The 461,373-nt window shown below is 23.5% G+C and carries 552 protein-coding genes, 9 tRNA genes, 3 rRNA genes, 32 pseudogenes and 1 riboswitch (2 of these 597 cut by a window edge); of the genes and pseudogenes, 308 read left to right on the top strand and 288 right to left on the bottom strand.

All coding sequences use genetic code 4. The features are described 5' to 3' along the window. From polA to ACQH26_RS05005, 6 genes are all read left to right on the top strand, one after another. On the top strand, nt 1-1,276 hold the end of the coding sequence (polA, locus tag ACQH26_RS04980) for a DNA polymerase I (RefSeq protein ID WP_425383011.1). 1,349 nt of this gene lie to the left of the window's left edge; only the last 1,276 of its 2,625 coding nucleotides appear in the window; its start codon lies off the left edge, out of view; it ends in the stop codon at nt 1,274-1,276. A 67-nt stretch (nt 1,277-1,343) separates the two neighbouring features. Next, nucleotides 1,344-2,174, top strand: coding sequence for a DNA-formamidopyrimidine glycosylase (gene mutM, locus ACQH26_RS04985; RefSeq protein ID WP_425383012.1), 831 nt, complete (start codon nt 1,344-1,346; stop codon nt 2,172-2,174). A gap of 167 nt (nt 2,175-2,341) precedes the next feature. Continuing rightward, nucleotides 2,342-3,469 carry a DnaD domain protein gene (locus ACQH26_RS04990; protein WP_425383013.1) on the top strand — a complete coding sequence of 376 codons (1,128 nt, stop codon included), beginning with the start codon at nt 2,342-2,344 and terminating at the stop codon, nt 3,467-3,469. Between the two features lie 45 nt (nt 3,470-3,514). After that, nucleotides 3,515-4,444, top strand: a complete 930-nt coding sequence (locus tag ACQH26_RS04995; protein ID WP_281748610.1) for an ATP-binding protein — start codon at nt 3,515-3,517, stop codon at nt 4,442-4,444. A 190-nt stretch (nt 4,445-4,634) separates the two neighbouring features. After that, nucleotides 4,635-5,642 (top strand): type I glyceraldehyde-3-phosphate dehydrogenase, encoded by a 1,008-nt coding sequence (gap, locus tag ACQH26_RS05000; protein ID WP_425383014.1) that lies wholly within the window; start codon nt 4,635-4,637, stop codon nt 5,640-5,642. Between the two features lie 126 nt (nt 5,643-5,768). Further along, on the top strand, nt 5,769-6,959 hold the full coding sequence (locus ACQH26_RS05005) for a phosphoglycerate kinase (RefSeq protein WP_425383015.1): 1,191 nt from the start codon (nt 5,769-5,771) through the stop codon (nt 6,957-6,959). A 439-nt stretch (nt 6,960-7,398) separates the two neighbouring features. Here ACQH26_RS05005 and ACQH26_RS05010 read toward each other — a convergent pair whose 3' ends face one another. Further along, complete coding sequence (locus ACQH26_RS05010; RefSeq protein ID WP_425381884.1) at nt 7,399-7,887, bottom strand: IS630 family transposase; 489 nt, start codon at nt 7,885-7,887, stop codon at nt 7,399-7,401. Between the two features lie 40 nt (nt 7,888-7,927). Next, on the bottom strand, nt 7,928-8,287 hold the full coding sequence (locus tag ACQH26_RS05015) for an IS630 transposase-related protein (RefSeq protein WP_425383016.1): 360 nt from the start codon (nt 8,285-8,287) through the stop codon (nt 7,928-7,930). A gap of 285 nt (nt 8,288-8,572) precedes the next feature. Between ACQH26_RS05015 and ACQH26_RS05020 the strand changes: the two genes are divergently transcribed. The 3 genes from ACQH26_RS05020 to ACQH26_RS05030 all read left to right on the top strand — a co-directional run bounded on the left by ACQH26_RS05020 (nt 8,573) and on the right by ACQH26_RS05030 (nt 10,353). Further along, the gene (locus ACQH26_RS05020) at nt 8,573-8,800 is read left to right on the top strand and encodes a hypothetical protein (protein ID WP_425383017.1); all 228 of its coding nucleotides are present in this window, start codon (nt 8,573-8,575) and stop codon (nt 8,798-8,800) included. A 390-nt stretch (nt 8,801-9,190) separates the two neighbouring features. Then, nucleotides 9,191-9,373, top strand: a complete 183-nt coding sequence (locus ACQH26_RS05025) for a hypothetical protein (protein ID WP_425383018.1) — start codon at nt 9,191-9,193, stop codon at nt 9,371-9,373. Between the two features lie 242 nt (nt 9,374-9,615). After that, the gene (locus tag ACQH26_RS05030; protein ID WP_425383019.1) at nt 9,616-10,353 is read left to right on the top strand and encodes a hypothetical protein; all 738 of its coding nucleotides are present in this window, start codon (nt 9,616-9,618) and stop codon (nt 10,351-10,353) included. Between the two features lie 59 nt (nt 10,354-10,412). On the opposite strand, the gene ACQH26_RS05035 is transcribed toward ACQH26_RS05030, so the two are convergent. The 9 genes and pseudogenes from ACQH26_RS05035 to ACQH26_RS05075 all read right to left on the bottom strand — a co-directional run. Next, nucleotides 10,413-11,051 (bottom strand): hypothetical protein, encoded by a 639-nt coding sequence (locus ACQH26_RS05035; RefSeq protein WP_425383020.1) that lies wholly within the window; start codon nt 11,049-11,051, stop codon nt 10,413-10,415. Nucleotides 11,052-11,256: 205 nt separating this feature from the next. After that, on the bottom strand, nt 11,257-12,261 hold the full coding sequence (argF, locus tag ACQH26_RS05040) for an ornithine carbamoyltransferase (RefSeq protein ID WP_425383021.1): 1,005 nt from the start codon (nt 12,259-12,261) through the stop codon (nt 11,257-11,259). 75 nt (nt 12,262-12,336) lie between these two features. Then, entirely contained in the window at nt 12,337-12,582 is a 246-nt protein-coding gene (locus tag ACQH26_RS05045; protein WP_338961939.1) for a hypothetical protein, read from the bottom strand. A gap of 401 nt (nt 12,583-12,983) precedes the next feature. Continuing rightward, entirely contained in the window at nt 12,984-13,409 is a 426-nt protein-coding gene (locus ACQH26_RS05050; protein WP_425381899.1) for an IS630 family transposase, read from the bottom strand. Between the two features lie 40 nt (nt 13,410-13,449). Then, on the bottom strand, nt 13,450-13,809 hold the full coding sequence (locus ACQH26_RS05055; RefSeq protein ID WP_425381978.1) for a helix-turn-helix domain-containing protein: 360 nt from the start codon (nt 13,807-13,809) through the stop codon (nt 13,450-13,452). A gap of 379 nt (nt 13,810-14,188) precedes the next feature. Next, nucleotides 14,189-15,004, bottom strand: a complete 816-nt coding sequence (locus tag ACQH26_RS05060) for a hypothetical protein (RefSeq protein ID WP_425383022.1) — start codon at nt 15,002-15,004, stop codon at nt 14,189-14,191. A 53-nt stretch (nt 15,005-15,057) separates the two neighbouring features. Beyond that, nucleotides 15,058-16,716, bottom strand: a complete 1,659-nt coding sequence (locus tag ACQH26_RS05065; RefSeq protein WP_425383023.1) for a DAK2 domain-containing protein — start codon at nt 16,714-16,716, stop codon at nt 15,058-15,060. 23 nt (nt 16,717-16,739) lie between these two features. Beyond that, nucleotides 16,740-17,033, bottom strand: a complete 294-nt coding sequence (locus ACQH26_RS05070) for a hypothetical protein (protein ID WP_174481144.1) — start codon at nt 17,031-17,033, stop codon at nt 16,740-16,742. A 700-nt stretch (nt 17,034-17,733) separates the two neighbouring features. Further along, nucleotides 17,734-17,877, bottom strand: a pseudogene (locus ACQH26_RS05075) (transposase); the annotation flags it as partial. 82 nt (nt 17,878-17,959) lie between these two features. Between ACQH26_RS05075 and ACQH26_RS05080 the strand changes: the two are divergent. Continuing rightward, the gene (locus ACQH26_RS05080; RefSeq protein ID WP_425382580.1) at nt 17,960-18,085 is read left to right on the top strand and encodes a transposase; all 126 of its coding nucleotides are present in this window, start codon (nt 17,960-17,962) and stop codon (nt 18,083-18,085) included. Nucleotides 18,086-18,239: 154 nt separating this feature from the next. Beyond that, nucleotides 18,240-18,389 carry a hypothetical protein gene (locus ACQH26_RS05085; RefSeq protein ID WP_425383024.1) on the top strand — a complete coding sequence of 50 codons (150 nt, stop codon included), beginning with the start codon at nt 18,240-18,242 and terminating at the stop codon, nt 18,387-18,389. On the opposite strand, the gene ACQH26_RS05090 is transcribed toward ACQH26_RS05085, so the two are convergent. Then, nucleotides 18,376-19,496, bottom strand: a protein-coding gene (locus ACQH26_RS05090) for an IS3 family transposase (protein WP_425381867.1) whose coding sequence is annotated in 2 segments (ribosomal slippage) — nt 18,376-19,226 and nt 19,226-19,496 — 1,122 coding nt in all. Because the reading frame shifts where the segments join, the coding sequence is not laid out codon by codon here. The genes ACQH26_RS05085 and ACQH26_RS05090 overlap by 14 nt on opposite strands. A gap of 75 nt (nt 19,497-19,571) precedes the next feature. Here ACQH26_RS05090 and ACQH26_RS05095 point away from each other — a divergent pair. Next, a pseudogene (locus tag ACQH26_RS05095) lies at nt 19,572-20,254 on the top strand (IS5 family transposase); the annotation flags it as partial. Here ACQH26_RS05095 and ACQH26_RS05100 read toward each other — a convergent pair. The 3 genes from ACQH26_RS05100 to ACQH26_RS05110 all read right to left on the bottom strand — a co-directional run bounded on the left by ACQH26_RS05100 (nt 20,240) and on the right by ACQH26_RS05110 (nt 22,306). Continuing rightward, on the bottom strand, nt 20,240-20,665 hold the full coding sequence (locus tag ACQH26_RS05100) for an IS630 family transposase (protein ID WP_425381899.1): 426 nt from the start codon (nt 20,663-20,665) through the stop codon (nt 20,240-20,242). The pseudogene ACQH26_RS05095 and the gene ACQH26_RS05100 sit on opposite strands and share 15 nt — an antisense overlap. Nucleotides 20,666-20,705: 40 nt before the next feature. Then, nucleotides 20,706-21,065, bottom strand: coding sequence for a helix-turn-helix domain-containing protein (locus ACQH26_RS05105; RefSeq protein ID WP_425381863.1), 360 nt, complete (start codon nt 21,063-21,065; stop codon nt 20,706-20,708). Nucleotides 21,066-21,474: 409 nt separating this feature from the next. After that, nucleotides 21,475-22,306 (bottom strand): IS5 family transposase gene (locus ACQH26_RS05110; RefSeq protein WP_425383025.1). Its coding sequence is split into 2 segments (ribosomal slippage): nt 21,475-22,035 and nt 22,037-22,306, totalling 831 coding nucleotides; the frame shifts between segments, so codons are not numbered across the junction. A 208-nt stretch (nt 22,307-22,514) separates the two neighbouring features. Here ACQH26_RS05110 and ACQH26_RS05115 point away from each other — a divergent pair. The 5 genes from ACQH26_RS05115 to ACQH26_RS05135 all read left to right on the top strand — a co-directional run bounded on the left by ACQH26_RS05115 (nt 22,515) and on the right by ACQH26_RS05135 (nt 24,862). After that, on the top strand, nt 22,515-22,727 hold the full coding sequence (locus ACQH26_RS05115; protein ID WP_425383026.1) for a hypothetical protein: 213 nt from the start codon (nt 22,515-22,517) through the stop codon (nt 22,725-22,727). Between the two features lie 64 nt (nt 22,728-22,791). Beyond that, nucleotides 22,792-23,085, top strand: a complete 294-nt coding sequence (locus ACQH26_RS05120; RefSeq protein ID WP_425383027.1) for a hypothetical protein — start codon at nt 22,792-22,794, stop codon at nt 23,083-23,085. 22 nt (nt 23,086-23,107) lie between these two features. Beyond that, a protein-coding gene (locus tag ACQH26_RS05125) for an IS3 family transposase (protein ID WP_425383028.1) occupies nt 23,108-24,234 on the top strand; the annotation gives its coding sequence in 2 pieces (ribosomal slippage) (nt 23,108-23,378 and nt 23,378-24,234; 1,128 coding nt in all). A gap of 3 nt (nt 24,235-24,237) precedes the next feature. After that, nucleotides 24,238-24,363, top strand: coding sequence for a hypothetical protein (locus tag ACQH26_RS05130; RefSeq protein ID WP_425383029.1), 126 nt, complete (start codon nt 24,238-24,240; stop codon nt 24,361-24,363). A gap of 4 nt (nt 24,364-24,367) precedes the next feature. Then, entirely contained in the window at nt 24,368-24,862 is a 495-nt protein-coding gene (locus ACQH26_RS05135; protein WP_425381872.1) for a transposase family protein, read from the top strand. Nucleotides 24,863-24,942: 80 nt separating this feature from the next. Here the strand turns inward: ACQH26_RS05135 and ACQH26_RS05140 are convergent, their stop codons facing one another. Then, on the bottom strand, nt 24,943-25,191 hold the full coding sequence (locus ACQH26_RS05140; protein WP_339043395.1) for a hypothetical protein: 249 nt from the start codon (nt 25,189-25,191) through the stop codon (nt 24,943-24,945). A gap of 915 nt (nt 25,192-26,106) precedes the next feature. On the opposite strand from ACQH26_RS05140, the gene ACQH26_RS05145 reads away from it, so the two are divergent. Together ACQH26_RS05145 and ACQH26_RS05150 are read left to right on the top strand one after the other, a co-directional pair. Then, entirely contained in the window at nt 26,107-26,334 is a 228-nt protein-coding gene (locus ACQH26_RS05145; RefSeq protein WP_174481002.1) for a hypothetical protein, read from the top strand. Continuing rightward, nucleotides 26,334-26,531, top strand: coding sequence for a hypothetical protein (locus tag ACQH26_RS05150; protein ID WP_425383030.1), 198 nt, complete (start codon nt 26,334-26,336; stop codon nt 26,529-26,531). Before ACQH26_RS05145 ends, ACQH26_RS05150 begins: the two co-directional genes overlap by 1 nt. 52 nt (nt 26,532-26,583) lie before the next feature. On the opposite strand, the gene ACQH26_RS05155 is transcribed toward ACQH26_RS05150, so the two are convergent. The 4 genes from ACQH26_RS05155 to ACQH26_RS05170 all read right to left on the bottom strand — a co-directional run bounded on the left by ACQH26_RS05155 (nt 26,584) and on the right by ACQH26_RS05170 (nt 29,405). Then, nucleotides 26,584-26,657: transfer RNA gene (locus ACQH26_RS05155), tRNA-Gly, on the bottom strand. Between the two features lie 578 nt (nt 26,658-27,235). Continuing rightward, nucleotides 27,236-27,364 carry a hypothetical protein gene (locus tag ACQH26_RS05160; RefSeq protein ID WP_255495923.1) on the bottom strand — a complete coding sequence of 43 codons (129 nt, stop codon included), beginning with the start codon at nt 27,362-27,364 and terminating at the stop codon, nt 27,236-27,238. 4 nt (nt 27,365-27,368) lie between these two features. Beyond that, nucleotides 27,369-28,913, bottom strand: coding sequence for a sodium-dependent transporter (locus tag ACQH26_RS05165; protein WP_425383031.1), 1,545 nt, complete (start codon nt 28,911-28,913; stop codon nt 27,369-27,371). A 120-nt stretch (nt 28,914-29,033) separates the two neighbouring features. Continuing rightward, on the bottom strand, nt 29,034-29,405 hold the full coding sequence (locus tag ACQH26_RS05170) for a transposase (protein ID WP_425383087.1): 372 nt from the start codon (nt 29,403-29,405) through the stop codon (nt 29,034-29,036). Between the two features lie 56 nt (nt 29,406-29,461). Here ACQH26_RS05170 and ACQH26_RS05175 point away from each other — a divergent pair, with 56 nt between their 5' ends. Beyond that, nucleotides 29,462-29,809 (top strand): transposase family protein, encoded by a 348-nt coding sequence (locus ACQH26_RS05175; RefSeq protein ID WP_425381897.1) that lies wholly within the window; start codon nt 29,462-29,464, stop codon nt 29,807-29,809. A gap of 103 nt (nt 29,810-29,912) precedes the next feature. Here the strand turns inward: ACQH26_RS05175 and ACQH26_RS05180 are convergent. Further along, a pseudogene (locus ACQH26_RS05180) lies at nt 29,913-30,074 on the bottom strand (transposase); the annotation flags it as partial. A gap of 119 nt (nt 30,075-30,193) precedes the next feature. Here ACQH26_RS05180 and ACQH26_RS05185 point away from each other — a divergent pair. Together ACQH26_RS05185 and ACQH26_RS05190 are read left to right on the top strand one after the other, a co-directional pair. Then, nucleotides 30,194-30,553 carry a helix-turn-helix domain-containing protein gene (locus ACQH26_RS05185; protein WP_425383032.1) on the top strand — a complete coding sequence of 120 codons (360 nt, stop codon included), beginning with the start codon at nt 30,194-30,196 and terminating at the stop codon, nt 30,551-30,553. Between the two features lie 40 nt (nt 30,554-30,593). Then, on the top strand, nt 30,594-31,082 hold the full coding sequence (locus ACQH26_RS05190) for an IS630 family transposase (protein ID WP_425382141.1): 489 nt from the start codon (nt 30,594-30,596) through the stop codon (nt 31,080-31,082). Here the strand turns inward: ACQH26_RS05190 and ACQH26_RS05195 are convergent. Further along, complete coding sequence (locus ACQH26_RS05195; RefSeq protein WP_425382561.1) at nt 31,079-31,291, bottom strand: hypothetical protein; 213 nt, start codon at nt 31,289-31,291, stop codon at nt 31,079-31,081. The two genes, ACQH26_RS05190 and ACQH26_RS05195, sit on opposite strands and share 4 nt — an antisense overlap. 280 nt (nt 31,292-31,571) lie before the next feature. Here ACQH26_RS05195 and ACQH26_RS05200 point away from each other — a divergent pair, with 280 nt between their 5' ends. The 3 genes from ACQH26_RS05200 (at nt 31,572) to ACQH26_RS05210 (ending at nt 34,877) form a co-directional block, all read left to right on the top strand. After that, nucleotides 31,572-32,069 (top strand): hypothetical protein, encoded by a 498-nt coding sequence (locus tag ACQH26_RS05200; protein ID WP_425382562.1) that lies wholly within the window; start codon nt 31,572-31,574, stop codon nt 32,067-32,069. 125 nt (nt 32,070-32,194) lie between these two features. Further along, nucleotides 32,195-34,129, top strand: coding sequence for a hypothetical protein (locus ACQH26_RS05205; RefSeq protein WP_425383033.1), 1,935 nt, complete (start codon nt 32,195-32,197; stop codon nt 34,127-34,129). A 226-nt stretch (nt 34,130-34,355) separates the two neighbouring features. Continuing rightward, entirely contained in the window at nt 34,356-34,877 is a 522-nt protein-coding gene (locus ACQH26_RS05210; protein ID WP_425382565.1) for a hypothetical protein, read from the top strand. Between the two features lie 868 nt (nt 34,878-35,745). On the opposite strand, the gene ACQH26_RS05215 is transcribed toward ACQH26_RS05210, so the two are convergent. The 7 genes and pseudogenes from ACQH26_RS05215 to ACQH26_RS05245 all read right to left on the bottom strand — a co-directional run. Then, on the bottom strand, nt 35,746-35,904 hold the full coding sequence (locus ACQH26_RS05215) for a hypothetical protein (protein WP_425383125.1): 159 nt from the start codon (nt 35,902-35,904) through the stop codon (nt 35,746-35,748). After that, a complete protein-coding gene (locus ACQH26_RS05220; protein WP_425382104.1) occupies nt 35,867-36,232 on the bottom strand; it encodes a transposase in 366 nt (121 codons plus the stop codon). Before ACQH26_RS05220 ends, ACQH26_RS05215 begins: the two co-directional genes overlap by 38 nt. 289 nt (nt 36,233-36,521) lie before the next feature. After that, nucleotides 36,522-37,311 (bottom strand): annotated as a pseudogene (locus ACQH26_RS05225) (IS5 family transposase). 40 nt (nt 37,312-37,351) lie between these two features. Then, a complete protein-coding gene (locus ACQH26_RS05230; protein WP_425383034.1) occupies nt 37,352-37,624 on the bottom strand; it encodes an IS630 transposase-related protein in 273 nt (90 codons plus the stop codon). 129 nt (nt 37,625-37,753) lie between these two features. Beyond that, nucleotides 37,754-38,242: an IS630 family transposase gene (locus ACQH26_RS05235; protein WP_425381862.1), complete on the bottom strand. Its 489-nt coding sequence runs from the start codon at nt 38,240-38,242 to the stop codon at nt 37,754-37,756. 40 nt (nt 38,243-38,282) lie between these two features. Beyond that, entirely contained in the window at nt 38,283-38,642 is a 360-nt protein-coding gene (locus tag ACQH26_RS05240) for a helix-turn-helix domain-containing protein (protein WP_425382298.1), read from the bottom strand. 370 nt (nt 38,643-39,012) lie between these two features. Continuing rightward, a pseudogene (locus ACQH26_RS05245) lies at nt 39,013-39,336 on the bottom strand (transposase); the annotation flags it as partial. Nucleotides 39,337-39,417: 81 nt separating this feature from the next. Between ACQH26_RS05245 and ACQH26_RS05250 the strand changes: the two are divergent. Both ACQH26_RS05250 and ACQH26_RS05255 read left to right on the top strand, forming a co-directional pair. Next, on the top strand, nt 39,418-39,744 hold the full coding sequence (locus ACQH26_RS05250; protein ID WP_425382209.1) for a transposase family protein: 327 nt from the start codon (nt 39,418-39,420) through the stop codon (nt 39,742-39,744). A gap of 24 nt (nt 39,745-39,768) precedes the next feature. Further along, complete coding sequence (locus ACQH26_RS05255; RefSeq protein WP_425383035.1) at nt 39,769-40,263, top strand: transposase family protein; 495 nt, start codon at nt 39,769-39,771, stop codon at nt 40,261-40,263. A 5-nt stretch (nt 40,264-40,268) separates the two neighbouring features. Here the strand turns inward: ACQH26_RS05255 and ACQH26_RS05260 are convergent. Beyond that, a pseudogene (locus tag ACQH26_RS05260) lies at nt 40,269-41,183 on the bottom strand (IS256 family transposase); the annotation flags it as partial. A gap of 225 nt (nt 41,184-41,408) precedes the next feature. Here ACQH26_RS05260 and ACQH26_RS05265 point away from each other — a divergent pair. From ACQH26_RS05265 to ACQH26_RS05285, 5 genes are all read left to right on the top strand, one after another. Next, complete coding sequence (locus ACQH26_RS05265) at nt 41,409-41,843, top strand: hypothetical protein (RefSeq protein WP_425383036.1); 435 nt, start codon at nt 41,409-41,411, stop codon at nt 41,841-41,843. Nucleotides 41,844-41,977: 134 nt separating this feature from the next. Beyond that, the gene (locus ACQH26_RS05270; RefSeq protein WP_425383037.1) at nt 41,978-43,114 is read left to right on the top strand and encodes an ABC-F family ATP-binding cassette domain-containing protein; all 1,137 of its coding nucleotides are present in this window, start codon (nt 41,978-41,980) and stop codon (nt 43,112-43,114) included. Nucleotides 43,115-43,127: 13 nt separating this feature from the next. Next, nucleotides 43,128-43,514 carry an ATP-binding cassette domain-containing protein gene (locus ACQH26_RS05275; RefSeq protein WP_425383038.1) on the top strand — a complete coding sequence of 129 codons (387 nt, stop codon included), beginning with the start codon at nt 43,128-43,130 and terminating at the stop codon, nt 43,512-43,514. Nucleotides 43,515-43,672: 158 nt separating this feature from the next. Next, complete coding sequence (locus tag ACQH26_RS05280; protein ID WP_425381863.1) at nt 43,673-44,032, top strand: helix-turn-helix domain-containing protein; 360 nt, start codon at nt 43,673-43,675, stop codon at nt 44,030-44,032. A gap of 40 nt (nt 44,033-44,072) precedes the next feature. Then, complete coding sequence (locus ACQH26_RS05285; protein ID WP_425382099.1) at nt 44,073-44,561, top strand: IS630 family transposase; 489 nt, start codon at nt 44,073-44,075, stop codon at nt 44,559-44,561. A gap of 68 nt (nt 44,562-44,629) precedes the next feature. Here ACQH26_RS05285 and ACQH26_RS05290 read toward each other — a convergent pair whose 3' ends face one another. Together ACQH26_RS05290 and ACQH26_RS05295 are read right to left on the bottom strand one after the other, a co-directional pair. Continuing rightward, on the bottom strand, nt 44,630-44,902 hold the full coding sequence (locus tag ACQH26_RS05290) for a hypothetical protein (RefSeq protein WP_174480642.1): 273 nt from the start codon (nt 44,900-44,902) through the stop codon (nt 44,630-44,632). 210 nt (nt 44,903-45,112) lie between these two features. Then, entirely contained in the window at nt 45,113-47,077 is a 1,965-nt protein-coding gene (locus ACQH26_RS05295) for a hypothetical protein (RefSeq protein ID WP_425383039.1), read from the bottom strand. 483 nt (nt 47,078-47,560) lie between these two features. Here ACQH26_RS05295 and ACQH26_RS05300 point away from each other — a divergent pair, with 483 nt between their 5' ends. The 14 genes from ACQH26_RS05300 to ACQH26_RS05365 all read left to right on the top strand — a co-directional run bounded on the left by ACQH26_RS05300 (nt 47,561) and on the right by ACQH26_RS05365 (nt 60,736). Further along, a complete protein-coding gene (locus ACQH26_RS05300) occupies nt 47,561-52,288 on the top strand; it encodes an ABC transporter permease (protein WP_425383040.1) in 4,728 nt (1,575 codons plus the stop codon). A 162-nt stretch (nt 52,289-52,450) separates the two neighbouring features. Further along, a complete protein-coding gene (locus tag ACQH26_RS05305) occupies nt 52,451-52,684 on the top strand; it encodes a J domain-containing protein (RefSeq protein WP_425383041.1) in 234 nt (77 codons plus the stop codon). Further along, nucleotides 52,681-53,049, top strand: a complete 369-nt coding sequence (locus tag ACQH26_RS05310; RefSeq protein ID WP_425383088.1) for an ankyrin repeat domain-containing protein — start codon at nt 52,681-52,683, stop codon at nt 53,047-53,049. Before ACQH26_RS05305 ends, ACQH26_RS05310 begins: the two co-directional genes overlap by 4 nt. Nucleotides 53,050-53,146: 97 nt before the next feature. Then, nucleotides 53,147-53,404, top strand: coding sequence for a hypothetical protein (locus ACQH26_RS05315; protein WP_425383042.1), 258 nt, complete (start codon nt 53,147-53,149; stop codon nt 53,402-53,404). 220 nt (nt 53,405-53,624) lie between these two features. Beyond that, nucleotides 53,625-54,608, top strand: a complete 984-nt coding sequence (ftsY, locus tag ACQH26_RS05320; protein WP_425383043.1) for a signal recognition particle-docking protein FtsY — start codon at nt 53,625-53,627, stop codon at nt 54,606-54,608. After that, nucleotides 54,601-54,915 (top strand): YlxM family DNA-binding protein, encoded by a 315-nt coding sequence (ylxM, locus tag ACQH26_RS05325; protein WP_425383044.1) that lies wholly within the window; start codon nt 54,601-54,603, stop codon nt 54,913-54,915. Before ftsY ends, ylxM begins: the two co-directional genes overlap by 8 nt. A gap of 15 nt (nt 54,916-54,930) precedes the next feature. Then, a complete protein-coding gene (locus ACQH26_RS05330; RefSeq protein WP_174480992.1) occupies nt 54,931-55,758 on the top strand; it encodes a TIGR00282 family metallophosphoesterase in 828 nt (275 codons plus the stop codon). 30 nt (nt 55,759-55,788) lie between these two features. Continuing rightward, complete coding sequence (locus ACQH26_RS05335) at nt 55,789-56,346, top strand: alpha/beta fold hydrolase (RefSeq protein WP_425383045.1); 558 nt, start codon at nt 55,789-55,791, stop codon at nt 56,344-56,346. A gap of 50 nt (nt 56,347-56,396) precedes the next feature. Next, complete coding sequence (locus tag ACQH26_RS05340; protein ID WP_425383046.1) at nt 56,397-56,765, top strand: hypothetical protein; 369 nt, start codon at nt 56,397-56,399, stop codon at nt 56,763-56,765. An 11-nt stretch (nt 56,766-56,776) separates the two neighbouring features. After that, nucleotides 56,777-57,958 carry a methionine adenosyltransferase gene (metK, locus tag ACQH26_RS05345; protein ID WP_425383089.1) on the top strand — a complete coding sequence of 394 codons (1,182 nt, stop codon included), beginning with the start codon at nt 56,777-56,779 and terminating at the stop codon, nt 57,956-57,958. An 813-nt stretch (nt 57,959-58,771) separates the two neighbouring features. Continuing rightward, nucleotides 58,772-59,233 (top strand): hypothetical protein, encoded by a 462-nt coding sequence (locus ACQH26_RS05350; RefSeq protein ID WP_425383047.1) that lies wholly within the window; start codon nt 58,772-58,774, stop codon nt 59,231-59,233. 113 nt (nt 59,234-59,346) lie between these two features. Next, nucleotides 59,347-59,583, top strand: a complete 237-nt coding sequence (locus tag ACQH26_RS05355; RefSeq protein ID WP_425382715.1) for an IS630 transposase-related protein — start codon at nt 59,347-59,349, stop codon at nt 59,581-59,583. A gap of 164 nt (nt 59,584-59,747) precedes the next feature. Next, nucleotides 59,748-60,236 carry an IS630 family transposase gene (locus ACQH26_RS05360; protein ID WP_425381862.1) on the top strand — a complete coding sequence of 163 codons (489 nt, stop codon included), beginning with the start codon at nt 59,748-59,750 and terminating at the stop codon, nt 60,234-60,236. Nucleotides 60,237-60,439: 203 nt separating this feature from the next. Beyond that, the gene (locus ACQH26_RS05365; protein WP_425382741.1) at nt 60,440-60,736 is read left to right on the top strand and encodes a hypothetical protein; all 297 of its coding nucleotides are present in this window, start codon (nt 60,440-60,442) and stop codon (nt 60,734-60,736) included. A gap of 65 nt (nt 60,737-60,801) precedes the next feature. Here the strand turns inward: ACQH26_RS05365 and ACQH26_RS05370 are convergent, their stop codons facing one another. Together ACQH26_RS05370 and ACQH26_RS05375 are read right to left on the bottom strand one after the other, a co-directional pair. Then, nucleotides 60,802-61,290, bottom strand: a complete 489-nt coding sequence (locus tag ACQH26_RS05370) for an IS630 family transposase (protein ID WP_425381862.1) — start codon at nt 61,288-61,290, stop codon at nt 60,802-60,804. Between the two features lie 40 nt (nt 61,291-61,330). Next, on the bottom strand, nt 61,331-61,690 hold the full coding sequence (locus ACQH26_RS05375; protein ID WP_425381863.1) for a helix-turn-helix domain-containing protein: 360 nt from the start codon (nt 61,688-61,690) through the stop codon (nt 61,331-61,333). 454 nt (nt 61,691-62,144) lie between these two features. Here ACQH26_RS05375 and ACQH26_RS05380 point away from each other — a divergent pair, with 454 nt between their 5' ends. Genes ACQH26_RS05380 through ACQH26_RS05390 form a run of 3 tightly spaced genes read left to right on the top strand, consistent with a single transcriptional unit; the run spans nt 62,145 to nt 64,939 of the window. Continuing rightward, nucleotides 62,145-63,386 carry a hypothetical protein gene (locus ACQH26_RS05380; RefSeq protein WP_425381864.1) on the top strand — a complete coding sequence of 414 codons (1,242 nt, stop codon included), beginning with the start codon at nt 62,145-62,147 and terminating at the stop codon, nt 63,384-63,386. Beyond that, nucleotides 63,337-64,086 (top strand): hypothetical protein, encoded by a 750-nt coding sequence (locus tag ACQH26_RS05385; RefSeq protein WP_425381865.1) that lies wholly within the window; start codon nt 63,337-63,339, stop codon nt 64,084-64,086. The genes ACQH26_RS05380 and ACQH26_RS05385 overlap by 50 nt, the downstream gene beginning before the upstream one ends. Before the next feature lie 22 nt (nt 64,087-64,108). After that, a complete protein-coding gene (locus ACQH26_RS05390) occupies nt 64,109-64,939 on the top strand; it encodes a hypothetical protein (protein WP_425381866.1) in 831 nt (276 codons plus the stop codon). A 2-nt stretch (nt 64,940-64,941) separates the two neighbouring features. Here the strand turns inward: ACQH26_RS05390 and ACQH26_RS05395 are convergent. Continuing rightward, nucleotides 64,942-66,062, bottom strand: a protein-coding gene (locus ACQH26_RS05395; RefSeq protein ID WP_425381867.1) for an IS3 family transposase whose coding sequence is annotated in 2 segments (ribosomal slippage) — nt 64,942-65,792 and nt 65,792-66,062 — 1,122 coding nt in all. Because the reading frame shifts where the segments join, the coding sequence is not laid out codon by codon here. A 299-nt stretch (nt 66,063-66,361) separates the two neighbouring features. On the opposite strand from ACQH26_RS05395, the gene ACQH26_RS05400 reads away from it, so the two are divergent. Beyond that, on the top strand, nt 66,362-66,586 hold the full coding sequence (locus ACQH26_RS05400) for a hypothetical protein (RefSeq protein WP_425381868.1): 225 nt from the start codon (nt 66,362-66,364) through the stop codon (nt 66,584-66,586). An 8-nt stretch (nt 66,587-66,594) separates the two neighbouring features. Here ACQH26_RS05400 and ACQH26_RS05405 read toward each other — a convergent pair whose 3' ends face one another. Continuing rightward, nucleotides 66,595-66,774 carry a hypothetical protein gene (locus ACQH26_RS05405; protein WP_338987463.1) on the bottom strand — a complete coding sequence of 60 codons (180 nt, stop codon included), beginning with the start codon at nt 66,772-66,774 and terminating at the stop codon, nt 66,595-66,597. A 1-nt stretch (nt 66,775) separates the two neighbouring features. Beyond that, on the bottom strand, nt 66,776-67,081 hold the full coding sequence (locus ACQH26_RS05410) for a hypothetical protein (RefSeq protein WP_425381869.1): 306 nt from the start codon (nt 67,079-67,081) through the stop codon (nt 66,776-66,778). Nucleotides 67,082-67,354: 273 nt separating this feature from the next. On the opposite strand from ACQH26_RS05410, the gene ACQH26_RS05415 reads away from it, so the two are divergent. Continuing rightward, nucleotides 67,355-67,564, top strand: a complete 210-nt coding sequence (locus ACQH26_RS05415) for a hypothetical protein (protein WP_425381870.1) — start codon at nt 67,355-67,357, stop codon at nt 67,562-67,564. A 269-nt stretch (nt 67,565-67,833) separates the two neighbouring features. Here the strand turns inward: ACQH26_RS05415 and ACQH26_RS05420 are convergent, their stop codons facing one another. Further along, a complete protein-coding gene (locus ACQH26_RS05420; RefSeq protein WP_425381871.1) occupies nt 67,834-68,670 on the bottom strand; it encodes an IS630 family transposase in 837 nt (278 codons plus the stop codon). 271 nt (nt 68,671-68,941) lie between these two features. Here ACQH26_RS05420 and ACQH26_RS05425 point away from each other — a divergent pair, with 271 nt between their 5' ends. From ACQH26_RS05425 to ACQH26_RS05435, 3 genes are all read left to right on the top strand, one after another. Continuing rightward, nucleotides 68,942-69,436, top strand: coding sequence for a transposase family protein (locus ACQH26_RS05425; RefSeq protein WP_425381872.1), 495 nt, complete (start codon nt 68,942-68,944; stop codon nt 69,434-69,436). Between the two features lie 178 nt (nt 69,437-69,614). Continuing rightward, nucleotides 69,615-70,742, top strand: a complete 1,128-nt coding sequence (locus ACQH26_RS05430; RefSeq protein ID WP_425381873.1) for an Mbov_0401 family ICE element transposase-like protein — start codon at nt 69,615-69,617, stop codon at nt 70,740-70,742. A 22-nt stretch (nt 70,743-70,764) separates the two neighbouring features. Continuing rightward, nucleotides 70,765-71,885 (top strand): IS3 family transposase gene (locus tag ACQH26_RS05435; RefSeq protein WP_425381874.1). Its coding sequence is split into 2 segments (ribosomal slippage): nt 70,765-71,035 and nt 71,035-71,885, totalling 1,122 coding nucleotides; the frame shifts between segments, so codons are not numbered across the junction. A gap of 77 nt (nt 71,886-71,962) precedes the next feature. Here ACQH26_RS05435 and ACQH26_RS05440 read toward each other — a convergent pair. Continuing rightward, entirely contained in the window at nt 71,963-72,397 is a 435-nt protein-coding gene (locus ACQH26_RS05440) for a hypothetical protein (RefSeq protein WP_425381875.1), read from the bottom strand. A 148-nt stretch (nt 72,398-72,545) separates the two neighbouring features. Here ACQH26_RS05440 and ACQH26_RS05445 point away from each other — a divergent pair, with 148 nt between their 5' ends. After that, nucleotides 72,546-73,142 carry an ankyrin repeat domain-containing protein gene (locus ACQH26_RS05445; RefSeq protein WP_425381876.1) on the top strand — a complete coding sequence of 199 codons (597 nt, stop codon included), beginning with the start codon at nt 72,546-72,548 and terminating at the stop codon, nt 73,140-73,142. A gap of 128 nt (nt 73,143-73,270) precedes the next feature. Here the strand turns inward: ACQH26_RS05445 and ACQH26_RS05450 are convergent, their stop codons facing one another. The 3 genes from ACQH26_RS05450 to ACQH26_RS05460 all read right to left on the bottom strand — a co-directional run bounded on the left by ACQH26_RS05450 (nt 73,271) and on the right by ACQH26_RS05460 (nt 75,880). After that, nucleotides 73,271-73,504, bottom strand: coding sequence for a YneF family protein (locus ACQH26_RS05450; RefSeq protein WP_425383090.1), 234 nt, complete (start codon nt 73,502-73,504; stop codon nt 73,271-73,273). Between the two features lie 16 nt (nt 73,505-73,520). Further along, nucleotides 73,521-75,527, bottom strand: coding sequence for a transketolase (gene tkt / locus ACQH26_RS05455; protein WP_425381877.1), 2,007 nt, complete (start codon nt 75,525-75,527; stop codon nt 73,521-73,523). Between the two features lie 194 nt (nt 75,528-75,721). Next, nucleotides 75,722-75,880, bottom strand: coding sequence for a hypothetical protein (locus tag ACQH26_RS05460; RefSeq protein WP_425381878.1), 159 nt, complete (start codon nt 75,878-75,880; stop codon nt 75,722-75,724). A gap of 270 nt (nt 75,881-76,150) precedes the next feature. On the opposite strand from ACQH26_RS05460, the gene ACQH26_RS05465 reads away from it, so the two are divergent. Then, nucleotides 76,151-77,389 (top strand): IS256 family transposase, encoded by a 1,239-nt coding sequence (locus ACQH26_RS05465; protein WP_425383069.1) that lies wholly within the window; start codon nt 76,151-76,153, stop codon nt 77,387-77,389. A 1,675-nt stretch (nt 77,390-79,064) separates the two neighbouring features. Continuing rightward, nucleotides 79,065-79,478, top strand: a complete 414-nt coding sequence (locus ACQH26_RS05470) for a hypothetical protein (protein ID WP_425381879.1) — start codon at nt 79,065-79,067, stop codon at nt 79,476-79,478. A gap of 76 nt (nt 79,479-79,554) precedes the next feature. Here the strand turns inward: ACQH26_RS05470 and ACQH26_RS05475 are convergent, their stop codons facing one another. Continuing rightward, nucleotides 79,555-80,499: an IS30 family transposase gene (locus ACQH26_RS05475; protein WP_425381880.1), complete on the bottom strand. Its 945-nt coding sequence runs from the start codon at nt 80,497-80,499 to the stop codon at nt 79,555-79,557. 229 nt (nt 80,500-80,728) lie between these two features. Here ACQH26_RS05475 and ACQH26_RS05480 point away from each other — a divergent pair, with 229 nt between their 5' ends. From ACQH26_RS05480 to ACQH26_RS05490, 3 genes and pseudogenes are all read left to right on the top strand, one after another. Beyond that, the gene (locus tag ACQH26_RS05480) at nt 80,729-81,088 is read left to right on the top strand and encodes a helix-turn-helix domain-containing protein (RefSeq protein ID WP_425381863.1); all 360 of its coding nucleotides are present in this window, start codon (nt 80,729-80,731) and stop codon (nt 81,086-81,088) included. A 40-nt stretch (nt 81,089-81,128) separates the two neighbouring features. Further along, on the top strand, nt 81,129-81,617 hold the full coding sequence (locus ACQH26_RS05485; RefSeq protein WP_425381862.1) for an IS630 family transposase: 489 nt from the start codon (nt 81,129-81,131) through the stop codon (nt 81,615-81,617). Between the two features lie 7 nt (nt 81,618-81,624). Next, nucleotides 81,625-82,414 (top strand): annotated as a pseudogene (locus ACQH26_RS05490) (IS5 family transposase). Here ACQH26_RS05490 and ACQH26_RS05495 read toward each other — a convergent pair. Next, a complete protein-coding gene (locus ACQH26_RS05495) occupies nt 82,411-82,680 on the bottom strand; it encodes a hypothetical protein (RefSeq protein WP_425381881.1) in 270 nt (89 codons plus the stop codon). The pseudogene ACQH26_RS05490 and the gene ACQH26_RS05495 overlap by 4 nt on opposite strands. 376 nt (nt 82,681-83,056) lie before the next feature. Here ACQH26_RS05495 and ACQH26_RS05500 point away from each other — a divergent pair, with 376 nt between their 5' ends. Continuing rightward, nucleotides 83,057-84,343 carry a hypothetical protein gene (locus ACQH26_RS05500; protein ID WP_425381882.1) on the top strand — a complete coding sequence of 429 codons (1,287 nt, stop codon included), beginning with the start codon at nt 83,057-83,059 and terminating at the stop codon, nt 84,341-84,343. 181 nt (nt 84,344-84,524) lie between these two features. Here ACQH26_RS05500 and ACQH26_RS05505 read toward each other — a convergent pair whose 3' ends face one another. After that, the gene (locus ACQH26_RS05505; protein WP_425381883.1) at nt 84,525-84,737 is read right to left on the bottom strand and encodes a hypothetical protein; all 213 of its coding nucleotides are present in this window, start codon (nt 84,735-84,737) and stop codon (nt 84,525-84,527) included. A gap of 142 nt (nt 84,738-84,879) precedes the next feature. Between ACQH26_RS05505 and ACQH26_RS05510 the strand changes: the two genes are divergently transcribed. Then, entirely contained in the window at nt 84,880-85,239 is a 360-nt protein-coding gene (locus ACQH26_RS05510; protein WP_425381863.1) for a helix-turn-helix domain-containing protein, read from the top strand. 40 nt (nt 85,240-85,279) lie between these two features. Continuing rightward, on the top strand, nt 85,280-85,768 hold the full coding sequence (locus tag ACQH26_RS05515; RefSeq protein ID WP_425381884.1) for an IS630 family transposase: 489 nt from the start codon (nt 85,280-85,282) through the stop codon (nt 85,766-85,768). A gap of 299 nt (nt 85,769-86,067) precedes the next feature. Here ACQH26_RS05515 and ACQH26_RS05520 read toward each other — a convergent pair whose 3' ends face one another. From ACQH26_RS05520 to ACQH26_RS05545, 6 genes are all read right to left on the bottom strand, one after another. Then, the gene (locus tag ACQH26_RS05520) at nt 86,068-86,739 is read right to left on the bottom strand and encodes a hypothetical protein (RefSeq protein WP_425381885.1); all 672 of its coding nucleotides are present in this window, start codon (nt 86,737-86,739) and stop codon (nt 86,068-86,070) included. A gap of 216 nt (nt 86,740-86,955) precedes the next feature. Continuing rightward, a complete protein-coding gene (locus ACQH26_RS05525) occupies nt 86,956-87,078 on the bottom strand; it encodes a hypothetical protein (protein ID WP_256468302.1) in 123 nt (40 codons plus the stop codon). 302 nt (nt 87,079-87,380) lie between these two features. Further along, entirely contained in the window at nt 87,381-87,743 is a 363-nt protein-coding gene (locus tag ACQH26_RS05530; protein WP_425381886.1) for a hypothetical protein, read from the bottom strand. Nucleotides 87,744-87,765: 22 nt separating this feature from the next. Beyond that, a complete protein-coding gene (locus ACQH26_RS05535; RefSeq protein ID WP_252318901.1) occupies nt 87,766-88,185 on the bottom strand; it encodes an HIT family protein in 420 nt (139 codons plus the stop codon). 51 nt (nt 88,186-88,236) lie between these two features. Beyond that, on the bottom strand, nt 88,237-89,955 hold the full coding sequence (locus ACQH26_RS05540; protein WP_425381887.1) for a hypothetical protein: 1,719 nt from the start codon (nt 89,953-89,955) through the stop codon (nt 88,237-88,239). 16 nt (nt 89,956-89,971) lie between these two features. Further along, complete coding sequence (locus tag ACQH26_RS05545) at nt 89,972-92,011, bottom strand: hypothetical protein (RefSeq protein WP_425381888.1); 2,040 nt, start codon at nt 92,009-92,011, stop codon at nt 89,972-89,974. 519 nt (nt 92,012-92,530) lie between these two features. On the opposite strand from ACQH26_RS05545, the gene ACQH26_RS05550 reads away from it, so the two are divergent. The 8 genes from ACQH26_RS05550 (at nt 92,531) to ACQH26_RS05585 (ending at nt 98,863) form a co-directional block, all read left to right on the top strand. Then, nucleotides 92,531-93,814 carry an aminotransferase class V-fold PLP-dependent enzyme gene (locus tag ACQH26_RS05550; protein ID WP_425381889.1) on the top strand — a complete coding sequence of 428 codons (1,284 nt, stop codon included), beginning with the start codon at nt 92,531-92,533 and terminating at the stop codon, nt 93,812-93,814. Beyond that, entirely contained in the window at nt 93,801-94,259 is a 459-nt protein-coding gene (sufU, locus tag ACQH26_RS05555) for a Fe-S cluster assembly sulfur transfer protein SufU (RefSeq protein ID WP_425381890.1), read from the top strand. The genes ACQH26_RS05550 and sufU overlap by 14 nt, the downstream gene beginning before the upstream one ends. After that, on the top strand, nt 94,243-94,809 hold the full coding sequence (locus ACQH26_RS05560; protein WP_425381891.1) for a 5-formyltetrahydrofolate cyclo-ligase: 567 nt from the start codon (nt 94,243-94,245) through the stop codon (nt 94,807-94,809). Before sufU ends, ACQH26_RS05560 begins: the two co-directional genes overlap by 17 nt. Nucleotides 94,810-94,922: 113 nt before the next feature. Beyond that, the gene (locus ACQH26_RS05565) at nt 94,923-95,282 is read left to right on the top strand and encodes a helix-turn-helix domain-containing protein (protein WP_425381863.1); all 360 of its coding nucleotides are present in this window, start codon (nt 94,923-94,925) and stop codon (nt 95,280-95,282) included. 40 nt (nt 95,283-95,322) lie between these two features. After that, nucleotides 95,323-95,811 (top strand): IS630 family transposase, encoded by a 489-nt coding sequence (locus ACQH26_RS05570; RefSeq protein ID WP_425381862.1) that lies wholly within the window; start codon nt 95,323-95,325, stop codon nt 95,809-95,811. 227 nt (nt 95,812-96,038) lie between these two features. After that, nucleotides 96,039-96,203 carry a hypothetical protein gene (locus ACQH26_RS05575; protein ID WP_425381892.1) on the top strand — a complete coding sequence of 55 codons (165 nt, stop codon included), beginning with the start codon at nt 96,039-96,041 and terminating at the stop codon, nt 96,201-96,203. Between the two features lie 265 nt (nt 96,204-96,468). Continuing rightward, the gene (gene holA / locus ACQH26_RS05580) at nt 96,469-97,380 is read left to right on the top strand and encodes a DNA polymerase III subunit delta (RefSeq protein ID WP_342267125.1); all 912 of its coding nucleotides are present in this window, start codon (nt 96,469-96,471) and stop codon (nt 97,378-97,380) included. 43 nt (nt 97,381-97,423) lie between these two features. After that, complete coding sequence (locus ACQH26_RS05585) at nt 97,424-98,863, top strand: hypothetical protein (RefSeq protein ID WP_425381893.1); 1,440 nt, start codon at nt 97,424-97,426, stop codon at nt 98,861-98,863. A 59-nt stretch (nt 98,864-98,922) separates the two neighbouring features. Here the strand turns inward: ACQH26_RS05585 and ACQH26_RS05590 are convergent, their stop codons facing one another. The 7 genes from ACQH26_RS05590 to ACQH26_RS05620 form a co-directional block, all read right to left on the bottom strand. Continuing rightward, nucleotides 98,923-99,570 carry an ABC transporter permease gene (locus ACQH26_RS05590; protein ID WP_425381894.1) on the bottom strand — a complete coding sequence of 216 codons (648 nt, stop codon included), beginning with the start codon at nt 99,568-99,570 and terminating at the stop codon, nt 98,923-98,925. A gap of 211 nt (nt 99,571-99,781) precedes the next feature. Next, nucleotides 99,782-100,462, bottom strand: a complete 681-nt coding sequence (locus ACQH26_RS05595; RefSeq protein ID WP_425381895.1) for an ABC transporter ATP-binding protein — start codon at nt 100,460-100,462, stop codon at nt 99,782-99,784. Nucleotides 100,463-100,727: 265 nt separating this feature from the next. Further along, nucleotides 100,728-101,150, bottom strand: a complete 423-nt coding sequence (locus tag ACQH26_RS05600) for a transposase family protein (protein WP_425381896.1) — start codon at nt 101,148-101,150, stop codon at nt 100,728-100,730. A gap of 4 nt (nt 101,151-101,154) precedes the next feature. Beyond that, nucleotides 101,155-101,502: a transposase family protein gene (locus ACQH26_RS05605; RefSeq protein WP_425381897.1), complete on the bottom strand. Its 348-nt coding sequence runs from the start codon at nt 101,500-101,502 to the stop codon at nt 101,155-101,157. 147 nt (nt 101,503-101,649) lie between these two features. Beyond that, complete coding sequence (locus tag ACQH26_RS05610) at nt 101,650-101,781, bottom strand: hypothetical protein (RefSeq protein WP_425381898.1); 132 nt, start codon at nt 101,779-101,781, stop codon at nt 101,650-101,652. 247 nt (nt 101,782-102,028) lie between these two features. Continuing rightward, the gene (locus ACQH26_RS05615; RefSeq protein ID WP_425381899.1) at nt 102,029-102,454 is read right to left on the bottom strand and encodes an IS630 family transposase; all 426 of its coding nucleotides are present in this window, start codon (nt 102,452-102,454) and stop codon (nt 102,029-102,031) included. A gap of 40 nt (nt 102,455-102,494) precedes the next feature. Further along, complete coding sequence (locus ACQH26_RS05620) at nt 102,495-102,854, bottom strand: helix-turn-helix domain-containing protein (RefSeq protein WP_425381863.1); 360 nt, start codon at nt 102,852-102,854, stop codon at nt 102,495-102,497. A 426-nt stretch (nt 102,855-103,280) separates the two neighbouring features. Between ACQH26_RS05620 and ilvA the strand changes: the two genes are divergently transcribed. Beyond that, nucleotides 103,281-104,531 carry a threonine ammonia-lyase gene (gene ilvA, locus ACQH26_RS05625; RefSeq protein ID WP_425381900.1) on the top strand — a complete coding sequence of 417 codons (1,251 nt, stop codon included), beginning with the start codon at nt 103,281-103,283 and terminating at the stop codon, nt 104,529-104,531. A 106-nt stretch (nt 104,532-104,637) separates the two neighbouring features. On the opposite strand, the gene rpsT is transcribed toward ilvA, so the two are convergent. Beyond that, nucleotides 104,638-104,898, bottom strand: coding sequence for a 30S ribosomal protein S20 (rpsT, locus tag ACQH26_RS05630; protein WP_425381901.1), 261 nt, complete (start codon nt 104,896-104,898; stop codon nt 104,638-104,640). Between the two features lie 515 nt (nt 104,899-105,413). On the opposite strand from rpsT, the gene ACQH26_RS05635 reads away from it, so the two are divergent. The 6 genes from ACQH26_RS05635 to ACQH26_RS05660 all read left to right on the top strand — a co-directional run bounded on the left by ACQH26_RS05635 (nt 105,414) and on the right by ACQH26_RS05660 (nt 111,361). Continuing rightward, nucleotides 105,414-106,022 carry a hypothetical protein gene (locus ACQH26_RS05635; protein WP_425381902.1) on the top strand — a complete coding sequence of 203 codons (609 nt, stop codon included), beginning with the start codon at nt 105,414-105,416 and terminating at the stop codon, nt 106,020-106,022. A gap of 36 nt (nt 106,023-106,058) precedes the next feature. Next, a complete protein-coding gene (locus ACQH26_RS05640; RefSeq protein WP_425381903.1) occupies nt 106,059-107,813 on the top strand; it encodes a DUF2779 domain-containing protein in 1,755 nt (584 codons plus the stop codon). A 10-nt stretch (nt 107,814-107,823) separates the two neighbouring features. Continuing rightward, nucleotides 107,824-108,747: a methionyl-tRNA formyltransferase gene (fmt, locus tag ACQH26_RS05645; RefSeq protein ID WP_425383091.1), complete on the top strand. Its 924-nt coding sequence runs from the start codon at nt 107,824-107,826 to the stop codon at nt 108,745-108,747. A 42-nt stretch (nt 108,748-108,789) separates the two neighbouring features. Further along, entirely contained in the window at nt 108,790-109,371 is a 582-nt protein-coding gene (locus tag ACQH26_RS05650; RefSeq protein WP_425381904.1) for a hypothetical protein, read from the top strand. Between the two features lie 134 nt (nt 109,372-109,505). Next, nucleotides 109,506-109,817 (top strand): hypothetical protein, encoded by a 312-nt coding sequence (locus ACQH26_RS05655; RefSeq protein ID WP_425381905.1) that lies wholly within the window; start codon nt 109,506-109,508, stop codon nt 109,815-109,817. 423 nt (nt 109,818-110,240) lie between these two features. After that, nucleotides 110,241-111,361, top strand: a protein-coding gene (locus ACQH26_RS05660; protein WP_425381867.1) for an IS3 family transposase whose coding sequence is annotated in 2 segments (ribosomal slippage) — nt 110,241-110,511 and nt 110,511-111,361 — 1,122 coding nt in all. Because the reading frame shifts where the segments join, the coding sequence is not laid out codon by codon here. A gap of 218 nt (nt 111,362-111,579) precedes the next feature. On the opposite strand, the gene ACQH26_RS05665 is transcribed toward ACQH26_RS05660, so the two are convergent. Further along, nucleotides 111,580-114,207: a valine--tRNA ligase gene (locus tag ACQH26_RS05665; RefSeq protein WP_425381906.1), complete on the bottom strand. Its 2,628-nt coding sequence runs from the start codon at nt 114,205-114,207 to the stop codon at nt 111,580-111,582. A 402-nt stretch (nt 114,208-114,609) separates the two neighbouring features. On the opposite strand from ACQH26_RS05665, the gene ACQH26_RS05670 reads away from it, so the two are divergent. Further along, nucleotides 114,610-114,759 carry a hypothetical protein gene (locus tag ACQH26_RS05670; protein WP_425381907.1) on the top strand — a complete coding sequence of 50 codons (150 nt, stop codon included), beginning with the start codon at nt 114,610-114,612 and terminating at the stop codon, nt 114,757-114,759. Here ACQH26_RS05670 and ACQH26_RS05675 read toward each other — a convergent pair. Continuing rightward, a pseudogene (locus ACQH26_RS05675) lies at nt 114,756-114,863 on the bottom strand (IS5/IS1182 family transposase); the annotation flags it as partial. The gene ACQH26_RS05670 and the pseudogene ACQH26_RS05675 overlap by 4 nt on opposite strands. A gap of 558 nt (nt 114,864-115,421) precedes the next feature. Here ACQH26_RS05675 and ACQH26_RS05680 point away from each other — a divergent pair. Continuing rightward, nucleotides 115,422-115,685 carry a BspA family leucine-rich repeat surface protein gene (locus ACQH26_RS05680; protein WP_425381908.1) on the top strand — a complete coding sequence of 88 codons (264 nt, stop codon included), beginning with the start codon at nt 115,422-115,424 and terminating at the stop codon, nt 115,683-115,685. 33 nt (nt 115,686-115,718) lie between these two features. Here the strand turns inward: ACQH26_RS05680 and ACQH26_RS05685 are convergent, their stop codons facing one another. From ACQH26_RS05685 to ACQH26_RS05705, 5 genes and pseudogenes are all read right to left on the bottom strand, one after another. Further along, nucleotides 115,719-116,402 carry an ABC transporter permease gene (locus ACQH26_RS05685; protein WP_425381909.1) on the bottom strand — a complete coding sequence of 228 codons (684 nt, stop codon included), beginning with the start codon at nt 116,400-116,402 and terminating at the stop codon, nt 115,719-115,721. Between the two features lie 83 nt (nt 116,403-116,485). Next, on the bottom strand, nt 116,486-117,217 hold the full coding sequence (locus ACQH26_RS05690; protein ID WP_425381910.1) for an ATP-binding cassette domain-containing protein: 732 nt from the start codon (nt 117,215-117,217) through the stop codon (nt 116,486-116,488). Between the two features lie 100 nt (nt 117,218-117,317). Beyond that, nucleotides 117,318-117,770: pseudogene (locus tag ACQH26_RS05695) on the bottom strand (transposase); the annotation flags it as partial. A gap of 3 nt (nt 117,771-117,773) precedes the next feature. Further along, entirely contained in the window at nt 117,774-118,262 is a 489-nt protein-coding gene (locus ACQH26_RS05700; protein WP_425381862.1) for an IS630 family transposase, read from the bottom strand. Between the two features lie 40 nt (nt 118,263-118,302). Further along, a complete protein-coding gene (locus tag ACQH26_RS05705; RefSeq protein ID WP_425381863.1) occupies nt 118,303-118,662 on the bottom strand; it encodes a helix-turn-helix domain-containing protein in 360 nt (119 codons plus the stop codon). Nucleotides 118,663-118,785: 123 nt separating this feature from the next. Between ACQH26_RS05705 and ACQH26_RS05710 the strand changes: the two are divergent. The 3 genes and pseudogenes from ACQH26_RS05710 to ACQH26_RS05720 form a co-directional block, all read left to right on the top strand. After that, a pseudogene (locus ACQH26_RS05710) lies at nt 118,786-119,229 on the top strand (transposase); the annotation flags it as partial. Nucleotides 119,230-119,246: 17 nt separating this feature from the next. Next, nucleotides 119,247-119,531, top strand: coding sequence for a transposase (locus tag ACQH26_RS05715; RefSeq protein WP_425383092.1), 285 nt, complete (start codon nt 119,247-119,249; stop codon nt 119,529-119,531). Next, a complete protein-coding gene (locus tag ACQH26_RS05720; RefSeq protein ID WP_425381898.1) occupies nt 119,494-119,625 on the top strand; it encodes a hypothetical protein in 132 nt (43 codons plus the stop codon). Before ACQH26_RS05715 ends, ACQH26_RS05720 begins: the two co-directional genes overlap by 38 nt. 93 nt (nt 119,626-119,718) lie before the next feature. On the opposite strand, the gene ACQH26_RS05725 is transcribed toward ACQH26_RS05720, so the two are convergent. After that, nucleotides 119,719-120,870, bottom strand: coding sequence for a hypothetical protein (locus ACQH26_RS05725; RefSeq protein WP_425381911.1), 1,152 nt, complete (start codon nt 120,868-120,870; stop codon nt 119,719-119,721). 443 nt (nt 120,871-121,313) lie between these two features. Here ACQH26_RS05725 and ACQH26_RS05730 point away from each other — a divergent pair. After that, nucleotides 121,314-122,188 (top strand): annotated as a pseudogene (locus tag ACQH26_RS05730) (IS256 family transposase); the annotation flags it as partial. Nucleotides 122,189-122,209: 21 nt separating this feature from the next. On the opposite strand, the pseudogene ACQH26_RS05735 reads toward ACQH26_RS05730, so the two are convergent. The 3 genes and pseudogenes from ACQH26_RS05735 to ACQH26_RS05745 form a co-directional block, all read right to left on the bottom strand. Then, nucleotides 122,210-122,662, bottom strand: a pseudogene (locus ACQH26_RS05735) (transposase); the annotation flags it as partial. Between the two features lie 3 nt (nt 122,663-122,665). Beyond that, nucleotides 122,666-123,154, bottom strand: coding sequence for an IS630 family transposase (locus ACQH26_RS05740; protein ID WP_425381912.1), 489 nt, complete (start codon nt 123,152-123,154; stop codon nt 122,666-122,668). Nucleotides 123,155-123,194: 40 nt separating this feature from the next. After that, nucleotides 123,195-123,554, bottom strand: a complete 360-nt coding sequence (locus tag ACQH26_RS05745) for a helix-turn-helix domain-containing protein (protein ID WP_425381863.1) — start codon at nt 123,552-123,554, stop codon at nt 123,195-123,197. A 121-nt stretch (nt 123,555-123,675) separates the two neighbouring features. On the opposite strand from ACQH26_RS05745, the gene ACQH26_RS05750 reads away from it, so the two are divergent. Together ACQH26_RS05750 and ACQH26_RS05755 are read left to right on the top strand one after the other, a co-directional pair. Further along, nucleotides 123,676-124,143 carry an IS630 family transposase gene (locus tag ACQH26_RS05750; protein ID WP_425383093.1) on the top strand — a complete coding sequence of 156 codons (468 nt, stop codon included), beginning with the start codon at nt 123,676-123,678 and terminating at the stop codon, nt 124,141-124,143. Between the two features lie 154 nt (nt 124,144-124,297). Next, the gene (locus ACQH26_RS05755) at nt 124,298-124,792 is read left to right on the top strand and encodes a transposase family protein (RefSeq protein ID WP_425381872.1); all 495 of its coding nucleotides are present in this window, start codon (nt 124,298-124,300) and stop codon (nt 124,790-124,792) included. Nucleotides 124,793-124,891: 99 nt separating this feature from the next. Here the strand turns inward: ACQH26_RS05755 and ACQH26_RS05760 are convergent, their stop codons facing one another. Genes ACQH26_RS05760 through ACQH26_RS05775 form a run of 4 tightly spaced genes read right to left on the bottom strand, consistent with a single transcriptional unit; the run spans nt 124,892 to nt 126,967 of the window. Beyond that, nucleotides 124,892-125,242 (bottom strand): hypothetical protein, encoded by a 351-nt coding sequence (locus tag ACQH26_RS05760; protein WP_425381913.1) that lies wholly within the window; start codon nt 125,240-125,242, stop codon nt 124,892-124,894. 2 nt (nt 125,243-125,244) lie between these two features. Beyond that, complete coding sequence (locus tag ACQH26_RS05765) at nt 125,245-125,727, bottom strand: hypothetical protein (protein ID WP_425381914.1); 483 nt, start codon at nt 125,725-125,727, stop codon at nt 125,245-125,247. A gap of 8 nt (nt 125,728-125,735) precedes the next feature. Next, entirely contained in the window at nt 125,736-126,647 is a 912-nt protein-coding gene (locus tag ACQH26_RS05770) for a hypothetical protein (protein WP_425381915.1), read from the bottom strand. After that, entirely contained in the window at nt 126,647-126,967 is a 321-nt protein-coding gene (locus ACQH26_RS05775; RefSeq protein WP_425381916.1) for a hypothetical protein, read from the bottom strand. The genes ACQH26_RS05770 and ACQH26_RS05775 overlap by 1 nt, the downstream gene beginning before the upstream one ends. Nucleotides 126,968-127,183: 216 nt before the next feature. On the opposite strand from ACQH26_RS05775, the gene ACQH26_RS05780 reads away from it, so the two are divergent. Beyond that, on the top strand, nt 127,184-127,543 hold the full coding sequence (locus ACQH26_RS05780) for a helix-turn-helix domain-containing protein (protein WP_425381863.1): 360 nt from the start codon (nt 127,184-127,186) through the stop codon (nt 127,541-127,543). 40 nt (nt 127,544-127,583) lie between these two features. Next, a complete protein-coding gene (locus ACQH26_RS05785; protein ID WP_425381917.1) occupies nt 127,584-128,072 on the top strand; it encodes an IS630 family transposase in 489 nt (162 codons plus the stop codon). Here the strand turns inward: ACQH26_RS05785 and ACQH26_RS05790 are convergent. Genes ACQH26_RS05790 through ACQH26_RS05805 form a run of 4 tightly spaced genes read right to left on the bottom strand, consistent with a single transcriptional unit; the run spans nt 128,069 to nt 129,740 of the window. Further along, nucleotides 128,069-128,440: a hypothetical protein gene (locus ACQH26_RS05790; RefSeq protein WP_425381918.1), complete on the bottom strand. Its 372-nt coding sequence runs from the start codon at nt 128,438-128,440 to the stop codon at nt 128,069-128,071. The genes ACQH26_RS05785 and ACQH26_RS05790 overlap by 4 nt on opposite strands. After that, a complete protein-coding gene (locus tag ACQH26_RS05795; protein ID WP_425381919.1) occupies nt 128,409-128,696 on the bottom strand; it encodes a hypothetical protein in 288 nt (95 codons plus the stop codon). The genes ACQH26_RS05790 and ACQH26_RS05795 overlap by 32 nt, the downstream gene beginning before the upstream one ends. 2 nt (nt 128,697-128,698) lie before the next feature. Further along, nucleotides 128,699-129,181 (bottom strand): hypothetical protein, encoded by a 483-nt coding sequence (locus tag ACQH26_RS05800; RefSeq protein WP_425381920.1) that lies wholly within the window; start codon nt 129,179-129,181, stop codon nt 128,699-128,701. Nucleotides 129,182-129,230: 49 nt separating this feature from the next. Next, nucleotides 129,231-129,740: an IS3 family transposase gene (locus ACQH26_RS05805; RefSeq protein ID WP_425381921.1), complete on the bottom strand. Its 510-nt coding sequence runs from the start codon at nt 129,738-129,740 to the stop codon at nt 129,231-129,233. A 117-nt stretch (nt 129,741-129,857) separates the two neighbouring features. Here ACQH26_RS05805 and ACQH26_RS05810 point away from each other — a divergent pair, with 117 nt between their 5' ends. Together ACQH26_RS05810 and ACQH26_RS05815 are read left to right on the top strand one after the other, a co-directional pair. After that, nucleotides 129,858-130,205 (top strand): transposase family protein, encoded by a 348-nt coding sequence (locus tag ACQH26_RS05810; RefSeq protein WP_425381897.1) that lies wholly within the window; start codon nt 129,858-129,860, stop codon nt 130,203-130,205. Nucleotides 130,206-130,209: 4 nt separating this feature from the next. Next, nucleotides 130,210-130,338, top strand: coding sequence for a hypothetical protein (locus ACQH26_RS05815; protein ID WP_425381922.1), 129 nt, complete (start codon nt 130,210-130,212; stop codon nt 130,336-130,338). Here the strand turns inward: ACQH26_RS05815 and ACQH26_RS05820 are convergent. Together ACQH26_RS05820 and ACQH26_RS05825 are read right to left on the bottom strand one after the other, a co-directional pair. Beyond that, nucleotides 130,331-130,819 (bottom strand): IS630 family transposase, encoded by a 489-nt coding sequence (locus ACQH26_RS05820; RefSeq protein WP_425381884.1) that lies wholly within the window; start codon nt 130,817-130,819, stop codon nt 130,331-130,333. The two genes, ACQH26_RS05815 and ACQH26_RS05820, sit on opposite strands and share 8 nt — an antisense overlap. Nucleotides 130,820-130,859: 40 nt before the next feature. Further along, nucleotides 130,860-131,219 carry a helix-turn-helix domain-containing protein gene (locus ACQH26_RS05825; protein ID WP_425381863.1) on the bottom strand — a complete coding sequence of 120 codons (360 nt, stop codon included), beginning with the start codon at nt 131,217-131,219 and terminating at the stop codon, nt 130,860-130,862. A 171-nt stretch (nt 131,220-131,390) separates the two neighbouring features. On the opposite strand from ACQH26_RS05825, the gene ACQH26_RS05830 reads away from it, so the two are divergent. Together ACQH26_RS05830 and ACQH26_RS05835 are read left to right on the top strand one after the other, a co-directional pair. Then, nucleotides 131,391-131,714, top strand: a complete 324-nt coding sequence (locus ACQH26_RS05830) for a transposase (RefSeq protein ID WP_425383049.1) — start codon at nt 131,391-131,393, stop codon at nt 131,712-131,714. After that, nucleotides 131,677-132,096, top strand: a complete 420-nt coding sequence (locus ACQH26_RS05835; RefSeq protein ID WP_425381923.1) for a transposase family protein — start codon at nt 131,677-131,679, stop codon at nt 132,094-132,096. Before ACQH26_RS05830 ends, ACQH26_RS05835 begins: the two co-directional genes overlap by 38 nt. On the opposite strand, the gene ACQH26_RS05840 is transcribed toward ACQH26_RS05835, so the two are convergent. Both ACQH26_RS05840 and ACQH26_RS05845 read right to left on the bottom strand, forming a co-directional pair. Beyond that, nucleotides 132,057-132,356 (bottom strand): IS3 family transposase, encoded by a 300-nt coding sequence (locus ACQH26_RS05840; RefSeq protein WP_425381924.1) that lies wholly within the window; start codon nt 132,354-132,356, stop codon nt 132,057-132,059. The genes ACQH26_RS05835 and ACQH26_RS05840 overlap by 40 nt on opposite strands. A 41-nt stretch (nt 132,357-132,397) precedes the next feature. Next, nucleotides 132,398-132,676, bottom strand: a complete 279-nt coding sequence (locus ACQH26_RS05845; RefSeq protein WP_425381925.1) for a transposase — start codon at nt 132,674-132,676, stop codon at nt 132,398-132,400. A gap of 112 nt (nt 132,677-132,788) precedes the next feature. Here ACQH26_RS05845 and ACQH26_RS05850 point away from each other — a divergent pair. Then, nucleotides 132,789-133,193 (top strand): annotated as a pseudogene (locus ACQH26_RS05850) (transposase); the annotation flags it as partial. Between the two features lie 65 nt (nt 133,194-133,258). Here the strand turns inward: ACQH26_RS05850 and ACQH26_RS05855 are convergent. Beyond that, on the bottom strand, nt 133,259-133,618 hold the full coding sequence (locus tag ACQH26_RS05855; RefSeq protein ID WP_425381926.1) for an IS630 transposase-related protein: 360 nt from the start codon (nt 133,616-133,618) through the stop codon (nt 133,259-133,261). A 337-nt stretch (nt 133,619-133,955) separates the two neighbouring features. On the opposite strand from ACQH26_RS05855, the gene ACQH26_RS05860 reads away from it, so the two are divergent. Then, entirely contained in the window at nt 133,956-134,267 is a 312-nt protein-coding gene (locus ACQH26_RS05860; RefSeq protein WP_425381927.1) for a hypothetical protein, read from the top strand. A 73-nt stretch (nt 134,268-134,340) separates the two neighbouring features. On the opposite strand, the gene ACQH26_RS05865 is transcribed toward ACQH26_RS05860, so the two are convergent. The 7 genes from ACQH26_RS05865 to ACQH26_RS05895 form a co-directional block, all read right to left on the bottom strand. Beyond that, nucleotides 134,341-134,422: transfer RNA gene (locus tag ACQH26_RS05865), tRNA-Leu, on the bottom strand. A gap of 65 nt (nt 134,423-134,487) precedes the next feature. Further along, nucleotides 134,488-134,575: transfer RNA gene (locus ACQH26_RS05870), tRNA-Leu, on the bottom strand. A gap of 6 nt (nt 134,576-134,581) precedes the next feature. Beyond that, a tRNA-Lys gene (locus ACQH26_RS05875) sits at nt 134,582-134,656 on the bottom strand. 16 nt (nt 134,657-134,672) lie between these two features. Continuing rightward, nucleotides 134,673-134,747 (bottom strand) — tRNA-Gln (locus ACQH26_RS05880). 10 nt (nt 134,748-134,757) lie between these two features. Next, a tRNA-Tyr gene (locus ACQH26_RS05885) sits at nt 134,758-134,842 on the bottom strand. A gap of 11 nt (nt 134,843-134,853) precedes the next feature. Next, nucleotides 134,854-134,930, bottom strand: a tRNA-Thr gene (locus ACQH26_RS05890). Nucleotides 134,931-134,937: 7 nt separating this feature from the next. Beyond that, nucleotides 134,938-135,013, bottom strand: a tRNA-Val gene (locus ACQH26_RS05895). A 382-nt stretch (nt 135,014-135,395) separates the two neighbouring features. Between ACQH26_RS05895 and ACQH26_RS05900 the strand changes: the two genes are divergently transcribed. From ACQH26_RS05900 to ACQH26_RS05925, 6 genes are all read left to right on the top strand, one after another. Beyond that, on the top strand, nt 135,396-135,755 hold the full coding sequence (locus tag ACQH26_RS05900) for a helix-turn-helix domain-containing protein (RefSeq protein WP_425381928.1): 360 nt from the start codon (nt 135,396-135,398) through the stop codon (nt 135,753-135,755). Nucleotides 135,756-135,795: 40 nt separating this feature from the next. Further along, on the top strand, nt 135,796-136,284 hold the full coding sequence (locus tag ACQH26_RS05905; protein ID WP_425381929.1) for an IS630 family transposase: 489 nt from the start codon (nt 135,796-135,798) through the stop codon (nt 136,282-136,284). 27 nt (nt 136,285-136,311) lie between these two features. Further along, nucleotides 136,312-136,740 (top strand): hypothetical protein, encoded by a 429-nt coding sequence (locus tag ACQH26_RS05910; RefSeq protein WP_425381930.1) that lies wholly within the window; start codon nt 136,312-136,314, stop codon nt 136,738-136,740. A gap of 118 nt (nt 136,741-136,858) precedes the next feature. Then, nucleotides 136,859-137,176: a hypothetical protein gene (locus ACQH26_RS05915; protein WP_425381931.1), complete on the top strand. Its 318-nt coding sequence runs from the start codon at nt 136,859-136,861 to the stop codon at nt 137,174-137,176. Nucleotides 137,177-137,185: 9 nt separating this feature from the next. Beyond that, nucleotides 137,186-137,812: an isochorismatase family cysteine hydrolase gene (locus ACQH26_RS05920; protein ID WP_338962067.1), complete on the top strand. Its 627-nt coding sequence runs from the start codon at nt 137,186-137,188 to the stop codon at nt 137,810-137,812. 193 nt (nt 137,813-138,005) lie between these two features. Continuing rightward, nucleotides 138,006-138,134, top strand: a complete 129-nt coding sequence (locus ACQH26_RS05925) for a hypothetical protein (RefSeq protein ID WP_425381932.1) — start codon at nt 138,006-138,008, stop codon at nt 138,132-138,134. 395 nt (nt 138,135-138,529) lie between these two features. Here the strand turns inward: ACQH26_RS05925 and ACQH26_RS05930 are convergent, their stop codons facing one another. From ACQH26_RS05930 to ACQH26_RS05975, 10 genes and pseudogenes are all read right to left on the bottom strand, one after another. Then, on the bottom strand, nt 138,530-139,018 hold the full coding sequence (locus ACQH26_RS05930) for an IS630 family transposase (protein ID WP_425381862.1): 489 nt from the start codon (nt 139,016-139,018) through the stop codon (nt 138,530-138,532). Between the two features lie 40 nt (nt 139,019-139,058). Then, complete coding sequence (locus tag ACQH26_RS05935) at nt 139,059-139,418, bottom strand: helix-turn-helix domain-containing protein (protein WP_425381863.1); 360 nt, start codon at nt 139,416-139,418, stop codon at nt 139,059-139,061. Nucleotides 139,419-139,615: 197 nt separating this feature from the next. Next, nucleotides 139,616-140,926 carry a glucose-6-phosphate isomerase gene (locus tag ACQH26_RS05940; RefSeq protein ID WP_425381933.1) on the bottom strand — a complete coding sequence of 437 codons (1,311 nt, stop codon included), beginning with the start codon at nt 140,924-140,926 and terminating at the stop codon, nt 139,616-139,618. A gap of 170 nt (nt 140,927-141,096) precedes the next feature. Then, nucleotides 141,097-141,474: a S1 RNA-binding domain-containing protein gene (locus ACQH26_RS05945; RefSeq protein WP_252318945.1), complete on the bottom strand. Its 378-nt coding sequence runs from the start codon at nt 141,472-141,474 to the stop codon at nt 141,097-141,099. A gap of 136 nt (nt 141,475-141,610) precedes the next feature. After that, a pseudogene (locus ACQH26_RS05950) lies at nt 141,611-141,808 on the bottom strand (IS3 family transposase); the annotation flags it as partial. 243 nt (nt 141,809-142,051) lie between these two features. Then, entirely contained in the window at nt 142,052-143,110 is a 1,059-nt protein-coding gene (locus ACQH26_RS05955) for a DDE-type integrase/transposase/recombinase (RefSeq protein WP_425381934.1), read from the bottom strand. A 317-nt stretch (nt 143,111-143,427) separates the two neighbouring features. Continuing rightward, a complete protein-coding gene (locus ACQH26_RS05960; protein ID WP_425381935.1) occupies nt 143,428-143,760 on the bottom strand; it encodes a ribbon-helix-helix protein, CopG family in 333 nt (110 codons plus the stop codon). Further along, a complete protein-coding gene (locus ACQH26_RS05965; RefSeq protein ID WP_425381936.1) occupies nt 143,760-144,533 on the bottom strand; it encodes a ParA family protein in 774 nt (257 codons plus the stop codon). Before ACQH26_RS05965 ends, ACQH26_RS05960 begins: the two co-directional genes overlap by 1 nt. Nucleotides 144,534-144,823: 290 nt before the next feature. Beyond that, nucleotides 144,824-145,256: pseudogene (locus ACQH26_RS05970) on the bottom strand (IS5 family transposase); the annotation flags it as partial. A 90-nt stretch (nt 145,257-145,346) separates the two neighbouring features. Beyond that, entirely contained in the window at nt 145,347-145,772 is a 426-nt protein-coding gene (locus ACQH26_RS05975) for a hypothetical protein (RefSeq protein ID WP_425381937.1), read from the bottom strand. Nucleotides 145,773-145,937: 165 nt separating this feature from the next. Between ACQH26_RS05975 and ACQH26_RS05980 the strand changes: the two genes are divergently transcribed. The 3 genes and pseudogenes from ACQH26_RS05980 to ACQH26_RS05990 form a co-directional block, all read left to right on the top strand. Next, on the top strand, nt 145,938-147,176 hold the full coding sequence (locus ACQH26_RS05980; RefSeq protein WP_425383069.1) for an IS256 family transposase: 1,239 nt from the start codon (nt 145,938-145,940) through the stop codon (nt 147,174-147,176). A 41-nt stretch (nt 147,177-147,217) separates the two neighbouring features. Beyond that, a pseudogene (locus tag ACQH26_RS05985) lies at nt 147,218-148,066 on the top strand (IS256 family transposase); the annotation flags it as partial. A 37-nt stretch (nt 148,067-148,103) separates the two neighbouring features. Further along, nucleotides 148,104-148,544, top strand: a pseudogene (locus ACQH26_RS05990) (transposase); the annotation flags it as partial. Nucleotides 148,545-148,644: 100 nt separating this feature from the next. On the opposite strand, the gene ACQH26_RS05995 reads toward ACQH26_RS05990, so the two are convergent. Next, nucleotides 148,645-151,464, bottom strand: a complete 2,820-nt coding sequence (locus ACQH26_RS05995; protein ID WP_425381938.1) for a hypothetical protein — start codon at nt 151,462-151,464, stop codon at nt 148,645-148,647. 219 nt (nt 151,465-151,683) lie between these two features. On the opposite strand from ACQH26_RS05995, the pseudogene ACQH26_RS06000 reads away from it, so the two are divergent. Next, nucleotides 151,684-152,421, top strand: a pseudogene (locus ACQH26_RS06000) (IS30 family transposase); the annotation flags it as partial. 9 nt (nt 152,422-152,430) lie between these two features. Here ACQH26_RS06000 and ACQH26_RS06005 read toward each other — a convergent pair. The 6 genes and pseudogenes from ACQH26_RS06005 to ACQH26_RS06030 all read right to left on the bottom strand — a co-directional run. Next, nucleotides 152,431-152,586, bottom strand: a pseudogene (locus ACQH26_RS06005) (IS5/IS1182 family transposase); the annotation flags it as partial. 64 nt (nt 152,587-152,650) lie between these two features. Then, nucleotides 152,651-153,256, bottom strand: a complete 606-nt coding sequence (locus tag ACQH26_RS06010; protein ID WP_425381939.1) for a DDE-type integrase/transposase/recombinase — start codon at nt 153,254-153,256, stop codon at nt 152,651-152,653. Nucleotides 153,257-153,297: 41 nt separating this feature from the next. Continuing rightward, nucleotides 153,298-153,576, bottom strand: coding sequence for a transposase (locus ACQH26_RS06015; protein ID WP_425381925.1), 279 nt, complete (start codon nt 153,574-153,576; stop codon nt 153,298-153,300). Nucleotides 153,577-153,874: 298 nt separating this feature from the next. Beyond that, nucleotides 153,875-154,030, bottom strand: a pseudogene (locus ACQH26_RS06020) (oleate hydratase); the annotation flags it as partial. A 39-nt stretch (nt 154,031-154,069) separates the two neighbouring features. Continuing rightward, nucleotides 154,070-154,636, bottom strand: a complete 567-nt coding sequence (locus ACQH26_RS06025; RefSeq protein ID WP_425381940.1) for a hypothetical protein — start codon at nt 154,634-154,636, stop codon at nt 154,070-154,072. A gap of 144 nt (nt 154,637-154,780) precedes the next feature. Further along, nucleotides 154,781-155,149, bottom strand: coding sequence for a hypothetical protein (locus ACQH26_RS06030; RefSeq protein ID WP_425381941.1), 369 nt, complete (start codon nt 155,147-155,149; stop codon nt 154,781-154,783). A gap of 409 nt (nt 155,150-155,558) precedes the next feature. Between ACQH26_RS06030 and ACQH26_RS06035 the strand changes: the two genes are divergently transcribed. Next, the gene (locus ACQH26_RS06035; protein WP_425383055.1) at nt 155,559-156,458 is read left to right on the top strand and encodes an IS3 family transposase; all 900 of its coding nucleotides are present in this window, start codon (nt 155,559-155,561) and stop codon (nt 156,456-156,458) included. Nucleotides 156,459-156,605: 147 nt separating this feature from the next. After that, nucleotides 156,606-158,414: a translation elongation factor 4 gene (lepA, locus tag ACQH26_RS06040; RefSeq protein WP_422397462.1), complete on the top strand. Its 1,809-nt coding sequence runs from the start codon at nt 156,606-156,608 to the stop codon at nt 158,412-158,414. Between the two features lie 737 nt (nt 158,415-159,151). Here lepA and ACQH26_RS06045 read toward each other — a convergent pair. Further along, nucleotides 159,152-159,610 (bottom strand): IS630 family transposase, encoded by a 459-nt coding sequence (locus ACQH26_RS06045; protein WP_425383094.1) that lies wholly within the window; start codon nt 159,608-159,610, stop codon nt 159,152-159,154. A 64-nt stretch (nt 159,611-159,674) separates the two neighbouring features. On the opposite strand from ACQH26_RS06045, the gene ACQH26_RS06050 reads away from it, so the two are divergent. The 4 genes from ACQH26_RS06050 (at nt 159,675) to ACQH26_RS06065 (ending at nt 161,662) form a co-directional block, all read left to right on the top strand. Further along, nucleotides 159,675-160,022: a transposase family protein gene (locus ACQH26_RS06050; protein WP_425381897.1), complete on the top strand. Its 348-nt coding sequence runs from the start codon at nt 159,675-159,677 to the stop codon at nt 160,020-160,022. A 4-nt stretch (nt 160,023-160,026) separates the two neighbouring features. After that, on the top strand, nt 160,027-160,521 hold the full coding sequence (locus tag ACQH26_RS06055) for a transposase family protein (protein ID WP_425381872.1): 495 nt from the start codon (nt 160,027-160,029) through the stop codon (nt 160,519-160,521). Between the two features lie 252 nt (nt 160,522-160,773). Beyond that, entirely contained in the window at nt 160,774-161,133 is a 360-nt protein-coding gene (locus ACQH26_RS06060; RefSeq protein WP_425381863.1) for a helix-turn-helix domain-containing protein, read from the top strand. Nucleotides 161,134-161,173: 40 nt separating this feature from the next. After that, nucleotides 161,174-161,662 (top strand): IS630 family transposase, encoded by a 489-nt coding sequence (locus ACQH26_RS06065; RefSeq protein WP_425381862.1) that lies wholly within the window; start codon nt 161,174-161,176, stop codon nt 161,660-161,662. Here the strand turns inward: ACQH26_RS06065 and ACQH26_RS06070 are convergent. Further along, nucleotides 161,655-161,987 carry an IS630 transposase-related protein gene (locus ACQH26_RS06070; protein ID WP_425381942.1) on the bottom strand — a complete coding sequence of 111 codons (333 nt, stop codon included), beginning with the start codon at nt 161,985-161,987 and terminating at the stop codon, nt 161,655-161,657. The two genes, ACQH26_RS06065 and ACQH26_RS06070, sit on opposite strands and share 8 nt — an antisense overlap. A gap of 145 nt (nt 161,988-162,132) precedes the next feature. Between ACQH26_RS06070 and ACQH26_RS06075 the strand changes: the two are divergent. From ACQH26_RS06075 to ACQH26_RS06150, 16 genes and pseudogenes are all read left to right on the top strand, one after another. After that, nucleotides 162,133-162,922, top strand: a pseudogene (locus tag ACQH26_RS06075) (IS5 family transposase). Nucleotides 162,923-163,196: 274 nt separating this feature from the next. After that, on the top strand, nt 163,197-163,556 hold the full coding sequence (locus ACQH26_RS06080; RefSeq protein WP_425381863.1) for a helix-turn-helix domain-containing protein: 360 nt from the start codon (nt 163,197-163,199) through the stop codon (nt 163,554-163,556). 40 nt (nt 163,557-163,596) lie between these two features. Beyond that, entirely contained in the window at nt 163,597-164,001 is a 405-nt protein-coding gene (locus ACQH26_RS06085) for a transposase (protein ID WP_425381943.1), read from the top strand. A 77-nt stretch (nt 164,002-164,078) separates the two neighbouring features. Beyond that, nucleotides 164,079-164,639, top strand: a complete 561-nt coding sequence (locus ACQH26_RS06090) for an ATP-binding cassette domain-containing protein (RefSeq protein WP_425383095.1) — start codon at nt 164,079-164,081, stop codon at nt 164,637-164,639. Further along, nucleotides 164,632-165,042, top strand: coding sequence for a hypothetical protein (locus tag ACQH26_RS06095; protein ID WP_425381944.1), 411 nt, complete (start codon nt 164,632-164,634; stop codon nt 165,040-165,042). Before ACQH26_RS06090 ends, ACQH26_RS06095 begins: the two co-directional genes overlap by 8 nt. Nucleotides 165,043-165,088: 46 nt before the next feature. Continuing rightward, entirely contained in the window at nt 165,089-165,559 is a 471-nt protein-coding gene (ybeY, locus tag ACQH26_RS06100) for an rRNA maturation RNase YbeY (RefSeq protein WP_425381945.1), read from the top strand. A gap of 11 nt (nt 165,560-165,570) precedes the next feature. After that, nucleotides 165,571-166,005 (top strand): cytidine deaminase, encoded by a 435-nt coding sequence (cdd, locus tag ACQH26_RS06105; RefSeq protein ID WP_425381946.1) that lies wholly within the window; start codon nt 165,571-165,573, stop codon nt 166,003-166,005. Nucleotides 166,006-166,008: 3 nt separating this feature from the next. Continuing rightward, entirely contained in the window at nt 166,009-166,905 is an 897-nt protein-coding gene (gene era, locus ACQH26_RS06110) for a GTPase Era (RefSeq protein WP_425381947.1), read from the top strand. A gap of 756 nt (nt 166,906-167,661) precedes the next feature. Then, nucleotides 167,662-169,077 carry a glycine--tRNA ligase gene (locus ACQH26_RS06115; protein WP_425381948.1) on the top strand — a complete coding sequence of 472 codons (1,416 nt, stop codon included), beginning with the start codon at nt 167,662-167,664 and terminating at the stop codon, nt 169,075-169,077. A 16-nt stretch (nt 169,078-169,093) separates the two neighbouring features. Beyond that, the gene (gene dnaG, locus ACQH26_RS06120) at nt 169,094-170,869 is read left to right on the top strand and encodes a DNA primase (RefSeq protein ID WP_425381949.1); all 1,776 of its coding nucleotides are present in this window, start codon (nt 169,094-169,096) and stop codon (nt 170,867-170,869) included. A 32-nt stretch (nt 170,870-170,901) separates the two neighbouring features. Beyond that, nucleotides 170,902-172,254: a sigma-70 family RNA polymerase sigma factor gene (locus ACQH26_RS06125; protein ID WP_425381950.1), complete on the top strand. Its 1,353-nt coding sequence runs from the start codon at nt 170,902-170,904 to the stop codon at nt 172,252-172,254. Between the two features lie 8 nt (nt 172,255-172,262). Further along, nucleotides 172,263-173,075, top strand: coding sequence for a Nif3-like dinuclear metal center hexameric protein (locus ACQH26_RS06130; protein WP_425381951.1), 813 nt, complete (start codon nt 172,263-172,265; stop codon nt 173,073-173,075). A 30-nt stretch (nt 173,076-173,105) separates the two neighbouring features. Continuing rightward, on the top strand, nt 173,106-173,387 hold the full coding sequence (locus tag ACQH26_RS06135) for a hypothetical protein (protein ID WP_425381952.1): 282 nt from the start codon (nt 173,106-173,108) through the stop codon (nt 173,385-173,387). Further along, complete coding sequence (locus tag ACQH26_RS06140; RefSeq protein WP_425381953.1) at nt 173,377-173,715, top strand: UPF0758 domain-containing protein; 339 nt, start codon at nt 173,377-173,379, stop codon at nt 173,713-173,715. Before ACQH26_RS06135 ends, ACQH26_RS06140 begins: the two co-directional genes overlap by 11 nt. Further along, nucleotides 173,628-174,065 (top strand): JAB domain-containing protein, encoded by a 438-nt coding sequence (locus ACQH26_RS06145; protein WP_425381954.1) that lies wholly within the window; start codon nt 173,628-173,630, stop codon nt 174,063-174,065. Before ACQH26_RS06140 ends, ACQH26_RS06145 begins: the two co-directional genes overlap by 88 nt. Nucleotides 174,066-174,209: 144 nt before the next feature. Further along, nucleotides 174,210-174,809 (top strand): LemA family protein, encoded by a 600-nt coding sequence (locus tag ACQH26_RS06150; RefSeq protein ID WP_252319773.1) that lies wholly within the window; start codon nt 174,210-174,212, stop codon nt 174,807-174,809. Between the two features lie 149 nt (nt 174,810-174,958). Here the strand turns inward: ACQH26_RS06150 and ACQH26_RS06155 are convergent, their stop codons facing one another. Beyond that, on the bottom strand, nt 174,959-175,600 hold the full coding sequence (locus tag ACQH26_RS06155) for a hypothetical protein (RefSeq protein WP_425381955.1): 642 nt from the start codon (nt 175,598-175,600) through the stop codon (nt 174,959-174,961). Nucleotides 175,601-175,738: 138 nt separating this feature from the next. On the opposite strand from ACQH26_RS06155, the gene ACQH26_RS06160 reads away from it, so the two are divergent. Both ACQH26_RS06160 and ACQH26_RS06165 read left to right on the top strand, forming a co-directional pair. After that, nucleotides 175,739-176,098 carry a helix-turn-helix domain-containing protein gene (locus tag ACQH26_RS06160; protein WP_425381863.1) on the top strand — a complete coding sequence of 120 codons (360 nt, stop codon included), beginning with the start codon at nt 175,739-175,741 and terminating at the stop codon, nt 176,096-176,098. Between the two features lie 40 nt (nt 176,099-176,138). Then, nucleotides 176,139-176,555, top strand: a complete 417-nt coding sequence (locus tag ACQH26_RS06165; RefSeq protein WP_425381956.1) for an IS630 family transposase — start codon at nt 176,139-176,141, stop codon at nt 176,553-176,555. A 27-nt stretch (nt 176,556-176,582) separates the two neighbouring features. Here ACQH26_RS06165 and ACQH26_RS06170 read toward each other — a convergent pair whose 3' ends face one another. From ACQH26_RS06170 to ACQH26_RS06180, 3 genes are all read right to left on the bottom strand, one after another. Further along, on the bottom strand, nt 176,583-177,821 hold the full coding sequence (locus ACQH26_RS06170) for an IS256 family transposase (RefSeq protein WP_425383069.1): 1,239 nt from the start codon (nt 177,819-177,821) through the stop codon (nt 176,583-176,585). A gap of 181 nt (nt 177,822-178,002) precedes the next feature. Further along, the gene (locus tag ACQH26_RS06175) at nt 178,003-178,125 is read right to left on the bottom strand and encodes a hypothetical protein (protein ID WP_425381957.1); all 123 of its coding nucleotides are present in this window, start codon (nt 178,123-178,125) and stop codon (nt 178,003-178,005) included. A gap of 40 nt (nt 178,126-178,165) precedes the next feature. Continuing rightward, the gene (locus tag ACQH26_RS06180; RefSeq protein ID WP_425381863.1) at nt 178,166-178,525 is read right to left on the bottom strand and encodes a helix-turn-helix domain-containing protein; all 360 of its coding nucleotides are present in this window, start codon (nt 178,523-178,525) and stop codon (nt 178,166-178,168) included. Between the two features lie 486 nt (nt 178,526-179,011). Here ACQH26_RS06180 and ACQH26_RS06185 point away from each other — a divergent pair, with 486 nt between their 5' ends. Both ACQH26_RS06185 and ACQH26_RS06190 read left to right on the top strand, forming a co-directional pair. Continuing rightward, nucleotides 179,012-179,626 (top strand): hypothetical protein, encoded by a 615-nt coding sequence (locus tag ACQH26_RS06185; RefSeq protein ID WP_425381958.1) that lies wholly within the window; start codon nt 179,012-179,014, stop codon nt 179,624-179,626. A gap of 149 nt (nt 179,627-179,775) precedes the next feature. Then, entirely contained in the window at nt 179,776-180,285 is a 510-nt protein-coding gene (locus tag ACQH26_RS06190) for a coiled-coil domain-containing protein (RefSeq protein ID WP_425381959.1), read from the top strand. 27 nt (nt 180,286-180,312) lie between these two features. Here the strand turns inward: ACQH26_RS06190 and ACQH26_RS06195 are convergent, their stop codons facing one another. Continuing rightward, entirely contained in the window at nt 180,313-181,551 is a 1,239-nt protein-coding gene (locus ACQH26_RS06195; RefSeq protein WP_425383069.1) for an IS256 family transposase, read from the bottom strand. Between the two features lie 152 nt (nt 181,552-181,703). Here ACQH26_RS06195 and ACQH26_RS06200 point away from each other — a divergent pair, with 152 nt between their 5' ends. From ACQH26_RS06200 to ACQH26_RS06210, 3 genes are all read left to right on the top strand, one after another. Further along, on the top strand, nt 181,704-182,213 hold the full coding sequence (locus ACQH26_RS06200; protein WP_425381960.1) for an IS3 family transposase: 510 nt from the start codon (nt 181,704-181,706) through the stop codon (nt 182,211-182,213). A gap of 462 nt (nt 182,214-182,675) precedes the next feature. Continuing rightward, nucleotides 182,676-183,035 (top strand): helix-turn-helix domain-containing protein, encoded by a 360-nt coding sequence (locus tag ACQH26_RS06205; protein ID WP_425381961.1) that lies wholly within the window; start codon nt 182,676-182,678, stop codon nt 183,033-183,035. Between the two features lie 40 nt (nt 183,036-183,075). Continuing rightward, nucleotides 183,076-183,564 (top strand): IS630 family transposase, encoded by a 489-nt coding sequence (locus ACQH26_RS06210; RefSeq protein WP_425381862.1) that lies wholly within the window; start codon nt 183,076-183,078, stop codon nt 183,562-183,564. Nucleotides 183,565-183,819: 255 nt separating this feature from the next. Here ACQH26_RS06210 and ACQH26_RS06215 read toward each other — a convergent pair whose 3' ends face one another. Beyond that, complete coding sequence (locus ACQH26_RS06215) at nt 183,820-185,202, bottom strand: MFS transporter (RefSeq protein WP_425381962.1); 1,383 nt, start codon at nt 185,200-185,202, stop codon at nt 183,820-183,822. A 432-nt stretch (nt 185,203-185,634) separates the two neighbouring features. Between ACQH26_RS06215 and trxA the strand changes: the two genes are divergently transcribed. Both trxA and ACQH26_RS06225 read left to right on the top strand, forming a co-directional pair. Beyond that, nucleotides 185,635-185,976 carry a thioredoxin gene (trxA, locus tag ACQH26_RS06220; RefSeq protein WP_425381963.1) on the top strand — a complete coding sequence of 114 codons (342 nt, stop codon included), beginning with the start codon at nt 185,635-185,637 and terminating at the stop codon, nt 185,974-185,976. 10 nt (nt 185,977-185,986) lie between these two features. Continuing rightward, nucleotides 185,987-186,811, top strand: coding sequence for an HAD family hydrolase (locus tag ACQH26_RS06225; protein WP_425381964.1), 825 nt, complete (start codon nt 185,987-185,989; stop codon nt 186,809-186,811). A gap of 301 nt (nt 186,812-187,112) precedes the next feature. Here the strand turns inward: ACQH26_RS06225 and ACQH26_RS06230 are convergent, their stop codons facing one another. Then, on the bottom strand, nt 187,113-188,210 hold the full coding sequence (locus ACQH26_RS06230; RefSeq protein ID WP_425381965.1) for a hypothetical protein: 1,098 nt from the start codon (nt 188,208-188,210) through the stop codon (nt 187,113-187,115). Between the two features lie 268 nt (nt 188,211-188,478). Here ACQH26_RS06230 and glpO point away from each other — a divergent pair, with 268 nt between their 5' ends. The 4 genes and pseudogenes from glpO to glpK all read left to right on the top strand — a co-directional run bounded on the left by glpO (nt 188,479) and on the right by glpK (nt 191,844). Then, nucleotides 188,479-189,591 carry a type 2 glycerol-3-phosphate oxidase gene (gene glpO, locus ACQH26_RS06235; RefSeq protein WP_425381966.1) on the top strand — a complete coding sequence of 371 codons (1,113 nt, stop codon included), beginning with the start codon at nt 188,479-188,481 and terminating at the stop codon, nt 189,589-189,591. Nucleotides 189,592-189,609: 18 nt separating this feature from the next. Next, a complete protein-coding gene (locus ACQH26_RS06240; protein WP_425381967.1) occupies nt 189,610-189,783 on the top strand; it encodes a hypothetical protein in 174 nt (57 codons plus the stop codon). Further along, a complete protein-coding gene (locus ACQH26_RS06245) occupies nt 189,777-190,247 on the top strand; it encodes an MIP/aquaporin family protein (protein WP_425381968.1) in 471 nt (156 codons plus the stop codon). Before ACQH26_RS06240 ends, ACQH26_RS06245 begins: the two co-directional genes overlap by 7 nt. Nucleotides 190,248-190,272: 25 nt before the next feature. After that, nucleotides 190,273-191,844: pseudogene (glpK, locus tag ACQH26_RS06250) on the top strand (glycerol kinase GlpK). A 558-nt stretch (nt 191,845-192,402) separates the two neighbouring features. On the opposite strand, the gene ACQH26_RS06255 reads toward glpK, so the two are convergent. Both ACQH26_RS06255 and ACQH26_RS06260 read right to left on the bottom strand, forming a co-directional pair. Next, on the bottom strand, nt 192,403-192,729 hold the full coding sequence (locus tag ACQH26_RS06255) for a hypothetical protein (protein ID WP_425381969.1): 327 nt from the start codon (nt 192,727-192,729) through the stop codon (nt 192,403-192,405). Nucleotides 192,730-193,348: 619 nt separating this feature from the next. Continuing rightward, nucleotides 193,349-194,173, bottom strand: a pseudogene (locus ACQH26_RS06260) (IS256 family transposase); the annotation flags it as partial. A gap of 123 nt (nt 194,174-194,296) precedes the next feature. Between ACQH26_RS06260 and ACQH26_RS06265 the strand changes: the two are divergent. The 3 genes from ACQH26_RS06265 to ACQH26_RS06275 all read left to right on the top strand — a co-directional run bounded on the left by ACQH26_RS06265 (nt 194,297) and on the right by ACQH26_RS06275 (nt 195,836). After that, entirely contained in the window at nt 194,297-194,656 is a 360-nt protein-coding gene (locus ACQH26_RS06265; RefSeq protein ID WP_425381863.1) for a helix-turn-helix domain-containing protein, read from the top strand. Nucleotides 194,657-194,696: 40 nt separating this feature from the next. Further along, nucleotides 194,697-195,185: an IS630 family transposase gene (locus ACQH26_RS06270; RefSeq protein WP_425381912.1), complete on the top strand. Its 489-nt coding sequence runs from the start codon at nt 194,697-194,699 to the stop codon at nt 195,183-195,185. A gap of 183 nt (nt 195,186-195,368) precedes the next feature. After that, on the top strand, nt 195,369-195,836 hold the full coding sequence (locus ACQH26_RS06275) for a hypothetical protein (protein WP_425381970.1): 468 nt from the start codon (nt 195,369-195,371) through the stop codon (nt 195,834-195,836). A 128-nt stretch (nt 195,837-195,964) separates the two neighbouring features. On the opposite strand, the gene ACQH26_RS06280 is transcribed toward ACQH26_RS06275, so the two are convergent. Next, a complete protein-coding gene (locus ACQH26_RS06280; protein WP_425383069.1) occupies nt 195,965-197,203 on the bottom strand; it encodes an IS256 family transposase in 1,239 nt (412 codons plus the stop codon). A 184-nt stretch (nt 197,204-197,387) separates the two neighbouring features. Between ACQH26_RS06280 and ACQH26_RS06285 the strand changes: the two genes are divergently transcribed. The 3 genes from ACQH26_RS06285 (at nt 197,388) to ACQH26_RS06295 (ending at nt 202,915) form a co-directional block, all read left to right on the top strand. After that, complete coding sequence (locus ACQH26_RS06285; protein WP_425381862.1) at nt 197,388-197,876, top strand: IS630 family transposase; 489 nt, start codon at nt 197,388-197,390, stop codon at nt 197,874-197,876. A gap of 489 nt (nt 197,877-198,365) precedes the next feature. Then, a complete protein-coding gene (alaS, locus tag ACQH26_RS06290) occupies nt 198,366-201,089 on the top strand; it encodes an alanine--tRNA ligase (protein WP_425381971.1) in 2,724 nt (907 codons plus the stop codon). A gap of 410 nt (nt 201,090-201,499) precedes the next feature. After that, a complete protein-coding gene (locus tag ACQH26_RS06295; protein WP_425381972.1) occupies nt 201,500-202,915 on the top strand; it encodes a DUF3626 domain-containing protein in 1,416 nt (471 codons plus the stop codon). A gap of 429 nt (nt 202,916-203,344) precedes the next feature. On the opposite strand, the gene ACQH26_RS06300 is transcribed toward ACQH26_RS06295, so the two are convergent. The 3 genes from ACQH26_RS06300 to ACQH26_RS06310 all read right to left on the bottom strand — a co-directional run bounded on the left by ACQH26_RS06300 (nt 203,345) and on the right by ACQH26_RS06310 (nt 205,676). Continuing rightward, on the bottom strand, nt 203,345-203,677 hold the full coding sequence (locus ACQH26_RS06300; RefSeq protein ID WP_425381973.1) for an IS3 family transposase: 333 nt from the start codon (nt 203,675-203,677) through the stop codon (nt 203,345-203,347). A gap of 38 nt (nt 203,678-203,715) precedes the next feature. Then, nucleotides 203,716-204,147 (bottom strand): IS3 family transposase, encoded by a 432-nt coding sequence (locus tag ACQH26_RS06305; RefSeq protein WP_425381974.1) that lies wholly within the window; start codon nt 204,145-204,147, stop codon nt 203,716-203,718. 290 nt (nt 204,148-204,437) lie between these two features. Continuing rightward, on the bottom strand, nt 204,438-205,676 hold the full coding sequence (locus tag ACQH26_RS06310; RefSeq protein WP_425383069.1) for an IS256 family transposase: 1,239 nt from the start codon (nt 205,674-205,676) through the stop codon (nt 204,438-204,440). Nucleotides 205,677-206,010: 334 nt separating this feature from the next. On the opposite strand from ACQH26_RS06310, the gene ACQH26_RS06315 reads away from it, so the two are divergent. Both ACQH26_RS06315 and ACQH26_RS06320 read left to right on the top strand, forming a co-directional pair. Further along, a complete protein-coding gene (locus tag ACQH26_RS06315) occupies nt 206,011-206,436 on the top strand; it encodes an IS3 family transposase (RefSeq protein WP_425381975.1) in 426 nt (141 codons plus the stop codon). A 14-nt stretch (nt 206,437-206,450) separates the two neighbouring features. Beyond that, nucleotides 206,451-206,693, top strand: a complete 243-nt coding sequence (locus ACQH26_RS06320; RefSeq protein ID WP_425381976.1) for a hypothetical protein — start codon at nt 206,451-206,453, stop codon at nt 206,691-206,693. A 2-nt stretch (nt 206,694-206,695) separates the two neighbouring features. On the opposite strand, the gene ACQH26_RS06325 is transcribed toward ACQH26_RS06320, so the two are convergent. The 3 genes from ACQH26_RS06325 to ACQH26_RS06335 form a co-directional block, all read right to left on the bottom strand. Beyond that, entirely contained in the window at nt 206,696-207,190 is a 495-nt protein-coding gene (locus ACQH26_RS06325) for a transposase family protein (protein WP_425381977.1), read from the bottom strand. 4 nt (nt 207,191-207,194) lie between these two features. Further along, the gene (locus ACQH26_RS06330; protein WP_425381897.1) at nt 207,195-207,542 is read right to left on the bottom strand and encodes a transposase family protein; all 348 of its coding nucleotides are present in this window, start codon (nt 207,540-207,542) and stop codon (nt 207,195-207,197) included. 77 nt (nt 207,543-207,619) lie between these two features. Further along, complete coding sequence (locus ACQH26_RS06335) at nt 207,620-208,852, bottom strand: alanine--tRNA ligase-related protein (RefSeq protein ID WP_425383096.1); 1,233 nt, start codon at nt 208,850-208,852, stop codon at nt 207,620-207,622. Between the two features lie 113 nt (nt 208,853-208,965). Between ACQH26_RS06335 and ACQH26_RS06340 the strand changes: the two genes are divergently transcribed. From ACQH26_RS06340 to ACQH26_RS06360, 5 genes and pseudogenes are all read left to right on the top strand, one after another. Further along, nucleotides 208,966-209,325, top strand: coding sequence for a helix-turn-helix domain-containing protein (locus tag ACQH26_RS06340; protein WP_425381978.1), 360 nt, complete (start codon nt 208,966-208,968; stop codon nt 209,323-209,325). Nucleotides 209,326-209,365: 40 nt separating this feature from the next. Continuing rightward, a complete protein-coding gene (locus ACQH26_RS06345; protein WP_425381862.1) occupies nt 209,366-209,854 on the top strand; it encodes an IS630 family transposase in 489 nt (162 codons plus the stop codon). Between the two features lie 154 nt (nt 209,855-210,008). After that, nucleotides 210,009-210,503 (top strand): transposase family protein, encoded by a 495-nt coding sequence (locus ACQH26_RS06350; protein WP_425381977.1) that lies wholly within the window; start codon nt 210,009-210,011, stop codon nt 210,501-210,503. Nucleotides 210,504-210,512: 9 nt separating this feature from the next. Next, nucleotides 210,513-210,602 carry an IS3 family transposase gene (locus ACQH26_RS06355; RefSeq protein ID WP_425383097.1) on the top strand — a complete coding sequence of 30 codons (90 nt, stop codon included), beginning with the start codon at nt 210,513-210,515 and terminating at the stop codon, nt 210,600-210,602. Between the two features lie 24 nt (nt 210,603-210,626). Further along, nucleotides 210,627-211,400, top strand: a pseudogene (locus ACQH26_RS06360) (IS256 family transposase); the annotation flags it as partial. Here ACQH26_RS06360 and ACQH26_RS06365 read toward each other — a convergent pair. Then, complete coding sequence (locus tag ACQH26_RS06365; protein WP_425381979.1) at nt 211,386-211,895, bottom strand: IS630 family transposase; 510 nt, start codon at nt 211,893-211,895, stop codon at nt 211,386-211,388. The pseudogene ACQH26_RS06360 and the gene ACQH26_RS06365 overlap by 15 nt on opposite strands. 40 nt (nt 211,896-211,935) lie before the next feature. After that, complete coding sequence (locus ACQH26_RS06370) at nt 211,936-212,295, bottom strand: helix-turn-helix domain-containing protein (protein WP_425381863.1); 360 nt, start codon at nt 212,293-212,295, stop codon at nt 211,936-211,938. Between the two features lie 121 nt (nt 212,296-212,416). On the opposite strand from ACQH26_RS06370, the pseudogene ACQH26_RS06375 reads away from it, so the two are divergent. Further along, nucleotides 212,417-212,728: pseudogene (locus ACQH26_RS06375) on the top strand (transposase); the annotation flags it as partial. Between the two features lie 212 nt (nt 212,729-212,940). Here the strand turns inward: ACQH26_RS06375 and ACQH26_RS06380 are convergent. The 8 genes from ACQH26_RS06380 to ACQH26_RS06415 form a co-directional block, all read right to left on the bottom strand. After that, nucleotides 212,941-213,222: a hypothetical protein gene (locus ACQH26_RS06380; RefSeq protein WP_425381980.1), complete on the bottom strand. Its 282-nt coding sequence runs from the start codon at nt 213,220-213,222 to the stop codon at nt 212,941-212,943. A 16-nt stretch (nt 213,223-213,238) separates the two neighbouring features. Further along, nucleotides 213,239-213,655 carry a hypothetical protein gene (locus tag ACQH26_RS06385; RefSeq protein ID WP_425381981.1) on the bottom strand — a complete coding sequence of 139 codons (417 nt, stop codon included), beginning with the start codon at nt 213,653-213,655 and terminating at the stop codon, nt 213,239-213,241. 155 nt (nt 213,656-213,810) lie between these two features. Beyond that, a complete protein-coding gene (locus ACQH26_RS06390) occupies nt 213,811-214,299 on the bottom strand; it encodes an IS630 family transposase (protein WP_425381982.1) in 489 nt (162 codons plus the stop codon). Between the two features lie 148 nt (nt 214,300-214,447). Next, nucleotides 214,448-214,699 carry an IS630 transposase-related protein gene (locus ACQH26_RS06395; RefSeq protein ID WP_425381983.1) on the bottom strand — a complete coding sequence of 84 codons (252 nt, stop codon included), beginning with the start codon at nt 214,697-214,699 and terminating at the stop codon, nt 214,448-214,450. 323 nt (nt 214,700-215,022) lie between these two features. Then, nucleotides 215,023-215,760, bottom strand: coding sequence for an Abi family protein (locus tag ACQH26_RS06400; RefSeq protein ID WP_425381984.1), 738 nt, complete (start codon nt 215,758-215,760; stop codon nt 215,023-215,025). 21 nt (nt 215,761-215,781) lie between these two features. After that, nucleotides 215,782-217,695 (bottom strand): hypothetical protein, encoded by a 1,914-nt coding sequence (locus ACQH26_RS06405; protein ID WP_425381985.1) that lies wholly within the window; start codon nt 217,693-217,695, stop codon nt 215,782-215,784. A gap of 155 nt (nt 217,696-217,850) precedes the next feature. Further along, nucleotides 217,851-218,780 carry a pseudouridine synthase gene (locus ACQH26_RS06410; protein ID WP_425381986.1) on the bottom strand — a complete coding sequence of 310 codons (930 nt, stop codon included), beginning with the start codon at nt 218,778-218,780 and terminating at the stop codon, nt 217,851-217,853. An 11-nt stretch (nt 218,781-218,791) separates the two neighbouring features. Further along, on the bottom strand, nt 218,792-219,544 hold the full coding sequence (locus ACQH26_RS06415) for a CPBP family glutamic-type intramembrane protease (RefSeq protein WP_425381987.1): 753 nt from the start codon (nt 219,542-219,544) through the stop codon (nt 218,792-218,794). Between the two features lie 509 nt (nt 219,545-220,053). Between ACQH26_RS06415 and ACQH26_RS06420 the strand changes: the two genes are divergently transcribed. Next, the gene (locus ACQH26_RS06420; RefSeq protein WP_425381988.1) at nt 220,054-220,746 is read left to right on the top strand and encodes a superoxide dismutase; all 693 of its coding nucleotides are present in this window, start codon (nt 220,054-220,056) and stop codon (nt 220,744-220,746) included. A 62-nt stretch (nt 220,747-220,808) separates the two neighbouring features. On the opposite strand, the gene ACQH26_RS06425 is transcribed toward ACQH26_RS06420, so the two are convergent. Then, nucleotides 220,809-221,045, bottom strand: a complete 237-nt coding sequence (locus ACQH26_RS06425; RefSeq protein WP_286640752.1) for a hypothetical protein — start codon at nt 221,043-221,045, stop codon at nt 220,809-220,811. Nucleotides 221,046-221,389: 344 nt separating this feature from the next. On the opposite strand from ACQH26_RS06425, the gene ligA reads away from it, so the two are divergent. Genes ligA through gatB form a run of 4 tightly spaced genes read left to right on the top strand, consistent with a single transcriptional unit; the run spans nt 221,390 to nt 226,606 of the window. After that, nucleotides 221,390-223,405: an NAD-dependent DNA ligase LigA gene (ligA, locus tag ACQH26_RS06430; protein ID WP_425381989.1), complete on the top strand. Its 2,016-nt coding sequence runs from the start codon at nt 221,390-221,392 to the stop codon at nt 223,403-223,405. Then, nucleotides 223,398-223,712: an Asp-tRNA(Asn)/Glu-tRNA(Gln) amidotransferase subunit GatC gene (gene gatC / locus ACQH26_RS06435; protein WP_286640705.1), complete on the top strand. Its 315-nt coding sequence runs from the start codon at nt 223,398-223,400 to the stop codon at nt 223,710-223,712. The genes ligA and gatC overlap by 8 nt, the downstream gene beginning before the upstream one ends. Further along, complete coding sequence (locus ACQH26_RS06440; protein WP_425381990.1) at nt 223,702-225,174, top strand: amidase family protein; 1,473 nt, start codon at nt 223,702-223,704, stop codon at nt 225,172-225,174. The genes gatC and ACQH26_RS06440 overlap by 11 nt, the downstream gene beginning before the upstream one ends. Then, complete coding sequence (gatB, locus tag ACQH26_RS06445) at nt 225,167-226,606, top strand: Asp-tRNA(Asn)/Glu-tRNA(Gln) amidotransferase subunit GatB (RefSeq protein WP_425381991.1); 1,440 nt, start codon at nt 225,167-225,169, stop codon at nt 226,604-226,606. Before ACQH26_RS06440 ends, gatB begins: the two co-directional genes overlap by 8 nt. Nucleotides 226,607-226,995: 389 nt before the next feature. On the opposite strand, the gene ACQH26_RS06450 is transcribed toward gatB, so the two are convergent. From ACQH26_RS06450 to ACQH26_RS06460, 3 genes are all read right to left on the bottom strand, one after another. Beyond that, the gene (locus ACQH26_RS06450) at nt 226,996-227,490 is read right to left on the bottom strand and encodes a transposase family protein (RefSeq protein WP_425381872.1); all 495 of its coding nucleotides are present in this window, start codon (nt 227,488-227,490) and stop codon (nt 226,996-226,998) included. 4 nt (nt 227,491-227,494) lie between these two features. After that, entirely contained in the window at nt 227,495-227,842 is a 348-nt protein-coding gene (locus ACQH26_RS06455; protein ID WP_425381897.1) for a transposase family protein, read from the bottom strand. A 64-nt stretch (nt 227,843-227,906) separates the two neighbouring features. Further along, nucleotides 227,907-228,644 (bottom strand): hypothetical protein, encoded by a 738-nt coding sequence (locus tag ACQH26_RS06460; RefSeq protein ID WP_425381992.1) that lies wholly within the window; start codon nt 228,642-228,644, stop codon nt 227,907-227,909. Nucleotides 228,645-229,085: 441 nt separating this feature from the next. On the opposite strand from ACQH26_RS06460, the gene ACQH26_RS06465 reads away from it, so the two are divergent. Together ACQH26_RS06465 and ACQH26_RS06470 are read left to right on the top strand one after the other, a co-directional pair. Continuing rightward, nucleotides 229,086-229,445 carry a helix-turn-helix domain-containing protein gene (locus tag ACQH26_RS06465; RefSeq protein WP_425381993.1) on the top strand — a complete coding sequence of 120 codons (360 nt, stop codon included), beginning with the start codon at nt 229,086-229,088 and terminating at the stop codon, nt 229,443-229,445. Between the two features lie 40 nt (nt 229,446-229,485). Next, on the top strand, nt 229,486-229,974 hold the full coding sequence (locus ACQH26_RS06470; protein ID WP_425381862.1) for an IS630 family transposase: 489 nt from the start codon (nt 229,486-229,488) through the stop codon (nt 229,972-229,974). Here ACQH26_RS06470 and ACQH26_RS06475 read toward each other — a convergent pair. Next, nucleotides 229,967-230,458 carry a hypothetical protein gene (locus ACQH26_RS06475; RefSeq protein ID WP_425381994.1) on the bottom strand — a complete coding sequence of 164 codons (492 nt, stop codon included), beginning with the start codon at nt 230,456-230,458 and terminating at the stop codon, nt 229,967-229,969. The two genes, ACQH26_RS06470 and ACQH26_RS06475, sit on opposite strands and share 8 nt — an antisense overlap. Nucleotides 230,459-230,682: 224 nt before the next feature. Between ACQH26_RS06475 and ACQH26_RS06480 the strand changes: the two genes are divergently transcribed. Next, nucleotides 230,683-231,042 carry a helix-turn-helix domain-containing protein gene (locus ACQH26_RS06480; RefSeq protein ID WP_425381863.1) on the top strand — a complete coding sequence of 120 codons (360 nt, stop codon included), beginning with the start codon at nt 230,683-230,685 and terminating at the stop codon, nt 231,040-231,042. Between the two features lie 40 nt (nt 231,043-231,082). After that, nucleotides 231,083-231,571, top strand: coding sequence for an IS630 family transposase (locus ACQH26_RS06485; protein WP_425381862.1), 489 nt, complete (start codon nt 231,083-231,085; stop codon nt 231,569-231,571). A gap of 232 nt (nt 231,572-231,803) precedes the next feature. Here the strand turns inward: ACQH26_RS06485 and ACQH26_RS06490 are convergent, their stop codons facing one another. Beyond that, on the bottom strand, nt 231,804-232,637 hold the full coding sequence (locus tag ACQH26_RS06490) for a potassium channel family protein (protein ID WP_425381995.1): 834 nt from the start codon (nt 232,635-232,637) through the stop codon (nt 231,804-231,806). A gap of 133 nt (nt 232,638-232,770) precedes the next feature. Beyond that, entirely contained in the window at nt 232,771-233,829 is a 1,059-nt protein-coding gene (locus ACQH26_RS06495; RefSeq protein WP_425381996.1) for a DDE-type integrase/transposase/recombinase, read from the bottom strand. A 147-nt stretch (nt 233,830-233,976) separates the two neighbouring features. Here ACQH26_RS06495 and ACQH26_RS06500 point away from each other — a divergent pair, with 147 nt between their 5' ends. From ACQH26_RS06500 to ACQH26_RS06515, 4 genes are all read left to right on the top strand, one after another. Next, nucleotides 233,977-235,464: a TrkH family potassium uptake protein gene (locus ACQH26_RS06500; protein WP_425381997.1), complete on the top strand. Its 1,488-nt coding sequence runs from the start codon at nt 233,977-233,979 to the stop codon at nt 235,462-235,464. 21 nt (nt 235,465-235,485) lie between these two features. Next, nucleotides 235,486-236,340, top strand: coding sequence for a bifunctional 5,10-methylenetetrahydrofolate dehydrogenase/5,10-methenyltetrahydrofolate cyclohydrolase (locus ACQH26_RS06505; RefSeq protein WP_425381998.1), 855 nt, complete (start codon nt 235,486-235,488; stop codon nt 236,338-236,340). 13 nt (nt 236,341-236,353) lie between these two features. After that, entirely contained in the window at nt 236,354-236,704 is a 351-nt protein-coding gene (locus ACQH26_RS06510; RefSeq protein ID WP_425381999.1) for a hypothetical protein, read from the top strand. Between the two features lie 47 nt (nt 236,705-236,751). After that, nucleotides 236,752-237,872, top strand: a protein-coding gene (locus ACQH26_RS06515; protein ID WP_425381874.1) for an IS3 family transposase whose coding sequence is annotated in 2 segments (ribosomal slippage) — nt 236,752-237,022 and nt 237,022-237,872 — 1,122 coding nt in all. Because the reading frame shifts where the segments join, the coding sequence is not laid out codon by codon here. A 397-nt stretch (nt 237,873-238,269) separates the two neighbouring features. On the opposite strand, the gene ACQH26_RS06520 is transcribed toward ACQH26_RS06515, so the two are convergent. Then, nucleotides 238,270-238,566, bottom strand: a complete 297-nt coding sequence (locus tag ACQH26_RS06520; RefSeq protein ID WP_425382000.1) for a hypothetical protein — start codon at nt 238,564-238,566, stop codon at nt 238,270-238,272. Beyond that, nucleotides 238,535-238,873, bottom strand: coding sequence for an HU family DNA-binding protein (locus ACQH26_RS06525; protein WP_339042355.1), 339 nt, complete (start codon nt 238,871-238,873; stop codon nt 238,535-238,537). The genes ACQH26_RS06520 and ACQH26_RS06525 overlap by 32 nt, the downstream gene beginning before the upstream one ends. A 338-nt stretch (nt 238,874-239,211) precedes the next feature. On the opposite strand from ACQH26_RS06525, the gene ACQH26_RS06530 reads away from it, so the two are divergent. Further along, complete coding sequence (locus tag ACQH26_RS06530) at nt 239,212-240,309, top strand: Mbov_0401 family ICE element transposase-like protein (protein WP_425382001.1); 1,098 nt, start codon at nt 239,212-239,214, stop codon at nt 240,307-240,309. Between the two features lie 72 nt (nt 240,310-240,381). On the opposite strand, the gene ACQH26_RS06535 is transcribed toward ACQH26_RS06530, so the two are convergent. Next, nucleotides 240,382-240,642, bottom strand: a complete 261-nt coding sequence (locus tag ACQH26_RS06535) for a transposase (RefSeq protein WP_425383098.1) — start codon at nt 240,640-240,642, stop codon at nt 240,382-240,384. A 138-nt stretch (nt 240,643-240,780) separates the two neighbouring features. Here ACQH26_RS06535 and ACQH26_RS06540 point away from each other — a divergent pair, with 138 nt between their 5' ends. From ACQH26_RS06540 to ACQH26_RS06550, 3 genes are all read left to right on the top strand, one after another. Then, nucleotides 240,781-241,140 carry a helix-turn-helix domain-containing protein gene (locus tag ACQH26_RS06540; RefSeq protein WP_425382002.1) on the top strand — a complete coding sequence of 120 codons (360 nt, stop codon included), beginning with the start codon at nt 240,781-240,783 and terminating at the stop codon, nt 241,138-241,140. Between the two features lie 162 nt (nt 241,141-241,302). Continuing rightward, a complete protein-coding gene (locus tag ACQH26_RS06545; protein WP_425382003.1) occupies nt 241,303-241,665 on the top strand; it encodes a transposase in 363 nt (120 codons plus the stop codon). A gap of 762 nt (nt 241,666-242,427) precedes the next feature. Beyond that, nucleotides 242,428-242,700 carry a hypothetical protein gene (locus ACQH26_RS06550; RefSeq protein ID WP_425382004.1) on the top strand — a complete coding sequence of 91 codons (273 nt, stop codon included), beginning with the start codon at nt 242,428-242,430 and terminating at the stop codon, nt 242,698-242,700. An 82-nt stretch (nt 242,701-242,782) separates the two neighbouring features. Here ACQH26_RS06550 and rrf read toward each other — a convergent pair. From rrf to ACQH26_RS06565, 3 genes are all read right to left on the bottom strand, one after another. Beyond that, a 5S ribosomal RNA gene (rrf, locus tag ACQH26_RS06555) occupies nt 242,783-242,889 on the bottom strand. Nucleotides 242,890-242,971: 82 nt separating this feature from the next. Next, a 23S ribosomal RNA gene (locus tag ACQH26_RS06560) occupies nt 242,972-245,910 on the bottom strand. A 192-nt stretch (nt 245,911-246,102) separates the two neighbouring features. Next, nucleotides 246,103-247,624, bottom strand: a 16S ribosomal RNA gene (locus ACQH26_RS06565). Together the 16S, 23S and 5S rRNA genes form the textbook arrangement of a ribosomal RNA operon. Before the next feature lie 219 nt (nt 247,625-247,843). On the opposite strand from ACQH26_RS06565, the pseudogene ACQH26_RS06570 reads away from it, so the two are divergent. The 11 genes and pseudogenes from ACQH26_RS06570 to ACQH26_RS06620 form a co-directional block, all read left to right on the top strand. Next, nucleotides 247,844-247,936, top strand: a pseudogene (locus ACQH26_RS06570) (PQ-loop domain-containing transporter); the annotation flags it as partial. Nucleotides 247,937-248,011: 75 nt separating this feature from the next. Continuing rightward, the gene (locus ACQH26_RS06575; protein WP_425382005.1) at nt 248,012-248,158 is read left to right on the top strand and encodes a hypothetical protein; all 147 of its coding nucleotides are present in this window, start codon (nt 248,012-248,014) and stop codon (nt 248,156-248,158) included. Between the two features lie 155 nt (nt 248,159-248,313). After that, nucleotides 248,314-249,597, top strand: a complete 1,284-nt coding sequence (locus tag ACQH26_RS06580; protein WP_425382006.1) for a methyltransferase domain-containing protein — start codon at nt 248,314-248,316, stop codon at nt 249,595-249,597. A 14-nt stretch (nt 249,598-249,611) separates the two neighbouring features. Next, a complete protein-coding gene (locus tag ACQH26_RS06585) occupies nt 249,612-250,361 on the top strand; it encodes a protein phosphatase 2C domain-containing protein (RefSeq protein ID WP_425382007.1) in 750 nt (249 codons plus the stop codon). Nucleotides 250,362-250,445: 84 nt separating this feature from the next. Beyond that, nucleotides 250,446-251,417, top strand: coding sequence for a serine/threonine-protein kinase (locus tag ACQH26_RS06590; protein WP_342217844.1), 972 nt, complete (start codon nt 250,446-250,448; stop codon nt 251,415-251,417). A gap of 12 nt (nt 251,418-251,429) precedes the next feature. Beyond that, a complete protein-coding gene (rsgA, locus tag ACQH26_RS06595) occupies nt 251,430-252,311 on the top strand; it encodes a ribosome small subunit-dependent GTPase A (RefSeq protein WP_425382008.1) in 882 nt (293 codons plus the stop codon). A gap of 13 nt (nt 252,312-252,324) precedes the next feature. Continuing rightward, complete coding sequence (locus tag ACQH26_RS06600; protein ID WP_425382009.1) at nt 252,325-253,011, top strand: ribulose-phosphate 3-epimerase; 687 nt, start codon at nt 252,325-252,327, stop codon at nt 253,009-253,011. Next, on the top strand, nt 253,001-253,495 hold the full coding sequence (locus ACQH26_RS06605; protein ID WP_425382010.1) for a hypothetical protein: 495 nt from the start codon (nt 253,001-253,003) through the stop codon (nt 253,493-253,495). The genes ACQH26_RS06600 and ACQH26_RS06605 overlap by 11 nt, the downstream gene beginning before the upstream one ends. Next, nucleotides 253,456-253,662, top strand: a complete 207-nt coding sequence (locus ACQH26_RS06610; protein WP_425382011.1) for a hypothetical protein — start codon at nt 253,456-253,458, stop codon at nt 253,660-253,662. The genes ACQH26_RS06605 and ACQH26_RS06610 overlap by 40 nt, the downstream gene beginning before the upstream one ends. A gap of 131 nt (nt 253,663-253,793) precedes the next feature. Next, nucleotides 253,794-254,583 (top strand): IS5 family transposase gene (locus tag ACQH26_RS06615; RefSeq protein WP_425382012.1). Its coding sequence is split into 2 segments (ribosomal slippage): nt 253,794-254,054 and nt 254,056-254,583, totalling 789 coding nucleotides; the frame shifts between segments, so codons are not numbered across the junction. A gap of 119 nt (nt 254,584-254,702) precedes the next feature. Further along, nucleotides 254,703-255,608 carry a hypothetical protein gene (locus ACQH26_RS06620; protein ID WP_425382013.1) on the top strand — a complete coding sequence of 302 codons (906 nt, stop codon included), beginning with the start codon at nt 254,703-254,705 and terminating at the stop codon, nt 255,606-255,608. 277 nt (nt 255,609-255,885) lie between these two features. On the opposite strand, the gene ACQH26_RS06625 is transcribed toward ACQH26_RS06620, so the two are convergent. From ACQH26_RS06625 to ACQH26_RS06640, 4 genes are all read right to left on the bottom strand, one after another. After that, nucleotides 255,886-256,041: a hypothetical protein gene (locus ACQH26_RS06625; protein ID WP_425382014.1), complete on the bottom strand. Its 156-nt coding sequence runs from the start codon at nt 256,039-256,041 to the stop codon at nt 255,886-255,888. 47 nt (nt 256,042-256,088) lie between these two features. After that, nucleotides 256,089-256,577 carry an IS630 family transposase gene (locus ACQH26_RS06630; protein WP_425381862.1) on the bottom strand — a complete coding sequence of 163 codons (489 nt, stop codon included), beginning with the start codon at nt 256,575-256,577 and terminating at the stop codon, nt 256,089-256,091. A 40-nt stretch (nt 256,578-256,617) separates the two neighbouring features. Continuing rightward, nucleotides 256,618-256,977, bottom strand: coding sequence for an IS630 transposase-related protein (locus ACQH26_RS06635; protein WP_425382015.1), 360 nt, complete (start codon nt 256,975-256,977; stop codon nt 256,618-256,620). Nucleotides 256,978-257,334: 357 nt separating this feature from the next. Next, complete coding sequence (locus tag ACQH26_RS06640) at nt 257,335-257,904, bottom strand: hypothetical protein (protein WP_425382016.1); 570 nt, start codon at nt 257,902-257,904, stop codon at nt 257,335-257,337. A 344-nt stretch (nt 257,905-258,248) separates the two neighbouring features. Here ACQH26_RS06640 and ACQH26_RS06645 point away from each other — a divergent pair, with 344 nt between their 5' ends. The 5 genes from ACQH26_RS06645 to ACQH26_RS06665 all read left to right on the top strand — a co-directional run bounded on the left by ACQH26_RS06645 (nt 258,249) and on the right by ACQH26_RS06665 (nt 260,918). Continuing rightward, nucleotides 258,249-259,352 carry a MupG family TIM beta-alpha barrel fold protein gene (locus ACQH26_RS06645; protein ID WP_425382017.1) on the top strand — a complete coding sequence of 368 codons (1,104 nt, stop codon included), beginning with the start codon at nt 258,249-258,251 and terminating at the stop codon, nt 259,350-259,352. A gap of 221 nt (nt 259,353-259,573) precedes the next feature. Further along, entirely contained in the window at nt 259,574-259,789 is a 216-nt protein-coding gene (locus ACQH26_RS06650) for a hypothetical protein (protein WP_174480618.1), read from the top strand. Between the two features lie 54 nt (nt 259,790-259,843). Then, entirely contained in the window at nt 259,844-259,912 is a 69-nt protein-coding gene (locus ACQH26_RS06655; RefSeq protein ID WP_425383099.1) for a cysteine peptidase family C39 domain-containing protein, read from the top strand. A 117-nt stretch (nt 259,913-260,029) separates the two neighbouring features. Next, nucleotides 260,030-260,389 (top strand): helix-turn-helix domain-containing protein, encoded by a 360-nt coding sequence (locus ACQH26_RS06660; RefSeq protein ID WP_425381928.1) that lies wholly within the window; start codon nt 260,030-260,032, stop codon nt 260,387-260,389. A gap of 40 nt (nt 260,390-260,429) precedes the next feature. Next, nucleotides 260,430-260,918, top strand: a complete 489-nt coding sequence (locus ACQH26_RS06665) for an IS630 family transposase (protein WP_425381862.1) — start codon at nt 260,430-260,432, stop codon at nt 260,916-260,918. Here ACQH26_RS06665 and ACQH26_RS06670 read toward each other — a convergent pair whose 3' ends face one another. After that, complete coding sequence (locus ACQH26_RS06670; protein WP_425382018.1) at nt 260,919-261,224, bottom strand: hypothetical protein; 306 nt, start codon at nt 261,222-261,224, stop codon at nt 260,919-260,921. On the opposite strand from ACQH26_RS06670, the gene ACQH26_RS06675 reads away from it, so the two are divergent. Then, nucleotides 261,224-261,484: a hypothetical protein gene (locus tag ACQH26_RS06675; RefSeq protein WP_425382019.1), complete on the top strand. Its 261-nt coding sequence runs from the start codon at nt 261,224-261,226 to the stop codon at nt 261,482-261,484. The genes ACQH26_RS06670 and ACQH26_RS06675 overlap by 1 nt on opposite strands. Before the next feature lie 182 nt (nt 261,485-261,666). Then, nucleotides 261,667-262,707, top strand: coding sequence for an amino acid permease (locus ACQH26_RS06680; RefSeq protein ID WP_425382020.1), 1,041 nt, complete (start codon nt 261,667-261,669; stop codon nt 262,705-262,707). 247 nt (nt 262,708-262,954) lie between these two features. On the opposite strand, the pseudogene ACQH26_RS06685 reads toward ACQH26_RS06680, so the two are convergent. From ACQH26_RS06685 to ACQH26_RS06695, 3 genes and pseudogenes are all read right to left on the bottom strand, one after another. After that, nucleotides 262,955-263,278 (bottom strand): annotated as a pseudogene (locus tag ACQH26_RS06685) (transposase); the annotation flags it as partial. Between the two features lie 419 nt (nt 263,279-263,697). Further along, complete coding sequence (locus tag ACQH26_RS06690) at nt 263,698-265,485, bottom strand: ribonuclease J (RefSeq protein WP_425382021.1); 1,788 nt, start codon at nt 265,483-265,485, stop codon at nt 263,698-263,700. Nucleotides 265,486-265,867: 382 nt separating this feature from the next. Next, the gene (locus tag ACQH26_RS06695; protein WP_425382022.1) at nt 265,868-267,982 is read right to left on the bottom strand and encodes a polyribonucleotide nucleotidyltransferase; all 2,115 of its coding nucleotides are present in this window, start codon (nt 267,980-267,982) and stop codon (nt 265,868-265,870) included. Nucleotides 267,983-268,088: 106 nt separating this feature from the next. On the opposite strand from ACQH26_RS06695, the gene ACQH26_RS06700 reads away from it, so the two are divergent. Then, the gene (locus tag ACQH26_RS06700) at nt 268,089-268,424 is read left to right on the top strand and encodes a rhodanese-like domain-containing protein (RefSeq protein WP_425382023.1); all 336 of its coding nucleotides are present in this window, start codon (nt 268,089-268,091) and stop codon (nt 268,422-268,424) included. Between the two features lies 1 nt (nt 268,425). Here ACQH26_RS06700 and ACQH26_RS06705 read toward each other — a convergent pair whose 3' ends face one another. The 3 genes from ACQH26_RS06705 to ACQH26_RS06715 form a co-directional block, all read right to left on the bottom strand. Further along, nucleotides 268,426-268,824 carry a hypothetical protein gene (locus ACQH26_RS06705; RefSeq protein ID WP_425382024.1) on the bottom strand — a complete coding sequence of 133 codons (399 nt, stop codon included), beginning with the start codon at nt 268,822-268,824 and terminating at the stop codon, nt 268,426-268,428. A gap of 38 nt (nt 268,825-268,862) precedes the next feature. Beyond that, the gene (locus ACQH26_RS06710; RefSeq protein ID WP_425382025.1) at nt 268,863-269,597 is read right to left on the bottom strand and encodes a hypothetical protein; all 735 of its coding nucleotides are present in this window, start codon (nt 269,595-269,597) and stop codon (nt 268,863-268,865) included. A 104-nt stretch (nt 269,598-269,701) separates the two neighbouring features. Continuing rightward, nucleotides 269,702-270,097, bottom strand: coding sequence for a Spx/MgsR family RNA polymerase-binding regulatory protein (locus tag ACQH26_RS06715; RefSeq protein WP_174481244.1), 396 nt, complete (start codon nt 270,095-270,097; stop codon nt 269,702-269,704). Nucleotides 270,098-270,450: 353 nt separating this feature from the next. Here ACQH26_RS06715 and ACQH26_RS06720 point away from each other — a divergent pair, with 353 nt between their 5' ends. Next, nucleotides 270,451-270,780: a hypothetical protein gene (locus tag ACQH26_RS06720; protein ID WP_425382026.1), complete on the top strand. Its 330-nt coding sequence runs from the start codon at nt 270,451-270,453 to the stop codon at nt 270,778-270,780. 156 nt (nt 270,781-270,936) lie between these two features. Here the strand turns inward: ACQH26_RS06720 and ACQH26_RS06725 are convergent, their stop codons facing one another. The 5 genes from ACQH26_RS06725 to ACQH26_RS06745 all read right to left on the bottom strand — a co-directional run bounded on the left by ACQH26_RS06725 (nt 270,937) and on the right by ACQH26_RS06745 (nt 274,060). Then, a complete protein-coding gene (locus tag ACQH26_RS06725) occupies nt 270,937-271,431 on the bottom strand; it encodes a transposase family protein (protein ID WP_425382027.1) in 495 nt (164 codons plus the stop codon). A gap of 4 nt (nt 271,432-271,435) precedes the next feature. Beyond that, nucleotides 271,436-271,783 carry a transposase family protein gene (locus tag ACQH26_RS06730; protein ID WP_425381897.1) on the bottom strand — a complete coding sequence of 116 codons (348 nt, stop codon included), beginning with the start codon at nt 271,781-271,783 and terminating at the stop codon, nt 271,436-271,438. A gap of 491 nt (nt 271,784-272,274) precedes the next feature. After that, on the bottom strand, nt 272,275-272,484 hold the full coding sequence (locus tag ACQH26_RS06735; RefSeq protein ID WP_425382028.1) for a hypothetical protein: 210 nt from the start codon (nt 272,482-272,484) through the stop codon (nt 272,275-272,277). Between the two features lie 29 nt (nt 272,485-272,513). Further along, complete coding sequence (locus ACQH26_RS06740) at nt 272,514-272,930, bottom strand: transposase (RefSeq protein WP_425382029.1); 417 nt, start codon at nt 272,928-272,930, stop codon at nt 272,514-272,516. 9 nt (nt 272,931-272,939) lie between these two features. Next, a protein-coding gene (locus tag ACQH26_RS06745) for an IS3 family transposase (RefSeq protein ID WP_425382030.1) occupies nt 272,940-274,060 on the bottom strand; the annotation gives its coding sequence in 2 pieces (ribosomal slippage) (nt 272,940-273,817 and nt 273,817-274,060; 1,122 coding nt in all). A gap of 81 nt (nt 274,061-274,141) precedes the next feature. Here ACQH26_RS06745 and ACQH26_RS06750 point away from each other — a divergent pair. Next, nucleotides 274,142-274,492, top strand: a pseudogene (locus ACQH26_RS06750) (IS3 family transposase); the annotation flags it as partial. Nucleotides 274,493-274,524: 32 nt separating this feature from the next. Here the strand turns inward: ACQH26_RS06750 and ACQH26_RS06755 are convergent. Beyond that, a complete protein-coding gene (locus tag ACQH26_RS06755) occupies nt 274,525-274,884 on the bottom strand; it encodes a helix-turn-helix domain-containing protein (protein ID WP_425382031.1) in 360 nt (119 codons plus the stop codon). Nucleotides 274,885-275,007: 123 nt separating this feature from the next. On the opposite strand from ACQH26_RS06755, the gene ACQH26_RS06760 reads away from it, so the two are divergent. Both ACQH26_RS06760 and ACQH26_RS06765 read left to right on the top strand, forming a co-directional pair. After that, nucleotides 275,008-275,532, top strand: a complete 525-nt coding sequence (locus ACQH26_RS06760; protein ID WP_425382032.1) for a hypothetical protein — start codon at nt 275,008-275,010, stop codon at nt 275,530-275,532. A gap of 379 nt (nt 275,533-275,911) precedes the next feature. Continuing rightward, complete coding sequence (locus ACQH26_RS06765) at nt 275,912-276,256, top strand: hypothetical protein (protein ID WP_425382033.1); 345 nt, start codon at nt 275,912-275,914, stop codon at nt 276,254-276,256. 56 nt (nt 276,257-276,312) lie between these two features. Here ACQH26_RS06765 and guaB read toward each other — a convergent pair whose 3' ends face one another. The 9 genes from guaB to ACQH26_RS06810 form a co-directional block, all read right to left on the bottom strand. Further along, nucleotides 276,313-277,779: an IMP dehydrogenase gene (gene guaB / locus ACQH26_RS06770; RefSeq protein ID WP_425382034.1), complete on the bottom strand. Its 1,467-nt coding sequence runs from the start codon at nt 277,777-277,779 to the stop codon at nt 276,313-276,315. Between the two features lie 3 nt (nt 277,780-277,782). Then, nucleotides 277,783-279,324 (bottom strand): glutamine-hydrolyzing GMP synthase, encoded by a 1,542-nt coding sequence (gene guaA / locus ACQH26_RS06775; protein ID WP_425382035.1) that lies wholly within the window; start codon nt 279,322-279,324, stop codon nt 277,783-277,785. A 395-nt stretch (nt 279,325-279,719) separates the two neighbouring features. Then, nucleotides 279,720-280,880: an amino acid permease gene (locus tag ACQH26_RS06780; RefSeq protein ID WP_425382036.1), complete on the bottom strand. Its 1,161-nt coding sequence runs from the start codon at nt 280,878-280,880 to the stop codon at nt 279,720-279,722. A 182-nt stretch (nt 280,881-281,062) separates the two neighbouring features. Continuing rightward, complete coding sequence (locus tag ACQH26_RS06785) at nt 281,063-281,260, bottom strand: hypothetical protein (protein WP_425382037.1); 198 nt, start codon at nt 281,258-281,260, stop codon at nt 281,063-281,065. Between the two features lie 73 nt (nt 281,261-281,333). After that, nucleotides 281,334-281,828, bottom strand: a complete 495-nt coding sequence (locus ACQH26_RS06790) for a transposase family protein (RefSeq protein WP_425382027.1) — start codon at nt 281,826-281,828, stop codon at nt 281,334-281,336. A gap of 4 nt (nt 281,829-281,832) precedes the next feature. Beyond that, on the bottom strand, nt 281,833-282,180 hold the full coding sequence (locus tag ACQH26_RS06795) for a transposase family protein (RefSeq protein ID WP_425381897.1): 348 nt from the start codon (nt 282,178-282,180) through the stop codon (nt 281,833-281,835). A gap of 416 nt (nt 282,181-282,596) precedes the next feature. Next, nucleotides 282,597-283,601: a hypothetical protein gene (locus tag ACQH26_RS06800; protein ID WP_425382038.1), complete on the bottom strand. Its 1,005-nt coding sequence runs from the start codon at nt 283,599-283,601 to the stop codon at nt 282,597-282,599. A gap of 134 nt (nt 283,602-283,735) precedes the next feature. Then, nucleotides 283,736-284,224, bottom strand: a complete 489-nt coding sequence (locus tag ACQH26_RS06805; RefSeq protein WP_425381862.1) for an IS630 family transposase — start codon at nt 284,222-284,224, stop codon at nt 283,736-283,738. Between the two features lie 40 nt (nt 284,225-284,264). Beyond that, nucleotides 284,265-284,624, bottom strand: coding sequence for an IS630 transposase-related protein (locus ACQH26_RS06810; protein ID WP_425382039.1), 360 nt, complete (start codon nt 284,622-284,624; stop codon nt 284,265-284,267). A gap of 571 nt (nt 284,625-285,195) precedes the next feature. On the opposite strand from ACQH26_RS06810, the gene ACQH26_RS06815 reads away from it, so the two are divergent. After that, entirely contained in the window at nt 285,196-285,555 is a 360-nt protein-coding gene (locus tag ACQH26_RS06815) for an IS630 transposase-related protein (RefSeq protein ID WP_425382039.1), read from the top strand. 40 nt (nt 285,556-285,595) lie between these two features. Next, a complete protein-coding gene (locus ACQH26_RS06820) occupies nt 285,596-286,084 on the top strand; it encodes an IS630 family transposase (RefSeq protein ID WP_425381862.1) in 489 nt (162 codons plus the stop codon). Between the two features lie 392 nt (nt 286,085-286,476). Here ACQH26_RS06820 and ACQH26_RS06825 read toward each other — a convergent pair whose 3' ends face one another. The 6 genes from ACQH26_RS06825 to ACQH26_RS06850 form a co-directional block, all read right to left on the bottom strand. Further along, nucleotides 286,477-288,663, bottom strand: coding sequence for an ATP-dependent helicase (locus tag ACQH26_RS06825; RefSeq protein WP_425382040.1), 2,187 nt, complete (start codon nt 288,661-288,663; stop codon nt 286,477-286,479). A gap of 35 nt (nt 288,664-288,698) precedes the next feature. Beyond that, complete coding sequence (locus ACQH26_RS06830; protein WP_425382041.1) at nt 288,699-289,394, bottom strand: RDD family protein; 696 nt, start codon at nt 289,392-289,394, stop codon at nt 288,699-288,701. A gap of 4 nt (nt 289,395-289,398) precedes the next feature. Next, entirely contained in the window at nt 289,399-290,397 is a 999-nt protein-coding gene (locus ACQH26_RS06835; protein ID WP_425382042.1) for a glycosyltransferase family A protein, read from the bottom strand. A 73-nt stretch (nt 290,398-290,470) separates the two neighbouring features. Then, nucleotides 290,471-291,286, bottom strand: coding sequence for a hypothetical protein (locus tag ACQH26_RS06840; protein ID WP_425382043.1), 816 nt, complete (start codon nt 291,284-291,286; stop codon nt 290,471-290,473). Nucleotides 291,287-291,846: 560 nt separating this feature from the next. Further along, complete coding sequence (locus ACQH26_RS06845) at nt 291,847-293,121, bottom strand: YhgE/Pip family protein (RefSeq protein WP_425382044.1); 1,275 nt, start codon at nt 293,119-293,121, stop codon at nt 291,847-291,849. After that, the gene (locus ACQH26_RS06850; RefSeq protein ID WP_425382045.1) at nt 293,087-293,455 is read right to left on the bottom strand and encodes a hypothetical protein; all 369 of its coding nucleotides are present in this window, start codon (nt 293,453-293,455) and stop codon (nt 293,087-293,089) included. The genes ACQH26_RS06845 and ACQH26_RS06850 overlap by 35 nt, the downstream gene beginning before the upstream one ends. 87 nt (nt 293,456-293,542) lie before the next feature. On the opposite strand from ACQH26_RS06850, the gene tpx reads away from it, so the two are divergent. Then, entirely contained in the window at nt 293,543-294,049 is a 507-nt protein-coding gene (gene tpx, locus ACQH26_RS06855) for a thiol peroxidase (RefSeq protein ID WP_425382046.1), read from the top strand. Between the two features lie 76 nt (nt 294,050-294,125). On the opposite strand, the gene ACQH26_RS06860 is transcribed toward tpx, so the two are convergent. From ACQH26_RS06860 to ACQH26_RS06875, 4 genes are all read right to left on the bottom strand, one after another. After that, the gene (locus tag ACQH26_RS06860; protein ID WP_425382047.1) at nt 294,126-294,305 is read right to left on the bottom strand and encodes a hypothetical protein; all 180 of its coding nucleotides are present in this window, start codon (nt 294,303-294,305) and stop codon (nt 294,126-294,128) included. Between the two features lie 20 nt (nt 294,306-294,325). Beyond that, a complete protein-coding gene (locus ACQH26_RS06865) occupies nt 294,326-295,600 on the bottom strand; it encodes a hypothetical protein (RefSeq protein WP_425382048.1) in 1,275 nt (424 codons plus the stop codon). Nucleotides 295,601-296,266: 666 nt separating this feature from the next. Next, a complete protein-coding gene (locus tag ACQH26_RS06870; protein ID WP_425382049.1) occupies nt 296,267-296,488 on the bottom strand; it encodes a hypothetical protein in 222 nt (73 codons plus the stop codon). A 55-nt stretch (nt 296,489-296,543) separates the two neighbouring features. After that, a complete protein-coding gene (locus ACQH26_RS06875; protein ID WP_425382050.1) occupies nt 296,544-296,744 on the bottom strand; it encodes a hypothetical protein in 201 nt (66 codons plus the stop codon). A 480-nt stretch (nt 296,745-297,224) separates the two neighbouring features. Between ACQH26_RS06875 and ACQH26_RS06880 the strand changes: the two genes are divergently transcribed. From ACQH26_RS06880 to ACQH26_RS06905, 6 genes are all read left to right on the top strand, one after another. Further along, nucleotides 297,225-297,818: a hypothetical protein gene (locus tag ACQH26_RS06880; protein WP_425382051.1), complete on the top strand. Its 594-nt coding sequence runs from the start codon at nt 297,225-297,227 to the stop codon at nt 297,816-297,818. Nucleotides 297,819-297,935: 117 nt separating this feature from the next. Then, on the top strand, nt 297,936-298,295 hold the full coding sequence (locus ACQH26_RS06885) for a helix-turn-helix domain-containing protein (RefSeq protein ID WP_425381863.1): 360 nt from the start codon (nt 297,936-297,938) through the stop codon (nt 298,293-298,295). A gap of 40 nt (nt 298,296-298,335) precedes the next feature. After that, nucleotides 298,336-298,566 (top strand): transposase, encoded by a 231-nt coding sequence (locus ACQH26_RS06890; RefSeq protein ID WP_425382052.1) that lies wholly within the window; start codon nt 298,336-298,338, stop codon nt 298,564-298,566. Continuing rightward, a complete protein-coding gene (locus ACQH26_RS06895) occupies nt 298,503-298,751 on the top strand; it encodes a transposase (protein WP_425382053.1) in 249 nt (82 codons plus the stop codon). The genes ACQH26_RS06890 and ACQH26_RS06895 overlap by 64 nt, the downstream gene beginning before the upstream one ends. A 259-nt stretch (nt 298,752-299,010) precedes the next feature. Continuing rightward, nucleotides 299,011-299,661: a ribosome-inactivating family protein gene (locus tag ACQH26_RS06900; protein ID WP_425382054.1), complete on the top strand. Its 651-nt coding sequence runs from the start codon at nt 299,011-299,013 to the stop codon at nt 299,659-299,661. Between the two features lie 192 nt (nt 299,662-299,853). After that, a complete protein-coding gene (locus ACQH26_RS06905; protein WP_425382055.1) occupies nt 299,854-300,180 on the top strand; it encodes a hypothetical protein in 327 nt (108 codons plus the stop codon). 38 nt (nt 300,181-300,218) lie between these two features. On the opposite strand, the gene ACQH26_RS06910 is transcribed toward ACQH26_RS06905, so the two are convergent. The 6 genes from ACQH26_RS06910 to acpS all read right to left on the bottom strand — a co-directional run bounded on the left by ACQH26_RS06910 (nt 300,219) and on the right by acpS (nt 305,476). Beyond that, on the bottom strand, nt 300,219-300,956 hold the full coding sequence (locus tag ACQH26_RS06910; RefSeq protein ID WP_425382056.1) for a pseudouridine synthase: 738 nt from the start codon (nt 300,954-300,956) through the stop codon (nt 300,219-300,221). Next, nucleotides 300,949-301,530 (bottom strand): SMC-Scp complex subunit ScpB, encoded by a 582-nt coding sequence (scpB, locus tag ACQH26_RS06915; RefSeq protein ID WP_425382057.1) that lies wholly within the window; start codon nt 301,528-301,530, stop codon nt 300,949-300,951. The genes ACQH26_RS06910 and scpB overlap by 8 nt, the downstream gene beginning before the upstream one ends. Continuing rightward, on the bottom strand, nt 301,523-302,275 hold the full coding sequence (locus ACQH26_RS06920) for a segregation/condensation protein A (protein WP_425382058.1): 753 nt from the start codon (nt 302,273-302,275) through the stop codon (nt 301,523-301,525). Before ACQH26_RS06920 ends, scpB begins: the two co-directional genes overlap by 8 nt. Before the next feature lie 153 nt (nt 302,276-302,428). After that, entirely contained in the window at nt 302,429-303,745 is a 1,317-nt protein-coding gene (locus ACQH26_RS06925; protein WP_425382059.1) for a hypothetical protein, read from the bottom strand. A 74-nt stretch (nt 303,746-303,819) separates the two neighbouring features. Next, nucleotides 303,820-305,121, bottom strand: coding sequence for a thymidine phosphorylase (locus tag ACQH26_RS06930; RefSeq protein WP_425382060.1), 1,302 nt, complete (start codon nt 305,119-305,121; stop codon nt 303,820-303,822). Between the two features lie 34 nt (nt 305,122-305,155). After that, on the bottom strand, nt 305,156-305,476 hold the full coding sequence (acpS, locus tag ACQH26_RS06935) for a holo-ACP synthase (RefSeq protein WP_425382061.1): 321 nt from the start codon (nt 305,474-305,476) through the stop codon (nt 305,156-305,158). 131 nt (nt 305,477-305,607) lie between these two features. Here acpS and ACQH26_RS06940 point away from each other — a divergent pair, with 131 nt between their 5' ends. Next, a complete protein-coding gene (locus ACQH26_RS06940; RefSeq protein WP_353306493.1) occupies nt 305,608-306,468 on the top strand; it encodes a ribonuclease HIII in 861 nt (286 codons plus the stop codon). Between the two features lie 499 nt (nt 306,469-306,967). Further along, nucleotides 306,968-307,135, top strand: a complete 168-nt coding sequence (locus ACQH26_RS06945; protein ID WP_425382062.1) for a hypothetical protein — start codon at nt 306,968-306,970, stop codon at nt 307,133-307,135. Here ACQH26_RS06945 and ACQH26_RS06950 read toward each other — a convergent pair. The 4 genes from ACQH26_RS06950 to ACQH26_RS06965 all read right to left on the bottom strand — a co-directional run bounded on the left by ACQH26_RS06950 (nt 307,132) and on the right by ACQH26_RS06965 (nt 309,698). Further along, nucleotides 307,132-307,921 (bottom strand): IS5 family transposase gene (locus tag ACQH26_RS06950; protein WP_425382012.1). Its coding sequence is split into 2 segments (ribosomal slippage): nt 307,132-307,659 and nt 307,661-307,921, totalling 789 coding nucleotides; the frame shifts between segments, so codons are not numbered across the junction. The genes ACQH26_RS06945 and ACQH26_RS06950 overlap by 4 nt on opposite strands. Before the next feature lie 7 nt (nt 307,922-307,928). After that, nucleotides 307,929-308,417, bottom strand: coding sequence for an IS630 family transposase (locus ACQH26_RS06955; RefSeq protein WP_425381862.1), 489 nt, complete (start codon nt 308,415-308,417; stop codon nt 307,929-307,931). A gap of 40 nt (nt 308,418-308,457) precedes the next feature. Next, nucleotides 308,458-308,817, bottom strand: coding sequence for a helix-turn-helix domain-containing protein (locus ACQH26_RS06960; protein WP_425381993.1), 360 nt, complete (start codon nt 308,815-308,817; stop codon nt 308,458-308,460). Nucleotides 308,818-309,476: 659 nt separating this feature from the next. Next, on the bottom strand, nt 309,477-309,698 hold the full coding sequence (locus ACQH26_RS06965) for a hypothetical protein (RefSeq protein ID WP_425382063.1): 222 nt from the start codon (nt 309,696-309,698) through the stop codon (nt 309,477-309,479). Here ACQH26_RS06965 and ACQH26_RS06970 point away from each other — a divergent pair. Next, complete coding sequence (locus ACQH26_RS06970; protein ID WP_425382064.1) at nt 309,673-310,071, top strand: hypothetical protein; 399 nt, start codon at nt 309,673-309,675, stop codon at nt 310,069-310,071. The two genes, ACQH26_RS06965 and ACQH26_RS06970, sit on opposite strands and share 26 nt — an antisense overlap. Here ACQH26_RS06970 and ACQH26_RS06975 read toward each other — a convergent pair. The 4 genes from ACQH26_RS06975 to ACQH26_RS06990 all read right to left on the bottom strand — a co-directional run bounded on the left by ACQH26_RS06975 (nt 310,068) and on the right by ACQH26_RS06990 (nt 312,410). Beyond that, entirely contained in the window at nt 310,068-311,306 is a 1,239-nt protein-coding gene (locus ACQH26_RS06975; protein ID WP_425383069.1) for an IS256 family transposase, read from the bottom strand. The genes ACQH26_RS06970 and ACQH26_RS06975 overlap by 4 nt on opposite strands. An 82-nt stretch (nt 311,307-311,388) precedes the next feature. Then, nucleotides 311,389-311,529, bottom strand: coding sequence for a hypothetical protein (locus ACQH26_RS06980; RefSeq protein WP_425382065.1), 141 nt, complete (start codon nt 311,527-311,529; stop codon nt 311,389-311,391). A 178-nt stretch (nt 311,530-311,707) separates the two neighbouring features. Then, the gene (locus tag ACQH26_RS06985) at nt 311,708-312,202 is read right to left on the bottom strand and encodes a transposase family protein (protein WP_425382066.1); all 495 of its coding nucleotides are present in this window, start codon (nt 312,200-312,202) and stop codon (nt 311,708-311,710) included. 4 nt (nt 312,203-312,206) lie between these two features. After that, complete coding sequence (locus ACQH26_RS06990) at nt 312,207-312,410, bottom strand: transposase family protein (RefSeq protein ID WP_425382067.1); 204 nt, start codon at nt 312,408-312,410, stop codon at nt 312,207-312,209. Nucleotides 312,411-312,840: 430 nt separating this feature from the next. Between ACQH26_RS06990 and ACQH26_RS06995 the strand changes: the two genes are divergently transcribed. Beyond that, nucleotides 312,841-313,299 carry an IS630 family transposase gene (locus ACQH26_RS06995; RefSeq protein WP_425383094.1) on the top strand — a complete coding sequence of 153 codons (459 nt, stop codon included), beginning with the start codon at nt 312,841-312,843 and terminating at the stop codon, nt 313,297-313,299. Here ACQH26_RS06995 and ACQH26_RS07000 read toward each other — a convergent pair whose 3' ends face one another. Next, nucleotides 313,300-313,707, bottom strand: coding sequence for a hypothetical protein (locus tag ACQH26_RS07000; RefSeq protein WP_425382068.1), 408 nt, complete (start codon nt 313,705-313,707; stop codon nt 313,300-313,302). Next, the gene (locus ACQH26_RS07005) at nt 313,694-313,867 is read right to left on the bottom strand and encodes a hypothetical protein (RefSeq protein ID WP_425382069.1); all 174 of its coding nucleotides are present in this window, start codon (nt 313,865-313,867) and stop codon (nt 313,694-313,696) included. The genes ACQH26_RS07000 and ACQH26_RS07005 overlap by 14 nt, the downstream gene beginning before the upstream one ends. A 201-nt stretch (nt 313,868-314,068) precedes the next feature. Next, nucleotides 314,069-314,156: riboswitch (TPP riboswitch) on the top strand. A 60-nt stretch (nt 314,157-314,216) separates the two neighbouring features. Here ACQH26_RS07005 and ACQH26_RS07010 point away from each other — a divergent pair. From ACQH26_RS07010 to ACQH26_RS07025, 4 genes are all read left to right on the top strand, one after another. Beyond that, entirely contained in the window at nt 314,217-315,263 is a 1,047-nt protein-coding gene (locus ACQH26_RS07010; RefSeq protein WP_425382070.1) for an energy-coupled thiamine transporter ThiT, read from the top strand. A gap of 71 nt (nt 315,264-315,334) precedes the next feature. Continuing rightward, the gene (locus ACQH26_RS07015; RefSeq protein WP_425382071.1) at nt 315,335-315,583 is read left to right on the top strand and encodes a hypothetical protein; all 249 of its coding nucleotides are present in this window, start codon (nt 315,335-315,337) and stop codon (nt 315,581-315,583) included. Nucleotides 315,584-315,710: 127 nt separating this feature from the next. Further along, nucleotides 315,711-316,070 (top strand): helix-turn-helix domain-containing protein, encoded by a 360-nt coding sequence (locus ACQH26_RS07020; RefSeq protein ID WP_425381863.1) that lies wholly within the window; start codon nt 315,711-315,713, stop codon nt 316,068-316,070. 40 nt (nt 316,071-316,110) lie between these two features. After that, a complete protein-coding gene (locus tag ACQH26_RS07025; protein WP_425381862.1) occupies nt 316,111-316,599 on the top strand; it encodes an IS630 family transposase in 489 nt (162 codons plus the stop codon). On the opposite strand, the gene ACQH26_RS07030 is transcribed toward ACQH26_RS07025, so the two are convergent. Beyond that, on the bottom strand, nt 316,592-316,720 hold the full coding sequence (locus tag ACQH26_RS07030) for a hypothetical protein (protein ID WP_425381922.1): 129 nt from the start codon (nt 316,718-316,720) through the stop codon (nt 316,592-316,594). The genes ACQH26_RS07025 and ACQH26_RS07030 overlap by 8 nt on opposite strands. Nucleotides 316,721-316,724: 4 nt before the next feature. After that, nucleotides 316,725-317,072 carry a transposase family protein gene (locus ACQH26_RS07035; protein ID WP_425381897.1) on the bottom strand — a complete coding sequence of 116 codons (348 nt, stop codon included), beginning with the start codon at nt 317,070-317,072 and terminating at the stop codon, nt 316,725-316,727. 317 nt (nt 317,073-317,389) lie between these two features. Here ACQH26_RS07035 and mgtA point away from each other — a divergent pair, with 317 nt between their 5' ends. The 3 genes from mgtA to ACQH26_RS07050 all read left to right on the top strand — a co-directional run bounded on the left by mgtA (nt 317,390) and on the right by ACQH26_RS07050 (nt 321,846). Further along, nucleotides 317,390-320,113, top strand: coding sequence for a magnesium-translocating P-type ATPase (mgtA, locus tag ACQH26_RS07040; RefSeq protein ID WP_425382072.1), 2,724 nt, complete (start codon nt 317,390-317,392; stop codon nt 320,111-320,113). Between the two features lie 146 nt (nt 320,114-320,259). Then, on the top strand, nt 320,260-321,342 hold the full coding sequence (locus ACQH26_RS07045; protein WP_425382073.1) for an ankyrin repeat domain-containing protein: 1,083 nt from the start codon (nt 320,260-320,262) through the stop codon (nt 321,340-321,342). 42 nt (nt 321,343-321,384) lie between these two features. After that, complete coding sequence (locus ACQH26_RS07050; protein WP_425382074.1) at nt 321,385-321,846, top strand: hypothetical protein; 462 nt, start codon at nt 321,385-321,387, stop codon at nt 321,844-321,846. Between the two features lie 250 nt (nt 321,847-322,096). Here the strand turns inward: ACQH26_RS07050 and ACQH26_RS07055 are convergent, their stop codons facing one another. The 3 genes from ACQH26_RS07055 to ACQH26_RS07065 all read right to left on the bottom strand — a co-directional run bounded on the left by ACQH26_RS07055 (nt 322,097) and on the right by ACQH26_RS07065 (nt 323,308). Continuing rightward, complete coding sequence (locus ACQH26_RS07055) at nt 322,097-322,585, bottom strand: IS630 family transposase (protein ID WP_425381862.1); 489 nt, start codon at nt 322,583-322,585, stop codon at nt 322,097-322,099. Between the two features lie 40 nt (nt 322,586-322,625). Then, complete coding sequence (locus tag ACQH26_RS07060) at nt 322,626-322,985, bottom strand: helix-turn-helix domain-containing protein (protein WP_425381863.1); 360 nt, start codon at nt 322,983-322,985, stop codon at nt 322,626-322,628. A 113-nt stretch (nt 322,986-323,098) separates the two neighbouring features. Continuing rightward, nucleotides 323,099-323,308, bottom strand: a complete 210-nt coding sequence (locus ACQH26_RS07065) for a hypothetical protein (RefSeq protein ID WP_425381870.1) — start codon at nt 323,306-323,308, stop codon at nt 323,099-323,101. 88 nt (nt 323,309-323,396) lie between these two features. Between ACQH26_RS07065 and ACQH26_RS07070 the strand changes: the two genes are divergently transcribed. Continuing rightward, on the top strand, nt 323,397-323,900 hold the full coding sequence (locus ACQH26_RS07070) for a hypothetical protein (RefSeq protein WP_425382075.1): 504 nt from the start codon (nt 323,397-323,399) through the stop codon (nt 323,898-323,900). Here the strand turns inward: ACQH26_RS07070 and ACQH26_RS07075 are convergent, their stop codons facing one another. The 23 genes from ACQH26_RS07075 to ACQH26_RS07185 all read right to left on the bottom strand — a co-directional run bounded on the left by ACQH26_RS07075 (nt 323,901) and on the right by ACQH26_RS07185 (nt 341,047). Next, a complete protein-coding gene (locus ACQH26_RS07075) occupies nt 323,901-324,389 on the bottom strand; it encodes an IS630 family transposase (RefSeq protein WP_425381862.1) in 489 nt (162 codons plus the stop codon). It lies immediately after the preceding gene. A 40-nt stretch (nt 324,390-324,429) separates the two neighbouring features. Beyond that, a complete protein-coding gene (locus ACQH26_RS07080; protein WP_425382076.1) occupies nt 324,430-324,789 on the bottom strand; it encodes a helix-turn-helix domain-containing protein in 360 nt (119 codons plus the stop codon). A 117-nt stretch (nt 324,790-324,906) separates the two neighbouring features. Next, entirely contained in the window at nt 324,907-325,149 is a 243-nt protein-coding gene (locus ACQH26_RS07085) for a hypothetical protein (RefSeq protein ID WP_425382077.1), read from the bottom strand. Between the two features lie 255 nt (nt 325,150-325,404). Beyond that, nucleotides 325,405-326,194 (bottom strand): IS5 family transposase gene (locus ACQH26_RS07090; RefSeq protein WP_425382078.1). Its coding sequence is split into 2 segments (ribosomal slippage): nt 325,405-325,932 and nt 325,934-326,194, totalling 789 coding nucleotides; the frame shifts between segments, so codons are not numbered across the junction. Nucleotides 326,195-326,234: 40 nt separating this feature from the next. Continuing rightward, nucleotides 326,235-327,194, bottom strand: coding sequence for a hypothetical protein (locus ACQH26_RS07095; protein WP_425382079.1), 960 nt, complete (start codon nt 327,192-327,194; stop codon nt 326,235-326,237). A 14-nt stretch (nt 327,195-327,208) separates the two neighbouring features. After that, nucleotides 327,209-328,393, bottom strand: a complete 1,185-nt coding sequence (locus ACQH26_RS07100; RefSeq protein WP_425382080.1) for a hypothetical protein — start codon at nt 328,391-328,393, stop codon at nt 327,209-327,211. An 18-nt stretch (nt 328,394-328,411) separates the two neighbouring features. Next, a complete protein-coding gene (locus tag ACQH26_RS07105; protein WP_425382081.1) occupies nt 328,412-328,750 on the bottom strand; it encodes a hypothetical protein in 339 nt (112 codons plus the stop codon). Between the two features lie 17 nt (nt 328,751-328,767). Beyond that, complete coding sequence (locus ACQH26_RS07110) at nt 328,768-328,953, bottom strand: hypothetical protein (protein WP_425382082.1); 186 nt, start codon at nt 328,951-328,953, stop codon at nt 328,768-328,770. Between the two features lie 17 nt (nt 328,954-328,970). Further along, nucleotides 328,971-329,159 carry a hypothetical protein gene (locus ACQH26_RS07115; protein ID WP_425382083.1) on the bottom strand — a complete coding sequence of 63 codons (189 nt, stop codon included), beginning with the start codon at nt 329,157-329,159 and terminating at the stop codon, nt 328,971-328,973. A 40-nt stretch (nt 329,160-329,199) separates the two neighbouring features. Further along, nucleotides 329,200-329,358, bottom strand: coding sequence for a hypothetical protein (locus tag ACQH26_RS07120; protein WP_425382084.1), 159 nt, complete (start codon nt 329,356-329,358; stop codon nt 329,200-329,202). Nucleotides 329,359-329,458: 100 nt separating this feature from the next. Beyond that, nucleotides 329,459-330,202 (bottom strand): hypothetical protein, encoded by a 744-nt coding sequence (locus ACQH26_RS07125; protein ID WP_425382085.1) that lies wholly within the window; start codon nt 330,200-330,202, stop codon nt 329,459-329,461. Nucleotides 330,203-330,331: 129 nt separating this feature from the next. Then, entirely contained in the window at nt 330,332-330,568 is a 237-nt protein-coding gene (locus ACQH26_RS07130) for a hypothetical protein (protein ID WP_425382086.1), read from the bottom strand. A gap of 213 nt (nt 330,569-330,781) precedes the next feature. Next, complete coding sequence (locus ACQH26_RS07135) at nt 330,782-331,270, bottom strand: IS630 family transposase (protein WP_425381862.1); 489 nt, start codon at nt 331,268-331,270, stop codon at nt 330,782-330,784. 40 nt (nt 331,271-331,310) lie between these two features. Next, nucleotides 331,311-331,670 (bottom strand): helix-turn-helix domain-containing protein, encoded by a 360-nt coding sequence (locus tag ACQH26_RS07140; protein ID WP_425382087.1) that lies wholly within the window; start codon nt 331,668-331,670, stop codon nt 331,311-331,313. 407 nt (nt 331,671-332,077) lie between these two features. Continuing rightward, on the bottom strand, nt 332,078-333,172 hold the full coding sequence (locus ACQH26_RS07145) for a hypothetical protein (RefSeq protein WP_425382088.1): 1,095 nt from the start codon (nt 333,170-333,172) through the stop codon (nt 332,078-332,080). A 16-nt stretch (nt 333,173-333,188) separates the two neighbouring features. Beyond that, a complete protein-coding gene (gene tyrS / locus ACQH26_RS07150) occupies nt 333,189-334,805 on the bottom strand; it encodes a tyrosine--tRNA ligase (RefSeq protein WP_425382089.1) in 1,617 nt (538 codons plus the stop codon). Nucleotides 334,806-335,033: 228 nt separating this feature from the next. Continuing rightward, a complete protein-coding gene (locus ACQH26_RS07155; protein ID WP_425382090.1) occupies nt 335,034-335,270 on the bottom strand; it encodes a hypothetical protein in 237 nt (78 codons plus the stop codon). Nucleotides 335,271-335,509: 239 nt separating this feature from the next. Next, nucleotides 335,510-335,806, bottom strand: a complete 297-nt coding sequence (locus tag ACQH26_RS07160) for a helix-turn-helix domain-containing protein (protein WP_252319896.1) — start codon at nt 335,804-335,806, stop codon at nt 335,510-335,512. Nucleotides 335,807-335,839: 33 nt separating this feature from the next. After that, complete coding sequence (gene whiA / locus ACQH26_RS07165; RefSeq protein ID WP_425382091.1) at nt 335,840-336,787, bottom strand: DNA-binding protein WhiA; 948 nt, start codon at nt 336,785-336,787, stop codon at nt 335,840-335,842. Between the two features lie 23 nt (nt 336,788-336,810). After that, nucleotides 336,811-337,776: a thioredoxin-disulfide reductase gene (trxB, locus tag ACQH26_RS07170; RefSeq protein WP_252319900.1), complete on the bottom strand. Its 966-nt coding sequence runs from the start codon at nt 337,774-337,776 to the stop codon at nt 336,811-336,813. Further along, nucleotides 337,760-338,965 (bottom strand): prolipoprotein diacylglyceryl transferase, encoded by a 1,206-nt coding sequence (locus tag ACQH26_RS07175; RefSeq protein WP_425382092.1) that lies wholly within the window; start codon nt 338,963-338,965, stop codon nt 337,760-337,762. The genes trxB and ACQH26_RS07175 overlap by 17 nt, the downstream gene beginning before the upstream one ends. Before the next feature lie 32 nt (nt 338,966-338,997). After that, nucleotides 338,998-339,945 carry an HPr(Ser) kinase/phosphatase gene (gene hprK, locus ACQH26_RS07180; RefSeq protein ID WP_425382093.1) on the bottom strand — a complete coding sequence of 316 codons (948 nt, stop codon included), beginning with the start codon at nt 339,943-339,945 and terminating at the stop codon, nt 338,998-339,000. Nucleotides 339,946-340,159: 214 nt separating this feature from the next. After that, nucleotides 340,160-341,047, bottom strand: coding sequence for an IS630 family transposase (locus tag ACQH26_RS07185; protein ID WP_425382094.1), 888 nt, complete (start codon nt 341,045-341,047; stop codon nt 340,160-340,162). A gap of 147 nt (nt 341,048-341,194) precedes the next feature. Between ACQH26_RS07185 and ACQH26_RS07190 the strand changes: the two genes are divergently transcribed. Further along, the gene (locus ACQH26_RS07190; RefSeq protein ID WP_425382095.1) at nt 341,195-341,425 is read left to right on the top strand and encodes a hypothetical protein; all 231 of its coding nucleotides are present in this window, start codon (nt 341,195-341,197) and stop codon (nt 341,423-341,425) included. 10 nt (nt 341,426-341,435) lie between these two features. On the opposite strand, the pseudogene ACQH26_RS07195 reads toward ACQH26_RS07190, so the two are convergent. From ACQH26_RS07195 to ACQH26_RS07220, 6 genes and pseudogenes are all read right to left on the bottom strand, one after another. Further along, a pseudogene (locus ACQH26_RS07195) lies at nt 341,436-341,885 on the bottom strand (hypothetical protein); the annotation flags it as partial. 204 nt (nt 341,886-342,089) lie between these two features. Continuing rightward, the gene (locus tag ACQH26_RS07200) at nt 342,090-342,830 is read right to left on the bottom strand and encodes a hypothetical protein (protein WP_425382096.1); all 741 of its coding nucleotides are present in this window, start codon (nt 342,828-342,830) and stop codon (nt 342,090-342,092) included. 55 nt (nt 342,831-342,885) lie between these two features. Next, nucleotides 342,886-343,842, bottom strand: coding sequence for an SGNH/GDSL hydrolase family protein (locus ACQH26_RS07205; RefSeq protein WP_425382097.1), 957 nt, complete (start codon nt 343,840-343,842; stop codon nt 342,886-342,888). A gap of 106 nt (nt 343,843-343,948) precedes the next feature. Continuing rightward, the gene (locus ACQH26_RS07210) at nt 343,949-344,173 is read right to left on the bottom strand and encodes a hypothetical protein (RefSeq protein ID WP_425382098.1); all 225 of its coding nucleotides are present in this window, start codon (nt 344,171-344,173) and stop codon (nt 343,949-343,951) included. Nucleotides 344,174-344,506: 333 nt separating this feature from the next. Beyond that, nucleotides 344,507-344,995 carry an IS630 family transposase gene (locus tag ACQH26_RS07215; RefSeq protein ID WP_425382099.1) on the bottom strand — a complete coding sequence of 163 codons (489 nt, stop codon included), beginning with the start codon at nt 344,993-344,995 and terminating at the stop codon, nt 344,507-344,509. Nucleotides 344,996-345,110: 115 nt separating this feature from the next. Then, on the bottom strand, nt 345,111-345,395 hold the full coding sequence (locus ACQH26_RS07220; protein WP_425382100.1) for an IS630 transposase-related protein: 285 nt from the start codon (nt 345,393-345,395) through the stop codon (nt 345,111-345,113). A gap of 436 nt (nt 345,396-345,831) precedes the next feature. On the opposite strand from ACQH26_RS07220, the gene ACQH26_RS07225 reads away from it, so the two are divergent. The 3 genes from ACQH26_RS07225 to ACQH26_RS07235 all read left to right on the top strand — a co-directional run bounded on the left by ACQH26_RS07225 (nt 345,832) and on the right by ACQH26_RS07235 (nt 347,174). Beyond that, entirely contained in the window at nt 345,832-346,110 is a 279-nt protein-coding gene (locus tag ACQH26_RS07225; RefSeq protein ID WP_425381925.1) for a transposase, read from the top strand. Between the two features lie 41 nt (nt 346,111-346,151). After that, nucleotides 346,152-346,319 (top strand): hypothetical protein, encoded by a 168-nt coding sequence (locus ACQH26_RS07230; RefSeq protein WP_425382101.1) that lies wholly within the window; start codon nt 346,152-346,154, stop codon nt 346,317-346,319. A 207-nt stretch (nt 346,320-346,526) separates the two neighbouring features. Beyond that, entirely contained in the window at nt 346,527-347,174 is a 648-nt protein-coding gene (locus tag ACQH26_RS07235; RefSeq protein WP_425383100.1) for an IS3 family transposase, read from the top strand. Nucleotides 347,175-347,176: 2 nt separating this feature from the next. On the opposite strand, the gene ACQH26_RS07240 is transcribed toward ACQH26_RS07235, so the two are convergent. The 4 genes from ACQH26_RS07240 to ACQH26_RS07255 form a co-directional block, all read right to left on the bottom strand. Further along, nucleotides 347,177-347,722, bottom strand: coding sequence for a hypothetical protein (locus ACQH26_RS07240; protein ID WP_425382102.1), 546 nt, complete (start codon nt 347,720-347,722; stop codon nt 347,177-347,179). Between the two features lie 179 nt (nt 347,723-347,901). Next, nucleotides 347,902-348,691 (bottom strand): IS5 family transposase gene (locus ACQH26_RS07245; protein WP_425382103.1). Its coding sequence is split into 2 segments (ribosomal slippage): nt 347,902-348,429 and nt 348,431-348,691, totalling 789 coding nucleotides; the frame shifts between segments, so codons are not numbered across the junction. A 7-nt stretch (nt 348,692-348,698) separates the two neighbouring features. Next, nucleotides 348,699-349,064, bottom strand: a complete 366-nt coding sequence (locus ACQH26_RS07250) for a transposase (RefSeq protein ID WP_425382104.1) — start codon at nt 349,062-349,064, stop codon at nt 348,699-348,701. A gap of 162 nt (nt 349,065-349,226) precedes the next feature. Further along, nucleotides 349,227-349,586, bottom strand: a complete 360-nt coding sequence (locus tag ACQH26_RS07255) for a helix-turn-helix domain-containing protein (protein WP_425381863.1) — start codon at nt 349,584-349,586, stop codon at nt 349,227-349,229. Nucleotides 349,587-349,861: 275 nt separating this feature from the next. Here ACQH26_RS07255 and ACQH26_RS07260 point away from each other — a divergent pair. Beyond that, a protein-coding gene (locus ACQH26_RS07260) for an IS3 family transposase (RefSeq protein WP_425381867.1) occupies nt 349,862-350,982 on the top strand; the annotation gives its coding sequence in 2 pieces (ribosomal slippage) (nt 349,862-350,132 and nt 350,132-350,982; 1,122 coding nt in all). A 79-nt stretch (nt 350,983-351,061) separates the two neighbouring features. Here the strand turns inward: ACQH26_RS07260 and uvrA are convergent. Next, nucleotides 351,062-353,932 carry an excinuclease ABC subunit UvrA gene (uvrA, locus tag ACQH26_RS07265; protein ID WP_425382105.1) on the bottom strand — a complete coding sequence of 957 codons (2,871 nt, stop codon included), beginning with the start codon at nt 353,930-353,932 and terminating at the stop codon, nt 351,062-351,064. A 523-nt stretch (nt 353,933-354,455) separates the two neighbouring features. On the opposite strand from uvrA, the gene ACQH26_RS07270 reads away from it, so the two are divergent. Beyond that, nucleotides 354,456-354,713: an IS630 transposase-related protein gene (locus ACQH26_RS07270; RefSeq protein ID WP_425382106.1), complete on the top strand. Its 258-nt coding sequence runs from the start codon at nt 354,456-354,458 to the stop codon at nt 354,711-354,713. A gap of 2 nt (nt 354,714-354,715) precedes the next feature. On the opposite strand, the gene ACQH26_RS07275 is transcribed toward ACQH26_RS07270, so the two are convergent. Together ACQH26_RS07275 and ACQH26_RS07280 are read right to left on the bottom strand one after the other, a co-directional pair. Continuing rightward, nucleotides 354,716-355,210 carry a transposase family protein gene (locus tag ACQH26_RS07275; RefSeq protein WP_425381872.1) on the bottom strand — a complete coding sequence of 165 codons (495 nt, stop codon included), beginning with the start codon at nt 355,208-355,210 and terminating at the stop codon, nt 354,716-354,718. Nucleotides 355,211-355,214: 4 nt separating this feature from the next. Next, nucleotides 355,215-355,562 carry a transposase family protein gene (locus tag ACQH26_RS07280; protein ID WP_425381897.1) on the bottom strand — a complete coding sequence of 116 codons (348 nt, stop codon included), beginning with the start codon at nt 355,560-355,562 and terminating at the stop codon, nt 355,215-355,217. A gap of 582 nt (nt 355,563-356,144) precedes the next feature. Between ACQH26_RS07280 and ACQH26_RS07285 the strand changes: the two genes are divergently transcribed. Then, nucleotides 356,145-357,038 (top strand): hypothetical protein, encoded by an 894-nt coding sequence (locus tag ACQH26_RS07285; RefSeq protein WP_425382107.1) that lies wholly within the window; start codon nt 356,145-356,147, stop codon nt 357,036-357,038. Between the two features lie 166 nt (nt 357,039-357,204). Continuing rightward, the gene (hpf, locus tag ACQH26_RS07290) at nt 357,205-357,597 is read left to right on the top strand and encodes a ribosome hibernation-promoting factor, HPF/YfiA family (RefSeq protein ID WP_425382108.1); all 393 of its coding nucleotides are present in this window, start codon (nt 357,205-357,207) and stop codon (nt 357,595-357,597) included. An 87-nt stretch (nt 357,598-357,684) separates the two neighbouring features. Here the strand turns inward: hpf and ACQH26_RS07295 are convergent, their stop codons facing one another. Next, entirely contained in the window at nt 357,685-357,828 is a 144-nt protein-coding gene (locus ACQH26_RS07295; protein ID WP_338975342.1) for a hypothetical protein, read from the bottom strand. Between the two features lie 317 nt (nt 357,829-358,145). Beyond that, nucleotides 358,146-358,913: pseudogene (locus tag ACQH26_RS07300) on the bottom strand (IS3 family transposase); the annotation flags it as partial. Nucleotides 358,914-359,347: 434 nt separating this feature from the next. Between ACQH26_RS07300 and ACQH26_RS07305 the strand changes: the two are divergent. The 6 genes from ACQH26_RS07305 to ACQH26_RS07330 all read left to right on the top strand — a co-directional run bounded on the left by ACQH26_RS07305 (nt 359,348) and on the right by ACQH26_RS07330 (nt 365,208). Further along, the gene (locus ACQH26_RS07305; RefSeq protein ID WP_425382109.1) at nt 359,348-360,379 is read left to right on the top strand and encodes a DDE-type integrase/transposase/recombinase; all 1,032 of its coding nucleotides are present in this window, start codon (nt 359,348-359,350) and stop codon (nt 360,377-360,379) included. A gap of 60 nt (nt 360,380-360,439) precedes the next feature. Next, nucleotides 360,440-360,787, top strand: coding sequence for a transposase family protein (locus tag ACQH26_RS07310; protein ID WP_425381897.1), 348 nt, complete (start codon nt 360,440-360,442; stop codon nt 360,785-360,787). 4 nt (nt 360,788-360,791) lie between these two features. Next, entirely contained in the window at nt 360,792-361,286 is a 495-nt protein-coding gene (locus tag ACQH26_RS07315; protein ID WP_425381872.1) for a transposase family protein, read from the top strand. Nucleotides 361,287-361,674: 388 nt separating this feature from the next. Then, nucleotides 361,675-362,034 (top strand): helix-turn-helix domain-containing protein, encoded by a 360-nt coding sequence (locus ACQH26_RS07320; RefSeq protein ID WP_425381863.1) that lies wholly within the window; start codon nt 361,675-361,677, stop codon nt 362,032-362,034. 40 nt (nt 362,035-362,074) lie between these two features. Continuing rightward, nucleotides 362,075-362,563, top strand: coding sequence for an IS630 family transposase (locus ACQH26_RS07325; protein ID WP_425381862.1), 489 nt, complete (start codon nt 362,075-362,077; stop codon nt 362,561-362,563). Nucleotides 362,564-364,087: 1,524 nt separating this feature from the next. Then, nucleotides 364,088-365,208 (top strand): IS3 family transposase gene (locus ACQH26_RS07330; protein WP_425381867.1). Its coding sequence is split into 2 segments (ribosomal slippage): nt 364,088-364,358 and nt 364,358-365,208, totalling 1,122 coding nucleotides; the frame shifts between segments, so codons are not numbered across the junction. On the opposite strand, the gene ACQH26_RS07335 is transcribed toward ACQH26_RS07330, so the two are convergent. Further along, nucleotides 365,195-365,341 carry a hypothetical protein gene (locus tag ACQH26_RS07335; protein WP_425382110.1) on the bottom strand — a complete coding sequence of 49 codons (147 nt, stop codon included), beginning with the start codon at nt 365,339-365,341 and terminating at the stop codon, nt 365,195-365,197. The two genes, ACQH26_RS07330 and ACQH26_RS07335, sit on opposite strands and share 14 nt — an antisense overlap. Nucleotides 365,342-365,539: 198 nt before the next feature. Here ACQH26_RS07335 and ACQH26_RS07340 point away from each other — a divergent pair. The 14 genes from ACQH26_RS07340 to thrS all read left to right on the top strand — a co-directional run bounded on the left by ACQH26_RS07340 (nt 365,540) and on the right by thrS (nt 381,368). Next, nucleotides 365,540-365,615 (top strand) — tRNA-Phe (locus ACQH26_RS07340). A 354-nt stretch (nt 365,616-365,969) separates the two neighbouring features. After that, nucleotides 365,970-367,163: an N-acetylglucosamine-6-phosphate deacetylase gene (gene nagA / locus ACQH26_RS07345; protein WP_425382111.1), complete on the top strand. Its 1,194-nt coding sequence runs from the start codon at nt 365,970-365,972 to the stop codon at nt 367,161-367,163. 27 nt (nt 367,164-367,190) lie between these two features. Next, nucleotides 367,191-367,940 carry a glucosamine-6-phosphate deaminase gene (gene nagB, locus ACQH26_RS07350; protein WP_281749137.1) on the top strand — a complete coding sequence of 250 codons (750 nt, stop codon included), beginning with the start codon at nt 367,191-367,193 and terminating at the stop codon, nt 367,938-367,940. Between the two features lie 16 nt (nt 367,941-367,956). Next, complete coding sequence (tpiA, locus tag ACQH26_RS07355; RefSeq protein WP_425382112.1) at nt 367,957-368,706, top strand: triose-phosphate isomerase; 750 nt, start codon at nt 367,957-367,959, stop codon at nt 368,704-368,706. 41 nt (nt 368,707-368,747) lie between these two features. Further along, nucleotides 368,748-370,124 carry a hypothetical protein gene (locus ACQH26_RS07360; protein WP_425382113.1) on the top strand — a complete coding sequence of 459 codons (1,377 nt, stop codon included), beginning with the start codon at nt 368,748-368,750 and terminating at the stop codon, nt 370,122-370,124. A 16-nt stretch (nt 370,125-370,140) separates the two neighbouring features. Further along, nucleotides 370,141-371,676, top strand: coding sequence for a 2,3-bisphosphoglycerate-independent phosphoglycerate mutase (gpmI, locus tag ACQH26_RS07365; protein ID WP_425382114.1), 1,536 nt, complete (start codon nt 370,141-370,143; stop codon nt 371,674-371,676). A 187-nt stretch (nt 371,677-371,863) separates the two neighbouring features. Then, nucleotides 371,864-372,790, top strand: a complete 927-nt coding sequence (locus tag ACQH26_RS07370) for a hypothetical protein (protein WP_425382115.1) — start codon at nt 371,864-371,866, stop codon at nt 372,788-372,790. A gap of 28 nt (nt 372,791-372,818) precedes the next feature. Then, entirely contained in the window at nt 372,819-373,706 is an 888-nt protein-coding gene (locus ACQH26_RS07375) for a hypothetical protein (protein ID WP_425382116.1), read from the top strand. 348 nt (nt 373,707-374,054) lie between these two features. After that, nucleotides 374,055-375,005 (top strand): hypothetical protein, encoded by a 951-nt coding sequence (locus ACQH26_RS07380; RefSeq protein ID WP_425382117.1) that lies wholly within the window; start codon nt 374,055-374,057, stop codon nt 375,003-375,005. 8 nt (nt 375,006-375,013) lie between these two features. Further along, entirely contained in the window at nt 375,014-375,382 is a 369-nt protein-coding gene (locus ACQH26_RS07385) for a hypothetical protein (protein WP_425382118.1), read from the top strand. 119 nt (nt 375,383-375,501) lie between these two features. Continuing rightward, nucleotides 375,502-376,806: a phosphopyruvate hydratase gene (gene eno, locus ACQH26_RS07390; protein WP_338975897.1), complete on the top strand. Its 1,305-nt coding sequence runs from the start codon at nt 375,502-375,504 to the stop codon at nt 376,804-376,806. A gap of 106 nt (nt 376,807-376,912) precedes the next feature. Then, the gene (locus ACQH26_RS07395; RefSeq protein WP_425382119.1) at nt 376,913-377,965 is read left to right on the top strand and encodes an ATP-dependent 6-phosphofructokinase; all 1,053 of its coding nucleotides are present in this window, start codon (nt 376,913-376,915) and stop codon (nt 377,963-377,965) included. 18 nt (nt 377,966-377,983) lie between these two features. Continuing rightward, complete coding sequence (gene pyk, locus ACQH26_RS07400) at nt 377,984-379,390, top strand: pyruvate kinase (protein WP_425382120.1); 1,407 nt, start codon at nt 377,984-377,986, stop codon at nt 379,388-379,390. A 43-nt stretch (nt 379,391-379,433) separates the two neighbouring features. Then, complete coding sequence (gene thrS / locus ACQH26_RS07405) at nt 379,434-381,368, top strand: threonine--tRNA ligase (protein ID WP_425382121.1); 1,935 nt, start codon at nt 379,434-379,436, stop codon at nt 381,366-381,368. Nucleotides 381,369-381,696: 328 nt separating this feature from the next. On the opposite strand, the gene ACQH26_RS07410 is transcribed toward thrS, so the two are convergent. Continuing rightward, a complete protein-coding gene (locus tag ACQH26_RS07410; protein ID WP_425383101.1) occupies nt 381,697-382,665 on the bottom strand; it encodes an Mbov_0401 family ICE element transposase-like protein in 969 nt (322 codons plus the stop codon). 49 nt (nt 382,666-382,714) lie between these two features. Between ACQH26_RS07410 and ACQH26_RS07415 the strand changes: the two genes are divergently transcribed. The 8 genes from ACQH26_RS07415 to lpdA all read left to right on the top strand — a co-directional run bounded on the left by ACQH26_RS07415 (nt 382,715) and on the right by lpdA (nt 389,924). Further along, nucleotides 382,715-383,074: a helix-turn-helix domain-containing protein gene (locus tag ACQH26_RS07415; RefSeq protein ID WP_425381863.1), complete on the top strand. Its 360-nt coding sequence runs from the start codon at nt 382,715-382,717 to the stop codon at nt 383,072-383,074. Between the two features lie 40 nt (nt 383,075-383,114). Then, nucleotides 383,115-383,345, top strand: a complete 231-nt coding sequence (locus ACQH26_RS07420; protein ID WP_425382052.1) for a transposase — start codon at nt 383,115-383,117, stop codon at nt 383,343-383,345. After that, entirely contained in the window at nt 383,282-383,605 is a 324-nt protein-coding gene (locus ACQH26_RS07425; protein WP_425382122.1) for a transposase, read from the top strand. Before ACQH26_RS07420 ends, ACQH26_RS07425 begins: the two co-directional genes overlap by 64 nt. Before the next feature lie 7 nt (nt 383,606-383,612). Then, nucleotides 383,613-384,444, top strand: a protein-coding gene (locus ACQH26_RS07430) for an IS5 family transposase (RefSeq protein WP_425382123.1) whose coding sequence is annotated in 2 segments (ribosomal slippage) — nt 383,613-383,882 and nt 383,884-384,444 — 831 coding nt in all. Because the reading frame shifts where the segments join, the coding sequence is not laid out codon by codon here. Nucleotides 384,445-384,878: 434 nt separating this feature from the next. Then, nucleotides 384,879-386,036, top strand: coding sequence for a thiamine pyrophosphate-dependent enzyme (locus ACQH26_RS07435; RefSeq protein ID WP_425382124.1), 1,158 nt, complete (start codon nt 384,879-384,881; stop codon nt 386,034-386,036). A gap of 2 nt (nt 386,037-386,038) precedes the next feature. Further along, a complete protein-coding gene (locus tag ACQH26_RS07440; RefSeq protein WP_425382125.1) occupies nt 386,039-387,079 on the top strand; it encodes an alpha-ketoacid dehydrogenase subunit beta in 1,041 nt (346 codons plus the stop codon). Between the two features lie 51 nt (nt 387,080-387,130). Beyond that, nucleotides 387,131-388,411 carry a dihydrolipoamide acetyltransferase family protein gene (locus ACQH26_RS07445; protein ID WP_425382126.1) on the top strand — a complete coding sequence of 427 codons (1,281 nt, stop codon included), beginning with the start codon at nt 387,131-387,133 and terminating at the stop codon, nt 388,409-388,411. A gap of 16 nt (nt 388,412-388,427) precedes the next feature. After that, nucleotides 388,428-389,924, top strand: a complete 1,497-nt coding sequence (gene lpdA / locus ACQH26_RS07450) for a dihydrolipoyl dehydrogenase (RefSeq protein WP_425382127.1) — start codon at nt 388,428-388,430, stop codon at nt 389,922-389,924. A gap of 66 nt (nt 389,925-389,990) precedes the next feature. On the opposite strand, the gene ACQH26_RS07455 is transcribed toward lpdA, so the two are convergent. Both ACQH26_RS07455 and ACQH26_RS07460 read right to left on the bottom strand, forming a co-directional pair. Beyond that, nucleotides 389,991-390,305, bottom strand: a complete 315-nt coding sequence (locus ACQH26_RS07455; protein ID WP_425382128.1) for a hypothetical protein — start codon at nt 390,303-390,305, stop codon at nt 389,991-389,993. Nucleotides 390,306-390,540: 235 nt separating this feature from the next. Next, nucleotides 390,541-391,518, bottom strand: coding sequence for a hypothetical protein (locus ACQH26_RS07460; RefSeq protein WP_425382129.1), 978 nt, complete (start codon nt 391,516-391,518; stop codon nt 390,541-390,543). Nucleotides 391,519-392,286: 768 nt separating this feature from the next. On the opposite strand from ACQH26_RS07460, the gene ACQH26_RS07465 reads away from it, so the two are divergent. The 9 genes from ACQH26_RS07465 to ACQH26_RS07505 all read left to right on the top strand — a co-directional run bounded on the left by ACQH26_RS07465 (nt 392,287) and on the right by ACQH26_RS07505 (nt 397,297). Then, a complete protein-coding gene (locus tag ACQH26_RS07465; protein ID WP_425382130.1) occupies nt 392,287-392,757 on the top strand; it encodes a hypothetical protein in 471 nt (156 codons plus the stop codon). Between the two features lie 24 nt (nt 392,758-392,781). After that, complete coding sequence (locus ACQH26_RS07470) at nt 392,782-393,159, top strand: hypothetical protein (RefSeq protein WP_425382131.1); 378 nt, start codon at nt 392,782-392,784, stop codon at nt 393,157-393,159. Between the two features lie 260 nt (nt 393,160-393,419). Next, a complete protein-coding gene (gene rpsP / locus ACQH26_RS07475; RefSeq protein ID WP_425382132.1) occupies nt 393,420-393,740 on the top strand; it encodes a 30S ribosomal protein S16 in 321 nt (106 codons plus the stop codon). 95 nt (nt 393,741-393,835) lie between these two features. Beyond that, a complete protein-coding gene (locus ACQH26_RS07480) occupies nt 393,836-394,063 on the top strand; it encodes a KH domain-containing protein (protein WP_342273661.1) in 228 nt (75 codons plus the stop codon). Between the two features lies 1 nt (nt 394,064). Then, the gene (gene rimM, locus ACQH26_RS07485) at nt 394,065-394,580 is read left to right on the top strand and encodes a ribosome maturation factor RimM (protein ID WP_425382133.1); all 516 of its coding nucleotides are present in this window, start codon (nt 394,065-394,067) and stop codon (nt 394,578-394,580) included. Further along, nucleotides 394,573-395,334: a tRNA (guanosine(37)-N1)-methyltransferase TrmD gene (trmD, locus tag ACQH26_RS07490; RefSeq protein ID WP_425382134.1), complete on the top strand. Its 762-nt coding sequence runs from the start codon at nt 394,573-394,575 to the stop codon at nt 395,332-395,334. Before rimM ends, trmD begins: the two co-directional genes overlap by 8 nt. 3 nt (nt 395,335-395,337) lie before the next feature. Next, a complete protein-coding gene (gene rplS, locus ACQH26_RS07495; RefSeq protein WP_252319419.1) occupies nt 395,338-395,703 on the top strand; it encodes a 50S ribosomal protein L19 in 366 nt (121 codons plus the stop codon). Between the two features lie 84 nt (nt 395,704-395,787). Beyond that, nucleotides 395,788-396,690: a ribosome biogenesis GTPase YlqF gene (gene ylqF / locus ACQH26_RS07500; RefSeq protein WP_425382135.1), complete on the top strand. Its 903-nt coding sequence runs from the start codon at nt 395,788-395,790 to the stop codon at nt 396,688-396,690. After that, a complete protein-coding gene (locus ACQH26_RS07505) occupies nt 396,680-397,297 on the top strand; it encodes a ribonuclease HII (RefSeq protein WP_425382136.1) in 618 nt (205 codons plus the stop codon). The genes ylqF and ACQH26_RS07505 overlap by 11 nt, the downstream gene beginning before the upstream one ends. On the opposite strand, the gene ACQH26_RS07510 is transcribed toward ACQH26_RS07505, so the two are convergent. Continuing rightward, a complete protein-coding gene (locus ACQH26_RS07510; RefSeq protein ID WP_425382137.1) occupies nt 397,290-397,829 on the bottom strand; it encodes a hypothetical protein in 540 nt (179 codons plus the stop codon). The two genes, ACQH26_RS07505 and ACQH26_RS07510, sit on opposite strands and share 8 nt — an antisense overlap. 141 nt (nt 397,830-397,970) lie before the next feature. Here ACQH26_RS07510 and ACQH26_RS07515 point away from each other — a divergent pair, with 141 nt between their 5' ends. Beyond that, entirely contained in the window at nt 397,971-398,303 is a 333-nt protein-coding gene (locus tag ACQH26_RS07515) for an IS630 transposase-related protein (RefSeq protein ID WP_425382138.1), read from the top strand. Here ACQH26_RS07515 and ACQH26_RS07520 read toward each other — a convergent pair. Next, nucleotides 398,296-398,784 carry an IS630 family transposase gene (locus tag ACQH26_RS07520; protein ID WP_425381862.1) on the bottom strand — a complete coding sequence of 163 codons (489 nt, stop codon included), beginning with the start codon at nt 398,782-398,784 and terminating at the stop codon, nt 398,296-398,298. The two genes, ACQH26_RS07515 and ACQH26_RS07520, sit on opposite strands and share 8 nt — an antisense overlap. Before the next feature lie 40 nt (nt 398,785-398,824). Next, nucleotides 398,825-399,184 (bottom strand): helix-turn-helix domain-containing protein, encoded by a 360-nt coding sequence (locus ACQH26_RS07525; RefSeq protein WP_425381863.1) that lies wholly within the window; start codon nt 399,182-399,184, stop codon nt 398,825-398,827. 200 nt (nt 399,185-399,384) lie between these two features. On the opposite strand from ACQH26_RS07525, the gene ACQH26_RS07530 reads away from it, so the two are divergent. Both ACQH26_RS07530 and ACQH26_RS07535 read left to right on the top strand, forming a co-directional pair. Beyond that, on the top strand, nt 399,385-399,873 hold the full coding sequence (locus tag ACQH26_RS07530) for an IS630 family transposase (protein ID WP_425381862.1): 489 nt from the start codon (nt 399,385-399,387) through the stop codon (nt 399,871-399,873). 28 nt (nt 399,874-399,901) lie between these two features. Next, a protein-coding gene (locus tag ACQH26_RS07535) for an IS5 family transposase (RefSeq protein WP_425382123.1) occupies nt 399,902-400,733 on the top strand; the annotation gives its coding sequence in 2 pieces (ribosomal slippage) (nt 399,902-400,171 and nt 400,173-400,733; 831 coding nt in all). 25 nt (nt 400,734-400,758) lie between these two features. Here the strand turns inward: ACQH26_RS07535 and ACQH26_RS07540 are convergent. Beyond that, a complete protein-coding gene (locus tag ACQH26_RS07540) occupies nt 400,759-401,631 on the bottom strand; it encodes a hypothetical protein (protein ID WP_425382139.1) in 873 nt (290 codons plus the stop codon). 136 nt (nt 401,632-401,767) lie between these two features. Here ACQH26_RS07540 and ACQH26_RS07545 point away from each other — a divergent pair, with 136 nt between their 5' ends. Together ACQH26_RS07545 and ACQH26_RS07550 are read left to right on the top strand one after the other, a co-directional pair. Further along, a complete protein-coding gene (locus ACQH26_RS07545; RefSeq protein ID WP_425381863.1) occupies nt 401,768-402,127 on the top strand; it encodes a helix-turn-helix domain-containing protein in 360 nt (119 codons plus the stop codon). A 40-nt stretch (nt 402,128-402,167) separates the two neighbouring features. Beyond that, nucleotides 402,168-402,656, top strand: coding sequence for an IS630 family transposase (locus tag ACQH26_RS07550; protein ID WP_425382140.1), 489 nt, complete (start codon nt 402,168-402,170; stop codon nt 402,654-402,656). Between the two features lie 84 nt (nt 402,657-402,740). On the opposite strand, the gene ACQH26_RS07555 is transcribed toward ACQH26_RS07550, so the two are convergent. The 4 genes from ACQH26_RS07555 to ACQH26_RS07570 all read right to left on the bottom strand — a co-directional run bounded on the left by ACQH26_RS07555 (nt 402,741) and on the right by ACQH26_RS07570 (nt 404,823). Next, nucleotides 402,741-403,235 (bottom strand): transposase family protein, encoded by a 495-nt coding sequence (locus ACQH26_RS07555; protein ID WP_425381872.1) that lies wholly within the window; start codon nt 403,233-403,235, stop codon nt 402,741-402,743. A gap of 4 nt (nt 403,236-403,239) precedes the next feature. Next, on the bottom strand, nt 403,240-403,587 hold the full coding sequence (locus ACQH26_RS07560; RefSeq protein ID WP_425381897.1) for a transposase family protein: 348 nt from the start codon (nt 403,585-403,587) through the stop codon (nt 403,240-403,242). 347 nt (nt 403,588-403,934) lie between these two features. Next, nucleotides 403,935-404,423 carry an IS630 family transposase gene (locus ACQH26_RS07565; RefSeq protein ID WP_425382141.1) on the bottom strand — a complete coding sequence of 163 codons (489 nt, stop codon included), beginning with the start codon at nt 404,421-404,423 and terminating at the stop codon, nt 403,935-403,937. A 40-nt stretch (nt 404,424-404,463) separates the two neighbouring features. Further along, a complete protein-coding gene (locus ACQH26_RS07570; RefSeq protein ID WP_425381863.1) occupies nt 404,464-404,823 on the bottom strand; it encodes a helix-turn-helix domain-containing protein in 360 nt (119 codons plus the stop codon). Nucleotides 404,824-405,094: 271 nt separating this feature from the next. On the opposite strand from ACQH26_RS07570, the gene ACQH26_RS07575 reads away from it, so the two are divergent. From ACQH26_RS07575 to ACQH26_RS07585, 3 genes are all read left to right on the top strand, one after another. Continuing rightward, a complete protein-coding gene (locus ACQH26_RS07575; protein ID WP_425381872.1) occupies nt 405,095-405,589 on the top strand; it encodes a transposase family protein in 495 nt (164 codons plus the stop codon). Nucleotides 405,590-405,767: 178 nt separating this feature from the next. Beyond that, a complete protein-coding gene (locus tag ACQH26_RS07580) occupies nt 405,768-406,487 on the top strand; it encodes a UPF0236 family transposase-like protein (RefSeq protein WP_425382142.1) in 720 nt (239 codons plus the stop codon). After that, on the top strand, nt 406,417-406,890 hold the full coding sequence (locus tag ACQH26_RS07585; protein WP_425382143.1) for a UPF0236 family transposase-like protein: 474 nt from the start codon (nt 406,417-406,419) through the stop codon (nt 406,888-406,890). The genes ACQH26_RS07580 and ACQH26_RS07585 overlap by 71 nt, the downstream gene beginning before the upstream one ends. Nucleotides 406,891-406,892: 2 nt before the next feature. On the opposite strand, the gene ACQH26_RS07590 is transcribed toward ACQH26_RS07585, so the two are convergent. Next, nucleotides 406,893-407,327 carry a hypothetical protein gene (locus ACQH26_RS07590; protein WP_425381875.1) on the bottom strand — a complete coding sequence of 145 codons (435 nt, stop codon included), beginning with the start codon at nt 407,325-407,327 and terminating at the stop codon, nt 406,893-406,895. Nucleotides 407,328-407,474: 147 nt separating this feature from the next. Continuing rightward, nucleotides 407,475-408,264 (bottom strand): IS5 family transposase gene (locus tag ACQH26_RS07595; protein ID WP_425382012.1). Its coding sequence is split into 2 segments (ribosomal slippage): nt 407,475-408,002 and nt 408,004-408,264, totalling 789 coding nucleotides; the frame shifts between segments, so codons are not numbered across the junction. 135 nt (nt 408,265-408,399) lie between these two features. Between ACQH26_RS07595 and ACQH26_RS07600 the strand changes: the two genes are divergently transcribed. Both ACQH26_RS07600 and ACQH26_RS07605 read left to right on the top strand, forming a co-directional pair. After that, nucleotides 408,400-408,540 carry a copper homeostasis protein CutC gene (locus ACQH26_RS07600; RefSeq protein ID WP_425383102.1) on the top strand — a complete coding sequence of 47 codons (141 nt, stop codon included), beginning with the start codon at nt 408,400-408,402 and terminating at the stop codon, nt 408,538-408,540. After that, a complete protein-coding gene (locus tag ACQH26_RS07605) occupies nt 408,519-408,875 on the top strand; it encodes a copper homeostasis protein CutC (RefSeq protein ID WP_425382144.1) in 357 nt (118 codons plus the stop codon). The genes ACQH26_RS07600 and ACQH26_RS07605 overlap by 22 nt, the downstream gene beginning before the upstream one ends. Nucleotides 408,876-409,143: 268 nt before the next feature. On the opposite strand, the gene ACQH26_RS07610 is transcribed toward ACQH26_RS07605, so the two are convergent. Beyond that, nucleotides 409,144-409,464, bottom strand: coding sequence for an ankyrin repeat domain-containing protein (locus ACQH26_RS07610; RefSeq protein WP_425382145.1), 321 nt, complete (start codon nt 409,462-409,464; stop codon nt 409,144-409,146). Between the two features lie 316 nt (nt 409,465-409,780). On the opposite strand from ACQH26_RS07610, the gene ACQH26_RS07615 reads away from it, so the two are divergent. Further along, nucleotides 409,781-410,821 (top strand): hypothetical protein, encoded by a 1,041-nt coding sequence (locus ACQH26_RS07615; protein WP_425382146.1) that lies wholly within the window; start codon nt 409,781-409,783, stop codon nt 410,819-410,821. Between the two features lie 22 nt (nt 410,822-410,843). Here ACQH26_RS07615 and ACQH26_RS07620 read toward each other — a convergent pair whose 3' ends face one another. After that, nucleotides 410,844-411,815 (bottom strand): 3'-5' exoribonuclease YhaM family protein, encoded by a 972-nt coding sequence (locus ACQH26_RS07620; RefSeq protein WP_252318981.1) that lies wholly within the window; start codon nt 411,813-411,815, stop codon nt 410,844-410,846. A gap of 14 nt (nt 411,816-411,829) precedes the next feature. Continuing rightward, complete coding sequence (locus ACQH26_RS07625) at nt 411,830-413,512, bottom strand: phospho-sugar mutase (protein ID WP_425382147.1); 1,683 nt, start codon at nt 413,510-413,512, stop codon at nt 411,830-411,832. A 254-nt stretch (nt 413,513-413,766) separates the two neighbouring features. On the opposite strand from ACQH26_RS07625, the gene ACQH26_RS07630 reads away from it, so the two are divergent. After that, the gene (locus ACQH26_RS07630; protein ID WP_425382148.1) at nt 413,767-413,955 is read left to right on the top strand and encodes a hypothetical protein; all 189 of its coding nucleotides are present in this window, start codon (nt 413,767-413,769) and stop codon (nt 413,953-413,955) included. On the opposite strand, the gene ACQH26_RS07635 is transcribed toward ACQH26_RS07630, so the two are convergent. Then, on the bottom strand, nt 413,956-414,435 hold the full coding sequence (locus ACQH26_RS07635) for an IS630 family transposase (protein WP_425383103.1): 480 nt from the start codon (nt 414,433-414,435) through the stop codon (nt 413,956-413,958). Between the two features lie 113 nt (nt 414,436-414,548). Here ACQH26_RS07635 and ACQH26_RS07640 point away from each other — a divergent pair, with 113 nt between their 5' ends. From ACQH26_RS07640 to ACQH26_RS07675, 8 genes are all read left to right on the top strand, one after another. Continuing rightward, nucleotides 414,549-414,908 (top strand): helix-turn-helix domain-containing protein, encoded by a 360-nt coding sequence (locus ACQH26_RS07640; RefSeq protein WP_425381863.1) that lies wholly within the window; start codon nt 414,549-414,551, stop codon nt 414,906-414,908. A gap of 40 nt (nt 414,909-414,948) precedes the next feature. Continuing rightward, nucleotides 414,949-415,179, top strand: a complete 231-nt coding sequence (locus ACQH26_RS07645; protein ID WP_425382052.1) for a transposase — start codon at nt 414,949-414,951, stop codon at nt 415,177-415,179. After that, on the top strand, nt 415,116-415,430 hold the full coding sequence (locus tag ACQH26_RS07650; RefSeq protein WP_425382149.1) for a transposase: 315 nt from the start codon (nt 415,116-415,118) through the stop codon (nt 415,428-415,430). The genes ACQH26_RS07645 and ACQH26_RS07650 overlap by 64 nt, the downstream gene beginning before the upstream one ends. 401 nt (nt 415,431-415,831) lie before the next feature. Continuing rightward, the gene (locus ACQH26_RS07655; RefSeq protein WP_425382150.1) at nt 415,832-416,407 is read left to right on the top strand and encodes a M20/M25/M40 family metallo-hydrolase; all 576 of its coding nucleotides are present in this window, start codon (nt 415,832-415,834) and stop codon (nt 416,405-416,407) included. Between the two features lie 220 nt (nt 416,408-416,627). Continuing rightward, nucleotides 416,628-416,915, top strand: coding sequence for a hypothetical protein (locus ACQH26_RS07660; protein ID WP_425383104.1), 288 nt, complete (start codon nt 416,628-416,630; stop codon nt 416,913-416,915). Between the two features lie 60 nt (nt 416,916-416,975). Continuing rightward, entirely contained in the window at nt 416,976-417,323 is a 348-nt protein-coding gene (locus ACQH26_RS07665) for a transposase family protein (protein WP_425382151.1), read from the top strand. Nucleotides 417,324-417,327: 4 nt separating this feature from the next. Then, entirely contained in the window at nt 417,328-417,822 is a 495-nt protein-coding gene (locus tag ACQH26_RS07670) for a transposase family protein (RefSeq protein WP_425381977.1), read from the top strand. Between the two features lie 38 nt (nt 417,823-417,860). After that, nucleotides 417,861-418,130 (top strand): hypothetical protein, encoded by a 270-nt coding sequence (locus ACQH26_RS07675; RefSeq protein WP_342273637.1) that lies wholly within the window; start codon nt 417,861-417,863, stop codon nt 418,128-418,130. Nucleotides 418,131-418,182: 52 nt separating this feature from the next. On the opposite strand, the gene ACQH26_RS07680 is transcribed toward ACQH26_RS07675, so the two are convergent. After that, nucleotides 418,183-419,343 (bottom strand): hypothetical protein, encoded by a 1,161-nt coding sequence (locus ACQH26_RS07680; RefSeq protein WP_425382152.1) that lies wholly within the window; start codon nt 419,341-419,343, stop codon nt 418,183-418,185. Nucleotides 419,344-419,583: 240 nt separating this feature from the next. On the opposite strand from ACQH26_RS07680, the gene mnmA reads away from it, so the two are divergent. Beyond that, a complete protein-coding gene (mnmA, locus tag ACQH26_RS07685) occupies nt 419,584-420,699 on the top strand; it encodes a tRNA 2-thiouridine(34) synthase MnmA (protein ID WP_425382153.1) in 1,116 nt (371 codons plus the stop codon). Nucleotides 420,700-421,060: 361 nt separating this feature from the next. Here mnmA and ACQH26_RS07690 read toward each other — a convergent pair whose 3' ends face one another. Together ACQH26_RS07690 and ACQH26_RS07695 are read right to left on the bottom strand one after the other, a co-directional pair. Further along, a complete protein-coding gene (locus tag ACQH26_RS07690; protein WP_425382104.1) occupies nt 421,061-421,426 on the bottom strand; it encodes a transposase in 366 nt (121 codons plus the stop codon). 162 nt (nt 421,427-421,588) lie between these two features. Beyond that, nucleotides 421,589-421,948, bottom strand: coding sequence for a helix-turn-helix domain-containing protein (locus ACQH26_RS07695; protein ID WP_425381863.1), 360 nt, complete (start codon nt 421,946-421,948; stop codon nt 421,589-421,591). 399 nt (nt 421,949-422,347) lie between these two features. Between ACQH26_RS07695 and ACQH26_RS07700 the strand changes: the two genes are divergently transcribed. Beyond that, on the top strand, nt 422,348-422,947 hold the full coding sequence (locus tag ACQH26_RS07700; RefSeq protein WP_425382154.1) for a hypothetical protein: 600 nt from the start codon (nt 422,348-422,350) through the stop codon (nt 422,945-422,947). Nucleotides 422,948-423,060: 113 nt separating this feature from the next. Next, nucleotides 423,061-423,420 (top strand): helix-turn-helix domain-containing protein, encoded by a 360-nt coding sequence (locus ACQH26_RS07705; RefSeq protein WP_425381863.1) that lies wholly within the window; start codon nt 423,061-423,063, stop codon nt 423,418-423,420. Between the two features lie 107 nt (nt 423,421-423,527). Here ACQH26_RS07705 and ACQH26_RS07710 read toward each other — a convergent pair. Beyond that, nucleotides 423,528-424,317 (bottom strand): annotated as a pseudogene (locus ACQH26_RS07710) (IS5 family transposase). 145 nt (nt 424,318-424,462) lie between these two features. On the opposite strand from ACQH26_RS07710, the gene ACQH26_RS07715 reads away from it, so the two are divergent. From ACQH26_RS07715 to ACQH26_RS07725, 3 genes are all read left to right on the top strand, one after another. After that, complete coding sequence (locus ACQH26_RS07715) at nt 424,463-424,822, top strand: helix-turn-helix domain-containing protein (RefSeq protein WP_425381863.1); 360 nt, start codon at nt 424,463-424,465, stop codon at nt 424,820-424,822. A gap of 42 nt (nt 424,823-424,864) precedes the next feature. After that, the gene (locus tag ACQH26_RS07720; RefSeq protein WP_425382155.1) at nt 424,865-425,083 is read left to right on the top strand and encodes a transposase; all 219 of its coding nucleotides are present in this window, start codon (nt 424,865-424,867) and stop codon (nt 425,081-425,083) included. 113 nt (nt 425,084-425,196) lie between these two features. Further along, the gene (locus ACQH26_RS07725) at nt 425,197-425,556 is read left to right on the top strand and encodes a helix-turn-helix domain-containing protein (RefSeq protein ID WP_425381863.1); all 360 of its coding nucleotides are present in this window, start codon (nt 425,197-425,199) and stop codon (nt 425,554-425,556) included. A gap of 92 nt (nt 425,557-425,648) precedes the next feature. Here the strand turns inward: ACQH26_RS07725 and ACQH26_RS07730 are convergent, their stop codons facing one another. Together ACQH26_RS07730 and ACQH26_RS07735 are read right to left on the bottom strand one after the other, a co-directional pair. After that, a complete protein-coding gene (locus ACQH26_RS07730) occupies nt 425,649-426,143 on the bottom strand; it encodes a transposase family protein (RefSeq protein ID WP_425381872.1) in 495 nt (164 codons plus the stop codon). A 4-nt stretch (nt 426,144-426,147) separates the two neighbouring features. After that, nucleotides 426,148-426,495 (bottom strand): transposase family protein, encoded by a 348-nt coding sequence (locus ACQH26_RS07735; RefSeq protein ID WP_425381897.1) that lies wholly within the window; start codon nt 426,493-426,495, stop codon nt 426,148-426,150. A gap of 64 nt (nt 426,496-426,559) precedes the next feature. Between ACQH26_RS07735 and ACQH26_RS07740 the strand changes: the two genes are divergently transcribed. Together ACQH26_RS07740 and ACQH26_RS07745 are read left to right on the top strand one after the other, a co-directional pair. Beyond that, entirely contained in the window at nt 426,560-427,018 is a 459-nt protein-coding gene (locus ACQH26_RS07740; RefSeq protein ID WP_425383094.1) for an IS630 family transposase, read from the top strand. A gap of 208 nt (nt 427,019-427,226) precedes the next feature. Continuing rightward, nucleotides 427,227-427,631: pseudogene (locus ACQH26_RS07745) on the top strand (transposase); the annotation flags it as partial. 404 nt (nt 427,632-428,035) lie between these two features. Here the strand turns inward: ACQH26_RS07745 and ACQH26_RS07750 are convergent. From ACQH26_RS07750 to ACQH26_RS07760, 3 genes are all read right to left on the bottom strand, one after another. Continuing rightward, nucleotides 428,036-428,506 carry a hypothetical protein gene (locus ACQH26_RS07750; protein ID WP_425382156.1) on the bottom strand — a complete coding sequence of 157 codons (471 nt, stop codon included), beginning with the start codon at nt 428,504-428,506 and terminating at the stop codon, nt 428,036-428,038. Nucleotides 428,507-429,071: 565 nt separating this feature from the next. Next, entirely contained in the window at nt 429,072-429,665 is a 594-nt protein-coding gene (locus ACQH26_RS07755; protein WP_425382157.1) for a hypothetical protein, read from the bottom strand. A 250-nt stretch (nt 429,666-429,915) separates the two neighbouring features. After that, complete coding sequence (locus tag ACQH26_RS07760; protein ID WP_425382158.1) at nt 429,916-430,563, bottom strand: hypothetical protein; 648 nt, start codon at nt 430,561-430,563, stop codon at nt 429,916-429,918. A 136-nt stretch (nt 430,564-430,699) separates the two neighbouring features. Between ACQH26_RS07760 and ACQH26_RS07765 the strand changes: the two genes are divergently transcribed. The 4 genes from ACQH26_RS07765 to ACQH26_RS07780 all read left to right on the top strand — a co-directional run bounded on the left by ACQH26_RS07765 (nt 430,700) and on the right by ACQH26_RS07780 (nt 433,472). Beyond that, a complete protein-coding gene (locus ACQH26_RS07765; protein WP_425382159.1) occupies nt 430,700-431,974 on the top strand; it encodes a hemolysin family protein in 1,275 nt (424 codons plus the stop codon). A 215-nt stretch (nt 431,975-432,189) separates the two neighbouring features. Then, nucleotides 432,190-432,417 (top strand): hypothetical protein, encoded by a 228-nt coding sequence (locus tag ACQH26_RS07770; RefSeq protein WP_425382160.1) that lies wholly within the window; start codon nt 432,190-432,192, stop codon nt 432,415-432,417. Between the two features lie 173 nt (nt 432,418-432,590). Beyond that, complete coding sequence (locus tag ACQH26_RS07775) at nt 432,591-433,118, top strand: hypothetical protein (RefSeq protein ID WP_425382161.1); 528 nt, start codon at nt 432,591-432,593, stop codon at nt 433,116-433,118. 93 nt (nt 433,119-433,211) lie between these two features. Then, on the top strand, nt 433,212-433,472 hold the full coding sequence (locus ACQH26_RS07780) for a hypothetical protein (protein WP_425382162.1): 261 nt from the start codon (nt 433,212-433,214) through the stop codon (nt 433,470-433,472). Between the two features lie 237 nt (nt 433,473-433,709). Here ACQH26_RS07780 and ACQH26_RS07785 read toward each other — a convergent pair whose 3' ends face one another. Beyond that, nucleotides 433,710-434,585 (bottom strand): Cof-type HAD-IIB family hydrolase, encoded by an 876-nt coding sequence (locus ACQH26_RS07785; protein ID WP_425382163.1) that lies wholly within the window; start codon nt 434,583-434,585, stop codon nt 433,710-433,712. 12 nt (nt 434,586-434,597) lie between these two features. Beyond that, a complete protein-coding gene (gene trpS, locus ACQH26_RS07790) occupies nt 434,598-435,623 on the bottom strand; it encodes a tryptophan--tRNA ligase (RefSeq protein ID WP_425382164.1) in 1,026 nt (341 codons plus the stop codon). Nucleotides 435,624-435,814: 191 nt separating this feature from the next. Here trpS and ACQH26_RS07795 point away from each other — a divergent pair, with 191 nt between their 5' ends. From ACQH26_RS07795 to ACQH26_RS07815, 5 genes are all read left to right on the top strand, one after another. Then, nucleotides 435,815-435,940, top strand: a complete 126-nt coding sequence (locus ACQH26_RS07795) for a hypothetical protein (RefSeq protein WP_425382165.1) — start codon at nt 435,815-435,817, stop codon at nt 435,938-435,940. 40 nt (nt 435,941-435,980) lie between these two features. After that, nucleotides 435,981-436,812 (top strand): IS5 family transposase gene (locus ACQH26_RS07800; RefSeq protein WP_425382166.1). Its coding sequence is split into 2 segments (ribosomal slippage): nt 435,981-436,250 and nt 436,252-436,812, totalling 831 coding nucleotides; the frame shifts between segments, so codons are not numbered across the junction. A gap of 155 nt (nt 436,813-436,967) precedes the next feature. Continuing rightward, complete coding sequence (locus ACQH26_RS07805; RefSeq protein WP_425382167.1) at nt 436,968-437,090, top strand: hypothetical protein; 123 nt, start codon at nt 436,968-436,970, stop codon at nt 437,088-437,090. Between the two features lie 239 nt (nt 437,091-437,329). Further along, entirely contained in the window at nt 437,330-437,620 is a 291-nt protein-coding gene (locus ACQH26_RS07810; RefSeq protein WP_425382168.1) for a hypothetical protein, read from the top strand. A 1,025-nt stretch (nt 437,621-438,645) separates the two neighbouring features. Continuing rightward, complete coding sequence (locus tag ACQH26_RS07815) at nt 438,646-439,581, top strand: hypothetical protein (RefSeq protein WP_425382169.1); 936 nt, start codon at nt 438,646-438,648, stop codon at nt 439,579-439,581. A gap of 114 nt (nt 439,582-439,695) precedes the next feature. Here ACQH26_RS07815 and ACQH26_RS07820 read toward each other — a convergent pair whose 3' ends face one another. Continuing rightward, a complete protein-coding gene (locus ACQH26_RS07820) occupies nt 439,696-440,499 on the bottom strand; it encodes a hypothetical protein (protein ID WP_425382170.1) in 804 nt (267 codons plus the stop codon). A 387-nt stretch (nt 440,500-440,886) separates the two neighbouring features. Here ACQH26_RS07820 and ACQH26_RS07825 point away from each other — a divergent pair, with 387 nt between their 5' ends. The 11 genes from ACQH26_RS07825 (at nt 440,887) to ACQH26_RS07875 (ending at nt 445,390) form a co-directional block, all read left to right on the top strand. Next, nucleotides 440,887-441,387, top strand: coding sequence for a hypothetical protein (locus ACQH26_RS07825; RefSeq protein WP_425382171.1), 501 nt, complete (start codon nt 440,887-440,889; stop codon nt 441,385-441,387). Between the two features lie 108 nt (nt 441,388-441,495). Further along, the gene (locus tag ACQH26_RS07830; protein WP_425382172.1) at nt 441,496-441,663 is read left to right on the top strand and encodes a hypothetical protein; all 168 of its coding nucleotides are present in this window, start codon (nt 441,496-441,498) and stop codon (nt 441,661-441,663) included. Between the two features lie 17 nt (nt 441,664-441,680). Beyond that, nucleotides 441,681-441,836, top strand: a complete 156-nt coding sequence (locus ACQH26_RS07835; RefSeq protein ID WP_425382173.1) for a hypothetical protein — start codon at nt 441,681-441,683, stop codon at nt 441,834-441,836. Further along, complete coding sequence (locus ACQH26_RS07840) at nt 441,826-442,008, top strand: hypothetical protein (protein WP_425382174.1); 183 nt, start codon at nt 441,826-441,828, stop codon at nt 442,006-442,008. The genes ACQH26_RS07835 and ACQH26_RS07840 overlap by 11 nt, the downstream gene beginning before the upstream one ends. A gap of 6 nt (nt 442,009-442,014) precedes the next feature. After that, nucleotides 442,015-442,221 (top strand): hypothetical protein, encoded by a 207-nt coding sequence (locus tag ACQH26_RS07845; RefSeq protein ID WP_342254359.1) that lies wholly within the window; start codon nt 442,015-442,017, stop codon nt 442,219-442,221. A gap of 168 nt (nt 442,222-442,389) precedes the next feature. Further along, nucleotides 442,390-443,046 (top strand): PD-(D/E)XK nuclease family protein, encoded by a 657-nt coding sequence (locus tag ACQH26_RS07850; RefSeq protein WP_425382175.1) that lies wholly within the window; start codon nt 442,390-442,392, stop codon nt 443,044-443,046. Between the two features lies 1 nt (nt 443,047). After that, the gene (locus ACQH26_RS07855; protein WP_425382176.1) at nt 443,048-443,854 is read left to right on the top strand and encodes a recombinase RecT; all 807 of its coding nucleotides are present in this window, start codon (nt 443,048-443,050) and stop codon (nt 443,852-443,854) included. Continuing rightward, nucleotides 443,847-444,365 carry a hypothetical protein gene (locus tag ACQH26_RS07860; RefSeq protein ID WP_425382177.1) on the top strand — a complete coding sequence of 173 codons (519 nt, stop codon included), beginning with the start codon at nt 443,847-443,849 and terminating at the stop codon, nt 444,363-444,365. The genes ACQH26_RS07855 and ACQH26_RS07860 overlap by 8 nt, the downstream gene beginning before the upstream one ends. A 291-nt stretch (nt 444,366-444,656) precedes the next feature. Further along, nucleotides 444,657-444,845 (top strand): hypothetical protein, encoded by a 189-nt coding sequence (locus ACQH26_RS07865; protein ID WP_425382178.1) that lies wholly within the window; start codon nt 444,657-444,659, stop codon nt 444,843-444,845. Between the two features lie 126 nt (nt 444,846-444,971). Continuing rightward, nucleotides 444,972-445,199, top strand: a complete 228-nt coding sequence (locus ACQH26_RS07870; RefSeq protein WP_425382179.1) for a hypothetical protein — start codon at nt 444,972-444,974, stop codon at nt 445,197-445,199. Continuing rightward, entirely contained in the window at nt 445,199-445,390 is a 192-nt protein-coding gene (locus ACQH26_RS07875; RefSeq protein WP_425382180.1) for a hypothetical protein, read from the top strand. The genes ACQH26_RS07870 and ACQH26_RS07875 overlap by 1 nt, the downstream gene beginning before the upstream one ends. 10 nt (nt 445,391-445,400) lie before the next feature. On the opposite strand, the gene ACQH26_RS07880 is transcribed toward ACQH26_RS07875, so the two are convergent. From ACQH26_RS07880 to ACQH26_RS07940, 13 genes are all read right to left on the bottom strand, one after another. Further along, entirely contained in the window at nt 445,401-445,859 is a 459-nt protein-coding gene (locus ACQH26_RS07880; protein WP_425382181.1) for a hypothetical protein, read from the bottom strand. Between the two features lie 656 nt (nt 445,860-446,515). After that, the gene (locus ACQH26_RS07885) at nt 446,516-449,497 is read right to left on the bottom strand and encodes a hypothetical protein (protein ID WP_425382182.1); all 2,982 of its coding nucleotides are present in this window, start codon (nt 449,495-449,497) and stop codon (nt 446,516-446,518) included. After that, complete coding sequence (locus ACQH26_RS07890) at nt 449,427-450,788, bottom strand: hypothetical protein (protein ID WP_425382183.1); 1,362 nt, start codon at nt 450,786-450,788, stop codon at nt 449,427-449,429. The genes ACQH26_RS07885 and ACQH26_RS07890 overlap by 71 nt, the downstream gene beginning before the upstream one ends. Nucleotides 450,789-450,799: 11 nt before the next feature. After that, entirely contained in the window at nt 450,800-452,260 is a 1,461-nt protein-coding gene (locus tag ACQH26_RS07895; protein ID WP_425382184.1) for a phage terminase large subunit, read from the bottom strand. Between the two features lie 4 nt (nt 452,261-452,264). Beyond that, nucleotides 452,265-453,689 carry a hypothetical protein gene (locus ACQH26_RS07900; protein WP_425382185.1) on the bottom strand — a complete coding sequence of 475 codons (1,425 nt, stop codon included), beginning with the start codon at nt 453,687-453,689 and terminating at the stop codon, nt 452,265-452,267. A 43-nt stretch (nt 453,690-453,732) separates the two neighbouring features. After that, nucleotides 453,733-454,083 (bottom strand): hypothetical protein, encoded by a 351-nt coding sequence (locus ACQH26_RS07905; RefSeq protein WP_425382186.1) that lies wholly within the window; start codon nt 454,081-454,083, stop codon nt 453,733-453,735. Between the two features lie 3 nt (nt 454,084-454,086). Next, nucleotides 454,087-454,566, bottom strand: coding sequence for a hypothetical protein (locus ACQH26_RS07910; protein WP_425382187.1), 480 nt, complete (start codon nt 454,564-454,566; stop codon nt 454,087-454,089). Nucleotides 454,567-454,574: 8 nt separating this feature from the next. Then, nucleotides 454,575-455,486 carry a hypothetical protein gene (locus ACQH26_RS07915; RefSeq protein WP_425382188.1) on the bottom strand — a complete coding sequence of 304 codons (912 nt, stop codon included), beginning with the start codon at nt 455,484-455,486 and terminating at the stop codon, nt 454,575-454,577. After that, nucleotides 455,486-456,325, bottom strand: a complete 840-nt coding sequence (locus ACQH26_RS07920; protein ID WP_425382189.1) for a hypothetical protein — start codon at nt 456,323-456,325, stop codon at nt 455,486-455,488. The genes ACQH26_RS07915 and ACQH26_RS07920 overlap by 1 nt, the downstream gene beginning before the upstream one ends. Continuing rightward, on the bottom strand, nt 456,288-456,581 hold the full coding sequence (locus ACQH26_RS07925) for a hypothetical protein (RefSeq protein ID WP_425382190.1): 294 nt from the start codon (nt 456,579-456,581) through the stop codon (nt 456,288-456,290). Before ACQH26_RS07925 ends, ACQH26_RS07920 begins: the two co-directional genes overlap by 38 nt. Before the next feature lie 2 nt (nt 456,582-456,583). Further along, on the bottom strand, nt 456,584-457,906 hold the full coding sequence (locus ACQH26_RS07930; RefSeq protein ID WP_425382191.1) for a hypothetical protein: 1,323 nt from the start codon (nt 457,904-457,906) through the stop codon (nt 456,584-456,586). A gap of 14 nt (nt 457,907-457,920) precedes the next feature. Next, nucleotides 457,921-458,463 carry a hypothetical protein gene (locus tag ACQH26_RS07935; RefSeq protein ID WP_425382192.1) on the bottom strand — a complete coding sequence of 181 codons (543 nt, stop codon included), beginning with the start codon at nt 458,461-458,463 and terminating at the stop codon, nt 457,921-457,923. A gap of 148 nt (nt 458,464-458,611) precedes the next feature. Further along, entirely contained in the window at nt 458,612-458,977 is a 366-nt protein-coding gene (locus tag ACQH26_RS07940; protein WP_425382193.1) for a hypothetical protein, read from the bottom strand. A gap of 126 nt (nt 458,978-459,103) precedes the next feature. Between ACQH26_RS07940 and ACQH26_RS07945 the strand changes: the two genes are divergently transcribed. Then, nucleotides 459,104-460,279, top strand: coding sequence for an Mbov_0401 family ICE element transposase-like protein (locus ACQH26_RS07945; protein ID WP_425382194.1), 1,176 nt, complete (start codon nt 459,104-459,106; stop codon nt 460,277-460,279). A gap of 450 nt (nt 460,280-460,729) precedes the next feature. On the opposite strand, the gene ACQH26_RS07950 is transcribed toward ACQH26_RS07945, so the two are convergent. Next, the gene (locus ACQH26_RS07950; protein WP_425382195.1) at nt 460,730-461,218 is read right to left on the bottom strand and encodes an IS630 family transposase; all 489 of its coding nucleotides are present in this window, start codon (nt 461,216-461,218) and stop codon (nt 460,730-460,732) included. 40 nt (nt 461,219-461,258) lie between these two features. Continuing rightward, nucleotides 461,259-461,373, bottom strand: partial view of a helix-turn-helix domain-containing protein gene (locus ACQH26_RS07955; RefSeq protein ID WP_425381863.1) — the end only. It continues 245 nt past the right edge of the window; only the last 115 of its 360 coding nucleotides appear in the window; its start codon lies beyond the right edge, outside the window — the gene reads right to left on this strand; the stop codon is at nt 461,259-461,261.

A 461,373-nucleotide genomic window follows, 5' to 3' on the forward strand; every position in this document is an offset into this window, starting at 1 on the left:
AGAAAAAAAATTAAATTTTTTAACAGATTCTCATCTCATTCTTATAAAAAAATTAAAAGATACTAATAACTGAAATTTATATCAAGAGATTGAACTACCTGCTGCTTTTGTATTAGTAAATATGGAGTGTAATGGTGTTAACATTGATCAAAAAAAATTAAAACTACTAACTGATAAAACTTTACTAAAAATTCAAGATTTAGAATTACAAATTAAAAAAGAAAGTAATAGTAATTTAAATCCAAATTCACCAAAACAAATTAGTGAATACTTATTTAAAGAATTAAAATTACCTAATTATAAAAAAGGTAGTACTGCTTTTGAAGTTTTAATTAGTTTAAAAAATCAACATCCAATCATCGATATTCTTTTAGAATATCGTAAATTACAAAAATTATATTCCACTTACTTACTTGGTTTACAAAAATATATTTTTGATGATGGTAAAATTCATAGCATTTATAATCAAGTGCAAACCAGTACTGGCAGGTTATCTTCATTAGATCCTAATATGCAAAATATTAGTATTCGTGATAAAGAACAAAGAGAAGTTCGCAAAATCTTTATTCCAAGCAAACCACATACTAAAATACTATCCTGTGATTATTCGCAAATTGAATTAAGAATATTAGCTCATATTAGTGAAGATGAAAATTTAATTAAAGCTTTTCAGCAAAAGCATGATATTCATCGCGAAACTGCAAGTAAAATATTAAATATACCTTTAGCAGAAGTTACTAACGAACAAAGACAAAATGCAAAAGCTATTAATTTTGGCATTGTTTATGGCATTTCTAGTTTTGGTTTATCACAACAAATAGGAATTAAAGTTGAAGATGCTAAAATATTTATTAATAAATATTTTTCGGTTTTTCCAAAAATTAAAAGTTATATTAATAATATAATTGATTTTTGTGAAAAAAATGGATACGTTCAAACAATTTTTAATCGTAGAAGAGAAGTAATGGAAATTACAAATAAAAATAAGGTGATTCAAAATTTTGGTAAACGAATAGCAATGAATATGCCAATTCAAGGTAGTGCTGCTGATATTTTAAAATTAGCAATGAATAAAATTTATGAAGAAATAAAAAAACAAAATATTGATGCAATATTAATTGCACAAATTCATGATGAATTAATTTTTGAAGTTGAAGATAATAAAGTTAATGATGTTATTACTAAAATTACTAAAATTATGTCTAATGTTACTAAATTAAAAGTTCCCTTATTAATTAATACTAGTATTGGTGATAACTGATTTGAATTAAAATAAATTTTTAAAAATTTATTAATATTTAAAATAAATTAGTTTATTATATTTTATTGGAAGGAAAATAAAAATGCCAGAATTACCCGAAGTTGAAACTGTTCGCAAAACTTTACAACCACTTTTAACTAATCATAAAATTATTGGTGTTAGAATTCTTTTAAATAAAATTATCAAAACACCAAGTATTGAACAATTCACAAAACAAATTATTGGACAAACAATAAATGATGTTCAAAGAGTTGGTAAATTATTAATATTTATATTAGATGATTATGTATTATTAAGTCATTTACGAATGGAAGGAAAATATTATTTTCAACAAAATAATCAATCAATAAATTGAAAACATGTCTTATTAATATTAGAATTAGACAATAAATACGAATTAAGATATCATGACACAAGACAGTTTGGAACTTTTCATTTACAAACTAAAAATGAATATCAAAAAATAAAACCTTATATTAATATTGGTCCAGAACCTTTTAATAAAAATGTTACTGCTGAATATTTAAAAAATAAATGAAAAAATAAAAGTCAAAGTATTAAAGCAACATTATTAGAACAAAATGTTATGAGTGGTTTAGGAAATATTTATGCAGATGAAGTATTATTTTATGCTAGTATCCATCCGCAAAGCATTACTAAAAACTTAACACTTAAACAATTACAAGAAATCATTAATAAAGCAAGATTTGTGCTTAATAAATCAATAAAACTTGGTGGATCAACAATTAGTAGTTATACTTCAAGCCTTGGTGTAACAGGTTACTATCAACAAGAATTACAAGTTCATACTAGAGCAAAAATGCCTTGTTTTAAATGCCATACTATTATCAAAAAAATAAAAATAAACCTTCGCGGAACTTACTTTTGTAATCACTGTCAAATTAAATATTAACTGTGGAAAACTCAAAAGTATATATTAATAAAGAATATTTTTAATAAAAAAAAGTGGAATAAATGTGGATAAGTATGTGTTTTAATCATTTCACTTTATTTATATTCTTTATGTGCATATAATTATCATACCATGAAAGAAATGGATAGTAAAAAGAAAGTTAGGGAATGAATATGAACAGAACAATAAATGATATTGATATTTTTAAGTTGAACCAATCAGAATATATTAGTAACGAAGATTACCAAATTTTATTTATGTTATATCAACCAATAATTGGTATTGAAGCAATAAATTTATATTTAACTTTAGTTCAAGAAAAGTTATTAACAAAACGTATTAATCTTGATTTCAATCACGGACGAATTAAATCTTTATTAAAAATAACTTCCACTCAATTACTTGTTGCTTTCCAACAACTTGAATCTGTTAACCTTATTAATACTTACTACTATTCTTTAAAATCTACTTACATTTATCAATTGTGTTCTCCCTTATCTGCTGATGATTTTTTTGCTAATACCCATTTAAACTCAGAACTACTTAAACAATTAGGAACTTTAAATTACGAAAGACAAAAATTTTATTTTTTGAAAAATGATATTGAAATTACAGAAAATTATGTTAGTATTACTCAACAGGAAAATACTATCCCTCAATCTTTAAAATTAAAAACAGCACTTAATAATATTTATGCTAAACAAGAACAAACATCAATCTCTAGACCAATTTATTCATTTCAAAATAAAAATCAAATTAACACTATGAAAGTTAATTTAAATTCTAATGGTAATACAATTATATCTAAAGATAATTCTGATGTTATTAATACCACATTAAATTTAATGCAACAAAAATTACCTGAAGAATATTTAAAAAATTTAACTGGTAAAATACCAACTGATAAATTAAAAACAACATTAGAAATATTAACTAATAACTTTCAATTAAATAATGTTGTAATTAACTGCTTAATTGAATATGTTTGATTTAAAAATAATAAACGTTTAGAACCAAACTATATTATTAAAATTGCTGAAACCTTTCAAGAAAATCAAATTAATAATATTGATGATGCTTTATCTCATTTAAAACTTGCTTATGCTCGTAGCAAAAAAAATCCACAGCAACAATTTCAACAAGAATCATTATGATCTACTACAGAACAATCAACAATAAATAATTTCAATAAAAAATTAATTAAAAAATATAAGGTTGATAATATTAATAAAAAAGATATAACATTAACTCAAGAAGAAATAAAGAATATTTTAAAGGAATTTGATGCCCATTAATTTAATTATTAAAAGACACTATTATTAAGTAAGGAAATGATTATCATGAAACTTAAAGCGACAACTATCTTAAAAGAAAACATTAACAATGCTGAACTTCATGACTTTATTAAAAAAAACAACTTAACTAACAGCAAACTAGAACCATATGTTGAATTATTAAAAACTTATATTGATAGCTACAATTTATGTAAAAAACGAGAGAATCTTAGCAAATGTCTACAAAATGTTAAAGGATATCGTTATAAACTAGTAATGTTACCTAATCAAAAAATAAGTTTAGTACTAACAGATTGTCTTCATTCTATTAATAGATCTGTCCAACAACAAGTACATAATAATTTTTTAATTAAATACTATGATGATAAACTTTTATCACTTTCATGAAGTAAAAATTTTAATGCCTCAACTAATGCAAGAAAAGAAATCATCCAGTATTTACATCAATCTTTAAAACACAAAAGTTATCAAGGTTTATACTTATATGGTGACACAGGTAGTGGCAAAACTTTTATTTTTATCTTATTTGCAAATAAATTAATTCAAAAAAATCAAACTGTTTGTTTTATTGTATGACCTGAATTTGTTATGGACATTAAAAAAAGTTTTAAAAATGATACTGATACTAATCAACAAATTGAACAATTAAAATCATGTGACTTATTATTTATTGATGATTTAGGCGGTGAAACCGTTAGCGCTTGAGAGCGTGATGAATTATTATTTAGTATTCTTAATGCACGAATTTTACCATTAAAAACTACATTTATTAATTCTAACTATAGCATTAGTGAACTATATCAACATTATTATTTAAAAAATAGTAAATCAGAAGAAATTAAAGTTAAACGCTTATTAGAACGTATTCAAACTTTAACTATACCAATTGAATTAACTGTTGAAGAATCACAAACTACAATTGAAAATAATAATATTGACAATATTAATAATGAAATAGAATATATACCAATATAAAATATAGTATTTTTCATAAAAAATAAAATAATGAAAACTATAATTAAAATAAAGGAAATAATTTACTAATAAAATAAATGTTTTATAAATAAATCCATATTTTATGACAAATATTAACAATATTTGTTTATAATATACCTAGTCATTAATCAATATAAAAAAACAAACACACAAAAGGAGTGACTTAATAATGGCAATTAAAATTGCAATTAATGGATTTGGGCGCATTGGGCGCCTTGCCTTCCGTCAATTATTTGACAAAAAAGAAATTGATATTGTTGCTATCAATGATTTAGGAAATGTAGAAGCCCTAGCATATCTATTACAATATGATTCAGCACATAGAACTTGAAAACACGGAAAAATCAAAGCAGACAAATCAAAAAATACTATTAATGTTGATGGTAAAATAATTAAAGTTTGTCAAGAAAAAGACCCAAAAGCATTACCATGAAAAGCCAATGCAGTTGATATCGTAATTGAAGCAACTGGACGTTTTACAACAAAAAAATTAGCACAAGCACATATTGATGCTGGAGCTAAAAAAGTTGTGATTTCAGCACCCGCTAAAGGAGACTTAAAAACTATTGTTTATAATGTTAACCATGATATTCTAAAAAGTACTGATAATATTATTTCTGGTGCTTCATGTACTACTAATTGTCTTGCTCCTGTTGTTCATGCTCTAGAATCAGAATTTGGAATTATTAAAGGATGAATGACAACAGTTCATGCTGCAACTAATGACCAACGTTTACTAGACTTAGAACATTCAGATTTCAGAAGAGGACGTAGTGCTATGTCTAATATTGTTCCTGCAGCTACAGGTGCTGCTGCAGCTATTGGTTTAGTTATCCCTTCTGTTAAAGGAAAACTAGATGGTTCAGCAATGCGTGTTCCAATTATTACTGGTTCAATTGTTGATTTAACAATTGAATTAAAGAAAAATGTTACTGTTGAACAAGTTAATGCAGCAATGAAAAAACATAGTAGCGAATCATTTGCTTATAATGAAGATCCAATTGTTTCAACTGATATTATTAGTTCAAGTTTTGGTTCAATTTTTGATGCAACATTAACAAAAGTTATTGAAGTTGAAGGCAAACAAATTGTTAAAGTTTTTGCTTGATATGATAATGAAATGTCATATGTATCACAATTAGTAAGAACAGTAATACACTTAGCAAAGCTAAAATAATTTTTAAATAGTTTAATTAAAATATTAAACTACAAAAATGCATCTTACCAATTACAAGATGCATTTTTATTAATCGTTTTAAAAATATATTAAAATTATAATATGAAAAAAGGAGATGAAAATTATATGAATAAAAAAACATTAAAGGATCTTGATTTTAAAAATAAAAAAGTTATTGTTCGTTTTGACTTCAATGTTCCATTAGAAAATAATAAAATTACCGATGATACAAGAATAAAAGCAAGCATCGAAACTATTAAGTATTTACAAAATCAAGATGCAAAAATAATCATGTTATCACATCTTGGAAGAATTAAATCTGAAGCTGATAAAGCGAAGAATACTTTAGCGCCTGTTGCAAAAAGACTAAATGAAATCTTAAAAGAAAATGTAACATTCATTAATGAAACTCGTGGTACAAATCTTGAAACAGCTATTAATAATCTTAAAAACAAAGAATTACTTTTAATAGAAAATACTCGTTTTGAAGATTTAAATGGTAATAAAGAATCTACTAATAATCCCGAATTAGGTAAATATTGAGCACATTTAGGTGATGTATTTGTTAATGATGCTTTTGGTACTGCACACCGTGCTCATGCATCTAATGTTGGTATTGCTACTAATATCAAAAATAGTTGTGTTGGTTTATTAATTGAAAAAGAATTAACAATGCTTAATAAAATCACCGTTAATCCAGAACATCCTTTTATAGCAGTACTTGGTGGTGCTAAAGTATCAGATAAAATTGATGTTATCAAACAATTATTAACAAAAGCTGATAAAGTTCTTGTTGGTGGTGGTATGGCTTATACTTTTATGAAAGCATTGAATTATAAAATTGGTGATTCATTATTAGAAAAAGATAAAATTGATATTGCTAAAGAAATTATTGAATTAGGAAAAGAAAAATTAATACTACCTATTGACTTTGTAATTGCTCCGGAATTTAAGGATATCAAAGGTAAAATTACTACTAATGAAAATATTGATGATGGATATGAAGGAATGGATATTGGTCCAAAAACAATTAAATTATTTGAAAATACTTTAATTAATGCTAAAACTGTTTTTTGAAATGGACCATTAGGAGTTTTTGAAATGAGTAACTTTGTTAATGGAACAAAAAATATTTGTAAAACTATTTCACAATTAAAAGGTGCATTTACACTAATTGGCGGTGGTGATAGTGCAGCAGCAGCAGTTAAATTTGGATATGAAAATAAATTTAGCCATATTTCAACTGGTGGGGGTGCTTCATTAGAATATCTAGAAGGTAAGGATTTACTTGGTATTAATGCTATAGAAAATAAATAGTGAAAATATATGATTACTCAAGATCAAACAACAAGTGTTTTTATTCTTATTAGTTTATTTTTAATTGCGATGGTTTTAATATTTCAATTATTCCAATTTTTTTTTGATTAATTATTATTTTAAAAACTAAAAAAAATGATACTAAATTAAAACCTAGCTATCAACAAGCATTATCCAATGAAAATATTAATTGTCAAATATTTAAAAGTAAATTTACTTTTAAATATCTTAACTATAATTTTAAAAAAAATATTTTAAAATTAAAAAGTCGTGATTTTAATGAAACCACTACTTGAAATAAATATCAAACTTTAAGTAGTGTACTTGTTATTAAGTGAAAAAATAATTCTCAAAAATGAAGTAATTTAGCTCTACCAATTATTAATTTATTTTTTATAAATGGTGTTATTATTACTATTATTTGTGCTTTATTATATAGCTAACTAAAGTAATGTTTACTCATATCTTGAAAAACAAAATCAATCGCTTTTTTAATATTTGGTCAATAATTTGGTAATATTTTTCTTATATTATGTTTTATAGCAAATCAAAAATGTTCAATTGGATTTAAATTAGGAGAATATGGCGGAAGAAATAATAGTTTGCATCCAGCATTTTCAATTAATTGTTGTGTTAATTTAGATTTATGAAACGTTGCATTATCTAAAACTATAATTTGTCCACGCTTTAATACTGGAATTAGTTTATTTTTAACATATGATTCAAAAATTTTACTATTGCAATGTCCTTCAAATGCTCATAAGGCTTTTAATTTACCTTTATTTAGTGAACCAATTATACTCATTCTCTTTATTTTATATGCGGGTTTATTATCAAATAATATTTTACCTTTTTCAGATCAACCATATTTATAAAATTCATTATCATCAATTCCAGATTCATCAATATATACTAAATCTTCATTCATTATTTTAGCTATTTCTTTTAAAAAATCTTCTTGTTTATTTTTATCTCTTTGTTCATATAGAAAAGTTTTTTTTATATGTATAATTTAGTTTTTTAAAATAGTTATAAACTGTTTCTTTAGTCATATTTCCAAATTTATCAATTACTTTTTGAACTGTAACATCTTTATTTTCTGCTAAATAATTTTTTAATTCATCTAAATCCTTTATTTTGTGGCTATGTCCTTTTTGATAATTCAAAATTGGTTTTATATGCCCAGTTTCTTTTTTTCTTTTTCTTCATAAAAATAAAGTCTTTCTAGTGATATTGAACACTTTAAAAATTTCTTTAATTTTCATATTTTTACTTTCATAAGCTTCTATTACTTTTCTTCGTAAGTCTTCACTGTATGGTTTTGGCATAATTTAATCTTCCTAATCTATTTTAATTATTGCTGAATTGTACTTTTAAATTCAAAAACTGTTTAAATTACATATTATTATTTTACATTATTTATGAGTAAATATTACTTTAGTTAGCTATATATATTTAAATTTCATTTACAAAAGTATAGTAATCTTGCTTTAAATTATATACCATGTTTATTATGATAAAAGCAAATATCCTAAGAAAAATAAAAAAATGTTAAAATAAATACATAATTTTAGATATATTTTATTAATTATTATTTTGAAAGGGATGTTAAAATGAAATATTTTAATCCAAGTTTTTTATTTAAATTATGAATATTAATTATTCCATTATTTCATAATGAAAAACAAAAAGTACAATCTATGCCAATAAAATCATTAAGTAACCCAACAACCTTACAAGAATCATTAACCAATTTACAACAACTACCAATTAATTTAAAACAAGCCGAAATTTTTAATCATAAACATCGTCATAAAAAAGAAATATTAATAGTAACTTAAAAAATTCAACATTTTTTAATGGTACATGTACAAATGAAGGAACTACTTTCGTAAAATTAATTAAAGAAGACTTTTACTGTGGTGTTGAAGAGCTTTGAACTAATAATAAAGGAGTTGCTATATTACCTTATGTTTTAAAAGATAATGAATATTATTATTTACTAGTTAAAAAAAATAATCCGTTATTTAAAAGTAAACAAATTAGTGAATATAGCACTATTACTGGGGGAGTAGAAAAAAAGATCTTAACACAACAGTAATAAATGAAATGAAAGAAGAAGCTAATATTAATGTTAATAATACAAAAGCAAAAATTTATTATTTAGGTAACATTATTCAAACAAAATAAGTACCAAAGAATGACATTTGTATGGAATTGATTTAACAAATATGAATTTAGATTTAAATAAGCCCTACAAAGGTGATGGAGATGGTTCTATTGCTGAAAAAACAATTACTGCCAAATTTGTAAATAAAACTATTTTAGGCATGTGCAATGATGTTTTAAGTTTAGCTATTTATGGAAAATTAAATTTAGATAAAAAAAATCGAATCAAATTTAAATATTGATAAAATTAATTCAATGGAATTAGGAAATTTTTCAAATCAATCTTTAACAAGTATAAATAACAACTCCTCATTATAAAAATAAGTTATTTATATTATTGATAGACATCAACTAAAAACTCATTTGTTGACTATGTGCCAAAACTTAACTGCAATAAGAAACAATCTATTAGTAATTACGATACTAAACATATTTTTAATAAAAAAAATTGAAAGGGAAAAATAAGATAATGTTAAAACAATTATTTATGGAAATTAAACAAAAAAAAACTAAGAAAAAAATAAATAAAATAAAAGAAAATTTAGTTTTTATTGACAGAATAAATTTACTTATAGAAAAAATTGAAAATTTTAAAATTAATTTTATTGAAATTACAATATATGCACAAGATATAGACTTAACTTCTTACTATCTCTCACAACATAATCTTGAAAATAATTCTAATAAATATTATTTTAAAACAAAAAATGAAGCAATAATATTTTTGAAAAAATATAAGAAAATCTATGAGCAACGAATAACAAAAACTAAAGAAAAATATGGAAAATCAATACCATTATTAAATGGTTTGCAACTTAATCAAGAACAAGCACTATTAAAAGGAACAGACTTAATAAGCACAGTATCATTAAAAAATAACAATAATGTTTTAATAAAAATTAAATTAACTGAACAAATTGAAAATATATATACAAGTCTTTTCATAGCAAATAATCAAAAAAGTGATACTACAAGTCTTTTGGAATTTGAAGATCAACAAGCAGACACGTTAACGCTACTTTCTGATATTTACTATGATAGCACACCAACCCAATCACAACAAAATTTAAGTTCTTTTATTATTGATACTAGTACAAACACTAAAGAACAAAGTCCTGAAGAAATAGAAGAAATAAAAGATGAAAAAAAATATAAGTTTCTTAATTCTGAAAACTCACAAATAGTAAAAAATAAACTAGCACAAAAAGTAGTATATAATATATAAAAACTTTTAAATAAATTAACTAATGTTATTCTTTTAAATTAAAAAAAAGAATAACATTTTTAATAACAAATTAAAGATTGACTACTATCATTTAATTCTGAATTATTATCTCAATTATCCAACATATCATTAATTGCTCTAATTGAAATAGGATCAAATCTAATTAATTGATTATTAACATCAATAATTAAGTTATCTACCATTCTTTCCAATTCTCATTGAAACATTAATGGTTTTTCTTTATTTTGTAATTCTTCTTTTTTATTGTTCAATTTTGTTAATATTTCTATTAAGCTAACTGTATTATTTTCATTTCAGTTATTATTTATATTTACAAAATCATTTCTTAAATTTTCAATTTCACTAATAGTTTTATTTATATACCTTGCTTCTGCTTTCTTCTCATATCATTCAGGAAATAATTTTTTGTATACAAATGGTCCCATAGTAAATAATACTAATAATGAACTAGTAACAGCACCCATTAGCATTCGAATTGGTAATAAAAATAAATTTTCATTACTACCAAGTGCTTTAACAATTTTTTCATTACATAAATATGTTATACCAATTCCTGGTATTGTACTAAGCAAAAACCCACTACTAATAATACTCACTTTTTTTCATATATTTAATCCTTGATAATTATATATTAATTGTTGTCTACTATCTTCTGATATTCCTTCTTGTCTTATCATAATTTACTCCTATTTTTCTAATTTGAGTTAATAAAATTAATTACTAATATCTTAACATAAAAACTAACATTAATATTTTATTAAACAATTAATTAATATATTTAATATTCTAAAATAAAAATAATAAAAACTAATTAATGGAAATAAGTTTATTAAATAATAAAATAATTAAAACTTCTTTTCATTTTTAATATAATCTCATATATTATCCTTTCAAAGTTGCTAACATTACAGCTTTAATAGTATGTAAACAATTTTCTGATTGTTGAAATACCTTTGATGCAGAAGATCGAAATACTTCATCAGTAACTTCTAATTCACCTGTTCCACCATATTGTTTAACAATATCTTGAGTAATTTGTGTATTACCATCATGAAAACTTGGTAAAGAATGTAAAAATATAACATCTGATTTTGCAATTTTCATTTTTTCATTATTAACTTGATATGGCATTAATTCTTTAATTCGTTGTTTTAATAAAACTTTATCTTCACATACAGATGTTCAAACATCAGTAGCAACTACGTCAGCATCTTTACTTGCTGTTTTATAATCTTCTGTTAAAATAATAGAGCCACCCGTTTCTTGAGCAATTTCTTGACATTGTTTTAATAGTTGAGGATATGGTCATAAATTTTTATTAGCACAAATTACTAAATTCATTCCTAATTTTGCACTAATAATCATATAACTATTAGCCATATTAAAACGAGCATCTCCAAAATAAACAAATTTAATACCTTTAACATCTTTATTTTTTTTACACTCTTGAATTGTCATAATATCGGCTAGCATTTGTGTTGGATGATATAAATCAGTTAAGCCATTTCATATTGGAACACCGGCATTTTCAGCTAATTCTTCAACATCAGTTTGTTTATATCCACGAAATTGAATACCATTATAAATTCTACCAAGAAATTTAGCGGTATCAACAATTGATTCTTTAATTCCTAATTTACTACTAGTTGGATCAAAATATGTTGAATGCATTCCTAAATCACAAGCAGCAACTTCAAACGCGCTTCTTGTTCGTAATGAATCTTTTCGATATAATAAAGCAACACTATAGCCTTTTAACGACTGTTTTTCTATTCCTTTTTGTTTTGCAATTTTTAAAGTAGCAGCTAATTCTAATAAGTAATAAATTTCTTCTGAAGTAAAATCTAATAAACAAATAAAATTTCTGCCTTTTAAATTAATAGCCATGATATGTTTTCTTCCTTTCAGTTCCTAATATCTTTATTTAATTTAACAGCAAGTAATTATTTTGTTAATAAATTGTTAAACTGAAAGTTGTTTTAAATATTTTTCTAGTGAAATAATATATTCTTTTTTAGAATTCCATTCTTTCAAAATTTGATTGATTAAGTAAGAACATATTTTTTTATCTTGGATAATACTCGTTACAACAAACTTTTTAATATAAAATACTCCAATACCATTTCTGATAAAAATTTTAGCAAGTAATAAAACTATTTTTAATTTATTAATTTTTGAATATATATTAATAGCAGACTTACTTTGCATTCAGTATTCTCCTTAACTTAAAATATTCTTTTTTCTGTCTCATAGTTAACATTTAAAACCTTTTTTTATATTTTTGCAATAAATATACAAAAAATTACTAATGAATATATATATAGCTAACTAAAGTAATGTTTACTCATATCTTGAAAAACAAAATCAATCGCTTTTTTAATATTTGGTCAATAATTTGGTAATATTTTTCTTAGAACCTGTTTAGGATCTTTTTTGATTAATTTTTAATAAAATTTATATTATAATGGTTATTTTATAATAAAAAATAGATTTTTAGTCGATAAGTTTTCAAATGATAAAATCTTTTTAACAAAAAAATGAAAAAGAAAATAAATTATTGGTTAAGTACCTATTTATAAATGATTATTTCTTGTTTTAGTTAAATTCTATTAAAAAGATCCTAAACAGGTTCTTATATTATGTTTTATAGCAAATCAAAAATGTTCAATTGGATTTAAATTAGGAGAATATGGCGGAAGAAATAATAGTTTGCATCCAGCATTTTCAATTAATTGTTGTGTTAATTTAGATTTATGAAACGTTGCATTATCTAAAACTATAATTTGTCCACGCTTTAATACTGGAATTAGTTTATTTTTAACATATGATTCAAAAATTTTACTATTGCAATGTCCTTCAAATGCTCATAAGGCTTTTAATTTACCTTTATTTAGTGAACCAATTATACTCATTCTCTTTATTTTATATGCGGGTTTATTATCAAATAATCTTTTACCTTTTTCAGATCAACCATATTTATAAAATTCATTATCATCAATTCCAGATTCATCAATATATACTAAATCTTCATTCATTATTTTAGCTATTTCTTTTAAAAAATCTTCTTGTTTATTTTTATCTCTTTGTTCATATAGAAAAGTTTTTTTTATATGTATAATTTAGTTTTTTAAAATAGTTATAAACTGTTTCTTTAGTCATATTTCCAAATTTATCAATTACTTTTTGAACTGTAACATCTTTATTTTCTGCTAAATAATTTTTTAATTCATCTAAATCCTTTATTTTGTGGCTATGTCCTTTTTGATAATTCAAAATTGGTTTTATATGCCCAGTTTCTTTTTTTCTTTTTTTTCATAAAAATAAAGTCTTTCTAGTGATATTGAACACTTTACAAATTTCTTTAATTTTCATATTTTTATTTTCATAAGCTTCTATTACTTTTCTTCGTAAGTCTTCACTGTATGGTTTTGGCATAATTTAATCTTCCTAATCTATTTTAATTATTGCTGAATTGTACTTTTAAATTCAAAAACTGTTTAAATTACATATTATTATTTTACATTATTTATGAGTAAATATTACTTTAGTTAGCTATATATATATTAAATTAATAAGTGTATTTTATTGTATATTTAAAATGTAAAACTATCAAAATAAAATTTTAAATATACAATAATAAATGAAATTGAAAAATATTAGTTTAGTAATTAAATGTAAAATTAAAAAAAACAAAACTTTAAAACTTACTAAAATAGAATATTTTATAAAAGTTTTGAAAATAATGTTTTATCAATAAAACTTAATATAATTTTAAATTTAAAATTTGTACCTATAATTTAGGTACAAATTTTTATTATTTCTCATTTTGCTGTGTATACATCACAATACGTAAAATAAGTTGTAATATTTCATAAATCATACGAATCAAGTAATAAATAAACTTAATTTGGAAAATTCAATTAATAGCACGTATTTCTTTTTCATTTAAAATACCAACAAGATTTTGACAAATTTCTTTTCTTGATTTAGCATAAAAAATCATTTGCATTGAAGAAAAAAGAATTAATAAAATACTACCTAAAATTGATAAAACAATTGAAAGTATATTGGCGCTCGCTGCTGATAAAGTAATTCAAGAATTAGCAGGTGAAAGAGCAAATAGAATAGCAAGTGCAAAAGGAATTAAAACAAAAAATAATGTTATTTTACGAGAAAAATCTCATCAAAAAGTATTAAAACGACTACTATTTGAACTACTTACTGCCCAAGTACTTTCCATTGCCATTGCTAAAGTATAAATAGAACGACGGTTATAAGTTCATGGTAATAATCTTAAAGTAAAATTACCATTATTAAATAAATATGGCCTTAAATAAAAAAACCTAGGTTCAACAGTAATACTATTAATATTACCAAATCCCTTAAATTTTATTCTTTTTGCATTAATACCGTATGTTTTTAAATATTTTTGAGATAACTCGCCACCAGTTAAATTAGCACTATTTTCACGATGGAATCAAGAATACTTAATTCAAGTGAAAAATCAAATCATAGTAACAACAAACAAAATTATACCAACAATAGCTACTAAGCTTGCTAAAACTATTAAACTAGTTGATCAAGTCTTTGGATCATTTGGATTAACTGAGGATAATAATAAATTAGTCATAATCTTCTCCTTTCTAACTATTTGAATAGAGTCTACAATATTATAACATAGTATTATTCCACCACGAAAAGAAAGTTATAAACTTCTTGATCACCATCAACAATTTCATATTCAATATCATAATCTTCATCTAAAATTTTTTTCATAAAATTAATTTGATCTTTTGAATAACCTTTACCTTTAAAAATAGTAATTATTTCTGCACCATCTCAAATTAATTTAGTAAACAATACTTTAATTACATTAAATAAATTTTCATTTGAAGCAATAATTTTTTCTTTACCATCTTTATTACGAAAACTAACAGCAGAAAAAAAGTGTTTTTTTCCAATTTTAATACCATCTATTTCAACATCACGATCAGCAACTGTTATATAACCAAAAGCAGCATATTTAATTTCACTTCACATATTTTTATTATTTTCTTTTGCACTTAATTCAGGATTAAAATTTAAAGCAGCACGCATACCTTGAGCAATATTTTTAGCAGGTAATACAAAAACTTTTGATTTTTTTTCTAATTTTCTTGCTTGTTCTGCTGCTAAAAATAAATTACTATCATTTGGTAAAATAAAAACATTTTTTGCATCGACAATTTCAATTGCCTTTAAAAAGTTATCTGTTGATGGATTAATTCTTTTTGAATACATAATAATATTGTTAACCTTTAATTCATCTCTAAAAAAGGTTTCAATTCCTCTACCGGGAACAGCAGCAATTAAAGCAAATTTATTATTTAATTTACGAATTGGTTTAATAGTTTGTGTATGTGCTTTTGCCTGTTCGGTCATATTTTCAATTTTTACTTTTAAAATTTCACCAAATTTCTGAAAATAATTTAAAATTTGACCCGGTTTTAAAGTATGAACATGAACTTTAATTAAATCTTCATCATCTACTAAAACTATTGATTGACCATCCATTGTTTCTAAATCAGTTCGTGTTTTGCTTAAATTAAAATCTAACTTACTAACTTTATTTAGTTTTACAATAACTTCTGAACAATAACCAAAGTTTTCTTGATTTAAAACCATTTCTAATTTTGCTGTATCTTGTTGTTCTAATTTTTTCTTTGGTGAAATAACTTTACCGTGCTTTAAACCATACACCATACCTTCAACAATATAAACTAAACCAGCACCACCCGAATCAACAACTCCTACTTTTTTTAAAATTGGCAATAAATCAGGTGTTCTTTTTAACGATTCATTCATTCCTTCTAGTAATTTTTCAAAAATATAAAGCGAATCTTTGCCTGTTATTTCTAATTCATTAATATAACTAGCACCATCTTTAATAATAGTAAGAATAGTACCTTCTACTGGTTTCATAACGGCACGATATGCATAATCTTGTGCACTTTTTCAAGATTTTAATAAATCCTCATTACTAATGAAATCATTTTTTAAATCTTTTGTTTTTATAGTTTGAAAAAAACCACGAAAAATTTGAGATAAAATAACTCCAGAATTACCACGCGCACCCATCATTAAACCACGAGAAAAAGTAGTAGCAAATGTTTTTAAACTATCATATTCTTTACCATTTAATTCTTTTATACCATTCATCATTGTTAAATTCATATTTGTTCCAGTATCACCATCAGGTACGGGGAAAACATTTAATTTATCAACTTCAAAATGATGATTATAAAGATTATTAGCACCGCTAATAAGCATAACTTTTAAGGTTTTAATATCAATTTTTTTCATTTAATTTCACCTTATATTTTCTTTTATTCTTCAATTAAATCATGAACAAAAATGTTAAGTACTATATAGTCTTGATGTTTAATAATCTTTTCAACAATATATTTTAAATTTTTCTGAGTTTGATTCATAATATTTCAAATATTATTATTAAAAAAACAAACTATATTAATATCAATAATTCAACCTAAATCAGACTTGTTAACTTTAATTCCATAATTATTATCTTTTTCATAAATATTGGCAACACCTGGTACAGATAAAATACTTTCTGATAATGCTTTTTTAATAATGTTCATAATATCTTTATCTTTTTCCACATAATCACCCCTATTATATTAATAATAAATTAAATTTATATAAAATAAAATCTCTTATAATTTTTATAGTCTCTTACATTATACCTAATATAATATATCAAGACAATAATAATCTTAAAGATAAAGATATTATATATTGATAATGGTTTTTTCTATATAAAAACATAATTAAAAAAAACTAAACTACCTAATTATTAATTATAAAATACTATCTATAATTTTAAAAATTAATATTAATATTACTTTACTAATATTAATACAATAATAATTAAATAATTACTTATTCTTAACTGTCTTATTTTTATACTTAAACATTATATAATAGAAAATAATAAAATTTAAAATATATAAAATACTATCTAACCAAAAGTATAATTAATAATTAAACTATACTTCAAAAATTTACTATATATAGCTAACTAAAGTAATGTTTACTCATATCTTGAAAAACAAAATCAATCGCTTTTTTAATATTTGGTCAATAATTTGGTAATATTTTTCTTAGAACCTGTTTAGGATCTTTTTTGATTAATTTTTAATAAAATTTATATTATAATGGTTATTTTATAATAAAAAATAGATTTTTAGTCGATAAGTTTTCAAATGATAAAATCTTTTTAACAAAAAAATGAAAAAGAAAATAAATTATTGGTTAAGTACCTATTTATAAATGATTATTTCTTGTTTTAGTTAAATTCTATTAAAAAGATCCTAAACAGGTTCTTATATTATGTTTTATAGCAAATCAAAAATGTTCAATTGGATTTAAATTAGGAGAATATGGCGGAAGAAATAATAGTTTGCATCCAGCATTTTCAATTAATTGTTGTGTTAATTTAGATTTATGAACTGGATGGGTTACACTTTATTGGACACTAATTACGTAGACAAGTGAACAAATTAGTTGAAAGAAAGGAACTATAATTATGGCCAATATTAATTCATATACCGATGAATTTAAAAAACAAATAGTAGCTTTATATCAAAGCGGCAAATCAGTATCTTACCTTGCTAAAGAATATAATGTTACAAGAGCAGCTACTTATAGCTAACTAAAGTAATGTTTACTCATATCTTGAAAAACAAAATCAATCGCTTTTTTAATATTTGGTCAATAATTTGGTAATATTTTTCTTAGAACCTGTTTAGAATCTTTTCGAAAATAATGTAAAATGATTATATATTTTAAAATCAGAGGTATATATTATGCATAAAAATTATCCAAGTCATGTCACCAAAGAACAATTTGAGAACATAAAAACAATTTTAGAAAATAGCAAAAAGAAAACAAAACCAAGAAGTTTAGATTTATATGAAGTTGGAATGGCAACACTTTTTAGGACTATTTTTTGGTAGACATTTGTTTTTGATAATTAACTGGAGTTAAGTAGTTTAAAGTGCTGTGGATTCTTATGTTGTTGTATCAATTGATGTAATCAAATAATTCTAATTTTAATTGGATTAATGATCTAAAATTTTTATCATTAATAAATTCAGTTTTGAAAGTTTTAAAAGTTGCTTCAGCAACAGCATTGTCATAAGGACAACCTTTTTTGCTTAAAGAGCGAGTAATATTGAATGCTAGTAAAAGTTTATCAATAATTTTATTATTAAATTCATTACCACAATCACTATGAAATATTTGAATATCTTTTAAACAGCGATTTGATTGCATAAATGCTTGATGTACTAATAAGGCATCTTTTCTAGTACCTACACTATGTCCAATAATTTCGCGGTTAAATAGGTCAATTAATAAGCAAATATAGTTTCATTTACCATTAACTTGAACATAAGTTAAATCACTGACAATAACTTCATTTTTAAGCCTATTATTAAAGTTTCTATTCACAAGATTAGTGATTTTTTCATCATTTACTTTGTTATTATGATTTTTGAATGATAATTTAGTGTATTTTGATATTAAATTATGCTTATTCATAATTTCTTTAATTTTTCGTCTTGATAAATAAATTTCTTGGTTTTCTAATATTACTTTTAATCTTCTTGTTCCATAAACACATTTATTTTCTTTAAAAGCACTAATAATAGCTTCATCATAAATATTATTTTGAATTTTATTTTCTTTTTTCTTTAAATTAAAATAATATGTTGATTTAGAAATTTTTAAAAAATGACACATTGTGCGAATTTTATATTTAAACTTATTGTTTGTAATAATTTCTATTTTCTGCCTATTATTAGTGCTGCTTGCTTTAAAATATCATTTTCCATTCTTAATTGTTTTAATTCTTTTCTTAATTTAATTAATTCATTTTCTTCAACAGAACGATTATCTTTAGCTTTAAAACTACCTGAATTAGTAAATTGCTTAATTCAATTATAAGTAGCTGCTCTTGTAACATTATATTCTTTAGCAAGGTAAGATACTGATTTGCCGCTTTGATATAAAGCTACTATTTGTTTTTTAAATTCATCGGTATATGAATTAATATTGGCCATAATTATAGTTCCTTTCTTTCAACTAATTTGTTCACTTGTCTACGTAATTAGTGTCCAATAAAGTGTAACCCATCCAAAGTATTTTGTGCAATTTTATATGTATTAAAAAGTGGTTGTCAATGAAGAATGCTACCAAAAAATTTTCCAAAATGACAAACTGTATATTATTATTTTCAAATTTGAAGTAAAAATAACGGTAAAGAAGCTAGTGTATGGCAATTAATTTTAAAAAAAAATTGGTTAAAAAAGTTCGTATCAACAATAATCGCAAAGAACAAACTAGTTTTTGTATAATTGATTCGCAAAGTGTTAAAAATACAGATACTACTGAAAATAAAGGTTATGATGCTGGTAAAAAGATTTCAGGAATAAAGCGTCATATTATTGTTGATTCTCAAGGTTTACCACATGCAATTTACATAACCACAGCAGAAAAAACAGATCGTAATAGCGCTATAATAATGATTGAAAATGAAAAAGAAAATCTTTCTGCAGTTCAAAAAATAATAGTAGATGCTGGTTATACTGGTGAAAAATTTGCTTCTGAAATCAAAACAATCATAAATGCAAATGTTGAAATTATAAAACGCAATGAACTACATACTTTTGTAGTATTACCAAAAAGATGAATTGTAGAACGAAGCTTTGCTTGATTAGAAAAATACAGAAGATTATGAAAAAATTGTGAAAGAAAACTAAATACTAGTTTACAAATGGTTGTTCTTTCCTTTATTTCAGTTTTATTAAAAAGATCCTAAACAGGTTCTTATATTATGTTTTATAGCAAATCAAAAATGTTCAATTGGATTTAAATTAGGAGAATATGGCGGAAGAAATAATAGTTTGCATCCAGCATTTTCAATTAATTGTTGTGTTAATTTAGATTTATGAAACGTTGCATTATCTAAAACTATAATTTGTCCACGCTTTAATACTGGAATTAGTTTATTTTTAACATATGATTCAAAAATTTTACTATTGCAATGTCCTTCAAATGCTCATAAGGCTTTTAATTTACCTTTATTTAGTGAACCAATTATACTCATTCTCTTTATTTTATATGCGGGTTTATTATCAAATAATCTTTTACCTTTTTCAGATCAACCATATTTATAAAATTCATTATCATCAATTCCAGATTCATCAATATATACTAAATCTTCATTCATTATTTTAGCTATTTCTTTTAAAAAATCTTCTTGTTTATTTTTATCTCTTTGTTCATATAGAAAAGTTTTTTTTATATGTATAATTTAGTTTTTTAAAATAGTTATAAACTGTTTCTTTAGTCATATTTCCAAATTTATCAATTACTTTTTGAACTGTAACATCTTTATTTTCTGCTAAATAATTTTTTAATTCATCTAAATCCTTTATTTTGTGGCTATGTCCTTTTTGATAATTCAAAATTGGTTTTATATGCCCAGTTTCTTTTTTTCTTTTTCTTCATAAAAATAAAGTCTTTCTAGTGATATTGAACACTTTACAAATTTCTTTAATTTTCATATTTTTACTTTCATAAGCTTCTATTACTTTTCTTCGTAAGTCTTCACTGTATGGTTTTGGCATAATTTAATCTTCCTAATCTATTTTAATTATTGCTGAATTGTACTTTTAAATTCAAAAACTGTTTAAATTACATATTATTATTTTACATTATTTATGAGTAAATATTACTTTAGTTAGCTATATAATTGAATTAAGCAATTTACTAATTCAGGTAGTTTTAAAGCTAAAGATAATCGTTCTGTTGAAGAAAATGAATTAATTAAATTAAGAAAAGAATTAAAACAATTACGAATGGAAAATGATATTTTAAAGCAAGCAGCACTAATAATAGGCAGAAAATAGAAATTATTACAAACAATAAGTTTAAATATAAAATTCGCACAATGTGTCATTTTTTAAAAATTTCTAAGAACCTGTTTAGGATCTTTTTTGATTAATTTTTAATAAAATTTATATTATAATGGTTATTTTATAATAAAAAATAGATTTTTAGTCGATAAGTTTTCAAATGATAAAATCTTTTTAATAAAATTGAAATAAAGAAAAGAACAACCATTTGTAAACTAGTATTTAGTTTTCTTTCACAATTTTTTCATAATCTTCTGTATTTTTCTAATCAAGCAAAGCTTCGTTCTACAATTCATCTTTTTGGTAATACTACAAAAGTATGTAGTTCATTGCGTTTTATAACTTCAACATTTGCATTTATGATTGTTTTGATTTCAGAAGCAAATTTTTCACCAGTATAACCAGCATCTACTATTATTTTTTGAACTGCAGAAAGATTTTCTTTTTCATTTTCAATCATTATTATAGCGCTATTACGATCTGTTTTTTCTGCTGTGGTTATGTAAATTGCATGTGGTAAACCTTGAGAATCAACAACAATATGACGCTTTATTCCTGAAATCTTTTTACCAGCATCATAACCTTTATTTTCAGTAGTATCTGTATTTTTAACACTTTGCGAATCAATTATACAAAAACTAGTTTGTTCTTTGCGATTATTGTTGATACGAACTTTTTTAACCAATTTTTTTTAAAATTAATTGCCATACACTAGCTTCTTTACCGTTATTTTTACTTCAAATTTGAAAATAATAATATACAGTTTGTCATTTTGGAAAATTTTTTGGTAGCATTCTTCATTGACAACCACTTTTTAATACATATAAAATTGCACAAAATACTTCATATAAATCTAAACTTCTTGGTTTTGTTTTCTTTTTGCTATTTTCTAAAATTGATTTTATGTTCTCAAATTGTTCTTTGGTGACATGACTTGGATAATTTTTATGCATAATATATACCTCTGATTTTAAAATATAGCTAACTAAAGTAATGTTTACTCATAAATAATGTAAAATAATAATATGTAATTTAAACAGTTTTTGAATTTAAAAGTACAATTCAGCAATAATTAAAATAGATTAGGAAGATTAAATTATGCCAAAACCATACAGTTAAGACTTACGAAGAAAAGTAATATAAGCTTATGAAAGTAAAAATATGAAAATTAAAGAAATTTGTAAAGTGTTCAATATCACTAGAAAGACTTTATTTTTATGAAGAAAAAGAAAAAAAGAAACTGGGCATATAAAACCAATTTTGAATTATCAAAAAGGACATAGCCACAAAATAAAGGATTTAGATGAATTAAAAAATTATTTAGCAGAAAATAAAGATGTTACAGTTCAAAAAGTAATTAGACTTACTGCATAACTAGTTAACTTTTCATTTTTTTGTTATTATTAAAATAAAATTTGAATAGTTAAGGATAAATTTTATGACATATTTTGAATTAAAAGATAAACCGGATCAATATTTTCGTAAAATAGTTGGTATTAATAAACTAGTTTTTAATGAAATTTTAAATATTTTATTAGATCATCAAAATCTAAAAAATACCACTGGTGGAAGGCCATATAAAATGTCAATAGAAGATAGACTAGTAATGACTTTAAGATATTTATATGAAAATCGTACATATCATAGTATTGGTGCTGAGTATGATATGGTTGATACTTGGATGGGTTACACTTTATTGGACACTAATTACGTAGACAAGTGAACAAATTAGTTGAAAGAAAGGAACTATAATTATGGCCAATATTAATTCATATACCGATGAATTTAAAAAACAAATAGTAGCTTTATATCAAAGCGGCAAATCAGTATCTTACCTTGCTAAAGAATATAATGTTACAAGAGCAGCTACTTATAATTGAATTAAGCAATTTACTAATTCAGGTAGTTTTAAAGCTAAAGATAATCGTTCTGTTGAAGAAAATGAATTAATTAAATTAAGAAAAGAATTAAAACAATTACGAATGGAAAATGATATTTTAAAGCAAGCAGCACTAATAATAGGCAGAAAATAGAAATTATTACAAACAATAAGTTTAAATATAAAATTCGCACAATGTGTCATTTTTTAAAAATTTCTAAATCAACATATTATTTTAATTTAAAGAAAAAAGAAAATAAAATTCAAAATAATATTTATGATGAAGCTATTATTAGTGCTTTTAAAGAAAATAAATGTGTTTATGGAACAAGAAGATTAAAAGTAATATTAGAAAACCAAGAAATTTATTTATCAAGACGAAAAATTAAAGAAATTATGAATAAGCATAATTTAATATCAAAATACACTAAATTATCATTCAAAAATCATAATAACAAAGTAAATGATGAAAAAATCACTAATCTTGTGAATAGAAACTTTAATAATAGGCTTAAAAATGAAGTTATTGTCAGTGATTTAACTTATGTTCAAGTTAATGGTAAATGAAACTATATTTGCTTATTAATTGACCTATTTAACCGCGAAATTATTGGACATAGTGTAGGTACTAGAAAAGATGCCTTATTAGTACATCAAGCATTTATGCAATCAAATCGCTGTTTAAAAGATATTCAAATATTTCATAGTGATTGTGGTAATGAATTTAATAATAAAATTATTGATAAACTTTTACTAGCATTCAATATTACTCGCTCTTTAAGCAAAAAAGGTTGTCCTTATGACAATGCTGTTGCTGAAGCAACTTTTAAAACTTTCAAAACTGAATTTATTAATGATAAAAATTTTAGATCATTAATCCAATTAAAATTAGAATTATTTGATTACATCAATTGATACAACAACATAAGAATCCACAGCACTTTAAACTACTTAACTCCAGTTAATTATCAAAAACAAATGTCTACCAAAAAAAAGTCCTAAAAAGTGTTGCCATTCCATACTACTGCTTTACGAAATATTCGTTCAATTGAAGACATTTTAATAAATAATAATAAGTTTAATAATTTAACAAATAAAAATATTTTTTTAAAAAGAAGAATTCAAAAATAAAATTTTGATAATTGATGTAACAGAAGTAGAAACAGAACGACCAAAATATAATCAAAAAGATTGATTTTCTGGCAAAAAATGAATGCATACTGTTAAGTTTCAAACCATAATTAATGCACATACTAATGAAATTTTAAATATTTTTCCTGATACTGGTAAAAATCATGATTTTAAAACTTTTAAAAATTCAAAGTTAGAATTTTTGTCAGAAACTGTAATTCTTGCAGATAAAGGTTATCAAGGTTTACAAAAAATTCATAGTAATACATTTTTACCCATTAAAACTAGTAAAAATAATCCTAAAACAAGTAAAATTAAAATTTTTAATAAGATTATTAATAAAACTCGCAGAAAAATTGAACATGTTTTTGCATTTTTAAAATGTTTTAAAATTATTGGTTATAAATTTAGAAAAGGTAGAAAACGAATATTTTTAAGATTTAATTTAATTGCAGGATTTTATAATTTATCATTAAAACTTAAAAACGTTATGCAGTAAGTCTATTGATTGTGAATTGGTTTTATTTAGAATTGTTATTGGTTGTTTGTCGTTTTTAATAGAATTTATTGCTTTAATGTTTATTTTTTATTTGGTTCTGAAGTTTTAATTACTTTATATAATGGTACTTGTTTGTTATCTTTATTAAGATACTGATCACTAGTAATAGTACCAACAAGCTTTTCATTATTATTTAGTAATATTTCAGCAAGAGATGTTGTTATTGGTAATTGTGGTTTAATTTTTCTTGAATTTGTTGTTGTTTTTTCTTTAAAAACTTGTTTTTCTTTTTCTGTTATAAGATTTTCTGTTTTTTTACTATATAGCACTTCTAAATATCTCCTTTTTTAAATTAAAAACCTATTTACTTTAAAATAAAAGTAAATAGGTAAAAACTTATATTAATTTTAGAAAAATTATATCATAGTATCTATATTTAATATAGATATTTTTCATTTATTCTTGTATTAGATAACTATTGTTTAATTAGAAATAGTTATTTCCTTAGAAGTTTTATAATTTAATTATTTATAAAAAATACATGTATAGGAAATTAAATATTAATACTTATATAAGTGTTAATTATAATTTTCATCAAAAGTATTATTTTTTATGTTATTATATATTCATAATTTAATAACTGTTCAGTCCTAATATAGATATATTTCTATGTTAGGATTTTTATTAAATTAAAGTTTTAAAGAAAAGGAAAAAAGATTAAAAGAAATTCCTAAAGATAAAACTAAAACAAATTAATTAAAGTAGCAGTAAGCAATAGAACAGTTCTTGCTTATGCTTGAGACCCCAGATTAGTCAATAAGAAACATTGTGAGGTTAAGTTACAAATTATGAAACAAATGATTATTTTTGTTTCTATTGTTACACCTGACTATGTAGAGATGAAAAACTTAGTTAAAAAATGACAAAAACAAGTGAGTGATTTAATAAATAAAACTGAAGTTCCAATCAGTGAATATAAAAAATTTTGTTTTAAAAACAATTTCAGGACAATTATAAATAAAGATTGCAAATGCAATCTTTATTTATCTCTTTATATTAATTTTAAGTTATTAATTTTTTTTATTGATTTTACTTGGAATTTCTTGTAAATGAGTTACAATTGTATTAAAGTTTTAAAGGAACTTTGGAACAAAATATTTTGGTTTTTTTATAGACCTCGTTTAAATTTTTGTATTTAAATTAGGTTTTTTTGTTTTATTATATCGTTTAAAGGAGTGAGAAATATGAAATCACAATTTTATAGAGATGGAATAATTTATTATGCAATGAATTTAGAAAAGTGAGCAAATGTTGAAAATAAAACTTATTTTATAAAATATCATGATGTGATTTTAAAATTAACTGACATCATTAATTGTTATGATTTAAAAAATATTTCTGAAGTAAAAGTTTATAAGTTCTTAGCAGATGCTTTTAATAGTCGAATTTTAAAAGAAGTAGGGGATAACTAATGAAAATTAATTTAGAAGAATGCACAAATAATAAAATAAAATATTTAGAATCATTACCAGAAAAAACTAATGGAATGTCTTTAGTTATGTATCCAGTAAATTCATGAGCAGAAATAGTTAATAAATGTGCTTGTAGTAATTCTAGTGATGAAGAAACAGCAGTAGTACTACAAACTAAAAAAGGTCCTAAAATATAAACCATTATAAAATAAAAAAAGCCGTAATTAATACGCCTTTTTTATTTTATAATGGAGCGGGTGATGGGAATCGAACCCACGTCTTCAGCTTGGAAGGCTGTAATAATACCATTATACGACACCCGCAGTTATGTTAACCACCATGTATTTATATCATATTACTAAAATTAAAGTCAACTACTTTTGATAAACAAGTTAAAAAAAATTATTTTTTAATCTTTTTTTCAATATGTTTATTTTTTTTCTTTTTAAATAAAAGAAGTTTTTCTTTAAAGAAAAAATTACAAAAATAATTGAAGCTATAGCAAAAAAATGAGCAATTAATCATATAATTCAGAATTTATTAATATTTAAACTCAAAAGGAAAGTTGTACACAATATTGTGATAATTAGTGACAATGTTAAAAATACTAATAAAATTTGTTTTTTATTAGTAACTCATATTGGCATAATAAAAATAAATAGAATTATACTAGTAATTGGTCAAATCATAATTTGAATTGAAGTATTCATAATTTTGGAAACAAATGAGTTTTGAGATTTAGGAAAAAAATTATTAGTCATAAACATTAGTCAAACTAAAAATAAAAATAAAGAAGCAATTGTTAAAGTTATTTTGCTAATTAATAAAATTTGTTTTAATTTATTTTTTTCCATTTCACTCACCATTTAATAATAAGTATACTAAAATATTTTAAAAAATATTATTCTTTGTTTTTTTCTTTTCTTTTTTGTTTTTTATGACTTTTAAAATCCATTATGACAAAGAAAATAAAAAGACCAATAATACTTACTAAAGAAATTACCATTAAAATAATTGCTCCAACATCCATGTTTTTAACCTCTTTCAGTTTTTGTTTTTATTTTAAATAATTTATTAAAACCATTATGAATATTTTTATGATAAGTTAAGATAAAAGTTAAAAGTAAAACTAATCCAACACCAAGTGTTAGACCAACTATACCATAGACAAAATTAGCATTGATAATATTAATAATAAAATCATAGATACCAGTAGCAATATTAATTAAAATTAAAATTGGTGCGATAATTAAAATTACTATTTTATATCCTTTTGTTCATTTCATTCATGAATTTTCATTATTATATAATTTTAATGTATCATATAGTTTTCAGCCATATGGACTAATACCAATTAATAAAATAAACCCAATTATTAGTAATCAAATTTGTGCTACTCAGATTGCTAGCCCATTAAACAGCGCTGGTGAATTATTAAAGGTAAATAATACTGATACTGCCATTGCTCCTAATAATGATATTGCTAATGCTTGTTTGCGCTTTAAATGAATTTCATATTCTAGACCATTTACCATTGATTCAACTTGACCAATTAGTGAGGACATACCCGCAAAGAAAAGTGTAACAAAAAATAATATTGCTAAAATATTTCCTAAAATAGGAACTTGATTATTAATAATAGCAAATAATTGTGGTATTACTTGGAAAATCAAAGCAGGACCTGCTTGAAATACATCTTTAATATCAGTTTTACCTTGATTTTGAGCAATTGCACCTATTGAATTAAAAACAATAATTGTTGTTAATATACCAATAACGCTAGTACCAAAGGCTACTACAAAAGCTTGATTAGTACTATCTTGTTTTTCAGGAGCATGAGCTGCATAAATATAAATGGTTCCTGTACATGTTGATAACATAAAGAATGATTGACCAAAAGCATCTTTTCATAATCCAGGATTTAATAATTCTTTAGCATCTAAATCAAACATTACATTTAATCCAAGTTTAGCACCCGATAATGTACTAGTATAAATTGCTAAAATAATAATCATTAAAAATAAAAATGGAATCATAATTTTATTGGCTTTTTCAATTCCTTTTTCAACACCACCTAGTAGAATAATACCTAGAATAATTCATACACCAATTGTTGCAAGCAAAATCATTCAATTTAAGTTACCTAGGCTATTTAAATTGCTAATATCTTGATCATTTGTTTGTTGTAAAATATTATGATAAAAATAAGAACCTTTATTTAAATTAGAAGTAAAACTAATAATAATATTAATTAAAGTTCATCCTACTAAAACACTATAATAAGTACTTAGTAAAATAACGGTTGTTGAATGCAATCAAGAGAAAAAAGCACCCTTTTTACCTCCAACCTCACTAAAAAATTCAATATGATTTTTGCGATATTTATTACCAATTGTCATTTCAATAAATAAAACTGGTATTGCACAAATTACCATACATATTAAAAAAGGGATTAGAAAAGCACCATGATGGTTATACATTTGAGTTGGAAATCCTCAAATACCACCTAATCCTACTGCCGAACCCATTACTGAAAGTAAGAATCCTAATTTTGAGATATTTAAGCGTTGTTTTTTCATATTAATAAATGACCTCCTTTATAACAGTTAATTATACAAAAAAAATATTTTATTAAAACCAATTTCAGTAAATAAAATTTTGCGATGTTATTTATTAATAATGTGTATTGAAAAATATAGCTAACTAAAGTAATGTTTACTCATATCTTGAAAAACAAAATCAATCGCTTTTTTAATATTTGGTCAATAATTTGGTAATATTTTTCTTATATTATGTTTTATAGCAAAGCAAAAATGTTCAATTGGATTTAAATTAGGAGAATATGGCGGAAGAAATAATAGTTTGCATCCAGCATTTTCAATTAATTGTTGTGTTAATTTAGATTTATGAAACGTTGCATTATCTAAAACTATAATTTGTCCACGCTTTAATACTGGAATTAGTTTATTTTTAACATATGATTCAAAAATTTTACTATTGCAATGTCCTTCAAATGCTCATAAGGCTTTTAATTTACCTTTATTTAGTAGACTTACTGCATAACTAGTTAACTTTTCATTTTTTTGTTATTATTAAAATAAAATTTGAATAGTTAAGGATAAATTTTATGACATATTTTGAATTAAAAGATAAACCGGATCAATATTTTCGTAAAATAGTTGGTATTAATAAACTAGTTTTTAATGAAATTTTAAATATTTTATTAGATCATCAAAATCTAAAAAATACCACTGGTGGAAGGCCATATAAAATGTCAATAGAAGATAGACTAGTAATGACTTTAAGATATTTATATGAAAATCGTACATATCATAGTATTGGTGCTGAGTATGATATGGTTGATACTACTGCTTTACGAAATATTCGTTCAATTGAAGACATTTTAATAAATAATAATAAGTTTAATAATTTAACAAATAAAAATATTTTTTTAAAAAGAAGAATTCAAAAATAAAATTTTGATAATTGATGTAACAGAAGTAGAAACAGAACGACCAAAATATAATCAAAAAGATTGATTTTCTGGCAAAAAATGAATGCATACTGTTAGAACCTGTTTAGAATCTTTTTAATAAAACTGAAATAAAGGAAAGAACAACCATTTGTAAACTAGTATTTAGTTTTCTTTCACAATTTTTTCATAATCTTCTGTATTTTTCTAATCAAGCAAAGCTTCGTTCTACAATTCATCTTTTTGGTAATACTACAAAAGTATGTATAGCTAACTAAAGTAATATTTACTCATAAATAATGTAAAATAATAATATGTAATTTAAACAGTTTTTGAATTTAAAAGTACAATTCAGCAATAATTAAAATAGATTAGGAAGATTAAATTATGTCAAAACCATACAGTGAAGACTTACGAAGAAAAGTAATAGAAGCTTATGAAAGTAAAAATATGAAAATTAAAGAAATTTGTAAAGTGTTCAATATCACTAGAAAGACTTTATTTTTATGAAGAAAAAGAAAAAAAGAAACTGGGCATATAAAACCAATTTTGAATTATCAAAAAGGACATAGCCACAAAATAAAGGATTTAGATGAATTAAAAAATTATTTAGCAGAAAATAAAGATGTTACAGTTCAAAAAGTAATTGATAAATTTGGAAATATAACTAAAGAAACAGTTTATAACTATTTTAAAAAACTAAATTATACATATAAAAAAAACTTTTCTATATGAACAAAGAGATAAAAATAAACAAGAAGATTTTTTAAAAGAAATAGCTAAAATAATGAATGAAGATTTAGTATATATTGATGAATCTGGAATTGATGATAATGAATTTTATAAATATGGTTGATCTGAAAAAGGTAAAAGATTATTTGATAATAAACCCGCATATAAAATAAAGAGAATGAGTATAATTGGTTCACTAAATAAAGGTAAATTAAAAGCCTTATGAGCATTTGAAGGACATTGCAATAGTAAAATTTTTGAATCATATGTTAAAAATAAACTAATTCCAGTATTAAAGCGTGGACAAATTATAGTTTTAGATAATGCAACGTTTCATAAATCTAAATTAACACAACAATTAATTGAAAATGCTGGATGCAAACTATTATTTCTTCCGCCATATTCTCCTAATTTAAATCCAATTGAACATTTTTGATTTGCTATAAAACATAATATAAGAAAAATATTACCAAATTATTGACCAAATATTAAAAAAGCGATTGATTTTGTTTTTGAAGATATGAGTAAACATTACTTTAGTTAGCTATATGTATTTGGCATTTTTAATAAAATAGTTTCTATATATAGTTCTTTAATAATATGATTTAATTTTTTAAAAAATATTATAGGATTATCATTTAAAATTTCTAAAATTGTTATTGTATGAAAAATACTTGAGTAGATTATTTTTTCTTCATCAAATTTTTCTTTTTCTTTTCAATCTTTTTTTTCAAAATTTGATTTTTTTGGCATATTCAATTTTCCTTTCAAAATAAAAACCCATTTACTTTCATAAAAAGTAAATGGATTAAAAACTAATATTTAGTTATATACAGTATAGAAAATAAAAAAAATTTGTCAACTTTAGAATCTCTTATATTATTTCAAAATAAGTCAAATTTCAAAAAAAGTAATAATAATAACTTTAATAGTGTTAAAAGCATTTTTTATGTTTTTTAGATAATCATTTATTATTATTATTTATAGTTTATTTTAAAAATTAAAATAAATGAATTTTTTTGAAAAGAAAAAAATGAGAGAAGAACATTTAAAAGAGATAAATGAAAAAATATTAAATATAAAAGAATTATATAAACGTAATAATGAAATTTTAAATGAAATCATATTTAATAAAAATAACTATTGTGAAGAAAATATAGATATGATAAAAGATTCAATTTTAGAAAAAAATTATAATTTTCAAGAAATAAAAATTCAACTTTTAGATCATCAAAACTTTTTATTAAGTAAAAATATAAATAATGAATTCTTATTTAATAATCTTGAGTTAGAATTATCAATAAATAAATTCTGATATAAATTTTCTATTAAACTTTATAAAAAAGAAAAAGAAATAGTTAAATATTGAAAAGAACAGTATTTTGAATGTTATAAAAAACAATTTTTTATAAAGAAAAACTTAGAAAATGATAATAAAATATCAAATTTTGTTATTAATAAAATTAATAAAGATGTACAAAATATTTCAGTTTCAACTTCTTCATTAAAAGTACATACATTAAAAATGTAAAATATATAACACGCTTTTTTTTAATAAAATCATTTAAAAATCTAGAATTTAATTTTTTTTAAATTATGATATAATCACTTTAAAATAATTATTAATTTTTTACAATATTTAAATGAGGTATATATATGAAAAAACCATTATCATTTATGGGCGCATTATTATTATCAAGCGCAGTCACTGCTAGTACAACGGCATGTAATAATCTAACTATATTCAAAAAAGATTTAAAAAAAGATTTAACACAAACAGATTTAAAAATTGTACCAGAGGAACATAGAGGAACAATACCTACAGATTATGAATTAAAATCACAACTATTTATTTTAAATCATGAACTTCATACTGATAATATTAAAATTATTAATAAAACCACTAATTATGCTTTTGTTGTTGGTGATGGTATTTTTTACAATCAAGATAAAATTAAAATTACTTATCAAATCCAAACTATTGATATTAGAACAATAATTGTTGATGGAGCATCCATTGGTAATTTTAGTACTAATGGTCAAAAACCTACTGTGGAAGCTGTTTACAGTCGTATTCAAGAAAAATATTCTAATTTAGAAATGGATCGCCTTAAAATTGATGTTATTTCTAATAAAGAAGCAACTATTACAGGTATTACGGGTGATGATGTTATTCCTCTTTATACTGGTAAGGTAACAGTTACATTTAGTACTAATGATAGTGTTGATTTAAGTACTATTATTAATAAAAAAGATTTAATGGTTAAGACTAATGGTCATGATATACCATCAAATAATGATGTAATGAGAGCATTACGTGATACTTACCAAGAAAAGTTAGATACTTCTTTTATTGCAATAGAAATTACTGCTACTAATAGTGCCACTATTACTAGTACAAATCAAAAAAAATATACCGGTAAAGTAATACTAAATTTAAATCTTGATATTAGAATTGCTCTTAAAGACGTTATTAATAAGGGATTAGATAAAATTGCTATTATAGGTAAAGTAATAACTTTAGAAGATGTTAATAGTGCATTGAAAAAACAATATTCAAGGTTAAATATGAATGCTATTCAAGTAACGTTGCAAAATAATAGTGTTACTATTAAATCTATTAATCAATATGTATACACTAGTGCTGATGTAGTAATTAATAATTTACTTATTGATTTAAATAGTGTTTTAAATAATAAATTACCAACTTTGAATATTCCTGGACAAAATACACCAAGTAAAGAGCAATTAATTTTAGCACTTAAAACCGCTAACTATAATCTTGATGTAAGCAAAATTATAGTTGATAAAATTACTGATAATAGTGCAGTTATTAATGGTGATGGTAAATTTTATAGCAATGATAGTATTGTTGTTAGTTATGATTGTGATAAAACAGAGCTTTTAAGTGATGTTTTTAAAAATTTAAATTTAGGAACAATTAAAACTAATGGATTATCAAAACCAAATATTGAAGAAATTAAAACTGCGATTAGTAAAAGTAATCCAAATGTAAAGCTAGATGCAATTAAATTTAGTGAAGATGATATTACTAATCAACAAGTAACTATTAGTGGTGATGAAACTATTTATAAAGGAAAGATAGTTGCTGATTTTACTGTTGATAGTAGTAGTATTAATAATGATCAACTAAATTATAATTATAGTGAAACTAATAGTGTTGGTTCATTAAAAAGTACTTGAACGAGCTCTGATATTACTATATTATCTAATTGAACAAATTATGCACCAGATTGAGATAGTTTTTCTAATAAGTTTAGTAAATTGAGTTTTGGTGATAATTCGTATTTTAGTCTTTATTGTAATACTTATACTGATCAAAAATTAAAAGGTTCGCAATTAAGTATTAGTACTAATGATATTAGTAATGATAGAAACAAAAATATATTTGAGCTTAGTTACTATTATGATGATGGATTTTGAGGAGCCTTTCTTGAATTACATGGTTATATTCATATTTGACATGATGAAGAAAATGTTTATGTAAGCATTAATTGAAGCATTGATACAGTTAAATGTTTCCGTGATCGAGTATGGAATATTAACTTGCAAGGTGTAACTTTTAGTTAGAATTTAATAGATTATATTTATTTAGATTTACTGTTAATTATATAAGTTTGTAATATTAATTTTATTAAAAAAATAAATGAGAGATAATACTCTCATTTTTAATATCTTTTTATATAAATTAAGTAAATAACTAAAAAAGGATATACAAAGTAAGTTAAAAAATTAAAATTAAAAATTATTAATTTATAATTATTATAAACTTAATATAGTTTTTATTTTAAAATAAATGAGTTTAGATTGAAAGGAAAAAAAGATGAATAGAGAGCAAGAAATAAATATATTAAATGTAGAAATAAATTTAATTGAACAAAAAATGGCTATTATTAAAAGTAATTTAGAAACTTGTATCAAAAATATAAGTGATAATCAAAGACAAGTATCTAATTTTTTAGAAGAACTTAAAAGAGAAGATTCAGAACATAAAAAATTATTATCTTCACCATGCTTAGAAAAAAATGGAAATTGTCAAGAAAATAGAGCAATGAGAGAAAGAATTACATTTCATTGAAGACATATTAAATATATTGAAGGAAAAATTATTAACTTAGAATTTTTAATTAAAAATCAAGAACAAGAAAAAAACAATTTAAAATCTGAAATGAATTTATTAAGGATAGAAAAAGATAAAAAAATTAGAATTTTAGAACAACAAAAAAATAATTTCAATAACATTAAGAGTATTGTTAATCATGAAAAAAAGTATAATGATAGTAATAAGCCCAATACAAGTTATAGTAAATTAACATAATTGAAGTAATTATATAAGATTTATATTTAATTTATTTACAAAAAAGTTATCATTTCTGATAACTTTTTGTATGTTTATTTATATTATTGAAGAATTTTATTTAAGTAAGGCTATTGAAAGTTGATTTTAAAAATTTTGAAAGTAATGAAAATCGAATTTAATTTATTCTGTAGGAGCTATTCCACAATCAATTCTATGGATACTTACATTACCAAAATGGATTTCTAAAAAAACTTTTGAGTTTGGAAAATTTCCTGTTACTGGTGTTCAATTATTAATATGACTAAAAAATTGTGTAGAAATTTTTGTATTTAGTAATTTAACTAGTTCATCAAATTGCTTTTGTTTATCATCACTTTTAAATTTTAATTTAAAACTAGTAATTGGATTACCTTGTCTAAAACCTTCTTCTGTTGTTAATTTTAAAGTACTTTTATTAAATATAATATTAGTAATAATTATATTATTAATGCCTAATTCATTATTTTTGCTTGTATTGATAGTATAAGAACCTGTTTAGGATCTTTTTAATAGAATTTAACTAAAACAAGAAATAATCATTTATAAATAGGTACTTAACCAATAATTTATTTTCTTTTTCATTTTTTTGTTAAAAAAATTTTATCATTTGAAAACTTATCGACTAAAAATCTATTTTTTATTATAAAATAACCATTATAATATAAATTTTATTAAAAATTAATCAAAAAAGATCCTAAACAGGTTCTAAGAAGTAATAAGTTTTTCATTTTTTTCATCTTTGGTTACAATATCAATTTGACAAGTACCGTCACTAACCCGAAAGTCATTTTGATTATTTTCTGTAATTTTGCCTGGATTACTATTTCTAACTTTTGCAATTAAATTACTAATTTCATATTGGATATAAAATAATAGCAATTAAAAACATTGTTCCAGTAATTATTGCCGAAAATCCGGTTCTAGCACCTTGTGCAACACCAGTTGAAGATTCAATATAAGTAGTATAGCTAACTAAAGTAATGTTTACTCATATCTTGAAAAACAAAATCAATCGCTTTTTTAATATTTGGTCAATAATTTGGTAATATTTTTCTTATATTATGTTTTATAGCAAATCAAAAATGTTCAATTGGATTTAAATTAGGAGAATATGGCGGAAGAAATAATAGTTTGCATCCAGCATTTTCAATTAATTGTTGTGTTAATTTAGATTTATGAAACGTTGCATTATCTAAAACTATAATTTGTCCACGCTTTAATACTGGAATTAGTTTATTTTTAACATATGATTCAAAAATTTTACTATTGCAATGTCCTTCAAATGCTCATAAGGCTTTTAATTTACCTTTATTTAGTGAACCAATTATACTCATTCTCTTTATTTTATATGCGGGTTTATTATCAAATAATCTTTTACCTTTTTCAGATCAACCATATTTATAAATTCATTATCATCAATTCCAGATTCATCAATATATACTAAATCTTCATTCATTATTTTAGCTATTTCTTTTAAAAAATCTTCTTGTTTATTTTTATCTCTTTGTTCATATAGAAAAGTTTTTTTTATATGTATAATTTAGTTTTTTAAAATAGTTATAAACTGTTTCTTTAGTCATATTTCCAAATTTATCAATTACTTTTTGAACTGTAAGAACCTGTTTAGGATCTTTTTAATAAAACTGAAATAAAGGAAAGAACAACCATTTGTAAACTAGTATTTAGTTTTCTTTCACAATTTTTTCATAATCTTCTGTATTTTTCTAATCAAGCAAAGCTTCGTTCTACAATTCATCTTTTTGGTAATACTACAAAAGTATGTAGTTCATTGCGTTTTATAATTTCAACATTTGCATTTATGATTGTTTTGATTTCAGAAGCAAATTTTTCACCAGTATAACCAGCATCTACTATTATTTTTTGAACTGCAGAAAGATTTTCTTTTTCATTTTCAATCATTATTATAGCGCTATTACGATCTGTTTTTTCTGCTGTGGTTATTTAAATTGCATGTGGTAAACCTTGAGAATCAACAATAATATGACGCTTTATTCCTGAAATCTTTTTACCAGCATCATAACCTTTATTTTCAGTAGTATCTGTATTTTTAACACTTTGCGAATCAATTATACAAAAACTAGTTTGTTCTTTGCGATTATTGTTGATACGAACTTTTTTAACCAATTTTTTTTAAAATTAATTGCCATACACTAGCTTCTTTACCGTTATTTTTACTTCAAATTTGAAAATAATAATATACAGTTTGTCATTTTGGAAAATTTTTTGGTAGCATTCTTCATTGACAACCACTTTTTAATACATATAAAATTGCACAAAATACTTCATATAAATCTAAACTTCTTGGTTTTGTTTTCTTTTTGCTATTTTCTAAAATTGTTTTTATGTTCTCAAATTGTTCTTTGGTGACATGACTTGGATAATTTTTATGCATAATATATACCTCTGATTTTAAAATATATAATCATTTTACATTATTTTCGAAAAGATTCTAAACAGGTTCTAACATCTTTATTTTCTGCTAAATAATTTTTTAATTCATCTAAATCCTTTATTTTGTGGCTATGTCCTTTTTGATAATTCAAAATTGGTTTTATATGCCCAGTTTCTTTTTTTCTTTTTCTTCATAAAAATAAAGTCTTTCTAGTGATATTGAACACTTTACAAATTTCTTTAATTTTCATATTTTTACTTTCATAAGCTTCTATTACTTTTCTTCGTAAGTCTTCACTGTATGGTTTTGGCATAATTTAATCTTCCTAATCTATTTTAATTATTGCTGAATTGTACTTTTAAATTCAAAAACTGTTTAAATTACATATTATTATTTTACATTATTTATGAGTAAACATTACTTTAGTTAGCTATATATATAGCTAACTAAAGTAATGTTTACTCATATCTTGAAAAACAAAATCAATCGCTTTTTTAATATTTGGTCAATAATTTGGTAATATTTTTCTTATATTATGTTTTATAGCAAATCAAAAATGTTCAATTGGATTTAAATTAGGAGAATATGGCGGAAGAAATAATAGTTTGCATCCAGCATTTTCAATTAATTGTTGTGTTAATTTAGATTTATGAAACGTTGCATTATCTAAAACTATAATTTGTCCACGCTTTAATACTGGAATTAGTTTATTTTTAACATATGATTCAAAAATTTTACTATTGCAATGTCCTTCAAATGCTCATAAGGCTTTTAATTTACCTTTATTTAGTGAACCAATTATACTCATTCTCTTTATTTTATATGCGGGTTTATTATCAAATAATCTTTTACCTTTTTCAGATCAACCATATTTATAAAATTCATTATCATCAATTCCAGATTCATCAATATATACTAAATCTTCATTCATTATTTTAGCTATTTCTTTTAAAAAATCTTCTTGTTTATTTTTATCTCTTTGTTCATATAGAAAAGTTTTTTTTATATGTATAATTTAGTTTTTTAAAATAGTTATAAACTGTTTCTTTAGTTATATTTCCAAATTTATCAATTACTTTTTGAACTGTAACATCTTTATTTTCTGCTAAATAATTTTTTAATTCATCTAAATCCTTTATTTTGTGGCTATGTCCTTTTTGATAATTCAAAATTGGTTTTATATGCCCAGTTTCTTTTTTTCTTTTTCTTCATAAAAATAAAGTCTTTCTAGTGATATTGAACACTTTACAAATTTCTTTAATTTTCATATTTTTACTTTCATAAGCTTCTATTACTTTTCTTCGTAAGTCTTCACTGTATGGTTTTGGCATAATTTAATCTTCCTAATCTATTTTAATTATTGCTGAATTGTACTTTTAAATTCAAAAACTGTTTAAATTACATATTATTATTTTACATTATTTATGAGTAAATATTACTTTAGTTAGCTATATTAATAATAAAGAAACTGATGTTGAACAAAAAATAATAGAGCAATATAGAGTTTATTTTTGTAAAAAAGAACTTTTAGAAGAAAGTCAATTCATAAAAAATGAAAATGATAATCAAGTAGTTATTAGAAAAAAATCTATTTTAGATTTTAAAAATAAAGAAAATATTAATGGTGTCATTAATAATGATGAAAATATTAAAGAAAGCGAGGCTTTTATGTAATCTGTGTATCTTTGTTTTACAAAGTTACTAGTTCAGATTAATTCTATCTTCAAATTTTATCATAAAATGAGCAATTGCTGTATTTCAATTTTGAATGGGCATTGTTCATTTTTTTGTTATATTTTCAATTGCTAAGTAAAATATTTTGAAAACTGCCATATCATTAGGAAAAACTTTTTTATTTCTGATAACTTTTCGTAATTGACTATTAACAGATTCAATAGCATTTGTAGTATAAATCACTCTTTTAATTTCTGGTGGATAACTAATAAAAACCATTAAATTATCTCAATTTTTATATCAAGATTTAGTAATTTGCGGATATTGTTTATTTCATTTACTTTCAAATGATTAGACTTACTGCATAACTAGTTAACTTTTCATTTTTTTGTTATTATTAAAATAAAATTTGAATAGTTAAGGATAAATTTTATGACATATTTTGAATTAAAAGATAAACCGGATCAATATTTTCGTAAAATAGTTGGTATTAATAAACTAGTTTTTAATGAAATTTTAAATATTTTATTAGATCATCAAAATCTAAAAAATACCACTGGTGGAAGGCCATATAAAATGTCAATAGAAGATAGACTAGTAATGACTTTAAGATATTTATATGAAAATCGTACATATCATAGTATTGGTGCTGAGTATGATATGGTTGATACTACTGCTTTACGAAATATTCGTTCAATTGAAGACATTTTAATAAATAATAATAAGTTTAATAATTTAACAAATAAAAATATTTTTTAAAAAGAAGAATTCAAAAATAAAATTTTGATAATTGATGTAACAGAAGTAGAAACAGAACGACCAAAATATAATCAAAAAGATTGATTTTCTGGCAAAAAATGAATGCATACTGTTAAGTTTCAAACCATAATTAATGCACATACTAATGAAATTTTAAATATTTTTCCTGATACTGGTAAAAATCATGATTTTAAAACTTTTAAAAATTCAAAGTTAGAATTTTTGTCAGAAACTGTAATTCTTGCAGATAAAGGTTATCAAGGTTTACAAAAAATTCATAGTAATACATTTTTACCCATTAAAACTAGTAAAAATAATCCTAAAACAAGTAAAATTACCATTTTTAATAAGATTATTAATAAAACTCGCAGAAAAATTGAACATGTTTTTGCATTTTTAAAATGTTTTAAAATTATTGGTTATAAATTTAGAAAAGGTAGAAAACGAATATTTTTAAGATTTAATTTAATTGCAGGATTTTATAATTTATCATTAAAACTTAAAAACGTTATGCAGTAAGTCTATTCTAAAGCTTGCATTGCTTGTTCTTCACTACATGCACTATAAATTGGTTTTAAATCTGCAACTAAGGTTTTTCGATGTTTGTATGAAACATATTTTAAACTATTTCTAATTTGATGAACTATGCATAATTGATGTTCAGTTTTAGGATAAACTGCTTGTATTGCTTCTGACATGCCTGTTAAATTATCACTACAAGCAATCAAAATATCATTTAAGCCTCGATTTTTCATTTCTGTAAAATTAGCTAGTCAAAATTTAGAACCTTCATTTTCACTAATTCATAAACCTAAAACATCTTTTTTGCCTTCTAAATCCACTCCTAATGCTATATAAACTGATTTGTTAATAATGCGTTTATCTTGCCGTACTTTAACTACTATACAATCAAAATAAACAATAGAATAAATACTTTCTAATGGTCGATTTTGCCACGCCTTGACATCATCTATCACATCATCAGTAATTTGACTAATAACACTTTCACTAATATCTGCACCATGATATAACTCTTGCAACTGCATTCTAATATCTGATAAAGTCATTCCTTTGGCATATAGTGAAAGAACTTGTTGATCAAAGCCATCAAATCTTCTCTGTCTTTTTGCAACTATTACAGGAGTAAAATCACTATTACGATCTCTTGGTACATTAATTTCAATTTTACCTTGTTGAGTTATTAATTTTTTTGAACTTATACCATTACGAGCATTTTCACTATTACTATGTTGATTTTTTTCATACCCTAAATAATTTTGCATTTCAGAATTTAACATCTTTTCTACTAATCTTTTTGTTAATTCTTTATATAATCCTCCTTCTTTAAATACTGTTGTTAAATCTTCAGTATTTTCTAGTAATAAATCTACTGCTTTTGATATTGGATCATTATTATTAATACTTTGTTTTTTAGCCATCTGTAACTCACTCTTTCTAGTCATTTAATTATATTTACTAGAATTAATTAAACATAGTTATTTTTGTAAGTTACACAGATTACTAAACATTACCAAGAAAGCAAAAATATTTTAGGTAAATTAGGTAGGTGAGTTGGAAAATTTTTTATTTTTGCCCTTGAAACTTATCTTTTTGGTGTTGTTTCAGGAATTATTTCTGTTATTGCACGTAAAATTCCCTTTGCAATGGCGCTTTGTTGATGAACTCCTGCAGCTTTAGGAATAGCAACACTTACTGCTCTGCCTATAGGTTGATGTATAGTTTTGGCAATTGTAGCAGTATTAAGCGTTCAGATACTAAAAGAATGTGCAATTAAACCTTTATTTAAAAAAATGTGAAAGCTAGTAGAATCAAAAAAAGCAAAAAAACTAGAAATGGAGGACTTAAAAGAAATAGATTTTCATAATATCAATTCTAGAGTTTTAAAAAACTATTTAAGTACTCAAAAAAACATATCTTTTGATGAAATTAGACCAAGTTTTGAACAAAATATTAATATAATTAAAAATAGAAAATTGTCTCATCAAACTCAAGAAAAATTTGATGCAAAGAGTATTAATAATATTCCAATTTCAGTTAATACTTGAAATAAAGTAAAATGTTTATTTCAACATAATTAATAAGTTAATAATTTTGTTGAAAATAATAAAATTTTAATCTATAAAATTAATACTATTTTCTCTTTTCTCTTATTTTATGGTTAATATTCATGTTATTATTACTAAGTAATTAAAAAATATTAATGAGGTATAAGATGAGTATTGTCACAATTGAGAATTTAACACATGCTAATGGTGGAAAAGTTTTATATAAAAACGCCACTTTACAAATTAATAAAGGTGAACATGTGGCATTAATTGGTATGAATGGTGTTGGTAAAACAACATTATTAAATATTATTAATGGAACAGTATCTGCAGATCATATTAATTTAAATATTCATCCTAAAATTAAAATTGGGTATTTGGATCAACATCAAGAGGTTAATTTAGAATTAACAGTTTTACAATATTTGCGTGAAAGTTATCAAAAACTTTTTGAACGTGAACAACAAATGGAAAACTTATATGCAGAAATGGCTAATAATTATAGTGAAGAGTTATTAACGAAAGCAATGAAAATTCAAGATGAATTGACACACCAAGGATTTGATACTATTAGTAAAAAAATTGGTCGTTTAGTTGATGGATTGGGTATTAATTTACAACTTTTAGAACAAACTTTAGGTAGTTTAAGTGGTGGTCAAAGAGCAAAAGTATTATTAGCAAAATTATTATTAAATGAAGATGATTTTTTATTACTTGATGAACCAACTAATTTTTTGGATATTGAACAAATTAATTGATTAGCTAAGTTTTTACAAAATTACCCTAGTGCATTTTTATTGGTGTCACATGATCGTAATTTTATTAATACAACATGTAATATTATTTTCGATATTGATAATTATATGATTACTCGTTATGTTGGTAATTTTGAAAGTTTTTTAGAACAAAAAAGTTTACATCATCGTCAATATGAATCAGCATATTCAAATCAAAAGAAATTAATTGAAAAATTAGAAACTTATATTAGTAAAAATGCAGCACGTGCTTCGACTGCTAAAAGTGCTGAATCAAGAAGAAAACAATTATCTAAAATTAATGTTTTAGAAAAACAGAAAATCCAGTCTCCTCCAAAGTTTTATTTTAAGTATTATAAAACAACAAGTTCAATTGCTGTTCAAGCTAAAAACCTTGAGATAGGTTATCATAAACCATTAATTAAGCCGCTTACTTTTGTTATTAAGACTGGTAGTAAGTGAGTTGTTAAAGGGTATAATGGAATTGGTAAAACTACTTTCTTGCAAACGTTAGCTGGTAATATTTCCAGCAAGTGCTGGAAATATTAATTTAGATGATCGAATGCAAGTAGCGTATTTTCATCAAACTGAAGTAATGACTAGTACTATTCCATTTAATTATTTAAAAGAGTTAGATATTAAATTAAATGATGTTGAGATTAGAAGAATTTTAGCAAGTTTTGGTTTGCGTAGTAATTTAGTAATGAAACCAATGAACTTACTTTCTGGTGGTGAACAAACTAAAGTTAGATTAGCAGCATTGGCATTAAAACCTTATAACTTATTAATTTTAGATGAGCCAACTAATCATATTGATGTTTTAGCTAAAGAGTCTTTATTAAAAGCATTGCAAGAATTTGAAGGCACTGTATTATTGACAACTCATGATACTAATTTTAATAATAGTTGAGTTGATGGGGTTTTAGATTTTGAAAAATTAACAAATTAGTGAATTAAAATAGTTATTTTTAATATTTAATTTCATTATAGCTAACTAAAGTAATGTTTACTCATAAATAATGTAAAATAATAATATGTAATTTAAACAGTTTTTGAATTTAAAAGTACAATTCAGCAATAATTAAAATAGATTAGGAAGATTAAATTATGCCAAAACCATACAGTGAAGACTTACGAAGAAAAGTAATAGAAGCTTATGAAAGTAAAAATATGAAAATTAAAGAAATTTGTAAAGTGTTCAATATCACTAGAAAGACTTTATTTTTATGAAGAAAAAGAAAAAAAGAAACTGGGCATATAAAACCAATTTTGAATTATCAAAAAGGACATAGCCACAAAATAAAGGATTTAGATGAATTAAAAAATTATTTAGCAGAAAATAAAGATGTTACAGTTCAAAAAGTAATTGATAAATTTGGAAATATGACTAAAGAAACAGTTTATAACTATTTTAAAAAACTAAATTATACATATAAAAAAAACTTTTCTATATGAACAAAGAGATAAAAATAAACAAGAAGATTTTTTAAAAGAAATAGCTAAAATAATGAATGAAGATTTAGTATATATTGATGAATCTGGAATTGATGATAATGAATTTTATAAATATGGTTGATCTGAAAAAGGTAAAAGATTATTTGATAATAAACCCGCATATAAAATAAAGAGAATGAGTATAATTGGTTCACTAAATAAAGGTAAATTAAAAGCCTTATGAGCATTTGAAGGACATTGCAATAGTAAAATTTTTGAATCATATGTTAAAAATAAACTAATTCCAGTATTAAAGCGTGGACAAATTATAGTTTTAGATAATGCAACGTTTCATAAATCTAAATTAACACAACAATTAATTGAAAATGCTGGATGCAAACTATTATTTCTTCCGCCATATTCTCCTAATTTAAATCCAATTGAACATTTTTGATTTGCTATAAAACATAATATAAGAAAAATATTACCAAATTATTGACCAAATATTAAAAAAGCTATTGATTTTGTTTTTCAAGATATGAGTAAATATTACTTTAGTTAGCTATACATTTAAACAAATAAAAAAACTTATAGCTAAATCTTAGCTATAAGTTTTTTTATTTGTTTAAATTATCCCTTACGATTACGGTCGTCACGGTCTCGTCTGCTAAATCCACCACTGTTTCCTCAACTAGAATCACCACGGTCAGAACGTGGTCTAAAGTTTCCACGATCAGAAGAATTTCTATCCCCTTGTGTTCTTGCTCCACGTTCAGCAAAACGTTTTTCACGTTCTTCTGTGATTTTTACAAGTGTTGTTAAACTTGCATTAATAGTAATTACTGTTTCTTTTAAAACTTTAATTTCTTCTAATAATGCTTCGATTGTTTGATTGTTTTCCATTAACAATGCCTCTTCTTTCTGGCGCCTAATTGATAAATCTGATAATAATATCTGATATAATGAGATTAATAAGCACTTAATTAAGTATAGCATTAAAATTAAAATTGTATAGTATATAGTCATATATTTTATAGTTAAAAATAATTATTATTATGATAACTATTATTTTTTTATTAAATATCTAGTAAATAATACATTAAAATTAATTTTTTATTTTACTAAAGTAATACTTTTAAATTTAAAAGTACGTATACCTTGAAAATCAATTAAATTTTCAATATCAATAGCAGTGATAATAAAATGATATGTAGTGTTTTTAATTTTATATGTAAAATCATATTTTAAATTAATTGTTTCGATATTATTGATGGTAGTTTTAGTCATAGTAATATTAGAAGTATTACCTATTTTTTTATTAATGCCGGTTGTGTTATCAGCATCAAAATAAGTTTCATAGTTATCTTTAATTCATTGATTATTATTAGCAGTAATAATATTTTTAATTCCTAATTTATGACTTTCATCAGTAGTACCAAGTAATAAATTTAAGATATTATTTAGTTGACTGTTTGGTTCAAGCATAGTTTTTTGTAAAATATCAAGTATTGAACCCTGAGTAAAAGTTGGATATTCTGGATCATCTTTATTAATGTGTCCACCTAATGATTTATATAATTCTTCGACATCGGTTGCTGTTACATCACTTTTATTAATTATGTTTTTTAGAGTAACAATAGTATCATTTTTAAGAATTATTAAGAGACCACTAGTATTATTAAATAAAAAATTCTCTAAATCTTGTAGATCAATATTAATACCTTCATTACCTGGATATTGTTCTGAAATTTTGGTAATTAGATCAGTAATGCTATCAATAATATTTTTAACACTATCTGTATTAATTGCTTTGATAATGGTATCAATTAATGGACTAGGATCATATGCACTATCACCAATAAGCCCGCCTAAGGTTAAATTTACTGGTATAGGTAAAAGACCAATTTTAACTTTTAAATTAAGTTTAACATCATAAAGAAATGTATCGAAACCACGAGTTTCTGCTGTAGTTTTACCAAATACGGTTAGAAGTATTTGTTTTAATTTTTCTGGTTGGTTAATTAAAGATTTTATAGTATTGATAATATCAAGCAAATTATAGCTACCAGCACTTGGCTTTGATGGATAACCATTACCAATTGTTAAGTTTTTAACACCTTCAGTAATATCGGGCATATCTAATATTCATTTTTTAATAACCGGAATAATTGCTTCAATAATTGTTAAGATATAAAGTGGGTTAGTTAAAAGATAGGGAAAGTATTTTTCAATATCAGCAAAAAATCCTTTCTCATCAAATTGAACATCCAGTGGATTTATACCATTAACAGTTATATATTCTGAAAGAATATTACCTAAATACCTTGGAGTTTTACCATCTTTACCAAAGATGTTATTATCTTTACTCATTTTTCAAAATAAGTAATTAATTAAAGTGCCACCATGATATAAATCATAATCTTGTTTTGATTTTCAATTTTCAACTTTATGACCAGGAAATTCACCAAAACTTGGACTTATTTTCCATTTTCCATTATCATTTCAAGCGCTATAAGGTTGACCACTATCATCTTTTCAATTATTCATAAACTTAGTTAATGTTTCTTCATCAGTGGGTGTAGAAGTTTGTTGATCTGATCAACTGCCATTGACTAAATTACCAAATATTCTAGTTAGCGGATTTAAAAAATTAGGACCATAGTTATTAATTAAATTAGCAACTAATTGTAATCCAGCTGGTAAAGTGCTTAAGTCACCTTGTAATGATTTTAAAAAACTAGAAATGGGGTCCATACCAGCACCAACAACTATATTTTCTAATTGTGGGTTAGCCATAATTGATATAGTTCTAATATAATCAAGTGATGAAAAAACATCATTAACTTGCTTTTTACTATTGATGGTTTTAGTTAATTCACCTGTTCCAGAAGCTTTAAAAAAATTATCAGGATCAAAGTTATTTACATCAATTTTTCCATTTTCCCCTCAACGTGTTTGTAAATCACCTCAATTATCTAAACTAGTATTTTTAGTTAAATTATTAATACTATTATTTTTAATTTTTCCCATAATATCATCATTAGTACTACTAGTATCAGCACCTAACTCTTTTGACATAACCATACTTTTAATTAAAGCAGAAGTTTGGTCAGCAAAACTTTTAGCGATACTATTAGTTACACGGTTAACATAAAAGTTAAAGGTACAAGCTGATAGAGGTAAAATAGTGGCACTTGCTATTAAGATAATTCCTAACTTGGTAAATACTTTTTTCATAGCAGTTCTCCTTAAATAAAGTGTTATTTTTGTCAATTTTATTTTACTAAAATTTAATAGATTTAACTCTGAAAATAATTAAATTCATTTCTTACAAATTGTATCATTAGTTATTTTAATTTTAAAATTTATTTAAATAAACAATTTAAATATGGTAATATATCAAACAGAGAAAAATTAAACATTATAAAAACTATCTATTATTTATTTTAAAATTATCCTATATATTAATTTTGTATAAGTGTGATATTATTAATCCATATGTGAACTTAATAATTAAAATTAAATGCAAAATTTTAATTTCAGGAATTAGGGAGAACTGTAATGGCAAGGTTAAATAAACGCGAAAAAGCGAATAATAAAAAAATGGTATCTACTAATAAGAAATCAAAAAAAAGTTTATTTAAGAATGCGTTACTATTAAAGCAGACTTTAGTTGCTACATGAAAAAGTAAATTACAATTAGTTATTTTACTATTACTTACTGCTTTTGCAACTTCGTTGGTTACTGGAAGTTGAATATCATACGTTAGAATGATTGAAGGAAGTAATCAATTAGGATTAAATGATCTTAAGTTTGATGCTGTTTTACCTTATTCACCAGTGTCACAAGGTATTAAACAAATTGCTAATCAAGCTTTTAGTTTAAAGTTAGGTCGATTTTATGTTCAAGATGGAACTAATAGTAAAAGTACTAAAGCGCTTTATTTTGATGATACAAAAATAGGTACAGATCAAGAAATACTACCAATCACTAAAGATAACTTAACTATTGATTATACTCGTGATAATACAGGCAATATTACTGGGTTTAATGATATAAGATGAACAAATCCGGATAATCCTTTAGTTTTTAATTTGAATAATAATAATGTTAAAGCAAGCATCTATGGTCAATTATTATTAAAATCAAAAAATGCTGCTAATGAGAATTTAAAAAACCATTTTAAAACAGCAGCAGATGATTTATATCGTGATGTTTTCTTAAAAAAAACAGCACCCAATATTCTTCAATCTATTAATACTTTTATTAAGGAATGGATTACAAAACATTCAACAGATCCGATATTAAAGGAAACTGATAATGATAAAGTTACCACTTGAATTTTAGAAAATAAAATAAATTTTAGATCTTCTTCTAATGATGCTACTATTCCTGATAGTGTTAATTTGCAAAATCAAACAGAAAGAAATGAACTTTTTATTAAAGTAGTTAAGGAAACTGAACCTGATCCAAGATTAGATAATGATTATGGTATGAATGGTCAATGAATGAGAATTTATCGTAATTTTTCTGCAACAGAATCAGATAGTAACATTTATACTAATTTTACTAATACTTCTATTGGTTATCATTCACCTTTTAACTATAATGTGATTAGTGATGGCACTGAAAGAGATGCATTTTCTACATATTTAATTCGTGCGGTTGCAGCATTACAAATGCGTGATTTATATGTTCGTAATCAATTTACTGCCAGTGCTGGAGTAATTAATAATACTCAAATTAATACTAAAATTATTGATATTGGTTTACCTAATGCTTTAAATCATACTAATCTAAAAGTATTTGAAGGTGTTGCACCAACAAGTAAAAATGAAATAGTTATTACGCCACAATATGCAAGAAAAAATAAAAGTAATAAAGCGTATAAACCAGGCGATCATATTAATATTAATGGTACTGACTTTATTGTTAGTGGTATTGGTGGTGATGCTTATGATATTTATCCAACGATTAGTGACTTAGATCCAATTCCCAATACAAGAACTGAATTTATTGCTTATGTTACACCTTCAGCATGAAATGATGGAAATTGATATAAGACAGCAGATAAAACTGATAATACTTTAATGTATTTTACAAAATGAAATAATGTTCCTAAAAATAGTATTCATGAATTTGATGTTGATTTATTTAATGATTTTTTTCAAAAAACAATATTTAGTGATAATGATGTTAGTGATTTAAATCAATATGATTATAATAAGTATTTAGTTGAGAAATATGGTAATACAGATCCAACACCACAATCATCTTCTACATACCTTATTAATCCAAATCCTGTAGTTACAAGTAGTAATAGTCAGTTTTCGCTTTATAATAGTAAAGAAAAGATATTTAATTCAGCAATAATTGGATTTTTATTTGCAGCAATAGCAGGAGTATTATTTTTACTAACGGTTGTTATTTTTATTACCACTTTAATTGTTAAAAAAGCAATCCAACATGGACAAGTTTCAATGGGTATTTTAAAATCAATAGGTTATAAAACATGACAAATTACGATTTCTTATTTGGCATATCCATTATTAACACTATTAATTGCAATTCCAATTGGCTGAATTGTTGGTCTTGTAATTCAGGTATATTTAACTGAGATTTTTAATACTTTATTTGTTTTACCATATAATGTTTTTAACTTTGATGTTGTTCCATTATTTATTTCAATTGTTTTAATTATTGGTTTTATTACAATTGTTACTTTATTAACTGCCTTTCGTCTTTTAAAACGTGATCCTTTATTTTTAATTAAAAAAGATAGTGATTTAGCTTTAGGTGTTCCTAAAAGTAGAACTAGCAAGTTTTTACAAAATAATTTTCGTCTTCGTTTTTTATTATCTTTATCAAAAACTAGTTGAAAAAAAATTTTAGTTACTTCGGGAGTTATTACTTTAGCTTCACTTTCAATTGTAGCAACAACACTAGTTCCTGCCACTATTAATAGTTTAAAAGTTAATTATTTCAAAACTCAAAAATATAAAAATTATTATGAGTATCAAACACCAATGCCGAATATGCCAATGAGTAAATATGGATTATATTCATGAGATTTTTTTAATCGACCAAGCGGTGAGAAATATTATCCAACTTATGGTGCTATGCCTTGACCTGAAGATAAAATTGTTTATGATGAGAAAAAGGCACGTGTTGGATGATATAATCCATTATTGTTTAAAAAAGAAAAATTAACTAATAATTTTGCTGATATTTTTACTTTTGATTCATCTTTTCCTGAATCTGAAAGAGCAGAGTTTATAAAAAAAATGTCCTCTTATTATCAAGAACAATCAACAGGGACATTAGATCTTAATGATTTAGTTTGAACATATAGTTGATTAGGTGGCAAAGCTTTTAGTAATCAGTTATTAACTGATTTAAGTAAAGAAGATAATACACCATCAAAAATATTTTCATATAATATTGTTAATTTTGCAAGTGGCCAATTATCTAATATTTTGCAAGTTCCCAATCCTGGAGTGCCACCTGGTCCAGAGGCAATTAAAGAAATTTTAAAGCAAGTATTACCGGGCTTTGTTCGTCAGAGTATTGATAGTTTGCCAAGACCAAATATTAAAGAAGATCCTTATGATTATTTTAGTATTGGTCATAATACTATTGCTTTTAATCCAAAAACTACTAATAATGGTGATATTAATGGACCAGATGAAGAATTAGTAACACAGTTTAAAGTTGGTGTTGATGAAAGTACAAAAATTGCTAAAAAAGAACTAATGGATGTTATTGGGATTAATCCCAATACTGCGATGTTAGTATTAAAAAATGATGAAGTGAAAGCTTTAAAATATAATGCTAATGCTAATGCTATTCCAATGGTTATCAATCGTGCTTTTCAATCTAAATTTGGATTAGATGTTGGTTCACAATTTAGTGGTGTACCACAAGTTAATACTTTATGTTATAAAAATATTGATGGTAAAAGTGTTCCTTTACCAAAAGAAAATTGATATTACGGTGAAACACCACCAACAGATTCTTATACTACAAATGGTGGCATCTGATCAAAAAGTGGAACAAAATGAAATTATCGTGGTGATCAAAAAATAAAATTATCTGATAATAGTAAAGAATATAGTGATATCCATGGCACTAGGTATAATGGTATGTATGATGAAAAAGGACAACCAATTATAAATAATGAACCTAGTACTTGAAATAATATTAATGATATTTGATTAAAATTGCCTTCTGATATTAGTGGTAGTGCTAAAAGTGGTAAAATTCCAACAGCTGATAATGCTAAAACTATTGATTTTGATTTATCACGTATTTCCGATTCAACAGGTGAATGAATTAGACCTTTTTCATATGATTTGGTAAAACCATATAATGGATTTGATCCTAAAGATCCATTAAGTATTTTATTAAACCGCCCAGCAGAATGATTTATGGGAATGGTTAATAATAATATTTTAACTAAAGAAAATAATATTAATGCTGATAGTTTACAAGCAGATATTAAAAAAAACATGCCAACATGATGAAAAAATATTACGGGTAATGATAATCCACTTCATACATATCAAGTTGTGGGAATTCAAGAATCTTATGATACTCCTAAAGCCTATGTTGATCAAAAATGAGCTAATGAAATTATGGGTTATAGTTATATTGATGATAATCCTTATTATTCAGGAACGGATGTATTTCAATGATTTAATGGTAAGTTAAGTGCTAATGCTAATGTTTTTGATTTAATTGGAAGAATGAGTTTTAAATCAAATTTAGATGATTATACTATTTATGCAACCACTAGTTTAAGTGGTAATCAAAATATACCAATGGTCAAAAAAAATTATTTATTATTAAGACAACAAGCAATGCTTACTAAAATGTCAGATATTGCTTTCAGTGCTAGTGCTTTATTTATTGTGACAACGATTATTTGTTCAATATTAATTGTTATTATGATTACTGATTTATTTACCGATCAATTTCGTCGTTTTATGGCTCATATGAAAGCAGAAGGATATACTAATTGAGAAATTAATTCTTTTACTTTAGGTATTTTTACACCTTGAGCATTACTTGGTTATATTGTAGGGTTTGCCCTAGGTTACCTTGCTATTTATGGTTTAATTAATATTCTTATTAGTTTTGTTGGTGTGGCTTTACCATTTACAATAACATGATGAATATTACCAGTAAGTTTTATCATAATTGGTGGTATATATATATCAACATTTATTATTAATAATCATGAATTAAATAAAATGAATTTAATTGAATTATTAAAATCTGATGAATAAAATAAAGTTCACTAAAGAATGTTTGGTAAATTTAAATATTTAAATTTATCAAATTAATGGTCAAATATGTATACTTTATTTGAAAACTAAATATAGTTTTTAACTCATTACTTTATTTTAAAGTAAATGGGTTTTTTATTTTGAAAGGAGAAAAAAAGAATTTTGAAAGATGAATCATTAATTTCTAATTATTATGATATATTAAATTTATTACCAACAGCATCAGTAGCAGAAATTAAAAAAAAATTCAAACAGACTGCTCTAAAAACTCACCCAGATAAAAATAATAATCCTCAATCAAAACTTAAAATGCAAGAATTGAATGAAGCAAAAAGAATATTAACAGATGAAAACTTAAGAAAAGTTTTGATCAAAAACTTTTTATTTACTTTTTAAAAAATGGTAATAATAAGGTAGTTATTTATTTTCTTACTAATAAAATAAATAATTTAAATATAAATGAAAAAGATAATTCTGGTAATACTCCTTTACATTATGCATGTTTTCATAATTTTTTAGAAACTGCAGATCTATTAATTAAATATGGCGCTAATATAAATGTCAAAAATAATAGAGATAATACTCCTTTATATTATGGTATAATGGGTAATGCTGATTTAAAATTTATTAATTTATTAGTTGAAAAAGGTGCTAATTTTATTGAGAAAGATAAAATGGGTAATGATAGTTTATCTTTTGCCAAAGATTTTTCAAAAGATAAGAAAGTTTCTGAATTTTTTTTAAAAAAATGAAAAAATTAAGAATAAAAAAAATCAACAAATTTTATTAAATATAACTAAAAGAATTACCAATATTGAAAGAGATATTACACGTTTTGAACAGAAAAAAATAAATTCAGTGTTAAATTATATTATTATTATTTTTACTTTTGGTTGTGTTAATAAGAACAAAGATATAAATAAGGATATTTTAATTAAGACTGATCAACTTAAAAATTTATTATTAGAAAAAGAAATTGCTAATAATGAGAAACATGTATTTGAAGAAAAAATCAACCGATTAAGTTTTAATAAAACTAAAAAAATAAATGCAATGGATTTACAAAATCAACCTTCAACAAGTGGATATAAACCATCAAATTCATCATGTATTTAATAAAACAAGTTAAAAAGATTGCTTTTGCAATCTTTTATTTTTAGCTAAAATCAAGAAAAATTGATTGATATTTTTTGGATTTATTATTAAATTAAAATATAATAAATTACTTATTAAATAAAACTTTTAAATCGTACTATTAATATTTTAATAAAATTAAAGTATTAATGTCATAAATAACTAGTTATTTATTGGTATAATAAACAATGTAGGTGAAAATATGGCATTTTTTAAAAATTTAAAGACAAAATTATTTGGTCAAAAGACAACTAAATATGATCAGGGCCTTAAAAAGTCAAGAATATTATTTGCATCTAAAATTAAAGCATTAGCAGCGCGTTATCATCAACTTGATGAACAATATTTTGAAGAATTAACTGAAGTATTAATTTTAGCAGATGTTGGATACAAAATGGCAGAAACTATTACTGATGAAATTCGTCATGAAGCCAAAATCCAAAAATTAACAAAACCAAAAGATATTAATGATATTATTATTGATAAAATGTTTGTTATTTATACTGATGGTCAGTTGGTTTCTACAAGATTAAATTTTAGTAGTAATAATATTTCGTTATTTTTAGTTGTTGGTGTTAATGGTAATGGTAAGACAACATCAGCAGCTAAATTAGCAGCTAAATTAAAGATACAAGGTAAAAAACCAATTCTAGTTGCTGCTGATACTTTTCGTGCTGGTGCAGTTGAACAATTACAAATTTGAGCAGAAAGAATTGGCATTCCTTGTTATTTAGGAACACCAAAGCAAGATCCGGCTAGTGTTGTTTATGCTGGAATTGAAGCAGCTAAATCTGAAGGTTGTGATGTTATTATTGTTGATACGGCAGGAAGATTAGAAAATAAAGTTAATTTGATGCAGGAGTTAAAAAAGATTAATAAAATTATTACTCAGAAATTAGGACATGAAGCTAATGAAACATTGTTAGTAATTGATGGTACAACTGGACAAAACGGTATTAATCAAGCGCAAGAATTTATGAAAATTGTTTCTTTGACTGGCATTATTTTAACAAAAATGGATGGCACTGCTAAAGGTGGTATTATTCTTGCTATTAAGGAAGAATTAGATATTCCTGTTAAATTAATGGGTTTTGGTGAAGGTATTAATGACTTGGAAGAGTTTGATTTAGATAAGTATATTTTTAGTTTAACAAGTGATTTGTTTGTGGAGTATGAAAATGAATAGTTTAGAAAAACAAGTTTTATATTATAGTTTATTTGCTTTTTATAGTACATTATTAACAGCAAAACAAAAACAATATTTTACAAATTACTTCATTAATAATTTATCTTTACAAGAAATCGCTGATTTACAAAAAGTATCACGAACGGCTGTTCATGATAGTCTACAAAAAGTTATTATTTTATTAAATAAATATGAAAGTAAGTTGCATCTTTATGAAAAATATAAACAACGACAAGTAATATATGAAAAATATACGGAAAAGTATAATTTTATTAAAGTTTTACAAGAAATTGATAAAATAGAATAAAGCAGGTGGAAATTAATGAAAATTTTAATAATTGGTGATATTTACAGTATTGTTGGTAGACAAATGGTTAAATATTGAATTCCTAAAATAAAAAAGGAATATGAAAATCAATTTAAGATTGATTTAGTAGTTGCGAATGGTGAAAATACTACGCATGGTAAATCATTATGTAAAAAACACTATGATGAATTAAAAAATGCTGGTATTGATATTATTACTACCGGTAATCATATTTTTGGTCATCCTGATGTTGCTAAGTATATTAATACAACTCCCGATTTATTGCGTCCTTTAAATTATAATCCTTATCATCCAGGTAATGGTACAATTTTAGTTAAAGTTGGTAATAAAAAAGTGCGTGTAACAAATTTAATTGGTCGTACTTTCATGGATAAATCTGATAATCCTTATTTTGCTCTTGAACAACTTATTACGATTGATAAACAAAATAGTGAAGAAAAAAGTGACATTCATATTATTGATTTTCATGCTGAAGCAACAGCGGAAAAGTTATCTTTTGCTTGAAATTTTGATGGTCAAGTTACTTGTGTGGTAGGAACTCATACTCATGTTCAAACAGCAGATAATCGTTTATTACCAAAAGGTACCGCTTTTATTAGTGATGTTGGAATGACAGGTCCGTTTTATTCTATTATTGGTGCTAAAGCTGAAGAAGTTATTATTCGTGATAAAAAAAGTATGCCGGCAAAATTTAGTCCAGCAGATGGTGAAGGTCAATTTTCAGCTGTTTTATTAACTATTAATGATGAAACAAATAAAGCACAAAAAATTGAACGTATTTTTATTCATCCACAAGCACCTAATTTTAAAATTTACGAATAATTACAAATATAGGAAAGGACTAACTTTAACATGATATGAAACAATGCTAATTTTTTTACTGATCAAAATGGTTTATATTCGATTTTAATTGGGATTAGTATATTAATAATTTTAAGAATTTTATTAATGGCAAAAATTAAAGACAATGTTCATCTACAACAAGCTGCTGAAATACGAGAAAAGGTAATTATTTTACGTGATGGTTATGAAGTAAAATTATTTAAGCAAATGAGTGATAAAAGTACAGTCATTATTATTGGTGCTCATGGCTTGCAAGGTCAAAAAGATGATTTTAAATTACTAAGTTCTTTTTGTAAAAAATCACAACTATCTTTGATTACTTATGATCGAAGAGGTAATGGTAAAAATGGACAAGATTGAAAATTTAAATCATTAGGTACTGATATTAATGATTTAAAAGATATAATAAGTGCAGTAAAATCTAAATATCCTAATCAAAAAATTATTGTTTTTGGTGAATCATTAGGCGCAGCTATTGCTAGTTATGCTGTTAAAAATAATTCACAAGTATCAGCATTAATTACTAGTAATTTAGTAACTAAAAAAATCTTTATCAATTTTCATTAAGTTTTATTATTTGTTTTTGTTTTGCTTTTATTTTTAATTCTAATATTCAAATGCCAATCTATGTTGAAAATCAAGATATTTCTAGTAATAATGCTCATATTACTAATATAAATCAAAGATATAGTAATCGTCAAAATTGATCATTACGTTTTTTACTACAATTTAAAAAAATTAATAAAAAAAGTATAATGGAAATTAGTAATTCAAAACTTCCAACGTTAATCTTGCAAAGTGCTGATGATGTATTTAGTGATTTTCATCAACTTAAAATTAATAAAAAATATTGGAAGAAACATCATAGTTATGTTTTTATTTTTGATGGTAAACATGCTTTAATTAATGAACCTAATATTAAAGATATATTTGATAATGAAATTATGCCATGAATTACAAAAAATATTTTACTTGAGAAAGGTTAAAAAATATGAAATTAATACCTAATATTACCCATCCTCTTTTTACTAGTGAGTCTGTTGCTCCTGGTCATCCTGATAAGATTTGCGATCAAATTGCTGATGCAATTTTGGATGCTTTTTTAAAACAAGATCCACATGCCAAAGTAGCATGTGAGGTTTTTATTACTACAAATTTTGTTTTAATTGGTGGTGAAGTTCATAGTCACGCTCAAGTTGATTATCAAGCAATTGCGCGAAAAGTTATTACTGAAATTGGTTATATAAATGATGAAATTGGATTCAATGGTTTTACTTGTGAAATTAAAGTGTTAATTCATGAACAATCACCTGATATTTTACAAGGTGTTGAATTAAAAAATCATCAAATTGGTGCTGGTGATCAAGGAATAATGTTTGGTTATGCATGTCAGCAAACATCAGAATATATGCCATTAGCAATTGTTTTAGCACATGAATTAATTAAACGAGCTACAAAATTACGAAAGGAAAAAAAATTTAAGTATGCACTTCTTGATATGAAAGCGCAAGTTACTATTGATCAAGAAGACCCTAAAAATTTAAAAATACATACTATTTTAATGAGCATTCAACATCAAGCAAATTATGATGAAAAACAATTTAAAACATTTATTCATACAGAAATTATGCAATATATTGCTAATAAATATCATTTAAATCTTGATTTTAAATATTTAATTAATCCAACCGGTAAATTTGTAATTGGTGGACCTGCTGGTGATACTGGTTTAACAGGAAGAAAATTAATGGTTGATACTTATGGTGGAGCTGCTTGTCATGGTGGGGGAGCTTTTTCAGGAAAAGATCCCACTAAAGTTGATAGAACGGGTGCTTATTATGCTAGGTATATTGCTAAAAATATTGTTGCTGCTAACTTAGCAAAGATTTGCGAAGTACAATTAGCTTATGCAATTGGAACTCCTGAACCAATTGCAATATTTGTTAATACTCATCAAACTATTATTTCCGGTTTAACAGAGGCAAAATTAACAGAAATAATTTATCAAGTCTTTGATTGTTCTGCTAGTGCTATGATTGATAAATTAGAGTTATTTAAACAAAATTATCAACAATTATCAACTTATGGTCATTTTGGTAGAAATGATTTACAATTACCTTTACCTTGAGAGAAATTAGATAAAGTTAGTTTATTGAAAACTTATTTACCAAAAAAATAAGATGGGGAGAAATATTTTATGTTTTTAGAAGTAATAGCTACATCTTTAAAAGGGACGGTTGTCAAATTTACGAAATAATTAATTATCATATTAGTAACTTATTTCCAATATTACCATTTCAAAATGATGATAGACAAATTAAATTCTCTTTAACCCTTATAACCTACGTATTTTAAACAAATCAAATTATTAAAGGAAAAAGACAAGAAATAATCTTGTCTTTTTTTGTAATTGTAAAATTTTAAAATTTTTAATAACCGTCTTTAACGCTATTATCAACACGTGTTAGGGAACTAAAAAAGTGAACTACAATACAGTTGTTAAAAATAGTAGCTAAAACATGTGGACTTGCATGGATAAATAAAAAGTGGAGTGATACCTAATAAAATATACTAACCATTTAATGGTAATTCTTGGGGTGGGAGCGAATTGGAAACTAGTATATATAGACCTGTTGTAGGGACCTATTGTATTAATTCTATTCTTTATTTAACCAACCTTGCCACTCCCCAGTGAGCAAGTGTTGGTTTTATTTTTTATTTTTTTTGAAAAAATTTTTGGGTGAGAAAATAAATTTCAAACTTGTAAAAAAAATTGAGCGGTGCCGGTTCAATTAAAATATTAATTTATTAAACATAAATTAAATAAATATTGAATCGAATGCCTCGATTTATTTTTAAAATTTCACAATTTATTTTTGAGCCCAGAATTGCTGGAATGAATAAAACGAATAGTAGTATTATTAATAATCTAAAAATCAAATTATATGTTCTTTATGCTAGAAGCAACAGAACATATTAAGAAAGGATTATTATGCAAATAGAATTTAAAAAAGAACAAATTGTTAAAGATAAACCACAATCTATTCTTATTGATTATATTGAATATAAATTATCGCTTCCAAAATGAATGATTAAAAATAATTCTTTTATTGTTGATAACAGTTACACATATTGAGTTTTTAATTTAGAAAATATTAAAAGAGAATTAAGTGGTAATGAATTAATAAAATTATTAGAACCATATATTAAAGACCAAAAAATAACTATTAATAAACCAACCGCTCCAAAAGAATATTATCTTAATGATATAAAACTTGAACCACTAACATTTTATGAACAGCATAATAGTTGATTTATGGGTGAAATAACAGATAACAAAACTAAAATTACTAATCCTTGTTTTAAATATAACATTACGTGAGAAGAAAACAGAAAAGGTTTTAAAATAAATAATCCATATAAACATGATGGTTTACCAATTAATTATAGCTAACTAAAGTAATATTTACTCATAAATAATGTAAAATAATAATATGTAATTTAAACAGTTTTTGAATTTAAAAGTACAATTCAGCAATAATTAAAATAGATTAGGAAGATTAAATTATGCCAAAACCATACAGTGAAGACTTACGAAGAAAAGTAATAGAAGCTTATGAAAGTAAAAATATGAAAATTAAAGAAATTTGTAAAGTGTTCAATATCACTAGAAAGACTTTATTTTTATGAAGAAAAAGAAAAAAAGAAACTGGGCATATAAAACCAATTTTGAATTATCAAAAAGGACATAGCCACAAAATAAAGGATTTAGATGAATTAAAAAAATTATTTAGCAGAAAATAAAGATGTTACAGTTCAAAAAGTAATTGATAAATTTGGAAATATGACTAAAGAAACAGTTTATAACTATTTTAAAAAACTAAATTATACATATAAAAAAAACTTTTCTATATGAACAAAGAGATAAAAATAAACAAGAAGATTTTTTAAAAGAAATAGCTAAAATAATGAATGAAGATTTAGTATATATTGATGAATCTGGAATTGATGATAATGAATTTTATAAATATGGTTGATCTGAAAAAGGTAAAAGATTATTTGATAATAAACCCGCATATAAAATAAAGAGAATGAGTATAATTGGTTCACTAAATAAAGGTAAATTAAAAGCCTTATGAGCATTTGAAGGACATTGCAATAGTAAAATTTTTGAATCATATGTTAAAAATAAACTAATTCCAGTATTAAAGCGTGGACAAATTATAGTTTTAGATAATGCAACGTTTCATAAATCTAAATTAACACAACAATTAATTGAAAATGCTGGATGCAAACTATTATTTCTTCCGCCATATTCTCCTAATTTAAATCCAATTGAACATTTTTGATTTGCTATAAAACATAATATAAGAAAAATATTACCAAATTATTGACCAAATATTAAAAAAGCGATTGATTTTGTTTTTCAAGATATGAGTAAACATTACTTTAGTTAGCTATATATAGTTACTTCTTATAAGGAAATTTCAACTCATAATGAAAAAGTATTTTTGTTGAACATGTAAACAACATAAATTAGATTATTTATTCTTTAATACTAATGATATAAAAACAAGAAAATATTTTTTAAGAGATAAAAATAGTAAAGCAATTTGTTATGACTGTATTTTAAATATTAGGTTAAGTAGGAGGTATAAATATGGATAAAGAAAAACCATTTTCTTGCAAAGACCAAAAAAATATTAATGAATATAATAAAAAACTTAGTAAAGCAATAACAAAGGAACATTTAAATAATATAGAAAAATTAAGAGAAAATTTTAAAAAAGAAGTAATTACTCAATATAAGGAAAATTTAATTAATTATCTTGAAAATGAATTTATGGAATTACTTAAAGATGATATTAGTGATGTAATTAAAATTAATATTAGTAATTGAAAACTTAAATTAATAATGAAATTACAAGAAAAAATTCAAAATGGTGACTTTGAATAATGCAATATGACTTAATTATTGGTATTGATCCCGCTGGTATTGGTAATAATAGAATTGTTATATAGCTAACTAAAGTAATGTTTACTCATATCTTGAAAAACAAAATCAATCGCTTTTTTAATATTTGGTCAATAATTTGGTAATATTTTTCTTATATTATGTTTTATAGCAAATCAAAAATGTTCAATTGGATTTAAATTAGGAGAATATGGCGGAAGAAATAATAGTTTGCATCCAGCATTTTCAATTAATTGTTGTGTTAATTTAGATTTATGAAACGTTGCATTATCTAAAACTATAATTTGTCCACGCTTTAATACTGGAATTAGTTTATTTTTAACATATGATTCAAAAATTTTACTATTGCAATGTCCTTCAAATGCTCATAAGGCTTTTAATTTACCTTTATTTAGTGAACCAATTATACTCATTCTCTTTATTTTATATGCGGGTTTATTATCAAATAATCTTTTACCTTTTTCAGATCAACCATATTTATAAAATTCATTATCATCAATTCCAGATTCATCAATATATACTAAATCTTCATTCATTATTTTAGCTATTTCTTTTAAAAAATCTTCTTGTTTATTTTTATCTCTTTGTTCATATAGAAAAGTTTTTTTTATATGTATAATTTAGTTTTTTAAAATAGTTATAAACTGTTTCTTTAGTCATATTTCCAAATTTATCAATTACTTTTTGAACTGTAACATCTTTATTTTCTGCTAAATAATTTTTTAATTCATCTAAATCCTTTATTTTGTGGCTATGTCCTTTTTGATAATTCAAAATTGGTTTTATATGCCCAGTTTCTTTTTTTCTTTTTCTTCATAAAAATAAAGTCTTTCTAGTGATATTGAACACTTTACAAATTTCTTTAATTTTCATATTTTTACTTTCATAAGCTTCTATTACTTTTCTTCGTAAGTCTTCACTGTATGGTTTTGGCATAATTTAATCTTCCTAATCTATTTTAATTATTGCTGAATTGTACTTTTAAATTCAAAAACTGTTTAAATTACATATTATTATTTTACATTATTTATGAGTAAATATTACTTTAGTTAGCTATATAATCCAGTTTATACTATTCAAGAGTTTATTATAACTGATAAAAAATTGCTGGTGTACAAATACAAACCTTTAATGATAGTGCTAATATAGTAATTTTATCAGTTCAACATGCAAAATGGATTACTATTTATACTGGAAAAGGTAATTTAAAAGGTAATGTATGAAAATTAGAAGAATTACAGGAATAATACTATGTTTTTTAAAATTATAAAAATTATTTTAGGTTTAATAGGAGTTTTATTATCTTCTGCAGTTGCTGGTTTAATTATATTTATTATTGTAAAAATTGTATTAAAAATTAATCAAATATTTTAGAAAGGTGGTGAATATTATGTTAGGTAGATTTTTTAGAAAAGATAAAAGTAATATTAGTGATAATCAAAATGAAAAAATAAAATTTTTAACTAATAAAAATAAAAGTACACATGCTTCAATTTTAAATTATTTTGGATTTAATGATTTTAATCATGAAACATATTTTACTGATTTTGTAGCAGAAAATAATGCTAATTTATATAATGCTCCATTAGAAATAAATAATAAAACTATTAAACAATATTTAATTCAACAAGAATTTTATAGAAAAAATTGAAATTCTATTTTTAAATTAAGTAAATTAGGAATTAGTGGTTATTTAATTTTTATTGCTAATGATGATTTATATTTTCAAGTCGTTGATATACAACAAAGAGTTTATGATATTACTGGTAAATTAATTCAATGCACTATTTTTTATGATAGTTATGAACAAAATGCACAAATGGTAAGATTATTTGAAATTTATACATTAAATAATGAACAAGTAACTATTAATCGTGCAATTTATAGTATTAGTGATAATAAAAAACAATTTCCATTAGATTTTAAATCATTTATTAATAATCCTAATCTATTACAAGAACAAACACTAAATATTAATTATATACCAATATCAATTATGCGAAATAAAGCAAATGAACTAGCAGATTGTGAAAAAGTAATGGATAAAATTAAAGCATTAGATGTTATTTATGAACAAATTGTTTTAGATACTATTTTAAACTCACCTAAATTTATATTTAGTCAAACTTATGGGAATGTTCAATCAACATTAGAAGAAGCAGTAAGAACATTAGTTACTAAAAACTACATATTTAAAAGTGGTGGAGATAATAATGAACAAAACGAAAATATCAATATGACAAATAGTAATTTTAAAGGTAAAAATTTAACTGATATATATGATTGAAATGTTAATGAAATATTTAAACGTTGTGGCATTCATATACCAAGTCAAAAAAAATCTGCACAACAATCAGTTCCCGAAAGTACAGCAGTAAATATTTCAACTATTAATTATATTGAACAAAAATTATGACAATTTAATATTGATATTCTTAAATTTATTCAAATATTAGTAAGTGTAGATAAAGATTTATTAAATAGTAAAACATTTAATATTAATGATGAACAAGAAATTAATAATTTAACAGTTAAATTAAAATTATTTAATCCAGAAAATAACCAATTAATAGGAGAGAACAATGGAAAACAACAACAAACCACAAACGAAGTTTCCACAGAAACAAACTAAACTTAATCAAGCAGAAGTAGAAAATGATTATTTAATTGATAATATTCCTTATGATTTTACTAATATGATGGGTGCTACTAGTGACCCAGATATTAATAGAGCATATGATGAATTTAAAAAAAGAACAATATATATTTATGAAATTGAACGTTTATTTAAAAATAATGAAAATAATAGTTTAAGATTTTCAGCAAATACTATTAAAATTGGTTTTATTGATATTGATAAAGTGTTAAAAACTACTGCTGTTGAAACATCTGACTTTACTATGCAATTAAATCAAAGAGCTAGCACCAATATTAATGATAATACAATTGAATATAGTATGACTGATATTAAAAATTTAATATTTCAAGAAATAAATTTATTAAATCAATTTAAATTATATGCAGTTAGTATTAATGAACCATTAACTGAAAATAATATTGATAATTTATATATCATTAATAACTATTCACAACCTTATCAAAATCCAAAATCAAGAAGTACAAAAAGTATTACTATTATTAAAATTAAAGATTTTAAAACAAGAGATGGTTATCCAATCATTATTAAATTACAAAAACCATTAGATAAAGATACCAAAGTTATTGGTTTAAAAATTAAAGCCCCTAGAAGCATGATTTTTGGCAATATAAAGGTACTTGGTGAAGTTGACAATATGGAAGGAAGTATACCCAAAGTTATTTGTCAAAGATAAGATAGCATTTCCACTATTATCAATGCCTATTGAAACTCAACCAAAAGTTAGAATATTACAACAATGATTTAGTGAACAAATATTACCTTGAAATTTAGCAAAACAATTTATTGGGCAAGAAAAATCAGTTTTAGATTTAATTGCTATTGGTGGAGGAACTGAAACAAGAAAAGAAATTATTAATAATGCAAGAGTAACTAATGCTAAAATTGGTTATGATGTTACTAAAAATTCAAAAGTATGACCATTATCTGATGAATTAGAATTAAAAGATAAAAAATTAGAATCATGATTTTTAGTCGGTAACTATAATTTATTTATTTCTACAACAAATAAATTTCATGATGTTGAACTAGAAATAAAAGATAGACCACCAATTGATAGTTTACAAAAAGTATTATTAGATATGCTTACTTATACATATAGTTATAACAGAAATTTTGATGGTGCAATATATGAAAATGGAAATTGAAAAAGTAAAATTGCTGAATTAAGGTTAAAATTCGAAGGACAAAAACCAGAAGATGTAATTACTAATTTATTTAAACAATGAAAATTAGATTATCCTAATTATATTAATTTAGAACAAGTAAAAATACTTAAACAAATAATTATTATGTTATCAAGTAATATTTATTCAAATATGTCAATTAATAAAGGTTTGAATGATGATAATAAAATATTATTACCATATTATTTTGAACTAAAATCTAATCCAATACATACTAATATTGGTGAAGTTTGAGAATTTAAAGATGTGAAAGTAGTATTAAAATCTAAATATTTTGATTTTACAGATGTAAATAATATTAAATTAAAAAATAATGATATTTGGAATAGCAACACTTTTTAGGACTATTTTTTGGTAGACATTTGTTTTTGATAATTAACTGGAGTTAAGTAGTTTAAAGTGCTGTGGATTCTTATGTTGTTGTATCAATTGATGTAATCAAATAATTCTAATTTTAATTGGATTAATGATCTAAAATTTTTATCATTAATAAATTCAGTTTTGAAAGTTTTAAAAGTTGCTTCAGCAACAGCATTGTCATAAGGACAACCTTTTTTGCTTAAAGAGCGAGTAATATTGAATGCTAGTAAAAGTTTATCAATAATTTTATTATTAAATTCATTACCACAATCACTATGAAATATTTGAATATCTTTTAAACAGCGATTTGATTGCATAAATGCTTGATGTACTAATAAGGCATCTTTTCTAGTACCTACACTATGTCCAATAATTTCGCGGTTAAATAGGTCAATTAATAAGCAAATATAGTTTCATTTACCATTAACTTGAACATAAGTTAAATCACTGACAATAACTTCATTTTTAAGCCTATTATTAAAGTTTCTATTCACAAGATTAGTGATTTTTTCATCATTTACTTTGTTATTATGATTTTTGAATGATAATTTAGTGTATTTTGATATTAAATTATGCTTATTCATAATTTCTTTAATTTTTCGTCTTGATAAATAAATTTCTTGGTTTTCTAATATTACTTTTAATCTTCTTGTTCCATAAACACATTTATTTTCTTTAAAAGCACTAATAATAGCTTCATCATAAATATTATTTTGAATTTTATTTTCTTTTTTCTTTAAATTAAAATAATATGTTGATTTAGAAATTTTTAAAAAATGACACATTGTGCGAATTTTATATTTAAACTTATTGTTTGTAATAATTTCTATTTTCTGCCTATTATTAGTGCTGCTTGCTTTAAAATATCATTTTCCATTCTTAATTGTTTTAATTCTTTTCTTAATTTAATTAATTCATTTTCTTCAACAGAACGATTATCTTTAGCTTTAAAACTACCTGAATTAGTAAATTGCTTAATTCAATTATAAGTAGCTGCTCTTGTAACATTATATTCTTTAGCAAGGTAAGATACTGATTTGCCGCTTTGATATAAAGCTACTATTTGTTTTTTAAATTCATCGGTATATGAATTAATATTGGCCATAATTATAGTTCCTTTCTTTCAACTAATTTGTTCACTTGTCTACGTAATTAGTGTCCAATAAAGTGTAACCCATCCATATTAGTCAGAATGAAGTATTCAAACTAGATGATAATCAATTTAACTGACTATCTATAACTAATGAACTAGAAAGTAATAATATTCCATCATTAATTCCTGCTGATTGAACACTGGGTAATGGTGAATATGGAAAATATTTTACAAAAGCAATTATTGATAAAAATAAAATTGAAAATTGTTTTAATTTATATGGTTCAAATAAATCTCAACTATTTTCTAAATTGGAATTTTATAAAAAAATATTAAAAATAGATAATAATAATGAATTTGAATTACAAATTGAAAACCTGATTAATAACTTAAATCGGGTAGAAATTAGTGGTATATTCGGTGCTGGTAATTATGATTTAATTTTAATAACAGATAAGCAAGAAATAAATTTAAATAATATTACTTTATTTGATAAATACAATGAAAATATTTCTTATATAAATTTAGAAATTTAATTATCAATTTATCAGTCAAAATAATTTTTTGGATATTTACCATCTCATTTTATATCTTGTTCATGGATTTTATGAGAAGAAAAATATAATGAAAATATTTCTGGAGCTGTTGTTTTATCAACTCAAATTGGATATTTACCATAAATTATACTATGATTTGGTTTTTCATAAGAGAAAATGGATTCCATATTATGGGTAAGCACCCCACATGATTAATCCTATTGTTCCGGTTGTAGCACCAGTTAGTGCTAATGCTAATGTTATTTTACTTAAATTTGTTTTTATTCATGTTTTCATAATAAATTTCTCCTTTTTTATTTTGTTATTTTTTCTTAACTCTTCACAAGTTTTTAATCATTTTGGTAATAATTCATGTTCTAAATTAATTGCATGATTTTCACAAAGAAAAAGACTAAATGTTGTTGATTTTAAATCTAATAATACAATATTACTTCATTTGTTATTACAATTTTTACTTTGACAAATAACATTCATTTTGTAAAATCTTTTTTAAAGATTTCAAATTATTTACAACTTTTAATGATTTTTCTTCATTCATCATAACTTACTCCTTATTTTTTAACATTTTATTGTTTAATTGTAACCATTTTTTGATATTTTTACAAGTATGCTTTTAAACGTAAAATAACGCCTAAATTAAAGGCGTTATTTTATGATACCTATACTATAGACTTACTGCATAACTAGTTAACTTTTCATTTTTTTGTTATTATTAAAATAAAATTTGAATAGTTAACGATAAATTTTATGACATATTTTGAATTAAAAGATAAACCGGATCAATATTTTCGTAAAATAGTTGGTATTAATAAACTAGTTTTTAATGAAATTTTAAATATTTTATTAGATCATCAAAATCTAAAAAATACCACTGGTGGAAGGCCATATAAAATGTCAATAGAAGATAGACTAGTAATGACTTTAAGATATTTATATGAAAATCGTACATATAGCTAACTAAAGTAATGTTTACTCATATCTTGAAAAACAAAATCAATCGCTTTTTTAATATTTGGTCAATAATTTGGTAATATTTTTCTTAGAACCTGTTTAGGATCTTTTTAATAGAATTTAACTAAAACAAGAAATAATCATTTATAAATAGGTACTTAACCAATAATTTATTTTCTTTTTCATTTTTTTGTTAAAAAGATTTTATCATTTGAAAACTTATCGACTAAAAATCTATTTTTTATTATAAAATAACCATTATAATATAAATTTTATTAAAAATTAATCAAAAAAGATCCTAAACAGGTTCTTATATTATGTTTTATAGCAAATCAAAAATGTTCAATTGGATTTAAATTAGGAGAATATGGCGGAAGAAATAATAGTTTGCATCCAGCATTTTCAATTAATTGTTGTGTTAATTTAGATTTATGAAACGTTGCATTATCTAAAACTATAATTTGTCCACGCTTTAATACTGGAATTAGTTTATTTTTAACATATGATTCAAAAATTTTACTATTGCAATGTCCTTCAAATGCTCATAAGGCTTTTAATTTACCTTTATTTAGTGAACCAATTATACTCATTCTCTTTATTTTATATGCGGGTTTATTATCAAATAATCTTTTACCTTTTTCAGATCAACCATATTTATAAAATTCATTATCATCAATTCCAGATTCATCAATATATACTAAATCTTCATTCATTATTTTAGCTATTTCTTTTAAAAAATCTTCTTGTTTATTTTTATCTCTTTGTTCATATAGAAAATTTTTTTTATATGTATAATTTAGTTTTTTAAAATAGTTATAAACTGTTTCTTTAGTCATATTTCCAAATTTATCAATTACTTTTTGAACTGTAACATCTTTATTTTCTGCTAAATAATTTTTTAATTCATCTAAATCCTTTATTTTGTGGCTATGTCCTTTTTGATAATTCAAAATTGGTTTTATATGCCCAGTTTCTTTTTTTCTTTTTCTTCATAAAAATAAAGTCTTTCTAGTGATATTGAACACTTTACAAATTTCTTTAATTTTCATATTTTTACTTTCATAAGCTTCTATTACTTTTCTTCGTAAGTCTTCACTGTATGGTTTTGGCATAATTTAATCTTCCTAATCTATTTTAATTATTGCTGAATTGTACTTTTAAATTCAAAAACTGTTTAAATTACATATTATTATTTTACATTATTTATGAGTAAATATTACTTTAGTTAGCTATATCATAGTATTGGTGCTGAGTATGATATGGTTGATACTACTGCTTTACGAAATATTCGTTCAATTGAAGACATTTTAATAAATAATAATAAGTTTAATAATTTAACAAATAAAAATATTTTTTTAAAAAGAAGAATTCAAAAATAAAATTTTGATAATTGATGTAACAGAAGTAGAAACAGAACGACCAAAATATAATCAAAAAGATTGATTTTCTGGCAAAAAATGAATGCATACTGTTAAGTTTCAAACCATAATTAATGCACATACTAATGAAATTTTAAATATTTTTCCTGATACTGGTAAAAATCATGATTTTAAAACTTTTAAAAATTCAAAGTTAGAATTTTTGTCAGAAACTGTAATTCTTGCAGATAAAGGTTATCAAGGTTTACAAAAAATTCATAGTAATACATTTTTACCCATTAAAACTAGTAAAAATAATCCTAAAACAAGTAAAATTAAAATTTTTAATAAGATTATTAATAAAACTCGCAGAAAAATTGAACATGTTTTTGCATTTTTAAAATGTTTTAAAATTATTGGTTATAAATTTAGAAAAGGTAGAAAACGAATATTTTTAAGATTTAATTTAATTGCAGGATTTTATAATTTATCATTAAAACTTAAAAACGTTATGCAGTAAGTCTTATTAATTATATTGAAATTGTTTATTATATTTTAAATATGAAAGCATTTTTTAAAATATTTTTTATTTTATTTAAAATAACACTTATATATTTATATAATAATTAAGTAAATTAATTTTTTAAATATATTTACAATAAATTTAGATTTTTTTAAAATAGTTAGGAGAAGTAAATGTGAATTTTAATTATAAATGAAATTTTAGAGAACAAAGTGCAAAAATTGATAAATTAGTTTTAGAACATATAACAAAGAAATGAGAAAAATGAGATTGAAGAATAAAAAATACAAGAGATAAAAAGAAATATAAAATTGTTGATTATCAATATCGAACAAGAAAAATAATGTATGGATTAGTAACTTATAAAAGAAGAATTTATGAATATTTTGATGAAAAATTACAAAAATGAGTTCGTGTTTGTTTAGTTGATGAATGACTAGAATTACCTAAATATAAAAGAATTGGTGAAGATATTGAAGACACTATTATTGAAAATTTTGCTGATGGAAAAAGATATCGTGATATTTGTGCTATTTGTAAAAAAGCAGGTATTAGTGTTAGTAGTGTTCATAGAGTTTTTAAAAATTTTGAAATAGTTGAAACAAATCCAGTAAAAGTAAAATTAGAAAAAAATCAACCTATTTTTGTAGCAATTGATGATAGTCATCGAAAATTTTGAAATTTTAAACGTAAAGGTATAAAACACTCTATGCGTTTAATAGTAACATATACAGATAATATTAATCACAAAGTACAAAATAAAAGAGTAAAAGCAATTATTAGACCAACAAAAACAAAAATTGGAGTTAAAAAAACTGCTGAATTTGTTAAAAAACATTGTCAAAAATTTTATGAAAATATTGAACAAGCAAAAATTATTATTTGTGGTGATAGTGCAGGATGAATTAAAGAAGTTGCTGATTATTTAGGTGCACAGTTTGTTTTAGATAAATTCCATTTAATTAGAACATTATATCTTGGTATAATGGCTGGAAATAAAGGAAAGTATGTAAAAGAATATAATCATTGTAAAAATTTTATTACTAATGGTCAATATGAACAATTAATTGATTATTTATATAAAGAATTAGATAATCATAAAAAATTAAAGAAAAAATATTTTAAAAATAATAAACAAGGTATTGAAAATCAAGGTGCAAAATGAAATATTGGTTGTTTTACAGAAACAAATATTTGACATGTTTTAAAAGAAATGCTTGGTAATAGAACATATAATATTTTAATTTATTGGATGGGTTACACTTTATTGGACACTAATTACGTAGACAAGTGAACAAATTAGTTGAAAGAAAGGAACTATAATTATGGCCAATATTAATTCATATACCGATGAATTTAAAAAACAAATAGTAGCTTTATATCAAAGCGGCAAATCAGTATCTTACCTTGCTAAAGAATATAATGTTACAAGAGCAGCTACTTATAATTGAATTAAGCAATTTACTAATTCAGGTAGTTTTAAAGCTAAAGATAATCGTTCTGTTGAAGAAAATGAATTAATTAAATTAAGAAAAGAATTAAAACAATTACGAATGGAAAATGATATTTTAAAGCAAGCAGCACTAATAATAGGCAGAAAATAGAAATTATTACAAACAATAAGTTTAAATATAAAATTCGCACAATGTGTCATTTTTTAAAAATTTCTAAATCAACATATTATTTTAATTTAAAGAAAAAAGAAAATAAAATTCAAAATAATATTTATGATGAAGCTATTATTAGTGCTTTTAAAGAAAATAAATGTGTTTATGGAACAAGAAGATTAAAAGTAATATTAGAAAACCAAGAAATTTATTTATCAAGACGAAAAATTAAAGAAATTATGAATAAGCATAATTTAATATCAAAATACACTAAATTATCATTCAAAAATCATAATAACAAAGTAAATGATGAAAAAATCACTAATCTTGTGAATAAAAACTTTAATAATAGGCTTAAAAATGAAGTTATTGTCAGTGATTTAACTTATGTTCAAGTTAATGGTAAATGAAACTATATTTGCTTATTAATTGACCTATTTAACCGCGAAATTATTGGACATAGTGTAGGTACTAGAAAAGATGCCTTATTAGTACATCAAGCATTTATGCAATCAAATCGCTGTTTAAAAGATATTCAAATATTTCATAGTGATTGTGGTAATGAATTTAATAATAAAATTATTGATAAACTTTTACTAGCATTCAATATTACTCGCTCTTTAAGCAAAAAAGGTTGTCCTTATGACAATGCTGTTGCTGAAGCAACTTTTAAAACTTTCAAAACTGAATTTATTAATGATAAAAATTTTAGATCATTAATCCAATTAAAATTAGAATTATTTGATTACATCAATTGATACAACAACATAAGAATACACAGCACTTTAAACTACTTAACTCCAGTTAATTATCAAAAACAAATGTCTACCAAAAAATAGTCCTAAAAAGTATTGCCATTCCATTATATTAAAATGGTTATTTTTAAATGTAATAAGATAAATTTAGAAACATAGTTTTAATGAACATAGTAATTATTAATTATTTCACAATTTTGTATTGCATCTCAAAAATTATTATTGTTTATCTTTACTTTTAAACCAATAATGAAAAAAGTTAATGATAAAGTTATTATTGCTAAAATTGGTACTAAAATTACACAAAAAATAACTCCAATTTGTAATTGAATTCAATTGTAATAATTTCCATTACAATTAGTTATTGAACATACAGATTTGGGAGAACAACCTAAAATATGGATTATACTGGTTCTACTTAATATTCCAAATCCATTTTTTTCTAGGTTTATATATTTTTTTGTTAATAAATTGTAAATATGAGAATGATAATCACAAGAACCTATAATAGTTAAACCTATAATCATAATTAAAATAGTAAAAATAAATAATAATACAGTTAATAACTGTAATTTTTTCAGTGTTTTAATTTTCATCTTTAAATTCTCCTTAACTTTACTTCATAAGTTTAACATTTAACAAACTTAATTATAAGTATTTTAGTTGCAATTAATTGAAAAAAATTATATTATTTAAATACAATTTCATAAAAATCCAAATTATTTCTTGTCTAAGCATAATAAGATGAAATATGAAGTAATTTATTCCGGATTTTTGACAATCTCCCATTATCAACTTATAGATTCCATTAAAATTTTAATAGAAAATGGCGCTAATATCAACCACGCAAACCAAAATGGTGATACAGCCTTGCATTTAGCTGCTAAAAATGGACTAGCACAAATAGTTAATACTTTACTAATAAATAATGCAAATATTCATTTCATAAATCAAAATGGTGATACGGCTTTGACAATCATTATTAATGATAGTTTATTTTATGATAAAAACATAAAAAATATATTAGAAAACATATTTTATCAAGAATATGAAGAATATATTACAAATAAGGCGAAAGTAGAAATTATTAAATACAGGCCAGAATTTTCAAATAACTCATTATTTCATGATATTAAAGATAATATATTAATACATTTAAATACAAATAATTCAGTAAAAAATATAAAAGAAAATTTAATATTAATTGGATTAAAAATCGATAAGAAAAAAATTTTAAAAATTGAACAAAAAATAAAGAAAATATTTAAATGTAACATTAATAAATTAAATACTAATCAAGAAAAAGAAAAAAATGACAGAAAAAAATTAAACAAGAATTAAAAGAAGAAAATTATCCACAAAATAAGCCATCAACAAGCGGATATATAAAACATTAAATTTATCACAAATATAATGAATAAAAATAGTTACCATTATGGTAACTATTTTACAATTTATATTTAATAAAATTATCGTTTTTTAGTAGTACTTTGTTGACGTTTCATTGCTTGCATTACTGATTTAATTTGAGATTCAGTAGGTTTACGCCCCATTTGTAAATACATTGCACGAATCATATTTTCATTAATAGGAGGATTTTTCTGTAATTGTTTTTCGAAAATCTTCTTAGTAACAATAAAACCAACTAATCCACCAATTAACGCACTAGCAATGCCAATGATTAATACTGCTCATCAAACCATCATTATTAATTTCTCCTTACTTACTGTTTAAAAACTTATTAATTTTATCACACACTTGATTTGATGTAAAGCCATATTTTTCTAGTACTACCTTATCAGGAGCAGAAATACCAAAAGTACTTACGCCAATAACAAAACCATTACCTGCAACATATTTATATCAACTATCTTTAGAACCCATTTCAATAGCAACTTTTATAATATCATTAGGTAAAATTTTATTTTGATATGTTTTATCTTGTTTATCAAAAATAAAAGTAGAAGGCATTGAAACTACACGAACATTAAGTTTTTGATCATTTCATAGTTGCTCTTGACTAGCAATAGCTAATGAAACTTCACTACCGGTAGCAATAATAATTAAATCTAAAGCTTTACTACTATTCTCTTCACTAATAATATAAGCACCTTTTTGAACTGCCTCAATATTACTATTTGCAAGTTGTGGTAAATTTTGTCTAGTAATAATAATAGCACTAGGGTTAGTTTTGCTAGATAATGCCATTAAATATGCACCAATTGTTTCTTTTGTATCAGCAGGGCGAATTACATTAAAATTAGGAATAGTTCTTAACATTGTTAGTTGTTCAACTGGTTCATGGGTAGGACCATCTTCGCCAACTGCGATACTATCATGACTAAAAATAAACAAAGATGGAATTGACATTAAAGCTGCTAATCGTAATGCAGGCTTTAGATAATCACTAAACACAAGAAAAGTAGAACCAAAAGGAATTGTGCCTTGATGTAACGTCATACCGTTAACAATAGCTCCCATTGCAAATTCTCTTACTCCATAATGAATATGTCTTCCTGAATGATCAAGAGGTAAAAAGTCTTTATCTGTTACTAATGCTTTAGTTGAGCCAGCTAAATCAGCACTACCACCAATTAATGTTGGACAATGAGCTGATAAAAGTTTTAAAATATTACCAGAGTCTACTCTTGTTGCTTGTGGATTTACTCCAATAATTGAAGTTCAATCAATTTTATTTAATTGATAATCTTCATTAAAAATTTCATTTTTCAATGCTGATTTAATTTCATTATACAATTTTGGATATAATTTTGCATATTTTTCAACTTTTTGATTTCAAACTAATTCTATTTTAGAACCATGATTAAGTGCTGTTTGTGTGAAGTAAGTACTTACTTCTTTTGGAACAGTAAATTCAGGATATTCTCAGTTTAAATTTTTAGCAACTGTTTTAATATCTTCCATTAAAGGAGACCCATGAACACTGGGTGTTCCTTGTTTACTAGCTCCATAACCAATTATAGTTTTAATTTCAATTAAAGTTGGTTTATCACTAAGTTTTGCTTTTTTAATAGCTTCAGAAATAAGTTTATCATCTTCACCATCTTCAACTTTTAAATAATTTCACTCTAATGCTTGAAGACGCATTTTTAAATTTTCTGAATATACTAATTTAACAGATGAATCTAATTGAACATCATTTGAATCATATAAAATAATTAGTTTATTTAATTTAAAATGTCCAGCAAAACTAAGTGCTTCTTGCGCAATACCTTCTTGTAAATCACCATCACCACAAATTGCATATGTATAATGATCAATAATATTAAGATCTTTTTGATTATATTTAGCACTAAGAAAACTCTCAGTAAGCGCCATTCCAACAGCATTAGCGATACCCTGACCTAATGGTCCAGTAGCCGTCTCTACTCCATAGTCTAAATGATATTCGGGATGACCAGGTGTATTACTATTTAATTGACGGAATTGTTTTATATCATTGATTGTATATTTATAACCAGCATGATGTAATATTGAATATAATAAAGCACTACCATGACCTGCTGATAAAACAAATCGATCACGATTAAATCATTTTGGATTTTTTGGATTAAAAGATAAATGATTTTTGAATAAAGAAAAAGTCATTGGTGAAGCACCTAAAACAATACCAGGATGGCCACTTTTAGCAGCATTAACTGCTTGTACTCCTAACATACGAATTGAATTAATAGTTAATTTATCTAAATTAATTTTATTTTCCATAATTTCTCCTTAAATTTTTAATAGTTATTATTTAATATAATATTAACAATATTCTTAATAAAATAGGTAATTTTTTAAAAATAATTAAAAAAGTATAAATAATAATGACAAAAAATATAATTTTATTTTAACTAATTTGAATCTTTGAACAAATTAAAAAAGAAAAGATCACCCCAAGATAAAAAAATAATATTTTACATTTGTGATGTTCTTGGTTTATTTAAATTTGTTAATGGTACGTTTGTTGAGTCATTGTTTACTTGTTGTTTATTAAAAGCTTTTCCAGATGATTTTGAAAATAATGTTGGATTTGTTTTTGGCTTTTTACTACATGATTCTGATATTTTTTTCATTTTTTACTAATTTCTAATTCAATTTTCTTATTTTTATTAATTTCTCCAAAAGTTACTAATTTAATAAATAAATTTTTAAATTTATTTATTTTTTGTTGTTCTAAAACTTTAATTTCTTCTATTTCAGATTTTTTGATTACTTGCATTAAATTTGATTGTGTTTTTGCTGATTTTTCGGTAATGTTTAGTAATCTGTGTAACTTACAAAAATAACTATGTTTAATTAATTCTAGTAAATATAATTAAATGACTAGAAAGAGTGAGTTACAGATGGCTAAAAAACAAAGTATTAATAATAATGATCCAATATCAAAAGCAGTAGATTTATTACTAGAAAATACTGAAGATTTAACAACAGTATTTAAAGAAGGAGGATTATATAAAGAATTAACAAAAAGATTAGTAGAAAAGATGTTAAATTCTGAAATGCAAAATTATTTAGGGTATGAAAAAAATCAACATAGTAATAGTGAAAATGCTCGTAATGGTATAAGTTCAAAAAAATTAATAACTCAACAAGGTAAAATTGAAATTAATGTACCAAGAGATCGTAATAGTGATTTTACTCCTGTAATAGTTGCAAAAAGACAGAGAAGATTTGATGGCTTTGATCAACAAGTTCTTTCACTATATGCCAAAGGAATGACTTTATCAGATATTAGAATGCAGTTGCAAGAGTTATATCATGGTGCAGATATTAGTGAAAGTGTTATTAGTCAAATTACTGATGATGTGATAGATGATGTCAAGGCGTGGCAAAATCGACCATTAGAAAGTATTTATTCTATTGTTTATTTTGATTGTATAGTAGTTAAAGTACGGCAAGATAAACGCATTATTAACAAATCAGTTTATATAGCATTAGGAGTGGATTTAGAAGGCAAAAAAGATGTTTTAGGTTTATGAATTAGTGAAAATGAAGGTTCTAAATTTTGACTAGCTAATTTTACAGAAATGAAAAATCGAGGCTTAAATGATATTTTGATTGCTTGTAGTGATAATTTAACAGGCATGTCAGAAGCAATACAAGCAGTTTATCCTAAAACTGAACATCAATTATGCATAGTTCATCAAATTAGAAATAGTTTAAAATATGTTTCATACAAACATCGAAAAACCTTAGTTGCAGATTTAAAACCAATTTATAGTGCATGTAGTGAAGAACAAGCAATGCAAGCTTTAGAATCATTTGAAAGTAAATGAAATAAACAATATCCGCAAATTACTAAATCTTGATATAAAAATTGAGATAATTTAATGGTTTTTATTAGTTATCCACCAGAAATTAAAAGAGTGATTTATACTACAAATGCTATTGAATCTGTTAATAGTCAATTACGAAAAGTTATCAGAAATAAAAAAGTTTTTCCTAATGATATGGCAGTTTTCAAAATATTTTACTTAGCAATTGAAAATATAACAAAAAAATGAACAATGCCCATTCAAAATTGAAATACAGCAATTGCTCATTTTATGATAAAATTTGAAGATAGAATTAATCTGAACTAGTAACTTTGTAAAACAAAGATACACAGATTACATAAAAGCCTCGATTTTTCAAGTTCTTCTTGCTCTTGTTCTACATTAAATTGGTCTTGCAATGACAATGCAATTGCTCTATCAATATCTTCTCTTTCTTTCTCAGATACTTCTTCTGATTGTAATGTTTTATAAGGTTCATCAACAACTACAAAACCAAATTCATCATCTTCATTGGTTGCTTGTAAATCTAAACTACTTTCATAAAGAGATGGTGAAATGGTTGGTTCGGAAATTATTCCTTTTTCTTGATGATTATTATTTGTATGTTGAATTTGAGGTTGAACAATCTTACTTCCTTTGGGTCTTACTCCTTGTTTTAGTATTTCCTCTTCAGTAACTAATTTTTTACTTCTGTCTCTACTTTAAATGTTTGTGATGAGGGCATTGATGTTTCTTTAAATTCTTTTACTATTATGTCAGATTGTTTTTCTTTTTCTAAGAACCTGTTTAGGATCTTTTTTGATTAATTTTTAATAAAATTTATATTATAATGGTTATTTTATAATAAAAAATAGATTTTTAGTCGATAAGTTTTCAAATGATAAAATCTTTTTAACAAAAAAATGAAAAAGAAAATAAATTATTGGTTAAGTACCTATTTATAAATGATTATTTCTTGTTTTAGTTAAATTCTATTAAAAAGATCCTAAACAGGTTCTTACATAAAAAAGTCTCATAACTAAGGCTTGATTAATAGTTTTGTATTCAAAATTAAAACATTACTAAAAACAGCAAATATGGAGTGTATTTAGGTAAATAGTATTAAGAAGAAATTATGAATAAAAAATTAACAAATTATCAAAAAAATAAAGAACAAATTTTAATTAGAAAAAAAGGAAGCAAAGATAATAATTTATTATGGTAGTGTAAAAGAAGAAGGTTATTTCTTTCCTATTTGAATAAATATAACTTAACTTTTTCAAAAAAGACCTATTAAGGTCTTTTTTTATATATTTATATATACATTTATATATTTTTAAATATATAAATGTATATAATTAAATTGTTTTTAAAACTTCATAACTGTGTTGTTTAGGATATGCTTCAATGGAGTTGATTTGATTTTCAATTCAATTAGCAAATGTTTGTGAATTTGTAATTCAGTGAATTTTACCACCATCAACAAGTCATTGACGTATATTAATTAATTTTGTTTTAAAGCGTTCTGGTGATTTTCTAGTTAATTCAAGTTCTACATAAATTTAATCTTTAATTAAATATAATCGTTACTAGTGCCATCGACCAAGACCACATCAGTAACTTTATTATTGTATAATAAATATATTAATTTGTGAATTATTAATAATAAATTAACATAAAAAATATATAAAGTGAATAAATTTTAACGATTTTCATATAAGTATTCATATCCGTTTTTCGGGTAATTAAAAAATGATAAAATTTGAACAAATAAAGTTTATTTTTATATTTTATGTGTTAATAATAATTTTATTTATAATCATTTTTGATTTATTATTACTATTTATTATATATTATATTGTGCAAAGTTATCTATAATGAATATATAAAAACGGATATGAATATGTTATAATATTTTTAATTATAAAAATATTTGAAGGGGTTAGTTTATGGCAAATAGTTTAGTAGAAAAAAAGAAAATAAATTTATTAAAAAATCAAATATGATTGTTCGTGCAATAACTAGTGAATGTGCAGGAATTATGACACAAAGATTGTTTAATTTTGCTATTTTAAATTCTTTGCATAAGTTAGATTGAAATAAACAAGAAAAACATAAATATTTAGAATGTTGAATTGCTGATTTTTGTAAATATTATGGTATTCAACAGCATAAACTTTATGATAAAGTTATTCATAAAAACAAAGAAATGACAGTAATTCAAAAAGAAATAGAAATTTTAACTAGTTATAAGTTTTTTTTATTTGATGAAAATAGTGGAGATTTTAAGTTTGTGAATTTATTTTTACAAGGTGGAAATACAAAAGGTAAAATTTCTTTAGAAATTCATCAGAGTCTAATAGCAGAACATTATTTAAATTTAAAATCTGATTATACAAATGTTTATTTACCTTAGAACCTGTTTAGAATCTTTTCGAAAATAATGTAAAATGATTATATACCTGAATTGTAAATATAAATGGGACATTTTTTTAAAATAATTGTATTAAATCTATTGGTCTTTTATAAGAGAGTGATTTTCTTGGTGTAGAATTAATTTGAAATGCTATTTGATTCAATGATTTTTGATTAAAATTAGATAAATCAATGGATTTTGGTAAATATCTTCTTAAAATACCATTATTATTTTCATTTAAACCCCTTTGACAAGGTTTACCAGGATCTGCAAAATAAATTTTGACATTACAAATTTTTTCGATTAATCTTCATTTACTAAATTCTTTGCCACGATCAAAAGTAATGGTTTTAACTGTTCCTTTTTGTAATTTTGAAATAAATTTTATTATATTTTTCATAATATTTTCTGATTTATTATTTTTAGTTGCTAAAGGAATTGTGGTTTTTGATCATATATCAGCCAAAGTAATAATAGAACTTTTATGATCTTTACCAATGATAGTATCACCTTCTAAATGACCAAATTCTTGTATATTTTTAATATTAGGAATGATTAAATTTCTTTCATGAATAGACTTACAATTATTAATTCTGCCCCTAGTTTCTTTTTGTTTGTGAGATTTATTTTTTCCTTTTCTCAACAATTTATTTTCATCAAAACCCATTCGATTTGTTTTAAACATGTTATATAAGGTTTTTGTTGAAATACTTTTTATTTTATTTTCCTTTAAAAAATTAGCAATTATATCAAGAGCATAATTTTTAGTAATTAACAAATTATTAATAGTATTAATTTCTATTAAATTTAAAATTATTAATTTTCTACCTGCATTTTGTTTATTTTTTTTAAATTGATTTAATATTTCTAATGGTAATAAGTTTTTATTTAATAATCTGCAAACTCTATGTACTGTTGATTTACTATAATCAACCATTTTTGCTATTTTACGAATCGAAAATCGATAACCTTTATATTCTTTTATTGCTATTATTGATTCAATAGTTAGATACTTATACATTGTGTTAATTCCTTTCTTTTCTTAATTATAGAATTAACACAATTTAATTTTTATATAAGTGTCCTTTTTAATTTTACAATTCAGGATATTTTAAAATCAGAGGTATATATAGCTAACTAAAGTAATATTTACTCATAAATAATGTAAAATAATAATATGTAATTTAAACAGTTTTTGAATTTAAAAGTACAATTCAGCAATAATTAAAATAGATTAGGAAGATTAAATTATGCCAAAACCATACAGTGAAGACTTACGAAGAAAAGTAATAGAAGCTTATGAAAGTAAAAATATGAAAATTAAAGAAATTTGTAAAGTGTTCAATATCACTAGAAAGACTTTATTTTTATGAAGAAAAAGAAAAAAAGAAACTGGGCATATAAAACCAATTTTGAATTATCAAAAAGGACATAGCCACAAAATAAAGGATTTAGATGAATTAAAAAATTATTTAGCAGAAAATAAAGATGTTACAGTTCAAAAAGTAATTGATAAATTTGGAAATATGACTAAAGAAACAGTTTATAACTATTTTAAAAAACTAAATTATACATATAAAAAAAACTTTTCTATATGAACAAAGAGATAAAAATAAACAAGAAGATTTTTTAAAAGAAATAGCTAAAATAATGAATGAAGATTTAGTATATATTGATGAATCTGGAATTGATGATAATGAATTTTATAAATATGGTTGATCTGAAAAAGGTAAAAGATTATTTGATAATAAACCCGCATATAAAATAAAGAGAATGAGTATAATTGGTTCACTAAATAAAGGTAAATTAAAAGCCTTATGAGCATTTGAAGGACATTGCAATAGTAAAATTTTTGAATCATATGTTAAAAATAAACTAATTCCAGTATTAAAGCGTGGACAAATTATAGTTTTAGATAATGCAACGTTTCATAAATCTAAATTAACACAACAATTAATTGAAAATGCTGGATGCAAACTATTATTTCTTCCGCCATATTCTCCTAATTTAAATCCAATTGAACATTTTTGATTTGCTATAAAACATAATATAAGAAAAATATTACCAAATTATTGACCAAATATTAAAAAAGCGATTGATTTTGTTTTTCAAGATATGAGTAAACATTACTTTAGTTAGCTATATTATGCATAAAAATTATCCAAGTCATGTCACCAAAGAACAATTTGAGAACATAAAATCAATTTTAGAAAATAGCAAAAAGAAAACAAAACCAAGAAGTTTAGATTTATATGAAGTATTTTGTGCAATTTTATATGTATTAAAAAGTGGTTGTCAATGAAGAATGCTACCAAAAAATTTTCCAAAATGACAAACTGTATATTATTATTTTCAAATTTGAAGTAAAAATAACGGTAAAGAAGCTAGTGTATGGCAATTAATTTTAAAAAAAATTGGTTAAAAAAGTTCGTATCAACAATAATCGCAAAGAACAAACTAGTTTTTGTATAATTGATTCGCAAAGTGTTAAAAATACAGATACTACTGAAAATAAAGGTTATGATGCTGGTAAAAAGATTTAAGGAATAAAGCGTCATATTATTGTTGATTCTCAAGGTTTACCACATGCAATTTACATAACCACAGCAGAAAAAACAGATCGTAATAGCGCTATAATAATGATTGAAAATGAAAAAGAAAATCTTTCTGCAGTTCAAAAAATAATAGTAGATGCTGGTTATACTGGTGAAAAATTTGCTTCTGAAATCAAAACAATCATAAATGCAAATGTTGAAATTATAAAACGCAATGAACTACATACTTTTGTAGTATTACCAAAAAGATGAATTGTAGAACGAAGCTTTGCTTGATTAGAAAAATACAGAAGATTATGAAAAAATTGTGAAAGAAAACTAAATACTAGTTTACAAATGGTTGTTCTTTCCTTTATTTCAGTTTTATTAAAAAGATTCTAAACAGGTTCTAACGATAATTTTTTTGCCAGTTCCACTTGTTCTTCTTCTTCTGATAATCTCATGATTTCATCAATAAGACCTGGATCAATTGCAAGTTGTTCCATTTGTTCAAGTGTGAATGTTCTCATTTGTTCCATTGTAAATACTGGTATTTGTTTTTTATCAATCGCTTCTCTTTGCTCTTTTGTCAATGAACGGATTTGTTGTGTTGTGAATGCAAATGTTGGCGATAATTTTAATTTTCTAATATAAGTTTCAGCTGCCATTATTTTTTCTTCCTTTCTAAAAATAAAAAACCCATTTATTTTAAAATTAAAATAAGAGGATTAAAAAACTTTATATTCTTTTGTAGAATATTATCATAATAATAATATTTTTCCAATAAATTCGTATTATTTTTTTCATTGGGTTATAAATAAATATTATAACTTAAAAAAGGACTTATTTAATATGCAAATTATTAATATTGAAACATATTGCAAAGTACGTTTAATACACATTATTTATTTAAGTTTTTTAGTTTTTGCTAATTTCAAATAAAATGTTTATAATTAAATCAACACTTTTTAATGACTAAAGTGTTATAAAATATATAATTATTAATTTTTTAAATAATTATTTAAAAAATAGAGGTATAAAATTATGAATAAATATTTATTTTTTTTAAGTGTGATACCACCTTTAATTTTTTTAGGAAACAATATTAATAATAAAAATATTGAAAATACTGTACTAATAAATCAATTAGAAGAAAATAATACTTCATTCAATAACCAATTTAACTATTTAAGCAATAGTGAGTGAATTACTAATCAATCAATAACAGATCATAAATTTTATAGTTATGATACATTATCTTTAGCAAAATACACTTTTCCTAAAGCAAGGAATACTTTTTTAGTAGATAACTATGGTAACCTAGTTTATAACCCTAATATAAATATTCCTGATAAAGATAAAGTAAATATTGAAAATACAAAACAAGAAATGAACAGCCACAAAAAAGTAACTATTATTAAAGATAATTATAATCCATATAGTAAAAGTGAATATTCTTATTCATACTTTACTGGTTATAATAATTGAAAATATATTCAACAAGGTGATATTGAAAAACATATTGATATTTCTAATCAAGCAGGTGCTGATAAAGTTGAACATAGCAATAATCTAAATGAAACACTAGGTTTATATTATATTGCTAAAGCAACACATGATAATAAAATTAGTAAGACAATAGCTAATAACTTAGCAATGTATTTTATTAATCAAACTAGTTTAAAAGGGCAAATTAACAATCAATTAACTAGTAACATTGTTAATTTAATTATTGATAATCAAAATGTTTATAATTTTTTGAATAAATCACCACTAACATTAACTACTAAAAACTATTCATTAAATTGAATTTTTGATAAAAGTAATAATCTAGTTGCTATTTATTATAATAATTGAAAAAACACTAATAATATTATTAATGATAAAATAAATTATTCTTTTTCAGATTGACATAATGGAACATCAATCGCTACTGATAATTCTAATGTTTATAATATTCTTAAGTGAAGCAATTATGCGAGAGACTGAAATACTTTCAGTAATATGTATCCAACTTTTTCTTTTATTAATTCATATTTCAAAGTATCAACTTCAACAGGAATTGAAAGTAGTCCAACACTATCAACTAATACTGCAAAAATTGAACAATATAAAAACCCCGGTAATGCTAATGTTCTTTTTATTGCTTATATTAATACTAAAGATGGTGGAGGATGAGGAACAGAAATTGCTCTTAACTTAGATCTTTGACATGATAATGATAATATTTACTTTCAATGGTATTGTTTTTTAAATTCTTCATTTGGTCGTATGACATATGTTAACATTGCATTAAACAACATTAATTTTCATAACATAATGAACAATTAATAACTTTATTTAAAATTTTTAATTAATAAACAAAATTAATAATAAGGACAAAGTTTATTTTGTCCTTATTATGATTATAAAGATATATTTTTTATTATTATAATAATTTAAGTAAATCTATTCGAAAAAATTTATCTAATTTTTCTCATCCAAGATCACGATTTTGTTCAGGAGTCATTATTTAACGACCAAAAGCTTCTGGAAATAAGTCAATATATGATGTTCTTCAATATCAACTTCTAACAATACCATAACTTAAAAGTTTTTGATAAGATTTATTATTAATCTTAGTTCCATTTGCTAATGATGAAATCATATATTTTCTTGCATCAAAATTATTATTTTGTTTATTACGAATTAAAGAATCCAAAATATGACCATATTCATGTACCATAACTTCCATTCCACACTTTATATAGCTAACTAAAGTAATATTTACTCATAAATAATGTAAAATAATAATATGTAATTTAAACAGTTTTTGAATTTAAAAGTACAATTCAGCAATAATTAAAATAGATTAGGAAGATTAAATTATGCCAAAACCATACAGTGAAGACTTACGAAGAAAAGTAATAGAAGCTTATGAAAGTAAAAATATGAAAATTAAAGAAATTTGTAAAGTGTTCAATATCACTAGAAAGACTTTATTTTTATGAAGAAAAAGAAAAAAAGAAACTGGGCATATAAAACCAATTTTGAATTATCAAAAAGGACATAGCCACAAAATAAAGGATTTAGATGAATTAAAAAATTATTTAGCAGAAAATAAAGATGTTACAGTTCAAAAAGTAATTGATAAATTTGGAAATATGACTAAAGAAACAGTTTATAACTATTTTAAAAAACTAAATTATACATATAAAAAAAACTTTTCTATATGAACAAAGAGATAAAAATAAACAAGAAGATTTTTTAAAAGAAATAGCTAAAATAATGAATGAAGATTTAGTATATATTGATGAATCTGGAATTGATGATAATGAATTTTATAAATATGGTTGATCTGAAAAAGGTAAAATATTATTTGATAATAAACCCGCATATAAAATAAAGAGAATGAGTATAATTGGTTCACTAAATAAAGGTAAATTAAAAGCCTTATGAGCATTTGAAGGACATTGCAATAGTAAAATTTTTGAATCATATGTTAAAAATAAACTAATTCCAGTATTAAAGCGTGGACAAATTATAGTTTTAGATAATGCAACGTTTCATAAATCTAAATTAACACAACAATTAATTGAAAATGCTGGATGCAAACTATTATTTCTTCCGCCATATTCTCCTAATTTAAATCCAATTGAACATTTTTGATTTGCTATAAAACATAATATAAGAAAAATATTACCAAATTATTGACCAAATATTAAAAAAGCGATTGATTTTGTTTTTCAAGATATGAGTAAACATTACTTTAGTTAGCTATATCTCTAAAATCTGTATCAAGTATTATTTTAGTATTACACATATTATCATTACAAGAACCAAAATATGCTTCTCCTGACATATTTATTTTTAGACTGTTCTCACAATTTTTGATCTAATTCAATTTTTTCTAACATTTTAAAAACATTATTTTTTCCATATAATTGAGCTAAAATATTATAAAACGACATATTCCTGTTTTTAATTCATCAATGTTTGCATTTATATGATAATTACTAATTGTTTTAATAAATGATTCAAAATCAATTTTGCCATCAAATAAAAGATGATGTTCATTAAATTGTTTTTTTTAAATCTTCAAAATCTTCAAAATTATCATTATTATTTTCCAACTTTTTAAAAGCATTATTTGATTCTTCATTTGCTTTAAATTTAACTTGTTCATTTAAAATATTAATAAAATCATTTACAGCAGGTAAATTTTTAAATTCATTATCATTTAAAATATCATTTTTTCCAAATAAAATTTCTTGATGATGTTGATAAGAATAAGTAGGAACTTGTTTATCTCTTATATTCAAATCAGGAACAATATAATCTAACGTTACAAAAGATCTATTAGGACTATACTTAAGCTTTACTGTTCCAATATAAATATCTTCATTTATTGAAGTAATTATTGCTTGATTTTGGTTATTAACAATTTTAATTTCCAAACTAGTTACATCTATATTATATTTATTACTAAAAATATCTATAATTTCTTTTTTTACTTTTTCATCATCATTTATAGCAGTTATGTTTTGTCCAATATAAATTTTACCTAAATTTCTTTTTCCTTTAGGAAAAATTATTTCTAAGTTTTTTTTCTTTTCAATTTCAATTTCTTCTTCAATATTTTCTTCCATTTCAGAATTATATAAAATACCAGTAGTTGCACCACTAATTAAAACCGCAGAACTAATTATTCCAGCAATAATTTTTGAATTTTTATTTTTTTTAGACATATAATACTCCTCCATATTTTGATTTCAGAAATAAGTTCTTTATATTCTTGCTTTGATATCAATAGATATAGACTAGTATTGTTTTTATTTATAATTTGTTTTATTAACAATTAAGATGAAAATTGTTTTAGATTTCTAAAACAATCAGTAAAAATTTTTAAAATTAGTTGATAAGGGCTATTGATAATAATATAAATTTTATTAATAATCAAAAAATTATTGATTAGCACACTCTGGGCATTTCATAATTTTTCTTGCTGTTTTTGAGTTTGAAGCTAAATCATTACCATTAATTTCTTTATTACAACTTGAACAATGTAATACTTTTCTTTTTTTCATATTTCAATCTCCTTTATCTTTTTTTATTAATGCTTAAAATTATAGCATCATTAATAAAAAATGCTTTTTTGATGAAAACAAAAAGGTAGTTATGCCACTCATCAATTAATAATTTTTATAAAATTTGATAATAATAACTATCATAATATTTTTTTCTTATTATTTATGTTGAAAATAAACTCTAAAAATATTATTAATTATTTATTAAAAATTGTTTTAATACTATTTTCAACCAAAATTATAAAAAAATATTGGATAATATATTGTCCAATATTTTAAGTTATTAATAATTATTTTATGACTTATTTACTATTAAATATTCATAAAATAGAGCCAAACGCCATGATAATATGTGGTAAAGCATTAATATAAGTTCATGTTGACTTATAATCTACATCTTTGCCAACAAATAAACCAATAACTATTATAACTGAAAGAAATGATATAAATAGTGCTCATAGTCTTGATCATAATCCAGGTTTAACTGAAAATGGTATTAGAATATAAATAATACCTATTATAACTAATGTAACTCCATTTTCATTTCAGCCATAGAAACTATAAGTTATAACTCCCGCTGCATACAATAAACTAAAAACAATAATTCATACAGCACCAATTAGCATTAATATTTTAGGTAAAGTTAATAACTTAAGACTTTTCATTTTTTTCCTCCTTAAATATTTTTTACATTAATTGTGATTTCAGTATTTTTTTAAGATTATTAATATCATCAATTGTAACATTTTCTTTTGTCCTATTAATTAAAAAACCTTTTTCACGAATATATTTTGGAATAATATGAACATGATAATGAAATACTTCTTGAAATGCTTCGCTACCATTATTAGTTAAAATATTAAATCCTTTAATTTCGGGAATAGTTTTTATTAGCAAATTAGCAATTTTATGAGTTGTGATACTAACATCGCTCACTATTTTGGGTGTAGTATCAATAAAAGTTTCAAAATGTTGCTTTGGAATTACTAGAATGTGTCCTTTAGTTACGGGATTTATATCCATGAATGCTGCTGTATTTGTATCTTCAAAAATTAAGTTATTTGTATCTTTAATAATTGTACAAAAAATGCATGCTTTATTTGTCATATATTTCACCTCAACTTACTTTATAAGTATAACTTAAAATATTAAGTATTATTATGGATAAAACTCTTTTACCTTATTTCAAAATCCTTCTTCATATATATTATTTTTTGGAATATATGTTGGAAATAAATTTTGAGCAGCGATTTTAAAGTTTTCAGCTGCTGGTGAATCTTTAGTTGCAGAATCACTAGCAGATATAGAATATAACATTTGTCAAAATATATTTCACTTTGTTTCTTGGGTAATAGTGCTTTCGTTGGCATCACCCCTTATATACTTAGAGAAATCTGTCTCAAGACTAGCATTACCACTATTGTTTCATGAATGAATTAAATTACTAATTTCTGGAACTCAGCCTTTGTTTTTATTATTTAAAAAACTAAAATCTAAATTTTGTAAAAGGTTTAGGAAATAAATAGGAGCAGAGTAAGTAAATGTAGCAATATTATTATTCGTAGTATAATGTAATCCACCATTAGTTACTCAACTTGCAGCTTCTTGGGTAGTAGTAGCAGTACTTAAGAAACCATTAGCACCAAAATTAGGATCAATTTCACTAATAGTTGGGGCATTACCTCTTGTTAATTGAGTAAAAAAATCAGAATTTAAAGTTTTTCCTTCGTTTTTTGCTGGATCACCATCTTTAACAATTGACTCTCACTTTGGAGGTTCAGAAGAACTACTATTTCATTTTTGATCAATGCTTTGCGCATTTGCTAAATCAGTAGTAAAGTTTCAATTTACATTATAGTTACTCTTTTGTCAACCAGTAGTATCTTGTAATTGACTTATGTAAAGGTTATTTGTTTGGGTTGAAATTATAGGTTTACCTGCTTCATTATCTTTAATATCAACAATATTGTCTAAAATATAAGACATTGTAAATAAAGTTTGATTTAATGCTGGTAAAATTTCATATTGATAATATTGTTGATAACGAAAACGTAATCATCATTGGAAACGTTTTAAATATTTTGAATAAGTTGGAATATCAGTACCAGAAAGACCTTTTTGTGTTTTATTAATACCAGCACTACTATTTCATTTTTTAGCATCATTTGGTAATAATTTACCAATTTCATCACTATAATTGTCATCTGGATGTTTAGCAATGGCAGCTAATTGTTCATCAAAAGCAGCATCTTTATCACCATAATCTTTATATAAACTATCAGGAGTAAATATTTGATCAGGATCATTAACTTTATCAGTATCTTTATTTTTTTCTTTGTAAAAATCTACGTTCTGATAATTAAATTTACTTGTACCATCCTGATGTCAACTTTGATTTTGAAATAATAACTCATTATTATCTGCTGCTGATACTTTATCTAGTGAATTAGCTGTATTAATACCACTTAAGTACTTTTGAGTTAATAAACTTAATCCTAAATCATCTTTAAGTTTTATAAAAGCTTTATTGGCTTCTCCCATTGTAGTAGTACCATCTGCATTTTTTGTGTCTTCACTATAATGAAGTTTCTTATGAAAAAATTCATAAAATTTTTGCTGAGCAATTGTTCCTTCAACATCTTTTAAAATAAAATCAAGACCTTGTGAATAAGTATTCTTAAACTGAGCAGAAATTGTTTCATTAAAGTTTACTCCTAAAAAATTAAATAATACACGATTTTTATAATCATCAGGAATTTTACCACTAGGTAAATTACTCATATCACGTTCATTATCACAAGCAACTACTAATAATACAGGGCCAGATAAAAGAGTAACTGAAGTTAATAATGGTAAAATCTTTTTTATCTTTTTCATTTTTTATACCTCCCGTCTAAGAACTAATGATACTTGGATCATATCATCATAATGTTCGTTTCCCAACAACATCTAGATAATTAGCAATATTAGTATCCATACGAGCAACTGGTGCATCTTGTGTAAAGCCATCTCATGTATTATTAGTTTTTATAATATTATCCTTAAATGTTGCATTAATATTAATACCTTGTCTATTATTTCAACGATTTTCTTTAGTTTTATCAAATCAACTTTTCATTTTTTCAACAAAGTCATTAATTTTATTATCAGTTGGAAGAGGACTTGAACCAAATATATCCTGTAAATTTCAATGAATTAAACTCGAGTTATTATTAAAGTATAAATTATAATCTCATCAAGTTGCATCACCAAGGCTACCAGTACCTCCAGTAAAGGCTGTTAATGCATCATTTAAATTAAAAGTAGGAGTTGTATTTGGAGTATATTTTTGTAGTAAAAAATCAGTTTGTAAATAATCAAGATAAGGAGAATCAGATAATCCACCTGGACGCTCAGATAATGGTGCTAAGTCTTTTCACTGATAAGTATCTTTTCTATGATTTTTAAATGTTTTAATTATATTATAAGTTGATTCATCGCTTTTAGGTTTATCTTGCTGTTGATATGTGATACCTGGCGTTTGAATAAAATGAATACCACCAGTATCAATAAAAATGCCAACTCCAGGTCCATTATTAACTGCAGCATCAGGAAGTTGTGGTCCTTTTTTATCTTTCATATAAACTAAATCATTATATTGACTAGTACCAGTTTTACCTTTATCTTTAACACTATCACGGTCTATATAAGGAATTAAGTCCTCTAAACCCTTTTCCTTGTCAGTTGGTGAAGTAAATTGTGTTAATTTATATGGTTGAATACCATCAACATTTTTACCAACACCTTCAGCACTAGTTACATAACGATATAAGTAATAATAAAAAGGACTATTCTCTTGTGAAAATTTAGTAATATCCATTAATCCTAAATCACCAGTTTTACTAACATCAGTAGTAGCGGCACCTTTTTCTTCAGTGAATGTTTGATCGAAACCATTGGTTCTAATATTGTTTAAAATTTCATTAATTTTAGTTTTATTTTGAGAAAACTGAGAAGCATTAATCTTTTCTTGTAAAGGTTTAGCAGTAGAGTCAAAAGGAATAACAATTTGACGAGTTCAAATTAATTCTTGATTTCTTAACATTACTTTAGCTATTTTAGATTGATTATCACTTAATAAGCCATCAATAGTATTGTATGAATCCGTTTCATAATTACTATCATTCTTATCATCACTAGTTTTTACAACAGGAAGACTAATATTAACACCAGTTCATGTTTTAGCAATTTTGACATTATCGTTTAATTTTGCAATAGCATCTGATTCTGAATTATTAGCATTAGCAACAATTCAAATTTTACTAGAATATTTACCAGCAACGATACTACCTGTTTTACCATTAATGTATTCTTGTACATTATCGTAAGTACCATTTGGATTGTTTTCACTCTTTACTTGTTCTCATAAATCCTTTAATCAAATATTAATTTCATTTTGATTGTAGTATTTATAATCCTTATAATTACTAGTAACATAACTACGTTGAATAATACCTAAAGCACTCTTTTTTAAAATATTATCAATGTAAGTATTAACATCATCATCGCCCAATACTTTCTTTCATTGTTTTTCTCATGAACGACCATATTTTGCTTGTAATGATTTTATTTTATTTTCCATTTCAGATTGAGCTGCTGTCAAAGCAGCAAGATAATCATCTTTATATTTTGGAGTATTTTTTAAAATTGAAAGATTAATATATTGATTAATATTAGTATATAATGTTTTACCTCATCCACTATTGGGATTATTTAATAAGTAATTAAAAAAGGTGTCAGTCGTAGTACTTGTATCTATAAAAGCACTATTTCAGTCGAAAACATTAGTTGTGCCTCTTTCATTTGAATTATTACAAGCTATAATAGACATAGTTGATGTTGATGATAACGTGAAAGCTGCAACTAAGGCAAGAATATTGCGCACTTTATTCACTCCTTTTAATTAAATCTATAGCAAAAAAAAGATTTTTTAATTTATTTTACTAAGATATCTTAACATAAAATTTATATTTAAGGGATAGTTTTTTCTAATTAATTTTAAAATGAAATAACTAATTACCAATTATTTATTTTAAAAAATTTAAAATATTAATTTTTTTAAATATTATTATTTTATAGTGCACAAATAATATTTTATTCATTTTTTAATTTTAAGAACCTGTTTAGGATCTTTTTTGATTAATTTTTAATAAAATTTATATTATAATGGTTATTTTATAATAAAAAATAGATTTTTAGTCGATAAGTTTTCAAATGATAAAATCTTTTTAACAAAAAAATGAAAAAGAAAATAAATTATTGGTTAAGTACCTATTTATAAATGATTATTTCTTGTTTTAGTTAAATTCTATTAAAAAGATCCTAAACAGGTTCTAAGAAAATTAGCACAAAATTAAGTGTATAATCATTAGTATAAGTATATTATATTTGGTGTAATGATATAGGAGTAAATATGAATAAAAAAATAAACATTAATGATAATACCTTTAAAACTGATTTTCCCTTTTTTAAAAATAATCCTGATTTAGTTTATTTAGATACAGCCGCTTCTTCACTAAAACCACAAATAGTTATTGATGCTGTTAGTGATTATTATGAAAAATATTGTATTAATCCACATAGTCAAGATTATCAACTTGCTGTTAAGGGAAATGATATATTTGAAGATACTAGAAAAACAATTAGTAAATTTATTAATAGTAACGAAAACGAAATAGTTTTTTGTCCTTCAGCAACTTTTGCTTATAATCAAATTGCTTTTGGCTTAGAAAAATATTTACAAGAAAATGATGAAATTTTATTAACTACTTTAGAACATAGCTCATTACTCTTACCATTTTATCGTTTGATACAAACTAAAAAAATTAAAATAAAATTTATTGAAACAAATAAACAAGGAGTCATTACTGTTGAAAGTTTAAAAAAAGTTTTAACACCTAAAACTAGAATAGTTGCTTTTGCAAATATTAATAATTCTTTAGCAATAGAAAATGATACTGAAACATTAACTAATTTTATTAAAGAATATGGTAAAAAAAATGTTAAAAGTGATAATTGAATTTTTAAAAATATTTTAGTAATAATAGATGGTGCACAATCAATAGGACATATAAAAACTGATGTTAAAAATTGAAATATTGATTTTTTTGGATTTTCTGGTCATAAAGTTTTTGGTCCAACTGGAATCGGTGTCTTTTGAGGAAAAAACAAATGATTAAATATGCTAGATCCACTAATATTGGGTGGGGGCATGAATGGTGATATTTATGAAAATGGTAAATTTAACTTATTAGATAGTCCTTATCGTTTTGAAGGTGGAACACAAAATATTGCAGGTGTATTTGGACTAGGTGCAGCTATTAAGTATTTATTAAACATTGGTATTGAAAATATTAGAAATCATGAAATTTTACTAAAAAAATACGCAATTGAACAATTAACAGCGCATTTAGGAAATAATATTGAAATTTATAATATTAATGGCAATAGTAGTAACATAATATTTAATATTAAAAAAGTATTTGCACAAGATGTTGCTAATTTTTTAGGAACACAAAATATATGCGTACGCAGTGGAACTTATTGTGCTAAATTATTACCTAATATAATTAACACCGAAGTAACAATTCGTCTTAGTTTTTACATATATAATTGTAAAAAAGATATTGACTTATTAGTAATAGCTTTAAAAAAAGGGATTAATGAAGGAGGAGATTTTTTAAATGAATTCTTTTAATAACAATCAAGACTATTATCGCAAACTAATTGTTGAACACTATAGTAATCCAAAAAATAAAGGTTTTAAAAATTTACCAAATAGTTTGACATATCATCAAAACAATGAATCATGTGTTGATAATTTTCATGTTGAAATTTCTATTAAAAATAAAGTTATTAATAGCGCACGCTTTACTGGAATTGGGTGTGCTATTTCAACTGCAGCAACCGATCTTTTTTGTATTTTAATTGAAGGTAAAACAATATCACAAATAAAAGAAATTATTATTAATTATCAAGCAATGTTATCAGAAAAGCAATTTAATGATAAAATAATTGAAAAAATGATTGCTTTTAAAAATGTACCAAGACAGCGTAATCGAATTAAATGTGCCCTTATTGGTATTAATGGTATTAATAAAATAATTGAGAAAGAATGTGAAAAAAATGGAAATGGAAATTAAGGATAAAATTAGTTTAAGAACCATTTATTTAAAAAAATTAAAAAATGTTTCTAAAAATAATTATCAAAAGTGAAATAAAATTATTTTCAATAAATTTAATGAATCACATTATTTTAAACAAAATAATGTATTTGCTCTTTATAATTCCTTACCATATGAAGTAGAAACTAAAGAAATTATTGAATTATTATGAAAAAATCTAAAACAAGTTTGTTTACCAAGAATGAATGGTGAACATTTGGAATTTTACTTTATTAATAGTTGAAACGATATCGTATTTGATAATGATTTTAAAATTGGACAACCAAGTTTAAATTGCCAAAAAGTTATAGGAAGTCAAATTGATTGTATGTTAGTACCATTGATTGCCTTTGATAAAGATTATTACCGTATTGGTTATGGTAAAGGTTTTTACGACCGTTATTTATCTAAAAATAAATTTAACTTTAGTAAAATAGGACTTGGTTTTGCTATTCAAAAAATTCCTTATATAATTAATCACGATAATTGAGATATACCATTAGACTATATTTTTACTAATTATAGCTAACTAAAGTAATATTTACTCATAAATAATGTAAAATAATAATATGTAATTTAAACAGTTTTTGAATTTAAAAGTACAATTCAGCAATAATTAAAATAGATTAGGAAGATTAAATTATGCCAAAACCATACAGTGAAGACTTACGAAGAAAAGTAATAGAAGCTTATGAAAGTAAAAATATGAAAATTAAAGAAATTTGTAAAGTGTTCAATATCACTAGAAAGACTTTATTTTTATGAAGAAAAAGAAAAAAAGAAACTGGGCATATAAAACCAATTTTGAATTATCAAAAAGGACATAGCCACAAAATAAAGGATTTAGATGAATTAAAAAATTATTTAGCAGAAAATAAAGATGTTACAGTTCAAAAAGTAATTGATAAATTTGGAAATATGACTAAAGAAACAGTTTATAACTATTTTAAAAAACTAAATTATACATATAAAAAAAACTTTTCTATATGAACAAAGAGATAAAAATAAACAAGAAGATTTTTTAAAAGAAATAGCTAAAATAATGAATGAAGATTTAGTATATATTGATGAATCTGGAATTGATGATAATGAATTTTATAAATATGGTTGATCTGAAAAAGGTAAAAGATTATTTGATAATAAACCCGCATATAAAATAAAGAGAATGAGTATAATTGGTTCACTAAATAAAGGTAAATTAAAAGCCTTATGAGCATTTGAAGGACATTGCAATAGTAAAATTTTTGAATCATATGTTAAAAATAAACTAATTCCAGTATTAAAGCGTGGACAAATTATAGTTTTAGATAATGCAACGTTTCATAAATCTAAATTAACACAACAATTAATTGAAAATGCTGGATGCAAACTATTATTTCTTCCGCCATATTCTCCTAATTTAAATCCAATTGAACATTTTTGATTTGCTATAAAACATAATATAAGAAAAATATTACCAAATTATTGACCAAATATTAAAAAAGCGATTGATTTTGTTTTTCAAGATATGAGTAAACATTACTTTAGTTAGCTATAATTCAAGAATTAATTAATAAAGGCATTCAACATATTGTTGCTACTGATGTTCCAGATTTTAGTCTTGTCCCAAAATATTATGGAACTAAATCGCAAGTTTTAGCAAAACAATTATCTGATGCTTATAAAACACTTTGAAATCATGAGATATCTTTATATACAACTAATTATCCTAATTTTATTAGAAGATTTAGTTTAAGAGAAGAATTAAGTAAATATGCGTTGATATTTCAACAAGAAGGAAAAAATATTACTCAAAATGCAATTGAATCTGATTATGCTCATATGGCATTAGATGGTGCTGTTACAGCAACATATGTTAATGGTTCAACAAAAGAAACATTAAATAATTTTTCTTCTTTGATGAAGTTCATCCAACAACATTAGTGCATCAAGCAGTTGCTGAAGATCTTTATAATTTAGTTAAAAAGTGATAATGTTTTAAAACATTAGATATAACAATTAGTATATAAGATAAAAGTTCAAATTTGGAATATTATCAATAACGAAAGTGTTTTCCGAATATTGAAACATTGAATAATCTTAAAAAAGTTTATTATTGAGGAAAAAATAAAAGTGTGATTATATATGAAACATTATGATATTATAACATTAACATAAAATATATTAATAATTTTGTGAGGTTGGAAACATGGTTTATATTGTTCATGGTCAAGATGAGTATTTAGTAAGAAAAAATATTGAACAATTAATTAAAAAAAATCATAAAAAAGAAAATTATGATTATAATCTATATGAATTACAAGAGGATACAATTGTTAATATTATTAATGAAATTCAAATTATGAGTATATTTGAAGAAAATAAAGTAATCGTAATTAATGATAGCAGTAATTTATGACAAAAATATATTAAAGAAAAAAAATTTGTTAATGCTTTGCTTAATCATAATCAAAAAACAATGATAATTATTAAAAGTTTAAATGTTGATTTTAAAATTAGTAGAGAATTTCAACAATTTAATATTATCAAAATTAAAAATTATACAAAATCACAATTATTATTATTAATTAATAAAGTTTGCAATAGTTTTAAAATTAACATTACTCAAGAAGCAACTAATTTTCTTTTAGAATACTTGCCAAATGATGTCAGTATTATTTTAAATGAGTTATCAAAATTAAGATTAATTGGAAAAAAAATAACTTCAGATATTATTATTGAGGTGGTTCCTAAATATTTTGAAACAAATATTTTTAAAACTGTTGAATATATATTAAAAAAAGATTATAACAATTTTTGAACACAATATAACTATTATAATGTTATTAATTATGATAAAATTAAATTGATTAATATTCTTGTATATCAATTAGAATTAATTAGAGATATCAAAATTTTAGTTAAACAAAAAAAAAGTAATGAAGATATTTCCAATATATTAAATATTTCCAAGTTTCAAGTAAAAATATTAGAACAATATTTAAATATTAATTTAAATATTAATAATATTTTGTTAAAATTATATGAATTAGATTACAATATCAAAAAAGGAAAGTTTAATAAAAATATTGCAATTGATTTATTTTTTTTGAATATTTAGTATATAATTATAGATGTTTTAAACTCAAGAGGTGATACATATAATGAAAAGTAATAAAAATACTGATGTTACAGAAAAAAAGTTAGTAGAAGAAAATAGTGACATTACATTGGTTAAACCAAAAGTAAAAAGAGTTACAAAGAAAAAAACCGAAAAAGTGTACTCAGAAGAAGATTTAAATGTTGCATTATACTATGAAATATCAAGTACTATATATAACAGTTTAAATAATTTAATTGTTAGAAAATCTATTTTTGCTAATGAAGAACTTTTAAAAATTTTAGAATTACAAATTTCTAATTTATTTTTTCTTGAAAAAGAACTAAAAGAATTAAAAGATAAAAAGTATGCAATAGAATTTTTGCAGTTAATTTCTAATTTGGTAAATCGTAGTTTGAGTATTACTAAAAGTTCTCCTAAAAATCGTATTGAAATTCTTGAAGAGCGTAACTTATTAATAGTTACAATTACTAATATTTGTAAGACTGTGGAAAAAAAAAGTCTTGAACGAATAAGACAGTTTGATAATAATACTTTTAATGAATTAAATGATCAAATTACTGCATTAAATAATTTTAGTGATGATGCTACTGAGGTTAAGCCAAGTGTTACTCCAAATAATCAGAATGTTGATACAAATCCTAATATTGGTGGCATTGGAAATTTAGGTAATAATTTAAATATTAATAATCTTGATAATAATAGTTTAGCAAATTTAGCGAAGTTAGGTGTATTACCGCAACATCCTGCTACAAATCCTAAATTTTACCCGTATATGAATAAACCAAAATATATTCCACTTTTAAAGAAAATATTATCAGCTTTTTTCTTATTAACAATGGTGCTAGCAATAGCTACTTATATACTAACTTATTTTATAGCAGGTACTTTTCAAATTAAAGATAATAGTACATTACCTGTTTATTATAATTTTGCACAACAATCAAAAACTATAGTTTTCACTATTGTTGTAACAATAGTTTTAAATGGAGGCTTTTTATATTCAATTTTAAAACCACCAAAATTAGGTCGTGATTTATATCAAACATCATATTTTTTAATAGTTATTTTAATTTTTTGAATAATTTATACAATTTCAAATTTAATTTATATGACAACAGATGATTCATTATTAAGAACATTTACTTCTTTTTTAGATAAAGGTGACAAAATTAATCCTAATGCTTTACCCTGATTAAAAGGATTAGCAACGTTTAAAGCTTTTCAAATATTAACATATATTACAGCAACATCAGCAATTTTACCAATTGCTATTATACTAGTTATTGCTATTCTTAATCCAAAAATTGATCGTAATAAAATTATGAGAGCCAATTCGGAATATCAAAATGCTATTAATAATGCTTTAAGTGGTAAACCTTATGAAATCGATCCATCACTTTTTGATGATAGTTTAAATAATGATAATAAAAAAGATACAAAAGATCATAAATTTTGACGTAATAGTGATTTATTTAAATAATAAAATTAAAAAGGACTTTTAGTCCTTTTTAATTTTATTATTTTTAATTATTAGTTTTATTATGCTTGTCAACGTAATTTTGAACTTGCAACTATTGTGTAAATACTAATTAATCCAAGTGCAACTCCTAGATATATTCCATAAGTTGTTGTAAAAGTAAAACTTGTTCTACTTAAAGCTTGAATAAATGGATCCATAGCGTATTTGAATGGATTAAAGTAAGTTGCGTATTTTAAAACAGGACTACTATTAATTAACTCAGCCGGGAAAAATACCCCACTTAAAAGTGCAACTGGAAAATAAATTACATTTGATGCTGCAACTAAAGCAGTTACTGATTTGAAAATTGAGGCTAATAACATTCCTAAACCCATTGATGAAAAGAAAATTAAGATAATAAATGGGATAGATTCTCCAATAAAATTTGCTGTTACTATATTACTTCACCCATAAGTACCACCAAACATAATTCCAGCTCATAATAAAGATCATAAGAATGTTGCTATCATAAAGAAAAATCCAATTATCATAACTGAAAGAACAAAGAAAATTGGTTTAATATTTGTTGCTCCAATTCGCTTCATTAAAACACTATTTTTAAATTCAACAATTGTTTGTGGAATAATGAAAATTCCTACTGCCATTGGTTGTAACATTGAAATTGAACCAACTAAAGTATGTAAACTTTTTACAGTATCACCTTCCATTTGTTTAAAAGCAAAACCTTCTAAGAACAACATTAGAATTGGAAATAAAACTAGAAAGAAGGGTACAAAAAATCCTCGATAATAATATTTAAACATTAAGTTTATTAATGGTCGACTTTTTTCGGGCATTTTGGCTTTATGAATTCATTTATTTTTTTTCTTATTTTTTTGATTTCAGCATTTTCTTTTTTTATTTCTTTATATTGTTTTTTTAAATCAGCTTTTTTATTTTTATCAAACATTTTTCATGTAAAGTTATGAACTGAACCATATTTTTAACAATATCTTTAACATTTCCTGCTTCTTTTATAACTCCATTATGAATGTAAATATACTTTTCACAAAATTCTTCAACTTCGCTCATATTGTGAGTAACTAAGATCATTGTCTTATTTTTGTCAATAATATTTTTTCTAAAAAATTCAAAAATTTCTGAACGAACTTCAATATCTAATCCGGTGGAAACTTCATCTAAAATAACTAGATCAGGATCATGAATAACAGCTAGTAAAATATTTAAACGTTGTTGTTGTCCACCTGAAAGTGTTTGAATAAACTTATTTTCAATTCCAAGTAATTGGTATGTCTTCAGTAACTCTAATAGTTCATCTTCTTTCATTGAAATATTAAAAGTATGTAAATAATATTTAATCATATCCATAACAGATATTCCGGTCGGATATCTAGATTCTTGAAATTGTAAACCATTTACCAGATGTTCTTGACGAATTATTTCACCAGATGTTGGTTTACGAATACCACCAATAATTTCACTTAAAGTTGATTTACCACTACCATTTGCACCAATGATTCCAATTCGATCGCCAGGATTAATAGTTAAATTAACTTTATCTAATGCTACTTTATTTTTATATTCCTTTGTTAGATTCAAAAATTTTACTATTGCAATGTCCTTCAAATGCTCATAAGGCTTTTAATTTACCTTTATTTAGTGAACCAATTATACTCATTCTCTTTATTTTATATGCGGGTTTATTATCAAATAATCTTTTACCTTTTTCAGATCAACCATATTTATAAAATTCATTATCATCAATTCCAGATTCATCAATATATACTAAATCTTCATTAGACTTACTGCATAACGTTTTTAAGTTTTAATGATAAATTATAAAATCCTGCAATTAAATTAAATCTTAAAAATATTCGTTTTCTACCTTTTCTAAATTTATAACCAATAATTTTAAAAATGCAAAAACATGTTCAATTTTTCTGCGAGTTTTATTAATAATCTTATTAAAAATTTTAATTTTACTTGTTTTAGGATTATTTTTACTAGTTTTAATGGGTAAAAATGTATTACTATCAATTTTTTGTAAACCTTGATAACCTTTATCTGCAAGAATTACAGTTTCTGACAAAAATTCTAACTTTGAATTTTTAAAAGTTTTAAAATCATGATTTTTACCAGTATCAGGAAAAATATTTAAAATTTCATTAGTATGTGCATTAATTATGGTTTGAAACTTAACAGTATGCATTCATTTTTTGCCAGAAAATCAATCTTTTTGATTATATTTTGGTCGTTCTGTTTCTACTTCTGTTACATCAATTATCAAAATTTTATTTTTGAATTCTTCTTTTTAAAAAAATATTTTTATTTGTTAAATTATTAAACTTATTATTATTTATTAAAATGTCTTCAATTGAACGAATATTTCGTAAAGCAGTAGTATCAACCATATCATACTCAGCACCAATACTATGATATGTACGATTTTCATATAAATATCTTAAAGTCATTACTAGTCTATCTTCTATTGACATTTTATATGGCCTTCCACCAGTGGTATTTTTTAGATTTTGATGATCTAATAAAATATTTAAAATTTCATTAAAAACTAGTTTATTAATACCAACTATTTTACGAAAATATTGATCCGGTTTATCTTTTAATTCAAAATATGTCATAAAATTTATCCTTAACTATTCAAATTTTATTTTAATAATAACAAAAAAATGAAAAGTTAACTAGTTATGCAGTAAGTCTATTCATTATTTTAGCTATTTCTTTTAAAAAATCTTCTTGTTTATTTTTATCTCTTTGTTCATATATAGCTAACTAAAGTAATGTTTACTCATATCTTGAAAAACAAAATCAATCGCTTTTTTAATATTTGGTCAATAATTTGGTAATATTTTTCTTATATAGCTAACTAAAGTAATGTTTACTCATATCTTGAAAAACAAAATCAATCGCTTTTTTAATATTTGGTCAATAATTTGGTAATATTTTTCTTAGAACCTGTTTAGGATCTTTTTTGATTAATTTTTAATAAAATTTATATTATAATGGTTATTTTATAATAAAAAATAGATTTTTAGTCGATAAGTTTTCAAATGATAAAATCTTTTTAACAAAAAAATGAAAAAGAAAATAAATTATTGGTTAAGTACCTATTTATAAATGATTATTTCTTGTTTTAGTTAAATTCTATTAAAAAGATCCTAAACAGGTTCTTATATTATGTTTTATAGCAAATCAAAAATGTTCAATTGGATTTAAATTAGGAGAATATGGCGGAAGAAATAATAGTTTGCATCCAGCATTTTCAATTAATTGTTGTGTTAATTTAGATTTATGAAACGTTGCATTATCTAAAACTATAATTTGTCCACGCTTTAATACTGGAATTAGTTTATTTTTAACATATGATTCAAAAATTTTACTATTGCAATGTCCTTCAAATGCTCATAAGGCTTTTAATTTACCTTTATTTAGTGAACCAATTATACTCATTCTCTTTATTTTATATGCGGGTTTATTATCAAATAATCTTTTACCTTTTTCAGATCAACCATATTTATAAAATTCATTATCATCAATTCCAGATTCATCAATATATACTAAATCTTCATTCATTATTTTAGCTATTTCTTTTAAAAAATCTTCTTGTTTATTTTTATCTCTTTGTTCATATAGAAAAGTTTTTTTTATATGTATAATTTAGTTTTTTAAAATAGTTATAAACTGTTTCTTTAGTCATATTTCCAAATTTATCAATTACTTTTTGAACTGTAACATCTTTATTTTCTGCTAAATAATTTTTTAATTCATCTAAATCCTTTATTTTGTGGCTATGTCCTTTTTGATAATTCAAAATTGGTTTTATATGCCCAGTTTCTTTTTTTCTTTTTCTTCATAAAAATAAAGTCTTTCTAGTGATATTGAACACTTTACAAATTTCTTTAATTTTCATATTTTTACTTTCATAAGCTTCTATTACTTTTCTTCGTAAGTCTTCACTGTATGGTTTTGGCATAATTTAATCTTCCTAATCTATTTTAATTATTGCTGAATTGTACTTTTAAATTCAAAAACTGCTTAAATTACATATTATTATTTTACATTATTTATGAGTAAATATTACTTTAGTTTGCTATAAAACATAATATAAGAAAAATATTACCAAATTATTGACCAAATATTAAAAAAGCGATTGATTTTGTTTTTCAAGATATGAGTAAACATTACTTTAGTTAGCTATATAATATAGATTTGAAAATAGTGATTATGTAGTATAGTAATTTAACACTTGCTTTAAATCAACATTTATGAATTCAAATCCCATTTAATTATAAAATCATATACTATTAATGATTACTTTTGTTGTTTTATAAATAAAAGTTATTATATTGTATAATTAATTATATTTGAGAAATTAGATAGAAACTCAGGAGGAACCATTGTGGAAAATTTAGTAAGTGAAGAAGTAATTGAAGAAACGTATTCAAAAATTAAAGATAAAATTAGTAAGACAAGTTTGATAAAAGCAGATAAACTTTCTTCATTTTCTGGTAATAATATATTTTTAAAGTTAGAAAATTTACAAAAAACAGGTAGTTTTAAAATTAGAGGCGCTTTAAATAAAATTCTTAATTTATCAAAGGAACAGCAAGCAAAGGGTTTAATTGCTGCTAGTGCTGGTAATCATGCACAAGGAGTCTCTTTAGCAGCTTCAAGTTTAAATTTAGTATCAAAGATAGTTATGCCTGTAACAGCACCACTAGCCAAAATTGCTGCTACTAAAGAATTTGGTGGTGCAAAATGTACTGTTAAACTTTGTGGTAATATGTTTGATGATGCAATGTCTGAAGCATTAAGACTTGAAAAAGAAGAAGGGTTAACGTTAGTTCATCCATATGATGATAATTTTGTTATTGCTGGTCAAGGTACAATTGGTTTGGAAATATATGAACAAATGAATGCAATGGGTAAAGAAATTGATTATTGTTTAGTTCCAATTGGTGGGGGAGGACTTTTAAGTGGTATTTCAATTTATTTAAAAAGTAAAAATCCAAATATTAAATTTATTGGTATTGAAGCACAAAATGTTGATTCTTATAATCAAGCTTTAAAACAAGGAAAACCATTTAAAATTCAAAGTAAAAGTTCAATTGCTGATGGAATTGCTGTTAAACAAACAGGGGAATTAACATTTAATATTTTAAAGAAAAATGTTGATAAAGTTATTACTGTTAGCGAAGAAGAAATTGCACAAGCAATGTTATTTTTATTAGAAAAATGTAAAATTGTAACTGAAGGTAGTGGTGCTGTTAGTGTTGCTGCTATTCTTTCTGGTAAATTAGATAAAATCATTGGTAAAGATAAAAATGTTGTTTGTGTAATTAGTGGTGGCAATGTTGATATTACTACATTAGGAACAATTATTAATAGTGCCTTAATTAGTTCACATCGACGAGTTCCTTTTTCAGTTAACGGTAAAATTAATAATAGTACTATTAGCGAAATTATTAATATTATTACTAAAAATGGTGCCTCTATTTATAAAATTCACAGTACATTTGATCGTAATAAATTAGATATTAGTAATTTTAGTATTTTTATAGTTATGGATACATCAGATGAATTTCAAAAAAATAAAATTTTTGCTGAGATTAGAGCATCAAGTTCTAACTTTAGATTATTAGCTAAATAATTTTTGAATTTGGTATTTTATTAAAACAAAAATTTAGTTTAAAAATATCAATTATATTTTAAAAAGAGACACTTTTAATAGTGTCTCTTTTTAAAATAAATTATAGTTATTTTGCTTTTGCTAATTTAGTCATAATTTTAGATTTTTGACGAGCAGCTTTATTAATGTGATAAATGCCTTTAACAACAGCTTTATCAATTAAACTACATACTTCATTAACAAGTACTGCAGCATTTTCTGCTTTGTTTTTTATTGATATTTCAGATTTTTTTAAAGCAGTTTTAACTTTAGATTTATAACTTTTATTAATTTCATTTCTTTTTTGGTTTGTTTTAATTTTTTTAATTTGTGATGCAATGTTAGCCATTTTTTCTCCTTTTTTGTTTTGAACATGTTTTATAGATTAATTACAACAAAAATAATTATAACAAAAATCATAAATGTTGTATAATATTTTTTATTTTTTCAGTATAATTAATGTGTTAGCTTTTTGTTAATAGTATATTTTAATTTTTTTACACTTTTAATGTAAATTATTTGTTTAAAAACTTTAATGATAAATGTAGGTGTGGTAAATAAATGAGTTACTATTTTCGTAACCCTTATCAATTTTCTTACCATAGTATTGGTAGGATTAGAACAAGATTAAAATTGCAAGACTTAAATGATATCCAATTACGTGAATATTGTTTAAAATTGATTAAAGAGTCTTATGATATTGAAGAGACAAAAAGTTTTAAATATATTAGAGTAAATAAAACACATCTTTATTTTGTAATTAAAAAAGATGTTAATTTAATTTTAACAATTTCACCGATGAGTCCAACTAAACTATTAGCAGTAATCGAGGAAAATTTATAAATCAAAAAAGAGGAATAAAAAATGGGAAATTTATCTAGTCAATGATGAATGTTAGCACTTATAGGAGTAGTTTTAATAATTTTTATTTTTACAACCATTTCAGCAAAAAAGAAGAAAAAAGAAGAGAAAAAACAACGTCAAAAAGAAGTAAAAAATATTATTAAATCCTTTATGCGTGATGAATTAAAATTGCAACATAAAACAGTAGAATTTGAACAAGTAGTTTCACGTAGTAGTAAAGAATATCGCTATCGTGATGTTTTTGATGTAATTGTAAAATTATATGATTCTAAGAAAAATGATTTATTTGCAACTAAAGCATTTGAGGTAGAAGGATTTACTAAGCAATTATCAAAGAAAGAATTTGAAACAATTTGAAAAGTAAATTGTGAATTGGATTTAGAAGAAACACTTAAGAAAATTGAAATGTCAAAAAAACGTAGTAGTAAAATTAAAATAAAAAGAAAGACAGCAGAAGAAAAAGCAGCAATTAAAAAAGAAAATGAAGCCGTTAAACTTGCAATTGAAGAAGAACGTTTACAAAATAAAGAAAATAAAAAACGTGCTAAAAATTTAGAAAAACCTAAAATTGCAATTCATGATAAATTTTCTGGATGAAAAGATAAATAAATCTTTATTTTTAAGTAGACAATTGGGTGATATGTAATGAAAATTTATAAAGATGATTATAAGCATTTCCGTATTTGTCGAAAACTTTCATGATTTTTAAATGCAAAAAATTATGCTTTAGCTAAGCATTTAATTGAAGAGAAAAAGATAATAAATTTTGTTGAACTAACGCATACTAAAACAAGTAGTAAATTTAAATCTAATTTAATTACTATTTCTGATTTAGATGATGATACATTTGAAAATAATTATAATGAAGAAGATGATTCTGAATTTTATCTTGGTGAAACAATTGCAGATGGTATTGAAACTGGGCACTATGCTCAAGAATATTTTAAAGTAAAATATTCTTATTTTAATTTTGAGTCTGAACCGGGTAATAATGTCATAGAAATTATTAATAATAAAGAGTATGATGTTTTATTTGAACCAAGATTTGAATATCAGGGCTGTGTTACTAAGTGTGATATTTTAAAACGAAATAATGATGGTTGGGATTTAATTGAAGTAAAAGCAGTAACTTGAGTTAAAGAAGAACATATGTGAGATTTACTTTATCAGTATGATATTTTAACCAAATGTGGAATTAAAGTAGTTAATACTTATATTATGTATTTAAATAATAATTATGTTAAGAAAGAAAAAATAGATTTAAATGAATTATTTATTGTTAATGGATCAACTTGGCAAAAAAGTCCTAATACTAAAAAAAGTTTTAGTCTTTTTGAATCAATTCAAGATAAAATTTTAAATAATAATTTGAAATTACAATATGAAAATATTAAGAATATTATTAAAATTAGTGATATTGATGAAATAGTTAAATTTTTAACTTTACCTTATTGTCATGAAAATAGTAATCAATTTTGTCCTCATATTTTTAAATATTTTTCTATTCATAATACTATTTTTGAATTATATCGTTTAAGAAAAACTAAGAAAGCATTGTGATATTATGAAGAAGATTTGTTAGAAATTAATGATGAAAGATTATTACCATTTTTAACAAAATCTAATTTACATTTAAGACAATATGATGTAATTAAAAATGGTGAAAAATTAATTGATGGCAATAAATTTGTTGATTTAAAAATTGAATACAAAAAGTACCAATATCCAATTTATATGTATGATTTTGAGACTATGAAATCTGCAATACCTAAGTTTAAAAATAGTAAATCATATCAACAAATTCCTTTTCAATACTCTGTCCATGTATTATTAGCACCAGATTTTGATTTTAAAACTTATAAATCAATTAAACATTATGAATTTTTAGCAGATGGCAATGATGATCCAAGAGAAATGTTAACAAAAAAATTATGTCATGATTTAATTAATATTCATGGTAAGGGTACGTATGTTGCTTATAATCAATCATTTGAGAAATCTGTTCTTAAAAAATTAGCTTATTATTATCCTCAATATAAAAATGAATTATCATTAATTCATGATGGTACTATTGATTTACAAGATTTTTTTAAAGAATTTAAAATTTATAAAGAACAGTTTTATGGTTCTCTTTCAATTAAAAAAACTTTACCAGCATTTGAACCTTCCTTTTCTTATGAAGGATTAGTTATTAAAAAAGGAGATATGGCATCAGAAGTTTTTCGTAGAAGAGTTGAAAATAACATTAGTTTAACTAATTGAATTCATAATTTTCGTGAAAATATGTTAAAATATTGTGCTCAAGATACTTTAGGTATGGTAGTATTATTCTGACATGTAAAAAATATTATTGAAATGTACAAAGCAAAAATTGAGGGCGAAAATTATGAAAAAATTTAAAATTTTATTTATGGGTTCTTCTTTTTTTTCTGAAAATATTTTAAAAACATTGTTAATAACAATGAAAAATGAAGTTCAAATAGTTGGTGTTGTTTGTCAGCCAGATCGTAAAATTGGTCGTAAACAAGAAGTTGTTCCTTTAGCAATTAAACAATTAGCAGAAGAATATCAAATCCCTGTTTTCCAACCCGAAAATATTATTGAAAGTTTAAAAGGCTTACAATTATTAAATATTGATGTTATTCTTACTTGTGCTTATGGTCAATTTTTACCAAAAGCAATTTTAAATTTACCAAAATATAAATGTTTAAATATTCATGCTTCATTATTACCATCATTGCGTGGTGGTGCCCCTATTCAATGAGCAATTATTAATGGATTACAAACTACTGGTATTACATTAATGAAAATGGTAAGTAAAATGGATGCAGGAGCAATTTATGTTCAAGAACAAGTTTCAATTGGTATTGAGGATACATATACTTCTTTAGTTAATAAGTTGATAACTTTAGCACAAAATATGTTAATAAAATATTTATTAAAAATCATTAATAATGAAATACAAGAGCAAGAACAAGATGAAAATAAAGTAACTTTTGGTTTAAATATTAAAAGAAGTGATGAAAAAATTAATTGAAATCTTTCAGCACAATTAATTTCATGTCATGTTCGTGGATTGTATAATACACCAATCGCTTATACTACGTTGAATGATAATATATACAAAATTCATCAAGTAGCAGTAACTAATGAATTATCAAATGCTCTGCCCGGAACAATTGTTGCAATAAATAAATTAGGTATTATTGTTGCCACTAAAACTAATAACATAGTAATTAAAGTTATTCAACCAGCAGGTAAAAAAGAAATTATAGCAGCTTGTTACTATGGTTCTAAAATTAATCCAATTGCAATTGGTTTTATCTTTAAATAGTAAAAAAATAACTAATATTTTTTGGTAATCTAGGAGGAAAAGATGTATCGTTTTCGCTCAATTAAATATTTAGCAATGACTGGTATTATTACTGGTTTATTAGTAACAATTGGTTATTGTTCAACTTTTCTTTTTGGTTGAGCAATTACTAGTCTATTTGGTGGAAATTCTACTTTGCAATTATTTGATGCTGTTTTTATTCCATTTTGTGCTTTTTTTGAAGGGCCAATGCTGTTATTTGCAGGACCAATTGCGGGTGGCATTTTTGATTTAATTAGTGGTGTTAAAATTGTGGTTATTCCTATTACAATTTTTATTAGAATTTTAATGTTTTTTGTTATTAAATTATTAATTAATAAATCTTGATGAAGTACTATTTATACTTTCTTTTTTGCTGCTATTTTATTACTTATTTACCCATTGTCTTATTTAGTAATTTATCAAGATTATGCTATTACAGTTAATGAATTAATTACTGATAGTATTCAAGCTATCTTTGCTTATTTTGTTGCTATTCCACTTTATTATGCTCTTAGTAAAAATAAAATTAGATCAAATTATAGTTTTTGAAATGATCAAGAATTTGATTATTTAAAAAATAAAAAAATAACTGTTTTAGAATAGTTTACTTATTATCAATTATTGATATCTAATATAGACAATATGGTATAATTTTATAAACTTAATATAAGTTTATACCCATTTACTTAAGTTTTAAGGTAAAGAGTTTTTAATTAAAATAAGGAGAAAAAGGTTTTATGAATAAAAAAATTAAAAAAAGTTTTAAAAAAATATCCAAGTTAAAAAAAGTAATTAAAAATCATATAATCGATCCAACACCATCTGAAACAGTTATTGCAACTACTGTTCTTTCTGCTGCTATTAGTGGTATTATGATTGGTGCTGGGGTGGTTGCACCCGTTATTGTTCCTGCGCTTACTGCTGGTATTATTGCAGTGGGAACGGTTTCTGCTATTACATATATAGTAGAAAAAATAAATGAATCAGAAAATAATAGTGTTATTGAAGGTAGTAAATCTCAAACAAAGAGATTAACATCAGTAATATAGATAAATTAATATAATGAAATGTTACTTTTAATATTTAATTAATAATAAAAAAATGAATATAATAGTTATTCATTTTTTTATTTTAAATAATAGTTAGCGTATATTCATTATTAAATTGAATTTCACCAATTGAAAATTTTACTTTAATAACATCACCTTTTGAAAAATAAGTTCCATCATTTACGGACTTACTTACTTTAACTTTAAAGTGGTCACCTTGTTTCATAAGATCAGCAATTCTTTCTCCTAAAGAATAAATTGGACTTTTTAGATAGTTTGTTAAATCTGTATCAACTAATAATTTTGATTTGGGTTGTCCAATTTTAAATTCTGGAATATCATTAAAGTGGATGGGTTACACTTTATTGGACACTAATTACGTAGACAAGTGAACAAATTAGTTGAAAGAAAGGAACTATAATTATGGCCAATATTAATTCATATACCGATGAATTTAAAAAACAAATAGTAGCTTTATATCAAAGCGGCAAATCAGTATCTTACCTTGCTAAAGAATATAATGTTACAAGAGCAGCTACTTATAATTGAATTAAGCAATTTACTAATTCAGGTAGTTTTAAAGCTAAAGATAATCGTTCTGTTGAAGAAAATGAATTAATTAAATTAAGAAAAGAATTAAAACAATTAAGAATGGAAAATGATATTTTAAAGCAAGCAGCACTAATAATAGGCAGAAAATAGAAATTATTACAAACAATAAGTTTAAATATAAAATTCGCACAATGTGTCATTTTTTAAAAATTTCTAAATCAACATATTATTTTAATTTAAAGAAAAAAGAAAATAAAATTCAAAATAATATTTATGATGAAGCTATTATTAGTGCTTTTAAAGAAAATAAATGTGTTTATGGAACAAGAAGATTAAAAGTAATATTAGAAAACCAAGAAATTTATTTATCAAGACGAAAAATTAAAGAAATTATGAATAAGCATAATTTAATATCAAAATACACTAAATTATCATTCAAAAATCATAATAACAAAGTAAATGATGAAAAAATCACTAATCTTGTGAATAGAAACTTTAATAATAGGCTTAAAAATGAAGTTATTGTCAGTGATTTAACTTATGTTCAAGTTAATGGTAAATGAAACTATATTTGCTTATTAATTGACCTATTTAACCGCGAAATTATTGGACATAGTGTAGGTACTAGAAAAGATGCCTTATTAGTACATCAAGCATTTATGCAATCAAATCGCTGTTTAAAAGATATTCAAATATTTCATAGTGATTGTGGTAATGAATTTAATAATAAAATTATTGATAAACTTTTACTAGCATTCAATATTACTCGCTCTTTAAGCAAAAAAGGTTGTCCTTATGACAATGCTGTTGCTGAAGCAACTTTTAAAACTTTCAAAACTGAATTTATTAATGATAAAAATTTTAGATCATTAATCCAATTAAAATTAGAATTATTTGATTACATCAATTGATACAACAACATAAGAATCCACAGCACTTTAAACTACTTAACTCCAGTTAATTATCAAAAACAAATGTCTACCAAAAAATAGTCCTAAAAAGTGTTGCCATTCCAACAACATAAGAATCCACAGCACTTTAAACTACTTAACTCCAGTTAATTATCAAAAACAAATGTCTACCAAAAAATAGTCCTAAAAAGTGTTGCCATTCCATTTGAAGATAGAATTAATCTGAACTAGTAACTTTGTAAAACAAAGATACACAGATTACATAAAAGCCTCTCAACTTGAATTAAAATAAAAGTTTTTTATAATTCTTTAATCTTGGCATTGATTAAAGTTTTTTGATTTTGATACTTTTCTAATTTCTGCTTTTCTATTTCAACTTTTGTTGGTGGTGCCTTTGCTAAAAATTGTTGGTTATTTAAAATATCTTTACTACGTTTTATTTCATTTTCAATATAAACTAATTCCTCTTTTAATTTTGCTAATTGTTCTTCTTTATTAAATAAATTTGAAACATTAATTTCTATTACTGCTGAATTAATAATTTTAATTATTTTATTATTAACAGACAACGGACTATCACTAATAGTAACAATTTGACTATTAGTTAATTGTAATAAATAAGGATTTAAAGTATTTTTTTCTACTTCAAAAAAAGAATTAGTTGTATTGATATGAATAGTTAACGGTAATTTTAAAGATAAATTAAGTTCTTTACGAATTTCTCGAATATTACCAATAATTTCAATTAATATTTCAACAAATTGTGTTACATCTTTTGTTTTTTCCATAACTTTAACTTTAGGAAACTTATTTGTTAAAATGCTATTTTTATACCCCATTTCTTCATAAATTGCTTCTGTAATAAAAGGAATAAAGGGATGAACCATAATAATAATTTGCTGTAAAACATAATATAATGTTTGTAATGAGTTACTTTGTTGCTCTTGATTTTGTAAATTAACTTTATTTAATTCAATATATCAAGAACAATATTTATTTCATATAAAATTTGATAGTGCTTTAACTACTAAAACAAATTCATATTTTTCCATATATTGCTCTACATAAATAATCAATTGATTAAATTCTTGTAAAATTCATTGATCAATAAATGATAATGAATTATTATAGACAATATTTTCATCCAATTGAAACTTATCATCAATATTCATTAGTACATAACGTGCAGCGTTTCATAACTTATTATTGAAATTTCAAGCTGACTCAACTTTAGTAATACTAAATCTTAAATCTTGACCGGGAGCACAATTACTAACTAAAAAGTAACGTAAAGCATCCGCACCATACTTTTTAATAACTTCCATTGGATCAATTCCATTATTTAATGATTTTGACATTTTTCTACCTTGTTCATCACGAATTAAACCATGAATTAAAACATTAGTAAATGGTTTTTGATTAGTAAATTTTCAACCCATAAACATCATTCGTGCAACTCAAAAAAATAAAATATCATAAGCAGTAACTAATACTGATATTGGATAATATTTTTGCAAATCAACATTTTTTTGTGGTCAACCCAAGGTTACAAAAGGTCATAAACCGCTAGAAAATCATGTATCTAATACGTCTGATTCTTGAATATAATCGTTAATTGGTGATGGTGGGTTAGTATCAACATAAATTTTCTTAGTTTTTTTATGATATCAAACCGGAAGCGAATGACCCCATCACAATTGACGGGAAATACATCAATCTTGAATATTATTTAATCACTGCAAAAGTTGTTGTTCAAATAATATTGGATGAAAATCAATCTTTGTTTTCTTATTTTTTTGTTTATCAACAATCATTTCAACTAATGGTTTCATTTTTATGAATCATTGTTGTGATAAATATGGTTCAATAATAGCGTTACTTCTTTCTGAATAACCAACTTGATGAAGATGGTCTTCAATCTTTACAACTAAATTTTCTTTTCTTAATTGTTCAACTAATTGTTTACGACATACCATTCGATCTTGATTAATATATGATTGTGCTAATTCATTCATAGTTCCATCAACATTCATAAAAATAGGCATTGCTAAATTGTGACGTAATGCAATTTCATAGTCATTAGCATCATGAGCTGGTGTACATTTCATAGCACCTGTTCCAAAATTCATATCAACATAATCATCAGCAATGACTTTAATTAACATTTTATTAGCCGGATTAACAACCATTTTACCAATAAATTGTAAATAACGTTTATCTTTACTATTTACAACTATACACTGATCAGCAAACATTGTTTCTGGTCTGGTAGTAGCAATAGTAATAAATTCACTACTATTTTCTATAAAATATTTTAAATAATACATTTTTCCTTTTGTTTCATGATAATTTACTTCAATATTAGAAATAGCGGTTTTTAATTCTGGATCTCAATTTACTATCTTTTTTCCTCGATAAACTAAACCTTCTTTATATAACTTTACAAATACTTCATTAACTGCTTGCTTAACATTTTCATCTAAAGTAAATACTTCATGCGAATAATCTAATGCTAAACCAAGTTTTGCTCACTGTTTTCTTATGTTTTGTGCATATTCTGTTTTTCATTTTCATGCTTGTTGTAAAAATTTATCTTTACCTAATTCTTGCAAATTAAGTTTTTGTTCTTCTTTAATACGTTGTGCAACTTTAACCTGAGTGGCAATGCCAGCATGATCCATACCGGGTATAAATAAAGTATTAAATCCTTGTAAACGTTTATAACGAATTAATAAATCTTGGATAGTACTATCTCAAGCATGACCTAAATGTAAAAGTCCGGTTACATTGGGTGGTGGTAAGATAATAGAAAATGTAGGATTAATAGAACTAACATTTGCCTTAAATAATCCAGATTTTACTCATTGTTGATAACGATCCTTTTCAATTTCAATATGATTATATTTTTTGTTTAAATTTCTATTCATTTGTTATACTCCTTTTTAAAATAAAAAAACATTCCACAAATAGGAACGTTTCTTAACGCGGTACCATCCTAATTCATTTACAAAGTAAATGCACTTAATTATTATTTAAATTACTAATAATATAAGTTACCTTCAAATTAAACTTGCTTAGTTTACAGCAACCACTAAGTCTCTAAATTACCATTTAATTTTACTCTTTTATATTTTAAATTAATTATGTATTTTATTTTACATTGTTAATTTTAAAAAACAAGACATTTGAGAAAAGAAAAAATCTATATATAGCTAACTAAAGTAATATTTACTCATAAATAATGTAAAATAATAATATGTAATTTAAACAGTTTTTGAATTTAAAAGTACAATTCAGCAATAATTAAAATAGATTAGGAAGATTAAATTATGCCAAAACCATACAGTGAAGACTTACGAAGAAAAGTAATAGAAGCTTATGAAAGTAAAAATATGAAAATTAAAGAAATTTTTATTGATTTTGATAAGTCAAAATCAAAAGCTATAAATGATGAACAAAAGATATTAGAACCTGTTTAGAATCTTTTTAATAAAACTGAAATAAAGGAAAGAACAACCATTTGTAAACTAGTATTTAGTTTTCTTTCACAATTTTTTCATAATCTTCTGTATTTTTCTAAGAACCTGTTTAGGATCTTTTTAATAGAATTTAACTAAAACAAGAAATAATCATTTATAAATAGGTACTTAACCAATAATTTATTTTCTTTTTCATTTTTTTGTTAAAAAGATTTTATCATTTGAAAACTTATCGACTAAAAATCTATTTTTTATTATAAAATAACCATTATAATATAAATTTTATTAAAAATTAATCAAAAAAGATTCTAAACAGGTTCTTAGAGGATAGTGAAATATTATCTAGTATTTTAGATGAAGTTTTAATATATGAAAAATCAATTTTAAAGGAAGATTATCAAAAAGTTATTGATTGATTTAATCACCAAAGAGAACAAATAATCAAAAATCCAAAACAATGATGAAATACTTTAACCCCCAAACAAGTAGAGGTTGTTAAAAATGAGGCAAAAAAATGATGAAATAACTTAACACCAGAACAAAGAAAAATAAAATTATTAGAAAAACAAGCATATCAAAAAAAGACAATAAAAAAAGATGATACTCCTTTATTGTGTGATTTTGATCAAAATATAAAAAATAAATTAGACTGCATGCAATCTATGAAAACATCAACTTCTGTTCTTAAAAAAGATAATTTTAATATAGTAGATATGAGTTATATGTTTTATGATGCAAAAAAATTTAATCAAGACATTTCAAAGTGAAATACTTCAAAAGTAACAAATATGATGGGAATGTTTTGAAATGCAAAAAAATTTAATCAGAACCTTTCAGCATGAAATGTAGAAAAAGTTAATAATTTTGATCTTTTTGCTACTAATTCAGGAATTGATAGCCGCAGTAAATGACCAAAATTTAAATAATTTCTTTATAAACAAATATTTTTTCTTATTTACTTATTTACGTCGATATTTATAAGCCATAATTGCTCCAAATATTAATGCTCCAATTCAAAGTAAACTAATTAAAATCGGTATTCAGTAATTATCAAAAAGTGCTGCATTGATTAAATCATTTGGAGTACCATAATTATTTCATCCTCTATTCATAATAGAAACAGGATAAGAAAAAGGAATAATTTTAGCAATAATAACTAAAACTGGTTGTCCTTTAATGGCTACATACGGAATATATTGACCCGATAAAAATGATGTTGGCAAATATAATAATAAAGCAAAAGCATTAGCAATTTTAAAATCAGAAGCAAGAATACCAACCATTATTCCTACTGCTGAACACATAATTGATGAAAGCAAAATTGCTAGTAATATATAACCTCAATTAATTAGTTCTCAATTAATCTGATTATGATATAAAGCTGCACCAATTCCTAATGTTCAAAAACTACCAATAAAAATTAAAATAACATGAAATATTAAAATACTACTAATAAATTGTCATGGTTTTAATGGTGTTGCACCAATTCTTTTAATAATTATTGATTGTTTAAAATCAGAATATGTCATTGATAAAGTAACAATTCCTAATACTGGTGAAGCTGACATCACTAACCCCGGTAATACTGTTTGTGCAGCATTTGGGTTACCAGGTGTTAATACAGCAACTAAAATTGTTAACATAATAATAGGGAAAATAAAGCCAAAGAAAATACTATGGAAAGATTTCTTAAAATAACCAAATAATAATTGAAACATTGCTAGCATTATTTTTTTTCCTTTCTCGTAGTTATTTCTAATGATGTTTCTGTTTTTTCTAAATAATATTTTAATAATGAACCATATTTTTTAGTAACTTCAACAACAGTAGTATCATCAATAATTTGACTATCCTTTAAAAAAATAATACGTTTACATAAAGCTTGGATTTCATCTAAGTTATGACTAACTAAAATTAAAGTAATGTTATTCAAACTAATTTGTTCTTGTAAAAAATTAATAATATCAATTCTTGTTTTAACATCTAACCCAGTTGAAATCTCATCACCAATATAAATTTTTGGTTGATGAAATAATGATAAAAATAAATTAACTCTTTGTCTTTGACCACCCGATAAACTATTTACTTTACGTTTGTATAATTCTTTTAATTGAAACTTATCTAACATACTATTAAAAATTTCGGGTTTTATTTTATCTAAATAAATTTTATGATAAAAATTTATTAATTCTTTAACTGTTATAAAGTTAGGATAAACTTGATCTTGAAAATTTATTCCAACAACATATGGAATATCTTTTTTATTAAAGTTATATTCAATTTCTCCTGTACTTGCATTTTTAGTATTACTAATAATCTCACATAATGTGGTTTTACCAGCACCATTAGCACCAAAAATAGCAACAGAACTACCACTCTCAATTTCTAAATTAATAGGTCCCAGTACAACATTACCATTATATGACTTAGTAATATTTTTAACCTTAATTACTTTCATAATTGCTTCCTTTCATATTATTTTAAACTTTATAAATAAGTATAGCATTAAAAAAATCTAATTTTATATCATAACAGTGGAATGGCAACACTTTTTAGGACTATTTTTTGGTAGACATTTGTTTTTGATAATTAACTGGAGTTAAGTAGTTTAAAGTGCTGTGGATTCTTATGTTGTTGTATCAATTGATGTAATCAAATAATTCTAATTTTAATTGGATTAATGATCTAAAATTTTTATCATTAATAAATTCAGTTTTGAAAGTTTTAAAAATTGCTTCAGCAACAGCATTGTCATAAGGACAACCTTTTTTGCTTAAAGAGCGAGTAATATTGAATGCTAGTAAAAGTTTATCAATAATTTTATTATTAAATTCATTACCACAATCACTATGAAATATTTGAATATCTTTTAAACAGCGATTTGATTGCATAAATGCTTGATGTACTAATAAGGCATCTTTTCTAGTACCTACACTATGTCCAATAATTTCGCGGTTAAATAGGTCAATTAATAAGCAAATATAGTTTCATTTACCATTAACTTGAACATATAGCTAACTAAAGTAATGTTTACTCATATCTTGAAAAACAAAATCAATCGCTTTTTTAATATTTGGTCAATAATTTGGTAATATTTTTCTTATATTATGTTTTATAGCAAATCAAAAATGTTCAATTGGATTTAAATTAGGAGAATATGGCGGAAGAAATAATAGTTTGCATCCAGCATTTTCAATTAATTGTTGTGTTAATTTAGATTTATGAAACGTTGCATTATCTAAAACTATAATTTGTCCACGCTTTAATACTGGAATTAGTTTATTTTTAACATATGATTCAAAAATTTTACTATTGCAATGTCCTTCAAATGCTCATAAGGCTTTTAATTTACCTTTATTTAGTGAACCAATTATACTCATTCTCTTTATTTTATATGCGGGTTTATTATCAAATAATCTTTTACCTTTTTCAGATCAACCATATTTATAAAATTCATTATCATCAATTCCAGATTCATCAATATATACTAAATCTTCATTCATTATTTTAGCTATTTCTTTTAAAAAATCTTCTTGTTTATTTTTATCTCTTTGTTCATATAGAAAAGTTTTTTTTATATGTATAATTTAGTTTTTTAAAATAGTTATAAACTGTTTCTTTAGTCATATTTCCAAATTTATCAATTACTTTTTGAACTGTAACATCTTTATTTTCTGCTAAATAATTTTTTAATTCATCTAAATCCTTTATTTTGTGGCTATGTCCTTTTTGATAATTCAAAATTGGTTTTATATGCCCAGTTTCTTTTTTTCTTTTTCTTCATAAAAATAAAGTCTTTCTAGTGATATTGAACACTTTACAAATTTCTTTAATTTTCATATTTTTACTTTCATAAGCTTCTATTACTTTTCTTCGTAAGTCTTCACTGTATGGTTTTGGCATAATTTAATCTTCCTAATCTATTTTAATTATTGCTGAATTGTACTTTTAAATTCAAAAACTGTTTAAATTACATATTATTATTTTACATTATTTATGAGTAAACATTACTTTAGTTATCTATAAGTTAATGGTAAATGAAACTATATTTGCTTATTAATTGACCTATTTAACCGCGAAATTATTGGACATAGTGTAGGTACTAGAAAAGATGCCTTATTAGTACATCAAGCATTTATGCAATCAAATCGCTGTTTAAAAGATATTCAAATATTTCATAGTGATTGTGGTAATGAATTTAATAATAAAATTATTGATAAACTTTTACTAGCATTCAATATTACTCGCTCTTTAAGCAAAAAAGGTTGTCCTTATGACAATGCTGTTGCTGAAGCAACTTTTAAAACTTTCAAAACTGAATTTATTAATGATAAAAATTTTAGATCATTAATCCAATTAAAATTAGAATTATTTGATTACATCAATTGATACAACAACATAAGAATCCACAGCACTTTAAACTACTTAACTCCAGTTAATTATCAAAAACAAATGTCTACCAAAAAATAGTCCTAAAAAGTGTTGCCATTCCATATGTTAAAAATAAACTAATTCCAGTATTAAAGCGTGGACAAATTATAGTTTTAGATAATGCAACGTTTCATAAATCTAAATTAACACAACAATTAATTGAAAATGCTGGATGCAAACTATTATTTCTTCCGCCATATTCTCCTAATTTAAATCCAATTGAACATTTTTGATTTGCTATAAAACATAATATAAGAAAAATATTACCAAATTATTGACCAAATATTAAAAAAGCGATTGATTTTGTTTTTCAAGATATGAGTAAATATTACTTTAGTTAGCTATATAAGAAAAATATTACCAAATTATTGACCAAATATTAAAAAAGCGATTGATTTTGTTTTTCAAGATATGAGTAAACATTACTTTAGTTAGCTATATATTGTAAGTATTAATAAAAAGATGATTACCAAAAATAATCATCTTTTTATTAATTAAGAAGAAATTTTAAAAATTGCAGAAATTAATTTAAGAATTTTTTCAAATTTCTCAAGTATCATCATAATGATGATGAATTGGATCATATGGATCTTCCATAACTGTTGTGTTATATCCTCTTTTAGTTCTGATATCAATAGATCTAAAATTTGGATTATAAAAGATAAAATCTTTTAAATGAGAGTGATATATATTATTTGTTCAAAACGGATCATTTTGAATAAAAGAATGAGATCAATCTGTATAATCTTGATTAGTAATAGAACCACCTGCACCAGTATGATCAACTGGTGTTAATTGTTTTAAATACGGACTTATAACATTATCTGCAAAATTATCACTATTATTTTTATTATAATAATTTAATAAAAAATTAATCCCTTGTTCATCTATGCATGTAGTAATATAATCTGCTGCTAAAAATCTATAATCGACTTCAAAAGAATTTACTTTAGAAATATACTTATCTTGGCTACCTACTTCAAAGATTGTTGGAGCAGGTAATATTGATATTCCAAGATATACTCCATTACCATTATCATATAAAGGAACATTATCCATATATCAGCTAGCAGTGAATGTAAACAAACACGCATCAACTAATGTAATCAGTGGACCTCCAACACCACTAGCTAATAATATAGAGTTAACTGCAAGCACAAATCCTGCTTGTCCATATGCTAAATATTGTTGAACCTTTTTAACAGTATCTGATGACATATATCAGTAAAAATAATCACCAAACCCTCATCAAGGAAAGTATACGCCATCATAATTCATAGGAAATGATAATCCTAAGTTATTTTTTTGATAATTATTATTTTTACTTAAAAACTGCTCATATTGATTATTTGTTGTTAATAAATTTTCTTTATTACTAAAAACCTTCAATAATTCATTTTTATAATTATATTTTTTTCCATTAACAGTTCAGTTAATATCATTTTTACATCTTTTATTTATATTTTTTATTGTACTGTTAATGGCATTATTTAAACTTTTTTCATTGACAAGATTTAAACTATCATATCTTGTCATAGCTTGAGTATTGTTTTGTTGTGTAGTTGTTAAGATAGTTTTAGAATTGGAAGTATTATTTGTAAATAATTTAGTATTAACTAAATTTACACCACTAGTTCCAACTAAAACGCTTGCCGTAAGCAATGATAATATTTTTTTCATTTTAATACACCTTCTTTATGTACACCATAAATTGAAAAGGAAATTTTAGATTGATAAAAATAACTTTTATGAGCATATAGATATTAATCCAAAATTAGGAAATAATTTCTTATCTATTATAATTATAACACTTTTAATAATTGAATGAAGTATTTTTTGATTATGTAAAATAGTTATTAACTTGCTTTTAAATGAAAAAAGCATATAATAAAAACAACTTCATAAATAAAAACAATAAAAAATGCAGTTAGCGATACGCTAATATCCTAACTGCTGACAGGTTCACCAATGGAATAGCTCAACCTGCATTTAAATTATATATTTTATTATAATAATTTGCAAACGACTGGGTAATGTTTAGTAATCTGTGTAACTTACAAAAATAACTATGTTTAATTAATTCTAGTAAATATAATTAAATGACTAGAAAGAGTGAGTTACAGATGGCTAAAAAACAAAGTATTAATAATAATGATCCAATATCAAAAGCAGTAGATTTATTACTAGAAAATACTGAAGATTTAACAACAGTATTTAAAGAAGGAGGATTATATAAAGAATTAACAAAAAGATTAGTAGAAAAGATGTTAAATTCTGAAATGCAAAATTATTTAGGGTATGAAAAAAATCAACATAGTAATAGTGAAAATGCTCGTAATGGTATAAGTTCAAAAAAATTAATAACTCAACAAGGTAAAATTGAAATTAATGTACCAAGAGATCGTAATAGTGATTTTACTCCTGTAATAGTTGCAAAAAGACAGAGAAGATTTGATGGCTTTGATCAACAAGTTCTTTCACTATATGCCAAAGGAATGACTTTATCAGATATTAGAATGCAGTTGCAAGAGTTATATCATGGTGCAGATATTAGTGAAAGTGTTATTAGTCAAATTACTGATGATGTGATAGATGATGTCAAGGCGTGGCAAAATCGACCATTAGAAAGTATTTATTCTATTGTTTATTTTTTGATTGTATAGTAGTTAAAGTACGGCAAGATAAACGCATTATTAACAAATCAGTTTATATAGCATTAGGAGTGGATTTAGAAGGCAAAAAAGATGTTTTAGGTTTATGAATTAGTGAAAATGAAGGTTCTAAATTTTGACTAGCTAATTTTACAGAAATGAAAAATCGAGGCTTAAATGATATTTTGATTACTTGTAGTGATAATTTAACAGGCATGTCAGAAGCAATACAAGCAGTTTATCCTAAAACTGAACATCAATTATGCATAGTTCATCAAATTAGAAATAGTTTAAAATATGTTTCATACAAACATCGAAAAACCTTAGTTGCAGATTTAAAACCAATGGAATGGCAACACTTTTTAGGACTATTTTTTGGTAGACATTTGTTTTTGATAATTAACTGGAGTTAAGTAGTTTAAAGTGCTGTGGATTCTTATGTTGTTGTATCAATTGATGTAATCAAATAATTCTAATTTTAATTGGATTAATGATCTAAAATTTTTATCATTAATAAATTCAGTTTTGAAAGTTTTAAAAGTTGCTTCAGCAACAGCATTGTCATAAGGACAACCTTTTTTGCTTAAAGAGCGAGTAATATTGAATGCTAGTAAAAGTTTATCAATAATTTTATTATTAAATTCATTACCACAATCACTATGAAATATTTGAATATCTTTTAAACAGCGATTTGATTGCATAAATGCTTGATGTACTAATAAGGCATCTTTTCTAGTACCTACACTATGTCCAATAATTTCGCGGTTAAATAGGTCAATTAATAAGCAAATATAGTTTCATTTACCATTAACTTGAACATATAGCTAACTAAAGTAATGTTTACTCATATCTTGAAAAACAAAATCAATCGCTTTTTTAATATTTGGTCAATAATTTGGTAATATTTTTCTTATATTATGTTTTATAGCAAATCAAAAATGTTCAATTGGATTTAAATTAGGAGAATATGGCGGAAGAAATAATAGTTTGCATCCAGCATTTTCAATTAATTGTTGTGTTAATTTAGATTTATGAAACGTTGCATTATCTAAAACTATAATTTGTCCACGCTTTAATACTGGAATTAGTTTATTTTTAACATATGATTCAAAAATTTTACTATTGCAATGTCCTTCAAATGCTCATAAGGCTTTTAATTTACCTTTATTTAGTGAACCAATTATACTCATTCTCTTTATTTTATATGCGGGTTTATTATCAAATAATCTTTTACCTTTTTCAGATCAACCATATTTATAAAATTCATTATCATCAATTCCAGATTCATCAATATATACTAAATTTTCATTCATTATTTTAGCTATTTCTTTTAAAAAATCTTCTTGTTTATTTTTATCTCTTTGTTCATATAGAAAAGTTTTTTTTATATGTATAATTTAGTTTTTTAAAATAGTTATAAACTGTTTCTTTAGTCATATTTCCAAATTTATCAATTACTTTTTGAACTGTAACATCTTTATTTTCTGCTAAATAATTTTTTAATTCATCTAAATCCTTTATTTTGTGGCTATGTCCTTTTTGATAATTCAAAATTGGTTTTATATGCCCAGTTTCTTTTTTTCTTTTTCTTCATAAAAATAAAGTCTTTCTAGTGATATTGAACACTTTACAAATTTCTTTAATTTTCATATTTTTACTTTCATAAGCTTCTATTACTTTTCTTCGTAAGTCTTCACTGTATGGTTTTGGCATAATTTAATCTTCCTAATCTATTTTAATTATTGCTGAATTGTACTTTTAAATTCAAAAACTGTTTAAATTACATATTATTATTTTACATTATTTATGAGTAAACATTACTTTAGTTAGCTATATTGATGAATCTGGAATTGATGATAATGAATTTTATAAATATGGTTGATCTGAAAAAGGTAAAATATTATTTGATAATAAACCCGCATATAAAATAAAGAGAATGAGTATAATTGGTTCACTAAATAAAGGTAAATTAAAAGCCTTATGAGCATTTGAAGGACATTGCAATAGTAAAATTTTTGAATCATATGTTAAAAATAAACTAATTCCAGTATTAAAGCGTGGACAAATTATAGTTTTAGATAATGCAACGTTTCATAAATCTAAATTAACACAACAATTAATTGAAAATGCTGGATGCAAACTATTATTTCTTCCGCCATATTCTCCTAATTTAAATCCAATTGAACATTTTTGATTTGCTATAAAACATAATATAAGAAAAATATTACCAAATTATTGACCAAATATTAAAAAAGCGATTGATTTTGTTTTTCAAGATATGAGTAAACATTACTTTAGTTAGCTATATCATAGTATTGGTGCTGAGTATGATATGGTTGATACTACTGCTTTACGAAATATTCGTTCAATTGAAGACATTTTAATAAATAATAATAAGTTTAATAATTTAACAAATAAAAATATTTTTTTAAAAAGAAGAATTCAAAAATAAAATTTTGATAATTGATGTAACAGAAGTAGAAACAGAACGACCAAAATATAATCAAAAAGATTGATTTTCTGGCAAAAAATGAATGCATACTGTTAAGTTTCAAACCATAATTAATGCACATACTAATGAAATTTTAAATATTTTTCCTGATACTGGTAAAAATCATGATTTTAAAACTTTTAAAAATTCAAAGTTAGAATTTTTGTCAGAAACTGTAATTCTTGCAGATAAAGGTTATCAAGGTTTACAAAAAATTCATAGTAATACATTTTTACCCATTAAAACTAGTAAAAATAATCCTAAAACAAGTAAAATTAAAATTTTTAATAAGATTATTAATAAAACTCGCAGAAAAATTGAACATGTTTTTGCATTTTTAAAATGTTTTAAAATTATTGGTTATAAATTTAGAAAAGGTAGAAAACGAATATTTTTAAGATTTAATTTAATTGCAGGATTTTATAATTTATCATTAAAACTTAAAAACGTTATGCAGTAAGTCTAATTTTTAAATTCTTCAATTGTAATAAACATTAATGGGTCTTTAATAGCCATAATAATTTACTCCTTAATGTAAAATAAAGGGTATTTAAACCCTTTAAATTTCAACTTTAGTTGCTTTTTTCTTATCTTTTTCTGATAATTCTTTACGTTTTGCTCTTTTACTAATAATAGTATTTTTAAATACTTCATCTTTTTCATTATCATTATTAAAACTATCAAGTAATTTTGCAACTGATGTAGTTTCTAATTGTAATTGTGAATTTATTTGTTTAATATTTTCAATAATAAATTGAATTTCTTTATCTCTTTTTAATTCTTTTGAAATTTTATTTTGTTTTGATTTTTTAATAAATTTAGATAAGAAAAGTAAAACAATAGTAACTATAATTCCAGTAGTTATTGCTCCACTTAATACTGCTGTTATTAATTCTTTTGATAAATTCATGTTTATTCCACCTTTTCTATTTTTTTTATTTTTCTTATTTCTTTTTCTATTTTTGGTAAATATCAAATAATAATTAATATTATTATTGGTATTATTTTAATTATTAAATTTAATATAAATTTAATTCTTGGGGGTGCTTTATTTGGTATATGATGTAATCCAAATCCACCAATACTAGGTATAATCGTTAATCAAATAGCATTACCTCAATTATATTTTCAATCTACATTTTCCATACCTAATTTAGTAAATTCTAAATATTTAGGTAATATTATTGTTTGTGGTAATGTACTTCATAAAGTAATAATTAAAGATATTAATATAAATGATAATAAATTAATTGAATCTAATTGTTTTTTTCTTAATTTTTGAATATCATTTAATAAACTAAAATCATATATTTTTCTATCTTTAATATAATCTCTTCTACCACGAGTAAAAGGAATTAAATAACTAGTTTTTCACTCTGGTTTTTGAATTTCCATTCAATCACCTACTTTCATGTTTTATAAAAATTAGAATTTCTTTTAATTTTTATATATTTTCTTGTATGTAAAGAATTTTTTAATAATTGTTTTCTTTCATATCTTCATTGATTACTTCCTATTTCATTTTTAGATAAAGTTTTATATTCTTTTAATTTAAAAAAACCTTTTTCTAATCTATTAATAAAATGCATAGTTTTTTGTACATTAATATTATTTGGATAAATTACACTTGTATCTTGTGAACCATAATATTTACCTTTTTTTGCTAATTCACTTTTAACATATTTTCTTAATTGACTTGGTAATCATTTTCTATTTCAAAATTTTCAAAATATAGTTCCAGCATCAGAACCATTTTTACCTTTTGCTTGTGTCATTAATATTCATATTTCTTGTGGAAATGTTGGATAAGTATATGGACCATATCATATTTGTCTTTTATCATTATCACTTTGAAATAATGTTGTTAATGTTCCAATTTTTAAATTTTTATTATCAACAATAAATCTTCCTTTTTTAAATCATGAACTTGATAATACTTCTCATGCATTATTTGGTATTTCTTCTTCATTTTCTTTAAATAAATTATCAAATTTATTTACATAATTTTTAACTGTTCTAATTTCTGTTGGCATAATAGATTTTTTAAAACTATTTATTGGATTTTTAAATTTATTAATTTCATTTTGTAATATAGATAATTCACTTGGTTTTAATATACTTGTTAATTTTTTAAGTATATTTGGATTAAAAACACTATATGGTTGATGTATTTCTTTTTCATTAATATTTTCACTATCAAATACTGCTTTTAATGATTGATTTTTATAATAAGTTTTTAAAGCATTTATTAATGCTAATTTAATATCATTACTTGCTAATGCATAATATATTCATTCAATAATTAAAGGTAACATTATAAACTCATGTGATTATAATCTCAATTTAATGAAGCATTATCATGATTTAATGGTACTTCGCTCATATTATCACTACCATATTGACTAATTGTTTCACTATTAATAGTAAATCTATTATCATTAATTAATCTTGCAGTTTCATTTGTAAATGAAGTTTCTTCCATTTCTTGATTATGATGTGTAGTTTCTAATGGTAGTAAATTATGAATTATTTCACTTGCACCAGCAATTATGGTAGGTACTGCATAAGCATTATTAAAATCATTATTAATACCCATAGCAACACCACTTGATATTAAACATCCACCAGTTGCCATATTACAAATCTTTCTTATTGTTTCAAATCTATTAGGTATTAACTCAGTTAAACCACTAATAAGATTTGAAATACCATAAGCATTTAAACTAATATATAGCTAACTAAAGTAATATTTACTCATAAATAATGTAAAATAATAATATGTAATTTAAACAGTTTTTGAATTTAAAAGTACAATTCAGCAATAATTAAAATAGATTAGGAAGATTAAATTATGCCAAAACCATACAGTGAAGACTTACGAAGAAAAGTAATAGAAGCTTATGAAAGTAAAAATATGAAAATTAAAGAAATTTGTAAAGTGTTCAATATCACTAGAAAGACTTTATTTTTATGAAGAAAAAGAAAAAAAGAAACTGGGCATATAAAACCAATTTTGAATTATCAAAAAGGACATAGCCACAAAATAAAGGATTTAGATGAATTAAAAAATTATTTAGCAGAAAATAAAGATGTTACAGTTCAAAAAGTAATTGATAAATTTGGAAATATGACTAAAGAAACAGTTTATAACTATTTTAAAAAACTAAATTATACATATAAAAAAAACTTTTCTATATGAACAAAGAGATAAAAATAAACAAGAAGATTTTTTAAAAGAAATAGCTAAAATAATGAATGAAGATTTAGTATATATTGATGAATCTGGAATTGATGATAATGAATTTTATAAATATGGTTGATCTGAAAAAGGTAAAAGATTATTTGATAATAAACCCGCATATAAAATAAAGAGAATGAGTATAATTGGTTCACTAAATAAAGGTAAATTAAAAACCTTATGAGCATTTGAAGGACATTGCAATAGTAAAATTTTTGAATCATATGTTAAAAATAAACTAATTCCAGTATTAAAGCGTGGACAAATTATAGTTTTAGATAATGCAACGTTTCATAAATCTAAATTAACACAACAATTAATTGAAAATGCTGGATGCAAACTATTATTTCTTCCGCCATATTCTCCTAATTTAAATCCAATTGAACATTTTTGATTTGCTATAAAACATAATATAAGAAAAATATTACCAAATTATTGACCAAATATTAAAAAAGCGATTGATTTTGTTTTTCAAGATATGAGTAAACATTACTTTAGTTAGCTATATGTATCTCAATCCATTAAATTATTAGTATTATTTTTCATTAATAATAAATCATCTGGAAATGGATTAGGATTTGGATTAATTGAATTAGTAGTAAATTTAGCATAATTTGCTAAACCTAGCATTATTTTTTTAGAACTATTAATTAATTTAGTTTTAGTATTTGGTCTTTGATTTAAATTTCAAATATCTAAACCTAATTTTTTACCAAATAATAAACTATTAATTGAACCTAATATTGGATTACTTATTACTTGACCATAATAAGCACTTGTACCAATCATTGCTGATAATGGACTAATTGAAGAACGAATTATCTTTAATAAAGTATAATTATTTGATTGTATAATGGTGTCATTTGGCATTTTCATTAACTCCTTTTAATAAATTAGTTTGTTTTTCTATTTTAATTATTACTTTACCTTCACAATGTATATTATCTCCAACACATATTGCATAACTATCATGTACATCACTTACTATAAAATAATCATTTCTTAATTTAGGATATTCATCTAATAAAATTGCTCTAATATCATTACTTGTAGTTAAATCTTCTGGTTTTCTAGAATAAATAGTAATATGTGCTTTTTCATCAAAATATTTATATATAAATTCCATAATTATTTTTTAGTAAATTCTAAATTTACTACTCCATAATAATCAGGACTATCTTTTGCACCATTAATTGTTGCACTTATTGATGTAATATTACTAAATTCTACTTTTTTACCTTTTTCATAACCAAGATTACCAGCATTGACTATTGCAGTTTCTAATTCATCATTAGTAGGTTTATCACCAGCCATAGTTATTTTTCCTAAATTTCTATAATAAATAACATCTTCTAAATTTAATTTATTAATATCATCATATAAAGTTGATTGATAAGTTGCATTTTCATTTTTTGGATTATTTAAAAAATCTTTTGCTCTTGCTTCTCTTATTTCTTCAACTGTAGGCATAGTTGGTCTAATTAAATACATTAAATTTGGTCTAATAGCACTTGGTAATGCAAATAAACATTTACCAATAATTTTAATATTATCTGTATCATTATCTAATTTTTGTCTTATTTTAGTAAATGAAATAGGCATACCTCACATATATCTATTAACTACAAAACCATGTGTGGAATGGCAACACTTTTTAGGACTATTTTTTGGTAGACATTTGTTTTTGATAATTAACTGGAGTTAAGTAGTTTAAAGTGCTGTGGATTCTTATGTTGTTGTATCAATTGATGTAATCAAATAATTCTAATTTTAATTGGATTAATGATCTAAAATTTTTATCATTAATAAATTCAGTTTTGAAAGTTTTAAAAATTGCTTCAGCAACAGCATTGTCATAAGGACAACCTTTTTTGCTTAAAGAGCGAGTAATATTGAATGCTAGTAAAAGTTTATCAATAATTTTATTATTAAATTCATTACCACAATCACTATGAAATATTTGAATATCTTTTAAACAGCGATTTGATTGCATAAATGCTTGATGTACTAATAAGGCATCTTTTCTAGTACCTACACTATGTCCAATAATTTCGCGGTTAAATAGGTAAATTAATAAGCAAATATAGTTTCATTTACCATTAACTTGAACATAAGTTAAATCACTGACAATAACTTCATTTTTAAGCCTATTATTAAAGTTTCTATTCACAAGATTAGTGATTTTTTCATCATTTACTTTGTTATTATAGACTTACTGCATAACTAGTTAACTTTTCATTTTTTTGTTATTATTAAAATAAAATTTGAATAGTTAAGGATAAATTTTATGACATATTTTGAATTAAAAGATAAACCGGATCAATATTTTCGTAAAATAGTTGGTATTAATAAACTAGTTTTTAATGAAATTTTAAATATTTTATTAGATCATCAAAATCTAAAAAATACCACTGGTGGAAGGCCATATAAAATGTCAATAGAAGATAGACTAGTAATGACTTTAAGATATTTATATGAAAATCGTACATATCATAGTATTGGTGCTGAGTATGATATGGTTGATACTACTGCTTTACGAAATATTCGTTCAATTGAAGACATTTTAATAAATAATAATAAGTTTAATAATTTAACAAATAAAAATATTTTTTTAAAAAGAAGAATTCAAAAATAAAATTTTGATAATTGATGTAACAGAAGTAGAAACAGAACGACCAAAATATAATCAAAAAGATTGATTTTCTGGCAAAAAATGAATGCATACTGTTAAGTTTCAAACCATAATTAATGCACATATAGCTAACTAAAGTAATGTTTACTCATATCTTGAAAAACAAAATCAATCGCTTTTTTAATATTTGGTCAATAATTTGGTAATATTTTTCTTATATTATGTTTTATAGCAAATCAAAAATGTTCAATTGGATTTAAATTAGGAGAATATGGCGGAAGAAATAATAGTTTGCATCCAGCATTTTCAATTAATTGTTGTGTTAATTTAGATTTATGAAACGTTGCATTATCTAAAACTATAATTTGTCCACGCTTTAATACTGGAATTAGTTTATTTTTAACATATGATTCAAAAATTTTACTATTGCAATGTCCTTCAAATGCTCATAAGGCTTTTAATTTACCTTTATTTAGTGAACCAATTATACTCATTCTCTTTATTTTATATGCGGGTTTATTATCAAATAATATTTTACCTTTTTCAGATCAACCATATTTATAAAATTCATTATCATCAATTCCAGATTCATCAATATATACTAAATCTTCATTCATTATTTTAGCTATTTCTTTTAAAAAATCTTCTTGTTTATTTTTATCTCTTTGTTCATATAGAAAAGTTTTTTTTATATGTATAATTTAGTTTTTTAAAATAGTTATAAACTGTTTCTTTAGTCATATTTCCAAATTTATCAATTACTTTTTGAACTGTAACATCTTTATTTTCTGCTAAATAATTTTTTAATTCATCTAAATCCTTTATTTTGTGGCTATGTCCTTTTTGATAATTCAAAATTGGTTTTATATGCCCAGTTTCTTTTTTTCTTTTTCTTCATAAAAATAAAGTCTTTCTAGTGATATTGAACACTTTACAAATTTCTTTAATTTTCATATTTTTACTTTCATAAGCTTCTATTACTTTTCTTCGTAAGTCTTCACTGTATGGTTTTGGCATAATTTAATCTTCCTAATCTATTTTAATTATTGCTGAATTGTACTTTTAAATTCAAAAACTGTTTAAATTACATATTATTATTTTACATTATTTATGAGTAAATATTACTTTAGTTAGCTATAAAATAAAGAGAATGAGTATAATTGGTTCACTAAAGGTAAATTAAAAGCCTTATGAGCATTTGAAGGACATTGCAATAGTAAAATTTTTGAATCATATGTTAAAAATAAACTAATTCCAGTATTAAAGCGTGGACAAATTATAGTTTTAGATAATGCAACGTTTCATAAATCTAAATTAACACAACAATTAATTGAAAATGCTGGATGCAAACTATTATTTCTTCCGCCATATTCTCCTAATTTAAATCCAATTGAACATTTTTGATTTGCTATAAAACATAATATAAGAAAAATATTACCAAATTATTGACCAAATATTAAAAAAGCGATTGATTTTGTTTTTCAAGATATGAGTAAACATTACTTTAGTTAGCTATACTAATGAAATTTTAAATATTTTTCCTGATACTGGTAAAAATCATGATTTTAAAACTTTTAAAAATTCAAAGTTAGAATTTTTGTCAGAAACTGTAATTCTTGCAGATAAAGGTTATCAAGGTTTACAAAAAATTCATAGTAATACATTTTTACCCATTAAAACTAGTAAAAATAATCCTAAAACAAGTAAAATTAAAATTTTTAATAAGATTATTAATAAAACTCGCAGAAAAATTGAACATGTTTTTGCATTTTTAAAATGTTTTAAAATTATTGGTTATAAATTTAGAAAAGCTAGAAAACGAATATTTTTAAGATTTAATTTAATTGCAGGATTTTATAATTTATCATTAAAACTTAAAAACGTTATGCAGTAAGTCTTATGATTTTTGAATGATAATTTAGTGTATTTTGATATTAAATTATGCTTATTCATAATTTCTTTAATTTTTCGTCTTGATAAATAAATTTCTTGGTTTTCTAATATTACTTTTAATCTTCTTGTTCCATAAACACATTTATTTTCTTTAAAAGCACTAATAATAGCTTCATCATAAATATTATTTTGAATTTTATTTTCTTTTTTCTTTAAATTAAAATAATATGTTGATTTAGAAATTTTTAAAAAATGACACATTGTGCGAATTTTATATTTAAACTTATTGTTTGTAATAATTTCTATTTTCTGCCTATTATTAGTGCTGCTTGCTTTAAAATATCATTTTCCATTCTTAATTGTTTTAATTCTTTTCTTAATTTAATTAATTCATTTTCTTCAACAGAACGATTATCTTTAGCTTTAAAACTACCTGAATTAGTAAATTGCTTAATTCAATTATAAGTAGCTGCTCTTGTAACATTATATTCTTTAGCAAGGTAAGATACTGATTTGCCGCTTTGATATAAAGCTACTATTTGTTTTTTAAATTCATCGGTATATGAATTAATATTGGCCATAATTATAGTTCCTTTCTTTCAACTAATTTGTTCACTTGTCCACGTAATTAGTGTCCAATAAAGTGTAACCCATCCAGAATTTTATAAATATGGTTGATCTGAAAAAGGTAAAAGATTATTTGATAATAAACCCGCATATAAAATAAAGAGAATGAGTATAATTGGTTCACTAAATAAAGGTAAATTAAAAGCCTTATGAGCATTTGAAGGACATTGCAATAGTAAAATTTTTGAATCATATGTTAAAAATAAACTAATTCCAGTATTAAAGCGTGGACAAATTATAGTTTTAGATAATGCAACGTTTCATAAATCTAAATTAACACAACAATTAATTGAAAATGCTGGATGCAAACTATTATTTCTTCCGCCATATTCTCCTAATTTAAATCCAATTGAACATTTTTGATTTGCTATAAAACATAATATAAGAAAAATATTACCAAATTATTGACCAAATATTAAAAAAGCTATTGATTTTGTTTTTCAAGATATGAGTAAACATTACTTTAGTTAGCTATATATACTAAATCTTCATTCATTATTTTAGCTATTTCTTTTAAAAAATCTTCTTGTTTATTTTTATCTCTTTGTTCATATAGAAAAGTTTTTTTTATATGTATAATTTAGTTTTTTAAAATAGTTATAAACTGTTTCTTTAGTCATATTTCCAAATTTATCAATTACTTTTTGAACTGTAACATCTTTATTTTCTGCTAAATAATTTTTTAATTCATCTAAATTCTTTATTTTGTGGCTATGTCCTTTTTGATAATTCAAAATTGGTTTTATATGCCCAGTTTCTTTTTTTCTTTTTCTTCATAAAAATAAAGTCTTTCTAGTGATATTGAACACTTTACAAATTTCTTTAATTTTCATATTTTTACTTTCATAAGCTTCTATTACTTTTCTTCGTAAGTCTTCACTGTATGGTTTTGGCATAATTTAATCTTCCTAATCTATTTTAATTATTGCTGAATTGTACTTTTAAATTCAAAAACTGTTTAAATTACATATTATTATTTTACATTATTTATGAGTAAATATTACTTTAGTTAGCTATATATGACAAAAAATAGGTAATACAGCAGCAAGTTTATTAGCACCAATAACTATTGCTAGTGCAATTACTGGTGTTAGTCTTTTTGCATATCATGAATTAAGTAATCCAAATAATAATGATGATGATCAACCATTTTATAAAAAAAGATCAATTGCTTTTTGAGAAACAATAGCTGGTCTTGCAACAGTTGGTACTGGTTTATTAATAAATACTGGAATGGAATTATATGAAAATTGATGTGCGGATGTTAATAATTTTGATGAGGAAGATACTTATGAAAATCTTTCTAGCAGTACATCTTCGCCATCATCATCAAGTTCTGAAGATAGTGATGATGATAATAATCCATTATTAAATAAATCTTTTAATCCAGAAAAAATTAATAATGGAGAGGAAACACAATCAGTCATGCCAACTTCTCATGTTATTGAAATACCTGATCCTAAACCACTTAATACAGCAGCATTAAATTCTGAAGAACGTTTGCCTGTTAAACAACCATCTTCAGAACGTCGATTATCAGTTTAATAATATTTAATGTTATAAAAATAGAAAGGTATTCTTAAAAGAATACCTTTCTATACTAATAATTTAATATTAGTGGTGCCCAGAGCGGGACTCGAACCCGCATGATTTCTCGGTAGATTTTGAGTCTACTGCGTCTGCCATTTCGCCATCTGGGCAAAATATAGTTTACTTACTTATAAAAAATGAGGAATACTTCCTCGTCATTAATAAATATATAAAATGGTGCCCAGAGCGAGACTCGAACTCGCACAACCTGTAAAAGTCATCGGATCTTAAGCCCGACGTGTCTGCCATTTCACCACCTGGGCATCAAATGGTGTCCCCGGCAAGGATCGAACTTGCGACACCTCGGTTAAAAGCCGAGTGCTCTACCGCTGAGCTACGAGGACAAATTAATAAAATATATGGCTGAGGTGGTTGGATTTGAACCAACGCATGACGGCGTCAAAGGCCGTTGCCTTACCGCTTGGCTACACCCCAATAAGTAATATGGTGGAGGGGGAGGGAGTCGAACCCCCGAACTCGAAGAGATCTGGTTTACAGCCAGGTGCAGTTGGCCACTTTGCTACCCCTCCATAAATAATAATGGTGCTGATGACAGGAATCGAACCTGCAACCTACGGTTTACAAAACCGTTGCTCTGCCGGATTGAGCCACATCAGCAGGTAAATGGTGGAGTATGACGGACTTGAACCGCCGACCTATTGCTTGTAAGGCAATTGCTCTCCCAGCTGAGCTAATACTCCTTATTTTTTGTTTTATTAGAATTATTTATTCTTAAAAAACCTTAATTATTATAATAGATATTTTTCACATTTACAATTATTTTTTAAAGATAATGTAAAATTATTTTATTTTTAATTATTTTTTAAAAGAAAACTTAAGAGAAAAAACCAAAAAAAATAATTTTATGTTAAATATTACTATTTTATACCTATTTTCAGTTTTTATATATTTTAAATATAATATTTTTTTTAGGTTTGCTACAATTTTTTTGAGCCATATTTATAGCTAACTAAAGTAATATTTACTCATAAATAATGTAAAATAATAATATGTAATTTAAACAGTTTTTGAATTTAAAAGTACAATTCAGCAATAATTAAAATAGATTAGGAAGATTAAATTATGCCAAAACCATACAGTGAAGACTTACGAAGAAAAGTAATAGAAGCTTATGAAAGTAAAAATATGAAAATTAAAGAAATTTGTAAAGTGTTCAATATCACTAGAAAGACTTTATTTTTATGAAAAAAAAGAAAAAAAGAAACTGGGCATATAAAACCAATTTTGAATTATCAAAAAGGACATAGCCACAAAATAAAGGATTTAGATGAATTAAAAAATTATTTAGCAGAAAATAAAGATGTTACAGTTCAAAAAGTAATTGATAAATTTGGAAATATGACTAAAGAAACAGTTTATAACTATTTTAAAAAACTAAATTATACATATAAAAAAAACTTTTCTATATGAACAAAGAGATAAAAATAAACAAGAAGATTTTTTAAAAGAAATAGCTAAAATAATGAATGAAGATTTAGTATATATTGATGAATCTGGAATTGATGATAATGAATTTTATAAATATGGTTGATCTGAAAAAGGTAAAAGATTATTTGATAATAAACCCGCATATAAAATAAAGAGAATGAGTATAATTGGTTCACTAAATAAAGGTAAATTAAAAGCCTTATGAGCATTTGAAGGACATTGCAATAGTAAAATTTTTGAATCATATGTTAAAAATAAACTAATTCCAGTATTAAAGCGTGGACAAATTATAGTTTTAGATAATGCAAAGTTTCATAAATCTAAATTAACACAACAATTAATTGAAAATGCTGGATGCAAACTATTATTTCTTCCGCCATATTCTCCTAATTTAAATCCAATTGAACATTTTTGATTTGCTATAAAACATAATATAAGAAAAATATTACCAAATTATTGACCAAATATTAAAAAAGCTATTGATTTTGTTTTTCAAGATATGAGTAAACATTACTTTAGTTAGCTATATATTAAAAGAAAGGGAAAATTTATGCAAAAAATTTGAAAAAAATTATCAAAGTTAGATAAAATTAGCATTTACGTATTTATAACTATGTTAATAGTAATGATTTTAGGATTAATTTTAATTGGAACAGTATCTTGAACAGTTAAACCTCTAGGAGCTAAAGTGGCTGAAAGTCATGATGGGTTTTGAATTTTAAGAAATTCTCATCCTTGAACTATTGGAGATTTTATTAAGGGTAGTATAACTAATTTTGGTGTTACTATGTCATTAACTGATTATTTTGATAAATTAAAAATTGCAGTTGCTGCATTAGGTGGAACCGCAACTTTAACAGGTACAGCAGCACAGTTACAAATAGGATTAATCTTAGCGGTTATTGCTACTCCAATCTTATTGTTTACAAGTATTATTATTTTTGGATACAGTTGTTATTTAAAAGTAGTAAAAAAATAAAAATAGCAATTTATTAATTTTAAAAAATTCTTATTTTTCACATTAAAGTAAGAATTTTTTTATTTATTTTATAGCAGTAATATAACAATGATATAATTAAAAAAAATAGGTGATAATAATGATAACTAAAAATTGATGAAAAAAATTACCTCTTGATGAAAAAATAATTACTATTTTATTTTTTTCTGGTTTTATATTTTTATTATTAGGGTTAATTATGTTATTAAGTATTAAAATAGAAAACATTTTTAATGGATTTAATTTTATTTATATAAATGGTGTAATTGATAGGTTAAACTATCAAAGTAGTCAAGGAATAACAGTAGATATTTTCTTTTTAAAAGTAGGAATTATTTTTACTATTTTCTTAATGCCAATTTGTTCTGGCTGTAGTATAATTTGATTTATTATTAAACGATTAATTTTTAAAAAATAGAGGTGAATAATGAAAAATAATGATTCATTTATTGAAATGATAAATAAAACTTTGGATAAAACAGTTAATTTAGATTTTAAAACTTTAAAAGGTCATAATATTATATTTATTGTTGATATGGTTAATGGCTTTGCTAAAAAAGGAAATTTATTTTCACCTAATATTAATTCAATTATTAAACCAATTAAAAATTTATTAGCAAAAGTAAATACTAATGAAACCAAAGTTATTGCTTTTAATGATGCTCATAATGAACATAGTCCCGAATTTCATACTTTTCCTAGTCATTGTTTGGAAAATACTATTGAATCAGAGTTAGTAGAAGAATTAAAATTTGACAATATTAAGATTATTAAAAAAAATAGTACTAATGGTTTTTTTGCTTTTGATTTTAAGCCAAATTTACAATGGGATAACATTATTATTGTTGGTTGTTGTACTGATATTTGTATTTATCAATTTGCTATTAGTTGTAAAACTTGATTTAATCAGCACAATAAAGAAGTAAATGTTATTGTTCCAATGACAATGACAAATACTTATGATCAACCAGAGCATCCAGCTCATATTTTAAATCAATATGCATGATATTCAATGCTTAAAAATGGCATTACTATTGTTAAGGATGTTATTTAATTAAAGTAGAGTTTTAAATAAAATAAATTTATATAAATAATAAATTTTATACATATTATTTAATAATTTTTATATTTAGAATAGAAATTATGATAAAATAATAAAATAATTTAATAAATGTTTATACCTAATATAGAAATTATTCTATATTAGGTTTTATTAAATTAAAATATTAGAAAAGGAAGATTAAAAGATGGCTAGTAAAGTAATCCAATCAGAAAGTGAGTATCAAGAACTTGAAAATCAACAATTAATAATAAATATTTTTGAAAAATTTGAATTTAATTTAAATTTTATAAATATGAGTTATGAAGATTTATAAATATTAAATATAAAATTATTAAATAATGAATTTAATGATGTTTATCAAGAGATTATTAAGAATAATGAAATAAATGAAAAATTATCTTTCATTTTTATTGAATGTATTAATCAAGGTTTTTCTGAAGAAAAAGCACAATATTCTATTCAAGAACAAATAACTAAGCATATAATAGAAAGTTTTTTAATTAAAGAACAAGAACAAAAAATGGTAAATGAAATAAATCAATTTGATTTTATAAATGCACCATCAACTAGTACTGGTATATATCATTTACCATCATTTAAAATACAACTTAACTTATAATTACATTTATTTAAATTATTATTTGCAAAAAAAATGTCATAATATAATATTGTAAATTAATAAGTGAAGAACAACTAAGTAAGTTATAGCTAACTAAAGTAATGTTTACTCATATCTTGAAAAACAAAATCAATCGCTTTTTTAATATTTGGTCAATAATTTGGTAATATTTTTCTTATATTATGTTTTATAGCAAATCAAAAATGTTCAATTGGATTTAAATTAGGAGAATATGGCGGAAGAAATAATAGTTTGCATCCAGCATTTTCAATTAATTGTTGTGTTAATTTAGATTTATGAAACGTTGCATTATCTAAAACTATAATTTGTCCACGCTTTAATACTGGAATTAGTTTATTTTTAACATATGATTCAAAAATTTTACTATTGCAATGTCCTTCAAATGCTCATAAGGCTTTTAATTTACCTTTATTTAGTGAACCAATTATACTCATTCTCTTTATTTTATATGCGGGTTTATTATCAAATAATCTTTTACCTTTTTCAGATCAACCATATTTATAAAATTCATTATCATCAATTCCAGATTCATCAATATATACTAAATCTTCATTCATTATTTTAGCTATTTCTTTTAAAAAATCTTCTTGTTTATTTTTATCTCTTTGTTCATATAGAAAAGTTTTTTTTATATGTATAATTTAGTTTTTTAAAATAGTTATAAACTGTTTCTTTAGTCATATTTCCAAATTTATCAATTACTTTTTGAACTGTAACATCTTTATTTTCTGCTAAATAATTTTTTAATTCATCTAAATCCTTTATTTTGTGGCTATGTCCTTTTTGATAATTCAAAATTGGTTTTATATGCCCAGTTTCTTTTTTTCTTTTTCTTCATAAAAATAAAGTCTTTCTAGTGATATTGAACACTTTACAAATTTCTTTAATTTTCATATTTTTACTTTCATAAGCTTCTATTACTTTTCTTCGTAAGTCTTCACTGTATGGTTTTGGCATAATTTAATCTTCCTAATCTATTTTAATTATTGCTGAATTGTACTTTTAAATTCAAAAACTGTTTAAATTACATATTATTATTTTACATTATTTATGAGTAAATATTACTTTAGTTAGCTATATATAAAAACCATTCTTTTCAGAATGGTTTTTATATAACTATATTTTAATGTTTTATTAAATTTATTATTAGGAAATTATTTTTTACCTAATAATGTAAACATTTTCTTTTTGTATACTTCAACACCAGGTTGGTTAAATGGGTCAACACCCAATAATTTTGCACTAACAGCACAAGCCTTCATAAAGAAATAACTAGCATAACCAAACATTTTGCTATCCATTGTATCCCATTCTAATAAAATATTTGGAGTTTTTCCTACTATTTCATCACTATGAGCTTCAATAGTTCCTTGTAAGGCAATATTATTAATTTCATGTAAAGAATGTTTTGTTAAATAGTTTAATTGATCATTGTTTTCTTTATCAAGTGGAATTTTGATATCTTCATTAGGTTTTTTGATTTTTATTACTGTTTCAAAAAACATTTTTGAACCTTCTTGAATAAATTGGCCCATTGAATGTAAATCAGTTGAAAAAACAACACTAGCTGGTAATAATCCTTTGCCATCCTTACCTTCTGATTCACCAAATAATTGTTTTCATCATTCACATAACATTTGCATTTGTAATTCATAGCTTACTAAAATTTCAACTGCTTTATTATTAGTTTTATGTAAATGATAGCGAGAAACTGCATATAAATAGGCATCATTAACATCAATTTTATCACTTTTACATTCTTTTGCTGCTAATTGTGCACCAGCAATAATTTCTTCACAGTTAATTCCTGCTACCATCATCGGAAAAATACCAACAGGAGTTAAAACAGAGTATCTACCACCGATATTATCGGGGATAACAAAGCTTTCATATCCTTCTTCTTTTGCCAAATCATGGAGTACTCCTCTTGTTTTATCAGTAGTAGTGATAATTCTGTTATTAACAATATTCTTATTTTTCTTTTGTTTAATTAATAGTTCTTTTAACAAACGAAAGGCAATTGCTGGTTCAGTAGTAGTTCCTGATTTAGAAATAACATTAATAGCAAATTCTTTATCTTTTAAATATGATAAAACTTGGTGAACATAAGTTGAACTCATAGTATTACCGATATAAATTACTTTAACAGGAGCCGTATTATTAAATAAACCTTGCACCATATCAATTCCTGCTCTAGCACCTAAGTATGATCCACCAATACCAATTACTACTAAAACTTGTATTTCTTTTTGTAGTTTCAATGCTAGAGTTTTCATTCGTTTTCAAGACTCTTGAAAAGTAATGTCTTTTTGGTATGCAAATGGAAAATTAATTCATCCTAATCAACCATCTTCATTTTTAGCATTACTTTCCAGTTCAGCGTTAATCGCTGTTACTTTTTCTTGATATAAAGTTGATAATTCTTTCATATCTAAATTAGTAAACTTTAAATTAGTTTTTATCACTATTCTATAACCTCCTTATAGTATTTAAAATTAAAATATTAATTCGTAATAATACTATTTAATATTTATAATAAAAATATAGTTGTAAAAATTTTAGATTGCAAGAAAAAAATAAAAAATATTGCCATTTAATAGCAATATTTTTTATTATTTGGAAGAAAAATAGTATTTTAATTATTTTCTTCTTTTTTAAATCAATTATCAACAGTTTCTCTTATTGGTGCAAATCCTTTACCATTTTCTTCAATTGAAGAATTATTCTTTGCAACTAATCCTTGTTCTTTTGTACTTAAACTTAATTGTTGTTTAGTATGATCAATACCTGTTATTTCTGCTTTAACTGATGTACCAATTGTAAAATAATCACTAACATTTTTAACAAATTTAGGGGTAATACGACTAATGTGAATTAAACCAGAAAATCCATTTGGACACTTACAAAAAACTCCAAATTCCTTTATTCCAGTTGGAGTTACGGTAATAATGTCACCAACTTGAAATTGTTGAACATTTGATTCATTTTCTTCATTTTTAATAATTGTACTCATAATAAGTTAATTCCTCTTTCTTTTGTATAATTTAATAATACATAAAAATATTATAACATTATATTTAATCTTGAAGTTAAAATTAATAATATTAATTTTATGAATTTCTAAACTGGAATGGCAACACTTTTTAGGACTATTTTTTGGTAGACATTTGTTTTTGATAATTAACTGGAGTTAAGTAGTTTAAAGTGCTGTGGATTCTTATGTTGTTGTATCAATTGATGTAATCAAATAATTCTAATTTTAATTGGATTAATGATCTAAAATTTTTATCATTAATAAATTCAGTTTTGAAAGTTTTAAAAGTTGCTTCAGCAACAGCATTGTCATAAGAACCTGTTTAGGATCTTTTTTGATTAATTTTTAATAAAATTTATATTATAATGGTTATTTTATAATAAAAAATAGATTTTTAGTCGATAAGTTTTCAAATGATAAAATCTTTTTAACAAAAAAATGAAAAAGAAAATAAATTATTGGTTAAGTACCTATTTATAAATGATTATTTCTTGTTTTAGTTAAATTCTATTAAAAAGATCCTAAACAGGTTCTAAGGTAGTACAGACATTTTGGACTATTTTTTATCTAATAAAAGTTTATCAAAATAATCCATAGGAGTCATTAATCCTAATAATTTATGTGGTTTAGAATTGTTATAATATTCTTGAAAAGAATTCACTAATTTTTGAAATAAACTAAAATCACTATTTAAATATGGTTTTATTTCAAATAAATTACTTCAATTTCTGTGAAATCTTTCAATCTTACCATTACTCTGTGGTGATCTAAACGGTGTAGTTTCATGAACTATACCTTTTTTATTACAAAAATTTGTAAATCAACGATTCCTTTGTGGTTTTCCACAAGATGTATTAGTATATTGACTACCATTATCAGTTCTAATTCTTTTAATTTTAATTCCTAATTTTTCATAGAAATTTAAAGCATTTTTAGTAGCATTTACAATATCTCTGGTTTGTGCTTGTTCAGATGGATAACAATAAGTAATTCGAGTTTTTTCATCAATAAAATCAATAATATATCATCTTTTACTTCCTGTTATATAATCTGATACTACTTTAATATCAGTTTGTAATAATCCAGTTTCTTTTACTTCATATCTCAAATGTTTTTTCTTAATAACTTTTTGTGAACAAAAACCAAAACGTTTTAATCAACGATATATAGTTTTAACCGAGGGTTTTGGCAAAAAATTAAACCTAATATCATCAATATGCCTTATTAAATAACAAAATTGAAAAGCACCTATACCAAACTCTTCTTTATACTGAACAAAATAATTTATAAATTTTTCTGATAATTCCAACTTATAGAAATATTTAATATTTTTAGGTTTTGTTGACTTAAATAATAATTCTTCAAAAGGTTTATTTCTGTAAAAAACATCATAAAAACGTTTAGCTCAATAATAAAAGGTTTGCTTTGGCATATGTAATTGAGAAATTATTTCTTTACAAGTATTTTTATTTTTAAAAATAAAACAAAATTTTCTAAATTTACGATAATAAATATTAACTTTATTAATATTTTTATCATTTTTATACTTTTCTACAAATTTGTTAAATTTATAATCAAATTTAGTAAAATCAGCACTATTAATTAAATATTTCATTTTAAACTACACCTCAACTAATAATATAAAGTTATAAAAACTTTTATTAGTCCAAAAAGTGTGTCTAATCTACACTATTTTCCACTTTCAAATTTGACATTTTTATAAAATGATTATATAATTAATTTGTTTAGTACAGGTAATACTGTGCAAGGGAGAGTAGCTCCCCAATTCCCAACCATAGCTGTTGGGGTTTTTATTTACAATACTTTTTTAATAATCTCTTGCTATACTAATTATTGGTGTTAATATGTAGGATTAGTTCAAATACTATTAAAAATAATAAGTTTACTTCCTTAAACTAAAAAAATTTTAAATTATAAAGTTACTAGTTCATTTTTTTCAAATTCTTCAACTAATAATTCAATAACTTCTGCAAAACTACGATTAGTACTTTTTGCTAATTTTTTAATTTTTTTTACATAATCAGATTTTATATAAATAGTTTTATATTCTTTTTTTATTTTATCTTTCTTTTGAAATTTAACAGCAAACTCATTGATATCATTTTGAAATTCAAAATTATTTTTAATTGACTTTTCAACTTTATTTTTAGATTTAACATCCACATTTTTAATTATATCTATGCTAGGGATAGTACCTTCTGCATCATAATTAAAAAGTAAATTAGAATTATTTGCATTTTTCATTAAATTATCTCCTTATCTTTTAATTCATTAAATAAATTATTATAAATATGGTTTTCAATCTTTCCTAGTAAAATAGAGGGAATTCCTGTAAACTCTGATTTTTTAAGAATTTGTTTACGTGGAATTTTTGTTTTTAAAATTTTATTTTTAAAACTACTATTAGTAATATATTCAGTAAAATCTTTTGAAATTTTATAATGATCAAAATTATTTAAAACAATAGTATTAATATTATTTTTAATACCTAAATCTTCACAAATAGCACTTCAATTTGAAAATAACATATTTATAGCATCCAAACTAAAAATTGAATTATCACTAATTAAAATTATTTCATCACTTATTAATAAAGCATTTCTATTGATTAAATTTAGACTAGGACTTGTATCAATAATTATATAATCATATTTTTTAAAAAAATCTAAATTTTTAATAAATGTTCTTTGTAAAATTGAATCCACCGCCGAACGTCCAATTAATTCTTTTTCAAGAGTTGTCATTGAAATATTAGTTGGAATGATGTCAATGTTGATGTCTTTATAATTTCAAGAAACTATTATTTCATCATTTAACATTTTAATATTTTGTAAAAATAACTTTTTAGATTTAGATTCTTGTGTTGAAATTTTAAAATATCTACTTAAATTTCCTTGTGGATCTAAATCAATAAGTAAAATCTTTTGTTTTTTTAAAGATAAGACAGTTGAAAGATTAAAAACAAAATTGGTTTTACCAACACCTCCTTTAAGAGCTGCCACTGTAATAATTTTCATAAATATTACCTCCTATTAAAATTATATTTATATTATATAATATATTTTAAAATTAAACTTAACTTATAATATATTTTCTAATTTTTAAATACTTTAAAACTTTAAAAGTTGTTTATTTTAAAAGACAAAAATTCAAAAATAAAAATGTATTTTTATTACATATGAATCATGCTATTTGAAAATACAATAACACAAGATTTCATACAATAATAAAAAATACCCCAGAAAAAGTGTTTCAATTACTTTTTCATTAGAGTATAATTATTGCAACTTAGGGGTGACCCTTTCTACCCTTGAGAATCAACAGCAATATGACGTTTTATTCCTGAAATCTTTTTACCAGCATCATAACCTTTATTTTCAGTAGTATCTGTATTTTTAACACTTTGTGAATCAATTATACAAAAACTAGTTTGTTCTTTGCGATTATTGTTGATACCAACTTTTTTAACCAATTTTTTTTAAAATTAATTGCAATACACTAGGTTCTTTATCATTATTTTTACTTCAAATTTGAAAATAATAATATACAGTTTGTCATTTTGGAAAATTTTTTGGTAGCATTCTTCATTGACAACCACTTTTTAATACATATAAAATTGCACAAAATACTTCATATAAATCTAAACTTCTTGGTTTTGTTTTCTTTTTGCTATTTTCTAAAATTGTTCTTATGTTTTCGAATTGTTCTTTACTAATATTACTAGGATAATTTTTCATCATATATACCTCTTATTTTAAAATATATAATCATTTTACTTTATTTCTAAAAGATTTTAAACAGGTTCTAAAGCTATTGCAAATGTAATCTCTTTACATTTGTGGTGATTTAAAATCGTTTGCTTCAAGACAAGGTGTTATTATGTCTTTGATGCTTATTGGAGAATTTGATAAAACTTCTGATGAAGATAAATCTAATATATTACCATTTGGAGATATAAGATTTGATAAAACTTCTGATGAAGATAAATCTAATATATTACCATTTGGAGATATAAAGTTTTCTAAAATTTGATTATTAGTAACATCAAATTCGTTATCTTCTAGGTTGCTAAGAATTTTTAAAAATGTCGGACTAGAAATAGGAGCAAGATTTTGTTTATTTATTTTTAAAGAATCAATGTTATCATATGCTTCATCTAATTCATTTGCATAATGATTGTTTATATTTTTGCTTTGCATTAATTTGTTATTTAAGTCTTTTTTACTTTTTTTTAAATGGTTATTTTCAGAACTCAAAGAAATAATCTTGATATTTTTTTTCAAAACTAATTTTACAATTACATTTTTTATTTTTTCTAAAATAATATGGTAATGTTTAGTAATCTGTGTAACTTACAAAAATAACTATGTTTAATTAATTCTAGTAAATATAATTAAATGACTAGAAAGAGTGAGTTACAGATGGCTAAAAAACAAAGTATTAATAATAATGATCCAATATCAAAAGCAGTAGATTTATTACTAGAAAATACTGAAGATTTAACAACAGTATTTAAAGAAGGAGGATTATATAAAGAATTAACAAAAAGATTAGTAGAAAAGATGTTAAATTCTGAAATGCAAAATTATTTAGGGTATGAAAAAAATCAACATAGTAATAGTGAAAATGCTCGTAATGGTATAAGTTCAAAAAAATTAATAACTCAACAAGGTAAAATTGAAATTAATGTACCAAGAGATCGTAATAGTGATTTTACTCCTGTAATAGTTGCAAAAAGACAGAGAAGATTTGATGGCTTTGATCAACAAGTTCTTTCACTATATGCCAAAGGAATGACTTTATCAGATATTAGAATGCAGTTGCAAGAGTTATATCATGGTGCAGATATTAGTGAAAGTGTTATTAGTCAAATTACTGATGATGTGATAGATGATGTCAAGGCGTGGCAAAATCGACCATTAGAAAGTATTTATTCTATTGTTTATTTTGATTGTATAGTAGTTAAAGTACGGCAAGATAAACGCATTATTAACAAATCAGTTTATATAGCATTAGGAGTGGATTTAGAAGGCAAAAAAGATGTTTTAGGTTTATGAATTAGTGAAAATGAAGGTTCTAAATTTTGACTAGCTAATTTTACAGAAATGAAAAATCGAGGCTTAAATGATATTTTGATTGCTTGTAGTGATAATTTAACAGGCATGTCAGAAGCAATACAAGCAGTTTATCCTAAAACTGAACATCAATTATGCATAGTTCATCAAATTAGAAATAGTTTAAAATATGTTTCATACAAACATCGAAAAACCTTAGTTGCAGATTTAAAACCAATTTATAGTGCATGTAGTGAAGAACAAGCAATGCAAGCTTTAGAATCATTTGAAAGTAAATGAAATAAACAATATCCGCAAATTACTAAATCTTGATATAAAAATTGAGATAATTTAATGGTTTTTATTAGTTATCCACCAGAAATTAAAAGAGTGATTTATACTACAAATGCTATTGAATCTGTTAATAGTCAATTACGAAAAGTTATCAGAAATAAAAAAGTTTTTCCTAATGATATGGCAGTTTTCAAAATATTTTACTTAGCAATTGAAAATATAACAAAAAAATGAACAATGCCCATTCAAAATTGAAATACAGCAATTGCTCATTTTATGATAAAATTTGAAGATAGAATTAATCTGAACTAGTAACTTTGTAAAACAAAGATACACAGATTACATAAAAGCCTCGAATGCAGTTGCAAGAGTTATATCATGGTGCAGATATTAGTGAAAGTGTTATTAGTCAAATTACTGATGATGTGATAGATGATGTCAAGGCGTGGCAAAATCGACCATTAGAAAGTATTTATTCTATTGTTTATTTTGATTGTATAGTAGTTAAAGTACGGCAAGATAAACGCATTATTAACAAATCAGTTTATATAGCATTAGGAGTGGATTTAGAAGGCAAAAAAGATGTTTTAGGTTTATGAATTAGTGAAAATGAAGGTTCTAAATTTTGACTAGCTAATTTTACAGAAATGAAAAATCGAGGCTTAAATGATATTTTGATTGCTTGTAGTGATAATTTAACAGGCATGTCAGAAGCAATACAAGCAGTTTATCCTAAAACTGAACATCAATTATGCATAGTTCATCAAATTAGAAATAGTTTAAAATATGTTTCATACAAACATCGAAAAACCTTAGTTGCAGATTTAAAACCAATTTATAGTGCATGTAGTGAAGAACAAGCAATGCAAGCTTTAGAATCATTTGAAAGTAAATGAAATAAACAATATCCGCAAATTACTAAATCTTGATATAAAAATTGAGATAATTTAATGGTTTTTATTAGTTATCCACCAGAAATTAAAAGAGTGATTTATACTACAAATGCTATTGAATCTGTTAATAGTCAATTACGAAAAGTTATCAGAAATAAAAAAGTTTTTCCTAATGATATGGCAGTTTTCAAAATATTTTACTTAGCAATTGAAAATATAACAAAAAAATGAACAATGCCCATTCAAAATTGAAATACAGCAATTGCTCATTTTATGATAAAATTTGAAGATAGAATTAATCTGAACTAGTAACTTTGTAAAACAAAGATACACAGATTACATAAAAGCCTCAATTAGAAATAGTTTAAAATATGTTTCATACAAACATCGAAAAACCTTAGTTGCAGATTTAAAACCAATTTATAGTGCATGTAGTGAAGAACAAGCAATGCAAGCTTTAGAATCATTTGAAAGTAAATGAAATAAACAATATCCGCAAATTACTAAATCTTGATATAAAAATTGAGATAATTTAATGGTTTTTATTAGTTATCCACCAGAAATTAAAAGAGTGATTTATACTACAAATGCTATTGAATCTGTTAATAGTCAATTACGAAAAGTTATCAGAAATAAAAAAGTTTTTCCTAATGATATGGCAGTTTTCAAAATATTTTACTTAGCAATTGAAAATATAACAAAAAAATGAACAATGCCCATTCAAAATTGAAATACAGCAATTGCTCATTTTATGATAAAATTTGAAGATAGAATTAATCTGAACTAGTAACTTTGTAAAACAAAGATACACAGATTACATAAAAGCCTCGTAACTTTGTAAAACAAAGATACACAGATTACATAAAAGCCTCAAAAATTTTTAGATATTAAACAAGTTTATAATGCTTAGGAACCGCTCCTTGATTTTGATATTTTTTTAATTCTTCTTTAGTTAAACAAGGTGATTTTTTTGGTTCTTTTTGATTATTAAAATTATTGATTTTATTAATATCACTTTGAGTTAATGAACTTGCCATTTCGGTTCTTATTTTATAATTTAATTTTTCTAAGATTTTTTGCTGTTCATTTTCAATATTGATGAATATTTTATTTTGATATTTATCAATGAAAAAAGCTTCTTTAAATTTTTTAGTTTTTTTGCAAAAAATGATCGTAATGTTATTTTTTTGTTCAATAAGATTATTTAAAATTTTATTTTCTTCAATATTTAATAATATTGTTTTTTCTATTTTTTCATCTTTAATATTAGGTAATGTTTCAATATTTCAATTGTTATCTTTATGTTTTGAAATGATAATTGGTTCTGAAATATATTTTAATTTTTGATAATAGTCTGAATTTTTAATCAAAAGTGATTCTTCTAGTGTATCTGTTAAATCTTGTTTTGCTTTAGTAACTGTTTTTAACTGTTGTTGTGATAAAGCTAGTTCATCAGTTAAAGTTTCTTTTTCTTGATTAACTTTATTTAATTGTTCAGTTAAATCTTGTTTTGCTTTAGTAACTGTTTTTAACTGTTGTTGTGATAAAGCTAGTTCATCAGTTAAAGTTTCTTTTTCTTGATTAACTTTATTTAATTGTTCAGTTAAATCTTGTTTTGCTTTATTTAAATCATTAATTTGTTTTTCATTACTTATTTCAGTTTCTTTTAAAGATTGAATTTCATCTGTTAAATCTTGTTTTGCTTTAGTAACTATTTTTAACTGTTGTTGTGATAAAGCTAGTTCATCAGTTAAAGTTTCTTTTTCTTGATTAACTTTATTTAATTGTTCAGTTAAATCTTGTTTTGCTTTATTTAAATCATTAATTTGTTTTTCATTACTTATTTCAGTTTCTTTTAAAGATTGAATTTCATCTGTTAAATCTTCTTTTGCTTTATTTAAATCATTAATTTGTTTTTCATTACTTATTTCAGTTTCTTTTAAAGATTGAATTTCATCTGTTAAATCTTGTTTTGCTTTAGTAACTGTTTTTAACTGTTGTTGTGATAAAGCTAGTTCATCAGTTAAAGTTTCTTTTTCTTGATTAACTTTATTTAATTGTTCAGTTAAATCTTCTTTTGCTTTATTTAAATCATTAATTTGTTTTTCATTACTTATTTCAGTTTCTTTTAAAGATTGAATTTCATCTGTTAAATCTTGTTTTGCTTTAGTAACTGTTTTTAACTGTTGTTGTGATAAAGCTAGTTCATCAGTTAAAGTTTCTTTTTCTTGATTAACTTTATTTAATTGTTCAGTTAAATCTTGTTTTGCTTTATTTAAATCATTAATTTGTTTTTCATTACTTATTTCAGTTTCTTTTAAAGATTGAATTTCATCTGTTAAATCTTGTTTTGCTTTAGTAACTGTTTTTAACTGTTGTTGTGATAAAGCTAGTTCATCAGTTAAAGTTTCTTTTTCTTGATTAACTTTATTTAATTGTTCAGTTAAATCTTGTTTTGCTTTATTTAAATCATTAATTTGTTTTTCATTACTTATTTCAGTTTCTTTTAAAGATTGAATTTCATCTGTTAAATCTTGTTTTGCTTTAGTAACTGTTTTTAACTGTTGTTGTGATAAAGCTAGTTCATCAGTTAAAGTTTCTTTTTCTTGATTAACTTTATTTAATTGTTCAGTTAAATCTTGTTTTGCTTTATTTAAATCATTAATTTGTTTTTCATTACTTATTTCAGTTTCTTTTAAAGATTGAATTTCATCTGTTAAATCTTCTTTTGCTTTAGTAACTGTTTTTAACTGTTGTTGTGATAAAGCTAGTTCATCAGTTAAAGTTTCTTTTTCTTGATTAACTTTATTTAATTGTTCAGTTAAATCTTGTTTTGCTTTATTTAAATCATTAATTTGTTTTTCATTACTTATTTCAGTTTCTTTTAAAGATTGAATTTCATCTGTTAAATCTTGTTTTGCTTTAGTAACTGTTTTTAACTGTTGTTGTGATAAAGCTAGTTCATCAGTTAAAGTTTCTTTTTCTTGATTAACTTTATTTAATTGTTCAGTTAAATCTTGTTTTGCTTTATTTAAATCATTAATTTGTTTTTCATTACTTATTTCAGTTTCTTTTAAAGATTGAATTTCATCTGTTAAATCTTTTTTTGCTTTATTTAAATCATTAATTTGTTTTTCATAATTTTTATTATCAATTTCAAAATTTTCTAATTCTTTTTCTTTAAGTATTAAATTTTGACTTAGTCGATGATTTTCTTGCTTTAAATTTTCTAATTCTTCATATTTATTATCATTAGAATCATCTTTTAAAGATGATAATGAATTTTGTAATTTTTCAAAGACTTGAGTTAATTTGTTTTTCATTTCTAAATCATAATTTACTTTTTTTCAATTTTTTAAAAGATTTTTGATACCTTTTTTAAACGTTTCAATTTTTTCTAATAAATATTTATTTTTGTCTTCTAAGTCTTGAATAGTATCGTATACAAATGTTTGATTTAATAAATCTTCTATATTTTCATATTGATTATCATTTTCTAATGATAAACTTTCTAAATGTAATACTTCTTCAATAAATTTATTTTTTGATTTTAATTCATAATTTGATTGATATAAATCGTTCAAAATATTTTTGATACCTTTTTTAAACGTTTCAATTTTTTCTAATAAATATTTATTTTTGTCTTCTAAGTCTTGAATAGTATCGTATACAAATGTTTGATTTAATAAATCTTCTATATTTTCCATAAGTTTTAATTTTAATCCTTTTTAATAATTTGCTAATAAAATACTAACAAACATTATAAAATAATACAATTTAAATGTGTTTATTAACAAAATTTATTTTGTAATTTCTGGATGGGTTACACTTTATTGGCCATAATTATAGTTCCTTTCTTTCAACTAATTTGTTCACTTGTCTACGTAATTAGTGTCCAATAAAGTGTAACCCATCCACCCATCCAAATTTTAAATTTAATAGAAATTAATACTATTAATAATTTGTTAATTACTAAAAATTATGCTCTTGATATAATTGCTAATTTTTTAAAGGAAAATAAAATAAAAAGTATTTCAACAAAAACCTTATATAACATGTTTAAAACAAATCGAATGGGTTTTGATGAAAATAAATTGTTGAGAAAAGGAAAAAATAAATCTCACAAACAAAAAGAAACTAGGGGCAGAATTAATAATTGTAAGTCTATTCATGAAAGAAATTTAATCATTCCTAATATTAAAAATATACAAGAATTTGGTCATTTAGAAGGTGATACTATCATTGGTAAAGATCATAAAAGTTCTATTATTACTTTGGCTGATATATGATCAAAAACCACAATTCCTTTAGCAACTAAAAATAATAAATCAGAAAATATTATGAAAAATATAATAAAATTTATTTCAAAATTACAAAAAGGAACAGTTAAAACCATTACTTTTGATCGTGGCAAAGAATTTAGTAAATGAAGATTAATCGAAAAAATTTGTAATGTCAAAATTTATTTTGCAGATCCTGGTAAACCTTGTCAAAGGGGTTTAAATGAAAATAATAATGGTATTTTAAGAAGATATTTACCAAAATCCATTGATTTATCTAATTTTAATCAAAAATCATTGAATCAAATAGCATTTCAAATTAATTCTACACCAAGAAAATCACTCTCTTATAAAAGACCAATAGATTTAATACAATTATTTTAAAAAAATGTCCCATTTATATTTACAATTCAGGACATATAAAATTGCACAAAATACTTCATATAAATCTAAACTTCTTGGTTTTGTTTTCTTTTTGCTATTTTCTAAAATTGTTCTTATGTTTTCGAATTGTTCTTTACTAATATTACTAGGATAATTTTTCATCATATATACCTCTTATTTTAAAATATATAATCATTTTACTTTATTTCTAAAAGATTCTAAACAGGTTCTAAGGACAACCTTTTTTGCTTAAAGAGCGAGTAATATTGAATGCTAGTAAAAGTTTATCAATAATTTTATTATTAAATTCATTACCACAATCACTATGAAATATTTGAATATCTTTTAAACAGCGATTTGATTGCATAAATGCTTGATGTACTAATAAGGCATCTTTTCTAGTACCTACACTATGTCCAATAATTTCGCGGTTAAATAGGTCAATTAATAAGCAAATATAGTTTCATTTACCATTAACTTGAACATAAGTTAAATCACTGACAATAACTTCATTTTTAAGCCTATTATTAAAGTTTCTATTCACAAGATTAGTGATTTTTTCATCATTTACTTTGTTATTATGATTTTTGAATGATAATTTAGTGTATTTTGATATTAAATTATGCTTATTCATAATTTCTTTAATTTTTCGTCTTGATAAATAAATTTCTTGGTTTTCTAATATTACTTTTAATCTTCTTGTTCCATAAACACATTTATTTTCTTTAAAAGCACTAATAATAGCTTCATCATAAATATTATTTTGAATTTTATTTTCTTTTTTCTTTAAATTAAAATAATATGTTGATTTAGAAATTTTTAAAAAATGACACATTGTGCGAATTTTATATTTAAACTTATTGTTTGTAATAATTTCTATTTTCTGCCTATTATTAGTGCTGCTTGCTTTAAAATATCATTTTCCATTCGTAATTGTTTTAATTCTTTTCTTAATTTAATTAATTCATTTTCTTCAACAGAACGATTATCTTTAGCTTTAAAACTACCTGAATTAGTAAATTGCTTAATTCAATTATAAGTAGCTGCTCTTGTAACATTATATTCTTTAGCAAGGTAAGATACTGATTTGCCGCTTTGATATAAAGCTACTATTTGTTTTTTAAATTCATCGGTATATGAATTAATATTGGCCATAATTATAGTTCCTTTCTTTCAACTAATTTGTTCACTTGTCTACGTAATTAGTGTCCAATAAAGTGTAAGAACCTGTTTAGAATCTTTTTAATAGAATTTAACTAAAACAAGAAATAATCATTTATAAATAGGTACTTAACCAATAATTTATTTTCTTTTTCATTTTTTTGTTAAAAAGATTTTATCATTTGAAAACTTATCGACTAAAAATCTATTTTTTATTATAAAATAACCATTATAATATAAATTTTATTAAAAATTAATCAAAAAAGATCCTAAACAGGTTCTAACCCATCCAGATATTTTCTGGATTCATTTTTGCATCTCTGATTAAAAATGTAGCAGCGGCTAAAGAAGCTAATCCTGCTCCTACTAAAAATGCTTTTTTATCTGCTATTTCTTGTGTTGGTTTAGTTTGTGCAAATGCTTCATAATTTCCATTGCTTTTATACATATAATTTGTACCTCCTATTTGTTATTTTTTATTTTTTTGTTAATCATTTAAATTTTGTTTAATTTTATTAGTAATAAAATGAGCTAACTGCATACCAATTACTTTTGATGGTATTTCAGTTGGATGAACAGTATCGACAAAAAAGTAGTTATTAACTGTATCTAAAGTTACACCCGGATTTAATTTGGGTTGTAAAATCCCATCTTTTAAAAATGATTCATAAAAACTAATATCACTAGCTCCTTCTTTAATATTCATTCCCCTTTTACCTAAATCATTTAATGTTTGTTTAACAACTGATGAAAGTTCAAAATCATTAATTTGTTTTGGGTAATCTTCTTTTAAAGTTTTTATCATTGCTTTTCATTGTGAATGAAAATATTTAAAAGCTGCTGCTGCTTTTGTTTCTAGGATAGGATCATTATTATAAGCAGGAGTTTCACTAATATCTGGAACATCAGTAACAACAATATTCGCTACATGATGTTTAAGTAGTCGCATTAGTGATATTTTTTCATTAAGGATTGCAAAATCTAAATAAAGTTTTCATGTTAAGAAAGGAGAAGTTGTATCTTGCATTACTGCTAAAAGATCATTAGCCCCCATTACATATAGTACTCAATCATGATCATTAATATTTTTATGTTGTGAAAGTAGAGAAGTAACTTGTGCTTGTGCTGAAAATTTACTAACAAAAAATCCACCTGGATAAATACTATATCCTAATCTAGCAGCACTAACAGCATAATTTTAGCCAATTTGTTGATAAGTTTTGCCAACAAATGGTATTTTTTGAAATTTCCATGCCGGTGTTAAAGGTTTATGAAAATAATTTGCTACAATACTAACTGCATTTGGACCATTACAAAACTGATTATTATGATAAGGTTCCTCCATTTTAATTTCTTGAATTTTTGGAAGGATTTTATTACCTTTAAAAAATTGTGTTCCAGCTCCAACAAGTGCACCATTATCTGATAAACTATCACCAATAACGTATAAATTATCAACTTGTTCTATAGCTTGTTCTTCTTTATTTAAATAACAATGCTTTGAATTAATAGTTAATAAAGATAATGAACTTAAAAGTGTAGCACACGTTAAGTTATATCAACGCATGTTTATTTGCCTCCTATGTATTTTTTCATTATTTTTTTAGAAATATTTATTTTTTAGTATTAAGATTTACTAAAAATATCATTTGTTGTTTTTTTAATTTTGAATTCATTTTGATAAAAAATATAAAATAATTTTAATTAATTCAGTTTTTATAAAATTTAAGTGTGTATAAACTAAACTAATGAGTAGTTTTAGTCTTTTTAAAATAATTATTATAAGTAAATCTTAATTTAAGTCTATAATTGAAAAAATGAATATACAATAAAAATAAAAAAAGATAATTTGATTAATTAAACTATCTTTTATTTATTGATTAGTGTATTTAATTTTTAGATTAAAATATTATAGCTAAAGATAATCGTTCTGTTGAAGAAAATGAATTAATTAAATTAAGAAAAGAATTAAAACAATTACGAATGGAAAATGATATTTTAAAGCAAGCAGCACTAATAATAGGCAGAAAATAGAAATTATTACAAACAATAAGTTTAAATATAAAATTCGCACAATGTGTCATTTTTTAAAAATTTCTAAATCAACATATTATTTTAATTTAAAGAAAAAAGAAAATAAAATTCAAAATAATATTTATGATGAAGCTATTATTAGTGCTTTTAAAGAAAATAAATGTGTTTATGGAACAAGAAGATTAAAAGTAATATTAGAAAACCAAGAAATTTATTTATCAAGACGAAAAATTAAAGAAATTATGAATAAGCATAATTTAATATCAAAATACACTAAATTATCATTCAAAAATCATAATAACAAAGTAAATGATGAAAAAATCACTAATCTTGTGAATAGAAACTTTAATAATAGGCTTAAAAATGAAGTTATTGTCAGTGATTTAACTTATGTTCAAGTTAATGGTAAATGAAACTATATTTGCTTATTAATTGACCTATTTAACCGCGAAATTATTGGACATAGTGTAGGTACTAGAAAAGATGCCTTATTAGTACATCAAGCATTTATGCAATCAAATCGCTGTTTAAAAGATATTCAAATATTTCATAGTGATTGTGGTAATGAATTTAATAATAAAATTATTGATAAACTTTTACTAGCATTCAATATTACTCGCTCTTTAAGCAAAAAAGGTTGTCCTTATGACAATGCTGTTGCTGAAGCAACTTTTAAAACTTTCAAAACTGAATTTATTAATGATAAAAATTTTAGATCATTAATCCAATTAAAATTAGAATTATTTGATTACATCAATTGATACAACAACATAAGAATCCACAGCACTTTAAACTACTTAACTCCAGTTAATTATCAAAAACAAATGTCTACCAAAAAATAGTCCTAAAAAGTATTGCCATTCCAGTTGCCATTCCACATTTATAAGATTATCTGCAACTTTCGATTTAATTTTATTTAAACTTTGATATACTAAAACATAGTAAATAGTTTATAAGCAAAAGATAGGTGAATAAATAATATTATGAGTATCGATAAAAAATACATTAGAAATTTTTCAATTATTGCCCATATTGATCATGGTAAATCAACTTTGGCTGATCGTATTTTAGAATTAACTAATGCTGTTTCAAAAAGGGAAATGAAAAATCAATTGTTAGATTCACTGGATTTAGAACGTGAACGTGGCATTACAATTAAACTAAATAGTGTACAACTTAAATATCAATCATTAGATGGTCATACTTATTTGCTTCACTTAATTGATACTCCTGGTCATGTTGACTTTACTTATGAAGTATCGCGTAGTTTAGCAGCATGTGAGGGTGCCATTTTAGTAGTTGATGCTGCTCAGGGTATTGAAGCACAAACTTTAGCAAATGTATATTTAGCATTAGATAATGACTTAGAAATTATTCCTGTTATTAATAAAATAGATTTACCAAGTGCTGAACCAGAAAAAGTTAAAGAAGAAATTGAAAAAGTATTGGGTTTACCTGCTGATTATGCGCCTTTAATTTCTGCAAAAACAGGTATTAATATTCGCGATGTTTTAGAAGCGGTTATTAAATATATTCCTTATCCAATTGATGCTGACGATAATGAACCATTACGTGCTTTAATTTTTGATTCATTATATGATAAATATCGTGGAGTGATGGCATTTATTAGAATCAAAACTGGTGTAATTAAAGTTGGTGATAAAGTAAGAATGATGTCAACTGGTGCTGAATATGAAATTACTGAATTAGGAGTACGCACACCAAAAGAAGAAAAGAGAGAAATGTTAACAGCTGGTGAAGTTGGTTGAATTAGTGGTGCAATTAAAATAATTAGTGATATTCATGTTGGTGATACGATTACTAGTGTTATTAATCCTGCTGATGCACCATTACCAGGTTATAAAACTTTAAAACCAATGGTTTATTGTGGTTTATATCCAATTGATACTAATAAATATCAAGAATTAAAGGATGCATTATATAAAATTCAATTATCGGATGCCTCATTAATTTTTACTGCTGAAACATCACAAGCATTAGGTTTTGGTTTTCGTTGTGGTTTTTTAGGGTTATTACATATGGATGTTATTCAAGAGCGTTTAGAGCGTGAATATAATTTAGTTTTAATTTCAACAGCCCCTTCTGTAATTTATGAAGTAAATTTAACTAATGGTGAAAAGTTAATAATTGATAATCCAGCAAAATGACCAACTGTGCAGACAATTAAAAGTGTAGAAGAACCATTTGTACAAGTAACAATAATGACACCAGAACAATATGTTGGTGCATTGATGCAATTATGTCAGGATAAACGCGGAACTTATTTAGATCTAAAATATGCTGATAATTTACGAAGAACTCTTATTTATAATATGCCACTGAATGAAATTGTCATTGATTTTTTTGATAAATTAAAATCAATATCAAAAGGTTATGCTTCATTAGATTATGAGTTAATTGGTTATCAGGAGAGTAAATTAGTGAAAATGGATATTTTATTAGCAGGTAATATTGTTGATGCATTATCTGTTATTGTTCATAAGGATTTTGCTTATGATCGTGGGCGTGTTTTATGTGAAAAATTAAAAAAATTAATTCCGAAACAAAATTTTGAAGTTGCTATTCAGGCTGCTATTAATAATAAAATTATTGCTCGTCAAACTGTGCAAGCAGTTAGAAAAGATGTTATTGCTAAATGTTATGGTGGTGATATTACAAGAAAAAGAAAACTTTTAGAAAAACAAAAAGAAGGAAAGAAAAAAATGAAATCGATTGGTAATGTTGAATTACCACCAGAAGCATTTCGTGCTGTTTTAAAAATAGATGAAGAAAATTAAAAAAATGTATAAATATTTGATTTGTATTTTTCTAAATTGAATTATTTTTATAAATCATATTTTTAGATTAAAATCAGATTTCTCACAATTTTATGTTAAATATATAGTATTTTTTTTAATTCTGTAATTATTTCCATTTTAATTTTGATGTAATTTTTTTGCATTTCAATATTAATTAAATTTTCTTGAGTTTTTGACTGATTATTTTCTAAATTATTTTTAATTATTGCGTGACACTCAATTTCTCTAGAGTAATTTTTAATCATATTTTTTTATGTTATTAATCATTTTATATTCCCCATTTCAAAGTTTTATAAATAATTTATTTATATTTTTGATTATATCATTTTATTTATAAAAATTATAAATAAAATGATATAATTTTCTATAATAAATCTAGTATTCATAGAAAAATAAATTAAAAGCAAGCTTAAATAAAATGATATAATAAAAAAGCAATTCCCTAAGAACCTGTTTAGGATCTTTTTTGATTAATTTTTAATAAAATTTATATTATAATGGTTATTTTATAATAAAAAATAGATTTTTAGTCGATAAGTTTTCAAATGATAAAATCTTTTTAACAAAAAAATGAAAAAAAAATAAATTATTGGTTAAGTACCTATTTATAAATGATTATTTCTTGTTTTAGTTAAATTCTATTAAAAAGATTCTAAACAGGTTCTAAGAACCTGTTTAGAATCTTTTCGAAAATAATGTAAAATGATTATATATAGCTAACTAAAGTAATGTTTACTCATATCTTGAAAAACAAAATCAATCGCTTTTTTAATATTTGGTCAATAATTTGGTAATATTTTTCTTATATTATGTTTTATAGCAAATCAAAAATGTTCAATTGGATTTAAATTAGGAGAATATGGCGGAAGAAATAATAGTTTGCATCCAGCATTTTCAATTAATTGTTGTGTTAATTTAGATTTATGAAACGTTGCATTATCTAAAACTATAATTTGTCCACGCTTTAATACTGGAATTAGTTTATTTTTAACATATGATTCAAAAATTTTACTATTGCAATGTCCTTCAAATGCTCATAAGGCTTTTAATTTACCTTTATTTAGTGAACCAATTATACTCATTCTCTTTATTTTATATGCGGGTTTATTATCAAATAATCTTTTACCTTTTTCAGATCAACCATATTTATAAAATTCATTAGACTTACTGCATAACTAGTTAACTTTTCATTTTTTTGTTATTATTAAAATAAAATTTGAATAGTTAAGGATAAATTTTATGACATATTTTGAATTAAAAGATAAACCGGATCAATATTTTCGTAAAATAGTTGGTATTAATAAACTAGTTTTTAATGAAATTTTAAATATTTTATTAGATCATCAAAATCTAAAAAATACCACTGGTGGAAGGCCATATAAAATGTCAATAGAAGATAGACTAGTAATGACTTTAAGATATTTATATGAAAATCGTACATATCATAGTATTGGTGCTGAGTATGATATGGTTGATACTACTGCTTTACGAAATATTCGTTCAATTGAAGACATTTTAATAAATAATAATAAGTTTAATAATTTAACAAATAAAAATATTTTTTTAAAAAGAAGAATTCAAAAATAAAATTTTGATAATTGATGTAACAGAAGTAGAAACAGAACGACCAAAATATAATCAAAAAGATTGATTTTCTGGCAAAAAATGAATGCATACTGTTAAGTTTCAAACCATAATTAATGCACATACTAATGAAATTTTAAATATTTTTCCTGATACTGGTAAAAATCATGATTTTAAAACTTTTAAAAATTCAAAGTTAGAATTTTTGTCAGAAACTGTAATTCTTGCAGATAAAGGTTATCAAGGTTTACAAAAAATTCATAGTAATACATTTTTACCCATTAAAACTAGTAAAAATAATCCTAAAACAAGTAAAATTAAAATTTTTAATAAGATTATTAATAAAACTCGCAGAAAAATTGAACATGTTTTTGCATTTTTAAAATGTTTTAAAATTATTGGTTATAAATTTAGAAAAGGTAGAAAACGAATATTTTTAAGATTTAATTTAATTGCAGGATTTTATAATTTATCATTAAAACTTAAAAACGTTATGCAGTAAGTCTATTATCATCAATTCCAGATTCATCAATATATACTAAATCTTCATTCATTATTTTAGCTATTTCTTTTAAAAAATCTTCTTGTTTATTTTTATCTCTTTATTCATATAGAAAAGTTTTTTTTATATGTATAGCTAACTAAAGTAATATTTACTCATAAATAATGTAAAATAATAATATGTAATTTAAACAGTTTTTGAATTTAAAAGTACAATTCAGCAATAATTAAAATAGATTAGGAAGATTAAATTATGCCAAAACCATACAGTGAAGACTTACGAAGAAAAGTAATAGAAGCTTATGAAAGTAAAAATATGAAAATTAAAGAAATTTGTAAAGTGTTCAATATCACTAGAAAGACTTTATTTTTATGAAGAAAAAGAAAAAAAGAAACTGGGCATATAAAACCAATTTTGAATTATCAAAAAGGACATAGCCACAAAATAAAGGATTTAGATGAATTAAAAAATTATTTAGCAGAAAATAAAGATGTTACAGTTCAAAAAGTAATTGATAAATTTGGAAATATGACTAAAGAAACAGTTTATAACTATTTTAAAAAACTAAATTATACATATAAAAAAAACTTTTCTATATGAACAAAGAGATAAAAATAAACAAGAAGATTTTTTAAAAGAAATAGCTAAAATAATGAATGAAGATTTAGTATATATTGATGAATCTGGAATTGATGATAATGAATTTTATAAATATGGTTGATCTGAAAAAGGTAAAAGATTATTTGATAATAAACCCGCATATAAAATAAAGAGAATGAGTATAATTGGTTCACTAAATAAAGGTAAATTAAAAGCCTTATGAGCATTTGAAGGACATTGCAATAGTAAAATTTTTGAATCATATGTTAAAAATAAACTAATTCCAGTATTAAAGCGTGGACAAATTATAGTTTTAGATAATGCAACGTTTCATAAATCTAAATTAACACAACAATTAATTGAAAATGCTGGATGCAAACTATTATTTCTTCCGCCATATTCTCCTAATTTAAATCCAATTGAACATTTTTGATTTGCTATAAAACATAATATAAGAAAAATATTACCAAATTATTGACCAAATATTAAAAAAGCGATTGATTTTGTTTTTCAAGATATGAGTAAACATTACTTTAGTTAGCTATATAATTTAGTTTTTTAAAATAGTTATAAACTGTTTCTTTAGTCATATTTCCAAATTTATCAATTACTTTTTGAACTGTAACATCTTTATTTTCTGCTAAATAATTTTTTAATTCATCTAAATCCTTTATTTTGTGGCTATGTCCTTTTTGATAATTCAAAATTGGTTTTATATGCCCAGTTTCTTTTTTTCTTTTTCTTCATAAAAATAAAGTCTTTCTAGTGATATTGAACACTTTACAAATTTCTTTAATTTTCATATTTTTACTTTCATAAGCTTCTATTACTTTTCTTCGTAAGTCTTCACTGTATGGTTTTGGCATAATTTAATCTTCCTAATCTATTTTAATTATTGCTGAATTGTACTTTTAAATTCAAAAACTGTTTAAATTACATATTATTATTTTACATTATTTATGAGTAAATATTACTTTAGTTAGCTATATTTTAAAATCAGAGGTATATATTATGCATAAAAATTATCCAAGTCATGTCACCAAAGAACAATTTGAGAACATAAAAACAATTTTAGAAAATAGCAAAAAGAAAACAAAACCAAGAAGTTTAGATTTATATGAAGTATTTTGTGCAATTTTATATGTATTAAAAAGTGGTTGTCAATGAAGAATGCTACCAAAAAATTTTCCAAAATGACAAACTGTATATTATTATTTTCAAATTTGAAGTAAAAATAATGATAAAGAAGCTAGTGTATGGCAATTAATTTTAAAAAAAATTGGTTAAAAAAGTTCGTATCAACAATAATCGCAAAGAACAAACTAGTTTTTGTATAATTGATTCGCAAAGTGTTAAAAATACAGATACTACTGAAAATAAAGGTTATGATGCTGGTAAAAAGATTTCAGGAATAAAGCGTCATATTATTGTTGATTCTCAAGGTTTACCACATGCAATTTAAATAACCACAGCAGAAAAAACAGATCGTAATAGCGCTATAATAATGATTGAAAATGAAAAAGAAAATCTTTCTGCAGTTCAAAAAATAATAGTAGATGCTGGTTATACTGGTGAAAAATTTGCTTCTGAAATCAAAACAATCATAAATGCAAATGTTGAAATTATAAAACGCAATGAACTACATACTTTTGTAGTATTACCAAAAAGATGAATTGTAGAACGAAGCTTTGCTTGATTAGAAAAATACAGAAGATTATGAAAAAATTGTGAAAGAAAACTAAATACTAGTTTACAAATGGTTGTTCTTTCCTTTATTTCAGTTTTATTAAAAAGATTCTAAACAGGTTCTAAGAAATTGATAAAATTTTAATTTATAATAAGTATATTAATAATAATTACTTAAATGGGGAGTAGGGGATTATGTGAAATTTCTATTAAAAATAATTCATTGTTTGAACCCAATTTCTATTTTTAAAAGTATTAAAAAGTATATATAGCTAACTAAAGTAATGTTTACTCATAAATAATGTAAAATAATAATATGTAATTTAAACAGTTTTTGAATTTAAAAGTACAATTCAGCAATAATTAAAATAGATTAGGAAGATTAAATTATGCCAAAACCATACAGTGAAGACTTACGAAGAAAAGTAATAGAAGCTTATGAAAGTAAAAATATGAAAATTAAAGAAATTTGTAAAGTGTTCAATATCACTAGAAAGACTTTATTTTTATGAAGAAAAAGAAAAAAAGAAACTGGGCATATAAAACCAATTTTGAATTATCAAAAAGGACATAGCCACAAAATAAAGGATTTAGATGAATTAAAAAATTATTTAGCAGAAAATAAAGATGTTACAGTTCAAAAAGTAATTGATAAATTTGGAAATATGACTAAAGAAACAGTTTATAACTATTTTAAAAAACTAAATTATACATATAAAAAAAACTTTTCTATATGAACAAAGAGATAAAAATAAACAAGAAGATTTTTTAAAAGAAATAGCTAAAATAATGAATGAAGATTTAGTATATATTGATGAATCTGGAATTGATGATAATGAATTTTATAAATATGGTTGATCTGAAAAAGGTAAAAGATTATTTGATAATAAACCCGCATATAAAATAAAGAGAATGAGTATAATTGGTTCACTAAATAAAGGTAAATTAAAAGCCTTATGAGCATTTGAAGGACATTGCAATAGTAAAATTTTTGATGGTAAAATTAATCTATCTCAATTAATATTTATTACTAGTATTAGTATTTATATTAATTCTTTTTTTCAAAATATTGGTAATAGTCTTATTTTCTTTCCGGTTTTTATTAAATCATTTCAAAGATTTAATAATTTTATTAATTGTAGATTACAATATAAGAATGACAAAAATTTTTTTCAATATCAATTAATAAAATAGTATTAAAAGATTGTTATTTTAATTTAAGAAATAAAGTAGTTTTTAGTAATTTAAATTTAATATTAAAACAAAGTAATATTATTATTGGTCCTTCTGGCATTGGTAAAACAACCTTACTATCATTATTAATTCAGAAATATGTACCTTTTAAAGGTAAAATTTTAATTAATAATGAAATTGGATTAGATAATATTTCATATGAATTTTGACAAAAAAAATGTATTTATTTACATTCAAATTCTATTATTCATAACGGTACAGTTTTAGAAAATATTTTATCATTTAATATTACAAAAGAAAAATTAATAAATTTTCAAAAATTAGGATTTAATGATCTCTTGGGCAGTTTAGGTTTAACAACATTTTATTATTGTCAAGAATATGGGGCTAATCTTAGTCAAGGTCAAAAACAAATAATTATTTTCTTAAGTTTATTTTTTTATGATTGAAAAGTAATTTTATTAGATGAAATTTTGAGTAACATCAATAATGATTTAAAAATAAGGTTAATAACTTTATTGTTGAATCATTATAAAAAAATAATTATTATTTATGCAGGTCATGATTTAACACTAGTAAAATTATTTAAAAATGTAATTGATTTAAATAATTATAAAAGTATAGATGGTAATGAATAATGATTTTTTTAGAAAAAGTACTTATTTATTAGGAAGTAGTTCAATTTTTCTTTTTTTAGTACTCTTATTAGTTTTAAAAATTATTAATATTCCTCATGTTTATGCTGGTAATGGTCAAACTATTTTTATAAGTGAGACAAGATATGAAAATAAGGGACACTTTGCTTATTTATTAGATTTTAAAAGAGAAGAATGTTTAAAGTTTAATAGTTTTAATCAAATTACTATTTTTTTCTCTATTAATAAATGTTATTTAACAATTTTTTTTCCAAAATGAAATGATAATAATCAACTTTTAATTGAAGAAAATATTAATTCTAATACATATTTAAATCAAATGGTATTAATAATTATTGGTGAAGAAAGTTTGTTAACATTTATTTGAAATAATATTACAACATAAATGTAAATATTGATATAATTTAATCAAAAAGAAGTTAGGTAGATAAATGCCAGCAAAAATTAATATTGTAAATATTTACAATGATCATAACTATGACATTAAAAATTTTAATATTTTATCAGAAAAAATTTTAAATGCAGTAGCTATTAAGTTAAAACAGAAAATTACATGGTGTATTGCTGTTATTTTTAATGACGAACAGACTGGTATTGAATTAAATAAAATGTATCGTCATAAAGATTATGTCCCTGATGTTTTATCATTTGGAAATAATCATGATGATTTTCCAAATATTAATATTGATATTAGAGATTTAGGTGATGTTTATATTTGTTATTCAAAGGCAGTAGCGCAAGCACAAGAATATGGCCATAGTTTAATTAGAGAATTATCATTTCTTTTTATTCATGGATTACTTCATACATTAGGATATGATCATCAAAATAGCGTAGAAGAAAAGGTTATGTTTGATTTACAAGATGAAATTTTAAATATTCTTGGTATTACTAGAAAATAAGGAGTGGTATAATGGAACAAGATATAGATTTATTAGTATTATTGAAAAAAGCAAAAGCAATACAAAAAAATGCTTATGTTCCTTATTCTTTATTTAGAGTTGCTGCAATAGTAATTTTGAAAAATAGTAAAGAAGTGTTAGGAGTAAATGTTGAAAATGCTGCATACTCAGTAGGCATTTGTGCTGAAAGAGCAGCTTTGTCACAAGTTATTGCTCAAGGTTATAAAAAAGAAGATATTATTAGTCTATTTTTAATTACTGATAGTGAAACTGTTGGTTCTCCTTGTGGTATGTGTCGTCAATTTATGATTGAAATTATGCCAGAAACGTGTCCTATTTATATTAGTAATAAAAATGAAAATAATGATACTAAAACAATTTGTAAAATATTAGTAAAAGACTTATTACCTTTAGCGTTTAAACCAAGTTCATTGAAAGGGAATTAATTTATGAATAATAATTTTAAATCAGGTTTTGTTAGTTTTATTGGTAGAAGTAATGTTGGAAAATCAACTTTATTAAATACCATTCTTCAAGAAAAAAAGGCAATTGTGTCTAATAAACCACAAACAACCAGAAATCAAATTCAAGGTATTTATAATAGTGATGATATGCAAATCATATTTTTTGATACTCCCGGCATTCATAAACATAATAACCAACTTGGACGAATGATGAATCGCGATGCTAACCGTGCCACTAAAGAAACTAACATTATTTGTTTATTAGCGCCATGTAATGAATACATCGGAAATAGCGATAAACATATTATTAAATTATTATCAGAAAGGGTAAATACAACTATTCTACTTTTATTAACTAAGGTTGATTTAGTAACAAAAGAAAAATTAATGGATAAAATTAATGAGTGAAAAGATTTATTACCATTTAAAGAAATAATTCCAATTTCTGCTATAAAAAAAATGAATTTAGATATATTATTGAAAAAACTATATGAGTATTTACCAATTGGTGAAAAGAATTATTTAATCAAAAATAACGATGATGTTTCAGATAATACTTTAATTAAGGAAATTATTCGTGAAAAAATTTTAAATTTAACAGAAGAAGAAATTCCTTATAGTGTAGCAGTATTAATTGAAAGTATTAATTATAATCCAAATACTAATATTACTGATATTAATGCTGTTATTGTTGTTGAACGAGACTCACAAAAAGGAATTATTATTGGTAAAGGAGGTAGTATGATTAAAGAAATTGGAATAAGAGCTAGAACAGATTTAGAAAGTATTTTTGATTCTCATATTATATTAAAAACTTTTGTAAAAGTAATACCTGATTGAAGAAATAATCCTAGAAAATTAAAAGAGTTAGGTTATAGTTAAAATATGTTTAATATTGATACTGGTTTGATTTTAAACATTAACTACATTAAATCAATAAATAATGTTACTATTTTAAAAAACTAAATTATACATATAAAAAAATAAAAAGTTTTAATAGTTTTATAAATGAAAAAAGTTATCAATTGATTAAGAGTTTTAACAAGATAGTTATTAATTATTTAGAAAAAATTAGGATTAATAATAAAAATATCTTTTCTTTTTTATTTAATTTATATGAACAATTAATGATAAATAGTAATTTTAAGAAAGTTTATGTTTTTTTCTTATTTCATAGTTTAATATTTCAAGGAATTCAGTTTAACTTTACTAATTGTATTAATTGTAATCAAATAACTAATTTGTATTTAATTAATTATGATTTGGGTGGTGTTTTTTGTAAAAATTGTTCTTTAAAATTAGCTATAATTAATTTTAACATTGTTTTGTTTAAAAAAATATATCAACTTTATTTATTAAATTATCAAGATATTAATAAATGAAAAGTTGAAAAAGAAGAACTTAATGAAATTCTTAATATTTTAGAAAACCACTGTCAAAAATATAATAATAAATTAATAATTACATAAATATTTTAATAATTAGTTGTTATATTGTTTTTAATAATATATATATATCACACTTATAATAGGTTGACAAAACCTATCTATGAACATATTATTAACAAGATTATTCTTTTTAGAGATTTTATGTATTATTAAGATATTTAAGAAAATTTTTATGATTAATGGAGGGGCAATGATTAATAAAATTATCAATGATAAGTCAATGAAGGAAATAATTACTCATTTAAAAGAAAATGGTTTTATTTTTCAAGGATCAGAAATTTATTCAGGTCTTGCTAATAGTTGAGATTATGGTCCGCTTGGTGTAGCACTTAAAAATAATATTAAGAAAAGTTGATGAGTTTTTTTTGTCGAAAAAAACCCATACAATGTTGGGTTAGATAGTTCAATTATTATGAAATCTAAAGTTTGAGAAGCTTCAGGGCATTTGAGTAATTTTAGTGATCCATTAATTGATTGTAAAAAATGTAAGTCTCGCTTTCGAGTTGATAATTTAATTAATCATTATTTTCCTAGTATTAATTGTGATAATTGAAGTAATGAAAAATTAGAAACATATATTAATCAAAATCATATTAAATGTATTAAATGCAATAATGAAGATTGAACTAAAGTTAGACAATTTCAATTAATGTTTGAAACATATCAAGGTGTTTTAAAAGAAGATAAAAATAAAATTTATTTAAGACCTGAGACTGCACAAGGAATATTTATAAATTTTAATAATGTAAGAAATAGTTGTAATAAAAAAGTACCATTTGGTATTGGTCAAATTGGTAAAAGTTTTAGAAATGAGATAACTCCTGGTAATTTTATTTTTCGTACTAGAGAATTTGAACAAATGGAATTAGAATTTTTCTTTATTCCAAAGGATAAAAATGATAACACTTGATTTAATTATTGAGTTGATCAATGTAAAGAATTTCTCTCTCTAGTAGGTTTATTGAATTCAAAAAATATAAAATTTAAAAATCATGAACAAAATCAACTAGCACATTATGCATTAGCGACTACTGATATTGAATATAATTTTCCTTTTGGTATGAGTGAATTATGTGGTATAGCTAATCGCGGGAATTATGATTTAACAAAACATAGTGAGAATTCTGGTGTAAATTTTGAAATTCAAGATTCTAATGTTATAGTAAAAAGAATGGTTATTCCTTCAGTTATTGAACCTTCAATTGGTGTTGAAAGGCTTTTATTAGCTTTAGTTTGTGAAGCATTTACAAAAGAAGTTTTAAAAGACGATAAAGAACGGTTAGTGTTAAAATTAAATAAGAGTATTTGCCCTTATCAAGTAGCTGTTATGTCTTTAAGTAAAACAAAATTGGGTAAAGAGGCATATGAAATTTTTGAAATGTTAAATAAAACACAATTAAGAGTAATTTATGAAGCATCATCAAATGTTGGTAAATCTTATCGTTATCAAGATGGTATTGGTACTATGTATTGTGTAACAATTGATTATGACACAAAAATTAAAGGTACTGTTACAATTAGAGATCGTGATACTACAAATCAAGTTATAGTTAAAGTTGATCAACTTAAAGAATATTTATATGACAAATTAGACATTATTTGTTAGAATTGTGTGAAAAAATATGGATATCGAGTTTAATAAAAAAATTAATGAAGTTAAAGCAAAAATTAATATTGTCGAAGTTATGGGTAAATATTTAAATTTGATTCGTAAAGGCAATAATTTTTGAGCTATTTGTCCTTTTCATGAAGACTCTACTCCTTCATTATCAATTTCACAAGAAAAACAAATTTATAAATGTTTTTCTTGTGGTGAACAAGGAAACGTTTTTATTTTTTTACAAAAATATAAAAATATTAATTTTATTAATGCTCTTAAAGAAGCAGCAGATAATGTTAATTTAAATTTAAAAGAGTTTGATATTAATTTATCTGAATTTAATGTTGAAACTAAAAAAAATCCACTAAAAATTTTAAATAATATTGCAATGAATTTTTTTAGTTATCAGTTACTAACTGATATTGGTCAAGAAGCAATGAAATATTTACAAAATCGTAATATTACTACTGAAAATATTAAATATTTTAATATTGGTTATGCATCTATTAATAATGAATTAATAGATTATCTTAATGCACAAGGTTATAAAGATAATATTGAATTTGTAAAATTAGGACTTATGAAAATTAATAATAAGGATCAACTTCTTCCTACCTTTTCAAATCGAATTATGTTTGCTATTAAAGATGAAGATGGAGACTGTGTTGGTTTTTCTGCAAGAAATTATAATAGAGAAGATAAAAGTTATAAATATATTAATAGTCCAGAAACAGATTTTTTTAAGAAAAGTAAAATTTTATATAATTTTAATAATGTTAAAAATTATATTAAAAAAAATGAAGTTATTTATTTGACTGAAGGTTTTATAGATGTTATTGCTCTAAATAATCAAAATATTAAAAATGTTGTTGCTTTAATGGGAACAAATTTAACAAAAGAACATATTTTACTTTTAAAAAAAATTACTACTAATATTATTATTTTTTTAGATGGTGATTTACCAGGAAAAATAGCATCTTTAAAAATAGCTAGTGTTTTATTATCAAATAATTTTAAAGTACAAATTATCAATAATGATACTAAATTTGATCCTGATGAATTAATAAATAAATTTCCTCAAAAATTTTATGAAATAATAAAAAAAACTATTCATCCTTTTGAATTTGCAATTAATTTATCATTAACTAAATATAACATTAAAAAAGATAGTTATGAACTTAATGAATTTTTAAAATCATTAATTCCAATTTGAACAAAAATTAATGATGTTATTACTCAAAAGTTTTATTTAAATATGTTAGCAAAAATAACTAATTTATCCACTGAAGACTTAATACAAATTTTAAATATTGATAATAATTTAGTAACTACAACTTTTAGTATCAAAAATAAATCTAAAATAGAAGTAAAAAATATTTTTTTTGAAGCACAAGAACAACTTATTTTTCTAGTAATGTTATCAAAAAATGTTTATTTAATTTTAGAAAAAGAAAAATTTATTTTTCCAAATCAAGATTTTATGAATTTATACTTTTTAATTAGTCAAAAATATCAAAATAATCAAATAGAAGCAATTAATTTTGATTTAATTTTAGAACAACTTAAAGGTAATTCACTTTTAAATATTTTAGAAAAACTTCTTGATAAGTATAAAAATAAAAAGTTTGATTTAAAACCTCAAATTATTAATGATTACTTAAAAATTATTAACAATCAACTAATTGATTATGAAATAAAAATGATCATTGATAAATTGAAATCTGAAAAAAATATTGAAAAACAAATATTGTTATTAAAAGAAATATCAGTATTAAAAAATAAAATAAAGAAAAAATAAGTATGATGATAAATTAAGGATAAGGTGAAAATATGGCTGCTATACAACAAAAAACGAAATTGAAAAAACTTTTAACTTTAGAGGAAGTAGAAAGTAATTTAATTAAAAAATTAGAAAAGAGTCAAACAAAAGAATTAAAACAAGAAGATGTCATTAAAGAGTTTGCACATTTAAAATTAGATGATGATACGATTGAGGAAATTTTTGATCGGTTAGAAAAAGAAGGAGTAGTCTTTACTGATATTTTGATGGATGAAGTTGAAGATGATGCTAATTTTCCTGATATTGATGATGAACAATTACCTGATGATTTAGATATTGACATTTTAGTTAGTGATTTGAGTTTTAAAAATACAATGGGGATCTCTAATGATATAAGAAGAAAAGATGGAATTAAGTCTTATTTTAATATTTTGGGAACAAGTCAAATATTGAGTCAAGGTGAGGAAATTAAATATGCTAAAATGTTAGAATCAAAAGATGTTGAGGAAAGAACATATGGTCGTGAGCAATTAATTAAATCAAATTTAAAATTAGTAGTTTCTGTTGCTAGAAAACATTTAAATCGTGGTTTAGATTTTGCTGATTTAATTGAAGAAGGTAATATTGGTCTTATTAAAGCAGTTGATAAATTTGATTATCGCCGTGGTTTTAAATTTTCAACTTATGCTACTTGATGAATTAGACAATCAATTACACGAAGTTTAGCTGATCAAGGTAAAATGGTTCGTGTACCTGTTCATATGGTTGAAAGAATTAATAAGTTAACAAGAATTGAAAGAAACTTAACACAAGAATTAGGTCGTGATCCTACTCATGAGGAAATTGCCAATAAAATGGGACAAAACATGACAGCCGATCGTGTTCGTGAAATTAAAAAACTTGCTATTGAACCAGTATCTTTAGAAAAACCAATTGGTGAAGAAGATGATACACATTTTGGTGATTTTATTAAAGATAAAAATATGCTATCTCCCGATGAATATGCTGAAAGACATTGATTAAGAGAACAATTGGATCGTGTTTTTGCTGAAGTATTAACAAAACGAGAAGAAAAAGTTATTAGAATGCGTTTTGGAATTTTACCAACAAAATTAAGAAGATTATTAGAACTTTGTGAAGATGAAAAAGAAATTACTGAATTAAAAACAGTAGCTAATAATTTACAGTTACACTATGATACTAGTTTAGATAAAACAGAATTGTTAAGTGATAAGGTTGTTCATCGTCATATTACTAAGTACGATTCTCCAAAAACTCTAGAAGAAGTTGGTAAAGAATTTATTGTTACAAGAGAAAGAATTAGACAAATAGAAGCAAAGGCAATTAGAAAATTAAAACATCCGTCTAAATCTAAACATATTAAAGAATTTTATAAAGGGTAATAGTTAGCATGTTAACTATCAATAATATAATTAATGTTTTAGAAACATATTTTCTTTTAAAAGATGTTTGTGAATGAGATTTTTCAGGAATACAAATTAAATCAAAAACAAAGACCAATATTAATAAAATTTTAGTTTGTTTAGATGTTACTAATGAAGTTTTAACTGAGGCCATTAATAATAATATTGATTTAATAATTTCTCATCATCCATTAGTTTTTTCTAAAGATATTAATCAATCTAATATTTCAAATTGAAAAAAAGAATTATATAGTAAAATACTAATAGCAGATATTAATGTATATTCATTACATACTAATTTTGATATATCATTAGTAGGTATGAATATGTTGATGGCTAAAGAATTAAGAATTAAAAATATTCATTTTATTAATGAAGAAAAGTTGGCAATAGTTGGTAAATTTGATAGACAAATGCCATTAAAAGAATTGATTAATAACTTAAAAAAATATTTTAATGTTGCAAACATACAATTGGTTAATAATAAATTGAGTGATAACAATATAGTGACTGTTGCTTTATCTGCTGGTGCTGGTGGTGATATTATTAGTAATTTATCTAGCAATATTGATTTATTAATTACTGGAGAAATGAAATGAAACTATATTATGGAAGCTAAAGATAGAAAAATTAATGTTATTTTGGTTGGTCATTATATGGAACAAAAATTTGTTGATTTTCTTTTTGAATTACTTATTGAAAAATTATCAACAAAAGTTAAAGTTTTTAAATATAATTTAGAAAATCCTATTACTTTTTTTAAACTTATAAAATTTAAAAAGGAAAAAACTATTTTTTAAATAAAAATAAGTTTTAGGGGGTTGATAAATATGATTTTAGAAAATTTAGAACCAATGACTGATCAAGAGTGTCAGGCAGTTAGTGGTGGTTTTGCTCAATTTTTAATGGGTGCCGTGTTAGTGGGGATAGCAATTCCTGTTATTAAAAATTTATGAAATAGTGTTTCAGGAAGTATTAAGTTACCAGGTGGTATTGAAAGTAAATGAGATAGTTCTAAAGATGATAGTAAAGATTTATCAAAAATTAAAGATGAATTTAATAAATTTCAAGAAAAATTAACACATTTAATACCGCCTTTTTATGAATTTTAAAGAACTTAATAATACAAAAAAACCGAGAGAAAAAGCCATTAAATATGGCTTTGACGCTCTTAGTGATAATGAATTATTAGCAATTATTTTGCGAACAGGAACTAAAGAAAAAAATGTATTATTTTTAGCGCAAGAAATAATTACTAATTTTAATGGTCTTGAAAATTTAAATAAAGTAACTATTAAATCTTTAATGAGTATTAAAGGTATTGGTGTTAGTAAGGCTTTAGAAATTTTAAGTTGTTTAGAAATAGTAAAAAGAATAAGAACTATTGAAAGTCAAAAAAAAATTTTAAAATTATTATTCCCGAAGATGTTTTTAATTTAGTTAATGCATATTATCAAAATTTAACGCAAGAACATTTTTATTTATTATTATTAAATAATCAAAATAAATTAATTCATCAAAATTTATTATATAAGGGTACTAATGATACTATGAAAATTGATGTTAAAGATATGTTGCATCTGGCACTTATTCATAAATCAAGTAAAGTAATTTGTATTCATAATCATCCTAGTGGTAATAGTGAACCCTCACTATCTGATTTATATATCACCGAAGAAATTAAAAAAAATTTTCAGGTTTTTAATATTACCTTAGTTGATCATATTATTATTGGGAAAGGTAATTATTTTAGTATAAATTTAAATAAAAAATATTATAAGTTTAAATAAAAACTTAAAAAAAATACATTACTTAAATTTAAAAATATAGTAAAATTATTATGGTTTAGTGTGTAAATAATATTTAACTTACCAAGAATGGACTAGTTATTAAACATAGTTTGTTATTAGATATTGATAAGAAAGGAGAAAATTATGTCAACAATTAAACCTAGCAATGAATCATTTACTGCCCAACCGTCACTATTTGGAAAAATTATGGTTTATTTATCTTTTGTTTTAATATTTCCAATAATTTTATTTATTGTTTCTCGTAATAATTTTCTAAGATTACAACAATCAATTGAAGAAACTGCTTCTGATATTGATGTACAATTAAAGCGTCGTTTTGATTTATTAACAAAATTAGTAGATGCTACTAAAGGTTATATGAAATTTGAAAAAAGTACATTAACAGATGTTGTATCTTTACGAAGTGGAAAAATGGAAACAATGAGTGATCTTTCAAAAGCAGATAGTGGACTTAATGCAGCTTTTGGAAAATTTAATGCTTTATTAGAAAATTATCCTGATTTAAAAGCAAATACTACTGTTTTACAATTACAATCAGGTGCCAAAGATTGTGAAGATAATATTGCTGCTGCTAGAAGATTTTATAATGCTAATGTTAAAGTGTTCAATAGTAAAATTAAAACCTTTCCAAGTAATGTTGTAGCATCAACATTAAATTTAGTTTCAAAAGATTACTTTCTTGCATCAGATAGCGATCGTCAAGATATTAAAATTGACTTATAAAATTAAATTTATTTTTGAAAATATATTTAAATTAGTTTTTTATCCCTTTCTTTAGACAAATAAATTGTTTTGAATAAACATTTATGATTTGTTTGAAGAAAGGGTATTTTATTTAAAATTAAAATTTATATTAATTAGATTTAATTATTTTATTTTTTTATTTTTAGTTTCTTTTTAGGAATTAATAATAATATGAAAAGAAAATATACTTTACAATTTATTAGTTTTTTGTTTCTTTTTATAAATTTATTTTTCAATTTAGTTGCTATTCCTAATCAAACATTGAATTTATTAAATGCTATTAATTTTAATAAGTCTTTATCTAAACGTACTAATATTTGAATAAATTTAAGAATATCAATATTAAATTGTCATAATTTTTGTTCAATATAATTAATAGTTGAAATATTTACTGCTGTACTTTCTGGAACTGATTGTTGTGCAGATTTCTTTTGACTTGGTATATGAATACCACAACGTTTAAATATTTCATTAACATTTCAATCATATATGTCAGTTAAATTTTTACCTTTAAAGTTGCTACTTGTCATATTGATATTTTCGTTTTGTTCATTATTATCTCCACTACTTTTAAATAAGTAATTTTTAGTAACCAATTCTCTTACTGCTTGTTCTAACGTTGATTGAACATTACCATAAGTTTGATTAAAAATAAATTTAGGTGAATTTAAAATTGTATCTAAAACAATTTGTTCATAAATAACATCTAATGCTTTAATTTTATCCATTACTTTATCACAATCTGCTAACTCATTCGCCTTATTTCGCATAATTGCTATTGGTATATATAGCTAACTAAAGTAATGTTTACTCATAAATAATGTAAAATAATAATATGTAATTTAAACAGTTTTTGAATTTAAAAGTACAATTCAGCAATAATTAAAATAGATTAGGAAGATTAAATTATGCCAAAACCATACAGTGAAGACTTACGAAGAAAAGTAATAGAAGCTTATGAAAGTAAAAATATGAAAATTAAAGAAATTTGTAAAGTGTTCAATATCACTAGAAAGACTTTATTTTTATGAAGAAAAAGAAAAAAAGAAACTGGGCATATAAAACCAATTTTGAATTATCAAAAAGGACATAGCCACAAAATAAAAGATTTAGATGAATTAAAAAATTATTTAGCAGAAAATAAAGATGTTACAGTTCAAAAAGTAATTGATAAATTTGGAAATATGACTAAAGAAACAGTTTATAACTATTTTAAAAAACTAAATTATACATATAAAAAAAACTTTTCTATATGAACAAAGAGATAAAAATAAACAAGAAGATTTTTTAAAAGAAATAGCTAAAATAATGAATGAAGATTTAGTATATATTGATGAATCTGGAATTGATGATAATGAATTTTATAAATATGGTTGATCTGAAAAAGGTAAAAGATTATTTGATAATAAACCCGCATATAAAATAAAGAGAATGAGTATAATTGGTTCACTAAATAAAGGTAAATTAAAAGCCTTATGAGCATTTGAAGGACATTGCAATAGTAAAATTTTTGAATCATATGTTAAAAATAAACTAATTCCAGTATTAAAGCGTGGACAAATTATAGTTTTAGATAATGCAACGTTTCATAAATCTAAATTAACACAACAATTAATTGAAAATGCTGGATGCAAACTATTATTTCTTCCGCCATATTCTCCTAATTTAAATCCAATTGAACATTTTTGCTTTGCTATAAAACATAATATAGAGGCTTTTATGTAATCTGTGTATCTTTGTTTTACAAAGTTACTAGTTCAGATTAATTCTATCTTCAAATTTTATCATAAAATGAGCAATTGCTGTATTTCAATTTTGAATGGGCATTGTTCATTTTTTTGTTATATTTTCAATTGCTAAGTAAAATATTTTGAAAACTGCCATATCATTAGGAAAAACTTTTTTATTTCTGATAACTTTTCGTAATTGACTATTAACAGATTCAATAGCATTTGTAGTATAAATCACTCTTTTAATTTCTGGTGGATAACTAATAAAAACCATTAAATTATCTCAATTTTTATATCAAGATTTAGTAATTTGCGGATATTGTTTATTTCATTTACTTTCAAATGATTCTAAAGCTTGCATTGCTTGTTCTTCACTACATGCACTATAAATTGGTTTTAAATCTGCAACTAAGGTTTTTCGATGTTTGTATGAAACATATTTTAAACTATTTCTAATTTGATGAACTATGCATAATTGATGTTCAGTTTTAGGATAAACTGCTTGTATTGCTTCTGACATGCCTGTTAAATTATCACTACAAGCAATCAAAATATCATTTAAGCCTCGATTTTTCATTTCTGTAAAATTAGCTAGTCAAAATTTAGAACCTTCATTTTCACTAATTCATAAACCTAAAACATCTTTTTTGCCTTCTAAATCCACTCCTAATGCTATATAAACTGATTTGTTAATAATGCGTTTATCTTGCCGTACTTTAACTACTATACAATCAAAATAAACAATAGAATAAATACTTTCTAATGGTCGATTTTGCCACGCCTTGACATCATCTATCACATCATCAGTAATTTGACTAATAACACTTTCACTAATATCTGCACCATGATATAACTCTTGCAACTGCATTCTAATATCTGATAAAGTCATTCCTTTGGCATATAGTGAAAGAACTTGTTGATCAAAGCCATCAAATCTTCTCTGTCTTTTTGCAACTATTACAGGAGTAAAATCACTATTACGATCTCTTGGTACATTAATTTCAATTTTACCTTGTTGAGTTATTAATTTTTTTGAACTTATACCATTACGAGCATTTTCACTATTACTATGTTGATTTTTTTCATACCCTAAATAATTTTGCATTTCAGAATTTAACATCTTTTCTACTAATCTTTTTGTTAATTCTTTATATAATCCTCCTTCTTTAAATACTGTTGTTAAATCTTCAGTATTTTCTAGTAATAAATCTACTGCTTTTGATATTGGATCATTATTATTAATACTTTGTTTTTTAGCCATCTGTAACTCACTCTTTCTAGTCATTTAATTATATTTACTAGAATTAATTAAACATAGTTATTTTTGTAAGTTACACAGATTACTAAACATTACCATAATATAAGAAAAATATTACCAAATTATTGACCAAATATTAAAAAAGCGATTGATTTTGTTTTTCAAGATATGAGTAAACATTACTTTAGTTAGCTATATATGCGGGTTTATTATCAAATAATCTTTTACCTTTTTCAGATCAACCATATTTATAAAATTCATTATCATCAATTCCAGATTCATCAATATATACTAAATCTTCATTCATTATTTTAGCTATTTCTTTTAAAAAATCTTCTTGTTTATTTTTATCTCTTTGTTCATATAGAAAAGTTTTTTTTATATGTATAATTTAGTTTTTTAAAATAGTTATAAACTGTTTCTTTAGTCATATTTCCAAATTTATCAATTACTTTTTGAACTGTAACATCTTTATTTTCTGCTAAATAATTTTTTAATTCATCTAAATCTTTTATTTTGTGGCTATGTCCTTTTTGATAATTCAAAATTGGTTTTATATGCCCAGTTTCTTTTTTTCTTTTTCTTCATAAAAATAAAGTCTTTCTAGTGATATTGAACACTTTACAAATTTCTTTAATTTTCATATTTTTACTTTCATAAGCTTCTATTACTTTTCTTCGTAAGTCTTCACTGTATGGTTTTGGCATAATTTAATCTTCCTAATCTATTTTAATTATTGCTGAATTGTACTTTTAAATTCAAAAACTGTTTAAATTACATATTATTATTTTACATTATTTATGAGTAAACATTACTTTAGTTAGCTATAGTAAATGTATAATAATATTTCTATATTATATAATTATGTGATTTTGAAATTTAATAAATCAAAAAAAGTATTTTAGTAAATTAAAGTACTTTTTTTATTGTATATTTATTTTTTCAATTATAAATTTAAATTGGGATTTAATCAAAATACCATATAATTCAATATTATTTTATACTTTTTTAAATTTACAATTGTTTATATTAAATAAAATTAAAAAAATTATATTTTTGATGAATCTTAATATTGGTACAAGGAAACTACTAATATTAATTAGAACTATTCTGATATTTTTATTTTTAAATTTAATTAAAAATCAGATTATAAAAAATGTTATTTTTAACATATATAGAAGGAGAAAAAATCAATGGATACTAGTGATGAAGAAAATATTTCTGTAGAAGATTTACAAAAGCAACTAGAAAAGATTACTCAAGAAAAAGAGGAAGTTCAATCTAAACTAGATGAAACTAGCAAGGTTAAAGAAGAAGTAGAGTCTAAGTTAGAAGAAGCTAATAAAGAAAAAGAAAATATAAGTAAAGAAAAAGAGGAAGTTCAATCTAAACTAGATGAAACTAGCAAGGCTAAAGAAGAAGTAGAGTCTAAGTTAGAAGAAGCTAATAAAGAAAAAGAGGAAGTTCAATCTAAATTAGATGAAACTAGCAAGGCTAAAGAGGAAGTAGAGTCTAAATTAGATAAAGCTAATAAAGAAATTGAAAAATTAAGAAAACAATTAAATGAAAAAGATAATAATGAAATAAAGCCTAATCCTAAAATTGAATTATTAAAAGAGAAATTAGAAAGACTTGAAAAGAAATTAAAAGAAAAGGAAAAAGAAATTCAAAATATTAAAAATGATCCAGAGTCATTAGAGGACTTAGAAGCTAATATAGAAGAAAAAGAAGCTATTGAAAAACAAATCAATAGTGTTAAAAAACAATTGGAAATTTTAATAAAAGAAAAAAAAATAAGATTCATTTAATTAATTGTCAAATTTTACAAGAGCAATTAAAAGAAATAAATGAAAAACTTGATAATTGTCAATCTAATGAAAAAAATGATAATAGTCAATGTTGTGAAACAATTAATAAAAAAATGGATCAACTTCTAAATTATAATAATGATAAATCTATGAAAGAAATTGAGAAATTAAACAAAAATATTGAAGAAAAGAATAAACAAATTAAAGAATTAGAAGCAAAAATAAATAATAATACTAATAGTCAAGAAATTAATGATAAGTTAAGTGAATTAGAAAAGAATAAAAATAATTTAATTAAAGGAAAAGAACAATTTGTAAAAGATGATGATTATGATAAAGCAGCTAAAATTGATAAAGAAATTAAAGATTTAGAACAAAAACAAAAAGATTTAGAAAAAGAACTTTTAGAAAATAATAAAAAAGAACTTGAAAAAAAAGAACTTCAAGAAAAAATAATTAAAATTCAATCAGAACTTGAACAAATAAAAAAAGAAAAAATAGATTTAGAAGAAAAAATAAATAATAATAGTAACAATAATATTTGTTCTAAAGAAGAAGTTATTGGTGAATTTACTATTACAAAGGTAACCACAATTGAAGAATTTGGAATGGCAACACTTTTTAGGAGGCTTTTATGTAATCTGGAGGCTTTTATGTAATCTGTGTATCTTTGTTTTACAAAGTTACTAGTTCAGATTAATTCTATCTTCAAATTTTATCATAAAATGAGCAATTGCTGTATTTCAATTTTGAATGGGCATTGTTCATTTTTTTGTTATATTTTCAATTGCTAAGTAAAATATTTTGAAAACTGCCATATCATTAGGAAAAACTTTTTTATTTCTGATAACTTTTCGTAATTGACTATTAACAGATTCAATAGCATTTGTAGTATAAATCACTCTTTTAATTTCTGGTGGATAACTAATAAAAACCATTAAATTATCTCAATTTTTATATCAAGATTTAGTAATTTGCGGATATTGTTTATTTCATTTACTTTCAAATGATTCTAAAGCTTGCATTGCTTGTTCTTCACTACATGCACTATAAATTGGTTTTAAATCTGCAACTAAGGTTTTTCGATGTTTGTATGAAACATATTTTAAACTATTTCTAATTTGATGAACTATGCATAATTGATGTTCAGTTTTAGGATAAACTGCTTGTATTGCTTCTGACATGCCTGTTAAATTATCACTACAAGCAATCAAAATATCATTTAAGCCTCGATTTTTCATTTCTGTAAAATTAGCTAGTCAAAATTTAGAACCTTCATTTTCACTAATTCATAAACCTAAAACATCTTTTTTGCCTTCTAAATCCACTCCTAATGCTATATAAACTGATTTGTTAATAATGCGTTTATCTTGCCGTACTTTAACTACTATACAATCAAAATAAACAATAGAATAAATACTTTCTAATGGTCGATTTTGCCACGCCTTGACATCATCTATCACATCATCAGTAATTTGACTAATAACACTTTCACTAATATCTGCACCATGATATAACTCTTGCAACTGCATTCTAATATCTGATAAAGTCATTCCTTTGGCATATAGTGAAAGAACTTGTTGATCAAAGCCATCAAATCTTCTCTGTCTTTTTGCAACTATTACAGGAGTAAAATCACTATTACGATCTCTTGGTACATTAATTTCAATTTTACCTTGTTGAGTTATTAATTTTTTTGAACTTATACCATTACGAGCATTTTCACTATTACTATGTTGATTTTTTTCATACCCTAAATAATTTTGCATTTCAGAATTTAACATCTTTTCTACTAATCTTTTTGTTAATTCTTTATATAATCCTCCTTCTTTAAATACTGTTGTTAAATCTTCAGTATTTTCTAGTAATAAATCTACTGCTTTTGATATTGGATCATTATTATTAATACTTTGTTTTTTAGCCATCTGTAACTCACTCTTTCTAGTCATTTAATTATATTTACTAGAATTAATTAAACATAGTTATTTTTGTAAGTTACACAGATTACTAAACATTACCTAAATTATCATTCAAAAATCATAATAACAAAGTAAATGATGAAAAAATCACTAATCTTGTGAATAGAAACTTTAATAATAGGCTTAAAAATGAAGTTATTGTCAGTGATTTAACTTATGTTCAAGTTAATGGTAAATGAAACTATATTTGCTTATTAATTGACCTATTTAACCGCGAAATTATTGGACATAGTGTAGGTACTAGAAAAGATGCCTTATTAGTACATCAAGCATTTATGCAATCAAATCGCTGTTTAAAAGATATTCAAATATTTCATAGTGATTGTGGTAATGAATTTAATAATAAAATTATTGATAAACTTTTACTAGCATTCAATATTACTCGCTCTTTAAGCAAAAAAGGTTGTCCTTATGACAATGCTGTTGCTGAAGCAACTTTTAAAACTTTCAAAACTGAATTTATTAATGATAAAAATTTTAGATCATTAATCCAATTAAAATTAGAATTATTTGATTACATCAATTGATACAACAACATAAGAATCCACAGCACTTTAAACTACTTAACTCCAGTTAATTATCAAAAACAAATGTCTACCAAAAAATAGTCCTAAAAAGTATTGCCATTCCAATATTTTAATTTTCTTTTTAAAGAAATATAGGTTTTATTTTGAAATTTTAATATTTGTGTTAAATGTTCTATTTATATGTTTCTATATTAATTCAATTTGATTATATTTCTTGATTTTATTCCAATATCTCTTTTTAATAGAACTATTTAAATTAAAACTAAAAGTTCATAATATATATTTTTTATATATAAGAAATTATTGTTTTACTTACAAAGAATAATTGAATCAACTAAATTTCATTTTTTCTATCAATATGTAAAAGAAAAACCCCATAAATAATATATTGTAATTTCATTAAATAAAAAATAAGAATATATATAGCTAACTAAAGTAATATTTACTCATAAATAATGTAAAATAATAATATGTAATTTAAACAGTTTTTGAATTTAAAAGTACAATTCAGCAATAATTAAAATAGATTAGGAAGATTAAATTATGCCAAAACCATACAGTGAAGACTTACGAAGAAAAGTAATAGAAGCTTATGAAAGTAAAAATATGAAAATTAAAGAAATTTGTAAAGTGTTCAATATCACTAGAAAGACTTTATTTTTATGAAGAAAAAGAAAAAAAGAAACTGGGCATATAAAACCAATTTTGAATTATCAAAAAGGACATAGCCACAAAATAAAGGATTTAGATGAATTAAAAAATTATTTAGCAGAAAATAAAGATGTTACAGTTCAAAAAGTAATTGATAAATTTGGAAATATGAGTAAAGAAACAGTTTATAACTATTTTAAAAAACTAAATTATACATATAAAAAAAACTTTTCTATATGAACAAAGAGATAAAAATAAACAAGAAGATTTTTTAAAAGAAATAGCTAAAATAATGAATGAAGATTTAGTATATATTGATGAATCTGGAATTGATGATAATGAATTTTATAAATATGGTTGATCTGAAAAAGGTAAAAGATTATTTGATAATAAACCCGCATATAAAATAAAGAGAATGAGTATAATTGGTTCACTAAATAAAGGTAAATTAAAAGCCTTATGAGCATTTGAAGGACATTGCAATAGTAAAATTTTTGAATCATATGTTAAAAATAAACTAATTCCAGTATTAAAGCGTGGACAAATTATAGTTTTAGATAATGCAACGTTTCATAAATCTAAATTAACACAACAATTAATTGAAAATGCTGGATGCAAACTATTATTTCTTCCGCCATATTCTCCTAATTTAAATCCAATTGAACATTTTTGATTTGCTATAAAACATAATATAAGAAAAATATTACCAAATTATTGACCAAATATTAAAAAAGCGATTGATTTTGTTTTTCAAGATATGAGTAAACATTACTTTAGTTAGCTATAACTAGATTTATTTTAAAATAACAATATATTTTTCCTTTTTATAAGACATTACAAAAAAACATAAAAAAACTACTTAGTAAAAATAAAAAATAATACTAGTAGGCTAATAACCAATAATTTTGTGTGTCTTAAATTTATTATAACACCGCAACTTTGAAAATCAATAAAATTTTATTAATTTTATTATTAAAATATCATTTTAAATAAAAAAAATTAGCACCATAATAAGGGTGCTAATTTAATAATATTTTTATAATATTTTATTATCTTGATTTTTTGTTCATAGTAAAGCTAATGAAATAATAGCAGCAGCAATACAACCATAAAAGTAATAAAATACATAATCTCAGTTTTCATTACCAATACCAGCAATTACTACTTTTGAAAAAAGAGCATCACCAAGAAAATAACCAGATAATCCTGTAAATCCTGAAGCAGTAGCGGCTGCTTTCTTATTTGTTAGTTCAATAGCAGTAGCACCAATCATCGCTTGTGGCATATAAACACCAAAACCAGCAATCATTAAAGCAGTAATAAGCATAGGCATATTACCACGAGGAGCAACTTGCAATAAAACCAGTCCACAAAGTGCAATTAATAATCCAAATATCATTAATGGTGCTTTACGATTATTAAAAAATCACTTAGCAAAATATGCTGCAGAAATACCACCAAATAAACCAGATAATTCAAAACAGGCAGCAAATCACTTACTATGTTTTAAATCTAAACCATGAACATCTTTCATTAAAATTAATGTTCATCCTGCCAGTCCTTGTCGTACAACATATACTCAAATATTAGCAAATGCTAATATTCATAAAAATTTATTTTTTAAAATATACTTTACAAAAATTTCTTTTCAATTAAGTTCTGCTTTTTCTTCTTTATGTTCTACAACACCTTTTCATTTTTCAACAGTAGGTAACCCTTCTGCTTCGGGGCGATCACGTAATCCTCATAAACATAATGGAATCATAGCTAAAGCAAAAATACTAGGAATTCAAAAATATAAACCATAAATTGTTCCACCCGGATCAAGTACTGTTACTAAAGAAATAACAACAACTGGTAATAAAGCAGCACCAATATTTTGTCCTGAGTTTCAAATTCCAATACGTCCTGAACGTTCTTTATCAGTAAATCAATGAGAAAATAGTCTAGCTGTAGCTGGTCAACCCATACCTTGGAAAACAGCCAACATCGCAATCAAACTCAACATCATTACAAATGGGCCAACACTAATTTTAGTTCCAGCAAAAGCAACTACACCACCCATAATAATATTTAAAATAGAAGAAACAAATAATCCAACAATCATGATTACTCTTCCTGAACTACGGTCAGCGACATTTCCAACAATAAATTTAGCACCACCATAAACAACGGCAAAAATTGTTCCCATTAAAGCATACTCCATTTTAGTTATGCTACCATTGCTTTCTAAAGCAGAACCCGCTACTGTATACGCTTGACGAGTAAAGTAGTAAAGAATATATGATAAAATGCTAAAACCAAAAACTTGATTACGTAAAATAATAAATTTTTTATTAACTTGTTTTAAGTCTTCACTAAAAATTTCTTTTTTTGCAGGTGGCTTAAAAACACATGCAAGTCTATTAAAAACAAACATTTTTTTACTCTCCTTCTAAAAGGATGCATAAATTATAGTAACCCAAATAACCTGCTCTTAAAAACTTAATATAAACATACTTTAACACATAGGTTTTTACAATTTTTGTTTTTGTGGAAAAATAAATAATATTAAAAATTAAAAAATAACTCTCTACCAAACTATTTTTTTGAAATACCATAAATAAATATTAACTCTACACCTTTTAAAATTCATTTACATTTATTTATTAAACAGTTTTATAAAATGTACCAATAATTTATTTATCCCCTTCTCAAATTGTTTAGTCCTAACCTATATATTTCAGATTATAACAGATATATTCTAAAATTGAAAAGATATTTCTTTAATTTTATCGTTTAATGTTTTAAAAATTAAAACTAATGATAGAATTAAACCATAAAATAAATTAAAAGAAAAGGTAGTGAACACATGCATAATGAAAGCAAAATACAACATATTAATTCTATAAAAGAAGTTGAGCAACTTTTACAATCAAAAAAAATAACAGTAATTGATTTTTCAGCAGAATGATGTGGTCCTTGTAAAATGTTAGGGCCTAGATTTGAAAATGTTGCTAATGACGAAAAACACAAAAATATTAATTTTATTAAAGTTGATGTTGACAAAGCTAAAGAACTAGCAAAAGAGTATGAAATCCAATCAATTCCAACATTAATTTATTTTAATAAAGAAGGAAAAGAAGTTAAAAAAACTTTTGGTTTAGTTTCTGAAAAAGATATGACTAATATTATTGAAGAAATAGGAAAATAAGGTATTTATAATGGCTATTAAATTAATTGTTCTTGATCTAGATGGAACTTTATTAAAAAGTAGATGAAAAATTCATCCTAAAAATCTAATTGCAATTCAAAAAGCATATCAAAAAAATATTAAAGTTATTATTGCAACAGGAAGAGCACCAAGTTCAACCATTGATATTGCAAAAGCATGTTTAATGCACGAAAAAACCGGTCATATTATTTGTTATAATGGTGGTAACATCCTTGATATTACTAATGATAATAGATTAGATATATTATATGAAAAATCATTAACAAAAGAGCAAATACAAACAATAGTTAAATTTGCTAATAAAAATAATTTAGCAATGTGAGGATATAGTACCGATAATAAAACAGGCTTAATTAATCGCAGATCACTAAAAGTTAAAATTATGGAAAATTTTAATAACCTACCAACTAAACAAATTGATGAGAATACCGATGAGGGTATGTATAAAATTTTATTATTTTGTAAAAAGAAAAAACAAGTTAATCCAATTTTAGAACAATTAAATACTATAAAAGATTTAGAACTTGCTACTTCTTCTCATAGTGTTATCGAAATTAATCCAATTGGTGTTAATAAAGCTGCTGCTGTACAATTTTTATGCAAAAAATGAAATATTACTCCCGACCAAGTACTAGCTTGTGGTGATGGTATGAATGATTATAAATTAATAAAGTGAGCTAAATATGGTATTGCAATGCAAAATGCTCATCCTAATTTAAAAGAAATAGCATATGATGTTACTAGTAAAAATACTTGTGGTGGTGTTGCAAAAGCTATCAATAAATATGTATTTCCTAAATCAGAGTTTGAATAAATAATAGTTTAATTTTTTAATTCAATATCCTTTATACTTAACTAAATATTTTTATTTTTAATTTTTCTTAATTAAACTTATTTATTTAACTGTTAAACACATCAATTATTTCATTGCAGAAATAAAAGACACATCGTTTATATTTATATTAGAAGTTAAACTTTTAGTTCCTCCACTAGCACTTTCTTCTATTTCTATATTTAAGTAAACATTATGATCATCATGTCAAATATTAATTCAAATAGCTAAAGTTGCCCAATATAAAATACACTATCATGACTATAAACTTTAAATTGATTAGTTATAGTTTCCGTAATATTTTTTGTTGCAACACTCATATTACTTTTTTATCTGTCCCTCCTGGTGTTACTGCAGAAATAAAAGAATTATTATCAAAAGTAATAGTAGAAAAAATATTAGTAAAATCAGTTCAATTATTAGCATACTTCGTTCAATCATTAAATATAATTTTAGTATCACTTGTATATTCATTATTAGAAGAAGTACCGTTATAACTATCACTATATTTATAATTTAAATTTTTAGTAACTGGATCAGCATTTCATTTGTTATAATAAATTTCAATTAAATTATTATCATTATCAAAAATAAAGTTTAATGAATAGTTTTTGTCGCTAACATTAAATGGTAGATTATAAATAAAATTATAAATATCTTTATTATCAATAATTAAATCAATAATTTTAGTAACTAATTCATTATTAATTTGTTCTTTTAAACTATTTTGACTAATAAAATAATTAGCTAATTGTTGAGCAATCGTTTTATCAATTTTATTAGATAATGTTGCTTTAGCAATATAATATAGACCCAATGTTTCACTTAAATTATCACTATGTTCAACTTTATCAGCACCTGCTTGTTGTGAAATATCAATGTGTTTTTCAATTCCACCTTGCTGAATTAACTTTCAATCTTGATTATCACCACTAAAATAAGAAGTACTATATTCACTTTTACTATATGGATTATATGTATCTTTAATAGTAGTTACTTTTTTAGTATTATTCATTTCTTGTTTTGTATTTTCAATATCTGATTTATCTTTATCAGGAACAATGACTTTGGTATTATAAACTAGATTACCTGTTGTATCTACTAAAAAAGTATTTTGAGTATTGGCAAAAGTATAATTTTTTAATGCTGAAGTATCATAACTGTAAAACTTATAATCGGTTATTGATTGGTTAGTAATTCAATCACTAGTATCTAAAACATTTCATTGATTATTAAATAATGAATTTGTAGAATTCTTTATTGATGATTTATTTGTTAAGCTACTGTTATTAACAATATTATCATTAATACTATTAATAACAGTATTACTTGTTAAAGTTAATGTTGTTAATGTACTTAAAGTTATTAATAATTGTTTCATTCATATACCTACCTTTTAAATAATACAATTTTAATAATTAGATATCTTTTTATATATACTCATTAAAATTATAACGATATTGAACTTATATCGTTATTTATAATATAACACAAATTTTTCTTATTTTTTTTAATAAAATCTCATTTAAAAATGTTTAAAAATTAACCTAATATTTGGAATTAAGTTAATAATAAAAAAATATATTATAATTAAACTATACACAGATAGAACTTTTGTTCTTAATGATGTTTAGAGAGAGGTAAAAGTAATGGAATTTGATTTTGATGTTATTACTAGTGGTGCTGGTGTTATTGGTGCTGCTATTAGTGATGAATTATCAAAAAGAAACTTAAAAGTAGTTATTTTAGAAAAAAATTTAAGAATTGCCCAAGAAACATCAGAAGGAAATTCTGGAGTCATTCATGGTGAATTTGATCCAACACCAGGAAAACTAAATGCTAAATTAAATCTAGAGGGCAGAAAATTATATGAAAATGATTGATTTAAAAATTTAGATTTTCCATGAAAAAAAATTGATTCTTTAATACTTGCTTTTAGCAAAGAAGAAAACTCAGAAATACAAAAATTATATGCACGCGGTATTACTAATGGTCTTGCTAAAAAAGAATTATCAATATTAACAAGAGAAGAAGTAATTTCATTAGAACCTAATGTTAACCCAAAAGTTACTAGTGCACTACTTTGTTCTGCTTCATATGCTGTTGATCCAGTATTATTAACACAATCTTTAATTAATCGCATGATTAAAAATAAAGGACAACTAAAAGTTGATCATCAAGTAATTAATATTGAAACATTAAATTCAGGTTTTCGAGTTACTTGTTTAAATAATCAAAAAAAAGTAACTTTTACTTCAAAATATATTATTAATGCTGCTGGTCATTATGCTGATGATATTGCAAAGTTAATAAATTGTCAAGATTTCACTTTAAAAACTAGAAGAGGACAGTATTGTATTCTTGAAAAAACTGAAAATCATATTATAAATAATCACATTCTATTTATGATACCTACTATTCATGGTAAAGGAGTAATAGTTGCCCCAATGCTTAATGGTCATATCTTGGTGGGTCCTACTTCTCATGAAAATGTACCGAAAAGTGATACTAGATTAATTACAATTGAAGATATTAAACTTATTAATAAAATTGGTCTAAAAATTATTCCAACTTTAAATATTAATAAAACTTGTAAAGTAATTAGTGGTTCACGAGCAATTTGTGTTGAAACTGATGATTTTTTCATAAAATTTGCTAGTAATAATCCTAACTTTATTAATGTTGCTGGTATTAAATCACCAGGTCTAAGTTCAGCACCAGCAATTGCTTTACTAGTAGCAAATATGATAAAAAATATTTAATTTAAGGAGGAAAATATTATGCCAGAAGTCTCACAAGTAATTATTGATGAACTATTTGGCACATTTATCCTAATTTTACTAGAAAATTATGTTGTTGCCAACGTTTTATTAAAAAAACAAAGGGAGAAAATAGCGGTTGGCTTGTTATTTGTACTGGATGAGGATTTGCTGTTGCTATTGCTACAATGTTAAGTGGAATTTCAGGAGCACATTTAAATCCAGCTGTTACTATTGGATTATGAGTTGCTAATAAAAAAACAGCTTTTATTGGGGAAAACTTCCTTTATATTCCATTTTATATTTTATTTCAATTTTTAGGTGCAATGTTAGGACAATTAGTTGTTTACTTAGCATATTTTAAACAATATAACATTACTGAAGATAATAATAAAATTTTAGCAACTTTTGCAACAGCCCCAGCCGAACGTAGTTATATTTGAAATACTATAACAGAAATTATTGGAACATTTATGCTAGTTATGATTGTTTGTGCTACTATTGGTATTAAAAATTTAGTTATTAACTATAAAATATTTAATAGTGGTTCTGCGTTTATTACTGGACCTGCAACTGTTGGTATTGGTGTTATGGTTATTGGACCAATTTTAGGAGCAATTATTGCTGGTGGTTTAATTCAAGTAATTGAAATACTTTAATAAAAGTACAGAAAGGATAAATAATATGTCAGAAGAAAAAAAATATATTATGGCATTAGATGAAGGTACATCTAGTTGTCGTACTTTAATTATTGATAAAGAAGGAAAAAAATTACTGGTATCCATCAAATTTATATACCTCAGCATTACCCCCCCTCAATCAGGTTGAGTTGAACATGATGCACTTGGAATTTGAAATAATCAATTAACAACAATGCAACAAGCTTTAAATAAAAGTAATATTAAATCTAATCAAATTGAAGCAATTGGTATTACTAATCAACGTGAAACAACAGTAGTATGAAATTGTGATACAGGTTTACCAATTTATAACGCTATTGTTTGACAAGATCCCAGAACAGCAAATTACTGTGAAGAGTTAACAAAAAAAAGGATGAAAAGAAAAAATTCATAAAAAACCGGCTTACTAATTGATTCTTATTTTTCTGCTACTAAAATAAAATGAATTTTAGATAATGTTAAAAATGCACGTGAATTAGCAAAAAAAGGAAAACTAGCTTTTGGTACTATTGATAGTTGATTAATTTATAAAATGACAAACGGTATTGAAAATAATGTTGAAAAAACTAAACATGTTATTGACATTACAAATGCTTCACGAACAATGTTATTCAACATTAATACTAAAAAATGAGATGAAGAATTACTAGAATTATTTGATATTTCTAAAAATATGTTACCAGAAGTAGTTCCCAGTTCAGGTAAAATTGGAACTACTTATAAAGGAATGTTATTCCAAAATGATGAGCAAGAAATTCCTATTACTGCTGCAATTGGTGATCAACAAGCTGCATTATTTGGTCAATTATGTTTAACACCTGGTGAAATCAAAAATACTTATGGTACTGGTTGTTTTATTTTAATGAACATTGGAAATACTCCTTTTTTTTCAAAACAAGGTTTACTAACCACTATTGCTTATCAAATATCAGGCGAAGAACCAGTTTTTGCTTTAGAAGGTTCAGTTTTTATTGCAGGAGTTGCTGTTCAATTTTTACGTGATCAATTACGAATGTTATATCGTTCCGATGAAAGTCTATGATATTCACAAATTGTTGATCCTAAAGAAGAACAACGTATTTATGTAGTACCTGCTTTTGTTGGTTTGGGTGCCCCTTATTGAGACTCAACAGCACGTGGTGCTATATTTGGTTTAGAACGTGGTACGAAACGTGAACATATTGTTAAAGGTACCATTGAATCATTAGCTTACCAGTCACAAGATGTTATTCTGGCAATGCAAGCAGATGTTAAATTAAATAAAGATTTAAAAGATTTAAAAATTAAGATTAAAGTTGATGGTGGAGCAAGTAATAATTCATATATTATGCAATTCCAAAGTGACATTAGTCGTACTAATTTAATTAAACCTAAAAATACTGAGACTACAGCAATGGGTACTGCTTACTTAGCAGGACTTGCAATTGGATTTTGAAATATTAATGATATTAAAAAAATAAATAAAATTGAAAAAGAATATAAACCAATTATGACAGAAAAAAAAGCAGAAACTTTTTATAAGGGTTGACAAGAAGCAGTTAAAAGAACACGTGGTTGAACTACTTCTATTAAATAAAAATAACTGAATTGACAGTATAAAATAATTAAGTAAATTTACTTAATTATTTTATTTTGTTTTTTTTAGTTGTTAAGAATATAAATCTAATTCATCACTTAAAGTAAATACTACGCCAGCAAATTCTTGTGAAATATCTGAAGAAGAATCATTATTATCAAAGAATAAAACATCAAAATTAACTTGAATATAATATTGTCGTTTTTTGCCATTATCATAATCGTCATATTGATTATTAAATTGAATATTTCCAACTCCATATAAATATAAACTAGAATATCAATCTTTTACTGCTTTTTTAGAACCTGTTTAGGATCTTTTTTGATTAATTTTTAATAAAATTTATATTATAATGGTTATTTTATAATAAAAAATAGATTTTTAGTCGATAAGTTTTCAAATGATAAAATCTTTTTAACAAAAAAATGAAAAAGAAAATAAATTATTGGTTAAGTACCTATTTATAAATGATTATTTCTTGTTTTAGTTAAATTCTATTAAAAAGATCCTAAACAGGTTCTAATACTATTAGTACTATTAAATTGGATGGGTTACACTTTATTGGACACTAATTATGTAGACAAGTGAACAAATAACAGCACTCACAAAAACACAAATACCAAAATTTGCAATTGAACAAATACCTGCATTCACCAAAGAACAAATACCAGCTTTTACAGTAATACAAATACCAGAATTTTCAAAAATACAAATCAAAAACTTTTGATGATATCAAATTCAATTTTTTACTGAAAAACAAATACAAGCATTTACAAAAACACAAATACCAAAATTTGCAATTGAACAAATTCAAACACTGACAAACGAACAAATAACAGCTTTTACAGAAATACAAATACCCACATTTACTACAAAACAAATCAAAAAGTTTTGATGATATCAAGTTCAATCTTTTACTGAAAAGCAAATACAAGCATTTACAAAAACACAAATACAAACACTAACTAAAGAACAAATCCCACACTTCACAATCCAACAAATACCATTTTTTACAAATTTACAAATTACTTGACTTACAACTCAGCAAATTCAAGCACTCACAAACCAACAAATACAAGCGTTTACAAGAGAACAAATACAAGCATTTTTTTGACCATATCAAATTAAAGCATTTACTCCAAAACAAATTAAAACATTTAATTTAGAACAAATCAAAGCATTTTGACCAGAGCAAATTTCAGAATTTACAGAAGAACAAATACAAGCACTCACAAGTCTACAAATACAAGCACTCACACAAGAACAAATTACTTGATTTACATCTGAACAAATTAAAAATTCACCACAACTTTTATTAAAAAAAGAAGAAATTAAAACTTTTAATCCAAAAGAAATAAATAACTATTATTTAAATAATAAAACTTTAAACAGTAAAATTAAAGATAATGAAAAAATATTATAGAAATTATTATAGGAAATAAGGCTTATTGTAAGCCTTATTGAGGCTTTTATGTAATCTGTGTATCTTTGTTTTACAAAGTTACTAGTTCAGATTAATTCTATCTTCAAATTTTATCATAAAATGAGCAATTGCTGTATTTCAATTTTGAATGGGCATTGTTCATTTTTTTGTTATATTTTCAATTGCTAAGTAAAATATTTTGAAAACTGCCATATCATTAGGAAAAACTTTTTTATTTCTGATAACTTTTCGTAATTGACTATTAACAGATTCAATAGCATTTGTAGTATAAATCACTCTTTTAATTTCTGGTGGATAACTAATAAAAACCATTAAATTATCTCAATTTTTATATCAAGATTTAGTAATTTGCGGATATTGTTTATTTCATTTACTTTCAAATGATTCTAAAGCTTGCATTGCTTGTTCTTCACTACATGCACTATAAATTGGTTTTAAATCTGCAACTAAGGTTTTTCGATGTTTGTATGAAACATATTTTAAACTATTTCTAATTTGATGAACTATGCATAATTGATGTTCAGTTTTAGGATAAACTGCTTGTATTGCTTCTGACATGCCTGTTAAATTATCACTACAAGCAATCAAAATATCATTTAAGCCTCGATTTTTCATTTCTGTAAAATTAGCTAGTCAAAATTTAGAACCTTCATTTTCACTAATTCATAAACCTAAAACATCTTTTTTGCCTTCTAAATCCACTCCTAATGCTATATAAACTGATTTGTTAATAATGCGTTTATCTTGCCGTACTTTAACTACTATACAATCAAAATAAACAATAGAATAAATACTTTCTAATGGTCGATTTTGCCACGCCTTGACATCATCTATCACATCATCAGTAATTTGACTAATAACACTTTCACTAATATCTGCACCATGATATAGCTAACTAAAGTAATGTTTACTCATAAATAATGTAAAATAATAATATGTAATTTAAACAGTTTTTGAATTTAAAAGTACAATTCAGCAATAATTAAAATAGATTAGGAAGATTAAATTATGCCAAAACCATACAGTGAAGACTTACGAAGAAAAGTAATAGAAGCTTATGAAAGTAAAAATATGAAAATTAAAGAAATTTGTAAAGTGTTCAATATCACTAGAAAGACTTTATTTTTATGAAGAAAAAGAAAAAAAGAAACTGGGCATATAAAACCAATTTTGAATTATCAAAAAGGACATAGCCACAAAATAAAGGATTTAGATGAATTAAAAAATTATTTAGCAGAAAATAAAGATGTTACAGTTCAAAAAGTAATTGATAAATTTGGAAATATGACTAAAGAAACAGTTTATAACTATTTTAAAAAACTAAATTATACATATAAAAAAAACTTTTCTATATGAACAAAGAGATAAAAATAAACAAGAAGATTTTTTAAAAGAAATAGCTAAAATAATGAATGAAAATTTAGTATATATTGATGAATCTGGAATTGATGATAATGAATTTTATAAATATGGTTGATCTGAAAAAGGTAAAAGATTATTTGATAATAAACCCGCATATAAAATAAAGAGAATGAGTATAATTGGTTCACTAAATAAAGGTAAATTAAAAGCCTTATGAGCATTTGAAGGACATTGCAATAGTAAAATTTTTGAATCATATGTTAAAAATAAACTAATTCCAGTATTAAAGCGTGGACAAATTATAGTTTTAGATAATGCAACGTTTCATAAATCTAAATTAACACAACAATTAATTGAAAATGCTGGATGCAAACTATTATTTCTTCCGCCATATTCTCCTAATTTAAATCCAATTGAACATTTTTGATTTGCTATAAAACATAATATAAGAAAAATATTACCAAATTATTGACCAAATATTAAAAAAGCTATTGATTTTGTTTTTCAAGATATGAGTAAACATTACTTTAGTTAGCTATATATTAATAGAGCATATGATGAATTTAAAAAAAGAACAATTTATATTTATGAAATTGAACGTTTATTTAAAAATAATGAAAATAATAGTTTAAGATTTTCAGCAAATACTATTAAAATTGGTTTTATTGATATTGATAAAGTATTAAAAACTACTGCTGTTGAAACATCTGATTTTACTATGCAGTTAAATCAAAGAGCAAGTACTAATATTAATGATAATACGATTGAATATAGTATGACTGATATTAAAAATTTAATTTTTCAAGAAATAAATTTATTAAATCAATTTAAGTTATATGCAGTTAGTATAAATGAACCATTAACTGAAAATAATATTGATAATTTATATATTATTAATCATTATTCACAATCTTATCAAAATCCAAAAACAAGAAGTACTAAAAGTATTACTATTATTAAAATTAAAGATTTTAAAACAAGAGATGGTTATCCAATAATTATTAAATTACAAAAACCATTAGACAAAGATACCAAAGTAATTGGTTTAAAAATTAAAGCACCTAGAAGCATGATTTTCGGCAATATAAAGGTACTTGGTGAAGTTGATGATATGGAAGTATACCCAAAGTTATTTGTCAAAGATAAAATAGCATTTCCGTTATTATCAATGCCTATTGAAACTTAACCAAAAGTTAGAATACTAGAACAATGATTTAGTGAACAAATATTACCTTGAAATTTAGCAAAACAATTTATAGGACAAGAAAAATCGAGGCTTTTATGTAATCTGTGTATCTTTGTTTTACAAAGTTACTAGTTCAGATTAATTCTATCTTCAAATTTTATCATAAAATGAGCAATTGCTGTATTTCAATTTTGAATGGGCATTGTTCATTTTTTTGTTATATTTTCAATTGCTAAGTAAAATATTTTGAAAACTGCCATATCATTAGGAAAAACTTTTTTATTTCTGATAACTTTTCGTAATTGACTATTAACAGATTCAATAGCATTTGTAGTATAAATCACTCTTTTAATTTCTGGTGGATAACTAATAAAAACCATTAAATTATCTCAATTTTTATATCAAGATTTAGTAATTTGCGGATATTGTTTATTTCATTTACTTTCAAATGATTCTAAAGCTTGCATTGCTTGTTCTTCACTACATGCACTATAAATTGGTTTTAAATCTGCAACTAAGGTTTTTCGATGTTTGTATGAAACATATTTTAAACTATTTCTAATTTGATGAACTATGCATAATTGATGTTCAGTTTTAGGATAAACTGCTTGTATTGCTTCTGACATGCCTGTTAAATTATCACTACAAGCAATCAAAATATCATTTAAGCCTCGATTTTTCATTTCTGTAAAATTAGCTAGTCAAAATTTAGAACCTTCATTTTCACTAATTCATAAACCTAAAACATCTTTTTTGCCTTCTAAATCCACTCCTAATGCTATATAAACTGATTTGTTAATAATGCGTTTATCTTGCCGTACTTTAACTACTATACAATCAAAATAAACAATAGAATAAATACTTTCTAATGGTCGATTTTGCCACGCCTTGACATCATCTATCACATCATCAGTAATTTGACTAATAACACTTTCACTAATATCTGCACCATGATATAACTCTTGCAACTGCATTCTAATATCTGATAAAGTCATTCCTTTGGCATATAGTGAAAGAACTTGTTGATCAAAGCCATCAAATCTTCTCTGTCTTTTTGCAACTATTACAGGAGTAAAATCACTATTACGATCTCTTGGTACATTAATTTCAATTTTACCTTGTTGAGTTATTAATTTTTTTGAACTTATACCATTACGAGCATTTTCACTATTACTATGTTGATTTTTTTCATACCCTAAATAATTTTGCATTTCAGAATTTAACATCTTTTCTACTAATCTTTTTGTTAATTCTTTATATAATCCTCCTTCTTTAAATACTGTTGTTAAATCTTCAGTATTTTCTAGTAATAAATCTACTGCTTTTGATATTGGATCATTATTATTAATACTTTGTTTTTTAGCCATCTGTAACTCACTCTTTCTAGTCATTTAATTATATTTACTAGAATTAATTAAACATAGTTATTTTTGTAAGTTACACAGATTACTAAACATTACCTTAAAAATTATACATATAAAAAAAACTTTTCTATATGAACAAAGAGATAAAAATAAACAAGAAGATTTTTTAAAAGAAATAGCTAAAATAATGAATGAAGATTTAGTATATATTGATGAATCTGGAATTGATGATAATGAATTTTATAAATATGGTTGATCTGAAAAAGGTAAAAGATTATTTGATAATAAACCCGCATATAAAATAAAGAGAATGAGTATAATTGGTTCACTAAATAAAGGTAAATTAAAAGCCTTATGAGCATTTGAAGGACATTGCAATAGTAAAATTTTTGAATCATATGTTAAAAATAAACTAATTCCAGTATTAAAGCGTGGACAAATTATAGTTTTAGATAATGCAACGTTTCATAAATCTAAATTAACACAACAATTAATTGAAAATGCTGGATGCAAACTATTATTTCTTCCGCCATATTCTCCTAATTTAAATCCAATTGAACATTTTTGATTTGCTATAAAACATAATATAAGAAAAATATTACCAAATTATTGACCAAATATTAAAAAAGCTATTGATTTTGTTTTTCAAGATATGAGTAAACATTACTTTAGTTAGCTATAATTTAATGATAAATTTTTATTTTTTAAAAGTTATTCTAAGCAAATCTTAACTAAAGTTTATATCTGAAAAAATGAATATACAATAAAAAAAATACCAGTTAAATTATATTTTTAATTAAATAGAAAAAATCTTTCTTGTAATTTTTATTATATAAAGTTAATAATTAATATTTTTTTCTTTTTAATTTATAAAAATATTTCATAATTTTATCTTTTTGCTTGTAATAACTAATATTTATGGTTAATATTAATATTAAAATTAATATTTATATTAATCTAAATTAGATAAGTATAATTAATAATAATTAGTTTTCAACGAGAGTGAATAGTGTAAGCACTTAACCATTATTAATTAGAAGCTCCTAATTTAACAATTTTAATCATTAATTAAGCGCATTTACTTTGTAAGTGAATTAGGATGGTACCGCGTTAAAAAACGTTTCTATTTTGATAGGAATTTTTATTATTTTGAGGAGAAATTATTATGTCAATAAAATGAACAACAGATAAAGTTAGAACAACTTGATTAAATTTTTTTAAAAGTTATGATCATCACATTTTAGAAAGTGCATCACTTGTTCCAAATGATGATCCTTCACTATTGTGGATTAATTCTGGAGTTGCTACATTAAAACCATATTTTGATGGACGACAAACCCCAATTGCTAAAAGATTAGCAAATTCACAAAAAGCAATTAGAACTAATGATATTGAAAATATTGGTATTACAGCAAGACATCAAACTTTTTTTGAAATGTTAGGTAATTTTTCAATTGGTGATTATTTTAAAAAAGAAGCTATTATTTGAGGATGGGAATTTTTAACTAGTAAAAAATGATTAAATTTAGATGCTAATTTATTATATGTAACAGTTTTTAATGAAGATGAAGAAACATATAATTTATGATTAAATATTATTAAATTACCAAAAGAACGTATTATTAAAGGTACAAGATCTACTAACTTTTGAGATATGGGTCAAGGTCCTTGTGGCCCTAATACTGAAATTTATTATGATCGTGGTATTAAATATGATCCCGAAAATATTGGTATTAAATTATTAAAAGATGATATTGAAAATGATCGTTATATTGAAATTTGAAATATTGTTTTTTCACAATTTAATAATGATGGCAAAAATAATTATACTGATTTACCAAGAAAAAATATTGATACTGGTGCAGGATTAGAAAGACTAGTAGCAATTTTACAAAATGTGCCAACTAACTTTGATACTGATTTATTTCAAAATATTATTCATGAATGTGAAAAATTGACAAATTTTCGTTATGATATTAATAATTATTTTACACAAGAGATTAAGCAAAAAACTATTAATACTGCATTTAAAATTATTGCTGATCATATTCGTTGCTTAGTTTTTGCAATTAGTGATGGTGTTTTTCCTAGTAATAAAGATCGTGGTTATGTATTACGAAGATTGATTAGAAGAGCTGTTGTATATGGACAAAAACTTAATATTAATGAACCATTTTTGTTTAAGTTAGTTTCAATTATTATAAAAGTTATAGGTCAACATTATCAAGAATTACATGAAAAAGTCGATTTAGTAACTAATATTATTAAAAGCGAAGAATTAAAATTTTGAACAACATTAATAACAGGAAAACAATTATTATTACAAGTTATTAGTGATAATAAAAAAGTAGATGCAACTGCGGCTTTTAAATTATTTGATACCTATGGTTATCCTATTGAATTAACATTAGAGATTGCAAATGAAGAAAATGCTACTGTTGATTTAAAAGGTTTTCAAAAGTTATTGGATAACAGTAAAGATAATACAAGAAAAGTAAGAATTAATCATCAAGCATTAACAATTCAATCTTCATTACTAACTAATTTAAAAGTTCCTTCAACCTTTGTTGGTTATGATAAAGAACAAATAAATACAAATATTGTTTTTATGTTTAAATCAGAGCATGAGGTAAAATTTTTAAAAAATGAAAAAGGTTATTTAATTTTAAATGAAACGCCTTTTTATGCAGAAAAGGGGGGGCAAGCATCTGATGATGGTATTATCAAAGGAGAAAATGGAACGGCCTCTGTTATTGATGTACAACAAGGACCACAAAAACAGCATATTCATCAAGTGGAAGTAAAAGGTGAATTAACACAAACAGAAATTGTTGAAGCACAAATTAATAGTTCACATCGTTTTTATACAAGAAAAAATCATTCAGGAACTCATTTATTACATGCTGCTTTAAGAAAATTATTGGGTTTACATGTTATGCAATCTGGAAGTTTTAATAATTATCAATATTTACGATTAGATTTTAGTCATTATCAAATGTTAACTTTAGAACAAATTATAAGTATAGAACAACAAGTAAGTAAATGAATTAAAGGTAAATATCCTTGTGAAATTATTTATTGTACATATGAAGAAGCAATCAAAATTGGAGCTTTAGCTTTTTTTGGTGAAAAATATGAAGAAAAAGTTCGAGTAATTAAGTTTGGTGATTTTTCAATTGAACTTTGTGGGGGTACTCATTGTTATAATTCACAAGAAGTAGAACAATTATTAATAACTAATGTTGAATCAAAAGGATCTGGTTCTTATCGAATTCATGCTTTAATATCATTAAAAACTATTAATGAATACTTAACACAACAAATAATGATGATTAAAGAACAAAGCAATAATTTATTTATTCAATATCAAAAAAATAAAGATAATTGTATGCAAGAAGAAATTGAAAAAATATATGATGCTATTAATAACTTAAAAGTGGTAGCTGCTGATTGAAGAAAGGGAAAAATGTTATTACTAGAATTACATGGTTTATTTAAAAAATGACAAATTAATTTTGAAGAATTAAATCGTCAGAAGATAGTGAAAAAATATTTAACTTTAGTTCCAAAAAATGAAAATAATTATAAACTATTAATTGCAAATTTTGAAAATTTAGATATTAAAACATTAAGAGAAATAATTGAACATTATCGTAATCAATATCAAAATATTATTATTATTTTTATTAATAAAATTAATAATCAAGAATATTTAGTATTAGTTGCTTCAAGTAAAGAATTGCATAATAATAAACAATATCAAAGTAATAATATTTTACAAAAAATATTAAAAACATATAATGGTAAGGGTGGCGGTAGCCCAATCTTAGCGCAAGGGAAGATTGATAAGTTTATTACAGAAAAAGAAATTAATAAAATTATATATTAAACTTAATACTTATATGTATTAATTTATATAAATATTATGATATACAATAATATATGTTCAACATCAATAATGTTTTACAATCATATATAACATTATTATAGTAATTGCATAATCTTTTATAATTTCTTATTGATGAAATATAGGAAAATAGTAGTGATAATAATTTTGGAAAAAATATATTTTTTTAATTAATAACTTGTATTTTTTCTAAAATTTAATAAAATGAGTAAGTGTAAACTAAATATTGGTTTTTTAACTCATTATTTTAATTTAAAAAATAAATGAGTTTTTATTGTATTTAATAAATAAAAAACATAAAAAATACAATAGGTGTATTGGAAATACTCTATTGCTTAGACCAATAAAATAGATTTCAAATGTTCATCTTAAGTATAGAGGAGATAAATATTATGACATATATCAAACAATCTGATTTATCACATATTAATGGTGGTTTTTCTTCAACTTCATCAAATAATTCAAAAGATGAAGAAAAATTAAAAAAAGAGATTTGTGGTCAATTGTTTAGAAGTGAAATTTTACATCAAATTTATGAACTATGCGAATCCTCTCAACAAGAAGATTATGAATCTGCTTTAAAAATATTATCTAAAAAATGCAAGATGAGTCAAGAAAATGCAAAAGATTTATTAGAAAAGATTACTAAAATATTACAATCATCAAGGTTAACAATTAATTTTGATTTTTCAAAAATATACGATATTGATAATAAATGATCAGAGGTTTTAAATTGTTTTGCTTATAAGGAAAAACCAAATGAAATTTCTAACTATAATGTAGGTCGAGCAAATGTAGAGGAAGTTGCATTTTATCTAAATCAATTATTTGATAATAGTAAATATGAAAAATTTGGACGTTTTTCAACCCCTACTGGCGATCAAACAAAAAAAAGTGCTAATTTTCAGTGAACAAGTAGACCTTGCTATGCAGCATTAGATTTTTTGGAAAATCCTATGGGTGGAGCTCCTATGTATGGAAAATCTTTTATTATACTAAAAGATTATGTAAAACATAATTGTACATATAGTCCTTATGATACGTATTCACCACCTACGTTCAGTGGTGGGAAATTAAAAGATAAAATATCTACTTTTTTTCACTTCCCAAGATTGATAAGATATTGTCAAAATGATTTATTTGGATATAATTGTTTAGAAAGTTTAATTAATAAAGCTAATGGAAAAAAAATTGTTCCTCATCGTAATTATGGTAAAAGTGAAGGAAATTATATAGAGGCTCATATTTATTCTAGAATCTTATTTGCACGTGATATAAAACAAATTTGCTTATCAAAAGCGGAATTTGATAGTCATACACCTAATAAACAAAAACAAATATTAGAAAAAATAAATGAAATAAACTCATGTCTAGGAACTTCATTTATTATATTCATAACTCAAGAAGAATACAAAATAAAACAAGAAGAAAGACATTTAGAAGATAAATTATCATTAAAACAAGAAAAAATAACAAAATTAAAAAGTGATATTGTCAAGCTAGAGAAAAAAAAGATAAATCCAATTTTAAATTTTGTTATTAAAGTTTTTAGTTTTGGATGTATTAATAAAAATAAAGAAATAAAAGAAATAATAAATGCTAAAAATATTGAAATTAAAAATTTGTTATTAGACATAAAAAATAATGAAACACCAAATTCACCATTAATTTCAAGGGAAACTATGCCATTATTACAAGATCAAAAAGTAACTGATGAAAAAAAATTTGATAAACAATTAGCAAATGATGAAGAATTAAATAATCCCTTTTTAAACAGTTGTTCAAATTCACAACAAAATCTTCTTTAATAAAATATATATTGAACCATTTTAATAACTATACTGATATTATTATTTTTCTATTTTTTTTAATTAAATATGGTAAAGTTAAATCATAAAAATTATATATCATAGTTACTATTAAAATTTTTGGGAGCATACCGATGTTGTCTATAACATTCATTAAATGTCTATAAATTATAAAGTTAGACGAGAATAATTTAGACTTCAATATGCAATTGTATATTTATCTTAACACTTAATAAATATTAATCAACAATAATACTTACTTTAATAACTCAAAAATTCTTATTAAAGTTTACTTTAATAAGTTTTTAATATGTTATAATGTAATAAAGTCCTTTAAGATAAACCGTATAGCACTATTATGTCCACCACCAGCAAATTGTTGAGCAACAGTATTAACTTTAATCATTGGAATGGCAACACTTTTTAGGACTATTTTTTGGTAGACATTTGTTTTTGATAATTAACTGGAGTTAAGTAGTTTAAAGTGCTGTGGATTCTTATGTTGTTGTATCAATTGATGTAATCAAATAATTCTAATTTTAATTGGATTAATGATCTAAAATTTTTATCATTAATAAATTCAGTTTTGAAAGTTTTAAAAGTTGCTTCAGCAACAGCATTGTCATAAGGACAACCTTTTTTGCTTAAAGAGCGAGTAATATTGAATGCTAGTAAAAGTTTATCAATAATTTTATTATTAAATTCATTACCACAATCACTATGAAATATTTGAATATCTTTTAAACAGCGATTTGATTGCATAAATGCTTGATGTACTAATAAGGCATCTTTTCTAGTACCTACACACTATGTCCAATAATTTCGCGGTTAAATAGGTCAATTAATAAGCAAATATAGTTTCATTTACCATTAACTTGAACATAAGTTAAATCACTGACAATAACTTCATTTTTAAGCCTATTATTAAAGTTTCTATTCACAAGATTAGTGATTTTTTCATCATTTACTTTGTTATTATGATTTTTGAATGATAATTTAGTGTATTTTGATATTAAATTATGCTTATTCATAATTTCTTTAATTTTTCGTCTTGATAAATAAATTTCTTGGTTTTCTAATATTACTTTTAATCTTCTTGTTCCATAAACACATTTATTTTCTTTAAAAGCACTAATAATAGCTTCATCATAAATATTATTTTGAATTTTATTTTCTTTTTTCTTTAAATTAAAATAATATGTTGATTTAGAAATTTTTAAAAAATGACACATTGTGCGAATTTTATATTTAAACTTATTGTTTGTAATAATTTCTATTTTCTGCCTATTATTAGTGCTGCTTGCTTTAAAATATCATTTTCCATTCGTAATTGTTTTAATTCTTTTCTTAATTTAATTAATTCATTTTCTTCAACAGAACGATTATCTTTAGCTTTAAAACTACCTGAATTAGTAAATTGCTTAATTCAATTATAAGTAGCTGCTCTTGTAACATTATATTCTTTAGCAAGGTAAGATACGAGGCTTTTATGTAATCTGTGTATCTTTGTTTTACAAAGTTACTAGTTCAGATTAATTCTATCTTCAAATTTTATCATAAAATGAGCAATTGCTGTATTTCAATTTTGAATGGGCATTGTTCATTTTTTTGTTATATTTTCAATTGCTAAGTAAAATATTTTGAAAACTGCCATATCATTAGGAAAAACTTTTTTATTTCTGATAACTTTTCGTAATTGACTATTAACAGATTCAATAGCATTTGTAGTATAAATCACTCTTTTAATTTCTGGTGGATAACTAATAAAAACCATTAAATTATCTCAATTTTTATATCAAGATTTAGTAATTTGCGGATATTGTTTATTTCATTTACTTTCAAATGATTCTAAAGCTTGCATTGCTTGTTCTTCACTACATGCACTATAAATTGGTTTTAAATCTGCAACTAAGGTTTTTCGATGTTTGTATGAAACATATTTTAAACTATTTCTAATTTGATGAACTATGCATAATTGATGTTCAGTTTTAGGATAAACTGCTTGTATTGCTTCTGACATGCCTGTTAAATTATCACTACAAGCAATCAAAATATCATTTAAGCCTCGATTTTTCATTTCTGTAAAATTAGCTAGTCAAAATTTAGAACCTTCATTTTCACTAATTCATAAACCTAAAACATCTTTTTTGCCTTCTAAATCCACTCCTAATGCTATATAAACTGATTTGTTAATAATGCGTTTATCTTGCCGTACTTTAACTACTATACAATCAAAATAAACAATAGAATAAATACTTTCTAATGGTCGATTTTGCCACGCCTTGACATCATCTATCACATCATCAGTAATTTGACTAATAACACTTTCACTAATATCTGCACCATGATATAACTCTTGCAACTGCATTCTAATATCTGATAAAGTCATTCCTTTGGCATATAGTGAAAGAACTTGTTGATCAAAGCCATCAAATCTTCTCTGTCTTTTTGCAACTATTACAGGAGTAAAATCACTATTACGATCTCTTGGTACATTAATTTCAATTTTACCTTGTTGAGTTATTAATTTTTTTGAACTTATACCATTACGAGCATTTTCACTATTACTATGTTGATTTTTTTCATACCCTAAATAATTTTGCATTTCAGAATTTAACATCTTTTCTACTAATCTTTTTGTTAATTCTTTATATAATCCTCCTTCTTTAAATACTGTTGTTAAATCTTCAGTATTTTCTAGTAATAAATCTACTGCTTTTGATATTGGATCATTATTATTAATACTTTGTTTTTTAGCCATCTGTAACTCACTCTTTCTAGTCATTTAATTATATTTACTAGAATTAATTAAACATAGTTATTTTTGTAAGTTACACAGATTACTAAACATTACCTAAGATACTGATTTGCCGCTTTGATATAAAGCTACTATTTGTTTTTTAAATTCATCGGTATATGAATTAATATTGGCCATAATTATAGTTCCTTTCTTTCAACTAATTTGTTCACTTGTCTACGTAATTAGTGTCCAATAAAGTGTAACCCATCCAAGCTTCATCATAAATATTATTTTAAATTTTATTTTCTTTTTTCTTTAAATTAAAATAATATGTTGATTTAGAAATTTTTAAAAAATGACACATTGTGCGAATTTTATATTTAAACTTATTGTTTGTAATAATTTCTATTTTCTGCCTATTATTAGTGCTTTTAAAGAAAATAAATGTGTTTATGGAACAAGAAGATTAAAAGTAATATTAGAAAACCAAGAAATTTATTTATCAAGACGAAAAATTAAAGAAATTATGAATAAGCATAATTTAATATCAAAATACACTAAATTATCATTCAAAAATCATAATAACAAAGTAAATGATGAAAAAATCACTAATCTTGTGAATAGAAACTTTAATAATAGGCTTAAAAATGAAGTTATTGTCAGTGATTTAACTTATGTTCAAGTTAATGGTAAATGAAACTATATTTGCTTATTAATTGACCTATTTAACCGCGAAATTATTGGACATAGTGTAGGTACTAGAAAAAAGATGCCTTATTAGTACATCAAGCATTTATGCAATCAAATCGCTGTTTAAAAGATATTCAAATATTTCATAGTGATTGTGGTAATGAATTTAATAATAAAATTATTGATAAACTTTTACTAGCATTCAATATTACTCGCTCTTTAAGCAAAAAAGGTTGTCCTTATGACAATGCTGTTGCTGAAGCAACTTTTAAAACTTTCAAAACTGAATTTATTAATGATAAAAATTTTAGATCATTAATCCAATTAAAATTAGAATTATTTGATTAGACTTACTGCATAACGTTTTTAAGTTTTAATGATAAATTATAAAATCCTGCAATTAAATTAAATCTTAAAAATATTCGTTTTCTAGCTTTTCTAAATTTATAACCAATAATTTTAAAACATTTTAAAAATGCAAAAACATGTTCAATTTTTCTGCGAGTTTTATTAATAATCTTATTAAAAATTTTAATTTTACTTGTTTTAGGATTATTTTTACTAGTTTTAATGGGTAAAAATGTATTACTATGAATTTTTTGTAAACCTTGATAACCTTTATCTGCAAGAATTACAGTTTCTGACAAAAATTCTAACTTTGAATTTTTAAAAGTTTTAAAATCATGATTTTTACCAGTATCAGGAAAAATATTTAAAATTTCATTAGTATGTGCATTAATTATGGTTTGAAACTTAACAGTATGCATTCATTTTTTGCCAGAAAATCAATCTTTTTGATTATATTTTGGTCGTTCTGTTTCTACTTCTGTTACATCAATTATCAAAATTTTATTTTTGAATTCTTCTTTTTAAAAAAATATTTTTATTTGTTAAATTATTAAACTTATTATTATTTATTAAAATGTCTTCAATTGAACGAATATTTCGTAAAGCAGTAGTATCAACCATATCATACTCAGCACCAATACTATGATATGTACGATTTTCATATAAATATCTTAAAGTCATTACTAGTCTATCTTCTATTGACATTTTATATGGCCTTCCACCAGTGGTATTTTTTAGATTTTGATGATCTAATAAAATATTTAAAATTTCATTAAAAACTAGTTTATTAATACCAACTATTTTACGAAAATATTGATCCGGTTTATCTTTTAATTCAAAATATGTCATAAAATTTATCCTTAACTATTCAAATTTTATTTTAATAATAACAAAAAAATGAAAAGTTAACTAGTTATGCAGTAAGTCTATTGAATAAATAAATTATTGCTTTGTTCTTTAATCATCATTATTTGTTGTGTTAAGTATTCATTAATAGTTTTTAATGATATTAAAGCATGAATTCGATAAGAACCAGATCCTTTTGATTCAACATTAGTTATTAATAATTGTTCTACTTCTTGTGAATTATAACAATGAGTACCCCCACAAAGTTCAATTGAAAAATCACCAAACTTAATTACTCGAACTTTTTCTTCATATTTTTCACCAAAAAAAGCTAAAACTCCAATTTTGATTGCTTCTTCATATGTACAATAAATAATTTCACAAGGATATTTACCTTTAATTCATTTACTTACTTGTTGTTCTATACTTATAATTTGTTCTAAAGTTAACATTTGATAATGACTAAAATCTAATCGTAAATATTGATAATTATTAAAACTTCCAGATTGCATAACATGTAAACCCAATAATTTTCTTAAAGCAGCATGTAATAAATGAGTTCCTGAATGATTTTTTCTTGTATAAAAACGATGTGAACTATTAATTTGTGCTTCAACAATTTCTGTTTGTGTTAATTCACCTTTTACTTCCACTTGATGAATATGCTGTTTTTGTGGTCCTTGTTGTACATCAATAACAGAGGCCGTTCCATTTTCTCCTTTGATAATACCATCATCAGATGCTTGCCCCCCCTTTTCTGCATAAAAAGGCGTTTCATTTAAAATTAAATAACCTTTTTCATTTTTTAAAAATTTTACCTCATGCTCTGATTTAAACATAAAAACAATATTTGTATTTATTTGTTCTTTATCATAACCAACAAAGGTTGAAGGAACTTTTAAATTAGTTAGTAATGAAGATTGAATTGTTAATGCTTGATGATTAATTCTTACTTTTCTTGTATTATCTTTACTGTTATCCAATAACTTTTGAAAACCTTTTAAATCAACAGTAGCATTTTCTTCATTTGCAATCTCTAATGTTAATTCAATAGGATAACCATAGGTATCAAATAATTTAAAAGCCGCAGTTGCATCTACTTTTTTATTATCACTAATAACTTGTAATAATAATTGTTTTCCTGTTATTAATGTTGTTCAAAATTTTAATTCTTCGCTTTTAATAATATTAGTTACTAAATCGACTTTTTCATGTAATTCTTGATAATGTTGACCTATAACTTTTATAATAATTGAAACTAACTTAAACAAAAATGGTTCATTAATATTAAGTTTTTGTCCATATATAGCTAACTAAAGTAATATTTACTCATAAATAATGTAAAATAATAATATGTAATTTAAACAGTTTTTGAATTTAAAAGTACAATTCAGCAATAATTAAAATAGATTAGGAAGATTAAATTATGCCAAAACCATACAGTGAAGACTTACGAAGAAAAGTAATAGAAGCTTATGAAAATAAAAATATGAAAATTAAAGAAATTTGTAAAGTGTTCAATATCACTAGAAAGACTTTATTTTTATGAAAAAAAAGAAAAAAAGAAACTGGGCATATAAAACCAATTTTGAATTATCAAAAAGGACATAGCCACAAAATAAAGGATTTAGATGAATTAAAAAATTATTTAGCAGAAAATAAAGATGTTACAGTTCAAAAAGTAATTGATAAATTTGGAAATATGACTAAAGAAACAGTTTATAACTATTTTAAAAAACTAAATTATACATATAAAAAAAACTTTTCTATATGAACAAAGAGATAAAAATAAACAAGAAGATTTTTTAAAAGAAATAGCTAAAATAATGAATGAAGATTTAGTATATATTGATGAATCTGGAATTGATGATAATGAATTTTATAAATATGGTTGATCTGAAAAAGGTAAAAGATTATTTGATAATAAACCCGCATATAAAATAAAGAGAATGAGTATAATTGGTTCACTAAATAAAGGTAAATTAAAAGCCTTATGAGCATTTGAAGGACATTGCAATAGTAAAATTTTTGAATCATATGTTAAAAATAAACTAATTCCAGTATTAAAGCGTGGACAAATTATAGTTTTAGATAATGCAACGTTTCATAAATCTAAATTAACACAACAATTAATTGAAAATGCTGGATGCAAACTATTATTTCTTCCGCCATATTCTCCTAATTTAAATCCAATTGAACATTTTTGATTTGCTATAAAACATAATATAAGAAAAATATTACCAAATTATTGACCAAATATTAAAAAAGCGATTGATTTTGTTTTTCAAGATATGAGTAAACATTACTTTAGTTAGCTATATCATAGTATTGGTGCTGAGTATGATATGGTTGATACTACTGCTTTACGAAATATTCGTTCAATTGAAGACATTTTAATAAATAATAATAAGTTTAATAATTTAACAAATAAAAATATTTTTTTAAAAAGAAGAATTCAAAAATAAAATTTTGATAATTGATGTAACAGAAGTAGAAACAGAACGACCAAAATATAATCAAAAAGATTGATTTTCTGGCAAAAAATGAATGCATACTGTTAAGTTTCAAACCATAATTAATGCACATACTAATGAAATTTTAAATATTTTTCCTGATACTGGTAAAAATCATGATTTTAAAACTTTTAAAAATTCAAAGTTAGAATTTTTGTCAGAAACTGTAATTCTTGCAGATAAAGGTTATCAAGGTTTACAAAAAATTCATAGTAATACATTTTTACCCATTAAAACTAGTAAAAATAATCCTAAAACAAGTAAAATTAAAATTTTTAATAAGATTATTAATAAAACTCGCAGAAAAATTGAACATGTTTTTGCATTTTTAAAATGTTTTAAAATTATTGGTTATAAATTTAGAAAAGCTAGAAAACGAATATTTTTAAGATTTAATTTAATTGCAGGATTTTATAATTTATCATTAAAACTTAAAAACGTTATGCAGTAAGTCTATTACATCAATTGATACAACAACATAAGAATCCACAGCACTTTAAACTACTTAACTCCAGTTAATTATCAAAAACAAATGTCTACCAAAAAATAGTCCTAAAAAGTGTTGCCATTCCATTCTGAAATGCAAAATTATTTAGGGTATGAAAAAAATCAACATAGTAATAGTGAAAATGCTCGTAATGGTATAAGTTCAAAAAAATTAATAACTCAACAAGGTAAAATTGAAATTAATGTACCAAGAGATCGTAATAGTGATTTTACTCCTGTAATAGTTGCAAAAAGACAGAGAAGATTTGATGGCTTTGATCAACAAGTTCTTTCACTATATGCCAAAGGAATGACTTTATCAGATATTAGAATGCAGTTGCAAGAGTTATATCATGGTGCAGATATTAGTGAAAGTGTTATTAGTCAAATTACTGATGATGTGATAGATGATGTCAAGGCGTGGCAAAATCGACCATTAGAAAGTATTTATTCTATTGTTTATTTTGATTGTATAGTAGTTAAAGTACGGCAAGATAAACGCATTATTAACAAATCAGTTTATATAGCATTAGGAGTGGATTTAGAAGGCAAAAAAGATGTTTTAGGTTTATGAATTAGTGAAAATGAAGGTTCTAAATTTTGACTAGCTAATTTTACAGAAATGAAAAATCGAGGCTTAAATGATATTTTGATTGCTTGTAGTGATAATTTAACAGGCATGTCAGAAGCAATACAAGCAGTTTATCCTAAAACTGAACATCAATTATGCATAGTTCATCAAATTAGAAATAGTTTAAAATATGTTTCATACAAACATCGAAAAACCTTAGTTGCAGATTTAAAACCAATTTATAGTGCATGTAGTGAAGAACAAGCAATGCAAGCTTTAGAATCATTTGAAAGTATAGCTAACTAAAGTAATGTTTACTCATATCTTGAAAAAAAAATCAATCGCTTTTTTAATATTTGGTCAATAATTTGGTAATATTTTTCTTATATTATGTTTTATAGCAAATCAAAAATGTTCAATTGGATTTAAATTAGGAGAATATGGCGGAAGAAATAATAGTTTGCATCCAGCATTTTCAATTAATTGTTGTGTTAATTTAGATTTATGAAACGTTGCATTATCTAAAACTATAATTTGTCCACGCTTTAATACTGGAATTAGTTTATTTTTAACATATGATTCAAAAATTTTACTATTGCAATGTCCTTCAAATGCTCATAAGGCTTTTAATTTACCTTTATTTAGTGAACCAATTATACTCATTCTCTTTATTTTATATGCGGGTTTATTATCAAATAATCTTTTACCTTTTTCAGATCAACCATATTTATAAAATTCATTATCATCAATTCCAGATTCATCAATATATACTAAATCTTCATTCATTATTTTAGCTATTTCTTTTAAAAAATCTTCTTGTTTATTTTTATCTCTTTGTTCATATAGAAAAGTTTTTTTTATATGTATAATTTAGTTTTTTAAAATAGTTATAAACTGTTTCTTTAGTCATATTTCCAAATTTATCAATTACTTTTTGAACTGTAACATCTTTATTTTCTGCTAAATAATTTTTTAATTCATCTAAATCCTTTATTTTGTGGCTATGTCCTTTTTGATAATTCAAAATTGGTTTTATATGCCCAGTTTCTTTTTTTCTTTTTCTTCATAAAAATAAAGTCTTTCTAGTGATATTGAACACTTTACAAATTTCTTTAATTTTCATATTTTTACTTTCATAAGCTTCTATTACTTTTCTTCGTAAGTCTTCACTGTATGGTTTTGGCATAATTTAATCTTCCTAATCTATTTTAATTATTGCTGAATTGTACTTTTAAATTCAAAAACTGTTTAAATTACATATTATTATTTTACATTATTTATGAGTAAATATTACTTTAGTTAGCTATAAATGAAATAAACAATATCCGCAAATTACTAAATCTTGATATAAAAATTGAGATAATTTAATGGTTTTTATTAGTTATCCACCAGAAATTAAAAGAGTGATTTATACTACAAATGCTATTGAATCTGTTAATAGTCAATTACGAAAAGTTATCAGAAATAAAAAAGTTTTTCCTAATGATATGGCAGTTTTCAAAATATTTTACTTAGCAATTGAAAATATAACAAAAAAATGAACAATGCCCATTCAAAATTGAAATACAGCAATTGCTCATTTTATGATAAAATTTGAAGATAGAATTAATCTGAACTAGTAACTTTGTAAAACAAAGATACACAGATTACATAAAAGCCTCATTGAAAATTCGATTAATAATTTAAATCATATTGAAATTAGTGGCATATTTGGTGCTGGAAATTATGATTTAATTTTAATGACTGATAAACAAGAAATAAAATTAACCAATATTAATTTATTTGATAAATATAATGAAAATATTTCTTATATCAATTTAGAAATTTAAAATTATTTATAAAAATATCCATCAGGATATTTACCATCTCATTTTATATCATCTTGATTTTTTGGATTAACTCCAAAATATAAATCTATTTTATATTCATCATTTCTTTTATGTTCCCAAATAGTTGCCCCCCCCCTATGTTCTTCATAAAAATGGTCTAAATATTTTGTTAATCCATTAGTTTGATAACATGCAACTACGCCTAATATTAAACCAATAGAACCAGTTATTACAGCAAATGATAATGCTATTTTTTGAAAATTTGTTTTTATTCATGTTTTCATAATAAATCTCTCCTTTTTAAATTTTTATAACTGTACGAGTATTTAAGGAATAATTACTTTGTTCGTTATTTTGAATTTGGTTATTATTTATAAAATTTACTCATTTTTGAGAATTTTCATTTTTTAATTTTTCTTCAAAAAATAAATTTCATTTTATAATTACTTTTTTAAGTCTATTTATTTTTTCATTTATTTTCATAATTTTTATTCTATTTTCTTTGTTTTTATTAATTTTTCCAAAAGTAAAAATTCTAATAAAAAAATTTTTTATTTTTGATTCTTTTTTTATTTTTATGATTTCATTATTCATATCACTAATTGTACTTTTTGCAATTTCAATTTTTTCTTTAATTATTTGTTCAGTTGTTTCTTTTAAATTTGTTTTTTCTAAAAAATTAAAAATTCATTTATATTCTTCTTCAATAATTTTCATTATAATTTCTCTCCTTTTTCTTTATTTTACTTATAAATTGTACTATTTTTAATTATTTTTACAAGTATGCTTTTAAATGCAAAATAATGCCTAAATTAAAGGCGTTTATTTTATGAGACCTACACTATTAATTATATTGAAATTGTTTATTATAGCTAACTAAAGTAATGTTTACTCATATCTTGAAAAACAAAATCAATCGCTTTTTTAATATTTGGTCAATAATTTGGTAATATTTTTCTTATATTATGTTTTATAGCAAATCAAAAATGTTCAATTGGATTTAAATTAGGAGAATATGGCGGAAGAAATAATAATTTGCATCGAGCATTTTCAATTAATTGTTGTGTTAATTTAGATTTATGAAACGTTGCATTATCTAAAACTATAATTTGTCCACGCTTTAATACTGGAATTAGTTTATTTTTAACATATGATTCAAAAATTTTACTATTGCAATGTCCTTCAAATGCTCATAAGGCTTTTAATTTACCTTTATTTAGTGAACCAATTATACTCATTCTCTTTATTTTATATGCGGGTTTATTATCAAATAATCTTTTACCTTTTTCAGATCAACCATATTTATAAAATTCATTATCATCAATTCCAGATTCATCAATATATACTAAATCTTCATTCATTATTTTAGCTATTTCTTTTAAAAAATCTTCTTGTTTATTTTTATCTCTTTGTTCATATAGAAAAGTTTTTTTTATATGTATAATTTAGTTTTTTAAAATAGTTATAAACTGTTTCTTTAGTCATATTTCCAAATTTATCAATTACTTTTTAAACTGTAACATCTTTATTTTCTGCTAAATAATTTTTTAATTCATCTAAATCCTTTATTTTGTGGCTATGTCCTTTTTGATAATTCAAAATTGGTTTTATATGCCCAGTTTCTTTTTTTCTTTTTCTTCATAAAAATAAAGTCTTTCTAGTGATATTGAACACTTTACAAATTTCTTTAATTTTCATATTTTTACTTTCATAAGCTTCTATTACTTTTCTTCGTAAGTCTTCACTGTATGGTTTTGGCATAATTTAATCTTCCTAATCTATTTTAATTATTGCTGAATTGTACTTTTAAATTCAAAAACTGTTTAAATTACATATTATTATTTTACATTATTTATGAGTAAATATTACTTTAGTTAGCTATAATTCTGTAATATTTAAATCTTTTTTTTCATTATACTCTGACTTCATTTTTTTCCTACTTTCTTTAATTTTCATTAACTCTAAATAAAATAAACCATTGTCGTTTTTAAACGACAATGGTTTATTTTACACTAGTAATTAATTGATATCATTATAATATACTTATTAAATTAAATCTACTAAAATTTAATAATTTTTCTATATTAAGTATGGATTATACTTTGAGTATCTTCCTTAACACAATCATGAATTTTAACATCATAACTATTAAATAAATTTTCATAATCAACATTAAATGGCGCTAGTAATTGGTTTTTACTAGAAAAACGAGTAATTAATAAGTGCAAATAATGATGATCATTATTAGCATTTAAAGTTTGTTCATAATAAGCAAACCGTTCTTTATACTTAAATTGAATTGCTAATACTTTAAAATTATGTGATAAATAATTACGAACATCTTTAATATACTCTAACTGTTCTAATAAAATTTTACTATCATTAAATTCTTTGATACCAAAATAATGAGCAATCTTAGCGATACTTTTATCATTTAAAGTTTGTAATAATTTCATTGTTCATTCAAATGACATAACTTCTATTAAACTGCGTATTGTTCGTGATTTTAAAACACCACTTCTATTATATTTATTATAACCAGCACGAATCAAACGTAAAGCTGTTTTCATTTGAGCTAGGTGTTCTGGTTTAAGAAAAGTAGCATTATCTAAATTTTGAACATTATCATTAAAAAGTTGATGTAATAAAGCATTTTTTAAAGAATTTTCAATCATTAAAATATGTTTTAAATACAATAAACGTAAATCAATGTTTAATAATAATAAATCTTTAAGTTGATGTTGAGGATAATTACGCTTTAATAATTCTAAATATTTTTCTTCAACAATATTTTCTGCAAATCATTCTTCATTTAATAACATGTAATTCACTCCTTAAATAAACTAACCTCTAATTTTATAAATACCAACGCGAATAGAAGCATTTTCAGATTCTTTTGTTTCACTTTTAATATCTACTTCTTTTTTTCTTCGTAACAACTCTTGTTCAATAAAGTCATCAACGTTCATATTGGTACTTTGATAAGTAGCAGTTCAATCAAATGTTTTATTAGTAAAGTTATTTTTAGGTTTATTACTATCTTTAAAAAATTCTTGTACTTCTTGATTCATAAATGCTTTTTGCTTACGTTTACGTGAAAATAAATTAGTAAAAAATTTCTTAAAATTAAAAATTGATCAAAACTGACGAAAATTAATAGTCATTGCTAAACCAAAAATTAAAATTGATGAATACAATAATGAATAACCGATAACTCGTAATACAAAACTATAATCTGTGAAATTATATGTTGGTGGATATTTATCAAAGAAATAAAGACATCCAAATAATGTTACTGCTAAAATTGGAATAATTAACACTAAAGTATTTTGAATAATAAAACGTAAATCACTATTATACGTCAAATGTTTTCAAACATAAACTCAGATTGAAATTAAACGATAAACTCAACCAATACAACTTGATAAAAGAATCATATATAAACTTAATGATAAATATTGATAACTTTGATGTTTTCAACCTAAATTTGATAGTATTCAACCCAAAATAACACCTAAAACAAGATTGATTATTGATTGAATATATGAACCTCAAATTGTTTCTTTGTGTTTTACAGTAGCATTTACAATAACTTTTCCTGGTTCGGTTGCCACTTGAATTGTATTTTTTAAAGATAAAAGTAAAATAAATCATGGTTGTGACAAAAATAAATTAATAAAAAGATTTTTTGAAGAATCAAAATTACCATCAGAATTATTAATATTTGTAATACTTAAAGCAGACACTAAATATTGAGTAATAATAAATTGATTAATAAATAAAAAACCAGCAATCATATAAGCATATAACTCAAATTTAGTATACACAGTTCATCTAATTCGTCCACTTTTGGCAATTCAATATCCAAAAACTTCGCGAAAAGAACTAATTAAAATTAAAGCAATTGAGCGCATCGTTGTAGCAATAATAATATAAATAGTGTAAATTGATGTTGTTGTCAGTGATAAAAATAAAGTAATTAAAATAATATCAATGTTAGAAATAATCATGTCAGGTAAACGATTCAGGGCTACTCATCACGATTGTTTTAGCATCCTTTTTTGTTGTGTTCATTTTTTATGTTGTAATCATGGATATTCAATTTTAATAACGATAAAAGTAACAAATGCTTTTAATACACCACAAACAAAATAAGCAAAAAAAGGAATATACATATCTATCGGTTTACCATCAGACTTTCTAATAACTAATAACGTCATTAGTAAAATATACATAATAATCTCTGAAAAAATAAAAATTAAACGATTTAAATAACCTTTTTGATCAGCTTGAATTAAATTTTGATAAGCACCACTAAAATAAAAAAAGATTAATTCACGTGATCCTAAAGAAATAATAATAAGTGCTACTTGTCAAAAAGGAATTTCCATATCTAAACCAATTTCTGGTAAATGAACACTAGCTAATCCTAAAATAAAACCAGCACTGACAAGAATAATTAAATATATTCTTCCTGAATGATGATAATTTTTTCTTGTCGTATTAATAATATCGTTGACGGTTTCATAATCATCATTTTGTAAAGGACGATATAAAGAAAAAATGGTAATTAAACCAAGTCCCCCTTCTGTCAAACTAAGGTAAGTCAAAAAAGAAATAATAACACGAATTAAACCATTAATTTTTTCACCGTATGCTAAACCAGTAACATAAAGAAAAGTTAACTGTAAAATAGAGATAATAATTGTCATGATAACACCAACAATTGTATTAAAAATACCTTTTTTAGTTGTCATTACTTCACCCAATCTATATAAATAAAACTAATTTTGTTTTTTATTTAAATATGTTAACAACCCAAAATTAAAAGTTCAATATTATTAATCACTATTAAAAATAAAAAAATAGCAAAAAAATAAAAATGTAATCTATATATTAGTATAGATTAATTTTATCATTTTTCTTTTTTAATCTGTTTAATTAAATCTGTTTTTAAATCTTTTATTATAAAATTTTGATCATTCAAATAAGTAAATGGTTCTTCTAAATCATTAAATGACAAATAATAAGCAAATAATGCAATTTTATTAGGGGTAACTATTGTTGACCCATACTTAGTGTCACCAACAATTGGCAAATTTAAAAATTGTAAAGTACTACGAATTTGATGTTTTCTACCAGTAACTAATTGACACTCAACTAAAGTAAAATCTTTAGTATTAAATATTGGTGTAAAGATGGTGCTACAACTTTTACTTTGTTCACTTGTTTCAATTGAAAATTTCATTTTCATTGTTAACTCATCATGAGTAATATAACCAGAAATATTTAAATTTTTAGTTAATTGGCCAGAACAAATAGCCAAATATTTTTTAATAATTTGACCATTTTTAGTAGCATTATGAAGTGCGTTTTGTGTCATTTTATTTTTTGGATAAATAATTAAACCCTTAGTTAGTTTATCTAAACGATACTGATGACTAATATTAAATGTTTGCTCACGTTTCTTCTTCGGGTATTTTTGTTGTAAATAATATTTTACCATGTTATCTAAGCAAGAACCATATGGTTGATGGACAACAATATTATGATCTTTATTAACAATTAAAAAATTATCATCTTCATAAAACAATTCAATTGGTGCTTCTTTAGTAATTTTTTCTGGTTTATAGTTAACAACTAAATTACTTTCATAAATGACTACTAAATCATTTTCTTGTAAGCGATATTTAAAATCAGTAGTAGTTTTATTATTAACTCTGATTTTTTTTGTTCTAAATAAACGATAAATTTTTGACAGTGGTAGCGTTTTAAATACTTTTTTTAAATAATTAATTAAAGTTTGATCAGCATCATTGGCAGTAATTGTTAAGGTAGTCATAATTTCTCCTTTTAATTTTTATTAATAAAACTAGAAATAGTTGCAATTAGATTAGAAAAAACATGTAAACCAATAGTATATGTAGTATTACCCCGTGTCATTATAAATAATAAGGGTAATATAATACTAAATCCTAAATAACCAATAATATTATTTCAATCACCACTATCCATAACATGCATTGATGGGAAATAAATTAATGAAGCAGCATATGCTAATCAACGATAACGAACAATGGTAAAAGTACCATGACGATATGATATTTCTTCATTAATTGGAGCAATAAAAATAGTACTAAGAACTAAAACAAAAATGCCATACGGACTATTCATTAATAAGTTTAAAACATCTTGATTTTTTGAAGTATTATTACTTGTTAACATATTAAATTCACTAAATTTAGGAATTATGTTGAAAATAATATTTAAAATAGTACCAATAACAGCAAAAATGGTAACTCAAGTTATTAAATCTAATTTTGCTTCTTTTAAAGTAGTAATAATTCTCTCACGTAATGATCTACAAAATATTAATACTAAAATTGATCCTAACAATTGAAATAACTGTTGAATTAAAAATGTAGTAGCAAGCGAAGTTACATCATCATCTTTACCACTAATAACTTTTGTTGCAATAAAAAATAAAAGAACAAATACTACACTAATAAAACCAAATACACTATGACTATAAGCAGCCCACCCACCTTTTTTAATCATAGTTTCTCAATCAATACCAAGTGAAACAACTAAGCCAAAAATTGGCAATAAACTAAAAATAAAAAGACTAAGAAATGAACTTTGACTAGTATCTTTTACAGCATAAGTTTTGATTAAACTATAAAGAATTGGAATTATAATAAAAGATATAAGATAAATTATTGTTAGAGTTCAACTGGCTGTTTTGAAATTAAAGTTATTGGTGTCATCACAACTAAGTGATTTTGAAGTAAATTTATCAATAAATGATTGTTTTTGTTCATTTTTTTCTAAATTATTACTATTAATGTTATCAGTTTGGTTTACATTAATTCTACGTATGATATCATTGTTGTGAGAAACATTAATTTGATTAGATTTTTTATTAAACATGTATAAGTACTGCACGAAAACTTTCACCCTTTGTTAGTAAAATTAGTATTTAATATTAATTTTTAGTATAACATATAGTGAGAAATCTTGTAATATAATAAACTTGTAATTTTACATTAATTTATTATAATGCAATGCAATATTTATATGTGAAGAGTTTAAAAAGAAAAGGAGGATAGAAAAGAATGCCTAAATACAAGATTAATATTATCGATTTACCATATAATTATGATGATTTAGAACCTTACATTTCACAAGAAACAATTAAACATCATTATGAAGAACTTCATAAGAAATATTTAACTTCTTTAAAATTAGTGATGGATAAACATCCAAAAGTTTTTTCTGATTATAATCTTGAAACTAAAGGGGAACTAAATCGTTTATTAAGTAATTATTGTAAATTAGAAGATATATGTGAGGATAAAGAAACTTGTAATGTAAAAAAATTACAAAGTAGCATTCGACAATTTGGTGGGGGAGTAATTAATCATAATCTTTTCTTTTCACTATTGGGGAAAAATAAAGGTTTTAATGAAAAATCAGCTATTGGTAAAGCAATCATTAATCGCTTTGAATCTTATGAAAAATTTGAAGCTGCTTTAACAAAAACTGCCATGGATATTTTTGGAAGTGGTTGAGCATGATTAGTAATTGACAATAATGGTACATTAAGACTATACAAAACTTTTAATCAAGATAATCCATGATTCTTGAACATGTACCCATTGATCGCTATTGATGTATGAGAACATGCACATTATCTACAATATAAAAATGAACAAGAGAAATACTTACAAGCATTATTAAAAGTTATCAATTGAGAACAAGTAAATAATAATTATCAAGAGTATTTAAATGAAAAAACTAAAAAATAAGTAAAAAAGAACTCAACTGAGTTCTTTTTTTTATAATATTATTAATATTAATCTAAGCTAAGTTATTTTTTAGAAGAATTTTTGGAAGAAATAGCAGCAATTCTAGTTTTTTTAATTTCTGCTTTTTTTTCTATTTTGATTTTTTCAACATGTTTTTTAAAACCACATCGATTACAATTCAATTGAATATTTTTTGCTTCTAAAAATTCGGCAATTAAAATAACCCTACCACAACGATGACAAGCAAAAGCATTTTCTGGCTTTTGTGCTAAACGAACAGATGCATATGTATCTTTCATAACTTACTCCTAACTCATATAAAATTAAAGTAATTATTTTTAGTTTTAATACTATACTTAAAACTTATCAAAGGTTAATATTAAAAAATGTGTCTAGTTATATAGAAAAAAAACTTTAAGTCAAATAAACTTAACAGGAGTTTAAAAACCAAATAGTTAATTAGCCATTATTTTTTAATACTAATTTTATTATAATCATTTTTTTAAAAAAATGTATATTATTATTTATTTATTTTATTTACATTACTAAATTATACTTTTATAAAACAATATTACAATTAAAGTAATAATTCATTTATAATTAATTATGTCTTATTAACAAACCAATTAGGGGAGAAAGTAATATGAGTAACAAAAATAATGATATTAAAGTTGAAATAATACAATTAAGAAACCAAATTAAACAATGAAATTATGAATATCATGTTTTAGATGCACCTACTGTTAGTGATGAACTTTATGATAGCGCCTATCATAGATTAGTAAAATTAGAAGAACAATATCCCCAATTTAATAGTAATGATTCTCCAACTAAAACTGTTGGTAATAAACCAATTAATTCTTTAACAAAAATTTTTCACCAACAACCAATGCTAAGTTTGGGTAATGCCTTTAACTATGAAGATTTACTAAAATTTGATCAACAAATTAAAAAAACATTATCAGAAAATAACATTGAATATGTTTGTGAACTAAAAATTGATGGTCTATCAATTTCCATAACTTATGAAAAAGGAAAATTAAAAACTGCTGCTACCAGAGGTGATGGAATTGCTGGTGAAGATATTACCAATAATATTTTGACAATTAAAACAATACCAAAAATAATACCAATTAATTCTAAATTAGAAGTAAGAGGAGAAATATATTTAAGTAAAGAAGAATTTAATCGCATTAATGAAAAACAACAACAACAAAACTTACCGCTCTTTGCTAATCCTCGCAATGCTGCAGCTGGTACTATTCGTCAACTTGATATTAATATTGTTAATTCAAGAAAATTAGATGGTTTTCTTTACTATTATATTAATGCTACTAATGATAATATTAAAACCCATGAACAAGCATTATTTACTTTACAAAAATATGGTTTCAAAATTAATGAACAATGACAGTTATGTAAAAATATTGAAGAAGTATGAACTTATATTCAGAAATATGAAAAGTTAAGAAATACATTACCATATGAAATTGATGGTATTGTCATTAAAATTAATGATCTAACCAGTTATCATATGTTAGGAAGAACTAATAAGGCACCAAAATGAGCAATAGCTTATAAATTTCCTGCTGTTACTAGTGTTACTAAACTTTTAGATATATTTCCAACTGTTGGTAGAACAGGAAAAATAACCTATAATGCTAGATTACAACCAGTGATAATTGCTGGTACTACCGTTACTTTTGCCACACTTCATAATGGTGATTATATTATTAATCGTGATTTACGTATTAATGATTTAGTAAGTGTTAAAAAAGCTGGTGATATTATTCCAGAAGTAATTGCACCAATTATTAGTGATCGTCAAATAAACAATATTATTTTTAAAAAAGCTATCCATTGTCCGGTTTGTAAAACAAAATTAGAACAAGTTCCGCCAGAAGTTGATCAATTTTGCATTAATAGTGACTGTCCATCACGAATTCTTAAATCATTAATGCATTTCTGTTCAAGAAATGCTATGGATATTATTGGTTTAAATGAAAAAATATTATTACGTTTTTTAGATTTAAAATGAATTAAAACTATTAGTGATATTTACAATTTAGTTAATTTACGAAAAGAAATACTATCATTACCACGTTTTGGTGAAAAATCTTTCACTAATCTTGCTAATTCAATTATTTTATCAAAACAAAATTCCTTAGAAAGACTTTTATTCGGGTTGGGAATTCGTCATGTTGGCCAAAAAACAGCAATTATTCTTGCAAAAAAATATTTAACTTTAAATAACTTAATGGAAGCAACCTTTGATGATCTAGCTAATACTAATGAAATTGGTCCAACAATCGCTACTAGTGTTATTGATTATTTCCTTAATCCTACTAATCAACAACTAATTAATAACTTGCAAAACTTTAAACTTAACTTTAATTATTTACAAAAAAACCAATCACAAGTATTGAATGGTAAAACTTTTGTCTTAACAGGAACTTTAACTAAAAGTCGTAACGAATTCATTGAATTATTAAATAACTATGGTGCTAAAATTACCAATACTATTAGTAATAATACTTCTTATTTAATTGTTGGAGAAAATCCAGGAAATAAATTAGCACAAGCACGCAAACTTAATGTTAAAATTATTAATGAAGAGCAATTACAAAATTTATTGAAAGAGGTAGCAAAAAATGGATAAAATTGAAAAGAAAATGACAACAAAAATGCTACATGAATTTGCTAACGAACTTATGTTCAATTTAAGCGAAGAACAATGTGAAAATCTTTTACTGGAATTTAAAGCTATTGAAAAACAAATGGAAATTGTAACAAATATTAATACAAATGATATTGAACCTTTAAATTACCCATTTCCTATTATTAATAATTTATTACGTTCCGATAATGTTGGAGCTCATTTAACGTCTAAAAGTGTTTTAAATATTGCTCCAGAAGTTGAAAATAATTACATTAGTATTAATCAGGTGATTAATCATGAAAATTAATTACCACCAACTTTCAATTCGTCAACTTCATGAATTATTAAAAACAAAAATACTTACTCCAGATCAATTAACTAAATTAGTATACAAACGATTAGAACAATTCAAAAAATTAAATACTGTTGTTACTTCACTAGAACAAAATGCCATTAAACAAACAAAATTAATTACTGAACAAGAAATTAATGATAATTTATTAGCAGCAATTCCATTTGTAATGAAAGATAATATTGCTACTATTAATTTCTTAACAACAGGTTCATCAAAAATTCTTGCTAATTTTATTCCTAATTATGACAGTACTGTTAATATGTTATTAACAAATAATAAAGCCATTAATATAGCTAAAACTGCTCTTGATGAACTAGGAATGGGTGGAGATGGTTTATATGCAGCTACTGGTCATGTCTTAAACCCTTGGAATTTAAAACATATCACTGGTGGTAGTTCTAGTGGCAGTGCAGCTTTAGTCGCTGCTGGAATTGTACCATTTGCTTTAGGAACAGATACTGGTGATTCAATACGTAAACCTGCCGCTTATTGTGGTATTGTTGGTTTTAAACCAACGTATGGTTTAATTTCACGAAATGGTGTTTTTCCTTATGCTCCAAGTTTAGACACAGTTGGTATATTTACTAATCATGTCGAAGATATTGCCATTGTCTTGGATAGTATTGCTTTATTTGATGAACAAGACTTTACTAGTGTTCAAAGTAAAGAAAAAGACTATACTAAAAACTTAAATCAAAATATAGAAGGTAAAAATATTGCTATTTTAAATTATAATGATTATCAGTGAAATGATATAGTTAAATCTAGTTTTGATGAAGCAATAAAGCATTTAACTGATGGTGGTGCAAAAGTTCAACAAATTGAATCTAATAAAGAATTATTACAATCTTTATTACCAGTCTACATGATTATTTCTTTTGCTGAAGCAACCAGTTGCCATGCAAATCTAACTGGTATTAATTTTGGTGTTCGTAAAAATGGTAAAAATTATCAAGAAGTTATGACAAATTCACGAACATTTGGTTTCGGTGATATGGTAAAACGCAGATACATTATTGGTGCATATGCTTTATCTGAAAATCATCAAGAAGAATTATTTAACAAAGCTAAAAAAGTAAGAAGATTAATTGTTGAACATTTAAATACTATCTTTAAAAAATATGATGCTTTCATTATTATGCCAAATATTAATCCAGCTCCAAAAATTAAAGATGTATTAGAACAAAAAAAAGTTATTAAAAGTGAACATGATTATTTAGAAGACTTACTACTACTTTCTAACTTAAATGGTGGACCAAGCATTAATATTCCGTTAACTACTGTTAATGGTTTACCGATTGGTTTTAATATTAATGGTGCACCTTTCAATGATCAAGTTATATTGAATATTGCTTCATTTTTAAGCAAAAAAATTAATTTTAATAATAAACTACTAGGTGATGATCATGAATAATAAATATGATGTTGTAATGGGTATTGAAATCCACTGTGAATTAAAAACTAAAACTAAATGTTTTTCCAACGCCGCCAATACTTTTGGTCAAAAACCAAATACTCAAATTAATGCCATTGATTGTGGCTATCCAGGAACATTACCAACAGTTAATCAAGCTGTTATTATAATGGCAATTCAAACATGTACTGCTTTAAAAATGAATATTGATCCACTATTACGTTTTGATCGAAAAAGTTATTTTTATCCCGATTTACCTAAAGGTTATCAAATCACACAATTTTTTCATCCAATTGGTACAAACGGTGAATTACCAATAATTGTAAATAATGAAGAATTTATTGTTAGCTTTGAACGCTTACATATTGAAGAAGACACAGCAAAACAAATTCATAATAATAAAAAAACATTACTAGACTATAATCGAGCAGGAATTCCCTTATTAGAAATTGTTACTAAACCAATTTTTAACACAAGCGAACAAGTAGTAGCATATATTAATACTCTACGTCAATTATTAATTCATTTACAAGTTAGTGATGCTAAAATGAATGAAGGTTCATTACGATGCGATATTAATATATCGTTAAAACCACATGGTAGTGATACTTTAGGTACCAAAGTTGAAATTAAAAATTTAAATTCTACACATAATATTACTTTAGCAATAAATGATGAAATTAATCGTCAAACTAATATTTTAAATAAAAAACAAAAAATTAATCTTGAAACTAGAAGATTTGATGAAAAAACTAATAAAACCGTTAGCATGCGTAGCAAAGAAAATAAAATTGATTATAAATACTTTCCTGAACCAAATATTTTTCCAATTCAACTAGACGAAAAATGAATCAAAATGATTGCTAAAAATCTGCCTGAATTGCCTAAACAAATAATGGAAAGATTAAAAAAACAATACAATTTACCAACAAAAGATATTAATTTATTAATTGACAAAGTAGAAATATTAACTATTTTTGAACAAACAGTTGCCATTAATAATTTAACATTACCTACGTTTAATTATTTAGTAGGTCCTGTGCAAGCTTATTGTAATATTAATAACACTACTATTAAAAACAGCAAACTTACTGCTAATAATCTATCACAATTAGTTAGTCTAGTTTATGAACAAAAAATTAATGATAAACAAAGTAAACAGTTATTAAATGCAATTATGATTAATAGTGAAAAAAGCCCTACCGATCTTATTAGAACATTAGGTATTACTTTAGTAAGTGATAGTAATGATTTAGAAAAAATATTAATCACAATTTTAAAAGCAAATGAAAACATGATTACTATTTATAAAGTCAATCCAGAAAAAGCATTAAAAATTTTTATGGGTCAATTAATGAAACTAACTAAAGGACAAGCAAATCCACAAGTTTCTAAAGAAATATTAAAAAAATTGATTGAAAACTATAATTAGTTTCAATCAATTTTTAATTATGAATTTTTATATTATACTTTGAATATTTTTATTATCAATTATATACTAATATTTTATTTAAAATCTACATCTTCAATTAAATTTTCTTTAATTACTAAATCATCATTTGTCTTATTAATAATTAATGAATATTTTATTAAAATATTTGTTTTTATTCTTTTAAGTAACTTTCTTAATTTTAATTAAAATTACTTGTTGGTCTTAAAAATTGTAATGACATTGTTAAATTATTAACTAATGTTTTATTTGTCAATTCTGGTTTATTTAATTGGATAGTTATTGTTTGATCATTAATATTTCTTTGATTCAAATTTAATTCATTATTTTTTTGTTGTAATTGTTGTATCTTTTCATGTAATTCATTAGACTTACTGCATAACGTTTTTAAGTTTTAATGATAAATTATAAAATCCTGCAATTAAATTAAATCTTAAAAATATTCGTTTTCTACCTTTTCTAAATTTATAACCAATAATTTTAAAACATTTTAAAAATGCAAAAACATGTTCAATTTTTCTGCGAGTTTTATTAATAATCTTATTAAAAATTTTAATTTTACTTGTTTTAGGATTATTTTTACTAGTTTTAATGGGTAAAAATGTATTACTATGAATTTTTTGTAAACCTTGATAACCTTTATCTGCAAGAATTACAGTTTCTGACAAAAATTCTAACTTTGAATTTTTAAAAGTTTTAAAATCATGATTTTTACCAGTATCAGGAAAAATATTTAAAATTTCATTAGTATGTGCATTAATTATGGTTTGAAACTTAACAGTATGCATTCATTTTTTGCCAGAAAATCAATCTTTTTGATTATATTTTGGTCGTTCTGTTTCTACTTCTGTTACATCAATTATCAAAATTTTATTTTTGAATTCTTCTTTTTAAAAAAATATTTTTATTTGTTAAATTATTAAACTTATTATTATTTATTAAAATGTCTTCAATTGAACGAATATTTCGTAAAGCAGTAGTATCAACCATATCATACTCAGCACCAATACTATGATATGTACGATTTTCATATAAATATCTTAAAGTCATTACTAGTCTATCTTCTATTGACATTTTATATGGCCTTCCACCAGTGGTATTTTTTAGATTTTGATGATCTAATAAAATATTTAAAATTTCATTAAAAACTAGTTTATTAATACCAACTATTTTACGAAAATATTGATCCGGTTTATCTTTTAATTCAAAATATGTCATAAAATTTATCCTTAACTATTCAAATTTTATTTTAATAATAACAAAAAAATGAAAAGTTAACTAGTTATGCAGTAAGTCTATTATTTTTTTGTTGTAATGTTTGCATTTGAACATGTAATTCATATTGTTTAATTTCTAAATTAGTAATTTGTTTTTCTAAAGATGCTATTTTAAAATTTGCTTTTTTTGGTATTTCTAAAAGAACTTTAAAATTAGTAAGTTTATTATTTTGATAATCAGCTTTTAATTCTTTTTCTAATTTATCTTTAATATCTTTAATATTTTCTTTTAATTTTGTCTTTTGATTCTCTATCAAGATATTTTTTTGTTTTAATTTCTGCTGTTGTTTTTGTAAAAATTTTATGTCCCTATCAAAAATTTCTTTTCATAAAAGTTTTATTTTACTATTTAAAGTTAATAAATTGCTTTCTGTTTCTATCAATTTACTATTAAAATAAGTTCTAAACCTTAATACTTTTAATAAAATTTTCTTTAAATGTTTTTTGGAAAAATTATCTTTTTCAATTTGTTTATTAATAAATAAATTTAATACTTTTATTTTTTTAAAATTAATAAAATCTTCAAGTATTTTTGGTAAAAAAACCTCTTTTAAAGTAGTTAATTGAAAATTATATGAATAATTATTTATTTCATCATTTAATTCTAAGATTAAGGAATTTGTTCAATCTTCAATAACTTTAAGTGAATCAAATTTTCCTTTTAGAATTGGTATTTTTTTATCCAAACATTTTATTTTATATTGTGTTCATTTATTACTAAAAAAATAAATATAATTGTCCATTGTTCTTCATCCTTTACATAAAATTATTATTTTAAATACTAAATAAATAAATTTTCCTTAATTTAGTAAATTATTAAATATTTATAGATATCATCTCTAATTATTTCAAAATTAGATTCTATTAATATTTTTTCCTTTTAAATACTATTACTAATTACTTTACCATTGACATTAGAAAATATCTTATTTTCTGACATGTCTAAAATGATATCAATAATCTTGGGCGTTTTAGGTACCTCTGGTCTTTCAAATATCTCAATTTTAGTATTAACAACATCAAAGAAATCATTAATATCAGAAAATGTTTTATTTTCTGATATATAGCTAACTAAAGTAATATTTACTCATAAATAATGTAAAATAATAATATGTAATTTAAACAGTTTTTGAATTTAAAAGTACAATTCAGCAATAATTAAAATAGATTAGGAAGATTAAATTATGCCAAAACCATACAGTGAAGACTTACGAAGAAAAGTAATAGAAGCTTATGAAAGTAAAAATATGAAAATTAAAGAAATTTGTAAAGTGTTCAATATCACTAGAAAGACTTTATTTTTATGAAGAAAAAGAAAAAAAGAAACTGGGCATATAAAACCAATTTTAAATTATCAAAAAGGACATAGCCACAAAATAAAGGATTTAGATGAATTAAAAAATTATTTAGCAGAAAATAAAGATGTTACAGTTCAAAAAGTAATTGATAAATATGGAAATATGACTAAAGAAACAGTTTATAACTATTTTAAAAAACTAAATTATACATATAAAAAAAACTTTTCTATATGAACAAAGAGATAAAAATAAACAAGAAGATTTTTTAAAAGAAATAGCTAAAATAATGAATGAAGATTTAGTATATATTGATGAATCTGGAATTGATGATAATGAATTTTATAAATATGGTTGATCTGAAAAAGGTAAAAGATTATTTGATAATAAACCCGCATATAAAATAAAGAGAATGAGTATAATTGGTTCACTAAATAAAGGTAAATTAAAAGCCTTATGAGCATTTGAAGGACATTGCAATAGTAAAATTTTTGAATCATATGTTAAAAATAAACTAATTCCAGTATTAAAGCGTGGACAAATTATAGTTTTAGATAATGCAACGTTTCATAAATCTAAATTAACACAACAATTAATTGAAAATGCTGGATGCAAACTATTATTTCTTCCGCCATATTCTCCTAATTTAAATCCAATTGAACATTTTTGATTTGCTATAAAACATAATATAAGAAAAATATTACCAAATTATTGACCAAATATTAAAAAAGCTATTGATTTTGTTTTTCAAGATATGAGTAAACATTACTTTAGTTAGCTATATCTAATATAATATCAATAATCTCAGGCGTTTTAGGTACCTCTGGTCTTTCAAACATATTAGTTTCAATGTTATTAATACCATTAGATAAATCTTTAACGTTAAATATATCTGCCTTTTGTACTATTTCTTGTTCTTCATTACTTTGAGTTACTGGCATTGGTACAATGTTAGAAAGCATTATCGTATCATCAGCTTTTTGCTTTACTATTACTGTTGCATATTTTGTTTTAATGTCTTTTGAATTTTTGCAAATTTGAGTATCATCTCACTCTATAGGACTTTGAATATGTTCTCTCATTTTTTCTTTATTTTTTTGACATCATCTGTAATAATATTCTCGTTTTCTTGCTTTCACTTCCGGTTTTTGATAATATTCTCGTATTTTTTCTTTATTTTTTTGAGACCATCTTTGATAAGATTCTCGTTTTCTTGCTTTCACTTCAGGCCTTTGAGCATACTCTCGTTTTCTTGCTTTCACTTCAGGCCTTTGAACATATTTTAATTTTTTAGTTCCAACCTCAGGTTTTTGGTTATGTTTCCGTATTCTTTCTTTGCTTAAATTTTTTTGATTAATTTGAATTATAGCTAACTAAAGTAATATTTACTCATAAATAATGTAAAATAATAATATGTAATTTAAACAGTTTTTGAATTTAAAAGTACAATTCAGCAATAATTAAAATAGATTAGGAAGATTAAATTATGCCAAAACCATACAGTGAAGACTTACGAAGAAAAGTAATAGAAGCTTATGAAAGTAAAAATATGAAAATTAAAGAAATTTGTAAAGTGTTCAATATCACTAGAAAGACTTTATTTTTATGAAGAAAAAGAAAAAAAGAAACTGGGCATATAAAACCAATTTTGAATTATCAAAAAGGACATAGCCACAAAATAAAGGATTTAGATGAATTAAAAAATTATTTAGCAGAAAATAAAGATGTTACAGTTCAAAAAGTAATTGATAAATTTGGAAATATGACTAAAGAAACAGTTTATAACTATTTTAAAAAACTAAATTATACATATAAAAAAAACTTTTCTATATGAACAAAGAGATAAAAATAAACAAGAAGATTTTTTAAAAGAAATAGCTAAAATAATGAATGAAGATTTAGTATATATTGATGAATCTGGAATTGATGATAATGAATTTTATAAATATGGTTGATCTGAAAAAGGTAAAAGATTATTTGATAATAAACCCGCATATAAAATAAAGAGAATGAGTATAATTGGTTCACTAAATAAAGGTAAATTAAAAGCCTTATGAGCATTTGAAGGACATTGCAATAGTAAAATTTTTGAATCATATGTTAAAAATAAACTAATTCCAGTATTAAAGCGTGGACAAATTATAGTTTTAGATAATGCAACGTTTCATAAATCTAAATTAACACAACAATTAATTGAAAATGCTGGATGCAAACTATTATTTCTTCCGCCATATTCTCCTAATTTAAATCCAATTGAACATTTTTGATTTGCTATAAAACATAATATAAGAAAAATATTACCAAATTATTGACCAAATATTAAAAAAGCTATTGATTTTGTTTTTCAAGATATGAGTAAACATTACTTTAGTTAGCTATATTTTAAAAATTTGTTCTTTTTTTTAATTAGTACTTTCTTATTTTTTTCCATTGTATACATAATATTTTCCTTTCAAAAAATAAAAAAACCTATTTACTTTAAAAAATAAAGCAATCGGTTAAAAACTTATATTTAGATTAAAACATATAATTTGTATTACAATGATAATACATTAATATTTCTAAAAATAAAAAAACAATTTTCTTATAATTAATTTTGTTTTTTTATTAGTATTTTTTTTCTTTCTTAACTTCCTTTTTCTTTAATTTTTTATTTTTTTTCTTTTTCTTATTTCTTCTGAATCAATTTCAAAATGAACGCTTTTTCTTTACCGTTTTAATAATAGTAGGCTCAAATATTTTATTAGTATCACCAATTGAAAAATCATTACAAACAGAATTAATATTTTCATTAGAACTAATAAATAATAGTTCATCATTTAACATTAATATTTCATTTCTACTAGGAATAATAACTTTACCATGACGTTTAATCGCAACTAAGTTAATTTTATAATTGCTAGGAATTTTTAAAGTTTCTAGTTTTTTATTTGTAAACTTAGTATTTTTAACAATTACATTAGCTATTGAGTACTTTTCATCAACTGTAGTTAAATCTATTCCTAATTTTCAAATAGCACGATATGCAGCTTTCTTACCAGCTTCTGTTTCAGATAAAATAATATTAGTAATACCAATTGCTTCTAAAATTAGTTGGTGAGTACTATCAACAGCTTTAGCAATAAGATTAAGTGATGATAATGTATTGTGTTCACGATGAATTGCTAAAACATGAACAGCAGTAACAATTGAAGCTGCTAAATCAGAACCAATAGCAATAATAATATTTTGCACCTTGTGAATTCCAGCATCATCTAATGCATCACGATTAGTCGAATCTAAAATTAAAGTTTCAGAAGCTATTGATGAAACTAATTGACAACGGTCTTCTCTTTTATCAATAGCTAATGTAACTTTACCTAATTCTTCTAAAGTTTTAACAACTGAAATTCCGAATTTACCTAAACCAATGACACAAAAATCATTCTCTGATGAAGACATCTATATCCTTCTTCCTTAAATAATATTTACTTAAATATGTTATATTATACTAAATTATAAACTAATTCTTAAAATATTGGTATTTTAAATTTAAAACTAATATTTAATTGTAAGGTAGTACAGACATTTTGGACTATTTTTTATCTAATAAAAGTTTATCAAAATAATCCATAGGAGTCATTAATCCTAATGATTTATGTGGTTTAGAATTGTTATAATATTCTTGAAAAGAATTCACTAATTTTTGAAATAAACTAAAATCACTATTTAAATATGGTTTTATTTCAAATAAATTACTTCAATTTCTGTGAAATCTTTCAATCTTACCATTACTCTGTGGTGATCTAAACGGTGTAGTTTCATGAACTATACCTTTTTTATTACAAAAATTTGTAAATCAACGATTCCTTTGTGGTTTTCCACAAGATGTATTAGTATATTGACTACCATTATCAGTTCTAATTCTTTTAATTTTAATTCCTAATTTTTCATAGAAATTTAAAGCATTTTTAGTAGCATTTACAATATCTCTGGTTTGTGCTTGTTCAGATGGATAACAATAAGTAATTCGAGTTTTTTCATCAATAAAATCAATAATATATCATCTTTTACTTCCTGTTATATAATCTGATACTACTTTAATATCAGTTTGTAATAATCCAGTTTCTTTTACTTCATATCTCAAATGTTTTTTCTTAATAACTTTTTGTGAACAAAAACCAAAACGTTTTAATCAACGATATATAGTTTTAACCGAGGGTTTTGGCAAAAAATTAAACCTAATATCATCAATATGCCTTATTAAATAACAAAATTGAAAAGCACCTATACCAAACTCTTCTTTATACTGAACAAAATAATTTATAAATTTTTCTGATAATTCCAACTTATAGAAATATTTAATATTTTTAGGTTTTGTTGACTTAAATAATAATTCTTCAAAAGGTTTATTTCTGTAAAAAACATCATAAAAACGTTTAGCTCAATAATAAAAGGTTTGCTTTGGCATATGTAATTGAGAAATTATTTCTTTACAAGTATTTTTATTTTTAAAAATAAAACAAAATTTTCTAAATTTACGATAATAAATATTAACTTTATTAATATTTTTATCATTTTTATACTTTTCTACAAATTTGTTAAATTTATAATCAAATTTAGTAAAATCAGCACTATTAATTAAATATTTCATTTTAAACTACACCTCAACTAATAATATAAAGTTATAAAAACTTTTATTAGTCCAAAAAGTGTGTCTAATCTACAAAACTAATATTTAATAGAAATGACTATAGTATAGTATAATAATAAAAGAAAATGTTATTTTAGGAGTTTTTTGATGCTATCTAAGGTTAATTATCGTAGTGTAAAAAATATTTTTAAAATTATTTTTGTTGGTAAAACTCGTCCCCGACAAATGTTTAATTTATATTTTTTCACTTTATTAGTTGGAACAATACTTTTAATGACACCAATTGCCACAACAAAAGGACAATGAAACTTTTTGCCTGCCCTTTTTACTGCTAGTAGTGCGTTTTCTGATACTGGTTTAACAGTAAAAAGCACTGCTAATGACTTTACTTTCTTTGGGCAATTTATTATTTTAATTTTAATTAAATTTGGTGGTATTGGTTTAATTACAGTTAAACTAGCAATATTATCCTTATTTATATTTAATCGACATACTAGTTTAAGAGAAAGATTACTAATGCAAGGTGAACGTGGCTCTAATAAATTAGGAACGACTATTGATGTATTAAAAATTGGTATTATTGTTATGACAATTACTGAATTCTTGGGAGCAATTGTTTTATTTTTATATTTTTATTTTGTGCCTATCTCAGGAATAGAATATGGTCTAAACAATAATACAGGTTACTATAATCACATACTATTAGCATTATGATCGGGAATTTTTCACTCAATTTCTGCTGTTAATAATGCTGGATTTGATATAGTTGGTATAACTTCATTAGAACCTTTTCAGAGTGATTATTTTGTGCAGTGAATTTTTATTATTGAATTTGTAATTGGTGGTATTGGTTTTCCTGTTTATTATGATTTATATCATTGAATTAAAAATAAAACTCATGGTCAAAAATTTAGATTTAGTTTATTTACTAAACTAACATTAATAACATATTTTTTAGTTGCGATATTGGGTGTTAGTAGTGTTATGTTTATTGAATATTTTTCACGTAATGTCATAACTCCGTCAAGGCAAGAACCCATTTTTAAAAATTTATCGACATCTGATGCAATTATGGCTGTTTTTTTTAATACAATGTCAACAAGAAATGCTGGTTACTATACAGTTGACTTAAATAAATTTCACCTTGCCTCACAAATGATCCAATCATTAATGATGTGAATTGGTTCTTCACCAGCAAGTACTGCCGGAGGAATTAGAACGACAACTTTAGCAATTATTCTTTTAACAATTTTTAATATTGCCCGTGCCCGTAATGATGTTTTTGTATTCAAGCGTAAAATTCCTAATCAAACTGTTCGTATGTCATTTATAGTCGGTACACTTGGTTTTATTTTAGTTTTTGTATCAGTAATGATTATCACAATTGAAAATGTTTTTATAACAGATAATTCTGATATGACCTTTGCACAAGTAATTTTTGATGTTTCAAGTGCTTTTGGAACAACAGGACTTTCATTATTTGATAATTCCAAATTAGGTATTTTTAGTCAACTTAGTTTAATTTTTGTCATGTTTGTGGGACAATTAGGAGTATCAACTACTGTTCTTGCTTGAAGTGATCGTAAATCAAAACCAACGATAAGTAGAGTTGAAGAAAACGTATTAATTGGATAAATTAAGAAACGGTGAACACATATGATAAAAATTTTAGATGGTAAAATAATTGCCCAGCAAATTAAAGCAAAAATTAAATCACAAGTAATAACTATTACTAATCGTAAACCTAAACTAGCAGTAATAATTATTGGTGAAGATTTAGCATCACAAATGTACGTACGAACTAAAATTAAAGCATGTCAAGAATGTGGTATTGATGGACAAGTATTTTCACTAACAACAACAGTAACACAAAAAGAAATAATTAATAAAATTGAACAATTAAATAGTGACAATAATATTGATGGAATTTTAGTACAATTACCACTACCAAAACATTTAGATACATTAGCAATTATTAATAGCATTACTATTAATAAAGATGTTGATGGTTTAACAAATATTAATGCCGGAAGATTATTACAAGGTGATAAAAAAGCAATGTTGCCTTGTACAGTAAAAGGTATTTTAAAATTACTAAATCACTATCAAATTCCCATTTCTAAACAAAATATTACTATCATTAACGATAGTAATATTGTTGGTAAACCATTGGCTTTATCATTAACTAATATGGGAGCAACTGTTAGCATTGTTCATAAATTAACTAAAGACTTAACTATTTATACTAAAGAAGCTGATATCATTTGTAGTGCTACTGGTGTCTATAATATTATTAATAGTAGTCAAGTTAAACGTGATATTGTTATTATTGATGTAGCAATTAATTATCAAGGTAAAGAAAAAAAAGTTGTTGGTGATATTAATTTTGAAATAATGAAAAATACCGCTTCAGCAATTACTCCTGTGCCTGGTGGTGTTGGACCAATGACTATTGCCATGTTATTAGAAAATTTAATGATTTGCTATCAATTAAATAATAAATATAATTAAATTGGAAAATTAAATGTTAAAGAAAAATTGGATTAAAAAAAGATTAAATAATATTGAAAAAAATAATTTAGAATTATTAAAATTTAAGTTTTTAAAAGAAACTATTTCAACAAATAGTGTTTATTTTGATAGTCCTTTACATTTTTTAAAACCTGAAAATTATTCAGATTATCAAATACATAATGAAAATAATACTATTATTTTTAAAATAGAAGTTAATACACAAAAATTATATGATGATTGAATAAAAGGAATGAATAATTTTGCATGAGATTATATTTTAAGTAAAAAATATATAAATATTAACACTGAATATAATTTAAAAACTAATGATTTGGATGGGTTACACTTTATTGGACACTAATTACGTAGACAAGTGAACAAATTAGTTGAAAGAAAGGAACTATAATTATGGCCAATATTAATTCATATACCGATGAATTTAAAAAACAAATAGTAGCTTTATATCAAAGCGGCAAATCAGTATCTTACCTTGCTAAAGAATATAATGTTACAAGAGCAGCTACTTATAATTGAATTAAGCAATTTACTAATTCAGGTAGTTTTAAAGCTAAAGATAATCGTTCTGTTGAAGAAAATGAATTAATTAAATTAAGAAAAGAATTAAAACAATTACGAATGGAAAATGATATTTTAAAGCAAGCAGCACTAATAATAGGCAGAAAATAGAAATTATTACAAACAATAAGTTTAAATATAAAATTCGCACAATGTGTCATTTTTTAAAAATTTCTAAATCAACATATTATTTTAATTTAAAGAAAAAAGAAAATAAAATTCAAAATAATATTTATGATGAAGCTATTATTAGTGCTTTTAAAGAAAATAAATGTGTTTATGGAACAAGAAGATTAAAAGTAATATTAGAAAACCAAGAAATTTATTTATCAAGACGAAAAATTAAAGAAATTATGAATAAGCATAATTTAATATCAAAATACACTAAATTATCATTCAAAAATCATAATAACAAAGTAAATGATGAAAAAATCACTAATCTTGTGAATAAAAACTTTAATAATAGGCTTAAAAATGAAGTTATTGTCAGTGATTTAACTTATGTTCAAGTTAATGGTAAATGAAACTATATTTGCTTATTAATTGACCTATTTAACCGCGAAATTATTGGACATAGTGTAGGTACTAGAAAAGATGCCTTATTAGTACATCAAGCATTTATGCAATCAAATCGCTGTTTAAAAGATATTCAAATATTTCATAGTGATTGTGGTAATGAATTTAATAATAAAATTATTGATAAACTTTTACTAGCATTCAATATTACTCGCTCTTTAAGCAAAAAAGGTTGTCCTTATGACAATGCTGTTGCTGAAGCAACTTTTAAAACTTTCAAAACTGAATTTATTAATGATAAAAATTTTAGATCATTAATCCAATTAAAATTAGAATTATTTGATTACATCAATTGATACAACAACATAAGAATCCACAGCACTTTAAACTACTTAACTCCAGTTAATTATCAAAAACAAATGTCTACCAAAAAATAGTCCTAAAAAGTGTTGCCATTCCAGTAATAATATTCCGTCATTAATTCCAGAAGATTGAACATTAGGTAATGGTGAATATGGAAAATACTTTACAAGAACAATTATTAATAATAATAAAATTGAAAATGCTTTAAATTTATATGGTTCAAATAAATCTCAATTATTTTCTAAATTAGAATTTTATAAAGAAATTTTACAAATTGATAATAATAGTGATTTTGAATTATTAATTGAAAATCCGATTAATAATTTAAATCGGATTGAAATTAGTGGTATATTTGGTGCTGGAAATTATGATTTAATTTTAATAACCGATAAACAAGAAATTGATTTAAACAATATTAATTTATTTGATAAATATAACGAGAATATTTCATACATTAATTTGGAAATTTAGTTATCAATTAAAATATCCTTTTGGATATTGACCATCTCATTTTAAATCTGTATTAATGCGTTTATCTTTATCAAAATATAAATCTATTATGCGTTTATCATTAGTTTTTCTTTCTCATATAGTTGTGCCCCAGCCCCCCCAGTAGACTGTATAGTCATGTCCTAAAAATGATTGATAACCATTAGTTTGATTATGTGCTATTGAACCAATTATTAAACCAGTTACTCCACTTACTGCACCAATTAGTGCTAATGCTAATGTTATTTTATTTAAATTTGTTTTTATTCATGTTTTCATATTTTGAGACTTCCATTTCTTTTTCACTTCAATATTTTTTGATTTCTTTTAAATAAGTTTCTGTTGGTTCAAACCTAATAATATTATAAGGTTTTACTTTTATTATTTTATTATTTTTTTTATTTCTTCTATTTTTTGGTTGAACTTTAACGATTTTAAAATTTGCAATTTCTTTTATATTTACTGATTTTTCTTGTTTATTTTGATATTTAATTTCTTCAAAGATAGCATCAAAAACTAATTCTACATGTTCTAAATAAAAATTAGTTTTTTCAGATACTAATTTCATTAACTCTTTTTTCTCCATAAACTCTCCTTTTTTCCTTGATTTTACTTCTAAATTGTACTATTTTTCATTATTTTTACAAGTATGCTTTTAAATGCAAAATAACGCCTAAATTAAAGGCGTTTATTTTATGATACCTATACTATTAATAGTATTTGCACTTATTTATTATATTGTAAATATGAAAGTACTTTTTTTCACACTACCATTATTTTGATAATAATTAGGTTCTTATGTGGATTATAGTAGATAAAATAAAGCAAAATAGATTATTAATATAATTTATCATATTTTAACACTTTAAATTTATGTAAATTAAAATTAATAATTGGTGTAGAAACAGATTAGGAGAGTAAAATATGAATTTTAATTATAAATGAAATTTTAGAGAAGAAAGTGCAAAAATAGATAAATTAGTTTTAGAAAATATAACAAAGAAATGAGAAAAACGAGATTGAAGAATATTTAAAACAAGAGATAAAAAGAAATATAAAATTGTTGATTATCAATATCGAACAAGAAAAACAATGTATGGATTAGTAACTTATAAAAGAAGAATTTATGAATATTTTAATGAAAAATTACAAAAGTTAGTTCGTGTTTGTTTAGTTGATGAATGACTAGAATTACCTAAATATAAAAGAATTGGTGAAGATATTGAACAAACTATTATTGAATATTTTGCTGACGGAAAAAGATACCATGATATTTGTGCTATTTGTAAAAAAGCAGGTATTAGTGTTAGTACTGTTCATAGAGTTTTTAAGAATTTAGAAGTAATTGAAGCAAATCCAATAAAAGTAAAATTAGAAAAAAATCAACCTATTTTTGTAGCGATTGATGATGGACATAGAAAGTTTTGAGATTTTAAACGTAAAGGTATAAAACACTCTATGAGATTAATAACAACATATACAGATAATATTAATCACAAAGTACAAAATAAAAGAGTAAAAGTAATTATTAGACCAACAAAAACAGCAATTGGAGTTAAAAAGACTGCTGAATTTGTTAAAAAACATTGTCAAAAATTTTATGAAAACATTGAACAAGCAAAAATTATTATTTGTGGTGATAGTGCTGGATGAATTAAAGATGTAGCAGATTATTTAGGTGCTGAGTTTGTTTTAGATAAATTCCATTTAATTAGAACATTATATCTTGGAATAATGGCCGGAAATAAAGGAAAGTATGTAAAAGAATATAATAATTGTAAAAATTTAATTAATAATGGTCAATATGATGAACTAATTGATTATTTATATAAAGAATTAGATAATCATAAAAAATTAAAAAAACAGTATTTTAAAAATAATAAAAAAGGTATTGTTAATCAAAGTGCTAGTTGAAATATTGGTACTTTTACTGAAACTAATATTTGACATGTTTTAAAAGAAATGATTGTTAATAGAACATATAGTATTTTTAAATGTAATCAAATAAACTTAAAAACATAATTTTACTTATTTTAAAATAAAAAATTAAAAAACTTATTAAATTAAAAGTTAATAAGAATTTTTGTTATATAGCTAACTAAAGTAATGTTTACTCATATCTTGAAAAACAAAATCAATCGCTTTTTTAATATTTGGTCAATAATTTGGTAATATTTTTCTTATATTATGTTTTATAGCAAATCAAAAATGTTCAATTGGATTTAAATTAGGAGAATATGGCGGAAGAAATAATAGTTTGCATCCAGCATTTTCAATTAATTGTTGTGTTAATTTAGATTTATGAAACGTTGCATTATCTAAAACTATAATTTGTCCACGCTTTAATACTGGAATTAGTTTATTTTTAACATATAGCTAACTAAAGTAATATTTACTCATAAATAATGTAAAATAATAATATGTAATTTAAACAGTTTTTGAATTTAAAAGTACAATTCAGCAATAATTAAAATAGATTAGGAAGATTAAATTATGCCAAAACCATACAGTGAAGACTTACGAAGAAAAGTAATAGAAGCTTATGAAAGTAAAAATATGAAAATTAAAGAAATTTGTAAAGTGTTCAATATCACTAGAAAGACTTTATTTTTATGAAGAAAAAGAAAAAAAGAAACTGGGCATATAAAACCAATTTTGAATTATCAAAAAGGACATAGCCACAAAATAAAGGATTTAGATGAATTAAAAAATTATTTAACAGAAAATAAAGATGTTACAGTTCAAAAAGTAATTGATAAATTTGGAAATATGACTAAAGAAACAGTTTATAACTATTTTAAAAAACTAAATTATACATATAAAAAAAACTTTTCTATATGAACAAAGAGATAAAAATAAACAAGAAGATTTTTTAAAAGAAATAGCTAAAATAATGAATGAAGATTTAGTATATATTGATGAATCTGGAATTGATGATAATGAATTTATAAATATGGTTGATCTGAAAAAGGTAAAAGATTATTTGATAATAAACCCGCATATAAAATAAAGAGAATGAGTATAATTGGTTCACTAAATAAAGGTAAATTAAAAGCCTTATGAGCATTTGAAGGACATTGCAATAGTAAAATTTTTGAATCATATGTTAAAAATAAACTAATTCCAGTATTAAAGCGTGGACAAATTATAGTTTTAGATAATGCAACGTTTCATAAATCTAAATTAACACAACAATTAATTGAAAATGCTGGATGCAAACTATTATTTCTTCCGCCATATTCTCCTAATTTAAATCCAATTGAACATTTTTGATTTGCTATAAAACATAATATAAGAAAAATATTACCAAATTATTGACAAATCCCAATGATGTTCATTTTGTCCATAGATTTCAACAAAATCTGGAAAATACATTAGTGAAAAACCATTAAATCCTACAGGATAAAGTTCAATGATCTTATCAATAATAGCAAGTGCTTGTTCATAACTGGTTGGTAAATATCTTCCTAAATTAATTGCAATTTTCCTCATACGGGCTTTCAATTCTAACTTATCTCATGTTTCATCTATAATGTCATTGATAAACTCATCAATTTTAAATAGAGGGTATATGGTTCTAATAGTTACAGCCAGATCTTGGAGTGACTGGTAATTATACCTGTTTTTTAATAATTTTGGCATACTATTTTCCTTTTAATTTTTATTAATAAAAATTATTAATAATATTTTATCATTGGTTTTCCTTCTTTTTTATATATAAAAAACCAATGAAAAATAATTAATATCAATTTCCTTTACATTAATATTTGTTAGAACCTGTTTAGGATCTTTTTAATAGAATTTAACTAAAACAAGAAATAATCATTTATAAATAGGTACTTAACCAATAATTTATTTTCTTTTTCATTTTTTTGTTAAAAAGATTTTATCATTTGAAAACTTATCGACTAAAAATCTATTTTTTATTATAAAATAACCATTATAATATAAATTTTATTAAAAATTAATCAAAAAAGATCCTAAACAGGTTCTTACACTTCTTATGATAAAGCAGCAAGATTATTTTTAATTTAATATTATTTTATTATCAATAATAAAGGTAATGTTTAAAATAATATATTTTATAGTTAAAATGTTAAAATTATTATTGTTAATATTTTTAGTTTAAAGGAGAGTAATATGCAAACAAAACGTTTAATTAAACTTTTAATTAATAATTTTTTATTTATTATTAATGCTATTTTATGAATTTTTAATATTAGATCCGTTGGTGAAATCGTCACCGGAATTAATGTTGGATCAAATCGTAAAGAAAAACTAATCTATGGACTTTGTAGTTTACTACAATATATAACTTATATATCATTAATTGGATTTATTATTACTATTTATTGATGAATAAAAAATGATTTATCAATAGCAGAGCGTATAAGTGGTTTAAAACAATCATAAATTAAAAATAAAATTATTTACTTATTTTAATGTAAAAATTAAAAAAATCTTAATTTTTACATTAAGATTAACAATAAAAAAAATTTGGCATCGTGCTATTTTCCCATTGCTGGTATTTTCGCCGCTGGAGTGCTTAACTGCTGTGTTCGAGATGGGAACAGGTGTGACCACTCCGCCATGGACACCAAATAGTTTAGCAATTGCTCCCTAAAAACTAGAAACAGACATCTTTAAATTTGATTACTTTTGATTTGCAATAGAGAATATATTCTTCAATAAATCCTCGATCTATTAGTATCAGTAAGCTGAACATATCACTATGCTTACACACCTGACCTATCAACCTTGTAGTATTCAAGGGATCTTACTTCTTTCGAATGAGAAATCTCATCTTGGAACTGACTTCGCGCTTAGATGCTTTCAGCGCTTATTCATGCCCTACATAGCTACCCAGCTGTGCCACTGGCGTGACAACTGGTGCACCAGAGGTAGGTCTATTCCGGTCCTCTCGTACTAGGAACAGCTTTCCTCAAATTTCTTGCGCCCACGACAGATAGGGACCAAACTGTCTCACGACGTTCTGAACCCAGCTCGCGTACCGCTTTAATGGGCGAACAGCCCAACCCTTGGAAGCGACTACACCTCCAGGATGCGATGAGCCGACATCGAGGTGCCAAACCTCCCCGTCTATATGAACTATTGGGAGAGATTAGCCTGTTATCCCCGGGGTAACTTTTATCCGTTGAGCGACGGCCTTTCCACACAGCACCGCCGGATCACTAAGCCCAACTTTCGTTCCTGCTCGACTTGTATGTCTCGCAGTCAAGCACCCTTTTACCTTTGCGCTCTATATATGATTTCCATTCATATTGAGGGTACCTTTGGGCGCCTCCGTTACTTTTTAGGAGGCGACCGCCCCAGTCAAACTACCCACCAGACACTGTCCTTAGACCAGATTATGGTCTCAAGTTAGAATTTCAATATAGCAAGGGTGGTATCCCAATGGTGACTCCATGCCTACTAGCGTCTGCATATCAACGTCTCCCACCTATGCTGTACAAACTACACCAAAATTCAATATCAAGTTGTAGTAAAGCTCCACGGGGTCTTTCCGTCTAATCGCGGGTAACCTGCATCTTCACAGGTACTAAGATTTCACCGAGTCTATAGCCGAGACAGCGTCCGGATCGTTACGCCTTTCGTGCGGGTCAGAACTTACCTGACAAGGAATTTCGCTACCTTAGGACCGTTATAGTTACGGCCGCCGTTCACTGGGGCTTCAGTTCAAAGCTTCGCTTACGCTAACAAATCTCTTTAACCTTCCAGCACTGGGCAGGCGTCACCCCCTATACATCGTCTTACAACTTAGCAGAGAGCTGTGTTTTTGCTAAACAGTCGCCCGGACCTCTTCACTGCGACTCATATTGCTATGAGTTCCCCTTCTCGCTAACTTACGGGGTTATTTTGCAGAGTTCCTTAGCTATAGTTATCTCGCTTGCCTTAGGATATTCTCCTTGACCACGTGTGTCCGTTCTCGGTACAGGCACCATGGTGATGTCTTTAGAAACTTTTCTTGGAAGTATGGCATCAAATGCTTCGTTACTAAGCAAACCGTTCACTCCCCATCGTACTTCAAGGTTAACGCTGTGCGGATTTGCCTACACAACCCTCTTTGTACTTAGCCCAGCACTACCAACCACTGGGACATTTTAGCCTTCTCCGTCATTCCATCAGTCACCATGGTGGTACAGGAATATCAACCTATTATCCATCGACTACGCCTTTCGGCCTCGCCTTAGGTCCTGACTAACCCTGGGTGGACGAACCTAGCCCAGGAAACCTTGGTCAATCGGCATGAAGGATTCTCACCTTCAATCGTTACTCACGCCGGCATTCTCACTTCTAAACGCTCTACTAGTCCTTCCGGTCTAACTTCGTCGCAGATTAGAACGCTCCCCTACCGCCCACAATATATGTAAACATATATATAGACCCATAGCTTCGGTACAATGCTTAGCCCCGGTACATTTTCCGCGCAGAATCATTCGACTAGTGAGCTGTTACGCACTCTTTAAAGGATGGCTGCTTCTAAGCCAACCTCCTAGCTGTCTGAACAATTCCACATCGTTTTCCACTTAGCATTGATTTGGGGACCTTAGCTGATGATCTGGGCTGTTTCCCTCACGTCCATGGACCTTATCACCCATAGACTGACTGCCAGATATGTAACAATGGCATTCGCAGTTTAATTGCATTCAGTACCCCGAGGTGGGGCCATCATACATTCAGAGCTTTACCTCCATTGCACTAATTCTGACGCTAGTCCTAAAACTATATCGGGGAGAACCAGCTATCTCCAGGTTCGATTGGAATTTCACCGCTAGCCACAAGTCATCCACGGTCTTTTCAACGAACGTTGGTTCGGTCCTCCATTAACTGTTACATTAACTTCAACCTGCTCATGGCTAGATCACCTGGTTTCGGGTCTACGACCACATACTAAACGCCCTATTCAGGCTCGCTTTCACTTCGGCTCCGTCTTTTCAACTTAACCTTGCATGTAATCGTAACTCGCCGGCTCATTCTACAAAAGGCACGCCGTCACCCATTAACGGGCTCCGACTTGTTGTAAGCATATGGTTTCAGAAACTATTTCACTCCCCTCTCGGGGTACTTTTCACCTTTCCCTCACGGTACTGGTTCACTATCGGTAATTGGTTAGTATTTAGCCTTACGCAGTGGTCTGCGTAAATTCCGACAAGGTTCCACGTGCCTCGCCGTACTCAGGGATACTGTCAAGAGATTTATACATTTCGCATACTGGGCTTTCACCATCTATGGCGTTGCTTCCCAACAACTTCTGCTATATATAAATTTTGTAACTCTTCATAGGTCGAACCTAATAGACAGTCCTATAACCCCAGTCTGACGACTGGTTTAGGCTGCTCCCTTTTCGCTCGCCGCTACTAAGGGAATCGCATTCGCTTTCTTTTCCTCTAGGTACTAAGATGTTTCAATTCTCTAGGTATCACTCTGCACAACTATGAATTCATTGTACAGTACTATCTGATTAAAGATAGTGGGTTTCCCCATTCGGACATCTCCGGATCAAAGCTTATTTCCAGCTCCCCGAAGCTTATCGCAGGTAATCGCGTCCTTCATCGTCTTCCAATTCCAAGGCATCCACCATACGCTCTTAATAATTTATTTTTAGAATATCCTATTGCAAGATAAAAATTATCTTATTTTTTTTAAAAGATGTCTATTATCCAGTTTTTAAAGAACAATTGCTCAGAGAAAACAATCCCTGAAAACTAAACAGAACAAAAGAAGTAATCCAATAAATCATCCATCTAATTTTTCTTGTTGTCTTGGTTTCTTATTAGAAACCAAACTCCATAGAAAGGAGGTGATCCATCCCCACCTTCCGGTAGGGATACCTTGTTACGACTTAACCCCAATCATCAACGCTGCCTTTGGCAGCTCCCTCCTTGCGGTTAGGACACCGACTTCTGGCATTGCCAACTCTCGTGGTTTGACGGGCGGTGTGTACAAGACCCGAGAACGTATTCACCGCGACATTGCTGATTCGCGATTACTAGCGATTCCGACTTCATGAAGTCGAGTTGCAGACTTCAATCCGGACTGAGACTGACTTTTTGAGATTTGCTTGACCTCGCGGTTTAGCGACTCTTTGTATCAGCCATTGTAGCACGTGTGTAGCCCAGGTCATAAGGGGCATGATGATTTGACGTCGTCCCCACCTTCCTCTAGCTTACACTAGCAGTCTCCTTAGAGTCCCCAACTTAATGCTGGCAACTAAGGACAAGGGTTGCGTTCGTTGCTGAACTTAACCAAACATCTCACGACACGAACTGACGACAACCATGCACCACCTGTATCCTTGTTAACCTCTACTATATCTCTATAGCTTCGCAAGGTATGTCAAGACCTGGTAAGGTTCTTCGCGTTGCTTCGAATTAAACCACATGCTCCACCGCTTGTGCGGGTCCCCGTCAATTCCTTTGAGTTTCACTCTTGCGAGCATACTACTCAGGCGGAGTACTTAATGCGTTAGCTACAGCACTGCCTCATGGCAACACTTAGTACTCATCGTTTACGGCGTGGACTACTAGGGTATCTAATCCTATTTGCTCCCCACGCTTTCGTGCCACAACGTCAGTAATAGGCCAGTTAGCCGCCTTCGCCACTGGTGTTCCTTCATATATCTACGCATTCCACCGCTACACATGAAATTCCACTAACCTCTCCTATACTCTAGTAATGTAGTTTCCAAGGCGGTTAGGGGTTGAGCCCCTAAATTTAACCTCAGACTTGCAAAACCGTCTACGCACGCTTTACGCCCAATAAATCCGGATAACGCTTGCCACCTATGTATTACCGCGGCTGCTGGCACATAGTTAGCCGTGGCTTTCTGGTAAGGTATGGTCGATACTAAAATCATTTCCTATTCTAGCACTTCTTCCCTTACAACAGACCTTTACAATCCGAAGACCTTCATCAGTCACGCGGCATTGCTCCATCAGGCTTTCGCCCATTGTGAAAAATTCCCTACTGCTGCCTTCCGTAGAAGTTTGGGCCGTGTCTCAGTCCCAATGTGGCCGTTCATCCTCTCAGATCGGCTACGCATCGTTACCTTGGTAAGCCATTACCTTACCAACTAGTTAATGCGCCGCATCCCCATCAATTAGCGAAGCAAATGCTCCTTTCATTATTTATCATTGCAAATAAATAACATATGCGGTATTAGCTGTCGTTTCCAACAGTTATTCCCCACTAAATGGTAGGTTAGATACGTGTTACTCACCCGTTCGCCACTAAAGTATTGCTACTTTCGTTCGACTTGCATGTATTAGGCATGCCGCCAGCGTTAATCCTGAGCCAGGATCAAACTCTCAATAAAATTGTTTTTGTTAAAAGATGATATCTGACTTATTTAATCTTTAATAAAAAATTGACGGATTAATTCTTGTTCTATTTAGTTTTCAAAGATCGTTTTTTCTAGTTTGTAACCCATTTATTTTCGGGCACAATAAGTATCTTACAGAAAACAAAACCCAATGTCAATGAAAATAATAGTAAAAATATAAATATTTTTTTCGTATAAAAAAATGGAGCACTTATTGCTGTTGTAGCATTTTGTCCACAATCTTTAAAAACAATAAAAACTAAAAAAACAGATGGTATTTCTTTACTTACATTTATTCTTTATACAACAGCTAACAGTTTATGAGTATTATGGGGCATTATTCATTTATCATATCATGGCGGATCTGAATCAACAATTTTAATGAAAGATTTAGTTATAATTTGTGCTAATACACCTTGTGCAATATGATCAGGAATTATTCTTGGTATTAAAATTAATAATATGTATAAATATGGTGAAGATTGTAAAAAATGAAAAGGTAAAGTAAATATAAAGAGTAACTTTTAATAGTTTATTTTTTATTAAAAATAATAATTTATTACTAAAAATGCATTGTAATGATGCATTTTTTAATAGTTATAATAGTAAAATACTTATCAAAATTAAAAATAATAATTTAAGTTATAATATATGTATAATTAAAAATTTTGTGGGGTTAAATAATGATAATTCAAAATGATGTTTATAAAATTCTAGTACAAGTAATCCTAGAAAAAGGTCATTGTAATGTTTTATTAGCACAAATGATGCGAGATAAAAATCTAACATTATCAGAAAAAGAAGCAATTGAAAAGATAGTACTAGGAACTTTAAAAAATCAAATTTATTTAGATTATATATTAAATCAAATATGAAATGTTTTGAAATCAGTAATTACTATTCCTTTTCACATAACTATTTTATTATGAATAGTTTTATATGAAATCTATTTTTTAGAAATTACTAATAAAGAAATCTTAATTGAAAATACTTTAAAAAAAGTAAGCACCATTGATAATAAACTAACATTTATTATTTCTAAAGTATTAGATTTATGTTTTACTGAATTTAGATCAGAATTTAACTTACAAAAAGAAAGTAAACAAAATATTAAATTAATTAAATATAGTTATCCTAGTTGATTATATTCTTTAATAAAATCACAATTTAGTATTAATATTGCAAATCAATTGATAAAAGATAACTTAAGAATGCCATTAATTAGTTTTAGAGTTAATACATTAAAAACTACTGTTAATAAAGTGTTAAACAATGAAAATTATAAATCTTTTAACTTTTGTTTAAGCGAGATAGTATCTGATGGTATTATTAGTTCAAAGTCAATTTTTAACACAAAATTATATGAAAATGGTGAAATTATTAAACAAGACCAAGCAAGTATGTTAGTTAGTCATTTTTTAGATCCACAACCATATGATGAAGTATTAGATATGTGTGCAGGAATTGCTAGTAAAACAGCTCATATGGCAGCTTTAATGTCTAATCACGGTAAGATAGTTGCTTGTGATATCAATGAAGAACGATTAAAAATTGGTGCTATTTATTTAAAAAAATTAGGCGTAACAAATACTGAACTTAAATATGGTGATTCTACAATATTGGATTTTAATAATAAGTTTGACAAAATTTTAATTGATGCTCCTAGTACTGCTTGAGGTTTAATTAAAAGAAAACCAGAAGTTAAACTTATCAATTGAAGTAAAGAAGAAATTAATCACTTAATTACTGTTCAAGCAAAATTATTAAATAAGGCTTATCAACTTTTAAAACCCGAAGCGATAATTGTGTATGTTACTTGTACTTTCAATATTAAAGAAAATCAAAATCAAATTGAGAAGTTTGTTAAAAATCACGCAGATATGACAATCATTGCAGAAAAACAATTTTTTGGTTTTAATAACAATACTGATGGATTTTATATTTGTAAATTAAAAAAAGGAATATAGGAGGGGGTCAGTTTATGAAAATAAATGCTAGTTATAAAACAGATGTTGGTAATTATCGTACAAATAATCAAGATGCCGTTTTATATTTAACAAATAATACGGGACAAGTTATTGGTGTTGTTTGTGATGGTTTGGGTGGTCATAAATGTGGTGAAGTGGCCAGTAATATGGCTGTTAGTATGTTAAAAAAATTTTTTGAAACAACAGATTTTACTAAATTAAAACATGATAAACAAATTCATGCATGATTACAAGAAAAGATAGATATTATTCAAATTGAAATGAATAATTTTAGTTTAAGTAATGAACAAGCGCTTGATATGGGAACAACTATGGTAATAATTTTAATTACTAATAACAAAGCTTATTTAGTAAATATTGGTGATTCACGTATTTATCAATATAGTGAACAAGGATTAAAACAGTTAACAGTTGATCATAATATTTTAAATTTATATTTACAAAAAAACACAACTAAAGAATCAAGTGTTGATTTAAATCACACTTATTGAAAGGCATTAACTAGTGCTCTTGGTCCACGTAAGCCATTAAAAACTAATATTTTTCATTTACCCTTAATAATTCCATCATATTTTCTTTTAACTAGTGATGGTGTTCATGATTTTTTAGAAGAATATGAAATAGTTAATATTTTAGAAAAAAATGGAAATATTAATAACAAAGTTAAGTTATTAATTAAGCAAGCATTACTTAATGTTTCAACTGATAATGTTACTGCATTATTAATGGAAATAAAATTTTAGTCTTTTGACATTTTTGTGTAAAATATAAATTATAAATAAGTTAGTAATTTTTAAAAAATAAATTTAAAAGTAATGGTGAAACTAATGGAAATAAATAAATTATTGAATAATCGTTATCATATTTTAAAAATTATTGGTTCGGGTGGTATGGCTAAAGTTTATGAAGCACAAGATAAATATTTAAATCGGCAAGTTGCTTTAAAAGTAATTAATCCAATTTCACCACTAGATGACTTAATAAAAGAACGATTTTTGCAAGAAATTAGAGCAGTATCTAGAGTTAGACATCCCAATGTTATTTTGGTATATGATGTTTTTATTGATAAGAAAGATTGATGCTTAGTTTTTGAATTATTAGAAGGTAAAACATTAAAAGAATATTTAAGTAATTATTCAGTTTTATCAGTTAATGAAGTTATAGTTATTATGAAAGAAATTTTAAAAGGAGTTAATGCGTGTCATGCAGTCAATATTATTCATCGTGATTTAAAACCTGAAAATATTATTTTAACTAGTAGTGGAGCAATTAAAGTTTTAGATTTTGGTATTGCTGTTATTGATGATTATGAAGTTAAAAAACACGCTAATCAAGTTGTAGGAACAATGAAATATATTGCTCCAGAAGTAGTAAAATTTCAAAAACCAACAATTCAAAGTGATATTTATGCTCTAGGTATTATATTATATGAATTATTGGTTGGTAAACCGCCTTTTTTTCATAAAAATCCACAAATATTAGCGGCCAAACATATTAAAGAACCAATGCCATTAATTCATGAAATTAATAAAAATATTCCACAAAGTTTAGAAAATATTATTTTGAAGGCAACTGCTAAGAATATTAATGATCGCTATCGGACAATTAGTGAATTGAGTAATGATTTAGATTGTTGTTTAAAAACGGAAAATAAAAATAATATGTTATTTAAGAAAAATTACTTAAATTCACAAAAATTAAAAAAACCATTTTATTTAAAAAAAGAATTTTTATCATCTTTAATTTTAATTATATTATTACTTATTGGTGTTATTATAAGCATATTAATTTTATATTAATTGGAGGACACTATGAACTTTAAACAAGGAATAGTTATTGGAGTTGCAAATAACTTTGTTGAAGTAAGAATTGAAAATCAAATTTATTCTTGTTTAATCAAAGGAAATTTAAAATTTCAAACAGCAAAAATTTTAGTTGGTGATTATGTTAAAGTTAATTTTAAAGATGATAAAAATCCTTTGGTTGAATCAATTTTACCTCGATTTAATGAACTATATCGACCAAGCATTGCTAATGTTGATCAAGTATTAATTGTTAGTTCTCTTGTTAATCCTTTTCTTAGTAGTTTTCTATTAAATAAATTATTAACTATTTTTAATTATTATCATTTAAAAATAATTTTAATATTTACAAAAATTGATTTGGTAACTAAAGATAATGAAGTTTGAACAAAAGTTAAAGCATATCAGAATTTAAATTTACCAACAATTTTTATTTCAAATGTTAAAAAAAATGGTATTGAAGATTTAAAAAAAGTTTTTACAAACAAGTTATCAATATTAACAGGTACTTCAGGAGTGGGAAAGAGTTCAACTTTAAATAGTTTGGATAATAATTTAAAACTATGAACACAGGATATTTCTACAAGTTTAAATCGTGGTAAACATACCACAACTAAAACTCGCCTTTATTTTTTACATGATGGTATTATTGCAGATACACCTGGTTTTTCGGTCTTTCAGTTGCAAGGTCTAAGTAGTATTGATATTGCTACTAATTTTCCTAGTTTTACTAATATTTGACAAAGTTGTAAGTTTCGTACTTGCTTACATCAGCAAGAACCAGAATGTGCAATTAAAAAAGCAGTTGCAAATAAAATAATTTCTAGTTTTTTTTATGAAGATTATTGTAAAATTTTAATAGAATTCAATAAAATTAATAATTTAAAATAAAGGATGGTAATATATGAAAAAAGAAGTAACAATTGCCGCTAGCATTTTAACTGCTAACTTTCTATCTTTAAAAGATGATTTATTAAATTTACAAAATGCAGGAATTAATTGAATTCATTTTGATGTTATGGATCATCATTTTGTTGAAAATTTAAGTTTTGGTGCAAAAATATTAAGTGATGTATGTAAATTTAGTTCTAATATTAATATTGATTGTCATATGATGGTAAAGATAACAACATTAAAAGTATGTGATTATTTAAAACCATTTATAATTTTACCGCAAGTTAAAAATATTACTTTACATTATGAAGCATTAACAGAAGAACAATTAAAAGAATTTCTGCAGTGAAAAAACCCTGGTTTTAAAAAAGGAATTGCCATTAATCCTGATACACCAATTTCAAAAATTTATGATTATTTGAAAGATCTTGATACAATTTTAATTATGAGTGTGCAACCAGGTGCGGGTGGACAATGTTTTTTAGATTTAACTATTAATAAAATTAAAATGTTAGTAAAACATATCGATAATAATTTTCCAAATATTACAATTGCTGTTGATGGTGGCATTAATAATTTAACAGCAAATGATTGTATTACTGCTGGTGCTAATTACCTAGTAGCGGGTAGTTATTTATTAAATAGTGATAATTCAGTAAAAAAACAAGTTGCGATGTTAACAAATTATGAAAAATAGTGATATTAAACAATTACTAATTGTTTGTTGTGATTATAATTTAAATTGAGAACAATTTATTAATCCAATTTTTATTGGTGTTGAAACTGGTGTTTTATCATTATTAAAATATAAAAAACCAATTAAGTTTATTTGTGGTGATAATGATACCATTAATAAACAACAGTTAAAGATTTTAAATGATCAAAGTAAAATACATAATTTTGAAATTATTACTTTTAATAAAGAAAAAGATTTTATTGATAGTGAACTTGCGATAGTTACTGCAATTTCCAAAAAAATTAATTTTCAACAAATAGTGATAGTAAGTGATGGAATACGTTGGGATATGTTACTTGCTAGTATTAATATATTAAAAAAATATGAATGTTTTAACCCAATTTTATTAGGTGAAAATAATTATTGTTTTTTACTAAAAGCAAAATCAGAATATATTTTTTACAATTGACAATTAACAATAAATATATTTCTTTTTTTAGTTTAGACAATGAAGAAGTAATTTATAATTTTAGTGGTTGTAAGTTTTATCCAAATCAAGATATTACTGTTACTAATAATAGTACGCAAACTATTAGTAATGAATTTAACAAAGAAAAAAGACCAAAACTAATTATTAAAAAAGGAAAATGTTTAGTTTTTTTACATAAATAATTTTTTAAAATTTAGAAAAACTAATTATTATTTTATGTCAAAAGTATATTAATAAAATCTTAGAACCTGTTTAGAATCTTTTCGAAAATAATGTAAAATGATTATATATTTTAAAATCAGAGGTATATATTATGCATAAAAATTATCCAAGTCATGTCACCAAAGAACAATTTGAGAACATAAAATCAATTTTAGAAAATAGCAAAAAGAAAACAAAACCAAGAAGTTTAGATTTATATGAAGTATTTTGTGCAATTTTATATGTATTAAAAAGTGGTTGTCAATGAAGAATGCTACCAAAAAATTTTCCAAAATGACAAACTGTATATTATTATTTTCAAATTTGAAGTAAAAATAACGGTAAAGAAGCTAGTGTATGGCAATTAATTTTAAAAAAAATTGGTTAAAAAAGTTCGTATCAACAATAATCGCAAAGAACAAACTAGTTTTTGTATAATTGATTCGCAAAGTGTTAAAAATACAGATACTACTGAAAATAAAGGTTATGATGCTGGTAAAAAGATTTCAGGAATAAAGCGTCATATTATTGTTGATTCTCAAGGTTTACCACATGCAATTTACATAACCACAGCAGAAAAAACAGATCGTAATAGCGCTATAATAATGATTGAAAATGAAAAAGAAAATCTTTCTGCAGTTCAAAAAATAATAGTAGATGCTGGTTATACTGGTGAAAAATTTGCTTCTGAAATCAAAACAATCATAAATGCAAATGTTGAAATTATAAAACGCAATGAACTACATACTTTTGTAGTATTACCAAAAAGATGAATTGTAGAACGAAGCTTTGCTTGATTAGAAAAATACAGAAGATTATGAAAAAATTGTGAAAGAAAACTAAATACTAGTTTACAAATGGTTGTTCTTTCCTTTATTTCAGTTTTATTAAAAAGATTCTAAACAGGTTCTTAAAAAAAGATAGTATAATAAAAATCATAAACTTAATATAAGTTTTCTAACCCTTATTTTTATTAAAAATAAATGAATTTTTTATTTTTTAAAAGAGGAGAAATTAAAAAATGGTAAAAGAAAAAATGTTATCTGCAACAGAGTTAATAAAAAAACTTGAAAGTATAAAGTTAAGATATCAAAAACAACATAATACTCAAATTCCTTATTTTAAAAGAATTATTGAAGAATTAAAAGGAATATCTTTGGTTGCAGATATTCCTAATGTTATTAAAAATCTTAAATATCTTCAATATAATTGTGGAAAAAGTACAAAAAAATATTCTGATAAAGCAATAATGCCAATTTTATCTTTGTTTACTGTAACTATTAGTTTTTTAGAAGCACAAGCAAATAAGGGAACATTGGCAACAGATTTTAAAAATATATATAAATATGATTTAAGTAATGTTTTAACTACTTCAGAAGATAAGTTATTTGTATTAGGTTCACAAACTGATTTAGAAGTTGAAATAAAGCATAGAGATAGTTCTAAAAGTTTAGATGATTTAACACTATATGATAGTTCAGACATTAATGAAATTTTTAAAGAAATGCAAGAAAAAATACATGATTTAAAAATACTAAAAGAAACTAAAAATAAAATATGTGGACAAATTAATAATTTTAATTTGAATTTCAAAAATGAAAAACAATTAGCAAGAAGATGGTGACATTGACCACTTAAATTTTTGACTTGTGGAATGTGAGAAAGTAATAAAATTAAAGCAATTAATAATAAATATAGTAAGGATAGTTTTGATAAATTAATTGGCGAACATAATGGATTAAATAATAAAATTAATAAGTTAGAAATTGATATTGAAATTTTAAAAACTAAAGTTAATAAATTAGAAAAGAAAACTAAAATATTAGGAAGTAGTAGTTTAAATTATGGTAAAAAATGAAAATCAATAAATGATTTAGATGAACATAATATTGTAGAAAAGAGTTTTTCATATCAAAATTTATTATAAGACGTTATTATTTGGTGATAATTTATTTTTTGTTAAAAGGATATAATTTAAGCAATAAGAAATAATAATTATAAAATTATTTTAAATTTTAGTAGTTTTAGATATTTTACTTGGAAGTAATGTTATGGTTGTAATTCCCATCAGTAGTAATAAAGGTCATTCAAACTCTAATAATGTATCTAAGTCTAATTTATTTGTTAATAAAAAACCTAAATATAAAACTACTGCCAATAAAAATGCAAATATTATTGTTAATAATTTAATTATAAAATAAAATTTAAATTTTTTTTAATTCGTATTTATCATTTTCAGTTTGTTTATCATTTTCTTTTGAATTCAAATTATTTTTAGTTTGAATATCACTTGTTTCGATAGTTTTTTTTAATTTTTGATCATTTTTATCATTTGTTTTTTGAATCTGTTTTTGTTTCATTTTATCCTCTTTTTTAATTTATATAGTAATACACACTTATAGTATAGCTAACTAAAGTAATGTTTACTCATATCTTGAAAAACAAAATCAATCGCTTTTTTAATATTTGGTCAATAATTTGGTAATATTTTTCTTATATTATGTTTTATAGCAAATCAAAAATGTTCAATTGGATTTAAATTAGGAGAATATGGCGGAAGAAATAATAGTTTGCATCCAGCATTTTCAATTAATTGTTGTGTTAATTTAGATTTATGAAACGTTGCATTATCTAAAACTATAATTTGTCCACGCTTTAATACTGGAATTAGTTTATTTTTAACATATGATTCAAAAATTTTACTATTGCAATGTCCTTCAAATGCTCATAAGGCTTTTAATTTACCTTTATTTAGTGAACCAATTATACTCATTCTCTTTATTTTATATGCGGGTTTATTATCAAATAATCTTTTACCTTTTTCAGATCAACCATATTTATAAAATTCATTATCATCAATTCCAGATTCATCAATATATACTAAATCTTCATTCATTATTTTAGCTATTTCTTTTAAAAAATCTTCTTGTTTATTTTTATCTCTTTGTTCATATAGAAAAGTTTTTTTTATATGTATAATTTAGTTTTTTAAAATAGTTATAAACTATTTCTTTAGTCATATTTCCAAATTTATCAATTACTTTTTGAACTGTAACATCTTTATTTTCTGCTAAATAATTTTTTAATTCATCTAAATCCTTTATTTTGTGGCTATGTCCTTTTTGATAATTCAAAATTGGTTTTATATGCCCAGTTTCTTTTTTTCTTTTTCTTCATAAAAATAAAGTCTTTCTAGTGATATTGAACACTTTACAAATTTCTTTAATTTTCATATTTTTACTTTCATAAGCTTCTATTACTTTTCTTCGTAAGTCTTCACTGTATGGTTTTGGCATAATTTAATCTTCCTAATCTATTTTAATTATTGCTGAATTGTACTTTTAAATTCAAAAACTGTTTAAATTACATATTATTATTTTACATTATTTATGAGTAAACATTACTTTAGTTAGCTATATATCAAAAATAGTAATTAAATAAGATAAAAAAGTATAAATGTTTGTTTTTGTTTAATAAACACTAAAAATTTACTTTTTATTAAGTAATTACACAAATTATTTATAATGTAATTGATTTATTTAATTCATCATCATATTCTTTTAAAAGTTGTTTTGAATCGTTTATAATTTGTTTTATTTCTGGTGAATATTGTTCCATTTGTGCTTGTGATACTTCGAACCCCCCTATTCTTATTAGTTCAAGTTCAATTTTTTACTAATTTTTTCTTCTTTTAATTCAGAAGAACAAGATCATAATGATAATGGTTTATCTGAAAATAGCTTGCTTTCTAATTCTTTGATTTCTTTTCAAATATTTTTAATTTTTTCTTCAATTTCTTTAATATTCATTTTTTCTTTTTTACGTTCTTCATTTAAATTTAGTATATATTCTGTAATTCCAAGTGGGTCATCATTAATTTCAAAAAATGTAATTAAAGATGTTAATACCTTGATGCCAGTATTTTTGCTATTTTTTATTATTTGTGCAATATTTGGATATTCTGTTTTAAATTGTGTTCAATTTTTTGATTCTTGTTTATTTTCATTATCTTGTAATGGTTTTTCTTCAAATGTTTCGAATTCTTGAGATTGTTGAGGATTTTCCTCATTAACTTTTGTATCATTATCTAAGATTATAGTTTCAAATATTTTTAATAAATATTCATTTGGTATTTTTTTGTTAATATTTTTTATTGCTTCTTTTTTTCTTTTTTCTCATTCATTTTGAAATAGTTTTTCTTTTTCTATATAAGTTAAAGGCATATCTTTTAATCTTTTTCCTTTCTTTAATTTTAATTTAATAAAAAACCTAATATAAATAAATTTCTATATTAGGAATCAACTTTTATTAAATTATAAATAAATATTAGCATAAAAAATAATTATATTTATAAAGTTAATACTTAACACGAATAAATGTAATTGATAGATTTATTAATGTATAAGGTGTATTAAAATTAAGATTAGCATAGTCAATTTTCTTATTTTTATGTAGAAGTAGTTATTTTATCAAACTAGGAATCCTTTACATTATTTATTGTAAAAATTAAAAATTATTAAGTTACAAAATGATAAAATTAATATATAAAAAGTAAAGGAGGAAGTAAATGGAAAAAATTGGTGCTGCAGTTTATTTACATTTAGCAAATTTAGAAGAAATTAAAAATTATACCGAATTATTGGCCAAGAATAATATTAAAACTATTTTTACAACTTTAATTAGTTTTAAAAAAACAGATTATGAAAATTTAAAAAAATTAGTAGTATTAACACAAATTGCTAAAAAGTATAATATGCATGTTTTTGCAGATATTAATATTGAATTTATTAATGAATTTAATCTGAATCTTAATAAACGACTTGATTTCATAAAGTTTTTTAAAATGTATGGTTTATCGGGTATTCGTTGCAACGAAGGAATTGATATTAAACATCAAGCAAAATTAAGTCAAAATCGTTTAAATTTTAAAATATTTATTAATGGTTCATATGTTGTTAATGATATCAACTACTTAATATTATTTTATAAAGCTAATGTTAATAACCTTATTAGTTGTTATAATTTTTATCCACAAAGATATACCGGTGCTGATATTGACTTTTTTTGTTTAAATCAATCTGAAAGCGTTGTTAATAAAATTCCATTTGCCAGCTTTGTTACATTATTAGGAAAAGATAAAATTGGACCTTGAAAATATAATGATAATTTACCAACATTAGAACTGCATCGTGATTGACCATTGGTAACACAAATTCGTCATTATATTGCTTTATGCATTGATATGATAATTATTGCTAACCAGTTTTTAACAGAATATGATTTGAAAATGATAAATGAAATTGATTATAAAAATTTATCGTTAAAAATTGAGTTAAATTCTAATATTACTAATAGTGAACAACAGATTCTTTTTGACAAAAATATTCATAAAGTTAGATCTGATTTAGCACGTGATATAATTCGTAGTGTTATTTCTCGAGTTATATATCAAGAATTAGATATCCCTGCTAACAATACCAATCAATGATTAGAAAAAGGTGATGTTGTTATTCTTAATAATAAAGCACAAAATTATCGCGGTGAATTACATATTATTACAAATAAAATTAAAAATGATGGTATTCGTAACGTTGTTGGTAAACTTTCTAAAGAAGATTTAAATTTTATTCCATTTTTAGTATCAAATCGTTCATTTAGATTTATTTTATAAATAAATTTTTATTTTATTTATTAAAAAAAATAAACATTTAAAATGTGATAAAATCATTAAGTATTATTAAATAATAGTTAGTAAGTGTGAAATTTTAAAAGATAATCTTACTTTTAATTTTTTTTTAAAATAAAAAGTTTAATATTGTATAAAAATATTGATAATTTTTTAATTTACTAATATAATTGTTAAAGTAAAATAAAAAATAGGAGCTGACATGAATGCATTCAGTGAAAAAATCACCATCATCAGACAACAAAGAAAACGAAGAACGAACAAGTAGTGAACAAGAGTTTCAACGTCTTTTAAAAGGATTTAGTAAAAAGGCCCAAGAGACTAAAAGAGCAGAAAAAAGACATAAACATTTTCTTTCTGCGCGTGATGAAAAACGCGAAAAACAAAGCGCTGCTGCTAAAAAGAAAAAACATCGTAAGTAATAAAAAGGAAAAAATGGTAATCACTGTTAATTATTATTGGCGGTGATTTTTTATATGAAATATCCTTTTGTTCAACAAGAAACAGAAAATGATTGTGGTTTGGCATGTCTTGCTATGATATAGCTAACTAAAGTAATATTTACTCATAAATAATGTAAAATAATAATATGTAATTTAAACAGTTTTTGAATTTAAAAGTACAATTCAGCAATAATTAAAATAGATTAGGAAGATTAAATTATGCCAAAACCATACAGTGAAGACTTACGAAGAAAAGTAATAGAAGCTTATGAAAGTAAAAATATGAAAATTAAAGAAATTTGTAAAGTGTTCAATATCACTAGAAAGACTTTATTTTTATGAAAAAAAAGAAAAAAAGAAACTGGGCATATAAAACCAATTTTAAATTATCAAAAAGGACATAGCCACAAAATAAAGGATTTAGATGAATTAAAAAATTATTTAGCAGAAAATAAAGATGTTACAGTTCAAAAAGTAATTGATAAATTTGGAAATATGACTAAAGAAACAGTTTATAACTATTTTAAAAAACTAAATTATACATATAAAAAAAACTTTTCTATATGAACAAAGAGATAAAAATAAACAAGAAGATTTTTTAAAAGAAATAGCTAAAATAATGAATGAAGATTTAGTATATATTGATGAATCTGGAATTGATGATAATGAATTTTATAAATATGGTTGATCTGAAAAAGGTAAAAGATTATTTGATAATAAACCCGCATATAAAATAAAGAGAATGAGTATAATTGGTTCACTAAATAAAGGTAAATTAAAAGCCTTATGAGCATTTGAAGGACATTGCAATAGTAAAATTTTTGAATCATATGTTAAAAATAAACTAATTCCAGTATTAAAGCGTGGACAAATTATAGTTTTAGATAATGCAACGTTTCATAAATCTAAATTAACACAACAATTAATTGAAAATGCTGGATGCAAACTATTATTTCTTCCGCCATATTCTCCTAATTTAAATCCAATTGAACATTTTTGATTTGCTATAAAACATAATATAAGAAAAATATTACCAAATTATTGACCAAATATTAAAAAAGCGATTGATTTTGTTTTTCAAGATATGAGTAAACATTACTTTAGTTAGCTATACAACTGTATTTTGTAACATATATCTTTTCATTGCTCTTGGTGTTGCTAAAACAAAAGACATAATTTTAGTTTCATTATTATCAGTAAAAGTCATATAATCATCCATTACAATTTGACATAGTACACCTTTGATATATAAATTTGTTCCATTTAATCTTAATTGTTGTGCTATTTGGTTATCAGTAATTAAACCTTTGTTATCTGCTAAATAAACTAAACTATCATATAAATTATTAGTAATAAAAAATTGACAATTATTACTATTTCTTAATTGAAATAAAGTATTTCAAGCAGATAGCATTGATTAGACTTAATGAATTAATATGAATTGGTTTTAACTATACTTGTGGTATTGCATTTCCAATGGCATTAATTGGCATTTATTATTGAAATAATGGTGGCGTTGGTTTACATATGCTATGAGTTATTTTATTATGTGCTTTAATTGCTGCGGGAACTGCACTTGCTTTTACTAAATGTAGTCGTGTTTATCATGACACTAATGGTGTGGCGCTTATGTTTATGTTCGTGGAGTTTTTGGTCGTTTTTGAGGGTGAATAATTGGTTTTATTCAATATATTACTTTACCTTCAACAATTATTGTAACTATTATTTCTATGTTTCGAGTGAATTTAGATCAATTATAAATTTTTGATTGAGCTCCTGAACGATGATCAAGTTTAATTATTGATAGTATTGGTATTTTTATTTATGCTGCTGTTGCTAGTTGCATGTATTTTGGAATGAAGGGATTTCGTTGATTTGTTAATATTTCTGGTATTATTAAATGAGGTTCTGCTTTGTTTTTAATTGTTTGTACTATTATTTTGGTAGTAACTAATAAAGGTTTAGCATTTTCAGAAGCGGCTGAAGGAACAAAAAACATTAATTTAATTTTACCAAAAATTAATAATGCATTTAGTGGATTCTTCTATTTCTTTATTGGTTTTGAAACTTTTATTGTTGTTGGAAAAAATGTTAAAAATCCAACTAAAAACTTTGGTAAAGGTATTTTAATAGTTTTATTATTATCAACTATTTTTTATTTAGCTGTATCAGTATTAGTATTTGGTGCCATTACTATTGACGGTACAAATGGCCAAAATGGTTGATCTGGAGCTACTAATGAATATAATCCAAATAATGTTATATCAGGAATTGCTGGTATTACTGGTATGATTGTACTAGTTATTTCTACTTTATCATTGAAATTAAATGGTGCTATGCAAAATTCTTTATATTCTGGTGGTATGATTCAACCATTAGCCAAAGAAGGATATATTACTGAAAAATTAGCCAAATTAAATAAAGAAAATATTGCAATGCGTGCTAGTACAGCTAATTTAATTATTACTATTATTGGTTGTATTATTATGTTAATAATCCCAGATTTAATTGGTGCACATACTAATGAAATTTTAAATATTTTTCCTGATACTGGTAAAAATCATGATTTTAAAACTTTTAAAAATTCAAAGTTAGAATTTTTGTCAGAAACTGTAATTCTTGCAGATAAAGGTTATCAAGGTTTACAAAAAATTGATAGTAATACATTTTTACCCATTAAAACTAGTAAAAATAATCCTAAAACAAGTAAAATTAAAATTTTTAATAAGATTATTAATAAAACTCGCAGAAAAATTGAACATGTTTTTGCATTTTTAAAATGTTTTAAAATTATTGGTTATAAATTTAGAAAAGGTAGAAAACGAATATTTTTAAGATTTAATTTAATTGCAGGATTTTATAATTTATCATTAAAACTTAAAAACGTTATGCAGTAAGTCTATCTAATAAAATATTTAAAATTTCATTAAAAACTAGTTTATTAATACCAACTATTTTACGAAAATATTGATCCGGTTTATCTTTTAATTCAAAATATGTCATAAAATTTATCCTTAACTATTCAAATTTTATTTTAATAATAACAAAAAAATGAAAAGTTAACTAGTTATGCAGTAAGTCTAAGAACCTGTTTAGGATCTTTTTTGATTAATTTTTAATAAAATTTATATTATAATGGTTATTTTATAATAAAAAATAGATTTTTAGTCGATAAGTTTTCAAATGATAAAATCTTTTTAATAAAATTGAAATAAAGGAAAGAACAACCATTTGTAAACTAGTATTTAGTTTTCTTTCACAATTTTTTCATAATCTTCTGTATTTTTCTAATCAAGCAAAGCTTCGTTCTACAATTCATCTTTTTGGTAATACTACAAAAGTATGTAGTTCATTGCGTTTTATAATTTCAACATTTGCATTTATGATTGTTTTGATTTCAGAAGCAAATTTTTCACCAGTATAACCAGCATCTACTATTATTTTTTGAACTGCAGAAAGATTTTCTTTTTCATTACTCACTCTTTCTAGTCATTTAATTATATTTACTAGAATTAATTAAACATAGTTATTTTTGTAAGTTACACAGATTACTAAACATTACCTGAAATTTTTAAATTTTAAATTTTTCTATTAATTTATATAATGTAGTTTACAAAGTTATTAGATTTTTAATTAATAAAATAAAAAATTTCATCAACCGAAACTAATATACCAGTTGAAGAAATTTTTTTATTACTTTCAAATTTTCCAGCAATAGTTTTCATGTTTTTTTAATAAATGCACTATAAATTATTTTAAATTGATTTTCAATAGTCTTTAGTATTTTTCTAAACTGGTTCTAATTTACTAAACATTATATAAATTTTAAAATTAGTTTAAATATGAAAAAATTATATAAGTTAAGGTTAATGATAATATCATTAACCTTAAATTTCATTAACAACTGTTAAAATCATAGGTAACTTACCAGTTTCTTTTTTAATATAATCTTGTAAATCATTTTTCATTTTAATCTTAACTTCACTAAGACTAAAAGCAGTATTAGTTTTATATTTTTCAATAACATTAATAATAATGTTTTGCAATTTTTTCAACATTTCTTCATTATTAGTTAAATAAACAACACCACGCATTTGTGCATCAATTAAAGAAACAATTTCTTTAGTTTTACGATTTATTGTCACTCCTGTAATTAAAATACCATCACGTTGTAATTGTTTTCTTTCACTAATAACAATTGAACCAATATCACCAACACCAATACCATCTACATATACATCACCAGTTTTTATTAAGTTATCTGTTGTTTTATTAGTAGCATTTTTATCATTAAAACGAGAAGGACGTGCAACATACTGTTTAACAAAATTATCAATTAATTTACCATTTTCAAAAGTAATAACTTCACCATTATCATGAATTAAAGCATTGTTATGTAATACACCAGCATCAATGGCTGCTGCTTGTGCTGCTACAAAATCTTTATATAAACCTTTAACTGGTAAAAAATATTTTGGTTCAATAATATTAACCATTAACTTAATATCTTCATAAGAAGCATTTAAACTTCAAGCTTGTTTTTCTGATATATTAATAACTTTAACATCAGTACGTGCTAAGTCATCTAATAAGGCTGCATGAGCCAATTCATTTCCTGGAATTGGTGGAGTTGCTAAAATTATTGTATCTTGCGATTCAAGTTTTAAATAATCATCATTACCAATAGCAATTTTATTCATTCTAGTAAATAAACGTTCACCACTACCAGTAACAATAATTACTGTATCTTTAGTACCAATTGTTTGTGCTAAATTAATAATTTGTGATTTATCAATATTGAAAGCGTTTAAATCATTAACTTTTAATAAAATATCATATAAAGTTGCACCATAAACTGCAATTTTACGTTTAGAGTCAGTTTCTTTAATAGCATTAAGAATTTCACTAACACGATATAAATCTTGATCATAACATGCAAGAATAACCCTTCCTGGTGCTTCTTTTAATACTGGTTCAATAATAGTTTGAATTTTATGCTTAGGAGCTGTAAAAGCTTTTCTATTGGCACATGTTGCTTCACTAATTAATAATAAAACATCATTTTTAGAAACACTAGCTAAATGTTGAATATCAGTAGTAAAATCACTACGATGTTCACCATCAAAAATATAATCACCCGTATAAACAATTGTTTCATTTAATTTAATATTTTCACCATTATTTACAGTTAAAACAAAACCTAAACTACCTGGAATTGAAGTAGTTGTTTTAAATGTTTTAACAATAACATTACCAAACGATACTTTTTGTTCAGGCTCAATAGTTTTAATTATAATTTCATTTTGATTAATAAAACGAAAACGTTCTAATTTCTGCTTAATCATAAAATCAGTTAATTTACTAGTAAAGATTGGAACTTTATACTCGGGTTTTATTTTATTAAAATCTTTTAAAATATAAGGTAGTGCTCCAAAAGCATCATCAGATGGTTTTGAAATAAATATACCTTGAATACGATGTTTATTTTCTTTTAAATATGTATAATCTGGAATAATAATATCAATTCCTAAAATTTCTCTTTCTGGGAGTCTAATGCCGGCATCAAATACAAATATCTTATCATTTACTTCAACAACATATAAGTTTTTACCACGTTCATCTAATCCACCCAGAGCAAATACTTTTATCTTTGTCATGTTTTCACCAGTTTTCAACTTTCTTTATTTTTATTTTATAAAATTTAATATCTTAGAACCTGTTTAGGATCTTTTTAATAGAATTTAACTAAAACAAGAAATAATCATTTATAAATAGGTACTTAACCAATAATTTATTTTCTTTTTCATTTTTTTGTTAAAAAGATTTTATCATTTGAAAACTTATCGACTAAAAATCTATTTTTTATTATAAAATAACCATTATAATATAAATTTTATTAAAAATTAATCAAAAAAGATCCTAAACAGGTTCTTAGAAGAACATAAAAATTAAAACTTTAACTTAAATTCCCAAGATGCTGCTATATTATGTTATTAGTATTTTAACACTAATTTAATAATAAAACTGTAATTAATTTTCATTAAAAATAGTTTCAAATTATTTATCAATAATTTCTAAGCTAAACTTACTATTATCTTCAACTTTAATTACTCGAACTTTAATTATATCATTGATTTTAACGACATTATTTAAATTATCAATACGTTTATTAAATTTTTTTGAAAATTCTGAAATATGAATTAAACCATCAATCTTATCTTGTAAATTAACAAAAACACCAAAATTAACAATTTTTACAACTTTACTATCAAATTCAGAGCCGATTTTAATTTGAACAGGATTAACAATACTTTCAATAATTTGTCAAGCTTTATCAATGGCTGATTGTTCATTATGATAAATCATCAATCGTCCATCATCTTCAATATCAATTTTAACATTATCACAGTCGGTAATAATTTTATTAATAACTTTCCCACCAACACCAATAATATCACGAATTTTATCAATTGGAATTAACTTTTGAATAATTTTTGGAGCATTAGGTGCCAATGTAGTTCTAGGCTTTTTAATTACTTCATTCATGTTTGCTAATACTTGTAATCTCGCAACTCTGGCTTTTTCCAAAGCTTGTGTAATAATATTAAAATCAATACCAGTAATTTTAATATCCATTTGTAAAGCACAAATACCATTGGCTGTTCCTGCCACTTTAAAATCCATATCACCTAAGTGATCTTCTAATCCTTGAATGTCAGTTAAAATTGTAAAATCTTTTTCTTCTTTAATTAAACCCATGGCAATACCAGCAATTGCAGATCTAATCGGTACACCACCAGCCATTAATGCCATTGATGAAGCACAAATTGCTGCTTGTGAAGTTGAACCATTTGATGCTAATACTTCTGATACTAATCTAATTGTATAAGGAAAATCTTTTTCAAGAGGAATAATTTGTAATAATGCTTTTTCACCAAGGGCGCCATGACCAATCTCACGTCGTGAAGGAACACCCATTCTTCCGGTTTCACCAACAGAAAATGGAGGAAAATTATAATGATGAATAAAACGTTTATACTCTTCTTTACCTAATCCATCAATAATTTGATGTTCAGCAAGTGCACCCAAAGTTAAAACTGATAAAACTTGTGTTTCACCACGAGTAAACATTGCACTACCATGAACAATAGGTAAAACATCAATCATACTTGTTAATTTTCTAATATCATCAGCTTTTCGTCCATCAACTCGTACATTATTTTTTAAAATCATAGTACGCATTGCTTTTTGTAATAATTGATCAATACTTTTGCATAAATTATGAATAGTTGTTTCTTCACCAATATTTAAAACTTCTTGATTAAATTTATTTTTAAAACTTTGAAATGTTTCTTCAACTAAATTTTTAATCAAGTTGCTTCGACTTTTTTTATCAACAGTAGTACTAATTTTACTAATTTGTGATTGACAATTTGTTTCTACAAATTGTTCAATATTAACAGGAATTAATGCTAACTGTGGCTCAAATTTATTTGGTTTTAATTTTTCAATGATACTTTCTTGAAAAATTATTAATTTAATAATATGTTCATGTGCAAATTTTAATGCTTTAATCATATCTTTTTCTAAAATATCATGACATCCTGCTTCAACCATATTGATGGCATCTTTTGTTCCACCAACAATTAATTCCATTTTTGAATTTAATAATTGCTCTTGTGTTGGATTAAGGACAAGTTCATCATTTATTTTACCAACAACAACAGTAGCACTAGGACCCTGAAATGGCAAACTACTTAATCCTAAAGCAAGTGAAGTACCAAAAGCTGCATTTACTCTAACATCACAAGCATCATCTAACGCAAAAACATTATTTACAACTTGCACTTCATTAACAAAACCTTTTGGAAATAATGGACGAATTGAACGATCAATTAATCTAGCACATAGTGTTGCATATTCACTAGGTCGACCTTCACGCTTTAAAAAACCACCCGGAATCTTACCAACTGAATATAACTTTTCTTGAAAAACTATTTGTAATGGAAAAAAATCTTGATTATTAATAACTTCATTATAAGATACAGTTGTTAATACAACTGTATTTCCATAAGTAATTTTTACTGATTTTTCTGCTAAATTAGCCATTGTACCTAATTCAACAATTAATTTATATTTTCCTTCTTTAAAAAGGAATTTTTCTTTTAACATTATTTTACTCCTTAACTTCCATTTTTTGTCGCAACTATGAGCATTATAGCATAATAAAATGTTAAAATAAGTTATAGAACAATTTTATTTTAGGAGGTCATAACTTATGTTTAAACATAAAATACAAAATGAAATTTCAATTTCAAATAAAGACTTTGATAAAATTAAAAATAAAGCTTTAATTATTGATGTTCGTAATGTTGCTGAATATCAAATTTTAAAAAAAATAATAAATGATAATGGTGAACTTAATATTGTTAATATTCCTTACTATGATTTGATTAAAAATCCTAGTAAATATATTGAAAGCAAAAATCAAGTGATTATAACTATTTGTAATGCAGGAAATCGCTCAACTGCTGCTGCACTAACACTCAGAGAATTGGGCTATACTAACACTTATGTTTTAATTAATGGTATTTATGGATATTACAAAAAATAACTTATTTCTCATTATTTAATTTAATAAGATCATTAATAGCAATACTTAAATTATTACAATAAGTTCCTAAGACTAAACTAACACTACCGTCTTGGTCTAAAATACCACGATTTTTAATTTTTTTAAGATTATTAAAATTAATTTTTGAATAATCAATAATCTCTACCTTAATTTTATTTGCTGTTGCTGTTGTCCCTTTAATATTATCAATTCCTCCTAAATCAACAATAAAATTTTGTAATTTAAATGGGAATTTTTGTGGTTTATTAATGGGTTTTAAACTACTTTCTTGTTGATTGCGTAATTTTTTAGCTGTACTAACATTTCATATTCAAATCCCAATACTAGCCACAGCAAATAACAATGCAATAACTAATAATACTATTTGTCAAATTGGCATGATTACCTTCCTTAATTAATATATTTTTAAATATTTTCTTAATCTTCTTGAATAAAAGCTTTTTTTACTTTAGCAAGTAAAGAATAATGATTAAGTCGATATTCTAAAACTTGTAACGTTAATTTTGATAATTTAATTGTTACCTTATCATTTAGTTTATCATTAAAATCAAAAGTATCAACAATTAATTTTCCAAAATCGCTCAATTTACTATCTTTTTGAATATTTTTCAAAGTAATTTCATGATTTTCATCCAAAATTAGTGGTGAATTTAAACTGCGATAACTATTATTAGCTACTGGAGCAATTTCATGAAATTGCATTAAGTTATGATTTGAAATTAAAACAGCACCACCAAGTGATTTCATTAAACCCGTCGAACCAGTTCTTGTTGCAATAACTAAACCAGAACCACGAAAGTTTTCAAATAATTGATTATTAATTAACACTTGACATGAAAGAGTTGTTGTTAAATTAACAAATTTAACTTCATTAATAGCATATAAAATCTTATTATTAATATTTACTTCTAATAATGAAAATTTATTTACTATTAAATTATTATCATTTTTATCAATTCACATTAATACTTTGTCAACTTCTGTGTTTAAAAAGTTTTCATAAAAACCAAGATTACCACATTTAAAACTAACAAACTTAACAGTATTGAGTATATTATTATAATCATGAACAGCTTTTAAAAATATTCCATCACCACCAATAATAAAAACAATATCTGGAAAAGAAGTATCTTCAAGTGCTTTAAGGGCCAATAACTTGGCCCTTAATTCCTTAGCTAATGATTGAGAATTCTCATATTTATTAGCAATAATTGTAAATTTATAATTTTTCATCATGTATTCCAATCATATTTCAATTAAAATATTTCACAAGAATCTTCAAATTCGTTTTCAATAGAACCACGTAAAAATAATTCAATCTCATCTTCATTATAACCAATTTGAATACGTTGTTTATTTTCTTGAACAATAATTGGACGTTTTAAAACAGTTGGTGAAGTTTTAATTAAATCAAAAACTTGTAACATTGTTAACTTTTCAATATTAATAGCATGTGTTTTAATAAACTTTGCTCTTGTTGAAATAATATCACCAACACCATTTGGTACAAATCTTAATAATAATTTAATTTCAGTATCAGTCAATGGATTATGGATAATATTACGTTTAATATATGGAATTTTATGTTTATCAAAAAATTGAATAACTTTTTTTGAAGACAAACAACTTGGCGAAACATATATTTTAATCATGACAATACCCCTCTTTGCTTTTAGACTACATTTGATTTAAATACTCTTTTTTAAAATTAATATTTTTTTTATCTTTTAAAGATAAAAGTTAATAAACTCTACATTACTATAATAATATATATTTCCACACTATCTTTGACCAAACTTAGAAAATAAGTACTATGAAAGACCTTTTCCGCTATATCCTTCACCCACATATTATATCATATTATTTTTTGAAAAATAGATACTTTTATTTCTTAAATTTTATAAAAAAATTTAACATATATTTTACTGTCAAATTTTATTTATTTTAAAGTAAATAATTAAAAATAAATAATTTTTATGCGTAAAAAACAAGGAGTTAACTAAACATGCCTATTCAAAATAATAACAGTAAATATTTTAAAGAATTCATAACTGGAACTATAATTAGTTCCACCGGAATATTATTAACTAGTCTTAGTTTATCAACTATTTTATTTTTTTATGATAATACAAGAAATGGAAAATCAATAAAGGATAAATTAAATACTATTTTAAATCCAAATAATTTAGTAGTATGCGTAATGGGTTCTGTATCTTTAATTCATAGTTTAAACATAACACAATTTGGTAATAAAAAAATAACAAATGCCACTAAGGGATTAATAGAAAATATGCTAGTATCATTTTCAAAATCTAAAAAAGAACTCCTTTATTAGCAAATAATGATGTAACGAACATCAATAACTTTGAATTACAAAACCCAGTCAATAATATAAATAATTAAAGTAACAATTAATACTTTATAAATATTTATCTTTTAAAGACAAATAAAAAAAATTAGTAAAAATACTAAGTCTTTTTATTTTATAGACTTACTGCATAACGTTTTTAAGTTTTAATGATAAATTATAAAATCCTGCAATTAAATTAAATCTTAAAAATATTCGTTTTCTACCTTTTCTAAATTTATAACCAATAATTTTAAAACATTTTAAAAATGCAAAAACATGTTCAATTTTTCTGCGAGTTTTATTAATAATCTTATTAAAAATTTTAATTTTACTTGTTTTAGGATTATTTTTACTAGTTTTAATGGGTAAAAATGTATTACTATCAATTTTTTGTAAACCTTGATAACCTTTATCTGCAAGAATTACAGTTTCTGACAAAAATTCTAACTTTGAATTTTTAAAAGTTTTAAAATCATGATTTTTACCAGTATCAGGAAAAATATTTAAAATTTCATTAGTATGTGCATTAATTATGGTTTGAAACTTAACAGTATGCATTCATTTTTTGCCAGAAAATCAATCTTTTTGATTATATTTTGGTCGTTCTGTTTCTACTTCTGTTACATCAATTATCAAAATTTTATTTTTGAATTCTTCTTTTTAAAAAAATATTTTTATTTGTTAAATTATTAAACTTATTATTATTTATTAAAATGTCTTCAATTGAACGAATATTTCGTAAAGCAGTAGTATCAACCATATCATACTCAGCACCAATACTATGATATGTACGATTTTCATATAAATATCTTAAAGTCATTACTAGTCTATCTTCTATTGACATTTTATATGGCCTTCCACCAGTGGTATTTTTTAGATTTTGATGATCTAATAAAATATTTAAAATTTCATTAAAAACTAGTTTATTAATACCAACTATTTTACGAAAATATTGATCCGGTTTATCTTTTAATTCAAAATATGTCATAAAATTTATCCTTAACTATTCAAATTTTATTTTAATAATAACAAAAAAATGAAAAGTTAACTAGTTATGCAGTAAGTCTTATGAATAAAATTTAATTTAAATACTTTAATAAATTAAACTGATCTTATCATTTTAATTGATTCTGTTGTTATATCAATACCAGAATCACCAGAATCATTAGAATTACTCTTTTCTAAGAGTGGTTTTACTTTAGTAAATGGTTCTATTTCTGAAACTTGTTTTTTTGTTTCAATTTCTACTTCTATCTTAAAATTATCTAAACTAGAATCTGAAATAGATGATTTATTTTCATTAATTTTTTTTATTAATTCACTTTCTCTTACTATTACTGTTTCTATATCTTTATCAAGTTTATTTAAACTAATGGCATTTAATGAATTTAATTTATCACTTTTTTCTTTTTGAAGTATTTCTAAATCAGTTAATGGTTGCGTATTTTCAATTGAAATATTTTTTAATTTTTCTCTTTGTTATTTAATTTTTAGTATTGTATTTTCTAATAAAAATTGTTTTTGACTATTAGTTACTTTTAAATCTTCTATTTCTTTAGTATTATTCTTTTTGCTTAATTGTGCTTTTAATACTAGTCAATTTTCCTTTAATATATTTGTCTCTTTTTTATGTTTTAATATTTCATCAGACAAATCTTTTTTTTGTTTTATTTTACTTTCATTTGTCATTCGTAAATCAGCAATATCTTTATTTATATCTAACTAAAGTAATGTTTACTCATATCTTGAAAAACAAAATCAATCGCTTTTTTAATATTTGGTCAATAATTTGGTAATATTTTTCTTATATTATGTTTTATAGCAAATCAAAAATGTTCAATTGGATTTAAATTAGGAGAATATGGCGGAAGAAATAATAGTTTGCATCCAGCATTTTCAATTAATTGTTGTGTTAATTTAGATTTATGAAACGTTGCATTATCTAAAACTATAATTTGTCCACGCTTTAATACTGGAATTAGTTTATTTTTAACATATGATTCAAAAATTTTACTATTGCAATGTCCTTCAAATGCTCATAAGGCTTTTAATTTACCTTTATTTAGTGAACCAATTATACTCATTCTCTTTATTTTATATGCGGGTTTATTATCAAATAATTGGAATGGCAACACTTTTTAGGACTATTTTTTGGTAGACATTTGTTTTTGATAATTAACTGGAGTTAAGTAGTTTAAAGTGCTGTGGATTCTTATGTTGTTGTATCAATTGATGTAATCAAATAATTCTAATTTTAATTCGATTAATGATCTAAAATTTTTATCATTAATAAATTCAGTTTTGAAAGTTTTAAAAGTTGCTTCAGCAACAGCATTGTCATAAGGACAACCTTTTTTGCTTAAAGAGCGAGTAATATTGAATGCTAGTAAAAGTTTATCAATAATTTTATTATTAAATTCATTACCACAATCACTATGAAATATTTGAATATCTTTTAAACAGCGATTTGATTGCATAAATGCTTGATGTACTAATAAGGCATCTTTTCTAGTACCTACACTATGTCCAATAATTTCGCGGTTAAATAGGTCAATTAATAAGCAAATATAGTTTCATTTACCATTAACTTGAACATAAGTTAAATCACTGACAATAACTTCATTTTTAAGCCTATTATTAAAGTTTCTATTCACAAGATTAGTGATTTTTTCATCATTTACTTTGTTATTATGATTTTTGAATGATAATTTAGTGTATTTTGATATTAAATTATGCTTATTCATAATTTCTTTAATTTTTCGTCTTGATAAATAAATTTCTTGGTTTTCTAATATTACTTTTAATCTTCTTGTTCCATAAACACATTTATTTTCTTTAAAAGCACTAATAATAGCTTCATCATAAATATTATTTTGAATTTTATTTTCTTTTTTCTTTAAATTAAAATAATATGTTGATTTAGAAATTTTTAAAAAATGACACATTGTGCGAATTTTATATTTAAACTTATTGTTTGTAATAATTTCTATTTTCTGCCTATTATTAGTGCTGCTTGCTTTAAAATATCATTTTCCATTCGTAATTGTTTTAATTCTTTTCTTAATTTAATTAATTCATTTTCTTCAACAGAACGATTATCTTTAGCTTTAAAACTACCTGAATTAGTAAATTGCTTAATTCAATTATAAGTAGCTGCTCTTGTAACATTATATTCTTTAGCAAGGTAAGATACTGATTTGCCGCTTTGATATAAAGCTACTATTTGTTTTTTAAATTCATCGGTATATGAATTAATATTGGCCATAATTATAGTTCCTTTCTTTCAACTAATTTGTTCACTTGTCTACGTAATTAGTGTCCAATAAAGTGTAACCCATCCACCTTATTAGTACATCAAGCATTTATGCAATCAAATCGCTGTTTAAAAGATATTCAAATATTTCATAGTGATTGTGGTAATGAATTTAATAATAAAATTATTGATAAACTTTTACTAGCATTCAATATTACTCGCTCTTTAAGCAAAAAAGGTTGTCCTTATGACAATGCTGTTGCTGAAGCAACTTTTAAAACTTTCAAAACTGAATTTATTAATGATAAAAATTTTAGATCATTAATCCAATTAAAATTAGAATTATTTGATTACATCAATTGATACAACAACATAAGAATCCACAGCACTTTAAACTACTTAACTCCAGTTAATTATCAAAAACAAATGTCTACCAAAAAATAGTCCTAAAAAGTGTTGCCATTCCATGTTTATTTTTATCTCTTTGTTCATATAGAAAAGTTTTTTTTATATGTATAATTTAGTTTTTTAAAATAGTTATAAACTGTTTCTTTAGTCATATTTCCAAATTTATCAATTACTTTTTGAACTGTAACATCTTTATTATCTGCTAAATAATTTTTTAATTCATCTAAATCCTTTATTTTGTGGCTATGTCCTTTTTGATAATTCAAAATTGGTTTTATATGCCCAGTTTCTTTTTTTCTTTTTCTTCATAAAAATAAAGTCTTTCTAGTGATATTGAACACTTTACAAATTTCTTTAATTTTCATATTTTTACTTTCATAAGCTTCTATTACTTTTCTTCGTAAGTCTTCACTGTATGGTTTTGGCATAATTTAATCTTCCTAATCTATTTTAATTATTGCTGAATTGTACTTTTAAATTCAAAAACTGTTTAAATTACATATTATTATTTTACATTATTTATGAGTAAATATTACTTTAGTTAGCTATATATGAAAACTAAAAATGGTCAAAGAATTAAAAGACAAGAATTTATTAATAAAATTTATGAATTTCTTGATTTACAATATATTTATACTAAAAGTAGTTTAGTATTTATTGGTGATGGTGCACCTTGAATTAAAACTACTGCTAAAAAAGAAAATATTCCTTATGTAATTGATAGACATCATGCATTTAAAGCATTGAAAAAAGGATTTATTTTTAATAGAAAAGTAGATAATAAAAAATTAACAAATGCATATGATTTATTTGTTAATGGTGAATATTATCAATTATTAGATTTTTTAAAAGAAAATAATGTAAATGAAGAAATATATAAATATTTTAAAAATAATAAAGAAGGTGTTATAAATCAAAAAGAAAATTGAAATCAAGGAGTATGTGCTGAAAGTGATGTATCACATCTTGTTAAATCTTTAAAAGGATATGGCGCTAAAATTTATAATGATAAAGTACTTGATAATATGCTTATAATTAATTCAGCAAGAATGAATAAATTAAATCTTTTACTTTAATATTTTAAAAACTTAATAAATCTAAACCTAAGTAGTTAGGAATTTTTGATATTTATAATGGTAAAATAATAACTTAAAACACTTGATTATAAATGTAAAAAGGTATATAATATAACCAACAATTAATAATTTAAAGTTGTCTTTTATTTAAAGAAAATTAAATTATAACTATTAACTTTACTCACCCCACTTACTCTATTATACTTCAAAAAATGAAGTTCCTGTATATTCTTGAAATTGATTAGGTATACATTTTGTTCAATGCAGTTTAGCTCCAATTAATAAAGATACTTCAGGTTGAAATTTTGGAAGAAGTGATCCTGGGCCAGCATTAACTGAATTACAAAAAGATTTAGAAATAAATGTTGGTTTGAGTAATATGCCAATTGTTTTAGCTTTTCATTATGGATATGATGATTTTTCAATTGATCAAGAATGATGAAGCAAAGAACAAAGAACTGAATTTGAAAATGCAATTTTAGCAAAATATAATGTTATTTTAATGTTAACTGGACATCAACATTTTGTACCAACCAAATATGATGAAAAAATAATTGCAGTTAATGTTGGTAAAAAAACAATTTATGATGTTTTAAGTGGTACTGCACTTTTTGGTGGTTATTCTGAAATTTCTATAAATAAAACTAACAAAGAAATTACAATTAAACGTCATAACGTACAACAAAATGATGAAATTGTTATTAATAAAAAAATTAAATATTAATTAAAATTAAAAAGTAAGTTTTAATAAAACTTACTTTTTTTAAATATACAATTTTTTTATTTATTATAATTTGGTGCTTCTTTTGTTAGTTCAACATCATGAGGATGTGATTCTCTTAAACCAGCACTTGAAATTTTTACAAATTTAGAATCTTGGATTAAAGATAAAATATTTTTAGCACCAACATAACCCATACCACTTCTAATACCACCAACTAATTGAAAAACAACATCTTGTACTTTACCTTTAAAAGGAACACGTGCTTCAATTCCTTCTGGCACTAATTTTTTAATTCCTTTTTGAAAATAACGATCACTACTACCACGTTTCATGGCAACTAATGAACCCATACCAACATAATTTTTATATTTTTTACCATTGACAATAATTTCCTCACCTGGTGATTCTTCTGTTCCGGCTAAAATGCTACCTAACATTACACAATTGCTACCAGCAGCAATTGCTTTTACAATATCACCAGAATATTTAATACCACCATCAGCAATGACAGTTACGTTTTTATTTTTTGCTCAATTATAAACATCATTAATAGCAGTAATTTGTGGCACACCAACTCCTGCTATTATTCTAGTAGTACAAATGCTACCAGGACCAACACCAACTTTAATACAATTTGCGCCAGCTTCATAAAGTGCTTGTGCTCCAGCTGCAGTACAAATATTTCCGGCAATAATATCTAATTTTGGATAAGTTTTACGAATTATTTTAACTGTTTTTAAAATCCCTAAACTATGACCATGTGCTGAATCAACAACTAATACATCAACTTTTGCTTTAACTAATGCCTCAACTCTTGCTAAAGTGTCTTCACCAACACCAACAGCAGCACCAACTCTTAATCGTCCTTGATCATCTTTACAAGCATTTGGATAATCAATAGCTTTATCAATATCTTTTGTTGTAATTAAACCAATCAATTTATTATTTGAACTAACAATTGGTAGTTTTTCAATTTTATTTTTTAACATAACTTGTTTTGCTTGTTCGATTGTTGTTGTTTTATCACCAACAATTAAATTTTTGGTAGTCATAATATTTTTAACTAATGCATTATCATTATCAAGATATTTCAAATCACGATTAGTAACAATTCCAATTAGTTGATTTTCTTCATTTACAACAGGCAATCCAGAAATTCGATAAGTACTCATAATTGATTTTGCTTCACTAATTAAAGTTTGAACACCAATAGTAATTGGATCAGTAATAAAACCTGACTCATTTCTTTTCACTTTTTGTACTTCTAAAGCTTGTTCAGCAATTGATAAATTTTTATGAATAATGCCAATACCACCAACTCTTGCCATGGCAATTGCTAGATCAGATTCAGTAACTGTATCCATAGCAGCAGATAAAATTGGAATATTTAATTCAATTTTATTTGTTAATTTAGTTTTTAAAGAAACTTGATTTGGTAAAACTTCTGAATATCCTGGAACTAATAATACATCATCAAAAGTAATTCCTTCACATATTATTTTTTGATTTAAATCTTTATTCATAGTTTACTCCCATTCTATAGTACCTGGTGGCTTTGATGTAATATCATAAACTACTCTATTAACACCATCTACTTTATTAATAATCTCATTTGCAACTTCATCTAGAAATTCTCATGGTAAATGTGAACTTGTTGCTGTCATAAAGTCAATTGTATTAACGCTTCTTAAACTAACAACATAATCATAAGTGCGATTATCACCCATTACGCCCACAGTTTTAACTGGTAGCAAAGTGGCAAATGCTTGTGATACTTGATTATATATATTTTTTTCTTTCAATTTGGTAATAAAAATATGATCAACTTCTTGTAAAATTAAACATTTTTCTTTTGTTACTTCTTCTATAACTCTAACTCCTAATCCAGGACCAGGGAAAGGATGACGATTAATTAATGTTTCAGGTAACCCAAGCTTTAAACCAATTTCTCTTACTTCATCTTTAAATAAGGTTTTTAATGGTTCTAACAATTTAAATTGTAAATCAGCAGGTAAACCACCAACATTATGATGAGTTTTAATTGTTTTTGAACTTGCATGTTTACTTGAAGATTCAATAATATCTGGATAAATTGTTCCTTGTGCTAAAAAATCAGCCGTTTTAAATTTTCTTGCTGCTGTTGTAAATACATCAATAAATTGTTTACCAATAATTTTTCTTTTTTCTTCAGCATTTTTAACACCTTTTAAGGCAGTAAAAAAATGTTTACTTGCATCAATCATTTCAAGATTAAGTTTAAAATTTTGTTTATAAATTTCCATGACATCAATTGCTTCATTTTTTCTCAATAAACCTGTATCAACAAAAATGCAAGTTAACTGTTTACCAATTGCCTTAGAAATAATGGCAGCGGCAACTGAAGAATCAACTCCACCACTTAAACCTAAAATAACTTGTTTATCTTGGACTTTATCTTTAATTTCTGAAATTTGATTACTAATAAAATCATCTAAACTTCAATCTTTTGTGCAACTTGCTATTGTAAATAAAAAATTTTCAATTATTTGCTTACCAAATTCTGAATGGGTAACTTCAGCATGAAATTGGATACCATAAATTGGTTTAGTAAAATGTGCAATTGCTGAAATTGAAGAATCAGAATGAGCTATTTGTATAAAATCTTTTGGAATTTTTGTTACATGATCAGCATGACTCATTCATACTTTTGATTGATTAGCAACTTTTTTAAACAATTTATTATTTGGTTGATCAAGATATAAAATTGATTTTCCAAATTCTTGTTCATCTGCTAATTCTACTTTCCCTTTAAAATGATTTGTCAATAATTGCATGCCATAACAAACGCCTAAAATGGCAACTGGTAAATTAAAAATTGCTTGATCAATTTTATAAGCATTTTGTAAATAAACACTTGATGGTCCACCAGATAAAATAATTGCTTTTAAGTTGGGATATGTTTTTATTTTTTGATAACTAATATTAAAAGATAAAACTTCAGTATAAACATTTGCTTCTCTTACTCTTCTTGCTAATAATTGTGTATATTGACTTCCAAAATCTAAAATCAATACTTGTGTATTTATCATTTTTATTCCTCCAAATATAATAGTAATTAAATCATTTTTTGACAAAAAATAAAATAGATTACACTAATAATTATTTTATGATAAATTTTAATTTCTTTAAAATATAATTAAAAAAATTGAAATTAATGATAAGAACATATGAAAAAGAGTAATCATTAATAAATGATTACTCTTAAAAGTTAAATTATATTTTAAAAAAATTAAGTTGTAAGAACCTGTTTAGGATCTTTTTAATAGAATTTAACTAAAACAAGAAATAATCATTTATAAATAGGTACTTAACCAATAATTTATTTTCTTTTTCATTTTTTTGTTAAAAAGATTTTATCATTTGAAAACTTATCGACTAAAAATCTATTTTTTATTATAAAATAACCATTATAATATAAATTTTATTAAAAATTAATCAAAAAAGATCCTAAACAGGTTCTAACTGATCTGGCTTCATTTTCATGAATTTTAATTCGTTCTAATTCTGTTTCGGGTTCATTAAGTAAATATTTTATTGCTTCTTCTTCAGTCATTGGTATGAATTCTTGATCTAATTGATTTTGATAATCTAAATTTGATGCTAAACGTATTTTTAATTTTGGTTGATAATAAATAAAATATCAAATAACAGCAATTGCAATAAACATTCAAAACATTAAGAACTCAATAATAACAGCTATTAATACTTCGCCTCTTTTATTAATCATGTCATTAACCATGCCATAGTTAAAAACAACAAACTGACTAAGCAAAAATAAACCACAAGCAACAAAAATAATTCATTCTCAAATTTTAATTTTAATTTGTTTACGATAACCCATAACACATGTGGCAGCTAATACAAAAATATATACAGCAATAGTAATGTTAGTAGAAAATCCTAGTACTGTATTAAAATCAAAAGGTGCACCAATTAAATCTGGGATTATTAACATAATAATACAAGCAATAATAGTAATAATTAAATTAGCTGTACTAGCACGCATTGCAATATTTTCTTTATTTAATTTGGCTAATTTTTCAGTAATATATCCTTCTTTGGCTAATGGTTGAATCATACCACCAGAATATAAAGAATTTTGCATAGCACCATTTAATTTCAATGATAAAGTAGAAATAACTAGTACAATCATACCAGTAATACCAGCAATTCCTGATATAACATTATTTGGATTATATTCATTAGTAGCTCCAGATCAACCATTTTGGCCATTTGTACCGTCAATAGTAATGGCACCAAATACTAATAGTGATACAGCTAAATAAAAAATAGTTGATAATAATAAAACTATTAAAATACCTTTACCAAAGTTTTTAGTTGGATTTTTAACATTTTTTCCAACAACAATAAAAGTTTCAAAACCAATAAAGAAATAGAAGAATCCACTAAATGCATTATTAATTTTTGGTAAAGTTAAATTAATGTTTTTTGTTCCTTCAGCCGCTTCTGAAAATGCTAAACCTTTATTAGTTACTACCAAAATAATAGTACAAACAATTAAAAACAAAGCAGAACCTCATTTAATAATACCAGAAATATTAACAAATCAACGAAATCCCTTCATTCCAAAATACATGCAACTAGCAACAGCAGCATAAATAAAAATACCAATACTATCAATAATTAAACTTGATCATCGTTCAGGAGCTCAATCAAAAATTTATAATTGATCTAAATTCACTCGAAACATAGAAATAATAGTTACAATAATTGTTGAAGGTAAAGTAATATATTGAATAAAACCAATTATTCACCCTCAAAAACGACCAAAAACTCCACGAACATAAACATAAGCGCCACACCATTAGTGTCATGATAAACACGACTACATTTAGTAAAAGCAAGTGCAGTTCCCGCAGCAATTAAAGCACATAATAAAATAACTCATAGCATATGTAAACCAACGCCACCATTATTTCAATAATAAATGCCAATTAATGCCATTGGAAATGCAATACCACAAGTATAGTTAAAACCAATTCATATTAATTCATTAAGACTAATTTTTTCATTAGACTTACTGCATAACGTTTTTAAGTTTTAATGATAAATTATAAAATCCTGCAATTAAATTAAATCTTAAAAATATTCGTTTTCTACCTTTTCTAAATTTATAACCAATAATTTTAAAACATTTTAAAAATGCAAAAACATGTTCAATTTTTCTGCGAGTTTTATTAATAATCTTATTAAAAATTTTAATTTTACTTGTTTTAGGATTATTTTTACTAGTTTTAATGGGTAAAAATGTATTACTATCAATTTTTTGTAAACCTTGATAACCTTTATCTGCAAGAATTACAGTTTCTGACAAAAATTCTAACTTTGAATTTTTAAAAGTTTTAAAATCATGATTTTTACCAGTATCAGGAAAAATATTTAAAATTTCATTAGTATGTGCATTAATTATGGTTTGAAACTTAACAGTATGCATTCATTTTTTGCCAGAAAATCAATCTTTTTGATTATATTTTGGTCGTTCTGTTTCTACTTCTGTTACATCAATTATCAAAATTTTATTTTTGAATTCTTCTTTTTAAAAAAATATTTTTATTTGTTAAATTATTAAACTTATTATTATTTATTAAAATGTCTTCAATTGAACGAATATTTCGTAAAGCAGTAGTATCAACCATATCATACTCAGCACCAATACTATGATATGTACGATTTTCATATAAATATCTTAAAGTCATTACTAGTCTATCTTCTATTGACATTTTATATGGCCTTCCACCAGTGGTATTTTTTAGATTTTGATGATCTAATAAAATATTTAAAATTTCATTAAAAACTAGTTTATTAATACCAACTATTTTACGAAAATATTGATCCGGTTTATCTTTTAATTCAAAATATGTCATAAAATTTATCCTTAACTATTCAAATTTTATTTTAATAATAACAAAAAAATGAAAAGTTAACTAGTTATGCAGTAAGTCTATTATTAGCACGAGATGATTTTGCTCAAAATTTTAATTTTTTTAAATTAAACATTCAATTAGTAATTCCTTTCAAAAAATAAATTATTTTTAATTATAACTTAAAAAAAATATTTTTATTTTTTAATTATCAAAATTTTATGATATTAGAACAAAAGTAGTTTTAAAGTGATTAGCAAATTAAACAATAAAATATAACAAATTATAATAATATAATTTGTTATATAAAGAATTACTAATTATTTTACTTTTAATTTTCCCTAAATAATGAGTAAAAAAATCTTAATTTCTTCTTATTTAAATTTTGATATTTTTTATAATAATTATCAAAAAAAACATTAAACTTTACGAACTGGACTTTTTACTCAATAAGTTCAATTACCAGTAAAAACATTTAAAAAATCACCTTCATTTAAATATTTTAATCCGTGATTATTTGTTCCTCAAACTTCATCTATCTTACCATTACTATCACGATTTAATGATCATATTCTAATGTTTGCTAATTTATTTGTTTGTGCTCAATTATATAAATCTTTAGCATCTTCTAAAGTAAAATAGTTATTATTAACATCATTAATACCAATCATTGGTGTAATACCTAGTTTTTGATAAACATCAGTAAGTAATAAATTAGATTTTGGAAAATATTGTTTTATTAATTCAAAATATTGGTTAGCAGTACTTTTAATTGCTTGTTTAGCAATATCAAAAAAAGTTAAACCTTTATCAATTACTTCTTGTCCAACAATTTCACCATAATCCATAGCCATAATGTTAATTGTAAATAAATCTTCAACTTTTAAATCTGCTTTTTGATATATTTCTAAAGCTATTTTAATAACATTCTCAATATCTCTACCAACTAGCCCTGTTGGCATTACTGGTAATGTAACACTAAAGTTTCAATTTTGATTATTTCTTTTCATTTTTGTTAATGTAGTAAATAAAACCTTCATTCCATTAATATGATCACTATCAAAGTTTATCCCTTCAATATCTAAGTCTAAATTTAATGGCATATCTTTAGTTTCAAAACCTGCAAATTTAGTAATGCGTTCTTGATACTCAATCAAAGCTGGTTGTAGCATTGCTACTGCTTTATTAATATCTTTATTAGATAGCGTATATGCAACATCTCATGGATTATAACCAACAGCTGAAGCAGCAGCACCATAAGCAACAACAATATTATTAAAACCATCATTCTTTACTAAAGGTTTAAGCACTTCTGGTTTCAATTTATTTTCTACTCAATAATCATATCCGGCGCCCAAAGACTGTCCAGCAGTAGTTAATTCTAACTTATCTTTAATTGCAATTGCTTGCTGAACAAAAGCCAAAATAATAGATTTTAAATCTTTTATTTTATTAAAAACTTTTTTACCATCATGTAATATAATTTCTTTACCATTAATTAAGTCTCTAGGAGTTGTTCCTATTCATAATCCTCCATCATAATAAGGTTGAAATATAGCTAACTAAAGTAATGTTTACTCATATCTTGAAAAACAAAATCAATCGCTTTTTTAATATTTGGTCAATAATTTGGTAATATTTTTCTTATATTATGTTTTATAGCAAATCAAAAATGTTCAATTGGATTTAAATTAGGAGAATATGGCGGAAGAAATAATAGTTTGCATCCAGCATTTTCAATTAATTGTTGTGTTAATTTAGATTTATGAAACGTTGCATTATCTAAAACTATAATTTGTCCACGCTTTAATACTGGAATTAGTTTATTTTTAACATATGATTCAAAAATTTTACTATTGCAATGTCCTTCAAATGCTCATAAGGCTTTTAATTTACCTTTATTTAGTGAACCAATTATACTCATTCTCTTTATTTTATATGCGGGTTTATTATCAAATAATCTTTTACCTTTTTCAGATCAACCATATTTATAAAATTCATTATCATCAATTCCAGATTCATCAATATATACTAAATCTTCATTCATTATTTTAGCTATTTCTTTTAAAAAATCTTCTTGTTTATTTTTATCTCTTTGTTCATATAGAAAAGTTTTTTTTATATGTATAATTTAGTTTTTTAAAATAGTTATAAACTGTTTCTTTAGTCATATTTCCAAATTTATCAATTACTTTTTGAACTGTAACATCTTTATTTTCTGCTAAATAATTTTTTAATTCATCTAAATCCTTTATTTTGTGGCTATGTCCTTTTTGATAATTCAAAATTGGTTTTATATGCCCAGTTTCTTTTTTTCTTTTTCTTCATAAAAATAAAGTCTTTCTAGTGATATTGAACACTTTACAAATTTCTTTAATTTTCATATTTTTACTTTCATAAGCTTCTATTACTTTTCTTCGTAAGTCTTCACTGTATGGTTTTCGCATAATTTAATCTTCCTAATCTATTTTAATTATTGCTGAATTGTACTTTTAAATTCAAAAACTGTTTAAATTACATATTATTATTTTACATTATTTATGAGTAAATATTACTTTAGTTAGCTATAAATTATCAAGCAAATTATTAGGATAGTAACCCATATCTTCTGTTATTATTCTTACTGATTCAAAATCAAATCAATTAAATAGTTTTTCATATAGTACAATTTCTATACGTTCTTTTCTAGAACTATCTGTATATACTTTTTCAATATTCAAAAATTTTTATAAAAACTTTCACCTATACTTTCTATTTCTTTTCATGTTCATGGAAAAGTTGAGCTAATTGCAATATCACTATTATCATAAATATCATCATGATTATATAAAATTTTTATTTTAAATTGAAACCTTTTACCATAACTTCAATCCATATCTTCATAATAGTACCTTATTATAGCTAACTAAAGTAATATTTACTCATAAATAATGTAAAATAATAATATGTAATTTAAACAGTTTTTGAATTTAAAAGTACAATTCAGCAATAATTAAAATAGATTAGGAAGATTAAATTATGCGAAAACCATACAGTGAAGACTTACGAAGAAAAGTAATAGAAGCTTATGAAAGTAAAAATATGAAAATTAAAGAAATTTGTAAAGTGTTCAATATCACTAGAAAGACTTTATTTTTATGAAGAAAAAGAAAAAAAGAAACTGGGCATATAAAACCAATTTTGAATTATCAAAAAGGACATAGCCACAAAATAAAGGATTTAGATGAATTAAAAAATTATTTAGCAGAAAATAAAGATGTTACAGTTCAAAAAGTAATTGATAAATTTGGAAATATGACTAAAGAAACAGTTTATAACTATTTTAAAAAACTAAATTATACATATAAAAAAAACTTTTCTATATGAACAAAGAGATAAAAATAAACAAGAAGATTTTTTAAAAGAAATAGCTAAAATAATGAATGAAGATTTAGTATATATTGATGAATCTGGAATTGATGATAATGAATTTTATAAATATGGTTGATCTGAAAAAGGTAAAAGATTATTTGATAATAAACCCGCATATAAAATAAAGAGAATGAGTATAATTGGTTCACTAAATAAAGGTAAATTAAAAGCCTTATGAGCATTTGAAGGACATTGCAATAGTAAAATTTTTGAATCATATGTTAAAAATAAACTAATTCCAGTATTAAAGCGTGGACAAATTATAGTTTTAGATAATGCAACGTTTCATAAATCTAAATTAACACAACAATTAATTGAAAATGCTGGATGCAAACTATTATTTCTTCCGCCATATTCTCCTAATTTAAATCCAATTGAACATTTTTGATTTGCTATAAAACATAATATAAGAAAAATATTACCAAATTATTGACCAAATATTAAAAAAGCGATTGATTTTGTTTTTCAAGATATGAGTAAACATTACTTTAGTTAGCTATAAATAGTTAGCATGTTGTTTAACTTTATTAGTAACTGATTGACCATCACGATTAGGGTTAACTTCAATTCAATTACGAATTAAACCTTTTCACGCTTCTAAATTTATTTTTATCATAATTACTTTTTTTCCTTTCATTAAAATAATAAGATTTATTAAAATATTAATTTTTCTAAAGTTATTTCAAAATAAAAAATAATTGGCAATTTAGCACCAATTTTAAAATATTATTAGGAAAATTAAATTAAAATAAATCTTAATTCTAATTTTATACTTGAAAAAATTAATATGTAATAAAAAATTTCTTATAAAAAAGTATTTTTTTATAAGAAATTAATTAAAAATACTTAAAAATGTCCAAAAAATAGACATTTTTAATAAAAATAAATTTATACAAATTTTTTAATAGCACTATGATTAGAACTAATAATTCTAATACCACCATGATTTTTATGAAAAGCAACTTGAATTTTATCACCAATTAATTTAGTAATAATACCTTTGCCAAAAATTTCATGAATAATTATATCTCCAACATTTCAATTATTAGTTATTTCAACCTTATCTTTATTATCAGCTTTATAGTAATTAATTTTAGAATGATTACGATTTTGATAAGTTGCTGCCATTTCTTGATGTTCGTTATTAATGATTTTTAAATATTTAAGATCTAAATCTTTTAAGAAACGAGATGGTTGTTTCATACGATCCAAGATATATGAATATCCGCTGGCACTAGATAAAAATAATCATTTTTTTGCCCTAGTAATTGAAACATAAAGAAGTCGTCGTTCTTCTTCAATTTTATCTAAGTTTTCTATACTAGATTTACCTATTCCAGGCAAAATACCTTCATTAATGCCAACTATAAAAACAACATCAAATTCTAAACCTTTAGCACTGTGAATTGTCATTAAATTAACGGCTTTATTAGTACTATTTTCATCTAAATCAGTATATAAACTTACTTCTTGTAAAAATGACGTTAATAATTCTTCGCCTTGTAATTCATTATTACTACTATCATATTCAAGCAATTGTTCTAATAATTGTTGAACATTTTCAATTCTTTCTTTTTCAAGATTATCTTCTAGTTTTTTTAAATAATTAGTTTTATTTAATAAATTTTCAACCATGTTATGTAAAGAAGTAACATCTTTGATATTAGTTTGCATCTCATTAATTAAATTAATTAAAGGTTGTAAATGTTGACGATAATTTTTTGGTAATCCATACTGAAATTTAAATAAGTATTCATTTAAAGTTAGTGATTGTTCATTAGCAAGTAATAATAAGTTATCAATAGCTTTTGGTCCAATTTTAGGTGTTGCATTTAAAATTCTAATCATTGATATATTATCATTTCAAACAATAATTTTTAAATATGCCAAAATGTCTTTAATTTCTTTACGTTCAAAAAATTTATAACCACCAAAAATTTTATAATTTATATTATTATTAATCAAAGCTTGTTCTAAATCTTTTGATAAATAATTATTACGATAAAGAATAGCAATTTTATTCAAATCTAAATGATATTTTAAATGAATTTTTTTAACAGTTGTTGCAACTCAATGTGCTTCTTGATCACTACTACTAGCATGATACATAACAATATCATTACCAAGATCATTTTTAGTAAACAGTTCTTTTTCAATACGTTGAACATTATTTTTAATTAAACTATTAGCTGTATTTAAAATCTTAGTTGTTGAACGATAATTTTGATTTAAAATAAATTTTTGTGTATTAGGAAATTGTTTAGTAAAATTCAATATTAAATTAATATTCGCTCCTCTTCAACTATAAATAGTTTGATCGGGATCACCAACTACAGTAATATTTTTATGATTTTTAGCAAGTGACAATAAAATATTATATTGAATATCATTAGTGTCTTGAAATTCATCAACTAAAATAAAATCAAATTTCTTTTCTCATTTTGTTAAAATATGTGGAAATTCTTTAAATAGACGTTCAACTAATAATAATAAATCATCAAAATCTAAACATGAATTAATAAATTGATATTTTTTATACGATTCAAAAACTTTGATACGTAAAATTCACTCATCTTGATTTTGATAATCAGCTAATAATTCATCTTGAGAAAGATAATTATTTTTTCAGTTAGAAATATTAGAACTTAATAATCTTAACTCCTGCAATTCAGCTTTATGTGAAAATTCTTTTTGAAAAATATCTTTTAATATTTTTCGTTGATCTTCTTGATCAATAATATTAAAATTATTATTAATATTTAAATGATGAATATCTCTTCTTAATATTTTGGCACATAATGCATGATAAGTAACAATATTAACATTAATGTTAATATCATTTAAAAGTTGCATTATTCGTTCTTTCATTTCGCGTGCTGCTTTATTAGTAAAAGTTAATGCCAATATTTTTTCACTAGCAATTTTAATTACATTAATTAAGTAAGCAATCTTATATGTTATAACCCGCGTCTTTCCAACTCCAGCCCCCGCAATAATACGACATGGGCCATCAACATTAATAATTGCTTGTAGTTGTTGTTCATTTAGATTTTCTAAAAGTTTTGTTTTATCCATGTTATTTATCCTTAAGTTAGTAAGAGTATATACTATTAAAGACTATTTATATTTTCTAATTCGTCATCATTAATATTTCCTGGTTGAGAATAAATTAAATTAATATGTGGATCATTAACGTTAGTTGATATCTTCCGTTTATTAGTTGCAAGCCGTTTCTTGTTAATGACAAAAGTTTTATGATTACGATCAAAGAATAGCTGATGATATTTATCAATTTTAGTGACGATCATAATCCCACAATACCAAGCAAAATGAAAACTAACTACAGAACGAATAAGAATATTTAATCAAGAATTTAAAGTACTATTACTATTAATAGTAGCAATATTTTCATTAAAAGTCAATTTAATAAAAAGAATTATTGAAGTGGTTAATAATAGAGGAATAAAAACTAAAAATAGTTCACGATAAAAAAAATGTTTTAACTTTAAATCTTGATTTTTTTCATTTATTAATCTTATTTGAAAAATTAATTTCCCCAAAGTTTGACCCTTACATTTTCATGGGATAATAACAAAATATATAATAACAATAATTATATTAATAATAAAAATAATTATTAATTGTCATGATTCTTGATTACCTTTATTATCTAAATAATGGATTGCTAATCCAATTATTAATTGGATTAAACTAACAAAAATCACGTCAAAAATACGTGTAATAATACGTTTTCATGTTTTAGCTATTATATATGTTTCGGATGTATCTAATTTTTTAATATTCATTTTTTTACTCTCAATATTTTGAATCATCTCTAATATTATTATCTTTAAAATATTTCTTAAAATAAGTACTTAGATCAGGAGCATAAGTGGTAAATTTATCATTTGGATTAATAGTATTAAAATAAGAATTTTTTTTAAAATTTTTAAATTTAAATTCAATAATTTCTTTGACACGATTATATGTTTTTTCAATTAATGCAGGTTTTTTAGAAATACTAATAAATCTTAAAAGAGTATATAGATAGTATCTAACAAAAGCATATTCCAACTCTTCATATAAAACTTTTTTAATTTTATAATTATTATAATAGTTTAAAATATGTATTCATTGATGCATTAGTTCAAAAATATTATCATTTTCCAATGTGTTATTTTTAGACGTTAATAATGTTTCATTAATTGCATAATATGTTTTACAATGTGCTAAAAATGAGTATAAAAATAAACTATCAAATTGGATTTCTTTACGAAATTGTAAATTATATTCATTAATAATACTAACTTTCATGATTTTTGTTGTTAAAACTGGTGTTGTTAAAGCAAAGACTATTTTTCCTTGTGTTGTATTTAAATTATATAATTTATTAACTTCAGTTCTAATTGTTGAATGAAAAACATTATTTATATCAAATTCATAACAAACACAATATTCAATACAATCTAAATCTTTATTATTATCTAAAATTTTATTAACTGTTTCAACAAAATTAACGCTAAGAATTTCAGTTGGATTTAAAATAACTACATATTGTCCGGAAATATATTTAAGGCCAAGATTACGACTAATGGCAATACCTGATACTTGATAATTAGTAATCATTTTTAAATTTTGTGGATATAATTTAAAATATTTACTAAATATCTCCAAATTTTCATTGTTAATGCCATCAACAACAACAACAACTTCAAAATTAGTTTTTTTATTTACAAAAATCTTTGCTAAAAAAGAATCTAAGTGTTCGGATTCAAATGAAGTTGTATATAAAATAAAACTTAGTAGCATAATAAATATTTCCTCCCTTTTATAAATAATTATAACACTTCTTTAACAATTTTAAGTGAAGGTTTATCAAAATTTATTTTTTATTTTTTTGATTACTATTTTTAAGTTTATTTTTAGATTCTAAAGTAGATTTTTCTATATTATCTGTTTCTTTAATAACTTTAACAGTCATATTTTTATGATCAAAAATAGTTTTTAAGTTACCTTCAATAATAACAGTTTCAGTATTATTAGGTTTAATAACGTTTCGCTTTGCGGGCTTGCTAACTTTTTTCTTTTTTTGTCCTTTTAATATTTCTGCTCTTAATAAAGCACGTGTTTTTCTAATTTCAAATTTTTCAAATTTAAAAAGAAATGATTTAATAAACTTTTTATACGAATTAACAAAATATCGAAGTCTTTTCTTGCTTCGAGCATGATTATCATATTTTAATAAAATACAAACATAGTTTAATTCATTTCTTGCTTCTGATTCAATTAATGAATTAAAGAAACTGTGATAATTATGACTTAAGTTATATGGTTGACCAGATATTGGGCTTTTATAAGGAGTAAAACCTAAATTACCAGTAGTTTTATAATACTTAAAATCGGCAACTCGTGTTGTCATTTGTCCCTTAGGATGTTCTGGTGATTTAATTTCTGATATTTTAAAAATATTATTTGTATCAAATTCTAAAAAATAGCAATATACCTTATGAACAAAGTTACCTGCAGGTTTAAAAGCAATATATAAATCTACTTTTGCTTCATAATTTAAATTATCAAAAATACTAACGTATGGTTGATAAAAATCATATTTTTTATCAATAATTTCTCATCCTTGTTTTTTAATAGTAAGTTCAATCTCATCAGCACAAATATTTGGATTTAAAATAATTTTCTTCATTTTCTACTCCTAACTCTAATATTTTCTAAGTCTATTTTATCAAATTATATATAAAGTGTGGGCTAAGAAAATTTTCCACTTTGATTAATAATTAAAGTACTTTTATTTTTACTATTAAACAACTAACAATACATCATAAAATTATCTTTAGACTATATGAATATATCATATATTTCTGCACATAATAAACATTGCCTTTTTGTTCGCTAGTTATTAATTAAATTACACCACTTACTCCTTCCAATTTTGAAAATGTTTCATGGTTATTACAAAAGAAATTTTAATTAATTTATTATTAGAAACATGAGTATTAATTGAAAGCATAGTCCCTTAACTAGCAAAATATGTTATAGTAACATTATTAATAATTTTTTAATACATAAGTTATTTTCTTCTTTTACTTTTTTATGTTTTTTATTTTATAAATTAAGTTCTACATAAATATAATTTATGTAGAACTTAATTTAAGTTTTTTTTGAAAAAATAATATATAATATTCTTTAAAGTATTCTATTTTTATTAGAAAATATTAATAAAAAAGGACACCTAAAATATAATGTTTAATTTTCATCAGTAGTAGTTTTATTTTTTAATGATGAAGAATTATTAACAACTAATTTAATTTTTTTATTTCCAACTTGATTTTTTGCATCTTTATGATCATATCATCAATTAAGCAACAATGATAATGGTACTAAAATAATAATAAATATTAATAAACAACCAATACTTCATAAAATAGTCATTGGATTAGGATTAATAAGAATTTCTCTTAATCCTTTTATTGCATAACTAAATGGTAAAAAATTATACATTACTTGAAAAAACTTGGGTTCTAATTCAACAGGAAAAGTACCACTTGATGAAGAAAGTTGTAATATTAAAAGAATAACAATTAAAAATCTACCTAAATCATGATTACGAAACATGTGAGCAATTGATTGAACAACCAAGTCAAAAATAATTGCTATTAATCACATGTATAAAAACATTTGTCAAAAACGTTGTCATAAATCAATATTATTAAATAATAGTAATAATGAAGTTACTAACATTGTTGACTGAATTAAACCAAAAATAATCATTCATGCTGATTTAGCTAAATAGTTTGATCAAAATTTAGTTTTTGGAATATCTTTATTTCTAATAAAAGTAAAAGTTAATAATAAAGTACCTACTCACATTCCAATACACATGAAATATGGACCTAAACCAAATCCATAAGGAGATTTATCTTGACCTTCAATATTAATATTAAAATTAATAAAGTTAATAGGTGCCAATAAAGTATGATTCATTCAATAATCATGTTCTAAAACTTTAATATGTTTAATATCTCTGTTGCTTGTTACACTATCAATATTAGCATTAAATTGTTCAGCATGAGGACCTAAACCAGGAACAGCAATTGAAAGAATACCATAAATTTCTTTTAAAATTGGTTGTAAATGCTGATAACCTGAATCAGAAGCATCTTTATCTCAATAATCAAATGCTTGATCACTAATAACAACAGGTAAAAACTTACTAAAAATATTATCTTTTAATGCATTTAAAGCAAAATCATTAATTTCACCTAAAATCGGACTAACTTTATATGAAGCTTGTAAACTAATTTTTGGTCTAATAGTAATTTGATTAATAAGATTCCAAATTCTTTCTGGAGTTTTAATATTTTCAATAACTACTTTAAAAGCTTTTTTAAAAAAATCATTAAAATCCTTAGTAAAACAACTATCAATAATAATTTCAGTTAAAAAAGTTTTGTCATTTTGATGTTGATAATAACTTTTTCAATCATTATAATAATAAACAGTAAATGTTTTTTTTCTCATTGTTAATTTGTAAATCATTAATTTTAAATTCATAAGCATCACTACTATTAGGATTTTCATTATCCAAATTTAAATTATGTCTATTAATAACACGATTAATTCCTACTGCAGAACTATCGTTATTAACTAAAGCAATTGGTAAACGATTAATATTTCCCAATGGATTAAAAAAAGCTCATAAAGCAATAAACGCATATAAAAATGGAATAAAACATAGTGCAATACTTTTAATAATTGTTCTTTTATTTTTATAAATGTGTTTAGTCCCCACTGCTTTAAAAACCACTTTAAATTCTTGAATCACAATTTTAAATTTATTTAAAATTTTTAACACTTTGTTACTCCTTAATAGATTATCTTTAATAAATTTAGTTATAATAATATTATAAATACATTTGATAAAAAGGGAGAAAAAAATATTATGTTGCAATTAACAATTAAAGGTAAACCCGTTCATATTAAAAATGAAATAATCAAAGTTGGAGATACTTTATCATTTTCTGCAGTTAATAAAACAATGGAAAATATGAATTTGGAACAATTCACTAATAAATTTAAAATTATTTCTAGTGTACCAAGCATTGATACTAAAACTTGTGCTTTACAAACTATACACTTTAATAAAGAGGCCACTAAATTAAAAGATTTAGTTATCATTACTATTTCCAAAGATTTACCATTTGCTCAAAATCGCTTTTGTGAAAAACTAAAAATGAATAATAATTTTCATATTTGAAGTGATTATCGTAATAATGAAAATAATTTTAGTAATACTACTAATTTATTAATTGATGAAATCCAATTATTAGCACGTACTATTATCATTGTTGATAAAAATAACAAAGTTATATATTTACAAATTGTTAAAGAAGTAACATTAGAACCAAACTATGATGAAGTTCTAAAATTTATTAAAACTTTAACATAAAAAAAGTTAGGTAATATTTTTAAAATAAGTATTACCTAACTTTTTTTTATTTATCAGTAGACTTTTAAAAAACTATTTATTTTGAAAATGAAATATGTTTTTTTGATTGCTGATCTTTTTTAGCACTATCTGCTTTTTCCTTTTCACGTGCTGCTTTCTCAGCTTTTTGTGCTAGTCTTTCTTTCATATCTTTAGCTCTTTGCATAGCTGATTTAGTGAGTATTTTATCTACTTTTTCTTTTTCTTTTTCATCCATAATGTGTCTCCTTTTTTAAATTATAAACTTGCTCTTCTCATATTTTTAACTGGTGATTTCTTTCTAATATCTTCTTTTTCAAGATTATCATTTTTTTCAGGATTTTCAAATAAATTTCTTACATTTTCCATTATTTTTTCTTCTTGAAATTCTTCTCATACTTGTTTTGGTTTATAAAAAAAACCATCACACATATGCTTTTTAGTTGCATCACTTTCATTAAAAACTTCTTTTATTTTGCTGATATCTCTAGGTTTTAAATTTTCTGAAAATTTAACTGTTTCATTTCAATTTTCATTTCATTGTTGAACTTTTTGAGCATAAATTTTTGAAAATTCTTGAGTTTTTACATCTTGTTTATTTTTTTCAAATTTTTTACTTAATTCTTTTTGAATATTTTCAAATGTTTTACTTTTATTACTATCTCAAATTTTACCAAAACTTTTTGCAAATGCCTGTACTTTTGCTTCACGCGTTAAACTTAAAAATCATTGTTTTGATTTTGTCTTTCCTTTTCTTAATTCTTTTTGTAATTGTAAATCTTTTTTACGTTTTCAATTAGGTAATAATCATGCTTTTATTTTGTCTTTATATGTTTCTCATGCTATAACAGTTCCACCAACGATAGCTCCACAAGTTAAAGCAATTAGTGCTCCTGCAACAAGTGGTGGTACAAGAGGAGTTATTAATGGACCAACAACTAAACCACTTAAAAGACCAATACCAGCTCAAGCAACTAAAAACATTGTTACTTTTGATATTTTTCATAAAATTTTTCTAAATTTTGAATCTTTTATACTAGTGTCTCACTCTTCTGTTTGTCCTTGATTGACACTATTAATAAAATCTAAAAATGGCATTCTAACAATAGTTGTTGTATCATTTTCAGTTAATTTAATAAATTTCTTATTGTTTGAAATTTCATTTTCATTAAATTCATTGAAGAATTGATCACTACTTAAATGTCTAATTTGTTGAACAACTTCATCTTTTTCAAGATAAATTAGTTGTTGTCAAACTTCTTCTTTTTCATCATCATGTAATTCTAATAATAAAACAGGTTTATTATTAATTTCTATTATTTCATCATAAATAAAATAATTCCGATTATTTTCTTCAATAATTGTTTTAAATTGACAATGTTTTATATTTTCATCTTCATTTTCTTCACTTTCAAATAGAAAAGTTTTACCATTATGTCAATTTTCATCATTTTCTTTAAATTTTGTAGAAATAGCATTTTTATCATCTTTATCATTAAATTCTGCTTCAATAATAGGTGTTGTTGGTCACATTTTAGTATCTCCTTTTAATTAAAAAACCCATTTACTTTAAAATAAAGGAATGGGTAAAAAACTTGTATGTTTAATAACTATATTTTATCAAATATTATATAATTTACAATATTTTTCATAAATTAATAAATATTAATTTATGAAAAATATCTATTGTCAGTAAGTATTATTAAACATAATAACTAAGATTTTAATTATTTTAATTTATGGATATTTTTTAAATTTATAAATGTTATTTAATTTTTCTAAATAACCTTTAATTTCAATATATTTCTTTTTAAAATAAAATGGGAGCGTACCGATGTTATCAATAAGATTCAAATTTGTCTTAAAATTATAAAGTTAGACGAGAATAATTTTGACTTCAATATGCAATTGTATGTTAATCTTAACACTTGAAAAATATTAGTCAACAATAATACTTACTTTTATAATTCAAAAATTCTTATTAAAGCATCTTTAATAAGTTTTATTTTATTTTTGGTTTTTTTAAAATTTTAATTTTAATTTATAATAATTGTATGGCTGTATTTATTTGATAGCATTTAAAATTAACCATTTTTGTATACATATCAATGTTATAGGTTCTATCACCAATCATATGCTTTAAAATTTGTTTAATATTGGTTTCAGTAAAGCAACCAATATTTTCAACTAATGCTTGGTTTAATACTGATTTGGTTGCAATAGTATTTTAGGGATATTTGCTTTTGGTAATTCAAATTTTTGATATGTTCTACAAACTGTACTATTACTTATTAAATCTTCAATAAAAGTATCACAAACATCACGATATTTTTTATCATCAGCAAAATATTTTAAAATTTGTTTAATAACATCTGGTGCTAATTTACTATACTTTTTAACACCAAGATAGTTATCTAGCAATGAAACAAATTCCTTTTTTTGTGTTTTTGGGTTATAATGTATACAAATACGTCGTTTATAATTTAATAAACCTTTTTTTTGTTTTTAATTTTCTTTTTCTAAATCTATATGATTTATATTCAGATTTATCACATATGCTTCATAAATAATCATCTATTTTTGCAAATAATTCTTCTGTTTGTTGTAAATTTAATTCATCTTGATTAAAATAGTGTTTGTTTCAATCAAAATAATTAGGAAATGGTAATATAAACATTTTTAATTTTCCTTTCTTTTAAATAATTTAATTTTAACTTATATATGTTAATAAGGAGTAAATATTACTTTAGTTAGCTATAGATGATATAGTGGTTGATACATTGGTTATGGAGTTAGTCATAATAAATGATTAAAAGCAATTGCATTTGCTCCTCCAGTTGTTCAACAAGTAATTAGAGATAGTTTTAAAGTTTATAGAGAAATATTTAGAATAATAAGAACTTATCATAAAGTAGTAAATGTTATTAATAATCCTATTGAAAATATTAATAAATCATTTAAAAGTGTTGGTTTAAAATTTTCAGTTAATACTTTATTTGGTACTGGACTATTACATCATTTAGAAAAATTTGCATATAGTCAAGTTATAGAAAAAGGTAAAAAGAAATTACAAAAAGAAGTTATTCATATTACACATAAAAAAACTAAAACAAAAACTAAGCATTATAAAAAAGCATTTTTTAAGGAATGATAAATTATGATTAATAAACTTTGAACTGATGTCAGTCTTGAAAATTATAATAACTGATATCCATTAACTGGAAAAATTACAGAAACGCCACAGCAATACATACAAACATGGCCTAATGTTAATGATTGATTTAAAACTTTTGCTATTCGTGCTCAAAATGATATTAATGCTTATCTTGATTTTATTTTATCTAAATTTCCTTTTGATAGTTTTAAAGATGAATTAATTAAAGAAACATTAAGAGATATGGTTTATGTTATGGTTGAACATTGAGTATTTAATCGTACACCAATTGAATTTAATGTTGATGCAACTATTCAATTTAATAATGGTAATCAATTTAGTGCAAATAGTACTCCTACAATTAATGTTTGAGATTTAGCACCTAGTAGAATGAAAATATGGGCAAGACTAACAGAATTAAAACAAATATTTTCAAGTTATAATGATGATGAAATAGATGTTAAAAAAATTGACTTAAAAGCATTTTATACTAGAAATCAAGTTGATGAATTAATTAAAGAACAAAAAGAATTTACATTATTAAAACAAATTAAATTATATGATGATTTAATTGATGATAATGAAAATGAAATATAGCTAACTAAAGTAATATTTACTCATAAATAATGTAAAATAATAATATGTAATTTAAACAGTTTTTGAATTTAAAAGTACAATTCAGCAATAATTAAAATAGATTAGGAAGATTAAATTATGCCAAAACCATACAGTGAAGACTTACGAAGAAAAGTAATAGAAGCTTATGAAAGTAAAAATATGAAAATTAAAGAAATTTGTAAAGTGTTCAATATCACTAGAAAGACTTTATTTTTATGAAGAAAAAGAAAAAAAGAAACTGGGCATATAAAACCAATTTTGAATTATCAAAAAGGACATAGCCACAAAATAAAGGATTTAGATGAATTAAAAAATTATTTAGCAGAAAATAAAGATGTTACAGTTCAAAAAGTAATTGATAAATTTGGAAATATGACTAAAGAAACAGTTTATAACTATTTTAAAAAACTAAATTATACATATAAAAAAAACTTTTCTATATGAACAAAGAGATAAAAATAAACAAGAAGATTTTTTAAAAGAAATAGCTAAAATAATGAATGAAGATTTAGTATATATTGATGAATCTGGAATTGATGATAATGAATTTTATAAATATGGTTGATCTGAAAAAGGTAAAAGATTATTTGATAATAAACCCGCATATAAAATAAAGAGAATGAGTATAATTGGTTCACTAAATAAAGGTAAATTAAAAGCCTTATGAGCATTTGAAGGACATATTGCAATAGTAAAATTTTTGAATCATATGTTAAAAATAAACTAATTCCAGTATTAAAGCGTGGACAAATTATAGTTTTAGATAATGCAACGTTTCATAAATCTAAATTAACACAACAATTAATTGAAAATGCTGGATGCAAACTATTATTTCTTCCGCCATATTCTCCTAATTTAAATCCAATTGAACATTTTTGATTTGCTATAAGAACCTGTTTAGGATCTTTTTAATAGAATTTAACTAAAACAAGAAATAATCATTTATAAATAGGTACTTAACCAATAATTTATTTTCTTTTTCATTTTTTTGTTAAAAAGATTTTATCATTTGAAAACTTATCGACTAAAAATCTATTTTTTATTATAAAATAACCATTATAATATAAATTTTATTAAAAATTAATCAAAAAAGATCCTAAACAGGTTCTAAAACATAATATAAGAAAAATATTACCAAATTATTGACCAAATATTAAAAAAGCGATTGATTTTGTTTTTCAAGATATGAGTAAACATTACTTTAGTTAGCTATAGTTCAAATGCTAACTCAGAGTTTTATTATATAAATCAAAAAGCACAATATGATTACTTTTCAATTACTGTAAATATTGAACAAAAAACGTTAAAATTATTTTTTTGTTCAAAAACTTTATACCTACAAGGATTTACTTTTGAAACAACTTATTATTATTTTGAAGATAGCACATTAATAAATCCTAATATAGAAAATATTATTTGCCAATCTTTACCTTTTGTAGGAAGTTATGTAGCAAGTAATGGACTCCAGGCACATAATAATTATTCTTGACAAACAATACATAATGATTTTTTATTGTTAACAAATTCTAACTTAAATGAAAATGAAATTAAATGCTCATTAATAGGAGCAATTCTAGCTACATCAGAAAGTATTCGTTTCAGAAGTGTTAAATGTTTTATTCTTCAAAGTCAAAGACCTATAAATCCAATAATACAAAGTTGATTTTTTTTTCAACAAATTATAAGAAATTGAGATCGCGGAACACATAATGCTATTAATTATCTTTTAAATAATAAAGGTAACTTAAATAAATATTTTCACCAAGAATTAAGTAATAATGGATTAAGAACCTGTTTAGGATCTTTTTTGATTAATTTTTAATAAAATTTATATTATAATGGTTATTTTATAATAAAAAATAGATTTTTAGTCGATAAGTTTTCAAATGATAAAATCTTTTTAACAAAAAAATGAAAAAGAAAATAAATTATTGGTTAAGTACCTATTTATAAATGATTATTTCTTGTTTTAGTTAAATTCTATTAAAAAGATCCTAAACAGGTTCTAAGAATAATGGTTTTTAGCACAAGCATGTATCATGCAATTAACAATTATCAAAATCCACCATTAATAACTTCAAATCAAAAATGAAAAATAAAAAAATTACAAAATTGAATAGATACCAGTATTAAAATCTGTGAAAAACAAAAATACACTATTGCTAAAGAAGACAATAAATTTCAAAACTTAAATAATCTTATTGAAATACTGAAAAATTTTAAAAATGATATTATTACAAATAAAAAATTACAAGAGGAAATAAAATCAGCAAACGATTTTGCTGATAATATTATTGAAATAAATAAGGTTTTTGATATAAAGACAACGCAGAAAGTATAAAAAGTTGTTATATTTAAAAAATAAATTATTCTTTTATTTTAACTCTTTTGACTCAATTTCATCAATGTTGTTACTTCTTCTTCTGTCAAATAACGATATTCACCCATTGTTAAACCTTTTAAAGTAATATTAGCAACTTGTAAACGTTTTAAAGTAATTACTCTACTTCCTACTGCTTTAATCATACGTTTAACTTGTTGATTTTGTCCCTCATAAATGGTTAGATGTAGTAAAGTATTTTCTTTTTTTATATTTTTATAAATTATTTTAACAATAGCAGGAGAAGTTGTAAATGAAGTTGATAAAATAATACCGTCTTGTAGTTTTTTAATAGCATTTGATGACAAAATACCACTTGCCAATACTTCATATACCTTATCTATTTTATAACGAGGATGAATAATAGCATTAGTAAATTCACCATCATTAGTCATTAATAACAAACCTGAAGTATCAAAATCTAAACGACCGACTGGGTAAATTTTACTATTAATATTAGTAAAATAATTCATTACCGTTGGTCGATTTTTAGGATCACTGACTGTTGTTAAACAATTAGGTGGTTTATAAAATGCTAAATAAATATGATTAGATTGCTTAATAATTTGATTATTAACTTTAATAACATCACTACTTGTAACTTTAAAACCTAACGTTGTAATAATTTGCCCATTAACTGTTACTTGCCCATTAATAATTAGTAATTCTGCTTTTCGTCGTGAACATACTCCAGAATTAGCAATAACTTTTTGCAAGCGTTCTAAATCATTATTCATTAGTAAAGTTGTAGATTTCTTGTTCATCATTTTGGTTATTAAATTGAGGCAAAGTTGGTAATTGAGTTAAAGATTCGATATTAAAATGATCCATAAATTCATCAGTTAAATCATATAAAAATGGTTTTCCTGGTAATTCACTACGACCAATCTCAGTAATTAAATTTAAACTTTTTAGTTTAAAAATAATAGAATCACAATTTACACCACGAATATCTTCAATTTGTGGTTTAGTAACTGGATGATTATAAGCAATAATAGCTAGTGTTTCTAAAGCCGCTTGTGATAAACGTATTAAAGGTTGTTGTTTTAATACTTGATAGCGATTATAATGAATAGGTTTTGTTGTTAATTTATAAATATTACCAACTTTAATTAAACTTAAACCACTGGTATCATCATCATTTAATTTCATTTGTAAAGATGCAATTAAATTTTCAACAGTCTTTGGTTTTTTTGTTAATTCTAAATATTCAGCAAGTGTTAATAAATCAAGGCCTTCATTGCCAGCAATAAATAATAAACCTTGTAAAACTGCTAATCTTTCGTTTGTTTTTCAATTGCTATTATTCATTTTTCTCACCTCGATAAATTACTGTAATTTCAGTAAAAGTATTAGTTTGTATAATATGTAACATTTGATGATTTGCAAGATCTAAAATTGCAATAAAAGTAATAATAAAATAATGTAAAGTTAATGCTTTAGTAAAAAATAATTGTTCTAAAGTAAAGTGTTGCTTGGGGTTTTTTTTCAGTAACTGTTTAATTTCTTTAGCTCGATCTTCAGCTGAAATTAAGTTTAATGCTAAATTAACTGGTAATTTATTTTCATTTTGTAGTCTATTAAATAAGTTTAACATTGATTGTGTTAATTTATTAATATTATTTTTTACCAAAATTGGTGTAATTTCATCAACTAAATATGTTTTTAAATCACTAGGTGTTTTTGTTAATAATTGGGTTCTATATAGAGCCTGTTCTTTAAAATAATTACTTATTTCTTTAAATTTTTTATATTCTAATAAACGAGCAATTAATTTTTGACGATTAACTTCATTTTCATAAGCACTATCTACCACTAGTTCTTGTTTTGGTAATAATTGTTTGGATTGCAATTCTAATAAATAAGCAGCAATCGGTAAATATTCACTTACTAAATCAATGTTTTTAATTAATTCTTCATTAATAAAATGAACATATTGGTTAGTAACATCATTTAGATTTAAATCTAAAATATCAATATTTTTTTCTTTAATTAAATGCAAAAGCAAATCCATTGGTCCTTGAAAAGATTCAATTGTAATTACTGGTTGTAACATTATTCTCGTTCCCTCAATATCATTTTATACTTATTAATATTAATTATAACTTAATTTAATAGTACTTGATTAATCTTTAATAAATAAAAAACTTATTTTTAATTTTTTAATGATTAAAATAAGTTTTAAAAGTTATTATATATTTAAATATTATTATTTAACTTCACGTAACGTAATATGAATATTTTCAACATTTATTTCAAATTTTGAAGATGTCTTTATATCTGGAAAGTCTTTACTTAGGTCATATTCTAATTTAAAGTTTAAATTAAAATAACCATTTTTTTCGTTAGGATTAAGATTAAATCCACTTTCGGGATTAGTAATAGTTATTACACTATCATTTCATTTGGGAACAAGAATACTATAAATTTTATTAATATTAGCAAAATAACCATTTGTTATAACTTGTTTTTTTATTTTTCCATCTTTGTCATAATCTGAATACTTGTCTGAAACTTTTGGTAATTCCTGTACTGTATCAACTGTTCACTCAGAAAATATTTTTGAAATTTGTGTTGTTGCATCAACAAAAGTTTGGTTAATCTTAATAGCAGTATTACTTTCAATATCACCAATATTAAAAGTAGATTTACCATCATTACCAATTAAGAAATTAATAGTAATATTACTAACATTACCATTGAATACAATTGATTTATCATCATTATTAGTAATCATTGGGTTTGTCATTTTAAATAAAGTTGATTTAGCATCATTTGAAAAATCACCTGAAAATACAAAACCTAAACCTAAATCAGAATATTGAACTTTATCTTTAATAGCAACATTTAAATTTTGTTTGATATATGATAACTGAGTTCTAGCAATATCTTCTTTTGAAGGTGCATCAATTTTTCCAGTTATTGGTAAATTTTCAACATTAATATTTAGATTACCTTTAGTAATTTCTTCTTTAATAAAGTCTCTAATTGCATCTGCTTTTATTTGATCACTAGTATGACTTGTATCATTATTAATTGTAATTTTAATATCTTTAGTAACTGATGGTAAAGTTAAATAAGAGATCTTCGCTTTTACTCATAAATAACCATTGACTAATTGACTACCAGTTGGTAAAACAAACTTAGCTTTTTCCTTTTCATCATTATCATTATCTTTTTTGGGAACATAGTCCATAATTTTGACATGTGCATCAGGATGATATCAATTTGTTGGATGTTCATTGGTACTTTCTTTAAGTTTATTAGAAAAAAAGTTACCAATGGCGGTTTGCACAGAAGTATCTAATTCGCTAAAAATTTTACCTTTCATTTCTCCTATATTGGTATCATCTGATAAATTAAGATCATCTTTAATTTTCAGACTACTATCAGTAACAAAAGAGGCAGCAAAATTAAGAATATCCCTTGGAGTCATTTGATTATTTTCACTATCACAAGCAACAACCGTTACAACTGGTGTTGTTGCTAAAGCAAGTGTGCCCAGTAATTTTAATAAAGATTTCACAAAAACGCTCCTTATCATTTCATTTAATTAATATTTTTAAAATACTGTAACATTATAAACAATTTTAAACTAAATTACATTATTATTTCTAAAATTATTGGTTTAATATCGTATTTTTTATTAGTAATCTGAAATGTAGAAATTGCCAAATCTAAAAATTGTTGATGGAAATGTTGATCTTTATTAGTATGAAGTTCCATAATTACACTATTTTTTTCAACTTTTTGACCATGAATTTGTTTTAAATAAATTCCTGCCACTGGATCAATGATATCAGTTTTAGTAGTTCTTCCTGCTCCTAATATTACTGATAATTCACCTAAAGCATAATTATTAGTAAAATCTAAATAGCCCGATAATTGCGCCTTAACTTTAATAATATATTTAGCTGGTGGTAATTTATCAATATTATCAAGATATTTAGTATCTCCACCTTGACTTTTAACAAAATCATAAAAAATTTGTAGTGGTTTTTCACTAGTAAACATAGCATTAACTTTATCAATACCCTCTTTTAAGGTTTTTACCTTTTTAGCTCCCAATAAGGCTAAAGCTACTAAATTACTAACAAGAATTTTCAAATCTTCTGGTCCTTTATTTTTTAAACTTAAAATAACTTCTTGTAATTCTAGTGCATTACCAATTGTTTGTCCTAAAGGCTTATTCATATCACTAATAATAGCATAAATTTTTTTATTAAAAGCTTTACCAATATGTACCATTAATTTTGCTAACTCTCTTGCAGTTACTATATCCTGAACAAAGGCACCTTTTCCGCATTTAATGTCTAATAAAATTAAATCAGCACCCATTGCTATTTTTTTAGACATAACACTAGCAGCAATTAATGGTAATGAATCAACTGTTCCTGAAACATCACGTAATGCATATAATTTTTTATCAGCAGGCACTAAATTACTAGTTTGACTAATAATACTCATACCAACTTTATTAACAACTTTAATAAAATCTGATATTGCTAAATCACATTTAAAATTTGGAATTATTTCCAGTTTATCAATAGTACCACCAGTAATGCCCAATCCTCTTCCAGAAATTTTTGCAACCTTTAATCCACAAGCAGCAGCTATTGGACCAAATACTAAACTAGTTTTATCACCAACACCACCAGTTGAATGTTTATCAATACTAAAACCAGTAATTTGTGATAAATCCATGGTTTCACCACTATTAATAATAGCCTTTGTATATTCTACTAATTCATCATTAGTCATTCCCTGAAAATAAACAGCCATTGCTCAAGCACTAATTTGATAGTCTGGTATTGTTTCATTGGCAATACCTTCTGTTAAAAATTTTAGTTCTTCTTTATTTAAACTTTGTCCTAATTTCTTTTTAGAGATTAAATCAATCATATACATTTTAATAAAACACCTTACTTTCTTTTTATTAAATAACAATTGCAATTGCAATTGCATTAGTTTCATTATGTGATAAAGATAAAAGTAATTGATAATTCTTAACGATAGTTATTGGTTGATTATATTGATTATAGCTAATATCAATATTTTTAAATGTTAACTTTTCTTGTGGTAATGCCTTAAAAATTGCTTCTTTTAATGCTCATCTTCCTGCCAAAAATTCCTGTTGACGTTGTAAAGAATATTGATTAAAAAGTATAATTTCTTTTTTACTTAAAATTCTTTTAGCAAGTTCTTCAATATTTTCTATTCTATTTACTTCAATAATATCTATACCTACACTACGCATTGTTAACTCCTTATATAAAATAAAAGGTTAAAACCCTAAAATCCTTGTTTTTATTATATAATTAATATGAAAGAAAGTGTGATATTAATTTCAATAAATCAAATAAATTTTGAAAAGATGGTGGTATATTAATGACATTTTACTTAAATCAAAAACAAAAATCATTAATTAAAGAACACTACCAAAACTATAAAGTTGATAATAAAAATAGTAGTTATGAATTATTTCAATATCATAATATAACAATTGAAATTTATCAAGAAAAAGTTATTTTTAAAGGTACTAAAGAGGATATTATTGCAGAATATCGCAGTATTTGAAATCAACTTGATGAAAATCAATCACCAGTCATTGGCAATGCTGAATTTGGTATTAATAATTTTTTTGGTCCACTTGTTATTATTAGTTCTTATATTGGTTCGGGTAATTTAGAAAAATTACGTTTACTTAACATTCGCGATTATAAAGACTTATCACAAAGTAAATTTATTGAATTAGCACAAGATATTATGAAAACAATTATTTTTGAGTCAGTAATCATTAACAATCGTAAATATAATCAATGAATTGATGCGGGTTATAGCCCCAATATTATTAAAACATGAGGAGAAAATCAAGCATTAGTTCGTATGTTACAACATAGAATTCAATATGATACTATAGTTATTGATCAATATATTAATGAAGATACATATTATAAATACATTGAAAATATGAAAGATAATCGTAATAAAATTATTAAAGATAAAGTTCAATTTGTTACTAATGCAGAAAGTAAGTATTTAGCCATCGCTTGTAGTACTATTATTAGTCGTTATTTATTTTTAGAAGAAATTAAAAAAATAAAAGGTATTGACACTAATACAATTCCATTAGGTACTGGAAAAGAAGTTAATATATTTTTAGAAAAAATTAAAAACGAAAAAACAATTGAATTTAATAAATTTCTTGAACGTCATAGCAAAAAATCATTTACTGAATTTTTTAAATAAATAATTAAAACTTAATTTTTATTAAAACTATATATAAAAAGATATTTTTTATTTAAAAACTATTAAATAAATGATATAATCCAAATCAGATATATGTTTAAATATATTTTTAAGTCCTATTTTGTTTATAAAAACAAAATAGGACTTTTATACTTAAAGGAGAAAATAAAATGCCAAATGAAGAAAAAAACCTTTATTAGAAAAAAATAAACATAGTAATTATGGAATTACTCATCAACAACCTTCTATAAATAATAATAACTAAAGTACAATCATCGAAATAGAAGATAGTGAAGAAAATAATTGAATAAATTGTAGTAGTCGTTATGGAGGAACAACACAAAAAATCCTTGATGATAATGGAAATTGAAAATATGAAACCCAAATTAGAAATAACTTTGATAGTTTAACTTTTTTTAATGAAAGCACTATTATCATTAATAACAATCAATACTGACAAAAACTAACATTTGTTGAAAAAAATGGAACAGTAATTATAGTGATTTTAGAATTATTAAAAATAAACTTTAATAGAAATACAATAGAAATATATAAAAAAGAATACAATGATATTGATAAATATATTGATGATAATTTAGATTTAAAAACTTTTCAAAAAAAAGAAAGAAAATTATCACCCGAAGATCAATTCTTAGAACCTGTTTAGAATCTTTTTAATAAAACTGAAATAAAGGAAAGAACAACCATTTGTAAACTAGTATTTAGTTTTCTTTCACAATTTTTTCATAATCTTCTGTATTTTTCTAATCAAGCAAAGCTTCGTTCTACAATTCATCTTTTTGGTAATACTACAAAAGTATGTAGTTCATTGCGTTTTATAATTTCAACATTTGCATTTATGATTGTTTTGATTTCAGAAGCAAATTTTTCACCAGTATAACCAGCATCTACTATTATTTTTTGAACTGCAGAAAGATTTTCTTTTTCATTTTCAATCATTATTATAGCGCTATTACGATCTGTTTTTTCTGCTGTGGTTATGTAAATTGCATGTGGTAAACCTTGAGAATCAACAATAATATGACGCTTTATTCCTGAAATCTTTTTACCAGCATCATAACCTTTATTTTCAGTAGTATCTGTATTTTTAACACTTTGCGAATCAATTATACAAAAACTAGTTTGTTCTTTGCGATTATTGTTGATACGAACTTTTTTAACCAATTTTTTTTAAAATTAATTGCCATACACTAGCTTCTTTACCGTTATTTTTACTTCAAATTTGAAAATAATAATATACAGTTTGTCATTTTGGAAAATTTTTTGGTAGCATTCTTCATTGACAACCACTTTTTAATACATATAAAATTGCACAAAATACTTCATATAAATCTAAACTTCTTGGTTTTGTTTTCTTTTTGCTATTTTCTAAAATTGATTTTATGTTCTCAAATTGTTCTTTGGTGACATGACTTGGATAATTTTTATGCATAATATAGCTAACTAAAGTAATGTTTACTCATATCTTGAAAAACAAAATCAATCGCTTTTTTAATATTTGGTCAATAATTTGGTAATATTTTTCTTATATTATGTTTTATAGCAAATCAAAAATGTTCAATTGGATTTAAATTAGGAGAATATGGCGGAAGAAATAATAGTTTGCATCCAGCATTTTCAATTAATTGTTGTGTTAATTTAGATTTATGAAACGTTGCATTATCTAAAACTATAATTTGTCCACGCTTTAATACTGGAATTAGTTTATTTTTAACATATGATTCAAAAATTTTACTATTGCAATGTCCTTCAAATGCTCATAAGGCTTTTAATTTACCTTTATTTAGTGAACCAATTATACTCATTCTCTTTATTTTATATGCGGGTTTATTATCAAATAATCTTTTACCTTTTTCAGATCAACCATATTTATAAAATTCATTATCATCAATTCCAGATTCATCAATATATACTAAATCTTCATTCATTATTTTAGCTATTTCTTTTAAAAAATCTTCTTGTTTATTTTTATCTCTTTGTTCATATAGAAAAGTTTTTTTTATATGTATAATTTAGTTTTTTAAAATAGTTATAAACTGTTTCTTTAGTCATATTTCCATATTTATCAATTACTTTTTGAACTGTAACATCTTTATTTTCTGCTAAATAATTTTTTAATTCATCTAAATCCTTTATTTTGTGGCTATGTCCTTTTTGATAATTCAAAATTGGTTTTATATGCCCAGTTTCTTTTTTTCTTTTTCTTCATAAAAATAAAGTCTTTCTAGTGATATTGAACACTTTACAAATTTCTTTAATTTTCATATTTTTACTTTCATAAGCTTCTATTACTTTTCTTCGTAAGTCTTCACTGTATGGTTTTGGCATAATTTAATCTTCCTAATCTATTTTAATTATTGCTGAATTGTACTTTTAAATTCAAAAACTGTTTAAATTACATATTATTATTTTACATTATTTATGAGTAAACATTACTTTAGTTAGCTATATATACCTCTGATTTTAAAATATATAATCATTTATAAATAGGTACTTAACCAATAATTTATTTTCTTTTTCATTTTTTTGTTAAAAAGATTTTATCATTTGAAAACTTATCGACTAAAAATCTATTTTTTATTATAAAATAACCATTATAATATAAATTTTATTAAAAATTAATCAAAAAAGATCCTAAACAGGTTCTTAGAAGGTATTACTATAAAAACTATTAATAATCTTAATAAATTTATAACAACTACCAACGCACTTAATGAACAATTAAAATTATTTAAAGAAAATTCTAATAATAGAGATTTAAATGTTTTATTAAAATTATATAAATATTTAACAATAATACAAAATTTTATTGATCAAACAAAACCAGGAATAATAAGAAATATTGCATATAAATTTTTAGGATTATTAGAAATTTATACTGGACTTACTAGTAAAAATTTACAAAGAGTAGTTTCTAATTTTCCCATTGATAGTAAAGAACATACATCCCAAGATTATATTGATGCTATATTTTGAAACTGACAAAATTATGTTATGGTATTACTTGATACTGCACTTGGCACATTTTTCACTTCAGCAGCTTCAAGTTGATCACGAGATGTTTTTTTTAATAAAAAAAACAAAACAAATCCCATTGAAATCAATCAATTTAATACCACTGACTTTGAAAAATATAAAGAAATATTTGAAACACTTTTATTTGAAGAAGACCATCAAAAATTAATGAAATATTTTTCAAATATTTCCATACTTAATGATTTAATACAGAAATTTAATCAAATTGAAAATTGTGTAGAAACAGAATTTGAATATCATCCAAATTTTAAAAAAGAAATTGAACGAATTAAAAAACTAATTATTAATTCACAAAATGAAAATAATTATGCTAATAATGATATTGAAATTAAACAAGTAATATCTTTAGCAAATAAAACAATTAAAACTATGGAACAACAAAATAATAAACCAATAGCATTAGTAACTAATTGAGGACGTAATCTTCTAGTTAATTTAACTTTAGAAACACTAACATGAGCAGGTAGTCATATTATTTTAACTGGTTCATCAGAAAATACGAGGCTTTTATGTAATCTGTGTATCTTTGTTTTACAAAGTTACTAGTTCAGATTAATTCTATCTTCAAATTTTATCATAAAATGAGCAATTGCTGTATTTCAATTTTGAATGGGCATTGTTCATTTTTTTGTTATATTTTCAATTGCTAAGTAAAATATTTTGAAAACTGCCATATCATTAGGAAAAACTTTTTTATTTCTGATAACTTTTCGTAATTGACTATTAACAGATTCAATAGCATTTGTAGTATAAATCACTCTTTTAATTTCTGGTGGATAACTAATAAAAACCATTAAATTATCTCAATTTTTATATCAAGATTTAGTAATTTGCGGATATTGTTTATTTCATTTACTTTCAAATGATTCTAAAGCTTGCATTGCTTGTTCTTCACTACATGCACTATAAATTGGTTTTAAATCTGCAACTAAGGTTTTTCGATGTTTGTATGAAACATATTTTAAACTATTTCTAATTTGATGAACTATGCATAATTGATGTTCAGTTTTAGGATAAACTGCTTGTATTGCTTCTGACATGCCTGTTAAATTATCACTACAAGCAATCAAAATATCATTTAAGCCTCGATTTTTCATTTCTGTAAAATTAGCTAGTCAAAATTTAGAACCTTCATTTTCACTAATTCATAAACCTAAAACATCTTTTTTGCCTTCTAAATCCACTCCTAATGCTATATAAACTGATTTGTTAATAATGCGTTTATCTTGCCGTACTTTAACTACTATACAATCAAAATAAACAATAGAATAAATACTTTCTAATGGTCGATTTTGCCACGCCTTGACATCATCTATCACATCATCAGTAATTTGACTAATAACACTTTCACTAATATCTGCACCATGATATAACTCTTGCAACTGCATTCTAATATCTGATAAAGTCATTCCTTTGGCATATAGTGAAAGAACTTGTTGATCAAAGCCATCAAATCTTCTCTGTCTTTTTGCAACTATTACAGGAGTAAAATCACTATTACGATCTCTTGGTACATTAATTTCAATTTTACCTTGTTGAGTTATTAATTTTTTTGAACTTATACCATTACGAGCATTTTCACTATTACTATGTTGATTTTTTTCATACCCTAAATAATTTTGCATTTCAGAATTTAACATCTTTTCTACTAATCTTTTTGTTAATTCTTTATATAATCCTCCTTCTTTAAATACTGTTGTTAAATCTTCAGTATTTTCTAGTAATAAATCTACTGCTTTTGATATTGGATCATTATTATTAATACTTTGTTTTTTAGCCATCTGTAACTCACTCTTTCTAGTCATTTAATTATATTTACTAGAATTAATTAAACATAGTTATTTTTGTAAGTTACACAGATTACTAAACATTACCGTTAATAGATTTATGAAACGTTGCATTATCTAAAACTATAATTTGTCCACGCTTTAATACTGGAATTAGTTTATTTTTAACATATGATTCAAAAATTTTACTATTGCAATATGTCCTTCAAATGCTCATAAGGCTTTTAATTTACCTTTATTTAGTGAACCAATTATACTCATTCTCTTTATTTTATATGCGGGTTTATTATCAAATAATCTTTTACCTTTTTCAGATCAACCATATTTATAAAATTCATTATCATCAATTCCAGATTTAGTATATATTGATGAATCTGGAATTGATGATAATAGACTTACTGCATAACGTTTTTAAGTTTTAATGATAAATTATAAAATCCTGCAATTAAATTAAATCTTAAAAATATTCGTTTTCTACCTTTTCTAAATTTATAACCAATAATTTTAAAACATTTTAAAAATGCAAAAACATGTTCAATTTTTCTGCGAGTTTTATTAATAATCTTATTAAAAATGGTAATTTTACTTGTTTTAGGATTATTTTTACTAGTTTTAATGGGTAAAAATGTATTACTATGAATTTTTTGTAAACCTTGATAACTTTTATCTGCAAGAATTACAGTTTCTGACAAAAATTCTAACTTTGAATTTTTAAAAGTTTTAAAATCATGATTTTTACCAGTATCAGGAAAAATATTTAAAATTTCATTAGTATGTGCATTAATTATGGTTTGAAACTTAACAGTATGCATTCATTTTTTGCCAGAAAATCAATCTTTTTGATTATATTTTGGTCGTTCTGTTTCTACTTCTGTTACATCAATTATCAAAATTTTATTTTTGAATTCTTCTTTTTAAAAAAATATTTTTATTTGTTAAATTATTAAACTTATTATTATTTATTAAAATGTCTTCAATTGAACGAATATTTCGTAAAGCAGTAGTATCAACCATATCATACTCAGCACCAATACTATGATATGTACGATTTTCATATAAATATCTTAAAGTCATTACTAGTCTATCTTCTATTGACATTTTATATGGCCTTCCACCAGTGGTATTTTTTAGATTTTGATGATCTAAGAACCTGTTTAGGATCTTTTTAATAGAATTTAACTAAAACAAGAAATAATCATTTATAAATAGGTACTTAACCAATAATTTATTTTCTTTTTCATTTTTTTGTTAAAAAGATTTTATCATTTGAAAACTTATCGACTAAAAATCTATTTTTTATTATAAAATAACCATTATAATATAAATTTTATTAAAAATTAATCAAAAAAGATCCTAAACAGGTTCTAATAAAATATTTAAAATTTCATTAAAAACTAGTTTATTAATACCAACTATTTTACGAAAATATTGATCCGGTTTATCTTTTAATTCAAAATATGTCATAAAATTTATCCTTAACTATTCAAATTTTATTTTAATAATAACAAAAAAATGAAAAGTTAACTAGTTATGCAGTAAGTCTAATGAATTTTATAAATATGGTTGATCTGAAAAAGGTAAAAGATTATTTGATAATAAACCCGCATATAAAATAAAGAGAATGAGTATAATTGGTTCACTAAATAAAGGTAAATTAAAAGCCTTATGAGCATTTGAAGGACATTGCAATAGTAAAATTTTTGAATCATATGTTAAAAATAAACTAATTCCAGTATTAAAGCGTGGACAAATTATAGTTTTAGATAATGCAACGTTTCATAAATCTAAATTAACACAACAATTAATTGAAAATGCTGGATGCAAACTATTATTTCTTCCGCCATATTCTCCTAATTTAAATCCAATTGAACATTTTTGATTTGCTATAAAACATAATATAAGAAAAATATTACCAAATTATTGACCAAATATTAAAAAAGCGATTGATTTTGTTTTTCAAGATATGAGTAAACATTACTTTAGTTAGCTATATATTTAATTGTTTAAATTCGTTGTCATTTTCTAAACACTTATAAATACTATTCGCAAAAGGAACATGAAGATTATTATTAGCAGTGATATAAATATTTCCATATTTATCAATACTTATGTGACTCAGAAAATTAATGTTAGTTGGTAATGTCATTTTTTTAAATTCTCATTTCCCTGCTAAACATTTATAAATACTATTATTAGCTATTATAAAAACATTTCCGTCTCTCTCATTAATTTTTAAAAATCTAATATTTTCTAATTCTTTAGGTACTATCATTTGTTGAAAATATGTTTGTGTTGCAAGACATTTATAAATATTATTATTAGTTGCTACATAAGTATTTTTATCTTTATCAGTTTTTATAAATTTACCATTAGCAAATTCTTTAGGTACTATCATTTGTTAAAGATTTAATTTCATTTATTTTTCAATTATTATTTTCATTTTTAATACTTGTTTTAATTTTATTATTTGTGTTATTGATAAATAAGGTATTTAAATTGTTTGTACTTGCTATTGCTAAAATTGTTGTTGTAATTAGTGTTGATATCTTTTTCATATTTAAAAAACTCCTTTTTATTTTTTCCCAATAACTTCTTATTTTTAAGAAGTGAATATATTTTATTTTTTTCAAATAAATTTCAAATAAAAATAGAACAAATTTTAATTTAAACTAAAAATCATAAAAAAATATATTTTATATTTAAAAAAATATTTTGAATGTTATAATAGTAGTAAATATGGATTAATTTGCATATATTATATAAAGCAAGGGTGGCATTGCCTGAGAAATACCCTATAACCTGATCTAGTTAGTACTAGCGGAGGGAGACTTTATTTTTTATATTTTAAAAAATGATAACTTCTTTTTGTTATGTAAGATAAATTAAAGGAGTTATCATTTTATTATGTTTAAAGAACAACTATTAACAACTATCAATTATAATAAAATTAAAAGCAAACTGGGGGTAGGAATGTTAATTAAAGCATCAGCCATTTTTAGTTTAATTACTCTTCTAACATTAACAGTTATTATTAGTATTTTACCTGCTAGTAGTATTAATCACTTTTTTAAAGTTACTACTATTACTGGTTGACAATTTTATAGCAGTAAAATTTATTTAATATTAATTCTTTGTTTATTATTAATTTCATCAATTTTATTATCTGTTATTACATGAACAGTTAAAATAGAAGATATGCATAAAAATATTGTTATTGTTACATTACTATCAATTTTTAGTATCAATCCCATTGCATTAATTTTTAATTTAATTAAACATTATCAATGACAAAAAGAAGAAACTTTTGCCATTTTAAAAACAAGATGATGAACTAATTTTAAATTTGCATTTGGTATTAAACGATGATTAGTTATTGATTATACAATTATTGGTTTATTTACTGGTGTAACTATTGCTTGTGCTTTTATTGAACAAAATTTATTGCCAAAAATGCCATACGGCGGCGGTATTGCTATTAAATATATACCTTTAATGGTTATTAGTTATATTATTGGCTTTGCAGGTGGCTGATTAACGGGTATGATTAGTGCTTTAATGTCATTATTATTTATTGGTGATGGTTATGTTATTAGTGCTTGAAGTTATTTATTAGATTATTTTTTGCCAATGACAACGCCCGCTATTATTTCATTATTACGTTTTAATTTAAAAGCTGATAAATCAATTTTTACTTATATTAATTATTTTTTACATTGTTTTTTAGTTTGTTTAATTATTTATTTTTGACAAACAATAGCAGGATATTTTATTTGATCACAAATTACTAATGCTGACGGAAGTAAAAATATTTGATCAGGATTTAATCCTCTTTTTTACTCATTAGTTTACAATTTTATTCATATTTTTTTATTTACTTATCCAATTATGCAATTAACAATACCTTTTATTTATCGTGGTTTAGTTAGTCACTATGTAGAAAGATATCGTTAGAATAGTAATTCTAATTACTATTTCTTTTTTAAATAGCGTTATAATATTAATTGATAGAAAGGGTGATTATAATGAAAAATGATGAAATAATTAAAGAAGATATTATTATTATGGATGGTAATATTAAATTAATGAATAAAGCATTAAATGAGAAAAAGGTTGTATTAGCAGCAATTGAATTAGGAAAACATGCTCAACATACAATTGATATTGGTTGATCTGAACATTTTCAAGCATATGCTAAATTAAAAAGTGCAACTACTACTGGTACTTGTTTTTGTAAAAAACCAGCAACTCATTTAGTTTATTTTTGAAGATAATAAGATATAGCTAACTAAAGTAATATTTACTCATAAATAATGTAAAATAATAATATGTAATTTAAACAGTTTTTGAATTTAAAAGTACAATTCAGCAATAATTAAAATAGATTAGGAAGATTAAATTATGCCAAAACCATACAGTGAAGACTTACGAAGAAAAGTAATAGAAGCTTATGAAAGTAAAAATATGAAAATTAAAGAAATTTGTAAAGTGTTCAATATCACTAGAAAGACTTTATTTTTATGAAGAAAAAGAAAAAAAGAAACTGGGCATATAAAACCAATTTTGAATTATCAAAAAGGACATAGCCACAAAATAAAGGATTTAGATGAATTAAAAAATTATTTAGCAGAAAATAAAGATGTTACAGTTCAAAAAGTAATTGATAAATTTGGAAATATGACTAAAGAAACAGTTTATAACTATTTTAAAAAACTAAATTATACATATAAAAAAAACTTTTCTATATGAACAAAGAGATAAAAATAAACAAGAAGATTTTTTAAAAGAAATAGCTAAAATAATGAATGAAGATTTAGTATATATTGATGAATCTGGAATTGATGATAATGAATTTTATAAATATGGTTGATCTGAAAAAGGTAAAAGATTATTTGATAATAAACCCGCATATAAAATAAAGAGAATGAGTATAATTGGTTCACTAAATAAAGGTAAATTAAAAGCCTTATGAGCATTTGAAGGACATTGCAATAGTAAAATTTTTGAATCATATGTTAAAAATAAACTAATTCCAGTATTAAAGCGTGGACAAATTATAGTTTTAGATAATGCAACGTTTCATAAATCTAAATTAACACAACAATTAATTGAAAATGCTGGATGCAAACTATTATTTCTTCCGCCATATTCTCCTAATTTAAATCCAATTGAACATTTTTGATTTGCTATAAAACATAATATAAGAAAAATATTACCAAATTATTGACCAAATATTAAAAAAGCTATTGATTTTGTTTTTCAAGATATGAGTAAACATTACTTTAGTTAGCTATATGTGCATTAATTATGGTTTGAAACTTAACAGTATGCATTCATTTTTTGCCAGAAAATCAATCTTTTTGATTATATTTTGGTCGTTCTGTTTCTACTTCTGTTACATCAATTATCAAAATTTTATTTTTGAATTCTTCTTTTTAAAAAAATATTTTTATTTGTTAAATTATTAAACTTATTATTATTTATTAAAATGTCTTCAATTGAACGAATATTTCGTAAAGCAGTAGTATCAACCATATCATACTCAGCACCAATACTATGATATGTACGATTTTCATATAAATATCTTAAAGTCATTACTAGTCTATCTTCTATTGACATTTTATATGGCCTTCCACCAGTGGTATTTTTTAGATTTTGATGATCTAATAAAATATTTAAAATTTCATTAAAAACTAGTTTATTAATACCAACTATTTTACGAAAATATTGATCCGGTTTATCTTTTAATTCAAAATATGTCATAAAATTTATCCTTAACTATTCAAATTTTATTTTAATAATAACAAAAAAATGAAAAGTTAACTAGTTATGCAGTAAGTCTAATATAGAAAATTGATTAGAAGAGTTATAATTATATTTCAACTCCTTTTAAATCATTGATGTTTATTCCTATTTTTGATATAAATAATTTGTATTTAAAATAATACAAATTTTTATTGAAAATAGAAGAATATTATTCTTAAATATTTGGTAGTTTTAAGAACTTTATTCACTAAAATAAAGTTCTTTTGATTTTAGTATACAATTAAATTATACGTTTGAAGAAAGGTTGGTTGATAATGCAATTTTTTAAAAAGAAGCATATAGAACAAAAAACAACAACCATGTTTAAACAATTTTCGCAACTATCGAAAGAAGAAGTTATCCAACAATTAGATGGTAGTATGTACGGATTAAAAAAGGAAGAAGTAGAAGACAGACTTAAAAAATATGGTAAAAATGTTTTTTCTCATAAACGATTTGTTTGATACAAAAAATTAATGCACAATATTTTTAATCCTTTTATTATTGTTTTAATGATAATAGTTATCTATAATTTTATTAGTTACAGTATTATTGATACTAATACTGATAAAAATGTTGATTTATACAGTGCTATTATTGTTTTAGTAATGATTATTTTGAGTGTTTTTATATCTTACTTTCAAGATTATCGTTCCTATAAATCTTCAGAAAAATTACGACAATTAATTGAAACAACAGCCAGTGTTTTTCGATTTAGTAATAAAAATAAAAAAATTGATTTTAATGCTTTAAATAGTGTTGCCAATTTTACAAAAGAAGTATTAATTGAAAATTTAGTACCAGGCGATATTATTTTCTTATCTTCTGGTGATATGATTCCTGCTGATGTTCGAATTTTAGTTTCAACCGATCTATTTATTAATCAATCGGCACTAACTGGTGAAACATTTCCTGTTGAAAAACATGATATTAATACTAAAGATGATAATAAAAAAAGTAGTATCCTAGAATTAGAAAACATATGTTTTATGGGTACTAGTATTGTTTCAGGTGGTACTATTGCTATTGTTATTGCATCAGGTGTTAATACTTATTTTGGATCAATTGCTAGTGCAGTAACTAGTAAACGTCCTGTTACTAGTTTTAGTAAAGGTATTAAAAAAGTTACTTACATTCTTATTGGTTTTATGTGTGTAATGGTACCATTAATATTTATTGTTAATGTAATTACTAAAAATAATATTTTAACAGCGTTAATATTTTCAATATCAGTTGCTGTTGGTATTACCCCCGAAATGCTACCAATGATTGTTAGTGCTAACTTAGCAAAAGGTGCAATTAGATTATCATATAAAAAAGTAATTGTTAAAAATTTAACTAGTATTCAAAGTTTTGGTGCAATGGATGTTTTATGCACTGATAAAACTGGTACTTTAACTGAGGATAGAATTGAGTTAGTTAAACACTTAGATCTAGAAGGTGTTGAATCAAACAAAGTTTTAGAAATGGCATATTTAAATAGTTCTTTACAAACTGGATTAAAAAATAATATTGATAAAACAATTGTCCAACACATTAAAGCTCATCATAATAAAATAGTTGAAATGCCCTATCGTAAAATTGATGAAATACCTTTTGATTTTATAAGAAGACGAATGTCAATAGTAGTTTCAAAAGATAAAATTAATAATACTTTAATTTGCAAAGGAGCAGTAGAAGAAATATTAAAAATTTGTACTAAAGTTGAAATTGGAGGGAAAGTAATTACCTTAACTGATAAAATTAAGGAAAATGTTTTAAAATTAAGTACGGAATTAAATAATGATGGTTTACGAGTAATTGCAATTGGCTATCAAGATTTTGCTAGTGACAAAACAATTTTTAAAATAGAAGATGAATCTAATTTAGTTTTATTAGGATATATAGGCTTTTTAGATGTACCTAAACCTAGTGCTATTAAAGCAATAACAACTCTTAATCAACACGGAATTGATGTTAAAATTTTGACTGGTGATAATGAAATTGTTACTAAAGCAATTTGTAAAAAGGTGGGGTTAGAACCAGGAATTCCTTTATTAGGTAGTGACATTGAAGATATGGATGATCAACATTTACAAGCATTAGTAAATAAAACTACTATTTTTGCGAAAATGGATCCATTACAAAAATCAAGAATTATTGATATTTTAAAGTTAAATGGTCACACTGTTGGCTTTTTAGGTGATGGTATTAATGATGCTGTTGCTTTGCATCACGCTGATGTTGGAATATCTGTTAATAGTGCTACTGATATTGCCAAAGAAGCATCTGATATTATTTTATTAGAAAAAGATTTAGATGTTTTAGAGCAAGGAGTGATCAGTGGTAGAAATACTTTTGGTAATATTTTAAAATATATTAAAATTACTATTTCTTCTAATTTTGGTAATTCATTAAGTATTTTAATTGCTTCAATTTGATTACCTTTTTTACCAATGATGGCAATTCAAATTTTACTACAAAATTTATTATATGATATTTCTCAATTAGCAATTCCTTGAGATAGGGTTGATGAAGACTTTATTAAAAAACCACAAAAATGAAATGCAAAAAGCATTTTACCTTTTGCATTCTGGAATGGACCGCTAAGTTCAATATTTGATATAACCACCTTTTTATTTTTAGGATATGGTTTACATATCTTTGCCAATTTTGCTAATGTAGATCCTAATAGTGCTGCTGGCATATATCAACAATCATTATTTCATACTGGATGATTTATTTTAGGAGTTACTTCACAAACATTAATTGTACAATTATTACGAACTTCTAAGGTACCTTTTATTCAAAGTATGCCATCTCATCAGTTATTTTTAACAACAATTATAATTACTATTATTGGCATTAGTATTCCATATACACAATTAGGAGCTACTATTGGTTTAACACCAATTCCTTTAATTTTTTATGCTTATTTAGCTGGTGTTGTCATTGTTTATTTCATTGCTAGTCAATTATTAAAAATGATATATATAAAGGTTAATAAAGGCTGATTGTAAACTAAATTTTAATTTTAAGAAAAATGTATTGGATTTTTTTAAAATTATGATACAAATAAGTCTAAAACTAAAGAAAGTTTTTGTATTCCTGTTACTTTATTAAAAGTAACAGGACTTTCATATTATAGATAGGAACAGATAAAAGTATGCTAACATTAAATTACCTTATTGATCAATTTCAAAAGAAAAGAATTCAATTTTCTATTATTGAAGATTTTATGAATAATCCAAACATTAGTGATGAGGAAGTTATTAGTTTAGATAATAACAATAGAAATGCCCTTCATAATAGTTTTTTATTAGATTTAGATGAAGGAGCAGAAATAGAAGATGAATATAACTATGATCCACATGAGGAAGGTTGAGAAACTTCAAGTGAATTAATAGAATTTACAACTAATAAAATAAAACTTATTAATTGATTAATAAATTTTAAAAAAAATGATAAAAATTTTTTAAATCAACAAGATATTGAAGGAAATTCACCCTTACATTTAGCAATTATGAAACAATATATTGTAGACTGAAAACTTGGAGGAGAGTTTAAAAATATAGCAAAGCAACTAATTAATAATTCACAAGTTAATCCCAATTTAGTAAATTTGCAAAATGAAACTCCATTTTGCAAATTATTAATACAAGAAATTAATAAAGCTGATGCATATCCGACAAATGAAGAAATTCGTGAATTAGTTAATGATTTTCAAAATAATTCTCATTTTAATATTAATAGTGTTAATAATAAAAATCAAAATCTTTTACATATTATTGCTAAAAAAGGTAATAAAACTGATTTTAGAATTAATTTTGCCATCACTAAAAAAACTAATTTTTATCAAATAGATGATAATGGTAATATACCTTATGAAATAGCAATCCTAAACAACAATTTTGATATGTTAGAAATAATAGAAAATTGCAAATATTTTGATATTAATACACCTATTGATGAGTTTAATAACACTATATTACATAGAGCAATTAGAAGTAATAATAAAAAAATTATAAGAACATTACTATTAAAAAATGAAAATGGTGATTTAGAAATTAATTTTGATATTAAAAATAAAAATAATGAAAAACCTTTTAAATTTGAAGATATGATAATTGATTGATTACATCAATTACCAAGAAATCAAAATCAAATTGAAATGATGATTATTGATTTTTTAATAACAAATGAATGTAATTATAATAATTATATAACTAGAGAAAGATTAACTTGATAAACTTTAGCTATTAAATATAACTTAAAAGAAGTTACTAATTATTTGGTTAATAGTGTATTAACTGATATTAACAAAATAGATAGTAATCCTTTTAAAAATAAAAATTATCTTTTTGATAATGAGATAAAAGAAGAAGTAGATAGTATGTTAGATGATTTATCATATGTTGATTCAAAAATTATAACATCTATTAAAAAACTTCCAAATTGTCCTAATTTTAATGAATTACAAAAAGATGTTTTAGAACAACGAGTAATTGCTTTCCATAATTTCAAAAAATATCAAACTGATCAAAATTTATCTGATAATGAAAAAGCAATTTTTAAGATATACCTAGATGCAATATTAGATGAAGATGATACAAATTGATCAGAAGAAAAGAAAACAGATTTTAATAAAGTAAAAGAATGATTAACAAAAGAAGAAGTTAACAAAGAAAAGCGTAAATTAGAAAATACAGAAAAAAATGATAGCGAAAAAAGAAGAAAGTTATCAATTGGATAACTACTACTAAAACTTTTCTTAAAAATTAATATTTTAATAAAAATAGCTGTAAAATAATAGTAAATAGTTTCCATATTATTTATAAAAATAGATAAAAATTATTGTAAAGTTAATTAAATTTGTTAATATTGTTACGTTGTATAAATAAAAATATTTTTATTTTTCAAAATATAGATTAATTTTCTTTATTATATTTGATTTAAGAGAGTAAAAAGAAATGAAAAAAATACAAATAATAACAATATTATAGCTAACTAAAGTAATGTTTACTCATATCTTGAAAAACAAAATCAATCGCTTTTTTAATATTTGGTCAATAATTTGGTAATATTTTTCTTATATTATGTTTTATAGCAAATCAAAAATGTTCAATTGGATTTAAATTAGGAGAATATGGCGGAAGAAATAATAGTTTGCATCCAGCATTTTCAATTAATTGTTGTGTTAATTTAGATTTATGAAACGTTGCATTATCTAAAACTATAATTTGTCCACGCTTTAATACTGGAATTAGTTTATTTTTAACATATGATTCAAAAATTTTACTATTGCAATGTCCTTCAAATGCTCATAAGGCTTTTAATTTACCTTTATTTAGTGAACCAATTATACTCATTCTCTTTATTTTATATGCGGGTTTATTATCAAATAATCTTTTACCTTTTTCAGATCAACCATATTTATAAAATTCATTATCATCAATTCCAGATTCATCAATATATACTAAATCTTCATTCATTATTTTAGCTATTTCTTTTAAAAAATCTTCTTGTTTATTTTTATCTCTTTGTTCATATAGAAAAGTTTTTTTTATATGTATAATTTAGTTTTTTAAAATAGTTATAAACTGTTTCTTTAGTCATATTTCCAAATTTATCAATTACTTTTTGAACTGTAACATCTTTATTTTCTGCTAAATAATTTTTTAATTCATCTAAATCCTTTATTTTGTGGCTATGTCCTTTTTGATAATTCAAAATTGGTTTTATATGCCCAGTTTCTTTTTTTCTTTTTCTTCATAAAAATAAAGTCTTTCTAGTGATATTGAACACTTTACAAATTTCTTTAATTTTCATATTTTTACTTTCATAAGCTTCTATTACTTTTCTTCGTAAGTCTTCACTGTATGGTTTTGGCATAATTTAATCTTCCTAATCTATTTTAATTATTGCTGAATTGTACTTTTAAATTCAAAAACTGTTTAAATTACATATTATTATTTTACATTATTTATGAGTAAACATTACTTTAGTTAGCTATATGTACGATTTTCATATAAATATCTTAAAGTCATTACTAGTCTATCTTCTATTGACATTTTATATGGCCTTCCACCAGTGGTATTTTTTAGATTTTGATGATCTAATAAAATATTTAAAATTTCATTAAAAACTAGTTTATTAATACCAACTATTTTACGAAAATATTGATCCGGTTTATCTTTTAATTCAAAATATGTCATAAAATTTATCCTTAACTATTCAAATTTTATTTTAATAATAACAAAAAAATGAAAAGTTAACTAGTTATGCAGTAAGTCTAATATAGAAATGTTTAAATGATATTTTATTAAAATCAGTTATCAATATTCAACAGAAAATAACTTTATGAAATTTTATAAAATAATTAAAATTTATTTAAATAATATTTTTCATGAATTTGAATTGTTAAATGTTGATTCCATGACTTATAAAGAACAAATACAAAATAAAAATATTTTAAATATTGGAACTATTTACTATAACAATCAAAATAAAAAATTTAGTGGTGGCGGTAATTCTTATCCTGAACGTGGAAAAATTAATTTAATTGGTGATATAGAAGAAATATATCAATATCAAGGAATAGATACACCAACTGAATTTATAGCAGAAGAACGTACTGAACGTGATTATTATACAAAACAAGAAACTAATAATTTATTAGATAAAAAACAAAATAAATTAATTGCTGGTGAAAATATTAAAATTGATGAAAATAATAAAATTAGTGCTACTGGTGGTAAAGTAGATTTATCTGATTATTATAAAAAAGAAGAAACTAATGAATTATAGCTAACTAAAGTAATGTTTACTCATATCTTGAAAAACAAAATCAATCGCTTTTTTAATATTTGGTCAATAATTTGGTAATATTTTTCTTATATTATGTTTTATAGCAAATCAAAAATGTTCAATTGGATTTAAATTAGGAGAATATGGCGGAAGAAATAATAGTTTGCATCCAGCATTTTCAATTAATTGTTGTGTTAATTTAGATTTATGAAACGTTGCATTATCTAAAACTATAATTTGTCCACGCTTTAATACTGGAATTAGTTTATTTTTAACATATGATTCAAAAATTTTACTATTGCAATGTCCTTCAAATGCTCATAAGGCTTTTAATTTACCTTTATTTAGTGAACCAATTATACTCATTCTCTTTATTTTATATGCGGGTTTATTATCAAATAATCTTTTACCTTTTTCAGATCAACCATATTTATAAAATTCATTATCATCAATTCCAGATTCATCAATATATACTAAATCTTCATTCATTATTTTAGCTATTTCTTTTAAAAAATCTTCTTGTTTATTTTTATCTCTTTGTTCATATAAAAAAGTTTTTTTTATATGTATAATTTAGTTTTTTAAAATAGTTATAAACTGTTTCTTTAGTCATATTTCCAAATTTATCAATTACTTTTTGAACTGTAACATCTTTATTTTCTGCTAAATAATTTTTTAATTCATCTAAATCCTTTATTTTGTGGCTATGTCCTTTTTGATAATTCAAAATTGGTTTTATATGCCCAGTTTCTTTTTTTCTTTTTCTTCATAAAAATAAAGTCTTTCTAGTGATATTGAACACTTTACAAATTTCTTTAATTTTCATATTTTTACTTTCATAAGCTTCTATTACTTTTCTTCGTAAGTCTTCACTGTATGGTTTTGGCATAATTTAATCTTCCTAATCTATTTTAATTATTGCTGAATTGTACTTTTAAATTCAAAAACTGTTTAAATTACATATTATTATTTTACATTATTTATGAGTAAATATTACTTTAGTTAGCTATACTTTAAAACTATCTCTAATTACTTGTTGCACCACTGGTGGAGCAAATGCTATTGCTTTTAATCATTTATTACGATTAACACCATAACCAATGTATCAACCACTATATCAACGATATCAATGAAATGGATGTATTTGAGTAACAAAAGTTTTTGCTTTAAGAATACTATCAACAACTGTAATTGGTTTATATTTAGGATTGCGATGATAAATAGTAATTGCACATTTATCTAATGACAAAGGTTGAATTTTACAACCCATAAATACTGGTGAATTTAATGGAATTAATTGTGCATGTTTAATTGCTCTTTTTTCTGCACTAGTAAATAAATCAGTTGCTTTTTCTTTTAATTTATTAATTTTTTCAAATACTTGTTTTTCTAATTTTTCTAATTTTTCTTGTAATTTATATATACTTTCTCGTAATTTTTCAAAATATGGTGTTTCTTTTCAAAATTTATTAAAACCTTTTTTAAGTAAAATCTAAGAACCTGTTTAGAATCTTTTTAATAAAACTGAAATAAAGGAAAGAACAACCATTTGTAAACTAGTATTTAGTTTTCTTTCACAATTTTTTCATAATCTTCTGTATTTTTCTAATCAAGCAAAGCTTCGTTCTACAATTCATCTTTTTGGTAATACTACAAAAGTATGTAGTTCATTGCGTTTTATAATTTCAACATTTGCATTTATGATTGTTTTGATTTCAGAAGCAAATTTTTCACCAGTATAACCAGCATCTACTATTATTTTTTGAACTGCAGAAAGATTTTCTTTTTCATTTTCAATTATTATTATAGCGCTATTACGATCTGTTTTTTCTGCTGTGGTTATGTAAATTGCATGTGGTAAACCTTGAGAATCAACAATAATATGACGCTTTATTCCTGAAATCTTTTTACCAGCATCATAACCTTTATTTTCAGTAGTATCTGTATTTTTAACACTTTGCGAATCAATTATACAAAAACTAGTTTGTTCTTTGCGATTATTGTTGATACGAACTTTTTTAACCAATTTTTTTTAAAATTAATTGCCATACACTAGCTTCTTTACCGTTATTTTTACTTCAAATTTGAAAATAATAATATACAGTTTGTCATTTTGGAAAATTTTTTGGTAGCATTCTTCATTGACAACCACTTTTTAATACATATAAAATTGCACAAAATACTTCATATAAATCTAAACTTCTTGGTTTTGTTTTCTTTTTGCTATTTTCTAAAATTGATTTTATGTTCTCAAATTGTTCTTTGGTGACATGACTTGGATAATTTTTATGCATAATATATACCTCTGATTTTAAAATATATAATCATTTTACATTATTTTCGAAAAGATTCTAAACAGGTTCTAATATCAAAATATTTAAAAGTTTGATTTGGTTTTAAAACAAGTTGATGAATAACATTATTTTTAAAATCAAATTTAATAGCATTAGCACGAATTTTTTGTAAATCTAAAATTAAAGTTTTTCCATATCTATTTTCTGTATGTATTGTATGAACTAAATTTAATCAATCATGCTGATTCATAGATAGTACTTTTTTTAAATCAGTATTATATTTTTTTAAAAAGTTATTTGCTTTTTCAATATCTTTGATTTTAAATTTAGGAGTTAATTGTGGACTTAATTTTATTAATGTATTTTGTAATAATAAATAATCTTTTAATTCTTGTGCTTCTAATTTTTGAAAATTATTTTTATATTGTCTTTCAGCAACATAACCCAAATTTTGGATTATTGTTTCACGATTAGGAGCAAAACTATAATTAAATAAATAACGTTTATTACCAATAATTTTATCTGTTAAAATTTCTTTTCCACTTACTTGACTAATAATTTCTTGTAAGTTTTTTGCTTCTTTAATACCAACTTGTTCTAATGTTTTAGTTTTTTGTGCTAACTTAATAAATTTAGTTGTACGATAACCACGACTAATTTTATTAAGTCCAGCAAATGCAGGTAATAAATTTAAGAAAGTATTTAATTTTGTTACATTTCCTTTTAAATAATCATAAACTTGATTAATAGTAAAATCAGTTAAAAACTCTACACCAACAGCACTAATACTAGCAATTAAATCACTTGCTCCTAATCCAAGTGCAAAACTTTCACTTAATCCACCAGTAAAAGGAGCAAGTGCTACTGCTATAACTTGTACACCAATCATTTCTAAAATTTCTCATCAAAAACTTTTATTTTCTTGTTGGTTACTTGTTCTAGTATGTTTTGGTTTATTTATGTTTAAAAGTATTGCTGTACTAGTTGTACCAAGTGGCATGATATTAATTTCCTTTATTTAAGAGTTATTTTAATTGGATTTGTTGTTCCTTTATAATTTAAATCATTAACATTTGCAGTAATAGTTATATATAAATCACCTACTTTTTGTTTTTGATTACTTACATTAGTTTTTCCTTGTACATCACTAAAATATTTAATAGTTGGATTTGTTAAATTTGGATTTAATGATTTAAGTTCATTACTACTTTTTATTTCTGTATTTAATTCATTGTTATTGTTATTAACATTTGCAGTAATATTTGTTGTTAAAACTGTAATTTTAGTTTTTAAATCAGTTTTTTCTGTTTTAATAACTCCACATAACATTCATCTTGATGTTGTTTCATTATTAGAAATATATGGTATTGCTTCTCCAACAACTTCACCAGCAACTTTATATGCTCTTCCTGCTTTATCATCTTTAATAAAATCTACATAAATAATTGTATTTTCTATCATGTATCTTTTCATCGCTCTTGGTGTTGCTAAAATAAAGGTCATTAATTGTTGTTCATTTTTATCATTAGTAAAAATCATATAGTCATCAAGAACGATTTCACATAATACACCTTTTACATATAAATTATTTCCATTTAAACGTAATTGTTGTGCCAACTGATTATCGGTAATTAAACCTTTATTATCTGCTAAATAAACTAAACTATCATAAAGACCATTAGTAATAAAAAATTTACTATTTGCAATGTTTCTAAATTGAAACAAAGTATTTCAAGCAGATAACATTGATTTTAAATAGCCTACTGGTGTTGTATCTTCAATATCGATTTTAGTAGCAAATTTTGCAATTGCTTGTGTATCATCAATTGCTAATTTATCTGCTAAATCATTTGCAACTTCATATTGCATACTATCTAATAAATTTTGTCCATTATTTGCTTTTAAATCTACATCTGCAATAATTTCTCCTGCAAGATATTTTTTAGTTATTTTTTTACTAATTTTATCTGTATCAACATATGGTAATTCATATCTTTTACTTTTATCATCCCAAGCAATAATTTTTACTTCTGGTTTTTTTGGTTTTTTAACAATAAACTCAATATTTACTGAGTCAACAATTTCAGTAGGAAAAAAGTTTGCCCATGGACTATTTGAAATTTTAAAAAACTCTATAAATTCTGGAGCTTCTACTAATCTCTCTGTATTGTCTAAATTTTGATTAAATGGTACTGACATTTTATTTCTTCCTTTCGTTTATAAATAATTTTTCTTTTTATAATTAATTAAAAAATTTTCTTTGTCATTTGTTTTATTATTAATAATTGTTTGTTTATTGCCACCCGTATTAATTGTTTGTTTAAATACTTGTTGTTCTTTAATCATTTTTTTAATAGTTTCTTCAATTTTTGAATTTTCTAAATTATTAGTTTTAAATTTTAAATAATCATAAAATTCAGTTTTAACTTGATATTTTTTAAATATATTAATTATTTCTTTTTCTTTAATTTCTTGATTAAGTTTATTTAACTTATTTTCTGCTTCATTAACTTTATTTTCTATTTCTTGTTGAGCATTATTTTCATTTTCTAACATTTAACATTCTCCTAATCTTATCCCAATAATCAATCTTTAACTAATTGTGGCATTTCACTTATTAGTTTTTTATAATCATTAACAGCATTTTCTAATGTATTGATATCAGAAAATTTAAAACAATTATCAATATGTGAATCAAAATCTCTATCAATACTGATATCTTGTTTTCTATATTTTTCATTAAATTCAATTTTTGTCATATTATTTTTCTCCTTTATTATTTATTTTCTTTATTAATCTTTTCATTTAATTTTCCTATTTTTTTTTGATGTTTGATAATTTTGTTATTTGCTCTAACATGTTTTGGAGTTGTAATAAATCTTTTTAATAAAACAATAATTTCTCTGCAAATTAATGTTCCAACACTTGTTCCAATAATAATTAATTCATGTAAAAATTCTTTCATTTCAATATTTTCCTTTCAACTATTTATTTTTAATTTTTAATTATTCATCAAATTGACCACTATTAATTCTTTCAATCATTGACTGTGAATTACTTATAATTTTTACTAATACAGATATTTCTTTATTTAATTGTTCCATTCTTTCTTTATATGTATGAATTTCATTATTATAATATTCAAGTAATTTTTCTTTATTCATAAATTATTCACCTCCTTTATAAACTCATGTGATTATAATCTCAATTTAATGAAGCATTATCATGATTTAATGGTACTTCGCTCATATTATCACTACCATATTAGCTAGTTGTTTCACTATTAATTGAAAATCTATTATCATTAATTAATCTTGTAGTTTCATTATTAAATGGGGTTTCTTGCATTTCTTCATTATGATGTGTAGTTTCTATAGGTAGTAAATTATTGATTATTTCACTTGCACCAGCAATTATGGTAGGCACTGAATAAGCATTATTAAAATCATTATTTATACCCATAGCAACACCACTTGAAATTAAACAACCACCAGTAGCCATATTACAAATCTTTCTTATTGTTTCAAATCTATTAGGAATTAATTCAGTTAATCCACTAATAAGATTTGATATACCATAAGCATTTAATGAAATATAAGTATCTCAATCCATTAATGACTGATTTTCTTGCTTATTTAATAATAATAATCATGGAGGACCTTCTGTTGTAGTTGTAGTAGTTATTGGAGTTGGTGGTGTTGGAATAATAGGATTAATATTATTTTCTATTCATTTACTATAATTTGTTAAACCAATTGTTCCTAATCCTAATAACATTTTTTTAGAACCATTAATTAATTTAGTTTTAGTATTTGGTCTTTGATTTAAACTTCAAATATCTAAACCTAATTTTTTACCAAATAATAAACTATTAATTGAACCTAAAACTGGATTTGCAATTACTTGACCATAATAAGCACTTGTACCAATCATTGCACAAATAGGACTTATACCAGTTCTAATTAATTTAATTAAAGTATAATTTGATTGATTTTCTATATTTGGCATTTTATTCTCCTTTATTTGTTTTTATCAGTTCTCTTATAACATCTAATAATGAATCTACTACATAAGAATTTAATTCAAATTCATAATTTCTAATTTTAATTTTTTCCTTTTGCATTTATTTGTTCTCCTTTAATTTTCTAATTTTTTAATTGTTACTTTAATTCAACCTTGATAAACATCATTATCACCAACTATTAATGCAACATTACTTTCTGGGTCAGAAACAATTATGTGTTTTGATTTAACATTTGGGTATTGTCTTAAAATAATTGCTCTAATATCATTACTTGTATGAATTGCTTTGGGAAATGGTGTTAATATTTCAATTTCATCTTTATTTTCAAACAAAGTAGGTAATATTATCATTTTTTTATTCCTTTCATTTTCTAAATCATTTAACATTGATTGAACAAAATGCACGATTTATATTCATATTTCAATTATTAAAGATTTCACCAGTTACTAAAATTTCATCATTTTTGTTTAATAAAATACATCGTTTATAAAATTTTGGGTTATTAAAAATTAAAGTAACATAGTTTAATCCATTTCACTGACCTCGAACACTATAATATATAGCTAACTAAAGTAATGTTTACTCATATCTTGAAAAACAAAATCAATCGCTTTTTTAATATTTGGTCAATAATTTGGTAATATTTTTCTTATATTATGTTTTATAGCAAATCAAAAATGTTCAATTGGATTTAAATTAGGAGAATATGGCGGAAGAAATAATAGTTTGCATCCAGCATTTTCAATTAATTGTTGTGTTAATTTAGATTTATGAAACGTTGCATTATCTAAAACTATAATTTGTCCACGCTTTAATACTGGAATTAGTTTATTTTTAACATATGATTCAAAAATTTTACTATTGCAATGTCCTTCAAATGCTCATAAGGCTTTTAATTTACCTTTATTTAGTGAACCAATTATACTCATTCTCTTTATTTTATATGCGGGTTTATTATCAAATAATCTTTTACCTTTTTCAGATCAACCATATTTATAAAATTCATTATCATCAATTCCAGATTCATCAATATATACTAAATCTTCATTCATTATTTTAGCTATTTCTTTTAAAAAATCTTCTTGTTTATTTTTATCTCTTTGTTCATATAGAAAAGTTTTTTTTATATGTATAATTTAGTTTTTTAAAATAGTTATAAACTGTTTCTTTAGTCATATTTCCAAATTTATCAATTACTTTTTGAACTGTAACATCTTTATTTTCTGCTAAATAATTTTTTAATTCATCTAAATCCTTTATTTTGTGGCTATGTCCTTTTTGATAATTCAAAATTGGTTTTATATGCCCAGTTTCTTTTTTTCTTTTTCTTCATAAAAATAAAGTCTTTCTAGTGATATTGAACACTTTACAAATTTCTTTAATTTTCATATTTTTACTTTCATAAGCTTTTATTACTTTTCTTCGTAAGTCTTCACTGTATGGTTTTGGCATAATTTAATCTTCCTAATCTATTTTAATTATTGCTGAATTGTACTTTTAAATTCAAAAACTGTTTAAATTACATATTATTATTTTACATTATTTATGAGTAAACATTACTTTAGTTAGCTATATATCATTAATATTATTAATTAATTTACCTATATTTATTCTGAAACTATCAATCATATTTTTCTTATATTCTTTAGGTGTGTTTTCTAATGTTTTTCTTAATAAATCATCTAACATATTCTTTATCTTCCTTTGCTTATTAAAATTAACTTAATAAAAATCCTAATATAGCAAATATCTATACTAGGAAAGAACATTTATTAAATTACTAAGTAATAATATCATAATTTTTTTAAAACACAAAGAAAAAATACTACTCCAGTTATAAATAAAATTAAATGCCTCAACTATTTTTTTATAAAAATATTGAAATAGAAAAAAATATTTTTTAAATTTTGAATAATATGTTCTCTCACTATTACATCTTTAATTGAATTAGTAAAAGCAGAAATTTTAGTCTTTAAAAGATTATAACGACCCATATTTTGTGGAAGTGTAGTATCTATTATTGGCATATCTTTTAAATTATCATCGAATATTTGTACTACTTCCGAATATAAATTAAGTATATTAGCATAAGCATTAAAAACTGATACCATATAATTAACATCTAAAAAATTATCAACTCCGTGTTGTTGCAAGAGATCTATAATTATTTTTTTATTAGTAATGATATCACCTGTTGATTCCATCTCTTTTAGAGCATTAGCAATTTTATCAGTTTCATCTACTCTTAATATACCTATCATTTTTAACTTTTCAACAGTACTGTAACATTCCTCATAAGTTGTATTATTTTTTAATTCATTTATACTTTGTTTTAATGTTTCACTATTTTGATATAAATCAATAACAGTGTTAATTTCTGTTACATTAACATTTAAAAAAGGAAGATTATTATCAATACTACTAAATATTTTATGAGTAACAGAAGTTGTCGGTATTTCATTTTTAATAACACCATAACTTAATAATTTATTACCAAAAACACTAGTACTCATCATAATAATTACGATACTACCTAAAATACTCATTCTAATAAAATTAATTAAAATTCCAGCTGTAGCATTTATTGTTTTATGTTCAATTTTATTTTTATTAAAAAGTACAAAATATAAAATAATATAGATTATTCAAAATAAAATATTAATGCCAATAATTCAAACAATAGCATATATCAAAAATCCAATATTATCAGTTAATAAATTCTTAAATGAAGCAAAACTACCGCTAAGGTCACTAAACCATGGTAATACCATATTTTTAAAAGAATTTATTAACATTGGTTTAAATGCCAACATTAAACCAATACTAAGTAAATTACCAGCACTAATAAATATTAATGCTCTTCCCCCAATAAAAAAACCAGTAACAATACCAAAAATAATAATAGCAAAAATAATAATATCCCATAATAATGGAGAAACATTAATAAATATCATATTTAAATACCCTTCCTTATTTATGAACAACTATAAAATAATGACGCTTACCTTTTTTAATAACTGTTACTTGATTATTAATTGCGTTTTTTTTACTAATAAGAAAATTTATATTGGTAATTTTTTCACCATTAACGACAATTGAACCTTGCATAATTAGTTCTCTTGCTATTCTTTTTGAATTACAAATTTGATTATTAACTAAAAAATCAATTATTTGTTCATTATGATTAAGATTAAAATGTGGTACATCTTTTAAAACCTGTAAAATCTCAGATGATTTCATTTGATGAATCTGATCGTGGAAAAAAGCATTAGTAATATTAATAGCACTAAAATATCCATTTAATTTATGAATAAATACTGTTAATAAAGCTGCTAAAATCTTTTGTCCATAATGTTGCTTAACATCACTATTATGAATTACTAAAATTTTTGCTATTTGTTCTTCACTAAATAAAGTTAAAGAATTAAAAAAAGTAGGTAAATCTTTATCTTCTTGATTAAATAAAAATTGATATAACTCATAAGGTGAATTTTTTTCACTATTTAAAAATATAGCACCTTTTTCGCTTTTACCAAATTTTTCACCATTAGATTTAGTTAATAAATTAATAGTAATACCAGCAGCATGATGTTCATCACCTTTTTGTTTTCTAATTAAATCTAAACCAGCAGTAATATTCCCTCATTGATCACTACCACCAGATTGAATATAACATTGCTCTTTTTCATATAAATGATAAAAATCATACGCTTGTAATACCATATAAGAAAATTCAGTATAAGAAATTCCAGAATTTAAACGATTAGCAATCATTTCTTTTCCTAACATTTGATTAACATTAAAATGCTTACCAATATCACGCAAAAAAGTTGTAATTGTTAGTGGACCTAATCATGTTTGATTATTAATAATTTTAATTGGATTAATTTTATTGTTTAATGTTCCCAATGGTAATTTTAAAAATGTAATTCAAGTTTCTACATAACTATCACAATAATTTAACAATTGTTTAAAAGAAAGATTATTTAAATCACTTTTCATAGTAATTCAATTTTGATCAAAATTACAAATTTCATATAAAGTTTTTAGTAATGATGCTGATAATCCTAATTCTTCTCAAGGTAAGGGCAATGTTTTTAAAATACTACTTAAAGTCTGTTGATATTGATTATTTGGATTAATACTTTTAATAATCATCTCTAATGTTTCATATTCTTTATCATTTAATAAATTACATGTTTTAATTAATTCTAATGATGTTAAATTATCAATATTTTCATAACTTAATAATGTCACTAACTGCTCTTTTATTTTTCTAACATTAGTTTGTAACACATTTTCATCTAATAAATTACGTTCTTTATTTTTACCACTTGGATCACCGATCATTGCCGTTGTACCACCAATAACAGCAATTGGTTGAAAACCAAATATAGCAAAACGATGCAATAAAATAATTTGTAGTAAATTACCTAAATGTAATGAATCATTACTTGGATCAAAACCACAATATATTCCTTTTCCTAATTTTCCTGCATTAATTACTTTATCTATGCTACTAATATCTTTTAAGATATTACGTCATTTTAATTCGTCAATAATATTGGATTTTATTATATTATTCATAGCATCTCCTATTTATTTTCATCTAAAATATCATCAACTAACAAATCAATAGTTGTAATAACTGTATCGTTATTATTACTTGCATTATTGTAATTAATAGATGTAGTTTCTTTAAATATTTTATCGCGAAATTCTAGATAGCGCGATGGTAAACTATCATATATTTGTTGTTGTTCTCTATTTTTTTTAATTTGTACAATTCTAGTAATCTTGATAATACTAGAATTATTATACGCTACTTCTTTTTAAAAAAATATTTTCTTTAGTTTTTTTATCAACATATTGCTCAATAGTGCTAGAACTGCTATCGGCTTTTTTAATATTAATTGGAATCGTAGTTATTTTTTGATGATTAAGACCAAATATAGGTGAAATAATACTACTTAATTGATAAGGTTCTTTTTTAGCGTTATCAACATTAGTAGTAACATTTTCAATTTCAACTTCTGTATTTTCTATTGTCATAATAACTCCTTAATGATAATCAATAATTAAATTATAACATTTTAATGATTAATTATTCCTAATATAAGGTGAATAAATTTCATAATCTTCATTAAGATAAAATAATTACTAGTGAATATCAATTAATTTTATAAAAAGTACTAATACTTTTCTCAAATTTATTTTTAATAAAAAATAAAATAATAAAAAAGTATTAGTACTTGTTTATAAAGTACTACTAAAAGTGTATGAAATTGATTTTATTCAACACTAAATGTGTCATATAAATTTGAAGTATCAATATTATCAAACCCTACAGCAAAAAACTCACTAATAGATGAATCCAACCCATTAATTATTTTTAAGATTGCAACTAAAGATACGTTTCTTGTTCCTCTTTCAGCATCAGAAATATAATTACGATGTAGGCCGCTTGCTTCTCCAAGTTTCTCTTGTGAAAATTTTCTACCTTTTTGATTACGTAAAGTTTTCATTCGTTTTCCAAAAGCATTCAATAAATCTTGACGACCTTTGCTTAAAATTTCTTTCTTTTTCATTGTATGGCCTCCTCTTATACTTTTATTATTAACTTACAATGTTTCTTGATACTTTTTCTTAATTTCGCGAATTAAATGATTAACCCCAGACTTAGTAATGACAAAACCAGTTTCTTGATAGTAAAGTTCACCCAATTCTGAAAGTGATGCTTCAGGATTTTTTAATCTTAAATTTGAAATAATTTGAGCTTTTAATGACAACGCTTTGAAAAGTTTTTTATCTTTTAAAACAGAAATCATTATAACTTGCTGGTCTCCAGCATTTAAAATTTTTTGTTGATTAGAAATATCAATATTATTAAAACGATTAATATTATTAAATAATTCTCGTGAAATGCGTTTATCTTCAAAAGCGAAAACTGCTTGTGGACAATCAATTATTTTTAAAAAGTCAGAAATTACATTAGATTTTTTTAGATAAAGCACCGTTTTATTACGACGTTTTATTGTTTTAAAGTTTAATTTAAAAGTTTGTAATAAAATATTTTTAATTTTTTTAGTCAACATATCATTATGAAATTGTAATTCCAAATGGTAGTTAGGTGTTGAAGGAGAATTGATACTGCCAACTACAAGGAAGATTCCTGCGATATACGCTCTTATACAATGCTCTTTTATTATATGCTGGTGCATAGCTTCTTTCTCAATAAAAAGATATTTATCTTGAAGCATTAAATCATTAATAATAAAATCAATTTTATTATTAATACGAATATTATACACCTTTGGACGCTCAAATTTATTTAAAACATCCACCATAACTATCAATTTTACGTCTTTATATTGATTTTTTAAAAATTTATATATTAACCTAGTGGTTTTGTTATGAAAACTATGAATAATAATCTCATTATTTATTTTATCTGAATTTGTAATCTTACCATTAATAAGCGAATATGCTGATAGCAAAGATTTCTGACAACAATTTTTAAAACTTTTTTGACAGATTTCATCTTTTACACTTGTTGTAAATGATATCATTACTATCACCTCAATTGTACACTTTATTCATTAAAATTATCAATAAAATTTATTAAATATTGTGCTGCAATCGCTCCATCGTTAACAGCAGTTACTATTTGTCTTAAATTTTTAGCAATTACATCACCAGCTGCATATAATCCCGGGATTTTAGTTTGACACTTATCATTAACTATAATATAACCATTGCTATCGCAAATATCTAAATCTTTAACAAATTTTGTAACAGGATCAGAACCAATATAAGGAAATAAGGCATCAGTAGTAATTTCACTAATTTCCTTAGTTTTAATATTTTGAATTTCTAATTTACCTACTTTTTTCTTATCCTCAGTACCTAATACTTTTAATACAACATGATCAGTTATTAAATTAATATTTTCATTATTTTTAACTTTATTAACGGTTTTATCATCAGCACGAAATTGATCACGACGATGAATAAGATTAACTTTATTAGTAAATCTTGTTAAATATAAAGATTCTTCACAAGCAGCATAACCACCGCCAACTACACTAATAATTTTATTCTTAAATAAAGCACCATCACAAACAGCACAATAAGAAACACCGCGATTAGCATATTCCTCTTCACCAGGAACACCAATTTTACGTTCTAATGAACCAGTAGCTATAATTACTCCTTTAGCAATAAGAACATCACCACTACTTAAAAGGACTGTTTTAATTTTATGATTTTCACTATCTGTAATTTTAATAACTTCATCAGTAACAAATTCAACTTGTAGTTTCTCAACTTGCTTTTGCATTTTTTCTGATAATTCAGGCCCTAAAATATAATCATAACCTGGATAATTTTCAATTTCAGAAGTTTTAATCATTTTTCCACCAACAATATATTTTTCAATAATCACAGTTTTAAGATTTGCTCTTTGTGCATAAATAGCAGCTGTCATTCCTGCTGGACCACCACCAATAACTACTAAATCATAATCATATTTATTTTCTTTATTAGTATGATTTTTCATATAATCATTCTCCTTTACGAAATCTTGATGGTGCAATAATTTGTGCAAATATTACTAAAATAACACCTAAAATAATTCACATTCCAGAAACTATCATTGAAGTTGAAACATTGGCTATTTTCATAATGTCTCTATTATCACGAAGTGGTTCTAAAATCATTCTAATAATACCACCATAAAAGACAAAGTATAAACTACCTGATACTCCTGCATACGTTACTCGATAATTATTAGGATTATACATAGTATTTAAAGATTTAGAATGTGGTTGCATATTATATTTAATCTTTAAATATCATTTTTTTATCTTTGATTTAACTTTTGAATGTGTTTTAACATCTTTTCAAGGTATTTTTTCAAAAATTTTAACACTATTCTTATTCGGTGTAAAATCAAAATATGCTTGTTTTCAACTTTCATATTTAAATTTACGATATCCATGAATTTTTTTAATAACCGTTCAAGGTTTTAAAAAATCTTTTCCAACAATTGGATTAGTCTTTAAAGGCGAAATAAATTGCGAAGAATCTAATTTTCATGGTTTTTTACTAAATATTTGTCCTGTTTTTGGTACAAAAAACGTTAAAAAGAATCAACCAAATAATGAAGATAATGACTCATATAAAAATAAAGGTTGACGATAAACAGCAACAGGATCTGGTTTATCGCTATTAAAACCATAATGTAAATGATTATTTATTCATGTTGGTAATCAACTGAAAGGATGACCAACATCAGCTCCTAGTAATTCTTGATTAAAAAAATTACCTCATCTACCAATCGCTTGACCTAATAAAATATTTGGAACAATACAATCAATAAAAACTCACATTGAAATTTGTAACTGTTTTGAAGTACGATAAAAAATAAAGAACCCTACTATCATTCCAACTGTAACGCCTCCTTCAATTGCCATACCACCTCTTCAAACGGCAACTACATCAAGTGCATTTTCAATTGTGCTAGTCTTATTAAGAACATATCATGCTCTTGCTCCTATTAATCCTGCTAATGCAATAACTAATGTTCCTCATTCTAAAGTTTTAGTTGGAATATTACGACGATATAATTTTATTCATGAAGCAATGACAGCAGTTAAAAACCCTACTGCCATTAATACCGAATAAATATGAATTCCCGTTCCCAGAATATCGGTAATTAAACTATTGTATCCATCATCATTAATCATTTTTTTTCCTTTTTGATAATTTAATTATTAAATTATTTCTTTTTTGTTAAATTTTTAATTATTTGTTTTTGAAAACTAGCAGTAGCGTCTTGACCTTCATCTTTTAACTTTAAACTAATAACTGCTACTTCAATTAAATCAGCTAAATTTCTTCCTGGACTAACAGGAATAATTATTTTAGGCACTTTAATTTCAAAAAAAACATCAAAGTTATTATGATCACCAAGTCGATCAACTTTAGTTCAACCATCATTTTCAATTCTAATTAAATTAATAATTAAATTTACTTGACTCTCATGCATTATAACATGATATTCATACATTTTGGTAATATCTAGGATACCTATTCCTCTAATTTCAATTAAATTTTTAATAATCGGGTTAACTTTTTCTACAATTTTATTATTGACTTTTAAAATACCAATACTATCATCACCAACAAATAAGTGCCCATTACGTAATAAATCTAATGTTGTTTCTGATTTACCAATACCACTTTCACCTGTAATTAGGACACCATAACCAAAAATATTTACTAAAATACCATGTAAACGTTTAGATTCAGATAAACGTTCAACAATATACGTAGAAACTGTTGCTGCAAATTCAGAAGTAAAAAATAATACTTCAATAATTGGAACTGTTGAATTAATCGCTTTAGCACAGTCACATAATTCTTTTTTAAATTTAAAATTAGGTGTTACAAAAATAGCAGGAATATGATCTTCTAAAATATTACTAAAATGGTTCTTAAATTCTGTTTTTGGTAAAGACGAAATATATTCGCTTTCTTTACTGCTTAATAAAATTATACGACGACTACGTGAGATTTGTTTAGTTTTAAATCCTGTTAACTCTAAACCACCACGATTAGTACCAATATTAGTAATAATTCTTTTTTCAATTGGAATTTTGGGATTAATATATAAAATTGTTAAATTAAATTTTGTTACTATTTCGCCAACACTAAGGTTTTTCATACTTAATTTCCTGCCTTTTATAATTAAAATTTTTGATTAAGTTTAAACATAATATAATTATATATAATATATCAACAGAAAGTTTATTATTAACAAAAATATACATAAGTTTCTAAAAACATTAAAAAACTATTGAATAATATAATAAAAATTACTAAACATTTCATTATCAAATAAAAATTATTATGATATAATTTTTTAAAAATTAATATATCTAACTAAAGTAATGTTTACTCATATCTTGAAAAACAAAATCAATAGCTTTTTTAATATTTGGTCAATAATTTGGTAATATTTTTCTTATATTATGTTTTATAGCAAATCAAAAATGTTCAATTGGATTTAAATTAGGAGAATATGGCGGAAGAAATAATAGTTTGCATCCAGCATTTTCAATTAATTGTTGTGTTAATTTAGATTTATGAAACGTTGCATTATCTAAAACTATAATTTGTCCACGCTTTAATACTGGAATTAGTTTATTTTTAACATATGATTCAAAAATTTTACTATTGCAATGTCCTTCAAATGCTCATAAGGCTTTTAATTTACCTTTATTTAGTGAACCAATTATACTCATTCTCTTTATTTTATATGCGGGTTTATTATCAAATAATCTTTTACCTTTTTCAGATCAACCATATTTATAAAATTCATTATCATCAATTCCAGATTCATCAATATATACTAAATCTTCATTCATTATTTTAGCAATTTCTTTTAAAAAATCTTCTTGTTTATTTTTATCTCTTTGTTCATATAGAAAAGTTTTTTTATATGTATAATTTAGTTTTTTAAAATAGTTATAAACTGTTTCTTTAGTCATATTTCCAAATTTATCAATTACTTTTTGAACTGTAACATCTTTATTTTCTGCTAAATAATTTTTTAATTCATCTAAATCCTTTATTTTGTGGCTATGTCCTTTTTGATAATTCAAAATTGGTTTTATATGCCCAGTTTCTTTTTTTCTTTTTCTTCATAAAAATAAAGTCTTTCTAGTGATATTGAACACTTTACAAATTTCTTTAATTTTCATATTTTTACTTTCATAAGCTTCTATTACTTTTCTTCGTAAGTCTTCACTGTATGGTTTTGGCATAATTTAATCTTCCTAATCTATTTTAATTATTGCTGAATTGTACTTTTAAATTCAAAAACTGTTTAAATTACATATTATTATTTTACATTATTTATGAGTAAATATTACTTTAGTTAGCTATATATTAGAAATTGGTGTTAACTTTTTATGAATAGCAACTATATTCCTTTTCAATTAGTATTAAAAAATATTATCTCATCATCTATCAATCAAAATTTAAATCATATTTATGAAACTATTGATAAAAATAAAAATGAAAAAAATACTTGTAATTTAGTTTCTGAAAAATGAGATTACCATTTTATTAATTATTTAGGACAACTAAGTCCAATTGGAAGTGGCACGCCTCCACAATTACCACCAAGAAATAAAATATAAATAAATATTACTAGTTAATATTATCTAAAATTTGAATAATAGTTTTAACTATCTTTTTAGCATTTTTTTCATTCTTAAAAACATGTAAATAATCTTTTAAATATTTAAAATTTTCTATATCATTTTCTATTTTTATAAATATTTCTTTAGTGGCATAACCAGTTGAAGCTATAGGAATTATTATTTTATTTTTATTTCTAGCAATTTCAAATTCATTTAATACACCTTTTGATAAAACAATATTATTATTTTCATCCATTTTATTACCAAAAATAAATAGTACAATGTCTGCTTTATCTATTAACTGGTTACGATATTCTGGTCAACTTTTTTTAAATTGTTGAGGAAATGGTCATACATCAAGAATTTTATCCAAAACAATACTATTTTCTTTAGCATACTTAACAGCACCACTTACTATTTCATCACCAACGCCGATTCCAAATGCATTTATTATTTTCTTATTTTCTTTAGAACCTGTTTAGGATCTTTTTAATAGAATTTAACTAAAACAAGAAATAATCATTTATAAATAGGTACTTAACCAATAATTTATTTTCTTTTTCATTTTTTTGTTAAAAAGATTTTATCATTTGAAAACTTATCGACTAAAAATCTATTTTTTATTATAAAATAACCATTATAATATAAATTTTATTAAAAATTAATCAAAAAAGATCCTAAACAGGTTCTTACATAAGAAATTTGATAAATCAAATACAAATTTTTTACTTTTCTTTATAGTACCAAATTCTTCATAAGTATTAGCTATACCCGAAATAAAAATATTTCTCTTCAAATTATTATTAGTTGCAGAATTAAATATTTCTGCTTTTGAATGGTAATAATTGTTTAATAATATTTTAAAATTAATGTTTTTAAAACAATTGTGGTTTATAGAATTGAATAACTTACCATAAATTGTAAGATAAAAAGAATCGTTTGAAAACCGTAATTCTGTTTCAGGAATAAATTTACTATATAAACTATTTTCTCCTATTGTTCCATCGCCATAACCATAATATTTATCATTAATATCCAAATTAAGTGCAGTTAAATCAATTGCATAATAATATCATACTTTAGTGCTTATTTTTGAAGCATAATGAGTACCTAAAAAGTAAATAGGTGTATCTTTTGTTAAAAAAATGCCAGTTTCTTCTCTCATTTCATTATAAACTGTTTCCAAAGGATTATTATTTTCCACTCCACCAGTAATTGAACTATATTTACCCAGCTTATTTTTATTAAATAAAGGATTACTCTCACATGTTTGCATAAAATAACGACTACCATCATCTTTAATTATAAATGGTAATATTGCAACACCTTTGTTATTACATCAAGGTTCTTCAACACCATGCATAAAGTCTACTTTAATTAATTTAACTCATTCTTTTTTCATATTTATTTTTTTCCTTTATAACAAAATTATAACTCTTATAAATAAATATTTCTAATTAATTCTTATTATTATTTATTAATTTAATTAATTCTTGAGCAATAATATTATGTGCTCATTTATTAGGATGAATGCTATCAAAAAAGAAATAATTATTAATATTTTCCTCATTAACACCTTCATTGAAATGAGGAACAATAATACCATTATTAATTATTTCACTAAAATCAGTAGTAACTGCTGCATCAATAATATTGTTATTAATATTCAAGTTTTTAAACTTACTAATAGCGTTTGTTATTGCTGCAAACATATCATATTTAATAATATTTTTTTTATTTTTATTTAATTCTTCAATAACACTATCTAACATTTTATTAAAATTAGTAGTTAAATTTAAAATACGTTCCTTATCTTTTTCTTTATTTTTAAATAAAGGGATAATACTCATATTAGGCACATTACATAATAAAATATGTTGAGCACCCTTTTTTATCAATTTAGTTAAAGCATTTTTTATTAACTCAACTCCTTTATTAATAATTTCTTCTTGGTCCTTTAATAATGATTGTTTAAAAGCATATAAAATATCATTACCACCAAACTCAACTAAAATTATATCATTACTATTAATATGATGTTGACTAATTAAAGCATCTACTTGATGAGTAATATCAAAATGATTAATAACAAAACTTTCTACTGTTAATTCTTTTTTTCTACTAGCTAAAGCTCCACCAACTGCATAATTATTACCAATTTGCTCATCAGCAAATAAAAAAAGATCAAATCTTCAAGCAGAAGTTAAATTTATATGTAAATAATCGGCAATAATTTGTGCTGCCACAGGACCATTAGAAAAAGAATTTTTATAAAATGGTGGCAACATTTTAACTATTTTAGGTATTTTTAAATGCTTAAAAAGAGCTGTAAAACCACTTACTAATGCTCCTGTGTCTGATAAACTATCTCCTAGAACATAAAAGTTACCTTTTATTTTTTCATTATTATTCATAACTTCTCCTTCTAACATAAACTTAAACTGAAAATATCTTAACATAATTGATTTAGCTTGTCATAGTACAAAAAAATAATTATGCTAAAAGTGGAAATTATCATATTTAAATAATAGAATTTCCTCTTTGTTTATAATCTTTAATAATATTAATAGTAATTAATGTTGCCATTAAACAAGTAATACAACTAATAATATTTAAAACAACAGCAACAATAGTAATTTGATATGAAAAAACTTTATTATCATTAAATTGAGCTAAAAGCACAATAACACTAATAATTTCGCAACTTGTTCCAATAATACCTAAACAAAAAACTAATAAAATCAAGCGAAATACTAAATTGATCTTTTCGGTATAATTTCATATTTTGTTTTATCAAAGTTTTCTTTAATCTAATTAAACGGAACATTAAGAAAAAAGGTAGAAAAGCTAAAGTAAAACTAATAATATCAAAAAAAATTGCAACAACAGTTATTCAAAGTGATGCTTTATCATTATCTCAAAAAGGTTGTAATGCTAAAATACTTAGAATTCCCAAAAAAATACCTATTAGACCAATTCCAAAACTTATTAAGTCCATTTTAAGAATTTTTTTATTAAACTTTAAAAAATATACTCTTTTTTCCAAAGTGACAAATCCTTTCATGTCTATATATATAGCTAACTAAAGTAATATTTACTCATATCTTGAAAAACAAAATCAATCGCTTTTTTAATATTTGGTCAATAATTTGGTAATATTTTTCTTATATTATGTTTTATAGCAAATCAAAAATGTTCAATTGGATTTAAATTAGGAGAATATGGCGGAAGAAATAATAGTTTGCATCCAGCATTTTCAATTAATTGTTGTGTTAATTTAGATTTATGAAACGTTGCATTATCTAAAACTATAATTTGTCCACGCTTTAATACTGGAATTAGTTTATTTTTAACATATGATTCAAAAATTTTACTATTGCAATGTCCTTCAAATGCTCATAAGGCTTTTAATTTACCTTTATTTAGTGAACCAATTATACTCATTCTCTTTATTTTATATGCGGGTTTATTATCAAATAATCTTTTACCTTTTTCAGATCAACCATATTTATAAAATTCATTATCATCAATTCCAGATTCATCAATATATACTAAATCTTCATTCATTATTTTAGCTATTTCTTTTAAAAAATCTTCTTGTTTATTTTTATCTCTTTGTTCATATAGAAAAGTTTTTTTTATATGTATAATTTAGTTTTTTAAAATAGTTATAAACTATTTCTTAAGTCATATTTCCAAATTTATCAATTACTTTTTGAACTGTAACATCTTTATTTTCTGCTAAATAATTTTTTAATTCATCTAAATCCTTTATTTTGTGGCTATGTCCTTTTTGATAATTCAAAATTGGTTTTATATGCCCAGTTTCTTTTTTTCTTTTTCTTCATAAAAATAAAGTCTTTCTAGTGATATTGAACACTTTACAAATTTCTTTAATTTTCATATTTTTACTTTCATAAGCTTCTATTACTTTTCTTCGTAAGTCTTCACTGTATGGTTTTGGCATAATTTAATCTTCCTAATCTATTTTAATTATTGCTGAATTGTACTTTTAAATTCAAAAACTGTTTAAATTACATATTATTATTATTTTACATTATTTATGAGTAAATATTACTTTAGTTAGCTATAAATAAAATTTTATCATATAAATGGATATATTTTCTCCAATTTTAGATTACAAATAAATAAAAAGAATAACTATAATTGTGTTATTAATCTATTGTTTGTTGAAATTTCAATATTTTGTACATTAATTGAATTTATTTCCTTAACAAGAGAAACAATATTTTCTTTAAATAAATTAAGTCTTTGTCTTTTTTTTCTAATTTTTATTTCAACTTTATTTAAACTTTTTTTAATATTATGGATGGGTTACACTTTATTGGACACTAATTACGTAGACAAGTGAACAAATTAGTTGAAAGAAAGGAACTATAATTATGGCCAATATTAATTCATATACCGATGAATTTAAAAAACAAATAGTAGCTTTATATCAAAGCGGCAAATCAGTATCTTACCTTGCTAAAGAATATAATGTTACAAGAGCAGCTACTTATAATTGAATTAAGCAATTTACTAATTCAGGTAGTTTTAAAGCTAAAGATAATCGTTCTGTTGAAGAAAATGAATTAATTAAATTAAGAAAAGAATTAAAACAATTACGAATGGAAAATGATATTTTAAAGCAAGCAGCACTAATAATAGGCAGAAAATAGAAATTATTACAAACAATAAGTTTAAATATAAAATTCGCACAATGTGTCATTTTTTAAAAATTTCTAAATCAACATATTATTTTAATTTAAAGAAAAAAGAAAATAAAATTCAAAATAATATTTATGATGAAGCTATTATTAGTGCTTTTAAAGAAAATAAATGTGTTTATGGAACAAGAAGATTAAAAGTAATATTAGAACCTGTTTAGGATCTTTTTTGATTAATTTTTAATAAAATTTATATTATAATGGTTATTTTATAATAAAAAATAGATTTTTAGTCGATAAGTTTTCAAATGATAAAATCTTTTTAACAAAAAAATGAAAAAGAAAATAAATTATTGGTTAAGTACCTATTTATAAATGATTATTTCTTGTTTTAGTTAAATTCTATTAAAAAGATCCTAAACAGGTTCTTAGAAAACCAAGAAATTTATTTATCAAGACGAAAAATTAAAGAAATTATGAATAAGCATAATTTAATATCAAAATACACTAAATTATCATTCAAAAATCATAATAACAAAGTAAATGATGAAAAAATCACTAATCTTGTGAATAGAAACTTTAATAATAGGCTTAAAAATGAAGTTATTGTCAGTGATTTAACTTATGTTCAAGTTAATGGTAAATGAAACTATATTTGCTTATTAATTGACCTATTTAACCGCGAAATTATTGGACATAGTGTAGGTACTAGAAAAGATGCCTTATTAGTACATCAAGCATTTATGCAATCAAATCGCTGTTTAAAAGATATTCAAATATTTCATAGTGATTGTGGTAATGAATTTAATAATAAAATTATTGATAAACTTTTACTAGCATTCAATATTACTCGCTCTTTAAGCAAAAAAGGTTGTCCTTATGACAATGCTGTTGCTGAAGCAACTTTTAAAACTTTCAAAACTGAATTTATTAATGATAAAAATTTTAGATCATTAATCCAATTAAAATTAGAATTATTTGATTACATCAATTGATACAACAACATAAGAATCCACAGCACTTTAAACTACTTAACTCCAGTTAATTATCAAAAACAAATGTCTACCAAAAAATAGTCCTAAAAAGTGTTGCCATTCCAATTACAAATTTTTAATCCAATTTTATAAAGTTGCTCTTTTTGATTATTTAAAACAACTTTTTCACATTCTATTCTATTAACTAATCTTATTTCAAAATTATAATAACCAAAAGTTAAAAACTTAACTAATTTACTTTTAAATTTAAAAATCTTACTTGTTTTCTGTTTTTGAAAAACTTCTAATTTTTTAAGACTATTATTATGAAAATTTAAAATAATTTCTTGTTGATTATTAATTTTATATAATTTCTCTTTCAATTCTCATTTTTTACTACTTAGTTTACAATTTAATTCTATTTTTAATGCTGTAATTTTATCAATAAGTTTACCCTTTTCCTTCTGTTTTTGTTCCTCTCATATTAAAGTAAATTCAAGTAATTCAAACTCTAGTTCTTTATCTCATGGGAAAAAATTTTCTTTTTCAAACTTAAAAGAAAGAAATTCAAGTTCTTTTCTTTCATCATTAATTACTTCATCTTTTACTTTCACTAAAAATTTTTGCATTCATTGATACTGTTTTTCCATTATTTTTAAATTTTTTTTAAAAAAATCTTTTTCAAAAAAAATAAATCAATACTCTAAGTATTGTATATTAGAAGAAGTACTAAAAACTTCTTTTAACTTTATTATATTACTTTTAACATTTTGTATAGTTGAATTTATAAGTATTTCTTTTAAATTTGGTACTACTTCTAAGAACCTGTTTAGAATCTTTTTAATAAAACTGAAATAAAGGAAAGAACAACCATTTGTAAACTAGTATTTAGTTTTCTTTCACAATTTTTTCATAATCTTCTGTATTTTTCTAATCAAGCAAAGCTTCGTTCTACAATTCATCTTTTTGGTAATACTACAAAAGTATGTAGTTCATTGCGTTTTATAATTTCAACATTTGCATTTATGATTGTTTTGATTTCAGAAGCAAATTTTTCACCAGTATAACCAGCATCTACTATTATTTTTTGAACTGCAGAAAGATTTTCTTTTTCATTTTCAATCATTATTATAGCGCTATTACGATCTGTTTTTTCTGCTGTGGTTATGTAAATTGCATGTGGTAAACCTTGAGAATCAACAATAATATGACGCTTTATTCCTGAAATCTTTTTACCAGCATCATAACCTTTATTTTCAGTAGTATCTGTATTTTTAACACTTTGCGAATCAATTATACAAAAACTAGTTTGTTCTTTGCGATTATTGTTGATACGAACTTTTTTAACCAATTTTTTTTAAAATTAATTGCCATACACTAGCTTCTTTACCGTTATTTTTACTTCAAATTTGAAAATAATAATATACAGTTTGTCATTTTGGAAAATTTTTTGGTAGCATTCTTCATTGACAACCACTTTTTAATACATATAAAATTGCACAAAATACTTCATATAAATCTAAACTTCTTGGTTTTGTTTTCTTTTTGCTATTTTTTAAAATTGATTTTATGTTCTCAAATTGTTCTTTGGTGACATGACTTGGATAATTTTTATGCATAATATAGCTAACTAAAGTAATGTTTACTCATATCTTGAAAAACAAAATCAATCGCTTTTTTAATATTTGGTCAATAATTTGGTAATATTTTTCTTATATTATGTTTTATAGCAAATCAAAAATGTTCAATTGGATTTAAATTAGGAGAATATGGCGGAAGAAATAATAGTTTGCATCCAGCATTTTCAATTAATTGTTGTGTTAATTTAGATTTATGAAACGTTGCATTATCTAAAACTATAATTTGTCCACGCTTTAATACTGGAATTAGTTTATTTTTAACATATGATTCAAAAATTTTACTATTGCAATGTCCTTCAAATGCTCATAAGGCTTTTAATTTACCTTTATTTAGTGAACCAATTATACTCATTCTCTTTATTTTATATGCGGGTTTATTATCAAATAATCTTTTACCTTTTTCAGATCAACCATATTTATAAATTCATTATCATCAATTCCAGATTCATCAATATATACTAAATCTTCATTCATTATTTTAGCTATTTCTTTTAAAAAATCTTCTTGTTTATTTTTATCTCTTTGTTCATATAGAAAAGTTTTTTTTATATGTATAATTTAGTTTTTTAAAATAGTTATAAACTGTTTCTTTAGTCATATTTCCAAATTTATCAATTACTTTTTGAACTGTAACATCTTTATTTTCTGCTAAATAATTTTTTAATTCATCTAAATCCTTTATTTTGTGGCTATGTCCTTTTTGATAATTCAAAATTGGTTTTATATGCCCAGTTTCTTTTTTTCTTTTTCTTCATAAAAATAAAGTCTTTCTAGTGATATTGAACACTTTACAAATTTCTTTAATTTTCATATTTTTACTTTCATAAGCTTCTATTACTTTTCTTCGTAAGTCTTCACTGTATGGTTTTGGCATAATTTAATCTTCCTAATCTATTTTAATTATTGCTGAATTGTACTTTTAAATTCAAAAACTGTTTAAATTACATATTATTATTTTACATTATTTATGAGTAAATATTACTTTAGTTAGCTATATATACCTCTGATTTTAAAATATATAATCATTTTACATTATTTTCGAAAAGATTCTAAACAGGTTCTAAAGACATTTTTGGATGGGTTACACTTTATTGGACACTAATTACGTAGACAAGTGAACAAATTAGTTGAAAGAAAGGAACTATAATTATGGCCAATATTAATTCATATACCGATGAATTTAAAAAACAAATAGTAGCTTTATATCAAAGCGGCAAATCAGTATCTTACCTTGCTAAAGAATATAATGTTACAAGAGCAGCTACTTATAATTGAATTAAGCAATTTACTAATTCAGGTAGTTTTAAAGCTAAAGATAATCGTTCTGTTGAAGAAAATGAATTAATTAAATTAAGAAAAGAATTAAAACAATTACGAATGGAAAATGATATTTTAAAGCAAGCAGCACTAATAATAGGCAGAAAATAGAAATTATTACAAACAATAAGTTTAAATATAAAATTCGCACAATGTGTCATTTTTTAAAAATTTCTAAATCAACATATTATTTTAATTTAAAGAAAAAAGAAAATAAAATTCAAAATAATATTTATGATGAAGCTATTATTAGTGCTTTTAAAGAAAATAAATGTGTTTATGGAACAAGAAGATTAAAAGTAATATTAGAAAACCAAGAAATTTATTTATCAAGACGAAAAATTAAAGAAATTATGAATAAGCATAATTTAATATCAAAATACACTAAATTATCATTCAAAAATCATAATAACAAAGTAAATGATGAAAAAATCACTAATCTTGTGAATAGAAACTTTAATAATAGGCTTAAAAATGAAGTTATTGTCAGTGATTTAACTTATGTTCAAGTTAATGGTAAATGAAACTATATTTGCTTATTAATTGACCTATTTAACCGCGAAATTATTGGACATAGTGTAGGTACTAGAAAAGATGCCTTATTAGTACATCAAGCATTTATGCAATCAAATCGCTGTTTAAAAGATATTCAAATATTTCATAGTGATTGTGGTAATGAATTTAATAATAAAATTATTGATAAACTTTTACTAGCATTCAATATTACTCGCTCTTTAAGCAAAAAAGGTTGTCCTTATGACAATGCTGTTGCTGAAGCAACTTTTAAAACTTTCAAAACTGAATTTATTAATGATAAAAATTTTAGATCATTAATCCAATTAAAATTAGAATTATTTGATTACATCAATTGATACAACAACATAAGAATCCACAGCACTTTAAACTACTTAACTCCAGTTAATTATCAAAAACAAATGTCTACCAAAAAATAGTCCTAAAAAGTGTTGCCATTCCATTTTATTTCTCCACTTCTTTTGTTAAAATTCAAGAATACTACAGAAAATATTTTAATTATTTTCTATTCAAATCGCGATTAATAACTGCTTTTAAATATTGTCCAGTATAAGACTTAGGATTTGTTATTACTTGTTCTGGTGTTCCTGTAGCAATGATTTCACCACCAAATTTACCACCCTCAGGTCCTAGATCAATAATGTAATCAGCAACTTTAATAACTTCTAAGTTATGTTCAATTACAACAACAGTATCACCATGATTAACAATTTTATTTAAAACTTCAATTAACCTTTTAATATCATCAACGTGTAAACCAGTAGTTGGTTCATCTAAAATATACATAGTTTTGCCAGTAGCACGTTTTTGTAATTCTTTAGCTAGTTTCACTCTTTGTGCTTCACCACCAGATAATTCAGTAGCGGGTTGCCCTAATTTTACATATCCTAATCCCACTTCTTGTATCATTGATAATTTTTTATGGATTTTTGGATGATTAGCAAAAAAAGTTAATGCTAAATCAACAGGCAGTTCTAGTACATCATAAATATTTTTACCTTTATATTTAACTTGTAATGTTTCACTATTATAACGTTTTCCTTCACAAATTTCGCAAGTTACATAAACATCTGGTAAAAAATGCATCGCAATTTTAATAACACCATCGCCAGAACAACGTTCACATCTTCCTCCTAGTACATTAAATGAAAATCTACCTTTAGCATATCCTCTAATTTTTGCTTCTGGTGTTTGTGTAAATAAATCACGAATATCATCAAAAACTGAAGTATAAGTAGCGGGATTACTCCTTGGTGTTCTGCCAATTGGTTCTTGCGAAATAGCAACAATTTTATCAATAAATTCAATCCCTTTTATTGCTTTATGTTTTCCTGGTCGTTGTCCCTTTAAACCCAAATACTTTTGAATACTAGTATATAAAATATCATTAACAAGCGTTGATTTACCACTTCCTGAAACACCAGTAACACAAATAAATTTACCTAAAGGTAATTTAACATTTATTTTACGTAAATTATTAGCTTGTGCTTCTTGAATTTCAATAACTTTACCATTACCACTTCTTCTTGATTTAGGTAACGCAATAAATTTTTCACCATTTAAATATTGTCCAGTAATTGAATTAGGATTATTAGCAACTTGCTGTGGTGTACCTTCAGCAATTACTTCACCACCATAAATTCCGGCTTTTGGACCAATATCAATTAATCAATCTGCTGCTCACATTGTATCTTCATCGTGTTCTACTACTAATAATGTATTATCAAGATCTCGCATTTGTTTTAAAGTTTCAATTAACTTAACATTATCACGTTGATGTAAACCAATTGAAGGTTCATCAAGAACATACAATACTCCCGTTAATTGCGAACCAATTTGAGTTGCTAATCGAATTCGTTGTGATTCACCACCAGATAAAGTTTGTGCCATTCGCGATAAGTTTAAATAACCTAAACCAACATTAGTTAAAAAACTTAAACGATTAATGATTTCTACTAATATTAATTTAGCAATTTCTTGTTGATAAGGTAATAATTTAATATTTAACATAAATGTTAAACTTTCTTCGATGTCTAAATTAGTATACTGACTAATATTCATTTCTTTATTATTTTCATCTTTAATTTTAACTGCTAATGCAAATTCATTTAATCTTGTTCCTTGACAAGTTAAACAAGTGCGTTCACTCATAAATTTACGATAATAATCACGGGCAAAATCACTAGTTGTTTCTAAAAAACGTCTTTCAATTAAAGTGGCAATGCCTTCAATATAATCATGATTAGGATATTTACGACCATTTGCCGAAGTAATACTGAAAGTAATGGCTTCATCACTACCGCGCATAATATAATTAAGTTGTGTTTTTGTTAAATTTTTTAATGGCTGATTCAAATCAATTAAATAATGATAACAAAGAACTTTTAATTTTTGTCATTCTAAATTACTAGTACCAACTAAGTTTTTATAATACTCAATGCCACCATCATTAATTGATAGTTTTAAATCTGGCATTAATAATTCTTCGTCAACTTCTAATTTTACTCCCAAGCCTTTACAATCAAAACACGCTCCACTTGGTGCATTAAAAGAAAATAAACGCGGTTCTAAACTGGGAATTGAAAATCCACAAATTTTACAAGCATATTTTTGAGAAAATAATCACGTTTCATTTGTTTGCGATAAAATAACCTTTGCTAAACCATTACTATGATTTAAAGTAACTTCTAAAGCATCATGAATTCGTGAAATAGTATTATCATCATTGGTAAATTTAATACGATCAATAACAATATCAATATCATGACGTAATGATTTATTCAATTCAATTGGTTCATCTAAACTATATATTTTATTATTAATTTTAACTCGCAAAAAATTTTCTTGTTTTAATTTTGCTAATAAATCTTGATGACTACCTTTTTTAGCATTAATAACTGGTGCTAAAATTTCAATATTAGTATTATCTTCTAACGTTTTAATTTTATTAACCATTTCTTTTAAAGTTTGCGTGCTAATTGGACCATGTTCCTTATTACAATAAGGAGTTCCAATCCGTGCATAAAGTAAACGCAAATAATCATAAATTTCAGTAACAGTACCAACAGTACTGCGAGGATTATTACTTGTAGTTTTTTGATCAATAGAAATTGCTGGTGCTAAACCATCAATAGCATCAACATCAGGTTTTTCGCTGTTTCCTAAAAATTGACGAGCATAGGCTGAAAGTGATTCAACATATCTTCGCCTTCCTTCTGCATAAATTGTATTAAAAGCTAATGATGATTTACCACTTCCTGAGACACCAGTAATAACTACTAACTTATACTTTGGAATTTTAATATTAATATTTTTTAAATTATGTTCACGTGCACCTTTAACAGTAATATATTTTTGATTATCTGTCATTTATTCCTCCACTTATATGCTCTTTCTAATTAATTATATACTATATATATTTAACTTTAATAGCATTATTACTAATTAATATTAAAGAATATCAATTATAATTAGTTTAAAATATTATCTAAATCAATATTAAAAATTTTAAAATTATTTATTGCAAAAGAAAGTATATAAAAACTTAAATTACAAAAAAATGAACAATATATATTCAAAAATGAAATACAGCAATTGCTCATTTTATAATAAAATTTAAAAAATAGAATTAATTATTACTAAAAAATGTTATATTCCAATATTTTTTTCTAATAAAAAATAATTGGAATAATTTTATTTACTTAAATTATAGCTAACTAAAGTAATATTTACTCATAAATAATGTAAAATAATAATATGTAATTTAAACAGTTTTTGAATTTAAAAGTACAATTCAGCAATAATTAAAATAGATTAGGAAGATTAAATTATGCCAAAACCATACAGTTAAGACTTACGAAGAAAAGTAATATAAGCTTATGAAAGTAAAAATATGAAAATTAAAGAAATTTGTAAAGTGTTCAATATCACTAGAAAGACTTTATTTTTATGAAGAAAAAGAAAAAAAGAAACTGGGCATATAAAACCAATTTTGAATTATCAAAAAGGACATAGCCACAAAATAAAGGATTTAGATGAATTAAAAAATTATTTAGCAGAAAATAAAGATGTTACAGTTCAAAAAGTAATTGATAAATTTGGAAATATGACTAAAGAAACAGTTTATAACTATTTTAAAAAACTAAATTAGACTTACTGCATAACGTTTTTAAGTTTTAATGATAAATTATAAAATCCTGCAATTAAATTAAATCTTAAAAATATTCGTTTTCTACCTTTTCTAAATTTATAACCAATAATTTTAAAACATTTTAAAAATGCAAAAACATGTTCAATTTTTCTGCGAGTTTTATTAATAATCTTATTAAAAATTTTAATTTTACTTGTTTTAGGATTATTTTTACTAGTTTTAATGGGTAAAAATGTATTACTATGAATTTTTTGTAAACCTTGATAACCTTTATCTGCAAGAATTACAGTTTCTGACAAAAATTCTAACTTTGAATTTTTAAAAGTTTTAAAATCATGATTTTTACCAGTATCAGGAAAAATATTTAAAATTTCATTAGTATGTGCATTAATTATGGTTTGAAACTTAACAGTATGCATTCATTTTTTGCCAGAAAATCAATCTTTTTGATTATATTTTGGTCGTTCTGTTTCTACTTCTGTTACATCAATTATCAAAATTTTATTTTTGAATTCTTCTTTTTAAAAAAATATTTTTATTTGTTAAATTATTAAACTTATTATTATTTATTAAAATGTCTTCAATTGAACGAATATTTCGTAAAGCAGTAGTATCAACCATATCATACTCAGCACCAATACTATGATATGTACGATTTTCATATAAATATCTTAAAGTCATTACTAGTCTATCTTCTATTGACATTTTATATGGCCTTCCACCAGTGGTATTTTTTAGATTTTGATGATCTAATAAAATATTTAAAATTTCATTAAAAACTAGTTTATTAATACCAACTATTTTACGAAAATATTGATCCGGTTTATCTTTTAATTCAAAATATGTCATAAAATTTATCCTTAACTATTCAAATTTTATTTTAATAATAACAAAAAAATGAAAAGTTAACTAGTTATGCAGTAAGTCTATTGAAAAAATTAATAAATCAGAATCACAAAATCAACAATCTTTAACAAAAAATTATTCGCAAGAACATTGCAAATTTAAAGTTTATTAAAAATATTATGATACATTTTTATTAAGTTAAATCTAAATTTTAATTTTCAAGAAGTATTTTTATAAAGGTTATATTTTCATTTATATTTCATAATTATCGTTAAACATGTTAATCATCATTTATGATAGAATTTAATATATGAGATTTTAGAGTTGTGAGGTTTTAGTATGGAAGTGTCAGCAGAGAATTATAGAAACATTAATTCTCATAATCGTTGAGGAATTATTGTTAGTTCGGGGTTAATGGCAATAACTTTGATTATAAGTTGAGTATTATGACTTATACTTTATCGTACTAATGTTAACGAAATTTTAACAATTTTAACTGAAGTAATTAATAGTAAAGGCATTACATTTACTTTTACTTTTCAGATTTTAACAATTTTTACTCTAATTTTTTCGGTTATTACTCTAGTGTTTATTACAATTCCATTTATTTTTTTAAATAAATATGGAGTAATAACTTTAGTATGAGCATTAATAGTAGTAGTAATTTCGCTTGTCTTACTTATTGGTTCAGGATTATTAATAAGTTATGGTTATAAAAAAATTTATAGTTATGTTATGGACAAAAAAATTATTAATGTTTTATTTTTTATTTTACCTTGAGGCTTTGCATTAATTTGTAGTTTCTTTTTAGTACTTTTTTCTTTATGATTAATAATGGCTAATCTAAGAAATAAATGAAAAAAAGCATTATCATTGACAAAAAATAATGCTTTATCAGCAACAGAAATATCCGCGAGTGTTGAACAAAATTCTCTTTTTGGTGAACAAACTATTGGACCATCATTTACAGATCGATTTTTTAATGAACACGATAAATCAACACAAGGTATAAATATAGTTATTAATAATACTGGTGGAGGTGCACTTCCACAATCAAAATTACTTGATAATCAAGTAACTAGTAATCCGAATCCTGTTCAAACTAATAACAGTAGTAATGTTGTTAATAGTGAAGTAACTTGAACACCACAACAAATTGAAGAAGTATGAAATAAAGGAGAAATTATTGATGATTATAATCCACAGTTATATCGAAAAGACTATGCAGGTGCGCTAATGTTTAGAAATAACTTTATTAGTAATGTTAAACTTAATGATGATCCTAAAAGTTATAATTGAACTATTATACATCAACGACCTTTATTTCATGGAGGCACTTCTGATATTAGTAATTTACAACCAATGAATAATACTAATGCTATTACTAAAGGTAATAATTATCCACGTTGAAAAACAGCTATTGCTTTTAATGGAAAACAAAATTTTTTAAAACAAAAATCATGAAAAGATAAAAAATAGAGTATTAATCATTAATTTAACTGAAGATTATATTGAGCATATTATAAATATAATTGGTATTTTGCTTAGTTGTTAATAATTTAAATTTAATTACACTATTATCTTTTAAAATTTATTTGTTTATGGGAAAATGTATATAATAATTAAAAGATAGGAGCAATTAATCATGCAAGTTATTGTCCATGGAAAAAATATTAATATTACTTATGAAATTAAAAATGCTGTTGATAAAAATTTTAATTATTTACAAGAAAAGTATTCTAAATATATTAAAAAAGATATGATTGCTAAAGTTGGTATTGAAAGAAATAGTAATCATACCTATAATATTTCCGTTCATATTCAGTTATTAAATAATAATTTTTTACAGTGTTTAGTAGAAAATCACGATCTTTATGTTGGCATTAATAAAACATTGGTTCCGTTGGAAAAACAATTAAGTCGTTTAAAAACTGTTGCTGATAAAACTGGTGTTGAAAGCGTTGGTCAATTTATAACTAAAGAAATTCTTGATGATAATAGTGAAGTTATTATTGACGTAACAGAAAACAAAGATTAAAGAAAACGTTTATGAAGAGGCTTTTATGTAATCTGTGTATCTTTGTTTTACAAAGTTACTAGTTCAGATTAATTCTATCTTCAAATTTTATGAAAGTATACAATTATTAGCATTAGTTTTTTTATTTAAATATGATGCATCATATTTTTCATTTTCTGCATCTTGTGCTTTTTTTTGTAAATTTTCTTCTGGTGTTATTTTTAAATTTCGCTTATAAATATTTGTATCCATTTTGTTTATTATTAAAATGGCATATTCAAGACTTTTTTTTATTTCTTTAATTAATTGTATATTTAAATTATCTTGATAGTTTTTTGTTGAAATATGTTTCTTTTTTTTGTTATCTCTAATTCTAAAATGTTTGATATAGTTATAGTAATAAAAAATATAATAGAGATTTTTAAAAGTATTAATAATTTTTTTGTATATTTTTCAATAAAAAAATCACTAATATCACTATTAGTTGCGTTATCTTTTATACAAATTTTATAAAAAATTATAGCTAAAGTAGTTGTATTATTAAATTGGAATGGCAACACTTTTTAGGACTATTTTTTGGTAGACATTTGTTTTTGATAATTAACTGGAGTTAAGTAGTTTAAAGTGCTGTGGATTCTTATGTTGTTGTATCAATTGATGTAATCAAATAATTCTAATTTTAATTGGATTAATGATCTAAAATTTTTATCATTAATAAATTCAGTTTTGAAAGTTTTAAAAGTTGCTTCAGCAACAGCATTGTCATAAGGACAACCTTTTTTGCTTAAAGAGCGAGTAATATTGAATGCTAGTAAAAGTTTATCAATAATTTTATTATTAAATTCATTACCACAATCACTATGAAATATTTGAATATCTTTTAAACAGCGATTTGATTGCATAAATGCTTGATGTACTAATAAGGCATCTTTTCTAGTACCTACACTATGTCCAATAATTTCGCGGTTAAATAGGTCAATTAATAAGCAAATATAGTTTCATTTACCATTAACTTGAACATAAGTTAAATCACTGACAATAACTTCATTTTTAAGCCTATTATTAAAGTTTCTATTCACAAGATTAGTGATTTTTTCATCATTTACTTTGTTATTATGATTTTTGAATGATAATTTAGTGTATTTTGATATTAAATTATGCTTATTCATAATTTCTTTAATTTTTCGTCTTGATAAATAAATTTCTTGGTTTTCTAATATTACTTTTAATCTTCTTGTTCCATAAACACATTTATTTTCTTTAAAAGCATTAATAATAGCTTCATCATAAATATTATTTTGAATTTTATTTTCTTTTTTCTTTAAATTAAAATAATATGTTGATTTAGAACCTGTTTAGGATCTTTTTAATAGAATTTAACTAAAACAAGAAATAATCATTTATAAATAGGTACTTAACCAATAATTTATTTTCTTTTTCATTTTTTTGTTAAAAAGATTTTATCATTTGAAAACTTATCGACTAAAAATCTATTTTTTATTATAAAATAACCATTATAATATAAATTTTATTAAAAATTAATCAAAAAAGATCCTAAACAGGTTCTTAGATAAATTTCATTTAATTAGAACATTATATCTTGGTATACTTGCTGGAAATAAAGGTAAATATTGACAAGAATATGATACTTGTAAAAATTTAATTGAAAATGGTCAATATGAACAATTAATTAATTATGTAGATTAGACACACTTTTTGGACTAATAAAAGTTTTTATAACTTTATATTATTAGTTGAGGTGTAGTTTAAAATGAAATATTTAATTAATAGTGCTGATTTTACTAAATTTGATTATAAATTTAACAAATTTGTAGAAAAGTATAAAAATGATAAAAATATTAATAAAGTTAATATTTATTATCGTAAATTTAGAAAATTTTGTTTTATTTTTAAAAATAAAAATACTTGTAAAGAAATAATTTCTCAATTACATATGCCAAAGCAAACCTTTTATTATTGAGCTAAACGTTTTTATGATGTTTTTTACAGAAATAAACCTTTTGAAGAATTATTATTTAAGTCAACAAAACCTAAAAATATTAAATATTTCTATAAGTTGGAATTATCAGAAAAATTTATAAATTATTTTGTTCAGTATAAAGAAGAGTTTGGTATAGGTGCTTTTCAATTTTGTTATTTAATAAGGCATATTGATGATATTAGGTTTAATTTTTTGCCAAAACCCTCGGTTAAAACTATATATCGTTGATTAAAACGTTTTGGTTTTTGTTCACAAAAAGTTATTAAGAAAAAACATTTGAGATATGAAGTAAAAGAAACTGGATTATTACAAACTGATATTAAAGTAGTATCAGATTATATAACAGGAAGTAAAAGATGATATATTATTGATTTTATTGATGAAAAAACTCGAATTACTTATTGTTATCCATCTGAACAAGCACAAACCAGAGATATTGTAAATGCTACTAAAAATGCTTTAAATTTCTATGAAAAATTAGGAATTAAAATTAAAAGAATTAGAACTGATAATGGTAGTCAATATACTAATACATCTTGTGGAAAACCACAAAGGAATCGTTGATTTACAAATTTTTGTAATAAAAAAGGTATAGTTCATGAAACTACACCGTTTAGATCACCACAGAGTAATGGTAAGATTGAAAGATTTCACAGAAATTGAAGTAATTTATTTGAAATAAAACCATATTTAAATAGTGATTTTAGTTTATTTCAAAAATTAGTGAATTCTTTTCAAGAATATTATAACAATTCTAAACCACATAAATCATTAGGATTAATAGACTTACTGCATAACTAGTTAACTTTTCATTTTTTTGTTATTATTAAAATAAAATTTGAATAGTTAAGGATAAATTTTATGACATATTTTGAATTAAAAGATAAACCGGATCAATATTTTCGTAAAATAGTTGGTATTAATAAACTAGTTTTTAATGAAATTTTAAATATTTTATTAGATCATCAAAATCTAAAAAATACCACTGGTGGAAGGCCATATAAAATGTCAATAGAAGATAGACTAGTAATGACTTTAAGATATTTATATGAAAATCGTACATATCATAGTATTGGTGCTGAGTATGATATGGTTGATACTACTGCTTTACGAAATATTCGTTCAATTGAAGACATTTTAATAAATAATAATAAGTTTAATAATTTAACAAATAAAAATATTTTTTTAAAAAGAAGAATTCAAAAATAAAATTTTGATAATTGATGTAACAGAAGTAGAAACAGAACGACCAAAATATAATCAAAAAGATTGATTTTCTGGCAAAAAATGAATGCATACTGTTAAGTTTCAAACCATAATTAATGCACATACTAATGAAATTTTAAATATTTTTCCTGATACTGGTAAAAATCATGATTTTAAAACTTTTAAAAATTCAAAGTTAGAATTTTTGTCAGAAACTGTAATTCTTGCAGATAAAGGTTATCAAGGTTTACAAAAAATTCATAGTAATACATTTTTACCCATTAAAACTAGTAAAAATAATCCTAAAACAAGTAAAATTAAAATTTTTAATAAGATTATTAATAAAACTCGCAGAAAAATTGAACATGTTTTTGCATTTTTAAAATGTTTTAAAATTATTGGTTATAAATTTAGAAAAGGTAGAAAACGAATATTTTTAAGATTTAATTTAATTGCAGGATTTTATAATTTATCATTAAAACTTAAAAACGTTATGCAGTAAGTCTAATGACTCCTATGGATTATTTTGATAAACTTTTATTAGATAAAAAATAGTCCAAAATGTCTGTACTACCTTACAAACAATTAATTAATTAATTATATAAAGAATTAGATAATCATAAAAAACTAAAAAAACAATATTTTAAAAATAATAAGCAGGGAATTATTAATCAATCTGAAAAATGGAATATTGGTACTTTTACTGAAAGTAATATTTGACATGTTTTAAAAGAAATGCTTGGTAATAGAACATATAATATTAGTATTTATAGCTAACTAAAGTAATATTTACTCATAAATAATGTAAAATAATAATATGTAATTTAAACAGTTTTTGAATTTAAAAGTACAATTCAGCAATAATTAAAATAGATTAGGAAGATTAAATTATGCCAAAACCATACAGTGAAGACTTACGAAGAAAAGTAATAGAAGCTTATGAAAGTAAAAATATGAAAATTAAAGAAATTTGTAAAGTGTTCAATATCACTAGAAAGACTTTATTTTTATGAAGAAAAAGAAAAAAAGAAACTGGGCATATAAAACCAATTTTGAATTATCAAAAAGGACATAGCCACAAAATAAAGGATTTAGATGAATTAAAAAATTATTTAGCAGAAAATAAAGATGTTACAGTTCAAAAAGTAATTGATAAATTTGGAAATATGACTAAAGAAACAGTTTATAACTATTTTAAAAAACTAAATTATACATATAAAAAAAACTTTTCTATATGAACAAAGAGATAAAAATAAACAAGAAGATTTTTTAAAAGAAATAGCTAAAATAATGAATGAAGATTTAGTATATATTGATGAATCTGGAATTGATGATAATGAATTTTATAAATATGGTTGATCTGAAAAAGGTAAAAGATTATTTGATAATAAACCCGCATATAAAATAAAGAGAATGAGTATAATTGGTTCACTAAATAAAGGTAAATTAAAAGCCTTATGAGCATTTGAAGGACATTGCAATAGTAAAATTTTTGAATCATATGTTAAAAATAAACTAATTCCAGTATTAAAGCGTGGACAAATTATAGTTTTAGATAATGCAACGTTTCATAAATCTAAATTAACACAACAATTAATTGAAAATGCTGGATGCAAACTATTATTTCTTCCGCCATATTCTCCTAATTTAAATCCAATTGAACATTTTTGATTTGCTATAAAACATAATATAAGAAAAATATTACCAAATTATTGACCAAATATTAAAAAAGCTATTGATTTTGTTTTTCAAGATATGAGTAAACATTACTTTAGTTAGCTATATATTAAAATGGCTACATTTAGGTGTAATCAAATAAATTTAAAAACATAATTTAATGTATATAATAATTGTAAATTATTTCACAATTTTGAATTGCATCTCAAAAATTATTATTTTTTAATTTTATTTTTAAACCAATAATTAAAAAGATTAATGACATAGTTATTGATGAAAAAATTGGAACTAAAATTACACAAAAAATAACTCCGATTTGTAATTGAATTCAATTATAGTATAGTTCATAATTTCTATTTATTAAACATATAAAATTTGCAGAGTGATTTAAAATATAAATTATACTTATATACTTTAATAAATTAAATCCATTACTTTTTCTTAAAACTAATTTTGAACTCCAATTAATATGTATATAATTAAAATTTGAAATACCAATTAGTATTAAACCAATAGTCATAATTGAGATACTTAAAATAAATAACGATACAGTTATTAACTGTAATTTTTTAGTTTTCATCTTAAAAATCTCCTTTTATGTGCATTATTCTAACATATAGTAAAATTTAATATAAGTACTTTAGTTGCAATTAATTTTTATTAGTAGTACTATTAATTTACAATTACATAACAAAAGTCTTAATTTATTCTCGTCTAAATGATAATAAAGACATTATTGAAAAAATTATTCCGCATTTTTGTTACCCGCCCTTTTTACTTTCATAAGCTTCTATTACTTTTCTTCGTAAGTCTTCACTGTATGGTTTTGGCATAATTTAATCTTCCTAATCTATTTTAATTATTGCTGAATTGTACTTTTAAATTCAAAAACTGTTTAAATTACATATTATTATTTTACATTATTTATGAGTAAATATTACTTTAGTTAGCTATATCTATCTAAACAACTATAATATTGTTTTAAAATTTCATTTAAATCATTAAAAGATTTATTATATTTTTTCATTTGTTCATCTTTTTTTAGCTTCTTTAATAAATTGTTCTGCTTTTTCTTCATTAAATAAGAAATCTAACTCTGACACTTAAATCTCTCCTTAACATATTTAATTTGTTTTTAATTAATATTGTTTGCTAATGAATTATATAAAAATAATAAAAATCCACACTAATAAATTTAATTTATTAACGGGCTTAATTTTACAAATATATAATTCCTAAAAATAATACACCTATTATAATCATTTGTAAAGGGAAAATTATTATTAAAATTATAATTGATTTCTATTTTATATAATATATTTTGTTAAAATAAAAAAATAAACTTTACATATTAAATGGTCTATTTTCTAAATTTGTTACTACACTAGAGGTATTATTAATCAAACTTATATTTTCAGGAAAATCTTTTTCACTAATAACTGTGATTGCCACTTCTTCTTGAAATTCTTTATTTGTAACAATATTTTTTTAAAATTTTGAAGAATTTCAATAAAATTACTTAAATTTTTAAATTTCTCGCGTTCTGTAATTGGATGGGTTACACTTTATTGGACACTAATTACGTAGACAAGTGAACAAATTAGTTGAAAGAAAGGAACTATAATTATGGCCAATATTAATTCATATACCGATGAATTTAAAAAACAAATAGTAGCTTTATATCAAAGCGGCAAATCAGTATCTTACCTTGCTAAAGAATATAATGTTACAAGAGCAGCTACTTATAATTGAATTAAGCAATTTACTAATTCAGGTAGTTTTAAAGCTAAAGATAATCGTTCTGTTGAAGAAAATGAATTAATTAAATTAAGAAAAGAATTAAAACAATTACGAATGGAAAATGATATTTTAAAGCAAGCAGCACTAATAATAGGCAGAAAATAGAAATTATTACAAACAATAAGTTTAAATATAAAATTCGCACAATGTGTCATTTTTTAAAAATTTCTAAATCAACATATTATTTTAATTTAAAGAAAAAAGAAAATAAAATTCAAAATAATATTTATGATGAAGCTATTATTAGTGCTTTTAAAGAAAATAAATGTGTTTATGGAACAAGAAGATTAAAAGTAATATTAGAAAACCAAGAAATTTATTTATCAAGACGAAAAATTAAAGAAATTATGAATAAGCATAATTTAATATCAAAATACACTAAATTATCATTCAAAAATCATAATAACAAAGTAAATGATGAAAAAATCACTAATCTTGTGAATAGAAACTTTAATAATAGGCTTAAAAATGAAGTTATTGTCAGTGATTTAACTTATGTTCAAGTTAATGGTAAATGAAACTATATTTGCTTATTAATTGACCTATTTAACCGCGAAATTATTGGACATAGTGTAGGTACTAGAAAAGATGCCTTATTAGTACATCAAGCATTTATGCAATCAAATCGCTGTTTAAAAGATATTCAAATATTTCATAGTGATTGTGGTAATGAATTTAATAATAAAATTATTGATAAACTTTTACTAGCATTCAATATTACTCGCTCTTTAAGCAAAAAAGGTTGTCCTTATGACAATGCTGTTGCTGAAGCAACTTTTAAAACTTTCAAAACTGAATTTATTAATGATAAAAATTTTAGATCATTAATCCAATTAAAATTAGAATTATTTGATTACATCAATTGATACAACAACATAAGAATCCACAGCACTTTAAACTACTTAACTCCAGTTAATTATCAAAAACAAATGTCTACCAAAAAATAGTCCTAAAAAGTGTTGCCATTCCAGTCTTTCTAGTGATATTGAACACTTTACAAATTTCTTTAATTTTCATATTTTTACTTTCATAAGCTTCTATTACTTTTCTTCGTAAGTCTTCACTGTATGGTTTTGGCATAATTTAATCTTCCTAATCTATTTTAATTATTGCTGAATTGTACTTTTAAATTCAAAAACTGTTTAAATTACATATTATTATTTTACATTATTTATGAGTAAACATTACTTTAGTTAGCTATATATTTAAATAAATTAAAAAATAAGTTTTAACCCCTTGTTATTTTTTACTTTTATATGCTATTATTGTATAGGTAACGGCTCGGTAGCTCAGTTGGTAGAGCATTCGCCTGAAGAGCGAAGTGTCAGTGGTTCGAATCCGCTTCGAGCCACCATTATTTAAAATATAGGCAATTAAGCCTTTTTTTTAATTATTTTTCTTAGAACCTGTTTAGGATCTTTTTAATAGAATTTAACTAAAACAAGAAATAATCATTTATAAATAGGTACTTAACCAATAATTTATTTTCTTTTTCATTTTTTTGTTAAAAAGATTTTATCATTTGAAAACTTATCGACTAAAAATCTATTTTTTATTATAAAATAACCATTATAATATAAATTTTATTAAAAATTAATCAAAAAAGATCCTAAACAGGTTCTTAGATTTAGGTTTAAGTTAAAATTTTAGGTATAATAGTGTCATTAGCAATTTTAAACAATTAATAATTCTAGAAAGAAGGGTATTAGTGTCTAAAATTTTAGTTTTAAATAATGCAAAAATAATTAGCATTAAGAAAATAATAAATAATGGTTTTTTAGTAATTAAAGATAATTTAATTTTCCAAATTAATGAAGGAAAGTATAATTATGAATTTCAAGATGCTCAGGTTATTGATTGTCATAATCAAACAATAATACCTGGTATTATTGATTTACATGTACATGGAGGTTATGGCTATAGTTTAATGGATGGTACCATTGAATCAATTAATAATTTTGCAAAATTAGTTCCAAAAGAGGGAGTAACAAAGTTTTGTTATGCAACAGTTACTGCCAGCAAAAAAGAAATTGATAATATTCTTTCAGTATTTGCTAAGTATATGAAAACAGAAAATAAAGGTAACAAGGCACGAATTATTGGTGCATATTTAGAAGGACCTTTTATCTCAGAATTACAAAAAGGAGCACATACTCCGTCATTACTTCATGTTCCTGATCTTAATTTAGTAAAATCTTGAAATATAATTAGTAACAAAAATTTAAAATTTATTGTTTATGCTCCTGAGATAGATCCTAATTTAAATAATAAAAATTCAAATTTTATTTCTTCATTAATTAAAAATAATATTATTCCTAGTGTTGGTCATAGTAATGCTACTTTTAAAGAAATAACTAAAACTGTTGAATATGGTTTAACGCATATTACCCATCTTTATAATGCAATGAGCCCCTATAATCATCGTGATCCTGGTGTTGTTCCGGCATCATTATATTATGATCAATTAGTTACTGAGTTAATTTGTGATGGAATTCATGTTGATATTGATATTTTAGCAATAACATATAAAATTAAAGGTGCCGATGGAATTTGTATGATTACTGATGCCATGAGTGCGAAAGGACAGCCTGATGGTAAGTATTTATTGGGACCATTACCTGTCATTAAAAGTAATAATAAGGTTACTGTTGAAGCAACCGGAAAATTAGCAGGCAGCATTGCAACAATGATTGCTGGTTTTAAAAATTTATTAAAAATTACTAATAATAATTGACAAGATTGCATCAAAATGGCTTCTTATAATAGTGGTAAACAAGTAGGAATTGCAAATAAAACGGGTGATATTGTTATTGGTAAATTAGCAGATATTATTGTATTAACTAAGAATAATGATATTTTTTTAACAATATGTGAAGGAAAAATTGCATATCAGCAAGAATAAGTAAGTAATGTAAGGGGTTTTTAAATTATGAAATTAATTATTTTAAAAGATAAAACTGAGGTTGCTCAATTATTAAGTAAAATTATTATTGATATTATTAAAGTTAAACCAAATGCTATTTTAGGATTAGCAACGGGAAGTAGTCCAATTGAAACATATGATTTATTAATAGCAGATGCAAAAAATAACAAAAGAGATTGATCAAAAGTTGTAACATTTAATTTAGATGAATATGTTGGTTTAACTCCAGATCATGTAAAAAGTTATCGTTATTTTATGAATCATCAATTATTTAATCATATTAAAAGTCTTAATTTAAAAAATACGTATGTTCCTAAAGGTATTGGTGATTTAGACCAAAATGTGGAAGAGTATGAAAAATTATTAAAAGAAAAAGGACCAATTGATTTACAAATATTGGGCTTAGGTACTAATGGTCATATTGCTTTTAATGAACCAGGTACTCTTGCAAGTAGTAAAACACATGTTGTTAATTTAACTAAAGAAACAATTGAAGCTAATAAAAGATTTTTTTCTAAAGTTGAAGATGTACCAACCAAAGCTGTTACGATGGGTATTCATACTATTTTACAAGCTAAATTGATTGTTTTAATTGCTACAGGAACTAATAAAGCACAAGCTATTCGAGAGTTAGTTGAAGGTAAAGTTTCTCCAAATTATCCATGTACTTTTTTACAAAATCATGATGATGTTACAATTATTATTGATGAAGAAGCAGCAACATTATTAAAGCCAACTATATCAAAAAAAAATTAACTTAAAGGAGAAACAAATGGAACGTAAAAAGATTATTATTGGAAATTGAAAAATGTATAAAAATATAGAAGAAACTCAATTTTTTTTAAATGAATTTAATAAATTAATAAAAATTAAAAATATTAAATATGATTATGGAATAGCAGCTGGTTTTACTAATTTACCTTTATTAAAATTGAATAAAACTTCTACTTTAATTATTGCAGCTCAAAATTGTCATTATGAAACCGAAGGTGCATATACTGGTGAAATTTCAATTAAGATGCTAAAAGATATGATGGTTAGTCATGTTATTATTGGTCATTCTGAACGCAGAATGTATTTTAATGAAGTAGATGAAACAATAAATAAAAAATTACATTCACTATTTAATGCTAATATTATACCAATTTTATGTTGTGGTGAAACTTTAAACCAATATGAAAATAAAAAAACTAATGAAGTAATTAAAAATCAAATTAAGTTAGCATTAAAAAATATTAAAGCAGAAAATATTGCTAAGTTAGTAATTACCTATGAGCCAATATGAGCAATTGGTACTGGTAAAACAGCAACAGCTCAACAAGCCCAAACGGTTTGTAAAATGATTCGTGAATTTATTAGTGAATTATATAATAAAAATGTTGCAGAACAAGTACGTATTCAGTATGGTGGTTCAGTAAAACCCGATAATATTAAATTAATACTTTCTGAACCTGACATTGATGGTGCATTAGTTGGAGGTGCTTCATTAGTACCACAATCTTTTTTTGATTTACTAATTTAACTCTATTTAAATTAATAATAAAAATAAGGAGTTAACTAAACATGGAATTATCAAAGATACAAATTAAAAGTATGTGAACAAAACTAACAAAAAAAATTAAACATCGTGCCTTTCCGGCAACCACTTTTGTCAATGCTTTTAGGAATAAGTCAGAAATTTTAGCATTGTTTAGTAAAAATGGTGAAGACACTAATCAATTAGAACAAATTGGCTTTATTATTTGTACTAAAACTATTTTTGCTCCTAGTAGTGATAGTATTGTTAGTGACAAAGGTATTATTACTAATGAATATTTTACTGGTGAAGTAATTGATGTTAATAATACTCTTATTCCTAATACTTATATTCATTTAGTTAAGGTTAATAGTGGACCAATCGTTATTAACGATATTCCATTATATTTAACCATCAATGAAAGTCATCATCAATCATTAGTTAATAATAAAATTGGTGCTAAATTATTTACAAATATTTTGATGAAACAATTAAATTATAAAACTTCTAATTTTAGTTCTATTTCTATTACTGAACAAAATTTTATTGTTGCTCTTAATAATTTAAAGATAAATAGAAAACAAATATTGCAAAGTGAATTTATCATTAATTCTTTATTAGAACAAAAATTATCATTAGAACAGTTAATTTTATTGCAAAATAAAAAAGAATATAGTTATTTAAAAAAATTTAATGAAGTTGAATTACAAGAAATTATTAATTTGCAAAAAATAGCGGTTGTTGCTATTAAAACTAATAAAGATCAGCGGAAAATAACATTAATAGCAGGTAATAAACAACGAATTGAAAACTTTTTTATTAATGCTAAAAAACCAATCATTATTGCTATTAATGCTATTAATAAAAAAATTAGAGCAATTAATCAGCCTGAAAATATTCAACCAATAGCACCGATAACTAATATTACTAATTATCAAGATTTATGACAATTACAAAAAATTCATAAAGAACTATTGAAGTCATTTTCAAAATGGAGGATAGTATCTCAAGATATATTAGAAAATTTATCGCAGACTTTTGCTTATGGTTATTATTCAGAAGTCATTGATAATTTGAAAATTACTCATTATTCTTTTAATAATGATTTATTAGATTATAATTTAATGGAAATTAAAGGACACAATTTATTAGCTAATAGTACTAATACTATTTTATTTCTTTCTAATAATATTAGTGATAATCCTAGTATGGTTATTTTATTAAGTGAAGATTTAAAATCAATTTGTGATTTAAAAACAATAATTACTAAAATTACTAAAAAGCAATCTATTAAAATAGTTTTTAAAAAAGATATTGTTATTTTGAGTACTGTTCATTATCAATGTATTACTGATTTTATTACTAAAATGATTACTATTTTTAAATCTGATAATTTTAAACATCAGTTACAAGCTATTAAATAAATATGAGGTGAAATTTATGAAAACAAAACAACCAATATTACTATGTATTTTAGATGGTTTTGGTATTGCAAAATCTAGTGCAACTAATGCTATTAGTTCTGCAACAAAACCTAATTTGGATTATTTATTAAAAACTTATCCGCATACTGAAGTTTCAGCTTCTGGCCTTGCAGTTGGTTTGCCAGAAGGACAAATGGGAAACTCTGAAGTTGGGCATTTACAAATTGGTGCCGGTAGAGTAATTTATCAGTCATTAACATTAATTAATAAGTCAATAAATGATAAAACATTTTTTAAAAATGAAACAATATTGTCAGCAATTAATCATGCCAAAAAGAATAATAGTAATGTTCATATTATTGGTTTACTAAGTGATGGTGGAGTACATGCTCATATTAATCATATTTTAGCATTATTAGAAATTGCTAAACAACAAAATTTTAAGAATGTTTATGTTCATGCTATTTTAGATGGTCGTGATACAAAAGCTGATATTTCTAAAATTTATATTGAACAGTTATTAAAAACTATGAAACAATTAGGTGTTGGTATGCTTGCTACTATTTCAGGAAGATATTATGCTATGGATCGCGATAAACGTTGAGATCGTTTAAAAATAGCATATGATGTAATAGTTAATCACGAAGGTTCTTCATTTATTGATCCTATTGCTTATGTTAATGCAGAATATAGTGCTGGTCGTAATGATGAATTTATTATGCCTGTTTATAATTCTGAAATTAATAATGGCAATATTACTAATAACGATAGCATTATTTTTGCTAATTTCCGTCCTGATCGTGCAATTCAATTAGCATCAGCATTAACAAATAATAAATATGATTTTAATATTAGTATGAAAATACCAACATTAAAAAATACTTTTTTTATTTCAATGATGGAATATGCTAAAAGTGTTAAACCACAAGGTGTTATTTTTCCACCTATATCAATGCTTGATGCTTTAGGGGAATGATTAAGTAAAAATCAATATCATCAATTACGAATTGCTGAAACTGAAAAATATGCACACGTAACTTATTTTTTTGATGGTGGTGTTGATGTTGAATATCCACTATCAACAAGAATTTTAATTCCTTCACCAAAAGTAGCAACTTATGACTTAAAACCGGAAATGAGTGCTCGCGAAATTACTACTCGTTTAGAAAGTGAAATTTCTAAAAACATATATGATGTTATGGTTTTAAATTTTGCTAATCCTGATATGGTTGGTCATACTGGTGTTTTAAATGCTGCCATTGATGCGATTGATGTTATTGATGAATGTCTTGGAAAATTGTATCAAGCAATAAAAAAAGTGAATGGTATTTTAATGATTACTGCTGATCATGGTAATGCTGAAATCATGATTGACAAAGAGGGTAATCCTAATAAAAAACATACATCGCAACCAGTACCATTTATTATTTGTAAAACAGGATTAAAATTAAAATCAGGTGGTTGCTTAGCAAATATTGCTCCAACGCTATTAGATGTTTTGGGTTTAGTTAAACCAACTGTTATGACTAGTGAGTCTTTAATTATTAAATAAAAATATATTGATTTTTCTTTTATTGATAAGTGCTTGTTTTAAGAATATAAAAGTATTAAAATATAGGCATATGAATTAAATATAGTGTTTCCCCTTTTATTTTTTTAAATAAATATAAGGGGTTTATTATATTTAGCTCCTATATTTTAGAAATTTATACATTTATTAAAAATTATGGAGGTAAAATATGCCATTATCAGAAACAGTAGAATATCGAGAACTTAATGACTTTCTACAAAAATCATTAAGTTCTAAAAAAGATGAATCATCACCCAATATAACTTTAAATAGTTTGGAAGTTAAGATTGATGATATAAAAACACAATTGGATAGTAGTTTAAAAGAATATATTATTGAACTTGTATATATAGATGAAAAGGGACGTTTAGTAAAAAATACTAATGATGAAAACGTTAGTATTATTCAACAACCACCTTTAGCAATTAATAGTGATCAATTACAACAACTAGTAATAGTAAAAGAAAAATTAGATAGTTCTCTAGTACATTTATATCGAACTAAAAAAGAAAATGATAAGATTATTCTTGAATATTTAGGTAAAAAAGAATTACCAGCATTATTATTAAAAACTGAATCAGAATCCAATAATTTAAATAATGAAGAATATAAAGAAGAGTTAGATGATCTTAATGTTAAAATTATAAAAAGATCTGAAGAACCTATGAAATTATCATTTGCTGAAAATGGAACGTGTTATTTGTTTATTGATGATAAAAACAAAACAATTGTTCCTGTAGATGTAAATGATGCTAAGGAATTTAAAAACTTTGTAGCCAAAAAATGTCCTCGTAATGGTAGTATAAATATTGAAGTTGATAAAAATGGAAAGATTTTGTTTGCATATATTATTGATAACCAGACTCATAAGAGGAAAGATATAAAAATTGATGAAAAATTAATTGATACTTTTGAAAGAGTAATTAGTACAACCTCTTCTTTACATTCACAACATTCACAAAATAATTCTGTTGCATCCAAAAAAGAAGTACAAAGTAATAATTCTTTTCCTGCAAAGGAAGTTAATGGTACTGAACCACCATCAAAACCAGTAGAACAAAGTGTTAAGTCAGTTTTATCTACACCAACACCATAAATGTAATAATTAAAGGAGAAAAATAAAAATGCCACTAATGGAAAATTTTAAATGATTTACAAACATTATGAGAAGTATATATCAATCAGAAATAAGTGATGTTGAAGATATTGCTATTGAAGTAGAGGATGACCTATATTCAAAAAAGAATACACTTAATATTTTGAAGAATTCTTCTTTCAAGATTAATCCATTAAAAGTAAAAAAAGTAGTTAGTTTAAATCAAGATGGAAAATTAGTTGTTGATAGTGGTTCATTAACTAATACTATATTTATTAGTGATGAATCATTAACTCAAAATGATCAAAGTTTATTTAAAAAAGACCAATTAGTTTTCGTTGAGGATGAAACTGACAATACTAAAATTAAAGTATATAAAATTTTATTTGATGAATCTGAAGATGAAATAAGACCTGAATTAGAATTATTAGCAAGTATAAAATTATCAGAATTTATAAAAATTCGATTAAATTCTGGACTGTTTAAAGAAAATGATGTTTTAATTAATCAAAAGATTAATAGTTTATTAGATGCTCCAGAATTGCAAAATCCATTTGAGCAACCAAACCCAGTTTGAGATGTGGAACACTATAAAATTAATGGTTATTATTCAAATAGTAGAATTATCGAAGATTTTAAAAAACATTTAAACTTAGTGAATGTTGAAAAAGACTATTTTATTTATCGTCAAGGAAATGAAATTTTTATTAAAAATGTTACTGACCCAAATGATACTTTTAAAATCTCAACAACTGCTCAAAATATTACTGATAATGATATTTTTTATTTAAATAAAAAGATTAACGAAAATGGAAAAATTTTTTGAGAAACCTATAAAATAACATCAACGGTTATTGCGGGTTGATTTCATGACAATCTAAGAACCTGTTTAGGATCTTTTTTGATTAATTTTTAATAAAATTTATATTATAATGGTTATTTTATAATAAAAAATAGATTTTTAGTCGATAAGTTTTCAAATGATAAAATCTTTTTAACAAAAAAATGAAAAAGAAAATAAATTATTGGTTAAGTACCTATTTATAAATGATTATTTCTTGTTTTAGTTAAATTCTATTAAAAAGATCCTAAACAGGTTCTAAGATATCAAGCATATGAATTTAATCCTTTAACCGACCAGCAATTTGATGATTTAAAAGCATTAAGTATTCCTCCACAATTAGGATTTACTATAGAACCAACAATTAATAATGGATTAGCATCTCTTCTTAAAGAAGAGCAACAAGAAATTGATTTAGTTGCTATGCGTTTTTTAGTAAATGCACCAGAAGTGTTACCAGAAGATTTACCTGAACCTTTACAGATTGCAAATAATATTTCTGAAACATTGCAAAATAATAGCATAGAAGGTTTGTATAGTTTAGTAATAGAAGATGGTAAAATAAAAATATCAGATGCTAAATCAGATCCAGAAAATGTAATTTTTGAACAAGACCTTTCTCAAGAAAATAAAAATATATGAAACGATATAGAAGTTGCTGGTAAGTATCAAAAAGTATACTTTGCAAAAAACCCAAGTAATAATTTAGTAGAAAAATGAGTAGTTATTGCTGATCAAAATCAACTACAATGTATTGGAACAATTTCTTTATCGGAATTAAGAAAAAAATTTGCAAATAATAATTTATTTCCCAATGTATTAAAGGGTATTTACTGTGGAGAAAATGGAGCACAAGTTAAAGTGGCAAGAGCTGCTGCTAAACAGGTAATATCACCAAAACCATTAGCTACAAAATTATCTCCAGTTATCGTTAAAAATGTTATTAATTTAAAATGAGATGATAGTAGAAAATTATGAGATTTAAATATAACAACTGATGAGCAAACATTGGATAAAAAATTAAAATTAGAAAAAAATGAAAATGATATTTTGAATAATTTAATAGATCAAAATAAAAAAGCAAATACTGTTATTTTATTTAATAAGTGTGATGGAAAGTTTTTAAGAGCATATTATTTTGATGAAAATAATAAAAAAGTAAATTGCTCTAATAAGTTAAGTGATGAAGATAAAGAACAACTTAGTACCATAAATCAAAAAGCAAAAGTAAGAGTATTAGAAGCAAGAACAGTAACACCAATACCTGATTTAAAATCAAACTTATTTTTAAAAAATACTAAAACTTTTAATTTTAATATTTTTAATGGAAAATGTTATGTTTTATGTAAAATGATGAACTTGGAATTCCATTAAAAGCAGAAGTGAAACTTAGTCCTGAACAAATTCGTGCATTATCATATTTAGCTAAAAATGAAGTTGATTTTTCTTTAACTTTTGATAAAGATGATAATTTTAAAAGTATAAGTTATACCTTTTATAGAGATGAAGTAAAACAAAATGTAACTATTAATAGGAAAGATTTATCTGATAGTAATAATTTTAATCAAAAAACGATTGAAACTGATGAATTAATGGAAACAATAGTTACTGCTCTTAATAATCCTGAAAGTTTAATACCAGAAGATGATGGAGTTACTCCAAAACCATGAAATAGTGATACTGCTGCTAAATTTAATGGAGCATCATTATCAAATAGTACAACTCAACATCCACAACAACAACAAATGTAATTAAATCATCATTATTTTAGAAGCACAAATAAAAAATATTTGTGCTTTTTTGATTCTAAACAATATTTTTTTCTGTATAATAATTAGTGAAATATTAAAGAAAGAAGGAATTAACAAATATGTCTTGCATTATTGATATTAGAGCACTACAAGTAATAGACTCAAGAGGAAATCCAACTATTCAAGTTGAATGTTGAACTGAAGATGGTGGATACGGGCTTGCTTTAGTGCCATCAGGTGCTTCAACAGGTACTAGAGAAGCTTTAGAACTACGAGACAAAGATACTAAAGTTTATGGTGGACTTGGTGTTATGAAAGCCATTAAAAATATTAATGAAAATATTGCCGAAGCTATTATTGGTTTGGAAGTTACTAATCAAAGATTAATTGATCAAACAATGATTAAGTTAGATGGAACAGAAAATAAAACAAAATTAGGTGCCAATGCTATTTTAGGGGTATCATTAGCAGTTGCTAAAGCTGCCGCTGATGAATTATATGTGCCCTTATATACATACTTAGGTGGTACTAATGCTTGTCAGTTGCCAGTCCCAATGTTAAATGTAATTAATGGTGGTGCTCATGCTGATAATAATATTGACTTTCAAGAATTTTTAATAATGCCAGTTGGTGCTAAAACATTTTCAAAGGCAATCCAAATGGCTGCCGAAACTTTTCATGCTTTAAAAAGTATTTTAAAAGGTAAGGGTTTAGTTACTGCAGTTGGTGATGAAGGTGGTTTTGCTCCTAATTTAAAATCAACTGAAGAAGCATTAGATTTAATTGTTGAAGCTATTAAAAAAGCGGGTTATACTCCAAATAAAGATATAAAAATTGCTATGGACTGTGCATCATCAGAGATTTATAAAAATGGTAAATATGTTTTTGGTAATAAAGATGGTAAAAGTAAAAATACTGAAAAATTATTAACTTCAGCGCAACTAGTAGATTATTTAGTTGATTTAACTAAAAAATATCCAATTATTTCAATTGAAGATGGTTTGGCTGAAGGTGATTGAGAAGGATTTAAATTATTATTAGAAAAATCAGAAGGTAAATTCCAAGTTGTTGGTGATGATTTATTCGTTACTAATCCAAAAATTATTAAAGAAGGAATTATTAAAAACGTTGCTAATTCAGTATTAATTAAATTAAATCAAATTGGAACATTAACTGAAACTATGGAAGCTATTGAAATGTGTCAAAAAGCTGGGTGAACAGCAGTAGTATCTCATCGTTCTGGGGAAACTGAAGATACAACGATTGCTGACTTAGCAGTAGCTTTTAATACTGGACAAATTAAAACAGGTTCAATGTCAAGAACTGATCGTGTTGCAAAATACAATCGTTTATTAACAATTGAAGCTGATTTAGCAGATCAAGCTAAATTTTTAGGTGACGATGTATTTTATAATATTAATTAATTAAAATCATATTTTATGGTTAAATTTACTGATATCCTTTTTAATTTTAAACAAATTATAATAATTATCACTAAAATAATGTAATTAGAAGAGAGGATGACTAAATATGCAAGAATTAAATAAAAGAAGAATTGGAATCTTAACTTCTGGTGGTGATTCACCAGGTATGAATAATGTTATTAATGCAGTATATAAGACTTTTCGTTGTATAAATCATGAAAATAGTAAAATTGCTACTGCTGATAAAAGACCATTTGAATTAGTTTTAATAAAAAATGGTTATAAAGGAATAATGACAAATGACATTCATGTTATTGATAACAATTGAGCAAATTTAATTGATCTAGGAACTGAGATGGGGGGAACAATCATTGGGTCTGCTCGTTTTAGAGAATTTGAGCAAGAAGAAACTCGTAAAAAATGTATTGAAATTTTAAAATCTAAAAAAATTGAAGGTTTAATTGCTATTGGTGGTGATGGCACATATAATGGTCTGCAAAAATTAAGTAATGAAGCAGCTATTCAATGTGTGGGTATTCCAGGGACTATTGATAATGATATTAGTTCAAGTGAGTTTACTATTGGTTTTGATACCGCTCTTAATACAATTGTTGAAAATCTTGATAAAATTCGTCAAACGGCTAATTCTCATGGAAGAATTATGATTGTTGAAGTAATGGGTCGTAATTGTGGTGACCTTGCTCTTCATAGTGCTGCTGCTGCAAATTGTGATTTAGTTGCAACTAAAGATTTAGGAATTGGAGAACAGTCATTGATTGATGTTATTAAACAGTTGTACACTAAAAAACAACGTCGTTCATTAGTAATAGTAGTAACTGAACGTCAATATGATGTTAATAAAATAGCTAAAATCATTGAAAAAGATACTGATTGTGAAACAAGAGCAGTAATATTGGGTCAAATTCAACGCGGGGGAACACCAAGTGCATTTGATCGTTATTTAGCAACAATGATGGGTATTTTTGCTGCCGAAAGATTTGCAAATAGTAATAAATCTAGTATTTGTATTGGATTACAAGATAATAAATTAGTAGCTATTGAAATTCAAGATGCATTAAACACACCTTCAATAAATAAAAATAACGTTGCTAATAAAATTTTACGTTTGTCAGGAGTTATTTTTAAAAAAAATACTTAATAAAAAGAGGTGAATAATTTGATATCAATTATAAAAAGAACTAAATGTGTAACTACTTTAGGACCTGCTTCAAATTCTGCTGATGTTATTAAACAACTAATAGAAAATGGCTCAATTTGTGGGCGTTTAAATTTTTCTCATGGTACTCATGATGAACATTTAGCAAGGGTTTTAATGATTAGAGAAGTATCTAAACAATTAAATGTACCAGTTGCTATTATGTTAGATACTAGAGGTCCAGAAGTTAGAACACATACCTTTACAAAGGGTAGTGTAGAAATCAAAAAAAATGAAATTATTACGATAATTGATAATAAAGAGATTATTGGTACTGCGGATAAGTTTTCTGTAAATTATGGTAATTTTGCAAAGGATATTAAAGTTAATGATAATTTACTAGTAGATGATGGTAAATTAACATTAAATGTTACAGCGGTTAAAGATCATACTGTTATTTGTCAAGCTTTAAATACACATACTATTAAAGATCGTCGTGCTATTAATATTCCAAATGTTAAATTGTCTTTACCTTTTATTTCTGAAAAAGATAGAGCAGATTTAATTTTTGGTTGTCAGCAAAAAGTAGATTATGTTGCTACATCATTTGTTTGTTCAGCAGCCGATATTAAAGAAATCCGCAAAGTTTTAGATGATAATGATGGTAAACATATTCAAATCATTGCTAAAATTGAATCACAATTAGCAGTTAATAATTTTGATGAAATTTTAAAAGAATCAGATGCTATTATGGTTGCTCGTGGTGATTTAGGAGTTGAAATTCCTTTTGAAAAAGTTCCTTTTTTAGAACGTGAGTGAATTAAAAAATGTCGTACTGTTAACAAACCGATAATTGTTGCTACGCAAATGCTAGATTCAATGATAGATAATCCTCATCCAACACGCGCTGAAGTTACTGATGTTTGGGTTGCTATGGATTGGGGAGCAACATGTACAATGTTATCGGGTGAATCTGCCAATGGTAACTATCCTGTGTTATCAATTGCAACAATGAGTAAAATTCTTGTTGATGCTGAAAGTCATCAAGAACAGAGCAAAATTGCTACTGATTTATTGCATACAAAAGATCAATTAGTTGCTAAAACTATTAAAAAAATTATTGAAGAAAAACCACAATATTTAATTACTAATAGTCAAGATAGTAATTATATTAGAACTATTGCTAATGCTCATTTGCCAGTTTATATAATTCCTATTGTTAATAATGTTATTGATTATAATAAATTTGCAATAAACTTTGGAATTTATACTTTTTTAGCAGCTGAAGGAATTCCAGTAGAATTAAGTAATTCTTCGCAATTAGTTAAAAGCATTAGTAGCACTTATATAATCCCTACTAAATCAAAAGTATTAGTAGTAGATATTAATAATAATACTAATCCTTTTACAACTTTTATTGTCAAATAACCTAGTACTACTGAGGTAAATTAGAAAAGGAATTAGGTAAAACATGAAAATTAATGTAATTAAATTAAATGGCAAAACGATGACTTATAATATTGAAAATCCAATTACTGGTTATCAATTATTAAAACAGGAAAATGAAAATATAGATTCTTCAATTATTGCTTTTACTCTGAATGGACAATTAAAAGATTTATATTGAGAAATTAAAAAAGATGCTGAAATCAAGTTTATTAAAAAAGATGATGCTTTAGGATGAACTATTTTAAATTATGGATGTTCTATGATTTTAGCTCATACTATTAAATTAATGTATCCACAAGCGTTAATTACGATTGCTAATACTAATGATAATGGTTTTTATTTAGATTTTGATTATGAAAAGCGACTTTCTAATGATGAATTAATTAAAATTGAAGAGAAAATGCGTGAAATTTTAATAAAAAATATTGAAATTAAAAGAGTTTGTCAAACTAAAGAAGAATCTTTAAAAACTCATAAAGACAATCCTTTTGCTTTAGAATATATTAAATTAAATCATGTTAATGGATTAAAATGCTCTTATTTAGTTGATAATAAGACTTTAGTAGTAGCATCGGGTGTTGCTATTAATAATTCTTCATCAATAAAAGATTTTAAATTATTAAGTATTACTGGTGCATATTGATTAGGAAATGATAAAAATAAACAATTACAGCGCATTTCTGGGATTTGTGATTATTCAAAAGTAAAATTAGTAGATAAACTTAATGAACTTGAAGAACGAAAAAATCGTGATCATCGCAAACTAGGTAAAGAATTAAATATTTTTACTTTTAATGATGATTGTGGTAAAGGATTACCTATATTTTTACCAAATGGTATGGTTATTAAAAAAGTTTTGCAGAAATATTTGAGAAAACAAGAATTTATGTGAGATTATCAAGAAGTAGCGACACCAGTTTTAGGTTCTGTTGAATTATATAAAAAAAGTGGTCATTGAGATCATTATCGTGAAAATATGTTTACTCCAATTAAAAAAGAAGAAGAACAATTGGTATTAAGACCAATGACTTGTCCTCATCACTGTATGATTTATAAAAGTGCTCTTCGTAGTTATAAAGATTTACCTTTGCGTTTAAGTGAGCATGCTTTATTATATCGTTATGAAGCAAGTGGAGCTTTAACTGGTTTAGAACGAGTAAGAAGTATGGAATTAACTGATTCTCATATTTTTGTTAGATTTGATCAAATGAAAACAGAGTTTAAACGTTGTTATCAGTTAATTGCTGAGGTTTTAAAAACTTTAAATATTAAAATTGATTATTTATCATTATCTTTACGAGATCCTGCTGATAAAGAAAAATATTTTAATGATGATAAAATGTGAAATCAAGCAGAAACAGCATTACGTGAAGTATTAGATGAATTACAATTAGAGTATAAACCAATGATTGGTGAGGCTGCTTTTTATGGACCAAAATTTGATGTTCAAATTAAAACAGCATTAGGTCATGAAATTACAATATCTACTATTCAATTCGATTTCTTATTACCGAAAAAGTTTAATTTAACTTATATTGATGAAAATAATAATGAAACAAATCCAGTTATTGTTCATCGAGGATTAATTGGTACATATGAACGTTTTATTGCCACATTATTAGAACAAAATAAAGGCGTTTTTCCACTATGATTAGCACCAAGGCAAATTGCAATTTTACCAATAAATGAAAAAGAAAAAACCTTAGAATATGCTAATAAATTATTGCAAACTTGTAAACAACATAATTTACGAACTGAAATTATTAGCAGTGGAACTATTGGCAAACGTATTGTTGAAACACAAACTCAAAAAATTCCTTATCAAATTATTATTGGTGATAAGGAAATAGAAAATAATAATTTAAGTTATCGTCAGTATGGTCAAAAAGAAAGTAAAATTGTTACTTTATCAGAATTTTTAAAATTATTAACAAAACAAGTTGAGAATAAAATATAACTATAAAAATTAAAAAACCATTTAAGAATTAGAACCTTAAATGGTTTTTTAATTAATTAAGCAATTTAATTTTACTAAGTATATTAGTAAAATTTAAACCATTTTTTGGGAGCTTACCGATGTTGTCAATAATATTCAAATTTGTCTTAAAATTATAAAGTTAGACGAGAATAATTTTGACTTCAATATGCAATTGTACGTTAATCTTAATACTTGAAAAATATTAGTCAACAATAATACTTACTTTTATAACTCAAAAATTCTTATTAAAGTTTACTTTAATAAGAATTATTTTATTTTTGGTTTTTTTAAAATCTTTAATTTTAATTTATAATAATTGGATGGCAGTATTTATTTGATAGCATTTAAAATTAACCATTTTTGTATACATATCAATGTTATAGGTTCTATCACCAATCATATGTTTTAAAATTTGTTTAATATTAGTTTCAGTAAAGCAACCAATATTTTCAACTAGTGCTTGGTTTAATACACCATCTTTTGCATTAATAAAATAACCAACTTTTAATTTTTTATATTGCAAAGTTAATGATTGTAAAAAATCAATTAATTCATAATATTGACCTTTGGCAAATAAATTTATTGCATTTTCATAGTGTAATTTAGCAATTTTATTTTTTCTTCTTCCAGCCATTATTCCAAGAAATAAAACATGAAAAGCATGAAATTTATCTAAAATAAATTTAGCATTTAAAATTGTAGCAGTTTTTCTAATTCATTTTGCACTATCTCCACAAACTATTAAATTTGCTTGGTCAAAGTTTTCAAAATATAAATTACCATATGTTTGAATTAATTTAGCTGTTTTTTCTGCACCAATTTCTGTTTTTGATACTCTTATTTTACATACAGCTCTTTTATTAATTAATTTTCCATTTTTCTTTTTACCAGTACAAAATACTAGTAATCTCATAGAACATTTTTTACAATTTTTAGTATTATGTTTTTCATTAAACTTAAATTTTCTATGTCCATCATCAATATTTATATATAAAGTTTGATTTGGTTGCAATGGTATTTTAGGAATATTAGCTTTTGGTAATTGAAATTTTTGATATGTTCTACAAACTGTACTAGTACTTATTAAATCCTCAATAAAAGTATCACAAACATCACGATATTTTTTACCATCAGCAAAATATTTTAAAATTTGTTTAATAACATTTGGTGCAAGTTTGCTATATTTTTTAACACCAAGATAGATATAGCTAACTAAAGTAATATTTACTCATAAATAATGTAAAATAATAATATGTAATTTAAACAGTTTTTGAATTTAAAAGTACAATTCAGCAATAATTAAAATAGATTAGGAAGATTAAATTATGCCAAAACCATACAGTGAAGACTTACGAAGAAAAGTAATAGAAGCTTATGAAAGTAAAAATATGAAAATTAAAGAAATTTGTAAAGTGTTCAATATCACTAGAAAGACTTTATTTTTATGAAGAAAAAGAAAAAAAGAAACTGGGCATATAAAACCAATTTTGAATTATCAAAAAGGACATAGCCACAAAATAAAGGATTTAGATGAATTAAAAAATTATTTAGCAGAAAATAAAGATGTTACAGTTCAAAAAGTAATTGATAAATTTGGAAATATGACTAAAGAAACAGTTTATAACTATTTTAAAAAACTAAATTATACATATAAAAAAAACTTTTCTATATGAACAAAGAGATAAAAATAAACAAGAAGATTTTTTAAAAGAAATAGCTAAAATAATGAATGAAGATTTAGTATATATTGATGAATCTGGAATTGATGATAATGAATTTTATAAATATGGTTGATCTGAAAAAGGTAAAAGATTATTTGATAATAAACCCGCATATAAAATAAAGAGAATGAGTATAATTGGTTCACTAAATAAAGGTAAATTAAAAGCCTTATGAGCATTTGAAGGACATATTGCAATAGTAAAATTTTTGAATCATATGTTAAAAATAAACTAATTCCAGTATTAAAGCGTGGACAAATTATAGTTTTAGATAATGCAACGTTTCATAAATCTAAATTAACACAACAATTAATTGAAAATGCTGGATGCAAACTATTATTTCTTCCGCCATATTCTCCTAATTTAAATCCAATTGAACATTTTTGATTTGCTATAAAACATAATATAAGAAAAATATTACCAAATTATTGACCAAATATTAAAAAAGCGATTGATTTTGTTTTTCAAGATATGAGTAAACATTACTTTAGTTAGTTATATTATGCATAAAAATTATCCAAGTCATGTCACCAAAGAACAATTTGAGAACATAAAATCAATTTTAGAAAATAGCAAAAAGAAAACAAAACCAAGAAGTTTAGATTTATATGAAGTATTTTGTGCAATTTTATATGTATTAAAAAGTGGTTGTCAATGAAGAATGCTACCAAAAAATTTTCCAAAATGACAAACTGTATATTATTATTTTCAAATTTGAAGTAAAAATAACGGTAAAGAAGCTAGTGTATGGCAATTAATTTTAAAAAAAATTGGTTAAAAAAGTTCGTATCAACAATAATCGCAAAGAACAAACTAGTTTTTGTATAATTGATTCGCAAAGTGTTAAAAATACAGATACTACTGAAAATAAAGGTTATGATGCTGGTAAAAAGATTTCAGGAATAAAGCGTCATATTGTTGTTGATTCTCAAGGTTTACCACATGCAATTTACATAACCACAGCAGAAAAAACAGATCGTAATAGTGCTATAATAATGATTGAAAATGAAAAAGAAAATCTTTCTGCAGTTCAAAAAATAATAGTAGATGCTGGTTATACTGGTGAAAAATTTGCTTCTGAAATCAAAACAATCATAAATGCAAATGTTGAAATTATAAAACGCAATGAACTACATACTTTTGTAGTATTACCAAAAAGATGAATTGTAGAACGAAGCTTTGCTTGATTAGAAAAATACAGAAGATTATGAAAAAATTGTGAAAGAAAACTAAATACTAGTTTACAAATGGTTGTTCTTTCCTTTATTTCAATTTTATTAAAAAGATTTTATCATTTGAAAACTTATCGACTAAAAATCTATTTTTTATTATAAAATAACCATTATAATATAAATTTTATTAAAAATTAATCAAAAAAGATTCTAAACAGGTTCTTACATTAAATAAAAATATTTTTATTGTATATTTATTATCTTGATAATGTTTTATGATTATAAATTTTATTATAAAGTCCTAATTTTATTAGGACTTTATGTTGTAAAAAATAAATAAACAACGATATTATGATTTGAATTATTTTTTTATTTTGTTTATTGTTAGAATATATTTTTCATTTTTATATGATAATAGGAAATAAAAAAATAGGATATTAATAAAACAGGAGATAAATTAATATTTTAGTACAAATTATCTTGAACCAACAATTATTAGTAGTATAATGAAAAGGTATGTTCATTCATTATTTTAAAAATTAGTATAATTAAAAGTCTAACTGCAATTAGCTAAAATATTTAGGAGGAAAATTTAAATGTGAGTTGAGAAATTTGATAATCCCCAAAAAGAAATTTTTCAAATATTAAATGAAAAAAGAGTAATTAATCCTAATTTTGTTGATTATTTAAAAAAATTTGATAGTAAGGTTTTATTAAAAGCATATGAAAACATGTGTTTTTCACGAATACAAGAACAAATGCAAATGGAATTAAACTATGAAAAAGATGAAAAAGGACAAGTTAAATTAGTAAATGGAATTCCAAAAGTAATCGGAAAAGTTATTAACTTTTTATCTTCAAAAGGTCAAGAAGGTGTTGAAGTTGCTTATGCTAGTTGTTTACGACCAGGTATTGATTGATTAGTACCAGCCTATCGTAATAATGCAGCATGAATTACTGCTGGATATCCAGTTGAAAAAGTAATTCAATATTGATTAGGAAATGAAATGGGAAGTCAAATGCCGAAAGGTGTTAATATTTTACCAGTTAATATTCCAATTGCTACTCAATATTCACATGCAACAGGTATTGCTTTTGCTGAAAAATATAAAAAAGATAAAGGAATTGTTATTACTACGATTGGTGATGGTGGTACTTCTGAAGGTGAGTTTTCTGAAGCAATTAATTTTGCTGCTATCCATAAATTAGCTGTTGTTTTCTTTGTTGAAAATAATCAGTGATCATTAGATACACCAACTGCTAAAGCAACAATGAGTCCAACTTTTGCACAAAAAGGAACAGCATTTGGCGTACCTAATATTCGTGTTGATGGTAATGATTTTTTTGCTGTTTATTATGCTACACAAGAAGCAATTGAAAGAGCAAAAAAAGGTAATGGTCCTTCATTAATTGAAGCTGTTACTTATCGTCAAAATGCGCATTCTGCTTTTGATATTAAAAAAGATTATTTTTCTGCTGAAGATTATAAAATTGAACAAGAATGATTAAAAAAAGATCCAATTGATCGTATTAGAGAGTATTTAAAATCAATTAAACTTTGAGATGACAACAAACAAGCAGAATTAGATAAACAAATTACTAAAAAGGTTAATGATGCAATTACTTGAGCATTAAAAAATGAAAATGTTTCAATTGATGAAATATTTGATTATACATATGAAAAATTAACACCACAATTAATAGAACAAAAAGCAGAAGCAAAAGCTTTCTTCAATGAAGGAGAGAAAAAATAATTATGAAAAGAAATAATGTGCAAGCTATTACTTTAGCCTTAGAATTAGCAATGAAAAAAAATCCTAATGTTGTTGTTTATGGTGAAGATGCCGGTAATGTTGGTGGTGTTTTTCGAGCAACTAAAGGTTTACAAGCAAAATTTGGTGTTAATCGTTGTTTTGATGCACCAATTGCTGAAGCAGTTATTGCTGGTAGTGCCGTTGGAATGGCAATTAATGGTTTAAATCCAATTATTGAAATGCAATTTTCAGGATTTGCTTTCCCTGCTTTTCAACAATTGTTATGTCATGTTGCACGAATGAGAAATCGTTCTCGTGGTAGATTCACTTGTCCAATGATAGTACGTATGCCTTCATATGATTGAAATAATGGTAATAATGGTGCTTTGGAGCATCATTCAGAAGCAATTGAAGCTTTATTTTGTCATATTCCAGGTTTAAAAGTAGTTATGACTTCAAAACCTAATGATACTAAAAAATTATTATTGGCAGCAATTGAAAGTCCAGATCCTGTTATTGTTTTAGAATGTTTAGGAATTTATTTCAATAGTTATACTAGCAATAATTATACATATGATGTTAGAGAAGAAGTTAGTGATGCTTATGAAGTGGCTGTTCTTGGTAAAGCTAAAGTTCTTAAAGAATATAAGTCTGAAGAAAAACCTGATTTAACGATTGTAACTTATGGTTCAAAAGTTTATGATTGTGAAGCTGCTGTTAAAATTTTAGAAGAAAAAGAAAATTTTAAAATTGAATTAATTGATTTACAAACATTACAACCATGAGATGAAGAAACAGTTGTTAATTCTGTTAAAAAAACAGGAAGATTATTAGTTGTTTCAGAAGCGGTTCGTTCATTTTCAGTTTCTTCAGAAATTATTACCGTTGTTAATGAAAAGTGTTTTGAATATTTAGAATGTCCTCCAACAAGATTAACGGGTTATGATATTACTGTTCCACTGTCTAAAGGTGAAAAATGATTTATAATTAGTCCAGATAAAATTATGGAAAAAGTTAAACTAATGATGAATTATCCAGTTTAGTTAGTTGTTTAAAGAAAGGAAAGTGAAAAGATGGAATTGAAGTTTAAAGATATGGATGGAATCAATGAAGTTACTGTAACTCAAATTCATGTTAAAGTTGGAGATAATGTAAAAAAAGGTGATAATGTTGTTGATATTGAAGCAGATAAAGCTTCAGATAGTATTAAAGCCGAAGCGGATGGTAAAGTTTCTAAGATTCTTGTTAAAGAAGGAGATAGTATTAAGTCAGGTGCTGTTATTGTTGAGTTTGGTGGAACAATTAGTGATAATAAAAGTCCTTCATCAACAAATTCTTCACCAAAATCTGAATCAGTTGCTAGTACATCTACAGTATCACCAGTTGAATTACCAAAACAAAATGTGCAACCTATTCAACAAACGGGTAAAGTATTAGCAACACCATTAGCACGTAGAATGGCTCGTGACTTAGGTGTTGATATGGGAACAATTAAAGGAACTGGTCCTCGTGGTAGAATTTTAAAAGATGATTTATTAAATACCAAGAATGGTGGTACAACAACTAGTGCTACTGCATCAACAACACCTATTAATTCAATATCTTCAGTTTCTGCTACAACTATTAGTTCACAAGGTATTAATGTTACTAAAATCGAAAGTTTTGGTAATGTTGAACATTTACCATTATCAGGAATTTGTAAGGCTGTTGCTAATCAAATGTCATTATCGGTTTATACAGCACCACATGTTAGTTTAATGATTAATGTTGATGCTGAAAACTTAGTACAATTACGTGCAACTTTAAAAGAACCAGCGGAAAAAGATCCAGATGGTAGTGCTAAATTAACATTTATGCCATTCTTTGTAAAGGCTGTTGCTAAAGCGTTAAAAGAAGAACGATTTAAATTACTTAATTCAACTTTGAACATGGCTAATAATGAAATTCTTGTTAAAAAATATTATAACATTGGTATGGCAGCTGATACTGAAAAGGGTTTAGTAGTTCCTGTTATTAAAAATGCTGATCAACTTTCATTATTTGAAATAGCAAGACAAGTTAATTCATTAGGTGATAAAGCTCGTAAGGGGCTATTAAAAGGTGATGAAATGCAAGGTGGATCATTTACTATTACTAATTTTGGTTCAGCAGGAATTGAAATGGGAACACCAGTTATTAATTATCCAGAGGTAGCAATTTTGGGTCTAGGGATGATGCAAAAAAAACTAATTATTGCTGATGGTAAAATTGTTGAACATAAGTTCTTTCCATTATCACTTTCAATTGATCATCGTGTTATTGATGGTGCACCTGCTGGTTATTTCCTTTCTCGACTTAAAGAGTTATTAGAAAATCCAACATTAATTTTAGCTTAAGGAGAAAATGTAAAAGATGTCTAACTATGATTTTGATTTAATAATTATCGGAGCAGGCCCTGGTGGTTATGTAACAGCGGCTCGAGCAGCAAAGATGGGTTTAAAAACTGCAATTGTTGAAAAAGATAACTGAGGTGGAGTCTGTTTAAATGTTGGATGTATTCCTACTAAGACATTACTAAAGGGCGCAAAAGTTTTTCATTATATTGAAAATGCTGATAAATATGGTGTTGCTATTAAAGATAAAAAAAATATTGAAATTAATTGAAAAGTAATGCAAGATCGTAAAGCTGGTGTTGTTAAAGGTTTAACTGGTGGAGTTGGCTTTTTAATGAAATCTAATAAAGTAGAACAATTATTAGGGATTGGAAGTGCTATTGATAAAAATACGATTTTAGTGAAAGCTAAAGATGGTAAAGAAAAGAAATATACTACTAAATATATGATAATTGCTACTGGTTCAAAAGTAAAAATGTTTGATAATCCTAATGGTTCACAAGGTTTAAGTGAAAAAGATTTAAAAACAAACCAAACATTATTAACTTCGACTGAAATTCTTTCTTTAAAAGAAGTTCCAAAAACACTAACTATTATTGGTGGTGGTGTTATTGGAATTGAGTTTGCTTGTTTATTTAGTACACTTGGTACTAAAGTTACTATTATTGAATATTTAGATCGTATTTTAGCATTACTAGATGAAGATATTAGTACAACTTTAACTAAAATTCTTGAAAAAAATGGTGTTAATATTATTACTGGTCATAGTGTTAATGAATTAAAGGATAAAACTTTAACTTATTATGCTGCAACCGATAAAGAACATAAAAAACCATTAACAGTAACTAGTGACTATTGTTTATTAAGTACTGGAAGAACGCCAATTACTGAAGGTTTTACTAATTTGGGAATTCAAATTAAGCCTAATCAAGCATTTGCCGTAAATAATAAATTGGAAGCTTTAGATGCTAACAATAATGTTATTGATAATATATATGTAATTGGAGATGCTAATGGTCAAAGAATGCTTGCTCACGTTGCATCAACACAAGGATTAGCAGCACTTAATAATATTTTAGTTAAAGAAGGTAGAACGGATGCTGATAATCATCCATTGAAAGAGCAAGAAGTAGATTATAATAAAATGCCTAGTTGTATTTATTCATTCCCAGAAGTGGCAAGTGTTGGTTTAACTGAAACTGAATGTAAATCTTTAGGTAAAGAATATTTGATGAAGAAAATACCATTTACTATTAATGGTAAGGCATTGGCTGATGGTGAGACTGATGGTTTTGTTAAAATAATTATTGATAAAAAATATGGAGAAATCCTAGGTGCTCATATTTTATGTTCAACGGCTACTGATATAATTGCTGAAATTGTTAATATTATGCAAACGGAAGGTACTATTGTTGAATTAGCCTCTTCTTGTCATCCACATCCAACAATGTCAGAAGTAGTTATGGATGTTGCACAAGATTTAGAATTAGAATGATACAAAGTTAATAAAAAATAGAAAATAATAAAAATGTACCTAAAAATTTAAAGGTACATTTTTATTGTAAAATTAATATAATATTGATTAAAAAGTATTGCTTCTTCTTTTTTTGTCAAAAAAATAATTAGTGGTATTACTGTTAATTTCTTTTTGTAAATATTTATTTCATGTAGTTATTTGTTCAAATTGTATATTTTCTGACGTTCTTTTTTTAAATAGTGTTTGAAATGTTTTTACTTCATTTTGTTGCATTTCTGTTTTATCTTTATCTTCTAATAATTTGCATATAATGCTATTTTTTTCTGTTCGGCATTTAATAAAAATATTTTCTTTACATTTCACTGCTTGTTCTCAATTTTTATCTTTTTCAATATCAAAATCATATTTATTTGTTGACATTTTATTATTGTTCCTTTCAAGATAAAAAAATGTTAATTATGTCACTTTGGAGAAAAAACCAATAGTAGTGACAAGTTAATTTTATAATGATATTTAAAAATATTTATATTTTTAAATATTAAGATTAGATATAAAAAAATAATATATATTTTGCTTTATGTTTTTTAATTTGTATAAAAAAGTGTAAAAAAATTACTTTAATTTTCTAAGTAAAAAATTAAAGTAATTATTATTTTTAAATAATCTTATTAATTTGATTTTTTGTTTTATATTCAACAAATATTTTTTGAAAAAGAGGATCTGTTAAAACATTATTTAATACTAGTTGTTCATATGTTTCATAGTTGTGATTTCTTTGCACATAATATGTTTCATAAGCAAATAAGTGCATAATCATATTACCAATGGTAGGATTACTTTCTTTGTTATTTTTTCAAAGTATTTCTTGTAGTTTAATACCGTGTTTTTTAAATAACATATTCATTGAATGTTTTATTTTATGTGGTCTAGTTAATATTAATTTTTCAATGGCACTACTAATATTAAGACCATTAGCAAATATATCATCTAAACTATGAATAAAATTTCTCAATTGAATTAATTCAAGATCTTCAAATAATTGTTCATTATCTTGCAAATTTTTTTTCATTAATAACATTTTAACATGACTATCATTTTGTTCAATATAAATAGGAATTTTAATCATATTAGTGAAACTTCTAATGATTGGAATTAATTCTTGTTTAAATTGATAGCCTAAATGGTAGTGAATTATAAAAAATAATAATAAAAGATTTTCATATATTTTATTTAAATTCAAAAAGGTAAGTGATTTTTTATGTTCATCTATTGTTTTAATAAATGACTGATGGAATTGAGTGATAATATTAATAATATCTTGTGAAGTATTTTCCAAACATACGTTTTTAAAATTGGTAAGTATAGTTTTTTTATATATAAGATTTGCATTATTAAATTCTTTTAAAGCATTTTTATAATAATCTGTTGTGAATGTTTCTGAAAGTTCTTTTTGTAAACTATTAATTTTTTCTTCATCACAAAGAATAACTGCATCTTGATAGTTTAAAAATAAAATAATTCAATTTATACACATTTTTTTTTGATCAACAGTTAAATTTGTATCAACGAAACATTGGAATAAAGCACCGCCAGTTTCAATGATACACTCATCAGCTGTTTTGTTAATTAACATTATTTGGCACCTAACTTTCTTTTTTGTAGTTTTAATAATTTAATTAAAAAGTGTTTTAAGGTCAACTATCTTCTTTAATATTCTATCATTATAAATGACTTTTTTAAATTTTAGTAAAAATTACCAATTTTAATATTTTTTAACTTGTTTAAAAAATATTATTAACTTTAAATTCTAAAATGTTATTTTTAAAATTATTTAATGATTTTAAAGTAGGTTACTATTATTATATTTATATAACATCAACATATACTTTAAAATTGAAGTAATGCTCATATTTTATCTCAAATTCTTTATACAAGGGAGTCTAATAATTTTTAAATAAGTATAATTTGTTATGCAAGTTTTTTATAAACTTTTATATTTTTTCTAATTTTTTAAATATTAATTTTATAATCAAAAACTTAGTTAAACACTTATGGGACAAGATGTGATAGTGTGAATCTTGTATTCTTATTCTAACACATAATATTTGAAACTTCTTCTTTTTGGAAATTATTATTAATTGTAAAAAAAACTTTAGTATTAGCGATAATTATTGGTTAAAAGCATTTTTTACTATAAATTAATTCTAAAATAGATTATTAAAATTATAGTATTTTGACTTTAATAAGATTAAAAAAACTAATTTTATGAAAAATAAATAAATTTTGTAAAACAAAAAATAATATGTATAATATAATTATTAAGTTTAATATAAGTTTTTTACCCATTGCTTTTTTTAAGTAAATGGGTTTATTAATAAAAAAAAATAAGAGGTAAAGAAGAATGATAAATGATTTAGTTAATATAAATAAGTTTATAAAAAGTTTAAATACAAATAATATTAATAGTATAGATTTGATGCAACAATATTATTATGATGAAATAAGAGAAAATATAGAAATATATAATGAATTAATTGAAAAATTAGACAATATTTTTTCATTATTTAATATAACTATAGAACAAGAACAAAAATATAATAATTTTTTTATTTTTTTAAAAGAAGAAATAATAAAAACTAAGAAAAAATATCAGGAAAATTATAAATATGAAATAGAACAAATTGCCAAAATTTTAGATCAAAATCAGCAGACTATTGATAATTATTTAGTAGTCAATAATAAATATAGTAATATTATTACAAGTTTAAATAATAAAAAAATTAGTAAATGAAAAAATAATTTTTTAAAAATTATTACTTTTGGTTTTTGAGATTGAAATAAAAAAATAACAGTTCAACAAGAAGAATTATAAAATTATAAAATTAATAATGAAGAATTGATAAAAGCGAAAGAATTAGAAAATGAAAAACTAAAAGAAGAAAAAACTACTATTTTGATTGAAAAACTAAAGAAAAATCTGTTTGAAATAACTAGTGTTCTTGCAGAAGTTGACATTTTAGAAGAAGAATTTAAAAAAATGCTCAGTGAAAAAACTAATAATGAACCTGAATATGAAATTGCAGAGGAAGTAATTGAAGTACTAAGTAAAAAAAGAAGTTCATTTTATTCACAAGATAGTGGTTTTGACTCAAATGCAAGTAGCGATAGTGAAGAATCTTCTTATCCAGAAAAATTAAATCCATTTATTAATGATGATGATGTGAGTTCTCAATCAACCAGTATTTTTAGTAAACCAATTTTGCCCAAAATGTAAATAGATAAATGTAGTTATTAAAATTAACAATTATTTTAATAATTAAATATTAATAAATAAATTATTTAAATACTTACATCAGTAAGTGTTTTTAATAGAAAAACTTATTTATTTAGAAAAAATATGTAACTTAGTAAAAATAAAGAAATTATTATTTTAAAATCTTTTTATCTGTTAAGTATTTTAACTTGACATCATTATGTGAATAAGATATTATTAAAAAGGTTTATTTGCCACAAATTAATAGAAGGAGGTAATTTATGGTTAAATTACGCTTAATACCAACAGGAAAAAGTAAATCAGTGCAACCTAGTTACAGAATTGTTGCGATTGATGCAAGAACAAAACTTAATGGTAGATATATTGATAAATTAGGTACTTATAATCCAACAAGCAAAGAAAAACAAGTAACTATCGATGAAGTAAAAGCATTAAAATTTTTATCAAATGGTGCTCAACCAACAGAAACTGTTCGTAGTTTATTATCAGCAGAAGGAATTATGACTAAATTTCATAATTTAAGACAAGAGAGAAAAAGTAGCAAACCTAAAAAAAACAAAAAAAGTTACTGTAAAAAATAAAAAAACTGCTACTACTAATTCTATTAAAAAAGAAGAAGCACCCGCTACTTAATATTAAAATATGCTACAAGTGATTAATTAATATGTATGTAACATTGTTAGAACATTTAATTGAACCAATTTTACTTGATAAAATTTGTGAAGTTGAGATTCGAGAATTAGTAGAAAAAAATCACTATGATTTAATATTAATGGTACCAAAATCATTAATATCAGTATTGATTGGTAAAAAAGGAAATACTATTCGTGCATTATCAACAATTATTGAAAGCAAAGCATATTTAGAAAATAATACTATTAAATTAGTAATTAATGAGTTTTAAGATGAAATATTTAGAATTAGGTACTATTGTTAATACTCATGGTCTTATTGGTGAAGTTAAGGTTTTATGTAATTATTATGGTAATAAATTTTCATGAAAAGAAAAAACAACAGTTTATTTAGAAGAAACTAAACAACTAACACCTTTAATTATTTCAAGAGTAAGAAATCATAAGCAGTTTTTATTATTAACATTTGAAAATTATAATACTATTGAGTTAGTAGAAGGTATGAAAAATAAAAATTTAGTTATTAATACTGAAGAAATAATTAATGACAACTTACCTTGATTTTATGAAGATATTCTAAATTATGAAGCATTTGATACTAATAATAATGCTTTTTTAGGAAAAGTTATTGCTTTCTTAGATAATAATCATCAAGGTTTATGAGAAATAAAAATGACTAATAAAAAAACCTTTTTTATTCCTAATAATAAAGTATTTATTAATAAAATTAATAAAGAAGAACAAAAAGTTTATTTTAATATTATTGAAGGATTAATTAATAATGACTAAAAACCAATTCACAATTATAACTTTATTTCCCAATGCTTTTAATGATTTTATGCAAACATCAATTATCAAACGAGCTATTACTAAAAAACAAATTAGCATTGATATTATTGATATTAGAAGTTTTGCTAATAATAAACACCAACAAGTTGATGATGCTCCTTATGGTGGTGGCAATGGTATGGTTTTACAAGCAATGCCAGTAATTAATGCTATTAATAGTGTAAAACTTAAATATCCTGAGGCTAAAACAATTTTACTTAGTCCACAAGGTCAACAATGAAATCAACAATTAGCTTATAAATATAGTCAAAAAAATATTAATTATATTTTAGTTTGTGGTCATTACGAAGGTATTGATGAACGCATTATGTCTTATATTGATGAAGAGATTTCAATTGGTGATTATGTATTAACTGGTGGTGAATTACCAGCAATGGTTATTATTGATTGTATTACTAGGTTAATTCCTAATGTTATTCAACATCAATCTCATCTTAATGATTCTTTTAATAATTCATTATTGGATTATCCAACATATACAAGACCAGAAGAAGTACTAGGTATGAAAGTTCCAGAGGTTCTAATTGGTGGTCACCATGAAAAGATAGCAGAATATCGTCATCAACAAGCATTAATTAATACTTATAAAAAAAGAATTGATTTATTTAAAAAATATCAATTATCTGCAAAAGATAAAATAATAATTGAAAAATATAAATCTTCACTTAAAAAAAATAAACGAAAGGAGAAATAAAACATGCAAAATGCAATTATTAAATTAGTTAGTGAAAGTCAACTAAATCATAATCTTCCTAATTTTAAATCTGGAGATACAATCCAAGTATTTTCTAAAATTAAAGAAGAAAAAAAAGAACGTATTCAAATGTTTGAAGGGGTAGTTATTGCTCGCAAAGGTTCAGGAATTACGCAAAATGTTATTGTTCGTAAAACTGTTGGTGGTAAAGGTGTCGAAAAAACATTTGCTTTACATTCACCATTAATTGATAAAATTAATGTTATTCGTAAGGGTAAAGTAAGAAGAGCACGTATTTTCTACTTACGTAAATTAAGCGGTAAAGCTGCTAGAATTAAAGAAATTAAAACAGTAAAACCCGTTAAATAATAATTAAACCACCGTTATTAAAATCAATGGTGGTTTTCTAAATTGATATAAAATAATAATAAAATGTATTAAAGGAGTTAAAAAATGCCTAATGAAAGTACCCATAATCAAATTCATTGATTCCCTGGTCATATGATGAAAGCCATTAAAGCAATTGAAACTAAGTTACCAATTATTGATGTTGCAATTGAAGTTTTAGATGCACGAGCACCATTAGCAACAAAAAGTACTTTATTAGATCGTTTATTAGAGAAAAAAATAAGAATTATTGTTCTTAACAAAGTTGATTTAGCAGATGATAATTTTACTAAAGAATGAGTTACTTTTTTTGAAAGTCAAGGTTTTTCTGTTTTATTGGCAAAATCATTAACTACAAAAATGAAACCGCAGTTATTAAATTTAATTACTAAATTAATGGAGCCACAAATGGAAAAACAATTGGCAAAAGGTATTGTTAATCCAAAAATTAAGGTATTAATTATGGGATTACCAAATACGGGTAAATCAACATTTATCAATAATTTATTACAACGTAAAGTAACACAAACTGCTAATATACCTGGTGTTACTAGAGGTCAACAATGAATTAAATTAAATCCAACGATTGATTTGTTAGATAGTCCTGGTATTTTACCACCAAAAATGAATGATCAAAAAGTAGTAATGATTTTAGCTTTAATTAAAGCAATTCCTGTTAAACATTTATTTTTAGAAGAAATGGCTAATTTTGCTTTAACCTTTTTACTTGAGAATTATTATGAAAGATTAGTAAAATATTATAATATTAATTTTGAAATTAAAAATATTAATGATGAAACATTATTTCTTTATTTTAAGAAATTAGCACAAAAATATCATTTAAAATTGGCTAATGATGAAGATAATACTCATCGTGCCATGAATTTATTTATTAATGATTTACAAGTAGGGAAACTAGGATTAATTTCATTTGAAATACCACCTAAGATTTTAAAACATGAAAAGTAGTTTACGATACGAAATTGATAATTATTCATCAGGAACATTAATTGCTGGTTTTGATGAAGTGGGAAGGGGAGCTATTGCAGGACCAATTGTTGTTGCAAGCGTTATTCTTAAACCAAACTTTAATCATCCTTTAATTAAAGATTCAAAACAATTATCAGCAAAACAACGAATAGCAATGTATCAAATTATAATTGATAATGCACTAACAGTTGCTGTTAGTATTAAAAGTCATCAATTTGTTAATATTCATAATCTTAAGCAGACTAGTATTTTAGCAATGATAGAAGCATTTAATAAATTAAAAATAGTACCTGATGTGTGTTTAGTTGATTTTGAAAAACCGCAATTTCCTAATTTTCTAGGAAAAGTTGAAGCAATAGTTAAAGGTGATCAAAAATCACTTAATATTGCTAGCGCTTCGATTATTGCTAAAGTAGTAAGAGATAAAATTATGATTGATTATGATACTAAATATCCTAATTATGGGTTTAAAAATCATAAAGGGTATTATACAAAAAATCATCAGATAGCATTACAAAATTATGGTATTTGTGATATTCATCGTATTAGTTGTGCGCCCGTTAAAAAATATAGTGGATTTATATAATAGAGAAACTTTTATTATTACAATTATTTACTGGTAATAAATTATTATCTAATTTATTTATATCTGTTGCTAATAATTTATTATTTTGAATATTAAAAATTTCTTTAATTGGTTTAGTTCCTTGATTTATTAAAATATTTTTAAATGATTGAAGTCCATGTTTTTGTAAATTCTTTTCTAATTGGCTTGTAGGTGTTTTAATATTATAGGCAACTTCTAAATAAAAGAATCTTTTTTGAAAGTCATGGTCAAAATCTTGATATTTTTTATAGATTTTTTCTACTTTATTTATTATATTTTTATTTAATATTTTTTGAAAGGCATTATTGTTAATAATGTCTTTGCTAATATTTTCTAATAAATAGTGTAGTGGAAATAATTCAGTAGAATAACTAGTAACATTTTTATATGGTAATAATAAGTCATTGATTATTTCTTTTTTAATATTGTATTTTTGTCTAATTTTATTAGAAGTTTTAATTATATTTATTTTAAAACAAAATTTATTATCTTTATTATCAATTACTAACATAGTTGAAAATATTTCTTTATATAGCTAACTAAAGTAATATTTACTCATAAATAATGTAAAATAATAATATGTAATTTAAACAGTTTTTGAATTTAAAAGTACAATTCAGCAATAATTAAAATAGATTAGGAAGATTAAATTATGCCAAAACCATACAGTGAAGACTTACGAAGAAAAGTAATAGAAGCTTATGAAAGTAAAAATATGAAAATTAAAGAAATTTGTAAAGTGTTCAATATCACTAGAAAGACTTTATTTTTATGAAGAAAAAGAAAAAAAGAAACTGGGCATATAAAACCAATTTTGAATTATCAAAAAGGACATAGCCACAAAATAAAGGATTTAGATGAATTAAAAAATTATTTAGTAGAAAATAAAGATGTTACAGTTCAAAAAGTAATTGATAAATTTGGAAATATGACTAAAGAAACAGTTTATAACTATTTTAAAAAACTAAATTATATAGCTAACTAAAGTAATGTTTACTCATATCTTGAAAAACAAAATCAATCGCTTTTTTAATATTTGGTCAATAATTTGGTAATATTTTTCTTATATTATGTTTTATAGCAAATCAAAAATGTTCAATTGGATTTAAATTAGGAGAATATGGCGGAAGAAATAATAGTTTGCATCCAGCATTTTCAATTAATTGTTGTGTTAATTTAGATTTATGAAACGTTGCATTATCTAAAACTATAATTTGTCCACGCTTTAATACTGGAATTAGTTTATTTTTAACATATGATTCAAAAATTTTACTATTGCAATGTCCTTCAAATGCTCATAAGGCTTTTAATTTACCTTTATTTAGTGAACCAATTATACTCATTCTCTTTATTTTATATGCGGGTTTATTATCAAATAATCTTTTACCTTTTTCAGATCAACCATATTTATAAAATTCATTATCATCAATTCCAGATTCATCAATATATACTAAATCTTCATTCATTATTTTAGCTATTTCTTTTAAAAAATCTTCTTGTTTATTTTTATCTCTTTGTTCATATAGAAAAGTTTTTTTTATATGTATAATTTAGTTTTTTAAAATAGTTATAAACTGTTTCTTTAGTCATATTTCCAAATTTATCAATTACTTTTTGAACTGTAACATCTTTATTTTCTGCTAAATAATTTTTTAATTCATCTAAATCCTTTATTTTGTGGCTATGTCCTTTTTGATAATTCAAAATTGGTTTTATATGCCCAGTTTCTTTTTTTCTTTTTCTTCATAAAAATAAAGTCTTTCTAGTGATATTGAACACTTTACAAATTTCTTTAATTTTCATATTTTTACTTTCATAAGCTTCTATTACTTTTCTTCGTAAGTCTTCACTGTATGGTTTTGGCATAATTTAATCTTCCTAATCTATTTTAATTATTGCTGAATTGTACTTTTAAATTCAAAAACTGTTTAAATTACATATTATTATTTTACATTATTTATGAGTAAATATTACTTTAGTTAGCTATACATATAAAAAAAACTTTTCTATATGAACAAAGAGATAAAAATAAACAAGAAGATTTTTTAAAAGAAATAGCTAAAATAATGAATGAAGATTTAGTATATATTGATGAATCTGGAATTGATGATAATGAATTTTATAAATATGGTTGATCTGAAAAAGGTAAAAGATTATTTGATAATAAACCCGCATATAAAATAAAGAGAATGAGTATAATTGGTTCACTAAATAAAGGTAAATTAAAAGCCTTATGAGCATTTGAAGGACATTGCAATAGTAAAATTTTTGAATCATATGTTAAAAATAAACTAATTCCAGTATTAAAGCGTGGACAAATTATAGTTTTAGATAATGCAACGTTTCATAAATCTAAATTAACACAACAATTAATTGAAAATGCTGGATGCAAACTATTATTTCTTCCGCCATATTCTCCTAATTTAAATCCAATTGAACATTTTTGATTTGCTATAAAACATAATATAAGAAAAATATTACCAAATTATTGACCAAATATTAAAAAAGCTATTGATTTTGTTTTTCAAGATATGAGTAAACATTACTTTAGTTAGCTATATTTTAAAATCAGAGGTATATATTATGCATAAAAATTATCCAAGTCATGTCACCAAAGAACAATTTGAGAACATAAAATCAATTTTAGAAAATAGCAAAAAGAAAACAAAACCAAGAAGTTTAGATTTATATGAAGTATTTTGTGCAATTTTATATGTATTAAAAAGTGGTTGTCAATGAAGAATGCTACCAAAAAATTTTCCAAAATGACAAACTGTATATTATTATTTTCAAATTTGAAGTAAAAATAACGGTAAAGAAGCTAGTGTATGGCAATTAATTTTAAAAAAAATTGGTTAAAAAAGTTCGTATCAACAATAATCGCAAAGAACAAACTAGTTTTTGTATAATTGATTCGCAAAGTGTTAAAAATACAGATACTACTGAAAATAAAGGTTATGATGCTGGTAAAAAGATTTCAGGAATAAAGCGTCATATTGTTGTTGATTCTCAAGGTTTACCACATGCAATTTACATAACCACAGCAGAAAAAACAGATCGTAATAGTGCTATAATAATGATTGAAAATGAAAAAGAAAATCTTTCTGCAGTTCAAAAAATAATAGTAGATGCTGGTTATACTGGTGAAAAATTTGCTTCTGAAATCAAAACAATCATAAATGCAAATGTTGAAATTATAAAACGCAATGAACTACATACTTTTGTAGTATTACCAAAAAGATGAATTGTAGAACGAAGCTTTGCTTGATTAGAAAAATACAGAAGATTATGAAAAAATTGTGAAAGAAAACTAAATACTAGTTTACAAATGGTTGTTCTTTCCTTTATTTCAATTTTATTAAAAAGATTTTATCATTTGAAAACTTATCGACTAAAAATCTATTTTTTATTATAAAATAACCATTATAATATAAATTTTATTAAAAATTAATCAAAAAAGATTCTAAACAGGTTCTAAGACTTTCTTCAATCATTAAATTTAAAATTTGGTCAGTATCACTAATATAAGTAGCATCAATTATTGGGTTTTCAATAATATTTTCTAAGTAATTAAACTCATGTTCTAAAGAAAATTTATTATTTTCATTAATATTGATCGTTAAAGTTTTGTTATTGTCTAAACTAAGTTTTAAATAACTATCTTTATTATTATATTTTTTATTTCTTAAGTTTTCACCATGAAAGTTTTCACGAAGAATATTAGCCATTAAATATGAAATGATATCAGTATCTTTATTATTAAATAATTCTAAGGTTTGTAAAATATCATTATTAATAATATTAATTGTATATTTAATAATTTTAATTTTGTAACTATCTTTATTAGTATCTAATTCAATTCTTTGTAATGTTTTGGTAATTAAATCATCATTTATTTTTAGCAATTGATGATAGTCTGTTAATAAATTAATTCAAAAATTTTTAAATTTTTCAATTTTATAGTTGAAATTTGTTATTCATTTTTGCATAAATGTTTTATTATTTAGATTAATATTATTATAAATAGATTCAATTTCTTTAAATAAAGTACTTTCTTTTTCACTACTATTAAAATTTGTTTCAAGAAAATTACTACCAGTATTTTCAATTTGTGTAAAAGTATCTTCAGCAAAGTTAAAAAAATTCTTAATTATTTCTGACTTAATATCACTAGTAGCAATTTTCACCATAGCAAAAACTAATCTACTTAAGTAACTTTTACCAGTATCATTAACACCAGCAATAATAGTAATATCACCAATATTTAAAGAAGTATCATTAAAAGGACCAATATTTTTTATTTTTAATTTCATTTATATCACCTATATATAGCTAACTAAAGTAATATTTACTCATAAATAATGTAAAATAATAATATGTAATTTAAACAGTTTTTGAATTTAAAAGTACAATTCAGCAATAATTAAAATAGATTAGGAAGATTAAATTATGCCAAAACCATACAGTGAAGACTTACGAAGAAAAGTAATAGAAGCTTATGAAAGTAAAAATATGAAAATTAAAGAAATTTGTAAAGTGTTCAATATCACTAGAAAGACTTTATTTTTATGAAGAAAAAGAAAAAAAGAAACTGGGCATATAAAACCAATTTTAAATTATCAAAAAGGACATAGCCACAAAATAAAGGATTTAGATGAATTAAAAAATTATTTAGCAGAAAATAAAGATGTTACAGTTCAAAAAGTAATTGATAAATTTGGAAATATGACTAAAGAAACAGTTTATAACTATTTTAAAAAACTAAATTATACATATAAAAAAAACTTTTCTATATGAACAAAGAGATAAAAATAAACAAGAAGATTTTTTAAAAGAAATAGCTAAAATAATGAATGAAGATTTAGTATATATTGATGAATCTGGAATTGATGATAATGAATTTTATAAATATGGTTGATCTGAAAAAGGTAAAAGATTATTTGATAATAAACCCGCATATAAAATAAAGAGAATGAGTATAATTGGTTCACTAAATAAAGGTAAATTAAAAGCCTTATGAGCATTTGAAGAACATTGCAATAGTAAAATTTTTGAATCATATGTTAAAAATAAACTAATTCCAGTATTAAAGCGTGGACAAATTATAGTTTTAGATAATGCAACGTTTCATAAATCTAAATTAACACAACAATTAATTGAAAATGCTGGATGCAAACTATTATTTCTTCCGCCATATTCTCCTAATTTAAATCCAATTGAACATTTTTGATTTGCTATAAAACATAATATAAGAAAAATATTACCAAATTATTGACCAAATATTAAAAAAGCGATTGATTTTGTTTTTCAAGATATGAGTAAACATTACTTTAGTTAGCTATATCATTTTAAACTATATAAATATAATAACATTTAACATTATTGAAATGTAGAAAAATAATAATAGTAAAAAATAATAGACTTACTGCATAACGTTTTTAAGTTTTAATGATAAATTATAAAATCCTGCAATTAAATTAAATCTTAAAAATATTCGTTTTCTACCTTTTCTAAATTTATAACCAATAATTTTAAAACATTTTAAAAATGCAAAAACATGTTCAATTTTTCTGCGAGTTTTATTAATAATCTTATTAAAAATTTTAATTTTACTTGTTTTAGGATTATTTTTACTAGTTTTAATGGGTAAAAATGTATTACTATGAATTTTTTGTAAACCTTGATAACCTTTATCTGCAAGAATTACAGTTTCTGACAAAAATTCTAACTTTGAATTTTTAAAAGTTTTAAAATCATGATTTTTACCAGTATCAGGAAAAATATTTAAAATTTCATTAGTATGTGCATTAATTATGGTTTGAAACTTAACAGTATGCATTCATTTTTTGCCAGAAAATCAATCTTTTTGATTATATTTTGGTCGTTCTGTTTCTACTTCTGTTACATCAATTATCAAAATTTTATTTTTGAATTCTTCTTTTTAAAAAAATATTTTTATTTGTTAAATTATTAAACTTATTATTATTTATTAAAATGTCTTCAATTGAACGAATATTTCGTAAAGCAGTAGTATCAACCATATCATACTCAGCACCAATACTATGATATGTACGATTTTCATATAAATATCTTAAAGTCATTACTAGTCTATCTTCTATTGACATTTTATATGGCCTTCCACCAGTGGTATTTTTTAGATTTTGATGATCTAATAAAATATTTAAAATTTCATTAAAAACTAGTTTATTAATACCAACTATTTTACGAAAATATTGATCCGGTTTATCTTTTAATTCAAAATATGTCATAAAATTTATCCTTAACTATTCAAATTTTATTTTAATAATAACAAAAAAATGAAAAGTTAACTAGTTATGCAGTAAGTCTAATATATTATTATTAGTATTGAAATAATAATAAATATAAATTATTAAATTTTAATGAATATAGTAATTGTTAATTATTTCACAATTTTCGATTGCATCTCAAAAATTGTTATTTCTTTTATTTTTTATTTTTAAACAAATATTAGTAAAAATTAATAAAGTAATTACAAAAAATAAAGTTGGTACTAAAATTATACAGAAAATAACTCCAATTTGTAATTCTATTCAATTATAATAATTTCCAATATTTTGATTTATATAACATATAGCTAACTAAAGTAATGTTTACTCATATCTTCAAAAACAAAATCAATCGCTTTTTTAATATTTGGTCAATAATTTGGTAATATTTTTCTTATATTATGTTTTATAGCAAATCAAAAATGTTCAATTGGATTTAAATTAGGAGAATATGGCGGAAGAAATAATAGTTTGCATCCAGCATTTTCAATTAATTGTTGTGTTAATTTAGATTTATGAAACGTTGCATTATCTAAAACTATAATTTGTCCACGCTTTAATACTGGAATTAGTTTATTTTTAACATATGATTCAAAAATTTTACTATTGCAATGTCCTTCAAATGCTCATAAGGCTTTTAATTTACCTTTATTTAGTGAACCAATTATACTCATTCTCTTTATTTTATATGCGGGTTTATTATCAAATAATCTTTTACCTTTTTCAGATCAACCATATTTATAAAATTCATTATCATCAATTCCAGATTCATCAATATATACTAAATCTTCATTCATTATTTTAGCTATTTCTTTTAAAAAATCTTCTTGTTTATTTTTATCTCTTTGTTCATATAGAAAAGTTTTTTTTATATGTATAATTTAGTTTTTTAAAATAGTTATAAACTGTTTCTTTAGTCATATTTCCAAATTTATCAATTACTTTTTGAACTGTAACATCTTTATTTTCTGCTAAATAATTTTTTAATTCATCTAAATCCTTTATTTTGTGGCTATGTCCTTTTTGATAATTCAAAATTGGTTTTATATGCCCAGTTTCTTTTTTTCTTTTTCTTCATAAAAATAAAGTCTTTCTAGTGATATTGAACACTTTACAAATTTCTTTAATTTTCATATTTTTACTTTCATAAGCTTCTATTACTTTTCTTCGTAAGTCTTCACTGTATGGTTTTGGCATAATTTAATCTTCCTAATCTATTTTAATTATTGCTGAATTGTACTTTTAAATTCAAAAACTGTTTAAATTACATATTATTATTTTACATTATTTATGAGTAAACATTACTTTAGTTAGCTATATCATAGTATTGGTGCTGAGTATGATATGGTTGATACTACTGCTTTACGAAATATTCGTTCAATTGAAGACATTTTAATAAATAATAATAAGTTTAATAATTTAACAAATAAAAATATTTTTTTAAAAAGAAGAATTCAAAAATAAAATTTTGATAATTGATGTAACAGAAGTAGAAACAGAACGACCAAAATATAATCAAAAAGATTGATTTTCTGGCAAAAAATGAATGCATACTGTTAAGTTTCAAACCATAATTAATGCACATACTAATGAAATTTTAAATATTTTTCCTGATACTGGTAAAAATCATGATTTTAAAACTTTTAAAAATTCAAAGTTAGAATTTTTGTCAGAAACTGTAATTCTTGCAGATAAAGGTTATCAAGGTTTACAAAAAATTCATAGTAATACATTTTTACCCATTAAAACTAGTAAAAATAATCCTAAAACAAGTAAAATTAAAATTTTTAATAAGATTATTAATAAAACTCGCAGAAAAATTGAACATGTTTTTGCATTTTTAAAATGTTTTAAAATTATTGGTTATAAATTTAGAAAAGGTAGAAAACGAATATTTTTAAGATTTAATTTAATTGCAGGATTTTATAATTTATCATTAAAACTTAAAAACGTTATGCAGTAAGTCTTATTAATTATATTGAAATTGTTTATTATATTTTAAATATGAAAGCATTTTTTAAAATATTTTTTATTTTATTTAAAATAACACTTATATATTTATATAATAATTAAGTAAATTAATTTTTTAAATATATTTACAATAAATTTAGATTTTTTTAAAATAGTTAGGAGAAGTAAATGTGAATTTTAATTATAAATGAAATTTTAGAGAACAAAGTGCAAAAATTGATAAATTAGTTTTAGAACATATAACAAAGAAATGAGAAAAATGAGATTGAAGAATAAAAAATACAAGAGATAAAAAGAAATATAAAATTGTTGATTATCAATATCGAACAAGAAAAATAATGTATGGATTAGTAACTTATAAAAGAAGAATTTATGAATATTTTGATGAAAAATTACAAAAATGAGTTCGTGTTTGTTTAGTTGATGAATGACTAGAATTACCTAAATATAAAAGAATTGGTGAAGATATTGAAGACACTATTATTGAAAATTTTGCTGATGGAAAAAGATATCGTGATATTTGTGCTATTTGTAAAAAAGCAGGTATTAGTGTTAGTAGTGTTCATAGAGTTTTTAAAAATTTTGAAATAGTTGAAACAAATCCAGTAAAAGTAAAATTAGAAAAAAATCAACCTATTTTTGTAGCAATTGATGATAGTCATCGAAAATTTTGAAATTTTAAACGTAAAGGTATAAAACACTCTATGCGTTTAATAGTAACATATACAGATAATATTAATCACAAAGTACAAAATAAAAGAGTAAAAGCAATTATTAGACCAACAAAAACAAAAATTGGAGTTAAAAAAACTGCTGAATTTGTTAAAAAAACATTGTCAAAAATTTTATGAAAATATTGAACAAGCAAAAATTATTATTTGTGGTGATAGTGCAGGATGAATTAAAGAAGTTGCTGATTATTTAGGTGCACAGTTTGTTTTAGATAAATTCCATTTAATTAGAACATTATATCTTGGTATAATGGCTGGAAATAAAGGAAAGTATGTAAAAGAATATAATCATTGTAAAAATTTTATTACTAATGGTCAATATGAACAATTAATTGATTATTTATATAAAGAATTAGATAATCATAAAAAATTAAAGAAAAAATATTTTAAAAATAATAAACAAGGTATTGAAAATCAAGGTGCAAAATGAAATATTGGTTGTTTTACAGAAACAAATATTTGACATGTTTTAAAAGAAATGCTTGGTAATAGAACATATAATATTTTAATTTATATTAAAATGGTTATTTTTAAATGTAATAAGATAAATTTAGAAACATAGTTTTAATGAACATAGTAATTATTAATTATTTCACAATTTTGTATTGCATCTCAAAAATTATTATTGTTTATCTTTACTTTTAAACCAATAATGAAAAAAGTTAATGATAAAGTTATTATTGCTAAAATTGGTACTAAAATTACACAAAAAATAACTCCAATTTGTAATTGAATTCAATTGTAATAATTTCCATTACAATTAGTTATTGAACATACAGATTTGGGAGAACAACCTAAAATATGGATTATACTGGTTCTACTTAATATTCCAAATCCATTTTTTTCTAGGTTTATATATTTTTTTGTTAATAAATTGTAAATATGAGAATGATAATCACAAGAACCTATAATAGTTAAACCTATAATCATAATTAAAATAGTAAAAATAAATAATAATACAGTTAATAACTGTAATTTTTTCAGTGTTTTAATTTTCATCTTTAAATTCTCCTTAACTTTACTTCATAAGTTTAACATTTAACAAACTTAATTATAAGTATTTTAGTTGCAATTAATTGAAAAAAAATTATATTATTTAAATACAATTTCATAAAAATCCAAATTATTTCTTGTCTAAGAACCTGTTTAGAATCTTTTTAATAAAACTGAAATAAAGGAAAGAACAACCATTTGTAAACTAGTATTTAGTTTTCTTTCACAATTTTTTCATAATCTTCTGTATTTTTCTAATCAAGCAAAGCTTCGTTCTACAATTCATCTTTTTGGTAATACTACAAAAGTATGTAGTTCATTGCGTTTTATAATTTCAACATTTGCATTTATGATTGTTTTGATTTCAGAAGCAAATTTTTCACCAGTATAACCAGCATCTACTATTATTTTTTGAACTGCAGAAAGATTTTCTTTTTCATTTTCAATCATTATTATAGCGCTATTACGATCTGTTTTTTCTGCTGTGGTTATGTAAATTGCATGTGGTAAACCTTGAGAATCAACAATAATATGACGCTTTATTCCTGAAATCTTTTTACCAGCATCATAACCTTTATTTTCAGTAGTATCTGTATTTTTAACACTTTGCGAATCAATTATACAAAAACTAGTTTGTTCTTTGCGATTATTGTTGATACGAACTTTTTTAACCAATTTTTTTTAAAATTAATTGCCATACACTAGCTTCTTTACCGTTATTTTTACTTCAAATTTGAAAATAATAATATACAGTTTGTCATTTTGGAAAATTTTTTGGTAGCATTCTTCATTGACAACCACTTTTTAATACATATAAAATTGCACAAAATACTTCATATAAATCTAAACTTCTTGGTTTTGTTTTCTTTTTGCTATTTTCTAAAATTGATTTTATGTTCTCAAATTGTTCTTTGGTGACATGACTTGGATAATTTTTATGCATAATATATACCTCTGATTTTAAAATATATAATCATTTTACATTATTTTCGAAAAGATTCTAAACAGGTTCTAAGCATAATAAGATGAAATATGAAGTAATTTATTCCGGATTTTTGACAATCTCCCAAATATTAATATTACTGATAATGATTTTAAAATCTTTAAAAGAGATATTGAATTTATTAAAACAACTCATGCATCAGGTATTGTTTGTGGTATTTTAACTAAAGATAATAATATTGATGTTGAAAAAGAATGAGCGAAATTATTAAATTAGCAAAGCCTTTAAAAATAACTTTTCATCGTGCTTTTGATGAAATTTTTAATAAAAAACAAGCTTTAGAACAGTTAGTAAAATTAGGTGTTACTACAGTTTTAACTTCTGGTGGTCAAGATAATATTGTGAATAATATTAATAAATTTAAAGAATTAAAGAAATTAAATTTACCAATAAAAATTCTTGCTGGTGGTGGAGTTAATTTAGAAAATGTTAATGTTTTATTAAAAAACGGTATTAATGATATTCATGTTGTAAAATGTGTGCACGAAGATAATATTTTTAATAATCCTATTAATTATAAATTAATTAATAATATTAAAAATATGGCATAAATAATAAAAAGTTTTATAATAGATAAGATTAAACATTTAACAAGGTTACTGTTCTTTTGTACTAAAAGAACAGTAACCTTTATTGATGGTTTATTATTATAATTAGTTGCATTGATTTCAATTTTATTAGATTCTAAAGAACATTGTTTTGTTAAAATTTTTTCTACTTTTGTATGTTTTTGTTTTTGTGCTCTTATTAAAGCAGTTTCACCACGTAAATTTATTTGATTAATGTTATTAATAAATCAACTACATTTAAATGGCCATTTTAGTGGCCTTTGTTAAAGCAGTATTGCCAAATTTTGTTTATATAATTAACGTTAGCGCCGTTTGTTATTAAAAGATTAACTATTTCTGTGTGACCTTGTTCAGCAGCTAGTGTTAAAGCAGTATCTTTTGTACTATTTATATGATTGATATCAGTATTATTTTGGATTAAAAATCGAACTATTTCAATGTGACCATAATCAGCAGCTGTTATTAAGGCATCCTCCATATCGAACTTATTGTTATCAGAATCAAGTAGTAAAGTTTTAACTGTTTGTAAGTCACCTTCTTCAATAGCTGTTAAAAATTTATTTTTAGGCATTTCTTTATCTTCCTTTTCTAAATTAAAACAAAAAACCTATTTATTTTGAAATAAAGTAAATAGGTTAAAAACTTATATTAAATTTTAATAATATAATATCATATTTTCTTTACTAGTAATAGAAAATTATTATTTTTAATTAAAAAATAATTTTAAAATATATAAAAAAGAAAAGAAATTTTTTAAAAAATTTCTTAATTTACAAGTATTTTTGCATATTAAAGTTATATTGTAAAATATTTGGTTTTCATATATTATTAATTCAAAATCTTTATTGGTTTTTAAATTAACTTATTATTTTTAAGCGAGGTAAAAAATGAAAAACTTAGTAAAATTATTATCGATCTTAACAATATCAACACCAATATCATTATCAGTTGTTGCTTGTAATAATAACACAACACAAAAAACAGAATTAAAAGATAAAATTACTAAACTAACAACAAATATTACTATAGATGTTAATAAAAGTAATAAAAAATTAGATACATTAATAAATAATACAACAGAAGTTAAAAACTTAAATCCAAAGTTAGTTAACCCTGTAATTAAATATTTTAGTGATAAAGAAGCTAAAAATGATATAACTACTAAATTAGAAAAAGTTGGTGATTTATATATAGTTATTACTAGCAATAGTAATGATTTGAATTATCAAGGTTCAACAGCACCAATTAAAATAAATATAAAAGAACAATCTGATAAAACTGATTTAAGTACTATTACTCAATTAACTGGTTTAGACATTATTGCTAATCCAAGTAAAAGTTATAAAGAATTAATTAGTAATATAAATAGTTTTGATGAATTTAAGTCAACACCATTAGCTGCTGGTTATCAACTTCAATTTTATAACGAAAATAATCAAGAAATAACAAACAATAAACAAGAACTTGAAAAAGTATCTAAAATAGTTGTCAAAATAAGTAGTAATTCAAATGCTCCGAATTATCAAGGTTCAACAATGATTGATATAACTAAGCAAACAATTATTTCAGATAGTGATATGCAAAATTATTTTTCAAAGACAACTTTGCCATTCGCTTCATTAGCACCACCAAGTTCAACTAAAGCAACCATAAATAAACAAGAAGCCGTAACAGATGTTATAAATAAATTAAAAAAATTACAAAAAGATTCAGAATTAGTTATTAAATTATTATTAAAAGGTATTTATAAAGAAAAAATTGATTTTAATAAGCTTAGAAATGAAAATGAAATTTATGATAAAAATAAAGAGCCAGTACCTAATGATTGATTTAAAGATAAAGAAACAGATAAAGAAGCAAATGTATTGATTTTTTATGGTAATACAGAAACTGGTTATTTTTACCCTATAAAAATAAATATAAATTAATTAATTTATTAAAATTTATTATTTAAACTTTTTTATTTTTTTCCTTTAAATTTTGATGTTTATAGAACATTCTATTTTCAATACTTGCAATACGAGCAGTTGATTCACCAACATTAATATTAACCAACGCTTCATCAATTGCATAGATTTTTGCATCTAAGTTATCTAAATGATGTAAAATTTCAGCTTCTATTGTTTTTGGTAAGACAGGTGAGCCATATTCATATTTACCATGACTAGCTAATATTAGATGCTGTAATAAAACTACGATTTCTTCCTCTAAGTTAATATTTAATTCCTTACAAGCAAGTGTAACTTGCATTGCACCTAATGAAATATGACCAATCATTTTACCTGATAGTGTATATGAACTAATAGGATTATTATTTAATTCAACCATTTTTCCATAATCATGCATAATGATTCCTGCATATAATAGTTCACTATTAATATTACGATCATTATAAAGTGCTACTACTTGTTTTGCCATTCTTAGCATTGTTACTGAGTGTCATAATAAACCGCTTTGAACAGCATGATGCATTTTAACTGCTGCTGGTCATTTTTTATAATCATCAATATTTTTTTTATTAAAACATTGGATTAATACTTTTTTTAAAATTGGATTTTTAAATTCCTTTATTGTTTGACTAATTTCAGTTCATGCTTCAATAATATTAATTGGTGCTTGTGTAAGTAATAAATCATAATATTCACTAGGATTAGTAATAATAGTTCAATTATTAATTTTTAGTTGTATTTCATTATTATAATTAATGCTATTTGCTTCAATTTTAATTACTTGTCCTATTGTTAATTGTTCAATAGTTTCTTTGCTTACGTCTCAAATTCTTGCTGAAATTGTCCCAGTTTTATCTTGTAATTGTAAGTTTAAATAATTAGTATTGTTAGAAGCAACACCTTGAATTACTCGATTAATAATTACTACTAAACTTAAAACATTATTAGGTTTAATATCTTTAATTACAGTCATTTTTTAGTTCCTTTCTATCATTTTATATCTTTGATATTTAGATATTTGATAGCTAATTCTTCATACATTTTTCTCATTTTTAATTGTGCATCATTAATGGTTTTATCAACACAAACAAAATAGAATTTAATTTTTGGCTCAGTTCCACTAGGTCTAACAGCAAATCATGAACCATCACTGAAGTAAAATTTTAGTAAATTTTGCGATGGCATTCCATGTAAACCAGTTTGATAATCTTCAACTTTAATTGTTTTAATATTATTAAGTGTTGGTATTTTACTATTTCTTAATTTTTCTAACATATTATTAATAGTATTTTGTCCTGTTTTTCCTTTTAAAATAAGATTAACAGTATAACAGTAATAATATCCAAATTTTTGATAAATATTTTCTAAAACATCAACTAATGTTTTTTGTGAATTTTGATAATATCAAGCCGCTTCTGCTGCTACTATTGCTGATTGAATACCATCTTTGTCACGAGTAATATCTTTAATAACATAACCATATGCTTCTTCAAAACCAAAAACAAAGTTAATGTTACGTGCTTTTTCTTTTAGCATTTCTGCACCAATTCATTTAAAGCCAGTTAATGTTTTAATGACTTGACATCCGTATGATTTAGCAATCATATCAGATAAATTGGAAGTAACAAATGTATTGTACATAACGGGATTTTTTGGCATTGTTTTATTAAGTTGATAATGGCTTAATAAATATTCTAATAAAATTGGTGCTGTTTCATTACCTGTTAATAATACATAATCATTATTATGTTTTACAGCAATACCAATGCGATCAGCATCAGGATCATTTAAAATAATTAATGGTGCATCATGTTTTTTAGCGTGTTTAATTGCTAAATCAAATGTTGGTTTTACTTCGGGATTGGGCGACACCACACCTTTAAAATCAGGATCATAGTTAGCTTGCTCTGTTACTAAAATAATTTCATAACCGCATTGTTCTAAAATTGGTTTAACTCATTCACGACTAGTACCGTGTAGATTAGAAAATACAATTTTAAAGTTACGATTTTTAACTTGTGGATAAAACTGTAAATTTTTAATATCATCACGATAATTATCTTCTACTGTTGAAGGTACTTCTTTAATTAGGTTAGTATCATAATCGAATGTTAATTGAAAATCATCAGGCAATTGTTCCATTTTATTGCTAATTATATTGGTAACATTAGGAAGAAATTGACAGCCATATTGATCATAAATTTTATAACCATTATATTCAGGAGGATTATGACTGGCCGTAATAACAATTCCAGCAAGAGCATTAACTTTTCTAATACTATATGAAAGTACTGGTGTTGGTCTTAAATCATTATTTTTAAATAAAAAAACAGGAATTTTATGTTTGGCTAAAGTTTTTGCTGTTAACATTGTAAATTCTGCTGAAAAGTGACGATTATCATGAGCAATAATAACACCACGAAGTAAGTCTTTTTCAGAAAAAGCAGATTTTAAATATTGAATAAATGCGACAGTTGCTTTCATAATAATAATTTCATTAATTCTGCCAGTACCAACTCCAGTAATACCACGCATGCCAGCTGTACCAAATTCTAAAGTTGTAGTAAAAGCATCTTCAATTTCATTTTTAGACATTGTAGTTAATTGTTTTTTTAAGTGTTGTGGTAAGTTTTGCTTTTTTCAAATCTCATATGTTTTTAGTACATTCATTATTATTTCTCCTTTATAATAAAAAATTAAGTTTATAGGTAAATCATACTATAAAATAAGAAGAAAATAAATTTTAGTAGTTAATCTAAACATAAACTTTTAATTAAATAATAAAAAATAAAATTATTAAAAATTTCAATTTCAATCTTTAATAATTTTATTTTATTTTTATATTAGACTTACTGCATAACTAGTTAACTTTTCATTTTTTTGTTATTATTAAAATAAAATTTGAATAGTTAAGGATAAATTTTATGACATATTTTGAATTAAAAGATAAACCGGATCAATATTTTCGTAAAATAGTTGGTATTAATAAACTAGTTTTTAATGAAATTTTAAATATTTTATTAGATCATCAAAATCTAAAAAATACCACTGGTGGAAGGCCATATAAAATGTCAATAGAAGATAGACTAGTAATGACTTTAAGATATTTATAGCTAACTAAAGTAATGTTTACTCATATCTTCAAAAACAAAATCAATCGCTTTTTTAATATTTGGTCAATAATTTGGTAATATTTTTCTTATATTATGTTTTATAGCAAATCAAAAATGTTTAATTGGATTTAAATTAGGAGAATATGGCGGAAGAAATAATAGTTTGCATCCAGCATTTTCAATTAATTGTTGTGTTAATTTAGATTTATGAAACGTTGCATTATCTAAAACTATAATTTGTCCACTCTTTAATACTGGAATTAGTTTATTTTTAACATATGATTCAAAAATTTTACTATTGCAATGTCCTTCAAATGCTCATAAGGCTTTTAATTTACCTTTATTTAGTGAACCAATTATACTCATTCTCTTTATTTTATATGCGGGTTTATTATCAAATAATCTTTTACCTTTTTCAGATCAACCATATTTATAAAATTCATTATCATCAATTCCAGATTCATCAATATATATAGCTAACTAAAGTAATATTTACTCATAAATAATGTAAAATAATAATATGTAATTTAAACAGTTTTTGAATTTAAAAGTACAATTCAGCAATAATTAAAATAGATTAGGAAGATTAAATTATGCCAAAACCATACAGTGAAGACTTACGAAGAAAAGTAATAGAAGCTTATGAAAGTAAAAATATGAAAATTAAAGAAATTTGTAAAGTGTTCAATATCACTAGAAAGACTTTATTTTTATGAAGAAAAAGAAAAAAAGAAACTGGGCATATAAAACCAATTTTGAATTATCAAAAAGGACATAGCCACAAAATAAAGGATTTAGATGAATTAAAAAATTATTTAGCAGAAAATAAAGATGTTACAGTTCAAAAAGTAATTGATAAATTTGGAAATATGACTAAAGAAACAGTTTATAACTATTTTAAAAAACTAAATTATACATATAAAAAAAACTTTTCTATATGAACAAAGAGATAAAAATAAACAAGAAGATTTTTTAAAAGAAATAGCTAAAATAATGAATGAAGATTTAGTATATATTGATGAATCTGGAATTGATGATAATGAATTTTATAAATATGGTTGATCTGAAAAAGGTAAAAGATTATTTGATAATAAACCCGCATATAAAATAAAGAGAATGAGTATAATTGGTTCACTAAATAAAGGTAAATTAAAAGCCTTATGAGCATTTGAAGGACATATTGCAATAGTAAAATTTTTGAATCATATGTTAAAAATAAACTAATTCCAGTATTAAAGCGTGGACAAATTATAGTTTTAGATAATGCAACGTTTCATAAATCTAAATTAACACAACAATTAATTGAAAATGCTGGATGCAAACTATTATTTCTTCCGCCATATTCTCCTAATTTAAATCCAATTAAACATTTTTGATTTGCTATAAAACATAATATAAGAAAAATATTACCAAATTATTGACCAAATATTAAAAAAGCGATTGATTTTGTTTTTCAAGATATGAGTAAACATTAATTTAGTTAGCTATATATTATTGCATATTGTTTATTAGAAAACTATTATGGAATTGGTCCAAATGCTGTTTCATATATTAAAACAGAAGATAAAGCAATAATAATTACTAATAGCAATAACATTAATAATAACAATCAAAAAAATAGTATTTTATCAACAAATGAAATTTTAATCCAAAAATTAATACAAGGTTTATTACTAAAAAAGGGAATAAAATTTAACAAAAGTGATAACATTCTAGAGCAGCCACTGATTAGTAAATTAATCAAAAATAAACAAATAAAAATAAAAAATAATCATTTATCTTGCACAAATAGTTCCTGATTATTGTTAAATGATTTAATAGTTGATATTATAACTAATACTACTATTTAAATTTATATATCAAGGAGTGAATAAATATGAAATTCAATGAAAAATTGTTAAAAGAAAAATATTTTCCGCAAGTACTAACAAAAATAAAAGAAATTGTTAAAATTCAATCATATCCTCAACCACCCACAACAATAGCACCTTATGGGCCTGGTGTTAAAGAAGTATTAGATTATGCTATTAATTTAGGGCAAGAATTAGGTTTTAAAACTTATCGTGACAAAAACAATAAGTATGGATATTTAGAATATGGTGATGGTAAAGAAATATTTGCCATATTAGGTCATCTTGATGTTGTACCACCAGGTAATTTAGAAGAATGAAAAATTCCACCTTTTTCGCCAGAAATTATTAATGATATTTTATATGGACGAGGTGTATTAGATGATAAAGGTCCAACAATTATTATTCTATACTGTTTAAAATATTTAAAAGATCATGGTTATCAACCAAATCGTCGAATTAGAGTTATCTTTGGTTTAACTGAAGAAACAACATGAGATTCAATTAACACATATATGAAGCAAGAAGGTACTCCAACTTTTGGTTTTACTCCTGATGGTATGTTTCCGCTAGTAAGTATATGCTGAAAAAGGAATTATTAACTTAGATATTATTGGTACAGGTCATAAATCCATTGTTATTAATGCAGGTGATGCTTACAATGTCACTTGTTCTACTAGTAATATTAATGGTGTTGATATTGAATCATTTGTTAAAATTGGGAAAAATAAGAACTATCGAATTGAAAATAATAATCAACAAATTACCATTCATGGTAAACCAGCACATGGGTCACGACCAGATGAAGGAATTAATGCAGGATTAAGAAGTTTATTAATTTTAAATGAACTTAAAGTTGAACATAATCTAATTAAATTTGTTGGTGATATTTTACAAGAAGATACTGCTTTAACAAAATATTTTGGTGATTTAGATGATGAATCTGGAAGTTTTACTATTAATGTTGGCATTGTTGAAATTAATAGCAAAAATTCAAAATTAGGATGTAATATCCGTATTCCAGTTAAAACTGATTTACAAGAAATTTTAAATAGATTAACAAAAATATTAAAACCTTATAATTTAACAATAGACTTACTGCATAACTAGTTAACTTTTCATTTTTTTGTTATTATTAAAATAAAATTTGAATAGTTAAGGATAAATTTTATGACATATTTTGAATTAAAAGATAAACTGGATCAATATTTTCGTAAAATAGTTGGTATTAATAAACTAGTTTTTAATGAAATTTTAAATATTTTATTAGATCATCAAAATCTAAAAAATACCACTGGTGGAAGGCCATATAAAATGTCAATAGAAGATAGACTAGTAATGACTTTAAGATATTTATATGAAAATCGTACATATCATAGTATTGGTGCTGAGTATGATATGGTTGATACTACTGCTTTACGAAATATTCGTTCAATTGAAGACATTTTAATAAATAATAATAAGTTTAATAATTTAACAAATAAAAATATTTTTTTAAAAAGAAGAATTCAAAAATAAAATTTTGATAATTGATGTAACAGAAGTAGAAACAGAACGACCAAAATATAATCAAAAAGATTGATTTTCTGGCAAAAAATGAATGCATACTGTTAAGTTTCAAACCATAATTAATGCACATACTAATGAAATTTTAAATATTTTTCCTGATACTGGTAAAAATCATGATTTTAAAACTTTTAAAAATTCAAAGTTAGAATTTTTGTCAGAAACTGTAATTCTTGCAGATAAAGGTTATCAAGGTTTACAAAAAATTCATAGTAATACATTTTTACCCATTAAAACTAGTAAAAATAATCCTAAAACAAGTAAAATTAAAATTTTTAATAAGATTATTAATAAAACTCGCAGAAAAATTGAACATGTTTTTGCATTTTTAAAATGTTTTAAAATTATTGGTTATAAATTTAGAAAAGCTAGAAAACGAATATTTTTAAGATTTAATTTAATTGCAGGATTTTATAATTTATCATTAAAACTTAAAAACGTTATGCAGTAAGTCTAATAAAACAACAACATTATGATAAACCATTATATATGCCACAAGAATCAACAATTGTTATTAAATTAATGGAAATTTATCAAGAAGTTACTGGTGATAAAAAAGCAAAACCAATTGCAATTGGTGGTGGAACTTATGCTAGAGCAATGCCAAATTGTGTAGCATTTGGTGCAATATTCGATCATACTAACTCAACTGAACATCAATATAATGAATGTATTAAAGTTGACGAATTATGAAAATCAATGTTAATTTATGTACGTGCTATTAGTACACTGGGAAGTTTAGAAATTGGTAAATTATAAAAAAAGTTAGAATAAACTATTCTAACTTTTTTTATTTTCATTCAAATAAATTTTATGCAATTGAAGGAGTTCTAGGACAACCACTAAATGCAGGACCATTAATACTATTAATAACACTCACCAATTCATCATTAAAGTTATTAGTTAATTGTCGTTCATCACTACTATTAATACTCATATAATTACTATTAGTTACTATTTCCTCTAATTCATTATTTGGAGTAGACTCAAAAAATTTCTGTCATTGTTTTTTAGCATATTTATTTAATACTTTATTACCAATAGTATCATTGATAATTAAACCAAACATAATAGCAAACATTGGAACTTGAAAAAATGTAGATTCAAATTCTGGTAATCTATCAGCAGTATACATAACAGCTGCAGTTTTAATTGCATTATCTATTATAGTTGCTATTACCATTGCTGTTAAATAACCACCACTTTTTAAAAGACTCATACATTTTGATTGTTGAGAAAATAATGATTCTAACTCATCATTTTCATTAATATTATTATTTAAACAATTAAAATATCTTTTGAAAGCAAACCACATATGTGTTTTTGTTAAATATTCTATACCCTTATCTATTAAGATAGAAGTATAACATAAAACTTCTGCTCGTATAATTGTTGATAAAATATTTGGGCCATAAATAATTTTACTTCAATATTCAGCTAAACTAGTTAAAGAACCAACTGAATACATACTAGAAGCCGTAATCATAAAATGATTCGAAATTCAATATCCAACTTTTGCTATTAGCATTTTTCCAAAGATAGCTGTTTTTGAAAGACATGAATAACCTTCTTCAACACCAATTTCGGGATATAAAGATAAAAGTGGACTCATTTCTTGATCAGCAGTTCTATTAAATATTGTTCTTCCCTCTTGTCAAATTTTTTCTGCTCCCCATTTTCATAAATTCATTGCTTGTGTACTAATTACCAATTGTACTGGAGTTACTCCAAAATCAACTAAATTATTTAAAGGATTTACTTTATTTCAATCAAATGATCCAATACTAGTAACTGCTACCTGAAATACTCGTTGTACAGTTTTCAAACCAACTGCTGCTGTTAATAAACCAGCTGTTCCAATTATTTTTTTAGTATCTGATCATATTAAACTACTTCAACTATTATTAATAGTATTTGCTTCTATATTACTATGTATATTATTATTTATTAATAACTCTTCTTCATGTGGCATTTTTTCTCTTCTCTCTATTTCTTAATTAAAACATAAAAAACACATTAGTAACAAACTTTACAAAAGTGGTTATAAACCATATTTTGTTAAATTGCTTTTATGTGCTTTAACATTAGTATAAAGGATTATCACTTAATAATCAATATGTAAATTCAATAATTTAAAAATATTTATTTGGGTATTTATTATATATTTGTTACAATTATTAAGCATTTATGAAAAGTACTAAGGAGTAATAAAATGACAGAAAAAAAACGCATTGTTGTTGGTATGAGTGGTGGAGTTGATTCATCAGTAACAGCAGCACTTTTACAAGCAAAAGGCCATGAAGTTATTGGTCTTTTTATGCGTAATTGAGATTCACTTTTAAATAATGATTTACAAGGTAACAATAATCAAGATATTTGTCCACAAGAACAAGATTATCTTGATGCTTTAGCTGTTTGCCAAAAATTAAATATTAAATTAGAAAGAATTGATTTTGTTAAGGAATATTGAGATAATGTTTTTACTTATTTTCTTGAAGAATTTAAAAAAAGTCGTACTCCTAATCCCGATATTTTATGTAACAAATATATTAAATTCGATGCTTTTTTAAAATATGCACAAAAAAATTTACAAGCAGATTATATTGCAATGGGGCACTATGCACGAATTAACTACAATCCAATTACTAAACAATATCAGTTATTAAAAGGAATTGATGATAATAAGGATCAAAGTTATTTTTTATGTCAATTAACACAAAAACAATTAAAATATAGTTTATTTCCTTTAGGTAATAAAACTAAAACTGAAGTTAGGGAATTAGCAAAAATATATAATTTACCAACAGCAACAAAAAAAGATTCTACTGGCATATGTTTTATTGGTAATCGTAATTTTCAAACATTTTTAACAAATTATTTACCAGCTAATCCCGGCAAAATTGTTGATATTAATACCAAAACTACTATTGGTAATCACAATGGTGTTTACTACTATACACTTGGCCAAAGAAAAGGTATTAATCTTTCAGGAATGAAAGTTCCGTATTTTGTTGTTGAAAAAGATGTTACTAATAATATCCTTTATGTTGCTAATGATAATGAAAATAAATGACTAATGAATAGCGGTTGTACTGTTAAATCATTGAATTGAATTAATAATAGTACATTAAAAAACTCTTTAAAATGTAATGCAAAATTTCGCTATCGTCAATCTGATGTTGCTGTTATTATTAATTTTATTAATAATGATAAAATTAAGGTTGAATTTTCAGAAAAGATACGCTCTATTACGCCCGGTCAAACCGCTGTTTTTTATGATGGTGATATTTGTCTTGGTGGTGGAGTTATTGACCAAATATTTCGCTAATCAATTATTAAAAAAACTAATATAAATAATAAAATTTTAATTGCATATTTTTTTATAATTTTCAAGATTCAAAAATTACTATTAAACTATTTTTTTAGTTTTTAGATACTTTTATTGCATTTTCTTTTTTACGTTTTTAAAATATAAAATAACCTATTATTATAAAAGTTATAGAAAAAAACAAAAAGGAGATTTTTAATGAAAAAAATATTAACAATATTAACTACCTTAGCATTTACAATAACTATTGAAAATTGTATTAGTAATTTTAACTTAAGGACAATCACATTACAAAATGATTGTTTTAAAAAAAAATAATGTTCATCAAAGCAATAATGATTTTATTTTTTCTGATTTATAGCTAACTAAAGTAATGTTTACTCATATCTTGAAAAACAAAATCAATCGCTTTTTTAATATTTGGTCAATAATTTGGTAATATTTTTCTTATATTATGTTTTATAGCAAATCAAAAATGTTCAATTGGATTTAAATTAGGAGAATATGGCGGAAGAAATAATAGTTTGCATCCAGCATTTTCAATTAATTGTTGTGTTAATTTAGATTTATGAAACGTTGCATTATCTAAAACTATAATTTGTCCACGCTTTAATACTGGAATTAGTTTATTTTTAACATATGATTCAAAAATTTTACTATTGCAATGTCCTTCAAATGCTCATAAGGCTTTTAATTTACCTTTATTTAGTGAACCAATTATACTCATTCTCTTTATTTTATATGCGGGTTTATTATCAAATAATCTTTTACCTTTTTCAGATCAACCATATTTATAAATTCATTATCATCAATTCCAGATTCATCAATATATACTAAATCTTCATTCATTATTTTAGCTATTTCTTTTAAAAAATCTTCTTGTTTATTTTTATCTCTTTGTTCATATAGAAAAGTTTTTTTTATATGTATAATTTAGTTTTTTAAAATAGTTATAAACTGTTTCTTTAGTCATATTTCCAAATTTATCAATTACTTTTTGAACTGTAACATCTTTATTTTCTGCTAAATAATTTTTTAATTCATCTAAATCCTTTATTTTGTGGCTATGTCCTTTTTGATAATTCAAAATTGGTTTTATATGCCCAGTTTCTTTTTTTCTTTTTCTTCATAAAAATAAAGTCTTTCTAGTGATATTGAACACTTTACAAATTTCTTTAATTTTCATATTTTTACTTTCATAAGCTTCTATTACTTTTCTTCGTAAGTCTTCACTGTATGGTTTTGGCATAATTTAATCTTCCTAATCTATTTTAATTATTGCTGAATTGTACTTTTAAATTCAAAAACTGTTTAAATTACATATTATTATTTTACATTATTTATGAGTAAACATTACTTTAGTTAGCTATAGGAGAATATGGCGGAAGAAATAATAGTTTGCATCCAGCATTTTCAATTAATTGGGTAATGTTTAGTAATCTGTGTAACTTACAAAAATAACTATGTTTAATTAATTCTAGTAAATATAATTAAATGACTAGAAAGAGTGAGTTACAGATGGCTAAAAAACAAAGTATTAATAATAATGATCCAATATCAAAAGCAGTAGATTTTGTAGATTAGACACACTTTTTGGACTAATAAAAGTTTTTATAACTTTATATTATTAGTTGAGGTGTAGTTTAAAATGAAATATTTAATTAATAGTGCTGATTTTACTAAATTTGATTATAAATTTAACAAATTTGTAGAAAAGTATAAAAATGATAAAAATATTAATAAAGTTAATATTTATTATCGTAAATTTAGAAAATTTTGTTTTATTTTTAAAAATAAAAATACTTGTAAAGAAATAATTTCTCAATTACATATGCCAAAGCAAACCTTTTATTATTGAGCTAAACGTTTTTATGATGTTTTTTACAGAAATAAACCTTTTGAAGAATTATTATTTAAGTCAACAAAACCTAAAAATATTAAATATTTCTATAAGTTGGAATTATCAGAAAAATTTATAAATTATTTTGTTCAGTATAAAGAAGAGTTTGGTATAGGTGCTTTTCAATTTTGTTATTTAATAAGGCATATTGATGATATTAGGTTTAATTTTTTGCCAAAACCCTCGGTTAAAACTATATATCGTTGATTAAAACGTTTTGGTTTTTGTTCACAAAAAGTTATTAAGAAAAAACATTTGAGATATGAAGTAAAAGAAACTGGATTATTACAAACTGATATTAAAGTAGTATCAGATTATATAACAGGAAGTAAAAGATGATATAGCTAACTAAAGTAATATTTACTCATAAATAATGTAAAATAATAATATGTAATTTAAACAGTTTTTGAATTTAAAAGTACAATTCAGCAATAATTAAAATAGATTAGGAAGATTAAATTATGCCAAAACCATACAGTGAAGACTTACGAAGAAAAGTAATAGAAGCTTATGAAAGTAAAAATATGAAAATTAAAGAAATTTGTAAAGTGTTCAATATCACTAGAAAGACTTTATTTTTATGAAGAAAAAGAAAAAAAGAAACTGGGCATATAAAACCAATTTTGAATTATCAAAAAGGACATAGCCACAAAATAAAGGATTTAGATGAATTAAAAAATTATTTAGCAGAAAATAAAGATGTTACAGTTCAAAAAGTAATTGATAAATTTGGAAATATGACTAAAGAAACAGTTTATAACTATTTTAAAAAACTAAATTATACATATAAAAAAAACTTTTCTATATGAACAAAGAGATAAAAATAAACAAGAAGATTTTTTAAAAGAAATAGCTAAAATAATGAATGAAGATTTAGTATATATTGATGAATCTGGAATTGATGATAATGAATTTTATAAGAACCTGTTTAGAATCTTTTTAATAAAACTGAAATAAAGGAAAGAACAACCATTTGTAAACTAGTATTTAGTTTTCTTTCACAATTTTTTCATAATCTTCTGTATTTTTCTAATCAAGCAAAGCTTCGTTCTACAATTCATCTTTTTGGTAATACTACAAAAGTATGTAGTTCATTGCGTTTTATAATTTCAACATTTGCATTTATGATTGTTTTGATTTCAGAAGCAAATTTTTCACCAGTATAACCAGCATCTACTATTATTTTTTGAACTGCAGAAAGATTTTCTTTTTCATTTTCAATCATTATTATAGCGCTATTACGATCTGTTTTTTCTGCTGTGGTTATTTAAATTGCATGTGGTAAACCTTGAGAATCAACAATAATATGACGCTTTATTCCTGAAATCTTTTTACCAGCATCATAACCTTTATTTTCAGTAGTATCTGTATTTTTAACACTTTGCGAATCAATTATACAAAAACTAGTTTGTTCTTTGCGATTATTGTTGATACGAACTTTTTTAACCAATTTTTTTTAAAATTAATTGCCATACACTAGCTTCTTTATCATTATTTTTACTTCAAATTTGAAAATAATAATATACAGTTTGTCATTTTGGAAAATTTTTTGGTAGCATTCTTCATTGACAACCACTTTTTAATACATATAAAATTGCACAAAATACTTCATATAAATCTAAACTTCTTGGTTTTGTTTTCTTTTTGCTATTTTCTAAAATTGTTTTTATGTTCTCAAATTGTTCTTTGGTGACATGACTTGGATAATTTTTATGCATAATATATACCTCTGATTTTAAAATATAGCTAACTAAAGTAATATTTACTCATAAATAATGTAAAATAATAATATGTAATTTAAACAGTTTTTGAATTTAAAAGTACAATTCAGCAATAATTAAAATAGATTAGGAAGATTAAATTATGCCAAAACCATACAGTGAAGACTTACGAAGAAAAGTAATAGAAGCTTATGAAAGTAAAAATATGAAAATTAAAGAAATTTGTAAAGTGTTCAATATCACTAGAAAGACTTTATTTTTATGAAGAAAAAGAAAAAAAGAAACTGGGCATATAAAACCAATTTTGAATTATCAAAAAGGACATAGCCACAAAATAAAGGATTTAGATGAATTAAAAAATTATTTAGCAGAAAATAAAGATGTTACAGTTCAAAAAGTAATTGATAAATTTGGAAATATGACTAAAGAAACAGTTTATAACTATTTTAAAAAACTAAATTATACATATAAAAAAAACTTTTCTATATGAACAAAGAGATAAAAATAAACAAGAAGATTTTTTAAAAGAAATATAGCTAAAATAATGAATGAAGATTTAGTATATATTGATGAATCTGGAATTGATGATAATGAATTTTATAAATATGGTTGATCTGAAAAAGGTAAAAGATTATTTGATAATAAACCCGCATATAAAATAAAGAGAATGAGTATAATTGGTTCACTAAATAAAGGTAAATTAAAAGCCTTATGAGCATTTGAAGGACATTGCAATAGTAAAATTTTTGAATCATATAGCTAACTAAAGTAATATTTACTCATAAATAATGTAAAATAATAATATGTAATTTAAACAGTTTTTGAATTTAAAAGTACAATTCAGCAATAATTAAAATAGATTAGGAAGATTAAATTATGCCAAAACCATACAGTGAAGACTTACGAAGAAAAGTAATAGAAGCTTATGAAAGTAAAAATATGAAAATTAAAGAAATTTGTAAAGTGTTCAATATCACTAGAAAGACTTTATTTTTATGAAGAAAAAGAAAAAAAGAAACTGGGCATATAAAACCAATTTTGAATTATCAAAAAGGACATAGCCACAAAATAAAGGATTTAGATGAATTAAAAAATTATTTAGCAGAAAATAAAGATGTTACAGTTCAAAAAGTAATTGATAAATTTGGAAATATGACTAAAGAAACAGTTTATAACTATTTTAAAAAACTAAATTATACATATAAAAAAAACTTTTCTATATGAACAAAGAGATAAAAATAAACAAGAAGATTTTTTAAAAGAAATAGCTAAAATAATGAATGAAGATTTAGTATATATTGATGAATCTGGAATTGATGATAATAGACTTACTGCATAACGTTTTTAAGTTTTAATGATAAATTATAAAATCCTGCAATTAAATTAAATCTTAAAAATATTCGTTTTCTACCTTTTCTAAATTTATAACCAATAATTTTAAAACATTTTAAAAATGCAAAAACATGTTCAATTTTTCTGCGAGTTTTATTAATAATCTTATTAAAAATTTTAATTTTACTTGTTTTAGGATTATTTTTACTAGTTTTAATGGGTAAAAATGTATTACTATGAATTTTTTGTAAACCTTGATAACCTTTATCTGCAAGAATTACAGTTTCTGACAAAAATTCTAACTTTGAATTTTTAAAAGTTTTAAAATCATGATTTTTACCAGTATCAGGAAAAATATTTAAAATTTCATTAGTATGTGCATTAATTATGGTTTGAAACTTAACAGTATGCATTCATTTTTTGCCAGAAAATCAATCTTTTTGATTATATTTTGGTCGTTCTGTTTCTACTTCTGTTACATCAATTATCAAAATTTTATTTTTGAATTCTTCTTTTTAAAAAAATATTTTTATTTGTTAAATTATTAAACTTATTATTATTTATTAAAATGTCTTCAATTGAACGAATATTTCGTAAAGCAGTAGTATCAACCATATCATACTCAGCACCAATACTATGATATGTACGATTTTCATATAAATATCTTAAAGTCATTACTAGTCTATCTTCTATTGACATTTTATATGGCCTTCCACCAGTGGTATTTTTTAGATTTTGATGATCTAATAAAATATTTAAAATTTCATTAAAAACTAGTTTATTAATACCAACTATTTTACGAAAATATTGATCCGGTTTATCTTTTAATTCAAAATATGTCATAAAATTTATCCTTAACTATTCAAATTTTATTTTAATAATAACAAAAAAATGAAAAGTTAACTAGTTATGCAGTAAGTCTAATGAATTTTATAAATATGGTTGATCTGAAAAAGGTAAAAGATTATTTGATAATAAACCCGCATATAAAATAAAGAGAATGAGTATAATTGGTTCACTAAATAAAGGTAAATTAAAAGCCTTATGAGCATTTGAAGGACATTGCAATAGTAAAATTTTTGAATCATATGTTAAAAATAAACTAATTCCAGTATTAAAGCGTGGACAAATTATAGTTTTAGATAATGCAACGTTTCATAAATCTAAATTAACACAACAATTAATTGAAAATGCTGGATGCAAACTATTATTTCTTCCGCCATATTCTCCTAATTTAAATCCAATTGAACATTTTTGATTTGCTATAAAACATAATATAAGAAAAATATTACCAAATTATTGACCAAATATTAAAAAAGCGATTGATTTTGTTTTTCAAGATATGAGTAAACATTACTTTAGTTAGCTATATATAATCATTTATAAATAGGTACTTAACCAATAATTTATTTTCTTTTTCATTTTTTTGTTAAAAAGATTTTATCATTTGAAAACTTATCGACTAAAAATCTATTTTTTATTATAAAATAACCATTATAATATAAATTTTATTAAAAATTAATCAAAAAAGATCCTAAACAGGTTCTAAATATGGTTGATCTGAAAAAGGTAAAAGATTATTTGATAATAAACCCGCATATAAAATAAAGATAATGAGTATAATTGGTTCACTAAATAAAGGTAAATTAAAAGCCTTATGAGCATTTGAAGGACATTGCAATAGTAAAATTTTTGAATCATATGTTAAAAATAAACTAATTCCAGTATTAAAGCGTGGACAAATTATAGTTTTAGATAATGCAACGTTTCATAAATCTAAATTAACACAACAATTAATTGAAAATGCTGGATGCAAACTATTATTTCTTCCGCCATATTCTCCTAATTTAAATCCAATTGAACATTTTTGATTTGCTATAAAACATAATATAAGAAAAATATTACCAAATTATTGACCAAATATTAAAAAAGCGATTGATTTTGTTTTTCAAGATATGAGTAAACATTACTTTAGTTAGCTATATATCTCCTACTTAACCTAATATTTAAAATACAGTCATAACAAATTGCTTTACTATTTTTATCTCTTAAAAAATATTTTCTTGTTTTTATATTATTAGTATTAAAGAATAAATAATCTAATTTATTTTGTTTACATGTTCAACAAAAATACTTTTTCATTATGAGTTGAAATATGCTTATAAGAACCTGTTTAGAATCTTTTTAATAGAATTTAACTAAAACAAGAAATAATCATTTATAAATAGGTACTTAACCAATAATTTATTTTCTTTTTCATTTTTTTGTTAAAAAGATTTTATCATTTGAAAACTTATCGACTAAAAATCTATTTTTTATTATAAAATAACCATTATAATATAAATTTTATTAAAAATTAATCAAAAAAGATCCTAAACAGGTTCTAAGAAGTAACTAGATAATTAATTGCTAAATCATTATGGTTATATGGATGATTTATTTTGAAACTTTTTCTATTTTCTTCTCATCTAATGTTGTATTTAAAACAAGGATTAGTAATATTTGTTTTACTATCAGTTATTTCACCAATAAATCAACTATTATGCTGTTCATAAAATGTTAGTGGTTCAAGTTTTATATCATTAAGATAATATTCTTTGGCTGCTTCTTGTTTATTAACAGTTATTTTTTGTTCAGAAATATATGGTTCTAATAATTTTGTTAATTCATTACCATTTAATTCTCTTTTAATATTTTCAGAATTAAAAACCCAATATGTGTAATTATTATCAACAGTAAAAGAATTATTTTTAACCATTCATTTTGGAAGTGATAATTTATATTCAACATAATCAATAAAAATAGATTGTGGTTTATCTTTAATAATTTGTTCTTTTTTAAATTCTATTTGCATAATAATCCTTTCCTAATATGTCCTGTTGCTTCTAGCATAAAGGACATATATTTTAATTTTTAGATTATTAATATTACTATTATTAGTTTTATTAATTCCAACAATTCTGGGCTCAAAAAATTTTTCAAAAAAAATAAAAAATAAAACCAACACTTGCTCACTTGATAGTGGCAAGGTTGGTTAAATAAAGAATAATAGTATGTTCCCCCACGGGTCTATATATACTAGTTTCCAATTCGCTCCCACCCCAAGAATTACCATTACTGGTTAGTATATTTTATTAGGTATCATCCACTTTTTATTTATTCATGCAAGTCCACATGCTAGCTACTATTTTTAACAACTGTGTTGTAGTTCACTGTTTTAGTTCTCAAATACGTGTTGATAATAGTATTAAAGAAGGTTATAAAAATTTTATAAAATTTTACAATTACAAAAAAAGACGAGATTTTTATTCTCGTCTTTGTCAATTTTTATTAATAAGGAAAGGAGTATTTCTATAATATATTATATTGAAAATTATTCTGTAAAAAATTTGTTAAATTTGTTAGCCGTCCCTATTTTTTTAAATTTTTGGTAAATTTGGATTAAATTCAGTTGTTGTTGATTGATTTTGCGAATCCATGGTGTTAATTTTTGTGATTACTTGTTTTGGTCAAAATACTTCTTTTTGTTCTTTTGTAAAGAGTTCAATTTGTTCTTTGGTGAATGCTTGTATTTGTACTTTAGTAAATCATGGAATTTGAATTGGTGTTAGTGCTTGTATTTGTTCTGTTGTGAGTGCTTGTATTTGTTGAATTGTAAAACTTTGTATTTGTTCTGCTGTAAATGCTTTAATTTGTCAATTTGTTAATCATTTTATTTGTTTTGTTGATAATTTTTGTATTTGTTCTGTTATGAGTGTTGAGACTAATATATTTGTGCTTCTTTTTTTCTGTCTGTTTTTGTTTTTAGTTGTTGTTAATGGCGTTGTTATTTGTTGTCTTAACTTTTTTCCTCATTCTTGTGATTTTAAAAAAATTTGATATGTTTGTTCAACTTTATTTTTGTATTCTTGAGTAGAATTTTTTCAAGTAATATTTTTTATATTACTAGGATCTGTACTGTTAGTATTAAAAGTTACCAATTCACTGGTATTATTAATAAGTAAATCATTCATTTTAGATACCTCTTTTTAACTATAAAACTCATTACTTTTTTTAAAGTAATGAGTTAGAAATGTTTAGAATTATTGTTATTTTTACTAAATCTGCTTATCTACTAAAATTTTAGCACCTTATAAATAAAATACAATAAAAAAATAAACACGTATTTTAGTTATATCAATTTATAAAAAATGGAATAAAAAATATTAAGAGATAAAGAAATCAAAAAGTAAAAGAAGATATATAATTATCTTCTTTTAAAAATTATATAGTTTTTTTAGCAGCAGTTTTTAATAGATTACCTGTGATTAAAGCTGTTAGTTGATCAAAAAACTGATTTGGACCATCAATAGTTCCTCATTCTTGACCAACAGTTATTAGTTTACCTTTATTAACAATAAAAACAATTGTTAAAGCTTTAAATGCTCTTTCTTTATCAACAGGATTTTGAATTTCCTTGACACCTGAATCAGCAACAGGTGCTGAACTATTATCAGAAATTTTATGGTCAAGTAGTCAATGATAAATTTGTTGTTGTCAACTAATTTTTTTATCATTTCAAAATTGGTTAACAATATCACTACTAGGGTTGGCATAAGGAGATTTTTCATAAATTTTAATATCAATAGTTCCATTAGTAGTAACACTGTTTATTTCAGTTTTCTTTTCTGTTAATCAGTTATCTCATTTACTTGGTACATTATTATTTTTGATTTGCATTGTGTGTAAACCGTCAATAATTTGCTTAGAAAGTGGATTATCAGCAGCACCAAGGATGCCAAAAAAAGCATGCCCACTATTAACATCACTAATAAATTCTTGATATTTTGAATTATCTGTACAAGCACTAACTTGTAAACTGGTTGTTGTGCCTATTATTAAGGCTGCTATTAGTCCAAATTTTTTACGCATTTATTTTCATCACCTTCAATATAATATCATAAAGTTATATGAGTAATAAATTAATAATTAAATATAACGTATTAAGTATACTATGTTATAATCTTAATAACAATATAAAAATCAAAAGGAGTAGTTTTTTTTCTATATGGACAGTAATTGGTATATTTATTTAATAATATTGCTAGTTTTATTATTTTTAAGTGGTTTTTATTCATCTGCTGAAACATCATTAACTTCTTTAAATGTTATAAGAATTAAATCTATTGGTAAATTACGTAGTAAGAAAAGTCGTCGTGCTAATATTGTATTTAAGTTAGTTAAAAATTATAATGTAACTTTAACAACAATTTTACTTGGTAACACAGTAATTAATGTTGGAATTGGTACTTTAAGTACCATATTATTTATTGATTCTTTTCATGTTTCTCCTACTTATGGTCCTTTAATATCAACTTTAGTTTCAGCAATTGTTGTTTTAATTATTGGTGAAATTATACCTAAAAGTGTTGCAAAATTACATCCTGAGACAATAGCTTTAAATTATGCATATATTTTGTATATTCTTAATATTATTTTTTATCCAATAACTTTTATTGTTACTTTATTTCAATTTAAAAGTAAAAAACCAACAAGTTCTGAACAAGAACTTATTGAATTGATTTCAATAATTGAAAGAGAAGGAATTCTTGAAAAAGCAGAACGTGATTTAATTGAATCTGCAATTAAATTTGATGAAAAATCAGTTTTTCAAGCTATGCATCCCAAAAGTAAAATTAAATATATTTATGATGATACGCCACCTAAAGTTATTAAACATCTATATTTAGAAGAAAAATATAGTAGAATTCCTGTTTTAGATCATGTTAATCAAAATGTAATTGGTATTTTAAATATTAAAGAATTTATTATTAATATGTTAGAAAATGAAAATCCAGATTTATTACAATTAATGTTACCAGCAATTTTTATTTCTAAGCGTACTAAGTTAAATGAAGCATTGGAAATTTTACAAACCGAAAGAATGCATATGGCTATTGTCTGCAATAATAAAGATAAAAAAGATTTTAATGGTATTATTACACTTGAAGATATTCTTGAAGAATTAGTTGGTGAAATTTATGATGAAACTGATGAAATTGGATTGATACAAGAAATAGGAACACATAAGTTTCGTGTTGATGGTTCTTCAAAACTTGAAGTATTATTTAAACGTTATTTAAAAAGAAAACCTCCAAATTATAATAAACAAACTGTCCAAGAATGATATATGTTCAAAACAAAAGTAAAGAAAGTAAGGAAAAATAGTCCACTTTTAAAATTTCGAAATTTTTCGTTTAAAGTTATAAAGGTTCGCAAAGAATTTGCTGTTTTTGAAGTTGAAATTTTTACTAATAAAAAAATAAAAAATAAATGAGAATAGTTAGTGCAGTATTTTTATTTAAATGCTACAATATAAAATCATAATTATAATTATGATATGAAGGGGAGATTAATTATGAAAAAAAGTATTAAATTAGTAACTATAATTACAGCATTAAATCTTGTAACAGTTAATGGTTTAATGTTAACGTTTTCTCCAGACAGTGATCATTATGTCTATTTAAATAAGCATGATGCTAATGCTAGTTTATTAAAATGAAAACTTTCACCAGAAGATGCAAAGATGGTAAAAAATATGAATATAAAATCCATCAAATGGCAAGTAAAGAAAGTATTGATGAATTTAATAAGTTGTATGATAATAATAAAAGTGATGTAATTTGAAGTAATTATGATAGTTTACAATATGATTTAACTCATACTAAAATTGGTGGTAAAACCATTGATATTAATTGAGTTGAAATGTATAAAAAGCTGGTTTAAATAATGAACAATTACAATTAGCAGAGCAACAACAATTACGTTTTTATAATATTTTTGCTAAAGTTTTTCATAAAAACACTGTTATTAAACTAATTCAAAAAGTAGCACCAGTTGCTGTAAGTGATAACACAGTAGCATGAACTGCTTTTAATTCAGAAGCTGATAATCAATGTATGGGTTATGGTCCTGAATTTGCAAATATTAATTTAATTGATCAACAATTTCAAGAGGGATTTTGATCTTCAGATCAAATAATTAGTGTTACAACTCACGAATATGGTCATGCTTTAAGTAATTTTATTGGTTTAAGTGCTGATGAAAGAAATTCATTTAATGCTAATTGAAAGTGATCAGATAGCAGTTATAGTGATATTAATACTAATATGACATCAGTTTCTCATAAACTAACTGTTAACAATGATAACAAACAAATTTATGATCGTACTTGATATTTAATTGATTATTTAGGTCAACAAGCAAAATTAACTAATATTAAGCAAAAATTATTATTTGGCTTAATAACAGTTAATAGTAATTATGGTCGTAGTGCCTGATTTAATGGTAAATATAATATAAATCTTGATGATGAATTTTTTGCCGAAAGTTTTGCTAGATGAATTTTAACACCTCAGAATCAGCGTGATTGAGGATGAGAATTAGAAAATAGTTTTTTCTTACATTATTTACCAATGGTTTTATAACATTTTACTAGTTAAAAAGGAGAATTATTTCTCCTTTTTTATTATTTGGTATAATAAATTTAAATAAAAGAATTGAGGAAAGTAGGTAATTTTATGTTTGGCAAAAATATCCATGATCATGAATCACAGCAAAATAGTTGTTTAAAATGTCAGTATGAAAAACTTTTTAAAACAGGTAAAATATTATTTGATGAATGAGATAAACAACCACCAACACCTGCTCAATTACTTAAAATAAAAAAGCAATTAAATGAATTAAAAATTAAAATTGAAGAACAAAAAAATGATTCGGAATTAAAGTTTTGTGCCAATCACTCAGAAATTTTTGACTTCTTGCCTTTAGAAGTTTTATAGTTTTTTGTATTAATAGTATTAAAATATTTATATTTAGTAGAAATTAATGCCCTATTGTTTTAAAAAATAAAACAATAGGTTTTTTTATTTTAGTATATTAAATTTATAAAAAACTTTTTTAAATAAAAACCTATTTACTTTAAAAATAAAGTAAATAGGTTAAAAACTTATATTAATTTTTAAAAACTATATCATATTACAAATATAGAAATAATAGTTAATATATTTTCATTCCTATTAAATATAAATTTCACTTTCTTCATAAAGATTTAATAATTTTGATAAATGATCACCAACTCCACCCTCATCATTAGTTTTAGTAGTAATGTCATTGGCAATACTTTTAATAACAATATTACCATTTTTCATTGCTACACCATAGCCAACTTCCATCAACATTTCTTTATCATTAATTTCATCACCATAAGCAATAACATCTCTAATATCAACATTATAATATTGAGCCAAAATGCGAGCTGTCATTCCTTTATCAATAAATTTACTTGAAATTTCAAAGATTAGTTTATTATTATCATAGCGATTTCAAGTATTTACCTTAATTGAGTTTGAATATTTTTCCAAGTTACTATATACTTGATCAAGATTAGTATTTTCTTTAAATTCAATTAAAATGGCATTAGCGCTCCCTTTTCAATCACGAATTAATTTACTAATTGTAAAAGTATCATTTTCAATAGTATCTAAATGAAAATAAGTTTCAAAGAAATCATCTTTTTTTCAACATACTGCTTTGTTGTAATATTCAATAACCGCGTTTTCAATTTGTTGAAAAATATAGTCTTCATTTAAAATATGTTTAACAATTGTTTCAGAAATTGGAAAAACTAATCGTTTGAATTTTTTGATTTTCGGATCATGAATATGGCCACCATTAAAATTGCATAGTAATGTATTAAGATCTAATTCACGATAAAATTTAATTGATCCACGATAAGGTCGACCAGTGACAATACAAACAATATGTCCTTGTTTTTGAGCATCAATTAGTGCTTTTTTAGTATTAATATGAATTTCTCGACCACCACTTTTTAATAGAGTACCATCTAAATCAACTAGAATTAAATGTTTTTGTTTTTTATTGTATAAAGACATTGTCTCTTCCTCCTATCTTTCTTTCTCGATAAAATTAATACCCATTGTGTCTTGAACAAAGTTTAATTTTTTAGTAGCAATATTATTAGCAAAATTTGCACCTTCTTCTAAATATTTTGCTAATTGTGATGATTTTTCGTTAATAAATTCTTGGTGTTTTTTTTGCATTGGTTCTAATAAATCATTTATTACTTTAATTACTTCTTCTTTTAAAAAACCATAATTGTGATTGCTGAAGTATTGTTCACAAGTTTTGATATCTTTTTTAGTAATGCTAGCATAAATAGTTAATAAATTACTAACTCCAGGCTTATGTTCTGGATCAAATTTAATAATATTTTCTGAATCAGTAACTGCTTTTTTAATTTTATTGGTAACTTCTTGTTTGCTATCGCTTAAAAAAATAGTATTTTTTAGATTAGTATCAGATTTTGACATTTTTTTTTCAGGTTCTTGTAAACTCATAATTTTCTGTGCTTGTTTATCAATAATTATTTTAGGAATTTTGAATAAATCAGTTTTATAATTGTTATTCATTCTTGTTGCTAAAGTTTTTGTCAATTCTAAATGTTGAGTTTGATCAACACCAACTGGCACAAAATCAGCGTCATATAGTAAAATATCAGCAGCCATTAATGTTGGATATGTAAGAATACCTGTTGGAATACTAATCGTTTTATTTTGTTGATTTGTCATTTTTTGACTTTTATCTTTGAATTGTGTCATTCGTTCTAATTCACCGACATAACTATTACATAATAATATATATCCTAATTGACTATGGGCTAAAACATCAGATTGAATAAAAATATGAGATTTATTTGGTATAATACCAGCAGCAAAATATCAAGCGGCAATATCTTTAATATTATCTCTTAATTCTTGTGCTTTTATTGGTAGTGTTAATCCATGTAAATTTGCAACAAATATTAAGAGTTCATGTTCTTCTTGCAATTTTAAAAAATTATTAATTGCTCCCAAGTAGTTACCAAGAGTTAATTTTCCAGTGCTAGTTATTCCGGATATAATACGAGCCATATATTTTGCTTCCTCCAAATTAATTTTTTAATATAATTAATTATCGATGATAAAGTTAAATAATTCAATTAATTATATTAAAATTTGTTTGATTTTGATATAATAAAAACATAAATTAAAAATAGTTTTTGACCCATAGCTTTTATTTTTTAAGAGTAATGGGTTTTTTTATTTTATAAAGGAGTTTTTTTATGTTATTTGGAGAAGAAAAATATAAGGATGATTTACAAAAATATTTAAAGAAAATAAAAGATTGAAACAATGTGAAAGAATATCTTCAAACTCTTAGAACCTGTTTAGAATCTTTTCGAAAATAATGTAAAATGATTATATATTTTAAAATCAGAGGTATATATTATGCATAAAAATTATCCAAGTCATGTCACCAAAGAACAATTTGAGAACATAAAATCAATTTTAGAAAATAGCAAAAAGAAAACAAAACCAAGAAGTTTAGATTTATATGAAGTATTTTGTGCAATTTTATATGTATTAAAAAGTGGTTGTCAATGAAGAATGCTACCAAAAAATTTTCCAAAATGACAAACTGTATATTATTATTTTCAAATTTGAAGTAAAAATAACGGTAAAGAAGCTAGTGTATGGCAATTAATTTTAAAAAAAATTGGTTAAAAAAGTTCGTATCAACAATAATCGCAAAGAACAAACTAGTTTTTGTATAATTGATTCGCAAAGTGTTAAAAATACAGATACTACTGAAAATAAAGGTTATGATGCTGGTAAAAAGATTTCAGGAATAAAGCGTCATATTATTGTTGATTCTCAAGGTTTACCACATGCAATTTACATAACCACAGCAGAAAAAACAGATCGTAATAGCGCTATAATAATGATTGAAAATGAAAAAGAAAATCTTTCTGCAGTTCAAAAAATAATAGTAGATGCTGGTTATACTGGTGAAAAATTTGCTTCTGAAATCAAAACAATCATAAATGCAAATGTTGAAGTTATAAAACGCAATGAACTACATACTTTTGTAGTATTACCAAAAAGATGAATTGTAGAACGAAGCTTTGCTTGATTAGAAAAATACAGAAGATTATGAAAAAATTGTGAAAGAAAACTAAATACTAGTTTACAAATGGTTGTTCTTTCCTTTATTTCAATTTTATTAAAAAGATTTTATCATTTGAAAACTTATCGACTAAAAATCTATTTTTTATTATAAAATAACCATTATAATATAAATTTTATTAAAAATTAATCAAAAAAGATCCTAAACAGGTTCTTAGTTTAAAACTTGAGGAATTAGAAATCAAGAAACAAAATATTGCTGAAAAACAAGCAAGTTTTGAATCTGAAAGAAAACAACTAGAAGATATATTGAAGAAAGCTGAAAGTCAATTAAGAAATATCAAAGATAGTGAAGATAAAAAAACATTTATTGAACAATATGTTAATCAGATGACTGATAAATTAAAAGCAGTTAATGAATATATACTTTAGAAGTTGAAAGTAAAGAAACTGATAAAGATATAAAAAATAGAAATCTAGACAGAGTAGATAACAGAAGAACCTTAGAGAGAATTAGAAATGAATTATTTAATTTAAAAAAAATAATTCAAGAATCATCTTTTTTTAATGGTAGTTTAAAAGCATTAAAAGAAAATATGACAAAGTTACAAAAAGAAAAAACTAAAATATTAAATTTAAAAAAAGAAATTTTAAAAAAAGAAGAATTGAAAATGGAGTTACAAAGTTTAGAAAATTTAATTGCATTAATAAAACAAAAATCAGAAATTGAATTAGAAATTGAAAGATTAGAAAAAAACAAGGAACAATTAACAACAAACATTGATGCAAATAACGGTCAAATACAATTTATTTTGAATGATAATGAAAGTTCTAAAGAACAATTAATCACAAAAATAGATGAAATAAATTTAAATATTAAAACATTAAATGACAATATATTTATGTTTTATCAACGAGAAAAGGTCAAAGAATTACTAAAAAAGAATTTGCTAAATCTATAATCACTACTTTAGATAATCTTTTTATAGGTTATAATAATAGAAATTTAAAATTAACTGGTGATGGTGCAACTTATCTTAAATCTACTGCTAATTATTTAAAAATTGATTATGCTGTAGATAAATGACATCCATTACAAAAATTAAAACAAGTATTTATTGTAGGAAAAGCTAAAAGAACAAAAGAAAATAATAAAAAATTAAATTATGCTTATTATAAATTATTTTTAAATGGTAATTATTATAAATTATTAGATTATTTAAAAGAAAATAATGCTGATGAAAAAATATATGAATATTTTAAAAATAATAAAAAAGGTATTGAAAATCAAAATGCTATTTGAAATATTGGTTGTAGTGCTGAAAGTGATGTTTATCATTTAATAAAATCAATATCAAATAATAATGCAAAAATTTATTCAAAAGAAGCATTTTTTAATTTATTAAAATTAAAACAAGCAAGAATTAATAAATTAAAAGTATTTGTTTAAATTTATACAATTTAATAAATCTAAACCTAAATAGTTAGGAATTTTTATTTTATAAAAGTTAATAAAATCTATATTAAGACTTGACATTAACCCTTTTTAGGGTTATAATATTTATAAAAATTAATAATTTATTTTATCTTTTATTTAAAGAAAATTAAATTATATCCACATTTGAAATACGTCCAGGTCAAAAACTTATATTTTTTTTTATAGAAATATTATACTTTATTATTTTTATTTTTTTCAGATATTACTTTATAACAATAAATACTAATATAATTTTAATTTTTAATTAAAATCTTAAATATTTTTAATATATTTTTATTATATTAAAAATTAAAATTATAAGTGTTTTTTTATTTAATTTTACTATTAATAATTTACAAATAAACTCTTAAAGGTTTAAAAAAACCATAAAATTTTTTTATGTATTATAATAGTGTTAGTGAGTTATTTAAAATAATATGTTTTACATAAGATTATTGAAGATAATTTCTCACATCTATTCTAGATTTAACTGAGGAGGTTAAGAGAAAAATGAGGAATATGAGAACATTATTAAAGTTATTAGGTGCTAGTGTCATAACAACAGTACCAGTAACTACTGTTATAACTTGTGGTAACAACAAAGAAGATCAGGTAAAAATATTACTAGATCAAGTATCAATAAATTTAGGTTTAACAAATGATGAAGGAAACGGTTTAAAAACTATTAGACTTGATTGAGAAAAAGATACATCCTTTTTCTGAATTGATAATTCCGATATTTTGGTTACTAAATTATTAGAAAATGAGGTAACTACTGGTCAAGCCAAAGCTAAAGATAAAGACAGTTTCTATTTTTTAAAATCTGTTTTACAACAGAAATTAACATCAGGAACAACACCTGAAGATGGTACTTTTGATGCAGCGGAAGTTGCTAAAATTAAAAATAAAATATCTAATATAAAAGTTTCTACTAGTAAATTTGTAGAACCAAATGATGATGAAAAACTTGTAGTTGGTGATGGAACATATAATTTACAATTCTTTAAAGAAGATGGTAAAACAAATTTAGGGGATAAATATACAGTAAAAGTGATGACTGGAACTGATGCTTTATTTAATATTTTTGCAAGTGATAGTCCTGCTAAGTTAAGTTATAATGAATTTGTTTATGAAGGAAGTTCTATTGAGCATTTCCAAGCGGGTTATAAATTAGAAGAAACTGTTAATAAATGATTAAAAGATAAAACAGAAGTACCATTAATAAGCAAAAGCAGAACTGAAAAAGCTATTAAATTTAATAACTTTGAACAATTAGTTGGTTGAAAAGCAAAATTTAATGTTATAGGTTTTGAAAGAAGAGGAGCATTCCCTCGTCCAAATGATTTAACAGACGGAGATGAACTAACACTTTCTATTGCTTTAGTAAAAAACCAAGAAACTATTTCTTTAAAGTCAACAACAATAATAAGAATAAACACTCAATAGTAAAATAATAATGATATGATTAGCATAAAATCATTATTCAACTTTTCTAAAATATATTAATTAAGGTAATACTAGTCTAGTATTACCTTAATTTTTACTTCAAAATAATATATATTATTTTAATTCTTCGCTATTAACTTTCATTGCTGAGATTTGTTTTAATTGAAATTGTTCATGCACTACTGCTTCAAATTCTAAAACAACACCTACTTTAAACTTAAGAAAAGCATCATTAACATATTTTTTATTATTAAAAATTAAAACTGCCAATTGTTCAAAAGCATAATTTAAAATTTTATCAGAATTTGGTTCTAAAGAAAGATAACAAAATATTTGTTCATTACTTAAATATTGCGATATCTCAAAACTATTATTTAATTTATCTAATTGTTTTCATAAACATGGTGTTAAAATAATTTTAGCAATACCATTAGCACTATACTTAATACCATCTCTTTCGTAAGAAAAACCATTATTAAAAATAATAGTGTTCATTCCTAATTCTTTATAATTAATAGTATATTCGGTTATTAACTCTGCAAAAATATTCTCATTACCTACTCAATCAGCGCTAAATTCTAGATTTTTATTAACAGTAATAATAAGAGCATTTGTTATTTTTTTACTTCATTGTAAAAATAGTTCTCATTGTTCAAGAATAACAAAAACTATTTCATCAATCAAAGTATATGGCATTGAGGATTCTTCTGCTAAAGCTGAAATTTTAGAAACAATATTACTACTTAAAAAATTAGATAATAATCTTACCTTATCACTTATTTGTAAATTTTTATTTTTCTTGTAAATTTTAATAATACGTTTACATGTATTTTTTTTCAAAACTAATTTAGCAGTACCGCGACGTTGATTTGAAAAATATACAAATGCTAGTAAATTATAACCAAATTTCTTTGTCATTATAATTCACCTGACTATCTTAAATTATAAATTAAAAACTATTTTACTTTAAATTAATAGGCCGAATAAAAAATTGGTATATTTTATAAAAATGACATGAGAGATAAAACTCTCATTTTTAATTGTTAAACAATTATAATTAATTATTTTATTAAACCAGCACTTTATTAAAGTAATTAATTATTACATAACTAAATAAAAAATTATTTAGGCTATTGTGCTGGAATATTCCAATAGTAATTTTTAGTGTGTTCTCTTTAAGAAAAGAGAAAGAAAAAGTTTTTTCTCCCCCACACCCCCTCTTTTTCAAAAAGAAAGAGAAAAGAATTTTTCTCTTTTTAAGACTTCTTTTAAATAAGACTTCAATTAAAGAAAGGATTATATTTTATGTTTAAAGAAAATATTAAAAAAGATTTATCAAAAGAAGAAATTACTAATTTACTTTTAGATTTTGATAAAGATAATATTTTTCAACAAAATTTAGAAGAAAAAGAAATACAAGAATTATTAGAAAAAACAAAAACTAATTTTACTTCTATTTTCTTATCAAAAATAGCAATTATTAATGAAACTAATAAAGCAAGTTTTATTAAATTATTAAATGAAAATAATTCTAATGTTATTGGTGTATGAATTGATAAAAGATTTATTCATAGAAGTAAAGAAAAAAATGAAATTAGAATAAGTATTAAAAGAAGTTTTGATTTTACTATTTATGAATATGATTTTCAAAATAAAACTAATAAAAAATTAGAGAGTATTAAAGGATATAAATTACTTTTAAAATTAAAACAATTAAAAGCCACTTTACCAATTGAAAATAATTTTTGAGAAAAATTACAAGAAAAAAATAATTTTGTTAAGAAAGGCATTAATTATGTTACTTAATGTTGAAAAAATAGAATTAATAAAAAATTTATGTAATGAAAAATTACTTAAAAATAAAAAATATATTGAAATACAAGAAATATTAAAAATTATAGAAAGGGATTAAAAATGGAAGAAATAAATGAGAAAGAATTAGAAAAGAAAATAATAAAAGAAAAAATAAAAATAGCAAAAGAACATCAAAAAAAGTTCTTGAAAATAAGAATAATTATTTTTTCAATTTCAACTTTAATTGGATTAATAATTTTATTAATTTCTGTAAGTAAATATTCTTAATTAAAGGAGTAATATAAATGCTTAATTTAAAAGAAGATAAAAGAATATATATAAAATATGAAGAAGAAAAAATATTTGGTTCATGTGATATTTGTCATAAAAATTCATCATATGCAAATAGAACTTGTAATAAATGTTTTTATAAATTAATGAGTGATAATTATGAAATGTAATATTCATAATGAAAAATATATATGAATTAGTGAGATTGATAATAGTTATTATTGTAATAAATGTATAGATAACATTATTGAAGAAGATATGTATTTAACATCAAATAATTGAGATTACTTATATGAATATTATATTAATGAATTACAATTAGAAAATTTTAAAGGAGTGTAATAAATAATGAATCAATTAGAATTACAAAATGCAATGAAATTAATAGAAAAATTCGAAGAATTACAAGAAGAATTTAATAGTAAATATGAAGATTTAGAAATTAACATTAATGCTGATGGTGATTTAAAAATTAGTCTTGATTATTTTAATTATAAAAATGTAAATCAATTAGAACAAGTAATTATTGATTATAAAAGAATTATTAAAGGTTAAAAAGAAAGTAGTGAATAAAAATGGTAGCAGCTCCAAAAAAGAAGCCAGAAGATTTAATAACTAAACAAATTATTATTAGACTTACTAAAAGTGATCATTATGAATTAAAAAAACTTTGTTTAGAATATGATATTACAATTAATAATTTTGTAAGGAATTTAATTCAAAATGCAATTAAACAATCAAAATAATAATTTAATTTTTAAAAAAGAAACACATCAATATTTTATTCAAAATAAAGAATTAATATCAGTAAGTAAAATACTTGATTATTATTTAGGTAATTCATATTGTAAATGTAATAAATGTAAATATTGTTTTAATATAAATAATGCAAGAATTCGTGGTAATGCAGTTCATAAGGTAGCAGAATTATATTTTAAAAATATAAATATTAAAAATATAAGTAATCAAATTAAAAATTATATTAAAGATTTATTTTCACAAAATTATTTAAATTATTGTTATACATTATTAGATTATTTACCAAATAACTTTATTAATAATAATGAATATATTAGTGAAAAAATATTTAATTATGATATTGTTGCTGGAACACCAGATTTAATTTATAAAGAAAATAATTTAAATATAATAGTAGATTTTAAAACTTATAAAGTTTTTACTAAAGAATTATTAGAAAAATCAAAATTACAAATAATAGCATATTATTGATTATTAAAAAATAATAATTATGAATTATCAAATACTCATTTTATATGTTGAGTTAAAGAAAATGACATTGAATTAATTAAAGTTGAAATAACAAATGAATTATTAATTGAATGACAAAAAGCAATTTGAACATGAAAGGAATTGAAATAAAATGGCAAATGAATTATTAGTTAAAAATATTAATAATGGTAATGTAGAAAAATTTATTAGACAAAAAGGTATTATTAATAATTTAGAAATACAAAAATTTAAAAGTAATGTATTAGCAATTTCAAATCAATATGGTTTAGATAAAGCATATCCAGAAACAATTATTAATAGTTGTTATCAAGCAGTATTATTGAATTTACCATTAGAAAAGAATTTTGGTTATTGTTATATTGTACCTTATTGAGATAATAACACAAAAGTAAATAATGCTCAATTTCAAATGGGATATAAAGGTTATATTCAATTAGCATTACGTTCACAACAATATAAAGAAATTAATGTAAGTGATGTTAGATTAACAGAAATTAAAAAAATAGATAGACTTAAGGGAATTGAATTTAATTGAATACAAGATGATTTAGAAAGATTGAAACAACCTATTATTGGTTATGTAGCATATTTTCAGTTAGTAAATGGCTTTGAAAAAACTTTATATATGTCAAATGAACAAATTGAAAAACATTTTTTAAAATATTCAAAAACTTATGCAAAAAATAAAGAATTTATTGTTAGTGATTTTGATAGTATGTCATTAAAAACTGTATTAACTCAATTATTAAGAAAATGGGGAATTATGAGTACTGAAATGCAAATTGCATATGAAAGTGACCAAGCAATTATTACTGAAACAGAAAAAATATATATTGATAATCCCAATAATAATATAGAAATAGAAAATAATAATAATTTTCAAAAATTAGAAGAAAATATTAATAAATTAGATAATTTGGTATTTAAAAATGAATAGTTATTTACTTTCAATTGACCCAAGTATTAAAAATACTGGATTTACATTATGAGAAAATAAAAAACCAATATGAATAAATAGTTATAGTTTTAAAAACTATAATTATGATTGAGAAAAAATACAAAAACAGATAAGTTATTTAATTGATATAAATGAATATGATTTATTAATAGAACGTGGTACTTTTCATTCAAAAAATGGAATTGGTTATGAAACTCAAGAACATTTGCGTGGTTTTATTGTTGGACAATTTAATAAATTAATAACAAAAAATATGTTAATAAGTCCAAGTGAATGAAAGAAATGATATAAAGAACAACAAGAATTACTATTACCAATATATTCAAGTTATTCAAAAATTAATAAATGAGATAAAGATTTTAGTTTAATGTTTGCTAAATCATTACAAGAAAAATATAAATGAAATATAGAAATTAAAGACCATGACCAAGCAGATAGCTTATTAATTGGTTGATATTATTTAAATAAAGATGTTAATAATGAAACATAAATATAAATTTAGAAATATAAACTATTATAATCAAAAAATATATACTTGTATAAAATGTGGTGATGATAAATTAGGTTATAAACCAAAAATATTTATAGGATGATGTAAAGGATATGAAATATATTGAGATGATAAATGTAAAAAATATAGAAATGAATATAAAGGAGAATAAATAATGCAAATAGCAATTTTAATTATATTTAGTTTAAATACAATATTAACTTTATTAACATTTATTTTATATTTATATATTTTTATTAATTTTAAATTTAGATGAAAGTGAGAAAAATAATGCAAAAACAAGAAAAAGTATTAATTAAATGTATTGTTAAAGATTGTAATAGTAAAGTATTAGTTACTTTAAAAACTGTAAATATAGAAGATAGTGTAGTTCAATTTTTTAATATGTGTTATTTTCATAAAAAACAATTTAAAAATAAAGTAAAAGAAATTAAAAATGAATTTAAAAATAAGGAGTAAATAATGGTTTGATGAGAAATATTAACTATAGTATCAGTATCAGTAATATTATTTTTAATGATAATTTCAGTACTAACAGATGTTATAACTAAAATTATTAATTATTGATAATTAAAGGAGTAAATAATGAAAACTAAAGAAAAAATTATAAATATTAATAATATTACAAAATATAAAAATGATATTGAAAATTTATATAATGATGGAATTAAAATTATAAATAATTTAAAAAATAATAATTATATTAATAAAATTGATTATGAAATTATAAATACTATTTTAAGAATGTTTAAAATACAAGAAGATTTAATATGTAATATTTCTATAAAACATAATAAAGAAGAACATAAATAATGGAAAATAAAATACTAATTGCTATTACTTTGGAAGATTTAGTTAATATTTTAGATAATAATTTAAAAGATAATAGTTCAATAAAAATACTAAAAGAAATAATTGATAAAAAATATCATTATGGTGTTATGCAAGAAAAAGAAAATACAGATTTAGAAGTAGAATTAATTAAATTGAAAAATGCTTTATAAAAGGCATTTTTTATTTTAAATTTATATTAGTTTTATTAACTATTTTTTGATATTCATTTATTAAAAAATTTCATTTTTTTAATTTTTTTTGAACTATTTTGTGTTTAAAACTACATGTATTCGCAATTAATCCTTTCATTAAATCTTCTTCTTGATTTTTTAATTTAATAATTATTTCATCATATTGATTTTTTTTATTTATAAAATTCATATCATTTTTTATTTTATAACTAATCATATCATTAATATGAGTACTTTTTTTATTTCGAAATTTATCCATATTAGATAGTATTTCTTTTAAAACAGGTTCAATATTATTTCAACAAAAACTACAATTTATTAATTTAATTTTATTTTCATGATATTTATATTTTAATTTAGCAATTTTTTTTGATAATTTTTTTAATTTTTTAAAATTATTATTTCATTGTAATGTTGGTTTAAATGATTTATCAATAATTGATGACATATTTAATTCCTTTATTTTATTATTAATTTAGTTTAATAATAACAAAATATTAAAAAAAAGTTACCTTAATTGGTAACTTTTTAATTAGGTGCCAACCTAATTATGAAAATATAAAATGAAATAAATTTATATATGTAACTTACCAAACCCTACAGGTAAGTTCAATATATTATACATTAATATTTAAGATTGCGGGGAAATATTATTTTGATTAGTTATGTTTTTTATTTTATTTATTACACTAAAAAAATTATTATAATTTACAGTAAATTTTTTAGTTAATCACGGAAATAAAGGAGTTATATCAAATTTAGGGTCTACTTCAAATAATAAATTATCATTTTGTAATTTTATTCTTGTTCAATGTTGTTTAATTTTTTTACTTTTAAGAAAAAAATAACCTAATTTTTCATCTGGTTTATTTATTAAATTAAAATCTATCTCTTTTAAGAGAATATTACATTTTTTATGTATTAGTCCGTTTTTTCAAATAATTTTTATTCACTTTTTATTTTTTTTATTAAATTTAATCTTACTATGATTATCAATTTCATAATAAATTATATTGTTTTTTTTTCTTTTAAGATAACAAAAAATATTTTTCATATTAGTTAACAACTCCTTATTAGCGAATTATATCATAAAATAATATTTTTTTATCTTGAATTTAATACAATTTTTGAAATTGTTAATTTATAATTTTCTACTTGTCTTATTATTCATTGTTCTTTGTATTCTGGTGATAATTGTTCATTAAAATATTCATGAAAAGTAGCATATAAATAAATTGGAAATATTTGCACTTTAAAATTTAATCTGCTATTATCTAAATTTTGAAACCCTAAATATGTTGTAGTAATATCACTAATATTATATTTATGAATGGTTGGATTTGGTTCATTACTTGCTGTTACAGATGTAATACCGGTATTATCAAATAAATTATATAATTGATTAATATTATTGACTTTTTTATTAATTGTAGCTAATGCATAATATTCCATATAATTCCCAGCTTGATATGGGTGTATTACATTATTACTTTTAATTTCTAAATATTTATTATCTTTATAATATCTTAAATCTTTTAAATTAAAAGTATACATTTGTGTATGATTTTTTAAAATAAATTCTTCTTTTGTGTTTAAAAAATTTGCTTTTCCTCCCTTATATTCATTAGTTTTATAATCTCATGAGATATATAAATCAATAGATTTATAGTATCTTTGTAAATCTTCGAAACTATTAATTAATAATGTAGGGTCTAACTTAGATTTAATGTCTAAATTAATTTCTAATGGTTGAATTTTCAAACCAACATTATTAATTCATTCGTCTTCATTATAAATTAATTGGTTATTTTCATTTATAACAAATAAATTTTTTATTGGTAAATCTGCACTATAAGTAGGATTATTGGGAATAAATAACAATGTTTTTGCTATATTTTGTGGACTTGGTGGTAATATTTTGGCTGGATAACTAAATGTAGTTTCTTCACTTTCTTTATATTCATCATGATTTAATTTATATAAAGTAGTTCAATTAAAAGCATTACCAGTCAAATAACCCATATTATTATATCTAAATTGAGCAACTGATATTTCATTATAATCACCTTGATAAGTAAAAGGATTATCACTATAAAATGTATGTCTTTCTTCACCTTGATGTAAACTTTGTGTAACAATTGTATCAATAATATAAGCATAATTTGAACCATCAATAACTCCATTACTTGTTGGATTTCATTGACATTCAGTATCTTCATTTGTAAATGGTGAAGCAATATCTAAAAATTCAGTATCTTCTGCTAATATATAAACTTTATTATTTTTCTTTTGTGATAAATCAACAGTTGATATTTGTTCTTTTACAGTTAACTTCTTACCAGTAGTAGGGTCTCATGGATATACTGATACCCTATCACTTAATTTCATTGTCATAGCAGTTGTTGAAACATGTGAACCTAACATTTTACCTAATGCAAATTCACTTGAATTACTAAATACATTTAAAGGTATAAATCAATCATTATTATTATCTCCAATAATTGCACTTAAATTACTTGTAAAAAAAGCAGACATAAAACCATTAAAAAATGGCATATTTTTATATTGTTGAGAATTTTGAGTAATAATAAATCCTACTGGAATACCTAATGTTAAAGCATTTAATAATTTACCTACTAATGGAATTGAACTTAAAGCAAATGGTAATCATTGTACACTATCATAAGGCATTTGAATTAATGAACTAAATACTACACTATTAAAATTTAATATTGCTGACATATATTTTTGTGATATTTTTTTATAATCAACAGTTGGACTTCCTATAACTAATCCAGTATCTGGATCTTTATATTTAAAATTACTACTCATATCAACATTATATTCACCTTGTAAATTATTTATATTTCATTCACTATCTCAAAAGAATTTTGCTTTACCAATATCTTCACCATTACTTAATCTTGCTTTTTCTTTATTACATGTTAATATTCCTTGAAAATCTTTTTGTGCTAACATATCAAATCTTCTTGCTTCTAAAAATTTTTGTCATGTATCATAATGAGTAAATCCAGTAGGTTTTGCATCCATTATATTATAAAATGTAGTTTCAGGATGACTACTTGTAGTTATTTTATCATTTATTCCTGCAAGTAACCCACCATTATTTTTAATATCAGTTGTAGATTTTTCATTATTACCAGCAATAAATAATCTTCTTGAAGCAAATACCTTACTTTCAAATATTTCTTCATTATTTTGTTGTATAGGTTCTTGACCTTGAATTATTGGTCTTCCATAATAATAACAACTTGTTAATAATTCTAATCCATAACTTTGTCTATGAGAATATCTAACTCCAATATCACGCATTAAAGTACGATTTAATGTTACTTTTCCTTGTTGAATAGTAGGAAAAGCATAACCACTACCCGTGCTTGCATATTGTACAAAATTAAGTGTATTTTGACCACTAGAAACTACTCTATCATTTAAACTACTAAAAGTTAAAACTTGCATACTAAATGCACCATTATAAGGACTATAATAATTTGTTACATTTGAAATATATAATAATTGTCTATCTTGATTTTTACCACTATTACCACCTATATTTTCATTTTCATCATTAAATACAACAAAAAATTGTAAATAATCATCAATTGTAATATGTTCTTCAAACATTACTAAAGTATATTGTCTTTTAGTTTGTACTGTTTTAAATATTTGATTATTCGGTAAATTACTAAAATCAACACCACTTGTATCATCAATTAAATAAGCATTTCAATAATCACCTATTTTATATTGTTTTGTATAAAATTCATCTTGACCACTAGATTTATGAGTTATAGGGTCAATTTTACCTTTATTTTTTTGATATATTTTTGTACTTTTTTTTCAAATACATACAACTGGAGTAGTACCAGTTAATATTAATTCATATTGACCAAAATCACTAATTTTACTATTAATTGGTTTATAACCAGTTTCAGTTAAAGGAATTGCACCATTATTAATAATAAATGGAAATATTTTTCAATAACTACATCTTTTAATTAGCAATTGTTGTCTTTTTAATTGAATGTGTAGATGTTTCATTAATTGAATTTGTTGATGTATCATTTTCATTTTCTCCTAACAATTTTATTGATTGTTTATCTTCATCAATTATTTCTTTATAATGTTTTTTTGCTTGTTGTTTTGTTACTTCATCTAATTCAGCAATAGCTTGTGTATATGACATTGTTCTATCTACTAATCTTTGACTAATCATTTCTTGTTTTAATAATTGGTCAGTCATAGCAATAGGTAAAAATTTAAATGAATAAGGTCTATCACCATTACCATTTCATAAATTTTCATGAATTAATAACATATCAAAAAATCTATAAAAATAATATGAATAATGACTTATTTTAGTTTCTGTAGTTTCCATATCATTTTTATTATTAAATAATGATTTAGTTTTATTTTCATAATTTACACCACTAAATTCACTATAATCATAACCAGCACCATTTCATATATCTTTTGCTAAATCATCTTTATCTAAAATATAATTACTTGCTTTAAAATCACCTTGAATAACTTCCATACCACCAGCACCAGATTTATTATAGCCAGCAGTACCAACATTAACTACAATATTTTTTTTAGGATTATCAATTATTTTTCCATGTTCAATCATATTTTTAACAGTTTCATTATCAAATGCACCAAATAAAGTAGTAACATTTAATTCTCTATCAACATTTCTTTGAGTATATGATTTATGATAATATTCAATTAAATTTCAAACTGGATAAGTATCTGGATAAGCATTTAAAGTTGTTGAATTACCATAAAAATTAACCATTGGTAAATTTGTTATTTCTAATATTGGTAAATAATTTCAAGGATTTTTAATTTCATAACTATATTTTGGTATTAAATTAGGTTTTAATTTTGTATGTGCTGTTCCTAAAATAATTTCTTTTTGATTTTTATCATCATTTTTATAAGTTTCAAATCTTATTTTTCCATTTTCAGCAATTACTCAAGTTAAAGTTGCACTATCTGATTGTTCATTAATAAAAAAGAATTCTGCACATTGTTCTTCTTCATTATATTTAGCAACTCTACCAGCAAATGAATTAGGTAATACTTTTAAACTTGTACTATTATCTTTATAAATAATTGGCATTATATATACTTTTCCAAGTAAACTTTCTTGTATTCCAAATTTATATAATTTTTCAAATCATTTATCACTAATAATTTTATTAGTAAAATATTTTAAAATATTTTCTTTTTCACTATCAAATAATAAACCTTTACCTAATCATAATTTAGTTGATTTTTGAGCAATTCTCATAGGAATATCACTATATCATTCTCTTCTATTACAAGAAAGATATTCTAATGGATTATTCATTTTTATCACTCCTAAAATTTATTTTTATTAATTAATAATTCATTATCAATATTATTAATTAATCATTTCATTTTATGCATTGAAGCATACATTCTTGCATCTCAACAATTATCATATAAATCAAGCATTTGTGGTTCATTATTTGAATTTTCTAATTTAGATTTTGCTAATCATTGCATTTTTGATAATTCTTCATGTGTATTAGGACATTTTTTTCAATTAATACTTAATATACCTTTAATCATACAAATAGTATCTCAATCAATTCTATCTCTTAAATACATTGTAGTTTTATCTACTGGAGTAAAATATAATCAATTTATTTTTCTTTTTTCTACTTCTTTTTTTAAAATATCAATAACTGCTAATCCACCACTACCATAATCAACATAACAAGTAAATCCAAATTTCATCGCTTGAAATTTAATACTTTCATCTAAATAATAATCAATAATATTATTTGCTAATTCATAAGTATCTTTAAATTTCATAATAGCATTACTATGATAAAATTCACTTTCTTGATGTATTCTTCTAGTTTTTTCATTTTCACCAATAAAACATAAAACAGCTACAGTAGGATGAGCTTGTGAACTTGTAGCAAAACCTAAATCTAAACCACCAACTATTTCATTAACATTAAAATCTAATTCAGTTTTAAGTTTATCTAAATATCTTGCAAATATAGAACCAGTTAAAACACTAGGTACACCATAATATCAACTTTGTGCTTTAATAGGGTCTAATTCTTTTAATTCTTCTAAATCATTAATTTTATCTTGTTTTAAATTATGTTCATTTAATTTTCAATTTGAATAATGAAATAATTTAAACATTTTGTTATCTTCTATTGATTTAATTTGTTCATTATTTTCTTTCATTAAATCTAAATTAAAAGGTACTCTTTTATTCATATATTCAATAAAATATTGATAAATATTATCTGGATTACAACTTCTTATTTTAATAGTTTTTTTAGCATTACCTAATGCAAAAGTAATTGCTTGAAATTCTGCTTGACTAAATTCATTTGCTTCTTCACATCATTCAATTGCTAAATCAAAACCTTTTATTTCACTTCTAGAAAGCCCTTTTAAAGGTATTCTATCATTTGAATTACTATATACACCCATAACTCTAATAAATGATTTACTACCTTTAAAACGAAAATCTGCTTGTTTATTTGGATATTTTAAATTAAAATCTTTATAATCAAAACCAATATTAATTAAAGCTTCATCAATTTCTTTAGTTAATTCATTAATATCTTTATTTAATTTTCTAAAACAATATATAGCAATTGATTTATTAACTTTAATTGAAATTGCTATTAATATTGCTAATTCTTCTGCAATACTATATGTTTTACTTGAATATCTACTACCACTTAAATTATATTCACTATGAGTAAAATCACTTTTATTTAATAATCAATAACTAATTTCATGTAAATAAGTAAATTCTTTATTCATAATATTATTCCTGTAATTCTTCTAATTTTAAAAGTTGTCCATATCTTGTAGGGTCACTAACAATAGCAATGGTATCATTTTGCATTTGTAAAGAAATTATTATTCTTTCATTAACTTTATCTCAATATAATGTTTGAACCTCAGTATTCAACTCACCGTATAAAAATTCTTTAGACATAAAAGCAAATTTCTTATTACTTGATTGACTTTCAAAATTATAATAAATTTTATATTTAGTATTTGATTTAAAAGTATGTCTAATATGATTTATATTAACTTTTGTTCCTACTTCTTTTCATTGCGGAATACTTGGAATTGGTTGTGGTTGATTTTTATTAATTTCATTAATAGCACCGGCAATAGTTTTATCAGTAGTTTCTAAATTAGAAATTTCTTGACTAACAGCATTTATTTGAAATGCAATAGGAAATTTTGATTCTGTTTCTTTTAATTTTTTATCTAAAGTTCTTAAATTAACTCCATCTTGTGGTTGTTCTGGGTCTGCTATATAAATAATTCTTTTATTATTAGAAGTAATAATTCTTTTTTCTTTAGGTTGTATTATAGTTGGACTATTAGGGTCTGTTTCTCATAATGATTCACCACTACCACCAATAGCGCTAATTTTAATATTTTCTCCATTACCAGTAATAGTAATATTATTTCCAGCATTATTTGGTGTTAATAATGGTTGTTTACTTTCAATTAATTTACCTATTTCATCACTAATACTAATAACTTTTTCTTGTTGACTTTCTTTACCATCAACTAACTGTAAACTATCATTACTAAAATATTTATTAAATAATTCAAGTGTTGTTAAATTATCAAATGATTTTATATCAGTAGTATCAATTCATACTTCAGTTCCAATAATATTTTTAGGATATTTTGGATATATTTTAACTCTTGGATCATTTGTTTTTAAATTAAGTCATTCTAAATATCTTGTTAAAGGACTATCTTCTCCACAATTACTATAAAAATTACTAAAAAAATCATTTCTTTTAGGTAAAACATCTAAATTAAATCCAGTAATATTTGGATATTCTTTAATTTTTCTTAAACAATTAAATACTTCTGGAACAATAAAATAAGGGTCAGTAGGATTATTTTCACTATAAGTCATTCCACCTTGACTAATACTTGATTGACCACGAATATAATTACTATCTTTTGTTAATAAAAATCTAACATAATATGCAGTTGCGGTTTGTATTTCATCAGTAAATTCTGTTAATGTAGTTTCTGGTCATTTTTTTGAAATAGAATGTCCACTTAAATAATCAATATTATTACTTGCAACTGAAATAGCAAATCAAATTTCATTATCTGGTGTTGTAGTATCATCAAATTCTAATTTATTAAAACCATTTCAATTTTTAAATTCTTCAATTGTTATAAACATTAATGGGTCTTTAATAGCCATAATAATTTACTCCTTAATGTAAAATAAAGGGTATTTAAACCCTTTAAATTCCAACTTTAGTTGCTTTTTTCTTATCTTTTTCCGATAATTCTTTTCTAGAAGCTCTTTGACTAATAATTTTATTTTTAAATACTTCATCTTTTTCTTCATCATTATTAAAACTATCAAGTAATTTTGCAATTGATGTAGTTTCTAATTGTAATTGAGAATTTATTTGTTTAATATTTTCAATAATAAATTGAATTTCTTTATCTCTTTTTAATTCTTTTGATATTTTACTTTGTTTTGATTTTTTAATAAATTTTGATATTAATAATAAAACAATAGTAACTATAACTCCGCTAGTTATTGCTCCACTTAATACTGCTGTTATTAATTCTTTTGATAAATTCATTTTTTATTCCACCTTTTCTTTTTTTAATTTTCTTATTTCTTTTTCTATTTTTGGTAAATATAAAATAATAATTAATATTAAAATTGGTATTATTTTAATTATTAAATTTAATATAAATTTTATTCTTGGTGGTGCTTTATTTGGTATATGATGTAATCCAAATCCACCAATACTAGGTATGACTGTTAATCATATTGCATTACCTCAATTATATTTTCAATCTACATTTTTCATACCTAATTTAGTAAATTCTAAATATTTAGGTAATATTATTGTTTGTGGTAATGTACTCCATAATGTAATTATTAAAGATATTAATATAAATGATAATAAATTTATTGAATCTAATTGTTTTTTTCTTAATTTTTCAATATCATTTAATAAACTAAAATCATATTTTTTTCTATCTTTAATATAATCTCTTCTACCACGAGTAAAAGGAATTAAATAAGTAGTTTTTCACTCAGGTTTTTGTATTTCCATTTAACCACCTACTTTCATTTTTTATAAAAATTAGAATTTTGTTTAATTTTTATATATTTTCTTGTATGTAAAGAATTTTTTAATAATTGTTTTCTTTCATATCTTCATTGATTACTTCCTATTTCATTTTTAGATAAAGTTTTATATTCTTTTAATTTAAAAAAACCTTTTTCTAATTTATTAATAAAATGCATAGTTTTTTGTACATTAATATTATTTGGATAAATTACACTAGTATCTTGTGAACCATAATATTTACCTTTTTTTGCTAATTCACTTTTAACATATTTTCTTAATTGACTTGGTAATCATTTTCTATTTCAAAATTTTCAAAATATTGTTCCAGCACCAGAACCATTTTTACCTTTAGCTTGTATCATTAATATTCATATTTCTTGTGGAAATGTTGGATAAGTATATGGACCATATCATATTTGTCTTTTATCATTATCACTTTGAAATAATGCAGTTAATGTTCCAACTTTTAAATTTTTATTATCAACAGTAAATCTTGCTCTTTTAAATCATGAACTTGATAATACTTCTCATGCATTATTTGGTATTTCTTCTTCATTTTCTTTAAATAAATTATCAAATTTATTGACATAATTTTTAACTGTTCTAATTTCTGTTGGCATAATAGAATTTTTAAAACTATTTATTGGATTTTTAAATTTATTAATTTCATTTTGCAATATAGATAATTCATTTGGTTTTAATATACTTGCTAATTTTTTAAGTATATTTGGATTAAAAACACTATATGGTTGATGTATTTCTTTTTCACTAATATTTTCATTTTCAAATACTGCTTTTAATGATTGATTTTTATAATAAGTTCTTAAAGCATTTATTAATGCTAATTTAATATCATTAGTTGCTAATGCATAATATATTCATTCAATAATTAAAGGGTTCATTATAAACTCATATGGTTATAATCTCAAGTTAATGAAGCATTATCATAATTTAATGGTACTTCGGTCATATTATCACTACCATAATATTGACTTGATGTTTCACTATTAATTGTAAATCTATTATCATTAATTAATCTTGTAGTTTCATTTGTAAATGAAGTTTCTTCCATTTCTTGATTATGATGTGTAGTTTCTAATGGTAGTAAATTATGAATTATTTCACTTGCACCAGCAATTATGGTAGGTATTGCATAAGCATTATTAAAATCATTATTAATACCCATAGCAACACCACTTGATATTAAACAACCACCAGTAGCCATATTACAAATCTTTCTTATATTTTCAAATCTATTAGGTATTAATTCTGTTAATCCGCTGATAAGATTTGAAATACCATAAGCATTTAAACTAATATATGTATCTCAATCCATTAAATGATTATCAGTAGTATTAGTATTACTTAATAATAAATCTGGTGGAAATGGGTCAACAGTAGTAGTTGTTATTGGATTTTCTGTTGGATTAGGATTAATGGAAGAGTTAATAAACTTGCTATAATTTGCTAAACCAATTGTTCCTAAACCAAGTAATATTTTTTTAGAACTATTAATTAATTTAGTTTTAGTATTTGGTCTTTGATTTAAATTTCAAATATCTAAACCTAATTTTTTACCAAATAATAAACTATTAATTGAACCTAATACTGGATTTGCAATTACTTGACCATAATAAGCACTTGTACCAATCATTGCACAAATAGGACTTATTCCAGTTCTAATTAATTTAGTTAAAGTATAGTTACTCAATTGTGTAGTCTCAGCATGTTGTTGTGGCATATTTATTTTCTCCTTTTAATAATTGATTAGTTTTTTTAATTTGAATTCTAACTGTTCCTTGACAATTTATATTATTACCAACACATATTGCAAAATTATCATGTACATCACTTACTATAAAATAATCATTTCTTAATTTAGGATATTCATCTAATAATATTGCTCTAATGTCATTACTAGTAGTTAAATCTTCTGGTTTAGGTGAATAAATAATAATATGTGCTTTTTCATCAAAATATTTATAAATATATTCCATAATTATTTTTTAGTAAATTCTAATTTTACTGTTCCATAATAATCTTTATTATCACCAGTCATAATAGCATTTATTGATGTAATATTACTAAAGTCTACTGATTTACCTTTTTCATAACCAACATTACCAGCATTTATTATTGCAGTTTCTAATTCATCATTTGTTGGAGTTGCACCAGCCATAGTTATTTTTCCTAAATTTCTATAATAAATAACATCTTCTAAATTTAATTTATTAATATCATCATATAAAGTTGATTGATAAGTTGCATTTTTATTTTTAGGATTAGTTAAAAAATCTTTTGCTCTTGCTTCTTTTATTTCTTCAACTGTAGGCATAGTTGGTCTAATTAAATACATTAAATTAGGTCTAATAGCACTTGGTAATGCAAATAAACATTTACCAATAATTTTAATATTATCTGTATCATTATCTAATTTTTGTCTTATTTTAGTAAATGAAATAGGCATACCTCACATATATCTATTAACTACAAAACCATGTGTATTTGATAAATTATAATCATTTTCTAAATGCATGGCTTTTTCAGTATCATGTTTAAATTCTTGTTCTAAATAAAAACTTTCTCAAAATTCCATACCAGCAATTAAACTTGTATATCTTCTACCATATGCTAATGTATCTGCTGAAATTTGACTATAATTTAAAACAGTAAATGCTTTTGATAATCCTAAATTACTATCAATTCCAGTTGCTCCCATTAAATCTTCTCTATTAGTTCCTACAGTAATATAATTTACTAATTTAATTAATTTATTATTTCTTGCTCAAATTTTATAATAAGCTTCTTTTGCTTGTTCTGCATTCATATTAATTAAATCTAATGGTAATACTAATGATTTAGCAATAGCATAATCTTGAATACCATTTAAAAATATTAATTCTAAGTTTTCACCTAAATTTCTCATAAATGAAGCTGTTCAATTTGAAACAATTTGTACTGCAATATCTTTTGGTGCTTTCATAAATCTTTCAATATCAAATTCTGGAATTTCAAAATCAATTGTTAAATATTTATTAATTTCTAATTTAGTTGTATAAACATCACCAATTTGTCTTTTAGTTCCACTTTTTACATCTCATGTTGAACCTCATAATACACGAACAGTTGCTCTAAAAATAGCAATACCAACACCAGCCATTTCACCAATTTGAGCAGCACTGCAAGTTCCACGCATAAACATGGTTGACTTTTCACTTGTTAATTCACCACGTACTTGTGCTTCAAGTACACTTAAAATAGCATTTTCTGTAGGATTATTACCTTTAATAAAAAATGCTTCAGGTATTTTTATAGCTCCCATAATAAAACTTCTTTCTATTTACCAATAGATTGAAAAGCTTCATTTCTAGTAATTTCAACTAAATCTTCTAATTCTTTTTGATTAGTCATTCCTTGTGTTATTGCTTTATTTTTTAAATCTTGAGCAATTTTAAAATGGTCTAATGAATTATTATGTAATTGTAAAATTAAATCAGTAGGATTAATTGAATTATCTTGTTGTTTATTTTCTTGTTTAATAGGTTCTGATTTATCAATTAAAAAATCTTTATAATCTTCATTTATTTTATTAAATGCTTCTTGTTTAGATAAAGATTTATAATTATCAGTACTCATTAAATTTTTAATTAAATTTACTTTTTTAGTATCTTTAATATTTGAAAATAATTGTTGCTCTTCAAAACTATTAATTTTATTTTCATATTCTTTTATTTTTGTTTCATATTCAGTTAATTTAGTTAATTTAGGTTCAATATCTTTTTTACTTTCAGCATATACTACATTTCTATGTTGTTTTAGTAAATCTTTAACATCATCTAAACTATAATTCTCTTTTTCATCAAAAGTAAAATCACTCATACTTTTAATCTCCCTTGTTATTAAATTTTAATAATTCACTTGGTTAATAGGTCACTTTTATATATGTTATTTAACATATTCACTTTATTAAATTATATCATTTTTCTCCTTTAAAATAAAGAAAAAAACCTATATTTATTATAGGTTTCTAATCATTATTTTCTATTTTTCTAGGTTCAGAAATATTAATAATTATATTGCTTTGTGTGTTATTTTCATCTTCATTAATATCAAATTCATATGGATGAGATTTTAATCAATGTGTATAAATTAACTCTGGTTTTACTAATGCTTTTTCTAACATATGAGTTGAAATAATACTACGTGCTTTATCATAACTTTTTAAAAAATTACGTTGTCATGGACTGCTTCTGCGTCGGCAATCAAATATAAATTTTCTATCAATTCCAAGTGCATTATTTAATCCTTGCGGAGTTAATGTTTTATTTTTAGTTCTTAAATAATTACTAATCGTAACATCATAATTTCCTAATTCTTTTCTTTTTGCTGGCATATTTATCACCTATATTTAAATATTTATATACTAATTATAACATTTTAACCAAATCATTTTACAACACTGAACAATTAATAATTGTTATACTCAAAGTCATGTATTTAGAAAGGAACAACTAATATCATGCCTTGAAAAAATGATAAATATGATTATGATACTTTTGATATACAACATGCAAATAAAAAGTTAGAAGATTATGATAAAGATGTATTAGATTATGATTATTATTGATATAAAAATAAATATGATAAAACTAAATTTAAATTAATACAAAGAAGACAAAAAGTATTATTTAATACTTTTGGAAAATCTTATCTTCCATTACGAATATATAAAAATTTAGAGACTAATGAAAATATATGCCCTGTAAAACAAGCAATTGGAATTCCAAAATATAAAAATTGTACTAATAATTTAACATTATTTATAATTAAACAAATACATAAAGGTAAAAGACAATGTGATATTAAAGATATGTTACCATATTGTGGTATTTCAAATGAAACTTATAGTAATATAATAAAAAATACAAAAATTGAAATTCAATTACCAATAAATAAATATGAAGTTAAAGATTATTTACATATTGATATGGATGATTGTTTTGAATATTTAGCAAATGAACAAGGAATAATAGAAAAATATTGTATTAGAATTTTCAGTCTTTATACTCATAAAATTAATATTTATAAAAATAGAAATCAATTACAAAATAAAACATGAGCATATATGATTTTTAAACTAAGTGATAATATAACTCAAGATAAAGTATATGATTTTATATATGCAACTACTATTAATCATTATGATATTAAAATTAATCATTTTACTGATATATTTTGACAAAATAATCATTTAATTATTGGTGGTGATGGTGCATTATGAATTAGAGCAATGGCAAAATGATTTGGTGGAAAATATGTATTAGATTGTTTTCATGGTATTAGTTATTTATGAAAATCATTTATTAATGTAAAAGGTAAGAAAAAAGCAGATACAAATTGACCTAATTATTTTGATACATCATTTAATTTTAAAAATGGTAATTATAATGAATTAATTAATATTTTAAAACCTAATGTTAATAAACAAACATTTAATTATTTTTATAATAATGAACAAGGAATTATTAATCAAGGTAAAGATTGAAATATTGGTTGTCATGCTGAAAGTACTGTTTCACATTTAGTTAAATCATTAAAAGGTTATGGTGCAAAATCATATAATTATAAAACATTTGTAAATATGTTAAATACAAGAGTTGCTCATATTAATAATCAAAATATTGTTATTTGTTAATGTTATAAAATTAAATAAATCTAAACCTAAATAGTTAGGAATTTTTAGTTTTACATAATAAAATAAAACACTAAAATACTTTATTTATTAAATATAATATGATATAATTATATCAACAATTAAAGATATTTTTCTCTCAAAAAAATATACTTTATACGCATTTTTTAAACGGCCAATTAATATAGTTTAATTATAACAGAACTAGAAAATTTAATAAACATATAAGTTTATTTCAAAAAAATTAAATTAAAAATCTCAATAAGATTTGTCCATAATTATGAAGAAAAGCAATAATAAAAAATAAATAGTATTATTTCATATTTTTAGATATAATTATTTTAATTTAATAAATGTATATACCTAATATAGCTATTTTTCTATATTAGGATTTTTATTAAATTAAATATCCAAATAAAAAAGGAAAAATAAAATGTTAAAAAAAATATATAGCTAACTAAAGTAATGTTTACTCATATCTTCAAAAACAAAATCAATAGCTTTTTTAATATTTGGTCAATAATTTGGTAATATTTTTCTTATATTATGTTTTATAGCAAATCAAAAATGTTCAATTGGATTTAAATTAGGAGAATATGGCAGAAGAAATAATAGTTTGCATCCAACATTTTCAATTAATTGTTGTGTTAATTTAGATTTATGAAACGTTGCATTATCTAAAACTATAATTTGTCCACGCTTTAATACTGGAATTAGTTTATTTTTAACATATGATTCAAAAATTTTACTATTGCAATGTCCTTCAAATGCTCATAAGGCTTTTAATTTACCTTTATTTAGTGAACCAATTATACTCATTCTCTTTATTTTATATGCGGGTTTATTATCAAATAATCTTTTACCTTTTTCAGATCAACCATATTTATAAAATTCATTATCATCAATTCCAGATTCATCAATATATACTAAATCTTCATTCATTATTTTAGCTATTTCTTTTAAAAAATCTTCTTGTTTATTTTTATCTCTTTGTTCATATAGAAAAGTTTTTTTTATATGTATAATTTAGTTTTTTAAAATAGTTATAAACTGTTTCTTTAGTCATATTTCCAAATTTATCAATTACTTTTTGAACT

It is taken from the genome of Spiroplasma endosymbiont of Melieria omissa (genome assembly GCF_964031175.1).
GTDB lineage: Bacteria > Bacillota_I > Bacilli_A > Mycoplasmatales > VBWQ01 > Spiroplasma_E > Spiroplasma_E ixodetis_A.